398 protein-coding genes, 2 tRNA genes, 1 other RNA gene and 1 riboswitch (1 of these 402 only partly in view) are annotated in these 382,475 nt (G+C 45.6%); of the genes, 227 read left to right on the forward strand and 174 right to left on the reverse strand.

The features are described from left to right. The 4 genes in view from ICN34_RS00290 to ICN34_RS00305 are tightly spaced (at most 28 nt apart) and all read left to right on the forward strand, a layout consistent with a single transcriptional unit that may run on beyond the window. On the forward strand, positions 1-215 hold the 3' portion of the coding sequence (locus tag ICN34_RS00290; protein ID WP_072582669.1) for a rhodanese-like domain-containing protein. It extends 199 nt beyond the left edge of the window; only the last 215 of its 414 coding nucleotides appear in the window; its start codon lies beyond the left edge, outside the window; its stop codon occupies positions 213-215. Positions 216-225: 10 nt separating this feature from the next. Next, positions 226-480, forward strand: a complete 255-nt coding sequence (gene grxC, locus ICN34_RS00295; protein ID WP_072582670.1) for a glutaredoxin 3 — start codon at positions 226-228, stop codon at positions 478-480. A gap of 28 nt (positions 481-508) precedes the next feature. Continuing rightward, positions 509-1,021, forward strand: a complete 513-nt coding sequence (secB, locus tag ICN34_RS00300; protein WP_216120162.1) for a protein-export chaperone SecB — start codon at positions 509-511, stop codon at positions 1,019-1,021. Between the two features lie 24 nt (positions 1,022-1,045). Continuing rightward, positions 1,046-2,068 (forward strand): NAD(P)H-dependent glycerol-3-phosphate dehydrogenase, encoded by a 1,023-nt coding sequence (locus ICN34_RS00305; RefSeq protein WP_216120164.1) that lies wholly within the window; start codon positions 1,046-1,048, stop codon positions 2,066-2,068. Positions 2,069-2,090: 22 nt separating this feature from the next. Here ICN34_RS00305 and trmL read toward each other — a convergent pair whose 3' ends face one another. After that, positions 2,091-2,561 (reverse strand): tRNA (uridine(34)/cytosine(34)/5-carboxymethylaminomethyluridine(34)-2'-O)-methyltransferase TrmL, encoded by a 471-nt coding sequence (gene trmL / locus ICN34_RS00310; protein WP_216120166.1) that lies wholly within the window; start codon positions 2,559-2,561, stop codon positions 2,091-2,093. Positions 2,562-2,571: 10 nt separating this feature from the next. Next, entirely contained in the window at positions 2,572-3,327 is a 756-nt protein-coding gene (locus ICN34_RS00315; protein ID WP_255538540.1) for a ComF family protein, read from the reverse strand. A gap of 44 nt (positions 3,328-3,371) precedes the next feature. Between ICN34_RS00315 and ICN34_RS00320 the strand changes: the two genes are divergently transcribed. The 7 genes from ICN34_RS00320 to ICN34_RS00350 all read left to right on the forward strand — a co-directional run bounded on the left by ICN34_RS00320 (position 3,372) and on the right by ICN34_RS00350 (position 8,912). Then, positions 3,372-4,124 carry a methyltransferase domain-containing protein gene (locus ICN34_RS00320; protein WP_255538541.1) on the forward strand — a complete coding sequence of 251 codons (753 nt, stop codon included), beginning with the start codon at positions 3,372-3,374 and terminating at the stop codon, positions 4,122-4,124. Between the two features lie 179 nt (positions 4,125-4,303). Then, positions 4,304-5,461 (forward strand): cytochrome c oxidase subunit II, encoded by a 1,158-nt coding sequence (gene coxB / locus ICN34_RS00325; protein ID WP_216120170.1) that lies wholly within the window; start codon positions 4,304-4,306, stop codon positions 5,459-5,461. A 43-nt stretch (positions 5,462-5,504) separates the two neighbouring features. Next, complete coding sequence (gene ctaD, locus ICN34_RS00330) at positions 5,505-7,124, forward strand: cytochrome c oxidase subunit I (protein WP_216120172.1); 1,620 nt, start codon at positions 5,505-5,507, stop codon at positions 7,122-7,124. Then, the gene (locus tag ICN34_RS00335; RefSeq protein WP_216120175.1) at positions 7,108-7,239 is read left to right on the forward strand and encodes a cytochrome oxidase small assembly protein; all 132 of its coding nucleotides are present in this window, start codon (positions 7,108-7,110) and stop codon (positions 7,237-7,239) included. Before ctaD ends, ICN34_RS00335 begins: the two co-directional genes overlap by 17 nt. 13 nt (positions 7,240-7,252) lie before the next feature. Beyond that, positions 7,253-7,837, forward strand: a complete 585-nt coding sequence (locus ICN34_RS00340; protein WP_216120599.1) for a cytochrome c oxidase assembly protein — start codon at positions 7,253-7,255, stop codon at positions 7,835-7,837. 17 nt (positions 7,838-7,854) lie between these two features. Next, on the forward strand, positions 7,855-8,028 hold the full coding sequence (locus ICN34_RS00345; protein WP_216120177.1) for a DUF2970 domain-containing protein: 174 nt from the start codon (positions 7,855-7,857) through the stop codon (positions 8,026-8,028). A 29-nt stretch (positions 8,029-8,057) separates the two neighbouring features. Next, the gene (locus tag ICN34_RS00350; protein ID WP_216120179.1) at positions 8,058-8,912 is read left to right on the forward strand and encodes a cytochrome c oxidase subunit 3; all 855 of its coding nucleotides are present in this window, start codon (positions 8,058-8,060) and stop codon (positions 8,910-8,912) included. A gap of 67 nt (positions 8,913-8,979) precedes the next feature. Here ICN34_RS00350 and ICN34_RS00355 read toward each other — a convergent pair whose 3' ends face one another. Then, complete coding sequence (locus tag ICN34_RS00355; protein ID WP_072582679.1) at positions 8,980-9,192, reverse strand: twin transmembrane helix small protein; 213 nt, start codon at positions 9,190-9,192, stop codon at positions 8,980-8,982. Between the two features lie 14 nt (positions 9,193-9,206). On the opposite strand from ICN34_RS00355, the gene ICN34_RS00360 reads away from it, so the two are divergent. From ICN34_RS00360 to ICN34_RS00380, 5 genes are read left to right on the forward strand one after another with little or no spacing between them, the layout of a single operon-like run. Continuing rightward, positions 9,207-9,995 (forward strand): SURF1 family protein, encoded by a 789-nt coding sequence (locus tag ICN34_RS00360; RefSeq protein WP_255538542.1) that lies wholly within the window; start codon positions 9,207-9,209, stop codon positions 9,993-9,995. After that, a complete protein-coding gene (locus ICN34_RS00365; protein ID WP_216120181.1) occupies positions 9,992-10,648 on the forward strand; it encodes a hypothetical protein in 657 nt (218 codons plus the stop codon). Before ICN34_RS00360 ends, ICN34_RS00365 begins: the two co-directional genes overlap by 4 nt. Beyond that, positions 10,648-11,769, forward strand: coding sequence for a heme A synthase (locus ICN34_RS00370; RefSeq protein WP_216120183.1), 1,122 nt, complete (start codon positions 10,648-10,650; stop codon positions 11,767-11,769). The genes ICN34_RS00365 and ICN34_RS00370 overlap by 1 nt, the downstream gene beginning before the upstream one ends. A 2-nt stretch (positions 11,770-11,771) precedes the next feature. Continuing rightward, on the forward strand, positions 11,772-12,665 hold the full coding sequence (gene cyoE / locus ICN34_RS00375; RefSeq protein WP_072582682.1) for a heme o synthase: 894 nt from the start codon (positions 11,772-11,774) through the stop codon (positions 12,663-12,665). Between the two features lie 7 nt (positions 12,666-12,672). Next, on the forward strand, positions 12,673-13,257 hold the full coding sequence (locus tag ICN34_RS00380; protein WP_072582683.1) for an SCO family protein: 585 nt from the start codon (positions 12,673-12,675) through the stop codon (positions 13,255-13,257). 41 nt (positions 13,258-13,298) lie between these two features. Here ICN34_RS00380 and rpoH read toward each other — a convergent pair whose 3' ends face one another. After that, the gene (rpoH, locus tag ICN34_RS00385) at positions 13,299-14,222 is read right to left on the reverse strand and encodes an RNA polymerase sigma factor RpoH (protein WP_072582684.1); all 924 of its coding nucleotides are present in this window, start codon (positions 14,220-14,222) and stop codon (positions 13,299-13,301) included. Positions 14,223-14,315: 93 nt separating this feature from the next. Continuing rightward, entirely contained in the window at positions 14,316-15,206 is an 891-nt protein-coding gene (gene ftsY, locus ICN34_RS00390) for a signal recognition particle-docking protein FtsY (RefSeq protein WP_072582685.1), read from the reverse strand. Positions 15,207-15,269: 63 nt separating this feature from the next. Here ftsY and ICN34_RS00395 point away from each other — a divergent pair, with 63 nt between their 5' ends. The 5 genes from ICN34_RS00395 to ICN34_RS00415 are packed head-to-tail and all read left to right on the forward strand — an operon-like array spanning position 15,270 to position 19,416. Then, positions 15,270-16,634, forward strand: a complete 1,365-nt coding sequence (locus ICN34_RS00395; RefSeq protein WP_072582686.1) for a pitrilysin family protein — start codon at positions 15,270-15,272, stop codon at positions 16,632-16,634. Further along, positions 16,634-17,971, forward strand: a complete 1,338-nt coding sequence (locus tag ICN34_RS00400; RefSeq protein ID WP_216120185.1) for a pitrilysin family protein — start codon at positions 16,634-16,636, stop codon at positions 17,969-17,971. The genes ICN34_RS00395 and ICN34_RS00400 overlap by 1 nt, the downstream gene beginning before the upstream one ends. Further along, positions 17,943-18,590, forward strand: coding sequence for a 16S rRNA (guanine(966)-N(2))-methyltransferase RsmD (rsmD, locus tag ICN34_RS00405; RefSeq protein WP_255538543.1), 648 nt, complete (start codon positions 17,943-17,945; stop codon positions 18,588-18,590). Before ICN34_RS00400 ends, rsmD begins: the two co-directional genes overlap by 29 nt. A 36-nt stretch (positions 18,591-18,626) precedes the next feature. After that, a complete protein-coding gene (gene coaD / locus ICN34_RS00410) occupies positions 18,627-19,124 on the forward strand; it encodes a pantetheine-phosphate adenylyltransferase (RefSeq protein ID WP_072582688.1) in 498 nt (165 codons plus the stop codon). Between the two features lie 25 nt (positions 19,125-19,149). Continuing rightward, positions 19,150-19,416 (forward strand): YfhL family 4Fe-4S dicluster ferredoxin, encoded by a 267-nt coding sequence (locus tag ICN34_RS00415; protein WP_072582689.1) that lies wholly within the window; start codon positions 19,150-19,152, stop codon positions 19,414-19,416. A 21-nt stretch (positions 19,417-19,437) separates the two neighbouring features. On the opposite strand, the gene pth is transcribed toward ICN34_RS00415, so the two are convergent. The 6 genes from pth to ICN34_RS00445 all read right to left on the reverse strand — a co-directional run bounded on the left by pth (position 19,438) and on the right by ICN34_RS00445 (position 24,400). Beyond that, positions 19,438-20,028: an aminoacyl-tRNA hydrolase gene (gene pth, locus ICN34_RS00420; RefSeq protein ID WP_216120186.1), complete on the reverse strand. Its 591-nt coding sequence runs from the start codon at positions 20,026-20,028 to the stop codon at positions 19,438-19,440. Positions 20,029-20,139: 111 nt separating this feature from the next. Further along, positions 20,140-20,784 carry a 50S ribosomal protein L25/general stress protein Ctc gene (locus ICN34_RS00425; RefSeq protein ID WP_072582691.1) on the reverse strand — a complete coding sequence of 215 codons (645 nt, stop codon included), beginning with the start codon at positions 20,782-20,784 and terminating at the stop codon, positions 20,140-20,142. 136 nt (positions 20,785-20,920) lie between these two features. Then, complete coding sequence (locus tag ICN34_RS00430; protein WP_215321077.1) at positions 20,921-21,886, reverse strand: ribose-phosphate pyrophosphokinase; 966 nt, start codon at positions 21,884-21,886, stop codon at positions 20,921-20,923. 54 nt (positions 21,887-21,940) lie between these two features. Then, a tRNA-Gln gene (locus tag ICN34_RS00435) sits at positions 21,941-22,017 on the reverse strand. A gap of 5 nt (positions 22,018-22,022) precedes the next feature. Continuing rightward, positions 22,023-22,901 carry a 4-(cytidine 5'-diphospho)-2-C-methyl-D-erythritol kinase gene (gene ispE / locus ICN34_RS00440; protein ID WP_216120189.1) on the reverse strand — a complete coding sequence of 293 codons (879 nt, stop codon included), beginning with the start codon at positions 22,899-22,901 and terminating at the stop codon, positions 22,023-22,025. Between the two features lie 11 nt (positions 22,902-22,912). Further along, positions 22,913-24,400 (reverse strand): outer membrane lipoprotein LolB, encoded by a 1,488-nt coding sequence (locus ICN34_RS00445; RefSeq protein ID WP_216120190.1) that lies wholly within the window; start codon positions 24,398-24,400, stop codon positions 22,913-22,915. Between the two features lie 35 nt (positions 24,401-24,435). On the opposite strand from ICN34_RS00445, the gene mutM reads away from it, so the two are divergent. Then, positions 24,436-25,272 (forward strand): bifunctional DNA-formamidopyrimidine glycosylase/DNA-(apurinic or apyrimidinic site) lyase, encoded by an 837-nt coding sequence (gene mutM / locus ICN34_RS00450; protein ID WP_216120193.1) that lies wholly within the window; start codon positions 24,436-24,438, stop codon positions 25,270-25,272. Further along, positions 25,257-26,402: an A/G-specific adenine glycosylase gene (gene mutY, locus ICN34_RS00455; protein ID WP_216120195.1), complete on the forward strand. Its 1,146-nt coding sequence runs from the start codon at positions 25,257-25,259 to the stop codon at positions 26,400-26,402. Before mutM ends, mutY begins: the two co-directional genes overlap by 16 nt. On the opposite strand, the gene rapZ is transcribed toward mutY, so the two are convergent. The 9 genes from rapZ to ICN34_RS00500 all read right to left on the reverse strand — a co-directional run bounded on the left by rapZ (position 26,347) and on the right by ICN34_RS00500 (position 32,803). Beyond that, a complete protein-coding gene (gene rapZ, locus ICN34_RS00460; protein ID WP_216120197.1) occupies positions 26,347-27,237 on the reverse strand; it encodes an RNase adapter RapZ in 891 nt (296 codons plus the stop codon). The two genes, mutY and rapZ, sit on opposite strands and share 56 nt — an antisense overlap. 3 nt (positions 27,238-27,240) lie before the next feature. After that, a complete protein-coding gene (gene hprK, locus ICN34_RS00465; protein WP_072582698.1) occupies positions 27,241-28,227 on the reverse strand; it encodes an HPr(Ser) kinase/phosphatase in 987 nt (328 codons plus the stop codon). Then, the gene (locus ICN34_RS00470) at positions 28,224-28,685 is read right to left on the reverse strand and encodes a PTS sugar transporter subunit IIA (RefSeq protein ID WP_072582699.1); all 462 of its coding nucleotides are present in this window, start codon (positions 28,683-28,685) and stop codon (positions 28,224-28,226) included. Before ICN34_RS00470 ends, hprK begins: the two co-directional genes overlap by 4 nt. Before the next feature lie 33 nt (positions 28,686-28,718). After that, positions 28,719-29,042 carry a ribosome hibernation-promoting factor, HPF/YfiA family gene (hpf, locus tag ICN34_RS00475; RefSeq protein WP_072582700.1) on the reverse strand — a complete coding sequence of 108 codons (324 nt, stop codon included), beginning with the start codon at positions 29,040-29,042 and terminating at the stop codon, positions 28,719-28,721. A gap of 193 nt (positions 29,043-29,235) precedes the next feature. Continuing rightward, a complete protein-coding gene (gene lptB, locus ICN34_RS00480; RefSeq protein WP_072582701.1) occupies positions 29,236-30,003 on the reverse strand; it encodes an LPS export ABC transporter ATP-binding protein in 768 nt (255 codons plus the stop codon). Then, positions 30,000-30,554: a lipopolysaccharide transport periplasmic protein LptA gene (gene lptA, locus ICN34_RS00485; protein ID WP_072582894.1), complete on the reverse strand. Its 555-nt coding sequence runs from the start codon at positions 30,552-30,554 to the stop codon at positions 30,000-30,002. The genes lptB and lptA overlap by 4 nt, the downstream gene beginning before the upstream one ends. A gap of 10 nt (positions 30,555-30,564) precedes the next feature. After that, positions 30,565-31,206, reverse strand: a complete 642-nt coding sequence (gene lptC, locus ICN34_RS00490; RefSeq protein ID WP_216120199.1) for an LPS export ABC transporter periplasmic protein LptC — start codon at positions 31,204-31,206, stop codon at positions 30,565-30,567. Positions 31,207-31,209: 3 nt separating this feature from the next. Then, complete coding sequence (locus ICN34_RS00495) at positions 31,210-31,782, reverse strand: HAD family hydrolase (RefSeq protein WP_216120201.1); 573 nt, start codon at positions 31,780-31,782, stop codon at positions 31,210-31,212. 28 nt (positions 31,783-31,810) lie between these two features. After that, positions 31,811-32,803: an SIS domain-containing protein gene (locus ICN34_RS00500; RefSeq protein ID WP_216120202.1), complete on the reverse strand. Its 993-nt coding sequence runs from the start codon at positions 32,801-32,803 to the stop codon at positions 31,811-31,813. 11 nt (positions 32,804-32,814) lie between these two features. Here ICN34_RS00500 and ICN34_RS00505 point away from each other — a divergent pair, with 11 nt between their 5' ends. Next, positions 32,815-34,797 (forward strand): monovalent cation:proton antiporter family protein, encoded by a 1,983-nt coding sequence (locus ICN34_RS00505; RefSeq protein ID WP_072582705.1) that lies wholly within the window; start codon positions 32,815-32,817, stop codon positions 34,795-34,797. 34 nt (positions 34,798-34,831) lie between these two features. Here the strand turns inward: ICN34_RS00505 and uvrA are convergent, their stop codons facing one another. Next, positions 34,832-37,732, reverse strand: a complete 2,901-nt coding sequence (gene uvrA / locus ICN34_RS00510; RefSeq protein WP_216120205.1) for an excinuclease ABC subunit UvrA — start codon at positions 37,730-37,732, stop codon at positions 34,832-34,834. A 37-nt stretch (positions 37,733-37,769) separates the two neighbouring features. Between uvrA and ICN34_RS00515 the strand changes: the two genes are divergently transcribed. Then, positions 37,770-38,954, forward strand: a complete 1,185-nt coding sequence (locus tag ICN34_RS00515) for an MFS transporter (RefSeq protein WP_216120207.1) — start codon at positions 37,770-37,772, stop codon at positions 38,952-38,954. Positions 38,955-39,035: 81 nt separating this feature from the next. After that, positions 39,036-39,491, forward strand: a complete 456-nt coding sequence (ssb, locus tag ICN34_RS00520) for a single-stranded DNA-binding protein (RefSeq protein WP_216120209.1) — start codon at positions 39,036-39,038, stop codon at positions 39,489-39,491. A gap of 103 nt (positions 39,492-39,594) precedes the next feature. Here the strand turns inward: ssb and queF are convergent, their stop codons facing one another. From queF to ilvA, 3 genes are read right to left on the reverse strand one after another with little or no spacing between them, the layout of a single operon-like run. Further along, complete coding sequence (queF, locus tag ICN34_RS00525) at positions 39,595-40,422, reverse strand: NADPH-dependent 7-cyano-7-deazaguanine reductase QueF (protein ID WP_216120211.1); 828 nt, start codon at positions 40,420-40,422, stop codon at positions 39,595-39,597. Positions 40,423-40,435: 13 nt separating this feature from the next. Continuing rightward, positions 40,436-41,344, reverse strand: coding sequence for a 5'-nucleotidase (locus tag ICN34_RS00530; protein ID WP_072582710.1), 909 nt, complete (start codon positions 41,342-41,344; stop codon positions 40,436-40,438). A 12-nt stretch (positions 41,345-41,356) separates the two neighbouring features. Beyond that, positions 41,357-42,877 carry a threonine ammonia-lyase, biosynthetic gene (gene ilvA / locus ICN34_RS00535; protein WP_072582711.1) on the reverse strand — a complete coding sequence of 507 codons (1,521 nt, stop codon included), beginning with the start codon at positions 42,875-42,877 and terminating at the stop codon, positions 41,357-41,359. 134 nt (positions 42,878-43,011) lie between these two features. Between ilvA and ICN34_RS00540 the strand changes: the two genes are divergently transcribed. The 13 genes from ICN34_RS00540 to rnpB all read left to right on the forward strand — a co-directional run bounded on the left by ICN34_RS00540 (position 43,012) and on the right by rnpB (position 58,871). Then, positions 43,012-46,851, forward strand: coding sequence for an FAD/FMN-binding oxidoreductase (locus ICN34_RS00540; RefSeq protein WP_072582712.1), 3,840 nt, complete (start codon positions 43,012-43,014; stop codon positions 46,849-46,851). Further along, positions 46,851-47,249, forward strand: coding sequence for a gamma-butyrobetaine hydroxylase-like domain-containing protein (locus tag ICN34_RS00545; RefSeq protein ID WP_216120213.1), 399 nt, complete (start codon positions 46,851-46,853; stop codon positions 47,247-47,249). Before ICN34_RS00540 ends, ICN34_RS00545 begins: the two co-directional genes overlap by 1 nt. Beyond that, entirely contained in the window at positions 47,249-47,992 is a 744-nt protein-coding gene (gene ubiE, locus ICN34_RS00550) for a bifunctional demethylmenaquinone methyltransferase/2-methoxy-6-polyprenyl-1,4-benzoquinol methylase UbiE (RefSeq protein ID WP_216120215.1), read from the forward strand. The genes ICN34_RS00545 and ubiE overlap by 1 nt, the downstream gene beginning before the upstream one ends. A gap of 70 nt (positions 47,993-48,062) precedes the next feature. Beyond that, positions 48,063-48,971, forward strand: a complete 909-nt coding sequence (locus tag ICN34_RS00555) for a Tim44 domain-containing protein (RefSeq protein ID WP_216120217.1) — start codon at positions 48,063-48,065, stop codon at positions 48,969-48,971. Positions 48,972-49,024: 53 nt separating this feature from the next. Further along, positions 49,025-49,645, forward strand: coding sequence for an SCP2 domain-containing protein (locus ICN34_RS00560; RefSeq protein WP_216120219.1), 621 nt, complete (start codon positions 49,025-49,027; stop codon positions 49,643-49,645). Between the two features lie 3 nt (positions 49,646-49,648). Further along, the gene (gene ubiB, locus ICN34_RS00565; RefSeq protein ID WP_216120221.1) at positions 49,649-51,235 is read left to right on the forward strand and encodes a ubiquinone biosynthesis regulatory protein kinase UbiB; all 1,587 of its coding nucleotides are present in this window, start codon (positions 49,649-49,651) and stop codon (positions 51,233-51,235) included. Between the two features lie 52 nt (positions 51,236-51,287). Then, complete coding sequence (locus ICN34_RS00570; RefSeq protein WP_072582718.1) at positions 51,288-51,941, forward strand: DUF502 domain-containing protein; 654 nt, start codon at positions 51,288-51,290, stop codon at positions 51,939-51,941. Positions 51,942-51,957: 16 nt separating this feature from the next. After that, positions 51,958-53,757 carry an aspartate--tRNA ligase gene (aspS, locus tag ICN34_RS00575; protein ID WP_072582719.1) on the forward strand — a complete coding sequence of 600 codons (1,800 nt, stop codon included), beginning with the start codon at positions 51,958-51,960 and terminating at the stop codon, positions 53,755-53,757. A gap of 21 nt (positions 53,758-53,778) precedes the next feature. Next, on the forward strand, positions 53,779-54,222 hold the full coding sequence (gene nudB / locus ICN34_RS00580) for a dihydroneopterin triphosphate diphosphatase (RefSeq protein WP_216120223.1): 444 nt from the start codon (positions 53,779-53,781) through the stop codon (positions 54,220-54,222). A 37-nt stretch (positions 54,223-54,259) separates the two neighbouring features. Then, positions 54,260-56,083 (forward strand): ABC transporter ATP-binding protein/permease, encoded by a 1,824-nt coding sequence (locus tag ICN34_RS00585; protein WP_216120225.1) that lies wholly within the window; start codon positions 54,260-54,262, stop codon positions 56,081-56,083. Positions 56,084-56,092: 9 nt separating this feature from the next. After that, positions 56,093-57,445, forward strand: a complete 1,353-nt coding sequence (locus ICN34_RS00590) for a glycerate kinase (RefSeq protein WP_216120227.1) — start codon at positions 56,093-56,095, stop codon at positions 57,443-57,445. 1 nt (position 57,446) lies between these two features. Further along, positions 57,447-58,505, forward strand: a complete 1,059-nt coding sequence (gene pyrC, locus ICN34_RS00595) for a dihydroorotase (protein WP_216120230.1) — start codon at positions 57,447-57,449, stop codon at positions 58,503-58,505. Positions 58,506-58,564: 59 nt separating this feature from the next. Continuing rightward, positions 58,565-58,871, forward strand: an RNA gene (rnpB, locus tag ICN34_RS00600) — RNase P RNA component class A. On the opposite strand, the gene ICN34_RS00605 is transcribed toward rnpB, so the two are convergent. Next, positions 58,872-59,294: an OsmC family protein gene (locus ICN34_RS00605; protein ID WP_216120232.1), complete on the reverse strand. Its 423-nt coding sequence runs from the start codon at positions 59,292-59,294 to the stop codon at positions 58,872-58,874. 409 nt (positions 59,295-59,703) lie between these two features. On the opposite strand from ICN34_RS00605, the gene rplM reads away from it, so the two are divergent. The 4 genes from rplM (at position 59,704) to erpA (ending at position 62,165) form a co-directional block, all read left to right on the forward strand. Beyond that, positions 59,704-60,132, forward strand: coding sequence for a 50S ribosomal protein L13 (gene rplM, locus ICN34_RS00610; protein ID WP_072582725.1), 429 nt, complete (start codon positions 59,704-59,706; stop codon positions 60,130-60,132). A 9-nt stretch (positions 60,133-60,141) separates the two neighbouring features. Next, complete coding sequence (rpsI, locus tag ICN34_RS00615; protein ID WP_072582726.1) at positions 60,142-60,543, forward strand: 30S ribosomal protein S9; 402 nt, start codon at positions 60,142-60,144, stop codon at positions 60,541-60,543. Positions 60,544-60,663: 120 nt separating this feature from the next. After that, positions 60,664-61,722: an N-acetyl-gamma-glutamyl-phosphate reductase gene (argC, locus tag ICN34_RS00620; protein WP_216120604.1), complete on the forward strand. Its 1,059-nt coding sequence runs from the start codon at positions 60,664-60,666 to the stop codon at positions 61,720-61,722. Between the two features lie 68 nt (positions 61,723-61,790). Further along, positions 61,791-62,165, forward strand: a complete 375-nt coding sequence (gene erpA, locus ICN34_RS00625) for an iron-sulfur cluster insertion protein ErpA (protein ID WP_216120234.1) — start codon at positions 61,791-61,793, stop codon at positions 62,163-62,165. 40 nt (positions 62,166-62,205) lie between these two features. Here erpA and ICN34_RS00630 read toward each other — a convergent pair whose 3' ends face one another. Next, positions 62,206-63,333: an anhydro-N-acetylmuramic acid kinase gene (locus ICN34_RS00630; protein ID WP_216120236.1), complete on the reverse strand. Its 1,128-nt coding sequence runs from the start codon at positions 63,331-63,333 to the stop codon at positions 62,206-62,208. 76 nt (positions 63,334-63,409) lie between these two features. Here ICN34_RS00630 and tyrS point away from each other — a divergent pair, with 76 nt between their 5' ends. Next, complete coding sequence (tyrS, locus tag ICN34_RS00635; protein ID WP_072582896.1) at positions 63,410-64,642, forward strand: tyrosine--tRNA ligase; 1,233 nt, start codon at positions 63,410-63,412, stop codon at positions 64,640-64,642. Here tyrS and ruvB read toward each other — a convergent pair. From ruvB to ICN34_RS00685, 10 genes are all read right to left on the reverse strand, one after another. After that, entirely contained in the window at positions 64,639-65,709 is a 1,071-nt protein-coding gene (ruvB, locus tag ICN34_RS00640; RefSeq protein WP_072582728.1) for a Holliday junction branch migration DNA helicase RuvB, read from the reverse strand. The genes tyrS and ruvB overlap by 4 nt on opposite strands. Positions 65,710-65,735: 26 nt before the next feature. Further along, positions 65,736-66,317: a Holliday junction branch migration protein RuvA gene (ruvA, locus tag ICN34_RS00645; RefSeq protein ID WP_072582729.1), complete on the reverse strand. Its 582-nt coding sequence runs from the start codon at positions 66,315-66,317 to the stop codon at positions 65,736-65,738. Positions 66,318-66,346: 29 nt separating this feature from the next. Continuing rightward, a complete protein-coding gene (ruvC, locus tag ICN34_RS00650) occupies positions 66,347-66,877 on the reverse strand; it encodes a crossover junction endodeoxyribonuclease RuvC (RefSeq protein ID WP_216120238.1) in 531 nt (176 codons plus the stop codon). Positions 66,878-66,903: 26 nt separating this feature from the next. Then, positions 66,904-68,484, reverse strand: coding sequence for a bifunctional phosphoribosylaminoimidazolecarboxamide formyltransferase/IMP cyclohydrolase (purH, locus tag ICN34_RS00655; RefSeq protein WP_216120240.1), 1,581 nt, complete (start codon positions 68,482-68,484; stop codon positions 66,904-66,906). A 52-nt stretch (positions 68,485-68,536) separates the two neighbouring features. After that, positions 68,537-68,776, reverse strand: coding sequence for a helix-turn-helix domain-containing protein (locus ICN34_RS00660; RefSeq protein WP_072582732.1), 240 nt, complete (start codon positions 68,774-68,776; stop codon positions 68,537-68,539). Between the two features lie 57 nt (positions 68,777-68,833). Then, positions 68,834-69,850 (reverse strand): tRNA dihydrouridine synthase DusB, encoded by a 1,017-nt coding sequence (gene dusB / locus ICN34_RS00665; RefSeq protein WP_216120242.1) that lies wholly within the window; start codon positions 69,848-69,850, stop codon positions 68,834-68,836. A gap of 128 nt (positions 69,851-69,978) precedes the next feature. After that, complete coding sequence (locus ICN34_RS00670) at positions 69,979-71,136, reverse strand: FAD-dependent monooxygenase (protein ID WP_216120243.1); 1,158 nt, start codon at positions 71,134-71,136, stop codon at positions 69,979-69,981. 16 nt (positions 71,137-71,152) lie between these two features. Continuing rightward, complete coding sequence (locus tag ICN34_RS00675; protein ID WP_255538544.1) at positions 71,153-72,520, reverse strand: aminopeptidase P N-terminal domain-containing protein; 1,368 nt, start codon at positions 72,518-72,520, stop codon at positions 71,153-71,155. Further along, positions 72,513-73,229: an N-acetylmuramate alpha-1-phosphate uridylyltransferase MurU gene (murU, locus tag ICN34_RS00680; protein ID WP_072582734.1), complete on the reverse strand. Its 717-nt coding sequence runs from the start codon at positions 73,227-73,229 to the stop codon at positions 72,513-72,515. Before murU ends, ICN34_RS00675 begins: the two co-directional genes overlap by 8 nt. A gap of 10 nt (positions 73,230-73,239) precedes the next feature. Continuing rightward, positions 73,240-74,241, reverse strand: a complete 1,002-nt coding sequence (locus ICN34_RS00685) for an aminoglycoside phosphotransferase family protein (protein WP_216120247.1) — start codon at positions 74,239-74,241, stop codon at positions 73,240-73,242. A 33-nt stretch (positions 74,242-74,274) separates the two neighbouring features. Between ICN34_RS00685 and ICN34_RS00690 the strand changes: the two genes are divergently transcribed. Genes ICN34_RS00690 through rsmA form a run of 4 tightly spaced genes read left to right on the forward strand, consistent with a single transcriptional unit; the run spans position 74,275 to position 80,013 of the window. Further along, positions 74,275-76,797, forward strand: coding sequence for an LPS-assembly protein LptD (locus ICN34_RS00690; RefSeq protein ID WP_216120249.1), 2,523 nt, complete (start codon positions 74,275-74,277; stop codon positions 76,795-76,797). Positions 76,798-76,805: 8 nt separating this feature from the next. Further along, positions 76,806-78,251: a peptidylprolyl isomerase gene (locus tag ICN34_RS00695; RefSeq protein ID WP_255538545.1), complete on the forward strand. Its 1,446-nt coding sequence runs from the start codon at positions 76,806-76,808 to the stop codon at positions 78,249-78,251. Then, positions 78,226-79,233, forward strand: coding sequence for a 4-hydroxythreonine-4-phosphate dehydrogenase PdxA (pdxA, locus tag ICN34_RS00700; RefSeq protein WP_216120253.1), 1,008 nt, complete (start codon positions 78,226-78,228; stop codon positions 79,231-79,233). Before ICN34_RS00695 ends, pdxA begins: the two co-directional genes overlap by 26 nt. Positions 79,234-79,236: 3 nt before the next feature. Further along, complete coding sequence (gene rsmA, locus ICN34_RS00705; protein ID WP_216120255.1) at positions 79,237-80,013, forward strand: 16S rRNA (adenine(1518)-N(6)/adenine(1519)-N(6))-dimethyltransferase RsmA; 777 nt, start codon at positions 79,237-79,239, stop codon at positions 80,011-80,013. Between the two features lie 48 nt (positions 80,014-80,061). Here rsmA and ICN34_RS00710 read toward each other — a convergent pair whose 3' ends face one another. From ICN34_RS00710 to ICN34_RS00750, 9 genes are all read right to left on the reverse strand, one after another. Further along, on the reverse strand, positions 80,062-80,796 hold the full coding sequence (locus ICN34_RS00710) for a 1-acyl-sn-glycerol-3-phosphate acyltransferase (protein ID WP_072582740.1): 735 nt from the start codon (positions 80,794-80,796) through the stop codon (positions 80,062-80,064). A 7-nt stretch (positions 80,797-80,803) separates the two neighbouring features. After that, entirely contained in the window at positions 80,804-81,376 is a 573-nt protein-coding gene (gene gmhB, locus ICN34_RS00715; RefSeq protein ID WP_072582741.1) for a D-glycero-beta-D-manno-heptose 1,7-bisphosphate 7-phosphatase, read from the reverse strand. After that, on the reverse strand, positions 81,373-83,511 hold the full coding sequence (glyS, locus tag ICN34_RS00720; protein ID WP_216120257.1) for a glycine--tRNA ligase subunit beta: 2,139 nt from the start codon (positions 83,509-83,511) through the stop codon (positions 81,373-81,375). Before glyS ends, gmhB begins: the two co-directional genes overlap by 4 nt. A gap of 27 nt (positions 83,512-83,538) precedes the next feature. Beyond that, the gene (gene glyQ, locus ICN34_RS00725) at positions 83,539-84,429 is read right to left on the reverse strand and encodes a glycine--tRNA ligase subunit alpha (protein WP_068319536.1); all 891 of its coding nucleotides are present in this window, start codon (positions 84,427-84,429) and stop codon (positions 83,539-83,541) included. 59 nt (positions 84,430-84,488) lie between these two features. Then, positions 84,489-85,988: an apolipoprotein N-acyltransferase gene (gene lnt / locus ICN34_RS00730; protein ID WP_072582899.1), complete on the reverse strand. Its 1,500-nt coding sequence runs from the start codon at positions 85,986-85,988 to the stop codon at positions 84,489-84,491. 38 nt (positions 85,989-86,026) lie between these two features. Beyond that, positions 86,027-86,866: an HlyC/CorC family transporter gene (locus tag ICN34_RS00735; protein WP_216120259.1), complete on the reverse strand. Its 840-nt coding sequence runs from the start codon at positions 86,864-86,866 to the stop codon at positions 86,027-86,029. 30 nt (positions 86,867-86,896) lie between these two features. Further along, positions 86,897-87,370, reverse strand: coding sequence for an rRNA maturation RNase YbeY (gene ybeY, locus ICN34_RS00740; RefSeq protein ID WP_216120261.1), 474 nt, complete (start codon positions 87,368-87,370; stop codon positions 86,897-86,899). Next, positions 87,357-88,706: a tRNA (N6-isopentenyl adenosine(37)-C2)-methylthiotransferase MiaB gene (gene miaB, locus ICN34_RS00745; RefSeq protein ID WP_072582745.1), complete on the reverse strand. Its 1,350-nt coding sequence runs from the start codon at positions 88,704-88,706 to the stop codon at positions 87,357-87,359. Before miaB ends, ybeY begins: the two co-directional genes overlap by 14 nt. A gap of 66 nt (positions 88,707-88,772) precedes the next feature. Further along, the gene (locus ICN34_RS00750; protein ID WP_216120263.1) at positions 88,773-90,035 is read right to left on the reverse strand and encodes a putative Na+/H+ antiporter; all 1,263 of its coding nucleotides are present in this window, start codon (positions 90,033-90,035) and stop codon (positions 88,773-88,775) included. 58 nt (positions 90,036-90,093) lie between these two features. Here ICN34_RS00750 and ICN34_RS00755 point away from each other — a divergent pair, with 58 nt between their 5' ends. Then, entirely contained in the window at positions 90,094-90,504 is a 411-nt protein-coding gene (locus ICN34_RS00755; protein WP_072582747.1) for a rhodanese-like domain-containing protein, read from the forward strand. Between the two features lie 47 nt (positions 90,505-90,551). Then, entirely contained in the window at positions 90,552-90,941 is a 390-nt protein-coding gene (locus ICN34_RS00760) for an OsmC family protein (RefSeq protein WP_216120265.1), read from the forward strand. A 68-nt stretch (positions 90,942-91,009) separates the two neighbouring features. On the opposite strand, the gene ICN34_RS00765 is transcribed toward ICN34_RS00760, so the two are convergent. Together ICN34_RS00765 and ICN34_RS00770 are read right to left on the reverse strand one after the other, a co-directional pair. Continuing rightward, on the reverse strand, positions 91,010-91,297 hold the full coding sequence (locus ICN34_RS00765; RefSeq protein WP_215358625.1) for a glycine zipper domain-containing protein: 288 nt from the start codon (positions 91,295-91,297) through the stop codon (positions 91,010-91,012). A gap of 47 nt (positions 91,298-91,344) precedes the next feature. Next, the gene (locus ICN34_RS00770) at positions 91,345-91,707 is read right to left on the reverse strand and encodes a Rap1a/Tai family immunity protein (RefSeq protein ID WP_216120266.1); all 363 of its coding nucleotides are present in this window, start codon (positions 91,705-91,707) and stop codon (positions 91,345-91,347) included. 137 nt (positions 91,708-91,844) lie between these two features. On the opposite strand from ICN34_RS00770, the gene ICN34_RS00775 reads away from it, so the two are divergent. Genes ICN34_RS00775 through ICN34_RS00785 form a run of 3 tightly spaced genes read left to right on the forward strand, consistent with a single transcriptional unit; the run spans position 91,845 to position 94,585 of the window. Then, on the forward strand, positions 91,845-93,047 hold the full coding sequence (locus ICN34_RS00775; RefSeq protein ID WP_216120268.1) for an ammonium transporter: 1,203 nt from the start codon (positions 91,845-91,847) through the stop codon (positions 93,045-93,047). A 56-nt stretch (positions 93,048-93,103) separates the two neighbouring features. Continuing rightward, positions 93,104-93,628, forward strand: a complete 525-nt coding sequence (locus tag ICN34_RS00780; RefSeq protein ID WP_216120270.1) for a gamma carbonic anhydrase family protein — start codon at positions 93,104-93,106, stop codon at positions 93,626-93,628. Positions 93,629-93,655: 27 nt separating this feature from the next. Further along, positions 93,656-94,585: an AEC family transporter gene (locus tag ICN34_RS00785; RefSeq protein WP_072582751.1), complete on the forward strand. Its 930-nt coding sequence runs from the start codon at positions 93,656-93,658 to the stop codon at positions 94,583-94,585. Here ICN34_RS00785 and maiA read toward each other — a convergent pair. Beyond that, positions 94,556-95,236 (reverse strand): maleylacetoacetate isomerase, encoded by a 681-nt coding sequence (gene maiA, locus ICN34_RS00790; protein WP_216120272.1) that lies wholly within the window; start codon positions 95,234-95,236, stop codon positions 94,556-94,558. The two genes, ICN34_RS00785 and maiA, sit on opposite strands and share 30 nt — an antisense overlap. 90 nt (positions 95,237-95,326) lie before the next feature. Between maiA and ICN34_RS00795 the strand changes: the two genes are divergently transcribed. After that, positions 95,327-95,956, forward strand: coding sequence for a trimeric intracellular cation channel family protein (locus tag ICN34_RS00795; protein WP_216120274.1), 630 nt, complete (start codon positions 95,327-95,329; stop codon positions 95,954-95,956). A gap of 233 nt (positions 95,957-96,189) precedes the next feature. Then, positions 96,190-97,860, forward strand: a complete 1,671-nt coding sequence (locus ICN34_RS00800; RefSeq protein ID WP_216120276.1) for an MFS transporter — start codon at positions 96,190-96,192, stop codon at positions 97,858-97,860. Between the two features lie 66 nt (positions 97,861-97,926). Here ICN34_RS00800 and ICN34_RS00805 read toward each other — a convergent pair whose 3' ends face one another. Then, entirely contained in the window at positions 97,927-98,538 is a 612-nt protein-coding gene (locus tag ICN34_RS00805) for an MOSC domain-containing protein (RefSeq protein WP_216120278.1), read from the reverse strand. 30 nt (positions 98,539-98,568) lie between these two features. Continuing rightward, positions 98,569-98,892, reverse strand: a complete 324-nt coding sequence (locus tag ICN34_RS00810) for a DUF6150 family protein (RefSeq protein WP_083564222.1) — start codon at positions 98,890-98,892, stop codon at positions 98,569-98,571. A gap of 168 nt (positions 98,893-99,060) precedes the next feature. Between ICN34_RS00810 and ICN34_RS00815 the strand changes: the two genes are divergently transcribed. From ICN34_RS00815 to ICN34_RS00830, 4 genes are all read left to right on the forward strand, one after another. Next, positions 99,061-99,381, forward strand: coding sequence for a hypothetical protein (locus tag ICN34_RS00815; protein ID WP_237767733.1), 321 nt, complete (start codon positions 99,061-99,063; stop codon positions 99,379-99,381). 78 nt (positions 99,382-99,459) lie between these two features. Beyond that, positions 99,460-99,536: transfer RNA gene (locus ICN34_RS00820), tRNA-Met, on the forward strand. A 186-nt stretch (positions 99,537-99,722) separates the two neighbouring features. Further along, complete coding sequence (locus ICN34_RS00825; protein WP_216120279.1) at positions 99,723-101,135, forward strand: hypothetical protein; 1,413 nt, start codon at positions 99,723-99,725, stop codon at positions 101,133-101,135. Positions 101,136-101,446: 311 nt separating this feature from the next. Next, a complete protein-coding gene (locus tag ICN34_RS00830) occupies positions 101,447-102,100 on the forward strand; it encodes a surface-adhesin E family protein (protein WP_216120281.1) in 654 nt (217 codons plus the stop codon). Between the two features lie 3 nt (positions 102,101-102,103). Here ICN34_RS00830 and ICN34_RS00835 read toward each other — a convergent pair whose 3' ends face one another. Both ICN34_RS00835 and ICN34_RS00840 read right to left on the reverse strand, forming a co-directional pair. After that, positions 102,104-102,286, reverse strand: a complete 183-nt coding sequence (locus tag ICN34_RS00835) for a hypothetical protein (RefSeq protein ID WP_216120283.1) — start codon at positions 102,284-102,286, stop codon at positions 102,104-102,106. A gap of 181 nt (positions 102,287-102,467) precedes the next feature. Then, complete coding sequence (locus tag ICN34_RS00840; RefSeq protein ID WP_216120285.1) at positions 102,468-102,914, reverse strand: DUF6641 family protein; 447 nt, start codon at positions 102,912-102,914, stop codon at positions 102,468-102,470. A 144-nt stretch (positions 102,915-103,058) separates the two neighbouring features. Here ICN34_RS00840 and ICN34_RS00845 point away from each other — a divergent pair, with 144 nt between their 5' ends. Both ICN34_RS00845 and ICN34_RS00850 read left to right on the forward strand, forming a co-directional pair. After that, complete coding sequence (locus tag ICN34_RS00845; RefSeq protein ID WP_216120287.1) at positions 103,059-103,583, forward strand: hypothetical protein; 525 nt, start codon at positions 103,059-103,061, stop codon at positions 103,581-103,583. A 142-nt stretch (positions 103,584-103,725) separates the two neighbouring features. Then, positions 103,726-104,301 carry a hypothetical protein gene (locus ICN34_RS00850; RefSeq protein ID WP_215341051.1) on the forward strand — a complete coding sequence of 192 codons (576 nt, stop codon included), beginning with the start codon at positions 103,726-103,728 and terminating at the stop codon, positions 104,299-104,301. Between the two features lie 32 nt (positions 104,302-104,333). Here ICN34_RS00850 and ICN34_RS00855 read toward each other — a convergent pair whose 3' ends face one another. Both ICN34_RS00855 and ICN34_RS00860 read right to left on the reverse strand, forming a co-directional pair. After that, positions 104,334-104,813 carry a hypothetical protein gene (locus ICN34_RS00855; protein WP_216120289.1) on the reverse strand — a complete coding sequence of 160 codons (480 nt, stop codon included), beginning with the start codon at positions 104,811-104,813 and terminating at the stop codon, positions 104,334-104,336. A gap of 11 nt (positions 104,814-104,824) precedes the next feature. Then, positions 104,825-105,019, reverse strand: a complete 195-nt coding sequence (locus tag ICN34_RS00860) for a hypothetical protein (RefSeq protein ID WP_011903676.1) — start codon at positions 105,017-105,019, stop codon at positions 104,825-104,827. 407 nt (positions 105,020-105,426) lie between these two features. Between ICN34_RS00860 and ICN34_RS00865 the strand changes: the two genes are divergently transcribed. Further along, on the forward strand, positions 105,427-106,002 hold the full coding sequence (locus ICN34_RS00865; protein WP_216120291.1) for a site-specific integrase: 576 nt from the start codon (positions 105,427-105,429) through the stop codon (positions 106,000-106,002). Between the two features lie 30 nt (positions 106,003-106,032). On the opposite strand, the gene ICN34_RS00870 is transcribed toward ICN34_RS00865, so the two are convergent. The 3 genes from ICN34_RS00870 to ICN34_RS00880 are packed head-to-tail and all read right to left on the reverse strand — an operon-like array spanning position 106,033 to position 108,384. Beyond that, the gene (locus ICN34_RS00870) at positions 106,033-106,680 is read right to left on the reverse strand and encodes a hypothetical protein (protein WP_216120293.1); all 648 of its coding nucleotides are present in this window, start codon (positions 106,678-106,680) and stop codon (positions 106,033-106,035) included. Beyond that, entirely contained in the window at positions 106,673-107,311 is a 639-nt protein-coding gene (locus ICN34_RS00875) for a hypothetical protein (protein ID WP_216120295.1), read from the reverse strand. Before ICN34_RS00875 ends, ICN34_RS00870 begins: the two co-directional genes overlap by 8 nt. Then, a complete protein-coding gene (locus tag ICN34_RS00880; protein WP_216120297.1) occupies positions 107,308-108,384 on the reverse strand; it encodes a hypothetical protein in 1,077 nt (358 codons plus the stop codon). Before ICN34_RS00880 ends, ICN34_RS00875 begins: the two co-directional genes overlap by 4 nt. Positions 108,385-108,781: 397 nt before the next feature. Between ICN34_RS00880 and ICN34_RS00885 the strand changes: the two genes are divergently transcribed. From ICN34_RS00885 to ICN34_RS00900, 4 genes are all read left to right on the forward strand, one after another. Beyond that, the gene (locus tag ICN34_RS00885) at positions 108,782-110,014 is read left to right on the forward strand and encodes an integrase arm-type DNA-binding domain-containing protein (RefSeq protein ID WP_216120299.1); all 1,233 of its coding nucleotides are present in this window, start codon (positions 108,782-108,784) and stop codon (positions 110,012-110,014) included. Continuing rightward, positions 110,011-110,403 carry a hypothetical protein gene (locus tag ICN34_RS00890; protein ID WP_216120301.1) on the forward strand — a complete coding sequence of 131 codons (393 nt, stop codon included), beginning with the start codon at positions 110,011-110,013 and terminating at the stop codon, positions 110,401-110,403. Before ICN34_RS00885 ends, ICN34_RS00890 begins: the two co-directional genes overlap by 4 nt. Positions 110,404-110,522: 119 nt before the next feature. Beyond that, positions 110,523-110,756, forward strand: coding sequence for a transcriptional regulator (locus ICN34_RS00895; protein ID WP_216120303.1), 234 nt, complete (start codon positions 110,523-110,525; stop codon positions 110,754-110,756). A 62-nt stretch (positions 110,757-110,818) separates the two neighbouring features. Further along, on the forward strand, positions 110,819-111,298 hold the full coding sequence (locus ICN34_RS00900; RefSeq protein ID WP_216120305.1) for a hypothetical protein: 480 nt from the start codon (positions 110,819-110,821) through the stop codon (positions 111,296-111,298). Positions 111,299-111,507: 209 nt separating this feature from the next. Here ICN34_RS00900 and ICN34_RS00905 read toward each other — a convergent pair whose 3' ends face one another. Together ICN34_RS00905 and ICN34_RS00910 are read right to left on the reverse strand one after the other, a co-directional pair. Then, entirely contained in the window at positions 111,508-112,356 is an 849-nt protein-coding gene (locus ICN34_RS00905; protein WP_216120307.1) for a hypothetical protein, read from the reverse strand. Next, complete coding sequence (locus tag ICN34_RS00910; protein ID WP_216120309.1) at positions 112,313-113,029, reverse strand: hypothetical protein; 717 nt, start codon at positions 113,027-113,029, stop codon at positions 112,313-112,315. Before ICN34_RS00910 ends, ICN34_RS00905 begins: the two co-directional genes overlap by 44 nt. A 212-nt stretch (positions 113,030-113,241) precedes the next feature. Here ICN34_RS00910 and ICN34_RS00915 point away from each other — a divergent pair, with 212 nt between their 5' ends. The 9 genes from ICN34_RS00915 (at position 113,242) to ICN34_RS00955 (ending at position 120,038) form a co-directional block, all read left to right on the forward strand. Next, the gene (locus ICN34_RS00915; RefSeq protein ID WP_216120311.1) at positions 113,242-113,469 is read left to right on the forward strand and encodes a helix-turn-helix domain-containing protein; all 228 of its coding nucleotides are present in this window, start codon (positions 113,242-113,244) and stop codon (positions 113,467-113,469) included. A gap of 183 nt (positions 113,470-113,652) precedes the next feature. After that, entirely contained in the window at positions 113,653-113,847 is a 195-nt protein-coding gene (locus ICN34_RS00920) for a hypothetical protein (protein ID WP_216120313.1), read from the forward strand. Between the two features lie 214 nt (positions 113,848-114,061). Beyond that, complete coding sequence (locus ICN34_RS00925; RefSeq protein WP_216120315.1) at positions 114,062-114,604, forward strand: DUF2878 domain-containing protein; 543 nt, start codon at positions 114,062-114,064, stop codon at positions 114,602-114,604. Positions 114,605-114,718: 114 nt separating this feature from the next. After that, positions 114,719-115,804, forward strand: coding sequence for a recombinase RecA (gene recA, locus ICN34_RS00930; protein WP_370623815.1), 1,086 nt, complete (start codon positions 114,719-114,721; stop codon positions 115,802-115,804). 4 nt (positions 115,805-115,808) lie between these two features. Continuing rightward, the gene (gene recX / locus ICN34_RS00935) at positions 115,809-116,330 is read left to right on the forward strand and encodes a recombination regulator RecX (RefSeq protein ID WP_072582758.1); all 522 of its coding nucleotides are present in this window, start codon (positions 115,809-115,811) and stop codon (positions 116,328-116,330) included. A gap of 188 nt (positions 116,331-116,518) precedes the next feature. Beyond that, entirely contained in the window at positions 116,519-117,688 is a 1,170-nt protein-coding gene (gene sucC / locus ICN34_RS00940) for an ADP-forming succinate--CoA ligase subunit beta (RefSeq protein WP_011903667.1), read from the forward strand. A gap of 15 nt (positions 117,689-117,703) precedes the next feature. Beyond that, positions 117,704-118,597 carry a succinate--CoA ligase subunit alpha gene (gene sucD, locus ICN34_RS00945; protein ID WP_072582760.1) on the forward strand — a complete coding sequence of 298 codons (894 nt, stop codon included), beginning with the start codon at positions 117,704-117,706 and terminating at the stop codon, positions 118,595-118,597. Between the two features lie 90 nt (positions 118,598-118,687). Next, a complete protein-coding gene (locus tag ICN34_RS00950) occupies positions 118,688-119,389 on the forward strand; it encodes a TerC family protein (protein ID WP_072582761.1) in 702 nt (233 codons plus the stop codon). 127 nt (positions 119,390-119,516) lie between these two features. Then, entirely contained in the window at positions 119,517-120,038 is a 522-nt protein-coding gene (locus ICN34_RS00955) for a pilin (RefSeq protein ID WP_216120317.1), read from the forward strand. A 35-nt stretch (positions 120,039-120,073) separates the two neighbouring features. On the opposite strand, the gene ICN34_RS00960 is transcribed toward ICN34_RS00955, so the two are convergent. From ICN34_RS00960 to moaC, 3 genes are read right to left on the reverse strand one after another with little or no spacing between them, the layout of a single operon-like run. After that, a complete protein-coding gene (locus ICN34_RS00960; RefSeq protein WP_216120319.1) occupies positions 120,074-121,309 on the reverse strand; it encodes a DUF3443 family protein in 1,236 nt (411 codons plus the stop codon). Further along, entirely contained in the window at positions 121,306-121,755 is a 450-nt protein-coding gene (locus ICN34_RS00965; protein WP_216120321.1) for a DUF2844 domain-containing protein, read from the reverse strand. Before ICN34_RS00965 ends, ICN34_RS00960 begins: the two co-directional genes overlap by 4 nt. Before the next feature lie 20 nt (positions 121,756-121,775). Then, positions 121,776-122,255 (reverse strand): cyclic pyranopterin monophosphate synthase MoaC, encoded by a 480-nt coding sequence (gene moaC, locus ICN34_RS00970; RefSeq protein ID WP_216120323.1) that lies wholly within the window; start codon positions 122,253-122,255, stop codon positions 121,776-121,778. 23 nt (positions 122,256-122,278) lie between these two features. Between moaC and ICN34_RS00975 the strand changes: the two genes are divergently transcribed. Next, the gene (locus ICN34_RS00975; RefSeq protein WP_216120325.1) at positions 122,279-123,979 is read left to right on the forward strand and encodes a M48 family metalloprotease; all 1,701 of its coding nucleotides are present in this window, start codon (positions 122,279-122,281) and stop codon (positions 123,977-123,979) included. Here ICN34_RS00975 and ICN34_RS00980 read toward each other — a convergent pair. The 5 genes from ICN34_RS00980 to ICN34_RS01000 are packed head-to-tail and all read right to left on the reverse strand — an operon-like array spanning position 123,976 to position 127,288. Then, positions 123,976-124,596 (reverse strand): DUF2946 family protein, encoded by a 621-nt coding sequence (locus ICN34_RS00980; RefSeq protein WP_216120327.1) that lies wholly within the window; start codon positions 124,594-124,596, stop codon positions 123,976-123,978. The genes ICN34_RS00975 and ICN34_RS00980 overlap by 4 nt on opposite strands. A gap of 5 nt (positions 124,597-124,601) precedes the next feature. Further along, positions 124,602-125,036, reverse strand: coding sequence for a nuclear transport factor 2 family protein (locus ICN34_RS00985; RefSeq protein ID WP_216120329.1), 435 nt, complete (start codon positions 125,034-125,036; stop codon positions 124,602-124,604). Between the two features lie 17 nt (positions 125,037-125,053). Beyond that, positions 125,054-126,094 carry a lipopolysaccharide heptosyltransferase II gene (gene waaF, locus ICN34_RS00990; protein WP_216120331.1) on the reverse strand — a complete coding sequence of 347 codons (1,041 nt, stop codon included), beginning with the start codon at positions 126,092-126,094 and terminating at the stop codon, positions 125,054-125,056. A gap of 46 nt (positions 126,095-126,140) precedes the next feature. Continuing rightward, on the reverse strand, positions 126,141-126,329 hold the full coding sequence (locus ICN34_RS00995; protein ID WP_072582777.1) for a zinc-finger domain-containing protein: 189 nt from the start codon (positions 126,327-126,329) through the stop codon (positions 126,141-126,143). A 35-nt stretch (positions 126,330-126,364) separates the two neighbouring features. Then, the gene (locus ICN34_RS01000; protein ID WP_072582778.1) at positions 126,365-127,288 is read right to left on the reverse strand and encodes a branched-chain amino acid transaminase; all 924 of its coding nucleotides are present in this window, start codon (positions 127,286-127,288) and stop codon (positions 126,365-126,367) included. Between the two features lie 210 nt (positions 127,289-127,498). Here ICN34_RS01000 and ICN34_RS01005 point away from each other — a divergent pair, with 210 nt between their 5' ends. The 7 genes from ICN34_RS01005 to ICN34_RS01035 all read left to right on the forward strand — a co-directional run bounded on the left by ICN34_RS01005 (position 127,499) and on the right by ICN34_RS01035 (position 135,029). After that, complete coding sequence (locus tag ICN34_RS01005) at positions 127,499-128,710, forward strand: phosphoglycerate kinase (RefSeq protein ID WP_216120333.1); 1,212 nt, start codon at positions 127,499-127,501, stop codon at positions 128,708-128,710. 2 nt (positions 128,711-128,712) lie between these two features. Beyond that, positions 128,713-130,149 carry a pyruvate kinase gene (gene pyk, locus ICN34_RS01010; protein ID WP_216120335.1) on the forward strand — a complete coding sequence of 479 codons (1,437 nt, stop codon included), beginning with the start codon at positions 128,713-128,715 and terminating at the stop codon, positions 130,147-130,149. Between the two features lie 66 nt (positions 130,150-130,215). Then, positions 130,216-131,280, forward strand: a complete 1,065-nt coding sequence (gene fba / locus ICN34_RS01015) for a class II fructose-bisphosphate aldolase (protein ID WP_072582781.1) — start codon at positions 130,216-130,218, stop codon at positions 131,278-131,280. A 7-nt stretch (positions 131,281-131,287) separates the two neighbouring features. Further along, positions 131,288-132,187, forward strand: coding sequence for a phosphoribosylaminoimidazolesuccinocarboxamide synthase (locus ICN34_RS01020; protein WP_072582782.1), 900 nt, complete (start codon positions 131,288-131,290; stop codon positions 132,185-132,187). Positions 132,188-132,236: 49 nt separating this feature from the next. Further along, positions 132,237-132,731 (forward strand): 5-(carboxyamino)imidazole ribonucleotide mutase, encoded by a 495-nt coding sequence (gene purE, locus ICN34_RS01025; RefSeq protein WP_072582783.1) that lies wholly within the window; start codon positions 132,237-132,239, stop codon positions 132,729-132,731. A gap of 4 nt (positions 132,732-132,735) precedes the next feature. Then, positions 132,736-133,920: a 5-(carboxyamino)imidazole ribonucleotide synthase gene (locus tag ICN34_RS01030; protein ID WP_216120337.1), complete on the forward strand. Its 1,185-nt coding sequence runs from the start codon at positions 132,736-132,738 to the stop codon at positions 133,918-133,920. A gap of 2 nt (positions 133,921-133,922) precedes the next feature. Beyond that, positions 133,923-135,029, forward strand: coding sequence for an L-threonylcarbamoyladenylate synthase (locus ICN34_RS01035; protein WP_216120339.1), 1,107 nt, complete (start codon positions 133,923-133,925; stop codon positions 135,027-135,029). On the opposite strand, the gene dacB is transcribed toward ICN34_RS01035, so the two are convergent. Genes dacB through ICN34_RS01055 form a run of 4 tightly spaced genes read right to left on the reverse strand, consistent with a single transcriptional unit; the run spans position 134,975 to position 140,434 of the window. Continuing rightward, positions 134,975-136,504 (reverse strand): D-alanyl-D-alanine carboxypeptidase/D-alanyl-D-alanine-endopeptidase, encoded by a 1,530-nt coding sequence (gene dacB / locus ICN34_RS01040; RefSeq protein WP_216120341.1) that lies wholly within the window; start codon positions 136,502-136,504, stop codon positions 134,975-134,977. The genes ICN34_RS01035 and dacB overlap by 55 nt on opposite strands. Positions 136,505-136,535: 31 nt before the next feature. Then, entirely contained in the window at positions 136,536-138,962 is a 2,427-nt protein-coding gene (locus tag ICN34_RS01045; protein ID WP_216120343.1) for an ATP-binding protein, read from the reverse strand. Between the two features lie 6 nt (positions 138,963-138,968). Then, the gene (locus ICN34_RS01050; protein ID WP_072582788.1) at positions 138,969-139,592 is read right to left on the reverse strand and encodes a response regulator transcription factor; all 624 of its coding nucleotides are present in this window, start codon (positions 139,590-139,592) and stop codon (positions 138,969-138,971) included. After that, positions 139,592-140,434, reverse strand: a complete 843-nt coding sequence (locus ICN34_RS01055; protein ID WP_216120345.1) for a diguanylate phosphodiesterase — start codon at positions 140,432-140,434, stop codon at positions 139,592-139,594. Before ICN34_RS01055 ends, ICN34_RS01050 begins: the two co-directional genes overlap by 1 nt. A 316-nt stretch (positions 140,435-140,750) precedes the next feature. Between ICN34_RS01055 and ICN34_RS01060 the strand changes: the two genes are divergently transcribed. The 3 genes from ICN34_RS01060 to ICN34_RS01070 all read left to right on the forward strand — a co-directional run bounded on the left by ICN34_RS01060 (position 140,751) and on the right by ICN34_RS01070 (position 143,575). After that, positions 140,751-141,041 carry a co-chaperone GroES gene (locus ICN34_RS01060; protein ID WP_072582790.1) on the forward strand — a complete coding sequence of 97 codons (291 nt, stop codon included), beginning with the start codon at positions 140,751-140,753 and terminating at the stop codon, positions 141,039-141,041. 28 nt (positions 141,042-141,069) lie between these two features. Beyond that, entirely contained in the window at positions 141,070-142,719 is a 1,650-nt protein-coding gene (gene groL / locus ICN34_RS01065) for a chaperonin GroEL (protein ID WP_072582791.1), read from the forward strand. Positions 142,720-142,840: 121 nt separating this feature from the next. Beyond that, complete coding sequence (locus ICN34_RS01070; RefSeq protein ID WP_216120347.1) at positions 142,841-143,575, forward strand: hypothetical protein; 735 nt, start codon at positions 142,841-142,843, stop codon at positions 143,573-143,575. A gap of 13 nt (positions 143,576-143,588) precedes the next feature. Here ICN34_RS01070 and ICN34_RS01075 read toward each other — a convergent pair whose 3' ends face one another. The 4 genes from ICN34_RS01075 to ICN34_RS01090 form a co-directional block, all read right to left on the reverse strand. Continuing rightward, the gene (locus tag ICN34_RS01075) at positions 143,589-144,380 is read right to left on the reverse strand and encodes a hypothetical protein (RefSeq protein ID WP_216120349.1); all 792 of its coding nucleotides are present in this window, start codon (positions 144,378-144,380) and stop codon (positions 143,589-143,591) included. 103 nt (positions 144,381-144,483) lie between these two features. Then, the gene (locus ICN34_RS01080) at positions 144,484-145,851 is read right to left on the reverse strand and encodes an NAD(P)(+) transhydrogenase (Re/Si-specific) subunit beta (protein WP_216120351.1); all 1,368 of its coding nucleotides are present in this window, start codon (positions 145,849-145,851) and stop codon (positions 144,484-144,486) included. A 33-nt stretch (positions 145,852-145,884) separates the two neighbouring features. Beyond that, complete coding sequence (locus ICN34_RS01085; protein ID WP_011903634.1) at positions 145,885-146,223, reverse strand: proton-translocating transhydrogenase family protein; 339 nt, start codon at positions 146,221-146,223, stop codon at positions 145,885-145,887. Between the two features lie 24 nt (positions 146,224-146,247). Then, positions 146,248-147,378: a Re/Si-specific NAD(P)(+) transhydrogenase subunit alpha gene (locus tag ICN34_RS01090; protein ID WP_216120353.1), complete on the reverse strand. Its 1,131-nt coding sequence runs from the start codon at positions 147,376-147,378 to the stop codon at positions 146,248-146,250. A 177-nt stretch (positions 147,379-147,555) separates the two neighbouring features. Here ICN34_RS01090 and mnmA point away from each other — a divergent pair, with 177 nt between their 5' ends. Next, positions 147,556-148,668: a tRNA 2-thiouridine(34) synthase MnmA gene (mnmA, locus tag ICN34_RS01095; RefSeq protein ID WP_216120355.1), complete on the forward strand. Its 1,113-nt coding sequence runs from the start codon at positions 147,556-147,558 to the stop codon at positions 148,666-148,668. A gap of 74 nt (positions 148,669-148,742) precedes the next feature. On the opposite strand, the gene ICN34_RS01100 is transcribed toward mnmA, so the two are convergent. Further along, positions 148,743-149,357, reverse strand: coding sequence for a glutathione S-transferase N-terminal domain-containing protein (locus ICN34_RS01100; protein ID WP_216120357.1), 615 nt, complete (start codon positions 149,355-149,357; stop codon positions 148,743-148,745). A gap of 95 nt (positions 149,358-149,452) precedes the next feature. On the opposite strand from ICN34_RS01100, the gene purB reads away from it, so the two are divergent. Together purB and ICN34_RS01110 are read left to right on the forward strand one after the other, a co-directional pair. Further along, positions 149,453-150,832, forward strand: a complete 1,380-nt coding sequence (gene purB / locus ICN34_RS01105) for an adenylosuccinate lyase (RefSeq protein ID WP_216120359.1) — start codon at positions 149,453-149,455, stop codon at positions 150,830-150,832. After that, positions 150,829-152,184, forward strand: a complete 1,356-nt coding sequence (locus ICN34_RS01110; RefSeq protein WP_216120361.1) for a 3-deoxy-D-manno-octulosonic acid transferase — start codon at positions 150,829-150,831, stop codon at positions 152,182-152,184. Before purB ends, ICN34_RS01110 begins: the two co-directional genes overlap by 4 nt. A gap of 14 nt (positions 152,185-152,198) precedes the next feature. On the opposite strand, the gene secF is transcribed toward ICN34_RS01110, so the two are convergent. From secF to queA, 5 genes are all read right to left on the reverse strand, one after another. Then, positions 152,199-153,173 carry a protein translocase subunit SecF gene (secF, locus tag ICN34_RS01115; protein ID WP_216120363.1) on the reverse strand — a complete coding sequence of 325 codons (975 nt, stop codon included), beginning with the start codon at positions 153,171-153,173 and terminating at the stop codon, positions 152,199-152,201. Positions 153,174-153,176: 3 nt separating this feature from the next. Further along, positions 153,177-155,036: a protein translocase subunit SecD gene (gene secD, locus ICN34_RS01120; RefSeq protein ID WP_216120366.1), complete on the reverse strand. Its 1,860-nt coding sequence runs from the start codon at positions 155,034-155,036 to the stop codon at positions 153,177-153,179. Between the two features lie 25 nt (positions 155,037-155,061). Beyond that, positions 155,062-155,388, reverse strand: coding sequence for a preprotein translocase subunit YajC (gene yajC, locus ICN34_RS01125; RefSeq protein ID WP_072582800.1), 327 nt, complete (start codon positions 155,386-155,388; stop codon positions 155,062-155,064). A 134-nt stretch (positions 155,389-155,522) separates the two neighbouring features. Beyond that, positions 155,523-156,680, reverse strand: a complete 1,158-nt coding sequence (gene tgt / locus ICN34_RS01130) for a tRNA guanosine(34) transglycosylase Tgt (protein ID WP_072582910.1) — start codon at positions 156,678-156,680, stop codon at positions 155,523-155,525. Next, positions 156,677-157,723 (reverse strand): tRNA preQ1(34) S-adenosylmethionine ribosyltransferase-isomerase QueA, encoded by a 1,047-nt coding sequence (queA, locus tag ICN34_RS01135; protein WP_216120368.1) that lies wholly within the window; start codon positions 157,721-157,723, stop codon positions 156,677-156,679. The genes tgt and queA overlap by 4 nt, the downstream gene beginning before the upstream one ends. A 30-nt stretch (positions 157,724-157,753) precedes the next feature. Here queA and recG point away from each other — a divergent pair, with 30 nt between their 5' ends. After that, complete coding sequence (recG, locus tag ICN34_RS01140) at positions 157,754-159,817, forward strand: ATP-dependent DNA helicase RecG (protein WP_072582802.1); 2,064 nt, start codon at positions 157,754-157,756, stop codon at positions 159,815-159,817. A gap of 10 nt (positions 159,818-159,827) precedes the next feature. Next, on the forward strand, positions 159,828-160,691 hold the full coding sequence (gene ubiA / locus ICN34_RS01145; protein WP_216120370.1) for a 4-hydroxybenzoate octaprenyltransferase: 864 nt from the start codon (positions 159,828-159,830) through the stop codon (positions 160,689-160,691). Here ubiA and proC read toward each other — a convergent pair. The 5 genes from proC to ICN34_RS01170 are packed head-to-tail and all read right to left on the reverse strand — an operon-like array spanning position 160,688 to position 166,197. Further along, positions 160,688-161,557 (reverse strand): pyrroline-5-carboxylate reductase, encoded by an 870-nt coding sequence (gene proC / locus ICN34_RS01150; protein ID WP_072582804.1) that lies wholly within the window; start codon positions 161,555-161,557, stop codon positions 160,688-160,690. The genes ubiA and proC overlap by 4 nt on opposite strands. Beyond that, a complete protein-coding gene (locus ICN34_RS01155; RefSeq protein WP_216120371.1) occupies positions 161,554-162,279 on the reverse strand; it encodes a YggS family pyridoxal phosphate-dependent enzyme in 726 nt (241 codons plus the stop codon). Before ICN34_RS01155 ends, proC begins: the two co-directional genes overlap by 4 nt. Next, positions 162,276-163,553: a glycolate oxidase subunit GlcF gene (gene glcF, locus ICN34_RS01160; RefSeq protein WP_216120373.1), complete on the reverse strand. Its 1,278-nt coding sequence runs from the start codon at positions 163,551-163,553 to the stop codon at positions 162,276-162,278. Before glcF ends, ICN34_RS01155 begins: the two co-directional genes overlap by 4 nt. A gap of 8 nt (positions 163,554-163,561) precedes the next feature. Next, entirely contained in the window at positions 163,562-164,707 is a 1,146-nt protein-coding gene (gene glcE / locus ICN34_RS01165) for a glycolate oxidase subunit GlcE (RefSeq protein WP_216120375.1), read from the reverse strand. Then, complete coding sequence (locus ICN34_RS01170) at positions 164,707-166,197, reverse strand: FAD-linked oxidase C-terminal domain-containing protein (protein ID WP_216120606.1); 1,491 nt, start codon at positions 166,195-166,197, stop codon at positions 164,707-164,709. Before ICN34_RS01170 ends, glcE begins: the two co-directional genes overlap by 1 nt. Before the next feature lie 42 nt (positions 166,198-166,239). Between ICN34_RS01170 and ICN34_RS01175 the strand changes: the two genes are divergently transcribed. After that, entirely contained in the window at positions 166,240-166,809 is a 570-nt protein-coding gene (locus ICN34_RS01175) for a cob(I)yrinic acid a,c-diamide adenosyltransferase (protein WP_072582808.1), read from the forward strand. A 42-nt stretch (positions 166,810-166,851) separates the two neighbouring features. Here ICN34_RS01175 and ICN34_RS01180 read toward each other — a convergent pair whose 3' ends face one another. Genes ICN34_RS01180 through ICN34_RS01195 form a run of 4 tightly spaced genes read right to left on the reverse strand, consistent with a single transcriptional unit; the run spans position 166,852 to position 174,509 of the window. Beyond that, on the reverse strand, positions 166,852-167,976 hold the full coding sequence (locus ICN34_RS01180) for a 3-deoxy-7-phosphoheptulonate synthase (RefSeq protein WP_216120378.1): 1,125 nt from the start codon (positions 167,974-167,976) through the stop codon (positions 166,852-166,854). A gap of 30 nt (positions 167,977-168,006) precedes the next feature. Beyond that, on the reverse strand, positions 168,007-169,497 hold the full coding sequence (tldD, locus tag ICN34_RS01185; RefSeq protein ID WP_255538546.1) for a metalloprotease TldD: 1,491 nt from the start codon (positions 169,495-169,497) through the stop codon (positions 168,007-168,009). A 20-nt stretch (positions 169,498-169,517) separates the two neighbouring features. Then, positions 169,518-170,351 (reverse strand): carbon-nitrogen hydrolase family protein, encoded by an 834-nt coding sequence (locus ICN34_RS01190; protein WP_216120380.1) that lies wholly within the window; start codon positions 170,349-170,351, stop codon positions 169,518-169,520. A 6-nt stretch (positions 170,352-170,357) separates the two neighbouring features. Next, positions 170,358-174,509, reverse strand: coding sequence for a YhdP family protein (locus ICN34_RS01195; protein ID WP_216862507.1), 4,152 nt, complete (start codon positions 174,507-174,509; stop codon positions 170,358-170,360). Positions 174,510-174,586: 77 nt separating this feature from the next. Between ICN34_RS01195 and glnE the strand changes: the two genes are divergently transcribed. Then, complete coding sequence (gene glnE, locus ICN34_RS01200; RefSeq protein ID WP_216120382.1) at positions 174,587-177,400, forward strand: bifunctional [glutamate--ammonia ligase]-adenylyl-L-tyrosine phosphorylase/[glutamate--ammonia-ligase] adenylyltransferase; 2,814 nt, start codon at positions 174,587-174,589, stop codon at positions 177,398-177,400. Between the two features lie 13 nt (positions 177,401-177,413). On the opposite strand, the gene recN is transcribed toward glnE, so the two are convergent. Both recN and ICN34_RS01210 read right to left on the reverse strand, forming a co-directional pair. Further along, a complete protein-coding gene (recN, locus tag ICN34_RS01205) occupies positions 177,414-179,084 on the reverse strand; it encodes a DNA repair protein RecN (protein WP_216120383.1) in 1,671 nt (556 codons plus the stop codon). 26 nt (positions 179,085-179,110) lie between these two features. Further along, positions 179,111-180,016, reverse strand: a complete 906-nt coding sequence (locus ICN34_RS01210; protein WP_072582913.1) for an NAD kinase — start codon at positions 180,014-180,016, stop codon at positions 179,111-179,113. 37 nt (positions 180,017-180,053) lie between these two features. On the opposite strand from ICN34_RS01210, the gene hrcA reads away from it, so the two are divergent. The 5 genes from hrcA to dnaJ all read left to right on the forward strand — a co-directional run bounded on the left by hrcA (position 180,054) and on the right by dnaJ (position 186,164). Beyond that, positions 180,054-181,064, forward strand: coding sequence for a heat-inducible transcriptional repressor HrcA (gene hrcA, locus ICN34_RS01215; RefSeq protein ID WP_215358563.1), 1,011 nt, complete (start codon positions 180,054-180,056; stop codon positions 181,062-181,064). Between the two features lie 51 nt (positions 181,065-181,115). Beyond that, entirely contained in the window at positions 181,116-182,210 is a 1,095-nt protein-coding gene (gene hemH, locus ICN34_RS01220; protein WP_216120385.1) for a ferrochelatase, read from the forward strand. A 66-nt stretch (positions 182,211-182,276) separates the two neighbouring features. Further along, on the forward strand, positions 182,277-182,825 hold the full coding sequence (gene grpE, locus ICN34_RS01225; RefSeq protein ID WP_216120387.1) for a nucleotide exchange factor GrpE: 549 nt from the start codon (positions 182,277-182,279) through the stop codon (positions 182,823-182,825). Between the two features lie 164 nt (positions 182,826-182,989). Then, the gene (dnaK, locus tag ICN34_RS01230) at positions 182,990-184,927 is read left to right on the forward strand and encodes a molecular chaperone DnaK (protein ID WP_216120389.1); all 1,938 of its coding nucleotides are present in this window, start codon (positions 182,990-182,992) and stop codon (positions 184,925-184,927) included. A 100-nt stretch (positions 184,928-185,027) separates the two neighbouring features. Beyond that, on the forward strand, positions 185,028-186,164 hold the full coding sequence (gene dnaJ, locus ICN34_RS01235) for a molecular chaperone DnaJ (RefSeq protein ID WP_216120391.1): 1,137 nt from the start codon (positions 185,028-185,030) through the stop codon (positions 186,162-186,164). A gap of 26 nt (positions 186,165-186,190) precedes the next feature. Here the strand turns inward: dnaJ and panB are convergent, their stop codons facing one another. Genes panB through ICN34_RS01265 form a run of 6 tightly spaced genes read right to left on the reverse strand, consistent with a single transcriptional unit; the run spans position 186,191 to position 191,459 of the window. Next, on the reverse strand, positions 186,191-187,009 hold the full coding sequence (panB, locus tag ICN34_RS01240) for a 3-methyl-2-oxobutanoate hydroxymethyltransferase (RefSeq protein WP_216120393.1): 819 nt from the start codon (positions 187,007-187,009) through the stop codon (positions 186,191-186,193). Between the two features lie 17 nt (positions 187,010-187,026). Beyond that, positions 187,027-187,554, reverse strand: coding sequence for a 2-amino-4-hydroxy-6-hydroxymethyldihydropteridine diphosphokinase (gene folK, locus ICN34_RS01245; RefSeq protein WP_072582820.1), 528 nt, complete (start codon positions 187,552-187,554; stop codon positions 187,027-187,029). 52 nt (positions 187,555-187,606) lie between these two features. Continuing rightward, positions 187,607-189,007: a polynucleotide adenylyltransferase PcnB gene (pcnB, locus tag ICN34_RS01250; RefSeq protein WP_072582821.1), complete on the reverse strand. Its 1,401-nt coding sequence runs from the start codon at positions 189,005-189,007 to the stop codon at positions 187,607-187,609. After that, a complete protein-coding gene (locus tag ICN34_RS01255) occupies positions 189,004-189,684 on the reverse strand; it encodes an HAD family phosphatase (protein WP_072582822.1) in 681 nt (226 codons plus the stop codon). Before ICN34_RS01255 ends, pcnB begins: the two co-directional genes overlap by 4 nt. A gap of 18 nt (positions 189,685-189,702) precedes the next feature. Beyond that, positions 189,703-190,458, reverse strand: a complete 756-nt coding sequence (gene hda, locus ICN34_RS01260) for a DnaA regulatory inactivator Hda (protein WP_072582823.1) — start codon at positions 190,456-190,458, stop codon at positions 189,703-189,705. Positions 190,459-190,469: 11 nt separating this feature from the next. Beyond that, entirely contained in the window at positions 190,470-191,459 is a 990-nt protein-coding gene (locus ICN34_RS01265) for an AI-2E family transporter (protein ID WP_216120394.1), read from the reverse strand. A 72-nt stretch (positions 191,460-191,531) separates the two neighbouring features. Here ICN34_RS01265 and purM point away from each other — a divergent pair, with 72 nt between their 5' ends. Beyond that, on the forward strand, positions 191,532-192,584 hold the full coding sequence (purM, locus tag ICN34_RS01270; RefSeq protein ID WP_072582825.1) for a phosphoribosylformylglycinamidine cyclo-ligase: 1,053 nt from the start codon (positions 191,532-191,534) through the stop codon (positions 192,582-192,584). 11 nt (positions 192,585-192,595) lie between these two features. Here the strand turns inward: purM and miaA are convergent, their stop codons facing one another. Further along, on the reverse strand, positions 192,596-193,603 hold the full coding sequence (miaA, locus tag ICN34_RS01275; protein ID WP_216120396.1) for a tRNA (adenosine(37)-N6)-dimethylallyltransferase MiaA: 1,008 nt from the start codon (positions 193,601-193,603) through the stop codon (positions 192,596-192,598). 58 nt (positions 193,604-193,661) lie between these two features. On the opposite strand from miaA, the gene ICN34_RS01280 reads away from it, so the two are divergent. Next, positions 193,662-194,306: a VTT domain-containing protein gene (locus tag ICN34_RS01280; RefSeq protein ID WP_216120398.1), complete on the forward strand. Its 645-nt coding sequence runs from the start codon at positions 193,662-193,664 to the stop codon at positions 194,304-194,306. Between the two features lie 46 nt (positions 194,307-194,352). Here ICN34_RS01280 and ICN34_RS01285 read toward each other — a convergent pair whose 3' ends face one another. Then, positions 194,353-195,195 (reverse strand): SirB1 family protein, encoded by an 843-nt coding sequence (locus tag ICN34_RS01285; protein WP_072582828.1) that lies wholly within the window; start codon positions 195,193-195,195, stop codon positions 194,353-194,355. Positions 195,196-195,200: 5 nt separating this feature from the next. Beyond that, entirely contained in the window at positions 195,201-196,754 is a 1,554-nt protein-coding gene (murJ, locus tag ICN34_RS01290) for a murein biosynthesis integral membrane protein MurJ (RefSeq protein WP_072582829.1), read from the reverse strand. 151 nt (positions 196,755-196,905) lie between these two features. On the opposite strand from murJ, the gene rpsT reads away from it, so the two are divergent. Beyond that, positions 196,906-197,172, forward strand: a complete 267-nt coding sequence (rpsT, locus tag ICN34_RS01295) for a 30S ribosomal protein S20 (RefSeq protein WP_071466054.1) — start codon at positions 196,906-196,908, stop codon at positions 197,170-197,172. Positions 197,173-197,245: 73 nt separating this feature from the next. On the opposite strand, the gene ICN34_RS01300 is transcribed toward rpsT, so the two are convergent. Then, a complete protein-coding gene (locus tag ICN34_RS01300; RefSeq protein WP_083564229.1) occupies positions 197,246-197,560 on the reverse strand; it encodes a DUF3579 domain-containing protein in 315 nt (104 codons plus the stop codon). A 152-nt stretch (positions 197,561-197,712) separates the two neighbouring features. On the opposite strand from ICN34_RS01300, the gene argF reads away from it, so the two are divergent. From argF to ICN34_RS01315, 3 genes are all read left to right on the forward strand, one after another. Next, the gene (argF, locus tag ICN34_RS01305) at positions 197,713-198,660 is read left to right on the forward strand and encodes an ornithine carbamoyltransferase (RefSeq protein WP_192846854.1); all 948 of its coding nucleotides are present in this window, start codon (positions 197,713-197,715) and stop codon (positions 198,658-198,660) included. Positions 198,661-198,739: 79 nt separating this feature from the next. Further along, positions 198,740-199,972, forward strand: coding sequence for an argininosuccinate synthase (locus tag ICN34_RS01310; protein WP_072582832.1), 1,233 nt, complete (start codon positions 198,740-198,742; stop codon positions 199,970-199,972). A 53-nt stretch (positions 199,973-200,025) separates the two neighbouring features. Further along, positions 200,026-200,331: a pyrimidine/purine nucleoside phosphorylase gene (locus ICN34_RS01315; RefSeq protein ID WP_215391545.1), complete on the forward strand. Its 306-nt coding sequence runs from the start codon at positions 200,026-200,028 to the stop codon at positions 200,329-200,331. A gap of 83 nt (positions 200,332-200,414) precedes the next feature. On the opposite strand, the gene ICN34_RS01320 is transcribed toward ICN34_RS01315, so the two are convergent. Together ICN34_RS01320 and ICN34_RS01325 are read right to left on the reverse strand one after the other, a co-directional pair. Then, positions 200,415-200,873, reverse strand: a complete 459-nt coding sequence (locus ICN34_RS01320; RefSeq protein ID WP_370623949.1) for a DUF192 domain-containing protein — start codon at positions 200,871-200,873, stop codon at positions 200,415-200,417. Positions 200,874-200,963: 90 nt separating this feature from the next. After that, positions 200,964-201,167, reverse strand: coding sequence for a cold-shock protein (locus ICN34_RS01325; RefSeq protein ID WP_011903586.1), 204 nt, complete (start codon positions 201,165-201,167; stop codon positions 200,964-200,966). A gap of 276 nt (positions 201,168-201,443) precedes the next feature. Between ICN34_RS01325 and clpS the strand changes: the two genes are divergently transcribed. From clpS to ICN34_RS01345, 4 genes are all read left to right on the forward strand, one after another. Further along, positions 201,444-201,800: an ATP-dependent Clp protease adapter ClpS gene (gene clpS / locus ICN34_RS01330; RefSeq protein ID WP_072582834.1), complete on the forward strand. Its 357-nt coding sequence runs from the start codon at positions 201,444-201,446 to the stop codon at positions 201,798-201,800. Next, positions 201,797-204,103 carry an ATP-dependent Clp protease ATP-binding subunit ClpA gene (gene clpA / locus ICN34_RS01335; protein ID WP_216120400.1) on the forward strand — a complete coding sequence of 769 codons (2,307 nt, stop codon included), beginning with the start codon at positions 201,797-201,799 and terminating at the stop codon, positions 204,101-204,103. Before clpS ends, clpA begins: the two co-directional genes overlap by 4 nt. A gap of 42 nt (positions 204,104-204,145) precedes the next feature. Next, entirely contained in the window at positions 204,146-204,379 is a 234-nt protein-coding gene (locus ICN34_RS01340) for a hypothetical protein (protein WP_072582836.1), read from the forward strand. 136 nt (positions 204,380-204,515) lie between these two features. Then, the gene (locus tag ICN34_RS01345) at positions 204,516-205,895 is read left to right on the forward strand and encodes an APC family permease (protein WP_255538547.1); all 1,380 of its coding nucleotides are present in this window, start codon (positions 204,516-204,518) and stop codon (positions 205,893-205,895) included. Positions 205,896-205,905: 10 nt separating this feature from the next. Here the strand turns inward: ICN34_RS01345 and dut are convergent, their stop codons facing one another. Genes dut through ICN34_RS01370 form a run of 5 tightly spaced genes read right to left on the reverse strand, consistent with a single transcriptional unit; the run spans position 205,906 to position 211,904 of the window. Next, entirely contained in the window at positions 205,906-206,355 is a 450-nt protein-coding gene (gene dut, locus ICN34_RS01350; RefSeq protein WP_072582838.1) for a dUTP diphosphatase, read from the reverse strand. A 20-nt stretch (positions 206,356-206,375) separates the two neighbouring features. Further along, complete coding sequence (coaBC, locus tag ICN34_RS01355; RefSeq protein ID WP_072582839.1) at positions 206,376-207,587, reverse strand: bifunctional phosphopantothenoylcysteine decarboxylase/phosphopantothenate--cysteine ligase CoaBC; 1,212 nt, start codon at positions 207,585-207,587, stop codon at positions 206,376-206,378. A 9-nt stretch (positions 207,588-207,596) separates the two neighbouring features. Next, positions 207,597-208,088, reverse strand: a complete 492-nt coding sequence (gene lspA / locus ICN34_RS01360) for a signal peptidase II (protein WP_072582840.1) — start codon at positions 208,086-208,088, stop codon at positions 207,597-207,599. 11 nt (positions 208,089-208,099) lie between these two features. Then, the gene (gene ileS / locus ICN34_RS01365; RefSeq protein WP_370623950.1) at positions 208,100-210,979 is read right to left on the reverse strand and encodes an isoleucine--tRNA ligase; all 2,880 of its coding nucleotides are present in this window, start codon (positions 210,977-210,979) and stop codon (positions 208,100-208,102) included. Continuing rightward, positions 210,954-211,904: a bifunctional riboflavin kinase/FAD synthetase gene (locus tag ICN34_RS01370; RefSeq protein ID WP_216120404.1), complete on the reverse strand. Its 951-nt coding sequence runs from the start codon at positions 211,902-211,904 to the stop codon at positions 210,954-210,956. The genes ileS and ICN34_RS01370 overlap by 26 nt, the downstream gene beginning before the upstream one ends. A 39-nt stretch (positions 211,905-211,943) precedes the next feature. On the opposite strand from ICN34_RS01370, the gene purN reads away from it, so the two are divergent. The 3 genes from purN to ICN34_RS01385 are packed head-to-tail and all read left to right on the forward strand — an operon-like array spanning position 211,944 to position 215,351. Continuing rightward, complete coding sequence (purN, locus tag ICN34_RS01375) at positions 211,944-212,573, forward strand: phosphoribosylglycinamide formyltransferase (RefSeq protein WP_216120406.1); 630 nt, start codon at positions 211,944-211,946, stop codon at positions 212,571-212,573. Next, positions 212,570-214,129 (forward strand): RsmB/NOP family class I SAM-dependent RNA methyltransferase, encoded by a 1,560-nt coding sequence (locus tag ICN34_RS01380; protein ID WP_216120408.1) that lies wholly within the window; start codon positions 212,570-212,572, stop codon positions 214,127-214,129. The genes purN and ICN34_RS01380 overlap by 4 nt, the downstream gene beginning before the upstream one ends. A gap of 28 nt (positions 214,130-214,157) precedes the next feature. Next, positions 214,158-215,351, forward strand: coding sequence for an acyl-CoA desaturase (locus ICN34_RS01385; RefSeq protein WP_216120410.1), 1,194 nt, complete (start codon positions 214,158-214,160; stop codon positions 215,349-215,351). Positions 215,352-215,442: 91 nt separating this feature from the next. Here ICN34_RS01385 and rpmG read toward each other — a convergent pair whose 3' ends face one another. From rpmG to radC, 3 genes are all read right to left on the reverse strand, one after another. Then, a complete protein-coding gene (gene rpmG, locus ICN34_RS01390) occupies positions 215,443-215,610 on the reverse strand; it encodes a 50S ribosomal protein L33 (protein WP_015421876.1) in 168 nt (55 codons plus the stop codon). An 11-nt stretch (positions 215,611-215,621) separates the two neighbouring features. Further along, positions 215,622-215,855, reverse strand: coding sequence for a 50S ribosomal protein L28 (gene rpmB / locus ICN34_RS01395; protein ID WP_011903570.1), 234 nt, complete (start codon positions 215,853-215,855; stop codon positions 215,622-215,624). A gap of 144 nt (positions 215,856-215,999) precedes the next feature. Further along, positions 216,000-216,695: a DNA repair protein RadC gene (gene radC, locus ICN34_RS01400; RefSeq protein WP_370623942.1), complete on the reverse strand. Its 696-nt coding sequence runs from the start codon at positions 216,693-216,695 to the stop codon at positions 216,000-216,002. Positions 216,696-216,725: 30 nt separating this feature from the next. Between radC and ICN34_RS01405 the strand changes: the two genes are divergently transcribed. Together ICN34_RS01405 and ispH are read left to right on the forward strand one after the other, a co-directional pair. Continuing rightward, positions 216,726-217,172, forward strand: a complete 447-nt coding sequence (locus ICN34_RS01405; protein ID WP_072582845.1) for a peptidylprolyl isomerase — start codon at positions 216,726-216,728, stop codon at positions 217,170-217,172. 3 nt (positions 217,173-217,175) lie between these two features. Beyond that, positions 217,176-218,117, forward strand: a complete 942-nt coding sequence (gene ispH, locus ICN34_RS01410; RefSeq protein ID WP_216120413.1) for a 4-hydroxy-3-methylbut-2-enyl diphosphate reductase — start codon at positions 217,176-217,178, stop codon at positions 218,115-218,117. 3 nt (positions 218,118-218,120) lie between these two features. On the opposite strand, the gene ICN34_RS01415 is transcribed toward ispH, so the two are convergent. Continuing rightward, positions 218,121-219,314, reverse strand: a complete 1,194-nt coding sequence (locus ICN34_RS01415) for an acetylornithine transaminase (RefSeq protein WP_216120415.1) — start codon at positions 219,312-219,314, stop codon at positions 218,121-218,123. A gap of 81 nt (positions 219,315-219,395) precedes the next feature. Beyond that, positions 219,396-220,436, reverse strand: coding sequence for a 2Fe-2S iron-sulfur cluster-binding protein (locus ICN34_RS01420; RefSeq protein ID WP_216120417.1), 1,041 nt, complete (start codon positions 220,434-220,436; stop codon positions 219,396-219,398). A gap of 27 nt (positions 220,437-220,463) precedes the next feature. Between ICN34_RS01420 and ICN34_RS01425 the strand changes: the two genes are divergently transcribed. Beyond that, the gene (locus tag ICN34_RS01425) at positions 220,464-221,360 is read left to right on the forward strand and encodes an SDR family oxidoreductase (RefSeq protein ID WP_255538548.1); all 897 of its coding nucleotides are present in this window, start codon (positions 220,464-220,466) and stop codon (positions 221,358-221,360) included. Here ICN34_RS01425 and ICN34_RS01430 read toward each other — a convergent pair. From ICN34_RS01430 to ICN34_RS01440, 3 genes are all read right to left on the reverse strand, one after another. Beyond that, on the reverse strand, positions 221,341-223,113 hold the full coding sequence (locus ICN34_RS01430) for a glutamine--tRNA ligase/YqeY domain fusion protein (RefSeq protein ID WP_216120419.1): 1,773 nt from the start codon (positions 223,111-223,113) through the stop codon (positions 221,341-221,343). The genes ICN34_RS01425 and ICN34_RS01430 overlap by 20 nt on opposite strands. Before the next feature lie 83 nt (positions 223,114-223,196). Beyond that, on the reverse strand, positions 223,197-224,699 hold the full coding sequence (locus ICN34_RS01435) for a tripartite tricarboxylate transporter permease (RefSeq protein ID WP_072582848.1): 1,503 nt from the start codon (positions 224,697-224,699) through the stop codon (positions 223,197-223,199). An 18-nt stretch (positions 224,700-224,717) separates the two neighbouring features. After that, a complete protein-coding gene (locus ICN34_RS01440) occupies positions 224,718-225,176 on the reverse strand; it encodes a tripartite tricarboxylate transporter TctB family protein (protein ID WP_072582849.1) in 459 nt (152 codons plus the stop codon). A 121-nt stretch (positions 225,177-225,297) separates the two neighbouring features. Here ICN34_RS01440 and alaS point away from each other — a divergent pair, with 121 nt between their 5' ends. Next, positions 225,298-227,922 carry an alanine--tRNA ligase gene (gene alaS / locus ICN34_RS01445; RefSeq protein ID WP_072582850.1) on the forward strand — a complete coding sequence of 875 codons (2,625 nt, stop codon included), beginning with the start codon at positions 225,298-225,300 and terminating at the stop codon, positions 227,920-227,922. Next, positions 227,919-228,164: a sulfurtransferase TusA family protein gene (locus tag ICN34_RS01450; protein ID WP_216860890.1), complete on the forward strand. Its 246-nt coding sequence runs from the start codon at positions 227,919-227,921 to the stop codon at positions 228,162-228,164. The genes alaS and ICN34_RS01450 overlap by 4 nt, the downstream gene beginning before the upstream one ends. 91 nt (positions 228,165-228,255) lie before the next feature. Here ICN34_RS01450 and galU read toward each other — a convergent pair whose 3' ends face one another. After that, positions 228,256-229,146, reverse strand: coding sequence for a UTP--glucose-1-phosphate uridylyltransferase GalU (gene galU, locus ICN34_RS01455; RefSeq protein ID WP_072582851.1), 891 nt, complete (start codon positions 229,144-229,146; stop codon positions 228,256-228,258). A 22-nt stretch (positions 229,147-229,168) separates the two neighbouring features. Further along, positions 229,169-232,060: a valine--tRNA ligase gene (locus ICN34_RS01460; protein ID WP_216120421.1), complete on the reverse strand. Its 2,892-nt coding sequence runs from the start codon at positions 232,058-232,060 to the stop codon at positions 229,169-229,171. Positions 232,061-232,084: 24 nt separating this feature from the next. Here ICN34_RS01460 and ICN34_RS01465 point away from each other — a divergent pair, with 24 nt between their 5' ends. Continuing rightward, complete coding sequence (locus ICN34_RS01465) at positions 232,085-234,451, forward strand: UvrD-helicase domain-containing protein (RefSeq protein WP_072582853.1); 2,367 nt, start codon at positions 232,085-232,087, stop codon at positions 234,449-234,451. 8 nt (positions 234,452-234,459) lie between these two features. Here the strand turns inward: ICN34_RS01465 and ICN34_RS01470 are convergent, their stop codons facing one another. Genes ICN34_RS01470 through ICN34_RS01480 form a run of 3 tightly spaced genes read right to left on the reverse strand, consistent with a single transcriptional unit; the run spans position 234,460 to position 236,604 of the window. Then, positions 234,460-235,239, reverse strand: a complete 780-nt coding sequence (locus ICN34_RS01470) for a BPSS1780 family membrane protein (RefSeq protein WP_072582854.1) — start codon at positions 235,237-235,239, stop codon at positions 234,460-234,462. Next, positions 235,236-236,210, reverse strand: a complete 975-nt coding sequence (locus tag ICN34_RS01475) for a homoserine kinase (protein WP_072582855.1) — start codon at positions 236,208-236,210, stop codon at positions 235,236-235,238. Before ICN34_RS01475 ends, ICN34_RS01470 begins: the two co-directional genes overlap by 4 nt. 22 nt (positions 236,211-236,232) lie before the next feature. Then, positions 236,233-236,604, reverse strand: a complete 372-nt coding sequence (locus ICN34_RS01480) for a hypothetical protein (RefSeq protein WP_237767737.1) — start codon at positions 236,602-236,604, stop codon at positions 236,233-236,235. Positions 236,605-236,720: 116 nt separating this feature from the next. On the opposite strand from ICN34_RS01480, the gene polA reads away from it, so the two are divergent. Genes polA through ICN34_RS01495 form a run of 3 tightly spaced genes read left to right on the forward strand, consistent with a single transcriptional unit; the run spans position 236,721 to position 241,237 of the window. Next, positions 236,721-239,546: a DNA polymerase I gene (polA, locus tag ICN34_RS01485; RefSeq protein WP_216120422.1), complete on the forward strand. Its 2,826-nt coding sequence runs from the start codon at positions 236,721-236,723 to the stop codon at positions 239,544-239,546. 36 nt (positions 239,547-239,582) lie between these two features. After that, entirely contained in the window at positions 239,583-240,458 is an 876-nt protein-coding gene (locus ICN34_RS01490; RefSeq protein ID WP_072582858.1) for a dienelactone hydrolase family protein, read from the forward strand. Continuing rightward, positions 240,455-241,237 carry a ZIP family metal transporter gene (locus ICN34_RS01495; protein ID WP_072582859.1) on the forward strand — a complete coding sequence of 261 codons (783 nt, stop codon included), beginning with the start codon at positions 240,455-240,457 and terminating at the stop codon, positions 241,235-241,237. The genes ICN34_RS01490 and ICN34_RS01495 overlap by 4 nt, the downstream gene beginning before the upstream one ends. Before the next feature lie 6 nt (positions 241,238-241,243). On the opposite strand, the gene ICN34_RS01500 is transcribed toward ICN34_RS01495, so the two are convergent. Further along, complete coding sequence (locus tag ICN34_RS01500) at positions 241,244-242,074, reverse strand: sulfurtransferase (RefSeq protein ID WP_072582860.1); 831 nt, start codon at positions 242,072-242,074, stop codon at positions 241,244-241,246. A gap of 70 nt (positions 242,075-242,144) precedes the next feature. Continuing rightward, a complete protein-coding gene (locus ICN34_RS01505; RefSeq protein ID WP_072582861.1) occupies positions 242,145-243,251 on the reverse strand; it encodes an SRPBCC family protein in 1,107 nt (368 codons plus the stop codon). 162 nt (positions 243,252-243,413) lie between these two features. Here ICN34_RS01505 and xseB point away from each other — a divergent pair, with 162 nt between their 5' ends. Genes xseB through folE2 form a run of 4 tightly spaced genes read left to right on the forward strand, consistent with a single transcriptional unit; the run spans position 243,414 to position 247,352 of the window. Continuing rightward, on the forward strand, positions 243,414-243,647 hold the full coding sequence (gene xseB, locus ICN34_RS01510; protein ID WP_072582862.1) for an exodeoxyribonuclease VII small subunit: 234 nt from the start codon (positions 243,414-243,416) through the stop codon (positions 243,645-243,647). Then, the gene (locus tag ICN34_RS01515) at positions 243,648-244,544 is read left to right on the forward strand and encodes a polyprenyl synthetase family protein (RefSeq protein ID WP_072582863.1); all 897 of its coding nucleotides are present in this window, start codon (positions 243,648-243,650) and stop codon (positions 244,542-244,544) included. It begins immediately after the preceding gene. Positions 244,545-244,597: 53 nt separating this feature from the next. Then, positions 244,598-246,499, forward strand: coding sequence for a 1-deoxy-D-xylulose-5-phosphate synthase (dxs, locus tag ICN34_RS01520; RefSeq protein ID WP_216120424.1), 1,902 nt, complete (start codon positions 244,598-244,600; stop codon positions 246,497-246,499). Between the two features lie 25 nt (positions 246,500-246,524). After that, positions 246,525-247,352 (forward strand): GTP cyclohydrolase FolE2, encoded by an 828-nt coding sequence (gene folE2, locus ICN34_RS01525; RefSeq protein ID WP_216120426.1) that lies wholly within the window; start codon positions 246,525-246,527, stop codon positions 247,350-247,352. Between the two features lie 23 nt (positions 247,353-247,375). On the opposite strand, the gene tsaD is transcribed toward folE2, so the two are convergent. Further along, the gene (gene tsaD, locus ICN34_RS01530) at positions 247,376-248,449 is read right to left on the reverse strand and encodes a tRNA (adenosine(37)-N6)-threonylcarbamoyltransferase complex transferase subunit TsaD (protein WP_072582866.1); all 1,074 of its coding nucleotides are present in this window, start codon (positions 248,447-248,449) and stop codon (positions 247,376-247,378) included. Positions 248,450-248,526: 77 nt separating this feature from the next. Between tsaD and rpsU the strand changes: the two genes are divergently transcribed. The 4 genes from rpsU to rpoD all read left to right on the forward strand — a co-directional run bounded on the left by rpsU (position 248,527) and on the right by rpoD (position 254,136). Then, on the forward strand, positions 248,527-248,739 hold the full coding sequence (gene rpsU / locus ICN34_RS01535; RefSeq protein ID WP_011903537.1) for a 30S ribosomal protein S21: 213 nt from the start codon (positions 248,527-248,529) through the stop codon (positions 248,737-248,739). A gap of 128 nt (positions 248,740-248,867) precedes the next feature. Beyond that, positions 248,868-249,314, forward strand: a complete 447-nt coding sequence (locus ICN34_RS01540; protein WP_072582867.1) for a GatB/YqeY domain-containing protein — start codon at positions 248,868-248,870, stop codon at positions 249,312-249,314. A gap of 49 nt (positions 249,315-249,363) precedes the next feature. Beyond that, on the forward strand, positions 249,364-251,340 hold the full coding sequence (dnaG, locus tag ICN34_RS01545; RefSeq protein WP_072582868.1) for a DNA primase: 1,977 nt from the start codon (positions 249,364-249,366) through the stop codon (positions 251,338-251,340). Positions 251,341-251,574: 234 nt separating this feature from the next. Next, positions 251,575-254,136 (forward strand): RNA polymerase sigma factor RpoD, encoded by a 2,562-nt coding sequence (gene rpoD / locus ICN34_RS01550; protein ID WP_216120428.1) that lies wholly within the window; start codon positions 251,575-251,577, stop codon positions 254,134-254,136. 29 nt (positions 254,137-254,165) lie between these two features. On the opposite strand, the gene ICN34_RS01555 is transcribed toward rpoD, so the two are convergent. Next, the gene (locus ICN34_RS01555) at positions 254,166-254,570 is read right to left on the reverse strand and encodes a PIN domain-containing protein (protein WP_072582870.1); all 405 of its coding nucleotides are present in this window, start codon (positions 254,568-254,570) and stop codon (positions 254,166-254,168) included. After that, on the reverse strand, positions 254,560-254,790 hold the full coding sequence (locus ICN34_RS01560) for an AbrB/MazE/SpoVT family DNA-binding domain-containing protein (RefSeq protein WP_072582921.1): 231 nt from the start codon (positions 254,788-254,790) through the stop codon (positions 254,560-254,562). Before ICN34_RS01560 ends, ICN34_RS01555 begins: the two co-directional genes overlap by 11 nt. A 713-nt stretch (positions 254,791-255,503) precedes the next feature. Between ICN34_RS01560 and mgtA the strand changes: the two genes are divergently transcribed. Continuing rightward, positions 255,504-258,086: a magnesium-translocating P-type ATPase gene (mgtA, locus tag ICN34_RS01565; RefSeq protein WP_216120430.1), complete on the forward strand. Its 2,583-nt coding sequence runs from the start codon at positions 255,504-255,506 to the stop codon at positions 258,084-258,086. Positions 258,087-258,097: 11 nt separating this feature from the next. On the opposite strand, the gene ICN34_RS01570 is transcribed toward mgtA, so the two are convergent. Beyond that, on the reverse strand, positions 258,098-259,570 hold the full coding sequence (locus ICN34_RS01570; RefSeq protein ID WP_216120433.1) for an RNB domain-containing ribonuclease: 1,473 nt from the start codon (positions 259,568-259,570) through the stop codon (positions 258,098-258,100). Positions 259,571-259,765: 195 nt separating this feature from the next. Further along, a complete protein-coding gene (locus ICN34_RS01575) occupies positions 259,766-260,680 on the reverse strand; it encodes a LysR family transcriptional regulator (protein WP_143143881.1) in 915 nt (304 codons plus the stop codon). A gap of 100 nt (positions 260,681-260,780) precedes the next feature. Here ICN34_RS01575 and ICN34_RS01580 point away from each other — a divergent pair, with 100 nt between their 5' ends. The 15 genes from ICN34_RS01580 to ICN34_RS01650 all read left to right on the forward strand — a co-directional run bounded on the left by ICN34_RS01580 (position 260,781) and on the right by ICN34_RS01650 (position 275,270). After that, positions 260,781-261,926 carry a muconate/chloromuconate family cycloisomerase gene (locus tag ICN34_RS01580; RefSeq protein WP_216120435.1) on the forward strand — a complete coding sequence of 382 codons (1,146 nt, stop codon included), beginning with the start codon at positions 260,781-260,783 and terminating at the stop codon, positions 261,924-261,926. Positions 261,927-261,938: 12 nt separating this feature from the next. Then, positions 261,939-262,229 (forward strand): muconolactone Delta-isomerase, encoded by a 291-nt coding sequence (gene catC / locus ICN34_RS01585; RefSeq protein WP_216120437.1) that lies wholly within the window; start codon positions 261,939-261,941, stop codon positions 262,227-262,229. Between the two features lie 66 nt (positions 262,230-262,295). Further along, positions 262,296-263,216 (forward strand): catechol 1,2-dioxygenase, encoded by a 921-nt coding sequence (catA, locus tag ICN34_RS01590; protein ID WP_216120440.1) that lies wholly within the window; start codon positions 262,296-262,298, stop codon positions 263,214-263,216. A gap of 44 nt (positions 263,217-263,260) precedes the next feature. Then, positions 263,261-264,631, forward strand: a complete 1,371-nt coding sequence (gene benA, locus ICN34_RS01595) for a benzoate 1,2-dioxygenase large subunit (protein WP_216120442.1) — start codon at positions 263,261-263,263, stop codon at positions 264,629-264,631. Further along, positions 264,628-265,119: a benzoate 1,2-dioxygenase small subunit gene (gene benB / locus ICN34_RS01600; RefSeq protein WP_071466649.1), complete on the forward strand. Its 492-nt coding sequence runs from the start codon at positions 264,628-264,630 to the stop codon at positions 265,117-265,119. Before benA ends, benB begins: the two co-directional genes overlap by 4 nt. A gap of 17 nt (positions 265,120-265,136) precedes the next feature. Further along, positions 265,137-266,159, forward strand: a complete 1,023-nt coding sequence (gene benC, locus ICN34_RS01605; protein ID WP_216120444.1) for a benzoate 1,2-dioxygenase electron transfer component BenC — start codon at positions 265,137-265,139, stop codon at positions 266,157-266,159. After that, positions 266,159-266,944 (forward strand): 1,6-dihydroxycyclohexa-2,4-diene-1-carboxylate dehydrogenase, encoded by a 786-nt coding sequence (locus tag ICN34_RS01610; RefSeq protein WP_216120614.1) that lies wholly within the window; start codon positions 266,159-266,161, stop codon positions 266,942-266,944. The genes benC and ICN34_RS01610 overlap by 1 nt, the downstream gene beginning before the upstream one ends. Beyond that, positions 266,944-268,143 carry a benzoate/H(+) symporter BenE family transporter gene (locus tag ICN34_RS01615; RefSeq protein ID WP_216120446.1) on the forward strand — a complete coding sequence of 400 codons (1,200 nt, stop codon included), beginning with the start codon at positions 266,944-266,946 and terminating at the stop codon, positions 268,141-268,143. The genes ICN34_RS01610 and ICN34_RS01615 overlap by 1 nt, the downstream gene beginning before the upstream one ends. Beyond that, positions 268,136-268,804 (forward strand): 3-oxoacid CoA-transferase subunit A, encoded by a 669-nt coding sequence (locus tag ICN34_RS01620; protein ID WP_216120449.1) that lies wholly within the window; start codon positions 268,136-268,138, stop codon positions 268,802-268,804. The genes ICN34_RS01615 and ICN34_RS01620 overlap by 8 nt, the downstream gene beginning before the upstream one ends. A gap of 2 nt (positions 268,805-268,806) precedes the next feature. Continuing rightward, the gene (locus ICN34_RS01625) at positions 268,807-269,454 is read left to right on the forward strand and encodes a 3-oxoacid CoA-transferase subunit B (RefSeq protein ID WP_215320799.1); all 648 of its coding nucleotides are present in this window, start codon (positions 268,807-268,809) and stop codon (positions 269,452-269,454) included. After that, positions 269,454-270,662, forward strand: coding sequence for a 3-oxoadipyl-CoA thiolase (gene pcaF / locus ICN34_RS01630; RefSeq protein ID WP_215320798.1), 1,209 nt, complete (start codon positions 269,454-269,456; stop codon positions 270,660-270,662). Before ICN34_RS01625 ends, pcaF begins: the two co-directional genes overlap by 1 nt. 8 nt (positions 270,663-270,670) lie before the next feature. Further along, complete coding sequence (gene pcaD, locus ICN34_RS01635; RefSeq protein WP_216120451.1) at positions 270,671-271,474, forward strand: 3-oxoadipate enol-lactonase; 804 nt, start codon at positions 270,671-270,673, stop codon at positions 271,472-271,474. Positions 271,475-271,476: 2 nt separating this feature from the next. Beyond that, entirely contained in the window at positions 271,477-272,787 is a 1,311-nt protein-coding gene (locus tag ICN34_RS01640; RefSeq protein ID WP_216120453.1) for an aromatic acid/H+ symport family MFS transporter, read from the forward strand. Continuing rightward, on the forward strand, positions 272,774-273,763 hold the full coding sequence (locus tag ICN34_RS01645) for a tripartite tricarboxylate transporter substrate binding protein (RefSeq protein ID WP_255538549.1): 990 nt from the start codon (positions 272,774-272,776) through the stop codon (positions 273,761-273,763). Before ICN34_RS01640 ends, ICN34_RS01645 begins: the two co-directional genes overlap by 14 nt. A gap of 274 nt (positions 273,764-274,037) precedes the next feature. Then, positions 274,038-275,270, forward strand: coding sequence for a porin (locus ICN34_RS01650; protein ID WP_216120455.1), 1,233 nt, complete (start codon positions 274,038-274,040; stop codon positions 275,268-275,270). Positions 275,271-275,321: 51 nt separating this feature from the next. Here the strand turns inward: ICN34_RS01650 and ICN34_RS01655 are convergent, their stop codons facing one another. Continuing rightward, positions 275,322-276,233 carry a LysR family transcriptional regulator gene (locus ICN34_RS01655; protein ID WP_216120457.1) on the reverse strand — a complete coding sequence of 304 codons (912 nt, stop codon included), beginning with the start codon at positions 276,231-276,233 and terminating at the stop codon, positions 275,322-275,324. A 119-nt stretch (positions 276,234-276,352) separates the two neighbouring features. Here ICN34_RS01655 and ICN34_RS01660 point away from each other — a divergent pair, with 119 nt between their 5' ends. The 3 genes from ICN34_RS01660 (at position 276,353) to ICN34_RS01670 (ending at position 280,045) form a co-directional block, all read left to right on the forward strand. Beyond that, complete coding sequence (locus ICN34_RS01660) at positions 276,353-277,336, forward strand: Bug family tripartite tricarboxylate transporter substrate binding protein (protein WP_370623943.1); 984 nt, start codon at positions 276,353-276,355, stop codon at positions 277,334-277,336. 12 nt (positions 277,337-277,348) lie between these two features. Beyond that, entirely contained in the window at positions 277,349-278,518 is a 1,170-nt protein-coding gene (locus tag ICN34_RS01665; RefSeq protein WP_216120458.1) for a M20 aminoacylase family protein, read from the forward strand. Positions 278,519-278,547: 29 nt separating this feature from the next. Then, a riboswitch (glycine riboswitch) is annotated at positions 278,548-278,636 on the forward strand. Positions 278,637-278,785: 149 nt separating this feature from the next. Beyond that, complete coding sequence (locus ICN34_RS01670; RefSeq protein ID WP_216120461.1) at positions 278,786-280,045, forward strand: D-amino acid dehydrogenase; 1,260 nt, start codon at positions 278,786-278,788, stop codon at positions 280,043-280,045. A gap of 792 nt (positions 280,046-280,837) precedes the next feature. Here the strand turns inward: ICN34_RS01670 and ICN34_RS01675 are convergent. Then, a complete protein-coding gene (locus ICN34_RS01675) occupies positions 280,838-281,338 on the reverse strand; it encodes a hypothetical protein (protein WP_215292738.1) in 501 nt (166 codons plus the stop codon). A 245-nt stretch (positions 281,339-281,583) separates the two neighbouring features. Here ICN34_RS01675 and ICN34_RS01680 point away from each other — a divergent pair, with 245 nt between their 5' ends. Both ICN34_RS01680 and ICN34_RS01685 read left to right on the forward strand, forming a co-directional pair. Then, positions 281,584-281,784 (forward strand): hypothetical protein, encoded by a 201-nt coding sequence (locus ICN34_RS01680; protein ID WP_216120463.1) that lies wholly within the window; start codon positions 281,584-281,586, stop codon positions 281,782-281,784. A gap of 85 nt (positions 281,785-281,869) precedes the next feature. Continuing rightward, a complete protein-coding gene (locus tag ICN34_RS01685; protein ID WP_216120465.1) occupies positions 281,870-282,910 on the forward strand; it encodes an STAS-like domain-containing protein in 1,041 nt (346 codons plus the stop codon). A 136-nt stretch (positions 282,911-283,046) separates the two neighbouring features. Here ICN34_RS01685 and ICN34_RS01690 read toward each other — a convergent pair whose 3' ends face one another. Genes ICN34_RS01690 through ICN34_RS01700 form a run of 3 tightly spaced genes read right to left on the reverse strand, consistent with a single transcriptional unit; the run spans position 283,047 to position 284,200 of the window. Beyond that, positions 283,047-283,220 (reverse strand): hypothetical protein, encoded by a 174-nt coding sequence (locus ICN34_RS01690; RefSeq protein ID WP_158009063.1) that lies wholly within the window; start codon positions 283,218-283,220, stop codon positions 283,047-283,049. Positions 283,221-283,228: 8 nt separating this feature from the next. Beyond that, positions 283,229-283,531 carry a hypothetical protein gene (locus ICN34_RS01695; protein WP_072583958.1) on the reverse strand — a complete coding sequence of 101 codons (303 nt, stop codon included), beginning with the start codon at positions 283,529-283,531 and terminating at the stop codon, positions 283,229-283,231. After that, on the reverse strand, positions 283,532-284,200 hold the full coding sequence (locus tag ICN34_RS01700) for a Spy/CpxP family protein refolding chaperone (protein ID WP_216120467.1): 669 nt from the start codon (positions 284,198-284,200) through the stop codon (positions 283,532-283,534). Between the two features lie 144 nt (positions 284,201-284,344). Between ICN34_RS01700 and ICN34_RS01705 the strand changes: the two genes are divergently transcribed. The 4 genes from ICN34_RS01705 (at position 284,345) to ICN34_RS01720 (ending at position 286,234) form a co-directional block, all read left to right on the forward strand. Further along, positions 284,345-284,785: a DUF3106 domain-containing protein gene (locus tag ICN34_RS01705; RefSeq protein ID WP_216120469.1), complete on the forward strand. Its 441-nt coding sequence runs from the start codon at positions 284,345-284,347 to the stop codon at positions 284,783-284,785. Positions 284,786-284,793: 8 nt separating this feature from the next. Beyond that, a complete protein-coding gene (locus tag ICN34_RS01710; protein ID WP_216120471.1) occupies positions 284,794-285,366 on the forward strand; it encodes an RNA polymerase sigma factor in 573 nt (190 codons plus the stop codon). Continuing rightward, positions 285,353-285,658, forward strand: a complete 306-nt coding sequence (locus ICN34_RS01715) for a hypothetical protein (protein WP_216120473.1) — start codon at positions 285,353-285,355, stop codon at positions 285,656-285,658. Before ICN34_RS01710 ends, ICN34_RS01715 begins: the two co-directional genes overlap by 14 nt. 69 nt (positions 285,659-285,727) lie before the next feature. Further along, positions 285,728-286,234 (forward strand): hypothetical protein, encoded by a 507-nt coding sequence (locus ICN34_RS01720; RefSeq protein WP_216120475.1) that lies wholly within the window; start codon positions 285,728-285,730, stop codon positions 286,232-286,234. 96 nt (positions 286,235-286,330) lie between these two features. Here the strand turns inward: ICN34_RS01720 and yghU are convergent, their stop codons facing one another. Beyond that, a complete protein-coding gene (gene yghU, locus ICN34_RS01725; protein WP_216120477.1) occupies positions 286,331-287,185 on the reverse strand; it encodes a glutathione-dependent disulfide-bond oxidoreductase in 855 nt (284 codons plus the stop codon). Positions 287,186-287,275: 90 nt separating this feature from the next. On the opposite strand from yghU, the gene ICN34_RS01730 reads away from it, so the two are divergent. Both ICN34_RS01730 and ICN34_RS01735 read left to right on the forward strand, forming a co-directional pair. After that, complete coding sequence (locus ICN34_RS01730; protein WP_216120480.1) at positions 287,276-288,310, forward strand: aldo/keto reductase; 1,035 nt, start codon at positions 287,276-287,278, stop codon at positions 288,308-288,310. Positions 288,311-288,346: 36 nt separating this feature from the next. Next, the gene (locus ICN34_RS01735) at positions 288,347-288,949 is read left to right on the forward strand and encodes a nitroreductase family protein (RefSeq protein WP_216120482.1); all 603 of its coding nucleotides are present in this window, start codon (positions 288,347-288,349) and stop codon (positions 288,947-288,949) included. Positions 288,950-289,057: 108 nt separating this feature from the next. On the opposite strand, the gene ICN34_RS01740 is transcribed toward ICN34_RS01735, so the two are convergent. From ICN34_RS01740 to egtD, 6 genes are all read right to left on the reverse strand, one after another. Continuing rightward, positions 289,058-289,825, reverse strand: coding sequence for an ABC transporter permease (locus tag ICN34_RS01740; RefSeq protein WP_072583949.1), 768 nt, complete (start codon positions 289,823-289,825; stop codon positions 289,058-289,060). Continuing rightward, the gene (locus ICN34_RS01745) at positions 289,815-290,756 is read right to left on the reverse strand and encodes an ABC transporter ATP-binding protein (RefSeq protein ID WP_216120484.1); all 942 of its coding nucleotides are present in this window, start codon (positions 290,754-290,756) and stop codon (positions 289,815-289,817) included. Before ICN34_RS01745 ends, ICN34_RS01740 begins: the two co-directional genes overlap by 11 nt. 292 nt (positions 290,757-291,048) lie before the next feature. Continuing rightward, positions 291,049-291,705 (reverse strand): DsbA family oxidoreductase, encoded by a 657-nt coding sequence (locus ICN34_RS01750; RefSeq protein ID WP_216120486.1) that lies wholly within the window; start codon positions 291,703-291,705, stop codon positions 291,049-291,051. Between the two features lie 6 nt (positions 291,706-291,711). Next, complete coding sequence (locus ICN34_RS01755; protein ID WP_216120488.1) at positions 291,712-292,848, reverse strand: MalY/PatB family protein; 1,137 nt, start codon at positions 292,846-292,848, stop codon at positions 291,712-291,714. Next, a complete protein-coding gene (gene egtB, locus ICN34_RS01760; RefSeq protein ID WP_216120490.1) occupies positions 292,838-294,076 on the reverse strand; it encodes an ergothioneine biosynthesis protein EgtB in 1,239 nt (412 codons plus the stop codon). The genes ICN34_RS01755 and egtB overlap by 11 nt, the downstream gene beginning before the upstream one ends. After that, the gene (gene egtD / locus ICN34_RS01765; protein ID WP_216120492.1) at positions 294,066-295,013 is read right to left on the reverse strand and encodes an L-histidine N(alpha)-methyltransferase; all 948 of its coding nucleotides are present in this window, start codon (positions 295,011-295,013) and stop codon (positions 294,066-294,068) included. The genes egtB and egtD overlap by 11 nt, the downstream gene beginning before the upstream one ends. 95 nt (positions 295,014-295,108) lie before the next feature. Between egtD and ICN34_RS01770 the strand changes: the two genes are divergently transcribed. After that, positions 295,109-295,390: a DUF427 domain-containing protein gene (locus ICN34_RS01770; protein ID WP_072583942.1), complete on the forward strand. Its 282-nt coding sequence runs from the start codon at positions 295,109-295,111 to the stop codon at positions 295,388-295,390. A gap of 54 nt (positions 295,391-295,444) precedes the next feature. On the opposite strand, the gene ICN34_RS01775 is transcribed toward ICN34_RS01770, so the two are convergent. After that, the gene (locus tag ICN34_RS01775; RefSeq protein ID WP_216120494.1) at positions 295,445-296,140 is read right to left on the reverse strand and encodes an SDR family NAD(P)-dependent oxidoreductase; all 696 of its coding nucleotides are present in this window, start codon (positions 296,138-296,140) and stop codon (positions 295,445-295,447) included. 158 nt (positions 296,141-296,298) lie between these two features. Between ICN34_RS01775 and ICN34_RS01780 the strand changes: the two genes are divergently transcribed. Next, positions 296,299-296,985, forward strand: coding sequence for a cupin domain-containing protein (locus ICN34_RS01780; RefSeq protein ID WP_072583940.1), 687 nt, complete (start codon positions 296,299-296,301; stop codon positions 296,983-296,985). Positions 296,986-297,021: 36 nt separating this feature from the next. Here the strand turns inward: ICN34_RS01780 and ICN34_RS01785 are convergent, their stop codons facing one another. Genes ICN34_RS01785 through ICN34_RS01795 form a run of 3 tightly spaced genes read right to left on the reverse strand, consistent with a single transcriptional unit; the run spans position 297,022 to position 299,048 of the window. Beyond that, positions 297,022-297,408: a dihydroneopterin aldolase gene (locus ICN34_RS01785; RefSeq protein ID WP_072583939.1), complete on the reverse strand. Its 387-nt coding sequence runs from the start codon at positions 297,406-297,408 to the stop codon at positions 297,022-297,024. 10 nt (positions 297,409-297,418) lie between these two features. Continuing rightward, the gene (locus ICN34_RS01790) at positions 297,419-298,399 is read right to left on the reverse strand and encodes an NAD(P)/FAD-dependent oxidoreductase (RefSeq protein WP_370623944.1); all 981 of its coding nucleotides are present in this window, start codon (positions 298,397-298,399) and stop codon (positions 297,419-297,421) included. 19 nt (positions 298,400-298,418) lie between these two features. Beyond that, a complete protein-coding gene (locus ICN34_RS01795) occupies positions 298,419-299,048 on the reverse strand; it encodes an alpha-ketoglutarate-dependent dioxygenase AlkB (RefSeq protein ID WP_216120498.1) in 630 nt (209 codons plus the stop codon). Positions 299,049-299,128: 80 nt separating this feature from the next. On the opposite strand from ICN34_RS01795, the gene ICN34_RS01800 reads away from it, so the two are divergent. Beyond that, positions 299,129-299,308 (forward strand): hypothetical protein, encoded by a 180-nt coding sequence (locus ICN34_RS01800; RefSeq protein ID WP_072583936.1) that lies wholly within the window; start codon positions 299,129-299,131, stop codon positions 299,306-299,308. 12 nt (positions 299,309-299,320) lie between these two features. On the opposite strand, the gene ICN34_RS01805 is transcribed toward ICN34_RS01800, so the two are convergent. The 3 genes from ICN34_RS01805 to ICN34_RS01815 are packed head-to-tail and all read right to left on the reverse strand — an operon-like array spanning position 299,321 to position 301,223. Next, positions 299,321-299,698, reverse strand: a complete 378-nt coding sequence (locus tag ICN34_RS01805; RefSeq protein WP_072583935.1) for a DUF4149 domain-containing protein — start codon at positions 299,696-299,698, stop codon at positions 299,321-299,323. Positions 299,699-299,716: 18 nt separating this feature from the next. Next, entirely contained in the window at positions 299,717-300,577 is an 861-nt protein-coding gene (locus tag ICN34_RS01810; protein ID WP_072583934.1) for an oxygenase MpaB family protein, read from the reverse strand. A 4-nt stretch (positions 300,578-300,581) separates the two neighbouring features. Then, positions 300,582-301,223, reverse strand: coding sequence for an LON peptidase substrate-binding domain-containing protein (locus ICN34_RS01815; protein WP_216120500.1), 642 nt, complete (start codon positions 301,221-301,223; stop codon positions 300,582-300,584). 315 nt (positions 301,224-301,538) lie between these two features. Between ICN34_RS01815 and ICN34_RS01820 the strand changes: the two genes are divergently transcribed. Next, the gene (locus ICN34_RS01820) at positions 301,539-301,967 is read left to right on the forward strand and encodes a DUF2244 domain-containing protein (protein ID WP_216120502.1); all 429 of its coding nucleotides are present in this window, start codon (positions 301,539-301,541) and stop codon (positions 301,965-301,967) included. On the opposite strand, the gene ICN34_RS01825 is transcribed toward ICN34_RS01820, so the two are convergent. Beyond that, positions 301,959-302,450 carry a hypothetical protein gene (locus ICN34_RS01825; RefSeq protein ID WP_072583931.1) on the reverse strand — a complete coding sequence of 164 codons (492 nt, stop codon included), beginning with the start codon at positions 302,448-302,450 and terminating at the stop codon, positions 301,959-301,961. The genes ICN34_RS01820 and ICN34_RS01825 overlap by 9 nt on opposite strands. A 75-nt stretch (positions 302,451-302,525) precedes the next feature. Between ICN34_RS01825 and ICN34_RS01830 the strand changes: the two genes are divergently transcribed. From ICN34_RS01830 to ICN34_RS01855, 6 genes are all read left to right on the forward strand, one after another. Next, the gene (locus tag ICN34_RS01830; RefSeq protein WP_255538550.1) at positions 302,526-303,128 is read left to right on the forward strand and encodes an Rrf2 family transcriptional regulator; all 603 of its coding nucleotides are present in this window, start codon (positions 302,526-302,528) and stop codon (positions 303,126-303,128) included. Positions 303,129-303,148: 20 nt separating this feature from the next. After that, the gene (locus tag ICN34_RS01835) at positions 303,149-304,552 is read left to right on the forward strand and encodes an exonuclease domain-containing protein (protein WP_216120504.1); all 1,404 of its coding nucleotides are present in this window, start codon (positions 303,149-303,151) and stop codon (positions 304,550-304,552) included. Beyond that, positions 304,549-305,802 carry a DASH family cryptochrome gene (locus ICN34_RS01840; protein WP_216120506.1) on the forward strand — a complete coding sequence of 418 codons (1,254 nt, stop codon included), beginning with the start codon at positions 304,549-304,551 and terminating at the stop codon, positions 305,800-305,802. Before ICN34_RS01835 ends, ICN34_RS01840 begins: the two co-directional genes overlap by 4 nt. Before the next feature lie 81 nt (positions 305,803-305,883). Further along, positions 305,884-308,085, forward strand: coding sequence for an OsmC domain/YcaO domain-containing protein (locus tag ICN34_RS01845; RefSeq protein ID WP_216120509.1), 2,202 nt, complete (start codon positions 305,884-305,886; stop codon positions 308,083-308,085). 25 nt (positions 308,086-308,110) lie between these two features. Next, positions 308,111-308,806: a nitroreductase gene (locus ICN34_RS01850; protein WP_216120511.1), complete on the forward strand. Its 696-nt coding sequence runs from the start codon at positions 308,111-308,113 to the stop codon at positions 308,804-308,806. Between the two features lie 233 nt (positions 308,807-309,039). Next, a complete protein-coding gene (locus tag ICN34_RS01855; RefSeq protein ID WP_216120513.1) occupies positions 309,040-309,612 on the forward strand; it encodes a phasin family protein in 573 nt (190 codons plus the stop codon). Positions 309,613-309,686: 74 nt separating this feature from the next. Here the strand turns inward: ICN34_RS01855 and ICN34_RS01860 are convergent, their stop codons facing one another. Beyond that, positions 309,687-310,322, reverse strand: a complete 636-nt coding sequence (locus ICN34_RS01860) for an NAD(P)H-dependent oxidoreductase (protein ID WP_216120515.1) — start codon at positions 310,320-310,322, stop codon at positions 309,687-309,689. 109 nt (positions 310,323-310,431) lie between these two features. On the opposite strand from ICN34_RS01860, the gene ICN34_RS01865 reads away from it, so the two are divergent. Beyond that, positions 310,432-310,788, forward strand: a complete 357-nt coding sequence (locus ICN34_RS01865; RefSeq protein WP_072584053.1) for a DUF1622 domain-containing protein — start codon at positions 310,432-310,434, stop codon at positions 310,786-310,788. Between the two features lie 71 nt (positions 310,789-310,859). Here ICN34_RS01865 and ahpF read toward each other — a convergent pair whose 3' ends face one another. Both ahpF and ahpC read right to left on the reverse strand, forming a co-directional pair. Next, positions 310,860-312,437 carry an alkyl hydroperoxide reductase subunit F gene (gene ahpF, locus ICN34_RS01870; RefSeq protein WP_216120517.1) on the reverse strand — a complete coding sequence of 526 codons (1,578 nt, stop codon included), beginning with the start codon at positions 312,435-312,437 and terminating at the stop codon, positions 310,860-310,862. Positions 312,438-312,537: 100 nt separating this feature from the next. Beyond that, a complete protein-coding gene (gene ahpC, locus ICN34_RS01875; RefSeq protein WP_072584055.1) occupies positions 312,538-313,101 on the reverse strand; it encodes an alkyl hydroperoxide reductase subunit C in 564 nt (187 codons plus the stop codon). Between the two features lie 285 nt (positions 313,102-313,386). Between ahpC and ICN34_RS01880 the strand changes: the two genes are divergently transcribed. The 10 genes from ICN34_RS01880 to ICN34_RS01925 all read left to right on the forward strand — a co-directional run bounded on the left by ICN34_RS01880 (position 313,387) and on the right by ICN34_RS01925 (position 321,519). Then, positions 313,387-313,926: an OmpA family protein gene (locus tag ICN34_RS01880; protein ID WP_072584056.1), complete on the forward strand. Its 540-nt coding sequence runs from the start codon at positions 313,387-313,389 to the stop codon at positions 313,924-313,926. A 25-nt stretch (positions 313,927-313,951) separates the two neighbouring features. Further along, positions 313,952-314,347: a hypothetical protein gene (locus tag ICN34_RS01885; protein ID WP_072584057.1), complete on the forward strand. Its 396-nt coding sequence runs from the start codon at positions 313,952-313,954 to the stop codon at positions 314,345-314,347. Positions 314,348-314,406: 59 nt separating this feature from the next. Further along, positions 314,407-315,210, forward strand: coding sequence for a hypothetical protein (locus ICN34_RS01890; protein ID WP_216120518.1), 804 nt, complete (start codon positions 314,407-314,409; stop codon positions 315,208-315,210). Between the two features lie 97 nt (positions 315,211-315,307). Continuing rightward, positions 315,308-316,126: a hypothetical protein gene (locus ICN34_RS01895; protein WP_216120520.1), complete on the forward strand. Its 819-nt coding sequence runs from the start codon at positions 315,308-315,310 to the stop codon at positions 316,124-316,126. Between the two features lie 24 nt (positions 316,127-316,150). Further along, positions 316,151-316,792, forward strand: coding sequence for a hypothetical protein (locus ICN34_RS01900; protein ID WP_216120522.1), 642 nt, complete (start codon positions 316,151-316,153; stop codon positions 316,790-316,792). Positions 316,793-316,840: 48 nt separating this feature from the next. Then, on the forward strand, positions 316,841-317,032 hold the full coding sequence (locus tag ICN34_RS01905) for a hypothetical protein (protein ID WP_216120524.1): 192 nt from the start codon (positions 316,841-316,843) through the stop codon (positions 317,030-317,032). Between the two features lie 43 nt (positions 317,033-317,075). Continuing rightward, positions 317,076-318,185 (forward strand): linear amide C-N hydrolase, encoded by a 1,110-nt coding sequence (locus ICN34_RS01910; RefSeq protein ID WP_216120526.1) that lies wholly within the window; start codon positions 317,076-317,078, stop codon positions 318,183-318,185. A gap of 128 nt (positions 318,186-318,313) precedes the next feature. Further along, positions 318,314-320,107, forward strand: a complete 1,794-nt coding sequence (locus ICN34_RS01915) for an amidohydrolase (protein WP_216120528.1) — start codon at positions 318,314-318,316, stop codon at positions 320,105-320,107. Between the two features lie 47 nt (positions 320,108-320,154). After that, complete coding sequence (locus ICN34_RS01920; RefSeq protein WP_255538551.1) at positions 320,155-320,805, forward strand: hypothetical protein; 651 nt, start codon at positions 320,155-320,157, stop codon at positions 320,803-320,805. Positions 320,806-320,967: 162 nt separating this feature from the next. After that, entirely contained in the window at positions 320,968-321,519 is a 552-nt protein-coding gene (locus tag ICN34_RS01925; protein WP_216120530.1) for a phasin family protein, read from the forward strand. A gap of 4 nt (positions 321,520-321,523) precedes the next feature. Here the strand turns inward: ICN34_RS01925 and ICN34_RS01930 are convergent, their stop codons facing one another. After that, positions 321,524-322,423 carry a histone deacetylase gene (locus ICN34_RS01930; protein ID WP_216120532.1) on the reverse strand — a complete coding sequence of 300 codons (900 nt, stop codon included), beginning with the start codon at positions 322,421-322,423 and terminating at the stop codon, positions 321,524-321,526. 4 nt (positions 322,424-322,427) lie between these two features. Continuing rightward, complete coding sequence (locus ICN34_RS01935; protein WP_216120534.1) at positions 322,428-322,802, reverse strand: DUF2237 family protein; 375 nt, start codon at positions 322,800-322,802, stop codon at positions 322,428-322,430. Between the two features lie 61 nt (positions 322,803-322,863). Here ICN34_RS01935 and ICN34_RS01940 point away from each other — a divergent pair, with 61 nt between their 5' ends. From ICN34_RS01940 to ccmI, 22 genes are all read left to right on the forward strand, one after another. Continuing rightward, positions 322,864-323,274 (forward strand): thiol-disulfide oxidoreductase DCC family protein, encoded by a 411-nt coding sequence (locus ICN34_RS01940; RefSeq protein ID WP_072583737.1) that lies wholly within the window; start codon positions 322,864-322,866, stop codon positions 323,272-323,274. Continuing rightward, positions 323,271-323,819 carry a chalcone isomerase family protein gene (locus tag ICN34_RS01945; protein WP_216120536.1) on the forward strand — a complete coding sequence of 183 codons (549 nt, stop codon included), beginning with the start codon at positions 323,271-323,273 and terminating at the stop codon, positions 323,817-323,819. The genes ICN34_RS01940 and ICN34_RS01945 overlap by 4 nt, the downstream gene beginning before the upstream one ends. A 3-nt stretch (positions 323,820-323,822) precedes the next feature. Continuing rightward, positions 323,823-324,371: a DUF3833 domain-containing protein gene (locus ICN34_RS01950; RefSeq protein ID WP_216120538.1), complete on the forward strand. Its 549-nt coding sequence runs from the start codon at positions 323,823-323,825 to the stop codon at positions 324,369-324,371. Between the two features lie 70 nt (positions 324,372-324,441). Continuing rightward, positions 324,442-324,975: a superoxide dismutase family protein gene (locus tag ICN34_RS01955; protein ID WP_072583734.1), complete on the forward strand. Its 534-nt coding sequence runs from the start codon at positions 324,442-324,444 to the stop codon at positions 324,973-324,975. Between the two features lie 39 nt (positions 324,976-325,014). Next, positions 325,015-325,458, forward strand: coding sequence for a DUF2452 domain-containing protein (locus tag ICN34_RS01960; RefSeq protein WP_072583733.1), 444 nt, complete (start codon positions 325,015-325,017; stop codon positions 325,456-325,458). A gap of 34 nt (positions 325,459-325,492) precedes the next feature. Continuing rightward, positions 325,493-326,473: a zinc-binding dehydrogenase gene (locus ICN34_RS01965; RefSeq protein ID WP_216120540.1), complete on the forward strand. Its 981-nt coding sequence runs from the start codon at positions 325,493-325,495 to the stop codon at positions 326,471-326,473. A gap of 76 nt (positions 326,474-326,549) precedes the next feature. Next, positions 326,550-326,960, forward strand: a complete 411-nt coding sequence (locus ICN34_RS01970) for a hypothetical protein (RefSeq protein WP_072583731.1) — start codon at positions 326,550-326,552, stop codon at positions 326,958-326,960. Between the two features lie 91 nt (positions 326,961-327,051). After that, a complete protein-coding gene (locus tag ICN34_RS01975) occupies positions 327,052-327,906 on the forward strand; it encodes a metal-dependent hydrolase (RefSeq protein WP_072583730.1) in 855 nt (284 codons plus the stop codon). A gap of 371 nt (positions 327,907-328,277) precedes the next feature. Next, the gene (locus tag ICN34_RS01980) at positions 328,278-328,697 is read left to right on the forward strand and encodes a MarR family winged helix-turn-helix transcriptional regulator (protein ID WP_216120542.1); all 420 of its coding nucleotides are present in this window, start codon (positions 328,278-328,280) and stop codon (positions 328,695-328,697) included. 33 nt (positions 328,698-328,730) lie between these two features. Further along, a complete protein-coding gene (locus ICN34_RS01985; protein WP_216120544.1) occupies positions 328,731-329,285 on the forward strand; it encodes a flavodoxin family protein in 555 nt (184 codons plus the stop codon). After that, positions 329,285-329,833 carry a cytochrome b gene (locus ICN34_RS01990; protein WP_072583727.1) on the forward strand — a complete coding sequence of 183 codons (549 nt, stop codon included), beginning with the start codon at positions 329,285-329,287 and terminating at the stop codon, positions 329,831-329,833. Before ICN34_RS01985 ends, ICN34_RS01990 begins: the two co-directional genes overlap by 1 nt. Further along, on the forward strand, positions 329,823-330,410 hold the full coding sequence (locus ICN34_RS01995) for a YceI family protein (RefSeq protein ID WP_143143922.1): 588 nt from the start codon (positions 329,823-329,825) through the stop codon (positions 330,408-330,410). Before ICN34_RS01990 ends, ICN34_RS01995 begins: the two co-directional genes overlap by 11 nt. 70 nt (positions 330,411-330,480) lie before the next feature. Next, positions 330,481-331,053: a YceI family protein gene (locus tag ICN34_RS02000; protein WP_216120546.1), complete on the forward strand. Its 573-nt coding sequence runs from the start codon at positions 330,481-330,483 to the stop codon at positions 331,051-331,053. A gap of 193 nt (positions 331,054-331,246) precedes the next feature. Then, positions 331,247-331,894 (forward strand): cytochrome c biogenesis heme-transporting ATPase CcmA, encoded by a 648-nt coding sequence (gene ccmA, locus ICN34_RS02005; protein ID WP_237767783.1) that lies wholly within the window; start codon positions 331,247-331,249, stop codon positions 331,892-331,894. After that, on the forward strand, positions 331,891-332,556 hold the full coding sequence (gene ccmB, locus ICN34_RS02010; RefSeq protein ID WP_216120548.1) for a heme exporter protein CcmB: 666 nt from the start codon (positions 331,891-331,893) through the stop codon (positions 332,554-332,556). The genes ccmA and ccmB overlap by 4 nt, the downstream gene beginning before the upstream one ends. Next, on the forward strand, positions 332,553-333,323 hold the full coding sequence (ccmC, locus tag ICN34_RS02015) for a heme ABC transporter permease CcmC (RefSeq protein WP_072583723.1): 771 nt from the start codon (positions 332,553-332,555) through the stop codon (positions 333,321-333,323). The genes ccmB and ccmC overlap by 4 nt, the downstream gene beginning before the upstream one ends. After that, positions 333,323-333,511 (forward strand): heme exporter protein CcmD, encoded by a 189-nt coding sequence (ccmD, locus tag ICN34_RS02020; RefSeq protein WP_072583722.1) that lies wholly within the window; start codon positions 333,323-333,325, stop codon positions 333,509-333,511. Before ccmC ends, ccmD begins: the two co-directional genes overlap by 1 nt. Beyond that, the gene (gene ccmE / locus ICN34_RS02025; RefSeq protein ID WP_072583721.1) at positions 333,508-333,942 is read left to right on the forward strand and encodes a cytochrome c maturation protein CcmE; all 435 of its coding nucleotides are present in this window, start codon (positions 333,508-333,510) and stop codon (positions 333,940-333,942) included. Before ccmD ends, ccmE begins: the two co-directional genes overlap by 4 nt. Further along, positions 333,939-335,858, forward strand: a complete 1,920-nt coding sequence (locus ICN34_RS02030; protein ID WP_216120550.1) for a heme lyase CcmF/NrfE family subunit — start codon at positions 333,939-333,941, stop codon at positions 335,856-335,858. Before ccmE ends, ICN34_RS02030 begins: the two co-directional genes overlap by 4 nt. Further along, positions 335,855-336,385 carry a DsbE family thiol:disulfide interchange protein gene (locus tag ICN34_RS02035; protein WP_072583719.1) on the forward strand — a complete coding sequence of 177 codons (531 nt, stop codon included), beginning with the start codon at positions 335,855-335,857 and terminating at the stop codon, positions 336,383-336,385. The genes ICN34_RS02030 and ICN34_RS02035 overlap by 4 nt, the downstream gene beginning before the upstream one ends. Continuing rightward, a complete protein-coding gene (locus tag ICN34_RS02040) occupies positions 336,382-336,852 on the forward strand; it encodes a cytochrome c-type biogenesis protein (protein ID WP_072583718.1) in 471 nt (156 codons plus the stop codon). Before ICN34_RS02035 ends, ICN34_RS02040 begins: the two co-directional genes overlap by 4 nt. 5 nt (positions 336,853-336,857) lie before the next feature. After that, positions 336,858-338,048, forward strand: coding sequence for a c-type cytochrome biogenesis protein CcmI (gene ccmI, locus ICN34_RS02045; protein WP_072583717.1), 1,191 nt, complete (start codon positions 336,858-336,860; stop codon positions 338,046-338,048). Between the two features lie 4 nt (positions 338,049-338,052). Here ccmI and ICN34_RS02050 read toward each other — a convergent pair whose 3' ends face one another. Further along, positions 338,053-338,814 carry an SDR family oxidoreductase gene (locus tag ICN34_RS02050; protein WP_072583750.1) on the reverse strand — a complete coding sequence of 254 codons (762 nt, stop codon included), beginning with the start codon at positions 338,812-338,814 and terminating at the stop codon, positions 338,053-338,055. Positions 338,815-338,929: 115 nt separating this feature from the next. On the opposite strand from ICN34_RS02050, the gene ICN34_RS02055 reads away from it, so the two are divergent. From ICN34_RS02055 to ICN34_RS02065, 3 genes are read left to right on the forward strand one after another with little or no spacing between them, the layout of a single operon-like run. Continuing rightward, entirely contained in the window at positions 338,930-340,231 is a 1,302-nt protein-coding gene (locus ICN34_RS02055; RefSeq protein ID WP_072583749.1) for a TAXI family TRAP transporter solute-binding subunit, read from the forward strand. Positions 340,232-340,243: 12 nt separating this feature from the next. Beyond that, positions 340,244-341,209 carry a tripartite tricarboxylate transporter substrate binding protein gene (locus ICN34_RS02060; protein WP_216120552.1) on the forward strand — a complete coding sequence of 322 codons (966 nt, stop codon included), beginning with the start codon at positions 340,244-340,246 and terminating at the stop codon, positions 341,207-341,209. Between the two features lie 32 nt (positions 341,210-341,241). Further along, a complete protein-coding gene (locus ICN34_RS02065; protein WP_216120554.1) occupies positions 341,242-341,997 on the forward strand; it encodes a 2OG-Fe dioxygenase family protein in 756 nt (251 codons plus the stop codon). A 10-nt stretch (positions 341,998-342,007) separates the two neighbouring features. Here the strand turns inward: ICN34_RS02065 and ICN34_RS02070 are convergent, their stop codons facing one another. Further along, positions 342,008-342,991, reverse strand: coding sequence for a tripartite tricarboxylate transporter substrate binding protein (locus ICN34_RS02070; RefSeq protein ID WP_072583714.1), 984 nt, complete (start codon positions 342,989-342,991; stop codon positions 342,008-342,010). Positions 342,992-343,076: 85 nt separating this feature from the next. Here ICN34_RS02070 and ICN34_RS02075 point away from each other — a divergent pair, with 85 nt between their 5' ends. From ICN34_RS02075 to ICN34_RS02120, 10 genes are all read left to right on the forward strand, one after another. Continuing rightward, positions 343,077-344,312, forward strand: coding sequence for an MFS transporter (locus ICN34_RS02075; protein ID WP_216120556.1), 1,236 nt, complete (start codon positions 343,077-343,079; stop codon positions 344,310-344,312). Between the two features lie 56 nt (positions 344,313-344,368). Beyond that, positions 344,369-346,801, forward strand: a complete 2,433-nt coding sequence (locus tag ICN34_RS02080; RefSeq protein WP_216120558.1) for a heavy metal translocating P-type ATPase — start codon at positions 344,369-344,371, stop codon at positions 346,799-346,801. Positions 346,802-346,810: 9 nt separating this feature from the next. Next, the gene (gene ccoS / locus ICN34_RS02085) at positions 346,811-346,990 is read left to right on the forward strand and encodes a cbb3-type cytochrome oxidase assembly protein CcoS (protein WP_072583711.1); all 180 of its coding nucleotides are present in this window, start codon (positions 346,811-346,813) and stop codon (positions 346,988-346,990) included. Between the two features lie 166 nt (positions 346,991-347,156). Then, complete coding sequence (gene ccoN / locus ICN34_RS02090; RefSeq protein ID WP_072583748.1) at positions 347,157-348,599, forward strand: cytochrome-c oxidase, cbb3-type subunit I; 1,443 nt, start codon at positions 347,157-347,159, stop codon at positions 348,597-348,599. A gap of 10 nt (positions 348,600-348,609) precedes the next feature. Then, entirely contained in the window at positions 348,610-349,260 is a 651-nt protein-coding gene (gene ccoO / locus ICN34_RS02095) for a cytochrome-c oxidase, cbb3-type subunit II (protein WP_072583710.1), read from the forward strand. Between the two features lie 19 nt (positions 349,261-349,279). Continuing rightward, entirely contained in the window at positions 349,280-349,447 is a 168-nt protein-coding gene (locus ICN34_RS02100) for a cbb3-type cytochrome C oxidase subunit 3 (protein ID WP_072583709.1), read from the forward strand. Continuing rightward, on the forward strand, positions 349,444-350,370 hold the full coding sequence (gene ccoP / locus ICN34_RS02105) for a cytochrome-c oxidase, cbb3-type subunit III (RefSeq protein WP_216120560.1): 927 nt from the start codon (positions 349,444-349,446) through the stop codon (positions 350,368-350,370). The genes ICN34_RS02100 and ccoP overlap by 4 nt, the downstream gene beginning before the upstream one ends. Positions 350,371-350,382: 12 nt before the next feature. Continuing rightward, positions 350,383-351,840, forward strand: coding sequence for a cytochrome c oxidase accessory protein CcoG (gene ccoG, locus ICN34_RS02110; protein ID WP_072583747.1), 1,458 nt, complete (start codon positions 350,383-350,385; stop codon positions 351,838-351,840). A gap of 26 nt (positions 351,841-351,866) precedes the next feature. After that, a complete protein-coding gene (locus ICN34_RS02115) occupies positions 351,867-352,070 on the forward strand; it encodes a FixH family protein (RefSeq protein WP_072583746.1) in 204 nt (67 codons plus the stop codon). Then, entirely contained in the window at positions 352,067-352,327 is a 261-nt protein-coding gene (locus ICN34_RS02120) for a hypothetical protein (RefSeq protein WP_072583707.1), read from the forward strand. Before ICN34_RS02115 ends, ICN34_RS02120 begins: the two co-directional genes overlap by 4 nt. On the opposite strand, the gene fnr is transcribed toward ICN34_RS02120, so the two are convergent. Next, positions 352,324-353,094, reverse strand: a complete 771-nt coding sequence (fnr, locus tag ICN34_RS02125; RefSeq protein ID WP_216120562.1) for a fumarate/nitrate reduction transcriptional regulator Fnr — start codon at positions 353,092-353,094, stop codon at positions 352,324-352,326. The two genes, ICN34_RS02120 and fnr, sit on opposite strands and share 4 nt — an antisense overlap. Before the next feature lie 76 nt (positions 353,095-353,170). Here fnr and ICN34_RS02130 point away from each other — a divergent pair, with 76 nt between their 5' ends. Beyond that, positions 353,171-353,890: a sulfite exporter TauE/SafE family protein gene (locus ICN34_RS02130; protein WP_083564285.1), complete on the forward strand. Its 720-nt coding sequence runs from the start codon at positions 353,171-353,173 to the stop codon at positions 353,888-353,890. Between the two features lie 7 nt (positions 353,891-353,897). On the opposite strand, the gene ICN34_RS02135 is transcribed toward ICN34_RS02130, so the two are convergent. Together ICN34_RS02135 and ICN34_RS02140 are read right to left on the reverse strand one after the other, a co-directional pair. Next, entirely contained in the window at positions 353,898-355,523 is a 1,626-nt protein-coding gene (locus ICN34_RS02135) for a SulP family inorganic anion transporter (RefSeq protein ID WP_216120563.1), read from the reverse strand. 20 nt (positions 355,524-355,543) lie between these two features. After that, complete coding sequence (locus ICN34_RS02140; RefSeq protein ID WP_072583704.1) at positions 355,544-355,945, reverse strand: DUF2177 family protein; 402 nt, start codon at positions 355,943-355,945, stop codon at positions 355,544-355,546. Between the two features lie 86 nt (positions 355,946-356,031). On the opposite strand from ICN34_RS02140, the gene ICN34_RS02145 reads away from it, so the two are divergent. Further along, positions 356,032-356,472, forward strand: a complete 441-nt coding sequence (locus ICN34_RS02145) for a universal stress protein (RefSeq protein ID WP_072583703.1) — start codon at positions 356,032-356,034, stop codon at positions 356,470-356,472. 69 nt (positions 356,473-356,541) lie between these two features. Here ICN34_RS02145 and ICN34_RS02150 read toward each other — a convergent pair whose 3' ends face one another. Continuing rightward, complete coding sequence (locus ICN34_RS02150; RefSeq protein WP_370623947.1) at positions 356,542-357,978, reverse strand: M23 family metallopeptidase; 1,437 nt, start codon at positions 357,976-357,978, stop codon at positions 356,542-356,544. Positions 357,979-358,402: 424 nt separating this feature from the next. Between ICN34_RS02150 and ICN34_RS02155 the strand changes: the two genes are divergently transcribed. Next, on the forward strand, positions 358,403-359,536 hold the full coding sequence (locus ICN34_RS02155) for a mandelate racemase/muconate lactonizing enzyme family protein (protein ID WP_072583702.1): 1,134 nt from the start codon (positions 358,403-358,405) through the stop codon (positions 359,534-359,536). Positions 359,537-359,622: 86 nt separating this feature from the next. On the opposite strand, the gene ICN34_RS02160 is transcribed toward ICN34_RS02155, so the two are convergent. From ICN34_RS02160 to ICN34_RS02175, 4 genes are all read right to left on the reverse strand, one after another. Beyond that, positions 359,623-361,635: a TRAP transporter fused permease subunit gene (locus ICN34_RS02160; RefSeq protein ID WP_216120565.1), complete on the reverse strand. Its 2,013-nt coding sequence runs from the start codon at positions 361,633-361,635 to the stop codon at positions 359,623-359,625. A 98-nt stretch (positions 361,636-361,733) separates the two neighbouring features. Further along, positions 361,734-362,684 (reverse strand): TAXI family TRAP transporter solute-binding subunit, encoded by a 951-nt coding sequence (locus ICN34_RS02165; RefSeq protein ID WP_072583700.1) that lies wholly within the window; start codon positions 362,682-362,684, stop codon positions 361,734-361,736. Between the two features lie 32 nt (positions 362,685-362,716). Further along, positions 362,717-363,643, reverse strand: coding sequence for a dihydrodipicolinate synthase family protein (locus ICN34_RS02170; protein ID WP_072583699.1), 927 nt, complete (start codon positions 363,641-363,643; stop codon positions 362,717-362,719). 12 nt (positions 363,644-363,655) lie between these two features. After that, complete coding sequence (locus ICN34_RS02175) at positions 363,656-364,585, reverse strand: 2-hydroxyacid dehydrogenase (protein ID WP_216120566.1); 930 nt, start codon at positions 364,583-364,585, stop codon at positions 363,656-363,658. 85 nt (positions 364,586-364,670) lie between these two features. On the opposite strand from ICN34_RS02175, the gene ICN34_RS02180 reads away from it, so the two are divergent. Further along, a complete protein-coding gene (locus ICN34_RS02180) occupies positions 364,671-365,612 on the forward strand; it encodes a 3-hydroxyacyl-CoA dehydrogenase family protein (protein ID WP_072583697.1) in 942 nt (313 codons plus the stop codon). 22 nt (positions 365,613-365,634) lie between these two features. On the opposite strand, the gene ICN34_RS02185 is transcribed toward ICN34_RS02180, so the two are convergent. After that, on the reverse strand, positions 365,635-366,840 hold the full coding sequence (locus ICN34_RS02185; RefSeq protein WP_072583696.1) for an MFS transporter: 1,206 nt from the start codon (positions 366,838-366,840) through the stop codon (positions 365,635-365,637). Positions 366,841-366,882: 42 nt separating this feature from the next. Between ICN34_RS02185 and ICN34_RS02190 the strand changes: the two genes are divergently transcribed. Continuing rightward, positions 366,883-367,563 (forward strand): cytochrome b/b6 domain-containing protein, encoded by a 681-nt coding sequence (locus ICN34_RS02190; protein WP_216120567.1) that lies wholly within the window; start codon positions 366,883-366,885, stop codon positions 367,561-367,563. Positions 367,564-367,580: 17 nt separating this feature from the next. On the opposite strand, the gene ICN34_RS02195 is transcribed toward ICN34_RS02190, so the two are convergent. Both ICN34_RS02195 and ICN34_RS02200 read right to left on the reverse strand, forming a co-directional pair. After that, positions 367,581-368,033 carry a cytochrome c gene (locus ICN34_RS02195; RefSeq protein ID WP_072583694.1) on the reverse strand — a complete coding sequence of 151 codons (453 nt, stop codon included), beginning with the start codon at positions 368,031-368,033 and terminating at the stop codon, positions 367,581-367,583. 68 nt (positions 368,034-368,101) lie between these two features. Next, positions 368,102-368,764 (reverse strand): site-2 protease family protein, encoded by a 663-nt coding sequence (locus tag ICN34_RS02200; protein ID WP_072583693.1) that lies wholly within the window; start codon positions 368,762-368,764, stop codon positions 368,102-368,104. 28 nt (positions 368,765-368,792) lie between these two features. Here ICN34_RS02200 and ICN34_RS02205 point away from each other — a divergent pair, with 28 nt between their 5' ends. The 4 genes from ICN34_RS02205 to crcB are packed head-to-tail and all read left to right on the forward strand — an operon-like array spanning position 368,793 to position 370,321. Beyond that, on the forward strand, positions 368,793-368,960 hold the full coding sequence (locus ICN34_RS02205; protein ID WP_158009059.1) for a hypothetical protein: 168 nt from the start codon (positions 368,793-368,795) through the stop codon (positions 368,958-368,960). Between the two features lie 44 nt (positions 368,961-369,004). Next, a complete protein-coding gene (locus tag ICN34_RS02210) occupies positions 369,005-369,142 on the forward strand; it encodes a hypothetical protein (protein WP_169709848.1) in 138 nt (45 codons plus the stop codon). A gap of 9 nt (positions 369,143-369,151) precedes the next feature. Beyond that, the gene (gene ygiD, locus ICN34_RS02215; RefSeq protein WP_072583692.1) at positions 369,152-369,931 is read left to right on the forward strand and encodes a 4,5-DOPA dioxygenase extradiol; all 780 of its coding nucleotides are present in this window, start codon (positions 369,152-369,154) and stop codon (positions 369,929-369,931) included. A gap of 12 nt (positions 369,932-369,943) precedes the next feature. Then, positions 369,944-370,321 carry a fluoride efflux transporter CrcB gene (gene crcB / locus ICN34_RS02220; protein ID WP_216120569.1) on the forward strand — a complete coding sequence of 126 codons (378 nt, stop codon included), beginning with the start codon at positions 369,944-369,946 and terminating at the stop codon, positions 370,319-370,321. A 44-nt stretch (positions 370,322-370,365) separates the two neighbouring features. Here crcB and ICN34_RS02225 read toward each other — a convergent pair whose 3' ends face one another. The 7 genes from ICN34_RS02225 to ICN34_RS02255 form a co-directional block, all read right to left on the reverse strand. Beyond that, a complete protein-coding gene (locus tag ICN34_RS02225; RefSeq protein ID WP_216120571.1) occupies positions 370,366-371,343 on the reverse strand; it encodes a tripartite tricarboxylate transporter substrate binding protein in 978 nt (325 codons plus the stop codon). A gap of 21 nt (positions 371,344-371,364) precedes the next feature. Then, entirely contained in the window at positions 371,365-371,889 is a 525-nt protein-coding gene (locus tag ICN34_RS02230) for a chromate transporter (RefSeq protein ID WP_216120573.1), read from the reverse strand. Beyond that, the gene (locus ICN34_RS02235) at positions 371,886-372,434 is read right to left on the reverse strand and encodes a chromate transporter (protein WP_072583688.1); all 549 of its coding nucleotides are present in this window, start codon (positions 372,432-372,434) and stop codon (positions 371,886-371,888) included. Before ICN34_RS02235 ends, ICN34_RS02230 begins: the two co-directional genes overlap by 4 nt. A 17-nt stretch (positions 372,435-372,451) precedes the next feature. After that, the gene (locus tag ICN34_RS02240; protein ID WP_072583687.1) at positions 372,452-373,429 is read right to left on the reverse strand and encodes a D-2-hydroxyacid dehydrogenase family protein; all 978 of its coding nucleotides are present in this window, start codon (positions 373,427-373,429) and stop codon (positions 372,452-372,454) included. 24 nt (positions 373,430-373,453) lie between these two features. Next, the gene (locus ICN34_RS02245; protein ID WP_216120575.1) at positions 373,454-374,827 is read right to left on the reverse strand and encodes an MmgE/PrpD family protein; all 1,374 of its coding nucleotides are present in this window, start codon (positions 374,825-374,827) and stop codon (positions 373,454-373,456) included. Positions 374,828-374,880: 53 nt separating this feature from the next. Then, entirely contained in the window at positions 374,881-375,885 is a 1,005-nt protein-coding gene (locus ICN34_RS02250; protein WP_255538552.1) for a tripartite tricarboxylate transporter substrate binding protein, read from the reverse strand. A 76-nt stretch (positions 375,886-375,961) separates the two neighbouring features. After that, on the reverse strand, positions 375,962-376,738 hold the full coding sequence (locus ICN34_RS02255) for a sulfurtransferase (RefSeq protein WP_216120577.1): 777 nt from the start codon (positions 376,736-376,738) through the stop codon (positions 375,962-375,964). A gap of 88 nt (positions 376,739-376,826) precedes the next feature. Here ICN34_RS02255 and ICN34_RS02260 point away from each other — a divergent pair, with 88 nt between their 5' ends. The 7 genes from ICN34_RS02260 to ICN34_RS02290 all read left to right on the forward strand — a co-directional run. Then, the gene (locus tag ICN34_RS02260) at positions 376,827-377,840 is read left to right on the forward strand and encodes a tripartite tricarboxylate transporter substrate binding protein (protein WP_216120579.1); all 1,014 of its coding nucleotides are present in this window, start codon (positions 376,827-376,829) and stop codon (positions 377,838-377,840) included. Positions 377,841-377,875: 35 nt separating this feature from the next. Beyond that, positions 377,876-378,427, forward strand: a complete 552-nt coding sequence (locus tag ICN34_RS02265) for a carboxymuconolactone decarboxylase family protein (protein WP_072583683.1) — start codon at positions 377,876-377,878, stop codon at positions 378,425-378,427. Between the two features lie 41 nt (positions 378,428-378,468). Next, entirely contained in the window at positions 378,469-379,323 is an 855-nt protein-coding gene (locus ICN34_RS02270) for a pirin family protein (protein ID WP_216120581.1), read from the forward strand. Then, entirely contained in the window at positions 379,324-380,496 is a 1,173-nt protein-coding gene (locus ICN34_RS02275) for a methyltransferase (RefSeq protein WP_216120583.1), read from the forward strand. 289 nt (positions 380,497-380,785) lie between these two features. Beyond that, positions 380,786-381,223, forward strand: a complete 438-nt coding sequence (locus tag ICN34_RS02280; RefSeq protein ID WP_216120585.1) for an energy transducer TonB — start codon at positions 380,786-380,788, stop codon at positions 381,221-381,223. Between the two features lie 3 nt (positions 381,224-381,226). Further along, positions 381,227-381,406: a hemin uptake protein HemP gene (gene hemP, locus ICN34_RS02285; protein WP_072583679.1), complete on the forward strand. Its 180-nt coding sequence runs from the start codon at positions 381,227-381,229 to the stop codon at positions 381,404-381,406. 84 nt (positions 381,407-381,490) lie between these two features. Next, the coding region (locus ICN34_RS02290; protein WP_216120587.1) for a TonB-dependent receptor plug domain-containing protein at positions 381,491-382,475 on the forward strand (985 nt) is incomplete at its 3' end.

Consider the following 382,475-nt stretch of genomic DNA (forward strand, 5'->3'; position numbering starts at 1 on the left):
TACCTGGCGCCAAATTCGCCAATGCTGCTGGCTTAACTGCAGCCATTGAAAAGCTCAAGTTAGACCGCAAGCACCCAGTGGTCTTGGTTTGTGAAACGGGCTCCCAGTCACGCAAACTCGTAGCCGAAGCTCAAAAACTAGGCTTTGCCGAAGTAGGCGCTTTAGATGGCGGCGTGCTGGCTTGGAAAGCAGCAGCCCTACCTTTAGTGAAGTAAGGAGAAATCGATGCCTCCAGTAACAATGTATAGCACCCAAGTTTGCCCTTACTGCGTCATGGCGGAAAAGTTGCTGACTAAAAAAGGCGTTGCTAATCTCGAAAAGATTTTGATTGATCGTGATCCGGCCCAGCGCGAAATAATGATGACACGCACTGGCCGCCGCACTGTTCCACAAATCTATATAGGTGACACGCATGTTGGTGGTTATGACGACTTAGTGGCATTAGATCGGGCTGGAAAGCTTGATCCCTTATTAGCTTAATAGATTAAACATACAAAGAAAGTTAGCAATGACTGAAAAATCCCCAGCACCCCAGGCAAGTGCCGAGCAAGCTAAAGAACCTGGATTTCATATTCAGCGAATTTACTTAAAAGATGTATCTCTTGAGCAACCAAATGCTCCGCAGATTTTGTTGGTTGCATCTGAGCCACAAGTGCATGTTGAGATTGATATCTCCGTTGCACCCTTAAGTGAAGGTATCTTTGAGGTAGCCCTAAGCTCCACTGTGACTGCGAAAGTCGACACCAAAGTTCTGTTCTTGGTGGAAGCAAAACAAGCCGGCATTTTTGAATTTAGTAATATTCCGGTTGAGCAAATTGATCCCATGCTTGGCATTGCTTGCCCAACGATTTTGTATCCGTATTTGCGTTCAAATATCGCCGACATTATTAGTCGCGCAGGCTTCCAGCCAATTCATTTGAATGAGATTAATTTCCACGGCATGTATGAACATCGTTTGATGCAAGCTCAACAAGAAGCTGCCGCTAAGGATGGCGCTGCCGCTGAGAGCAAGCCTCACTAAGCTCAACGAGCGAGCCCACAGATCATGAAAGTGACACTGCTCGGTGCTGGCGCCTGGGGAACAGCGATGGCTGCGCAAGCAGCTCGCTTTCTCCAAGAGGGTGATGTTGTTTTATGGTCTCGTAGCAAACAACAGTTAAAAGGAATTGAAGAGAGCGCTGAAAATCGCGCTTATCTTTCAGGGATTCAGTTGCCTAGAGGCCTCAAGTTTGAGGGCGACTTCTCTACTGCTATCAAAAAACTTTCTAGTGATGATTTATTAGTCATTGCTACACCGATGTCGGGGCTTTCAGAAACAATCGCCCAAGCTTTAAAGATTGCTGAGCACCCACTCAATATTATTTGGCTCTGCAAAGGTCTTGAGCCGAATACCGCCTTATTGCCCCACCAGGTTGTAGAGCGTGAGAGCAAGATACATTCTCATGGAATAACGCATTCATATGGCGCCTTATCTGGCCCAAGCTTTGCGCGTGAGGTTGGTGAAGGTATGCCTTGCGCTTTAACCGTTGCTAGCAAATCTCCTAAGTTATGTGAAGCAGTGCAGACCGCTTTCCATCACGGCAATATGCGCGTGTATTCAAGCGATGATTTAATTGGTGTGGAATTGGGCGGGGCAATTAAGAATGTCTTGGCGATTGCTGCAGGTATTGGTGATGGCTTGGATTTGGGTTTGAACGCTCGCGCTGCTGTTCTCACGCGCGGTTTAGCAGAGATGATGCGCATTGTGAAGGCTGCCGGTGGCAAATCTGAAACTTGTATGGGCTTAACTGGTGTTGGAGATTTAATCTTGACTGCCACTGGTGACCTTTCTCGCAATCGTCGCGTTGGTCTTGAGCTTGCTGCTGGTAAGTCTCTACCTGAGGTTCTTGCAAGTCTTGGTCACGTTGCCGAGGGTGTGCTTTGTGCCGAGGCGGTTGGCGATTTGGCAAAACGCCTAGGAGTTGACATGCCGATTACTGCGATGATGGGTGAAGTGCTCTCCGGAAAATTGAAGCCGCATGATGCTGTTAAAAAACTCATGGGGCGCGATCCTAAAATAGAATCGTAATTACAGTATTTGGGTCAATTTGTTATTGACCGCCAGCAAGGCCATTCTGCCGCCATGCTTCATACACGACAATTGCTACAGTATTTGATAAGTTCAGACTACGACTGCTATCTTGCATCGCCAGACGCATGCGATTCTCATTCGGAATCGAGTCTCTGACTTCATCCGTAATGCCTTTGGTTTCAGAGCCAAATATAAAGTAATCATCGGGCGCGTATTTGCCTTCATGAAACTTTCCTGAGCCCTTGGTAGTCAATGCAAAGAGATGCTGAGAATCGGGTTGCTCATCCTTTAAAAACTGCGCCCAATTTTTGTGGACTTTGACGCGTGCAAACTCGTGATAGTCCAAGCCCGCTCTACGCAACTTAGCATCTTCCATTGGAAATCCAAGCGGCTCAATTAAATGCAGCTTGGCGCCAGTGTTTGCACACAAACGAATAATGTTTCCAGTGTTAGGTGGAATCTCGGGTTCGAATAAAACAATATTAAACATACGGCACTCTTTAGATTGGTCGCGCAGCTCGAAGTACTACCCAATTAATTACGCGAGATACACCATTGTCCTTCAGAACGCGCGCAATTTCATTAAGAGTTGCGCCACTTGTCATCACATCATCAAACACAATCACAGTCTTGTTTGTGAGCTGCTTAATATAACGCTCTTCAAGGTAAAACATTCCCTGAATGGCTAGTTGGCGATTGCTTAAGGTGCTGCCGGCCTGGTGCTCTGCATAATGATGGCGCTGCAGCATATAAGGTGATTTTTGAATATACCCTCCACACCGAATCCGTTTAGCAATTTCCCAACTTTGATTGAAACCACGCTGTGCTAACTTCTCAATGCTGAGCGGCACTGGCAGTAAATAATCAGCAGAGATAGCTTCAAGCTCCTTACTGAGAAGTAAGTTCCATGTTCTGCCAAGAGCATTAGCAAACGCAATACGTTTTTGATACTTCAATTCATGCAGTGGAGTTTGTAGCAATCCATCATAGCGATCCAGGCAATAGGTTTCATCAAAGTATGGTTGAGAGATTTGGCATTGCGCACAATGTTGCTTCGCAATTTCTGTTGCCTGAAGTGCTATGCCACATTGATAGCTCAATAAGCCACCATCTCGTAATTGATTGAGACAGCGATCGCATAGAGATGATTTTTGAAACTCCCCACAAGCAATGCAGGCTGTTGGCAAAAGCTGCTCACAAATAGTTTGAAAAATGTTCTCTGGAAATCGCATGGGGCGCTGAGTATACTGAGCCAATGACCCAGCCCCTTAGATGGTTACAAGACGAAATTGCAGATCGCATGCTGCAGAAATTAGACATCGTTAAGCTTGATGTAAAAGACATCTTAGTGGTGCCCGATTTTGCTGGTAAGCATTTGGATACGCTCGCTAAGCGCTATCCAAATGCGCGCATTTTTAGCATCGCCGAAAACGGTGTTTCAGGATTTCAAATGTGGCGTGCTAAAGCACTTAGTAATTGGCGATCCTTATTTGCTAGCAACACTAGCTCCTTTGCGCGTTATATCTCGTCTGGAAGATTTGATATTCCCGACAATTCTGTTGATTTAGTGTTCAGCGATCTTTTACTGCACGACTTGCCTGATCCGAAGCATTTTTTGCAAGAGTGTTGGCGCGTACTGCGCGAGGGCGGCTTAATCACATTTAGCTATTTAGGGCCCGATACCGGAAAAGAATTGCGCGCCTTGGAACTCCCGGAAGTAAAACTTAAGAATTTATTGAGTCCCTGGGATATGCACGATATGGGAGATGCTTTGCTGGGTGAGCGGTTTTCTGATCCCGTAATGGACATGGAGTACCTCACTTTGGACTATGAGAAGCCAGCCTTGCTGTTAGCAGACATTTGTGCGCTGAAATTGATGCATTCCACCCCTCCTGAAGTCACTGAAAAAGAGGTTTTGCCGCAAAAAATCACCTTAGAGGTGGTTTATGGGCATGCATGGGCACTCGGAAAGCACCTCGCAAAGGCAAAGGACAACGTCGCCTACATTGACCTAAATCAAATTGGGCACAAGACTAGGTCAGATTCTGCCTAAGTGTAAGTGCTTACTATCATTTAAACCTCGACCAAGATTGGTTCAAGCTGGGTTAACCCTGTTTGTTGTTGCGCCTAATTAACCCTATAATCACGGCTGGATGTATTGGCTTGAGACCGTTTTTTGGGCATTTTGTGGCATTTTTGCTGCTTTGCTCACGACAATAAACAGAGAATAAGATGAATTTATTTGGAAAAGTCACTAGGGCTTCGCTCTATTTCGCAGTTGCTTTTGGCACTGCTTTTGCTCATGCAGCAGAGAACATGCCCGGTGGCCCAGCTGTTAATCAGCTGAATTTCGCGCCTCCTGCTACCAAAATCATGCAAGAGATTCATTGGTTGCATTGGATGATGTTGGTCATTTGCGCAGTGATTTTTATTGGTGTTTTTGGAGTGATGTTCTATTCCATCTTGAAGCACCGTAAATCATTAGGTCACAAATCAGCATCTTTCCATGAGAGCACGACTGTTGAAATCATTTGGACAGTTGTTCCACTGCTGATCGTTATCGGCATGGCATTGCCAGCAACAAAAACTGTTGTGGCGATGAAAGACACTACTAACTCCGACATCACTATTAAGACCACTGGTTATCAGTGGAAGTGGGGTTACGACTACATCAAGGGTGAGGGTGAAGGCATCAATTTTATTTCCACTTTGGCAACATCACGTGAAGCAATCAATAACTTAGCACCTAAGTCTGATACTTATTTGATGGAAGTGGATAACGAATTAGTTGTGCCGGTTGGCAAGAAAATTCGTTTGATCACTACTGCTAATGACGTCATTCATTCTTGGACTATCCCAGCGTTTGGCGTAAAGCAAGATGCGATCCCTGGTTTTGTGCGTGACACTTGGTTTAGAGCCGACAGGATTGGTACATTCCGCGGTCAGTGTTCTGAGCTATGCGGTGCAGAGCATGCCTTTATGCCTATCGTTGTCCGAGTAGTTTCACAAGAGGACTACACCAAATGGGTGACTGAGAAGAAACAAGCAATGGGCGCTGGTGGCGATGACCCTTCTAAGGTTTACACCTTGGATGAGCAAAAAGAACGCGGTGCCAAAGTTTACGCTGCTAACTGTGCAGCTTGTCACCAGCCAAACGGCAAAGGCGCAGGCGCATTCCCAGCATTGGATGGCAGCAAAGTAGTGAATGGTCCAAAAGAGGGTCAGTTCAATATCTTGCTCAACGGTAAAAATGCAATGCCGAAGTGGGGAGGTGTACTTTCTGATGCCGACATTGCTGCTGTAATTACTTATACCCGTAACTCCTGGGGTAACAAGACAGGTGAAGTGATTCAGACGCAAGAAATTATGACCGCACATGGCGGTAAGTAATCCAGATTAACTAATACAGATAAAAACGAAACCGGAGTAATCCATGAGTACAGTCTCTACTACCCACGATCACGCACACGACCACGCGCATGATGATCATATGCCACACGGATGGCGTCGTTGGTTGTTTGCAACCAACCACAAAGATATTGGCACGATGTATTTGCTCTTCTCATTCATCAGCCTATTGGCTGGTGGCACGATGGCTTTGGGTATTCGCCTGGAATTATTCCAGCCTGGTTTGCAATTCTTCCGCCCTGAGTTCTTTAATCAGCTAACAACTATGCATGGCTTGGTAATGGTATTCGGTGCGATCATGCCGGCATTCGTTGGTTTCGCTAACTGGATGGTGCCTTTGCAAATTGGTGCATCCGATATGGCATTTGCTCGTATGAACAACTTTAGCTTCTGGATTCTTCCAGTGGCTGCAACCTTGTTATTGAGCTCATTCCTTGTCCCTGGTGGTGCTCCAGCAGGCGGTTGGACTATGTATGCTCCGCTGACCTCACAAATGGGTCCTGGCATGGACATGGCAATTTTTGCCCTCCACTTATTGGGCGCTTCTTCCATTATGGGTTCGATCAATATCATCGTGACCATCTTGAATATGCGCGCTCCGGGCATGACTTTGATGAAGATGCCAATGTTCTGCTGGACTTGGTTGATTACTGCTTATTTGTTGATTGCTGTGATGCCTGTACTGGCTGGTGCGATCACGATGACTTTGACTGATCGTCACTTTGGCACTTCATTCTTCTCTGCAGTTGGCGGTGGCGACCCAATCATGTTCCAGCATATTTTCTGGTTCTTTGGTCACCCAGAGGTTTACATCATGATTCTTCCAGCATTTGGAATCGTGAGTGAAATTATTCCTGCTTTCTCCAGAAAAACATTGTTTGGTTACAGCTCAATGGTTTATGCAACCGCATCTATTGCGATCTTGTCATTCATCGTTTGGGCTCACCACATGTTTGCAACTGGTATGCCTGTTACTGGCCAGCTGTTCTTCATGTACGCAACTATGTTGATCGCTGTTCCAACTGGTGTAAAGATTTTTAACTGGGTAGCAACAATGTGGAAAGGTTCGATGACTTTCGAAACTCCAATGTTGTGGGCTATTGGTTTCATCTTCGTATTTACGATGGGTGGCTTTACTGGTTTGATCTTAGCAATGGCGCCAATTGATATCGGTTTGCAAGATACCTACTATGTTGTGGCTCACTTCCACTATGTACTGGTAGCAGGTTCATTGTTTGCCATGTTCGCCGGTTTCTACTACTGGTGCCCCAAGTGGACAGGTCGCATGGCTAGTGAAACTCGCGGCAAGATCCACTTCTGGACTTCCATGATTTTCTTTAACATCACATTCTTCCCGATGCATTTCTTGGGTTTAGCTGGTATGCCACGTCGCTATGCCGACTATCCAACCCAGTTTGCTGATTTCAATTTAATCGCTTCGATCGGTGCATTGGGCTTTGGCTTGTCGCAGGTCTATTTCTTGTTCTTCGTCGTGCTTCCTGCATACCGCGGCCAAGGTGAAAAAGCACCAATGAAGCCATGGGATGGAGCTAAAGGCTTGGAGTGGATTATTCCTTCTCCAGCACCGCATCATACTTTTGAAACTCCACCTAGTGCTGAGCAAATGCATGAAGCCGGAATTTAATTCATCAGAGAAACAAGCCCTTGCTGCGAAAAATCGCAGGATGGGCTTCATTCTTTTGAGTGTGTCACTGATATTTTTTATTGGTATTGTGATTAAACGGAGTATGTTGGGTTAATCCCGCAATGACGATGGTTTCAACTCAATCACTAAATCGCCAGATTTTATTAAAGCTCTTAATTGCAGCGGTAATGATGTTTGGATTTGGTTACGCACTAGTCCCAATGTATAAAGCCTTGTGTGAAGCTACCGGGATTAATGTTGTAACGAGCAAAAATGACTATGGCGTTAGAGCTTTCAGCCCAAATAGGGTTGGTAATACCCAGGTTAACTATGCTCGCACGGTGATGGTTGAGTTTGACTCCAATAGCCGTGGCCCGTTTACTTTCAAACCCGTAAAGAATTTTTTAGAAGTGCATCCTGGTGAAATGACTGAGATTGTTTATGAAGTCACCAATAATCAGAATCGCCAAGTGCGAGCACAGGCAATACCAAGTTATGCGCCTAAAAGCGCAACAGAATTTTTTATAAAGTTAGAATGTTTCTGTTTTCAAGAGCAGACATTAGCGGCAAATGAGACAAAAAAGATGCCGGTAGTTTTTGTGATCGATGCGGGTCTCCCGGAAGATGTGAAAACCATTACTTTGTCGTATACCTTCTTTGACTTGGGTGTTGGTGGCACACCAGCTGCCCCCAAATCAAGGGTTGCTTCTTGAAAAAGAAAAGTAGTTTTATGCAATCTATGAAAGCCGTGATGTGGGGTTTTCTGGGGGTGCGTAAGAAGTCAGGTTTGCAGGAAGATGTTGCTTCATTGAGTTTTGTACACATTATCATTGCTGGAGTTGTTGGCGCCTTGATCTTTATGGGTGCTCTCCTGTTGATAGTGAATGCAGTTGTGTCCCATTGATTATTTTTTGATTGAATAGAGAGAATAAGATGTCATCCAATTCAACCCCATACTATTTCGTCCCTGGACTATCTAGGCATCCTGCCATGGCCGCCGCCGGCTTAATTGCATTTGGCGCTGGTATGTCTGGCTGGGTAAATCACACTTCTTGGGGCGGTGCCCTAAGTTTAGTTGGTGTGGCATGGGTTCTATTTGTGCTCTATCACTGGTTCGGCGATACGATTGCTGAGTCGAATGCTGGCAAGAATGGTATCAACGTTGATATTTCTTATCGCTGGTCAATGGCTTGGTTCATCTTCTCTGAAATCATGTTCTTCGGCGCATTCTTTGCGGCCCTCTTTTACGCACGCAATATTGCAATGCCTTGGATGGGTGACGTTACGAGCAAATTACTTTGGCCTAATTTCCAGGCTGTCTGGCCAAATGATGGCCCTGCTGGATTGGTTGAGAAGTTCACCACTATGGGCCCATGGCCGATTCCAACCATCAACACATTATTGTTATTGAGCTCTGGCGTGACGATTACTATTGCTCACCATGCATTGGTAGCGAACCATATGAAGAAGGCCATTATTGGCTTGGCTGCAACTGTTGGCCTAGGCTTCATCTTCTTGTGCTTCCAGGCTTTTGAGTATTACCACGCTTACCATGAGCTCAATTTGAAGCTCACATCAGGTATCTACGGTTCTACATTCTTTATGTTGACTGGATTCCATGGTTTCCACGTATTCCTTGGGGGCACTATGCTGGCCATCGTATTGCGCCGTATGATTCGTGGCGACTTTACTGCTAAACACCACTTTGCTTTTGAAGGCGCTGCTTGGTACTGGCACTTCGTTGACGTAGTCTGGCTTGGCTTGTACATCGCTGTTTACTGGATGTAAGTTGAATAAAAAATCGGGGCTTTAAAGCCCCGATTTGTTTTAGTACTCTTGTCTTGTGCAGTAACGGTTAGTTTGTTCCCACCCTGATACCAGTAGCCTCAATGAGGCCAAAGTAGTGGGCTAGCAGAATTCCTAAAAATAGCGCGACGGACAAGCCAATGCGAAGCATCAGTGAATGAACCATGCGGGAGCTATTTCCCCTATCTTTCATCATGTAATACAAAGCCGATCCTAAGCTAAAAACAATCATTAGTAGGACAATAGGAATAATCCACTTCATCTCAAATCCCTCAATTGAATAAGCTGTTTTTTGCCCTCGTTGCCAAGCGCATAGTCGCTACTTTATCAGCCTTGCTGGTGATTGCGATCGGCTGTGGTGCTGGGGTCTGGCAACTGAGTAGGGCTAATACCAAAATTGCCTTGGCAGCGAATTTACAGGCTCGCCAACAAATGCCCATATTAAGTGCCAATGCAACACCATGGACTTTGGGAGAGGCTAGTGAGCGCCGTATGATTGCTCGTGGGCGATATGTTCCCGAGGCAGCAGTTTGGCTGGATAACAGGCCAAGACCTATTCCTCCTGCTGGTAGCGCCACTGCACAGTCCGGCTTTTACCTGATGATGCCTTTGAGGCTGGAAGGGAAAGATGAGGTTCTTTGGGTGAATCGGGGTTGGGCGCCGCGCAACAATGAAAATCGCGAAACCCTCCCACCCGTGCAAACCCCAAATACAGTAGTCAATATTGAAGGCGTTGTATTTGCTCATCCCGGGAAAGTCTATGAGCTTGGGAGCGGCAAGATTTCTGCCGATGTAAACAAACCAAGAATTGAACAAAATTTTGATTTAACAGCTGAAGGCAAGTTACATGGTTGGAGTCAAGCGCCCTTTATCTTGCGTGAGATTGAGGTTGGCATAGAGGATGGCTTAATCCGCGATTGGGCGCCTCTGACAAGTGGGGTCGATCGCCATTATGCTTATGCATTCCAGTGGTTTGCTTTGGCTTTTGCTGGATTTTTATTTTGGTTGCTAAGTGGCCTGCGGCAATATAAACGACAGGGATTAGTGAATGGGGATCAAGAGTGAGTGATAAAGAGTTATTAATTCCGGCTTCACAGGTGGATGCATCTGCGATTAATGCGCGTACGCGTCGTGGCCGTATTCAGATGTTGTTCTTATTGCTTGCCTGTGCCTCACCAGTTCTCGCTTCTTACTTTGCTTATTACGTGATTAAACCTGAAGGTGGAAAAACCAATTTCGGAACACTCGTATATCCAGCGCAAGAGTTCAATACGGCGTGGCTTGATGCCCCCCTCCAGGGTAAATGGACTCTCTTAGTTGCGCGTCCAGCTGGCGAATGCCACATCAAAGATGAGAAATGTATTGAAGCTTTATTTCTCATGCGCCAAACCAAAGTTGCCATGGGTAGAGAAAGCGAACGCTTGCAGTTGATCTGGGTGAATACAGATGGCAAGCCTGTTGACCCTGAGGTCCTCAAGATTTATGACGAAAAGACGGCGGGGCTTAAGGTACTTACATTGCCCTCCGACCCAAAGCAAAGGGCTGACTTTGAGACTTGGTTAAATAAAGAAGGTGTAGGACAGGAAATTCAGTTGATTGATCCAAGTCCTGCCAAGATGATGTATTTCCCAGTGACAAATTCTCCTAAAGAATTTTCTAGCATGAAGAAGGACTTGGAAAAGCTTCTGAAGTTAAATCACAAGGGCGAGAATTTGTAATGCCCAGTTTCATTTTATTTCTGGAGTTGGCAGCCATCGCTATTATTTTTGCTGGCCTACCGCTCTTCTTCATTTGGAAAAAACCTGGCTATAGCTTGTTGCAAAAACTCAATTGGGTCTTGGTCTTCATGACCTTTGATCTAATTGTATTTGGCGCATTTACACGCCTCACTGACTCTGGGCTGGGCTGCCCTGATTGGCCTGGATGCTACGGTACTTCCAATCCTTTTCATGCGCTAACGGATATACAGCAAGCTGAGAGCGCTTGGCCTACCGGGCCAGTCACAACTATTAAAGCCTGGATTGAGATGATTCATCGCTACTTAGCCATGACAGTAGGTACATTGATTTTGGTACAAGTGGCTATTGCATTTTCTAAGCTGAAGTCCTTGGGAAAAAATCCTTTGCTCGGCAGCTTGGGCTTGCTCTTATTGGTCTGCATTCAAGGCGCCTTTGGTGCTTGGACTGTCACCCTGAAGTTGCAGCCAATCATTGTTACAACACACCTGATGTTGGCCTTAGTCTTGTTGGCTTGCTTAACGGCGTATGCGCAGCAGTCATGGGAGGACAGGTCCTCTACAATTCGCACCATTCGGGTCCGGCCGCTTTCTGCGCAACTCCTCACCCTTTCCTTTATTGTTTTATTCATCCAGGTTTTCCTAGGTGCATGGGTGAGTACTAATTACGCAGTACTAGCCTGTCCTGATTTCCCAACCTGTTTGGGAAGTGCTTGGCCTGAGACGAATTGGAGTGAGGGCTTTACTCTCTGGCGTCAATTGGGGCTCAATGCTCAGGGAGAATTTATCTCTCCAGAGGCCTTGCAAACAATCCACTGGGCACATCGCCTTTTTGCCGTGATGGTATTGGTCGTGCTTGGTACTTTGGGCTGGAGTGCTCTTGCGCTGGCAACCCCAGTGCTATCAGGCCTTAGTCAAGTGGCCAAGCTATTGCTAGGAGTGCTTTTATTACAAGTCATCACTGGTATTTCTAATGTGGTGTTTCAGTGGCCGTTATTGGCGGCTTTATTACACACTGCCGGCTCTGCGGCTTTGGTATTCTGTTTGGTCAGAATGAGTTATTGGGCTTCTTGGAAGCCTTTCATTCAAAAGAAGATGGCGTAAATATGAGTGACTCTAAAACAAGCGCACCAGTGGCTATGCCACGTTGGCGTCAATATTGGGTTTTAACTAAACCCAGAGTGACTCAGCTCGCTGTTTTTTGTGCAGTGATTGGTATGTTCTTAGCGACGCCTGGCATGGTTCCGTATCCAGTGCTATTTGGTGGCGTTGTTGGTATCTGGCTTTTGGCTGGCGCTGCATTTGCAGTGAACTGTTTGATTGAGCAAGCTGTTGATGCCAAGATGAAGCGCACTGCTTGGCGTCCATCAGCCACCGGCGAAGTCACACCTTTTCACATTATTATTTTCTCAATTGTTCTGGGTTCACTCGGAATGATTATTTTGTGGAATTTTTGTAACCCATTAACGATGTGGTTAACACTTGCTACCTTTGTTGGTTATGCAGTGATTTACACCTGGTTACTAAAACCTGCCACGCCACAGAATATTGTGATTGGCGGTTTATCCGGTGCGATGCCACCGGCCTTGGGCTGGGCTGCAGTGACTAACACCCTTTCTGCAGAAGCCTGGCTTTTGGTTCTGATTATTTTTGTGTGGACCCCACCACATTTCTGGGCACTGGCTTTGTATCGTCGTGATGACTACGTTCAATCGGGTTTACCAATGCTGCCAGTGACTCATGGCGAGCGTTTCACACTTCTGAATATTGTTCTCTACACTCTTATATTGATTGCAGCTACGATGCTGCCATATATCTATGGCATGAGCGGTATGGTGTATTTAGTTTCGGCAATCGTCCTAGGCTTAATGTTCCTGGCCTATGTCATCGCCTTATTTATTTCCTATAGTGATGCTTTAGCCAAAAAGACCTTCCGCTTTTCTATTACCTATCTTTCGCTACTCTTTGCAGCGCTTTTGATAGACCATTATTTCCTCTGAGAGTCATATGAATTTTCTGCGCATTTGCTTTTTAGCAATTCTTTGTTTCGTATTGACTGCTTGCAGCCCAAAACCAGAGTTTAAAAATATTGATATCACTGGCAGCACCGCTTTCGGAAAAGACTTTAGTTTGGTAGATCCTGATGGCAAGGTGAGAACCTTGGCGGACTTTAAGGGAAAAGTAGTGGTGATGTTTTTTGGGTATACCCAGTGCCCTGATGTTTGCCCGACCACCTTAACTGAAATGCAGCAAGTTATGACGCTCTTGGGGTCTCAGTCCGATAAGGTGCAAGTACTTTTTGTCACTGTAGATCCTGAGCGCGATACTGCAGAGATTCTCAAGCAGTATGTCCCTGCCTTTGATCCTCGTTTCTTGGGTTTGCGTCCCGCAGATGAGGCAGCTTTGGAGAAGGTGACGAAAGACTTCAAGATTTATTACAAGAAGGTTCCAGGATCTAAGCCAGGCTCTTACACCATGGATCACACAGCGGGTAGCTATGCATTTGATCCTGAGGGTCATCTACGTTTGTATATCAAGCACGCTCAAGGTCCAGAGACCTTGGCGCATGACTTGAAAGAATTGCTTAAGTAAGAGAATTAAAGAAGTTTGCTGCCTGCAAACTTCTTGCTTGATTAAGCTGCTTGCAACAGGCCGCGCATCTTTTTGAGAGCGGCCGTTTCAATTTGACGAACACGCTCTGCTGAGATGCCATATTCGCTAGCAAGATCATGCAACGTCTTAGCGCCATTACCTTCGGCATCCATGGCCAACCAACGAGATTGCACAATATTGCGACTACGCTCATCTAAGGCCATCAGTGCTTGGTCTAGCTTCGGGCCTTGCAAGGCATCTGCTTCAGCGCTAGCAATGCGAGCGGTAGGCTCCTGAGAGTTATCCGCTAGCCATTGAATAGGGGCGTAAGCAGATTCATCATCGCTGTCATCGCCTTCTAGAGCGACATCTCCACCAGCAAGGCGCATTTCCATTTCTTTAACATCGGAACCTTTGACATCAAGTGCTTTGGCCAAGGCTTCAACTTCGCTCGGAGTAAGCGCACTTAATGTAGGTTTATTGCTGCGTAAGTTAAAGAATAGTTTGCGTTGTGCTTTGGTAGTTGCAGTTTTTACTAAGCGCCAATTCTTAAGAATGTACTCATGAATCTCTGCTTTGATCCAATGGATTGCATACGACACTAAACGTGCACCATTGTTTGGGTCATAGCGTTTAACGGCTTTCATCAAGCCAATATTGCCTTCTTGAATTAAGTCAGCATGCGGGATTCCATAGCCAAGATATTGGCGAGCAACAGAAACTACTAGGCGTAAATGAGAGAGCACTAAAGTTTTAGCGGCATCGACATTTTCAGTACGACGAAATTCCTGCGCAAGATGTAATTCTTCTGCAGCACTAAGCATTGGCACGCGATTAACGTACGAAATATATGAGTCGAGAGTGCCAACCCCAAGAGTTGGCAGCATCGGAAATGCAGACGCCGACGCAGTCTGCGCGACTGGCAGCGTTTGCAAATTCGGTTTGTCGGATTTCTTTTGAACCATTTTTTCTTATAAATATGATGTATTAGTAGAAGTCTATTTTAGCACTCTTGTCAAGAGAGTGCTAATGGTTTTAATGACCTCTAAGCTATTGAATTAATTGAATAATTCAGATGAATATTGTTCTGCTGTGAAGGGGGCTAAATCTTCAATCCCTTCGCCCTTGCCTAGGGCTAGAACAGCGGGTTTTGGGCCATCTTGTAGGGTGTGGGCTAGGGCGCAGATCACGCCGCCCTTAGCGGTGCCATCAAGCTTGGTAACAATGATTCCAGTGAGGCCAAGGGCGGCATGGAAGGCCTTTACCTGGCTCAAGCCGTTCTGTCCGGTATTGCCATCCAAAACAAGCAGGGTGTGGTGAGGCGCCCCAGGTAGCGCTTTACCAATGACACGTTTGACTTTCTTAAGCTCTTCCATGAGGTTGTCTTGGGTAGCAAGACGCCCTGCAGTGTCAATGATGAGAATATCGTTCTTACGAGAGATGGCAGCATGAATGGCGTCGTGTGCAACGGCTGCTGCATCACCACCTTCTTGAGTAATAACGTCAACCTGGTTGCGTCCACCCCACTCCTGAAGCTGGTTACGTGCCGCAGCTCTAAAGGTATCGCCAGCAGCCAAAAGAACTGACTTACCTTGAGACTGAAAGAGTCGGCAGAGTTTACCAATGGTCGTAGTCTTACCTGCTCCATTTACCCCTACAACCAACCACACCTCTGGGGTGTTAGGCTTATCACTTGTAAATAGTGGGTTTGGCGAAGGTTCAATAGCAGTTAATAGGGTGCTGACTTCTTGAATGAGAAGAGCTTGTAACTCCTCTGGGCTAGAAGCCTTTTCAGACTTTGCTGCTTTACGTAGTTTGGTGATGAGTTGTTCGGTCGTAGGTAGACCCACATCACTTTGAATGAGTGATTCTTCTAAAGTTTCAAACCAAGATTCATCAATCTTGCTTGATTTAAAAAGGGATCCGAGGGTTTTACGTAAGCCGAACATAATCGATACAATTTAAACCTTGCATCTTATCAATTTAATTCTAGGGATATGGTGATTTAGCAGATGCTTTCCAATTTACTTCGAATTTCCTTTTTATTCTTTGTATTTAGTCAACTTACTTGGGCTGCTGGTCCTGATTCAGAGGATACGCATGAGTATCAGTTGAGCAATGGCCTCAAATTGATTGTCAGGGAAGATCATCGTGCGCCAACGGTAGCTCATATGGCTTGGTATCGTGCTGGATCAATGGATGAGGTCAATGGGAAGACGGGCGTTGCACACGTGCTTGAACACATGATGTTTAAGGGTACCGACAAAGTGAAGGCAGGCGAATTTTCTCGCTTGGTAGCCGCGGTCGGTGGGCGCGAGAATGCATTTACCTCGCGCGATTACACCGCTTATTTTCAGCAAGTTGAAAAATCAAAATTAGAAGACGTGATCAAGCTTGAAGCGGATCGTATGTCTAACCTCAATTTTGATGATGCAGAATTCTTAAAAGAAATTCAGGTCATCATGGAAGAGCGCCGTTTACGAACAGAAGACAATCCTAGTAGTTTGCTCAACGAATCATTAATGGCAACTGCTTATATGAGCTCCCCATATCGCCATCCGGTCATTGGTTGGATGAATGACTTAGAGAATATGAAAGCATCCGATGCGCGAGATTGGTATCGCAGTTGGTATAAGCCAAACAATGCAACCGTAGTCATCAGCGGTGATGTGGATGCTAAAAAAGTGTTGAATATGGCAGAGAGGTATTACGGCGCTGCCGCTGCCCATGAGTTACCAGTGCGTAAGCCACAAATTGAGTCGCCTCAAAAAGGGATTAAGCAGGTTCAGGTAAAGGCGCCAGCTGATAGCGCTCAATTGGCCATGGCTTGGAAGGTGCCCCGTCTCGAGCCTGGCAAGCTGGATGACCCCGAGCCATATGCCTTAGAGCTTCTGACAGCAGTGCTGGATGGCTATGACAATGCCCGCTTAAATCGCACTCTCGTTAAGCAGGAAAAAGTAGTGAATGATGTGGGTGTTGGCTACGACATGATTTCTCGTGGGCCAGAACTATTCTTAATTAGCGCCACGATGGCTAAAGGAAAAACAGTCGATCAGGCTCAGGTAAGCATCCGCAAGGCGCTTGACGAATTAAAGCAAAAAGGGATTCTGGAGTCTGAACTCAAGAGAATTAAGGTACGCATTCTGTCTGAGCAAATCTATAAGCGCGACTCTATCTTTGGTCAAGCAATGGAAATTGGTAGTACAGAGATGGCAGGATTTTCTTGGAAGGACATCGATTACATGCTAGAGAAAATGCAAACCATTACACCTGAGCAAGTGCAGGCAGTCGCAAAAAAATATCTGGTTGATGAGGGTTTGACGATTGCGGTATTGGATCCTCAGGCGCGTCAAACTGCAGGTAAGGAGAGCAAGTGATGAATGTCTTCGTTAAGAGTATTTCAGTTTGTCTCTTTACTTTTTGCTTGTTTAGTAACGCGCACGCCATCTTGCCGATTGAGAAGTTAGATTCTTATAAGGGCGCCAAGGCATATTTAGTGCAAACCAAAGCGCTGCCGATGGTAGACATTGAAGTGAGCATTGATGCGGGCGATCGCTATGACCCGGCTGGCAAAAGTGGCCTAGCCGATATGGTTGCCGGCCTGATGAATTATGGGGTGAAGAGCGAAAAAGGGGTTCTCACTGAAGCTCAAATAGCTGATGAAATCGCTGATCTAGGAGCCAATATTGGCTTGTCTGTGAGCGGCGAGCGAGCAATCTTGCGCATTCGCAGTTTGAGTCGAAAAGACTTGCGCGATAGAGCGGTACAACTAGCCGCTGCTATGTTGAGCGCGCCGACTTACGATTCAAAAATTGTTGAGCGTGAGAAACAAAGAACGATAACGAGTTTGCTTGAGGCGGAAACTAAGCCCGAGTTTGTTCTCGAACGTCGTTTTAAAAAATCAGTGTATGGAAACTATCCCCTAGCTGATTCGCCAACAGTGAAATCAGTTGCTGCTGTAAGTGTGAATGACTTAGTGCAATTTCATAAGCAGTTTTATCGCGGTGACCGCATGATTGTGAGTATTGTTGGCGATATTGATCGCGCTCAAGCAGAAGAAATCGTCAAAGCTTTGTTAAAGCAGATTCCTGCTTCAGGTCAGCCCATCGCAAAGTTGCCTGAACTCGAGCGCTCTCCCGTAGAGCCTCTGGCGCAAAGAGAAATTCAAATTCCTTTTGACTCTCAGCAGGCTCACATTGCTATGGGGATGACGGCGGTTGCTCGCAACAACCCTGATTACTTCCCCTTACTGGTTGGTAACTATGTTTTAGGCGGGGGCGGTTTTGTCTCTCGCTTGATGGCTGAGGTGCGTGAGAAGCGCGGTCTGGCATACAGCGTGTTTAGTTACTTTATTCCTGGAAAAGAGAATGGCATTTTTCAAGCGGGTCTACAAACCAAGAGTGATCAGGCTGCGCTGGCTTTAGAGGTGATGAGTTCTACCACTGCTCAATTTATCGCCGATGGACCTACTCCATCTGAGCTTGTGGCTGCTAAAGCAAACTTAGTGAATGGTTACCCGCTGCGGATTGATAACAATCGTAAGTTGTTGGATAACGTCTCTTCAATTGCATGGAATGACCTGCCGCTCGATACGATGGATGTATGGACTAAGCAAGTTGAGGCGGTAACTTTAGAGCAGGTAAATGCTGCATTCAAAAAATATCTTGCAATGGATCGTATGAAGATTGTTGTATTGGGAGCAAAAAATAAATAAGCTCAATAAAGCAAACAAGCTTCTAAAGACTGAGCCGCCGAAGAAGGTGCGGATTATTGGCGGCAACTGGAGAAGCCGTTTGCTAACGGTTTTGGATCTTCCTGGCCTACGCCCTACAACTGATCGTATTCGGGAAACGCTATTTAATTGGCTAGGACAAGATTTAACAGGTTTACGATGCCTAGATCTTTTTGCCGGTACCGGTGCTTTGGGTTTTGAGGCCGCATCAAGAGGTGCTGCATTAGTAGTATTACTTGAGAAAGAAAAAAGGGCTTGCGCAAACTTAACGGCCAATTTTGCTTTATTGCAGTCTTCGCCGGCCGCCGGCCTCGTAAAAATTTTGCAACGAGATAGCCTTGAGTTTCTGAAGCAGCAGGCAGATCGTTCCAGCAATTTAATTTTTATTGATCCACCATTTCAGGATTCGGGCTTATTAGATCGCGCCGTTATCCAGGCAGCTAGGGTGTGTGATGACTCTGCAGGCGGTGGTATTTATGTGGAATTTCCCTCTAGTCGTCCACGCGAGGAGGTAGAGGCCCTACTACCGGACTGGCATTGTGGAAAATACTTAGAGGCTGGACAGGTAAAAGCTTGTCTATTTCGGAGTGGAAGAGGCTAAACTCTTGCCTGTAGCCGATAAAGCCTTAGGAACGTTATGACAGTTGCCGTATACCCTGGAACATTTGATCCATTTACTCGTGGTCACGAGGACTTGGTTCGCCGCGCATCGAGCATTTTTACGGAGTTGATTGTGGGTGTTGCCGACAGTCGCAGCAAACGTCCATTCTTCAATTTAGAAGAGCGCATTGCTATCGCTAAGGAAGTGCTTGGCCACTATCCGAATGTAAAAGTCGTTGGCTTTACTGGCTTATTAAAAGATTTTGCACGCGAGCATCAAGCGCGCGTGATCGTACGGGGTTTACGCGCCGTATCCGATTTTGAATACGAGTTCCAAATGGCAGGTATGAATCGTTACCTGCTTCCTGATGTCGAAACGCTGTTCTTAACCCCATCCGATCAGTATCAATTTATCTCAGGCACTTTCGTACGTGAGATTGCTTCAATGGGTGGTGATGTGAGTAAGTTTGTTTTTCCATCAGTGGAAAAATGGCTCGTCAGGAAAATTGCTTCAGGTACTCAGAATAAAGAGTGACCAAATGAAATTTGGCGAGTAAATCATGGCATTAATGATCACGGACGAATGCATCAACTGCGATGTCTGCGAGCCAGAGTGTCCGAATGATGCTATTTACATGGGTCTGGAGATTTATGAAATTAATCCTGATAAATGTACTGAATGCGTAGGTCACTATGATGCCCCCCAATGTCGCCAGGTCTGTCCAGTCGACTGCATTCCATTTAATCCTGAGCATACCGAAACTCAAGAGCAGTTAATGATGAAGTTCACGCTTTTAACTGCTGCCAAAAAAGCCAATACAGCTTAACTGAGCAGCTTAGTTCAGTACTTAGCCCTTGGAATGCAACTCCATCATGGCGGTTTGAGTGTCGCCTTTTAAAAAGAGCGGCAAAATTTGCAGACCATTTTCAATGCTGGCATCAATGAGTTTTTGCTCGGCTAATTGAGGTCTACGTAATACATAATCTGCAACATCCATAGGACGTCCATCACCAGCTACATCTCTAGGGTGGCCAATGCCTAAGCGTAAGCGCCAATAATCTGGGGTACTTAAATGCGCTTGGATATCTTTCAAGCCATTGTGGCCGCCAGTGCCGCCACCTAACTTCAGGCGTGCAGTACCAGGCTTTAAATCCAGTTCATCTTGCACCACCAAAATATCTGCAGGAGTGATTTTGTGAAAGCGGCATAGCGCGCCAACTGATTGCCCACTTAGGTTCATGTAAGTGCTTGGCTTGAGTAAGTAAAGATCTTCGCCTTCCCATTTGGCTTTGGCTACTTTGCCATGAAAGCGTTTTTCAGATTCAAAACGAGTGCTTAGTTGTTTTGCCATTGCGTCAACAAACCAGAAGCCAGCATTGTGCCGATCTTCTTCATGCTCATCTCCAGGGTTGCCCAGGCCAACAATTAATTTAGTCATGCTGAGAGTTTAAAGATATAAAAGCATTTCGCCAAAAAAGAATGAAAACTGGGGGCAATAAAAAAGGCCCGCTTGCGCAGGCCTTCTTGTACAAGCGATTGAGCTAAGTAATTAAGCTTTATCCTTTGGCGCTTCAGCTGCAGGGGCAGCCGCTGCTGGTGCAGCAGGCGCATCTGTAGGCTCAGCAGCTTTAACTGCTGGGATACGTGCGTTAGCAAGTACTGGGTTCTCTTGCTCAACATGTAATACCAAAGTAACGCCTTTTGGCAATGCGATGTCTTTAGCATGAATACCATGACCAACTTCAATCTTCGCCAAGTCCACTTCAATGAACTCTGGCAAGTCTGCTGGCAAGCAAGAAACTTCAATTTCAGTAAGGATGTGGCTAATAACGGCACCTTGCAATTTCACAGCAGCTGAAGTGTCAGCATTAGTGAAGTGCAATGGAACGCGCATATGAACTTTCTCAGACGCGGATACGCGCTGGAAGTCAATGTGCAATACCAATGGCTTGAATGGATGCATTTGGTAATCGCGCAACAACACTTTTTGTGTCTTACCGCTAATTTCCAAATCCAAAATGGATGAGTGAAATGCTTCCTTGCGGAGAGCATGGAACAACGCGTTATGGTCTAACTCGATGACCAAGGCTGGATCTTTACTACCGTAAACGATTCCCGGAGTTTTTCCGGAATTGCGCAGACGGCGGCTCGCACCCGTTCCCTGTACGCTTCTTTCAAAGGCAACTACTTTCATGATGATTTTCCTAGTTAAGGTTAATTTCCGTTCGCGACCAAACAGAAAAGCCTTCGATTATATCGTGGGAAAGGGTGTTTTTGCCTGCAAAAGGCTTAAAACTGCCAAAAACCAGGGTAAAACGGTGATTTTTGGCTTATTCAGCAAACATCGACATCACTGAATCACCTTTGCTAATGCGGGAAAGGGTTTCAGCGAGGATCGGAGCAACGCTCAATTGGCGAATTTTGGATACTTTCATGGCCTCTGCGGTCAAGGGAATGGTGTCAGTAACAACCAACTCATCCAATTCAGAAGCAGCAATACGAGCTACAGCACCGCCTGAGAGCACGGCGTGAGTACAGTAAGCGGTAACGCCCTTAGCACCACGCTCTTTAAGCGCTTCAGCGGCTTTACAGAGGGTTCCGCCGGTATCGATGATGTCATCCATGATGACGCAATGGCGGCCTTCTACTTCGCCAATAAGGTGCATTACTTCAGATACGTTTGCTTTAGGGCGGCGTTTATCAATAATCGCCAAATCAGTGCCCAATTGCTTAGCCATTGCACGGGCTCGAACCACACCACCAATGTCTGGAGACACGATGATCAGATCTTTTTTAGTTTTCTGCGCTTCTAAGTCAGCCAAAAGGACTGGAGAGGCATAAATGTTATCTACTGGGATATCAAAGAAACCCTGAATTTGGTCGGCATGCAGATCCATGGTCAAAACACGCTCAATGCCAGCTACTGACTGAAGCATGTTGGCCACAATGCGAGCGGAAATAGCTACGCGAGCAGAGCGAGGGCGGCGGTCTTGACGGGCATAACCGAAGTAAGGAATCACTGCGGTTATACGGCTTGCAGATGCTCGTTTCAGAGCATCAATCATGATCATGAGTTCCATCAAGCTGTCATTAGTAGGTGCGCAGGTTGATTGGATTACCACGACATTTTTGCCGCGGACGTTCTCTTGAATTTCTACTTGAATCTCGCCATCAGAGAATCGGCCAACAAAGGCTTTTCCCATTGGGAGTTTGAGTTCTTTGGCTACAGCCTCAGCCAAAACGGGATTTGCGTTGCCTGTGAAAAGAGTCAATAAATCTGCGTTTGTGGAGGACATAGTCTTATGGGTTTTGTGGGGTCAAAAGGTTATCTTTATCGTTTCTACAGTACTTGGCAGGGGAAGAAGGATTCGAACCTTCGCATGCTGGAATCAAAATCCAGTGCCTTAACCAGCTTGGCGATTCCCCTACAGGTCAATCTGAAGAAATCAAATTGTAAGCGGGATTTTTATTTAGCCCCCGAACAACCCGACCTACCCACCCTTCAGGAAGATTTTGCAGAAGATTTTCTAGTTTTGCGGTATCAGTCTTAGGGTCTAAGACTGCAAAAACGCTACTTCCAGAGCCAGACATTCGGGGCTGTGAGCCCGGTACTGCCTGGGTAATCCAATCCAAAGCTTGCTTCACTTCTGGGCAAATCCGCATCGCTACGGCCTGACAATCATTTGATTGATACAACAATGGCGATGCAAGAAAGCCATCAATTGTAATCTGAGCGTGATCTCGGGTCAATTCCGGGTCTTGAAAAATGCTTACGGTTGCGATGCCCTGATTGGGAAATATCACCAAAAAATCAGGGGTTTGGAGGGAAATTTCTTGAATTTTCTCCCCAATGCCTTCAACAAAGGCATTTTGACCAAAAATGAAGAAGGGGACATCGGCACCGAGCTGAAGCCCAAGGTTGCAAAGTATTTCTTTGGAGAGATTGAGATTCCAAAGGGCGTTAAGACCAATCAATGTAGTTGCTGCGTCAGAGGAACCACCCCCCATACCTGCACCCATCGGGATTTCTTTGTGAAGATTAATTTCAACACCAGCCTCAATCTTGCAAAATTCTTTTAGTAAATTAGCTGCGCGAACTACCAAATCTTGCTCGGGCGGAACTCCGGGAATGGGATTAATGCGGCGCACTTCATTTTCAGCAATGCTTTTTAAGTGGATGGTGTCACACCAGTCAATCAGTTGAAAGACGGATTGGAGTAAGTGATAACCATCTGCTCTACGTCCGACGATGTGTAAAAAAAGATTGAGCTTAGCCGGCGAACGAAGAAATAAAGAATCGGATTTCGCCATTATTATTTTGCTTAGTCATTCGGGCGGTCAAACACGAGACGTATATCAATCGAGCCGATATTCGAGGTACGTGTCATCGTGAGCTTTTCGAGGCGATTGGTATTGCTCCAGGTATATACCAAGTCCCAGCCATCCTGACTAATTTTGCTTACTTGACCATTTGCATCTCTATCAACACTTGCCTCGCTTCCAGGACGCACTTCGCCTCTTAACCAGTTTGATAATCCGCGCGCTGGTAGTGGTAGGCCTAATGTGTTTTGCAATAAGGTGTCTGCATCAACTGCAGTAACTACTTTGCCATCACTTTCGAGTGTGGCTTCACCCGGCGTAATAGTAATTTTTGCAATCGAGCCACCCATGGGATTGCGTATTTCTAAAACATCCTTTAATGCTTCTTGGGACAAGGTAAAACCACCAGAGCCACCTTGGTTTTGTGACTCAGTTAAGCCGATGACTTTGACGGCAAAGCGCCCATCCCATGAGTTCTTAGATGCTTGGTCATCCGTTGCCCAGTCTGGCTTTAGGCGTTGCAAAGTTTCTTTCAGGGTTGGATTATTAGCGTCTATTTTTTGTCCCTGGCGCCACATCTCTTCAGCTTCCGCACGGCGATTCATGACCCATAACACTTCACCAGTATGAGCCGCAATATCCGCTTCTGGTTTCATAGCAAATGCTTGTTGTAATTGTTCTAATGCAAGGGTATTTTTACCTAGACGAAAATTGACCCAGCCCAAGCTGTCCAAAATAAAACTATCTTTTGGAGACAGCTGATGCGCTTTACTGATGAGCGCATATGCTTCAGGTAACTTCATATTGCGGTCGGCTAAAGAATAGCCAAGGGCATTAAGAGAATTTACATCGTTTGGGTTCTTGCGCAAAATGTCACGCAGTGTTTTTTCCATCACATCTATATGACCTACTTTTTCAGCAGACATGGCATAGGTATAAAGTAGGCCTGGATCTTTGAGTGGAATCTTGACGGTAGATGCGATTTCATAAAAAGCGCGTAAAGCATCCGACTCATCTTTCGCTTTAGCAAGCAATGCTTGTAATTGCAAAAGAGTATTTTCTTGTTCCGCGGGAGTTTGTTGGCGCAATAAAGTAATTGCTGGCTTGACAGCATCAGACCAGCGATTACTTAAGATCAATAGCGTTACCAGGACTTCTTTAGGTTTGGTATCCGAAGCTGGAGAGAGTTCATCCCAAGTTTTTGCTGCTTGCATAGCTAAATCTGGGGATCCTCCAGCAATTGCAATTTCCATGGCTCTTTGGGCTAGCCTGGGGTCCTGGTATTGGCGCGCCATCTCCAGATAGGTGTTGTAAGCCAAGCCAGCCTCACCCCGCTGAAGGGCGATTTCGGAGGCGAGCACCTCAAACACCGCTTCGCCAGTTTGCAATCCATTTGCCTGGGTTTGGGCATGGGCTGATGAAATGACTCCACCAGTGAGGGCCGCCAGGAATAAACCCTTTAAAAGAGGTTTCAGTGTGAATTTACTCATAAGCACATTCTAATCCGCGAATCTACAATCCATTTATGCCAGAACTTCCAGAAGTAGAAGTCACCCGATTAGGAATCGCCCCCCATCTGGAGGGGCGCAAGGTCAGCGCCGTCAAGATTATTGATGGACGCTTGCGTTGGCCAGTGCCCGCCAACCTCTCTAAAAGCTTGCCTGGGCAAACAGTGCATGCCATTGAGAGGCGTGGGAAGTATCTTTTATTAGAAATGGATACGGGCTACTTGCTGATTCATTTGGGGATGACGGGAACTTTGCGTGTACTCCCAGGTTCGGACCCCCCCAAGATTCATGATCGCGTGACGCTAGAGTTCGGTAAGTTCAGCTTGCGTTTGCATGACCCACGAAAATTTGGTGCCGTTTTATGGCATCCCAAATCAAAAGGTCCCATTGAAGCATTTGCGCTTTTGCAAAAGTTAGGCGTTGAGCCATTTTCTCCGGAGTTTGCGGGTGAGCTGGGCGCGGATATTTTGTATCAAAAATCCCGCAAACGCAGTGTTGCTGTGAAGCAGTTTCTTTTGGCAGGGCAAGCGGTTGTCGGTGTTGGCAATATTTATTGTTCTGAAAGTTTATTTGAGGCGGGTATTCATCCAGCTAAAGCTGCAGGAAAGCTCACACGTCCGCAATGTTCTCGTTTGGCTGAAGCGGTGAGATTGATTTTGAAAAAAGCTATTGCAGCTGGCGGTAGTAGTTTGAAAGATTTTGTAAATAGCGATGGTGATCCTGGGCACTTTATGGTCCAAACCAAGGTCTATGACCGCAAAGGCTTGCCATGTAAGGTGTGTAAGTCGCCTATTAGGCAGATAGTGCAGGGCCAGCGCTCCACTTATTTTTGTACTCAATGTCAAAAACGCTGATCAACACATTTGCATCAAAGCTTGTTGCTTGGCATGCGATCAGTGGGCGCTCAGGTTTGCCTTGGCAAGGTAATCGAGACCCTTATGCAGTGTGGGTTTCAGAAATCATGTTGCAACAAACTCAAGTGGCTACGGTCCTTGAGCGCTACCCACGTTTTATGAAACGCTTTCCAACGGTTAAAAAATTAGCCGCTGCTGATATCGACGAGGTATTGGCTGAGTGGGCGGGATTAGGGTATTACTCGCGCGCGAGAAATCTACATGTTTGCGCAAAGCAGGTCATGACAGAGTTCGGCGGCAAGTTCCCAAGTGACCCCATTTTGCTTGAGCAATTAAAAGGGATTGGGCGATCTACAGCTGGCGCAATCGCTGCATTTGCTTTTCATGAGCGAGCACCTATTTTGGATGCGAATGTGAAACGCATTCTGGCACGTTTATTTGCGATTGAAGGCGCGATACAAGATAAGAAGATCAACGATCGACTGTGGGATTTAGCAATAGATTTACTACCAACTAAGCCTACAGATATGCCGGTCTATACCCAGGCACTGATGGACTTTGGCGCTACTTGGTGTACGTCACGCAAACCAGTATGTTTAGGGTTAGAAAAAAAATGCCCATTCGCAAAAGACTGCCAAGCCAATTTAAGCGGTCAAGTCCTTTTGCTTCCACAAAAAACCAAGAAGACCAAATCCCCAGAATTTGATTGCAATATGTTGTTGATGCGTTCGGCTAACTCCATCCTCTTGCAAAAGCGCCCGAGTAATGCCATTTGGGGTGGTCTATGGTCTTTGCCTGAAGGACCGTGGACCCCTAGGGTAGCTCGTGCAAAAGTTGTTGAGATAAGCCCACAGGAATTATTGGCAGCTACATTGCCCGAAGAAAAATCGGCAGCACTTACAAAAGCTTGTAAAGCCATAAATCAGGCCGAAGAAATTAAGCATGTCTTTACGCACCGCAAATTGTGGATGCAGATATGGCAGGTAAGCGCTCCAAAAGAGTTGGTCTTTTTAAATCCAGATCTGAAGTGGGTCCCCTTGGCTCAGCTAGGGCGCCATGGCTTGCCGCAGCCGATTAAGCTTTTGCTGCAGGGATTGAATCTAGTTCGCGGTGACGATCTAAAAAATTAAGCTGCAAGTCCATGAGGTCTTTTTGGGCGCGGAAGTGTTCGCTCAAGCGGCCTACGAGATAGACAGAGCGATGTTGGCCGCCAGTACAACCAATGGCAACCGTCAAATAACTGCGACCATCAGCAATGTAATGGGGCAACCACTTGTTAATGAATTGGGTGATGTCGGATTCCATGCTCCTGACTTCTGGAATTTTTTCCAGAAATTCCTTAACGGGCTTGTCGTTGCCGGTCAGTGGTCTGAGTGCGTTGTCATAGTGGGGGTTTGGTAGACAACGCACATCAAAAACTAAGTCCGCTTCGCTGGGCACGCCCTTTTTAAAACCAAATGACTCAAAAACTACTGTGAGACCTACCGGTTTGTCTTTGAGGAGATCTTGAATCCAGGAACGCAATGCATGAGCAGGTAGGTTGCTGGTATCGATGCTGTGCGCTTGGGCACGTAAGGGCTCGAGCAAATTACGCTCTTTATCAATTGCCTCAATCAGAGTTGCCGATTGAGATTGTTTGCCATTAGTAGATAAGGGGTGGCGACGACGGGTTTCTGAAAAGCGTTGCACCAAAGTATTGGTATCGGCATTCAGGAATACCACTCTGACCTGATGATTTTTGCGTAGGTTCTCGAGAATGGACGGCAAGTTTGCAATAGATTGTCCGCGACGAGCATCTATGGCGACCGCAACTTGTTCGCACTTTTCTTTTTCAAGAGTGGAGATGAGGTTTTCGAGAAGTGAGACGGGAAGATTGTCTACGCAGTCATAGCCAGCATCTTCAAAAGCCCTCAGGGCTACTGATTTACCTGAGCCTGATATTCCGGTAATCAGATTGATCTGCATAGCTTAGAGTAGGCGTCCTTGGGACTTTGATGACTCTGACTCCGCATTCATCTGAATACGTTGACGCTCGATAAATTCTTTTAAGGTATCGATACCGCGCAATTGCAAAATGGTATTGCGTACAGCAGCTTCAACTAGTACGGCTAAGTTGCGACCTGCAGCCACCTGAATTTTGACCGTACGAATGGGGATGCCTAGTACGTCGATATGCTGGGCCTCAAGGGGTAGACGCTCAAATTCGCCATCGGTTCTGCGAACGAGCTGAACAATCAGGCGTAGTTTTAATTTACGACGCACTGCTGTTTCACCAAAGATCGTCCGAATATCGAGCAATCCCAGTCCACGTACCTCAAGTAGGTTGCGCAAGATGACGGGGCAGCGACCCTCAATGTAATCAGGTCCAAGACGTGCAAAGTCAACTGCATCATCGGCTACCAATCCATGTCCACGAGAAATAAGTTCGAGGCCTAATTCACTTTTACCTAGGCCAGATTCGCCAGTAAGAAGTACACCCAAGCCCAGAATGTCCATGAAGACACCATGCATGGTGATTTGAGGGGCACCAATTTTGGTTAAGTAAGTGCGTAAATGATCAATCACTTCCGCAGCAGAAATGGCGGTGGTGAATAGCGGTGTTGAGGAGCGCTGGCAGAATAGTTGCAAGTCTGGATCCGCACTCTTACCATCAGCCACAATGACACAAGGAGGCATCTTGGAGATCAAACTGGCAATTTGCTCTTGCCTTTGTTTTGGCTCCAGAGCTGCGTGATATTCAACCTCTTGCTCGCCGAAGATTTGAATACGGCTTGGGTGAATAAGATTTAAGTGACCTACTAAGTCGGAGCTGGCTGCAGCTATTTTTACAGCTTCTGGAGGGAAGGTGCGGTCGGCACCTTCAAGACCGCCAATCCAAGACAACTTTAATTCTGAAACATTGTCATCAAAAATCTGCTGAGCAGTTACTCCTTCTAGGAGTAATGGCTGAGTCATTTTGCTGTACCCCAGTGTTGTAAGAGTTCGCAAACCTTTAAGGGGTCTGCAGTAGACGATAAGGTCTCGCGAGCATCTGCATCCGACAGCAACTGAGCAATCGAAGACAAAATTTCTAAATGTTGTTGGGTGGCTTTTTCTGGGACTAGCAAGAAAATCAAGATGGAAACCGCTTCACCATCCGGAGCTGCAAACTCAATAGGGTTTTGCAGTCTCATAAAAGCGGCACTTGGCTGCTTTAGGCCTTTCACACGTCCGTGAGGGATGGCTACACCAGCGCCGAGGGCGGTAGAGCCTAAATCTTCACGAGCATTGAGGAACTCTATAACGGAGTTTGCTGCTATTCCTGTTTGTTTAGAAAATAGTTCTCCAGCGGCTGCAAATGCATCAGCCCTGCTTGTGGCGAGGATATCTAATGCAATGCAGTCGGGAGTAAAAAGATTGGTCAGGGCATTCATGTGAATTGATTATAGGTGTCCTGACGTACTAGATCACTCAAAATGCTTTTCGTGGTGATGATCTTGAATCTTTTCTTTGTGTTTGACAACTTGACGCTCTAACTTATCAACCACTGCATCCATAGCGTGATAGAGGTCAGCATTGTGTGCTTCAGCGAACAGATCTTTCCCTTTAAGGTGAATGGTGATCTCGGCGCTTTGACGCAGGTCCTTCTCTTTGGCTTTATCTACTACCAGGAAGGCAGACGCATCAATGACGTGATCGAAGTGCTTACGAATTTTGGTTAGACCCGCCTCAAGATGAGAGCGCATGGCAGGGGTAACTTCCACGTGACGGCTATTAATTTTCAAATTCATTAGCGACTCCTTTTATAGATGCTATAGATGCGTGCGCATAGTCATGCCCGGGGTGCGCAGCAAGCCCCTGAAATTTTTTGTGCTGTTTTTTTTGGAAAATAAACCATGAGCCTCCAGCGTATCAGCGAATTTGCCGAAAACCAAGAGGGAAGTGCAATTTTTATTACTTTAAAAGCAGGAAGCCTTGTTTGACTTACATCCGGAAGTTTTCGCCCAGATAGACTCTGCGGACGGCATCGTTCTGAATAATCTGATCAGGCTTACCTTCAGCCAATACGCTACCTTCGCTGATGATGTAGGCGTGGTCACAGATGCCCAGGGTTTCGCGGACGTTGTGGTCGGTAATTAGTACCCCAATTTGGCGGTCCCGCAGGAAGCGCACAATGCGCTGGATTTCCCCAACAGCAATAGGGTCAACACCAGCAAAGGGCTCATCTAGCAGGATAAATTTTGGCTGGGAAGCTAGCGCTCTCGCAATTTCTACCCGCCTACGTTCACCACCCGATAGGGAGAGGGCTGGGTTATTGCGCAGATGACTGATTTGGAGTTCGCCTAAGAGCTCATCAAGGCGGTTAGCAATTTCGGCCTTAGTAAGGGGTTTGCCGCCTTGAGCTTGAAGCTCTAAGACTGCCTGAATATTTTCAGCTACGTTGAGCTTTCTAAATACAGAGGCTTCTTGTGGCAAATAGGAGAGACCCATTCGAGCGCGCTCATGAATCGGTAAATGCGTAATATCTGCGCCATCTAAAACGATATTTCCACCATCGAGTGGGACTAGTCCAACAATCATGTAGAACGAAGTTGTTTTGCCTGCTCCATTTGGGCCGAGTAGTCCTACCACTTCCCCACATCTAACTTGTACGGATACATCACGAACCACGGTTCTTGAGCCATACCGTTTTTGTAGGTTATGGGCGCTTAGTGTGGGCGCATTATCGATGTGGGCTAAATCCGCTGTCATTTCTCTAGGGTTGCTTTTCGTCTTGGTGAAAGGATGGCTCTTGCTAAGGGCAGATCATCCGGTTTTGCATCTTTAGGAGGTGTGACATGATAGTACTGCTTTACATCATCGTACTCAATTTTCCAGCCCTTTAATTGATCAAGCATTTGCATATTGAGCAAGCGCTTCAAGCTGGCATCGCCTGTCAACGTCAGAAATTCTGTCTTGGCATCATAGGTAACCTGGGCGCCGCGTCCTTGCATGAACTCATCCGCAAGACCTTCGCGACGTTGTCTAAAGCTTGCAACCGTTTCCGGAGTACCCACGACATCGACAAACTCATAACCCTGAGGATCCACTTCAATGTGGCCATCCTCACCAGTAACAATAATGCTGCCTTTGATCAGTAGCACCTGACCATTGAGGTCATAGATTTGCTTAACGTCGTTTACAGAAACTTTTTCTGCTTCCAGAATGACTGGTTTGTCTTGGTCTGCTTTTTCTGCGAACGACAAAGATGCAAGGGAGAGCCCAAAGCTTAGGAGCGCAAGGCGAACCAATAAAATTTTCATTGACACCATTTTATTGGTGGCTCCGTGGGGCGCGCTCAATACGTCCTTTAACTTGGCCGCTGAGCACCATACTTTGTTCGACGTTGTTAAACACACCACCTTCAGTGGAATTCATAATCGACATGCCCTGCTCAAGGGTAATTGGCCGATCGGTTTCAATAATGTCATCGTTAATGAGCACTTTGAAGTAGCTTGAGCTGGCCAACATTCTTAAAGTTGCTGGCTGTGATGCAGTCGCTTCTTGAGCTGGGCGAAAGATGCTGGCGTTATCGTATAAATCAAGGATGGTGAGATCACCATCGAGATGTCCGGTATCCGACTTCACGGTTACAGGCGCTTTCTCAGCCTGGAACAGGCGCATGCGCGGTGTCAGGATATCGATAGAGGCATCGTCATCATAGTGTGTGACTTTGACGCCCAACACTCTGTATTTAGTATTGCCCAATTCATTAAGAGCGGATAGTGCACCATCTTTGATGGTGTAGTCAGGCTCATGCAGGCGCACGCGTTCTAAAGGAGATTTTTCTGGCGGAGTATTTTTTTCGACCAGCCAAAAAGTAGCCAGCGTGAGTGCCCCCATCAAAATCAAGGGCAGCAGGCGCAACAGAGCGCGACCGATGCCCACTTTAATTTGCTGAGGCTTTAACTGCATTGCTTAGTTACGAGCCTTAAGAAGTAATTCTTCATAGCGATTCTGTGCTTTAAGAATCAGGTCGCATACTTCACGTACCGCACTATTACCGCCATTGCGTGTCGTCACCAAGTGGGAAAATTCTTGGACAGCTTCATGACCTTGTGCCGGGCAAATTCGAAAGCCTGCATTTTTCATCATTTGCATGTCTGGCCAATCGTCACCCATAACAGCGCAGTCAGCCGCAGTCAGCCCCAGAGATTGAAGAACTTCTTTCAGGGCAATAGCTTTGTTTTCAACACCCATGTGAACATGTTTAATACCAAGCTCTTCACAGCGTGCCAAAACCATTTTAGAATTTCTGCCGGTAATGATGGCAGTCGGAATGCCGCATTGCTCTAATAATTTGATGCCTAAGCCATCTTGAATATCAAAGGCCTTTAAAGATTCTTTGCCATCAGAACCAATCCAAACTTGTCCATTTGTTAATACGCCATCAACATCCAATACCAAAAGCCTCACTTTGCCTGCGCGCTCCCAGGCCTGTGGGTATTGAGCTAGAGGGTTGGTCTTGTGAGTATTGAAAGCACTAGGCATGAAAGGGAAACTCGATTACGAATGGAAATTAAATGACTTTGGCTGCAAATAAATCATGTAGATTTAATGCGCCCAACAAATGACCTTGGTTATCTGTCACCACTAAATGATTGATGCGATGTTTCTCCATCATCTCGATCGCTTCTTCAGCAAGTAACTCTGCTGGAATGGTACGAGGATCGGCAGTGGTCGCACTCTTCAGTTTGATGCCGCCAAGGTCGGTAGTTTTTTCCAAAAGGCGACGCAAGTCACCGTCAGTCAATATACCAAATACTTTGTTGTTGGCATCTAGGATAACCACCATACCCATGCGCTTCGAGGTCATCTCTAACAAGGCATCTTGTAGAGACGCATCAATGGAGATCTTAGGCGTGTCTGCAAGGCTACGCATTACTTCGCTGACATGTATTAATTGCTTGCGACCTAGTCTGCCACCAGGATGAGAGCGAATAAAGTCTTCAGCTTTAAAGCCGCGTGCATCTAGTAAGGCAACAGCTAGTGCATCGCCCATGGCTAGTGCAGCAGTAGTGCTAGTTGTAGGCGCCAGATTCAATGGACACGCCTCTTTTTCAACACTGGTATCTAAATGCGCGTCTGCCAATTTGGCAAGAGAGGAATTTGGAGCGCCAGTGAGAGCGATAAGTTTTGCGCCAGTGCGTTTTACGATTGGCACGATAGTCAAAAGCTCATCTGTCTCGCCGGAATTAGAAAGGGCGACAAAAACATCATCTCTAGTAACCATGCCTAAGTCTCCGTGGCTGGCTTCAGCGGGATGAACAAAAAATGCCGGGGATCCTGTGGAGGCAAAGGTAGCGGCAATTTTGCGGGCAATATGACCTGATTTGCCGATTCCAGAAACTACGATTCTGCCTTTGCAGCCATGTAAAAGCTCAACCGCCAGGACGAGGGCATCAGCATTAGCGCCCTCAAGGCGATCACGCATAGTTTGCAGTGCAGCAGCCTCAATAGTGAGGGTGTCGCGCGCAAGCTTTAGGGTACGTTCACGAGTCTTAGCTATCATCAAGTAAGTATATGCCGTCAGTCCTTCAATTAACCCTCATTCTCCTGGCCTCGGGTGTGGCCGGAGTGGTTATTTTCCGCTATTTTGGCTTACCCCCCATTTTGGGCTATTTGGCCATTGGCGTGCTGATTGGGCCTAATGCCCTGGGCTTGGCGAATGATTCAGCCACAGTGAAGTATTTGGCTGAATTTGGCGTGGTTTTCTTGATGTTCTCGATTGGCTTGGAATTCAACCTGCATAAATTAAGGGCAATGCGATCGATCGTATTTGGCCTTGGTGGCAGCCAAGTCATTCTAACAATGCTTTTAGCAATCCCAGCCAGTTTGCTAATGAATTGGATTTATCCCATCTCTTGGCATGCTGCGATCGCCTTAGGTGGTGCGCTGGCAATGTCATCAACTGCAATTGTGACCAAGCTGATTTCTGATCGCGCTGAATTAGAGACAGAGCATGGTCGCAATGTCGTGGGTATTTTGTTATTCCAGGATTTAGCAGTGGTCTTCCTGTTGATCCTATTACCATCGCTCGGGAAAAATCCTTCCGATTTGTTCGTTGCGTTAACTGCAGCGTCTATCAAAATCACCATCGCCTTGGTATTGATTTTCTTCATTGGCCAAAGCTTGATGAGCCATTGGTTTAAGTTGGTTGCTAAGTTGCGCTCACAAGAGTTGTTCATGCTCAATCTGTTGTTGATTGTTTTGGGTATGGCGGCGCTTACCGAGCACTTTGGTTTGTCGCTAGCGCTTGGTGCGTTCTTAGCTGGCATGTTGATTTCTGAAACGCCTTACCGCCATCAAGTGGAAGAGGATATCAAGCCGTTTCGCGATGTTTTGCTCGGCCTCTTCTTTGTGACGATTGGCATGTTGCTCGATTTCAACGTCATTCGTGAGCAGTGGATATTGGTTTTGGTTTTACTCGTTGGCCCACTCATCTTCAAGTTTGGCCTTATTGCTTTGCTATCACGGAGCTTTGGCTCTAGTCCTGGCATCTCCATTAGAACGGGCTTGTGCTTAGCTCAAGCAGGTGAATTCGGCTTTGTTTTGCTCAATCAAATTGATGGCCTGGATCTAATTGATCCCACCTTGAGTCAAGCAGTATTGGCAGCGATGTTGATCTCCATGTTCTGCGCACCATTCCTCATTGAATATAGCGATCGCATTGCGATGCGTTTTGCCAGTAACGAATGGTTGCTGCAATCGCTTGCATTAACTCGTGTTGCTTCCAAGAGTGTTCGTAATGAAAACCATGTGGTCATTTGTGGCTTCGGTCGTTCAGGTCAAAGTTTGGCCCGCATGCTTGATCAAGAAAAAATTCCATACATTGCCTTGGATTTAGATCCTGATCGCGTTAAAGAAGCTGCGGCTGCTGGCGACAATGTAGTTTATGGCGACGCTAGTCGTGAAAACTATTTAGTAGCTGCTGGCCTTTCAAGGGCAAAGGCGGTCGTGATTACTTATGCCGATACCGCAGCAAGTATGCGAGTCTTGCGTCAGGTAGAGCGCTTACGTCCTGGTATGACGGTATTGGTGCGTACTAGAGATGATGCGGATATCGCCAAGTTGCAGGCAGCTGGAGCTACTGAGGTCGTGCCCGAACTCATTGAAGGTAGCTTAATGATCGCCTCCCATGTTCTATTGATCATGGGTGTGCCAATGCGTAAGGTAGTGAGACGCATCACAACAGCAAGGGAAGAGCGCTACAGCCTATTGAGGGGCTACTTCCGCGGATCTGCGGACGATGACTTTGGCTCCAATGAATCTTGGCGTTTACATGCCATTACGCTGCTGCCCCAGTCAAAAGCGATTGGTAAAGCTTTAGGCGAGCTTGACCTAGAGAAAGAAGGCGTCAATGTTCAGGCAGTACGTCGCAAGGGTCGAAACGCAGATTATGTGAAGTTGGACCCCATTCCGGATCTCAAGCTTGAGGCCAACGACATTTTGGTGATCTCAGGCAATTCAGAGGCAACCGATTTGGCTGAAGCTAAATTACTCTGAGATCAATCTAATAGCGCTGCGCGCTTTTATTGCTTTACTTACTTTTCTTTTTACCGGCTACAGGAGTAGGCGCTTTGCGAGTTAGCAATGGTGCTAAGTAATGACCTGTAAAACTCAATTCATTTTTCGCGACGTCTTCTGGTGTGCCGGTAGCAATGATTTGCCCACCACCGGCGCCGCCCTTAGGCCCTAAGTCAATAATCCAATCCGCAGTCTTAATCACATCAAGGTTGTGCTCAATGATGACAATCGTATTGCCTTGTTTCTTGAGTGTTTGAATCACAGTTAGCAACAACTGAATATCGTGGAAATGCAAACCAGTAGTTGGCTCGTCCAAGATGTATAGGGTTCTTCCGGTGTCACGCTTGGAGAGTTCAAGAGAGAGTTTTACGCGTTGTGCTTCACCGCCGGATAAAGTAGTTGCACTTTGTCCAAGCTTCACATAGCCCAGGCCTACGTCCAGCAATGTTTTGAGTTTGCGCTTAACAACGGGTACCGCTTCAAAGAACTCATGGGCTTGTTCGATTGTCATCGAGAGTACTTCATGAATATTCTTACCCTTGTAGCGAATATCTAAAGTCTCACGGTTGTAGCGCTTGCCGTGACAAACGTCACAAGGAACATAGACATCTGGTAGGAAGTGCATCTCTACTTTGAGGACGCCATCACCCTCACAAGAATCACAGCGACCGCCCTTCACGTTAAAGGAGAAGCGACCTGCTTCATAGCCCCGTTCACGTGATGCAGGAACGCCTGCGAAGAGTTCTCTAATCGGGGTAAATAGTCCCGTGTAGGTAGCAGGGTTAGAGCGCGGCGTTCTACCAATCGGGGATTGGTCAACACTAATGACTTTATCGAAATGCTCTAGACCCTTCATTGCATCGTGTGCTGCAGGCTCTGCATTAGAACCATAGAGGTGTTGAGCAACAGCATGATGCAGGGTGTCATTAATTAAGGTGGATTTACCAGAGCCTGATACACCAGTCACGCAAGTTAACAAACCAACGGGGATTTTTGCATGAACAGATTGCAAGTTATTGCCGCGCGCACCAATGATTTCTAAAAAGCGATCATTTACAGGAATACGTTTTTCTGGAACCGCAATTGCTTCACGGCCGGCAAGGTAGGCACCAGTTAAGGAATTCGGGTTTGCTTCTACTTCGGCAGGTGTGCCTTGAGCTACTACTTCGCCACCATGAACGCCAGCACCAGGACCGATATCAATAACCCAGTCAGAGGCGCGAATCATATCTTCATCATGCTCAACAACTAAAACACTATTACCTAAATCACGCAGGTGCTTCAGGGTGCCAATCAGGCGATCGTTATCGCGTTGATGCAGGCCAATAGAGGGTTCATCCAATACATACATTACCCCTGTTAGGCCAGAGCCAATCTGACTTGCCAGGCGAATACGCTGGGCTTCTCCACCAGAAAGAGTATCAGCACTGCGCTCGAGGGAAAGGTAATCTAGGCCTACGTCATTTAAGAAGCGTAAACGTGCGCCAATCTCTTTGACGATCTTGTCAGCGATTTCTCGTTTAGCGCCTTTGAGTTCCAGTGTTTCAAAATATTCTTTGGCCTCTTTGAGTGGTAGGGCACTAATTTCATAGATGGCACGCGATTGTTTCTTCTCACCCACTTTGACAAAGCGCGCTTCTTTGCGCAAACGGCTGCCGTTACATTCTGGGCAGGTTTGAACATTTTGATAGCGTGATAATTCTTCACGAACTGTCATGGAATCGGTTTCGCGATAGCGTCTTTCAAAGTTGGCAACAATGCCTTCGAAAGCATGTTCGCGAATGCTGTTCTTGCCACGCTCATTGATGTACTCGAAAGGAATGGTGACATCACCAGATCCCAAGAGAATCAGATCTTGCTGCTTTTTGTTGAGCGTCTCAAATGGCTTCTCCACATCAAAGCCGCCATGCTTAGCCAGGGTCTGAAGGAGTTTGAAGTAGAACTGATTGCGGCGATCCCAGCCTTTAATAGCGCCTGAAGCGAGCGATAAATCAGGGTGCGCAACGATACGCTTAGGGTCAAAGAAAGACTGGTGACCTAGGCCATCACATGACGGGCAGGCGCCCATCGGGTTATTAAAGGAGAAGAGGCGCGGCTCTAATTCTTGTAAGGAGTATGAGCAAACTGGGCAAGCAAACTTGCTGGAGAAAATCATCTCCTTGCCGGTGTCCATGTCGACGATCATGGCTTTGCCATCCGCCAAACGTAAGGCTGTTTCAAAAGATTCTGCAAGACGTTGCTGAATATCAGGGCGCACTTTAATGCGATCTACTACTACTTCAATAGAGTGCTTATCGTTCTTTTTGAGAGTTGGTAATTGATCCACTTCAAAAATCTCGGCTTTCGCTACGTTTGCTGTACCACCACCAGAGCGCACACGGAAGCGCACAAAGCCTTGTGCCTGCAGGTCTTGAAAGAGATCAACGAATTCACCTTTGCGCTCGCTCACGACGGGAGCCAAAATCATCAACTTCGTATCTTCAGGCATCGAGAGTACGGTATCGACCATTTGAGAAACACTTTGTGCTTCTAAAGGTAGATCATGGTCTGGGCAATGCGGCGTGCCTGCGCGGGCAAATAACAAACGCAAGTAATCATGAATTTCGGTGACGGTACCAACGGTCGAGCGGGGATTGTGGCTAGTGGCTTTTTGTTCAATCGATATCGCTGGAGACAGCCCTTCAATCGTATCGACATCTGGCTTTTCCATGAGTTGCAAAAACTGGCGGGCATAAGCTGAGAGAGATTCTACGTAGCGGCGTTGGCCTTCTGCATAAAGAGTGTCAAAAGCCAATGAGCTTTTGCCTGAGCCAGATAAGCCAGTAAGGACGACGAGTTTCTCTCTAGGGATGTCTAGATTGATGTTTTTGAGGTTGTGGGTGCGGGCACCGCGGATCTTGATTTCGTTATTCATGATTTTTTAGCGTAACTTGTTAATATAGCTCTTTCCCATGAATCCTTCTGAACTTCGCTCCACTCTGGCCTTAGCAGGCATCTTTGGCCTCCGTATGCTGGGCCTATTCTTGCTATTGCCCATCTTTAGCCTCCATGCGCGTGGCTTGCCGGGTGGTGAGCACGCACTTTGGGTCGGTTTGACTCTCGGAATCTTTAATATTATTCAGGCCTGTTTTTACATCCCTTTAGGCCGTTTATCGGACCGAATTGGGCGTAAACCCGTTGTTTTATGGGGTCTATCCCTGTTTGTGGCCGGAGCCTTAATTTGTGCTGCCAAAGATGATTTGCTCTGGATTGCGATTGGCCGGGGGGTCATGGGTGCTGGTGCCGTCTCAGCAGCGATTTCTGCCTGGGTAGCAGATTTGACTCGCGAGCAGGTGCGCACTCGAGCTATGGCATTGGTTGGCGGCAGTATTGCCCTCTCGTTTGCTTTGTCTTTAGTGATTGCCGCCCCGATTTATCGAGCGATTAGTCTGAGTGGAATTTTTATCGTTCTAGCAGTCTTGGGTGTGATTGCGATGTTTGTCACTTATTACGTTTTGCCAACGAGTGCGCCTGAAGCAAAAGTTCAACAGGCTTCATTGAAAGAAGTTTTCTTTCGTCCGGACTTGATGCGCTTGAATCTCGGTGTATTTGTATTACATGCAACTCAAGTTGCGATGTTCTTAGTAGTCCCTAGATTGTTAGTGCGGGCGGGATTACCGCTTTCTTCACACTGGGAAATTTATCTTCCTGTAGTGCTACTGTCATTTGTCTTCATGGCACCCGCAATTATTTATGGTGAAAAGAAGCAGAAGTTAAGAACCATTTTGTTAGTCGCAATTGTTTTGTTGCTGGTTGCAGAATTGATTTTTACGCAAGCCAATTCAGTGTTGACGATTGCAACTGCATTGCTGGTTTATTTTGTAGGCTTCAATCTGCTCGAAGCCTTACAGCCTTCTTTGGTGTCTCGTTTTGCTAAAGAATCCAAGGGCACTGCATTAGGCGTTTACAACACTACGCAATCGATTGGCCTGTTCTCAGGAGCAGTTATTGGTGGCTATTTGATGGATAGCCATGGTGATTTATCGGTCTTTGCCATGGGCGCAGCACTCTTGGTTTGCTGGCTTATAATTGCTTGGTCGATGGGTGAAATGCCAACGAGAGCAACAGATTCTAAGGATGTAAGCACAACGACATAACCGCAGCTTCATTGATTAAATTAAAGCGAGCAGTTTATTTTTTAGCAGTAATAACAGTAGTATTTTTCTTCGGGAGACAACATGGCTTCGGTAAATAAGGTCATCATCGTAGGTAACGTAGGACGTGATCCAGAGACGCGTTACATGCCAAGCGGCGACGCAGTGACAAACATCTCAGTAGCAACATCTGATCGCTACAAAGACAAACAAACTAACGAAATGAAAGAAACCACAGAATGGCACCGTGTTGCATTCTTTGGCAAGCTTGCAGAAATCGCTGGTCAGTACCTCAAAAAAGGTTCACAGGTTTATGTTGAAGGTCGTTTGCGTACACGCAAATGGACTGACGCTAGTGGCCAAGAAAAGTATTCCACAGAAATCGTTGCAGAAACAATGCAAATGCTTGGTGGCAAGCCAGTAGGCGGAAGCGGTGATGGCGGCGAGAGCTACAGCCGTTCAAAGCCGGCTGAGCACTCTGCCCCAGCACCATCAAACGCTGCATCATTAGGTGCAATGGACGACGACATTCCGTTTTAAGTATTACTAAAAACTCGCTAGTCATAAGCTGGTGAGTTGAATAGCAAAAACCCCTTCTAGGATTACCTACAAGGGGTTTTTATTTGCCTGCATTTCAATAAATTTACTGTCTTGCGTGCCGAATGTTATCTGGCCAGGGTGAGTTGTGATCTGTGCGGAAAGGATTGATATCTAAGCCGCCGCGTCGTGTGTAGCGCGCATATACAGATAGCTTCTCCGGTTTGCACTGACGCTTGATGTCAGTAAAGATCGTTTCCACACAATGTTCGTGGAACTCGCCTAACTGTCTAAAGCCAATGAGGTAGCGCAATAAACCCTCTTCAAGGATCGGCCTGCCTTGGTAACGAATTTGCACGCTCGCCCAGTCTGGTTGACCGGTCACTGGGCAATTAGACTTAAGAAGGTGCGAGACAAGACACTGCTCTATTGGACCAAACGATTCATTGACGCCGAGTAGGCCTGGGTCTGCGGGTAGGTTTGGATCTACTTCAATATCTAATCTGTCCATCAAAATGCCACCCATTTCTTGCATCCCTTTTTTGGAGACTGCTTCTGTTGGGTTGATGCGGGTGGTGACCTTGCTGCCAGCGACTGCAGATAAGTCGGTAATGAGTCGCTCTTTAACTTCATTCTCATCCTCAAAGCGTGCGCTGTTAAGGCTGTTGAGATAAAGCTTGAATGACTTGGACTCAATCATGTTCGGTGAGTCTGCAGGAATCTGAAACTCTGCCAAAGCAATTTGCGGCTTACCCTTTTGATTGAGCCAGCTGAGTTCAAAGGCGTTCCAAATATCAACACCAACAAAGGGTAGAGCTTGATCTTCTTTAAAACCCAACTTCTTTCTATTCTCAGATCTGGGGATGGGAAACAACACACTCGGATCATATTGATCTGGATATTGCGTTGATTGCCCGAGGGGTAAGGTTGCCATTACAGTATTTCGCTTACTTCTTAGGTTTATTGGATACGCCAGATACCACGTGGCCTGTAGGTGCAACAGAGGCTGCTGATTGGCAATGACCAGTTTGATCATCAAAGAAAAAGTCTGGTTCGAATTCTCGTAAGAACTCGCTCTTCGAGAGGCCGCCTAAGAACATCGCTTCATCTACATCAATGCCCCACGCCATCAGTGTACGAATAGCTCGTTCATGGGCAGGTGCAGAGCGTGCTGTAACTAATGCTGTCCGAATGCGCATACCGTTTTCACTAGTGGAGCGTTGCAGTCTGTGTAGGGCTTCTAGCAAAGGTTTGAATGGGCCGGGAGGCAAGGGAATATCGACCTTCTTACTTTCGTGATCCACAAAGGCTTCAAGACCTTTTTTCTGGAAGACTTGTTCGGCTTCATCGGAGAAAAGAACTGCGTCTCCGTCAAACGCGATGCGGATTTCATTAGGATGGGACTCGGCGGTTTTACTAGACTCTGGATACACGCGAGCGGCAGGAAAGCCTGCATCAATCGTTGCTCGCACATCATCTTCATTTGCAGACAAGAAGAGATTGGCATGTAGAGAGCGCAAGTAATGATACGGAGGCCTACCTCTTGTAAATACGCCACGCTCAAGATGTAGACCATGATGCTCGGCTGAACGGAATACACGCAGACCGCTGACCGGATCGTTGCGAGAAAGAATGACTACTTCGACACGTTGCTCACCCTCATCATTAAAAGCGAGGAGTTTCTTGACTAAGGGGAATGCTACCCCTTTTTGAGCGGCCTCACTGAGGCGCTCTAACTGCAACTTCATATAAGCGCTGTCATCGGTTGACTCGAAGATGCGATTTTCTTCCTCGAAATCAAACAGGGCGCGCGAAGAGATCGCGACGACGAGTTTTCCGGTGAGTGTGTATGACATTTGAGATTGGGCTTATTTCAGGAACAGGCGATAGGCGGGATTGTTAGTCTCATCCCAGTGTGGATAGCCTAGGGTTGCCAAGAAGCTTTGGAATTTCTTCTGCTCATTTTTCGGTACTTGAATACCAATCAGAATGCGGCCATAGTCGGCTCCGTGATTGCGATAGTGGAACAAACTGATATTCCAGTTAGGGGCCATGCTGGTTAAGAACTTCATCAAAGCACCTGGGCGCTCTGGGAACTCAAAGCGATAGAGCAATTCATCTTTAGCCAGTGCAGAATGCCCGCCAACCATATGACGTAAATGCGATTTTGCTAGCTCATCATGCGTGAGATCAATCGTTGCAAACTTGGCTTTGCGGAAATGCTTTGCAATCGCTTCGCTGTCACCGGATTTTTGTGTGCTGATGCCAACAAAAATATGGGCTTCACTTTGATCGCCAATACGATAGTTAAATTCAGTCACGTTACGTTTGCCGAGTAATTCGCAGAAGCGTTTAAAGGAGCCACGTTCTTCAGGAATAGTGACTGCAAATACCGCTTCGCGGAACTCACCAACGTCTGCGCGCTCAGCCACAAAGCGTAGGCGACTAAAGTTCATGTTGGCCCCGCAAGCCACAGCCACTAAGGTTTTCTTCTTGATACGTTTTTTCTCGACATACTTCTTCATGCCCGCAATGGCGAGTGCGCCAGCGGGCTCAAGAATACTGCGAGTGTCGGTAAACACATCATTAATAGCTGCACAGATTTCATCTGTGTCGACTGTGACGATTTCGTCTACTACTTTTTTGCAAATACGGAATGTTTCTTTGCCAACCAATTTCACGGCAGTGCCATCTGAGAACAAACCGACGTCTTTCATCTCAATACGTTTATTTGCTTTGAGCGATTGATTCATGGCATCGGAGTCAGAAGCTTGAACACCAATCACTTTTGTTTTTGGGCTAACAGCTTTGATGTATTCACCAATGCCAGAAATTAAACCGCCGCCGCCAATAGCAACAAATACCGCATCGATCGGTTTTTCATATTGAGTAAAAATTTCGTGGGCAATCGTTCCTTGACCTGCGATGACATCGGGATCATCAAAAGGGTGGACAAAAGTTAAGCCCCGTTTTTTGCCGAGAATCTCAGAATGTTTAAAGGCATCGCTATAGGATTCACCATGAAGGATGATTTCTACCCAAGATCCGCCTCTGACCTTGACTGCATCTATTTTGACGCTAGGGGTCGTGACCGGCATCACGATGACGGCTTTGCACTTCATTTTGGCGGCAGATAGGGCTACACCCTGGGCATGATTGCCTGCAGAAGCTGTAATAACCCCGCGTTTTAGGGCTTCTGGGGGTAAATGGGCCATTTTGTTGTAGGCGCCACGGAGTTTGAAGGAGAAAACCGGCTGGTTATCTTCTCTTTTAAGTAAGACCTGGTTGCCCAAACGCTTGGTCAGTTCTGGGGCGAGCTGAAGTTCGGTTTCTCTGGCTACGTCATAGACGCGAGCCGATAAAATTTTCTTTAAATAGTTCGTTGCCATCCGATGAGCGTACCACGGATGGCTCCTAAGCCCTTAGATTTGCAAGGGTTTATCCCTTTGGGGAGCAACTTTCTCGGAATCCTGCCACTATCAGGTTCACTCAATTAAAATGCTTATTTATCAAATATGTCGCTATGAACGCACCATTAGCTTTGAACCAGTTGTTGGATGCTGAGGCGGGCTCCCCCCGTCTTCGCGAAATTCCCTACAACTACACCTCCTTTTCTGATCGAGAGATTGTGATTCGCCTATTGGGCGAGGAGTCATGGCGTGTTCTCAACAACTTGCGTGGCGTTCGCCGTACAGGTCGTTCCGCCCGCATGTTGTTTGAAATTCTGGGCGATATTTGGGTGGTTCAGCGCAACCCGTTCTTGCAAGATGATTTGCTGGATAGTCCCAATCGCCGCAAACAATTAATTGATGCACTCTGGCATCGCTTGGGCGAAGTCAAGAAGCGCAATAGTGGTGATTCTGCTGACCAAGTAGAAATTCTATTAAGTGCCGCTTATCGCGCAATCGAAAATTTCGAAAACGGATTTAAAGAAGTTGAAGTCATTCGTAAGCGTGCTCGTAAGGAGTTAGGTCGTCATACTGCTGCAGACAATATTTGCTTTGATGGTGTGTCTCGTGCTGCTCACGTTACCGATGCAACAGACTGGCGCGTGGAGTTTCCACTCGTTGTTCTAAAGCCGGATTACGAATCTGAAATTCCTGGTTTAGTGAAAGCTTGTATTGAATTAGGGCTGACCATTATTCCTCGTGGAGGTGGTACTGGTTATACCGGTGGCGCTATTCCGCTGTATGCAATGTCGGCAGTGATTAACACTGAAAAGTTACAAGATATTGGCGGCGTAAAAGCTAAAAAACTACCAGGCTTAGATCGTGAAGTATCTACCATCTTTACTGGCGCAGGCGTTGTGACCCGTCGCGTATCTGATGCTGCAGAGCATGCTGGTCTTGTGTTTGCAGTTGATCCTACTTCTGCCGATGCAAGCTGCATTGGCGGCAATATTGCCATGAATGCGGGTGGTAAGAAAGCGGTTCTTTGGGGAACTGCTTTAGATAATCTGGCTAGCTGGCGCATGGTGGATCCGCAAGGCAATTGGTTGGATATCGAGCGTCTTGAACACAATATGGGCAAGATCCATGATGTGGCAACTGTCCGCTTTCAGCTCACTTGGTCTGATGGCAATAGCGAGCCGGGTCAGCGCATTCTAAAAACAGAATTATTAGAAGTTGAAGGCAGACGTTTCCGCAAAGAAGGTTTAGGTAAAGACGTTACTGATAAATTTTTATCAGGTTTACCTGGTGTGCAAAAAGAAGGTTGTGATGGTTTGATTACTAGCGCAACTTGGGTATTGCATCGCATGCCTAAATTCATGCGCACGGTTTGCTTGGAGTTTTTTGGTCAAGCGCGAGAAGCGATCCCCAGTATTGTGGAGATCAAAGCATACTTAGATGGCTTAAGCAAGCAAGGTGGCCCAATCTTGGCCGGCCTAGAGCATTTGGACGATCGCTATTTAAGAGCGGTGGGTTATTCAACTAAATCAAAGCGCAATAGCTTGCCGAAGATGGTATTGATTGGCGATATTGCTGGCGATGATGAAGAAGCCGTTGCTGCAGCTACTAGTGAGGTAGTGCGGATGGCGAACTTACGTGTTGGCGAAGGCTTTGTTGCAGTCAGCGCTGAGGCTCGTAAGAAGTTCTGGCTCGATCGTGCCCGCACAGCTGCGATTGCCCGTCATACCAATGCTTTCAAGATTAATGAAGACGTCGTGATTCCTTTGCCGCGTATGGGTGAGTACACCGACGGTATCGATCGCATCAATATTGAGCTCTCTCTCAAGAACAAGTTGCAAGTACTCGATGGTCTTGAGACTTTCTTGAAAAAGAGCGCATTACCGCTAGGTAAGAGTGATGCTGAGTATGAGATCCCTACAGCAGAAATCTTGGGAGATCGTGTTCAGCAAGCCCTAGAGCTTATTGCCAAGGTCCGTGGGCGTTGGGCTGAGTGGCTCATTGAGATGGACTCTTATTTTCCGCGACTGCAGGATTACAGTCTGCGCGCTTCATGGAAAGAGGAAGTGCGCTCAGAGTTGCGCATCATCTTTGGTGGTTTGGCATTTGAGCCGATTCTGGCCGAGCTAGAAGCAATTCACAAAAACGTGTTGCGTAAGCGCGTATTCGTCGCGTTGCACATGCATGCTGGCGATGGCAACGTTCATACCAATATCCCGGTGAACTCGGATGACTACGAGATGTTGCAAGATGCGCATCGCGCCGTAGATCGGATCATGAAATTAGCCCGCTCATTAGACGGTGTGATTTCCGGTGAGCATGGTATTGGTATTACTAAATTAGAGTATTTAACAGAAGCTGAACTCAAAGATTTCCGCAGCTATAAGAATCGCGTTGATCCAGAAGGCCGCTTTAATAAAGGCAAGTTGATGCCACATGCTGATCTGAGCATGGCCTACACGCCTAGCTTTGGTTTGATGGGCCATGAGTCAATCATCATGCAGCAAAGCGATATTGGTGCTATTGCTGATAGCGTAAAAGATTGTTTACGTTGCGGCAAATGTAAACCTGTTTGCTCGACCCATGTACCTCGTGCAAACTTGCTCTATAGCCCACGCGACAAAATCCTCGCAACATCACTATTGATTGAAGCCTTCCTATATGAAGAGCAAACTCGACGTGGTGTTTCGATTCGCCATTGGGAAATGTTTGATGATGTCGCAGCGCATTGCACGGTTTGCCATAAGTGCTTAACTCCATGCCCGGTCAATATCGACTTTGGTGATGTGACCATGAACATGCGTAATCTCTTGCGCAAGATGGGGCAGCAGCGCTTTAATCCTGGCACAGCAGCATCCATGTTCTTCTTGAATGCCACCAGCCCAGAATCGATTAATCTTGCTCGCAAGACGATGATCGGTTGGGGTTATAAGTTGCAACGCCTGGGTAATGATGTCTTACGCAAGTTTGCGAAAAAACAAACTGCCCATCCGCCTGCAACAGTAGGAAAGCCGAGCGTTAAAGAGCAGGTGATCTTTTTTGTAAATAAGAAGATGCCTGGCAATCTACCCAAGAAAACGGCGCGTGCTTTGTTGGACATTGAGGATGCGAACTACGTTCCAATTATTCGTGATCCTAAGACAACTTCTGCAGATACTGAGGCGGTGTTCTACTTCCCGGGTTGCGGATCTGAGCGCTTGTTCTCTCAGGTTGGTTTGGCTACTCAGGCGATGTTGTGGAATGTAGGTGTTCAAACGGTTCTGCCACCAGGCTATCTCTGTTGCGGCTACCCACAGCGTGGTAATGGCGACTTTGATAAAGCAGAGAAGATGATCACGGATAACCGTGTGTTATTCCATCGTGTTGCCAATACCCTCAATTACTTGGATATCAAGACCGTGGTTGTTTCTTGTGGCACTTGTTATGACCAGTTAGCTGGCTACCAGTTCGAACAGATTTTCCCTGGCTGCCGCATTATTGATATTCATGAGTTCTTGGCAGAGAAGGGCGTTAAGCTCTCTGGCGTAACGGGTGTGAAGTATATGTATCACGATCCTTGCCACTCTCCAATGAAGTTACAAGACCCTTTGAAGACGGTGAATGAGTTAATTCAACTCGAAGATGGTAAGGCGATTGCGAAGAATGATCGTTGCTGCGGTGAATCTGGCACATTAGCCGTCACACGTCCTGATATTTCTACTCAAGTGCGTTTCCGCAAACAGATTGAGATGGAAAAAGCGGCGACTGAATTGCGCAAAGATGATTTCACTGGCGAAGTCAAAGTGTTAACTAGTTGCCCATCATGCTTACAAGGCTTGACACGTTTTGATGCGGATAGCGACACTACAGCCGATTACATCGTTGTTGAAATGGCTCAGAAGCTACTTGGTAAAGACTGGATGCAGGACTATGTAGCCAAGGCTAACCAAGGTGGCATTGAGAGGGTCCTCGTTTAATGATTCCAAGTAATATCGTTGTGCATCAGCAATCCAAGGTCTTGGAACTCTCTTACGAGGGCGGCAAGATTTATCGCCTGCCGTTTGAGTTGTTGAGGGTTTTATCTCCTTCCGCCGAAGTTCAGGGCCATGGGCCTGGGCAGGAAACATTACAGACGGGCAAGCGTGATGTTTTGATTGCCAACATTGAACCCGTTGGGCACTATGCACTCAAGCCTAGCTTTTCTGATGGGCACGACTCTGGCTTGTTTACCTGGGATTATTTATTGTTTCTGTGTGAGAACCAGGAGCAGTTATGGAAAGAGCATTTAGATAAATTGGCCGCCGCTGGCTTAGACCGCGATACACCGATGACACAAGCAGGCAGTGCATCAGGCCATTCTTGTGGAAGTCACTAATGAGTAAAACGCACTTCGGGTATCAAAGTGTTGATGAAGCTGAAAAAGCCGGCAAGGTTGCCGAGGTTTTTCATTCGGTAGCCAGCAAGTACGACGTCATGAATGACCTGATGTCATTCGGGCTGCATCGGGTTTGGAAAAAAGTGACGATTGCTCGTGCAAATGTTCGTCCTGGCCAAAAGATTTTGGACATTGCTGGCGGTACTGGCGATCTCGCCGCGGCTTTCGCAAAAGCGGCTGATTGGGGACGCAACCCAGATGCTCAAGTTTGGTTAAGTGATATCAATGCTTCTATGTTGGGTGTGGGGCGTGACCGCCTATTGGATCGCGGTATGGCTTTGCCTTGCGTTCAGTTTGATGCCGAAAAAATTCCTTTTCCGAATAATCATTTTGACGTGGTGACCGTTGCCTTTGGTTTGCGTAACATGACACATAAAGAGATGGCTTTAGGTGAAATGTGCCGTGTGATCAAACCTGGTGGCCGTGTTTTGGTATTGGAGTTCTCTAAGCCTGATGCCTTTTTGCAACCCGTATATGACACTTATTCATTTAAGGTTTTGCCTTGGTTGGGTGAGAAGATTGCACAAGATTCAGAAAGCTATCGCTATTTAGCTGAATCGATTCGCATGCATCCCGATGCAGAAACCCTTAAAGAAATGATGTTGGGGGTTGGTTTTGATGAAGTGGAAACCCACAGGATGACTGGGGGTATCGTTGCCTTACATATTGGTATTAAATACTAATAGTCGTATAGTTTTTAAAGTCTTAAAAACTAAAGAAGTTGAGTAGTTATCAGAAGGGGTAAATCTAAAAATGAATAAACATTTTTTTAAAGCAGTTCTCTTGAGCTTTACTTTGATCATTGCAATGGTTGGTCAGGTTGATGCTGCTCGCTTAGGTGGCGGAAGAAGTCTTGGACGCGCGCCAAGTGCACCAATGCAACGTCAGACTGCTCCTGTGCAAAAGCCAGTTCAGCAAGCACAGCCGACTTCCCCAGCCCCCGCCCCTCAAGCACCTGCGCCTAGTCGTTTTGGTGGCATGGGTGGTATTTTGGGTGGCTTAGCTGCGGGCCTGGGAATTGGTTACCTCTTATCGCATTTTGGTTTAGGTGAAGCAGCCTCTTCATTAATTACTGGTTTGCTGATCGCAATGTTGGCTGGCTTTGTCATTATGTTTGTGATTCGTAGATTATTGCCAGCGATGTCTGGTGCTGGTCAAAACTCAAATGCGCCATCACAAGGCATGCAGCGCAATAGCGTTGAGATGCCCAGACAAGAACCTGCATTCACTCCTGCTGCAAATGCATTCGGTGGGGTGAGTGCAGAGCCTGAGGTATTTCAGTCAACTTTGCCCCCTGGTTTCGATCAGCAAACATTTTTGGAAAATGCAAAACAATATTTTGTCACTTTGCAAAAAGCTTGGGACCAAGGTGATCTTGCATCCTTACGTGAATTTACAACTCCCGATATGTTTGCCACGATTCAGCAAGATTTAGCTGGTAGAACTGATGGCAGTAATCAAACAGATGTCGTGACTATTAATGCTCAGCTCTTAGGGGTTGAGACGGCAGATGCCCATTATTTCTGTAGCGTTCAGTTCAGCGGCATGATTCGTGAGCAGCAGGGAGCTCCAGCGAGCGACTTCTCCGAAATCTGGAATTTAAGCAAGCCTGTGGAAGGTCCTGGCGGCTGGGTACTGGCGGGTATTTCCCAGTTGGTTTAAGCTTTAGGTACTTTCCGTCGGAAAACCCGCACTAGTGCGGGTTTTTTACACTCATGAACAGACATTTTTCGACTACCCATACGATTGCTTCTGGCGCAGCCTGCCGGGGGATTAATCACGTATTGGGTAGCGAGCCTTGGGCGTCTGCTGAATTGGCTCGTCATGCCAACAAAACAATCTTGTTACAACTTCCGCTAGGTAATCTGTGTTTTGAGATCAAGTCAGATGGTTTATTGGCTAACTTAAAAGAGATTGAGGCACCTTCGCTCACTTTGGAGGTTTCTGCCAAGGCATTGAGCGACTTGGCGGGCAGTACTGGCTCTTTGCGAGAGCAAGCTTTCAAAGCAGTCAAAATTACTGGTGATGCAGACTTAGCCCAATTATTGGGTCGTCTTGCAGGACAGTTGCGCTGGGAATACGAGGAAGATTTAGCTCGTCTGATTGGAGATGCACCTGCAAACTTTGCCGTAAGGCAGGGTAAAAAGTTTGTGTCTGCCACACGTTCTGCTGCAAGCGATTTGCTGGACAATGTAGTGGAGTATGTCAGCGAAGAAAAGAAAGTGCTTTTAAATAAACGAGACTTTATGGTTCTTAAATCCGAATTAAGTGATTTGCGCGAGTCTGTAGATCGTATGGAAAAACGTATTCAACTTCTAGAGCAAAAGGCTAAATAAATCGTGCGTCGAATTGCTCGTCTCTTTTTCATTTTCTTTACCGCATGGCGTTATGGTTTATTGCCACTGCTTCGCGATCTTCTAAAGCCGGGCATTCGTCGCGGATTCTTAACAGTGCTTTGCTGGATGTCTCCTGGCAGTCATTTACCTAGAGGTGAGCGTATTCGATTGACGCTAGAGGCACTAGGCCCTATTTTTGTGAAATTTGGTCAAGTACTTTCTACACGTCGCGATTTATTGCCAGAAGATATCGCTAATGAGTTGGCTAAATTACAAGATCAGGTACCACCATTCTCAAACGAAGAATCTCGTCGCTTGATTGAAGCGGATCTAGGTCAACCAATTGAAGAAGTGTTTATTAGCTTTGATGCAACACCTGTCGCTAGTGCCTCAGTGGCACAGGTGCACTTCGGAGTCTTGCGTGGCACAGATAAGCATCCTGAATGGGAGGGTCGTTCAGTAGCCATCAAGGTCTTGCGCCCCGGTATTTTGCCGGTGATTGAGGGTGATTTGGCTTTGATGTACGACTTAGCTAAAGTGATTGAAAAAAGCTCCGAAGATGGCCGCCGTTTAAAACCGCGTGAGAACGTTTCGGAGTTCGATACTTATTTGCATGATGAGCTTGATCTCATGCGCGAAGCCGCTAATGCGAGTCAGCTACGTAGGCAATTTGCGGATTCGAATAAGTTAATGATTCCCGAGATGTATTGGGATTTATGTCACACCAATGTGATTGTCATGGAGAGAATGTATGGCATCTCAATTGGTAAAACGGCAGCACTCAGAGAGGCGGGCGTTGACTTTAAGAAGTTGGCTTCAGATGGCGTAGAGATATTCTTTACTCAAGTGTTTGAGTATGGGTTCTTCCATGCAGATATGCATCCCGGCAACATTATGATTAGCTTAGAGCCAGAAACATTTGGCCGTTTCATTTCTCTAGATTTTGGAATTGTTGGTGCATTAAGCGAATCTGACAAAAATTATTTAGCCTTGAATTTTCTGGCATTCTTTAATCGCGATTACCGCCGAGTTGCTGAGTTACATATTGAATCGGGTTGGGTTCCGGCGAATACCCGCGTTGAAGAATTAGAGGGTGCGGTACGTTCAGTTTGCGAACCGTATTTCGATCGCCCTCTGAAAGAAATTTCCTTGGGCATCGTGCTCATGCGCCTGTTCCAAACTTCACGTCGCTTTAAGGTAGAAATTCAGCCGCAACTCACTTTGCTACAAAAAACCCTCTTGAATGTCGAGGGTCTGGCTCGTCAACTGGATCCCGACCTGGATCTTTGGAAAACGGCTAAGCCGATTCTGGAAAAATGGGTAAGCAAGCAGTTGGGTTGGCGTGGTCTCATTGATGGCATCAAGGAAGAGGCGCCTACTTGGGCCAAAATTCTGCCAACATTGCCCCGTTTGATTGCGGATAGCCTAGCGCAGGCCCGTTCCCCCATCAAAGACCAAAATGGCGAATTAGAGGTCTTAAAGGCCCTTTTATTGCAAGAAAGACGTACACATCGCCTTTTGGCAGGCGCTTTACTCTTTGCTGGCGGGTTTTTGGCTGGAATTTTGATCATCAGCCTAGGCATTTATTAGTCTCTCGCTGATTGGCTGCTAACCCGCTAAAATAGCGGGTTAGGCAGAACACATGAAAAAATACTTTATCGCTGGCATCCTCGTTTGGGCACCCTTGTCGATCACCATTTGGGTGATTGCTTGGGGCTTGGGCCTGCTCGATGGTGTTTTTGGTTCTGTAATGCACGCCATTATTATTGTTCTCCCTGAGGATGCCGCTAGAGATTTGCAGCATTTCCGCGACCTCCCGGGTGTTGGAATACTGATTGTGATTGTGGTCATCCTTCTCACTGGATTGACCGCAATTAATTTTGCCGGACAGTGGTGGTTAAAAGTTTGGGATAAATTTGTTAATCGCATACCGATTGTTCGTTCCATTTATTCCAGCGTTCAGCAAGTCTCATCCACTTTATTTTCTGGAAGTGGGCAAGCTTTTAGCAAAGCCTTGCTGATTCGATATCCCCATGCGGATTCTTGGGCGATTGCTTTTCAAACTGGCATTCCCGCAAGAGAAGTAACTGCCAAATTGGGTGAAGATTACGTCAACGTATTTTTGCCTACAACCCCAAATCCAACCTCTGGTTTTTTCATGATCGTGCCACGTGCACAAACGATTGAATTAGAGATGAGTGTGGAAGAGGCTCTGAAACATATTGTTTCAATGGGCTCTGTTCCCCCCAATAGTTCTAGTGGTTTAACTGCATCCCAGTTGCCACACCATTTTTGATTTATAGGAAATTGTTATGTCAATGCGAAGCCATACCTGCGGCCAGGTAACCGATTCACTGATTGGTCAAGAAGTCACTCTTGCTGGATGGGTTAATCGCCGTCGTGACCACGGAGGCGTGATCTTTATTGACTTGCGTGACCGCGAAGGTTTTGTACAGGTTGTTTGCGATCCTGATCGCCCAGAAATGTTTGCTCTTGCTGAGCAAGTTCGTAGCGAGTTCTGTATACAGATTAAAGGTCTTGTACGTGCACGTCCTGCCGGCACTGAGAACACGGATTTAGTTAGTGGAAAAGTAGAGATCCTCTGCCATAGCTTGGTGATTCTGAATGCTTCTGTAACTCCGCCGTTCCAGATTGATGATGAGAATTTGTCAGAGACCACTCGATTAACTCATCGCGTATTGGATTTGCGTCGCCCACAAATGCAAAAGAATTTACGGTTGCGTTACAACGTGGCGATGGAGTGTCGTCGTTATTTAGATGATGCTGGCTTTATCGATATCGAAACACCGATGTTAACTAAGAGCACCCCAGAAGGCGCGCGTGATTATTTGGTGCCTTCCCGTGTTCATGATGGCCAGTTCTTTGCGCTGCCACAGTCTCCACAGTTATTCAAACAGTTGTTAATGGTCGCTGGCTTTGATCGCTACTATCAAATTACCAAGTGTTTCCGTGACGAAGACTTGCGTGCGGATCGTCAACCTGAATTTACTCAGATCGACTGTGAAACTGCTTTCTTGAGTGAGTTAGAAATTCGTGATTTGTTTGAAAACATGATTCGACATATTTTCAAGAAGACGATGAATGTTGAGTTGCCTAATCCATTCCCAACCATGCCTTACTCTGAAGGTATGGCGCGTTTTGGCTCTGATAAGCCAGATTTGCGTGTGAACTTTGAATTCACTGAATTGACTGATTTAATGAAAGACGTTGATTTCAAGGTGTTCTCAGGTGCCGCTAACCAAGTGGGTGGACGAGTGGTGGGCTTATGCGTGCCTGGTGGTGCTGAAATTAGCCGTAGCGAAATTGATGACTACACCCAGTTCGTCAGTATCTACGGCGCTAAAGGCTTGGCTTGGATCAAGGTCAATTCCGTTGCTGAAGGCCGCAATGGCTTGCAGTCACCAATCGTGAAGAATTTGCATGATGCGGCGATCGAAGGCATCTTGAAGCGCACGGGTGCAAAAGATGGCGACATTATTTTCTTTGGTGCCGATAAAGAAAAAGTAGTAAACGATGCGATTGGTAATTTACGTTTACGTATTGGTCAGTCCGCTTGGGGTAAAGCGCATGGTCTCTTTACCGAAGGTTGGAAGCCGTTGTGGGTAGTTGATTTCCCAATGTTTGACTACGATGAAGGCGAAGCCCGTTGGGTTGCCTGCCATCATCCGTTTACCAGTCCTAAAGATGAGCACATGAAGCATCTGGAGTCTGATCCAGGTAAGTGCTTGGCTAAAGCGTATGACATGGTGTTGAACGGTAGTGAAATTGGTGGCGGCTCAGTCCGTATTCACCAAGAGGCTGTTCAAAGCCAGGTATTCCGTGCATTGAAAATTGATGCAGAAGAAGCGCAAGCGAAGTTTGGCTTTTTGTTAGATGCACTTCAGTATGGCGCGCCTCCTCACGGCGGTATTGCGTTCGGCCTGGATCGCATCGTAACGATGATGACTGGTGCAGAATCCATTCGTGATGTGATTGCTTTCCCTAAAACACAACGTGCGCAGTGCTTGTTAACTCAGGCCCCAAGCCCAGTAGACGAGCGTCAACTGCGTGAGTTGCATATCCGTTTGCGTCAAGCTACCCCTGCCGCATAAAGCAACTTCAGTAATACCATCTTGAAAATCCCTATTTCGGTTTTAGTCGTTATCTACAGATCGAATAGGGATGTTTTATTGATAGAGCGTGCTGACCGCTCTGGCTTTTGGCAATCTGTCACTGGTAGTCTTGATGCTCTCGATGAGGATCTGGCTTTAGCAGCTACGCGAGAAGTATTTGAAGAGACGGGGATTGCGGTGGTGCGCCTACCAAAAGAGGCGTTGCAAAACCTGCATCATCACATCGAGTATGAAATCTATCCTGAGTGGCGATTTCGTTATGCCCCAGGTGTTACCCGAAATATCGAACATTGGTTTGCGCTAGAAGTTCCGGATAGCACTTCAATCACACTTGCCCCAAGGGAGCATGTTGCATATGAGTGGCTCCCTTATGAAGAGGCCGCTAAGAAATGTTTTTCTCGCAGCAATGGCGAGGCTATTTTGAAATTATTTTCTGCGAACTAAGCCGAGTCAAATAGCCAATTAGGAATAAGATAGAGCGATGAGACATTCATCAGGACATCATCACGGTAGCGCAGATTCAAAAACACCAGGGCGCGGTGATTGGCGCGTCATTCGTGATCTCCTCCCTTATCTTCTGGAGTATCGCTTTCGGGTAATTATTGCCCTGAGCTGTTTAATAGCTGCCAAGGTCGTTAATCTCGGCATTCCAATTGTGATGAAAGAGTTAATTGACTCTTTGGATATCAAAGCAAGTTCTCCCCAAGCCCTTTTGGCTGTTCCCTTGGGAATTATTCTGGCCTACGGCTTATTAAGAATTTCCGCATCCTTGTTTACAGAGTTGCGTGAAGCTTTATTTGCCAAGGTTACCCAGAATGCAGTTCGTAAAGTGGCGCTTCAGGTATTTGAGCATTTGCATTCATTGGCGCTGAGCTTTCATCTAGCCCGTCAGACGGGTGGCGTGAGTCGAGATATCGAGCGCGGTACACGTGGTATTCAGTCACTGATTTCTTACTCGCTCTATAGCATCTTGCCAACAGTAATTGAGTTTTGTTTGGTGTTGGGCTACCTTGCCTATTCATACGATATTTGGTTTGCTGCAATTACATTTATAGCCTTAGTCCTCTATATTATTTTTACGGTGATGGTTACTGAGTGGCGTACCCATTACCGCCGCACTATGAATGATATGGATTCAAAGGCCAATCAAAAAGCCATTGACTCGCTCTTGAATTTTGAAACAGTGAAGTATTTTGGTAACGAGGCCTTTGAGGCCAGGCGTTACGATGAAAACTTGCTGCGCTATCAATCTGCAGCAGTGAAGTCACAAAAGACCTTAGCCGTATTAAATCTTGGCCAGCAGATCATTATTGCTACCGGCTTAATGTTGATTCTGTGGCGCGCTACTGTCGGCGTTGTCAATGGCACGATGACTTTGGGCGATCTGGTGCTGGTAAATACCTTGATGATTCAGCTCTATATTCCGCTTAATTTCTTGGGGGTCATATATCGTGAAATTAAGCAGTCATTAACGGATATGGATCGGATGTTCTCATTGCTGAATACCGATAAAGAGATTGCTGATTCTCCAGATGCAAGGCCGCTACAAGTTCATGACCAGGGACATGGCCCAGACGTTAGGTTTGAGCATGTGTCGTTTCACTATGATGCCAAGCGTGAAATTCTGCGTGATGTCAGCTTCAATATTCCTGCTGGAACCATTACGGCGGTAGTGGGTCAAAGTGGCGCAGGTAAAAGTACTCTCGCCAGATTACTATTCCGTTTTTATGATGTGCAGTCAGGAGAAATTCTGATTGCAGGGCAGAATATTCAAGATGTGACACAGGCTAGCTTGCGTAAAGCAATCGGCATCGTTCCGCAAGATACCGTTTTATTCAATGACACGATTGGTTACAACATTGCCTATGGCGATCCTTCAGCAACGATTGAAGAGGTGCAAGAGGCGGCTAGGGCAGCTCAAATCGATAGCTTTATTAAGCGCTTGCCAGAGGGGTATGACACACAGGTTGGCGAGAGAGGTTTGAAGCTTTCTGGGGGTGAGAAACAACGCGTAGCGATTGCGCGAACACTCCTCAAAAAACCGGCTATGTTGATTTTTGATGAAGCAACTTCAGCTCTAGATTCCAAAACAGAACGCGCTTTTCAGGAAGAGCTGCTCAGTTTGGCCAAGAACCGGACAACCCTCATTATTGCTCATCGTCTTTCAACTATTATTCATGCCGATCAAATTTTAGTGATGGACCGTGGTCAGATTGTGGAGCGAGGAACTCACGAAGAGTTGCTTGCAGCTCAAGGAAGGTACGCGGAGATGTGGCAGATGCAAGAGCGTGCCACGGTTGATTAGAATAGCTGGATGACTCAAAACAGTTCTTTTCCCTCTATGGCAACAAGTAAAGAAGCAATTCTTAAAAATGCTTTTTCTGCTGCAGTAGCGGTTGCTGATCCACAGGTCATTGTTCCCCAGTTCTTAGCAAAGATATTTCCAGTTGGGCAAGAGCCTAAGGGTAAATGTTTGGTAGTAGGTGCAGGTAAGGCTAGCGCTTCGATGGCTAGTGCATTAGAAGCTTATGCCAAATCCCATTGGCCACAGGTGAAGTTAGAGGGCGTTGTGCTGACGCGTTATGGTCACGGCTCACCAACCTCCTTCATCAAGATCGTAGAGGCTGGCCATCCAGTGCCCGATCAAGCTGGCATGGATGGAGCTAAAGAAATTTTTGCCTTAACCAATCAATTGGAAAAGGGCGACGTATTGATCGCCTTAGTCTCTGGTGGTGGATCAAGCCTTCTTACCCTGCCGCAAGAAGGTATCTCGATTGATGATATGCGCAAGACCACTAAAGCGCTCTTGCGTAGTGGTGCACCTATTGAAGAAATGAATGTGGTGCGTAAACATTTATCTGCAATCTTGGGTGGCAATTTAGCTAGAGTAGCTATCGCCCGTGGCGCACGAGTCGAGGCTTTATTAATTTCTGATGTCACAGGCGACTCACCAGCCGATATTGCTAGCGGCCCGTGTGCTGCAGACTACTCAACCTATTTAGATGCACTCAACATCTTGCAAAAATATGATTTAGATGATTCGGTTATCCCTGGATCAGTATTGAATCATCTCAAACAAGGTTTGGCTGGTGAAAAGCCAGAGACTCTGAAAGATTCTGATTTAATCTCCGCTCAAGTGGCCAATCATGTGATTGCAACTGCTTATAAAAGTTTAGAGGCTGCTGCTGACTATGTGAGCACGCAGGGTTATGAACCCATTGTTTTGGGGGACACTATTACTGGTGAGGCGCAAGAAGTTGGTGTGGAGCAGGCTGCGTTAGCTCGTGACTATATGGCTAAGGGAATTGATAGTCCGCTTGCCCTCATTTCAGGGGGTGAATGTACTGTGACGATTCCAGCAGACGTAAAAGGCCGTGGCGGTCGTTGCAGTGAATATCTACTCTCACTTTTAGCTGCTAGCTCTGATTTGCCAAGAATAGCTGCTTTGGCTGCGGATACCGATGGCATTGATGGTAGCGAAAAGAACGCCGGTGCCTGGTTTGATAGCGCCGTGCGCCAATCTAGCCAGACTGCAGGTCTGGTTCCAGAGAAATTCTTATCAGCACATGATTGCTATGGCTTCTTTGCAGAATTAGACGCTTTAGTGGAAACTGGCCCTACACTTACTAACGTGAATGATTTCCGCATTATCTTGCTCGATAAATAATATGTCTAATAGCCCTACACAAATTCAACTGATTCAGCCGGACGATTGGCATTTGCACATTCGTGATGGTGAAGTAATGAAAGATGTGTTGGCAGACACTGCGCGTCAATTTGCGCGTGCGATCATCATGCCCAATCTCAAACCACCAGTAACTACTGTGGATTTGGCTAAGGCCTATCAATCTCGCATTGAATCGAATTTAAAGTCTCTGGGTGTCAGTGACTTCACGCCTTTGATGACTTTGTATCTCACTGACAATACTTCTGCAGATGAGGTTCGTAAGGCCAAGGCTGCAGGCATTGTAGGTTTTAAGTTATATCCAGCAGGTGCAACGACGAATAGTGACGCCGGTGTCAGTGATCTTAAACATTGCCATGCGGCATTAGAAGCGATGCAAGCTGTTGGTATGCCGCTCTTAGTGCATGGTGAAGTAACCAGCTCTGAAATCGATATCTTTGATCGTGAAGCGGTATTCATTGATACGGTTTTAGAGCCTCTTCGTAAAAAATTTCCTGAGCTCAAGATTGTGTTTGAGCACATCACTACCAAGCAAGCAGCCCACTATGTGCGTGATGCAGCAACGGGTGGAAAGAATACGATTGCAGCCACGATTACTCCGCAGCATCTACTCATGAATCGCAATGCTATTTTTGCTGGTGGCATTCGTCCACACAATTATTGTTTACCTGTGCTTAAGCGCGAAGAACATCGCGTTGCACTTTTAGAGGCTGCGTCCAGCGGTAACTCTCGTTTCTTCTTGGGTACGGATAGTGCGCCTCATGCTAAGGACGTCAAGGAGGCAGCTTGTGGTTGCGCGGGTTGTTACAGCGCCTTTAATGCTTTAGGTTTATATGCAGAAGCATTTGAGAGTGTTGGTAAGTTAGACCGGTTAGAAGGCTTTGCTAGTTTCTTTGGCCCTGATTTTTATTCTCTGCCACGCAATAGCAAAAAAATTACTCTGGTAAAGCAAGCGCAAAGCATCCCTGCTGAATTGCCATTAGGCGACACCACCATTGTCCCTTTGCGTGCTGGCGAAACCATCGCCTGGTCACTCGTTTAAAAAACACAAATCATTACTTTCTTAGCCAAATTGGCCTGACTGCGTTAGACTGCAGGCGCAGAGTCAATTGGGCAATCGCCGCCTCTTTATTGAGGGGGAGGAAAGTCCGGACTCCATAGGGAAGGGTGATGGCTAACGGCCATCCACGGCGACGTGAGGAATAGGGCCACAGAGACGAGCGTATTTAGTTACGGTGAAACGCGGTAACCTCCACCTGGAGCAATCCCAAGTAAGCAGGCGATGAGGCGTCCCGCTGAGTCTGCGGGTAGGGAGCTTGAGCCGTCAGGTAACTGCCGGCCTAGAGGAATGATTGCCCCTAGATGCAAATCTAGGCGACAGAATCCGGCTTATCGATTGACTCTGCACTTATTCCGCAATGATTTCGACGCTGTAGGTCAGTTCTGCAGTTTTAGCCAACATAGTCGTAGCCGAGCAATATTTTTCATGTGAGAGCTTTACGGCGCGATCTACCTTTGCCTGATCTAGGTCTTTTCCTTTGACCGTAAAGTGCAAATTAATCTTAGTAAAGACTTTCGGGTCTTCTGAAGCCCTCTCAGCCTGGAGGGCCACTTCACAGCCGGTAATGGCTTGGCGGGCCCTCTGTAGGATTAAAACCACATCAAATGCAGAGCATCCGCCTGCACCCACTAAAAGCAGCTCCATTGGCCTTGGAGCGAGGTTTTTGCCACCAGCTTCAGGGGCACCATCCATGTTTACGAGGTGGCCACTGCCAGTTTCTGCAGAAAAAGCCATCCCGCCATTACCCAACCAACTTACTCGACATTCCATTATTAGTGACCCCTAACTTACTAAATTAATCAATATTATCAATAGTTTACCTATTTTATGGGAAATCAAGTTGCTGCACAGCAACATAAAAAAATTGATTTTGATCAATATTCTTGCGTCGCACCATGCATATGGATACAATAACCATATTGGTAGTCAGTCTTGTATAAGACTGCGACTTACCTCCCAGTGTCTCCTCCACCCAAACATAGGTGGATTCCAACCCAGGACTCGTTCCTGGGTTTTTTTTAGGTTACAATTCAAGGCTTTACTGAATTACCGAGCCGGTCAGCGGTAATTTGTTGTACCAAGTAAATTGCAGAATCTGCGAGCTTGCAAACATAAGCAGGGCCAAGGTGGATGTAATTTGGTTGGGGTAATTTTTTTGACTATAACAATTTTAGAAATCATGAAAACTTTTTCTGCAAAATCCCATGAGGTAGTGCATGAATGGTTCGTGATTGACGCTACGGACAAAGTCCTCGGTCGTGTCGCCAGTGAAGTGGCACTCCGTCTACGCGGCAAGCACAAGCCTGAATACACCCCACACGTTGATACTGGCGACTTTATCGTTGTCATCAATTCATCTAAGCTCCGTGTCACAGGCACAAAAGGCTTGAACAAAATTTATTACCGTCACAGCGGATACCCAGGTGGTATTAGCTCGACCAACTTCGACAAGATGCAAGACCGTTTCCCAGGTCGCGCTTTGGAGAAGGCTGTGAAGGGTATGTTGCCAAAAGGCCCACTAGGCTATGCCATGATCAAGAAATTGAAAGTTTATGGCGACGCTAATCATCCGCACACGGCTCAACAGCCTAAAGCGTTAGAGATTTAAGGAACCCAAATGGCTATTAATTACGGAAATTGGAATTACGGTACTGGTCGTCGCAAGAGTTCTGTGGCGCGTGTATTCATTAAATCTGGCAAGGGCGAAATCATTGTTAATGGTAAGCCTATCGATGCCTATTTTGCTCGTGAAACATCACGCATGATCGCTCGTCAGCCTTTGGCTCTCACAGCCCACTTAACGACCTTTGATATCAAAGTAAACGTTTCTGGTGGCGGTGAAACTGGCCAAGCTGGTGCAGTTCGTCACGGCGTTACTCGTGCATTAATCGACTACGACAACGCCTTGAAGCCAGCCCTGTCTAAAGCAGGTTTGGTAACTCGCGATGCTCGTGAAGTTGAGCGTAAAAAAGTTGGTCTGCACGGCGCGCGTCGTCGTAAGCAGTTCAGCAAGCGCTAATTCTTTCAGTCGCTCAAGTTTTATCGAAAGGGTCGCGCAAGCGGCCCTTTTTGTTTCTACAATTGAGGTATTCAGAAGTTTTAAAAGAAACTTCTCATGATCGGTATTTTGGAGAATGGCATGATTAAAGTTGGCATCGTAGGTGGCACTGGATATACCGGAGTGGAATTGTTGCGTTTATTGGCGCAGCATCCTGAGGTAGAGCTCACTGCAATTACTTCTCGCACAGAAGCTGGCATGCCAGTGGCTGAGATGTTTCCATCTTTGCGTGGCCGTGTTGCTCTCAAATTTACGACGCCAGATGAAGCCAAGCTGAATGAATGTGATGTGGTGTTCTTCGCAACTCCACATGGCGTTGCAATGGCACAAGCAAAAGAATTGCTCGCTAACAATGTGAAGATTTTGGATCTTGCCGCAGACTTTCGTTTGAAGGATATTAAAGAATTTGCAAAGTGGTACGGCATGGAGCACACCTGCCCAGAAATTTTGGCTGAGGCTGTTTATGGTTTGGCAGAGATTAATCGTGAGGCCATTAAGAAAGCGCGCATAGTTGGTTTGGCGGGTTGCTATCCAACATCAGTGCAGCTAGGTCTAGCGCCTTTGCTGTCACCTAAATCGACTGGCGGCAAACACCTTATCGATGGCACGCATATTATTTCTGACTCAAAGTCAGGCACTTCTGGTGCTGGCCGGAAAGCTGAGATCGGTACACTATTGTCTGAAGCAAGTGATAACTTCAAGGCCTATAGCGTGAAGGGGCATCGCCATTTACCGGAAATCGAACAGGGCCTGAAGGCAATCGCTGGCCATGATCAGATCGGTTTGACTTTCGTACCGCATTTAACGCCGATGATTAGAGGAATTCATTCGACTTTGTATGTCCGGTTGACTGAGGCTGGTAAAGATGTGGATTACCAAAAGCTTTATGAGAATTTCTATAAAGATGAGCCATTTGTCGATGTCATGCCAGCAGGCAGTCATCCAGAGACGCGTTCTGTACGGGGTAGCAACGGTATTCGGATTGCGATCCACCGTCCAGGCGGCGGTGATACTTTAGTTATTTTGGTAGTTGAGGACAATTTGGTGAAGGGCGCTTCAGGCCAAGGTGTGCAGTGTATGAACCTGATGTTTGGGTTACCAGAGACTATGGGCCTTACCCAGATCGCTGTTTCCCCATAATGACCCTTCAGCAAACTGGGCATTAAAAGCCTAAAATAAGAAATTGCCTTTTGAATTAGGAGTAAATCATGACCGAATTAGCTACACAACCTGCACAAGATTTAGCCGAGCCGCCAACCCCATTGGTGTTCACGGATAGCGCTGCTACGAAAGTGGCGGACTTGATTGCTGAAGAAGGCAATCCAGAATTGAAGCTGCGCGTATTCGTTCAAGGTGGCGGTTGCTCAGGATTTCAGTATGGCTTCACATTTGATGATGCTGTGAATGAAGATGACACTCTCTTTGAAAAGAATGGCGTTACTTTGTTGGTAGATTCAATGAGCTTCCAATATTTGGTTGGCGCTGAGATTGACTATAAAGAAGACATCAACGGATCACAGTTTGTGATTAAGAATCCAAATGCGCAAACTACTTGTGGATGCGGATCTTCTTTCTCTGCTTAAATAAAAACGAACTTAATTAATATTTAATTAAGCAGCGAAGTTAAGCTGGGTAACAAGCACCTAGAATTCTAGGACCCTTCGCTCCCGTAACGGCTGGCAAATTTGCTGGCCGTTTTTCTTTATGAGCCCACGCTAGCCATGCAAAAGCAAGGCCTTCCACAAGTTGCGGATCAATTCCTGCGGATTCACTCGTAGTAATTTCTAATGGCTTTTTGAAGAAATTCTGCGACTTCACTTTGAATAAATTCATCAAAGCATTATTTTTAGCGCCGCCTCCACAGACAATCAGCTTCTGGGTTTGCGGGGCATAACGGGCTAAAGCTTCGAGGGCGGAGTACGCTGTCAAATGTAGCAAGGTCGCTTGCACATCTTCACAAAGATAATTTGCACCACTCAATTTTTCTTGCGCCCAAGCAAGATGAAAGTCGTCTCTACCAGTGCTCTTGGGCGGAACTTTTGCAAAGAAAGAATCAGACAGCATTTTTGCAAGCAGTTCTTCATTCACTTTTCCCTGCAATGCCCAATTACCATTTTCATCATAGGCATTACCTTGATGTTCGTGTATCCAGGCGTCCATCAGCATATTGCCTGGACCACAATCAAAACCAGTTACTTCGCCATTCTTAGGAAGTAAGGTGAGATTAGCGATGCCACCGATATTGAGAATGGCTAAATTTTTATCTTCTACAAATTGCTGCGCATGAAAGGCTGGTACTAATGGAGCGCCATGTCCACCAGCAGCTAAATCACGACTTCTAAAGTCAGCAACAACATCAATGCCAGTCTTTTCTGCCAAGAGAGCGGGATTCAGTGTTTGATGTGTATAAGCCATATCACCTAGATGAGGTTGGTGGCGAATAGTCTGACCATGTGCGCCGATGGCGGCGATATCAGAAGGCTTTAGATTTGCTTTTTGGAGCAGCTGGCCAATGGCTTCTGCATATGCCAGGGCCAAGGCATTGCCAGCCTGTTTTTCTCGGTGAAGCTCATTTGGGCCAGGGCTTTGAAGCTCGGATAGGGTCTTGCGGAGCTCCGCTGAGAAAGGGGCGCTAATGGCGTCTAGCGCACTAGCTTCCCCATTAGCCCCTATCTTCGCTAGAACAGCATCTATCCCATCCAGGCTGGTGCCAGACATTAGGCCGATATAGAGGGAATGGAGTTTGTTCATTTAGCTCTCAGGAATGCGACAATTATGCTTTAGCAATTTAACTACTAATTTAACTGAATCAGCAATCCGAATCAGCATGACGGCTAAACCAGAACAAAAATATCCTTTGACCCCTGAAGTCTTTGCGGCGCTCGAAGTCACCAAACGTGGCTGCGATGAGCTATTGGTTGAGGCAGACTGGGTTCAGAAACTGGCTCGTAGCCAAGCTACCAAGACTCCACTCAGGATTAAATTAGGTTTAGATCCTACGGCTCCTGATATTCATCTGGGTCATACCGTTGTTTTGAACAAGTTGCGCCAGTTACAAGACTTAGGTCATACCGTAATTTTCTTGATCGGTGATTTCACTAGCATGATTGGTGATCCATCGGGTCGTAACGCTACCCGCCCTCCATTGACCGCAGAAGAAATCGCAGTCAATGCAGAGACTTACTATCGTCAAGCGAGTATGGTGCTCGATCCTTCTAAAACCGAAGTGCGTTACAACAGCGAGTGGTGTGATCCTTTGGGCGCGCGCGGCATGATTCAGTTGGCTGCTAAACATACTGTTGCTCGTATGCTCGAGCGTGATGACTTTACGAAGCGCTATCGCAATGGTGTGCCTATTTCGATTCATGAGTTTTTATATCCACTCATGCAAGGCTATGACTCCGTTGCACTGAAGAGTGATTTAGAGCTTGGTGGTACGGACCAGAAGTTCAATCTTCTAGTTGGTCGTGAACTCCAACGTGAGTATGGCCAAGAGCCTCAATGTATTTTGACGATGCCACTACTCGTTGGTCTTGATGGTGTTGAGAAGATGAGTAAGTCTAAAGGCAATTACATTGGTATCAGCGAGCCTGCTGGCGATATGTTTGGCAAGCTCTTGAGCATTTCGGATGATTTGATGTGGGACTACTTCACATTACTGTCATTCCGTCCAATGGCTGAGATTGATTTGATGAAGCAAGAGGTTGCTGCTGGCAGAAACCCAAAAGACTGCAAAGTACTGCTCGCACAAGAAATCGTGGCACGCTTCCACTCGCAAGCTGCAGCAGAAAAAGCCTTAGAGGACTTTAATCACCGCGCTAAAGGTGGCGTACCTGACGACATTCCAGAAGTAAATCTTTCTGGGGCGCCTATGGCAATCGCCAATCTTTTGAAGGCTGCAGGTCTTGCTCCATCTACATCTGAAGCGATGCGCAATATTGAGCAAAACGGCGTAAAGATTGATGGTGTAACCGTTGCTGATAAGCAATTAAAGGTTGAAGCTGGAACTTACGTAGTGCAGGTTGGTAAGCGTAAGTTCGCCAAAGTAACGCTAGCTTAAATATCCAAGCTAGCACTTCCGCTAGGCGGAGTTAATCCAAAGTGTTCATAGGCTTGACGGGTTGCCACTCGGCCGCGTGAAGTTCTTTGTAGGTAGCCTTGTTGAATGAGGTAGGGCTCAAGAACATCTTCAATCGTGTCGCGCTCTTCACCGATGGCTGCTGCCAAGTTATCGATACCTACCGGGCCACCATCAAACTTGTGCAAGATCGCTTCTAAGAGTTTTCTGTCCATCACATCAAAGCCACTTGGATCCACGTCCAGCATCTTGAGTGCAGCGTCGGCCATAGCCTTAGTAATGGTGCCGGTGCCCTTTACTTCTGCATAGTCACGTACGCGGCGTAATAGACGGTTAGCAATACGAGGAGTGCCACGAGCACGCTTTGCAATTTCTACGGAGCCTTCTGGATCGATATCAGCCTTAAGTAAGCTAGCTGAGCGATTAATGATTTTAGTGAGTTCTTCAGTCGTGTAGAACTCGAGTCTGGCCACAATACCAAAACGATCACGCAATGGATTGGTCAGCATGCCGGCACGAGTAGTTGCGCCGATCAGGGTAAATGGTTTGAGATCAATCTTCACGCTGCGCGCTGCAGGGCCTTCGCCGATCATGATATCTAGGCTGTAGTCCTCTAGCGCGGGATACAGAATTTCTTCCACAACTGGAGATAGACGATGAATCTCATCAATAAAGAGAACATCGTTTTCTTCTAGATTTGTTAGTAAGGCAGCAAGATCGCCAGGCCTGTCTAGAACAGGGCCGCTCGTTTGGCGCATGTTCACACCAAGCTCTCTTGCAATAATGTGAGCAAGAGTTGTTTTACCAAGTCCAGGAGGCCCAAACAAGAGAACGTGGTCTAAGGCTTCTTGGCGCGCTCTCGTAGCGCTGATGAAAATCTCTAATTGTGCTCTGGCCTTAGTTTGGCCAACATACTCATCGAGTTGTTTAGGGCGAAGGGCTCTTTCAAAGACGGCTTCAGTATTGCCTGCTGCACCGCTCACAATGCGGGCATTACCTTCCGGTAAATCTTCAGGAATAGAGCTGAGGTCGTCTGTATGTATTGCCATGCTGAGAGTTTAGTGCCGTTTGACTATTAAGCTTTAGATAGATACTTCAATCCCATACGGATTCCATCGGAAACACTGGTATCGGGCGGGATTTGCTTGAGTGCCAAAAGTGCTTCTTTTTCTGAATAGCCCAGAGCAAGGAGGGCTTGTAACACTTCACTGCTAGCCTCAATTGCCTGAGGTTTGTCACCTGTAATGCCTAAGTCTGGAGCTAGCTTGCCTTTGAGCTCTAGGCAGAGACGCTCAGCAGTTTTCTTGCCGATACCAGGCACCTGAGTGAGGCGCCCAGCTTCTTGAAGTGCAATGGCTTGGGCTAGTTCATTAACACTCATGCCGGAAAGAACTGCGAGTGCTGTGCGTGAGCCGACGCCACTAATCTTGATGAGCTGTCTAAATGCTTCACGCTCAGTTTCAGTAGCAAAGCCAAAAAGTTGCTGCGCATCTTCGCGAACTTGAAAATGTGTCAATAGGGTAATCTTTTGACCAGCCTGAGGTAGTTGATACAAAGTGCTCATAGGCACATCAACCTCATAACCAATACCTTGGCAATCGACTAAAAGGCGAGGAGGGTGAACTGAAACGAGGGTACCTTGAATGCGACCAATCATGTAGAGATCTTAACCTGTGATGTGTATTGTTACTTGCTACGTTTCTTAGGCGTTAGCTTAGGTGCTAAAGCTGCAGTAATTGCTTTTGGCATCTGCGCATGATGGGCGGCGCAGATGGCAACGCCTAGTGCATCAGAGGCGTCAGTCCCTGGGGCGCGGCTCAGTCTGAGAAGACGCTTGACCATTTCTTGGACCTGAGGCTTAGCTGCTCTACCATTACCAACAATGGACTGCTTGACTCTTAAGGCGCTGTACTCAGCTACCGGGAGTTTTTCTGAAACGAGAGCGGCAATAACAGCACCCCGTGCCTGACCCAACATGAGTGTGGAACGAGGATTGACGTTTAAGAAGACTTCTTCGATCGCAGCAGACTCTGGTCTATAGGTCTCCAGAACTTCCTTAACACCGGCATAGAGGGTGCCTAAGCGTTCAGGCAGGCCTTTAGCTGGATCGCCACTTTCAATCGTCCCCGAGGCTACGTAGGTCAGCTTTTGGCCATCGACATCGATGACTCCAAAACCAGTAGTCCGTAAACCTGGGTCGATTCCTATCCAGCGCATGAGTTTGTTTATGGCTTCTTGTTTTCTTAGTGACGGAAGTGACGTGTGCCAGTAAAGATCATGGCGATACCATGCTCATTTGCTGCCGCAATGATTTCATCATCACGCATACTGCCACCTGGCTGAATGGCGCAGCTTGCGCCACCATTCACAACGACATCTAAGCCATCACGGAACGGGAAGAAGGCATCGCTTGCTACTGCAGACCCTTTGAGGCTTAAGCCAGCGTTCTCAGCCTTGATGCTAGCCATGCGCGCAGAGTCTACGCGGCTCATTTGACCGGCACCGATACCAAGAGTCATTCCATTAGCGCAATACACAATGGCATTGGATTTCACAAACTTGGCTACGCGCCATGCAAACATCATGTCGTGCATTTCGCTTGGGGTTGGCAGACGCTTACTGACAACGCGCATTTCACTTTCGAGAACATTCTTAGCATCAGGAGATTGCACCAGCAAACCACCGCCAACACGTTTGAAATCAAAGGTATTAAATGCAGTACCCAATGGAATTTCTAGAAGACGTACATTTTGTTTCGCAGCAAAGATCACTTTAGCTTCATCACTAAAGCTAGGCGCAATCAATACTTCCACGAATTGCTTGGAGATGGCTTCAGCTGCAGTGCCATCGCAAGGCACGTTAAAGGCAATGATGCCGCCAAAGGCGGAGCTCGGATCGGTTTTGAAGGCTTTTTGATAGGCTTCAAGGGCTGAAGCACCAACAGCTACGCCACAAGGGTTGGCATGCTTGATTATGACGCAAGCTGCAGCGCCACCGGCATTGCCAGTAAAGCTCTTAACGCATTCCCAGGCAGAATCTGCATCGGCAATATTGTTGTAAGAAAGTTCTTTCCCTTGCAACTGCTTGTAATTTGCTAATGCGCCATCGACGGGGTAAATATCTTTATAGAACGCTGCAGACTGGTGTGGATTCTCGCCATAACGCATCTCTTGTACTTTTTCAAAGGCAAAGTGCAAAGTTTCTGGGTAGGCAGAACGGGCTTTGTGATCAAGATCATCACCTAATGCTGAGAGATAGTTAGCAATCGCACCATCGTATTGCGCGGTATGTGCAAATACTTTTTTCGCTAAAGCCAAGTTGGTTTTGTAAGAAACGACATTCTTATTGGCCTTCATTTCAGCCAAGACTGGAGCGTAATCTTCAGGTGAAATCAGCACGGTGACATCTTGGTGATTCTTTGCAGCGGCACGCAACATGGCTGGACCACCGATATCAATGTTTTCGACCGCATCTTCGAATGAGCAGTTTTCCTTAGTGACTGTTTCATTGAAGGGGTAAAGATTAATCACGAGCATATCAATGGTGTCTATGCCATGCTCTTTCAGGGCTGCCATATGCTCTGGAAAATCTCTACGAGCTAATAAGCCGCCATGCACCATTGGGTGGAGGGTCTTAACGCGACCATCCAGCATCTCCGGAAATTTCGTTAAAGAAGAAACTTCGACAACAGGCAGATTGTTTTCGGCCAAGAGTTTTGCTGTGCCGCCAGTAGAAATGAGCTTAATGCCTTGTTCGTGGAGGGCTTTAGCAAAAGGCACGATGCCATTTTTATCGGAGACGGAGAGTAGGGCTGTACGGATCATGGTTTTCGGAGCTTAATTTAAAAAATGGCTTTGTTATTAGTAAAGTTTGCGCTTACTTCAGAAGTTGATGTTCAACCAACTTCTTGTGCAGGGTGTTGCGATTAATGCCCAGATACTGCGCTGCCAGTGATTGATTTTGCTTGGCATGCTGCATCACTAATTCCAGCATTGGTTTTTCAACAACAGCCAATACCATGTCATAGATATCAGTTGGTGCAGTTCCTTTGAGGTCATTCAGATAACCCTGCAATTGGGTTTCAATACATTCGGTAATCGGGTGCTTATTGGTCATAACAATCTATCAATGCAAAAACAAAAAAATAAATAAAGAAACTAAACTCAGTTAAAGCTATGCCGCTTCCAAAAATAACAAGCGGTCAGAATGGGATTTCATTTCGTCAAAATAATCATTGACCATTTGCAGTTGGGTTTTGCAATCGTCGGCAGTATTCATACGCTGGCGGAAGGCATGGGAGTCACGCAACCCTTTGCAGTACCAGCCAATATGCTTACGAGCAGTACGCAGGCCAATATGCTCACCATAAAACTCGTAGTGGTCTAAGAGGTGTGCATTCATGATGCCCTGAATCTCATTGATCTCAGGGGTCGGAAGCTTGCCGCCGGTTTCAAGATAGTGGTTGATTTCACGGAAGATCCAAGGACGGCCTTGAGCGGCTCGTCCAATCATGATGGCATTGGCACCAGTGAGCTTTAAAACTTGCTCCGCCTTTTCTGGGCTGGTGATATCGCCATTAGCCACAACCGGAATGCGCACACTATTTTTGACTGCGGTAATCGTTTCGTACTCTGCTTCACCGTGATACAGGTCTGCTCTCGTACGGCCATGGACCGTCAGCATGGAGATGCCGGATTTTTCTGCAAGACGCGCTATCTCAATAGCATTCTTATGTTCGCGATCCCAGCCCGTACGAATTTTCAAAGTCACTGGTACTGCATCTGGTCCGATACCAACGGCATTCACAACTGCTTCTAGAATTTGCTGGACCAAAGGCTCATCACGCAATAGGGCGGAACCAGCGGCAACATTGCATACTTTCTTTGCGGGACACCCCATATTGATATCGATAATCTGGGCGCCGTGATCTACGTTGATTTTTGCCGCTGCCGCCATCATTGCTGGATCAGCGCCAGCAATTTGAACGGCAATCGGTTTGAATTCACCAACATGATTCGCGCGACGTTGCGTTTTTTCACTTTTCCAAAGCAAGGCATTTGAGGCGACCATTTCAGAAACTGCATACCCGGCCCCCAACTTCTTACATAGCTGTCTAAATGGGCGATCCGTTACCCCAGCCATCGGGGCCACAAATAACTTATTTGCGAGGAGGTGAGGACCAATATTCATCTAAAAGGGCGCGTGCGGAAAGCATGACACTTTAGCACAGTCAGACCCAAATCTGCCTATTTTTTAGGCAGATTGCTTATTACAGATCAAACGGAGAATGCTTAAATTTTGAGGGTGATTTAAGGGCTTTAGCGCCTACCAAACATCATCTGGCGAGCTAAGGCTGTCTTGACTGGTGGAAGCCACTGCAGGGCGCTTAAAGCCAGTCCACGGGCTGCAACAACTGGAGCTAAATTAGATGTAAATACTCTAGCCATAAAGTCCGTCAGGCCAATTGTGGTTTTTCTATCCACTTTGCGACTTTGCGCATAACTCTGGAGTGCATTTTCGACATCTGCTGGAGATTGTTTCTCTGCGGCCCCAGAAAATACCTCAACTAACTTCTCTGACAGCAAGAAGGCATCTCGTAATCCTAAGTTCAAACCTTGGCCCGCCACTGGGTGTAGAGTTTGAGCGGCATTGCCAATCCAAACCGCATTGTCATGAGTGATCTCTTTGCGATAGTTCAAGCCAAGTTCATATAAACGACGATCTTGAATTTTCAGAAATTGTCCAATACGTGAACCAAATTCTTTTTGTAGTTCAGCTAAGAAGTCTATGTCACTCAGTTGTAAACGATGCTGCGAGGATTCTGGCGAGCCGCACCAAACCAGATTCAAAATATTATGTCCGTAGTGACTTGGCAAAACTGCTAAAGGGCCTTCAGCAGTAAAGCGCTCCCAAGCTTGATGGGGCTCTGCATTCTCTACTTCAACCAAGCCTACTAAGGCTGACTGACCATAGTCACGTCCAGATTCAACCCAGTCTTGGGTCTTAAATAAACCACCTTCAGCATGTACAACGCATTTTGCGTGGATGCTATTTTCCTCGCCATCTTTGTTGATGTGCTCCCAAATAAAGTTAGGGCTCTTTGCTTGAATGGTACGTAAGGCGTGACGCAGAGCCATATGAATGTCACGATAACGAATAATGTGCCCTAACGCATCTTGCTTGAGCTCTTCTCGTGTCATCAGCGCGCGGCCAAAGCGACCCGCTTGCGAAACGTGTACTTGATGAATTTCTGCAAACTCTTTTGGCCATGCATTAATCGTATCGAGCAAGAGTTTGCTGCCATGAGATAGCGCTATACCTCGACTATCAGCATTTGCCAGATCATTGTCGTTGACGAGATTGCGATCAAGTAAAAGGATTTTTGCATCAGGAAATTTTTGCAATGTCCAAGCCGCGCAAGCGAGTCCAACTGGACCGCCGCCCTGAATCAAGATATCGCAACTAGATGAATTCATTTTGATCGGGATGGCCTTAAGCATTCTTCATGAGCGCTTCGATTTCATCGGCATTGACAGGCGCGCCTCGAGAAATCAACTCACACCCAGAATCATTGATGACAGCGTCATCTTCAATGCGAATACCAATATTCCAAAATGCCTGATCAATATCATCTGCAGGTCTGACATAGAGGCCTGGTTCCACTGTAATGACCATACCGCTTTTGAGAATGCGCCAAGGCTTTTCTTCACTTGATGAATTTTGGCTAGCTTCACGGTAGGAGCCCACATCGTGGACATCCATACCCAGCCAGTGCGACGTGCGGTGCATATAGAAACGACGGTAGGCGCCAGTTTCAATGGCATTTTCTAAAGAGCCCAGCTCTGCCAGTTTGAGAAGCTTTTCATCTAGCAAACCTTGGGTAAGGACTTTAAGTGCCGCCTCATGTGGCTGCATAAATGTATTACCAGGCTTGGTCATCGCAATCGCAGCTTCTTGCGCAGCTAATGTAATGTCATATAGAGCGCGTTGAGGCCCAGTAAATTTTCCATTCACTGGAAAAGTCCTGGTGATGTCGGAGGCATAGCCATCAAGTTCACAGCCTGCATCAATTAAGCAAAGCTCGCCACCACGTAATTCAGTTGAGCCGGCGCGATAGTGAAGAATGCAAGAATTTGCACCGCCGGCAACTATGCTGTTGTATGCAACACTTTGTGCACCACTATTGCGGAACTCATGCAGTATTTCAGCTTCGAGCTGGTATTCACGCATTCCGGGCTTACAGATTTGCATGGCACGGATATGCGCACGAGCAGAAATGGTTGCAGCACGACGCATGATGTCAATTTCATGTGCATCTTTAAACAAACGCATTTCATGAATCAGTGTCTCAACATCATGAAATTCTGATGGTGGATTGATTCCAGAACGCGCTTGGCCGCGCACCTGCTTCATCCAGTGACGTAGGCGTCTATCGGCTTCGGCGCTCTCAGCAAGGCGAATATATACCGCATCTTGATCAGCTAATAAGTCACTCAGTCTTTGGTCTAACTCTTGATTGCTGTGTGCATAGTCAATACCCAAAGCGTCAGGTGCTGCGTCAGGTCCAAGGCGAATGCCATCCCAAATTTCTCGTTCAGGATCTTTGGGTCTGCAAAATAAGTGAGATTGCAGTTGGAAGTTTTTTCCATTGCCGCCAACCTTCATGACCAGTGTTGCGCCTGGCTCTTCAAAACCCGTCAAGTAATAAAAGTCGCTGTCGTGACGATAAGGAAATTCACTGTCACGGTTGCGAGCAAGTTCAGGAGCAGTTGAGATGACAGCAATGCCTCCGCCAGTCTTGGCAAAGATTTGTTCTGCTAATTGGTTTCTACGAAGCTGATAAATATTCGTTTTATTCATATGCTGCATTAAGCTCTTGTAAGCGTTGTGGTGTGCCTACATCGTGCCATGGACCGAGATATTTTTCACCAGACACTTTATTTTGCTCCATTGCAGTCCTCAATAGAGGTGCCAGCTTGGCTGGAGCTCCGAATTCCAGATCTTTGAAGAGGTCTTTGTGATAAATCCCAATTCCAGAGAAGGTGAGCTTTTCTGCTCCAAGTGATTGGGTATTTCCAACTACTGAACCTTGGAGGTAAAAATCTCCTTCAGGATGCTGGACTGGGTTGGGAACCATTAATAAATGGGCCAAAGGCTTGTTTTCATCCATGCGCATTTTGGCAGCTGTTTCCACAAGCTGGGTAATTGGTAGGTTTGGGCTAAATACGTCCCCATTAATCACCAAGAAGTAGTTTTCGGGCGCAATGATGGGGAGCGCCTTGCAAATACCTCCAGCGGTTTCGAGGGCCTTGCCTTCCGGGGAGTATTGAATGTGAAGACCAAATTGCTCTCCATCACCTAGGGTTGCCTCAATTTTTTCACCTAACCAAGCATGGTTAATCACCACGTTTTGAATCTTTGCTTTCGCTAGGGCTTCTAAATGCCACTCCAGCAGCGATTTATTCTGAATGCGAAGTAACGGTTTGGGTAAATTATCCGTGAGGGGCCGCATGCGCTCACCGCGTCCAGCCGCCAGTAAAAAACAAGGTATGGAATTGAGCTGACTCATGGCTGATGAATTACGCTTGATTGACGCGAGTGGATTCCAAAAGTCGGGCCAATGGTTTTAGTTCAATATAACGGTTCGCCGTCGCAATCGCGTACTCCAGTACGAGTGGAATGTCCTTGATGTAGCCATCCTTACCATCACGATGAAGGAGTCTTGCAAAAATGCCCAAGACTTTAAGGTGGCGCTGTAATCCCATCCATTCAAAATCACGATAGAACTGTCCAAAATCATCTGGCATTGGTAATCCTGCTTTACGACCTTCTTCCCAAAATTTAATGACCCAATCAATCACACGTTCTTCTGGCCATGCAACGTAAGCATCGCGCCACAGTGAAGAAGCATCATAAGTAATAGGACCATAAACTGCATCCTGAAAGTCAATCACTCCGGGGTTATTTCTTTCGGTCACCATTAAGTTACGAGAATGGTAATCACGATGCACATACACTTTAGCTTGCGCTAAATTATTTTCGATAATGAGCTCAAAAGCTTTTTTGAGTTGCTCTGTTTGTTGTTCGCTCAGATTGATATTGAGATGCTTCTTTAGATACCACTCTGGAAATAAATCTAATTCTCGTTGTAATAGCGCTTCATCATAGTTTGGCAAAACCCCTGGTTTGCTTGCCTGCTGCAAGAGTACTAGGGCATGAGTTGCATCTTTGTAGAGATGGTCAGCCGTTTCATGATTGAGTTCGGCTAAGTAGGTTTTTGTGCCTAAATCATTTAACAGCAAGAAGCCTTCAGCAAGATTTTGCTCTAGGATTTTTGGTACATTTAAACCAGCCTCAGCGAGTAATAAATCGACCTTTATGAAGGCATCCAAAGGCTCATGTTGGGGCGGGGCATCCATCACGATCAAAGTCCCAAATTTGGGGTTTTTGGACTCAATTCGGAAATAGCGTCGAAAGCTGGCGTCAGCCGAGGCTGGCACCAAAGAGTCGAGATCTAATTGCCAGCTAGCTTCTAGGGCTTTTAGCCAGTTACGGAGGGTGTTTAAGCGTGAGTCAGTCATGGTCGATTCGTATAATAAGGCGGGTCTGGATCTATGAGTCATTATCGCCGTCGCGCCGGCCATTGCGCCCCTCTTTTTTTGCATGTAACCCTGCGCGTTTTGATGGGGGTGGCATTGCTTCAATTTGCCCTCTGCGCACGCGCTCAAGCGCCTGCTCCCTTAACTCCAAACGCACAAGCTAATGCTAATACGGTTTTATTGCCTGATCGTGGCAATGTCACTGTTTTAAAGTTGGACGATCAGTTGCGAGTCGGGGTTCCTTTGGATGATAGTAAGGCACTTACTTTTACTTCAAGTGATTCTATTGATGGCGTTGTAGACCGCAAGATGAAGTTGAAGGGCCGCGCACAAATGCGACGCAATGGCGGGGTCATTAAAGCGGATGAAATTATTTATGACCCTGATACTGACATTGCTGATCTCGTAGGTAACGCTGAGTTGACCAAAGGTAATACGACTTTCAAGGGGCCAACTGCCCAATTTAAAGTTGATGCGCGTGAAGGCGAAATGGAAACGCCTTCGTACGAGCTACGAGATACGCGCGGCAATGGTACGGCTAAAAAACTCACTATTGAAAACTCAGATATTTTTGTTTTTGATAAAGCGACCTACACAACATGTACGCCGCAAAATATGGACTGGTATTTTTCAGCCAGTACTTTAGAAATTGATAATGAGCAAAAAGAAATGGTTGGAACGCATGGCGTGATGCGCTTCTTTGATGTTCCTATTGCATACGTTCCTTACTTCACCGCTCCCACCTCCAATGAGCGTCGTTCGGGCATCTTGGCGCCGGTAGCAGGATACAACTCCAATAATGGCTTTGACATTACTCAGCCTTATTACGTCAACATAGCTCCCAATAGGGACTTATTAATTCTTCCGCGTTACATGAGCGAGCGCGGCCTGCAGGTGGGTGCAAATTACCGCTTTCTGGATAGTAAGGACAGCGGGACTCTGGGTGGTGATTATCTCGCACATGACAACAAGACTGGAACTGATCGCTGGCGCTATGACTGGCAGCAGCGACAAGTATTTAGTGGTGGCGTTGCTCCAGGTGGAATACCGCTCCCAGGCTCTTGGACTGGTTACGCCAATATGGCGCGAGTTTCAGATAATTTATACCCCACTGACTTCTCACAGAGTATTGCTGGAGCAGTTACTAGTCAGTTTCGTCAAGAAGTCGGTACTACTAAAGGCTTGACGGGAAGTTTAAGTAACTGGGTAGTGTCAGCTAGAGCGTTAACGTTTCAAACTCTGCAGCCGGACCCAACCGCTTTAGTTCAGGCCCCTTACAACGTGTTGCCAAATATTACCGCTGCCTATAACAACCGCCTTAGTCCTGCAGTAGCTGATACTAGCGGTAAGTACGTTACTTTACCTACTGGACCAGCAACTACGTTCTCTACAGATTACACAAGATTCTCGTACAACATTGGCGGCAATTTAGCTGCTACTGCGCCTGGTGTTTACAGTCAGGCCGATCGAACGGTCGTTAAGGGTGCGATGGCTTTGCCTCAGGTAACACCAGGCTATTACATCACCCCAAAGATGAGCTTTCAATCAAACACGTATAACGCCACTCCTTTTGCAACTGGTGGAGCGCCTGTTGCACAAGGCTTTACCATCCCTACATTCAGTTTGGATTCTGGATTGGCGTTTGAAAGAGATGCCGCTGAATTGAAGGGCTTTTACGGCCGAGATATGTTGTTAACTATGGAGCCCCGCGCTTTCTATGTTTACACGCCTTATCAAAATCAATCACAAACACCTTTGTTTGACACTGCGGATGCGGGCTTCGGTGTTTCGCAGATCTTTAGTGAAAATACCTTTATTGGTAATGACCGTGTGGCAGATAACAATGCAGCCACGCTTGGTTTAACTAGCCGCATGATTGAAGCTAGCACTGGTGCAGAGCGTGCCACGGTCACTCTTGCACAGAAGCAGCAGTTCACTGGGCAGCGGGTTGGCTTGAATGGCACGATTGTGAATCCCACTACTTATTCCGATACCTTGGGTTCTGGTTCAGTGCGCTTACTTGGTAATTTCAGTGCAGATGTATTTGGTCAATACAATACGCAGCTCAATCGTTTGGTTCAAACTACCGTGGGCGGTAGTTGGCGTCCGACTCCGGGCAGAAGTTTGAATTTTGGATACCGTAATGTGTGGTCGCCACCAGTGCAAGCATCTGTCCAAAACAATCAGCCTTTTGTGCCCTCTGCCACCACGACGGATCAATACAATATTTCTGGGCAGTGGCCTATTACCCGTGAGGTTTCTGTTTTAGGGCGCTGGGGATACGATGCCTTGACTACCAAGACTTTGAACACCTTAGTGGCCTTGGAGTGGAGTAGGGACTGCTGGACTTTTCGTGGCGCCTACTCTCAAGTCTTGAATACTTCTCAAATAACCACCACCCAGGTGCTCTTTCAGGTCGAATTTAGGGGCTTTGGTAGCGCTGGAAGCAATCCAGTTGATATCATGAAGCTAAATGTTCCTGGATATATGCCTACCTCTAAGCCTATACCACCCTCAACATACGAGAACTATCAATAATGCTTTGTATGAAACGTTTTAAACAAATGAGTGTTCATGCCATTTTTATTGGCATTGGATTATTCGCGAATGTTGCACTTGCTCAGGATTCAGCAAAGGCGAATGCTATTGCCGAAAGCAAGATTCGTAATATCGATGGTGTAGCTGCAGTCGTCAACACGGGTTATGTAACTCGCAAAGAAATTGATGACCGAATTGCTGCACTTAAAAAACAAGGTGTGAAATTGCCTGAGGATGGTACGGTTCGTAAAACCATTCTGGATAGACTTATCCTAGAAAAAATTCAACTACAAAATGCTGAACAAGAAGGTGTTGCTGTAAGTAACAAAGAGTTAGACAAGATTATTGGCGATGTTGCAGCAAAAAATAAGCTCTCTGTTGCTGAGTTCAAAGCAAAAGTAATTGCTTCCGGTACTACCTTTGAGCGCTATAAGCAGTTATTGCGGGATGACGTCATGATTACCCGTTATCGCGAAAGAGAAGTAGAGGGTAAGCTCAAAATCTCGGATGCTGAGATTGATAACTTCATTGCTGAGCGTACGCGGGCAATCGCTGGTGCTGGAGCTCAGAGGTCCGCACCTGCTGCCAAAGGTGAGCCTGAAGAAATCGACGTAGCTCAAATTTTTATTCCTGTTGATCCTGCAGCTGGGGCTGGTACTCAAGCTGAAGCAAAGAAGAAGGCAGATGCTCTGTTGAAAGATGCTCGTGGGGATGTTGACTTCCTACAGCTAGGCGCAATGGCTGCAAAAGATAATCCAAAGATTAAGTTTCAAGAATTAGGCTATCGCACTCCTGATCGTTTGCCACAATTATTTTATGAAGCAATTCGCAATACTGGTGGTGGACAGGTTGCTAACACGGTTGTGAAAAGTCCTGCTGGATACCATGTACTGAAAGTTTTGGATCGCCGTGCAGCAGGAGCAAGTGCGCCTCCGCAGCAGGCTGCAGCACCTGATGCTGGCTCACCTACTCCGCAAAATATTCCTATTACACAAACTCTCTCCCGTCATATTTTATTGCGTAGTCGTGCTGGCTTAAGTGATCAAGATGCAGAGAGGCGCTTGCAGGGTTATCGTGATCAGGTGCGAGCAAAGACTGCAGACTTTGCGGAACTTGCAAAGAAGTATTCTGAAGATGGATCTGCGCCAAATGGCGGTGAGCTAGGTTGGATGAGTCCTGGGGATTTGGTTCCCGAATTTGAGCAGGCCATGAATCGTCTGCAAATTGGCGAGGTTAGTAATCCTGTTAAAACAGAATTTGGTTGGCACTTAATTCAGGTATTAGAGCGTCGCGAAGGTCAGCTCACTGTTGAGAAGCAACGTCAATTTGCGCGAGCAGCAATTCGTGAGAGAAAGTTTGATCAAGCTTATCAAGAGTGGATGCGTGAGCTGCGTGATAACGCAACTGTAAAAATTCTGAACGTGGAAGATGAAGCAAGTAGCGCACCTCGTTAATCTCGTTGTAACTACCGGTGAACCAGCCGGTGTTGGGTCTGAAGTTTCTTTAGCTGCCTCGCTTGAGTTTCTACGTTCACATGCAGATGCTCACATCACTTTATTAGGTAACGATAAGTTACTGAGAATACCTGGGGGCCTTGGTTCAGACCTATCTAGTCGATTACAAATCCAATCCGTCCCCCTCGGAGCCCCTGTTGTTTGGGGGAGCTTAAATTCGCAAAACGCTCAATATGTGGTGAATCTTTTAGATCAGGCGATTGATGGTTGTCTGGAAGGGCGATTTGATGCCGTGGTGACTGCGCCTCTTCAAAAAAGCATTATTAATGAGGCTGGTACGCCATTTACAGGGCATACGGAATACCTAGCACAGCGCTGCAAGGTTTCTCATGTGGTGATGATGTTATGTGCGCCGTTGCCCATCGGTTTTTTAGGGCTCAAGACACCCAGAGATTTACGTGTTGCTCTAGTCACAACTCATCTTCCCTTAAAGAATGTTCCGCAAGCACTGAGTTATGACTTGATATTGGAAACGATTCAAGTCGTTAATCAAGATTTACAGCAGAAATTCGGAATCGCTAAGCCCATCATTCGGATGGCGGGTTTAAATCCACATGCAGGAGAGTCTGGTTATTTGGGCCGAGAAGAAATTGAAATCATCTCTCCGGCTATTGAAGCGGCTAAGAAGATGGGAATCCATGTTTCTGGTCCTTATCCCGGCGATACCATGTTTGATCCAGAATCTGTTGCTCAAGTAGATGCATTTATTGCGATGTACCACGATCAAGGACTCGCACCCTTCAAGTTTGTTACCTTTGGTAATGGCGTGAATGTCACTTTAGGATTACCTATTATTCGAACTTCCGTAGATCACGGAACCGCTTTGGATATTGCTGGCAAAGGGCTGGCTGACTCGGGGAGCATGCTTGAGGCTTTGCGCTTCGCATATAAGTTAGCTCTGAATAAACGAAAGCAAGACTAATCTATGCATCACGCTCGCAAACGATTTGGCCAAAACTTTTTGCAGGACAACGGAATTATTTATTCTATTGTTGCGCTTATCAATCCTAGTGCGGATATGCATGTCATTGAGATTGGTCCTGGCCTAGGTGCGCTAACACTCCCTTTGTTGAGTAATCTTGATCACCTAGACCTTTTGGAGATTGACCGTGATTTGGTAGCTTTTTGGAATGAGAAAAATCTCAAAGGCCTCTCGGTGATTGAGGGTGATGCGCTCAAGTTTGACTTTTTGACATGGGCTCAGAATAGATCGACTAAGCAAGGCTTATGTAAGGTAGTTGGCAATCTTCCATACAACATTTCTTCACCTTTATTGTTCCATTTGGTTTCTGCAGCAGCCTCAATCGATGAACAGGTATTTATGTTGCAAGCAGAGGTGGTGGAAAGAATGGTTGCGAAGGCGGGAAGCTCTGATTTCAGTCGTCTGTCGGTCATGCTGCAAGCCCGTTACGACATGGAGCTAGTGCTGGAGGTTCCTCCTGAGGCTTTTGATCCTCAGCCTAAGGTGAACTCAGCTGTCGTGCGAATGATCCCAAGAAGGGACTTCATGTTGACGGATGCTCAATGGAATTCATTGGAAAAAGTAGTTGCTGCCGCCTTCTCTCAAAGAAGAAAAATGTTGCGGACTAACTTGAGTGTTTTTTCAGACAGATTGGGTTTGACGGAGATAGAGCTTAAGGCGAGAGCCCAGGATATTTCCGTTGACCGCTATATCGAGTGGGCTAAAGTTCTCGCTTCATAAATCAATATTCAGTCCTGACTCAGCACTGAATTACTGCCTTCTAGTGAATTACTTATAAGCGCTGGGGTCAATCACGCGCATCTCAGCTTCAATCCAACCTTCTACTTCTCGTTGAAGTTCTTCGGCTGACTTATTGGTTGAGCTAATCGCAGGCCCAATTGAAAAGATGACTGTGCCCGGTTCCTTGATAAAGCTATTTTTCGGCCAGCAACGACCGGCGTTGTGCGCAATTGGAATCACTAGTGCATCCGTAGCACTTGCAAGGCGTGCTCCACCCTTACGGTAAGGTTTAGTTGATCCAATAGGGGTTCTAGTGCCTTCCGGGAAGAGCATGATCCATTTGCCTTCGCCCAAGCGTTTGCGGCCTTGGGTCGCTACAGAATGAGCTGCAGTCTGCTTATTAGAGCGATTAATGTGGATCATCTTCAGTAACGCCAAAGCCCAACCAAAGAAAGGAATCCAGAGAAGTTCACGCTTAAAGACAAAGCAAAGTTGTTTTGGCAGTAGTGCGATGTACGCAATAGTTTCGTAAGCTGACTGGTGCTTACTTAAGATGATGACCCGCTCATTAAGTACAGCCCGCATGTTTTCCATACCGCGAATTTCATAATGAATGCCGCACAATGGCTTTAATAGGGCGATAACGATTTTGTTCCAGAGCCCAATAAATGTGTAACGGTTTTCTGGACTTAGGAATGGAAAGGCCAGCATGCATAGCACTGACCAGATGGGTGTAAAGATAACTAAAAATAAGGCAAAGAGGATGGAGCGAATCAATTTCACGATGGGTCTAAGCCTTATTTTCTAAAAGTGCATTTGCAAAAGCCAGTAGATCAGCATGAATTTGTGTGCCTTCAGGTAGGTTACCTTTTGTAAGCGTTTTTTCACCCTTACCTGTGAGCACTAGGTGAGGTGAAGCTCCTAAGGCTACTCCAGCTTGAAGATCCCGTAAAGAATCCCCCACTATAGGAACGCCTGTCAGTGGTTTGGTGCTATCCGTCCTCTTATAGCGCAATGCAATTTCTTTCATCATGCCTGGTGCCGGTTTACGGCAATCACATTGATGTGAATCTTGATGAGGGCAAAAGAAGATGCTGTCGATATGACCGCCTAATGGCTTTAGCAAAGTCTCCATTTTGCTATGCATGGCATGTAAATCATTAATTGTGAAGTAGCCTCTGGAAAGACCTGACTGATTGGTTGCTAAAGCAATTTGATAGCCCGCTTGATTGAGTAAGGCTATCGCCTCTAAGCTTCCTCGAAGGGGAATCCATTGATCTACTGACTTCACATAATCATCGCGATCTTCATTGATCACGCCATCTCGATCAAGAATGACTAATTTAGAAGAGCTGGAGCTCATGCTAATTTGCCGAGATCGGCAACGAGATTCATTTTCTGGTGAAGTTGTTGCAGGAGAGCGAGGCGATTATCTCGTAGCTCAGGATTAGGATCCATGACCATCACATCTGCAAAGAATTGATCAATTGGTCCGCTCAAGGCGACTAGCGCTCTTAAGAGTTCAACAAATTGACGTTTTTCATAAGCAGCATTGAGTGCAGGAGTCACCGCTTCCAATGCTTTGTGTAGTGTTGCCTCTGCTGGAATTTGCAGTAATTTGGCTGAACACGCTGCAGGAATAGCGGTAGTGGTTTTCTTCAGAATATTGCTGATGCGCTTATTGGCGGCAGCTAATTGAGCCGCTTCTGCTAGAGCATTAAATTCACGCAGGGCAGTCAATCGCTCGATCAAGTCATTAATTTGTGCTGGGTCTTGGCTCAGGACAGCATCAATCTCTGCGCTAGTAAACGCTTTACCAGCAACTGATTGGTCCCGCAAATAGGCGCGCAAGCGATCAATAATGAACGCATAGATATCGGCAGCTTTTGCTTTTTCTTGCACATCAGCCTGGGGAAACTGCGCACGAGCTAATTCGATTAATTCAGGCAAATTCAGCGAAAGATTCTTTTCTAAGAGCAAACGGCAAATACCTAAGGCATGACGACGTAGGGCATACGGGTCTTTATCGCCAGTAGGGGCAAGCCCAACACCCCAAATGCCAACCAGCGTTTCTAATTTGTCGGCAATAGCTAAGATCGTGCCAGTTTGGGTTTGCGGCAGAGTGTCGCCTGCAAAGCGCGGCATATAGTGTTCGCTGCAAGCACTAGCAACATCAGCATGCTCGCCATCATGGGTAGCGTAATAACGCCCCATAATGCCTTGCAACTCTGGGAACTCGCCAACCATATCAGTTAGTAAGTCTGTCTTAGCAATTTCTGCAGCACGTGAAGCGAGCTTTTCATCGGCACCCAGTCTTTTGGCGATACCTACAGCTAACCCTTGAACGCGCTTTGTGCGATCTAGCTGATTGCCTAACTGGTTGTGATAAACCACCTTGCCAAGATCTGCCACACGAGAAGCCAAAGGGCGCTTTTGATCTTGCTGGAAGAAGAAGCGAGCATCGGACAAGCGTGGGCGTACAACGCGCTCATTGCCTGAGATGATGGCGTCTGGCTTACTTGTTTCAATATTAGAAGCAATCAAGAAACGATTACGTAATTTGCCTTGTTTGTCTGTCAATGCAAAATACTTTTGATTGGTTTGCATGGTCAAAATCAAGCATTCTTGAGGTACCTCTAAGAACTCTTGATCAAAATGGCATTCGTAGATGGCCGGCCACTCAACAAGGGCTGTTACTTCATCTAGAAGGCTATCCGGCATTAATACCAGATCCTCGCCAGCCGCTTTTAATAGGGCAGCTTCAATTTGCGCCCGACGCTGATTAAAGCTAGCAATAATCTTGGCTTTGGACTGGAGCTCGATCTCGTATTGGTCTGCATTCGTAATGGTGATGAGGCCAGGAGCTAAAAAACGATGGCCTTCAGTTTGATTGGCTGCATCAATACCTAGAGCACTGATGTTTAAAGTAGTAGCACCATGTAGTGCAATGATGCGGTGGGCAGGACGAGCAAATTGCACGTCGGCCAATCGACCATCCTTTTGTAGCACTTGGTAGTGCATCATTTTTGCAATGGGCAGCTTGCTTAATGTTTGTTCAAGCGCAGCCTGCGCCGTTTGCTCAAGAGCAGCACCTTTAGCAATGACATTAAGGTACAGGGCTTCATTCTTACCTTCACCCACTTTTTCTAAAGTCGCAAGATCAATATCCCCATACCCTAGAGCACCCAATTTTTTGAGTAGTGGTGGGGTTGCTTTACCTTCAGCGTCAAATGCAATGCTAGTAGGTAATAATTTTTCCCGCACAGGGTAGTCAGGCGCTTGATCAAGAACCTTAGTGACTTGTACGGCTAAACGACGCGGGGTTGCAAAGCCGGTCATCTTGGATGATTCGGATGCAAGACCAGCTGTTTTGAGTGCTGCAAAGATGCCTTCGCTAAATGCATCACCTAAGCGACGCAGAGTCTTAGGTGGCAGTTCTTCGGTAAATACCTCGATCAATAAAGTCGCTGATTGAGGATTTGAATTAGATGTGCTCATAAGTGGAATACAAAAATCTCGATGCGCTTAAGCCTGAGCTTTAGCTTGACGTTGACACATTGGGAAGCCCAGTTTTTCTCTAGACTCAAAGTAGGCCTGCGCCACTGCCCGAGAAAGATTACGAATGCGGCCTATGTAGGCTGCACGCTCAGTCACCGAGATAGCGCCACGCGCATCCAGCAAATTAAATGTGTGCGCTGCTTTAAGTACCATCTCGTAAGCAGGTAGTGCCAGTGGAACTTCCATCAAACGCTTTGCTTCACTTTCATAGTTTGTGAAGTTGGCAAAGAGTAAATCAGTATTGGAGTGTTCAAAGTTGTAGCAAGATTGCTCCACTTCATTCTGGTGATATACATCCCCATAAGAGATGCCGTCGGCCCATACTAAGTCGTAGACGTTAGAGCAGTTTTGGATATACATTGCCAAACGCTCAATACCGTAGGTAATCTCACCAAGAACAGGCTTGCAATCTAAGCCACCTACTTGTTGGAAGTAAGTGAACTGCGTCACCTCCATGCCATTGAGCCAAACTTCCCAGCCAAGACCCCATGCACCCAGTGTTGGGTTTTCCCAATCGTCCTCTACAAAACGAACATCATTCTCTTTAAGGTCTAAGCCTAAAGCGGCAAGAGATCCTAGGTAAAGATCGAGAATATTTTCAGGTGCTGGCTTGAGGACTACTTGATATTGATAGTAGTGTTGTAAGCGATTTGGATTTTCACCATAGCGACCATCTTTAGGTCGGCGGGATGGCTGAACGTAAGCTGCTTTCCAAGGCTCAGGACCAATGGCGCGTAAGAAGGTTGCGGTATGGGATGTACCGGCACCAACCTCGAGGTCGATAGGTTGCAATAGGGCACAACCTTGTTGGTCCCAATAATCTTGAAGTTTGAGAATGATTTGCTGAAAAGTAAGCATGATTAACCTGGCTAAGCCTTTGATTTTACATGGCTAGAGCACTCTAGAGTTAAAAATGCTTAAAAACGCCTGTGACGAATCAGACCCCAAAGCAAGAGCAGGCAAGAAATACCCAAAATCGGTAAATTGCCCCAAATGACATAAGGTGTTTTTCCAGAATACGCCTGAACCTGGGTGCTGAGGGTTGTTTGGGTAAATTCCGGGAGCGCTTTTAGTACTCTGCCATCAGGACCAAGAACTGCAGTAATTCCGGTATTGGTGGCACGCAAGGCGGGAAGTCCAGTTTCCAGGGAGCGCAATTGTGAAAGCCTGAGTTGTTGAGTGGATGCTTGAGAATCCCCAAACCAGGCTAGATTGGTCATGTTAATAAGTAGGTTGACTGGCTGGTCGCTATGTTGAATGCGGGAGGCGAGTTCGCCACCAAAGACGTCTTCATAGCAAATCGTAATTGCCGCATGAAGATCATCTTGATCCTTGCGCACAATCGCAAAGGGGGGTTGATCTAGTTTTCCTCTTGCAAAGTCGCTCATGGGTACATGAAAGGCTTTAACGAACCACTGAAAACCTAGAGGGATAAATTCTCCAAAGGGAACGAGGTGGGCTTTATCGTATTGATAGGGCAATGCATTGGGCGAGAGTCCAGTAGCGCGATTCGAATACTGCATACCGCCTTCTCCAGGCACTTCGCCGATCAAGCCAAGCAGAATGTTGCTGTTACCTTTATTGGAAAAATCTTGCAGGTAATTAAATAAGCCAATTGGCAAATTGGGAAGTGGCCATGGAAACGCAGTCTCAGGAATGATGATAAGGTTGGCTGCTTCTTTAGTAATTTCTCCAGCATAGAAATCGATTTGCCTGCCAATAGCTTGAGGATTGAATTTCAGACTTTGTTCAAAGTTGCCTTGAATTAAGCGAACGCTAATTGGCTCTCCAACTGGCTTGGTGAAAGTAAATAAATTAGCGCTTTGAGAAATCCCAATGACAGCCAATATGAGGAACATGCTAGAAATGACATGCTTACGGGCTTGGTAAATTTCCCAGGAGGCCCATACTGCCAAAAAGGTACATGCTAGCCCGCCAAAGAAGGGTGCGACAGGCGCAAATGGGCCATTGAACTGGGTTTCTGCAAAGCCCATCCAAGGAAATCCAGTGAAGATATAGCCTCGTAGAAATTCCGCAAGAACCCAACTCGCTCCCAGCAGCAGACCAAATAAGCGACTCTGTTTAAACAGTGGAATAGCAAGTGTTGCCAATGAGAAATAGAGCGCCACATAAGCAGAGAGCAGGAATACACCCATACAAGCAAGTGGCGCACTCATGCCACCAACATCATGCAGGCTGATGTAAAGCCACCATAGACCTACAACAAAATAAGCGATGCCGAATGGGAGGCCTAAGACAAATTGTTTTTTAAAGGAGATGGGCTTCTGATCAAGACGCCACCACAGAAGGCTGAGAACGGGGATCTGAATCCAGCCACCATAGGGTAACTCAGCAACGGCAGCAAGGACCGCTCCCAATACAAACAGAATGCAAACTGAAAAGATTTTGATGCTCATGCCCGAATGATTGGAGTGCTGATCAAACAATGTAAATCTCAGTCTGATTTTTTATTGGATTGTCGTGCAAGCAGAATATGAATTTGTCTTGGGTCGGCGCGCTGCACTTCAAATTCAATGCCACCTATTTCAATGAGCTCACCCATTTTAGGGACGCGGCCTAAATGCTGAATCACTAAGCCCGCCACAGTCTCAATATCTTCTACTTCAAAATGAGTGCCAAGTCTTTCATTGAATTGCTCAAGCTCGGTAATGCCTTTAACGCGAATGTCGCCGTTATCCAAAGCGATGAGGTTGTCCGCTTCTTCATCGACGTCATGTTCATCCTCAATGTCGCCAACGATCTGCTCGAGCACATCTTCAATGGTGATGATGCCGGCAACGCCGCTATATTCGTCAACTACGATAGCTAAATGGTTGCGGTTATCTTTGAAGTCCCGTAATAGGACGCTAAGACGCTTGGATTCTGGAATGAATACCGCAGGACGTAACCAATCGCGGACCTGAAAATCTTTCTCAGTAGCGTGACGTAATAAATCTTTTGCTAACAAAATGCCAATGACGTTATCTCGACTACCTTCGAACACAGGAAAGCGGGAGTGAGCTGCTTCAATAACGCTTTTAATGATTTCAGAGAGGGGCTGGCCAATATCGATCCAATCAATTTGGGCGCGGGGTACGAGGATATCGCGAGCGCATAACTGCCCTACTTGAAAAACACCCTCAATCATGGAGAGGGCATCGGCATCAATTAATCCCTCAGCCTGAGCTTCCCGAAGGGTATCAATCAGCTTTTGGCGGCGTTCACTGGGTTCCGTTGGCTGCGGAGTTAAAAAATCAGCCAAGCGATCTAAAAGGGATTTATTGGGGTCAGGCATATAGCAAGAATAGCGTAGAAATATGGCAAATCAAGAATAGGGGTTAGCAAAGCCCAATTTTTGGAGGATTTGGATTTCCAGGGCCTCCATCTTTTTTGCATCCCGGCCTACCTCGTGATCATGGCCTTGAGCATGAAGGCAGCCGTGCACAATTAAATGGGCCAAATGGGCTTTTAGTAATTTACTTTGCTCTTTGGCTTCTTTTTGTAGAACCGGTAAGCAAAAAATAATATCTGCTACTACAGCTTCTTTTGAAAGCTCGTAAGGAAAAGTTAAAACATTGGTTGCGTAATCTTTTTGACGAAAAGCGAAATTTAGCTTTTTACCTTCCGCAGCATTCACAAAGCGAAGGGTAATTAGGCCACCAAGTGCCGTGGAACTCTTGACCCATTTCTTGATCAGGGTTGAGGAAGCTGCTTTATTGACGGCAGACTCAATCGCTGGACTGGCGTATTGCAGCTCAATCGCTAGCTTCGAAGAGATGCTTTTTTTATTGACTGACATGGGCTTCTACCAACTCACCTCTGAGGGTGTAGTTCAGAACTTCCGTAATGCGAATGTCTACGAATTGACCAATGAGACTTTCAATATCTTGATCGGGTGCTGTGAAATGAATGACGCGATTATTTTCAGCACGACCCTGTAAGTTGACGCCATCCTTAGCAAGACCCTCAATTAATACTCTTTCGGTATTACCCAGCATTTTTTGGCTAATTTGGTTTGCCTGTCCCTCAACCAATGCCAATAAAGTTTGGAGGCGCTTGAGTTTGACTTCATAAGGCGTGTCATCGTGAAGGTTCGCCGCAGGAGTGCCTGGGCGCGGACTAAAGATGAAGCAAAAGCTGTTATCAAAGTTCAGCTCTTTCACCATCTTCAATAGTTTTTCAAAGTCAGCCTCAGTTTCACCTGGAAAGCCCACAATGAAATCACTCGACAGTGTCAGGTCGGGGCGAACAGCGCGCATCTTACGAATAATGCTCTTGAACTCTAGGGCTGTATAGCCGCGCTTCATCGCTGAGAGCATAGAATCCGAGCCATGTTGTACAGGCAGATGTAGGTGACTTACAAGCTTAGGCACTTTAGCGTAGACGTCAATGAGGCGTTGTGTAAATTCTTTAGGGTGGCTGGTGGTAAAGCGAATCCGTTCAACCCCAGGAATGTCAGCGATGTATTCAATCAATAGAGCAAAGTCAGCGATTTCTTCGGTATCACCCATCTTGCCAAGATAAGCGTTTACGTTTTGACCAAGCAGCACAATTTCTTTGACGCCTTTGCTAGCAAGGCCAGCGACTTCTGTCAGTACATCATCAAATGGCCTGGAGACTTCTTCGCCACGCGTATAGGGCACAACACAATAGCTGCAATACTTAGAGCAACCTTCCATGATGGAGACGTATGCAGAGCCACGAGTTTGGCGAGATGCGGGAAGATGGTCAAACTTTTCGATTTCGGGGAAAGAGATGTCTACTTGAGAGACTCCAGTTTTGCGACGCTGTGCAATGAGGTCGGATAGGCGATGGAGTGTTTGAGGCCCAAACACAACATCGACGTAAGGAGCACGACTAACAATTTGTTGACCTTCTTGGCTGGCAACGCAGCCACCAACGCCAATCAGTAAGTCGGGCTTCGTTTTTTTGAGTTCACGCAGCCGTCCTAAATCTGAAAAGACTTTGTCTTCCGCTTTTTCGCGGATAGAGCAGGTGTTGAGAAGAACCACGTCGGCATCTTCAGGGCGATCTGTTATGACCATGCCTTCGTCGGCATGCAGGAGGTCTGCCATTTTTCCCGAGTCATACTCGTTCATTTGACAGCCAAAGGTTTTGATATAGAGCTTTTTCATATGCCGTTCTCAGGTTTATAGCTGGGGGCGAAGCTGAGATTTTACTGCCTAAGACCCAAGTTGTTCTTATATGAGCCTGTAAGCCAAGATTGCCACAATAGTGGGCGGAATAGCCGCCATCAATAGATATAGTGCTGAAACCGTATGTCCAGGAAAGTGGCCACGCAAGATCGCAATACCTGCTGGGTTGGGAGCATTAGCAATGACGGTGAGGCCGCCACCAGCAACTGCTCCACCCACTAATGCCAGCTTGAACTCCGGTGAGGTGCCAGTTACCAATGATCCTAAATAGGTGAGTGCCGCATTGTCAGTGAAAGCAGTCAAAACAAGACTGCCATAAAAGACTGCGGTAGGGCTCATCATTTCGAGAATAGGTTGCAGCCACCATCCTTGTAATGCACCCAATACTACTAAACCGCCCAAGAAGAATCCCACTAAAAGGGCCTCTTTCAGAATCAGGGGGCTTTGATGTTTTGGGTATGCCGTGGTGTAACCAATAAAGAAAAGCAGAATCCACGTGAAAATAATCGGATCATGCGCAAAGTAGACCACTCCAAACAGGAAAAGCAGGTGCGTCAAAATAACTGCTAAAGGAATTTTGGCTTCCTTTTTGTCAGCATTAGGTTCAATTAATTGGCGATGAAATAAAAGTGTTGCTGCCAGAGCGTTGATGAAGATTGCTATGCAAGACTCTAGACCAAAGTTGCTAAACATGAATGCTGAACTCCATCCCCAAGTGGAGGCCACCATGAGAACGGGCGGAGCGGCAAAGTTAGTGAGTGTGCCTCCAATGGAGATGTTCACAAAGAGCACGCCAAGAGTGCCAAACAGAAGCGCTTTAGAACATTGGTGACGATAGACAAGATCGCGCAATAAAAAAGCAGCCAGAGTCATTGCTGCAGGTTCGGTAATCAAAGAGCCAAGGAGGGGCGTAGCGCCTAGGATTAAAAAATATAAAGCAGGAGCACTTCTGATGCGCAAAAGGTATTGCAGGCCATTGCCTAGCACATGCAAAATTTGCGTAGAAAAATACAGAATAGGTTTTGTGCCGGCGACAATCATGATGGCAAAGACAAAGAGTGGTTCTGTGAAATTGCGTTTATTGAGAAAGTACTTTGCTGTCCCTAAGTCGTCATATAAGGAAATGAAAATAACCAATATGGCAGCCCAAAAACCAAAAACAATTTCTACTTCGCCAAGCAAATGCCAAAGACCAGCATGCCGAGGCGATTTTTTAGCAATCGTTTCAAAATAGCCCGTGCAAAAGGTATGCAAAACAGCAATTGCAAAAATAATGCTCGCGCCAAGTTCTGTAGGGGTAAAGTTCATAGCAGAATGGTAGCAGGTGCTTGGTGACACTAAGGCATTGTTAATTTAGGAGATTTTGGTGAAATTAAAGATTGGATATCAAGCGCTCATTCAGGAAGCAATGGCTGAAATTGAGACTCTTCCTGTGGAAAAGGCGTCAGATTTACTGGCGGATCCAAATGTGGTGTTTGTGGATATACGGGATGTTCGTGAGTTAGAGCGTGAGGGCATGATTCCGAATGCGATCCATGCCCCCAGGGGGATGTTGGAGTTTTGGGTTGACCCAGATAGCCCTTATTACAAGCCAATCTTTGGTGAAGGCAAAAGGCTGGTGTTGTATTGCGCCTCGGCTTGGCGTTCGGCCTTAGCAACACAAACTCTTCAGAGAATGGGTGTACCCAATATATGTCACTTAGAAGGTGGCTTTAGTGCTTGGAAGAAGGCGCAATTACCCGTTACAGAAAAAGCAAGTAAATCCCATTCGGGTTAAATTCAGTCTTGATCATTTCTACGGATTAATAATTTTTTAGGATTCTTATGAGAAAAGTAGTTTCGCAATTTGGCCAAGGCCCCCTACAGCAGAAATTGACTGCTGGTGATTTACATTTTTTGTCTGATGCAGAAGTGTCTAAAGGCGGCTCTGGTACTGGCCCAAGTCCTCACGAGTATCTTGGCGCTGCTTTGGCAGCATGCACCTCAATGACTTTAAAGATGTACGCTGGGCGCAAAGAAATGAAATTAGATAATGCAATTGTGACTGTCAATATTGAGAGACATGAAGATATCGAAACATTCTCGCGTGATATTCAGTTGCAAGGCAATTTGAGTGCTGAAGAGAAAGAGCGCTTACTTGAGATTGCGCAGAAATGTCCAATCCATAAAGCGTTGGCAGGACAGATTCAAATAAAAACCCAGCTGGTAAATTAATACGAGCTGGGTTGGTATTGCTGAACTCGGGCCTCAATAGGCCTGGGTATTTTGCTTAGCTAGGCTTATTAATTAGGTGCCTGAGCTGGCTGATTATTTTTACCAGCGTTATAACCAGAGTTGTAATTAGCAGCTTCATTTTTCTTGTATGCATCATAGACATAGCCAGATGCTGCACCAACTGCTGCACCACCAACTGCACCCCAAATAGGATTGCCGTGAAAGATTGCGGTGCCAACAGCACCAGCTGCTGCGCCAATGCCTGCGCCTGAAAGTGTGCGCTGCTCTGTGTTGCTCATATTTGAGCAACCAGCGATAGCTAAAGTTGCTGCGGTAATTGCGATAATTTTTTTCATCTCAACTGATCCTTTAAATGGGTATTAGTTTGTCTAAGTTGCTTAGATTATTTTCTGGCGCAAGGGAAGCGTGAAGCTAAGAAGCCCAAGAAAACGCCTGCCGCTGGTTTGTCTGCAACTTGTGGAGTGCTGTTTGCAAACTTCACAAAATCACCAATGACTTCATCGCGTGCTGGAGCAGGTTGCTTAACGCAAATAAATGGCTTTGCACGTTGTGGATGACGAGTTGCTAGATAGGTTTCATAAACAGCGGTAGTAAAGCCAATACAGAAGCTTCGTGACTCGGGGCTTGCAGGAAGTTTGCAAACATTCGCGAGCTCTTGTGTGCTCAATACTTTGATGGTTTCTTGTGCTTGAGCAAGACTGGAAAATGCAGCTAAAGCGGCCAATGCGATGAGGATTTTTTTCATGGGTTCTCCCTTGGGTGTATGTAAAAACGATGATAAACCATAAAAATCTCTATTTATGCACTAAATAAGTGCGCTATGCCCCTTTTTGGGATTTTTCGGTCCCCATAATGATGCAAAAAATAAGAGGGAGAAATGTCATGGAAACTTTGAAATCTGGAAGTGATGCTTTATTTATCTTGCTTGGCGCCATCATGGTTCTTGCCATGCATGCAGGCTTTGCATTCTTGGAGCTGGGAACGGTACGGAAGAAAAACCAAGTCAATGCCTTAGTCAAAATCTTAGTGGACTTTGCCGTCTCAACGATTGCCTATTTTTTTATTGGCTACAGCATTGCTTATGGCGTGAACTTTTTCTCTGGGGCAGAGTTGCTGGCAGAGAAAAATGGCTACGAGTTGGTCAAATTTTTCTTCTTACTAACTTTTGCTGCTGCGATCCCCGCAATTATTTCTGGTGGCATTGCAGAGCGCGCTAAATTTAATCCACAACTAGTGGCTACTTTTATATTGGTGGGTTTTGTTTACCCCTTCTTTGAGGGTATTGCTTGGAATCAGCATTACGGCATTCAAGCTTGGATCAAAGGCTTTACTGGTGAAGAGTTTCATGACTTCGCAGGATCAGTTGTGGTTCATGCGGCAGGTGGTTGGATTGCCTTGCCAGCTGTCATTTTGCTAGGCGCGCGTCGTGGCCGTTATACAAAAGAAGGTCAAATCTCTGCTCATCCACCATCAAGCATTCCTTTCTTAGCCTTGGGTGCTTGGATCTTGGCAGTGGGTTGGTTTGGTTTTAATGTGATGAGCGCACAAACGATCGATAAGATCAGCGGTTTGGTTGCGATGAACTCGTTGATGGCAATGGTTGGTGGAACATTGGCTGCTTGGGTGGTGGGCCGTAACGACCCTGGCTTTACTTACAACGGGCCACTTGCAGGTTTGGTTGCGGTGTGTGCGGGATCGGACTTGATGCATCCTCTTGGTGCTTTATTTGTTGGTTTGATTGCCGGCGCATTGTTTGTATATATGTTTACCTTGGTTCAAAACCGCTGGAAGATTGATGATGTTCTCGGTGTTTGGCCTTTGCATGGTTTGTGTGGTCTTTGGGGTGGATTAGCTGCTGGTATCTTCGGCACAAAAGCTCTAGGTGGAATTGGTGGCGTTACTTTTACTGGCCAGCTGATAGGGAGCGCCTTGGGTGTTGGCATTGCATTGCTTGGTGGCTTCGTTGTTTATGGCACCCTGAAAGCGGTCCTGGGCATTCGGATGTCTCAAGAAGAAGAATTTGAAGGTGCGGATTTAAGTGTGCACCGTATTTCTTCTACGCCCGATCGCGAGCCAAACTGGTAATTTACAGGTAGTGCATAGTCGTTCATCTATAGCCTGATTCATACCTATAATGAGTCATGGCTATATTTGAACTAGACGGAAATGCCCCTCATCTAGCTGAGGGTGCTTGGGTTGCTGACAGCGCAGAAGTGATCGGCAAGGTTGAGCTTCATCAAGATGCCAGTATCTGGCCCAAAGTTGTTATTCGTGGTGATAACGACCTTATTCAAATTGGCGAAGGCAGCAATGTGCAAGACGCTTCTGTTTTGCATACCGATCCAGGTTACCCACTCATCATTGGCAAGCATGTCACTGTTGGCCATCAAGTGATGCTGCATGGTTGTCACATTGGAGACGGTAGCTTGATTGGCATTGGCGCAGTCATTTTAAATGGCGCAAAGATTGGAAAAAACTGTCTCGTTGGTGCGGGCGCACTTGTTACCGAAGGAAAAGAATTTCCGGATGGCTCCATGATTTTGGGAACTCCCGCTAAGGCGGTAAAAGAGTTAACCCCGGAGCAGATTGCTGGCATCCACGATATTGCTGGTCGCTATGTCAAAAATGCGCAGCGTTATGTCAAGACGCTGAAGAAAATTTCCTAATCCCTTAAATATCACCCGTTAAATATTTTGCTCTACGTATTTAATGTAGTTCTCCCAGTGTTCCTACTCATCTTTATTGGGTATGTTGGTGGGCGTGCTGGTAAGTTAGGCATTAACGCTTCAGTTGAGCTCAATCGTTTTGTGGTTTGGTTGGCATTGCCTGCGCAACTCTTTAACTTTGCCGCCAATAGTGGCTGGCAAACACTATGGCAACCCGGTTTCATTACTGCATTTTTTCTAAGTTGTTTAATTGTTTTTGTCCTGGTGCTCTTGGTGAGTTGGCTACGTCATCGCGATTTAGCGGCAGCTAGCTTTGATGGCCTGAGTGCCTCTTATTCAAATACTGGGTATATGGGCATTCCTTTGTGTGCACTTGCCCTTGGCCAAGATGGTTTGGCACCCGCGATTATTTCCACCTTCATTGTGTTTGTCATGTTTGCTTTAGCAACAGTCTTGATTGAGATTGGCATCTTGTCGCATAAGAAGCCGCATGAGATTGGGTTGAGCGTCATTAAATCGCTTTGCACCAATCCCTTATTAGTAGCTCCAGTGGCGGGTCTGTTATGGTCTTCCAGCGATTTAACTTTATACGATCCCATTGCACAAGTGATTGCATTCTTAGCAGCCGCATCGACACCTTGCGCTCTTGTTTCCATCGGTCTATTCCTGATGCAAAAAAGTACTGCCGGTCCTGCTCAGGCTTGGGGTATCAGTTTGGCAAAGCTGCTTCTGCAACCTTTGATTGCTTGGGTCATTGCGGCCCCCATCTTGGGGCTACCAGCATTATGGGTGAGCGCTATCGTGATACTTAGTGCGCTACCAACTGGTACGGGGCCCTTTATGTTGGCGCAGTACTACAAAGCTGACGGTAGCGTGATCTCTAGAGTGGTACTAATTACTACTGTGAGTTCTTTGCTGACGCTCTCTTTATTTTTGTGGTGGAACAGCGGGATTTAATCCTTCAGCATCCAATTGTTTTTCCCAAGAGGCATCAATAAAGGCGGGTAGCGTCATGCACTCATGAAAAATTCGCATGAGAGTGGGGTAGGGTTTCACATCCACTTTTGCGCTCAGTGCGTTAAATAGCTGAGGCACTAAGCAGACATCAATCAAGCCCGGTTGATCTCCATAGGCAAATTTCCCAACACGAGAATCAATGCTTAATTGTTTTTCTAGGCTCTCCAGTCCGACCTTGATCCAGTGCCCATACCACTCATCTTTCGCCTCACTGCTGATACCTAGTTTTTTGATGAGGTAGCGTAAGACCCGCAAATTATTGATTGGGTGAATATCACTTGCAATATCCATTGCGACAGAGCGAACCCATGCTCGGTCAATTGCTATTGTTGGTAGGAGTGGTGGCTCAGATTGAATCTCTTCGAGGTACTCAATAATGGCTAAGGATTGATGAATGCTTTTTTCACCATCTTCCAGAAGAGGTACTAAGCGATTGGGATTTTTCTTGCCATATTCCTCGCCCAATTGATCCCCGCCATTTTTACCGAGATGAATGGGGATGATTTCGTAATCTATGCCCTTGAGATTAAGAGCAATACGAACACGAAAAGCAGCGGAGCTGCGCCAAAAGCTATAAAGCTTGTAGGTCATATCAACACCTTATTTACACTCATAGCTAACAGTATATTCAGGGCGGTCATTCAAGTCTGCGTTCAGACAAAGTGCATTAGACTCATTGCTATGAAAGATATTAATTTCTGGATTGGCATCATCGCCACTATGGCCTTTGCGGTAACAGGAGTCTTGGCCATTGCGGATCGTGGTGTGGACCTCTTTGGTGTTTTAGTGCTGGGCTTGATTACTGCAATTGGCGGCGGCACTATCCGCGATATTATTTTAGAAGCACCTATTTTTTGGTCTGAGAACCAAATATATGTGTGGCTTGCGCTCGGTGCTAGCATCCTCACCTTCTTTGCAGAATCTTTCTTTACCCAGCCGCAAATTTATCGGTGGATGCTTTATATCGATGGCTTTGGTGCCGCTCTCTTTGCGATTCAGGGGGCTGATAAGGCATGGAGTATGGGTTATGGCCTGCCTGTGGCGCCAGTCATCTTGGGTGTTATTACTGCCATTGGCGGCGGCTTATTGCGCGATGTCTTGGCTGGCAGAAAAACACTCATCATGTCGCATGAGCTTTATGCCATTCCAGTGACTTTCGGTTGTTGTGCATATGTCCTGGTGCTGAACTTCTTGCCTCAGTATGTTGTCGAGGGCTCTGTGATTTGCATGCTCGGAATTTTTGGACTGCGCGCAGCTGCTATTTATTGGGATCTGCGCGTACCCAAAATGTTCATTACTAAAACACGCTAACTTTGCCATTTTTTTATGGTGTGGTTTCATATCCCCGCTACATAGAGGTTTTGATCTGGCATTAGACGCTCGGCTAATGCATGTTGCGTAATTACCTCTAGTTTCCCGATTTCTCGGGAAAACCCCGATCTTATTTGATGGGGAATTACCCTAACTAGTGGATTTCTTTGAATTTTTTCAAAGCATAATCGATCCGTTGTTATTTATTTAATAAAAATAGTTAGGAGCTACTGATGTCAACATCAACTAAAGCAGCCCCAATGACCGCTGAAGAACGCAAAGTTATCTTTGCATCATCTTTAGGTACGGTTTTTGAGTGGTACGACTTTTACTTGTACGGTTCACTTGCGGCAATTATTGCTAAGCAATTCTTCTCTGGCTTAGATGCTGGCTCTGCCTTCATTTTCGCTTTGTTAGCTTTTGCTGCTGGTTTCATCGTGCGTCCATTTGGCGCGTTGGTGTTTGGTCGTCTCGGCGATTTGATTGGCCGTAAATACACCTTCTTGGTAACCATCTTATTGATGGGCGGCGCAACTTTCATCGTGGGTATTCTGCCTAACTATGCAACTATCGGTGTTGCTGCTCCAGTAATCTTGATCGCATTGCGTATGCTTCAAGGTTTGGCTTTGGGCGGCGAGTACGGTGGTGCTGCTACTTACGTTGCAGAACACGCTCCTCATGGTCGTCGTGGTGCATACACAGCTTGGATTCAGACAACAGCTACTTTAGGCTTGTTCCTCTCCTTGCTCGTGATTTTGTTCACACGTGAATTCACTGGTCCAGACTTTGATGTTTGGGGTTGGCGCGTTCCTTTCATCGTTTCTGTTGCATTGTTGGCGGTTTCTGTATGGATTCGTTTGTCCATGAATGAATCCCCAGCTTTCAAGAAGATGAAAGAAGAAGGCAAATTGTCTAAAGCTCCTTTGACAGAGTCATTTGGTCAATGGAAGAACTTGAAGATTGTGATCTTGGCATTGTTTGGTCTGGTTGCAGGTCAAGCGGTGGTTTGGTACACAGGACAGTTCTACGCTTTGTTCTACCTCACACAAGTTTTGAAAGTAGATGCTAAGACGGCGAACTTGTTGATTGCTGGTTCATTGGTAATCGGCACACCATTCTTTGTGGTCTTCGGTAGCTTGTCTGACAAGATCGGCCGTAAAGTGATCATCATGGGCGGTTTGTTATTGGCTGTAATTACTTACATCCCTAACACCCCAGTTTCCGTGTTCAATGCGTTGACACACTTTGCTAACCCAGCGCTGGAAAAGGCAATGGCAACTTCACCAGCAACCATTACTGCTGATGTGAATGAATGTACATTCCAGTTCAACCCAACGGGTACAGCAAAGTTCACAAGTTCTTGCGATATTGCAAAACAAGTGATGGCATCTAACTCTGCTAGCTATAGCACCATTCCTGGCCCTGCAGGTGGTCTAGCAGTTGTGAAGATTGGCGATACAGAAATCACTGGTTACACACCAAAAGGTATGGACCCAGCAGATGCTAAAGCTAAAGATGCTGAGTTCAAAAAGCAAATTCGTGATGCATTGAATGCTGCTGGCTACCCAACTAAAGCTGATCCAGCTGGTATCAACTACGTTGCTGTATTGTTCTTGTTGGTGTACTTAGTACTCTTGGTAACCATGGTTTATGGCCCAATTGCTGCGATGTTAGTGGAGATGTTCCCAACTCGCATTCGTTACACCTCTATGTCCTTGCCATACCATATTGGTAACGGTTGGTTCGGCGGCTTATTGCCAACGATCTCCTTCGCCTTGGTAGCGCAAAACGGTAACATTTACTACGGTCTCTGGTATCCGATCATCATCGCTGCGATGACATTGGTAATCGGTACGTTGTTCATACGTGAAACTAAAGATGTAGATATCTACGCACGCGACTAAGCGGATTGACTAAGATTCTTTAGTCTGCATCAAATAAGAAACCCGATCAGAAATGGTCGGGTTTTTTTATTCCCACAAATCTTTTTGATTGCGATTATTTAAGAGTTTTTGATTTTGCTGGGCGATAGAAGTTTCTCTTGCCCCAGGGATTAAAGTAATTTCGGCACCAGCCACAAGAACTCCAGTTTTGATAACGCGTAAATACCAACCACTAAAGCCGGACTGCAGCATTGCTTTGCTTGCACCCTTGTAAGCAACAGCAGCGTTGAATTTGAAACAGGGTTCGCGGAGTTTGACGACAGCAAATTCAAGTTCGCCAATAACCAATTTATCCCCAACAAACACTGCTGTTTCTAGTAGGCCTTCGATTGTGAAGTTCTCGCCGATAGCACCATGTTGTAAATCAACCGGCTGCTTGGTTTCTCGAGTGAGCAGTTCATTCCAGAAGATGTAATGCTCTGCTGGATAAACATAAATGGCTTTTTCAATTCCGCCATGTACCGATAGGTCAGCTTGTTCATCGCCTTTAATGCCTAGTGGAGTAATTTTAACTGGAGCAGGATTTTCTGAATCACTTACCACCTGCTTGCGAATAGCTGAAGCAACTGATTTGTAATTAGGATGGTGATTGCCAAATAAAGGAGCTACCTTACCGGCGGAGATGGAAAGAAGTTTCATGAAGTAAAGAGGGTGATTAAAAGATGTTTATTAGTAGCGACAGCGCGCATCACTCTTGTACTTAGTGAAGTACACAATAAGGTCTGCCTCGGATTTGTATTGGGTGTAGTAAATCACGGCACGGGCATCGCTTTTGTATTTCGTATAGAACCAAACGCCCGGCTCGTTATCGCTGGAGTATTGGGTGTCATACACAATGCAGTTCGCCTCAGACTGGTACTTGGTGACAAAGACCTTGGCATTGGCCTCTGATGGGTAATTGGTAATGAAGACTTGAGCTGCAGAAGCGATCGTAGGGATGCAGCTACTCAAGAGCAAAAAGCTGAGTAGGCGCAAGAGAAATGAATTCATCATTTGGGAATATTACGCTTTCTACTTTTTAGGTGTTCATCTGGCTGATATGATCACAGGATGAATTCCTCTCAAAAGAAATCTTTTTTTATATTGAGCCAATTGGTCTTGGTATTTCTTTGTGCCATAGCGAGTTCAAGCATTTACGCTAAGTGGGATGAGGAGCGCGACATGACTACCAATGGCAAAGAGGAGTTGGTCTACTATTTCAAGACTAATGAGCAGGGTCAAAAGCTGGTCTTAGATAAATATGTAAAGCGCCTTATTTTTATACGTCCTGATAAATTTTATAAGCGCTCAATCAAGCAAATTAAGATTGATGGGGTGGTGGTAGACGTCAATAGCGACCCTTTTTCGCATTACCCTGAACAAACCGCGATTGTTTTTGAGAACAAGGATGAGGTCCTGAAAAAGCTCTTTTTGGCCAAGAAAATCGAATTTAATGTCCTTTATGGCCGAGATGAGGCTGTCAGCACCTTTCAGATCAAATAGGGATTTGAGCACCTCCAGCGGCCATAGGGTTGGATTGGTTTAGACAGATGCATTCCGATCATTTACAATAACGAGTTCGGCGAATTAGCTCAGCTGGTTAGAGCGACGGAATCATAATCCGCAGGTCCGGGGTTCAAATCCCTGATTCGCCACCAGAATTATGTTGTAAATCAAAGACTTAGAGCCAAAAACTCTAAGTCTTTTTTTCTTGCTTTTCATTACACACCCATTACACACTTTTTGACTAAAAACCGTACAGGGTATATGCTGTATGGGCTGGACGGCTATTAAAGTATTACTTAAGTAACCCTTTTTCCACCCATTTATCCCTTATACGCACAATGGTAGAACGCAAAGCTACAAGCAAAAGCATCATAGACGGCGAGTTGCTGGTGGTATTGCGTGAAAGAAGTAGCGTGTATCAGTGTCACTACAAGATAGATGGGAAGTGGCAGAGAACCAGTACAAAGCAAAGAGATATTAAAAAAGCGCAAGAAGTAGCTAAAGACATATACAAAGAAGCGCACTGGAAAAAGAAAAACCAAGTAGCACCCATCACACGCTACTTTAGAGATGTAGCTAAAACGGTTGTAAAGAGGCTACAAGACGCTTTAGACAGCAAAGAGGGTAAAGCTGTGTACAAGGACTACATCACAGCTATAAACCGCTATCTCGTCCCTGCGTTAGGAAAATACTATGTAGATAGTATTGACTACAAAGCATTTGCGCATTTTGAAGAGGTGCGTAAAAAGAAGATGAAGGGTAAGGACGCAACCAAAAGTACCCAGTTAACGCATAACGCCGCACTTAACAAAGTATTTGATGAAGCTATATACAGAGGCTATATGGTTGAATCAAACAGACTTGTGCTGAAAGCAAAAGGTAAATCAAGTGAGAGGCGCGTGGAGTTTAGCGTAGAAGAAGTTAAAGCTATGCGTAGCAATTTTGATGCGTGGATTGAAAAGGGTAGGGTTGATACAAGAGAGTTAAGGGCGCTACTAAAAGATTATGTAGAGGTGTTATTAGATACAGGCGCAAGGGCTGGTAAAGAAGTGCTGGATTTGAAGTGGGTACATATAGAAATACAAGACGATCCTCAAATTACAAATACAGGTGAGATTGAACCGCCTGATGATGTTGATGACAGGGGTTATGAAAAGCAAGAATGGAGGCGCAACCGTACAGCGTATATAAAAATACTAACTGGTAAAACCTCAAAAAAGAATGGTGCTTTAGTTGGAAGGTTAGCTATTGGTAACTTAGCTACTGTACAAGCGTTTGAAAGAATAGCGCAACGCAATTATGGGATGTCGCTACAAGAAGTAATAGATAAGCATCCGCAAGACGCTGTATTCAGATATAAAGAATATCAAAGCAAGCGTAACAATAAAATCAATACACCTATTAAGTTGTTACCCCCAACAGATTTAGTGAAATTGTTTAGACAGTATTTGGAAGAACATAACTTATACATTGACCCTGTTACTGGTAAAGGTCGTCCTCCTTACTGCTTAAGACACACCTACGCAACTATTAAGTTATTACACGACAACATCCCACCATCCATCATTGTTAAACAGATGGGTACATCGCTGGGTATGTTGGAAAAACATTACGATCACATCAACACCATTAAAGCCGCCCACCATTTGCGTGATGATGAAAGCAGACAGTTGATACGGGCTGGCGGTAAGGTGAATGAAAAGTATGAGTACAGAGAGGTAAAGCGTAGTAAGAATAAAAAAGTATCTTAGCTATGCCTCTCGTCCCCACATTCACAAAAATAAAAATACATATAAAAACCACCAAAAACCCACGCTTTTTGCGTCAAATCACACAATTTCCGTAATAAGAGTTATTAAGAATTAGAGGTGGGGTGTTAGATTAAAACTGGTGGGGGTTAGGTTCTCCACACACGCAAAAAACTGCGCACTAAATTTTTGGATGAGTAGCTTTGAAAATTTGTTACTCTGCTTTTTTGTAACTTATATTAATAACTAATAATATTTTTATAGATATTAATGTAGTATATATATAAATGTTAGGGCTAATTGAGAATATAGATATGAATAAAATTTTATTTGTTATGTTGCTAACTTTGGTATCGGCATCGAGCAATGCAGATGTTGTAGCTATAGGAAAATTAGACAATGGTTGGACTGTGAAGCTTACAGATGAACAATGCTTAAGAGATCCTACGCCTTTTGTTAAGAGAGCATATCTACTTTCTTATGGCAAACAAACAGCAGATGGTTGTTATGTAAATATGTTTATAGAAAATCAAAATTTTCCTAATGTAAGTGTTAAATGGAATGGTGGTGTAGAGGCAAATTACGATAGAGCATTTTTTGAATTTCACAAAAAAATCAATCCGCCAATTCTTAATGATGAAAATATACTATTTCTAAATAAAACACAGAGTAATAATATCTACGTAGAAAAAAATACAATTAAGAAAAATGGAGATTTACTAACTTTTACAGAATTAAGAGATGACTTTAAACCAAGTAAGGATGGAGTTCGTTCATCACGTTGGTATACAACAATAAATTGCCGAACAAATCAATTTAAATTTGACAAGGCAACTGTTTATTATGAGCAGATGGGTAAAGGCGGTATTGTAGGAAAAGAATTTGTTGAAATAAAATTTCCTTTTACACCAATTCTCCCAAATTTTGCTGACATACAGTTAATGACAAAATTTTGCCAGATTAACTAATTATTATTTTTGCACTAATTGCTGTGCATTAGCTACTGTCTGCCTATCCTTCTCAGCCTTATAAGCCTTCTTAGCCGTGTCAACATTACGCTTCAAATTAGCTACACGGGATTGTTGGGGGTTGAGGGGCTTGATAGGCTTAATGGGTTTGATAGTGGGGGTTAAGTTAAATTCACAAAAGCGCATAAAGTATTTAACCTGACCCCCACTATACGTAAGTATTACCCTCATACTTCCGTATAGTTCAGCACATTACCCACACCATACATATGTTCCCCTAACTGCTTTGCTGTGTAAGCATTTTCAGCATACACAATGGTGTCAGCTGTTTGTAGTTGGTTTATGCGTACCCATAGCCTATACTGTTTCATTTACCAAAGCCCTCTCTTGTAGCTGTACTTACTTCAGCAATAGCTTCATCCAGCGCACCATTCAGCACATCAGTCTTTAATGCTTTCAATGTACTAATCAATTCCTCACCACTGTTAAGTTCAATACAGTTAGCTTTAGTTTTCTTGTTTAGCGTAAGTGTTTTAGCACCGTACTTGATAGCTAGATTGATTTTTCCGCTATCGCTAATCCAAAACCATTCCTTTACACGCTTAACAGTTTCAACAGTCATCTTTTCACCTGTTTGCTTATTTGTATAAGTCTTTAAGCGTTTAGGTGCGTAAGCATTACCAGCTTGCTTAGCTTCGCATAGTTCAATCTGTTCGTGTAGCTTAGCTACTAACTTATTGCGTCTATGTACTACAGGGCTGACAGTTTGATGACGCTTACTTACTACTAATTTCAAGTTATTCAATGTACTCATTACTAACTCCTTATGTGTTGTATGAGTAATAACTTTAGTTTCAGCAATACGGCTTGGACAACCTGATTTTTCCAGTCTTTTCTCAGCAGAATGTAATAAATCCACAAATAGTCACTCTTTTATTTGGTTCTGCTAAATATCTTTATGAAAGCAACAGCAGAAACAATAAGAAATTTTTTAGATAAGCAATCACAGCACATCACGCACTACTTAGTAGCGCATAGTCATTACTTTGCTTATCACAAAGACGCTGTAAGCATTGAAAGAATGACATTTAACTTACGCAAAGACTTTAGGCACGCAAGAAACTGTTTTAACAAAGAACTTTATGGCAACGGCGCAAGACGCAAACCACTCTTACTACAACCATTACTCATCCCAACAATAGAAGGCACGAAAGAATTAGCAAACCCACAAATCTCCATCCACTACAACATTTACTTAGGCAACTTACCAAAAATACTAACAACAGAAGATATAAAAACATTATGGGCATATTGCTGGGTGAACAAAGCACAGCAAAAGAATGACATATACATCACAGAACCGTTAGATAACACTCAACCACACCTATTACATTACGGCACTAAAGAGGCACAGTTTGGAAACCTTAGCTGTTGGGATTTTGAAAATACACAAATCCCCTACAGCGCACTAAACATTGACTGAAGTTGTGTTTAGGTAGTTATGGACTAAGCATTGGACACAATGCTTAGTTATATGACTATTGGTTGAAATAATGAAAGTCTTACTTGAGTAATACTTGAAATACTGATAGCCTGAATAGAGATCAAGTAAATGGACGAACGATATGTCTACAGTTTGGGAGCTACAGGTAATAAAGTATTACCAACAATACTGTGAATCTGAAAAAATATTGTTAGAGAAAAATAATTTATTCAAAGCAATGACTTATTTTAAGATTATCAGGAATTTTAATGGGATAGGTAGTAAAGAAAACAAAGAAGAATTTTTACAAATTATTAATAGCGTTGTAAATAACTCAAAGTTGTCTAGCGAACAAAAATATATTGAATTATTTAACAAGCTAAAACAACGCTATAACAAGCAATTTATCTCTGCTACATCAAAAATTCTTTGGTTGCGTGACAATAAAGAGCAACATATTATTTTTGATGATAATGCGATTAAAAATGTAATTAAATTACGAGGCAAAATCAAAGCAAGTGGATACGAAAAATACTTTATGTTTTGTAAAAAATGGAGAGAACTATTCAAAGAAAATGAAAAACAGATTCTGAAATCCACCCAAAGAGTTAAGGAATTTTACTTAGATACACCTAACTTTAGCAGTTCAGACATTGATGTAATGGACAAGCTGTGGTTCAGAATGCGTGTGTTTGATATTTACTTGTGGGGGCTTTAATTTTTGAAGTTGAAATTAAAGTCATTAAATCATTAATTCTCAAATAACTGACAAAGCTCTCCATAGACTTCGGCACACTCTAAGCGATGCTTATCATTCTGTGCGAGATATTTACCCATTACACTCGTCTCCTCAAACCAGCCAGTATCTCCTGGAATATCGCCAAATAATTTCTCTGTAATGATAGATAAAAGACTTTTAGGTTTAGGTTTTTGATTTTTTATTTCATTGTTGTAAATTATGTTTACCAATTGATGAGTTTTAGCATAAGTTTCACTTTCATCTTTTTGTACTATCAGCCTGCCAAGTATGTAACCCAACCTACTAACTAGCTGTGCGTGAGTTTCGTTGCTAAAATTATTTTCAGATGTTGCGTAAAATAACTCCGAAATCTCATTTAAGTATTCCTTACAGTCTCCGCTAAAATTGTCATAGCTATTGAGTATGTCTTTTACACCAAAAACAAAACCTCTGTAATTTTCTACAAATTTATTTTTTTGAGTTTTATTCATAACTTAATTTTCTAAATATTTTTAATGAATTTGGTATTTCCTCGTTCATCATATGTAGTAATAGTTCCATTGCCGCGAACTGTAAAGGTTGATCCTGTGTAGCCCGCAAGCCCGCCACCCGAGGGCACATTTTTAATGCATAAAGTCTGACCTTTATCATCATATACATAAATGGTTGATCCTTTTTCCACAGCCATCGCAATCATATTGCCTCCTCAGTTAGTATCTAACAAAAAAATATAAAATTTAATATCATCTCTTTATATTCTTACACAACTTTACTGTCAATAGTGATAGTAAAAATAACACTCAAATTCAGGCTACAAGCGCATAACGCATAACAGCTAATAGCATTACAGCAGAGAACGACTTAAACAGCGCATAGGGCTTATAAGCAAGTCCGTGTAAATCTGTAGTCAATAAGCCACAGCCCCAATAAATACAACAATGTAAGGATTTAAGTAAAACCTTACATATACGCATCCAAACAGCGTAACCAATTGATTTATGGAAAGAAAAAGCATTACTTAAGTAATACCCAAAAGAGGTAGGAATTTTGAAACAAAGAAAACATACTAAAGACATAGCAAACATTACATACGGGGAGAGTGCTATGTCAAAACAAGCAAAGACGCTTAATACAGAAGAGTTGCGTAGGGTTTTAGATTACACGGCTACTCGCAAGCACAGCACACGCAATCGTGCTTTAGTGCTTATGTCCTTTTATAGTGGTTGTAGGGTGAGTGAGTTAAGTAGCTTAACTTACGCAGATGTAGTGGATGATGAGGGTAAGGTGCGTGATGAGATAAGACTTAAAGCTGAAAACACCAAAACCAAAGAAGCGCGAATAGTGTTTGTGAATGCTAAGTTGAAAAAAGAGTTACAACAGTACGCTAATGTGTATAAGCCTTTAGATTCAAAACTTAAGTTCTTTTATAGTCAAAAGCGCAATAGCAATGGATATAACGCTAATACACTTACACAGTTTTTTCATTACCTATACAAGCGGGCTGGTGTGTTTGGTGCTTCGTCACATAGCGGACGCAGAACATTTATCACCAACTTGGCTAATAAAGGCGTGAGTGTGCGCTTGTTAGCAAGCTTAGCAGGACACCGCAATATCAGTACAACGCAGGCTTATATTGATGTGAATGATGATATGAAGCGTAAGGCTGTTGAGCTGGTTTGATTTGCTCAACTCGCCTAATTTTTAAATTACCTACGAATTTCTTATAGTCAAAAGTAATATTTCATTACTCAGATCGTGTACGCACTTTGCTGCATTATCCATAGACTCGCTGTCAGCTTCAATATTAAAGTGTAAGTGAGCACCGTAAATACTTTCAATTTCATCCTCATTTATATATTCATCCTCCTCACCACTACCGCTACTGTAACTAACTGAAAAGCTGTTACTGAATCGATATTTTTCAACAATGTCAGCCAGCTTGCCTGTCATTCGAAAATTTAAATCAAAATCTCCTCCCTTTGTTGGCTGGCTTACAGAGTCGATTTGAAAATTATATTTTTTATATACCTCTTCACTCAATTCGTGCTTATGCCCACTAAAACTACTTATTCTAATTTCCCAATAACCAAAATTACTCAAATTAATTTCTTCTTTAAAAGCCATTTGTACTAACTTAAGTAAAGAATTATTTAATTTACTAATTTCTTCCTTAATTGTTGTGCGTATCTCTTTTTTTATTTTATGTTGCACAAAAAATTCTAATTTCACATCTTCTAACTTGTTTTTTTCTAAATACTTACCAAAGCCTACACCCAAGTTGAAAAGCTCTTCAGCCTCATAATGATTCTTAAAAAGCTCCGTTAATTCATTATTAAATTTATTAATTTCATTACTCATTTCTTTCCTCCAGTATCTTTACGCAGTTTTTAAATCGTTTATCACAGTACTTCAGCACCTCATTAGCAAGCCTAAAGTACAGCGCCTTATCAGTTTTATTTTTCACACCACCCTTTGTAGCTGTAAACACTCCGTGCGCATATAAGTTTCTAATAGCGAGAGCCAAAAAAAGCACGTCATTTGTATTGCCTCTAATAAACTTTTCTATTTTGATTTTTAACCAATCGTCTTCTTCTCGTAAGTTTTCACTTATAAATCCAATTAACTCTGTTTTCTTCATTAGCTGTAAAGCTAACTCTTTATTAGGAATTTCATTTTCATTTTTTTTCTTAACGTTCTCAACTCCTAGCTTATAAGCCGCATATATCAAATCCTCATAAGCTGTATAAGCAAGAAACACTTTCATACCAGCTTCATAACCAATTAATGTTCTACCAACTTCTTTAGCATCAATTCCATTAAATGATTTAGCAAGACGATAGCGATATGGGAAGCGAGATAAGCGTCGTTTTACTTCGGCATTTATTTTTATAGTATCAATCTTTAGTTTTTGTTGGTAGTCTTTATATGACGATGGCATATTGTCATATTTGTTCCATATGTAATCCTCTTTACTTTTTTTGGTAGTCATTTCTTCTTCTTTTTCTCTTTTACAAACTTATCAAAGTCTTGCTGATTCTCAAATAATTGCGCTTGTTGTCTATTAGCCCAATACTCGTCTTGCTTTTGACTCTCTTCATATCCAGCACTAACAAGCTGTTCCCATAATTCATCAGCCCATTTCTTTTCTTCCAAGTCGCTCATCCATTTTTCGTGTTGTTCCAAGTTATTCACTATCACTCTCGCATAGATGTTGAGTATGTGCCTCTCCATTTCAGCATTCACAGGCAACATCATTACTAAGTTCATACTCGCATTGAAGTTATGTCCACCATCTAATATTCTGTAAGCATTACCTAAACCTATCCATAAGTTATCTTCGCTTGTTTGTTTTTCTGCGTGCCACGATGTAGTAGTCCAGCTGTACATTGGCTCTCTTTCTTTTACCTGTATCAAACGCATAATCACATCACGGGCACGAGCCATTCTTTCAGCTCTTGTTTCTTTATTGTTTTCAATGTTGCGCTGATCCTCTACCACTCTCGTCATTGTCTTGTGCTGTACCCAAGCAATGAACTGTTCTTGTTTTATGTTGTTGTAGTCTGCGCCTTCTAATACTTTTGCGTAGTTACTAACTGTTTTTGTGCTTATAGTTGCGCCACAGATATAGCGCACAACAAGTGAGGCGTTTGGAGTGTTGCTTTGTACTTTTATTCCGTCTTTATATAGCTGATTCCACAGCGCACCAAAAAAGTCATCAGCTAAATCACTTTTAACCACTTCCCTATATACGCTATACGCTTCATTCAGTAATACAAGTAGTAACTCCTCATACTTCTTGTTTAACTTCTCCATCCTTACTTTTGTTGTAGCAAGTCTTCCACCCCAATCCTTCATTACCAACTCATTAGCTGTTTCTGTCTCTTTCCAAACAGCTAACTTATGTTCCTTACTTTGATTTACAAGCGCACTAATTTGTTTTTGCGTTTTAACTGATTTAGGTTTGGTGGCTTTTGGAGGAATTGAACTTTTGACAGCTTTAGTTGCTGTTGTTTTGTTTTTAGCTACCACTTTGCGTGACGCTTGTTTTTTAGCTAAAGCCATATCCCACCTACTGTTTTAAGTAATAGTATGATTATGTACAGGGTGGTTGCGTTATGAAAAAAGTATTACGCAAGTAACACTTTACAAACCAAATATAAGAAGAAAATCATTACACACTTTATTACACACCAAATTAAAGTGCTTAATAATCAAAGACTTATGTGCTTTGGATGTAATCATAATCCGCAGGTCCGGGGTTCAAATCCCTGATTCGCCACCATATTCAGTTTTACGGATGCCTAGCATCTACCAAAAAGCCCTTACAGAATAAGCCCTGTAGGGGTTTTTTGCTTTCTGTAGCCAACCCTAGGAAATGTGAGTAATATCAAATGAGTGTGAGTAGAAATGTGAGTAAACCTCTCTCTACTCATCAAAGTTACTCACAAAAAGGCTTTAAATGGCTTCAAAACTGCTTACAGACTCGTTAATTAAGTCGCTAAAGGGTAAGGCCAAGCAATATGCTCAGAACGATGGTGATGGGCTCTCCTTGCTTGTTTTACCCAATGGCACGATGTCATGGCGGTATCGCTATCGGTTTGCTGGCAAGGCAAAGATGCTTTCTTTGAGGGGCTACCCTGAAGTCACCCTTAAACAGGCTAGAGAACATAGGGATGAACTTAAAAGAATCCTCCAGTCAGGCAAAGACCCGTCCGTTTTCCGTAAACAAGCAGATAGGGAGGTGTTGGATGCTCAAGCCAATACCTTTGAAGGTGTGGCTGGAGTGTGGCATGCAAGATGGAAGGTCGACAAGACCTCAGAGCATGCTGAGAGGGTTTGGAGAAGGCTAGAACTCAATATCTTCCCCCATGTAAAAAATGTACCCATTTCCGAAATTACCCCCAAGGCTTTGAAGCAGATTATTCAAAAGATGGAGGATAGGGATGCAACCTCTATGACACGAAGAGTCTTAAACACTTGCTCACAAGTTTTTGGTTATGCGGTACATGAGGATTTGATGGACATTAATCCAGCCAAAAATATTGACGCCAAGTTAGCCTTTAAGCCCCATGTTGAGAAGAATTACAAGCGAGTAACCGTCAAAGAGTTGCCCATCTTACTCAGAGAAATTGATAAGTATGGTGATGAATATGCTGGGACTGAACTCACTCGCCTAGGTTTGCAGTTGCTTGCCTATACCTTTGTTAGAACTGTGGAATTAAGGTGCGCAAGATGGGATGAGATAGACCTTGAGAAGGGGGTATGGCAAATTCCGGCTGAGCGCATGAAGATGCGTAATCCTCATATAGTGAAGTTATCCACCCAAGCCTTGGTAATTTTTAAAAGACTTCACGATATAACTGGTGGGAGAGGCTTGGTATTCCCCAATGCTAGAAGCCCCAAGAAACCGATGAGTGAAAACACTTTAGTTTATGCGCTTTATCGTCTTGGTTATCACTCCAAGATGACTGCGCATGGCTTTAGAGGTATTGCATCAACTAGCTTGCATGAGCAGGGATTCCCTCATGCCCACATTGAATTACAGCTAGCCCATAGCGAAAAGGACAAAGTTTCAAGTGCCTATAACTATGCCGAATATTTGGAGCCCAGAGCCAAAATGCTTCAGGCTTGGGCGGACTATCTAGATGGCATTAAGGGCGGTGCTGAAATTGTGAATATCAAGAGCGCATGATGGCAAAGGCACAAAAAGCTAAAAATGTGATCCCTATTGGCAAGATCAAGATTGATGCTGGCTTTAGGCGAAATTACAAAATGTTGAAAAGCAACCCCAATGACAGTAGGTCTCAAGTTTACGAGATGCTTGAGAACATGCTTTTAGACAAGGCGCAAAAACAAGATAGTTTTACGAGTGGTCGCTCACTGGGTGCAAAGGCTCAACTTACAAAGCACATCTTGAATATATTGAAATCTAATCCAAATGATTCAAGTAAAGAATTACATAGGAAATGTGAAAACGAAATTGCTGATTTTGAGATGGGGCTTAGTTCGTTTAAAACAAGAATTAGTGAGTTAAGGGCGGAATATCAAATATTAAAGATGCTGAAAAAGGATTGCAAATAAAACTATTTGTAACTGTTTAGCGGTAATGTAATTTTAATGAGATGACATTGATTCAAAGTCGATAAAGAATTGCTCCCAATGGTAGCCACTTCAGGCAACCAACTACCAATGAGGGCAATATGAGAAGCAAGCAATTAACGATAGAGCCAGAAGTTTTGCCTTTATCTGGCATGAGTAGGTTTTCACAATTCCAAAAGTTCCTTCCTCTTTCAAGGGAGAAATTTCGTCAGCTTTCTAAGGCTGGTAAAGCCCCAAAAGGCATGCGCATGGGTAGTCGATTAACCATGTACTCCAATCAAGAGCTTCATCGTTTTTTTGCTAATCCGCTGAACTATAAGTCTAAAGAACTATGAAGGACGTCCCATACTTCCCGTTATATGCGGCCAATACCATGGCGAGTAAGCCATTCAGGCTAATGACTTTAGAGCAAAGGGGGCTTTGGATAACTCTGATGATGGAGTGTTGGGTTAATGGGGGCGTGCCATCTGACTTGGGTGAAATGGCAAAGTTTCTTGGATTATCTGTTGAGGAGGTATCAAGATCCTTTACCGATTTGCAAACCTTTTCACTTGATAAGCAAGGCTCTCAGATAATTTCAAATGAATTAGAGGAGCAGCGGCAAAAGTATTTGAGTAGTCGTGAGGGAAAAAGTAAAGGAGGGAAGCTGGGAGCAGAGCGAAAGAAGGAAAAGCAAAGACAGAGAGAGTTAGCTGATCCTAAAGGTATACCTGAAGGTCAAGCTAAAGGTTCTTTAATTCAAATTAATTCAAATCACATTAAATCAAATCAGCTTATAAATAAAGAAGTAGAGAATCAAACAGTTGATGAGTGGGTAAGTAGATATAGTGACGCTCCTGAGGCTGGTGATTATGCAAAACAATCAAGAGGCAGCTAGAAAGTTAGTATGCATAAATTTTCTTTGGTAATTAATGCGCTACTCATAAGCCCAGCATCAAAATTGGATTGAGGTGATCTCATTTGTTGAATAATGCCGAAGATAACTCACCGAATGATGTTAGCTAAGGCTGAGTAGGGTAGGCTTTTGGCGCTTGCTGTTGAAAAATTACGCAACAAAAAGCCGAATATAGGAGAGTGTTTAAGGTGTTAATCTAAATACAACATCTCAAATACGGGTACGGTGACTGAAGCCCCTGTAACCAAAGGTAAATCTTTGTTTCCCACATATTTTCCTACCAGTCTTAAGCCAACCCCTACCCTAGCGGTGTTTTGATAACTAGCCTGAAAAGCTGGCGGGACTAAAACAACAAACCTTGTATTAAAAGGCATTGAGCCAATGACTTGCGCTGGGACAAAAGTGGCGATAAAGGTCGTACTTGTATATTTTTCTAAAAAGCCATCAATGCTGTAATTTTTCCCATCAGGTTTGATTTTTGGGTTTGTGATTAATGATCGACCATTTGAGGCATTAAATTTAACTTCGGCATCTCGTAAGTTATTCACCTTTATGGTGCCAGACTTCAGGCCTTGAACCCGAGAATCATCCATTGGATTTGTTGATGAGATTGAAGATACTGTTGCAGAAGGGGTTTGCTGATTTCGTTGCGATTCACGGATTTGTGCGAGATTTCGCTCCTGTTCGTCTTTGAGAAGCTTTTCACAGTCATACATGCCATTTGCAATAAGTTTATAGATCCCATGCCTATGGCATGCTTCAAGGCCTGCTGCATCATCATCTGCTGTAGACAGCTTTGGTGATTCAGTAGTCTCCATCTTAAGAGGGTAGGGTGAGGTCTGCTGCTCAGCAGGAGGTGTCCTTGTTGCTGGGGGTTCGACATAAAGCATCTTATTCATTCTCTCGATGATCTCTTTGGGGTTTCCCTCATCGATATCTTGTCCATGAGCATGTGCAAGCCAAAACATTGCTGAAAAACAAACAATCCATTTCATTTTAATAATCCTTAAATGATTTGGAGGTACATTGGTGCCAATCATATTGAGCTCTGGACTGACCCTCCATTCCAAAGCAGATTCCAGCGCTATTTAATTTTTTTCTAATATCGGCATCCCAATAATTTTCAGGATTTTGACGAACTCCATCGAGCCATTTTTTGATTAGCTCTTGATTTTCTATGGAGAATTTTGAGTAATCACTTTTACTCTCTGAGCTTTGTCGCAAAGGAGGGGTGAAGGGGTCACCATATTTCCCTGATGGGTTATTCGTTAAATCCCCCGAATAAACCATGAGTAAATCAAGCCCTTGGTTCAATGGTCGATGCTGAAAGAATATAAAGCCAACTTTATTTTCCGCTTGCAGCTGATTTATTCTGGCTAAATCAGGATCTGATATGTGAACCTCAAGTCCCCCCTTCCATTCTTGACAGCCTACCTCTTTAATTTTTTCAGAGCGGTTAGTGAAGGAGGTGGCAATTTCAAACAGTCTTTTTGGGCTTTGACTTAAATTTTTGTTAGCAAGCAGCTCCATTGGACAAACCATTGCGCCATGATTATCCCCAACTTGCTGCGTGTAAATTGGGAGTGAAGTGTCAAGTTGAGGCTTTTGATCTTTGTATACGGGTTGGTTATTTGATTTGAGTGTGGAGAGCCAATAAATTCCAGACGCTAGTGCAATGGCAACTAAAAAGTACTTAATGAGGCGTTCTTTCAAAATTGCTCCCTTTAGACATCGTTTATGAGGTCACTCACTAATCCAATGAAGCTAGCAAGGCAATCTTCTTGGGATTATTGGCGGTCTATTTGACAACCTTGTTGTGCTCGATTTAGATAGTGGATATCTTCTAGATATGTATCTAATTCCTACTATAGTGGGAAGACTTATGGGAGTCAAAAACCAACAATTCCCCCTCAACAGGGGAAAAGATGGAAGTTTCAGCAGCTTTTGGGGTTGTAATAAGAAGGCTGAGAATTGCTAAAGGACTGACGCAAGAGCAATTAGGTTTTGAAGCAGGCCTCAGGCGCACATTCGTTAGTTCTTTAGAGCTAGGTCAAAAAGAGCCTTCGCTAACAACGATTTTCAAATTGTCTAGTGCGCTTAAATTTGATGTTGCTGAGTTACTTAGGTTGGTTGAAAAAGAGCTCGCTCAATAAGGCTCATTTGGCATCCATTGGCTAGCTTGATGAAATGCTTGAGAGCATATTTCTCTATTGGGTTTCCGAACAACTGTTCTATATAACCAAATGGCTATGCGACAGTTTTGAAATCATTTCCGAACAGCGTTGTTGAATCGACACTTATGCCTTTTAGGGGTAACCTTAAAGCAGGGAGGTGTTATGCCTAAAAAAATGAGTTTTGAAGATGCTAAGGCTGCATGGCTGAAAGAATTTGTTAAGGGAAGAAGCTGGGCTCAGATGATGGATGATCGTGATGCCGAGATGGATGCCAAGGCTATTGCGTCAATGACTCCTGAATACCTTGCTATCTGGAAAAGGGCAGCCAAAGAGACTGAAGCTGAAAATAATCAGTGATAATGGGGTCGCAAATAAACAACGCCTCAAAAACCCAGTTTTAGAGGGGGGACATTGAGGATTGTGAGTAACTTTGTGAGTAATAAATTAAGGGGTGAGTTAAGACAGTCATATAAATCAATGGGTTATAAGCTCAATATGAATGTCTGATTCGCCACCAAATCTAAAGGCCATTGCCCCTCGGCAGTGGCCTTTTTCTTAGGTTGCTAGGTATATGGCTAAATTTTGGAACTTTGTTATTTTCCAGCTTGGTTGGTTTGCCTGTGTATTGGGCGCAGCCAATAAAGACGTGCTTTGGGCGGTAGTTGCTACCCTAGCCTATATTGCTTTCCACGCCTGGCGTTCACCTTCTCCCAAAACAGAAATCAGTCTTTTATTGAAAGCCTTTGTTTTTGGTTTGGTGGCCGATACTCTCATCATGCATCTGGGCTACCTGGATTTTCGGAATGATTGGCCTTCACCGTATTTATCGCCTCTCTGGATGTGGGTCTTGTGGGTTTTGGTGGCAACCACCATTAATGGCTCCTTGACCTGGTTGCGCGGCAGACCTGTTTTAGGGGCTATTTTAGGTGGCATTGCTGGTCCGATGTCCTATGAGGCTGGTATTCGCATGGGGGCCGGATCCTGGGTTCCTGGTAGCGAAGTCACTGGATTTATCCTGGTAGGGGTGGTTTGGGCCTTCGCTATACCCCTCTTTTTCTATTGGGACCGAGTCAATCAAGTGCAGCCTAGTCAAAAATCCGTAAATTCAGTTTAAAAGACGCTTGCAAAGACCACTGTTTTTATATACAGTAACTCCTAAGTTGTTACACAGTAGATAAAACTTCGGGAAAAAGCCCAGTACATAGCGAAAAGGGAATAAAAAATGGCCTTGGATAACAAAAAGCAATCAGCCTCTTCAGAATTTGAAGGAATGAGCGGAGACAAGCAAAAAGCATTAACTGCAGCACTGGCACAAATTGAGAAACAGTTTGGCAAAGGCTCAATCATGAGATTGGGCGATGCTGAGATTAGCCAAGACATTCAGGTGGTGTCTAGCGGTTCACTCGGATTAGATATTGCTCTTGGAGTTGGTGGTCTTGCGCGTGGTCGCGTGATTGAAATCTACGGCCCAGAATCTTCTGGCAAAACGACTTTGACATTACATGCGATTGCAGAAATGCAAAAGCTTGGCGGCACTTGCGCATTTATTGACGCAGAGCACGCTTTAGATGTGCAGTACGCATCACGTCTTGGCGTGGATGTAAATAATCTGTTGATCTCTCAACCGGACACTGGTGAACAAGCATTAGAAATTGCAGATGCATTAGTTCGCTCAGGTTCTATTGATTTAATCGTCATCGACTCGGTTGCTGCTTTGGTTCCAAGGGCTGAGATCGAAGGCGATATGGGTGACTCCTTACCAGGCTTGCAAGCCCGTTTGATGAGCCAGGCTTTGCGTAAATTGACTGGTGCTATCAAGCGCACCAACACTACTGTGATCTTCATTAACCAGATTCGCATGAAGATTGGTGTGATGTTTGGTTCTCCAGAAACCACTACTGGTGGTAATGCGCTGAAGTTCTACGCCTCTATGCGTTTAGATATCCGTCGTATTGGCAGTATCAAAAAAGGCGATGAGGTTGTTGGTAATGAAACCCGTGTGAAGGTTGTGAAGAACAAAGTTTCTCCTCCATTCCGCGAAGCAATTTTTGACATCATGTATGGTGCTGGTATTTCTAGAGAAGGTGAAATTATTGATATGGGTGTCGAAGCTGACCTCGTTGAAAAGTCAGGCTCTTGGTATAGCTATAACGGTGATCGCATTGGTCAAGGTAAAGACAATGTGCGCGAGTTCTTAAAAGAGAACCCAGCCATTGCCAAAGATATCGAAGCAAGAATTCGCGAGAAATTGGGCGTTAAATCTGGTTCAGCAGTAGTAACGGATGTGCTGAGCGAGGAAGAAGAAGTCGAATAATTCAATGCAAGAGTTAAGCAGTAATCAGAAGGTCAAACAAAGCCCGAGTCTCAAAGCTCGGGCTTTGCGCCTTTTGTCGCAGCGAGAATACAGTCGCAAAGGCTTAGCTGCAAAGTTGGCAGAATCAGAAGCGAGATGGGGCAAGTTAGGCGGCGAGCAGGCTGAGCAAACGCCTGAATCCAGAGATTCTCAGATTGAAGCGGTTTTGGACGACTTTGAGGCAAGAGGTTGGTTGTCTGATGAGCGTTTTGCTGAGGCGCTGGTTCGCCGCCGCAGTGAGCGCTACGGGATGAGGAAGATTGCTGATGAGCTCGATAGGGCTGGAGTGGACGCCAAAAAGTCCGCTGCACTCCTTGGGGTCTTAAAAGAGACCGAGTTTCAGCGTGCCTTTGATCTCTGGACCAGGAAATACGGTGTGCGCGCTCAGGACCAAAAGGAGCGAGCTAGGCAGTATCGCTTCTTGGCATCGAAGGGTTTTGGCTCCGAAGTGGTGGCAAAAGTGATTGGCGGACAGAGTCCGGATTAGGGCAATTACGGATCCGCAGAGGCTATTTGCGGCATTGCAGCATGCTAGACTAATGGAGTCGGTCAAGCCGTTCGCATTTATTCAAATTTGGCTAATTTAGCTATTTCTAGAGTAAGTATGAGATCAAGGCAACATCGGTTTAACTAATCCTCATCGCTTGCTAAAAAAGATACCGTTTCGGAGTAATTATGAAAATTCACGAGTACCAAGGCAAAGAACTTCTTCGCCAATTTAATGTGCCAGTTCCTAACGGCATTCCTGCATTCAGTGTTGATGAGGCGGTGAAAGCTGCTGAAAAACTCGGTGGCCCTGTATGGGTTGTAAAGGCCCAGATTCATGCTGGTGGTCGTGGTAAAGGCGGCGGCGTGAAATTGGCAAGAAGCATGGATGAAGTGAAAAAATATGCTTCTGAAATTTTGGGCATGCAGCTCAAGACACATCAAACTGGGCCAGAAGGTCAAAAAGTAAATCGCCTTCTCATTGAAGATGGCGCTGACATTAAAAAAGAGTACTACTTCAGTATCGTTACAGACCGCGGAACACAGAAGAATGTGATCATGGCTTCTAGCGAAGGTGGTATGGATATTGAGGAAGTCGCTGAATCACATCCAGAAAAAATTATTAAAGTATTTGTTGACCCGATGGTTGGTTTGACTGATGCTGATTGCGATATCGTTGCTAAAGGCATCGGTGTCCCTGAAGCCTCTATTCCAATGGCTCGCGATGTATTTAAGAATTTGTACAAGACTTACTGGGATACCGATGCTTCATTGGTAGAAATCAACCCATTGATTCTTGAAGGTAACGGCAAGATCAAGGCTTTGGACGCGAAGTTCAACTTTGATCCAAACGCATTGTTCCGTCATCCAGAAATCGTGGCTTACCGCGATATCGATGAAGAAGATGCTGCTGAAATCGAAGCCTCTAAATTTGACCTCGCTTACATCTCATTGGACGGCAATATTGGTTGTTTAGTGAACGGTGCAGGCTTGGCGATGGCTACTATGGACACCATTAAGTTGTTCGGTGGCGAGCCAGCAAACTTCTTGGACGTTGGTGGTGGTGCGACAGCAGAGAAAGTAACCGAAGCATTCAAGATCATGTTGAAGAACAAGAGCGTTGAAGCAATTTTGGTAAACATCTTCGGCGGCATTATGCGTTGCGACGTAATTGCTGACGGCGTTGTTACTGCATGTAAAGCAGTTAACCTCACAGTGCCTTTGGTTGTGCGTATGAAGGGTACAAACGAAGAGCTAGGCAAGAAGATTCTTGCAGACTCTGGTTTGCCAATTATTAGCGCCGATTCAATGGCTGAAGCTGCTACCAAGGTAGTTGCTGCTGTTGCCAAAAACAAATAATCCAGGAATTTCAATATGTCTATTTTGATCAATAAAAACACCAAAGTCATTACACAAGGTATTACTGGTAAGACCGGTCAGTTCCATACTGAAAAATGTCAGGAATACGCAAACGGCAAAAACTGTTTTGTTGCTGGTGTAAATCCTAAAAAAGCGGGCGAGTCTATTTTCAATATTCCTATTTATGGAACTGTAAAAGAGGCTGCTCAGCAAACGGGTGCAACGACTTCTGTTATCTATGTTCCGCCTCCTGGTGCTGCAGCTGCGATTTGGGAAGCTGTTGAAGCTGACCTTGACTTCGTAATCTGTATTACTGAAGGCATTCCAGTGCGCGACATGCTTGAAGTGCGTAACAAGATGCATGCTAAAGAAGCTGCTGGTGGCAAGAAGACTTTATTGCTTGGCCCTAACTGCCCAGGCATCATCACTCCAGATGAGCTGAAGATCGGCATCATGCCCGGCCATATTCATAAGAAGGGTCGCATTGGCGTTGTTAGCCGTTCCGGTACCTTGACTTACGAGGCGGTTGGTCAGTTGACAGCCATTGGCTTAGGTCAGTCCACAGCAGTTGGTATCGGTGGCGACCCAATCAATGGTCTGAAGCACATCGACATCATGAGAATGTTCAATGAAGATCCAGAAACAGATGCTGTGATCATGATTGGTGAAATCGGCGGTCCAGACGAAGCAGAGGCTGCTCGCTGGTGCAAAGACAATATGAAGAAGCCAGTAGTTGGCTTTATTGCCGGCGTAACAGCGCCTCCAGGCAAGCGTATGGGTCACGCAGGTGCCTTGATCTCAGGCGGTGCTGATACTGCAGATGCTAAGCTTGCCGTTATGGAAGAGTGTGGTTTCAAGGTAACCAAGAACCCTTCAGAAATGGCTGCTTTGCTAAAGGCAATGTTGTAATTGGTAATGAGAAAAAGGATGCTGATTAAACAGCATCCTTTTTTGTTGTATCAGTAGTTAAAACATAAAAATAACGCAGGGAGACAACTCATGGATTTTTCAGTATTTTCAGGCCCTGCATTTTGGGCTGCACTTTTGTCAATCATTGTTGCCAACATCTTGTTATCTGGTGATAACGCAGTAGTGATTGCATTAGCATCACGCAATCTGCCAGCAAATCAACAAAAGAAAGCGATTTTTTGGGGTAGCGCAGCAGCCATTATTTTACGTGTTGTTTTGACGATCACTGCGGTACAACTCCTCAGCCTTCCTTATCTAAAAATCGTTGGCGCTATTTTGCTGGTCTACATTGGCGTGCAATTATTGGCTGATAGCGATGATGAGGCTGAGATGGATGGTCACTCCAATATTTGGGGTGCGATACGCACAATATTGGTAGCGGACTTAGTGATGAGTTTGGACAACGTTATTGCTGTAGCTGCCGCTGCTCAAAAGGGTCCTGAAGAAACTCGTTTAGCCCTTTTAATCATTGGTCTTGGCCTGTCTATTCCATTGATCATCTTTGGTAGCACCATGCTTTTAAAGGTGATGGATCGTTTCCCGGTCATCATTACTTTGGGCGCTGGATTATTGGGTCTATTGGCTGGTGGTATGTTGGTGGAAGATCCGGCGATCAAGGATTCCATTCAAGGCGCGATGGAAGATGCTCATATGATTTTTGAGGGTATTGGAGTCGCTATTGTGATCTTGCTAGGCACCTATTTGAAGAAAAAGAATCAAGCTAACGCATAAGCTTCTTCAACCTTCTTCTGAATCAGAAAAGCCAGCGATAAAAGCTGGCTTTTTTTACGACTAAGTTTCTTGAGGATTAAAGGCTTAGACTGGATGATGAGGCATTTGACCTCGGGAGCTAGAAAATATGCAGATTAAAGACATTCAAGATATTCAAAATTCAGAAAACGATCCAGAAACAGGCTTTACCTTGATTGAGGTGATGGTGGTGGTAGCCATTATTGGCATTTTGGTTGCGGTAGCCGTTCCTCAGTATCAAGACTACATTGCTCGAAGCAGGGTTGTGGAAGGTATGAATTTATCCTCTAGCGCTAAGCTTGCTGTGACAGAGGCTTTTGCAAGTCGCGGCACAGTGCCCATGGATGATGCAACAAATGGGGCTTTTACTTTTACGGCAACACGTAGCGTCAAGTTAATTGAGATCACACCCTCGGGCGCAATTACGATTGACTATCAAGTCAGTGTGGCGCCTGAAGGAAAAAATACACTTCATCTAGTGCCAACTAACGAGCCTGATGCGAATTCTCCAAAGCCTATAGATCTATCTAAGCCGGAGGGGGCAACTTGGGCGGGTGGTTGGTCATGTAGGTCTACGGAGACTAATTTGATTTCTCAGTTATTGCCTTCGGAATGCAGAATAGGTAAATAATCAACTAAATAAAATGCCGCTCATGAAGCGGTTTTTTATTTATAGCCATAGTAAGGCCCTGTACCAGCATTGGCGCTGGATTTTCCGGAAATTCCAAAGAACACTGTCTTGCCGAAGAAAAATGGCAGACCCCAATCGAATTGACCTTGTTGGGTGCCAGCCAAATTCGAGTAAGCATAGTTACTAGAAGCAAATAAAGTATCTGCATTAGCGACTGAGAAGTTAATAGTGCCGGTCACATTATTTCTGAGTGGCACTGAAGCGGTATAGTTTTGCGTAGAGCTGGGGCAGTAAAAGCCGGCGCTTAAACTGCATGCTTTCAGGACAGTGCTTTGACTGCCGGCTGGGAAGAAAAGTCCATTACTTCCGCTGTCAATAAAGCTTCTACTAAAGCTAAGCCCGTTAAAAGTAGTGGTGAATAAACCAATGCTATTGGTTGGGATGATGCTTGCTCCACTTGAGGAGTTATTGCTCTGAGTATCCACGCCAAAGTACAAAGTCCCTGTGGCTGAGCTTGCTCCCTCAGGGCTAATGGCGGGGGTTTGCATTACCAGGCCATTATTATTTGCAGCAAATGCTGCCACAGGATTTTTGACTTGTAAGCTAGCGGTTTGAGTGATGGCTGTGCAGGTAGCATTCTGAGTGCCGCTGCAGGAGAAATAGTCTTGATTATCTGAAATAAGTAAGGACACACCCAAAATGCCGTTTGCTTTGAGGGTAGTCGTATCCTGTAATGGAGGCAAACCATTGCAATAGCTATTTGGGGCGCTTAGATAGTCGGAGTCACCGATTACTTGAATGGGTATAGCGCTTGCGACCTCCGAACTCATTTTGATATCAGCGGTTTTGACTGGTCCCCATGTAAGTCCAGATAAAAAAGATGCGCACTCTAGAACTGGTAAGTTGTTGTTTGTTTGTGTATTGAGTTGTAGAGATCCCAGCGCTGATGACAGTACCCTTAACCCGCTAGATCCCGTATCTAGAATAATATTTCCGACAGTTTGGCATTGAGTGGTACCTGGTTGACAGATGGTCACACTGACATAAGGAATATTAACGCTGTTGCCAGAACTTTTTTGCACGCTAAAACTAATTGCGTTCGGAGCGATATTGCTGCTTATATAGTCAGGTATAGGAACTGGAGTATCGGGAGTGGGGGTGTTGCTCGAGGTGCTTGAGCTGCTTGATCCGCCGCCTCCGCCGCCACAGGCAAAGAGCGTCAAGACCAATAGATAGATGCAAACCCCTTTGAAAAAATATTGGGTTTTCATTGGGGTAGATTGTTTACGGTGAAGCCAGTAGGGGCTTGCTTAGGCAGAAAAGCAAAGCCCTGAAATGCACCCATCATCCCTGTCGACTGAATGACAAGAGAGTCACTGCTGCTGTAAATGGAGCGACGGGATTGCTGGGCAGCAGATAAATAATTGCCATAGTAGCTCCCGAAAATAGCTTGAATATTTGGGAGGGTTGGACCGCTCCAGCTGATTGCAAAAACAATGCCACTAGGTGATACATATTCCTGAAAGCTAGTTCCAGAAGCGAGGGTTTGGGTATACAGCGAATAACCGTTTTGCTGTGTAGAGGTCAGCTCTGAATTAAATTGTTTTTGCTCTGCCAATATAGAAGCAGTAGTGCCGCCTAATTCTGCAAAACAGACTCCCGGTAGAACGAGCCCTAAAAAGAAAAGGCTAGTAAAAACATATTTTTGGCATTTCATAAAACCTTCTTTTGTAAGCTTTACTTCTCGGACTTCCACTCCCCACTCTTGCCACCACTTTTCTCGAGTAGCTTGACATCACCCATCACCATGCCTCGGTCTACGGCTTTGCACATATCGTAGATTGTGAGGAGAGCAACTTGGACTGCAGTGAGCGCTTCCATTTCTACACCGGTTGGTCCTGTGGTTTCTGCTCTGACTTGGCAGTAAATGCTGTTTTCACTTGGATTAGTTTGGAACTCCAGGCTAACGTGAGTTAGCGCCAGCGGATGGCATAGAGGAATGAGATCTGATGTTCTTTTGGATGCCTGAATACCTGCAATTCTGGCGATTCCTAAAACATCACCCTTTTTGTGGGTACCAGCATCTACCATTTTGAAGGTCTCGGGAAGCATGGTGATCTTGCCCGTAGCGACGGCTATACGGTGGGTATTCGGTTTATCGCCAACGTTTACCATATGGGCTTGCCCGCTGGCATCAAAATGAGTTAGTTTGTTCATGGGATAAGTTTTACCATATAGAGATGCAAGACATAAAGTCAGTTCCAAAAACCTCTTTTTTGCGCCGTGCTTTGGCTGTTCAGCTGATGTTGGGGTTGGCTTGCTCTGGGTTTCCTGCATATGCAGCTACCCCTGCTGGAGATGTGTCAGTGGAGGGTAATTCAGCCGCTATTCAGAATATCGGTAGGGCAATGCAGTCACCCGATGCACGTCCCGCTAATGCGCCTACACGTAGCACTATGCAAAGTCAGCCCACTATTGTTTTGCCTGATATGGGCGATCCAGGTGGCGATGCCTTAAGTCGAGTGGACGAGCGTAAGTATGGCGAAATGATCATGCGCCAGATTCGTCCAGATCCTGATTATTCAAATGATTTGCCGCTCTACGATTTTTTAAATCAGATGGAGCGTCGCTTATTACAAGCCGCTAAAAAGTTACAACTTGGTGGTGCCAACGAGCAGGGCAGTGGCGCATATAACTTTGAAGTATTTGCTGTTAAAGACAGCAGTATTAATGCGTTTGCATTGCCTGGTGGATTTATTGGCTTTCATACGGGTTTAATTGTGAGTGCTGAATCCGATTCTGAAGTTGCTTCTGTAATGGGTCATGAAACAGGTCACGTTTTGCAGCGCCATTTAGCGCGTCAAATGGATAAGCAAACTACCAATATGATGATTGCGATTGCCGGTATGGTGCTTGGTGCTCTGGCGATGTCTCGCAACCCGCAGGCCGGAGCTGGTTTGATGCAGGGTGGGCAAGCAGTGGCAGTGAATAATCAGCTCTCCTATTCGAGGGATGCAGAGCGCGAGGCTGATCGGGTTGGCTTTCAGATATTGGACGCCAGTGGATACGACGTCAATGGTGCGCCAGGATTTTTCCAGCGCCTGCAAAAAGCCACCGGAATTATGGATAAAGGGGTGCCCTCTTATGTACGCACCCATCCTTTAACAACCGACCGCATCGCAGATATGCAAGATAGGGCGCGTACCGTTGCAGCCCGTAGTGTTCCTACATCAGTAGAGTTTTATTTCATCAAGGCTCGTGCGCGCATGGAGCAAGCTGGAACCTCCAGTGGAATGTATGACTTAAAAAACACCTTTGAGAGCTTGAGTAAACAGCAGCCGATTGGAAAACAATTAGAAGGTTTTTATGGGCTAGCCTTGATAGCGCAGCGCCAAGGAAAAATAGACCAAGCAGAGGCTGATTTGCAGCAAGCACGCAATCTAGCTCAGAAGGCAAGTGCCCCAGGGTCGCCTATTCAAAGACAGAGCCTATCGCTGGATATCACCGCCTCTGAACTTGCTCTAGCAAAAGGCAAGGGAGAGGAGGCATTACAAATAGCCCAAGCGACTTTGCGCACCTATCCTCAGTCATATGCTGCTGGTGCCGCCATGATTAATGCGGATTTAAAACTCGGCCGCACCAATGATGCGATTACTTGGTTAAAAGCGCGCACAAGAGCACAGCCTAACGAAGTGGTGTGGTGGGACCTGCTATCTAAATCCTATGATCAAGCTGGCAATATCCCTATGCGCCATTACGCACTCGGGGAAAAATATGCCTTAGAGGGTGCTTGGCCTTCGGCAATTGAACAACTCCGTATTGCTAGATCAGCAGGTGGCGCTGATTTTTATCAGGGCTCGAGCATTGATGCCCGTTTACGAGAAATGCAGCGTCAATACCAAGATGAGCTCAAGGAGCAGGGCAAGCAGATGCCTGGCTAAGGTTGTGGCTGCGCTATATAGTTAAAGCGAGAGGCTAGCTCTTCGGAGTGAATGGGGTCTAGAGGCAGTTGTTTGTCTTGCCATGTCCAGGAGCCACCAAAGCTGCAAGTCTCTTCACGCAGCTTGGCTAGCTCAGAAAAATGATCAAGATCGTGATCGTGTAACAGGGCAACTGTTTGACTATCTCTTTTAACAAATTGATTGTTGTCATTTTTATTCCTGCTATAAATCGTTTGATTTACTGTGCCAACAATATAAATATTGCCTTTCTCATCGCTTAGAGCAGCAGTGGGCTCCATGGTTTGATGGCATTGATTAGTGAGATGCGTTCCGGCGTCACTTGGAATAATTCGTACTATCCAAGGGGTCGCATCTAAGGTAATAAAAACGCGTTGCGGGCCATTCTGGAAAAAGTATCTACCGCTCTCATCGCAAGCATAGTTACGCTCAATGAAATCATTAAGTGCAGCATGTTGAATTACTTGCCCTGGGAGATTATTTTGTTGTGCGAACTCATCCCGCATGCGCCATTGGCCGCGGCGATCTAATGCAAGCCAGCCATAGCAATCAGGTACATTGGGCCACTTCATGAGTGACCGAAGCACTTGATCATCCATGATGTTTAGTGCAAGCCGTGGGGCGTAGAGGGAGCGTCGAAAGTTTCTTCGGTGGAGTGACTGGCATGTAAATGCGCGATGCGCCAGCCTTGACTGTCTTGTAGAAGCACGAGTGTGATATTCAGAAAAAATTCTGCTTCTATTTGATCAGCCCTCAGATGAACTGCTTCAGTAGTGTCGTATACCGCAGCACCTAAAACAGAATGACTAATGCAAGCAATGGGCTCTAAGAATAAAGGTTGCTTTGCGAGCAGTCTCTCTAGGCCCTCACGAATTTCTGCGTGACCTGTTAGGCGATGACCTTCTGGCAGAACGCAGGTAATAGAGTCATCATCCAGCCAAATATCCAGAGCACCTTGAATATCGCGATGACCTAATGCATCTCGCCATGCTTCGACAACATCATCCGCATTGTGAAAGAGTCTGGCAAGTTTGGTCATGGCTTACTGTTCCTGGGTTATGGCTGCAAGGTATTGAGTGTAGCGAATACTTGTTCTGGCAAGATGTCGTTTAAGCACTTTAAGTGACCCAGTGGGCATTCTCTTTTATGGCATGGACTGCAAGGCAGGTTGAGCCAAATTACCTTAGCTTTATCTGATAAAGGTGGGGTATGGGCTGGGTCGCTTGATCCAAAAATGGCAACTTGAGGGGTTCTGAGGGCTGCCGCAATGTGCATTAAGCCGGAGTCATTGCTGATAACCGCTTTGCCCATGCCAATCAAGGCAATCGCTTCATCTAGTGAAGTATCTCCACACCAGTTATGAATGTGACTATCTTGCTTTGCCTGGGGCTGAATTTCTTGGGCAAGTGCATGGTCGCCTTTGCTACCCAAAAGAATGATCTGACTATGCGGATTGCTGGCAATGAGTTTTTGCGCCAATTGTGCAAAGTGACTTGTGGGCCAACGTTTCGTTGGGCCGTACTCAGCGCCAGGGCACATCACGTAGACGTTAGCTGGATCAACTTTGGCATTGAGTAATTTGGTCTGCACCGATTGATTAGCGGTAGAGGATACATTTAACTTGGGTACGAGATTGCTTCCTGTTGATGCAGATTGCCCTTCATTAAGCAGTTGGCTTAATGCAAGATAGTGCTCGACCATGGGCGGGCGATTTACCTTGCTTGGATTATCTAGTGATAAGTTAATTAAGCCAAAGCGTAATTCACCGCGATAGCCAACCCGAAAAGGAATATTAGCGAGCCAAGGAATGAGTGCTGACTTAAGACTATTGGGTAAAACAAAACAAGCTTGATATTTTTTTATCGCCAGCTCTTTTGCTAGTTGTTTGCGTAAGCCCCACTGCAATTGTTTGTGTTCAAACTTAGCTTCGATGACTTCATGTACTTCAGAGCAAGCGCGATAAATTGGAGCAACCCAAGTGCTGGCGAGTACGTCAATGTTTGCTTCTGGATATTGTTTTTTGAGGGATGCTAATAATGGCTGAGTCATCACAGCGTCCCCAATCCAGTTTGGGGCAATGATCAGAATACCGTGCATGTAATGTATCCCGACTCAGCACCTCAAGAAGAGGTGCTGATAAGGCTTAGTGACCGTGCGGCTCAGTGCCGGGAATGAGTTTGTACTCTGTGCCACAGTATGGACACTTGGCTTCACCGGTCTCAGTGATATCTAGAAAAACGCGTGGATGCGAGTTCCATGCTGGAGTTTTATTGGTGGGGCAATGTAAAGGTAAATCTTTGCCATCCACCATAACCACTTGAGCTTGAGTCATGTGCTGTTTCCTAATTGCTGAAATTACTTAATGTTTTACTTAACGTAAGTGAGCCAAGATTTGTATTGGTCATTTCTTCCGTACACAGCATCAAAATACGTCTTTTGAATTTTTTCAGTGATAGGACCACGCTTGCCATCACCAATAGTGCGGTCATCTAATTCGCGAATAGGAGTTACTTCAGCAGCAGTACCAGTGAAGAAGGCCTCATCAGCGGAATAGACTTCGTCGCGAGTCAGACGTTTTTCACGAACTTCATAGCCAAGATCTTTGGCGATCTGGATAACGGAGTCACGTGTGATGCCATCTAAACATGAGGCTAAATCTGGTGTGTACACAATCCCGTTGCGAACCATAAAGAGGTTTTCACCGGAGCCTTCAGAAACATAACCTTCGGTATCCAGCAACAGAGCTTCGTCGTATCCATTGGCAGTCACTTCTTGGTTAGCCAAAATGGAGTTGATGTAGTAGCCTGATGCCTTGGCACGAACGAGTGAAGAATTGACGAAATGACGTGTAAATGAGGAGGTTTTAACTCGAATACCCTTATTTAGGCCATCTTCACCCAAATAAGCACCCCATTCCCAGGCGGCGATCGAGGTGTGGATGCTGTTGCCTTTGGGGGAGATTCCGAGTTTTTGGGAGCCGATAAAGATAATTGGGCGTATATAGCAGGCTTCGAGCTTATTGCTGTTAACTACGTCAATAATGCCCTTGGTGATCTCTTCTGGGCTGTAAGGCATATTCATTTGGAAGATCTTAGTGCCGTTAAAAAGGCGCTTTACGTGCTCTGGAAGGCGGAAAATCGCGGTTCCCTGGGGGGTTTTATAGGCTCGGATGCCCTCAAATACGCCCATTCCGTAGTGCAGGCTATGGGTTAGCACGTGAATATTGGCCTCGCGCCAAGGAATTAGCTTCCCATCAGTCCAAATAAAGCCATCGCGGTCGGACATCGACATTTTCTTTACCTTTTGTGTCTATTAAGTATCTGTAACAGCGGTTTAAGCAGAGCACTAGGCTGGCAGTGTTTGGTCTTCCGGCCCAGAATGCATTTAAGTCCTTATTGTAGAGCAGGCAGGGCAGTCTGTCGGCTCCGATCCTCGGGGGTGGATGGGCCAAGAGCCTTTAGAATGGAACATTCCCCATAAACCACTTCTTTACCAAAACTCATGCCGGAATCCTTATTTAAAGTTAAGCGTTTAAGTGAATTAGCCCAATCAGGTCAATTAAAGGGTAAGCGGGTATTTATCCGTGCCGATTTGAACGTTCCGCAAGATGAGGCAGGCAACATTACAGAAGACACGCGTATTCGGGCATCGATGCCTGCTGTACAAATGTGTTTGGATGCTGGGGCAGCAGTGATGGTGACTTCGCATTTAGGTCGTCCAACCGAAGGGGAATTTAAATCCGAAGATAGTTTGGCTCCTGTAGCCGATCGCATTGCCACTTTGCTGAATCGCAAAGTTCCATTAATTAGCGACTGGGTGAATGGCGGCTTTGAAGTCAATCCAGGCGAGGTGGTCCTACTGGAAAACTGTCGTCTCAATGTGGGTGAGAAAAAAAATAGCGACGAGCTGGCCAAAAAAATTGCTGCATTGTGTGATGTGTATGTCAACGATGCATTTGGAACTGCGCATCGCGCTGAAGCCACCACCTACGGTGTAGCGAAGTTTGCACCAGTAGCGTGTGCCGGCCCTTTGATGGCTGCTGAATTAGATGCGCTAAGTCGTGCACTAGCCAGTCCAAAACGTCCTTTAGTCGCCATTGTTGCTGGATCTAAAGTTTCATCCAAGCTTACTATTTTGAAGGCCTTGTCTGAGAAAGTGGATGAGCTCATCGTTGGTGGCGGCATTGCAAACACCTTCATGCTGGCCAAAGGTTTGCCTATTGGTAAATCTCTTGCTGAGCCTGATTTAGTGGACGAAGCAAGAGAGATTATGGAGATCATGGAAAAGCGTGGCGCTCATGTGCCGATTCCTGAAGACGTAGTGGTTGCCAATGAGTTGTCTCCATTAGCCCGCGCAAACCGCGTACCTGCGGATCAGGTTGCAGAAGACGACATGATCTTGGACATTGGTCCAAAGACTGCTGCACGTTTATCCATCATGCTCGCTCACGCTGGCACGATTGTTTGGAATGGTCCATTGGGCGTATTTGAAATTGATCAATTTGGAGGCGGTACCAAGATGTTGGCCGCAGCCATTGCGCACTCACCTGCATTCTCGATTGCTGGTGGCGGCGATACTTTGGCGGCGATTGCAAAGTACGGTATTGAGAATCAAGTGGATTACATCTCTACTGGTGGCGGCGCTTTCTTAGAGTTCTTAGAAGGCAAAACCTTGCCAGCCTTTGCGGTACTTGCTGAAAGAGCGAAAGACTAAATATGTTGAGAGCAACCAAGATCATTGCAACCTTAGGACCTGCTTCCGAGAAGCCCGAAGTGTTGCGTGACATGATTCGTGCGGGTGTAGATGTAGTGCGCATGAATTTCTCTCACGGTACCGTTGCTGACCATAAAGCGCGTCACGATTTAGTGCGAACTATCTCCGCTGAAGTGGGTAAAGAGGTTGGCATCATGGCCGACTTACAGGGCCCCAAAATTCGTGTGGGTAAATTTGCAGATAGCAAAATCCTCCTCAAAGAAGGTGAAAAATTTACCCTGGATGTGGCTTGTGAGCTCGGCGATCAAACTAAAGTGGGTCTTGATTACAAGGAGTTGCCAGGCGATGTAAAGCCGGGTGACCGTCTTTTATTAAATGATGGCTTAGTAGTTCTTACGGTTGAGAGCGTTAAGGGCGGCAAGATATTTACCATCGTTGAGCAGGGTGGACCACTCTCCAATAACAAAGGCATTAATCGCGCTGGTGGTGGCTTAACCGCCCCTGCGCTGACTGAAAAAGATATTGCTGACTTAGACGCTGCAATCTCAATGGGCGTAGATTTCTTGGCGATCAGCTTTCCAAAAGATGGCGCTGATATGGCCTATGCCCGTCAGTTGGCAGACGCAGCTAGCGCCAAGTATGGCGTTGGTAAAGTCAGAACGATTGCGAAGGTAGAGCGTGCAGAAGCGATTGAGCCTGAAGCCCTTAAAAGTATTATTGCTGAGAGCGACGGCATCATGGTTGCTCGCGGCGATCTCGCCATTGAAGTGGGTAATGCAGCAGTGCCTGCATTACAAAAGCGCATGATTGCTTGGGCGCGTGAGGCAGACAAATTTACGATTACGGCTACGCAAATGATGGAGTCGATGATTAATGCGCCAGTACCAACGCGTGCTGAAGTCAGCGACGTTGCTAATGCAGTATTGGATGGTACTGATGCAGTGATGTTATCTGCTGAGTCTGCTGCAGGCATGTATCCCGTGCAGACTATTAAAGCAATGGCAGAGATCTGCGTTGAGGCAGAAAAGTCAGATCGCGTGAAACTCGACACCGACTTCTTAGATCAGACTTTTACTCGTATCGATCAAACGATTGCCCTAGGAGCTTTGTTTACTGCTCATCATTTAAATGCCGATGCTATCGCAGCTTTAACTGACTCTGGCTCAACAGCCATTTGGATGAGTCGTCATAATATTCACGTCCCGATTTTTGCATTGACCTCTAAGATCGCTACACAGCGGGCATTAAGCACCTATCGTAATGTCACACCGATTGGCCTGGATTACACAAAAGATCGTGACACTGCTTTGCAAGAGGTCGAGGCTTGTTTGAAAAAATCGGGCGCTGTAAAAACAGGTAATACTGTTGTGCTTACTTCTGGCGAACCGATGGGCGAGCCCGGTGGTACCAATACCCTCAAGATTATTCACGTGAAGTAATTCACATTGAAAATGACTCAAAACAAATTTATTTTTAACCTCATTACTATTTATTAAGAGAACATCATGGCTTTAGTATCTTTAAGACAACTCTTGGATCATGCTGCTGAAAATGGTTACGGCCTGCCAGCATTTAACGTGAACAACTTAGAGCAAGTAACGGCGATTATGGAAGCAGCAAATGAAGCTGACTCCCCTGTCATCATGCAAGCTTCTGCTGGTGCACGTAAATATGCTGGTGAGGCGTTCCTGCGCCATCTGATTTCTGCTGCGGTTGAGGCTTATCCACATATTCCGGTAGTGATGCACCAAGACCACGGTCAAAGTCCAGCAGTGTGTATGGCTGCGATTAAGAGTGGCTTTACCAGTGTGATGATGGATGGCTCCTTAGAGGCCGATGGTAAAAGTGTTGCTAGCTACGAGTACAACGTAGACGTATCCAAAGAAGTGGTGAAGTTCTCTCACTCGATTGGAGTTACGGTTGAGGCTGAATTAGGTGTATTGGGCTCACTAGAGACCATGCAAGGTGATAAAGAAGACGGTCATGGCGCTGACGGCAAGATGACTCGTGAGCAATTGCTGACTGACGTTGAGCAGGCTGCTGATTTTGTGAAGGCTACTCAGTGCGATGCCTTAGCAATTGCGATCGGTACTAGCCATGGGGCATACAAGTTCACTAAAAAGCCGACGGGCGATATTTTGGCAATCGATCGCATTAAAGAAATTCATGCGCGCATACCTAATACGCATTTGGTAATGCATGGTTCTTCTAGTGTTCCACAAGAGTTGCTTGCTGAGATCCGTGAATTCGGCGGTGATATGAAAGAAACTTACGGTGTTCCGGTTGAAGAGATTCAAGAGGGCATTAAGAATGGCGTTCGTAAGATCAATATCGATACGGATATCCGCTTGGCAATGACCGGTGCAATTCGTCGTTACTTTATTGAAAATCCAAGCAAGTTTGACCCACGCGATTATTTGAAGCCAGCCCGTGAAGCCGCCAAGAAGGTTTGTATTGCACGCTTCCAGGCCTTTGGTTCTGCAGGTCAAGCCTCCAAAATTAAACCGATTTCTTTAGAGAAGATGGCTGAGCTATATAAGAGCGGCAAATTAACTCAAATTGTGAAGTGATTTAAATATGCCTGCTTTGTACGCTACCTCTATTAAGTCATTACCTTTGTTGTCCAAGGGTAAAGTGCGTGATGTTTATGCATTAGATGACAACAAGTTGCTGATGATTACTACCGACCGTCTTTCTGCGTTTGACGTAGTGATGGGTGAGCCCATTCCTGAGAAGGGTGTAGTTCTCAATCAAATGGCCAATTTTTGGTTTGATAAATTGGCTGCAGTGATTCCTAATCATTTGACTGGCATTGATCCAGCTACTGTAGTGGCAGCGGATGAGATTAGCCAAGTCAAAGGTCGTGCGGTAGTTGCTAAGCGCTTAAAGCCCATTTTGGTTGAGGCAGTGGTCCGTGGTTACTTAGCTGGTAGTGGCTGGAAAGACTACAAAGAAACTGGCAAGGTTTGCGGCATTGCTTTGCCGGAAGGTTTAGAGAATGCCCAGAAATTACCTGAGCCTATTTTTACTCCTGCTGCTAAAGCAGAGTTTGGTCAGCATGATGAAAACATCTCATTTGAGAAAGTCATCGAGCTCATTGGTGAAAAGTTAGCCAATCAAATTCGTGAAGTGAGTATTCGTTTGTACAAAGAGGCTTCTGAATACGCAGCTACTCGTGGAATCATCATTGCTGATACCAAGTTTGAGTTTGGCTTAGATGCCAATGACCAACTGGTGTTGATGGATGAGATCCTGACAGCCGACTCTTCTCGTTTTTGGCCTGCAGAGACCTACTATGTAGGCTCTAACCCACCTTCTTATGACAAGCAGTTTGTGCGTGATTGGCTAGAAACCGCCATGGTGGATGGTAAGTTATGGCCTAAAACAGCCCCTGCACCGCAATTGCCAGCAGATGTGATTGAAAAGACTGCCCAAAAGTATCGTGAAGCGCTTACCCGCCTTACTGAGACTTCTTGAGTCAGGGATAATAGAGTCCTTAATGGTTATAAGGCATTTGGAGAGGTAAATGAGTAAGAAGCCAATCGTCGGAATAGTGATGGGATCCAATTCAGATTGGGACACCATGCAGCACGCCGCTCAAATGCTTGAGCAATTCGGCATTGCTCATGAGGCAAAAGTACTCTCCGCACACCGCATGCCAGATGACATGTTTCAGTACGCTGAAAAAGCGCAGGCGAATGGTTTGCAAGCCATCATTGCTGGTGCAGGTGGCGCAGCTCATCTACCAGGCATGCTCGCCTCAAAAACGATTGTTCCCGTTTATGGCGTACCTGTCGCTAGTAAATATTTGCGTGGAGAAGATTCTCTCTTTTCTATTGTGCAGATGCCTAAAGGTATTCCGGTTGCTACTTTTGCGATTGGTGAAGCCGGCGCAGCAAATGCTGCCTTGCATGTGATTGCAGGTTTAGCTTTGCATGATGCTGATTTAGCAAAGCGCTTAGAAGATTTCCGTGCCAAGCAGTCTGATGCTGCACGCTCAATGAATTTGCCGGGATATTAATTACATGGCAGATCGTATGGAACCCATTTTGCCGGGTTCATATTTAGGAATTTTAGGTGGCGGTCAATTGGGGCGGATGTTTACTCAAGCCGCTCAAGCGATGGGCTACAAGGTTTGCGTGCTCGACCCTGGCTCTGATAGTCCTGCAGGCTCTATTGCTGAAAAATTTATTCAAGCTGACTACACTAATAGTGCCGCTTTAAAAGAGATGGCTGCACTATGTTCATCAGTGAGTACTGAGTTTGAAAATGTTCCCGCTCAAGCTTTGGATGAGTTGGAGTCTTTGGGTGTATTTGTGGCGCCACGCAGCAGTTGCGTGTCTCTTGCCCAAAATCGTATTGCTGAGAAAAATTTCTTAGCCACTTGGAAGTCAGAGACCAATATTGGCCCAGCTCCCAACTTTGTGATTGAGCATGAGGCTGATATTGCCCATGCTCCAAAGGAGCTCTTCCCTGGAATCTTGAAGACTGCTCGAATGGGTTATGACGGCAAAGGTCAGGCTACTGTTTACAGTGCAGATGAATTGACTACTGCATGGAATGAGTTCGGGCGCGTGCCTTGTGTTTTAGAAAAGCGCATGGAATTAGATTTTGAAGTGTCAGCTTTGGTAGTGCGTGGTTATGACGATGCTGTAGTAGCCTATCCAGTGGCCCAAAATATCCATCGTGACGGTATTTTGCATACCTCGACTGTGCCAGCCCCTTCACTGAAGCCTGCTCAGGAAAAGAAAATCATTGATGCAGCCAAGGCGCTGATTCGGAAGATCGATTACGTTGGTGTTCTTTGCGTAGAATTCTTTGTGCTGAAGAACGGCGACATCGTGGCTAATGAAATCGCTCCACGCCCTCATAATTCCGGCCACTACACCATGGATGCTTGTGTGAGCAGTCAGTTTGAGCAGCAAGTCAGAGCAATGGCAAGATTGCCTCTAGGTGATACACGTCAGCTTGCTCCGGTATCCATGTTGAACTTGCTTGGAGACCTTTGGTTTGAGGGCAGCGAAGACCAGCCAAAAGAGCCTGCCTGGAATAAAGTACTAGCTCATCCAGATGCAAAGTTGCATTTGTATGGAAAGTCTGAGCCACGCATGGGCAGAAAAATGGGTCATATCAACTGTTTGGGTGAAGCTCTTAATGAGGCACGTCAAAACTGTGCAGCTGTTGCTGCTGAATTAGGGATTGAGCCCTAGAAATGTCCGCAGACAGTGCCCACTTGCAATCTTCTGCAGTGATTAATGAGGCAGTACAAACCTTGCGTGATGGCGGATTAGTTGCGTTCCCTACTGAGACCGTTTATGGCTTGGGCGCGGATGCTAAAAATCCTGAAGCGATTAAGAAAATCTTTACCGCTAAGGGTCGCCCATCAAATCACCCCCTAATTGTTCATTTAGCTGCGCCAGATAAATTTGATCAAGCTCAAGTCGACTGGGTTGCGCTATTGGCACCGTGGGTAAGAGATTTATCCGAAGAAGCCTTAAAGCTCATTAATGCCTTTTGGCCAGGACCATTAACCCTGGTCTTCAAGAAAGATAAAAGTGTTTTAAATGAACTGACTGGCGGCCAAGATACGGTAGCGATTCGGGCTCCTTCTCATCCTGTTGCACAGGAGTTATTACGTAAATTTAAAGGCGGAGTTGTTGCGCCATCAGCCAATCGCTTTGGTAAGGTATCGCCGACTAGTGCTGCCGACGTCCGTAATGAGTTCGAGGGTATGTTGGATTTAATGATTTTGGATGGTGGCGATTGTGAAGTCGGTATCGAGTCAACCATCATTGATTTGTCATCTGGCGATAAGGCTGTGCTACTCAGACCCGGCGCAATCACTCCAAGTGAAATTTTTACCAAGACAGGTGTAAAGGTTTATCAGCCTGGAGAAGTAAAAGGGAATGAAGCGCCCAATGAAGCAACGGCAGATCTACCAAGGGTATCTGGAAGTCTCAAAGCCCATTACGCACCAACTACGCCTTTGCGCCTATATGCCCCGGGTCGTGTCTTGGATGCCTTGACTGAATATCCAGATATTAAATCGCGCGTTGCTGTAGCGGTGTGGGATTCAGAATCCTCCTTAAGCGAAGATGGGCATCCTTCGGCCCACTTTGAGGAGGTTGAGGTTCCAAGCGATAGCGGTGCCTTTGCGAGTCGGCTATATCGCTCCTTGCGTGATTTAGATCAGCAAGGTTGGGATTTGATTTTGTTCCCTGAACCGCCAGCGGGCGAGGAGTGGGACGGCGTTAGAGATCGTCTTCAGCGCGCATGCTTTGGTTCTGGCCCATCTTCAAGCAGCCACGATAGCAACTGATCGTGCGCCTCTAGACCCTTCCAAGCATTGGGGTGGTTGATGAATGAAGTCACCGCATACATCTTTCCAGATTTACTCATTACATAACCTGAGATAGCTCGCACATCTGCAAGAGAACCGGTTTTAATTCTGGCTTCTGGTTTTTTCTTCAGATGTAAAAACTTGCGTAGTTGAACCATTAAGCGATTGCGCATCGTGCCATCGGTACCTGCAATTGGTAGGCTGTTATATAAAATATCACCCACTGGTAAATTACGAGCAGTGAGCAAGAGCTGATTCATTTGACTGGCAGAGATTGCTTCGTTGCGAGATAGCCCAGAGCCATTCTCAATCACCAGCCCCTGAAAGTCCAAACCATTTTGTTTGAGCCAACTCTGAATCACTAACTCACCATTGGCAGTTGTTGCTGGCTTACCCATTTTCTCTAAAGCCATAGTCAAAAGAACTTGGCGTGCCATGACGTTATTTGAGTACTTGTTGATGTCTAAGACATCATCGGCAAGTTTGCTGCCTTCAAATTGCAAAAGAAGTCGGGCGGCTAAAGGAACTGAACCATCTTTACCGATAGGAGCTTGTGCCCAGCTGCCACCAGCTAATTCCCAAGCGGCAGCAAAGCCTTGCGTTAGAAAGGTATTGGCGTCAAGCGCAACAACGTTAAAGTTCACTCCCTTACAGGAGCTTGGGAACGCCCCAGAGAACTGTGCAGTTAAAGGCTGATCGGTATTGGTGACACCTTCCGGATCTAAATTAAAGCGGATATTGCTTTTCCAGTTATCGCATGAGCGATCGACCAGCTGCATTTGGTTGGATACCTTTAGCTGGGAGAGGGATGGGGTGTAACTAATGTCAATAAAATCCGCAGTGCGTGACTTACCTAGTTGAAACGACAAAGTTCTAAATGCATAGAGCAGAGGATCTGGCGGAACGTTGTATGCACGCAGAGCTTCGCCATCAATAGTATTTTGCTCCATGACATTAGCCGCATAAGCACTGCGATCAAAGAATAGATTGCCATCAATCTTCTGGATACCCAGACCTTGAAGGTCCTTCATCATCTTAGCTAACTCTTCCGGAACAAGCTTGGGATCACCAGTTCCCTGTAAATATAAATTACCTTTCAGAGCTCCCTGACGAATAACACCATCGGTATAGACATTAGTGCGCCAACGATATTGAGGACCTAAGATGTCTAAACCAGAAAGCGTTGTTAATAACTTCATCGTTGAAGCGGGGTTCATTGGATCGCCACCGCGCCAATCTAAAACTTTCTTAGCTACATTCTTTCCGGGGCGACCGGGTTCGATCTCTAGAACTGAAATACTTACCGTATCAAGAGGAATTTGATTGCGCTCGAGGCTACTCGCTACGGATGGTGGAATTACTGGGGATGCAGTCTCGCCGGCAAAGGCTAAAGAACTAGCCGTCCAAAGGAGGATTGCGATAAAAGCAGATGGGCGAAGAGGAGAAAAACGCATCCCCCATAGGATAAACCCACCGCATCAAAGATTAAAGCTTTGCATATTGAGATTGATACCTAGTAATAATTAGATTTTGGTCCTCCAGTAATTGAATAAAGGTGGTAATTCGAGCATCTAAATTCTTCTCTTGCTCCAGGACCTCACATGCCCTAGTAAAGTTTTTGGCATTGAGGAGCTGAGCCCCTCCTTTGACTTTATGAACCATGTTTCTGAAGGCGCCTTCATCTACGGCTTCATTTCTTAGGGTGAGTAGGGTCTCATCATGCACCTTTTTAATTTCTTCCAAGATCACCAGAATGTACTCTGGGCTATTTCTGAGGAGGTTTCCAAAGGCATCAAATGAATACTCCTCCAGACCTCCAGTTTGAGTTGTAGTCTCAGTTAATTCTTCGACTTGGAAATAGCGTGACAGCTCATTCTCTAAAGTCATGAGACTTAAAGGTTTGATCAGGACACCATTCATGCCCGCCTCCAAGAATTGATGGCGTGAATCTAGGGCATAGATATCTGCAGTAATGCCGATGATGATGAGATCTTGATTGCCTGTATTACGTATGTGCTTGGCAAGCTCTGAACCCTGCATGCCTGGGATAGATTGATCGGTTAGCAGAAGATCAAAATGCCGTTGACTGATGAGATCCAGAGCTGTGGTGGCGTTATCGCAAACCGATACTTCAATCCCTAAGGCTTGAAGTTGAAGCGAGATAATTTGGCGACTTGCAGCATGATCTTCAACAACTAATGCTTGTAATGAGGACTCATTATTTTGAGCATGCTTGGAGACTAGCTTTCTGGATATATTGCTATGTTCAGGTCTTGAGGCTCTGTTTGCAGCAATGCTGGTGCGTGGAAATGCAACGCAAAAATGAATATTGCTACCAAAGCCAGGTGCGCTCTCAAAGTAAAGTTGGCTGTTCATGGAGGTAACTAAGTGGTTGGTAATGGTAAGGCCAAGACCAGTGCCATTCGCTTGTTCGGTATTGCCTGGTATTTGCTCAAAAGCTTGGAGTGCTATGGCAATCTCTTCTGTACCCATGCCAACACCGGTATCAATGACTCTGAATTCAACTAATTGTCCCGCATGATCATCTGCCAGCACGCTGATAGAGAAATAGATTTCACCATGATCAGTGAACTTAATAGCATTACTAATCAAGTTCTGCAGTATTTGACGTAGACGCAAAGAATCTAACAATAAAACTTCTGCAATGCGTGGATCTTTGGAGGTATATAGCTTGAGACTCTGCCTATGGGCAACCGTTGAGAATGCCGAATCGATGTCATCAATCAAAGCATTGAGATTACAAGGCTCAATATTGAGTGTGAGCTTGCCTGCCTCAATCTTTGAAAGATCCAAAACCTGGTTTAGGATTCCCAAAAGAGATTCTGCTGATGAGTGTGCGCTCTTCAGTAAAGTTTTTTCATTTGCAGGTAGGGAGCTGCTGAGCAATAACTCTTGCACCCCCAAAATGGCATTCATTGGCGTGCGAATTTCATGGCTCATGGTGGCCAGGAAGGCAGACTTTGCGGCGTTTGCATTTTCTGCCTGCTCTTTCGATGAAATAAGATGTTTCGCTTCTTGTTTTTGAATTGTTTGTCTCTGATGCATGCGCCAAAGCAAGGTAGAGCCTATCAGTAGGATTGCCAAAGTGGAGAGCCAAGGTAAATGGTTGGGTGGGGATGAGTGGCCTCTTTCAAAAGTACACACGTTGATGTTAAAAAGATCTCGTGATGCGATTGGATCTAGATTATTGAGAAACTGCTCAAGTACTCCATGCAAAGCTTCATCTTGATTCGAGATAAGCCAGCGATATTCAAAGGGCTCTCTACTGTAAAGCCCGTCAACCTGTAACTTGTCTGCGTTTAATTTCTGAATGAGTTGTTGCGCAAGACGAAGCGGTAAGACAAGCGCTTCAATATCGTTTTTGAGGAGATCAAATATTAATTTTTCCGCATGGCCGGATACGCTGGCTTGGGGGTGATTGGGTATTGGTGGATTTTCAAAGCCACGGTCAAAGTAGGCGATATTAATTGGCTCAATAGGCGCATCGTTTTTGGACCGTTTAGTCAGAATAGCGTCATGCCCCCAAAAGATTGCTTCTGATAAGGACCCAAATTTCAGATACTCATCATCTATAGCGGGCGGATCAATGATGAAATCCACCTCTCCATTGGCTAGTTGCTCAAGTCCCTCCTGATCACTCTTACGCCACGTCGGTAAAAACTCTTGGTGGGTAAATTCACCAAGTTTTCTTAGAAAGCTATGGAAAACTCCAGATTCACCCTTTTCATGCACATCTAAGTAAGGCGCATATTTTTCATGAATACTAAAACGTACTATGGGATGGGCATCGATCCACCGTTGCTCTGCTGGGTTCAGTAAGTTCGCATAGGCATTGCTTAATATCCCATTGAATAGGATAAAAACGGCAATACGGGTGATGGACCGACGCATGCTGAATTAGCTTTCGATAATGTTGTTCATACGACAGAACAAAATCAAGTCTGCAATATTGTTAATGCCCAGCTTGTCAAAGACTCTGGTCTTATAAGTAGCTACTGTCTTATTGCTGATATGTAGCATTTCAGAGATTTGTTGGTTTGAGTTCCCTTTGCCCAGATATTTCATAACCTGTAACTCACGATCAGAAATTAACGCAAGCTTATCGTTGTCACTTAATGAGCTATTGCCATTTTTGCCATGAGTGAAAAAGTTATAGCCTTGGGATATGGCAACGCAGGCGGCTAGGATGACATCTGCACCTGCAGTTTTATTTACAAAACCATGTCCACCTAATGAGCGCACTCTCCCGCCATAAACAGCCTCGTCCATACTGGAAAGAACCAGCATTCGAACTTCGGGATACATTAATCCGATACGGCGTATAACATCAAAGCCATCCGTCTTGGGCATATCGAGATCCAAGATCACCATATTGGGGTTCACCTCTTTCATGGACCTAAGGCACTCCTCTCCATTCTGAGCTTGCCCTGCGATCTCAAATAGCAACTGGTCCTGCAACATACTTTTAAGAGCCATCAGCATTGCCGGATGGTCATCTACCAACATCACGCGTTTTCTCATTACTTGTCTCCGTTTTGGTTTGGGTGTTGATGAGGGTGCAGCGAAAAAATGGCTTTAGCGATACGGCTATCGTTAATCTGCAGCATCTGATGGCGGCTTACAGGCGACATCATGAGACCACCATAGGAATGGTCGGCAATCAAAGTGGAGGCATTTTCTAAATCTTTTACTAATCCAATATTGCTGGCATAAATTTGTGTAGGTGAGTAGGGTGATTGCCTGAGTTGAGAAAGGGCATCACTTGCCATCTCACGCTCACGCATTTGACTCATATCAATATGAACACCTTCCAATTGCATCTCCGTGATCCACTGCAACTCTTCAATGCTTCCGGTGAATGTGAGGAAATGTAGTAATACACCAAGCCGTCGCAAACGAAGTAATCCTTCTTTGCAAGCATCAGCGCTGTCGGGCTCAGGAATAGTTTGAATGCCGATACTGACCAAGCCCACTGGTAGACGTGAGTTCAGAATCAGCTCACTCATGGCATCCACGTAGCCGCTTGACGCTATGGCATACGTTGGTATTGGCAAAATTCCAGGAATAAAACGACCACTGCGATACCAATAGGCAATGGTGTCTAGGCCTTCCATAAAAAGGCGTAGCAATTGCATATCAGAGGTAGTCAGTAATGGTCTAAATAAAGATCCTGTCAGTTTGGTTCCCTTACAGTTAAAAATGGGTTCATGACTAATCGCTTGTCGTTTAGACCAGGATTGGTGTTCTTCAAGGGCTTGGTTACTAAGGCCAAGCCAGGGATCGCCACAGGCGTCTCGTACTTCCTGGAAGGGTTTGTTCTTCCATGCCTTTACAAGCGTGTACAGCCGGGATTTCGGGCTCATCAGCATTCTCCAATCGGTGACTATCCAGTCTAGGCAGGACGGATTGGAGCGGTAAGGGCTTTAGGCTGATTTATCTGTAGGAATTGACCTACCAGCCTGTCCCTATTATAAAAATAGGCTAAATCCTTAAAGAATTTATGGTGATCCGCCCTTGAAATCCAGGGAATCAGACCTATATAATCAGCACTCCCTACATGCGAGTGCTAAAGAGGCGATTTATACCTAAATAACCCTTGGCTTCCGTGTGAAGAGATTATAAAGCATTGATTTATATAGTTTATTTAAATAGTTAACACTTACTAACATAGGAGAAGAGATGAATTTGCGTCCCTTACATGATCGCGTAATCATCAAGCGTTTAGATCAAGAATCAAAAACTGCTTCCGGAATCATCATTCCTGACGCTGCTGCAGAAAAACCTGATCAAGGTGAAGTATTGGCAGTAGGCCCAGGTAAACGTGATGACAGCGGCAAATTAAACGCACCTGACGTCAAAGTAGGCGATCGCGTGTTGTTTGGTAAATATGCAGGTCAAACAGTAAAAGTTGACAGCGAAGAACTCATCGTGATGCGTGAAGACGACATCATGGCTGTTGTACAGAAGTAATTTCGGTATTTAAGAGAGGAATTTAATCATGGCAGCAAAAGACGTTGTATTTGGAGATAGCGCCCGCACCAAGATGGTCGAAGGCGTCAACATTCTTGCTAATGCAGTGAAAACAACTTTGGGACCAAAAGGTCGCAACGTGGTGATTGAGCGTTCATTCGGTGGACCAACAATTACTAAAGACGGTGTATCCGTAGCAAAAGAAATCGAACTCAAAGACAAGCTCCAGAATATGGGCGCGCAGATGGTTAAGGAAGTTGCTTCCAAAACTGCTGACATCGCTGGTGACGGTACAACTACCGCTACTGTATTGGCTCAGTCTATCGTTCGCGAAGGTATGAAGTATGTTGTTTCAGGCCATAACCCAATGGACCTGAAGCGTGGTATTGATAAGGCTGTTGCAGCCGCTATCCAAGAACTCGCAAAAATCAGCAAGCCTTGCACCACTACTAAAGAAATCGCTCAAGTAGGTTCTATCTCTGCAAACAGCGACCACAGCATTGGTCAGCGCATTGCAGAAGCAATGGAAAAAGTAGGTAAAGAAGGCGTTATCACTGTTGAAGATGGCAAGTCATTAGAAGACGAGCTTGAAGTAGTTGAAGGTATGCAGTTTGACCGCGGTTACCTCTCTCCATACTTCATCAATCAACCAGAAAAACAAGTTGCCGTATTGGAAAGCCCATACGTTCTCTTGTTTGACAAGAAGATTGCCAACATCCGTGATTTGCTCCCAGTTCTCGAGCAAGTAGCGAAGTCTGGTCGTCCATTGTTGATCATTGCAGAAGATGTTGAAGGCGAAGCCTTGGCAACTTTAGTCGTCAATAACATCCGCGGCATCATCAAGACTTGTGCTGTTAAGGCTCCTGGTTTCGGTGACCGTCGTAAAGCCATGTTGGAAGACATCGCGATTTTGACTGGCGGCACAGTAATTGCTGAAGAAATCGGCCTCACACTCGAGAAAACAACTCTTGAGCATTTAGGTCAAGCGAAGCGCATCGAGGTAGGTAAAGAAAACACCATCATTATTGACGGTGCTGGCGATGCTAAAGCAATCGAAGCTCGCGTGAAGAACATTCGTGTTCAGATCGAAGAAGCTACTAGCGACTACGACAAAGAAAAATTGCAAGAGCGTGTAGCCAAGTTGGCTGGCGGTGTTGCAGTGATTCGTGTTGGTGCTGCTACTGAAGTGGAAATGAAAGAGAAGAAGGCTCGTGTTGACGACGCATTGCACGCAACTCGTGCAGCTGTTGAAGAAGGCATTGTTCCTGGCGGTGGCGTAGCATTGATTCGTGCAATGCAAGGTATCAAAGGCTTGAAAGGCGATAACGCCGATCAAGACGCTGGTATCAGCATCGTATTGCGCGCTATGCAAGAGCCATTGCGTACGATCGTTAGCAACGCTGGTGAAGATGCTGGTGTGGTTGTTAATGCAGTACAAGCAAGTACAGGCAATAACGGCTACAACGCTGCTACTGGTGAATACGGCGACCTCGTTGCACAAGGTGTTATCGACCCAACTAAGGTAACAAAAACTGCATTAGTAAATGCTGCTTCTGTTGCTGGCTTGTTGTTGACAACCGATTGCGCGATCTCTGAAGCACCAAAAGATGAATCTGCTGGTGGTATGCCTGATATGGGCGGCATGGGTGGTATGGGTGGAATGGGCGGCATGATGTAATAGCCGTTACTTTCCTCAGCCATCTGGCTGTAGAAATAAGAGCGCCTGGTTCAAAAGACCAGGCGCTTTTTATTTATAGGAGTAAGCTGTACCCAACATTACCACTGGAACGGGCGTCAAGATGACTGGTCGCAATCAAGCAACTCTCCTCATTTCAGCGGGTTTACTCTTACTGAGCTCCACTCTTCTTTGCGGGACTTCACTCGCTCAATCAGCTGACTCTCAGCCAGTATTTCAGAAAAGCGTCTCAAATCTACGTAATCAGCGTTATTGCGAAGTTCTGGTAGGCAAGCGAGCTTGGCTCAATTTGGAAGTAAAGGTATTTAATACGCAAGGGCTTAATCTTTGCCCTGAAGCCCAGTGGAAGACTTTGACCAAGGAATCTATTGAGAAGTCTTTTGATGCCTCATTTGTTTTGTTAAATGGTCCTCGCTATTGGACTATGGATGAAATACAAGCGGCAGGAACTACTGTCAATGACGTAAAAGAATCTTTTGGTGGCATCGAGATGAATTTGCGAGCAACTGTGCAAGTGAGTTTGCTTAAGCAATTGATGGGTAGTAAGCAGTACAGCCCAAATGAAGTTACCCGCACTACCAATTTTGTATATAGAGCCGGTAGTGCTGTATACGAGCTTACCTCTCCCGCAGGAGAGGTTTATGTTATGCAGTCGTACTCACAGATTGTGAATCCTGCACTCAGTATGAAAGATCTACCGGTACTGAGTGAGCAGTTGAAATTACCCGCTGGTTGGACTTACCGAAGCCGCGTACTCGATCAAGACCTTTCTTTGGTAGTCAATGGCATTGCCTATGTACTGCAGGACAATTTACTCAATAGCTACCAGAGAAGATAGTTTGCACGGCAGCTTATTCCATTAGAGTTTGAGCTCTCAATAAGTCTGCGTTAAAGGAGTCGTACGGAAATAATTCGTTCGGGAACTCTAATGCGAAGATCACATAGAGAGCGAAGCCCATCAGTCCAAGGTAGATAAAAGTTAAAAACCAATCTTCTTCATTCTTGACTGCCATAGCATAGCCGCTTAAGAGTGCGCTAATAGATAGTAGGGCAAATAAGAAGCGCTCAAGAATTACAGGGGGGTGATGTCTTGCATTCAACATTCCATCCCTCAAGACTACCGTGAGATTATCGGCTTGGGGTCTCAAGATCTTGTCTGCCAATTCCCTGTTGCCAATGGGCGCGCGAGGAATACTCAGCATCATTAATTCATTAAACTCATTTAACTTATTGCCTAGGCGAGTGATGTTTTCATTCAAGTCGTCGAATGTATTAACCTCTTTGTACAAAGCAAGACGATCTGCAAGAATTACTTTAAGAGAGTTGTGTACTTCAATCTGATCTTTTGGGCTAAGGTACTTGCTCGATTGGTAGACTTGGCTAATGGCATCTGCTTGTGCGCGTATGAGGCTAATGCGCTTATCAAAATGCTCATTTGCACCCGAGAATGTAAAACCGAGAACCAGTGCCGATAATCCAAAGATGGAAGCTGCCAAAGAATCTCGAACAATTACCTTATCCGTGCGAAGCAGGCGGTATCTCCCAAACATCCAGCCTATCAATAAGAATGCCAGGATAGAGGTAAAAAATATTAGGAGGGCATCTTTAACAATATTTAGGTGATTCCCAACGAAATTTGGCATAGCAAGCTCTTATAAGATGGTTTCGCTTTAATTAAGGAGTTTGCTTAGTGTAATAAAAAACCGCCCGAAGGCGGTTAATTATTTGATGATTCTTGACTCAGGCTTATTCAACCGCCTTGACCATCTCTTCAACCACCTTCTTCGCATCACCGAAGACCATCATGGTCTTATCCATATAGAAGAGCTCGTTATCTAGGCCGGCATAACCAGCTGCCATAGAGCGCTTGTTCACGATGATAGTTTTGGCTTTAAATGCTTCCAAGATCGGCATGCCAAAAATTGGGCTACCTGGAGTGCGTGCAGCAGGGTTCACCACGTCATTCGCACCAAGGACTAACACTACGTCAGCCTGACCAAAGTCGCTATTGATATCTTCCATCTCAAATACTTGATCGTATGGAACTTCAGCTTCAGCCAAGAGTACGTTCATATGACCAGGCATACGGCCTGCCACTGGGTGAATCGCGTATTTCACAGTCACGCCATGATGAGTTAACTTTTCAGTCAATTCTTTGAGGGCATGTTGAGCGCGAGCCACTGCCAAGCCGTAACCTGGAACAATGATTACAGTGTCAGCATTTTCCATGAGGAACGCCGCATCTTCTGGTGAACCTGTTTTGTAATTCTTAGGGCCACCATCATCGCCACCGCCGGCAGCAGCTTCAGCGCCAAAGCCGCCGAGCAATACAGCCAGAATGGAACGGTTCATTGCCTTACACATGATGTATGAAAGAATCGCACCGGATGAGCCTACGCAAGCACCCGCAATAATCAACACTGGGTTGTTTAAGGTGAAGCCAATACCAGCCGCTGCCCAACCAGAATAACTGTTCAGCATTGATACAACCACTGGCATATCAGCGCCACCGATAGGGATGATCAAGGTCACGCCCAATACCAAAGCAACGGCACACATTGCCAAGAAAGCTGCGTGGCTATCACCCATGTAATAAGCAATACCAGCGCCAACCATTGAGACGGCCAAAATCAAATTCAGCAAATGTTGACCAGCGAAAGTAACTGGCTTACCACTGACTTTGCCGGATAACTTACCAAATGCAATGACAGATGCAGTAAAGGTGATGGCACCAATAAACGCGCCAATGAAAAGTTCAATCTTCTGTGCGCCAGTATGGTCATGCGCTGGATTAAATACAGCAGCAATCGCAATTAATACGGCCGATAAACCTACGAAGGAGTGCATCAAAGCAACCAACTCAGGCATCTTGGTCATTTGCACGCGCTTAGCAGCGAGCGTACCAATGATGGCGCCAGCCACAACCGCAACACCAATCAACGAGACGACTGGCTTGAAGTCGGGAATGAAGAAAGTGGTGACAACGGCTAACAACATGCCAATCATGCCAAAAGTATTACCTTGACGTGAAGTGGTTGGTGAAGACAAGCCACGCAAAGCGAGGATGAACAACACCGATGAAATGAGATAAGAAATAGCGGTTATGTTTGACATAGTTTTGGTCTCTATATAGGTCTTGTTCTAGGTTTATTTGGTTCCAGCCGCATCAGCTTTAGGAGCTTTTTTCTTGAACATTTCAAGCATGCGACGGGTGACCATAAAGCCACCAAAAATATTGATAGACGCGAGAAATACCGCCACTGCACCAATGATGCTGGTGAGAGTGATTTCATCGCCACCGATAACTTCAGTTTGGAGCAATGCTCCAACGATGATGATGCCGGAGATGGCATTGGTCACCGCCATTAAAGGCGTATGCAATGCTGGCGTAACGTTCCAAACTACGTGATAGCCAACAAAAATGGCCAATACAAACACAGTAATGTTTTGAACGGTGAGGATGCTTTGAAAGGCAGCGAGATCCATAGTGTTTCCTTAGTATTTTTACTATTAGTTTTTGCGGATGGCTTGGCCATCACGACACATTAAGCAAGCAGTAACAATGTCATCATCACTTGGGATGACTAAATTGGCTTCTTTATCCACAATGAGTTTCATGAAATCGAGCAAGTTACGTGAGTACAGTGCAGAAGCATCTCCTGCAACCATGCTAGCTAAGTTGGTGTAGCCAACAATTTTCACGCCATTCACATCAATTACTTTATCTGCTTGCGTTAACGGGCAGTTACCTGAACCGTTATCACCTTTGCCTGCAGCTAAGTCAATTACGATCGAGCCTGGCTTCATATTGGCAACAGTATCGCTATGCAAAAGAACAGGTGGCTTACGCCCCGGGATCAATGCAGTGGTAATTACGATGTCGGCTTGTTGAGCGCGCTCTGCAACCAAGGCTGCTTGACGCTTCATCCAAGCTTCAGGCATTGGGCGAGCATAGCCACCAACGCCTTGGGCAATCTCACGCTCTTCATCGGTTTCATAAGGAACGTCAACAAACTTGGCGCCTAATGATTCGATTTGTTCTTTCGCTGCTGGGCGCACATCAGATGCTTCAATCACGGCGCCAAGACGTTTTGCTGTGGCAATGGCTTGTAAGCCTGCAACACCAGCACCCAAGATTAGTATGCGAGCTGCTTTAACAGTTCCTGCAGCAGTCATCAGCATTGGCATGAAGCGTTGATATTCGTTAGCTGCAACCAATACTGCTTTGTAACCAGCAATGTTTGCCTGGGAAGACAAGACGTCCATGCTTTGTGCGCGTGTTGTGCGTGGTGCAGCCTCTAAAGAGAATGCAGTAACACCTTGAGCAGCCATGGCTGCAATCATGTCGTTATCAAACGGATCGAGCATGCCCAGAAGAACGGCACCGGATTTAATCTGTTTAAGTTCGGCTGCCTCGGGCGCACGTACTTTAAGAACGATCTCTGCACCAAACGCATCTGCAGCGCTACCAATGCTTGCGCCGACAGATTCGTATGCGGAGTCAGGTTGACTGGCTTTTACTCCGGCGTCTTTTTGAATGACGACGGTATGACCTTGACCAATTAATTTTTTAACGGTTTCTGGTGTGGCGGCTACTCGAGTTTCCCCGGGCCTTGTTTCCAGTGGCACTCCTATGCGCATGGCATGTCTCCAAAAGCAAAAATTTATAAAAAATCTATTTTAGTTAAATAGGGCTCGTTGCGCCTATTTACTCACCCCTAAGTCCTTTTGCTTGGTTTTTGCCCGAAATTCTGTGAAATCAGGCTAAGACTTCTACAATATGGCCTGTAAGCTTATATTGAATTCTCGCATTTTTTGATGATCCCGCTCAATTCTTCCTCAATCCCGTCCTCCCAGCCCAAGAAAGTCGTTATTGGCATGTCTGGGGGGGTAGATTCGTCGGTGGCTGCCTGGATGCTCAAAGAGCAAGGCTTTGAAGTTATTGGCCTTTTTATGAAAAATTGGGAGGATGACGATAACGACGAGTACTGTTCTGCTCGTCAAGACTGGCTCGATGTGGTTTCAGTCGCCGATATGATCGGAATAGACGTTGAAGCAGTCAATTTTGCTGCCGAATATCGTGAGCGCGTATTTGCTGATTTCTTACGCGAGTACGCCGCAGGGCGAACGCCCAACCCCGATGTCTTATGTAATGCCGAAATTAAGTTCAAGGCTTTCTTAGATCACTCCATGAGTTTGGGTGCGGATGCTATTGCCACCGGTCACTATGCGCGCGTTCGTCATGAAGGTGGCAGGGTGCAGTTGTTGAAAGCTGTCGATGCCAGTAAAGACCAGAGTTATTTCTTGCATCGCTTAACGCAGCAACAATTGGCAAATGTGATGTTCCCACTTGGAGAAATTCCAAAAACAGAAGTCAGAAAAATTGCAGAGCAAATTGGTTTGCACAATGCTAAAAAGAAAGACTCCACCGGCATTTGCTTTATTGGTGAACGTCCTTTTAGAGAATTCTTAAATCGCTATTTACCGCGCGTACCTGGCCCGATAAAAACCCCAGAAGGTAAAACAGTTGGCGAGCATATGGGCTTAGCCTTCTTCACCTTAGGTCAGCGCAAGGGTATTGGTTTGGGCGGCAGTCAAGATGGCAATGGTGACGCTTGGTATGTGGCGCGCAAGGATGTTCCAAATAACACTCTGTATGTAGCGCAAGGCCACGAACACCCGTGGCTATTGGCTAATCAGCTTGCTGCGATGGATGCCAGTTGGGTTTCTGGTGCTTCACCAACACCCGGAAATTATTCTGCTAAGACTCGTTATCGACAAGCAGACTCTGCTTGTACTTTGAGTGCTGGTGCTGAAGCACTAAGCTTCGACTTAAGTTTTCCAGAAGCGCAGTGGGCTGTTACTCCAGGGCAATCTGCTGTCTTGTATGACGGAGATATTTGTTTGGGTGGCGGAATTATTTCTGCATAATCTTCATTAGCAAGTAGCAGATACAAAAATGCCAATCAGTTTTGATTGGCATTTTTTATTCAGCGGCAAGTTAATTAAGCAGCCGGTGGTTCGGTTTCAATAAAAGAAGGTCGCAGTAATAATTTTTGATACAGACGATCTAAATTTGGGTATTGGGTTTGCCATTTCACTTCTGGAAAGCGAAACAATAAATATCCGATTGCGCAACCTACGGCGATATCTGCCAAGGTGATTTGATTGCCGTGACACCAAGCATTACCACCCAGCTGTTCAGACATTTGACGTAGGGCGTCATTAATCTTGCCCATCTGGCGGTCATACCAAGCTTGGCTTTGTTGTTCTGCTGGGCGCAAGGTGCGCTCTAAACGGGCCAAAATGCCGGCATCCATCACGCCGTCTGCCAGTGCCTCCCAGGTTTTCACGGCTGCGCGCTCACGGTTATCAGCCGGAATGAGCTTGCTGACTGGGCTTAGGCCATCAGCGTATTCGGCGATGACGCGGGAGTCATAAATAGCCTCTCCATCGTCAGCCATGAGGCAGGGAACCTTCCCCAGGGGGTTGGTAAGGGCTATTTTGGTGTCTGCAGCCCAAACATTCTCTAATTCGAGGTCAACATCGACCTTTTTCTCGTTAAAAACAATGCGTACTTTACGTACATAGGGGCTGGTAAGGGATCCGATAAGTTTCATGGGCTCAAGTATAGCCATCCTATTTGGGCTTTGCTGTACTCCAGAACGCATTAAAATCAGCTTTTATTGACATATTCAATGCAAAGGCAATATTCGTGAGTCAGCCGCTTTCAACCCTCAATGCCCTTTCCCCCTTAGATGGCCGTTACGCCGGAAAACTGGATGCCTTACGTCCCTGGCTTTCGGAGGCCGCTTTTATGCGCCAACGTGTTTTTGTGGAGATTCATTGGCTCTTGGCTTTGGCTGCTGCCGGCTTGCCTGATGTTCCAAAAATTAATGCTGCTGACGAAGCCTTTTTGCTTTCGCTCCCAGAAAACTTTTCTGATGCAGATGCTCAGCGCATCAAAGATATCGAAGCAGTAACGAATCACGACGTAAAAGCGGTTGAATACTTCTTAAAAGAAAAAGTTGCTGGACGACCAGATTTGTTGAAAGCAAGTGAGTTCATTCACTTTGCCTGCACATCAGAAGATATTAACAATACTTCTCACGGTTTAATGTTACGTGGTGCCCGCGATGAGGTGCTCTTGCCCCAACTCAGAAAAGTACTTTCAGTATTGACCGATCTCGCGATTGAGAACGCTAAAGTACCTTTGCTCTCTCGCACGCATGGCCAGCCAGCTTCCCCAAGCACTTTGGGTAAAGAGATTGCCAATATTGCCAAGCGTTTAGAGCGTGCGATCGAATCTATCGCTGCAGCTCCTTTGCTGGGCAAGATGAATGGCGCAGTGGGTAACTACAACGCTCACATGTCAGCGTATCCTGATTTTGATTGGGAAAATTTTTCCAAGAGTGTGGTTGAGAAACGTCTAGGTTTAACGTTCAATCCTTACACCATTCAAATTGAGCCACACGATGGTATGGCTCAGCTCTTTGATGCGATTGCTCGCGCTAATACGATTCTTTTGGATATGGATCGCGACTTCTGGGCCTACATCTCTGTTGGTTACTTTAAGCAGCGCACTAAAGCAGGTGAGATCGGTTCATCGACGATGCCGCATAAAGTGAACCCGATTGATTTTGAAAACTCTGAAGGTAACTTGGGTGTTGCTAATGCATTGCTGCGCCACCTTGCAGAAAAATTACCAATCTCTCGTTGGCAACGCGACTTGACTGACTCCACTGTTTTGCGCAATCTAGGCCCTGCTTTTGGCCACAGCGTACTGGCTTATGACAGCGCCTTGCGCGGCCTTGGTAAGTTAGAGGTAAATCATGCTGCAATCGCTGCTGATTTGGACGCTTGTTGGGAAGTATTGGCTGAGCCAGTGCAAACGGTGATGCGCCGTTACGGCATCGAGAATCCCTATGAGCAGTTAAAAGAATTGACTCGTGGCAAAGGGATTAATCAAGCAGACCTGCAAACCTTTATTCGTGGTTTGAAGATTCCTGAGGATGCAAAAGTACGTTTGTTGGAGATGACACCATCTTCTTACTTAGGTAAGGCGGTCGAGTTGACCGAACGTCTCAAAAAGTGAGCTTGACTCCCAATTCAGAATACGGGGCGCGTCCCCGGATCTGGTTTGCTGCTTATCAATTGCTATGGCACCTCTTATTGCCATTAGCATTTATACGTCTAGCTTGGCGTGCACGTCATGCCTTCTCCTATCTTCATCACATTCCTGAGCGATTGGGCTTTGGCTACAGCAAGCCTATTGCTCTGGGCTCTATTTGGATTCATGCGGTATCAGTTGGTGAGACGCGCGCTGCACAACCTTTGATTGAGGCTTATTTAGCTAAGGGCGAATCTATTTTGCTCACCCACATGACTTTGAATGGCCGCCGTACTGGCAAGCAGTTATTTGCTAACGAGATTGCTGCTGGGCAAATGCGTCAAGTTTATTTACCTTACGACCTTTGCTGGTCTGTAGAGCATTTCTTGAAAACATTTAAGCCAAAGTTTGGCCTCTTCATGGAAACCGAGGCGTGGCCGACGGTGGTCTTTCGTTGCAAAGAAATTGGCTTACCCCTATTTCTAGTAAATGCTCGCCTCTCCGAGCGAAGCGCCAGACGCGTTAATCGATTTGGTGAAGCGGGGCGTGCATTATTTCAAGCCTTTGCGGGAATCCTCGCGCAGACTGAGTTTGATGCAGGGCGTTATCGCAGCCTAGGCGTTAAAAATGTTGTTATTACCGGCAATCTGAAATTTGATGTTCCACTCGATCCGAAATTGCTTGCTGAGGGTAAGGAATGGCAGAGGGAACTACATGCAGGAAATCGCTTGATGGTGTGTGCAGCGAGCACGCGCGATGGAGAAGAAGCCATCATTCTGAAGGCTTGGAAAGATTTACTCCTAAGTAATGCATTTCCAATTCCACCTCTGCTTTGTTTGGTACCGCGCCATCCCGAGCGCTTCACAGAAGTAGCAGATCAAATTAATAATGCTAGCTTTAGATTTCGCCGTCGTAGCGAGTGGCCTGGTACTCCGAGTGAGTGCGCTGGATTGGATGTTGTTCTGGGTGACTCCATGGGTGAGATGCCGATGTATTACAGTGCTTCTGACTTAGTGCTAATGGGCGGAAGCTTACTGCCCTTTGGAGGTCAAAACTTGATTGAGGCATGTGCAGCAGGATGCCCTGTTCTTTTGGGTGAGCACACCTATAACTTTCAACAGGCTGCCTTAGATGCGATTGATAGTGGCGCTGCTAAACGCATTCATGGCGAATTACTTTTAACGGAGCCAATAGCCTTAATGGAGGCCTTGAAAGCATTGCTTCTGAATACTGCTGAGTTAGCGAAGATGGGCGCCGCTGCTAAGGCTTATTCAACTGAACACCAAGGTGCAACTAATAGAATATTAGCTGCCCTTGAGCAACAAAACTTACGCTGAACTAAAAGACTGAGTTAGACCCGTGCTCCGTAGTTGGGATCATCTTTGCGGGCATCATCATCAGGTTTTTTATCGCCCCTCACTAAATCTTCACGTGTCACACCAAGCCACATGGCCAATGCAGCAGCCACGAAGACTGAGGAGTAAATACCAAACAAAATACCAATGGTCAGCGCTAAAGCAAAGTAGAAGAGCGTTGGACCACCAAAGACCAGCATTGCCAGGACCATCATCTCAGTACTACCGTGAGTGATTACGGTACGGCTGATAGTGCTTGTAATTGCGTTATCAATGATTTCACGAGTATTCATCTTGCGATATTTGCGGAAGTTCTCCCGAATACGGTCAAAGATCACCACAGATTCGTTTACTGAGTACCCTAGAACTGCGAGAACAGCCGCCAACACTGAGAGGGAGAACTCCCACTGGAAGAAGGCAAAGAAGCCCAGGATGATGACAACGTCATGTAAGTTCGCAATGATGCCGGCAAGCGCAAACTTCCACTCAAAGCGGAAGGATAGATACACCACGATGCCAATGATTACAAAGATGAGTGCTTTTAAGCCGTCAATAGCCAACTCTTGACCCACCTGTGGGCCAACAAACTCAACGCGTTGCAATTTCACGCCAGTCGTTGCTGGTTCAAGCGCTTGCATCACTGCCGTGCTTTGATCAGCAGAAGAAATCAATTTGCCTTCAGCATCTTTTTGCAATGGTAGGCGAATCATGACATCGCGTGAGCTACCAAAGTTCTGAATTTGAGTATCTGCATAGCCCAGCTTCTCAACCTTGGTGCGAATGGAGTCCAAAGGCGCAGTTTGTGGATAGCTGACTTCCATCACCGTTCCACCAGTAAATTCGATGGAGAGATGCAGGCCGTTATGCCAGAGGAAAAAGACTGCAGCTAAAAAAGTAACTAAAGAAATCGCATTAAGCACCAATGCATGGCGCATGAAGGGAATATCTTTTTTGATCCGGAAAAATTCCATGGCTTATTTCTCCTGTGGACGCCAAACTTGGCCGATAGCGAGTTTTTGAATCTTCTTATGTCTGCCGTACCAGAGGTTAACAAGGCCACGTGAGAAGAAGACAGCCGAGAACATTGAAGTCAGAATACCTAAGCAGTGAACCACTGCGAAGCCTTTGATAGGGCCAGATCCAAATGCTAACAAGGCCAGACCAGCAATTAAGGTTGTTACGTTAGAGTCCAGGATTGTTGCCCAAGCTTTATCAAAGCCGACAGAAATGGCTGTTTGTGGTGAAGCTCCGTTACGTAACTCTTCACGAATACGTTCGTTAATCAACACGTTGGAGTCAATAGCCATACCCAGAGCCAAGGCCATCGCAGCGATGCCCGGCAAGGTGAGCGTGGCTTGCAGCATCGATAGCACTGAGATGAGCAAGAGCAAGTTCACCGCCAAAGCGACAACGGAGAAAGTGCCAAACAGTAAGTAGTAGACCATCATGAAAATCGCGATCGCAGTAAAGCCGATCAAGAGCGACTTAAAGCCCTTCTCAATATTTTCTGCGCCAAGGCTTGGTCCAATAGTGCGTTCTTCAATGATTTCCATTGGTGCCGCTAATGATCCAGCGCGCAAGAGCAGGGCTAAGTCATTAGCGCTCTCGGTAGTTGGCTGACCAGTGATCTGGAACTTAGAGCCAAACTCACTTTGAATGGTGGCGATGGTGAGCACTTCACCTTTATCCTTTTCAAATAAGATCATGCCCATCGGCTTGCCGATATTTTCGCGAGTCACTTCTTGCATGACGCGACCACCAGCGGCATCCAGGGAGATGTTTACTGCTGGGCGTTGGTTTTGGTCAAAGCCAGCACTAGCATCGGTAATGCGATCACCACTGAAGATGACTGATTTTTTAAATACACCCAAGCGATTTTCACCAAAGCGGAAAGTATCCATGCCTGGAGGAGGGGTTTCGCCTAAGCTGATGGTAGACGCCAAGGGGTCAGCTAAGCGAGACTCTAGAGTTGCTGTGCGACCGATGATGTCTTTGGCACGAGCGGTATCTTGTACGCCAGGTAACTGCACCACAATGCGCTCAGCACCTTGTTGTTGAATCACTGGCTCTTTAACCGCTAATTCATTGACGCGCTTATTGAGGGTGATGATATTTTGTTTGACGGCGTTATCTTGAATGGCCTTGAGAGCAGCTGGCTTAAATTCACCCACTAATTTAGGTAAAGAGCCATTGGATTTGATTAACCAAATGAGCTCAGGTTGCCCCGTTGTAAGTACTGCGCGCGCTTGATCTGCATCTTCGACATTGGCGAAGTTAATGGAGATAAAGTCAGCGCCACGTTCAATACCTTGATGCCTGATGCTCTTATCGCGTAATTGACTGCGAATATCGCCTGCCAAGGAAGTCACTTTTTTCTGGACTGCCCCCTTCATATCCACTTGCAAGAGGAAATAGACACCGCCACGCAAATCAAGGCCTAGTGGCATTGGTAATGCATTGATTGCACTTAACCAGCCCGGTGTATTAGACAGCAGGTTTAAGGCAACAGTGTAGTTGGGATCATTTTGATCTACATTTAATTTCTGCTGCAATAGATCGCGTGCGCGCAACTGAATGTCAGTGTTATTGAAGCGAACTTTGATCGAGCCTACATTGCCAGCGACTTCGAAGAAGAGACCGGTGTTATTAATGTTGGCTTCTGCAAGAATCTTTTCGACACGAGCCTGCGTTGCCAAATCAACCTTGATGGTTGGCTTGGCAGACGAGACTTGAACCGCTGGTGCCTCACCATAGAAATTGGGCAATGAATATAGTCCGCCGATCAGTAATGCAACGGCAATGACTAGATATTTCCAGAGAGGGTAGCGATTCATATTGAGATACTTTTAAACAAATAAATTAAGCAGACTTCAGAGTGCCTTTTGGCAATACTGTAGTGATGGCACCTTTTTGCATGTGCACTTCAGTGCCAGCAGAAATTTCAACGGTAACTATTTGGTCTTTCAATGCCGTTACTTTGCCCATGATGCCGCCAACAGTAACAACTTCATCGCCAACGCCTAATGACTCGAGCATTACCTTAGTTTCTTTTTGACGCTTCATTTGTGGGCGAATCATGATGAAGTACAAAACTGCAAACATCAAAATCAAAGGGAGAAAGCTCATCAAGCCACTGGAATCTGCGCCCGCTGCAGGAGCTTGGGCAAAAGCGTTACTAATCCACATACAAAACCTCCGTTAATTACCAATTAAAAACTGCGATATTTTTCGACCTTTAAACCGATGGCCGTAACCCGCAATTCTAAACTGTGTGGGGCTTTGGAGGTGATTTACAGGGGGTTTTGCCCCCTGTAGGGCTATTAGTCCTGTCCAGGCTCAACACCACGCTGGCGATTGCTATGAAATTCCTCACGATAGGCGCTAAAGCGGTCTTTGCTGAGAGCCTCGCGGACCTCAGTCATCAGCTGGAGGTAGTAGGACAGGTTATGAATGGTGTTTAGCTGGGACCCTAGGATCTCATTCGCCTTTTGGAGGTGATTTAAATAGGATCTGGTGAAGTTTTGGCAGGTATAGCAGGCGCAGGTAGGGTCTACTGGGCGATCATCGTCCTTGTACCCAGAATTACGGAGCTTTAGGTCGCCAAAGCGGGTAAAGAGCCAGCCATTGCGGGCGTTGCGGGTTGGCATCACGCAATCGAACATATCAATGCCTAGGCTAACGCCCAATATCAGATCTTCTGGAGTGCCAACGCCCATTAAATAATGAGGCATATGTTCTGGCAATTTGGGTGCAGTGAAATTGAGAATCCGCTCAAACTCGGGTTTAGGCTCTCCAACTGATAAGCCACCAATAGCAATCCCATCAAAACCTTGCTGACTTACGGCATCTAAAGAAAATTCACGCAGATTCTCAAACATGCCGCCTTGGACAATGCCAAAGAGTCCGTTGCCTGTATTCAGTTCGCGAAAACGCTTGAGAGAGCGATCGCCCCAGCGCAAAGACATCTCTAGTGATGCACGAGCTGTTTTTTCAGAAGTGGGTTGACCTTTGATTTCATAAGGAGTGCATTCATCAAACTGCATCGCGATATCGCTATTGAGAACCGCCTGAATTTCCATTGACACTTCTGGAGACATAAATAATTTGTCGCCATTGATTGGAGATGCAAAGGTCACGCCCTCTTCAGAGATCTTGCGCAGCGCGCCCAAACTAAATACCTGAAAGCCGCCAGAGTCAGTGAGGATCGGTTTGTCCCAACCCATAAAACGATGCAAGCCACCATGTTTTTTAATCACATCTAATCCCGGCCTTAACCAGAGATGAAAGGTATTGCCTAAAATAATTTGGGCTTTGGCTTCATTCAAATCACGCGGTGTCATTGCCTTGACGGTGCCATACGTTCCCACGGGCATGAAGATTGGTGTTTGCACGCTGCCATGTGGAAGGTCAAGCTGACCAAGGCGAGCTGGGCTTTGCGAGTCGCGTGCCAGGATATTGAAGTGAACAGGTTTGGTCATAACTTTGGATTCTCGAGTCGACATAGAAACATCGCATCTCCATAGCTGAAGAAACGATACTTCTGATGAATGGCATGTTGATAAGCGGCGCGAATGTTTTCCATTCCCGCAAAAGCACTGACCAACATTAATAAGGTAGATTTTGGCAGATGAAAGTTCGTAAGCAAACAATCTACGGTTTTAAATTGGTAGCCGGGGGTAATAAAGAGATTGGTCTCGCCGCTATTTTGCCCGCTAGCAGCCTGACTCTCTAGTGCGCGCAGACTGGTAGTGCCTACCGCAACAATTTTGCCACCATTTTTCTTGGTAGTCTCAATGGCTTCTAATGTCGCATTGGGAATAGAGAACCATTCGTAGTGCATCTTATGTTTTGAAAGATCTTCTTCACGCACGGGCGTAAATGTTCCGGCTCCCACATGTAATGTGACGGCCGCTTGATGAACACCTAACTTCTTGAGTTCTTGCAAGATAGATTCATCAAAATGTAAGCCTGCTGTTGGGGCAGCTACCGCCCCTGGATTTTTGGCAACTACCGTTTGATAACGCTGCGCGTCTTCTCCATCAGGTTGATGCTCAATATAGGGGGGCAATGGGAGCTCACCAAAACGCTCAAGCAAAGAAAACACATTCTCCGGAAAGCGCACCTCATAAAAACGTCCGTCATACCCAATCATCTCTACAGGAAAGGTTTCGCCAGCCTGATTGTGAATATGAACAGTGGTTCCAGTCTTAGGTACCTTGGAGGCTCTAATTTGTACCCAAGCCTGCTTTTCACCGCTAATGCGTTCAATGAGCAGCTCCACGTTCCCGCCAGTTTCCTTTTTGCCGTGTAAGCGCGCAGGAATAACCTTGGTGTCATTAAAGACTAATAAGTCCCCGGGCTGAACAATGCTCAGAATGTCCTTAAACTGTCGATCTACCAATTGGACGTGATTTGGCTCATCAGCCTTGACCTCTAAGAGGCGGCTATCGGTTCTATTCGCCAAGGGATGTTGGGCGATTAGCTCGGGTGGGAGTTCGTAATTAAAGTCGGAGAGTTGCATAGCATTACCATCAGGTATTAGATTTTAACGATGACTACTAAACAAGCGCCAAGCACACTCCAAAAGATGGGTTTAGATACCCCTATGGCCCTTGCTTTGCACTTGCCATCCCGTTACGAGGATGAGACCGAGCTGCTCACTATCGAGGAGGCAATACATCAGGGTCGATTTAACTCCGCTCAGACTCAAGGTGCAGTTATTCGTAATCAGGTCTTATTTAGACCCAGAAGGCAGATGATAGTCACTATTGAGGATGAAACTGAAACCTTAAATCTGCGTTTCCTGAACTTCTATCCTAGCCAGCAAAAACAAATGGCTGTTGGGGTCAATATTCGAGTCCGCGGTGAAGTGCGTGAAGGTTTTCAGGGTCCAGAGATGGTGCACCCTACGGTGAGAGCTGTCGCTCCAGATGCACCTTTGCCCGTTAGTTTGACTCCAGTTTATCCAGCAAGTGTTGGAGTCTCGCAAACCATTATTCGTAAGGCAGTGACACAAGCCTTGCGTGAACCAAGTCTGCAAGATAGTTTGGCTGAGTTCTTGCCCAAAGAACTGATGGCAGAGTTGCTACCAAGTCATGATTGGCCAAACTTGCAAGCGGCGATTACCTATTTGCATCAACCACCTGCTGATGCAAATACCCAAGCATTGCTAGAGCGTACTCATCCTGCTTGGCGTCGAGTGCAGTTTGAGGAACTCCTTGCTCAGCAAATTTCGTTAAAGCGTGCCCATGCGATTCGTCGGGAGCGGCATGCACCAAGCTTTCCAAGGGCAAAGAAACAAAGCCTTGAAGGGGGTTTGTTAAAGGTATTGCCTTTTAAATTAACTAATGCTCAAGATCGTGTTTGGTCTGAAATTAGTAATGATCTTTCTCAATCATTTCCGATGAATCGCCTTCTACAAGGAGACGTGGGTAGCGGCAAGACCGTAGTGGCTGCTTTAGCTGCAGCGCGGGTGATGGATCATGGTTATCAAGCAGCTATCATGGCGCCTACGGAGATCTTGGCTGAGCAGCACTACCTCAAAATGAAAGAATGGTTTGAACCTTTGGGGGTAAAAATCGCTTGGCTGTCAGGGAGTCTGAAAGCCAAAGAAAAACGATTGGCGCAAGAAGTGATCGAGAATGGGCAAGCCCAACTCATTATTGGTACGCATGCTCTTATTCAAGAAAATGTGAGCTTTGCCAAACTTGGCCTCGCAGTGATTGATGAGCAACATCGCTTTGGAGTGAGGCAGCGTTTAGAGATTCAGCAACGGGTTGGCTCAGAATTGTTCTACTGCCATCAGCTGATGATGTCAGCGACACCAATACCACGCACTTTAGCGATGACCTACTATGCGGACTTAGATGTCTCTGTCATCGATGAATTACCTCCTGGCCGAAAACCGATTGCTACCAAGGTAGTTAAAGCCAGTCGCCGTGATGAGGTGATCGGTGGTTTGCAAAGTTGGTTATCCAAGGGGTTGCAAGCGTACTGGGTTTGCCCTCTCATTGAAGAGTCTGAAGTGCTGCAATTGCAAACCGCAGTTGAGAGCTTCGAGCAACTGACGCAGGCTTTACCTGACTTCAAGGTTGGCCTGGTACATGGCAGATTAAAAGCAGAAGAAAAAGCGGCAGTCATGGCTGCCTTCAAGGCAAACGAGATTCAGCTCTTAGTGGCTACTACGGTAATTGAGGTTGGGGTAGACGTACCTAATGCGGCGTTAATGGTGATTGAGCATGCTGAGCGTTTTGGTTATGCCCAGATTCATCAATTACGCGGGCGCGTGGGTAGAGGGTCTGCGGATTCGGTCTGTATTTTGATGTATGCCGAACCACTTTCAATGGCCGCCAAGGAGCGTCTACAAACTTTACGTGAGACCTCAGATGGTTTTGTGATTGCTGAGCGAGATTTATCACTGCGTGGTCCGGGTGAATTATTGGGCGCAAAGCAATCAGGGGATGCGATGTTGCGCTTTGTTGATTTGCAACGCGACGCCTGGTTAATTGAGTTGGCTCAACAGGCGGCTGAGCGCTTACTCGCTGAGCATGCAGATCTGGTAGAGCGTCATTTAGAGCGCTGGCTCGGATCTCGAGCTGAATTTCTGAAGGCCTGATAATTACCTTATGAATTTAAAAGATCGTTTTATTTCTTACGGGTACCTAATCAGGCTAGATAAGCCAATTGGTACGCTATTACTGTTATGGCCTACGCTCTGGGCTCTTTGGTTGGCAAGCAGTGGCGTGCCTGATTTATCTATTTTGCTGATCTTTACGGTTGGTACTTTTTTGATGCGTAGTGCGGGCTGCGCAATCAACGATTATGCTGATCGTGATTTTGATCGGCATGTTAAACGGACCCAAGGTCGCCCAGTCACGAGTGGAAAAATCTCCGGCAAAGAGGCTGTAGCCGTAGCTGGTATTTTGGCACTACTCGCCTTTTTACTCATTCAGCCCCTGAACCTATTTACAAAGCAGTTATCCGTGCTTGCTTTGCTAGTAGCCTTCGTCTATCCCTTTACTAAACGCTTTTTTGTCATGCCTCAAGCTGTCTTGGGTATTGCCTTTGGCTTTGGCATTCCGATGGCGTATGCGGCTATTTTGGATTTCATCCCCCTAGAGGCTTGGTTCTTATTTATTGGGAACATCTTTTGGGCGATTGCTTATGACACCGCTTATGCCATGGTTGATCGCGATGATGATCTGCGCCTAGGGTTGAGAACATCGGCCATTACTTTTGGTCAGTACGATGTCGTCGCTATAGCAATAAGCTACGGGATGCTTTTTCTGAGTCAGCTATGGGTGGCGCAATTAGCCAACTTAAGCAATTATTATTTAGTGGGTTGGTTCGCTGCATTGGCTTGCGCAATCTATCACTTGAAGTTGGTTTCAACTCGCAATAGAGATAATTGCTTTAAAGCATTCCGCCATAACAACTGGTTAGGCGGATTTTTATTTATAGGAATTGTGCTGGGTTTAGGTATTAACTAACTCTGGCCGAGTTCATCGCCCATCGTTTTGCCACGCTGACTGGCTGCATCAATCGCTTTTTCTAAAATTTCATGCCAACCTTGTTGTTTCATGACATCTAGAGCAGCAGCAGTGGTTCCGCCTTTTGAAGTGACTCTCTCGCGGAGAACGCCAGCGTGCTCATCAGAGTTATGGGCGAGCTGTGTAGCGCCTTCAAGAGTGGCATACGCCAGCTTGCGAGCCGTCTCTGTATCAAGACCGAGCTTCTCTCCAGCAGATTGCATTGCCTCTAAAAATGCAAAGACATAGGCTGGGCCACTACCAGAAACAGCAGTTACTGCGTCCATCAATTTTTCTTCTTTTACCCAAACGGTTTGACCTACCGCATTACAAATGGTTTCAGCTAAGGCGCGGTCAGATTGATCTACAGCTGCATCTGCAAAAAGACCGGTAATCCCTTTACCAATTAAGGCTGGAGTATTGGGCATAGCGCGCGCACAGCGTGTGTGATCAAGCCAGCGACTCATATCTTTTAGGCGAATACCGGCAGCGATGCTCAGAATGAGTGGGCCGGGAGCGCTAGCATGCTTAAGTTTAGATGCCAAACCTTTGGCGACGACATTGAAGTCTTGGGGTTTGATCGCCATGACAAGCACATTATTTTTAGAGAAGTCAAAAGAGATATGTTCTAAAGCGCTAATGCCTTGAACGCCAAAATCTTCGTGCAGCTTGAGGGCGGTTGTAGCATTTGCTTCTACAACAGAGATTTGATTGGATTCGAATCCACTAGCAAGAAGGCCGCTAATGAGGGCGCGCCCCATATTGCCGCCACCAACAAAGGTGATGTGCGCATTGCTATTATTTTGTGCGATTTTGTTTGTGCTCATTTGCTAATCTTATCGCGCTTCCCGAAAATGGCTGTACCAACGCGAACTAAAGTGCTGCCTTCAGCGATGGCGGCCTCTAAATCATCGGACATGCCCATCGAAAGGGTGTCAAAGAACTGGTAACCAAGTTCAGTGAAATGGCTGGCTTGTATGCGCTTGAAACAATCTTGTACGGCTGCAAAAGCCTGGCGTTGCAAGGCAGGGTCTGGATTAGGTGCGGGAATTGCCATCAAGCCCCGCAGAACTAAGTTTGGTAAAGAGGTAATAGCGTTACAGAGTTCTTCAACTTCAACCAGAGAAATGCCGCTTTTGCTCTCTTCCTCGCTAACATTGATTTGTACGCAAACCATCAATGGCGGTAAATCTGGAAACTCGCCACGTTGGGCGGATAGGCGTTCTGCAATTTTGAGGCGGTCCACACTATGAACCCAATCGAAGTGTTGGGCTACTTCTCTGGTTTTATTGCTCTGCAAAGGTCCAATGAAATGCCAGTTCAACCAAGGGCGTAATTTGGCTAACTTCTCAATTTTTTCAACGGCCTCTTGCACATAGTTTTCACCAAAAGCCGATTGACCAGCATGCATAGCTTCTTCAACGGCAGCGGCAGGAAAGGTTTTGCTAACAGCTAAAAGTTCAATATCTTCCGGCTCACGCTTTGCTGCTAGGGCAGCAAGTTCAATCCTTGCTCTGACTTGCATCAGATTGACAACAATGGAATTCATGAGGCCTTAGAAGATTTGCTAAGTAGTTGATCTACGATTTCAATCCAATGCACTACTGGGGTGTCTTCTTGCTGCAGATGGGTGATGCAGCCAATGTTTCCAGAAACAATGACCTCTGCACCAGATTCCTCGCAGGCGGCATTTAAGTGGGTTAACTTATTTTTACGAAGTTGCTCAGAGAGTTCTGGTTGAGTAACAGAGTAAGTGCCTGCAGAGCCGCAGCAAAGATGGCTGTCCGCACATAAACGCACACCAATACCGATACTAGAAAGTAAGCCCTCAACCTTGCCGCGAATTTGTTGGCCGTGTTGCAAGGTGCAAGGCGGGTGATATACGACGCCTGGTTTTGGATCTGTACCTACCAGCTGCACCAGCTCATTTTGCAAGGAAGGCAGTATTTCAGAAATATCCTTGGTCAGATCTGAAATCTTTTTCGCTTTGGCTGCGTAGATGGGATCATTTGCAAAGAGATGGCCATAGTCCTTCACCATCACACCACAACCAGATGCAGTCATGACAATGGCTTCTGCACCACTTTCAACCAAAGGCCACCACGCATCAATATTTTGCTTGGCATTATCTAAACCGCCAGCTTGATCATTAAGGTGATAGCGTAGTGCTCCACAGCAAGTGGCATTGGGCGCACTAGTCATTTGAATCTTTAACGCGTTAAGCACACGTGCTGTTGCTGAATTGATATTTGGGAGCATGCCAGGCTGTACGCAACCTTCGAGTAAAACCATTTTGTGCTGATGGGTTGTAGTAGGTCTTGCGTAAGCATCAGTGGAATCGGCCAGTGCTTTATTAACAGTTAGCGGAATCTTGCGCTTGATGCCGCTTGGCATTAACGGACGCACTAAGCGACCTAGGGTCATAGCCGTATTAAATAAAGCAGGCTTAGTTAAACCTTCTTTTAGGGCCCAACGGGTCAAGCGTTGGCCGATTGGGCGCTCAGGCGTATTTTCTTCTGCCCACTTGCGACCAATGTCTATTAAGTTGCCGTATTGAACACCGCTCGGGCAAGTACTCTCGCAATTGCGACAAGTTAAACAGCGATCTAAATGCAGGCGAGTCTTTTCAGTGGGTGCCTGCCCTTCTGCGATCTGCTTAATCAGATAGATGCGTCCGCGAGGCCCATCTAACTCATCACCTAGTATTTGATAGGTAGGGCAGGTGGCCGTACAAAAACCACAGTGAACACATTTGCCCAGAATGCGGGCTGCCTCGATACCTTCCGGTGTGTTGGCAAATTGAGGGGCGAGTTGAGTTTGCATAGAAATACTTATGGAAGGCGTTTAGTAGCGAATACACCTGCAGGATCAAAAGCTGATCTCAGGCGTTCTTGCACTGCCTCAAGGGCAAAGGAGTGAGCTTGCTCGGATAGCAAGGTAAAGCGCTGATTGCTAGGATCTACATTGGCACCCTGTTTAAAGCGAGTTGCATGTCCGCCATGGGAATTAGCAATGGCCTTGATGGCTTTAAAGGTAGCATCATCGCCAGGCGCTGTAATCCAACGTTGTTGACCATGCCACTCTAGAACAATTTCATCCGAGGCACCACTGATAGTAATTGGCCCACTGGCTGCAGGGAGTGCTAAGCGATAAAGCGTTTGATCGGCACCTAGATTGGCAAATGCAGAAAGTTTTTGCTCACGTAAATCATTCCAGAAATGTTCTGCGGTTTCAGGATTAACCTCAGTAGCCATAACCAAAGAACTCATGAGAGGAATTGCGGCTTTAACCGCGGCTGCGGCACCCGCAAGACGGAAAGTTAACTCTCCATCGCCGCCTGTAGTGGAACCAATCCAGCAGCTTGCAGATAAAGGTAGTGGCTGTCCAGCCCATTCGTTCAATATCTTGAGGGCTTTCTCTTGGGAGATCTGGCACCGTAAGGTTGCGGTCGCCGCAGGTTTAGGTAAGACCTTGACTGAGGCTTCCAACAAAAGAGCAAGCGTTCCCAAAGAGCCGGGCAGTAAACGAGAGACGTCATATCCCGCTACGTTCTTCATGACCTTACCGCCAAAGGAAAGATCTTGGCCTTTGCCATCAATAATGCGAGCACCCAATACAAAGTCACGGAAGTTGCCCACAGCAATGCGCCCTGGGCCAGCAAGTCCGGCGGCAATTGCACCACCAAAGGTTGCATGTTCACCAAAGTGTGGTGGTTCAAAAGCAAACACCTGATTCTTTTCTTTTAGAGCTGCTTCAATTTCTTTTAGCGGAGTGCCTGCACAGGCGGTGATGACTAATTCTTCTGGCTGATATTCCAAAATACCGGAGTAAGTACGTGTATCTAGCTTTGTATAGCTATTCGGATTGCCATACCAAGCTTTAGTGCCACCGCCTTCAATCGAGAGCGGGGTTTTATTCTTTGCTGCATTGAGAATTTGCTCTTGGAATGCATTAATTTGTGGATGGGAGTGACTCATCAGAAGCGCTCCAATTCTGGGTGAGGCAATTGGCCGCCGCTAATGCGCATGCGACCATATTCTGCGCAGCGACTTAAAGTCGGAATAGCTTTGTCTGGGTTGAGTAATTTTTCTGGATCAAAGGCACTCTTCACGCCCCAGAAAGATTCGCGCTCACCTTCACCAAACTGAACACACATCGAATTAATTTTTTCAATGCCAACACCATGCTCACCAGTGATGGTGCCGCCAAGCTCAACACAGGCTTCTAATATTTCAGTGCCGAATTCTTCTGCGCGATGCCATTCGTCTTGATCGGCACCATTAAATAAAATCAATGGATGCATATTGCCGTCACCCGCATGGAAAACATTTAAACAACCAAGGCCGTACTTTTCTTCCATGCCCTGAATGCGCTTGAGGAGCGTAGCAATATGGCGGCGCGGAATAGTGCCATCCATACAGTAGTAATCAGCTGCCAGCCGACCTGCAGCAGGGAAGGCATTCTTGCGCCCACTCCAAAACTTTAAGCGCTCGCTTTCATCTTTGGAGATCTGAATGCCACTAGCGCCAGATTCTTCGAGTACTTTAGTCATGCGTTCAATTTCTTCAGCCACTTCTTCAGGAGTGCCATCAGATTCGCAGAGCAAAATAGCTGCAGCGTCTAAGTCATAGCCAGCATGTACAAACTCTTCTACAGCGCGGGTAGTAGCCTTGTCCATCATTTCAAGACCGGCAGGAATAATGCCAGCAGCAATAATGGCGGCAACTGCATTACCACCCTTTTCAATGTCATCAAAACTCGCCATGATGACACGTGCTAATTTTGGTTTAGCAACCAATTTGACCGTAACTTCAGTCACAACAGCTAGCATGCCCTCGCTGCCCATCATGATGGCTAATAAATCAAGGCCTGGTGCATCGGGTGCTAGGCCGCCAAATTCAACAATCTCACCATTCATGAGGATTGCACGCACGCGAAGAACGTTGTGCAGAGTAAGCCCATATTTAAGACAGTGCACACCACCGGAGTTTTCATTGACGTTGCCACCAATTGAACAGGCAATCTGAGAGGAGGGGTCTGGAGCGTAATACAAGCCAAGATGGGCAACTGCTTCAGAAATAGCAAGATTGCGCACGCCAGGTTGAACAACTGCAGTGCGGGTAAATGGATCAATGCTGACAATTTTCTTGAGCTTGGCTAATGACAGTACCAACCCCTGAGAAATAGGCATTGCACCACCCGAGAGACCAGTTCCCGATCCGCGAGGCACTACGGGGATTTGCATTGCATAGCAAATCTTCAAAATTTGGGTAACTTGCCCTTCTGTTTCTGGCAGAGCTACTGCCAAAGGCATCCGACGGTAAGCGGCCAGACCATCACATTCATAGGGAATGGTGTCTTCTGGCTCCCATAGAAGGGCATGTTCCGGCAGGATTGGGCGCAAGGTCGCAACCAATTTGGACTGAAGGGCGCTAATAGCGGCTAATTCGGGGGGTGGGGTCACCATATTCATAAGAATCATTTTAGCCATTTACCTATAATTAAGCTTATGGGAAATCGACTATCAAAAATCGCCACTAGAACCGGTGACGCAGGAATGACGGGCTTGGGTGACGGAAGTCGCGTAGAGAAGGATCACCTTCGGGTCTGCGCCATGGGCGATATCGATGAGCTGAACTCAGAAATCGGGGTTTTAATGACTGAGGAGATCCCAGCGAGCATTTCTGCTGAATTACAGGAGCTTTTTCTGCAGGTGCAGCATGATTTATTCGATTTAGGGGGTGAACTTTGCATCCCTAATTACAAACTGCTCAATCCTGAGCATGTAGCGCAGCTAGATGTTTGGCTCGAAAAATACAACAAACAATTACCCCCTTTGACTGAATTCATTTTGCCGGGCGGTACTCGTGCTGCTGCACAAGCCCATGTTTGCCGCACCGTATGTCGCAGGGCAGAGCGTTCGATTGTTCGCTTGGGTTGGGAAGAGCCTTTATATGATTCCCCTCGTCAATATGTCAACCGCCTATCTGATTTGCTCTTTGTGCTTGCACGTATTTTGAATCGTGCGGCTGGCGGTTCGGATGTGTTGTGGAAGCATGAAAAAAAAGAGACTAAATAAATTAGTCTCTTTTATCAGTGGTACTTAAAAAATACTGCAGTATTACTTTTTCTTGCTTCTACGTTTCTTAACGGCTGTAGCTAGACGCTCTAGTACCTTCACAGAGTCATCCCAGTTGATGCAGGCATCCGTAATGCTCTTGCCGTATTCCAATTTACTTGGGTCATCTTTTCCTGGCGTAAATTTCTGAGCACCATCATTTAAATGACTCTCAACCATCACGCCAAAAATCTGGTGTGAGCCAGACTCAATTTGCTGCGCCACATCGTCAGCAACCACAATCTGACGCTCATGCTTCTTACTTGAATTGGCATGGGATAAATCAACCATCAAACTGGCTGGAAGCTTGGCTGCCTCTAGCTCAGAGCAGGCCGCTTGCACAAACTGAGCTTCATAGTTTGGCTCTTTGCCACCACGCAAAATCACGTGGCAATCTTTATTGCCTTTAGTTTCCACAACCGATACTTGACCATTTTTATGAACGGATAAGAAATGATGAGGGCGACCTGCTGCTTGAATCGCATCGGTAGCAATTTTGATGTTGCCATCAGTACCGTTCTTAAATCCGATAGGTGCGGATAGGCCAGATGCAAGTTCGCGGTGAACTTGGCTCTCAGTAGTACGCGCACCAATAGCACCCCATGAAATCAGATCCGCAATATATTGCGGAGAAATCACATCTAAGAATTCGCTACCAGCAGGCATGCCAAGGCGATTAATTTCCATTAACACCTGACGCGCAAGGCGAAGACCTTCTTCGATGCGATAGCTTTCATCCAGATACGGGTCGTTAATCAAACCCTTCCAGCCAATAGTAGTGCGTGGCTTTTCAAAATACACGCGCATCACAATTTCTAATTCACCGGCAAAACGCTCGCGCTCAGCTAAGAGGCGTTGGCAATATTCCAACGCTGCTTTTGGGTCATGAATGGAGCATGGTCCGATGATCACGAGTAAGCGGTCATCTTTGCCATGAATAATGTCGCGGATCTTTTTGCGAGTGTTGCTGATCAACGCTTCAGTAGGTGTTCCAGAAATCGGAAAGAAACGGATTAAATGCTCTGGCGGAGGCAGAACAGAAATGTTGTCAATGCGTTGATCGTCAGTATCTGAAGTCTTGTCGACAGCAGAGTACCAATTGGCGGGATTCGTATTTTGTTGGCTCATCCGGCTATTTTAAGCCGTAATTAGCCAGTATTAGGCAGTCCCACCCACAGTCAGGCTATCAATCCTCAGGGTAGGCTGCCCAACCCCGACTGGAACACTTTGCCCTTCCTTGCCACAAACCCCAACCCCACCGTCTAATTTCAGGTCATTTCCGATCATAGAAACCTGTTTTAGGGATTCTGGCCCGCTACCAATAATGGTCGCGCCTTTGACGGGGTATTGAATTTTGCCGTTCTCAACCCAGTAGGCCTCTGAAGCAGAAAACACAAATTTGCCACTAGTGATATCAACCTGACCACCACCAAAGTTCACTGCGTATAAACCGCGCTTGATGCTGGCGACAATTTCTTGAGGATCCTCTTTACCGGCCAACATATAGGTATTTGTCATGCGCGGCATTGGCAGCGAAGCAAAACTTTCGCGGCGACCATTGCCGGTGAGGGGCATATTCATGAGTCGGGCATTCAGGCTGTCCTGAATGTAACCTTTCAATATGCCGTCTTCAATTAAGGTGGTGCATTGAGTGGGAGTACCTTCGTCATCGATATTCAGAGAGCCTCTGCGTCCAGATAAAGTTCCATCATCCACAACGGTGACACCTTTAGCTGCAACACGTTGTCCAATGCGACCAGCAAAAGCAGAGGATCCTTTGCGATTAAAGTCACCTTCGAGACCATGACCTACTGCCTCATGCAATAGAACGCCAGGCCAGCCTGGTCCCATTACAACTGTCATTGGACCAGCAGGCGCTGGGCGCGATTCCAGATTTACTAGGGCTCCGTCAACAGCCTCATCGACATAGCGATTAATCAAATCAGTATTAAAGTAAAGATAGTCATGACGTGCACCGCCGCCAGAAGAGCCTGATTCACGTCGACCATTCTGTTCTGCAATAACGTGTACCGAAACGCGTACTAGTGGGCGTACATCTGCCGCTAATAAGCCGTCTGCACGCACAACCAATACAACATCAAATTCCCCAGCCAGACTGGCCATCACTTGGATGATCCGTGGGTCACGTGCTTTAGCGCGACGTTCTATGCTTTCCAGAAGCGCGATTTTTTCTTTGGGCTCAAGAGAATCTAAAGGATTCACATCCGAGTAGAGCTTATTGGATACGGGGTTAAACAGCTTGCTTGCAACCGCTTGCTTGCCACCCTCTGGCCCAATTACTCGAGTAGCTTTGGCTGCTTTATTTAATGCTTCTAAATTAATCTCATCCGAATAAGCGAAAGCCGTCTTATCGCCATAGATAGCGCGCACACCAACGCCTTGATCAATATTAAAGCTGCCGGATTTAACGATACCCTCTTCAAGACTCCAACTTTCACTCCGAGTATGTTGGAAGTAAAGATCTGCATCATCAAGGCGATGGGCAAATAGGTTGCCAAAGGTGCCGTGCAAATCTTGCTCGGATAAGCCGGTTGGTTCGAGCAAAATAGATTTGGCTAGTTTGATGAGGTCTGCTTGCTTTTTGGCTTTGGTCCAATTGGCGGGGAATAGTGCTTCTGGTGCATTCATGTGATTCAGCAAATCTTTCTTTAAAGCTTGCGATGCGCAAGTGCGGGTAACTTAGAGCGTACCTCGTTTAATTTATCTTTGCACAAAACTCCGGAAATAAAGCCTTCCCCCTCAGGGAGGTTAGCCAAGATACTGCCCCAAGGATCAATCAGCATGCTGTTACCCCAAGTGCGACGTTGATTTTGATGGATGCCGCCTTGGGCAGATGCTAATACGTAACATTGGTTTTCGATAGCGCGAGCACGTAAGAGGATTTCCCAATGATCCTTGCCAGTTGTATATGTAAAAGCGGCTGGGATGATATGGCAGTCTACCTGTCCAAGGGCGCGATAGAGCTCTGGAAAGCGCAGGTCATAACAAATACTCAAGCCAAAGGTCCAATCATTTCCATTAATTGAAATTTTTAAGAGGCCTGGCTCATTGCCAGCCTCAATCGTTTCGGATTCTTGGTAGCGTTCGGTTGCTGTTTGAAAACCAAATAAATGGATTTTGTCGTAACGAGAAATTTGCTCGCCTGCAGGATTAAAGGCAAGCGTTGTGTTGAGTACTTTATTAGGATCTTTTGCTTCCAGTGGAATAGTGCCTGCCACTAGGTAAATATTATTTTGTTTTGCAATATCCGAAAGTTGTTCTTGGATGGGGCCGTTTCCAATACTTTCGCGGGCGCGCACTTTATCGGTGTCCTTGAGACCCATTAAGCAAAAATACTCTGGCAAGACGGCTAGTTGTGCGCCGTCAGTTGCAGCTGCGGCGATGAGCCTGCTTGCTGCAGATAAGTTCTCCCGTAAATCAGGAGTGGAAACCATCTGAATGGAGGAAATCTTGAGATCTGCGCTGTTTGCTGATGGGCTCATGATGATTTAGTTGGAAGTTTTATTGAGGTTGCCTGAATTGGTTGGGTTACTTTGTGGTCCAGAGTTAGTGCTGTTTGGCTTGCTTTGTTCTTTTAACAAGTCTTTGCTGCGAATAGTGTCTAATGTTTTCGAGTCAATTGGCTGACCCTTTTGATCAAGGGGAATCACTTCTGGATCATCCCAAGAGCCCTGGACCAGATAGTCTGATTGGAGATTTCGGTTAATTTGACTCGTAATTAAGTACTGCCCAACCAATGCGCCCAGACCTACGATGGGATTAATAGCAAAGGCAGCCAATGAGCCGGCTGTTGCATCAATTGTTGGGAATATAGTGACACGTAAATCTTGCGTTTGTTTGGGGATATTGATTTGTCCATTCATGGCAACCCGTGCTTGGTCTAAACCCATTGTGAATTGTTTTGTTTGAGCAACTCCAGAGCTAATATCAAAAGAAGCATCAATCGAATTAAACGGAGTTCCCTTAGTCACAATATTGCCCACGCTTCCCTTGAGGTCCAAAGTAGCAAATCTAAACAAACTTTGTAGACTGAGAACATCCAGTAGCTTAGCGCCGCTAGTATTCACCTCTAACAGGCGACCTTTTTCAAGATTCAAAGTTACCTTACCGGCTAGAGTGTCATATTGAGGTGTGAAAGGAGTGCCATCCCACTCCACGTTACTTGTGAGTTTGCCCTGGCCACCTTCGACTGATTTTTGGCTGGTCCAATGTCCAATAATTTGACCAGCATCCTTAATGTCTAAATCAACATTCACCGTTGTGTGCTCAGCTTGATTCTGAGCAGCACCAACCCAGCGACCAGTCAAAACAGAGCTACCTTGGGGGTTATTAAATTGAATGGAATCCATATTGAGGACGTTGTTGTTTGTCCTAGTTTTAATTTTCACCTGACCAAGTTGAGCCTTGCCCCAGTTGAAGTCATCAATAGCTAAGTCAATACTGGGAATGGAGTCAGGATTAACCGCAGTTTTGACAGGAAGATTTTTTGAGGCTGGCTTTTTGACCTCAATTGGAGCGCTGACTTTCTCGGGAAACTTGAGTTGTGCTAGACGGCCACTAATCAAGCCACTTGGCTGCGACTTATTAGGCTCTGTGTATTGCAGTTGGCCGGCAATGGAGGGTGAATTAATGCGCATTTGCCAAGCAGCATTTTTATTGCTTGCTGAAAAATTCAGATCCTGCCAATTGCGCTCAAACAAAATGACTTTTTTTACTTGGGCGGCAATTTGAATATTGCTTGGATTATTTTCTTCCGCTTTAGAGGAGCCTTTCTTCTTTTGGCTTTCTAAAAAATCTTGCCATACGTCGAGATTGAGCTCTGAAGTTGCAAGATTGAGTTGAAATCCTTGAGCTGGTGGCACTGCGTTAGTGCCAATGCCTACGGCATGACGAAGAGTGTCATCACTGCCAAGTTCACCTTGAATAAAGTAGGCGTCACCAATTTTCCCATCCCATGTAAAGCGACTGGAGGTGGAGGGTGATTTCGCAAAGGACTTCAGAGTTAATTGGCCTGACATGGGTGCCCCCATCTGCTTTTTCGCGGGTGCTGGCGCCGAACTGGCCCAATCACGCATATCAATCTTGAGATTGGTTTCGCTATTGCCTTTATTAAAATGAATGGCACCCTCATACCTTGCTACGCCGCTCATTGCTTGCAAAATCGGCGCCACCTGAACCGATGCATCTTTTGCAAAGTAGTCTCTAATAAAGCTAGCGCTAATATCGCCTGAGATGTTGTAGCTCTGGCCGCCTTGATTTGGCGTTGCGCTTGAAATCTTAATAGCGCCACCTAGGAAATTAGCGGTGATATCTTCGAATTCAGGATTGATCTCGGTTATACGAATCTTTCCTTTGAGGTTATCCAGAGGAGGCAAGTCATCCCACTGGACTCTGTTGCCAGGAAAACTTAATTGAATGTCAGTTTTGGTGTCTTCATTCCCTGATAGGGGAATGCTAAGAGCCAAATTGAGCTTGGTAGGTCCTGTAACCTTTAGATTGCGCTCAAGCGCAATCTGTTTTTTACCAACAGGTGAGGCAAATAGATATTCAAGTAGTTGTGGGGCGTCACCTTGAGCCTCACCATTCACCGTCAGAAGTAATTGCTTTGCGCTCACACTAGGAATTTCTGCATGAAATTTGCTTAGTGCAACTTGTTTGTAGTTTGCTTGATCAATGTCTACCGTAAAGTTGGCATTCTGCATATTGATCATGCCATTTACTTTATTGAATGCGGGCCAGATACCTTGTGCGGTAGATGAGCTTGGCACTGGGCTGAAAGTAGCGTCAGTAACTGGAAGTTTGAGGCTAAATTCTACGGTACCCGATTTGGGGAAGGGCACTTCATTAGGATCACCTTTAATATGCAAGCTACCATTTTTGATGATGCCTGCATCAAAGGCTTTACTTAAATAGGATTTGGCATCACCACCCATGCCAACGGGTAAATAACGATAGGCGGTTTTGAGGTCAGCCTGAGCAAAATTCATGTCCAGGTTCATGAAGTCAGGATTTTTACCTTCACCAATGATGTAATTGAGATTGAGCGTGGTTGAAATCTCAGAATTACTAAGCGCCAACTGCTTTGCATTAACGACCCAATTCCCTTTTTGTTTTGCCCAAGAAATTTGACCATTGGCTTGATCAAGCTTGATTTTTGGATCAACCAATAGGTCCTTAACCTCGAGCTCTAGATCGCTGGATTTAATCGAGAAGCTGCCCTTGTTTTGGTCGGCAGAAAGGAAGCCAGACAGTTTGGATACTGAAGGCATAGCTTTATTGATGCCAACAAAGCTGAGGTCGATGAGTTTTCCGCTCACAGTAAAGTCTACTTTGTTCGACTTGAACCAGCCGCCGGGAATATTGAGGGCAGATAAGGGTGATTTACTTTCAGACCAATTGATATCGAGATCTTGTAACTCACCATCAGCTTGTGAGGCTTTAATCCACTGATGAACTTTTTTAGATAGCGGTAGGTTGAGGGCAAATAAGGCAACATCTTCAACCGAAATCTTTGGCGATGAAAAACCAAACTCTTTAATTTCCCCGTCTCCTGCTGGTGGTCTCCAGCGGAAAGTCATTGGGCTTAAATTCTCGAGGGGGGTAGATACTGGACTCTCAATATCACGCCAGGCAAATGTCTTGGTAGTAACAGATATCAATCCATTATCAGTTTCTTGAACCAGGTTGGTTTCTAGCCTTCCAAGAGCAATAGCATCTTCATCTTTAGATAGTTGAATAGTTAAACGATCGGCAGCAAGATAAATTTCTCCGCCATCAGGTTTGCCGTTGTCAATTTTTAATTTTCCATTGGAGTTCACTACTCCCTCAAGCGTATTGAGCGAGAGAGCAAATTCATTTGCTATTTGAGTGAGCTGGAGTTCATTTATATTCCAAGAGATAGTCCCGATCCAATCGCGCCAATTACCCGCTTGGCCGCCGATATGGTGAACAAGATCAATATCAAGCGAGACCGGCCCTTTGGTCCAGGGGGTAATGACACTCAGTGAGCCTTGATGGCTACGAATGCCGTTACTAAGAGAAAGCTTTTGAATATCTATTGAAGTAATGGGTTTCTTTTTGAGTTGATCATCCCAAAATAATTTGACATTACTTACACGAATCTCATTTTGAGAAAAGAGCCAATTCTCAGTAGAGTAGTCATTGGATTTTCTATCTATGGGTATGCCAGCAACAGTAATGACGCCTTTGCCATTACGTTGCCCATAAATTTCGGCGCCCTCGATATTAAGCTCATGAAAGAATGGTGCTAGGTGATAAAAAGTTGCCCAGCTGAGTTGTCCATTAATCTTCTGAATGAGTAAGAGCGGTTTCGCTTTATCGGGCGGGTTGAAGCGCAAACCTTCAATTTCAAAATTAGGTCTAATGCCCGTCCATGAAACTTGTAGAGAGTCCATAGATACATCGGCACCAATGCGAGCACTAATGAGTCTTTCAACGGAGGTTTTGGATTTCTCAATTTGCGGCCAAAGAACAAATCGCACGCCCACATGCACCAGCACACAAAGAGCCAAAACAACGCCCGTCAAGATGAGGGCACGCTTACGCCAAGCCCCGTTCGAACCTTGAGGACGTTTAGCAAGCACGCTCTTGAGGCGAGGCGGGATGATGTTTTGCAGCATGACCTCCATTATCCTTCAGCCCCAGCCTGATCGACAAGCTTCTGGCTTGGGTCTTGGGGTCGGATTAAGATGGGGGAATGGATGATTTTTCCCAGCAAATCGATTTTTTAGAGCAGCACTCGACTTATGCGCGACGTTGGCTAACTGCTCACCCTGAGTGGCTTGAGTGGCTCCGTATTCAAGGGCAGAAAAAAGTCGATATACAGGGCATTAAGGCCTTGCTAAAAGACTGTGGTGTCGATGAACGGGCTGATGCGCAAGACGAGGCCCTATGGATGACCAATTTGCGCTTGGCAAGGCAGCGATTGATGCTCTGGGTTGCATTCAGAGACTTAAATGGCATGGCCGCCTTGCAAGAGGTGACTCAGGCGCTGAGCCATTTTGCTGAATTAGCAGTTTCCGCATCGATTGCCTTTATTCGGCAAGACCTAAAAACCCGTTTCGGCTTGCCTTGGAGTAACGCAACGCAATCAGAGATGCCGCTCATGGTTGTCGGCATGGGTAAATTGGGTGGCCTTGAACTCAACCTGTCATCAGATATCGATTTGATTTTTCTCTATGAGCATGAGGGTGAAACCACTGGTGGGCCTAAGAGTTTATCCAACCAGGAATGGTTCACGAGAATGGGCAAACGCTTAATTAAGCTGCTTGCTGAGCACGACGCCAATGGGTTTGTTTTTAGGGTGGATATGCGCCTTCGTCCCAATGGAGATTCAGGACCCCTGGTATGTAGTTTGGATATGCTGGAAGAATATCTATTGGTTCAGGGGCGAGAGTGGGAGCGCTACGCCTGGATTAAAGGTAGATTAATCGCGCCTCTACCTGGTGCCCCAGATTTTTCCCGCTGCCAAAGAGAGCTTGACCAACTGATTCGTCCCTTTGTGTATCGTCGACATTTAGATTACGGTGTGATTGCCTCCATTCGGGATTTGCATGCGCAAATTCAGGCAGAAGCAGAAAAACGCTCTTCGGGTCATCAGGGGCGTTCACGTGACATCAAGTTAGGGCGCGGGGGCATTCGAGAGATTGAGTTTTTGGCGCAAATGTTTCAACTCATGCGGGGCGGTACAGATCCTCGCTTTAGAGTCCGCCCAAGCTTGGAGGTCTTAGATCTCATTAAGCAATGTAGCATCTTGCCCGCCGATGAGGTAGATGCCTTACAGGCGGCCTATGTTTTCTTAAGGCGCTTGGAGCATCGTATTCAGGTATGGGATGACCAGCAAACCCACTATCTGCCTGATGATGCTGAAGTACGGTCACGGTTGGCGATTTCGATGCAAGGCCAACAAGCGCAAGTAAACGCTTTTATGACCGAACTAGAGCGGCATCAAAATAAGGTTGCTCAACTTTTTGAAAAAGCATTTTTACTGGACGATGGCTCGCGTCTCGAGATTGCGCCCTTAGCTCGGGACTGGGCGCCTGACCCAATATTTTTCCCTGACTCCTATATTCGTTGGCAGTCGTGGATTGATAGCCCAAAACAAAAATTACTGCCGAAAAAAAGTCGTTTAATTTTCGATAACTTGATGTGCAAGGCGGCAGAGAGTTTACAGATTGAAGCTGCTACCTCGGCACATGCTGACCAAACACTATTGCGTTTGTTTGATTTGCTTGAGGCAATTGCGAGGCGTAGTGCCTATCTTTCCATTTTGGCCGAGTATCCCAGGGCATTATCTAATGTGCTTGACTTACTCAAGGCGTCACAATGGGGTGCGCAATATCTTACGCGTCATCCACATTTACTGGATCACTTATTGAACTCTCAAACCGAGAGAACTTTAATCGAGGATCCATCAAGATATTGGACCGAGGTGCGAGCCAATCTCAATATGCGGCTCGATGATGTTGTGGCCGATAGTGATGGCTCTGAGCAGGCGATGGATATCCTACGAGTCACCCATCACAACGAAACCTTCATCACGCTATTGACAGATCTAGGTATTGGCGTGCAACAAGCGTTGCCGGTGGAGCGGGTTAGTGACCACCTATCTGCTTTAGCGGATTTAATTTTGCAGACGACATTTGAGCGGGTTTGGCCTAGTGTGGCTCAAAAGTTTGATTTACCTCTCGAGGCTAGCCCTCCATTTGCAATTATTTCTTATGGCAAATTGGGTGGCAAAGAATTAGGCTATGCCTCTGATTTAGACATTATCTTTTTGTATCAAGCGGAAGACTCAGACTATGCGGCTCAAGAAGTTTATGCTTTGCTAGCAAAGCGCATGATTAATTGGTTAACTGCGTTTACTTCTACTGGTAGCTTATTTGAGATCGATACGCGTCTTCGTCCTAATGGCTCCGCTGGATTCTTAGTAACGAACGCGGATGCCTTTAAAAAATATCAACTTCGAGAAGGTGATAATGCGGCTTGGGTCTGGGAGCATCAGGCCCTTACGCGAGCTCGTTGCTCGGCCGGTAATCGGGGCGTGGGCAAATTCTTTGACTTAGTTCGTTCCGAGGTGTTAAGTCAGAAACGCAATATTGGTCAGCTCAGGACAGAAATTTTAGAAATGCGCCGCAAGGTGCATGCAGGTCATCCCAATACCAAGGCTGATTTTGACTTAAAGCATGATTCTGGTGGTATGGTCGATATTGAATTTATTGTGCAGTTCTTAGTCTTGGCTTATGCCCATCAGCATGCTCAACTCATTGGCAATCTAGGTAACATTGCTTTGTTGCGAATTGCTGGTGATGTGGGCTTAATTACGCAAGAGGCTGCACTCACTGTTGGCAATGCGTATCGATTGCTGAGGGCCCGTCAACATCGCTTGCGTTTGGATGGGGCTGAAAAGACCCAGATCAATCTAGAAAATGAGATTGAGCTCATTGCGGCAAGAAATGCAGTTCAAGCGCTTTGGCTGGAGATTTTTAAAGCGCCCTCAAGTATTGGCTAGAGGTAATGCAGCTTTAGTTTTGCTCTAGTAACTCACGGGCATGACGACGAGTGGTGTCGGTAATGGTAGCGCCACCAAGCATGCGGGCCACTTCTTCCACCCGTTCAGCCCTACCCAAAATCTGTACTTGCGATACCGTCTTCTCACCGTTTTGAGATTTGCTCACTTTGAGGTGATGGTTGCCTTGAGCCGCTACCTGTGGCAAATGGGTTACACATAAGATCTGGTGAGATTGACCCAATTGATGCAATAGTTTGCCTACTGTTTCAGCAACTGCGCCACCAATCCCCGCATCCACTTCATCAAAGATGAGCGTGGGGGTGAATGATGCTTTACTTGTAATAACGCTAATTGCTAGGCTAATGCGGGCTAGCTCTCCACCTGAGGCTACCTTAGCAAGTGAGCGAGGAGTGCTACCAGCATGACCGGCTACTAAAAATTCAATTTGCTCAAGACCTTGGAATCCACCCTCGCTAAGGGGTGCCAAACCAATCTCTAGGCGCCCACCTGCCATGGATAAATCTTGCATGGCATTAGTCACTAAATCGCCTAGCTCTTTGGCGGCCTTGCTGCGTTTTTGTGAAAGCTGTTTTGCTAGCTTTAAGTAAACCGCTTCTTCTTGTTTGACTTGATCTCGGAGTGCTTCAATATTTTGGGATGCGGTTAAAGCATCCAGTCGCTCTGATGTCTCCTGAAGAAGTTTTGGTAGTTCCTCAACTTCTGCACGGTATTTGCGAGCCGTGCTATGCAATGCTTGCATCCGCTCTTCTACTTCGGAAAGTCGAGCGGGATCTAAGTCAATCTTTTGCAGGTAACGATTGAGCCCATGAATGGCTTCATCTAGCTGAATGCTGGCTGACTCTAGTGCTTGATTGATCTCGCCTAAGGCTGGGTCATGCTCCGCTAGGGCGCCTACATTGGCGCATACTTTCGACAAGGTAGATTCCAGGGAGTTATCGGCATCACTCAACACTTCAATTGCTTCTTGGCAACCACCAATTAACTTTGCACCATTTGCTAAGCGGGCGTGCTCGCTTTGAATGTTGACCCATTCACCTTCTTGCGGGGAGAGTTCGGTGAGTTCTTCCAGTTGCCACTTAAGGCGCTCACGTTCGCGTTCAACGTCTTGGCCTGCGTTTTCTGCTTGCTCAAGACGGCGACGAGAATTGGCCAGTGTTTTGAAGGTTTGGGCTACCTCTGCAGAGAGTGGTAGCAAGCCAGCGTGGCGATCGAGAAGTTCGCGTTGAGCACCACCCTTTAATAAGAGTTGGTGGGCATGTTGTCCGTGAATGTCCACTAGCTGATCACCAGCTTCACGTAATTGCGCTAGCGTCGCAACGCTGCCATTAATAAAGGCACGACTACGTCCATTACTTTCTACGGTTCTTTTGAGTAATAAGCTTTGGCCCTCATCTTCAATGGGGAATCCTTGCTCATCCAGCCACTGACTAAACGATTGCACTAGCTCTGGCTCAATCCGAAAGAGTGATGAAATTTCTGCGCGGTTACTGCCTTCACGTATTTGGCTGCTATCAGCACGCTCACCCAGCACTAAACCAAGGGCGTCTAGCAGAATTGATTTGCCTGCACCGGTCTCGCCGGTGAGCACAGTAAACCCGCTTGAGAAATCTAGCTCTAGCTGATCAACAATGACAAAGTCACGGAGTGAGATGGTTTGAAGCATGTATTAGCGTAGCAAAAAACTCGACATCAGAAAGTCGATGGGTATTCATTCCAGTGCAATTTCTCACGCAAAGTCTTGTAGTCACTGTGATTGCTGGGGTGTAATAGATCAATAGTTTTATCAGACTGACGCACTTCAATCTTGTCACCGCTTTGTAAATTCGTTTGTGATTGCATGTCGAAATTGACAATCACTTCAAGTCCATTGACCACCTCAATCACCGTGACACTATCCTCCGGCAAAACAATTGGCCGATTAGAAAGTGAGTGTGGCGCAATCGGGACAAGCAATATACCTGCCACATGCGGATGCAAAATAGGTCCGCCTGCAGAGAGTGCATAAGCGGTTGAGCCGGTAGGGGTCGATACGATCAAGCCATCAGATCGTTGGTTATACATAAATGAGCCATTGACGTGAACAGCCAACTCAACCATTCCTGAAATGCCAGAGCGATTCACGACAACATCATTAAGTGCTAATGCGCGATTAATTTCTTTGCCATTACGAAGCACTACAGCATCGAGCAATGTGCGTGTATCGGCTTCGTATTCCCCGGAAATAATTTTGGGTAGCGTAGTCTGAACCGACTGAATTGGAATATCAGTCATATAACCAAGGCGACCCATATTGATTCCAACGAGCGGAACATTGCTGCCTGCCAATTGACGTGCAATGCCCAGCATGGTGCCATCGCCCCCCAAAACAACAACAAGGTCAATTGCTCCAGCAAAGTCTTTCGCAGTTTTTGTGGGGTAGGTGTTCAAACCAAGGTGAGTGGCTGTCTCAGACTCAATAAAGACCTCACAACCCAATCCTGAGACTACTTTGGCTAGGTCTTTTAGGTGCTCCTCAATGCCATCAGCATGAAATTTGCCGACAAGCGCAACCCGGCTAAATGCCTTTTTGCTGGAATTTGGGGATGGGCTTAACATATAACGATTAAACCATAGGCATAAAATCCCTTCCACCATGGATGAACGTTCCCGCGCCTTACTAAAAACTCTCATCGAGCGCTATATCGAGGAGGGTCAGCCTATTGGCTCGCGCACACTGTCTAGATTCTCGGGTTTGGACCTCTCCGCAGCCACTATACGTAACGTGATGGCGGATTTAGAGGAGATGGGGCTTGTTACCAGCCCCCATACTTCAGCTGGCCGCATTCCAACCCCCCGGGGTTATCGCCTGTTTGTGGACACCATGGTGACGGTGCGCCCATTGGAGGCGATGGCTGCTAGAGAGGTTGAAAAAGGCCTTCTACCGGATTCTCCTCAAAGGGTCCTGAACTCGGCGGCGCAGATTTTGTCCAACTTGACCCATTTTGCTGGTGTTGTCATGACGCCCAAACGAGCCCAGGTTTTTAAACATATTGAGTTCTTGCGCTTGGGCGAAGGCAAGATATTGCTCATCATGGTTACGCCAGAGGGCGATGTACAAAATCGTATATTGCCAACCACTCAGGATTACACGCCAAGTCAACTCATTGAGGCGGGTAACTTTATCAACGCCCAGTTTGCTGGAAAAAGTTTTGATCAAGTGCGTATGCATCTGAAATCCGACTTAGATAATTTGCGTACAGATATTGCTGGGTTAATGGCTTTGGCCTTGCAAACCGGTGTTGCTGATTACGACATGGGGCGGGGCGACATGGTTTTGTCTGGTGAGCGTCGCTTATTGAATGTTGGAGATTTAAGTTCCAACCTCGATAAATTACGCAAGATGTTTGATATGTTGGAACAAAAATCGGTACTTATGCAATTGCTCGACGTATCAAGTCATGCGGACGGTATTCAAATATTTATTGGCGGTGAAAGTGATTTATTGCCTTATGAGGACCTCGCTGTAATCAGCGCCCCATATAGTGTAGACGGTCAAATAGTGGGAACGCTTGGGGTGATTGGGCCAACACGGATGGCATATGACCGAGTGATTCCGATTGTGGATATCACCTCAAAATTACTATCGGGCGCCTTAAGCTCCTGAGTCCAAGTCTAACTTTTTATATTTAAAACTCATTACCAGAGACAGAACATCTTGAATCCGAATCCGCATCTACGTGCTTCCAAAACCGCAGTATTGCTTTTGAACTTGGGGACACCATCCGCTCCAACATCTAAAGCGGTACGTGCCTATTTAAAAGAATTTCTTTCGGATCCACGCGTAGTAGAAATTCCGCGCATTATTTGGTGGTGCATTTTGAATGGCATTATTTTGCCAATTCGTAGTGGTGCTTCTGCGAAAAAATATGCCTCTATTTGGTTGCCAAAGTTAGGTTCTCCCTTAATGCACTACTCACGCTTGCAGGCGAAAGAATTGGGCGAGAAATTTGCCAATGAGGGTCATGCAGTTTTAGTGGATTTGGCAATGCGCTATGGCCAGCCCTCTACACAGGTCGTCCTAGAGGGCCTGAAGGCACAAGGTATGGAACGTTTATTGTTATTGCCTTTATACCCTCAATACTCCGCCACAACCACGGCGTCTAGCTTTGATGAAGTCTTTCGTGTTTTAGGTACTTGGCGCGATCAACCTGAGCTGCGTTCAGTAAAGCACTATCACGACAACCCTGCTTATATTGCCGCATTGCGTGATCAAGTGTTATCGAGCTGGGATAAAGATGGCCGTCCAGATTTTGCAAAAGGCGATCGTTTTGTAATGTCTTTCCATGGTTTGCCAAAGCGTAGTTTAATGAAGGGTGACCCCTATCATTGCGAGTGTCTGAAAACAGGTCGCTTGCTGGGCGAGTCTCTGGGTTTAGAGCCTGGACAATATATTGTGACCTTCCAGTCCCGCTTTGGTAAGGCGGAATGGTTAAAGCCCTATACAGCTCCAACAATTGAAAAGTTAGCCAAAGAAGGTTGCCAGCGCATCGATATTTTTTGCCCTGGATTTCCGGCCGATTGCTTGGAGACCTTAGAAGAGATCGCCATGGAAGCCCGCGAAATCTTCCTAGAGCATGGCGGTAAAGACTATCGCTATATTCCCTGTCTAAACAGCAGCCCCAAGTGGATAGAGGCTCTGAGCGATATTGCTCATCATCATCTGCAAGGCTGGTCTTTAGGCGTGGAGTCTGACGCTGAATTAGCGAAGCGTAATGAAAGGGCTGAGCTGGCTGAAAGAATGAAGTCTTGAAATTGCAACAATCAGCCCCATATTGCAAAGTAATAGCCATCTTTATAGAAAAGTAAAATAGCGCCCATGACACAAGAAAACCAAAACCCATCCCCAGAGCAAGAGAATTCTTCTGCAGAACCACTCAATGAGGCTGCAGCAGAAACTCCGCCTGTAAAAACGCCTGAACAGGAAATTGCAGAACTCAATCAAAAGATTGGTGAGCTGCAAGATAACTTCTTGCGCGCTAAGGCGGAAGGAGAAAATATTCGTCGCCGTGCCGTGGAAGATATTGCGAAGGCGCATAAATTTGCGATTGAAAGTTTTGCAGAGCATTTGGTACCCGTGACGGACAGTCTTTACGCTGCATTGAGTACCGATGCTGGTGATGCCAAAGCTTTTAAAGAAGGCTTGGAAATCACCCTTAAGCAGCTACTGTCTGCCTTTGAAAAAGGCCGTATGACAGAAATTAACCCTGCGGTTGGGGATAAGTTTGACCCGCACCACCATCAGGCTATTGCTTCCGTGCCTTCCGAGCAAGAGTCCAACACAGTGGTTTCTGTATTGCAGCGGGGTTATACCGTGGCTGATAGGGTTTTAAGACCTGCTTTGGTGACGGTCAGCGCTCCAAAATAAGCTAAAAAGGGGCTAAAACCCTAAAAAGTCATAAAAAAGGTAGAAAAAGGCAGATTTCTGCCTTTTTTGCTCTTTGTCCCCTTGAAATCCCTTTTTTAGACCCCACTTACTGGGTATCGAAATATTTATCAGTACAACAAACAATTTAATTTTTTGGAGCAATTATGGGAAAGATTATCGGAATCGACTTAGGAACCACGAATTCATGCGTTTCAGTCGTTGAAAACAATGCACCTAAAGTTGTCGAGAGCGCTGAAGGCGGTCGCACAACTCCATCCATCATCGCTTACGTTGAAGATGGCGAAGTCTTGGTTGGTGCGCCTGCAAAGCGTCAGTCAGTAACCAATCCTAAAAATACTATCTACGCAGTGAAGCGCTTGATGGGCCGTAAATTTACAGATCCTGAAGTGCAAAAAGACATCAGCTTGATGCCTTATTCAATTATTGCTGCTGATAACGGCGATGCTTGGGTTCAAGCACGCGATAAGAAAATGGCGCCACAACAAGTGTCCGCTGAAATCTTGCGCAAGATGAAGAAAACTGCCGAAGATTACCTTGGCGAAGAGGTGACAGAGGCCGTGATTACTGTTCCTGCTTACTTTAACGATAGCCAGCGCCAAGCAACTAAGGATGCTGGCCGTATCGCTGGTTTAGATGTGAAGCGCATCATCAATGAGCCTACCGCTGCTGCATTAGCGTTTGGCTTGGATAAACAAGACAAAGTGGATCGCAAGATTGCTGTGTATGACTTGGGTGGCGGTACATTCGACGTATCCATCATTGAGATTGCTAACGTTGACGGTGAGAAGCAGTTTGAAGTTCTCTCTACCAACGGCGATACATTCTTAGGTGGTGAAGACTTTGACCAACGCATCATTGATTGGATCATTGCTGAGTTCAAAAAAGAGCAAGGCGTTGACTTGAGCAAAGACGTATTGGCGTTGCAGCGTTTGAAAGATGCTGCTGAAAAAGCCAAGATCGAATTGTCATCTGCACAACAAACTGAAATTAATTTGCCATATGTAACGGCTGACGCTAGCGGTCCTAAGCATTTGAACTTGAAGTTGACCCGCGCTAAGTTGGAGTCTTTGGTTGAAGAGTTGATTAGCCGTACAGCTGGCCCTTGTTTAACTGCGATTAAAGATGCTGGCGTAAACGTAGCGGACATCGACGACGTCATCTTGGTTGGCGGTCAAACCCGTATGCCTGCGGTTCAAGACAAAGTAAAAGAAATCTTTGGTAAAGAACCACGCAAAGACGTGAACCCAGATGAAGCCGTTGCTGTTGGCGCTGCAATTCAGGGTTCTGTATTGTCTGGCGATCGTAAGGACGTATTGCTCTTGGACGTTACCCCATTGTCATTGGGTATAGAAACTCTTGGTGGCGTCATGACCAAGATGATTCCTAAGAACACCACGATCCCTACCAAGCATTCACAGGTTTACTCAACTGCGGAAGATAACCAGCCTGCTGTAACCATTAAGTGCTTCCAAGGTGAGCGCGAGATGGCTGCTGCAAACAAGTTGCTAGGGGAATTTAACCTTGAAGGTATTGCTCCTGCGCAACGCGGTATGCCACAGATTGAAGTAACTTTTGACATCGATGCTAACGGTATTTTGCATGTAACAGCAAAAGACAAGACCACTGGTAAAGAGAACAAGATCACCATCAAGGCAAACTCTGGTTTGACTGAAGAAGAAATTCAACGCATGGTGAAGGATGCTGAAGCCAATGCTGCTGAAGATAAGAAAGCGCTTGAGTTGGTAACTGCTCGCAATACTGCAGATGCCTTGGCTCACTCAACCAAGAAGGCTTTGGAAGAGCATGGTGCTAGCTTAGAGGCTTCCGAAAAAGAAGCGATTGAAGCGGCCTTGAAAGACTTAGACGAAGCCATTAAAGGTAGCGACAAGGAAGCCATTGAAGCTAAAACAGAAGCTTTGGGTAAAGCAAGTCAGAAGCTGGGCGAAAAAGTCATGGCGGCTGAACAAGCTAAAGCTGGCGGTGCCGCACCTGGTGCAGCTCCTGGTGGTGCAGCCCCTGGCGCTGCCCCTGATGCGGATGTTGTTGACGCTGACTTTAAAGAGGTTGATGACAAGAAGTAATTCTGCAATTGGACATTCATTAACGTAGTTTTGATGTACTTAAATAACAAGTCGGCCTCGTGCCGACTTGTGTCATTCAGGTTGTTGAGAGGAATAGGCTGTGCCTAAAAGTAAACGCGATTTTTATGAAGTGCTTGGTGTAGCAAAAGGTGCCAGTGACGATGAGCTAAAAAAGGCTTATCGCAAGATGGCGATGAAACATCACCCTGATCGCAATCCCGATAGCAAAACGGCTGAAGCCCAATTTAAAGAAGTTAAAGAAGCTTACGAAACCTTAACCGACCCCAATAAGCGCGCGGCTTACGACCAATATGGTCATGCTGGCGTCGACCCATCTATGGGTGGCGGATTTGGCGGTGGCGGTTTCGGGGGCGGTGGATTTTCTGATGCGTTTGGGGATATCTTTGGTGATATCTTCGGTCAAGGCGGCGGCCGTCACTCTGGCCCTCAAGTTTATAAAGGCGCAGATTTACGCTACAACATGGACATTACGCTTGAGCAAGCGGCTGAAGGCTATACAACCCAAATTCGTGTACCTAGCTGGAGTAATTGCAAGCCTTGTCATGGTACCGGCGCAGAGCCTGGATCTAAGGCTGAGACTTGCACAACCTGTAATGGTCATGGTCAAGTGCGTGTGCAGCAAGGCTTCTTCTCCATGCAGCAAACTTGCCCTAAGTGCCGTGGCACTGGCGAGTACATTCCTAAGCCATGTAAAACTTGCCACGGCAGTGGAAAACACAAAGAACAAAAAACACTTGAGATCAAAATACCGGCAGGCATTGATGATGGAATGCGTGTCCGCTCAGTGGGTAACGGTGAACCAGGTGTCAATGGTGGACCATCCGGCGATCTTTATGTAGAGGTGCGTGTTAAGCCGCATAAAGTCTTTGAGCGTGATGGTAGTGATTTGCATGTACAAATGCCAATCTCTTTTGCGACAGCTACTATCGGTGGTGAAATCGAAGTGCCAACACTCTCTGGTCGCGTGGAGTTTCCAATCCCTGAGGGAACTCAGACGGGTAAGACTTTCCGCTTGCGAAATAAAGGCATCAAAGGATTGCGCTCAACCATGGTGGGCGATCTCTTTGTCCACGTTCTGGTAGAAACTCCGATTAAGCTTACTGAAGAGCAAAAGAAATTACTACAGCAGTTTGACGACAGTCTGAAATCTGCTGGCGACAAACACAGCCCTCAACAAAAGGGTTGGTTTGATGGTGTAAAGAGTTTCTTTAGCTAGTAACTAATTGGCAGCCAAGCTGCCAATTAGCCAGCAAAGCCATGCTCGGGTCCGGGGAATTTCCCGGACTTCACTTCGCGCACATAAGTCTTGATGGCGGCTTCAACGGAGTGATGGCCATCCATAAAGTTTTTGACAAACTTCGGCGGCTTACCGGGGCTGATGCCCAACATATCCTGCAGAACCAATACTTGACCAGAGCAATCTGGACCAGCACCAATTCCGATAGTGGGAATATGAAGTTCGGCAGTAATCTTTTCGCCCAATGAAGAGGGAATTGCTTCCAACACTACCATTTGGGCTCCAGCTTCTTGGCAGGCAAGTGCTTGCTCAAGCATGACGCTTGCAGCATCTTTAGATTTGCCCTGCACTTTGTAGCCGCCCAAGACATGAACTGATTGAGGTAGTAATCCTAAGTGAGCGCAAACAGGAACACTGCGCTTAACTAAATGACTAATGACATCAATCTGCCAGTCGCCACCGCCTTCAAGCTTAACCATATCTGCACCAGCACGCATTAATTGAGCAGAGGATTCGAGAGCCTGCACTGGATCTCCGTAGCTTGCAAATGGGAGGTCAGCGATGAGAAATGCATGGGTATTAGCACGAGCTACACATTCGGTGTGATACGCCATTTGTTCAATGGTCACTGGCGTAGTGCTGGAGTGTCCTTGAATCACATTCCCAAGAGAGTCGCCAATCAAGATCGTTTCAACAGCGCAGCGATTGAGAAGCGCTGACATAGTTGAGTCGTATGCCGTGAGCATGGCAATTTTTTCACCCTCAGCATGCATTGCGAGGAGCTTAGTAATTGTGATTGGCTTGTCGCCTTGTAAGTAACCCATGGCGAGAGTTTAATGAATTAATGCGCCGTTTGGCTATAAACGTCTTTTTCCCCGCAATTACAGTTCCTGCAGGGGAGTTTTTCAATTCTTTGGTGTGCCACGTTGGGTAGGTAGGCCTTGAGTTCGCCCCAGTTAGGCAAAAAGATATCGGGAGCGATTTCCAGCAGGGGTAGGAGTACAAATGAGCGCTCGATAATTCTAGGATGCGGCAACATCAATTCTGTTTCGCTTTGAGTAACCCCTTCAAACGAAAGGATGTCTAGGTCAAGAGTCCGGGGGGCATTTGCATATGGGCGCTCACGACCAAATTCTTGTTCAATGGTTTGGCAAACATGTAAAAGGCCGTAGGGGCTTAACTCGGTTTCGACTTCAATGACGGCATTAATGTAGTCGCCGCCTGTAGCTTCAACAGGCGCGCTTTGATAAAAACAGCTTTTTGCCAAGATTTGAAGTTCGGACCGCAATGCCAAGCAAACAATGGCATCAGTAATAAGCTGACGCGTGTCGCCGATGTTGCCGCCAAATCCGATATATGCCCGTGCCATAGGTTTCCAAACTAGAGATGAAACTACTTTACTGAAATTTCTCTAAGTCTGCTTAGCTTGCTGCACTCTCTGGGGGCACTGCCGCTTTTGGCTTTCTTCGACGCCGTCTTTTGGCAGGACTTGGACTGCTACCAGATTCATTTTTGACGCCAGCCATCAGCTTATCTTGCCCTGTGACGTCGGTTGCAATGAAGTCTGTCCACCACTGCCCGATTGCTGGGTTTAATTCCTCGGTGGCGCAGCGGAGCAACATAAAGTCATAACCCGCTCTAAAACGTGGGGATTCGATGAGGCGATAAGGGTATCGCCCCACGCGTCTCTCAAAGCGGGGTTGCATAGACCAAATTTCGCGCATATCGCTTTCGAAGCGTCGTTGAATCGTCATGCCGCTACTTTGAGTGGCAATCGTGTCGTCCATCGCATCATGCAAGGCAGGAATATTAGCCATTCCTTTAGCGGAGTTGGCCTTCCAATTCTTTAGTAGATCAGGCCAGAGTAGGGTGGCAAATAAAAATCCAGCAGAAACGCTTTTACCGGATTGAATGCGTTCGTCAGTATTGGCCAAAGCCAGCTTTACAAAATCATTGGCCCCCTTGGAGTCTGCGCCTGTATCCAGAATGTGGTCTAAGAGCGGGAGAAGACCATGATGCAATCCAGCATCTTTGAGCCCTTGGATTGCTGCCCAAGAGTAGCCGGACATCAAGAGCTTCAAAATTTCATCAAAGAGCCTCGCAGAGGGGACGTCGTTTAATAATTTGCCTAGCTTTGCGATGGGCGCGCGTGTAGCACCATCTAATTCAAAGCCAGTCTTTGCTGCGAAGCGTACTGCCCTGAGCATGCGAACAGGATCTTCGCGATAGCGCTTTGCTGGATCGCCAATCATGCGCAAAGTTTTCTTTTGCATATCTGCCATGCCGCCGTGATAGTCCAAAACAGTTTCGGACGAAGGGTCGTAATACATTGCGTTGATTGTGAAATCGCGTCTTGCAGCATCCTCACCTTGCGAGCCCCAGACGTTATCGCGCAGGATCCGGCCGCTCTCAGCTACGTGATCTCCAGCGTTATCTAATAGGGCCCTGAAGGTGGATACCTCAATGATTTCAGGATGGCCTTTGCCAAAAAAAGTCACGTGCACAATTTGAAAGCGGCGACCAATTAGGCGCGCTTTGCGAAAGAGTCTTTGCACTTGATCTGGTGTTGCATTGGTTGCCACGTCAAAATCTTTTGGACTGATACCTAGAGCAAGATCTCTAACAGCGCCACCGACAATAAATGCCTCAAATCCTGCCTGCTGCAATGTGTGCGTTACCTTGACTGCATTCTTAGAAAGCAAATGCGGATCAATTCGATGTGCTTTTTTAGGGATGCGCTTTGGGGCGCCAGTATTGTTGGCCTGCGTATGTTTGACCATCGGGTCACGCCGCAAAATACGTTTAATAAATTTAGTGATCATGCAAACAATTCAAGAATGGGCCAGTTGCGCTGCTTAGCTTCGTTGCGAAGACGATCATCTGGATTGGTGGCAACAGGATGACTTACTTTTTCGAGTAAAGGAAGATCGTTCATCGAGTCAGAATAAAAATAACTATAAGGTAAAGCATCTAGAGACAGTTTTTGCGATGCTAACCAGTCGTGTAGATTTTGAATCTTACCTTCGCGGAAATTGGGAATGCCTTTGACTTCCCCAGTGTAGTTACCTAATGGATGGTTGTCTGCGGTGGCTGGCTCTGTGGCAATCAGGTGCTCAATGCCAAAGCTTTCAACAATAGGGCGTGTCACAAAGCTGTTGGTGGCAGTAATCACGCAGCAAAGATCACCAGCATCTTGGTGACGTTTTACTAGATCGATTGCTTGTTGTCGGAGTTGGCCATTAATAACTTCTTTCATAAACGCGTCGTGCCACTCTTTGAGTTGCGCGCGTGAATGTTCTGAGAGTGGCTTAAGAGCAAAACGCAGAAACTCATGAATATCCAGATTGCCTTCTTTATAGTCTTGATAAAAGCGCTCGTTTTGTCGTGCATAGTATTCGCTGTCTACAACACCAATGCGAGCCAAAAATTGACCCCATTCGTAATCGCTATCGCAAGGCAAAAGGGTGTGGTCTAAATCGAAAAGGGCTAGCTGAGTCACGAATTGATATTTAATAAATTATTTGGGCTGCAAGAGCTCGCGAACAAGGGGTAAGGTTACAGCACGTTTTGTTTCAAGGGAGTAAGCGTCTAAAGCATCCATCAATGCCATCAAGCTGGGCATATCGCGATAAAAGCGACTTAACAGCCAGGGCAACACATCGGGGGATAAAACAAGCCCTCGCTCTTTGGCCGCTTCCTCTAGTGCTTGTATTTTCTCATCATCATCCAAAAGCTGCGTTTGAAAGATTAAGCCCCAGCCCAGACGGGTTCGCAGGTCTTCTCGAAGCTTGAGATTGGCTGGAGCAGCGTTTCCGGCCATAAAAATATGAATCGCTTTGCTTCCTTGAACGCCATTCAGGATCCGAAATAAGGAGCCAACAAGACGATCATCTAGCTGGTCAACATCATCAACGGTGATGACTGAAGGGGTATCACTTTCAGTCATTGCATTCATCTTTTCTTCTAAGCGAACCCAAGCAGTAGGTTCGAGTGGAGAGAGGGCAATGTGTAACAGGCCAGCATGCTTCGCCGCATTTTCAATGGCATTTAGTAGATGAGTACGACCTGAACCCTCTGGCCCCCACCAATAAATCCAGCGCTGATTGAGCGGGTTATCAGAGCTTTGAGGGCTGACCTTGCCCCAAGATTTTTCAATATTTTGCAGAGCAGAAATTAAGGCAAGATCTTTCCCGGGAAGATAGTTTTCTAAACTAGCTATGGGTGAGTGACTAATGTCTAGCGCAAATTGTTTTGGAAGCGAGGGTGTATTCATTGCTACCAAACTTATTTTTGATACCAAGAGCTTTGCGTATAAATAGACCATAAGTACTGGACTAAGACTAAGCTGACCGCACTAATTGGTAGGGCGAGTAATACACCAAAGAAGCCAAATAGCTTGCCAAAGAAAAGCAACGCAAACAAGACGGCAACGGGATGCAGGCCAATGCGCTCGCCCACTAGGCGTGGCGTCAAGAAGAAGCCTTCTAAGAATTGCCCAATTCCATAGATGACTAGTACACCGATGATTTCTGAGCCCGGACCAAATTGAAGAAGGGCCGAAACTATAGCAAGCGTGAATCCTAGTGCAATGCCGATATAAGGAATCACAATCATTAAGGCGGTAAAAATACCCAAAGCAACCGCACCTTTGATGCCAATCAAAGTCAAGCTAATGCTATAGAAAGCGGACATGATGGAGACAACGATTACCATGCCATTGAGATACTGCGAGAGCAGTCCATCGGTATGCATTGCAAGATGATGTACGGTTTCTTGGGCGCGCTTGGGTACTAAATTTTTGACGTACTGAAAAAATTGATTCCAATCAATCAATAAATAAAACATCACAAATAGAATTAATACGGAATTTACAAAGCCAGTGATAACCGAGCTGCCCGACATCAGTACGGTGTCTATCGTGGTACTCATTAGTGAGTCGGCATTGTCGCTAATATGCTCTGAAATTTTTTGCGATGCTGTGTTTTTTAAAGTACCCCAATCAACATCAATATGAAATTCAGCTAATTTAGGACCCAGCCATGCCTGTGTATTTGAGATCCATCCTGGGAGCTGGGCTTTGATTAGGGGAATTTCTGTTTTGAGGAGGCCTATAAAGAGGCTCAATATCGCCGTTACTGCAGCCAACCCTAAGATGACAGTGAGTCCTGCAGCCAGGGATGAGGGAATGCGTCTTCTTTCCAGCCATAGAAAAGCAGGCCTCAGGATGTAGGCAAGGATGAATGCAGCCAGAAAAGGGGTAAAAATTTCAGCCATGACGAGTAATCCTCTAGAATTCAATGATTCTACTGACCTAGTAGCATTTTTTACTAATATTCCAGCGCTGACATGACCTCATCTACTAATTCTTCCTCAAAAGGCCTTTCCTACCGTGACGCTGGTGTCGATATTGATGCTGGAGATGCCCTGGTTGACCGCATTAAGCCGCTTGCCAAGAAAACCATGCGCGAGGGTGTTTTGGCCGGAATTGGCGGCTTTGGGGCCCTTTTTGAGGTACCTAAGCGCTATAAGGAGCCAGTATTAGTATCCGGTACGGATGGTGTTGGTACTAAGCTAAGGCTGGCTTTTGAGTGGAATCGTCATGAAACCATTGGTCAAGACTTGGTAGCCATGAGTGTGAATGACATCCTGGTTCAGGGTGCTGAGCCCCTTTTCTTCTTGGACTACTTTGCATGCGGCAAGTTGACTGTGGATACCGCAGCAACGGTTGTTGGTGGCATTGCCAAGGGTTGTGAATTATCTGGTTGCGCATTAATCGGTGGTGAGACCGCAGAAATGCCGGGCATGTACCCACCAGGCGAATATGACTTAGCCGGATTTGCCGTGGGCGCAGTTGAAAAATCCAAAATCATTACTGGCGCAACGATTGTTCCGGGTGATGCGGTATTAGCAGTTGGCTCTAGTGGCGCACATTCAAATGGCTACTCATTGGTCCGTAAGATTATTGAGCGTGCTGGTGCAAAGCCTACTGATGATTTGGGCGGTCGTCCATTGGGTGATGTGGTGATGGCGCCAACAGAAATTTACGTAAAGCCACTGCTCAAATTGATTTCTGAAATCAATGTAAAAGGAATGGCGCATATCACGGGTGGTGGTTTGGTTGATAACGTGCCACGCGTGCTCCCAGAAAACACTCAAGCAGTTTTGCATCGCGATAGCTGGCAAATGCCAGACCTCTTCCGTTGGTTGCAAATGAAGGGTGGCGTTGCTGATGCAGAAATGGTGCGCGTATTTAACTGCGGCATCGGTATGGTTGTGATTGTTGCGCCTGATCAAGTGGATACAGCAATCAAATCATTAACTGCGCAAGGTCTCAAGGCTTGGACAGTTGGTGAAGTGGTTGAGCGTCCAAAAGATGCGCCACAAACCATCGTTATCTAAACGATCTACCTTTATTTTTGGATGAGATTGCTTTTGCAATAATCTAGCGCCGCCTTCAACTCTTCGGGGTTGAAGGGGTCAAATGTGCTTCTTCCATCTATTGCACGCAGCCATGTAAGTTGACGCTTACCAAGTTGGCGCGTCGCTGCCAATGCTTTGTAACGCATTTCTTCAGCGTCAATTTCACCATTGAGAAACTCCCAGGCTTGGCGATAACCAACCGAACGTATCGCTGGAAGATTTGCATGCAATCTAGTATTGGTACGAAGAGTTTTGACTTCATCCATAAATCCAGCGGCAAGCATTTCATCAAAACGCTTTTCTAAGTTCAGATGCAATCGCTTACGATCACTTGGTTCAAGTGAAATTAACTTAATCCATGGTGGAATCGCTGAACCTTCTCTGCCATCTTCACTGGGTGAGTCAGCCAGCAATAGAGACATGGGTTTGCAGGTAATTTCATAAACCTCTAGAGCACGTTGCACTCGTTGGGAATCGTTTGGCTTTAAGCGCGCTGCAGTTTTGGGATCAACCTTGGCAAGCTTGTCGTGCATTGCTGGCCAGCCAATGGCTTTACCCTCTTCATCCAAACGAGCACGAATTTCTGGATTTGCTGGAGGGAGCGAGGAGAGGCCATGCGCCCATGCCCGCCAATACAACATCGTTCCGCCAACCACCACTGGAATATTGCCTCGCGCACGAATCTCGGTGCAAAGTCGTTTTGCATCATTAGCAAAACGTGCCGCTGAATACACTTCAGTCGGATCAATGATGTCAATCAGATGATGAATAACCGCAGCTTGCTCTGACTTAGTTGGTTTGGCGCTGCCAATATCTAAACCCCGATAGACTAAAGCGGAATCCATGCTGATAAGTTCAATCGTTAAGCCAATGGATTTCGCATGCTCAGCCAAAGACATGGCGAGATGGGTTTTGCCTGCGCCAGTAGGCCCAACAATACAAAGCGTTGAGACTTCATTTGGAGCATGCATAGGCTGAATGTAGGGTTCAGTTTGCATACCTGATTATAAGAGCCTGTTAATATCCGCAACAACCCATAAGTTAAAGAGCGAGTTGATGGATACCCTTTTGCAAATCAGTGATTTATTGCTGCATATTGATAAACATTTAGATGTGGTGATTCAGCAATACGGTCCTTGGGCCTATGGCCTCCTTTTTGCTATTGTTTTTGCAGAAACAGGCCTAGTGGTCGCACCTTTCTTACCAGGTGATTCGCTTCTGTTCATTGCAGGCGCCTATTGCGCTACCGAGCATTTCAATATCTGGACCTTGTGTATTGGTTTATTGATTGCTGCGGTCGCAGGCAATACCGTGAACTACTTCATTGGCCGCTGGATTGGTAAGCGAGTATTCAGCAGTCAATCGCGCTGGATTGATCAAGGCGCTTTATTAAAAACCCACGCTTTTTATGAAAAGCATGGTGGCAAAACAATCATCCTTGCCCGCTTCTTGCCAATTATTCGTACCTTTGCACCCTTTATTGCGGGTGTATCCGAGATGAACTTCTCACGCTTTCAGTTATTTAATATCGCTGGTGCGGCGTTGTGGGTCTTTGGTTTGGTCATAGCAGGATATTTCTTTGGCAATATCCCTGTCATTCGCCAGAATCTCAATGTGATCGTCCTGGTAGGCGTGGGTGCAGCTGCTGTGCCGGTTTTATTTGCAGCAGCCTACAAAATTTTTCAGCGCAAGAAAAACTAACAGAAGTTTAAAAAACCAAAGTGCTTACACTAACGCCCACTCGGCTTTAGTGCAGCTTGGTTTGACTTTCAAGTGTGGCAATGTGCTCGCGGATGTCGCCAGCATCCTCAGCTTCTGGAACTTCGCTGAGATAGCGATGCATATCCGCCAATGCGGGACGTAAGTACTCAAGTTGCGCAAAAATCAAACCCCTGTCCCGAATCTCTTCAATAGAGTCTGGTAACAGGATCACCAAACGCTCTTGAATGCCTAGTAAACGCTCCCAGCGCTCATGTTCTGAGTAAATCATTTTGAGGTTTCTCAGAAAGCGCGACAGAATCTCTCTTGAGCTAGAAGCACGTAGGAAGATATTGAGCGGCAGACTCAACTCACCCCGATAGCCTTTGGCGTCCAGGTAGGGATCAAGCATTTCTTGTAACTGAGTCTTTGATAACGATTCACCGGTCAAGGGATCCATGATGACTTCACCCTGTTGCAAAGAGATTCGCATCATGAAGTGATTCGGAAATGAAACACCCCGAATTTTCAAGCCAATTTGATTGCCTAATTCCATCATCAAAATAGCTAATGAGATGGGGATCCCTCTGCGATTTTCAAGGATGTAATGCAAGTACGAATTTTCAGGAGCATAGAAATCATTTGGGTTCGGACCAAAACCCAGCTCGGTATAAAAGAAATGCTTCAAAATTTGTAAGCGCTGAACGGGTGAGGTATCAGGCGTGATGCGAGTTTTGAGTTTGTTACCCATCTCATCAATTTGATCGAGAGCCCCTTGAACATCTAAATCAGGATAAGCGTGCTGTGCGACAGCGATTGCTGCCTCCGTTAAAGGAAGATGTTCGTCTTCAGCAACTAGGGAGGTGAAATAGTCGAGTTGTTGTGTTGGCATACTGGCTATTTTGCATGACGCAAGAATTTTTGCCAGCGAATTCCAACTAAACCTAGTGATGCGAAGTAAACAATGGCCGCAAGACCTAGCCATGCTCCCACCAAGCCAATACGTAGCCATGGCTCAGCTTGGAGGGCAATCCAATTGTGTGTGCCAGCAGCATAAAAAAGCACTGCTGCGAAGGGGATGAGGGCTAACAATAGCTGACCGAGGTACTTCAGCCAGCCTGAATTAGGTAGAGCTCCGCGTCGATGCAGGCCAACCCATAGCAGGGCGGCGTTTAGACAGGCGCCAGTACCAACTGAAAGGGCAAGGCCAGCATGCCCAAGCCAGGGAACAAATACTAGGTTGGCTAACTGGGTGGCTACTAAAACGAGTAATCCAATCTTGACGGGGGTGCGGATGTCTTGACGTGAATAAAATCCGGGTGCCAAAATTTTTACCAGAATTAAACCAATGAGGCCAACACCATAAGCCGCTAATGCACGTTGCGTCATCACGACATCAAGCGCACTGAATTTACCGTAGTGATACAAGACTGCTGCTAAAGGCTCGCCAAAAATAAAGAGTGCAATTGCGCAAGGCGCGGCCAGTAAGAATGTGAGTTGCAATCCCCAGATGAGTAATTCGCCGGCATGTACCAAATCGTTTTTGGCGTTGGCCTTGCTGAGGCTTGGTAAAAGAACGGTTCCCAAGGCAACACCCAGTAGTGCAGTTGGAAATTCCATTAAGCGATCTGCGTAGGATAGCCACGACACACTTCCCGCCTGCAGACGTGAAGCAATGTTGGTATTAATGATGAGGGAGATTTGTGCGACAGAAACAGCAAATACTGCCGGCCCCATTAATTTCATGACGCGCCGAGCTTCCGGATTGGTGACGGCTGATTTGATGGCGCCAGGCAATAAACCAATGCGAGGCAATAGGCCGAGGCGAGCAAGCGTTGGAACTTGAAGGGCAAGTTGCAGTATTCCACCAAGTAAAACACCAATACTTAAGGCATAAATTGGTTGCTCTAAGTGGGGTGCCAAAAAGATGGCGCTACCAATTAAGGCAAGATTGAGCAAGACAGGCGTAAATGCCGGGATTGCAAAGCGGTGATAGGTGTTCAAGATCCCCGCTGAGAGGGAGACCATAGAAATTAGCCCGATATAGGGGAACATGATTCGGGTCATAACGACGCTGGCGTCATAGGCTGGACCACCTTTAAACCCTGTGGCAATGACCAGAATGAGCACTGGGGCGCCAATGACTCCCAGTAGTACCGTAAGCAGCAAGGCCCAAAATAAGAGCGTGGCGACTGCATTTATGAGGATTTTGGCCTTAGTTTGATCTTCGTTTGTGGCAATTTCGCCCAAAATCGGCACAAAAGCTTGAGAAAAGGCCCCTTCGGCAAATAGCCGACGTAGCAAATTGGGTAGTCTAAAAGCCACATTAAAGGCATCTGTCCACTCGGAAGCCCCGAAACTACGGGCAATGAGGGTCTCCCGGAGCAGGCCCGTAATACGGGACAGCATAGTTAGGGAGCTGACCTTGGCAGCGGCAGAAAGCAGATTCATGAGGCGATTTTCACCTATTTATCGGTCGGCTGGGCTTTTTTGCCCCTTTAAGGTAAAATCTTGGGTTTTGGCGAGCTTGCTTATGATTCTGGCAAGTCCGCAAGATTTTTAACTAATCGCATTTTGCAATTTATAGAGGCAAGGTTTAAAGATGGCCAATACAGCACAAGCGCGCAAGCGTGCACGCCAAGCAGTAAAACAAAACGAACATAACTCCAGTTTGCGTTCAAAGCTCCGCACTTCCATTAAGGCAGTTCGTAAAGCGATTGAAACTGGTGACAAAGCTTCTGCAGCGAAAGTTTTCGCGGCAACTCAAGCAACAATCGACAAGATTGCTGACAAAAAGATTGCTCACAAAAACACTGCAGCTCGTCAGAAGTCACGTTTGTCTGCAGCTATCAAGGCGATGGCAGCGTAATACAGTTTTAGTTTTAGGCTGGTCGAAGTAGTTTCGACCTAAGCCCGCTCCTCATCAGAGCGGGTTTTTGTTTTTAAGGCTGGGCTGGGGTTGTTGGGTTGAACTCACACGCCTCTTCGATTGGTAGGCTATTGTCTTTGGCAAAGTTCATGACAAAGTCTAGCGCTCGGGGATCTAGATCCCTCAGTCGAGTATCAATAACAACGCATTTCACTTTTGCAATAAGCACTGGTCTGACATAGGGCGAATAAGTGAAGCGAGGGTCCCCGGAATCACCGGGAGGGCGAAAAGTAGCCATCACCCCGCACAGACGCTCCGCCCAATCGCTGGGTCGAAATGGTTTGCCAGAAGTGGTAATGCCTTGAATGAAAAGCTTTTTGTGGTTCAAGTTCGCGTAATGATGGTTGTAAGAAATAGTATTACTAAGTCCTCTAGCTTAACAGCCCAAGTTGGCCGTAAGATGGCTTTAGGGTCTATTTTCGTGCAGCCGAATGTTTGAAGAAAAAAATGCAAGCCAAAACTTTAGTAGAAAGCTCAACTATGACATCGCTGGCAAAGCCTCAAGTGCCCGGTAAGGTAAAGCACTACCTGCAGTTTTCCGACCTGACTCGTCAAGAGTACGACTATTTACTCAAGCGTTCGGCGTGGCTTAAGGCCAAATTCAAGAGCTATGAAACTTGGCATCCACTGCATGACCGCACTTTGGCCATGATTTTTGAGAAGCACTCCACCCGTACTCGTCTGTCCTTCGAGGCGGGCATCCATCAGCTTGGTGGTCATGCGGTATACCTGAACACCAGAGATACCCAATTGGGTCGTGGCGAGCCTGTAGAGGATGCTGCTCAGGTGATTTCAAGGATGACTGACATCATCATGATTCGCACCTTTGGCCAAGACATTATTGAGCGTTTTGCATCGAATTCACGGGTGCCGGTAATCAATGGCCTAACAAACGAATTTCACCCTTGCCAAGTATTGGCCGATATCTTCACGTTTGTAGAGGCCCGTGGCCCGATTCAAGGAAAGACGGTAGCTTGGGTAGGTGATGCCAATAATATGGCCTATACCTGGATACAAGCGGCTGAATGTTTAGATTTTCAGTTGCGCTTCTCTGCGCCAGAGGGCTATCAGTTGGATGCAACACGTTTGTCGCCGAAATCCGCCAAGCATTTAACCATTTGCGCCGATCCTAAAGAAGCCTGCAACGGGGCTGACCTAGTGAGCACCGACGTCTGGACCAGCATGGGTTATGAAGACGAAAATACTTTACGCATGAATGCTTTCCAGGACTGGATGGTGGATGAAGAGTTGATGGCATTAGCTAAGCCTAATGCGCTGTTTATGCACTGCTTGCCAGCGCACCGTGGTGAAGAGGTTTCAGCAGAAGTGATTGACGGACCACAAAGTATTGTTTGGGAAGAGGCGGAAAATCGTTTGCATGTCCAAAAGGCCCTAATGGAATATTTACTCTGTGGTCGTTTGGATTAAGTAATAAAACTTCAGCAATAAAATAATTAACAAATAACAAGCAATTCGTTTTCATTAATTTTGATTGAATAAGAAAAACATGTCCGATATTAAAAAAGCAGTCTTAGCGTATTCTGGCGGTCTAGATACCAGCGTGATCTTGAAGTGGCTTCAAGATACTTATGGCTGCGAGATCGTGACCTTTACCGCTGACTTAGGTCAGGGCGAAGAGCTGGAGCCAGCACGCGCTAAGGCTTTGCAATTTGGCATCAAGCCTGAAAACATTTTTATTGATGACTTGCGCGAAGAGTTTGTTCGTGACTTTGTGTTCCCAATGTTCCGTGCGAATACGATTTACGAGGGTGAATATTTGTTGGGCACCTCTATTGCGCGCCCATTAATCGCTAAGCGCCAAATTGAAATTGCTCGCTTGACTGGCGCTGACTCTGTATCGCACGGCGCGACCGGCAAGGGAAATGACCAGGTTCGCTTTGAATTAGGTTACTACGCCCTTGAACCAGGAATCAAGGTAATCGCTCCTTGGCGTGAATGGGATCTTCTCTCACGTGAGAAGTTGATGGCTTACGCAGAAAAGCATGGCATTCCGGTTGAGATGAAGCATAAGCAAGGCGGTTCACCGTACTCAATGGATGCGAACCTCTTGCACATTAGCTATGAAGGCCGTCACCTCGAGAATCCAAACGCAGAGGCAGAAGAGTCTATGTGGCGTTGGACCGTTTCTCCTGAAAAGGCTCCAGATGCCCCAGAAATTATCGAGCTCGAATTTAAGGCTGGCGACCCGGTAGCAATTGATGGAAAAGCCTATAAGCCACATGAGTTGTTGGCTGAATTAAATCGTCTTGGTGGTAAACATGGCATTGGTCGTCTCGACCTAGTAGAAAACCGCTTTGTTGGCATGAAGAGCCGTGGCTGTTACGAAACGCCTGGCGGCACCATTCTTCTAAAGGCTCATCGTGGTATCGAAAGCATCACCTTGGACCGTGAAGTAGCCCACTTAAAGGATGATTTGATGCCTCGCTATGCCAGTTTGATCTACAACGGTTTGTGGTGGGCGCCAGAGCGTCTCGCACTCCAAACCTTGATTGACCATACACAACTGGCTGTGAATGGCGTTGTGCGCCTCAAGCTCTACAAAGGTTCCGTCTCCGTGATTTCACGTGATTCAGCAAATACTTTGTTTGATCAAAATATTGCAACCTTTGATGATGACGGTGGCGCATATAACCAAGCAGATGCTGGCGGCTTTATTAAGCTCAATGCATTACGTATGCGTATTGCTGAAACAGCTAGACGTAAGCGCGCCAAGAAATAAAAAACAATAAAACAAGCAAACTATTAGAACCTAACAGAATAGAAAGAACCAAGATGCAATTTGACCAAGTTTCCGTAGGCAAGAAGGCCAATGTATTTTTTGATGGCAAGTGTGTTTCTCATACTGTGACATTGCCTAATGGCGTTCGTAAGTCAGTTGGTGTGGTATTGCCAAGCACCTTGCGTTTTGACTTAAGTACTAAGGAGATTATGGAAGTAGTTGATGGCAATGCTTTTGTCAGCATCAATGGGGCCCCTGAGCAAGAGTTCAAGGCTGGTCAAAGCTGGGAAGTGGAAAAGGGCGGTTACTTCATTATTCGTGCTGAGCAACCAGTGCACTACGTTTGCCATTTTGAATAAATCAAAGGTGCCCACAAACAAATCGCAGACCTCGGTCTGCGTTTTTTATTGGCCTAACATCAATGGATTTGAGTGATGTTGAATTAATTTCTCGGCAAACCCGTAACAACCGTCCCTGGGACGATCACACGCTCAGAGAACCACTGCTTGTTCATTTCCAGTGCATAGCGCACAGCTGCTTTAGGGCAGTGATTGTTGGTAGTTTCAGCCTGCATCTCTTCAATGTTCACAATCTTGCCATCATCTGCAATGAACGCAATCGAGAGCGGGATCTTGGTGTTGTTCATCCAGAAGCAGTGACCAGCTTTTTGTTCGAATATAAATAACATTCCAGAATTGGTTGGCATGCTGGCTCGGTTCATGAGACCAACTTCTCTAGCCTTCGGTGTATCGGCAAGCTCAGCCTGAATACGGTAGATGCCCGTCTTTAATTCAATGTTGGGTAGACCGACGTTAACCTGGGCGAGCGTTAGGGTGGAGTAAAGAAAGAGCGCAGTAGAAAATACTTGGCGCAATAATTGTGAAGTGCTGGAGATTGATATAGACATGCTGTGTATTTTAAGTCATACAAATTGCAGGCGAAAAAAAACCCAGGAACGAATCCTGGGTTTTTAATAATGATCTAAGGACTATTAAGCCGCTTGGATATTGGTAGCTTGCTTGCCTTTAGGACCTTGGGTAATGTCAAACGTTACCTTTTGGTTTTCCTTGAGGGTTTTGAACCCAGGCATAGTAATTGCGCTGAAATGCGCGAACAACTCTTCTTCACCATCATCAGGTTTGATAAAGCCAAAACCTTTTGCATCATTGAACCACTTAACAATTCCGGTCGCCATGCGAACTCCATTACATAAACTTAAAACAACCGTGATGAGGGTAAATACTTTTTAATCAGTCTCAATCCACAACACGCCTAAATAGAACCTCTCTTGAAGCCTACCCCCCGATTGTTTGCCCTTTTTCGAGGGGTGTCAAGGAGTTATATGTCCCTACCCCCTAGTAATTACCCCTTTTTTTATCGAAAAATGCCCCAATATGGGTTTAAGAGGGGTTTTTGCGTGTTTTTCGCAACATGGCCTCTGTAAATTAAAGTTTGGATATCTGTGTTTAGAATGTTTCTCATGAGTCGCGCTCCCAAAAATCCCACCACTGGCAACCCCAGCAATCCGTACGTTGAAGATACCCTTCTGCTCGAAAAGCAAATCGAGCAAGTTAAGGCGCCTTCGATGTATAAAGTTTTATTAATGAATGACGATTACACGCCAATGGAATTTGTGGTGATGGTGATTCAGGAGTATTTTAATAAGGATCATGAAACAGCTACACGCATCATGTTGCAAGTACATTTAGTTGGCAAGGGCGTTTGCGGAGTATTTACCCGCGATGTTGCCGCTACGAAAGTGCATCAAGTTATCGAACTCTCCCGTGAAGCGGGTCACCCACTACAGTGCACTATGGAGGAAGCATGATTGCCCAAGAATTAGAAGCGAGTTTGCACATGGCGTTTGTTGACGCAAGGGCATCGCGACATGAGTTCATCACAGTCGAGCATTTGCTCGCGGCTTTGCTGGATAACGCTACTGCGGTCGAAGTCTTAAAGGCTTGCGCAGTCAATATCGCAGAGCTACGCGCTCAACTCAAAAACTTTATTAACGACAACACACCTGTGGTGCCAGGCAATGATGAGGTTGATACACAACCCACGCTAGGATTTCAGCGTGTGATTCAGCGCGCCATCATGCATGTGCAGTCAACATCGAATGGTAAGAAAGAAGTGACTGGTGCAAATGTGCTGGTCGCCATCTTCGGCGAAAAAGATTCGCATGCGGTTTATTTCTTGCAACAGCAGGGCGTTACCCGCTTAGATGTTGTGAACTTCATCAGTCATGGTGTGCGTAAAGATCAATCAGAGCATGTCAAGTCCGTTGAGCCTTCGCAGGAGGCTGAGGAATCTGCATCTTCTGGTAAAGAAAGCCCTCTTGAGCAATATACCCAGAACCTCAATGTAATGGCCCGTCAAGGCAAGATTGACCCATTAATTGGGCGCGAGAGCGAGGTAGAGCGCGTGATTCAAGTGCTCTGCCGTCGTCGCAAAAACAATCCGTTATTGGTGGGCGAGGCTGGCGTAGGTAAGACAGCAATTGCTGAGGGCTTAGCCTGGAGAATTGTGAAGGGCGATGTGCCGGATATTTTGGCTAACGCGACTGTTTACTCTTTAGACATGGGTGCTCTTTTAGCGGGCACTAAATACCGTGGTGATTTTGAGCAACGCTTGAAGAGTGTTCTCAAGTCACTCAAAGATCACACTCATGGTGTTTTATTTATTGATGAGATTCATACGCTGATTGGAGCGGGTGCAGCTTCTGGCGGCACATTGGATGCGAGCAATTTATTGAAGCCCGCTTTGTCTAATGGCCAGTTGAAATGTATTGGCGCAACCACCTTTACGGAATACCGTGGCATCTTTGAAAAGGATGCAGCTTTATCACGTCGTTTCCAGAAGGTGGATGTTGTAGAGCCAACCGTAGATCAAACAGTGCAAATCTTACGCGGCTTAAAGTCGCGCTTTGAGGAGCATCACAGCGTGAAGTATGCGGCTGGTGCATTAGTTGCTGCCGCAGAACTTTCTGCTCGCTATATCAATGATCGTCATTTGCCAGATAAGGCGATTGACGTCATCGATGAAGCCGGTGCCGCTCAACGTATTTTGCCGAAGTCTAAGCAGAAGAAAACTATTGGTCGCCCAGAGATTGAAGAAATTGTGGCAAAGATTGCCCGCATACCGCCACAATCAGTCACAGTCGATGACCGTAGTAAGTTGCAAACTCTGGATCGTGACATTAAGAGTGTGGTCTTCGGTCAAGATCCTGCGATCGAGGCCTTGGCTAGTGCTATCAAAATGACTCGTGCTGGTCTAGGCAAGATCGATCGTCCAATTGGTTCATTCTTGTTCTCCGGACCAACTGGTGTTGGTAAGACTGAAGTTGCTAAACAGCTTGCCTATATTCTAGGTATTGAGTTGCTCCGTTTTGATATGTCCGAGTACATGGAGCGTCATGCAGTGAGTCGCTTGATTGGTGCGCCTCCAGGTTATGTAGGATTTGATCAAGGCGGCTTACTCACTGAAGCTGTTAATAAGAAGCCACATTGCGTGCTCTTGCTTGATGAAATTGAAAAAGCTCACCCAGATATTTTCAATATTCTCTTGCAGGTGATGGATCATGGCACTTTGACGGATAACAATGGTCGCAAGACCGATTTCCGTAACGTGATCATCATCATGACCACCAATGCCGGCGCTGAGGCAATGCAGAAATCAACCATTGGCTTTACCAATGCGCGTGAGTCTGGTGATGAGATGGCTGATATCAAGAAGTTCTTTACGCCAGAGTTCCGCAATCGCTTGGATGCCATTGTTTCCTTTAAAGCTCTTGATGAGTCGATCATCATGCGCGTGGTTGATAAGTTCTTGATGCAGTTAGAGGAGCAACTCCATGAGAAGAAAGTGGATGCAACATTTAGCCCTGCCTTGCGAGCCCATTTGGCCAAGCATGGCTTCGATCCTTTAATGGGCGCTCGTCCGATGCAACGCATTATTCAAGACACTGTGCGTAAAGCACTTGCTGATGAGCTGCTGTTTGGTAAGTTAGCTCAAGGCGGTCATGTGGATGTTGATATTGATGCTGATGGCAAAGTCCTATTGAACTTTGATGCTCCAGTATTGCCAGGAAAACGTTCTAAAGCTGATGTAGCACCTGCTGAAGAAATTTAATTCGCTAATTTTTTAAATAAAAACAACCCAAAAAAGGAAGATATGTCTCATCACGATAAATTACTAGAAGCTTTTGAAAACTACAAAGCTGAGAATGAAAAGTTTCAAGGCAAAGGTATTAAAGCTTCTGCAGCACGCGCTCGTAAGGCTTTGCAGGAGATTGCTGGTTCTTGCAAAGAGCGCCGTAAAGAAATTACTGCTGAAAAAGAATCTCGTGAAGGCGCTGGTGCAGGCATGTCACAAGATGCGGCACGTAAGGCCCATATTCGTAAGTAAGCAATTTGTAATCTAAGGAGAGCCACCTTCGGGTGGTTTTTTATTACTCGTTTGCAAACAATTTGCTGAAGTTCGTCGCCTAGGTTATTTAATAATAGAATCTCTTCTTTAGGCAATTTAAGCAATATTTTTATATATGAGCTCATCCGATGGTTTGGCAAAAAATTCACTAGGCGTATTTGAGTCAATCATTATGGGTATTGCGGGGACCGCGCCCGCCTTTAGTGTTGCCGTAACTAGCGCGGCTATTGTTGCCTCGGTCGGTGTTTTATCTGTAGGAAGCATTTTGTATTGCGGCCTCATTATGTTTGGGATCACCTTAGCTTTCATTCATTTGAGCAAGATTCAGCCTAACGCTGGTGCCGCCTATGCTTGGGTGGGTCATGTTTTTGGACCTGCTTGGGGATTCTTTGCTGGCTGGGGTTTATTGATTGCCTCTATTTTTTTCATGGTTTCGGCAACCATTCCTGCGGCTAGTTCTACCTTGCTGCTCATCGCTCCTGATCAAGCTGAAAACACCCAACTCATTTCAGCAATAGCTGCCGTCTGGTTAACGGTGGTTTCATTAATTGTTGGGCGGGGCATAAAGCATTCCAGTTTTATGCAAATCGCGCTCACTCTTTTTGAGTCTGTCATTTTATTCGTGCTGATTGCTGGTGGACTGATGAGTTACTGGTCAAAGCCGGCACACCCACCTTCCTTTGTATGGATTTCTCCGCTCTCTTTTTCTCCGCAACTATTCGCTACGGGTGCGCTTACGGCCATCTTTTTCTTCTGGGGCTGGGATGTCACCATGAACTTAAGTGAGGAGAGTAAGGGTGGGCAAAAAAACGCAGGTGGGGCTGCAGGTAAGGGGGCATTTTGGTCGGTACTGAATATGATGCTTTTCTTTGTGCTGATGATGGTTGTGGTTTTAATGGTCTTAACTGATCGTGAAATTGCCGACTCTGGTACCAATGTCCTTTTTGCGATTGCCAATAAATTATTCCCGGCACCCTGGAGTTATCTTGCAGTCTTTTGCACAATATTTAGTACGGTTGGAACGATAGAGACTCAGATTTTGCAGTTCAGTCGCAGTATGTTTGCAATGGCGCGAGATGGTATGTTGCATCCCGTCTACGCAAAAGTGCATGACCAATACAAAACGCCTTGGGTCGCTACTTTTGTTATTTGGTTTTTAGGGGTGATATTACTTTTTTCCTCATCCTTTATGCCTTCAGTGAAAGCAATCTTGACCAGCTCCATTTTGGCAATTGGATTTCAGATTTGTTTTTATATGAGTTTGACTGGCTTTGCTTGTGCATGGCATTACAGGAAAAAACTCAATGCCGGCTTCGGGTCAGCGATGGCATATGTTATATGGCCTGGGTTCTCAGGCGCATTCATGGTATTCGTTGCTATTTACAGCATCCCGACTTTTGATGCATTTACCATCATGATGGGAGTTGGAGGTTTGCTTTTAGGTTTTCTGCCCCTAGCATTTAGTCGCAAAAGAGCACTCGCTACCACTCGTTAGAGTGTTTTAATTAGGCACGTCCTGTGCTGCCAAAGCCACCGGCGCCACGACTACTCTCGGTGAACTCGTCAACTACCTTGAGCTCTACTTGTTGTACCGGCATGACAACCAATTGAGCTAAACGCTCCATCGGCTCGAGCTTAAATGAAGTGGAGCCGCGATTCCAAGTGCTCACCATGAGCTGGCCTTGATAGTCTGAGTCAATTAAGCCAACTAAGTTACCAAGAACGATGCCATGCTTATGGCCTAAGCCAGAGCGCGGCAGAATAAAGGCCGCATAGCGTGGATCTTCAACATAGATTGCTAATCCGGTAGGCACGAGCACCGTTTGACCAGGGGCAATCTCGATTGCTTCATCAATACAGGCGCGCAGATCTAATCCAGCGCTGCCAGGGGTGCCATAGCTTGGCAACTGATCGCGCATACGTTCGTCGAGAATTTTGACTTGGAGAGATTGCATGATGTTCCTAAAACGGGGATTTAAATTTTCTTAGCAACTAGCGCAATGAGTTGACGTGCAAGCTGAAGCTTTTCTGCTTTAGCAATTTTTTTGCTGCCGCTGGTGTCAATCACGAGCAATTGATTGAGGTCGCTGCCGAATGTATCGGGACCAATGTTGCCAACAATCATTGGGATACCTTTGCGCTGGCGCTTCTCATCGGCATGCTTTTCTAGATCTGTTGACTCTGCTGCAAAGCCTACGCAATAGGGGTGCGGCTTACCACCTTTAGTTTTCACTGTCTTAGCAACGTCAAGCAGAATGTCTGGGTTAGCTGAAAACTCTAGATGAGGCGCTTGATTACCTTGGCGCTTCATTTTTTCTTTGGCGGGCTTAGCAATGCCCCAGTCAGCGACGGCGGCGACTGCAAAGAAAACATCGCAGTCAGTTGCACTCAGAGTAGCCGCATGCATTTCTTTGGCGCTAACGACATTGGTGCGGGTGATTTGTCCGGTAGCTTCAAGTGGGGTACTGAGATTACATGGCCCAGCAATTAAATGGACTTGAGCGCCAGCCTCAACAGCAGCTCTTGCAATAGCAAAACCCATCTTGCCCGAGCTGTGATTGGTGATGCCACGCACTGGATCAATCGCTTCAAATGTGGGGCCTGCAGTAATTAATACTTTTTTGCCGGCCAATACTTTTTTCTGAAAGAAGGCAATGACTTGCTCAGTGATTTCTGTAGGCTCAAGCATTCTGCCCATACCCACTTCGCCACAAGCTTGGAAGCCGCTGGCAGGCCCAAGAAGGATAACGCCATCGTCCGCAAGCCGTTTGATGCTTCTTTGGGTAGCTGCATGCTCCCACATCTGCTTGTTCATCGCCGGAGTCAGCAAGAGAGGGCAATCTCTTGCAAGGCATAAGGTGGTCAATAAGTCATCAGCTAAGCCCAGAGAAAGCTTGGCCATGAGATCAGCGCTTGCAGGGGCAATCAGAATGGCATCTGCAGAACGAGATAACTCAATGTGCGCCATATTGTTTGGAATGGTGCTATCCCATTGACTCAGGTAAACCGGATTACCTGTGAGGGCTTGCATGGTCACAGGCGTTACAAATTGTTGTGCAGCCTCGGTCATCACTACTTGTACGGATGCACCATCTTGCATGAGTTGACGTGCAAGCTCAGGGGCTTTATAGGCCGCTATCCCACCAGAGATTCCGAGAACGATCTTCTTATTAATAAGTGATTGCATGGCGCCAGCTTAATGGGATTGGGCGGATTTGCCAAATGACTTGCGTAATTCACCCCAAATAATGAGGGCAGCACCGATGCAGATGGCGCTATCGGCCATATTAAATGCGGGCCAATGCCAATTGCCGTAATGTAAGTCAATAAAGTCGACTACAGCACCATACATAACGCGATCTAAGACATTACCAAGTGCGCCACCCAGAATGAAGCTCAAGGCTATGCAGAGTAGCTTATCGCTTTGGTTTTTATATAGCATCCAAATAATGTAAACAGAGGCTACTAGCCCAAGAATGGTGAAGAACCAGCGCTGCCAACCAGAGCCTTGCGCCAGAAATGAAAACGCGGCACCTGGATTAAAGAGGAGTAGCCAGTTCATAAAAGGCAGAACAGGTTCAGGTACACCCATTTGCAAATTACTGAGTGCTGACCACTTGCTAAGTTGATCTAGCAATAACACGATGACAGCAATTGCTAGATAACGAGGTAGAGCAAGACTTTTCATATGGCTGCTACTCAAGCGAAGAGGCGGTGATCACCATCACCAAACAAGTTGCTAATACAGCGACCACATAATTCTGGATGGTCGGCATTGCTTCCTACATCTTTGGTGTGATGCCAGCAGCGCCCACATTTTTTATATTGGCTACCGCGTACCAAAACTTCTAACCCCTCATTACTGAGTTCAGTATTGGCGCTAGAGGTGATGGTTACAAAGCGTAAATCATCTTCTAATGAGTGGAGGATGGCGAAATCAACATCACCGACTTTGATCGTGAGTTCAGCTTGCAGCGATGAGCCTACATTACCTGCTTCGCGCTCAATCTCAATTGCTTTAGTTACTTCAGAACGAATTTCACGAATACGATTCCATTTAGCCAGCAATTCCTCAGCATGAGCAATCTCAGGGAACTTGCCAAACTCTTCCATAAAGATCGATTCTGCAGGCTTGCTGCCTGAGCCATGGGGGAAGTCTTTCCAGGCCTCCTCTGCGGTGAAGGAGAGGAATGGCGATAGCCACTTTAAGAGGTTTCGGGTGATATGGAATAGGGCGTTCTGAGCAGCGCGACGGTCAGGAGAGTCGGGTGCGCTCGTGTAGAGGCGATCCTTCAGAATATCCAAATAGAAGCCGCCCAAGTCCTCGGAGCAGAAAGACAGCATGCGAGCTACTGCTGGTTGGAATTCATATGCTTTGTAATGCGCCTCCGTATCACTCTGCAATTGATTAGCAAGAGCAACTGCGTAGCGATCAATCTCAAGCCACTGCTCAGCAGGCATCGTGTGCTTGCTAGGATCAAAATCTGATAGGTTGGCTAGCAAGAAACGCAAAGTATTACGAATACGACGATAGCTCTCAGTAACGCGTTTGAGAATCTCGTCTGAGATCGTCATTTCACCTGAGTAGTCGGTAGAGGCAACCCAGAGGCGAATGATCTCAGCACCGAGTTTGTCGGCAACTTGTTGAGGCGCAATCACATTGCCCACAGATTTACTCATCTTGCGGCCTTGACCATCGACGGTAAAGCCATGCGTAAGGAGTGCCTTATATGGTGGCTTGCCATCGAGCATGGCGCCAGTCAGCAATGAGGAGTGGAACCAACCACGATGTTGGTCTGAACCCTCGAGATATAAATCAGCCAAGCGACCGTTTGGTGTTTCTGCGTCAGCAGTTAATAACTCATCACGGTGCGATCCACGAATGACATGCCAATGGGTTGTTCCAGAATCAAACCAGACATCTAAGGTGTCACGGTTCTTTTCATACTGGGCAGCTTCTTCGCCCAGAAGCTCGGCAACTTCCAATTTTTGCCAGGCTTCAATACCTTCTTTTTCTACACGCTTAGCGATTTCTTCGAGTAGTTCAACAGTACGTGGATGTGGTTCACCACTTTCCTTATGTACAAAGAACGCCATTGGCACGCCCCATTGGCGCTGACGTGACAAAGTCCAGTCCGGACGATTGGCAATCATGCTGTTAAGACGTTGTTTACCCCATGCCGGGAAGAACTCAGTGCTATCGATGCCCGCTAATGCAGTCTCACGCAAACTTGCTTTGCCATCGGACGGTTTCTTGTCCATGCTGGCAAACCATTGTGAGGTTGCGCGATAAATAATAGGCGACTTGTGACGCCAGCAATGCATGTATGAGTGGGTATACGTTTTATCACGCAGGAGACTGCCTGCTTCGCGCATAGCTTCAACAATTTTGGGATTGGCTTTCCAGATATATTCATTGGCGAAGAGTGGCAACCAAGATGCGTAAACGCCATTACCCATGACTGGATTCAGAATATCTTTATCAGCAAGCTTATTGGCTTTACAAGACTTAAAGTCCTCCTCGCCATAAGCGGGCGCAGAGTGAACAATGCCAGTACCGGTATCTAAGGTAACGTACTCTGCCGGATAAATAGGTGAGAGACGCTTATAGCCCTCATGCAATGGCGCTAGCGGATGCCAGAAAGAAATGTTTGCCAATTGAGCACCCTGGCAAGTGGCAATCACTTCGCCCTCTAGACCATAGTCTTGCAAACAAATCTCAACTCGGTCCTTTGCCAGAATTAATAACTTGTTGCCAACATCTACTAAGGCGTAAGTAAGTTCTGGGTGGACATTCATTGCTTGGTTGGCAGGAATGGTCCAAGGAGTTGTTGTCCAGATGACAATTTGACCTGGTTTATTTGGTAGCTCAGCAAGTCCAAATGCTTTTGCCAGCTGTGGGCGCTGTACATCATCAAAGGCAAAGCCAACATCCACCGTTGGGTCAGTTTTATCTTGGTATTCCACTTCCGCTTCAGCTAGCGCGGAGCCACAATCAAAGCACCAGTTCACCGGTTTCAATCCGCGGAAGACATATCCTTTTTCCCAGATTTTCCCAAGGGCACGAATTTCATCAGCCTCATTGCGGAAGTTCATAGTGAGGTAGGGGTTATTCCAATCACCTAATACACCTAAGCGTTCAAAATCTTTCTTCTGTTTTTCCACTTGAACATGAGCATAGGCACGTGCTTTGGATTGCACTTCGGCAGTTGGTAAATTCTTGCCAAACTCTTTTTCAATCTGAATTTCAATCGGCATACCATGGCAATCCCAGCCGGGTACATAAACAGAGTCAAAGCCCATGAGCCAGCGTGATTTGACGATCATGTCTTTCAAAATCTTGTTTACTGCGTGTCCAATATGAATATCGCCATTTGCATATGGAGGGCCATCATGCAGAATGAATTTTGGTTGATTGGCATGGGCCGCACGAATCTTTTCGTAGAGCTTGTTTTTTTGCCAGCCAGCTACCCATTGTGGTTCGCGCTTAGCTAGATCTCCTCGCATTGGGAAAGAAGTATCTAGTAGATTGACGGGATAAGAGTTTTCTTTTTCAGACATAAGCTTTTTTCTGGAAATAATTTCTGGCATGTGTTGCATCTGCTGCAATCGCTTGTGTAAGGGTTTCGAGGTCCGGATACTTCGCCTCATCACGGATTTTTTCTAATAGTTCTACGGTAATAATTTTTCCGTAAACATCCGCGTTGTAATCAAAAATGTGAGTTTCTAGCAATACTCTGCCTTCATCTTCCACTGTTGGTCTAACACCCAAGCTCGCCACAGCAGGCAGTGGCTTATCGCTTAAGCCTAACACTTGTGCAGTGAAGATTCCGGTCGTTGCCGGTTTGCGATGGTGGAGATGATTGGCAACCGCTAAATTCAAAGTGGGGAACCCAAGTTGACGTCCTAGCTTCTGACCATGAAGCACGTGCCCAGATATTCCGTAAGGACGCCCTAATAATTTTTCTGCTAACTGCATGTCACCAGAAGCTAGCGCAGTACGAAGTGCAGAACTTGAAATGCGTTCACCATTTTCTTGAATAGTTTGGAGGCTAGATACTTCGAAGCCATATTTTTCACCAGCAGCTTTTAAGTTAGCAAAGTTTCCTGCGCGTTTTGCGCCATAGCAAAAATCATCACCAATCAAAATCCATTTGGCGTTCAGACGTTTGACAATAATTTCTGAAACAAATTCTTCAGGCGACAGTTTGGCAAAAGCAGAATTGAAATGCTCAACAACAACGCGGTCTATACCAAGTTCGGCAAGGGCCGCTAATTTGTCACGCAAATTGAGAATGCGTGGCGGCGCCTGTTCGGGAGAAAAGAATTCTTTTGGGTGCGGCTCAAAGGTCATTACACAACTGACTAGGCCTCGATCCTTGGCGCCGTTAACCAGTTCCTTGAGTAGGGCGCGATGACCCCTGTGCACGCCATCGAAATTACCGATGGTTAGGGCACAAGCTGGTCCTGCAGAAAACTGGGTGGGGCCACGGAATACGTTCACAAAATCGCTTTCAGGGTAGCCATCAATTATATTGTGGGCATGCCTTCTATCGTCACCTTAATCTCCGGCCGCGGATCTAATTTCGAGGCCATCGTCAAAACGGCTCAAAAAGAGCACTGGCCAGTCACTTTTGCTGGGGTTATAGCGAATCACTCAGCGGCTAAGGGCCTTGATTTTGCTCGTTCGCAGGGCATTCCCGCCTTTACCATCGAGCATAAGGAGCACGCGACCCGAGAATCCTTTGATGCCGCCTTAATTAAGCAGATTGATGCCTTAGGGGCTGATTTGGTGGTTCTTGCGGGCTTTATGAGAATTTTGACCCCGGGCTTTATTCGCCATTTTGAGGGTCGATTGATCAATATCCACCCAGCCTTATTACCCGCCTTCCCCGGTTTGCATACCCACGAGCGGGCTTTGGAGGCTGGAGTGAAGGAGCATGGTGCCACCGTTCACTTCGTAAATGAGGGTGTAGACGAGGGCCCCATTATTTGTCAGGCCTCAGTTCCAGTGCTGGAAAGTGACGATGCTGACACCTTAGCTGCCCGTGTTTTGTCTGCTGAGCATCAAATTTACCCGCGGGCCGTAAAATGGTTCCTTGATGGACGATTGCGCATAGATGGTAATCAAGTGAAGTTACAACCCCCGGAGTCGCAATTTTTTAAATTATGAGTGCAGAACGTCCACCCCGCAAATCTGGTAGCAGATTAGCCCCCCACAAAAGTTACGCGGCTAAATCGAAAGATCCGCTGCGTCGTCCCGAGCGTCGCAACGCTAGCGGTAATTTAATTGCACCAGAAGGTCAGAAGAATTTCTCGAATGCAAAGGCATTGCCACAGCATGCAATTCATCTTGAGCGTTTACTTCCCGAATTGCTTAGTTTTGAACAGCCAGCTGACCGAGTAGTCAGTCGTTATTTCAGAGAAGAGAAGCAACTCGGAAATCGCGATCGTGCGTTGATTGCCGAGAGTGCGTTTGCCATTTTGCGCCGTAAGAATGAGTTCTCCCAATTTGCCTCAAGTGGCGAAGGCTCTCAGTCTAGACGCCTAGCCCTATTGGGTTTGCTGTCCGCTCTGTCTGAAGGCGGATTGGGTTCTGCGAATCGTGCGGAGAGTGCAATTGCTGACTTAGCGCATGTACTAAAGCCCGGTGAGTATGAGTGGCTACAGCGTTTTGCAACAGTTGATCCTACGGCATTAAATCCTCTCGTGCGGAACAATCTGCCAGAGTGGTTGTGGGATGCCTTTGGAAAATATCCCGGTGAAGAAGCTCGCGAAGATTTGGCTAAATCATTAATGCATCCAGCACTGTTAGATTTGCGCGCGAACACCATGAAAACCAATCGCGAAGAGCTGCTCGTGCAGATGAATGCATTGGGTGGTCGCTATCAAGCAATTCCAACTCCTTATGCGCCTGATGGTGTGCGCATTATGGGTAAGCCTGCTCTGCAAAATACCCCCGGTTTTAAAGCGGGCATGTTTGAGGTTCAGGATGAAGGTAGTCAGCTTTTGGCCTATTTACTCGCGCCTAAACGCGGTGAGATGATTGTTGACTTTTGCGCTGGAGCTGGCGGCAAGACTTTGGCCATTGGAGCGATCATGCGCTCTACAGGGCGTTTGTATGCTTTAGATACATCAGAGCGTCGTTTGGCGAATTTGAAACCAAGACAGGCCCGTAGCGGCCTTTCAAACGTTCATCCTGTGTGGATTGATAGTGAGAATGACGCCAAGATCAAGCGCTTGGCAGGCAAGATTGACCGTGTTCTAGTGGATGCCCCTTGTAGCGGTATGGGTACCTTGCGACGCAATCCTGATCTGAAGTGGCGCCAGACCCCTGCCGGAGTCTTGGAGCTCAATCAGAAGCAGATGAATATCTTGACCTCAGCCGCGCGCTTGCTCAAACCAGGTGGACGCTTGGTTTACGCCACTTGCAGCCTCTTGCCTCAGGAGAATCAAGCGATTGCCGAAGATTTTTTGGCAAAACACCCTCAATTTGAGGCTGTTCCAGCAGCTGAAGTACTTAAGCCATTGTTTCCAAAGGATAAATTACCGATAGGCTGTAGTTCGGATAATCCTTGGTGGCAGTTGTGGCCCCATATTCATGGAACAGATGGCTTTTTTGGAGCTGTATTTCAGAAAAAGGCTGCTGCCCCAGTTGTCGAGTCAGAAAAAGACCCTCAAAAAGAGACTAAGGTCAAAAACAAGAAGACCCCTAAAGAACTAAAATAGAGTTTTAGACCTCTTTAGGGATTCCCTTTTGAATACAGCTTCAAGTTTTGATTTGTTCCTCCATTGGCTAGCTAATGGATATTTAGATTGGTCTTGGTGGCAGATTACCGTCTTCACTCTGGTAGTGACTCATATCACGATTGCTGCGGTGACGATTTTCTTGCACCGCTGCCAAGCGCACCGGGCTTTGGATCTGCATCCAATCATTTCCCATTTTTTCCGCTTTTGGCTTTGGCTAACCACAGGCATGGTAACCAAAGAATGGGCCGCCATTCATCGCAAGCACCACGCTAAATGTGAAACCATTGATGATCCTCATAGCCCACAGATTTTGGGAATCAATACAGTGCTATCTCGCGGTGCTGAGCTCTATAAAAATGAAGCAGCCAATCAAGAGACCTTAAATAAATTTGGTCACGGCACTCCAGATGATTGGATCGAGCGCAATATCTACTCTAAGTTTTCTTGGCAGGGCGTTGCCATCATGCTCATCATCGATGTATTTTTGTTTGGCGCAATCGGCCTAACAGTTTGGGCAGTGCAAATGCTCTGGATTCCGATTACTGCAGCCGGCATTATTAACGGCATTGGCCACTATTGGGGCTACCGTAATTTTGATAATGAAGATGCTTCCCGAAATATTGTTCCTTGGGGTATTTTGATTGGCGGTGAAGAGTTGCATAACAATCACCACACCTTTGCAACGAGTGCGAAGCTATCAAACAAATGGTATGAGTTTGATATTGGTTGGATGTATATCCAGATCATGAGCGCAGTTGGCTTAGCTACTGTGAAGAAGACTCCTCCTAAGCCGGTGCTGAGTGATTTGCGTCCTGCTGATCATAGTACTTTAGAGGCCATCATTGCGAACCGCTATGAAATCATGGCGCGCTACAGTAAGACATTGCGCAACTTTTTTAGTAATGAAGTCCAGCACATGCAGGTCTTGGCTGCTCACTTAGGTGATGCTCGCACTTGGCTGGCTAAAGATGAATCTCGTTTGACTGAGCAAGAGAAAGCAAAGCTTGAAGAGCTCATGGCGAGCAATGCTCAGCTACGCAAGATGATTGAGATGCGTCGTGATCTACAAGCTATCTGGGGTCGCTCTAACGCTACCAAAGAACAATTACTTTCTCAGCTGCATGCTTGGTGTCAGCGTGCCGAAGACAGTGGCTTAACAAGTCTGCGCGAATTCTCTTTGAGATTACGTCGTTACGCTTAAAAGAAAAATTTCGAACTCAGTGCTTGGAAGAATTTCTAGGCAATAAAAAACCCGCTGATGAAGCGGGTTTTTTATTTGCTTGAAGTAAAGATTACTTTAGCTTTGTTTCTTTGTAAGCAACGTGCTTGCGAATGGTTGGATCGAATTTCATGATCTCCATTTTCTCAGGCTTTGTACGCTTGTTTTTTGAAGTTGTATAGAAGTGACCAGTACCTGCTGATGACTCTAACTTGATTTTTTCTCTGCCGCCTTTAGCCATTTGTGCGCTCCTTAAATTTCGCCACGTGCACGAAGATCAGACAACACAGCATCGATGCCGTTCTTGTCGATAACGCGCAAACCAGCATTGGTTAAGCGCAAGCTAATCCAACGGTTTTCAGATTCAACCCAGAAACGACGGTTTTGCAAATTCGGCAAAAAGCGACGCTTCGTTTTATTGTTTGCATGGGATACATTGTTGCCAACCATCGGCTTCTTCCCAGTGACTTGGCAAACTTTTGCCATGACATAACTCCATTAATTGCGAAAAGAAAAGATTGTATCAGTCTCAGCCTATTTTCGGCTAGCCCTAAATAGCTTTGTTTGGGGGGAATTGGGCATAAAGTGGGTATCCAGGTGAAAAATAGCCTATCAAGTTAGCATTTACTATCATTTAAAGTCAATATTCATAAGACCAGAGTCTGAAAATGAGAAAAAACCGCCGCCACTCACAATACAGTGGTCCAGGAGCTGAATATCTACCAGCTGCAAGGCGTTTGCTAGCACCTTGGTGAGTTTTCGATCTGCATCACTAGGTAATGGATTGCCGCTGGGGTGATTGTGAGCCACGATCAAGGCGCTAGCATTCTTAGCAAGGGCTTCTTTCAGGATTTCACGGGGGTAAATGGCTGTTTGGGTAATAGACCCCCGAAAAAGCTCATCACACTCAATCAGGTGAAGGCGGGAGTCTAAGTACAGACATAGAAATACCTCATGGGGGAGGCGGCCAATTTTGGCCTGCAAGAACTCTCTGACGTGGTTAGGCGACGAAAAGATGGGGTCATGGGTCAGGCCATCTTCTAGGCTTCTCTTCACTAGCTCATATGCCGCCTGAATTTGAGACCACTTAGAAAGCCCCATGCCATGGAGGCGCGTGAATTCTTCAGGGGTGCTGGCCAATAGTTTCGGGAGGCTACCAAAGTGATGCAGGAGATCCTTGGCTAGGGCAACAGCACTTTTGCCCCTAACCCCAACCCGCAAAAAGATGGCCAGTAGCTCCGCATCAGAAAGAGCCGCCGCGCCATTTAGGCGGAGTTTTTCTCGAGGCTGCTGATTTTTTGGCCAGTCTGTAATGGGAGAGTGCACAGCCAGCGTGGGCCTAGATACAATCACCTTATGACCAAGCTTACTGTTTTGCCTAATTCCTACCTGACTCTCAACTATCGGCTCACTTTGCCCAGCGGGGAGGATTACATCAACACTTTTGTCGATCGTCCTGCGACGGTTTTGATGGGGTCTGGACAATTTGCTCCTTGCTTTGAGAATGTATTGCTAGGTTTAGGTGTTGGCGAGAAAAAAAGTGCGCTGCTTGCGCCAGAAGAAAGTTTTGGTGAGCGCAAAGAAGATTTGGTGCAATGGGTATCTTTGAAGGCGCTTAAAGAAGGTCGCGATGATGATGTGGAATTTAATCCTGGGGATGTGATTGAGTTCAATGCGCCTGGTGGCGCTCAATATGCAGGCGTGCTGCAATCGATTAATGAAGAGGGTGCCTGGTTTGACTTTAACCATCCATTGGCTGGCAGACCGGTTACCTTTGAAGCAGAGATTGTGGCGATTTTGTAAATCATGAGCGACTCCAATCAACCAGAAATTTTGATGGCTCAGCCGCGTGGTTTTTGCGCAGGCGTAGATCGTGCCATCAACATCGTTAATGAGGCGCTCAATCGTTTTGGCGCACCAATATATGTGCGCCATGAAATTGTTCACAACGCCTATGTAGTCAATGAGTTGCGCGATAAGGGCGCGGTATTTGTAGATGAATTGCATGAGGTTCCCAAAGGCGGCATTGTTGTATTTAGTGCTCATGGGGTTTCTCAGGAAGTTCGCAAGGATGCCGAGGCGCGGGGTTTGCAGGTATATGACGCTACATGTCCCTTGGTAACTAAAGTTCATCTTGAAGTTGTCAAGATGTGTAAAGACGGCTTCACGGTATTGATGATTGGTCACGCTGGACATCCTGAAGTTGAAGGAACGATGGGGCAGGTGAAAGAGGGCGTCTTCTTAATCGAGAGAGTTGGCGATGTGGGATCTTTGCCTTTCCCGGCCGACGAAAAGATTGCATTTGTTACCCAGACAACACTCTCGGTAGATGAGACAAAAGAAATTGTCGATGCGCTAACGATGAAGTTTCCCAATATTGTTCAGCCCCGCAAGCAAGATATTTGTTATGCCACTCAGAATCGTCAAGATGCTGTGAAATTTATGGCGCCTCAGGTTGAGGTCGTTATTGTGGTGGGAAGCGCGACAAGCTCGAACTCCAATCGCTTGCGTGAACTTTCTGAAAAGCTAGGCGTTCCTTCTTACATGGTGGATGCACCAGAGCAACTCAAGCCGGAATGGTTTGCTGGTAAGAAACGGGTTGGTTTAACTGCGGGCGCATCAGCGCCAGAGAGTTTGGCGCAATCGATTGTGAGTCGAATTCAGGAGTTTGGCCCTAGACAGGTTCGAGCGCTTGATGGAGTAACAGAAGAAGTGACTTTTTCTCTACCCAAAAACTTAATTGGGTAGAGCTTAGCCGACTTGCTTTAACAGCTCGCGCAGCATATTACACATCTGACGAATTTCATAGTCTGATACATTTAAAGCAGGCATAAAGCGCAACAAGTTTGGTCTTGGTGAATTAATCAACAATCCTTCGGGACTGCGATCTCTGGCAAGATCAACCAGTTTTGGGCCAATATCTTTTCCAAGCATGAGTGCGCGTAGTAATCCTTCGCCACGCTCACCTTCAAGATTAAATTCTGCACAAAGCTTGAGTAATTCAGACTTGAGTAATTCGCCTTTAGCTTTGACGCTATCCAAAAACCCTGGGGCTAGCAGCTGTTCAATGACACTGATGCCGACGGCAGTCATGAGTGGGTTGCCGTTATAGGTTCCACCTTGATCGCCTGGCACAAAGCAGGCTACGGCATCAGTTGCCAATAGAGCTGCTAGTGGAACACCACCACCAATACCTTTACCCAAAGTCATGATGTCTGGCTCAATGCCGTAGTTTTGGTAGGCAAAGAGCGCGCCGGTACGGCCGCAACCAGCCTGCACTTCATCGGCAATTAACAGAATGTTATTTTCTTTGGTGAACTTGCGCAGCTCGCGCATAAATTCTTGAGTGGCTGGAATCACGCCGCCTTCACCTTGAACGGGTTCAAGCATGACCGCAACTGTTTTGTCGGTCACCAGTTTCTTAACGGATTCCAAGTCATTTAAATCTGCCTTTGGAAATCCTGCCACTTGCGGGGCAAACATCGTGTCCCAGTTTGGCTTTCCAGAGGCGCTCATTGTGGCTAGTGTGCGGCCATGAAAGCTGTGATCAAACGTGATGATCTCAAATGCGCCAGATTTATTGAGTTGGCCCCATTTGCGCGCTAATTTAATGGCGCCTTCATTCGCTTCAGCTCCGCTATTGGCAAAGAAGACTTTGTCAAAGCAGCTGTTCTCAGTCAGTAGATTGGATAAGGCAATCATCGGTTCGTTAAAGAATGCCGGACTAGGATTAATGAGCGTCTTCGCTTGTTTATTGAGCGCCTCAATCATTCCTGGGTTGCAGTGACCTAAGCAATTAACAGCCCAGCCTTGTAAGAAATCCAAATAGCGTTTGCCATTGTTATCTGTGAGCCATGAGCCTTTACCCTCGACCATGATCACCTCAGGGCGTGGGGTAATGAACATGACTGAGTGGGTGTCAATAGTCTGAGTTGGCTTATTCATGCTGGTCTGCTTGGCTTAATAATGAAAAGTAAGGGTTTTGAATTAATGGCTCTATTATCTAACTGAATGGGTTTACAGGCTCTAGGCTGTTGCTAAATCAGCCGCGCTGGTGAAGGAGTCGGCAAAGAACTCTTCCTCTGGCAATTGACACTTGGCTGAGAAGTCATTTCTGGCGGCATTGACCATGACCGGGGCGCCACAGGCATACACCTGAAAGTCCCTCATATTAGGATGGTCGGCCATAACGGCTTGATGCACAAAGCCAGTGCGACCTTGCCAAGCATCATCTGCCAAGGCATCAGAAATTACGGGGATGTATTTAAAGTCGACGATTTCTTTTCCCCACGCTTTGCATAAATCATCTAAATACAGATCGCTGGGTCGACGTCCACCCCAGTAAAGATGGATTGGTCGATGAATCTTCTTTGCCTGCATTTGTTCGATGATGGATTTGATTGGAGCAAAACCGGTGCCGGCTGCAACAAAAATAATTGGTTTTTTAGAATCCTCCCTTAAGAAGAAGCTTCCCAAGGGGCCCTCAAAACGAAGAATGTCTTTTTCTTTTAATGCGGGCGTGACGGCTCCAAACACAAAATCTGTAAACAGGCCGCCTGGCAAATGACGAATATGCAACTCAAGTGGACCCTCTTGATCAGGCGCGTTGGCGATTGAGTAAGCGCGGCGTTGACCATCTTTGAGGAGGAACTCCAAATACTGTCCAGCCAGGAATTGAAAGCGTTCTGAAGCAGGTAGTTGAAGTTTGAGAATGGCAACATCATCACTAGGTTTAGTAATCGTATTGACTCGGCAGGGCACCTTGCGAATCGCAATATCGCCTGCTCCTTGGACTTCACGAGCTTCAATCAGTAGGTCTGAATGGGGATGGGAGCAGCAAAATAGAATGCCACCTGCAGTCTCATCGGCCTTACTCAGGGCGCTTTCACTATGCTGACCATGAGTTACTTGGCCCTCTAAAACTTTACCTTTGCAAGAGCCACAAGCGCCATTTTTACAGCCATAGGGCAGGTTGATGCCTTGGCGAAGAGCGGCCTCCAGAAGATTCTCATCTGGATTGACGGTGAATTGTTTGCCGCTCGTTTTGAGCGTGACTTGATAAGACACTCTCATTCCTTTCAATAAATCGTTACGATGCTACTTATGCAATCTTTTGGTAAACCTTCAATCCTGATTATTGGCTGTGGAGATATTGGTCTTCGGGTAGCCAAGCAGCTTTCACGAAGCCATCGTGTATTGGCACTGACTTCTCAACAGAATCGTTTTCAGGAGTTGAGGGCGGTTGGCGCGACTCCTATTTTGGGTAATCTGGATCATCCAGAGTCTTTATGGCGCCTTAGCGGTTTAGCTCAAACCGTCATTCATCTAGCGCCACCTCAAAATGGGGGAAATCGTGATTGCCGAACCCGCAACCTTCTCCGAATTTTAGCCCAAGGCTCCAATGCCGTCAGGCGCCTGATTTATATCAGCACCACGGGTGTTTACGGTGATCATAGGGGTGGAAAGGTGAGTGAGGCTACCCCAGTAAGCCCCCAAAGTGAGCGTGCGCAAAGAAGGGTGGATGCCGAGAGAATTCTCCGTTTATGGGCGCCCGCCCATGGAGTGACTTTGACTATTTTGCGCGTCCCGGGAATTTATGCGGCAGACCGCTTGCCGATTGAGAGGCTTCAGGCGCGAACACCCGCATTGCTGCCAGAGGAAGATGCTTATTCCAATCATATTCACAGCGATGATTTGGCAAGGTTAGTGTGTGCAGCGGTTTATCACGGCAAACCCCAGCGCATCATTAATGCCTGTGATGGTGGCGAGACCAAAATGGGTGATTACTTTGATGAAGTGGCGGATGCTTTTGGTCTGGAAAGGCCAGCCAGATTGCCTGGCGGCGAGTTGCAAAAAATTGTTAGTCCGATGCTTTGGTCCTTTATGCGCGAGTCACGCAGGGTTACCAATCAGCGCCTACCGGAATTAAAAACACCGCTACGCTATCCCAGCGTAGGACATTTTCTAAAAACTATTTCCAGGAATCCTTGAGGCCAACCGTACGGTTGAATACTGGTTTGCCAGGTTTGGAGTCATTCTTGTCTGCAACAAAGTAGCCGTGACGCTCGAACTGGAATTGATCTTCTGCTTTGGCATCTTTCATGCAGGGTTCTAAGTAAGCGGCAATTGTTTGCTTTGAATTTGGATTGATCGATTCTAAGAAATTCTTGTCACCACTATCTGGGTGGGGGTCGCTAAACAGGTGATCGTATAGACGCACTTCTGCAGGAATCGCTTCAGCCGCGCTAATCCAGTGAATATTGCCCTTGACCTTGTAGTTATTAGAGCCAGCGGTGCCGCTCTTGCTATCGGGAAAGTGTGTCACGTTGACTTGGGTGACATTCCCTTGTGCGTCGGTTTCAAAACCAGTGCATTCCACTACAAAGCCATGGCGTAAGCGAACACGGCTACCAGGCTGATCTCCAATCGGTGGATAAAGTCTGAAGAATCCCTTGATGGGTTCCTTCATAAAGTCGTCTGCTTCAATCCACAGTTCGCGCGTGAAATGAAATTCACGATTGCCCCACTCGGGTTGATTCGGATGGCGTGGAGCAGAGCATGCTTCTTTTACTGAGGCATCAAAGTTTTCCACTACGAGCTTGAGTGGTTTGAGTACCGCAGTAGCGCGTGGAGCCCTGACTTCTAGATCATCGCGTAATGCTTGATCAAGGGTGCTCATATCAATCCAGCTATCAGCTTTAGAGACACCAATGCGCTCGCAAAATAAGCGAATACTTTCAGGAGTGTAACCACGGCGACGAATGCCTACGATGGTTGGCATTCGAGGATCATCCCAACCCTCAACATGCTTTTCTTCTACAAGCTGCAGTAACTTACGTTTGCTGGTGATGGTGTAAGTCAGGTTGAGGCGTGCGAACTCATATTGATGTGGCACCGGGTCTTTAAAGACACCCAATTCTTTTAATGAATTCACAATCCAATCGTACAAGGGGCGGTTGTTCTCGAACTCTAGTGTGCAGATGGAGTGGGAGACATTCTCTAATGCGTCAGAGATGCAATGTGTGAAGTCATATAAAGGGTAAATGCACCATTTGCTGCCAGTGCGGTGGTGATCGGTATGGCGGATGCGGTAAACCACGGGATCACGCATCACAATGTTGGGATGCGTCATGTCAATTTTCAGGCGCAATACATGCTCGCCATCCTTGAACTTCCCATCACGCATTTCGCGGAACAAGGAGAGATTCTCTTCTGGGCTGCGATCGCGGTAAGGACTATTTTTTCCAGCTTGGCCAAAGTTACCTCGATTGGCATGAATGTCATCAGCACTTTGGCTATCGACATACGCTTTGCCATTCTGAATCAAGATTTCAGCAAACTCATAGAGTTTGTCAAAGTAGTCGCTTGCGTGATAAAGATGGGTTCCCCAATCAAAACCTAGCCACTTCACTGCATCCAAAATGCTGTCGGCGTATTCCACATCCTCTTTAACTGGGTTGGTGTCATCTAGACGCATATTGCAGCGCGCACCCCCAGCTTGATTGTTGTAATCAGCAGCTAATCCAAAGTTCAGACAAATGCTTTTAGCGTGACCAATATGTAAGTAGCCATTAGGTTCTGGTGGAAAGCGGGTGATGATCGATGGGATAGATTCCCCAGCAAGATTGGTGCGCTGTGCAAAAGCCCCGCTTGCCAAATCATGATCGATGATCTGACGCAAGAAATTAGACGATTCGGCTACAGCGCCGGCATTTGCTTTGGAAGGTTTGCTATCTTGGGACATAGCCATATTGTAGAGAAAACCCCCGCCCATAAAGAAAAAGCCCGCAAACAGCTGCGGGCTCGTTTCCGGTAGGTCTAAGGCAATTAGTCTTCGACAAACGCCTCTTCGCGAGTCTTCTTGACTGCCGGCAAGGTAACCATGACCACCAAGAGTGCTGATGCAATCAGCAATCCCAAGGAAAGTGGACGAGTCAGGAAGGTAGTGAAATCGCCACGGGATAACAATAATGCGCGGCGGAAGTTCTCTTCCATCATTGGTCCAAGTACGAAGCCCAAAAGCAATGGAGGCGGTTCGCAACCCAGTTTGAAAAAGAGGTAACCAATGATGCCGAAGGCAGCGGTCACGTATACGTCAAACACAGTGTTGTTTACGGTATAGACGCCGATACAGCAGAAAACCAGAATGGCTGGGTACATGAAGCGATAAGGAATCTTCAGTAACTTTACCCAGATACCAATCAAGGGCAAGTTCAAGAGAATCAACATCACGTTACCAATCCACATGGAAGCGATCAGACCCCAGAACAAAGCAGGGTTGCTGGTCATGACTTGTGGGCCAGGCTGAATATTATGAATAGTCATCGCGCCAACCATTAATGCCATCACTGCGTTTGGTGGGATACCTAAGGTAAGTAAAGGAATAAATGATGTTTGAGCAGCAGCATTGTTGGCTGACTCTGGACCAGCTACACCCTCAATCGCACCTTTACCAAACTCATGGCTGTATTTGGAGGATTTCTTCTCGACAGAGTAGGCGCCGAAAGATGCCAAGGCTGCTCCTCCGCCTGGCAGGATGCCTAAAATTGAGCCAATAAAAGTACCACGCAAGATAGACGGAATCATGCGTTTGACGTCTTCCTTGGTAGGAATCATGGTGGTCATCTTATTGAGGAAGCCTTCGTCCTCATCGGTCTTCTCAAGGTTGCCCATGATTTCTGCGAAACCGAATACACCCATAGCAACAGCTACGAAACCAATACCGTCACTTAATTCAGGAATATCAAACGCATAACGCGATACACCCGAGTTAACGTCGGTGCCGATCAAGCCCATTAGAAGACCCAAGACGATCATGCCGATCGCTTTGATCAGAGAGCCGGATGCTAAGACCACTGCACCAATCAAACCCAAGACCATGAGAGAGAAATATTCAGCGGGCCCAAATTTAAATGCCAACTGTGAGAGGGGTGCAGCAAAAGCGGCCAACACTAAAGTTGCCACGCAACCCGCAAAGAATGAACCCATGCCGGCAGTGAACAATGCAACACCAGCTCGACCATTTCTGGCCATTTGGTAGCCATCGATCGCCGTAACCACCGAGGATGTTTCTCCTGGGATGTTCAACAGAATCGCTGTTGTAGAGCCACCGTACTGTGAGCCGTAGTAAATACCAGCCAACATAATCAATGCAGCGATTGGAGGCAAGGCATAAGTAGCTGGCAATAACATGGCAATAGTGGCGATTGGACCCAAGCCTGGCAACACGCCAATCAGGGTTCCCAATACACAGCCGATCAGACAGTAAAGAAGATTTTGTAATGTAAACGCGGTATCAAAACCGAGAGCTAAATTAGCAAATAAGTCCATTTTCAGTATCCCGGTACGTTATTGAAGAAAGAAAGGCAGTAATGGGAACTGCAATTTCAGACCCAAAACGAATACCGAATAAGTGAAAACAATTAGAAATGTGGCATTGATTAAAGTGCCTTTCCAATGAAATTCATGACTTGCGCTGGCTGACATAAATACCAAAACGAAGACCGCTACGATAAAGCCCATCGTTGGTAGGAGGGCGCCGTATGCAATGACGGATCCAGTAATGAGGCCAATGACCTTCCAGTTGAAAGGAGGGATTTTTTCAATCGCTGCTTTGGCACTGAGTGACTTCACTAGGATTATTAAGCCCAGGGCTGTCATAACTAGGCCAAGCCAGAAGGGGAAGTATCCAGGCCCCATTTTGGCGGGAGTTCCCATTGGGTACTGGGTAGCCATGAAGGTAAAAAAGAGACCAATGACCATATACATTAGGCCGGCCCCAAAATCTTTTTGATTACGGATTTCCAAGTTGCGCTCCTTAATTACCGACTTATTTGTCGATTTATTGATGTTGAGTGATTGTAAGGCAGGATACGGGGATCTTGTCTAGGGTTTGCCCTAGACAGGTGCCAATGCGATAATTATTGCCATGAAAGTCTCCCAAATTCGCCAGGCCTATCTGGACTTCTTTGCCCAAAAAGGTCACCAAATCGTCCCTTCCAGCCCAGTAGTGCCAGGGGATGACCCAACCCTGCTATTTACTAATGCAGGCATGAACCAATTTAAGGATGTGTTTTTGGGCTTCGATAAGCGCCCATATAACCGCGCGACGACTGCTCAGAAGTGCATCCGAGCCGGTGGAAAGCACAATGACTTGGATAACGTCGGATACACCGCGCGTCACCATACCTTTTTTGAAATGTTGGGTAATTTCTCTTTTGGAGATTATTTCAAGAAGGACGCTATTCAATTTGCCTGGGATTTATTGACCCAAGTTTTCCAGTTGCCAAAAGAAAAACTCCTAGTCACTGTCTATGCTGAAGATGACGAGGCTTATGACATTTGGAATAAGCAAATTGGTGTGCCCGCCGATCGCATTATTCGCATTGGGGATAACAAGGGCGCGCGTTACGCATCGGATAATTTTTGGATGATGGGTGACACAGGCCCTTGCGGACCTTGCACTGAAATTTTCTACGATCACGGTGAGCATATTCCTGGCGGCCCTCCTGGAAGTCCTGATGAAGATGGTGATCGCTTCATCGAAATTTGGAATAACGTCTTCATGCAGTACAACCGCGATGAGGCCGGTGTAATGCATCCGCTACCTAAGCCTAGCGTTGATACAGGCATGGGTCTTGAGCGCATTGCAGCAGTGTTGCAGCATGTTCACTCCAATTATGAGATCGACCTTTTCGTCAATCTCCTTAAGGCTTCTAAGGATGCGGTTGATGCGGCGGGTGGTGAAAACTGTGATGCACAAAGCCCATCACTCAAAGTGATTGCAGACCATATCCGCGCATGTAGCTTCATTGTCGTTGATGGCGTCATTCCAGGTAATGCCGGTCGTGGTTATGTATTGCGTCGCATTGCGCGTCGCGCGATTCGTCATGGTTATAAGTTGGGGGCACGTAAACCATTCTTTTATCAGTTGGTGCCTGCGCTTGTCAAAGAGATGGGCGAAGCCTATCCAGAGTTGCGTGCCGCACAAGACAAAGTCAGTGAAGTCATTAAGCAAGAAGAAGAGCGCTTCTTCCAAACGATTGCTAATGGCATGGAAATTTTGGATGGTGCTTTAGCTGGCGGCGCAAAAGTAGTCGATGGAGAAACTGCTTTCCGTTTGCATGACACTTTTGGTTTCCCATTGGATTTAACCGCTGACGTTTGTCGTGAGCGTGGCGTTACTGTTGATGCCGAAGGTTTTGAAGTGGCGATGCAGAAGCAACGTGATCAAGCAAGAGCCGCAGGCAAATTCAAGGTAGCTCAAGGGCTTGATTACAAGGGTAAGCCTACGCAATTTCATGGGTATGACACCTTAAAGCATGAAGGCGCCAAAGTCACAGCCCTTTATGTGGATGGCTCTGAGGTCGCCTCAGTGAAGGCTGGCGATGCAGCGGTGATCGTATTAGATAACACGCCTTTTTATGCGGAATCTGGTGGCCAAGTAGGCGATAAAGGTGAGTTGCGTAATGAAACTGTGCGCTTCTCAGTGGATGACACCTTCAAGATTCAGGCTGATGTATTTGGCCATCAAGGCGAATTACATGAGGGCGAGCTTAAGGTCGGCGATGCGCTTAATGCCTTGGTAGATGTGCAGCAAAGAACCGACACGATGCGTAACCACAGCGCTACTCATATCTTGCACAAAGCCTTACGTGAAGTGCTGGGCGATCATGTGCAACAAAAAGGGTCATTGGTAGATGCCACTAAGACCCGTTTCGACTTTACTCACAACGCACCTATTACGGCTGAGCAAATTCGTCGCATTGAAGATATTGTGAATCAAGAGATTCTGGAAAATACCGCTACTTCAGGCAAGGTCATGTCTTTGGATGATGCCCAAAAGACTGGCGCCATGATGCTCTTTGGTGAGAAGTATGGCGCTGAAGTGCGTGTGCTGGAGATCGGTTCTTCTAAAGAGCTCTGTGGCGGCACTCACGTAGGTCGCACCGGCGATATCGGTAGCTTGAAGATTGTTTCGGAGGGCGGTGTTGCCGCTGGTATCCGCCGCGTTGAGGCTGTGACCGGTAATAACGCGCTGCATTTCTTGCAAGGTTTGGAAGACAAGATCAATGAAGCTGCGGCGATTCTCAAAACCCACCCTGGTGATTTGGTCAATCGCGTTGCGCAACTTCAAGAAAGCCTGCGTCAAGCGGAGCGCGATTTAGAAAAAGTGAACTCTAAGTTAGCTGCCAGCCAGGGCGATGAGTTAGCAGGTCAAGCCATCGATGTGAATGGCATTAAAGTCATTGCTGCTCGACTTGATGGCGCTGATGCTGGCGTGCTTCGTGAAACCATGGATGCTCTCAAGGCAAAGTTGAAGACTGCTGCCATTGTGTTGGCCTCGGTGCAGGGTGATAAGGTGAGTTTGATCGCAGGCGTGACGGCTGATTCGATTGGCAAAGTAAAGGCAGGCGATCTCGTGAACTTTGTTGCCCAACAAGTGGGCGGTAAAGGCGGCGGTAAACCAGAAATGGCGATGGCCGGCGGAACTGATCCTAGTAAGCTGGGTGAGGCCTTGGACGGCGTTAAAGACTGGATAGCAAGCAAATGAGTGAACCAGTGAATATTGCTTTTAATGCAGAGGTAGATGCAATTGGCATGAACTGTCCATTGCCTATCCTGCGCACTAAAAAAGCCTTGGCAACGATGCAGTCAGGTGAGGTCTTGAAGATTAAGGCAACCGATGCGGGCGCCGCTCATGACTTCCCTGCATTTGCCAAGCAAACTGGTAATGAGTTGCTTGCAAGCACTACAGAAGGTGATGTACTGGTTTTCTTTATGAAGCGCAGATAAGAAAAATTCTGACGCTTATACTTCTTGGTAAGTAATCAAACAAAAAGGCAGAGATTAATCTCTGCCTTTTTGTATATCTAACCCCAGAGGATTACTTTAAAGACCAGCTTTTTAAGTACTCTGCAAATTCCTCACCCACTTCTTGGTGGCGCAGCGCGAAATCTACAGAGGCCTTGAGGTAGCCCAACTTGCTACCGCAGTCATAACGAACACCATCATATTTGTAAGCAAATACAGGCTCTTCTTTTAGTAATGCAGCAATGGCATCGGTGAGTTGAATTTCTCCGCCGGCACCAGGTTTTACATTGCGGATATGGTCAAAAATCTTTGCTGAGAGCACATAGCGCCCGACTACCGCGAGGTCAGAAGGCGCATCTGCTGGCTTTGGTTTCTCAACGATGCCATTGAGGCGATAAATGCCTTTGCTGACCTCATCTCCTGAGACTATTCCGTATGAGCTGCTTTTGGCAGGATCGATTTTTTCCACTGCCAAAACAGATCCCTCTTGCTCTTCATACACTTTGAGCATTTGAGAGAGAACTGGCGGTTGCCCATCCAAAAGGTCGTCGGCCAAAATAACTGCAAATGGTTCATCACCAACTACTCTGGCAGCACATAAAACCGCATGTCCCAAGCCCAATGGTTCAGCTTGTCTAATGTAGATGCAGTCTACATTATCAGGTTTAACGCTGCGAACAAGTTGAAGAAGGTCCTGTTTATTCTTTGCTTCTAGGGCTGCCTCTAACTCGTAGGCTTTATCAAAGTGATCTTCAATGGCGCGCTTGCTGCGACCCGTAACAAAAATGAGCTCAGTAATTCCAGCTGCAACAGCTTCATCAACAGCGTATTGAATCAGCGGCTTATCCACGACATTGAGCATTTCTTTTGGGCTGGCTTTAGTGGCAGGCAAAAAGCGTGTGCCAAATCCCGCAACGGGAAATACAGCCTTAGTTACTTTTTTGGAGCCGAAATGGATTGACATGGATGGTCCGTTCTAATCGTTTTTATTTGAGACGCTCTAATTGTGCAGCTAGCTTCTCATGGTTTTGCTCAAAGCCTGCAAGACGCTGTTTTTCTTGGGCAACAACCTCGGCTGGGGCGCGTGCCACAAAGCTTTCATTGGTTAATTTGCCCTTGGCTTTATTGATTTCATTAGCTAGACGCTCAATTTCCTTGCCAAGGCGAATGCGCTCAGCAGCAACATCCACTTCAATCTTGAGAAGAAGTTTGATATTACCCACCAAAGCAATTGGTGCTCCGGGAGCATCTTTTTCTAAAGCAGATTCATCACCGTAGATTTTGACCTCAGTTAATTTAGCAAGGGCCATAAGATAAGGCGTCGCTTTTTCCAGGAACTCTTTTGGACCGCAGATCCAGAGAGGCACTTTTTGACCAGGAGGAACCTGCATCTCGCCACGAAGATTTCTGCAGGCATCCACAATTGCTTTGATCTGCATAACCCAGGCTTCACTCTTCTCATCAATCTTTTCAGGCTGAGCAACAGGATAAGGTTGGAGCGCAATGGTTTGTTTTTCTTGCTGGGCTAAAACTTTTCCAGATTTAGGGCCAACAGTCTGCCAAAGCGTTTCGGTAATAAATGGAATTAAAGGATGCGCCATGCGCAAAATAGTTTCCAAAACGCGCAAGAGGGTACGGCGAGTGGCGCGTTGTTGTGCTGGAGTGCCAGTCTGTAATTGCACCTTAGCAAGCTCTAGATACCAATCGCAATACTCATCCCAAACAAATTGGTAAATGCTGCTGGCAATATTATCAAAGCGATAAGCTTCAAAGCCTTTGGCCACTTCGGCTTCAGTTCTTTGGAGTTGTGAAACGATCCAACGATCAGCTGGTGAAAAATCCAAATAGCCATCGGGACCGCATTGGTTATCACAAGGTGCAAAGCCATTGTCTTCATCGCCACCAGGGCAATTCATGAGCACAAAGCGAGTGGCATTCCAAAGTTTGTTACAGAAATTGCGATAGCCTTCGCAACGCTTTTGATCAAAGTTAATATTGCGACCCAGCGAAGCCAAAGAGGCAAAAGTAAAGCGCAGGGCATCAGTGCCAAACGCAGGAATACCATCCGGAAACTCTTTTTTTGTTTTCTTGCTAATACTCTCGGCTTGTTTTGGATTCATGAGGCCGGTAGTTCTCTTGCCTACCAACTCCTCAATCTTGATGCCATCAATCAAATCGATTGGGTCCAAAGTGTTGCCTTTGGACTTGCTCATCTTCTGACCTTCAGCATCGCGCACTAGGCCATGCACATAGACAGTGTGGAATGGTACTTTTCCAGTGAAGTGGCATGTCATCATAACCATGCGTGCTACCCAGAAGAAGATGATGTCAAAACCAGTCACCAAAACAGATGAAGGTAGGAAGTGATTTAAAGCAGGCGTTTCTTCGGGCCAACCTAAAGAGCTAAATGGTACGAGCGCAGAGCTGAACCAAGTATCCAGAACGTCAGGGTCACGGTTGAGTTTGCCGGTGTATCCAGCGGCAGCAGCTTTCGTTTTAGCCTCTTCCTCAGAGCGACCGACAAAAATTTGTCCATCATCGCCATACCAAGCGGGGATTTGATGACCCCACCAGAGTTGACGGGAGATGCACCAGTCTTGAATATTTTCTAACCACTGAGTATAGGTATTGATCCAGTTCTCTGGAACCAGCTTGATATCACCTTTGGTTACCGCATCCAAGGCAGCACCAGCAATCGAGGAGCCTGGTTGATACTTATTATCGGGACTAGGTTTAGACATCGCCACAAACCATTGGTCAGTGAGCATTGGTTCAATGATGGTTTGGGTGCGATCACCGCGTGGCACCATTAATTTATGTGGCTGAACTTTTTCCAATAAACCAGCAGCCTCTAAATCAGAAACTACTTGTTTGCGTGCTGCGAATCTTTCCATGCCTTGATAGGCGGCTGGAGCATTCTCATTAATTTTGGCATCCAAAGTGAGGATGTTGATCATGGGTAGTTGATGACGTTGACCTACTGCATAGTCATTAAAGTCATGTGCGGGAGTTACCTTCACAACTCCAGTGCCAAAGTTCAAATCAACATAGTCATCAGCAATCACGGGGATCTGGCGATCACACAAAGGCAAGTTTACTGACTTGCCGATAAGATGCTTGTAGCGCTCATCTTCTGGGTTCACCATGACAGCAACGTCGCCTAATAAGGTTTCTGGACGTGTAGTGGCAACAGTGAGGTGGCCAGAGCCATCGGTTAATGGATAGCGTATATGCCACATCGATCCATCTTCTTCTTCGCTCACTACTTCTAAATCAGAAACTGCCGTACCCAAAACAGGATCCCAGTTCACCAAGCGTTTACCGCGGTAAATCAAACCTTGTTCATGTAGGCGGACAAATACTTCGACAACTGCCTTGGACATCTTACTGTCCATCGTGAAATATTCTTTGCCCCAATCGATCGAAGCACCTAAGCGACGAATTTGGCGGGTAATCGTGTTGCCGGAAGTTTCTTTCCACTCCCATACTTTTTCTAAAAACTTGTCGCGGCCTAAGTCGTGGCGAGAAACTTTTTGCGCATCGAGTTGACGCTCCACAACAATTTGAGTCGCAATACCGGCATGATCGGTGCCCGGTACCCATAAAGTATTTTTGCCTGACATGCGCGCATGACGTACCAAGCCATCCATGATGGTTTGATTGAATGCGTGACCCATATGCAGGGTGCCGGTCACATTAGGCGGTGGCAGCTGAATAGAAAAGTCACCCTTGCCCTCATCCATAGTCGAGTTGGCGATACCTCGACGTTCCCACTCTGGACCCCAGTAGGCCTCTATCGGGGCGGGTTCGTAGGATTTGGCGAGCTCGTCCGCTGAGCTGGCCGCTGGTGAATTAGGGGTATTTGAGGCATTTGGCATAAGAGGCAAATTATAATTGGGCTGATGTACTCAGACTTGCTCGCGAACCTCAATCCAGAACAGCGCGAGGCAGTGACCCTCCCGCCCGTCCACGAAAATGGCCAAGCCCAGTCAGCCTTGATTTTGGCTGGGGCAGGGAGCGGCAAGACCCGCGTCCTCACCACCCGTATAGCCTGGTTGATTCAGACCGGCCAGGTATCCCCTATTGGCGTCCTAGCGGTGACCTTCACCAATAAGGCTGCCAAAGAGATGATGCTGCGTCTCAGTGCCATGCTGCCGATTAATACACGTGGGATGTGGATTGGCACCTTTCATGGTCTTTGTAACCGTTTATTGCGTGCTCATCACAAGGAAGCGGGTTTACCGTCGACTTTCCAAATCTTGGATACCCAAGATCAGCTCTCTGCAATTAAGCGCCTTTTAAAGGGCTTAAAAGTCGATGATGAAAAATATCCTGCAAAGCAGTTGCAATACTTTATTGCCCACGCCAAGGAGCGCGGTCAACGCGCAAAAGATTTAGCGCTGGGCGATGACTTCCAAGCCAAGATGGCGCAACTGTATGCGGCTTACGATGAACAATGTCAGCGCGAAGGTGTGGTGGATTTTGCTGAACTCTTATTGCGCAGTTATGAATTACTCAAACATAGCGAGGCGATTCGGACTCACTATCAAGAGCGCTTTCGTCATATTTTGATTGATGAGTTTCAAGATACCAATGCTTTGCAATATGCATGGCTTAAATTGTTATCGGGTCATGACGCAAGTCGCATCAATGTCAGTGGCATGGGTAGTAGTTCCGTTTTTGCGGTGGGGGATGATGATCAAAGTATTTATGCATTCCGTGGCGCCGACGTTGAAAATATGCGTCTCTATGAAAAGCAATATCACCCATTGATGGTGAAGTTAGAGCAGAACTATCGCTCACACGGCCATATTTTAGATACGGCAAATCACCTGATTGCGAATAACTCTGAGCGCCTGGGTAAAAACCTGCGAACGGATGCTGGTCATGGCGAGCCAGTCCGTATCTATGAAGCACCGAGCGATCATGCCGAAGCCGCTTGGCTGGTGGACGAAATCAAGGCTTTAGTCAATAGTGGTATCAAGCGTACTGAAGTAGCTTTGCTCTATCGTAGTAATGCCCAGTCACGCATTATTGAGCACGCATTATTTTCTGCGGGTATTCCGTATCGTGTGTATGGCGGTTTGCGCTTCTTCGAACGTGCTGAAATTAAACATGCACTCGCTTACTTACGCTTGCTCGAGAATCCAAATGACGACACTTCATTCTCCCGAGTCGTGAATTTCCCGACCCGCGGAATTGGTGCAAGATCAATCGAAGCCTTACAAGATGCTGCCAGAGCACAACAGTGTTCTTTATATTTAGCTGCCTCTACTTTAGAAGGCAAAGCCGGCGCCGCACTTAGTGGATTTGTGCGTTTAGTAGATCACATGCGTGAAGCTACGCGTCACAACACTTTGCCAGAAACAGTCGAATTTGTAATTCAGCATAGTGGCTTGATTCAGCATTACCTCTCTGAGCGCGAAGGACAGGATCGCGTCGAGAACTTACAAGAATTGATTAACGCTGCCACTGCCTTTATTGCCGAAGAAGGTTACGGTCAAGACGCAGCCGCTGCAATGTTGCCGGGAGAGAATGCTCCAGGCGTTGTAGAGGTTTCACCTTTGGCGGCCTTCTTATCCCATGCTTCATTGGAGGCTGGTGACAATCAAGCCCAAGCAGGGCAAGATGCCGTCCAACTGATGACAGTGCACTCAGCAAAAGGCTTAGAGTTCACTTCGGTGTTCATTACCGGTCTCGAGGAAGGTTTATTCCCGCATGAGAACAGTGTGAACGAGCAGAATGGCTTAGAAGAAGAGCGTCGTCTGATGTATGTGGCGATTACGCGTGCGAAGGAGCGACTGTATCTCTCACACACCCAATCTCGTATGCTGCATGGCCAAGTACGCTACAACATGCCTTCCCGCTTCCTAGAAGAGCTCCCATCCGATTCATTGAAATGGCTTACTCCTAAAGCAAGAGATGCACGCTGGGGCGGTGGAAACTCAAGATCAGGATCTACTTGGCAAGATGGTTATACCCGTCAACGCGAATATGAGTCGAATGACTTTTTTGATTCAGGCTCTGAACGTCAAAGACCGGCGAAGCGAGTTGGTTCAGCGTCGATGGAGGTGAAAAGACTAGCCTCCCCACCTCGCGGCAATTATCCATTCACCATTGGGCAGAATGTCTTTCATACGAAGTTCGGTGAAGGACGCGTGACTGGTTTAGAAGGTGTAGATGCTGATGCAAGGGCGCAGGTTAATTTCAAGCGTCATGGCATCAAGTGGTTACAGCTGAGTATTGCGAAGCTTGCTGCGATTGACTGATAAATTAATTAAACAGGTAACACCACTTCATCTTCTGTGAAGCAAGCTTTCCAAGTCGCATAAAAAGAGCAGTGCATTATCGTCAAGCCCGCCATAGAAATCGGGGCGATGATGAACGAGGCTGCCTGCCCCAGATCAAGCGCATCAAAAATCATTCCCACTGTTAGCGGAATGGCAATCAGAATGGCGCTCCAAATGGCTAGATACAGAAAGAATGCGGCTTTATTGGCCCAGCACGCTAATGCGCTAGAGAAGAGTGCTTGTGGCACAGACATATCGGTCCATGCAACCAAGACTGGTGAAAACCACATCAACATCGCTACTGGTATGTACAGTATCGCGCCAAAGCAAAGCACCAAGTAAACCTGACGCAAAGCCTCGGGCGTGATAGGTTTATCACTAGTCATCAGTGGAAGCAGTAATTCAAAGTCAACTAAGAGACTTAAGATAAAGCTGAGCAACAAAATCATGCCGGCATACACCAGACCTAATTGCAGAATTCTTTTTCGCACGATAGGGCCAGACCGCAGGGCTATCAAATAGACCATCGGCCTAATGCGCTCCTTTTGAATGCCTTGGCGGCAAGCCGTCATGAATCCAACTGAAAGAGTTGGCGTGAGCAGAAGCACTGCAAAGACGCCAATCACTGGAACGACGACTGCTAGCTGCGCTGCAAAGACGTACATAAAGACCAGCATTAAAAAGCCCAAGGGATTTTGTTTAAAGAGCCAAATGCCTTGTCTAATCCAGGTGTAGCCTTCTTTGGGTGCTACGGAATTCAGTTTCATAGTGAGCGGCGACTTAAAAGAATACGTTCAAAGTGCGTAGGGTCATGCGGGGTAAGCATCTGCGCATCACGCGGCAAATAGAAGTCCCAGAGTCTTGAAACCCAGAAGCGTAAAGCTGCTGCACGCAACATGAGTGGCCAGCTAACTTGCTCTTCTTTGGTGAGAGGGCGAACCAACTGATAGGCTTTCATGAACGCGTCTAAGCGAATAGGATCTAAATCTTGCTTGTTATCAGCAAGACACCAGTCATTGACGGTGACGGCGATATCAAATAGCCATTTATCAGTGCCGGCAAAGTAAAAATCAAAGAAGCCGCCCAATTGATCTTGAGAAATATCAGATCCTTTGGGGTCAAATAAAACATTGTCGCGGAAGAGATCGCAATGACTCGCCCCTTGCGGCAATCCATCATAGGTGCCTGAGGCAAAAAATTCCTCTTGAGTTTTTAACTCATGAGTAATGAGTTCTTTCTGGGGCGTGCTTAAATGTTGCAATACCGAAGGTATTGTTTTCTGCCACCAAGCAAGGCTACGAAGATTCTCTTGGGACTTTGGAAAATCCTTTCCAGCCAAATGCATCTTCGCTAGCATCCCGCCAACAAGAGCGCAATGATTGGCTTCTGGTTGGAGTCTGGAAAGGCCTGGTAGCTTGGTAACAATGGCTGCCGGCTTGCCTTTGAGGGTAAAGAGAATGTTGCCCTGTTTGTTTTCAATCGGCTTGGGTACAGGCACACCTTTGTTTGCCAGGTGGCGCATTAACTCTAAATAGAAAGGAAGTTGTTCCGCAGACAATCTTTCAAAGATTGTTAAAACATATTCCCGCTTCTTGCCATCCTTGGTGGTATCTAAGAAAAAATTAGAGTTTTCAATACCACCATGAATGCCACGAATTTCAGTGGCTTGGCCGATATCAAAGTCTTGAGTAATCCATTGAGAAATATCTTCAAGCTCAATCGGGGTAAATACAGCCATAAATCAGTAAATGCTTTTTAAATTAAAAGGGAATGCTGACGCTAGGAACGCTGATCAGATCTGTATCTTTTGGAGGTCCTGGCATCACAGATGTGGGTGGTGCCATTTCATAGCTGGTGTATGGCGTTTTTACATCTACCTGTGTTGGAGAATTGACATCCTTATATTCGGTAACGGTGGTGCCGTTTTTGTCTCGGTATTGATAGTTTGGCTTGCGTTGCTCAGGGTTGGATGTCGCCCCACTTGCGCTCACAGCAGGTGCGAGTGGCTGACTATTGATACGGTTTAATTCTGATGGGCTCAGTGCCTGGCTGTTATTCTGAGCGTGGGCTGAAGTGGTGCCAAAAAGTCCAAAAACCACCAAAAAACTCATTAGGGTTAGGCTTTGACTCATTGAGCGGCTAATTAAGTTCGTTAAATAATGCATTTTTTCACCTTTTCAAGCCTACTCTCGGTCGGTTCCCTAACCAGACCTGTAGGCAATTCACAACTAGATTGTACGATTGCGGTATGACTAAACATAGACTCTTGTTGGTAGACGGCTCTAGCTACCTCTATCGCGCCTTCCACGCCATGCCAGACCTCAGAAATGGGGCTGGAGAGCCTACTGGGGCTATTTATGGCATGGTGAATATGATGCGCCGGGCCCGATCTGAGCTTAAGGCCGACCATATTGCCTGTGTTTTTGATGCTAAAGGGAAGACCTTCCGCGACGAAATGTACTCGGAATACAAGGCGCATCGCTCCCCCATGCCTGAGGATTTGGTTAAACAGATTGAGCCAATTCATGCCATGGTGAAGGCTTTAGGATGGCCCGTATTGATGGTCTCCGGCGTTGAGGCGGACGACGTCATTGGGACTTTGGCTTGCCAAGCTACGCAAGCGGGTTGGGAAACCATCATCTCCACGGGCGATAAAGATTTGGCGCAACTGGTAAATCCTTCAGTCACCCTCATCAATACGATGACAAATGAAAAGCTAGATATCGAAGGTGTCAAAGAAAAGTTTGGCGTACCACCAGAATTGATTGTGGATTATTTATCTATCATCGGCGATACCGTCGATAACGTGCCAGGTGTTCCGAAGGCGGGACCAAAGACGGCCAATAAATGGCTAGCGGAATTTGGTAATCTCGATAACTTGATGGCAAATGCCGATCAAGTTAAAGGCGTAGTTGGTGAAAACTTGCGCGCTACGCTTCCTTGGTTGCCGCAAGCTCGTCAACTCATTACGGTAAAAACCGATTGTGATTTATCGCCCCATTTACCAAGCTTAGATGACTTGCATGCCAAGTCTGAAGACGCGCCTTTATTACGTGAATTATTTGAGCGCTATGCATTTAAGACTTGGTTGCGTGACGTGGAAAAGCAGCTCACAAGCCCGGATAGTAAGGCTGAGCCAGCAAGCTTTGATTTGGCAGGTAGCCCAATTTCTTCCTCTGAGGGCGGAGCAGATAAAGAAAAAAAGACACGCGTGATTGCTGGCTCGCCGACTAAAGATTTGTCACAAGAAACTCGAGACTCACAAGATGCGGTCGAGCGTCACTACGAATGCGTCGTGGACGAAGCGAGTTTAGAGAAGTGGCTTAAGAGGATTGAGGCATCTGAGTTAACGGCAGTTGATACGGAAACTACTAGTCTTGATGCGCTTGCGGCAGAACTTGTTGGAATTTCTTTATCAGTAAAGCCGGGTGAAGCTTGTTACATTCCAGTTGCTCACCGCAACGGTGAGGTACAACTTGATCGTGACTTAGTGCTTGCGCGCATGAAGCCTTGGTTAGAAAGCGCAACGCATTTAAAAGTAGGTCAAAACTTAAAGTACGATGCTCATATCTTTGCAAACTATGACATTACCTTAAAGGGTGTTGCATTCGATACCTTGCTAGAGTCATATGTGCTCGAGTCGCACATGCCCCACAATATGGACAGCTTGGCTGAACGCCATCTGGGCATGAAAACCATTCGCTATGAAGAGGTGTGCGGCAAAGGCGTCCACCAGATTGGTTTTGATCAAGTCGATCTCCAAATTGCAACAGACTATGCGGCAGAAGATGCCGATATTACTTTGCGTCTGCATTTGGAGTTATGGCCACAGATTCAGGAAAACTCAGGCTTGCTCTATATCTATGAAAAGGTAGAAATGCCCGCTATGCGTGTGCTCGGCATCATGGAGCGTAACGGTATTCGGATTGATTCAGCATTATTGGCCAAACAAGGCCAGCAGGTGGGCAAACGTTTGCTTGAGTTAGAAGGCGAAATTCACAAGCTAGCAGGTCAGCCATTTAATATTCAGTCACCTAAGCAGATCGCAGAAATTTTATTTGGACAACTTGAGCTTCCGGTAATTAAAAAGACGCCTTCAGGTGCACCCTCTACCGATGAGGAGGTGTTGCAGAAGCTAGCGGAAGACTATCCCTTGCCTGCGCGCATTTTGGATTACCGCAGTTTGGCAAAGCTAATGTCCACCTATATTGAGAAGCTTCCTCGCATGGCCGATCCCAAGACGGGTCGCGTTCATACGAACTTTTCTCAAGCTACTGCAGTTACAGGTCGCCTGGCATCAAGCGATCCAAACTTGCAAAATATTCCAGTGCGCACAGAAGAGGGTCGTCGTATTCGTGAGGCCTTTATTCCAGCAGACGGATGCAAATTATTGTCAGCGGATTATTCCCAAGTTGAGTTGCGCATCATGGCGCATATTGCCGAAGATGAAAATCTATTAACGGCATTTAAAGAAGGTAAAGACGTTCACCAAGCCACGGCAGCAGAGATTTTTGGTGTCCCATTAGATGATGTTAATTCTGAGCAACGTCGTTACGCCAAAGTCATTAACTTTGGCCTGATTTACGGAATGAGTGCTTTTGGTTTAGCCGGCAATCTGGGTATTGAGCGTTCTGCTGCACAAAACTACATCGCTAAATACTTCGATCGTTATCCAGGGGTGGCTCAATATATGGAGCGCACCCGTCTCGAAGCAAGAGAGAATGGTTATGTAGAGACGGTCTTTGGGCGACGTCTTTGGTTGCCAGAAATCAAGGGTTCCAATGGTCCGCGACGCCAGGGAGCTGAGCGGGCAGCGATTAATGCCCCAATGCAAGGTACTGCTGCTGACTTAATTAAATTGGCCATGATCGCCGTTGAGGACTGGCTCGAAAAGGAGCAGCTCAAGACGAAGCTTTTACTTCAGGTTCATGATGAGTTGGTGCTAGACGTGCCTTTTGATGAGCTTGAGCTAGTGCAAGCTAAATTACCCGGTTTGATGTGCAATGTCGCCCAGTTAAAGGTGCCTTTAGTGGTTAGTATTGGGATTGGCGATAATTGGGAAGAAGCGCACTAAGTATTCAATGAGAAATGCAAGTCAGGAGATAAGGTAATGAGTAAAGACATTCAAAATAGTCGACGCAATTTTATGAAAACATCTGCAATTAGCGCGACTGCTATTGGGGTTGGATTTGCGGGAGCCTCTGAGCCTGTGATGGCTGCGGCTATTGAAACCGATTTCAAAGGCATCAAAGCTGGTGAGCAGATGATCCCCGTTGGTAGCTTTCAGTTGCCAGCGTATGTCTCTCGACCTGAAAAAGCTAAAGGCTCTTTGCCAATCATTATTGTGGCGAGCGAGATTTTTGGTGTGCACGAATACATTGCTGATGTCACCAGACGTTTTGCGAAGTTGGGATATCTTGCGATTGCCCCAGAGTTCTTTGCTCGTGCAGGCGACCCCAATACTTACGGCACCATTGCTGAAATTATGACTAATATTGTGGCCAAGACTCCGGATGCTCAAGTCTTGAACGATCTACAGGCTGCTTTAGTGTGGGCTGGCAAAAATGGCGGTGACTTAAAACGCGTCGGTGTTACTGGCTTCTGTTGGGGTGGTCGTATTACTTGGTTGTCCGCAACCTTGCCGCAGGTGCGTGCCGGTGTAGCTTGGTACGGTCGTCTCATCGGCGAGAAGACTGAGGGCAATCCTCGCCATCCTATAGATATTGCTGCTGATTTAAAAGCGCCAGTGCTCGGCTTGTATGGCGCTGCTGATACCGGAATTTCTTTGGAGAGTATTGATCAAATGCGCGCCGCTTTGGCGCAGGCCGCCCCTAAGAATCCTGTTGCCAAGGCTTGTGAATTTGTGGTTTATCCAGATACCCCCCATGCATTCCATGCTGATTACCGCGCTAGCTATCGTGAAGGTCCTGCGAAAGATGGTTGGGAAAAGTGCCTAGCCTGGTTTAAGAAAAACGGAGTGGCATAAGCTCGATGACTGTTTTACAAAGCATCCTCCTGGTGACTGCGTTAGCGGGGACTGCTAGCGTCTTGGTGGCTGCAAGCTGTTCTTTGGCCATGCTCTCCAAGATGGTCAACAATATGGTGAGCCTATCGGTCGGCATCTTGCTAGCAACCGCTTTGCTCCACTCCTTGCCGGAAGCATTTAGCATGGAAGGTGCAAAACCTCAGTTCTTATTTGCTACTTTGCTTGCTGGGTTATTGGGTTTCTTCTTGCTTGAGAAGATCGCTTTACTGCGACACGATCATCATCATGAAGGTGATGGTCACCACCACCACCATGGGCATGATGCAGAAAATGCTGGGCGTAGTGGCTGGATGATTTTGGTTGGGGATGGCATTCATAACTTCGTAGATGGCATCTTGATTGCTGCAGCCTTTATGGCCGACTATCAAGTGGGTATCTTCACTGCCATTGCCATCATTGCCCATGAGATTCCACAAGAGATTGGTGATTTCATTGTCTTGTTAAATGCTGGCTTTTCCCGTGCACGAGCCTTGTTGTACAACCTTATCTGCGGTTTATCAGCAGTAGTGGGTGGCGTATTGGCTTATTTCTTCCTGGAAAAAGCGCATGCAGCGATGCCATATTTATTGGTTGTCGCTTCTAGTAGTTTTATTTATATTGCGGTGAGTGATCTCATCCCGCAAATGCACCGTCGCCCACACTGGGTCGAGTCTTTACGTCAGACGGTCTTGATTGCTTGTGGCGTAGGGTTTGTGATCCTACTGTCCCTATTGCACTAACAAGTTTTAAAGTTCAACAGGCCTTTTGGGGTCTGCGCACCATTCGCTCCAGCCACCTGCATACAGGCGTGAGCCTTTAAAGCCAGCAAGCTCCATCGCTAGAAGGTTATGGCAGGCAGTGACGCCAGATCCACATTGGTGAATAACTTCAGAAGCTTTAGTGGTCCCGAGGAATGCTGAAAATTCTTTGAATAACTGCTCAGGAGTTTTGAATGCAGTCGCATTGAGATTATTTTTGAAGAAGCGATTCATTGCACCGGGAATATGCCCGCCAACTGGATCCAGCGTTTCATTTTGACCATGAAAGCGATCTTCAGTGCGTGCATCGATGATTTTGTTTTTCTTTGTCTCTAGATTAGCCGCCACTTCATCAACTAGAACTAGGCCCGCATAAGGCATCGCTCCAATAGCTTCGGTGCAAGGGCTAGGCGATTTTGGAATAGAGCCCATAGGACCATTCCAAGAATCTAAGCCACCATCTAGCACTCGAACATTAGCGTGTCCTGTTGCCTTGAGCATCCACCACAAACGGCTGGCATACACTGAGCCTTGTTTGTCATAGGTAACTACTAAGGTATTGGGGTTAATGCCCAAGCGCGTTTTAGTTTTAGCCCAGGCTTCTGGACTGGGCAGGGGATGTCTGCCGTTCGTGCCAGTCTTGTTTCCTGAGAGATCTTTATCGAGGTCTACATAAATGGCACCAGGAATATGACTTTCTTCGTAGGATTTTTTGCCGATCAGTGGGTCGACTAAATCAAAGCGACAGTCACAGAGCAATACATTTTCACCGCTATTAATGATTTCTTCTAACTGGTTAGCTGAGATTAGAGGAGTCATGATGCTTCCTATTTTTAGTGATGGGGGTTATTAATAAAGGGTATTAATAAAACCGTAAAGTTCGTTTTGATTATGCGTCTTCGAAGTTCATGACCCGGCGATACCACTCATGAAAATGTTGCATGCCATCTTCCATTGGGCTCTGATATGGGCCTACTTCATTAATGCCGCGGGCAAGTAGGGCTGCTCGGCCCTGATCCATGCGCTCAGCAATTTCATCATCCTCGATGCAAGTTTCCATATAAGCAGCACGTTCTGCTTCCACAAATTCACGCTCAAACAAAGCGATTTCTTCTGGATAGTAGAACTCAACAATATTGCGTGTTTTGCTGGGACCCATAGGGTGCAGTGTTGATACGCACAGAACGCCTGGGTACCACTCCACCATGACATTGGGGTAATAGGTAAGCCAGATGGCACCATGGCGTGGGGCTTTGCCGTCAAATTGACGAAGTACAGCTTCATGCCAGTTGCGATAGGTTGGTGAGCCTGGAATTTGTAAATCTTTGTGAATGCCAACGGTTTGAACGCTATGCCAATCGCCGAACTCCCAGTGTAGATCTTCGCAAGAAACAAACTTTCCAAGGCCTGGATGAAATGGCACAACGTGATAGTCCTCGAGATAAACCTCGATGAATGTTTTCCAGTTGTAGTTGCATTCATGTACTTCAACATGGTCAAGAACGTAACCTTCAAATTTGAGGTCATCGGCAACGCCCAGTTTGGCGAGGTCAGTGCGTACGTCGCGTGGACCTTCGAATAGGAGTCCTTGCCAATTTTGTAAAGGGGATTTGCCAAGATTTAAACAAGGCTTATCTTCAAAGTGAGGGGCACCTAATAAATTGCCGCCTAAGTCATAAGTCCAGCGATGTAATGGGCAAACAATATTGTCAGCTTTACCGCGACCATTGAGCATCAATGCTTGACGATGGCGACAAACATTGGAAAGGAGTTCTACGCCAGACTCATTGCGAACAAGTATGCGACCTTCGTTTTCTGCGCTTAAAGTTTGATAGGAGCCCATTTCAGGCACCATCAATTCGTGACCAACATAGCCGGGCCCCTGCTTAAAAAGCAGTTCGATTTCCCGCTGATACAGGTCAGCGTCAAAATATGCCGAAACCGGCAATTGCAAATTGGACGGCGCAAGCTTCTGCGCGGTAGCCAGATTAGTCATTCTCCCCACCCCCGAAAACGTCAGCCGAAGCTAAGCGGAATAACCAATCCAACCATCGACGGATCGATATTGGAAAGGAAGGGGTGGATTATACCCATCCAAACGGCTTCTCGCTTTAATATATAGGGCTGTCCGTGTGGGAAATACCAAGGAATCCAGCTTATGCCAGCCAAGAAGTCAGAGAGTCAAAAACCCGGTCTTGAGGTCCAAATTGACCCCGATTTACGCTATGAGCAAGCCGTTAAAGAGCTTGAAAAGCTCATTTCCGATATGGAATCTGGCAAATTTTCCCTAGAAGAAACCTTGTTAGCCTATCAACGAGGCGCAGCCTTGCTAAAACATTGTCAGGGAATGTTGGCTCAAGTTGAGCAACAAGTGCGAGTGTTCGAGGCTTAATTGGGCACTGCTTTTCAATTTCAGGAGTGGATTACCTATCACTCCGAGCGAACTGAGTTGGCGTTAGATCGCTTGCTCGATTCCGCGCAAACTACGCCGCATCGTTTACATGAGGCTATGCGTTACGCAGCGCAAGGTGGCGGCAAGCGTATTCGTCCTTTATTAGTTTATGCCGCAGGTCAACTTGGCAATAACGCCGAAAGTAGCGAATCATTGGATGCTGCGGCTGTAGCAATTGAGTGTATTCATGCTTATTCATTGGTACATGATGATTTGCCATGCATGGATGATGATGACTTACGTCGCGGTCGTCCGACAGTGCACAAAGCTTTTGATGAAGCAACAGCATTACTCGTTGGGGATGCATTACAAACGCGCGCTTTTGAAATCTTGGCCAATGCAAATGGTGATGCGCAAGTTCGCCTCAACATGATTTCTGCATTAGCGGCTGCCTCTGGCTCACGCGGCATGGCGGGTGGTCAGGCGATTGATTTAGAAAGTGTTGGCAAGAAATTAGACCTGGATGGTCTAAAGCAAATGCATGCTATGAAAACAGGAGCTTTGTTGTCATGCGCTGTGGAATTAGGCGGTATTACTGCCCACCTAAATCCAGCGCAAATGGCGCATTTGAAAAGTTACTCAAAGTCCCTGGGATTAGCCTTTCAGATTGTGGATGATGTGCTGGACGCCACCGCGGATAGTCAAACCTTGGGTAAGACGGCTGGCAAGGACGCTGCTGCTAATAAGCCGACCTACGTGACCTTGATGGGTTTAGACTATGCACAGAAGCAGGCTAAAGAGTTGCAAGAAACAGCAATCGCTAGCTTGGATAGTTTTGGTGCATCTGCACAAGCATTAAAAGATTTAGCTCTCTTGGTTGTCAATCGCGGCAAGTAAGAGATCAATAAGAATAATAAGAGAAATTCATCAGTACAGATTATTTAGGTTCAATGACTTTACATTCCATTAACTCCCCCGACGATCTCAAAAAACTCTCCCGCGAAGAGCTACCAGCTTTAGCTGATGAGTTGCGCGAGTTTGTCTTGGATTCTGTATCCAAGACGGGTGGACATCTGTCGTCCAACTTGGGAACGGTAGAGCTCTCTATTGCCTTGCACTACGTATTTGATACCCCAGACGATCGCATTGTTTGGGATGTTGGCCATCAGAGTTACCCACATAAGATTCTGACTGGTCGTCGTGAACGCATGGGTAGCTTGCGTCAGCACAAGGGCCTATCAGGCTTTCCGCATCGCTCTGAAAGTGAGTTTGATGCTTTTGGTACCGGTCATTCATCCACGAGTATTTCTGCAGCAATGGGTATGGCGCGTGCGTTTCAAACCAAAGGCGAACGACATGTAGCCGTAGCAGTGATTGGTGATAGTGCGATGACTGGCGGTATGGCTTTTGAGGCCATGAATAATGCCGGTGTATACGACGACTTACCCCTCGTAGTGATTTTGAATGACAACGACATGTCGATCTCGCCTGCTGTGGGCGCGCTCAATCGCCATCTGGCTAGATTGCTTAGTGGCAATATTTATTCGGCGACGAAAAAAGGCATTGATAGTGTTTTATCAATTGCGCCTCCTTTGCGTGAGTTTGCTAAACGCCTTGAAGATCACGCTAAAGGAATGGTTTCTCCATCGACAATCTTCCAAGAGTTTGGCTTTAATTATTTCGGCCCGATTGATGGCCATGATTTAGATGCCTTGATCCCGATGCTGCAGAACGTGCGTCGCTTGGCTTTAGAAGGTCGCGGACCCCAGTTCTTGCACGTGGTGACTAAAAAAGGTCAAGGCTATGAATTGGCTGAGGCTGATCCTGTGCTCTATCACGGCCCTAGTAAATTTAATCCTGAAGAGGGTGTCAAAAAATCAGCCGCCAGCAAAAAAACGTTTACTCAAGTATTTGGTGAGTGGTTATGCGACATGGCGCATGCAGATCCTTTATTGGTGGGCATTACTCCAGCCATGCGAGAGGGTTCTGGTTTAGTTGAATTTGAGAAGAGTTTCCCTAAGCGTTACTACGACGTCGGTATCGCTGAACAGCACGCGGTCACTTTTGCAGCTGGTATGGCATGTGAAGGCATGAAACCAGTAGTAGCGATTTACTCTACTTTCTTACAGCGCGCGTATGACCAACTCATTCACGATGTGGCGATACAGGATTTGCCGGTGTTGTTTGCATTAGATCGCGCTGGTCTCGTTGGTGCTGATGGCGCTACGCACGCTGGCGCTTATGACATTCCATTCTTGCGTTGTATTCCGAATATGCTAGTGATGACGCCGGCAGATGAATCGGAATGCCGCGACTTGTTAACGACTGCCTTTCATCAGCCACATCCAAGCGCAGTGCGCTATCCGCGTGGTGCAGGCGTTGGCACTATCCCATCTAAAGAATTACGCACTCTGCCATTTGGCAAAGGTGAGATTCGTCGCAAATCCACTGCGCCTGCTGGTCAACGTGTGGCGATATTGGCGTTTGGCACTTTGCTCTACCCAGCACTCGAAGTGGCTGAAGGGATTAATGCAACGGTGGCCAATATGCGCTTTGTAAAGCCGCTCGATGTAGATCTCATCCAATCGTTAGCGGCTGATCATGATTATTTTGTGACGATTGAGGATGGGGCTATTGCCGGTGGTGCAGGTAGCGCTTGTTTAGAGGCGCTCTCGAATCTCGGTATTCAGAAACCCCTCTTGCAATTAGGTCTTCCTGATCAATTTATCGAGCATGGTGACTACAGCCTGCTGATGGCCAAGTATGGCTTGGATGTTGAGGGTATTGCTAACTCCATCAAACAACGTTTTCCGGCAATATTGACCATAAATACTACGCTGTTAGGCAAATAAGCCCGTTTTGCCTGAAAATAGAGCCATGAATGACTTGAATCCCGCATTTCTGAAAGCCAGCGCAATGCCTGACGTGCAATCCACTTTGGATGAGCGGGCACTGCCTATTGAGCAAGTTGGTATTCGTGGCGTACGTCATCCACTGACCATTCGCAGCAAGACGGGTAACTTCCCATCGGTTGGAACTTTTGAGATGGATGTGGCCTTACCTGCGCATGTAAAGGGTACGCACATGTCGCGATTCATGGCGCTTCTCCAAAAACAAGATGCGGCTGTGGATAGCACCACCATTGTTGCCTTAGTTCGTGATATGTTGCCTTTGCTCGATGCTAAAGAAGGCCACGTGCAATTTACTTACACACATTTCGTAAAAAAAGCAGCGCCGGTTTCTGGTGTAGAAAGTTTGATGGATTACGAAGTGACTTGGATGGCAACAGCCAAGCAAAATGCAACAGGCGGCGCTGATATTGAATTGGGTTTACGCGCACAAGTTCCAGTAATGAGTTTGTGTCCTTGCTCAAAAGAGATTTCTGAGTTTGGTGCACATAATCAACGTTCACACGTCACTATGACTGTAGCGTTGGATTCTGAAACGCAGATGACAGTGGAGGATTTAGTTGCCGCTGCTGAAAGCGAAGCTTCTAGCGAGTTATGGGGATTGCTGAAACGTCCCGATGAGAAATGGGTTACTGAGCATTCTTATAGCAACCCGAAGTTTGTAGAAGACTTAGTGCGTGACGTAGCCGGCAATCTCAAGGCAGATCAGCGTATCCGCTCTTTTGTGGTGGAGGCTGAGAACTTTGAATCCATTCACAACCACAGCGCATTCGCCAGAATCAGTCATCAGAAATAGGCAAATTCAGATAGGCAATAAATCTATTTCAGGTTATTGCTTTGCAAATCCCAGCGGGGTTTGATATCAAAGGCTCCAGAAGTTGTGGAGCCATTATTTTTTTCGATCATGCGCAGCGCCCCAGCAAAAGCGATCATCACGCCGTTATCCGTGCAGAGTTCAAGCGGCGGGTAATGTACTTCAAAACCATTATGTTTCGCTTTGTCATTGAGTGCAGCACGTAGTTGCAAATTGGCACCAACGCCACCTGCGAGCACTAAATGTTTGCAGGCCGTTTGTTTGAGTGCTTTCTCGGACTTACTGACAAGAACTGCCACGATGGAGTCAACAAAACTTCTAGCAAGATCCGCGTGAAATTGTGCAACCTCTGAAGGGTTCACAATATTTTTTTCTGCAAACTTTTTCGCTTGATTGAGAACGGCCGTCTTTAATCCAGAGAAAGAAAAATCTAAATCACCAGAGTGCAACATGGGTTTAGGTAAATCAAAAATACCTGGGCGGCCTTGCTCTGCCAATTTAGAAATAGCTGCGCCACCGGGGTAATCCAAGCCGAGTAATTTGGCCGTCTTATCAAAGGCTTCTCCCGCCGCATCATCCAAGGTTTCGCCAAGCAGCTCGTATTGACCAATTCCGGAGACTTTCATGAGTTGCGTGTGGCCACCAGATACCAGCAAGGCAATAAAGGGGAATTGAGGGGCGGTTTGGCCCAAAAGCGGGGAAAGTAGGTGTCCTTCGAGGTGATGTACCCCTATAGACGGTAAATTGAGACCTTGGGCTAGGGATTTAGCAAAAGCGCTTCCTACCAGGAGGGCGCCAGCCAATCCGGGGCCCTGAGTGAATGCCACAGCATCAATATCGGCCAATTTGAGGCCAGATTGGGCTAAGGATTGGTCTAAGAGGGGTAAAACACGACGAATATGGTCGCGGGAGGCTAATTCGGGGACAACGCCCCCATAGTCCCGGTGCATGGCGATTTGAGAGTGCAGGCCCTGGCCCAATATGCCCTGGAAGGCCGGTTTACCCTCTTCCCAAGGCGTGGTGTTGTATAAAGCCACCCCGGTCTCGTCACAAGAAGTTTCTATTCCTAAAACAATCATTTTTTTACTTAGCCGTGCTAGAATCGCAATTCAGTTAATTTTTCGATATCTATCGAGCATATACGAGTTAAATAAGTATGACTACAGTCCGCCTCCGCGAAAACGAACCATTTGAAGTGGCATTGCGCCGTTTCAAGCGCACCATTGAAAAGAATGGCCTTTTGACAGACTTGCGTGCACGCGAGTTCTACGAGAAGCCAACGGCTGAACGTAAGCGCAAGAAGGCTGCAGCTGCTAAGCGCCATTACAAGCGTATTCGTAGCCAAATGTTGCCTAAGAAGCTTTACTAATAGAATTTAAAAGCTCTCCTCACCGAGAGGCTTTGAAACCCGCTGACGGTGAAACGCAGCGGGTTTTTGCTTTTTAATCACCATTATTAAATGTTCGACGTTTTATATTCAACACCAGGAATAAAGCCATGAGTCTAAAAGATCAAATCACCGAAGATATGAAAAATGCTATGCGCGCCAAAGAAGTTGAGCGCCTAGGAACGATTCGTCTTTTATTGGCGGCGATCAAGCAACGCGAAGTCGACGAGCGCATCGTGGTTGACGATGCTGGTGTGATTGCAACTGTCGAAAAAATGATTAAGCAACGTAAAGACTCGATCTCTCAATTTGAAAAAGCCAATCGCGATGATTTAGTTGCGATTGAATCTGCTGAGATGGTGATTTTGCAAACCTACTTGCCGGCGCAGTTATCCGATGCTGAAGTAGAAGCTGCAGTGGCTGCTGCCGTTGCTTCAACTGGCGCTGCAGGCCCACAGGATATGGGTAAGGTCATTGGCGTACTGAAAGGTCAATTGGCTGGCAAAGCAGATATGGGTAAAGTATCTGGCTTGGTAAAAGCCACATTGGCGAAGTAAGTAAACTCAGTAGCTAGTCAAGAAAGCAAAATCCTTTCATACTGGCTACATGGCGCTCATTCCACAATCCTTCATTGCCGATCTTTTAAATCGGGTTGATATCGTTGATGTGGTTGGGCAGCACGTTAAGCTAAAAAAAGCGGGCGCGAACTTTCAGGGTTTGTGCCCCTTCCATTCAGAGAAGTCCCCATCATTTTCAGTTTCACCTACTAAACAGTTTTATCATTGCTTTGGTTGTGGCGCCCATGGATCTGCCATTAGTTTCTTAATGGAGTATTCCGGACTTGGATATGTGGATGCTATTGAAGATCTTGCGCGTTCCGTAGGCTTAGATGTGCCTCGTGAAGAGCGCACTGCAAATGATGTAGCGAGACAGCAGCAAGCAATGGCATTGAGTGAGGTGATGAGCACTGCTGCAGATTGGTATCGCCAACAACTCAAAGGCAATACCAGGGCAGTTGAGTATTTAAAGGGCCGTGGACTCACTGGTGAGATTGCTAAGCGTTATGCCTTAGGTTATGCGCCTGACGGCTGGCAGGGTCTTGAAGCAGTATTTGGCCCCTACTCTAATGATGAGGTTGCCAAGACTTTGCTAGAGGGCGGTTTACTGATTCAGGGTGAACAGTCCGAAGGTGCAAATGTAAAGCGCTACGACCGTTTCCGTGACCGCATTATGTTTCCTATTCGCAATCCCAAAGGTCAAACCATTGGCTTTGGTGGACGGATCTTGGATCAAGGTGAACCCAAGTATTTAAATTCTCCTGAGACGCCATTGTTCTCAAAAGGCAATACGCTTTATGGCTTGTTTGAAGCAAGACAAGCGATTCGTACCCAGGAATATGTTTTGGTGTGCGAAGGTTATATGGATGTTGTTGCCTTAGCGCAATTGGGTTTTCCAAATGCGGTTGCAACACTGGGTACAGCTTGTACAGCAAACCATGTACGCATGCTACTCAGACAAACCGATAAAGTGGTTTTCTCATTTGATGGTGACTCCGCTGGTCAACGTGCTGCCCAGCGTGCTCTTGAAGCATGTTTGCCGCTCATGTCAGATGATAAAGAAATTCGCTTCTTATTCTTACCGACAGAGCATGACCCTGATAGCTATGTTCGTGCTTATGGCGCACCTGCTTTTGAGAAGGTGATTAAAGAGGCTATGTCTATCTCTAGCTTCTTCTTTAAGGTTGTTAGTGAGGGTCACGAGCAAACTACCCCAGAAGGTCGAGCCCATACCCATCATGCCGCTAAGCCACTTTTACTCTCGATGCCTCCCATTGCTTTGCGTACGCAAATTCTGCGCGAACTCGCGATTCGCACCAATACTACCCCTGCAGAACTAGAAGCATTTTGTGGTTTAACAGTAGCGCCCGCACCTGTTCGTCAAACTACTTATCAGCCAGCACAGGCGCGCTATCAAGGTGGACAAGGTAATCAAGGCAACCGAAATAGCCAAAATAATTTTTCTAATAATGGCAATCGTCAAGGCGCGCCTTGGCAAGCATCCAAAGGTTCTGCAAAAAGAGTTGCTACTCAAAATATCGAGCCACCCAAAGCGCCAACGGATTTAGCCGAGCAAATGCTGCGAGTGATTATCCAGTTTCCGCATTTAGGAAAAGCATTGGATGAAAATAAGCGCGCACTAGCATTGAAGGCGGCAGAGCAGAGATCTGAAAAAGCCCACGCTTTAATGAAAGATCTTTTGTCACAGTGTGACTTGGTTGAGTTGATTCCAGGCGAGGGTAATAAACCAGCGATCGCAGGTGCCGGCGCATTTGCCATGTTCCAAGATCAACTCTCTCGTAGTGAGTTGGCTCCTCTGTATGAGGTCCTGAGAAATCGAGTAATGGGCTCTGATTTGGAGTTAGAGGGTGCAGCTGCTGATCTTGAGGGGGCATTCAAAAAGCTGGAATTAACCCATCTCAAGCAGGAAATGACTGAAATCGCCCAAAAGATCTCTGGAAGCATTGCTTCTGAGCAAGACAAAGCCCGTTATCGGGAATTGGGCGAAAAGCTGAAATTCTCCTAAGAATTTACTGAAACACCCCTAGAAATCCCCCGAAATTACCCCATATTTTTAAGTGTTACGGAGGTAAAAAAGTCGCAATCGACTATAATCCTCTGTTCCCAAGAAAAAACCGATTTAATTCAGCCACTTGCGCTTTATTTTGATGAAATTTGGGGTAAGTGAGTAAGTGAGTTACTACGGGGCTGTGTTTCATCAGTCGATATCAATAACAGTAATGTGAGTAAGTGCTAATAAATGCCGAATACCAAGACCAAAAAACCAGCTCCAAAAGCGAAAGCTCCAGCTAAACCAGTAAAAGCCGCTGCAAAACCAGCGGCCAAAGCAAAAACCCCAGCTAAGCCAGTAAAGGCTGCCGCAAAACCAGTTTCTAAAGCTAAATCACCAGCTAAGCCCGCTCCAAAAGCGAAAGCTCCTGCAAAGCCAGTAAAAGCGGCTGCAAAACCAGCGCCTAAAGCTAAGGCACCTGCTAAGCCAGCTCCAAAAGCTAAAGCACCAGTTAAACCGGTGAAGGCTGTCACAAAGCCAGCCCCTAAGGTTGCAGCTAAAGCGCCAGCAAAACCAACAAAAGCAGTTGCAAAGCCAGCGGCAAAAGCGCCGGCAAAGCCAGTTGCTAAAGCCCCTGTGAAAGCAGCAAAAGCAGAAGTCAAAGTTGAGCCAGTAAAAAAAGGTAAAGCTGCGCCTGCTCCTAAGGTTGAGCCAGTTAAAGAGGCAAAGGAAGTAAAAGCAACCAAAGATAAAAAAGCCCAGGTTGCTGAAGTTGAGGCGCCAGTAGCTGAAGAAGAAAAGAAGCGTGGCCGTAAAGCCAAGACGGATGCTCCTGCAGAAAATGCGGAGCCAGTTTTAACGGATCGTCAAAAAGCGCGTGAGCGTAAAGCTAAAGAGAAGGCGCTCTTAAAAGAATTTGCAGCACAGCAGTTGGGTACTGAAGAGCAGCAAGAGCTACGTCGTGCTCGTTTGAAGACTTTGATCAAGATGGGTATGTCCAAGGGCTATTTAACCCATGGCGAGATGAATGACGTGATGTCTGACGAGTTGTCTGATGCGGATGCATTAGAGACTTTGATCAGCTTGCTCAATGACATCGGTATTACTGTTTACGAACAAGCGCCCGATGCTGAAACTTTAATCCTGTCTGACAATACAGAGGCCGCAGCTTCCGAAGAAGAGGCTGAAGAAAAGGCTGAAGCTGCTTTATCTACAGTTGATTCAGAATTCGGACGCACTACCGATCCAGTACGCATGTATATGCGTGAGATGGGTACAGTGGATTTGCTGACTCGCGAAGGCGAGATCGTCATTGCGAAGAAGATTGAGGCCGGCCTCAAAGATATGGTGATGGCTTTGGCCGCTTGCCCAGTAACGATTGCGGAGATTCTGAGCAACGTTGACAAGATCGCTAGTGGCGAGATGGAGATTGACCAGTTTGTTGATGGTCTAGTTGATCCTAACGCAGAAGATATTAAGCTTGGACCTGAAGAGCCAGAAATTGATCCGGACGCTGAAGAGGGCGAAGATGACGGCGGTGAGGATGAGGGCGGCGGTGGCGGCGGTGGCGCTGCAACAGCGAATGCCAAGCAACTAGAAGAGTTAAAGCAGATTTCTTTAGAGAAGTTTGCCATCGTTCGCACACAAGCTGACAAGATGCGCCGTGCGTTTGATAAGGATGGTTATAACTGTCCTGCGTATCTGAAAGCACAAGAAGCAATTCGCGCTGAATTGCTTGGTTTCCGTTTGACAGCGAAGAGTGTTGAGAAGTTATGTGACACTATGCGCTCACAAGTAGACCAGGTATGGAAACTCGAGCGTGGCATCGTAAGTCTTTTGGTAGATAAAGTTGGCGTTAATCGTAGCGAAGTATTAAAGGACTTCCCTAAGATGTCTATGAATTTGACTTGGACTGAGAAGTTGCTTAAAGAGAATAAGCCTTACAGCGCACTCTTGCAACGTAACGTCCCTGCAATTCAAGAACTTCAACAGAAGTTGATTGATATTCAGAAGAATGTTGTTATTCCACTTCCAGAATTAAAAGAAGTAAACAAGCAGATGATCGCTGGCGAGAAGCGTGCCCGTGAAGCGAAACGTGAGATGACGGTAGCCAACTTACGTTTGGTAATCTCCATTGCTAAGAAATACACCAACCGCGGCTTGCAGTTCTTGGACTTGATTCAAGAAGGCAACATCGGCTTGATGAAAGCGGTAGATAAGTTTGAATACCGTCGTGGCTATAAGTTCTCTACCTATGCAACATGGTGGATTCGTCAGGCGATTACTCGTTCGATTGCTGACCAGGCCCGTACGATCCGTATCCCTGTTCACATGATTGAGACAATCAACAAGATGAACCGTATCAGCCGTCAGATCTTGCAAGAAACTGGCCATGAGCCAGATGCTGCAACCTTGGCGCTGAAGATGGAGATTCCTGAAGATAAGATCCGCAAGATCATGAAGATTGCTAAAGAGCCTATCTCCATGGAGACACCAATTGGTGACGATGAAGATTCTCATTTGGGCGACTTTATTGAAGATGGCAATACATTGGCTCCAGCCGAAGCAGCATTGCATGACTCTATGCGTGATGTGGTGAAGGACGTTCTTGATTCATTAACACCACGTGAAGCAAAAGTATTGCGTATGCGCTTTGGTGTTGAGATGAGCACTGATCACACTCTCGAAGAAGTCGGCAAGCAGTTTGACGTTACTCGTGAGCGTATTCGTCAGATCGAAGCTAAGGCCCTGAGAAAAATGCGTCATCCAAGCCGTAGCGACAAACTCAAGACCTTCCTCGAGGAAGATTGATTGTCTAGCACTTCGATATCGTGAGTCCTTTATAAAAAAGGATTCACGATCTGCAGTCTCTTATCAATTACTTGCCGGTGCTGCATATCTTCTGAGTACAGTTTTTCGCATCCTGCTTGCAAAGCCGCAGCAATAATCATTGAATCATAGTGATGGTATCCATATCGCCTGGACACCATCAATCCAGTTTCAAAAGTATCTATATCAAGCGATCTTACGTTGAATGTAGACGTAAATAAATCTAAGAATTCATCCAGCTCACTATTAGATATTTTTATTTTTCTAATGCTAGCAGAAGTAAATTCATTAAGCACTTGAACGCTTATTACGTTCGATTGCTGTAAATTTTTAGTAACCCAGTCTGCTTTTTTGGTATCTGATGATAGTAAATAAAGTAGGGTATTGGTATCAAAAAATATCTTCTTAGCGTTCATTCAATTCAGATCTATCAAAGTGAAAATCAGCGGGCATGCGACCACGAAATTTTCTCAAACTTTGAAGCCTATCCTGCAGGGAAGGTTTCTTCTTAACTTGGAAATGCTTTTTATCCGCAACATGGACCTCAATGTCATCCCCTTCTTTTAGCTCTAAAAATTCGACCACTTGAGCTGGTAGACGAATGGCAAGGCTGTTCCCCCATTTTGATACGACCATGATTTTCATCTCCTTTAGATATACATATAATAATGTATATCTAAATAAAAACCAACATTTCAGCAAGTGCATACCAATCAATCATTTGAAAGCCCCTTCAATTACAATGAGTGGTTAGGGCCCATAGCTCAGTTGGTTAGAGCAGGGGACTCATAAGAAAGAAGCCCTAGGGGTCTTGTAACAAAGACCTCAATGATTTCAAGAGCTTAGTGGTGAATTAGGTAGTCAAAATTGCTTACACACCGCTTACACACCGAAGCTTTTTTCATGGTGTGTAGTAAATGCGGTTTTTATGTGGTTTTAAGAAGTAAAACACCCCTCAAAAGGTGTGTAGTAAATGTAAAGTTTTAGGGCCCATAGCTCAGTTGGTTAGAGCAGAGGACTCATAGCGAAAGTTGTGCCTTATGCGTGGAAACTGCATAAGGGATGGTGTCAAATTCGGAGAAAGCTAAGTTCAGTAATGAATATGCTAACGCCGAGCGAAGCTTAGTAAGAAATTACTTTGAACGTGTAGAGACTAGACGGCACCCACCTAAGTTCAGAAATGAATACGGTGAAGGCATAGTCCAGGGAGTAATGAAAATTACACAAACCGGAATCCTTTGGTCCCAGGTTCAAGTCCTGGTGGGCCCACCAGAAAAGCAAACCCTCATCAGTAATGGTGGGGGTTTTGTCTTTTGAGCGTTACTTAAAGTAACGCTTAGAATAGTCTGATGAATAATGACTCCACTAAATTAGAGGAAATAAAAAAGCTTGCCTCTACTGATTTAGGGTTACTTTTTCATAATTTCCAATCTTCTTCTACTGGGTTATCAGCGAAGCAGTGGAGGGCAAATTTTCAGATCTATGGACCCAATACCTTTAATTTGGAGCCAGAGATCAACCCCTTGCTGCGGTTTTTAAAGTTATTTATATCACCACTATCTCTTTTGTTAATAGGCCTATCACTTGTCTCCTATCTGACTGGTGAGGATAGGGGGGCCGTCATGATTGCGCTGATGGTCTTTTTATCGGCAACTCTCACATTTACCCAGGAGTACAAATCTAATAAGGCTGCAAAGAAACTCAAGTCTTTGGTTAATACAAGGGTAGAGGTATTTCGTTCGGGCATCGAATGCACCGTTGATTTAAGTGAGATAGTGCCGGGCGATATTGTGCGTCTATCAGTCGGTGATCTCATCCCCGCAGATGTGCGCATTATTAGCAGTAAAGATTTATTTATTAATCAGGCATCCATTACTGGGGAGTCGATGCCAACTGAAAAATCTCATGTCTTACTAAGCAAAGAACCTGCCTCTTCATTTGATTGGGTCAATTTAGCTTTTATGGGTAGTCATGTAGTCTCAGGAATAGGCTCAGCGCTAGTTCTCAAAACGGGAGATGCTAGTTTTTTTGGGCAAGTGGCAAGACAAACTACTAAGCAGATAAAGACATCAAGCTTTGATCAAGGAATTAGTCGCTTTACTTGGCTAATGCTACGTTTGATGGCGGCAATGGTGCCTGCTGTATTTTTAATCAACGGGCTGATTAAAGGGGATTGGCTTGAGGCGGCACTATTTGCAATTGCCGTAGGGGTCGGCCTAGCGCCTGAAATGTTACCCATGCTGGTTACTATCAACTTGGCAAAAGGAGCTATTGCCCTATCTAAAAAGCGAGTGATCGTGAAACGGCTGACGGCTGTTCAAAGCTTGGGCGCTATGAATATCCTCTGTACTGATAAGACTGGAACTCTGACGCAAGATGAAATTATTCTTGAAAAGCATATTGATGTATTGGGCAATGATGATGCAGGAGTGCTTGAATATGCATACCTCAATAGTCATTATCAAGCTGGAATGCGAAATCTACTTGATGAAGCTGTTCTCAAGCATCAAAGCGTTCACGAAAAACTTCACTCCTCTGATGCCTATCAAAAAATTGATGAAATTCCATTTGATTTCCAAAGGCGTCGTATGTCAGTTGTCTTGCGGAAAAATGATCGGGAAGATATTCTGATTTGCAAGGGTGCCGTTGAAGAAATGGTGGCTCAATGTTCTTGGGCGCAGGCAGGAAAAGAGTTAATTACACTGAATGCAGATAATCAAGCTCAGATGATGCAAGTCGTCGCTGATTTAAACAACGATGGTTTTCGGGTCATTGCGGTGGCGATAAAAAAAGAGACAACCAGCCATCAGACATATAGTGTGGCTGATGAATCGGGGCTTATTTTGATGGGGTTCATCGCCTTTTTAGACCCCCCAAAAGAATCGGCAAAGCCTGCAATTGCATCCCTACAGGCATGTGGTATCGAGGTCAAAATTTTAACGGGTGATAACGAGTTAATTACCCGCAAGGTTTGTCATGAGGTTGGGTTATCTATAGATCAAGTGCTATTAGGGTCTGAGATTGAAAGTCTTTCTGATGATGAATTAACGAATAAATTAAAGCAAACGAAGATATTTGCAAAAATGACACCTGCTCAAAAAGCTAGGGTCATTCGATTATTCCAAAATCAAGGACATGTGGTGGGTTACCTGGGGGATGGCATTAATGATGGACCGGGCCTAAAGTCTGCGGATGTTAGTATCTCGGTTGATTCTGCTGTTGATATTGCAAAGGAATCTGCTGACATTATCTTGCTTGAAAAAAGCTTAGTGGTTTTATACGATGGCGTTATTGAGGGTCGGCGGGTATTCGGAAACATCATGAAGTACCTCAAAATGTCCGCAAGTTCAAACTTCGGAAATATGTTTAGTATGCTGGGTGCCAGTGCTTTATTACCATTTTTGCCGATGGCGCCAATACAAATTTTATTGAATAACTTGTTGTATGACTTTTCGCAAACCGCGGTCCCTACAGATTCTGTGGATCCAGAGTATCTTCAGGGTCCTCGCGGATGGGATGTAAAGGGCTTGGCCCGGTTTATTTTTTGCATAGGACCTATCAGTTCAATTTTTGATTATTTAACGTTTGGTTTTTTATGGTTTTATTTGAAAGAAAATACGCTAGAGTTATCACCAATATTTCAGACGGGTTGGTTTGTCGAGTCCTTACTATCTCAAACGCTAATCGTATATGTAATTAGAACCGGCAAAATGCCCTTCAAAGATAGTATTCCAAGTATTCCATTGATGGTAACTACTTTAATAATCTGTACTGTAGGAGTGGTACTCCCATTTACTTCGGTTGGTGAAGGATTTCAAATGGCGCCACTTTCTAGGGATTATTGGTATGGCTTGGCCTTTTTATTGCCAAGTTATTTATTGCTCACTCAGCTAGTGAAGACCTGGTTTATTAAAAAATGGGGAGTCATTTAAATTGCTGGCTTTTAGTTGCTACGCATAAAATTAATATGCCCCATCTCAACATCGGTTGAAACAAGTTGTACGCGAATCTTGTTGCTAATAGCGGCGTCTCGCGGAAGCTTTAAAAGCATCCCCTCTGCAGGTGGATTAAAGATTCTGACCCAGCCATAGTTTGGTGTAATGCCAGTGATAATCCCGTCAAATTCTTTGCCTATATAGGGTTCAAGAAATAGTGCAGCTTCTGACTTTCTCATCCTACGCTCAACTTTGCGAATCGCATCTTCTTGGGTGGTGCAGTGTGCTGCTAAAGCGTAAAGCTCAGTTGTTTCATATGCATTTACGTCATCTTTGATGGCATTTTTAAGCATTCTCAAGGTGATTAAGTCTGGATAGCGACGATTTGGTGCGGTAGAGTGCATATAGTCTTGTACCGCTAGACCAAAGTGCCCTATAGGTTCAGACCCGGGCCTTTCTAAAACATATTCTCCTGGTCCCATGAGCTTGACAACAACTAATGAGAGGTCTGGAAACCGTAATGGGTCAGCCTCATTGCGTTTAGCCAAAAATTGTGACAACGCTTTAGAGTCAGGCTCATTAGGTAAATTTTCTCCATATTTCTTTGCTAGTTCGATAAGCCTTAACCAACGATCCGGACTGCGAACTACTCTTCGCAAGGAGGGTATTCCTTTCTTGAGCAAAAAATGAGCAGTTGATTCATTCGTTGCAATCATGAACTCTTCAATAAGCTGTCTGCCCCGGTTATGCTCTTGCTCGGCAATGCCAATAATTTGCTCGCCCTCAAAGACAGCTTTTGGTTGAAAGATTTCAAGCTGCAGTGATCCCGCCTGATGACGTCGCATTCTCAATTTCTGAGCAACCTGATCTTGGGTTTTAATTTGTAAATCCATTCCCGGAACCGAACTAATGCCTGAAGGTATTGCCCCTTTGCCCTCAATCCATCTTGAAACTGCGTCATAGGCAAGTTTTGCCTTATTGAGTACTTTTGCTCGGTAAATAGTGGAGCCTTGAATTTCTCCATTATTGCTAATGATAATTTCGGTAACTAAAGCCAACCTGCTTTGGTTGAAATTTAAGGAGCTCAGATTAGTAGAAAGCTTCTCAGGCAGCATTGGAAAGATTCGCGCTGAGGTATAAACGGATGCCGTATTGAGCTTGGCATGCTGATCAATGGGCGAGTCCTTTTTTATCAGAGAATCTACATCAGCAATTGCTATGTAAATCTTATGACTTCCATTCTCCATGGGGGAGCAGGCAGTTAGCTGGTCTAAGTCTTGAGAATCATCGTTATCTAGCGAACACCATAAAAGATGAGTCAGATCTCGAATGCTGGGATCAGTATCTTCGCCAGGAAGATTGAGCGTCTGTAATTGGTCATGAGCTTCTTTTGGAAAATCAGGCTCAAGCCCCTTTTCTCTCATAACAATAATGGCAATTCTGGCTAAATCGGATTTAGTGTAAGTTTTTTGTCTGTGCATACCTGTCAAATATAGCGCTTATTGGCTAGTAACTTTTGATTAATTTACGCATGAAGCTGTTTTAAATCTAAACACCAATTAATTCGAATTTATTAAAAAATATCTAATCCTTTGGTCCCAGGTTCAAGTCCTGGTGGGCCCACCAGAAAAGCAAACCCTCATCAGTAATGGTGAGGGTTTTGTCTTTTAGAGTTTTTAAAGTTCTTCTCTGGTGTATGGGATGCCTTCTTCATCGTAGATGCAATAAATTAAATCAAGCATTGCCTTAATTTCTTCAGACTTATCCATTGATCTAGTGCTCATGATGATGGGGGAGTAGGCATGCTTTTCATTTAATTCTAGATATACAACGTCATCACGTTTCATGCCCTGCAAGCTAAATGGAACAATGGATACACCTTCGCCTGCAGCAACAAGGCCAATAGCTATTTGTAATTCTCGAACTTCAATAATCTTTTTGGGATGAACATCCCTTTCTTTGAAACCATTTAATACTTGGTCTGCGTAACTAGGACGGGGATTTTTTGGAAAGACAATGAGATTTTCATCGGCTAAGTCTTTTAAGTTGATGGGCTTGTTTGATTTTGATAGTGGGTGCTCATAAGGAACTGCAGCAATGAGTTTTTCCTCCCTCAATACAATCCGTCTGATATTGGCGTCTTCATGACGTACTCGTCCAAAGCCAATATCAATCTTTCCATCTTTCAAAGCTTTGAGCTGTTCCATTGTTGTCATTTCATACATCCGCAATTCAATGGAATTAAATTTGGCTCGATATTTTCGAATAATTTTCGGAAGTTTTCCGTAGAGCGTTGATGCAACAAAACCGACATTCAGAATTCGGTTGATATTACCAACCCGTTGAGTCATAGCCTTGAGTTCGCCAGTTCTAGCTAAAACCTGCTTGGCATGCTCATAGAAAAAGTTGCCCGCGTCTGTCAGTTTGAGGGGTCGCGAGTTCCTAACAAACAGAGTTACGCCCAACTCTTCTTCGAGTTGTTGGATCTGTCTGCTCAAGGGCGGCTGTGCAATGAACAGTTTTTCAGAAGCTCTAGTGAAGTTCTTTTCTTCTGCAACAGCAACAAAGTAGCGTAGGTGTCTTAATTCCATATGTATACCTTTTAAGTATCAAAAGGATACCAAATCAGTCTTGGACTCGTCAAAAAGACCTGTTTAGAGTTCATTTATCGAAAAACTATACGAAATAGATATGATCAAATCAGTAGAAACCCTAATAGTTGATGTGCCGACTATCCGCCCACACAGGTTATCTGTGGCCACGATGAATGCCCAGGCTCTTGTTTTGGTGCGCATTCTTTGTAATGACGGTATTGAGGGATGGGGTGAGGCTACCACTATTGGTGGCTTGAACTACGGTGAAGAAAGTCCTGAGAGTATCAAGATAAACATTGATACCTATTTTGCTCCGCTCATTATTGGGATGAAGGCTGACCAGGTTGCTAAGGTCATGCATAAGTTGCGTACCACTATTCAAGGTAACCGTTTTGCAAAATGCGCAATTGAAACTGCGTTATTGGATGCACAAGGCAAGCGTTTAGGCATTCCAGTTAGTGAATTGCTTGGCGGTCGAGTTCGCGATCAGTTGCCTGTAGCTTGGACTCTAGCAAGCGGTAGTACTGATAAAGATATCGCTGAAGCGGAGAAGATGATTGCACTGCGCCGTCACAATATCTTCAAATTAAAGATTGGCTTACGTTCAGTCCAAGCTGACGTAGAGCATGTCTTGGCAATCAAAAAAGCACTGGGCCCAGATATTAGTGTTCGTGTAGACATAAACCAGGCTTGGAGCGAGTTAAATGCAGTTAAAGGTATTGCAGCACTGCAAGCTGGCGGCATTGATTTAATTGAACAGCCAGTTAAAGCAATTCATAAAGCCAGCATGGCTCGCCTGACCAATCAATTTGATGTTGCCATCATGGCCGATGAGGCATTGCATGGTCCTAGTGATGCATTAGAGCTTGCCAATAAATATGCAGCAGATGTATTCGCTGTGAAGATTAATCAATCCGGCGGCTTGTTTCCAGCGCTTCAAGTAGCAACTATTGCTGAGCTGTCTGGTATCAGCTTGTATGGTGGAACCATGCTTGAGGGTGCAGTAGGAACTGCTGCCTCTGCCCACGTATTTTCAACATTCAATGACCTTGCCTTCGGCACAGAGTTATTTGGACCCTTATTGCTTACTGAGGAAATCTTGGTTGAGCCACTGGTCTACAAGGATTTCAGCTTGCAAGTACCAACTGGCCCAGGCCTTGGTATCCAGCTCGATATAGAAAAAATAAATTATTTAAAGCGTCAACAAGGTCATTCCGATCAAGTTGATTTGATAACTGCCTAAATAGGAGACAGCATGTTATTTCACGTACGTATGAATGTAAATTTGCCACCGGATATGCCGGTAGCAGAAGCGACAGCCTTAAAGACAAAAGAAAAAGAGATTGCACAAGGCTTGCAATCATCTGGCAGGTGGCGTCACTTATGGCGTATTGCAGGTCAGTACGCAAATATCAGCATTTTTGATGTTGAGAGCGTAGATGAGTTGCATACAGCAATTTCCACACTGCCACTCTTCCCATATATGCAAATTGAAGTAATGCCTTTATGTAGACATCCATCTTCTATAAGAGGAGATGACAGTTAATCCATTGAAAACTCAACTCAACAACATTGAAATTTAGTAAATCAAATTAATTATTAAGGATACAAAATGAAACATACAGAAATTGAAAAATTAGCAAAAGAATGGATCGTAGATGCAGCGGATTCTCCTGCCAATCTGCGAGTTCAGGCAATTACTCTTCGCCTGGTGACTGATTTATGCAAAGCGATTGAAGACTTAGATATCACCCCAACAGAGTTTTGGAAAGGTTTAGAGTATTTCTCAGAAGCCGGTGCCCGTAATGAATTGGGTCTTTTAGCCCCCGGTATTGGTCTAGAGCGCTTCTTAGATATACGTTCCGATGAGGCTGATGAGAAGGCTGGCCTGGCAGGCGGAACTCCCCGCACAATTGAAGGCCCTTTGTATGTTGCCGGCGCTCCAGAGTCTAAAGGTTTTGCTCGAATGGATGATGGCTCTGAAGTGGATAAAGCTGATCCACTGTTTATGCAGGGCACAGTTTTTGGCGCGGATGGTAAGCCATTAGCTAATGCAAAGGTGGAAATGTGGCATGCCAATACATTGGGTGGCTATTCATTCTTTGACAAGACTCAGCCTGCGTATAACTTACGTCGCACGATCATCACTGATGAGAATGGTCGTTATGCCATGCAAAGCATCGTGCCAAATGGTTACGGATGCCCTCCGGATGGGTCTACCCAAGCATTATTGAATCTATTGGGTCGCCATGGCCAGCGTCCGGCGCACGTGCACTATTTTGTGACGGCACCTGGTCATAGAAAGTTAACTACTCAAATCAATATTGATGGTGACAAGTACCTCTGGGATGACTTCGCTTTTGCTAGTCGTGAAGGTTTGGTACCGCCACTAGTTCGTGTAAGTGATCCAGCTGAAATGAAGGCAAAAGGTGTGAGTAAGCCTTATGTATCCATTGATTTTGATCTTCATTTAGTGGTTGAGAAGCCTGGAGCTGCTTCAGGAATTGTTGATAGAGCCCACTTCGCTGCGTAATTTGAATTTGGGGTGCTTGCACCCCCTTCATAAAGGATAAAAAAATGATTCCAATTCATGTAGATAACAGTCCAAAACTCAAAAGCCTTGATGAATTTCTAGTCGAGGATAAAGAGAAGGGCGACTATCGCCTCCACCGTAGTGCATTTACCGATAAAGACTTATTTGAATTAGAGATGAAGCACATCTTTGAGGGTAATTGGATTTATTTGGCGCACGAAAGTCAAATCCCAAACATCAATGATTACTACTCTACCTATATTGGTAGTCAGCCAATCTTCATTTCTCGTAATCGTCAGGGTGAACTGAATGCCATGATGAATGCTTGTAGCCATCGTGGCGCTCAGTTGTGTCGTCATAAGCGCGGCAACAAGGCTACTTTCACTTGCCCATTCCACGGCTGGACATTTAATAACAGCGGAAAGCTCTTGAAGGTAAAAGATCCAGAGGAGGCCGGCTACCCAGAGTGCTTTAACAAGGAAGGCTCACACGATCTCAAGAAGGTGCCTAAGTTTGAAAGCTATCGCGGCTTCTTATTTGGTAGCTTGAATGATGATGTTGCCCCTTTAAAGGACTTTTTGGGTGAAGCCGCCAAGATCATTGACATGATTGTGGATCAATCTGCTGATGGACTCGAAGTATTGAAGGGCGCTTCAACTTATACCTTTAACGGTAATTGGAAGCTTCAGGCAGAAAACGGTGCTGATGGTTATCACGTATCTGCTGTTCATTGGAACTATGCTGCAACTACCAACCATCGTAAAGAGCAAGAAGCAATTCGCGAAGACAACATCAAAGCAATGGATGCTGGCAAGTGGGGTAAGCAGGGTGGTGGCTTCTATTCATTTGATCACGGCCATATGCTCCTCTGGACAAAGTGGGCTAATCCACAGGACCGGCCAAATTTCCCGAGGCACCAGGAATTTTCCGATAAGTTTGGCAAACCAATTGCTGACTGGATGATTGAACGCTCTAGAAATCTTTGTTTATATCCAAACGTGTACCTAATGGATCAGTTTGGCTCCCAAATTCGCGTGCTGCGCCCATTAGCTGTTGATAAAACTGAAGTCACTATCTACTGTATTGCTCCAAAAGGCGAGTCAGCAGAAGCGCGCTCTAGAAGAATTCGTCAATACGAGGACTTCTTTAACGTGAGCGGTATGGCTACTCCAGATGACTTGGAAGAGTTTAGAGCTTGCCAGGAAGGCTTTGCTGCAAAGACGATCGAGTGGAGCGATATGTGTCGTGGTTCAGAGCATTGGATTGAAGGCGCTGACGATGCGGCTAAAGAGATCGGCTTGAAACCCGTATTAAGTGGCTTGAAAACTGAAGATGAGGGCCTGTACACAGTTCAGCATCGCTATTGGCTTGAAACAATGAAAAAAGCAGTTGAGCAAGAGCAGGTGAACGCATGAAAACAATCTCCATATTAGATATCAATGCATTTTTGTATTACGAGAGTCGCCTATTGGACGATGAGCAGTGGGATGAGTGGCTTAATTGCTATAGCCCAGACGCTGAGTTTTGGATGCCTTCCTGGGACGATAACGATGAGTTAGTCACAAATCCACAAGAAGAAATTTCTTTGATTTATTACCCAAATCGTCAAGGCCTTGAGGATCGTGTATTCCGTATTAAGACTGAACGCTCAAGCGCAACCATGCCTGATACCAGAACCTGTCACAACATTACTAATGTTGAGTTAGAGAAGCGTGATGGTGATATTTGTACGGTTCGCTTTAATTGGCACACCCTAAGTCATCGATACAAAACCAACTACAGCTACTTTGGTATGTCTCGTTATGTAATCGACTTCTCTGGCGATAAGCCAATCATTTTGAACAAATACATCGTTCTTAAAAATGATTACATCAGTCAAGTCATTGATATCTATCACATTTAATAAATCGGCGGAATGCTATGAGCTATAACATCGCACTACAGTTTGAAGACGGGGTAACTCGCTTTATTTCCTGCAACGAAGGCGAAAAACTTTCTGATGCTGCATATCGTCAGAAAGTGAATATTCCGCTTGATTGCAGGGATGGGGCTTGTGGTACCTGCCGTGGTTTATGTGAATCTGGTGATTATGATCTACCTGAGTCTAGCTATATAGAGGATGCACTTACTCCGGAAGAGGCTGCTCAGCGTCAGATCCTGGCTTGTCAGATGAAGCCCAAGTCGGATTGTGTAGTGAAAATTCCTGCTTCCTCTGCTGCCTGTAAGACTGGATCATCTTCATTCCCAGGCAAGATCGCATCGATTGAAAAGTTATCTAGTTCAACCATTCGATTCTCGATCGAGTTAAATGATCCTGCTTCTCTAACGTTTCTACCTGGCCAATATGTCAATGTGCAAATTCCAGGAACAGACTTAACTCGGGCCTATTCTTTTAGCTCTCCGCCAGGCGCATCCATTGCATCTTTTGTAGTGCGTAATGTCCCTAATGGTTGTATGAGTCAGTATCTAGCAGACATTGGTAAGTCAGGCGATGCGATTTCATTTGCCGGACCAAATGGCAGTTTCTATCTGCGCGAAGTTAAGCGTCCGGTGTTATTTCTCGCTGGTGGAACAGGTATTGCACCATTTTTATCGATGCTGGACTGTTTGGCTGCATCGGGCTCTGAGTATTCAATCAAGATGGTATTCGGTGTGACAAATGATATGGACTTGGTAGCTCTAGATCAGCTCGAAGCTATGAAAACAAAACTGCCTGATTTTGAATATCGGACGGTGGTTGCTTCATCCGAAAGTACTCATGATCGCAAAGGCTATGTCACAGAGCATATTGAAAACGAATGGTTAAACCAAGGTGAGGTGGATATTTATCTATGTGGTCCAGTAGCCATGGTAGATGCTGTACGCAATTGGTTGTCTGGCGCAGGTGTTACCCCAGCAAATTTCTTGTTTGAGAAATTTTCTCCAAGTGCTGTAGGTGCATGATGACTCAGGCGCTAAGATTTAAGAATAAAGTTGCTATTGTCACGGGTGCTGCCCAAGGGATTGGCGAAGGCGTGGCAATTGCCCTAGCTAAAGAGGGTGCCAAGGTTATTTTGGCCGACCGCTCCGATCTAGTTGATGATGTGGCAAAGAAGCTAGGTAAGCTAAAAGCAAAGTCTTTGACGGTTAAGGTTGATTTAGAGACCTATGCTGGTGCTTCAAAGCTAATTTCAGAGGCAGTAAAGGCATTTAAAAAGATCGATATTATTGTTAATAACGTCGGTGGCACTATTTGGGCAAAGCCTTACGAGAACTATGATGAAGATCAAATAGAGGCAGAGATTCGTCGCTCCTTGTTTCCAACCTTATGGTGTTGTAGAGCTGTATTACCGGTGATGATTAAGCAAAAGCATGGCGTTGTCGTAAATATTTCTTCTATTGCCACTCGCAGTATTCACCGTATTCCATATGCCGCAGCAAAAGGCGGAGTAAATGCGATGACTGCTAGCTTGGCATTTGAGCACGCTAAAGATGGTATTCGCTTTAATGCGGTCGCCACTGGTGGAACTGAAGCTCCTCCGAGAAAGATTCCGCGAAACAAGAATAAATTATCCAAGCAAGAAGAGGTTTGGTATCAAGGGATCATTGACCAAACGATTGATTCCAGTTTGATGCATCGGTATGGAACAATTGAGGAGCAGGTAAGGGCGATTTTATTCCTAGCTTCTGATGAGTCATCTTATATCACTGGCACAGTATTACCAGTTGGTGGCGGAGATTTGGGCTAATGAAGCGCGCCTTTTTCGAAGATATTTCACCCTCTTCAATTACGGCTGGCTTTCTTGTTGTATTGATTTCCTATGCTGGGCCGATGCTGATATTCTTTCAGGCCGCATCTCTAGCTCAGGTATCTAATGAAGTTCTATCTTCCTGGGTATGGGCGGTATCGTTTGGTGGTGGCATTTCCGGGATTTATCTCAGTTGGAAATACAAGATGCCGATCATTACTGCTTGGTCCGCTCCTGGTGCTGCTCTCTTAATCGCCTTATTTCCGCATATGTCGGTCAATGAGGCAATTTCTTCTTATATCACTGCCGCAATGATCATTCTATTGATTGGCATTACAGGTACCTTTGACAAGCTAATAAAGCATATACCCAAGGGAATAGCAGCCGGAATGATGGCGGGCATTTTATTTCAGTTTGGTATCAATATATTTAAATCTGTATCAACCATGCCTGCCTTGGCTTTATCGATGATTGGAATTTATCTGATATTTAAAAGGCTGATACCAAAATTCGCGATCTTAGTTGTTTTATTTTCAGGAATCGGGCTGGCATATCTCATTGGTGATGTTAATCCAGATAATTTCAGGCTAGCTTTGGCGCATCCTACATTCATAGCTCCTGTGTGGACTTGGGAATCAACATTCAGCTTTGCAATACCGTTGGTTCTAGTAAGTTTGACCGGCCAATACTTGCCGGGAATGGCAATCCTCAAGTTATCGAGCTATCACGTGCCCGCTAAGCCCATTATTACTTTTACAAGCTTCATGTCACTGGTAACCGCATTCTTTGGTGGCATTACTACTACGACTGCAGCGATTACGGCAACCCTATGTACAGGCAAAGAAGCTAACGAAGATCCAAACAAGCGATATGTTGCAGGCATTTTCAGCGGCGTTTTCTTTTTAATTGGCGGTTCCTTAGCAGGTTCAATCGTTCTCATTTTCACTAGTCTTCCAAAAGAGCTCATCGCGCTTTTGGCTGGCTTAGCTTTACTTGGCGCAATCGTCACTAGCCTCATGAGCACTTTAGAGGAACCTGATCATCGTGAGGCTGCCGCAATCACATTTTTAGCAACTGCATCTGGCATGACTTTTTTAGGTCTGGGATCAGCATTCTGGGGAATTGTGATTGGATCTATTGCATATGTTGTTTTTGATAAAGATTTATTGAAATTAAAGAGTAAAGAAAAGAATGATTGATAAAACATCGGCTTCAATACATGAGGCTATAAAACAAATCAAAGATGGCTCAACCGTCATGATTGGGGGCTTTGGGACGGCTGGTCAGCCTGCGCAGTTAATTGATGCTTTGATTGAGCATGGAGCCAAAGAGTTAACAGTAGTAAATAACAATGCTGGAAATGGTGATCTTGGCTTAGCTGCCTTATTAAAAGCTGGTCAAGTAAAGAAGATTATCTGTTCATTTCCAAGGCAATCTGACTCTTACGAGTTTGATAAGTTGTACTATGCCAAAAAAATTGAACTCGAATTAGTCCCGCAAGGTAACTTAGCGGCTCGCATTCAGGCGGCAGGGGCTGGTCTTGGTGCTATCTATACCCCAACAGGATTTGGCACCCTCTTGGCTGAAGGCAAAGAAAGCAAAGTTATTAATGGCAAAGGCTATGTGCTTGAGTATCCGATTCATGCCGACTTTGCACTCATTAAAGCATTTAAGGGTGATCGCTGGGGCAATCTTACTTATCGAATGAGCGCTAGAAATTTTGGCCCCATTATGGCGACCGCAGCTAAATGCACCATCGCTCAGGTAAATGAAGTGGTACCTCTGGGAGATCTAGATCCCGAGCATGTTATTACACCAGGCATTTTTGTGAAGCACGTTGTTGCTGTAAAGGGGAAATAAAAATGGCATACCAACGTTTAACTAGAGAACAAATTGTTCAAAGAGTGGCTCAAGATATTCCGGAGGGCTCTTACGTTAATTTAGGTATTGGGTTGCCTACAAAGATTGCTAATTACCTTGATGCTGATAAAGAAATATTTTTACAAAGCGAGAATGGGGTTCTTGGCATGGGTCCAGCTCCAGCTAAGGGGGATGAAGATTCTGATTTGATCAACGCAGGGAAAGAATTTATCACCCTATTAAAGGGTGGCTCCTATTTCCATCATGGTGATTCGTTCACGATGATGCGCGGTGGGCATATTGATATTTGTGTGTTGGGAGCATTCCAAGTTGCTCAAAATGGCGATTTAGCAAATTGGCATACAGGTTCACCAGACGCCATTCCAGCCGTAGGTGGAGCAATGGATTTGGCAATTGGCGCTAGAAACGTGTTTGTCACTATGGAGCACGTAACTAAGAATGGTGAAGCTAAGATTGTGGAGCAATGTTCTTATCCGCTCACTGGGATGGCTTGTGTAAACCGTATCTACACAGATCTTGCCGTTATTGATGTAACGCCAAACGGTTTGATTGTGAGTGAAATGGTTCCTGGACTTACCTTGGATGAGTTGCAGAAGCTCACCGACGCACCTTTATCAATGGCTGAATAATGAAAAATACTGTAAACGCATATATTTGTGACGCTATCAGAACCCCTTTTGGTAGATATGGTGGCTCACTGGCTACTTTAAGGGCAGATGATCTAGCTGCCCTCCCAATTCAAGCATTGATGATGCGCAATATTGTGGATTGGTCTGCGCTAGACGATGTCATTCTGGGTTGTGCGAACCAAGCTGGTGAAGATAACCGCAACGTCGCAAGAATGGCTGCATTGTTAGCTCGTCTGCCTGTCGAAGTTCCTGGTTCTACCGTTAATAGGTTATGTGGATCTAGCCTTGATGCAATTGGTATTGCTGCAAATGCTATTAAAGGGGGCGGCAATCACTTGATGATCGCTGGTGGCGTAGAAAGTATGTCGCGTGCTCCATTCGTGATGGGTAAGGCTGATTCCGCATACTCGCGTACTGCAAGGATTGAAGATACAACCATTGGTTGGCGCTTTATTAACCCGCTCATGAAAGCACATCATGGCGTGGATTCAATGCCAGAGACAGCTGAAAATGTAGCTGAAGATTTTAGGATTTCCCGTGCTGATCAAGATCTGTTTGCGTTCACCAGTCAGCAACGTACCGCTAAAGCGCAAGAAGCGGGAATTTTTGATGATGAAATCATCCCCGTCAATATCCCTCAGAAAAAGGGTGACCCAGTTGTATTTGCAAAAGATGAGCATCCACGTTTAACAACATTAGAAACGCTAGCCTCTTTGAAAAGTATTGTGAAGCAGGGCGGTACTGTTACGGCCGGAAACGCTTCAGGCGTTAATGATGGCGCTTGCGCTTTGCTCATGGCATCAGATGTGGGTATTAAGCAGCATTCTCTAGCTCCAAAAGCGCGTGTAGTTGCAGTTGCTGCAGCAGGTGTTGCTCCACGAATTATGGGATTTGGTCCATCACCCGCAGTCAAGAAAGTATTAGAGAAGTCGGGTTTAAAGCTAAGCCAAATGGATGTGATTGAGTTAAATGAGGCCTTTGCTTCTCAAGCCTTGGCGGTCACTCGTGATCTTGGTCTTCCAGACAATACGGCGCACGTTAATCCAAATGGTGGCGCTATTTCTCTGGGGCATCCCTTGGGCGCATCAGGCGCAAGACTGGTCACAACGGCAATGTACCAACTCATACGTACCAAAGGCAGGTATGCACTGTGCACTATGTGTATTGGCGTTGGGCAGGGTATAGCCATGATTATTGAACGAGTTTAGGAGTAGTAATGAGTATTGCGCACATTAACGGTATTGACGTTTTTTATCTTACAGATGGAGACCCTCACAAACCAGCGATTATTTTTTCTAATTCCCTTGGAACAGATCATTCCATGTGGGATGGTCAGCTTGAAGTATTAAGAAGAGATTTCTACTTAATCAGATACGACACTAGAGGTCATGGATTAACTCATTCTCCAAAGGGTCCGTACACCATTGCACAGCTAGCAAATGATGTTTTAGGTCTTCTTGATTACCTCAATATTGATAAGGCTTTCTTCTGTGGAATTTCGATGGGCGGGCTTATTGGTCAATGGCTAGCGGTCAATGCGCCCGAAAGAATTGAGGCGTTAGTGATTGCAAATACTGCGCCAAAAATAGGTAATGAGCAGGCATGGAATGAGCGGGCGGCTTTAGCTAGAAAAGAGGGTCTCAATACTATCGCAGAATCCGCTCCTTCGAGATGGTTTACACCAGAGTTTTATGGTTCAAGCCCTAAAGCAGTTAACGAATTACTGATTAACTTGAAAAATATGAACCCTGAAGGTTATGCAAGTTGTTGCGAGGCATTGGCTACTGAGGATCTTAAGGGGGGGATTTCAGAAATCAATATTCCTGCATTAATTATCAGCGGGGATAAAGATCCTGTTACCACTATTAGTGATGCTCAGTATATGCAGTCCCAAATTAAAGGGTCTCAACTACAAGAGGTGCCTGCTTCGCACATTTCAAACATTGAAGCAGAAACTGAATTCAATCAAGTAATCAAGCAATTTTTTGCAAATCAAATCAAACACAAATTGGAGACATAAGCATGAGTCAAATTGATGTTCATAAGTTAATAGACGAAGCGAGGTTTAATAAATTTCACTGGGGTCTTTTATTTTGGTGCGGTCTAATCATCATTTTTGATGGTTACGATCTCGTCATCTATGGAGTTGTTTTGCCTAAATTAATGGCCGAATGGCAGTTATCACCCATGCAGGCAGGGACTTTGGGTAGTTATGCATTATTTGGCATGATGTTTGGAGCTATGTTCTTTGGGCCGTTATCAGACAAGATAGGGAGAAAAAAGACTATTGCAATGTGCGTTACATTGTTTAGCTTCTTTACCTTTATTAATGGTTTTGCAGAAAACCTTACGCAGTTTGGTATCTGTCGATTTATTGCTGGATTAGGTATTGGTGGCGTAATGCCTAACGTGGTTGCTTTGATGACTGAATATTCACCTAAAAAAATTCGTAGCCTGCTGGTAACGATTATGTTTAGCGGTTACTCAGTTGGCGGTATGTTATCGGCTGGCGTAGGAATCTATTTAATTCCGACCTATGGCTGGCCCTCAGTTTTTTTCGTTGCCATTATTCCACTGCTGCTGCTACCAATCATTCTTTACTATCTGCCTGAGTCACCTGGATTTTTGATTAAATCAAATCGGAACTCTGATGCTGGAAAAATATTAAAAAAAATCGCCCCAGAGCGCGGCACATTGCTTTCTAATGAATATATCTATCCATTAGGTAAAGCCTCTAGCTCTGTACCTTTGGTTTCGCTCTTTAAAGATGGTCGCATATTAAGTACTTTAATGTTCTGGACTTCATTCTTTATGTGCCTATTAATGGTTTATGCATTGGGATCTTGGCTTCCAAAGCTAATGAACAAAGCTGGGTATGAGATGGGTTCAAGCCTAATGTTCTTGATGGTGCTAAACATTGGCGCTATCTTTGGAGCGGTTGGAGGTGGTTGGCTTGCCGATAAGTTCCATCCACGCAAGGTACTTACCATTTTCTTTATTTGCGCTGCCGCTTCAATTAGTCTCTTAGGTGTTAAGAGTCCATTCATTGTTTTAAATCTATTGGTAGCTATTGCAGGCGCAACCACAATTGGCTCTCAAATCTTGCTCTATGCCTATGTTGCGCAATACTATCCATTAAAAATTCGTTCCACTGGTATTGGTTGGGCCTCTGGCATTGGTCGTGTGGGCGCTATTTTAGGTCCAGTGCTAGGCGGTACTTTGTTAAGCTTGGGTTTGCCATTGGAATTTAACTTCTATGCATTCGCAATTCCAGGCGCAATTGCATGTATTGCAATCTCATTAGCAGGGAAAAGTGGGCATGATGGGAAATAAACGGAAGCCATCCTGGATAGGAAAGGGCATTGGAATTGCTGCAATATTCCTGTGCTTCAGTATGGCTAATGCGCAGGAATGGCCCACTAAGCCAATTAAATGGATTGTTCCTTTTCCGCCCGGCGGGGCAATGGATGTGATTGCACGCGCACTTGCAGATAGCTCCTCCAAATCTTTGGGTCAGACAATCTTTGTCGAAAATAAGCCCGGTGCAGGCGGGAATATTGGAGCGGAATTAGTAGCTCGTTCTGAAGCTGATGGTTACACAATGATGATTACTTCAATTGGCATGGCTACCAATAAGTTTTTATATCCAAAATTAAGCTATGACCCGATAAAGGATTTTGCGCCCGTTAGTCTCATTGCTATTGTGCCTAATGTATTGGTTACTAATGCTACCCAGCCTAACGTAAAAACAGTTGCGGATGTGATAGCAAATGCAAAGGCGCAGCCTGGAAGGATTACCTATGCGTCAGCAGGTAACGGCACTTCTATTCATTTGGCTGGAGAGGTATTTACGTCGTTAGCGAAAATAGATATGCAACATATTCCTTATAAGGGTAGCGGCCCAGCAGTGACTGACTTACTTGGCGGTCAAGTGAATTACATGTTTGACAGCATCACTTCTGCAAAGCCTCATATTCTTTCTGGAAAGCTAAGGCCAATCGGTTTAACGACAATCAAGCGCTCTAAGGTCTTGCCAGGCATACCAACCATTGCTGAGTCTGGGTTACCAGGATATGATGTCACGCCTTGGTTTGCAGTTTTTGTGCCAGCGAATACTCCAAAGCCTATTATTAAGAAGTTGAATGTAGCCTTGGTAGCCAGTATGAATACTCTTGCCATTAAGGATAAGTTTGAAAGTATTGGTGCTGAACCTATAGGATCATCGCCAGAAGAGCTGGGGGTTTATCTAAATAAAGAAATTGAACGCTGGGGAAAGGTTATTTCAGTAAATCAAATTAAGGCTGATTAAGATCTAGCTACCCACATTTTCATTCTGAATGCCAACAGAGCTTGAGCCTTTGTTGGCATTTTTTTTTGCTACAAATTTTCGTCCAAAAGTTTAGAAATTAATTGTGAATTCATTTATCTACTTCACTATAGCAATGTATTACATTTAATTATATTAATAGTCATTAAAATGCATTAGACATCATTCAGTTCTTTACCTAGACTGGCTTCGATTGCAGGTTTTGCATTCGGGTCACCAAAATTAATTGAAAGTTAAAAGGTAAAGGAAATAGGAAATGAAAAAGATTATTACAGCGGCGGGCTTAGCAGCTGTTTGTGCAAGCGGCGTACAAGCACAATCAAGTGTAACGGTGTATGGAATTATTGATGCGGGTTATGTAGGCGGCAACTCAAGAGTAGTCAGCCCCACAACAGGCGCAGAAACAAAGACAACAGTAAGTCAATTTGGTCAGAATGCAGAGAGCTCTAGTCGTATTGGTCTAAAAGGAATTGAAGACTTGGGTGGTGGATCATCCGCATTTTTCACAACAGAATTTCAAATTTATCCTCAAGATGCAAACTTAGGTGGCAATGTAAATAATGGCTTATTTAATCGACAGTCATTCGTTGGTCTAAAAAAGAATGGTATTGGACAAGCGGCACTTGGTTTGCAATACACACCAATTTTTAACGCAGGGTTAGCAACGGATCCAGGTAACTTTAACAACCTGACTGGTAACGTCATATACGCAAGTGCGCAGGGAATTGCGGGTGCAAGCGCTGGAACTAGCTACATTGGTTTTACAGCTCGCACGGCAAATACATTGTCATTTAAAACCGATTCAGTTGCTGGGTTTACCGCAAGCGGTATCTATACTTTAAATAATAAAAACGAAACACAAACAACATCAGGGGCAACCATTACGGGTGGAAATACTAACGCAAGTGGATGGGGTCTTGGTGTTGATTACACCTATAATAAATTTTATGCAGCAGTTGCCTACCAAGCTTTGAAGCAATTTACCACTGCAGACACAGCTTCAGTTCCTTCAACTTCAAATTCACATGAATGGACTAATGCTCAAGCTAATGGCGCATCTACTGCGCCTACATTACCCGGTGGAAACGCGTTAAATGTTCAAGATAACCAATTTTATGCTGGTACTACTTATGATTTCGGCATATTAAAAGCTTATGCCCAGTACCTGAATCGTAAAGCCACATCGACAATTTCATCTGGATATTATCTTGGGCGCTCAGCAGAGCAAATTGGGTTGCGAAGCTATATCACTCCTGCAATTGAAGCATGGGCATCTGCAGGGCTTGGGCGCTATACCTATATGGGATCAGGCTCTCCAACTGCAAACTTTAATGGTTGGCAAGCTGGCTCTAATTATTGGCTGAGTAAGCGTACCAACTTGTATGCAATCTATGGCCAAACAACTGTATCTAATTCAACAACTTCCACTGGTAAAACAGTGAGTGCTGGATTAAATAACTATGCAATAGGTATGCGCCACACCTTTTAAACTTAAATCTCCATTATTAAAAGTTTGACCCGCCTCTAGAGGCGGGTTTTTTTATTCTTTTTGAATTGTCATCTGATTTGGTCGTTCGCTTAAGTCCTTTTCAATAAAGTCTCTTACGTGACGCAGGAGGGGTGACTCAGTTCTGTTCTCAATGGTGACAAATCCAAATCGAGCAGTGGCATTTAATGGTGGCGTAAGGATAATCTCTTCCAGATCTAGTGCTGAATTTCGAATGGCTAGTAGTACAGTATTGCTCTGCTGTGCTACCTCCACTAGGCTTGATATTTCACTGCATTTTATGTTGACCAGATTATCAAGATTAGCGTCTTTTCCATAGCGATCAATGATTGTCTTTTCTGTTTCTTCACTTAAGGCTGTAGAAGCAATAGGATATTTTCTAAGATCATCAATGGAAATCTTTTTTAGCTTTCTTAATGGATGTCCTTTGCGAACCATGAATGCACCTGGAGTTTCGTAGATCACTTCCATTTTTAAATCTTGCGCTGGTTTCATTGATCTAGCATTAATAATGAGGGCATCTAATTTTCTTGCTCTCAGCGACTCAATGAGCATGCCAGTTTTCCCTCTTGCAACTTCAATATGAAGATGGGGATAGTGAACGGCAATATGTTCCAAAAGCTTGGTCATCAACAGCGCGCCAGGTCCAGACCCCATGCCGATTCGAATTTGGCCGCTAAGCCCATTTTTGAAATTCCGATTAGTCTCTTTGATGTCTTTAGCTAAATCCAGCAAAATTTGCGAGCGGCGTAAAATTTCTTCACCAAATGCAGTGAGAGTCGTGTGCCTACCTTGTCGATCAAATAATTTTGCACCCAATTCATCTTCAAGCGATTTAATGCTTCTGCTAAGAGCTGGTTGCGTAACAAATAGATTCTCTGATGACTTAATGAAGGAGCCGGTTTTGGCAAGCTCACTCATGTGTCTAAGCTGAGTTAGTGTCATGCTGTTTCTCCAATAATAGCTATTACATAAAATTATAGTAAATGATATAAAAATGCATTAGACATTATATTTAACCATACCTAGAATAGGCTATACATTCATAAAAGAGGGGTCCTGCTGTGAAATTAACTAAGTTTTTTGCCTTTGTGTTTGGTGTTGTGTCCATTGCAACCACTGCCATGGCGCAATCCTTTCCCTCTAAGCCGGTAAGTTTGGTTGTTCCATATCCTGCGGGCGGTGTTTCAGATGTGATTGCTCGTATTGTGAGCCCGCCCCTCTCCAAAAAGTTAGGTGAGGCTGTCATTGTTGAAAACATTGGCGGGGCAAGTGGTGGCATTGCCGCCCAAAAGGTGCTAAATGCACCAGCGGATGGTTACTTAGTGATGCAAGGCTCTCCAAATGAGTTAATTTTGGGACCTCTTGCAAATTCAGCAATTAAATTTAAAAGCGAGGATTTTCGTCTTGTTCAGATGATCGGATCTGTACAAATCGCTTTTTTAGTAAGAAGTGATATGCCTGTGAAGGATGTTGACTCATTTTTAGCATTTGCAAAAAAATCTGCACAAGAAGGCAAGCCCCTCTCCTATGCAAGTGTTGGCCCGGGTTCTTTTTATCATTTGCTTGGTGAGCAACTGTCCAAGGAGACTAAGATTCCAATGACACATGTTCCATACAAAGGTGCTGGACCAGCATTGCAGGATTTAATCGGCGGTCAAATCGATTTCTTTTTGGCGCCATATGGCAAATCACATGATGAGCTGGCTAAGCAGGGAAGAATCAAAATACTTGCAATGCTGAATTCTAAGCGTTTAGAGAGCGTTAAAGATTACCCTGCAGTTACTGAAAGCAAAGGTCTTAAGGGTTTTGTGTACTCCATCTGGACTGGTTACTTTGTGAAGAAAGATACCCCAGAGCCAATTATGCAAACTCTGAATAAAGCTTTGGCTGTTGTACTTGAAGACCCAGCTGTGAAGTCAGGACTTGATGCCAATAGTTTAATGATTGCAAAGCCATTGTCCTTAAATGAGTTGAATAAAGTTTATGGTGACGGTACTGCTCAATTTAGAGCAATTGCAAAATCCATCAACCTACAACCTCAATAATTGGGTATATCAATGACTCAATTGCATGAGGTTAATTTGGTAGAGGTTGAGGAGTTTATTTCTCTAAGAAGAGATATTCATCAACATCCTGAACTTGCGTTTGAAGAACATAGAACTGCGGCATTGGTTTCTGAAAAACTAAAGTCTTGGGGCTATGAGGTACATGAAGGTATAGGCGGAACAGGCGTTGTAGGTGTTCTAAAAAACGGTAATGGTGAAATGACAATTGGCTTAAGGGCTGATCTTGATGCATTGCCTATTAATGAGCAGACAGACCTGGAATGGGCTAGCAAGAATGAGGGCGTAATGCATGCTTGCGGTCATGACGGACATACTGCAATGCTACTTGCTGCAGCTAAGGAGATTGCTGATAAAAAAGAATTTTCAGGCACGATAAATCTTATATTCCAACCGGCTGAAGAAGGTGGCGGAGGGGCACTTCGCATGATGGAGGATGGGTTGTTTAAACACTTCCCTTGCGATGCCATCTTTGCCATACACAATATGCCTGGATATGCGGTTGGCCACTTTATTTTTCGTGATGGTCCAACCATGTCATCTAGTGACTATGCAACTATAGAGATCTTAGGCGTAGGAGGTCATGGGGGAATGCCACATAGAGCATCTGATCCAATCGTGGCTGCCTCCTCGATTGTGATGGCGTTGCAAACTATTGTGTCTAGGAACGTTGACCCACAACAATCGGCGGTAATTACAGTGGGGGCATTTAATGCTGGCCATGCTAACAATGTAATTCCAGCACGTGCAAAATTAGAGTTAAGCGTTCGCGCATTAGATCCTCAGGTCAGAATTGATCTGGAAAAAAGAATTAAGGAACTTGTGCAGTCACAAGCAGAAAGTTTTGGACTTACTGCAGTAGTGAATTGGAAAAGGGGTTATGCGGTCTTAGTAAATTCAGCGGCAGAAACAGAGTTTGCGCGGAATGTGGCGGCTGATCTCTTTGGCGAAGCAGCTATTACGCGCCAAGGACCGGCATTATCAGGCAGCGAAGATTTTGCATTTATGCTCGAGAAAATCCCTGGCTCCTATCTTTTTATTGGCAATGGGGATACACCAGGAACTTGTATGGTGCATAACCCTGCCTACGACTTTAATGATGGAAATATTGCGATTGGCGCAACATTTTGGTCTGAACTGGTGAAGCAATATTTGAAGACTTAGTATTTGAAGGTATAGTATTAAAAGTATTTAAATCATTCTCGGGAGAGATTGCTTTTACAGCAACGCCGAAGGAGCAACCGCCCCGGAAACTCTCAGGCAAAAGAACCGAAATGATCTTTAAACTCTGAAGAGATATTGGGTATTCGTCATCCAATAACACCGAAGGAGCAAGCAAATATTAAATATTTGCGAATCTCTCAGGTCCAGAACAGAGGGGGCCCCTTGAGCATCTGCAATGGGTAACCCTGACGTTTGAAGGATCTAAAAATGAAATCATTTGTAATTATTGGTGGTGGCATCACAGGCGTTACGACCGCTTATGTTTTGGCGAAGCGTGGCTACGATGTCACTTTAATTGAGCGTCATCGTTATGCTGGCATGGAAACATCCTTTGCTAATGGCGGCCAACTTTCTGCATCTAATGCAGAGGTCTGGAACCACTGGTCAACGATCATGAAAGGTATGAAGTGGGTCTTTAAAAAAGATGCACCACTTTTGATCAATCTCAAGCCTGATTGGCACAAGATTTCATGGTTCGCAGAGTTCATTGCCTCGATTCCGAACTATAAGAGCAATACCGTTCAGACTGCACATATGGCAATTGAAGCAAGAAAGCATCTATTTGCTTGGGCAAAGCAAGAGGGTATTGATTTTGATTTAAAGCGCGAAGGTATCTTGCATATTTATCGTGACCAGGCTGGCTTTGAGCATGCAGGCAAAGTCTCTAAGATGCTCGCTGAAGGTGGGCTAGGGCGTACTGCCGTTACACCTCAAGAGATGAAAGAAATTGAGCCTACGCTAGCCGGTAAATATTATGGTGGTTATTACACCGAAAGCGATTCCACAGGTGATATTCATAAGTTCACTCATGGGTTGTCAGAGGCTGCTGCAAACTTGGGTGTTAAAACCATTTATGAGCATGAAGTGCTTTCTGTTCAGTCCGATGGCAATCGTGTGAACTTAACCCTGAGCAAAGATGGGCAAGCGAGTCAGCTTGTTTTTGATAATGTCGTTGTGTGTGCTGGGGTTGGAAGTCGTGATCTTGCTTCGCAGTTAGGTGATCGCGTCAATGTCTATCCGGTTAAGGGCTATTCAATAACGGTGAATTTGACTGATAAAGCTAGCCAAGAGGGTGCCCCGAATGTGAGCCTGCTTGATGATGAAACTAAGCTCGTTACTAGTCGTCTTGGGGCAGATCGATTCCGCGTTGCAGGGACTGCAGAATTTAACGGTATCAATCGAGATATCCGCGCGGATCGTATCAAGCCTTTGATTGATTGGGTTAACCAATGCTTCCCTGAAGTTAGCACTCGCTCGGTAGTGCCTTGGGCTGGATTACGTCCAATGATGCCAACAATGATGCCAAAAGTAGGCTTGGGTAGTAAACCTAATGTGTATTACAACACTGGTCATGGCCATTTAGGTTGGACCTTATCTGCCTGTACTGCTGAAATGATTGGTGATGTGATCCAGTATGGCGAAACCACTAAAAAGGTTAGTTCGCCAGCAAGCCTAAAGTTTTCTTGAGTAAGTAATTGATAAGCGTTACTTAAAGTAACGCTCGTTTACCAAAAAGTACTTTGGAGCAACGAAGTGCTAGATGGTTGTTCCAAAATCCTTTGGTTTTCGAAACCAAAGACCGAGAGACCACTTCTTTTAAATCCCTGAATTTGCTTACACATTTGCTTGCACACCGACACTGACCACCCGCAGACCCCGTGTTTATATGGCTCTATCATGGGCTTCTGCTCTCATAAGAAAGAAGCCCTAGGGGTCTTGTAGTTAAGACCTCAATAGATTCAAGAGGTTAGTGGTGAATTAGGCGGTCAAAATTGCTTACACACCGCTTACACACCGAAGCAAAAACTGAGGTGTGTAGTAAATGCGGATTTAGTGTGGTTTTAAGAAGTAAAGCATCCGTAAAAAGGTGTGTAGTAAATGAAAGTTTTAGGGCCTATAGCTCAGTTGGTTGGAGCAGAGGACTCATAGCGAAAGTTGTGCCTTATGCGTGGAAACTGCATAAGGGATGGTGTCAAATTCGGAGAAAGCTAAGTCTAGTAATAGATACGCTAACGCCGAGCCAAGCTTCAGCGTGAAAGTGCTGTTGAAGGTGTAGAGACTAGACGGCACCCATCTAAGTTCAGACGTTAAGTTTGAATATGATGAAGGCATAGTCCAGGGAGTAGTGAAAGCTACACAAACCGGAATCCTTTGGTCCCAGGTTCAAGTCCTGGTGGGCCCACCAGAAAAGCAAACCCTCATCAGCAATGGTGGGGGTTTTGTCTTTTGAGCGTTACTTTAAGTAACAGTTTTATCAAGCTAGTGAATCTGCCCACTCGATGCAAATTCTCTCAGAGCATTACCAGGTGTGATTGTACTTTTGTAAAGTGGTCCACAGGGAGTATCGGCCATCATCATTGAGAGTGAGTAGCAATCATCTGCATAATGCATGGACTGATAGCCTTCTAGGTGATAGGTGAACATATTCAAAATACCAATGATGCTGCGATTAGTTGATTTGCAATACACCACTTTATCAAGATGATCTAATTCCTGTTGCATAAAAGCTTCACTTACACCTTGAGATAGCAAGATCTTAAATAGGTATTGTGGGAATCGTTCTACCAAGTTCGATGCTGGGGCTAGAGGCATCAACACTGGTAGCAGGGTTCTTTCATTTACAAATAAGGCTACCTGTGGTTTTGAAAATATTGCCTTAGCATACCAATTACCCAAAATATTGTCTCCCTTCCCGGCGGGTTCGTTGACGCCTGAAGGTACCCGATCTAATAATTGTTTTGAGCAGTGTAAATAAAACATTGGAAAGTATCTCTTGATTAGGTCTAAGGTCGCCTTACTTTTTACCATATGTAGTATCAAGCATTTGAATTGTATTGAAACCCATAAATCCAAGCGTTACTTTAAGTAACGCTTGTCCCTTCGTAGTACCCCATAAACACCCCAATAATCACCATATATAGCCATACTTTCTTTTGGCTAAATTGACCCCTGTTTTTCCTCCAATCAGGTTGCTCAAGCTGGTGGGCCGAAGCTAAAGTATGTGTATGTCAAATAAAAAAGAAAGTACACATCAACTCATACACCGTAACCTAACCCTCTATCAACGCGAGCATAGTGCTGTATGGCAATGTCGCTATAAGGTAGATAACAAGTGGATACGGGCTACTACTAAAGAGACTCAGCTTGATTTGGCTGTGAATAAGGCTAAAAAGGCCTCAGAGTGCATAAAAGGACTATTTATTTAAGGTTTCTTGTCAATCCTCAATCAAAAACTTTACAATAATTTCATAAAACTTTACAATAACCTCATAATACTTTACAAAAATAGACATGAAATTTGCCAATACAAAGCGTTCCCAAGAAGTACGTCAGTTCTTGGTGGATGGCGTTAAAACCAATCAGCTCGATTTAGCTCATGCTGCGATGAAACGGTTTGGCCTTACTAGGCAGGCTATTCATGCGCATTTTGCAGCGTTGGTCAGAGATGGATTTTTAGCTTCCAGTGGCAGTACGAAGGCACGTTTATATCAGTTGGGCGTAAAACGATTTCACGATGGCCTATTTAAATTAAAGGGACTGGAGGAGTCTGAAGTCTATTCACGTGATTTTGGAGAAATATTTAATGGCTTGCCTAAAGAAATTGCCAATATTTGCCATTACGGTTTTACTGAAATGCTTAACAACGCCATTGATCATTCGGAAGGTACTGAGGTCTACATTCATGTTGAGAGGACGCCCGATTTTGTGTCAATATCAATTGTTGATAATGGCGAAGGAATTTTTAACCATATCGCCAGATTATTAAAGTTGCATGATCCACGTGAGTCTATTTTGGAGTTGAGCAAAGGAAAGCTCACTACTGATCCAAGTAATCATACTGGTCAAGGAATTTTTTTCTCATCCCGTGCTTTTGATGAATTCTTTATTTTTTCTGGCGATTTAGTTTTTACACATGCCGATGGTTCGGATATGGACTTCTTGCTTCATAACGACAAGAGTCATAAAGGCACGCGGGTGGTCATGAAAATTGCACTCAACTCCCAAAGAATACTGCGTGAACTATTTGATAGTTTTAGCGGAACGGAAGACGAGGATTACGCGTTTAATAAAACCATTGTTCCAGTTAAGCTGGCTCTGTACGAAGGCGGGCAGCTTATTTCGCGTTCACAGGCGAAAAGAATTCTAAATCGCGTGGATCGTTTTAAGACTGTGTTATTGGACTTTAAGGGTGTTGAGTCAATTGGTCAAGCATTCGCAGATGAAGTATTTCGAGTTTTTGTAAAACAAAACCCTCAAATTAAAATTCACTCTATTAATGAGGGCCTAGAGGTTAAAAAAATGATTAAGGCTGCTCAAAGTAATTTGGCATAAAAACTAGACGGCACCCACATAAGTTCAGGGATGAATACTATGAAGACATAGTCCGGGGAGTAATGAAAATTACACAAACCGGAATCCTTTGGTCCCAGGTTCAAGTCCTGGTGGGCCCGCCAATGAAATCAACGGCTTAGGGAGAAATTCCTAAGTCGTTTTTCTTTCTCTGCAACAAAGTGTGGAAGCAATCTTCACACATCTTCCATGGCAAACCCACTAGATATATAGGTCTGCCATTGAAGCGATGAACTACTTGTAGATTGTTGTATCCAATATTTAAGGACTGCTTACGGCCAGATGCAACCATCACACCGCCTACACAATTTCATATGTCAGAAGTAAGACTGCGGCACCCATGCAGATCAATGCGAGCATAAAGAACTTATCCGCAATATCTTCAAAATAAACCTTCTTTGAATTACTTCGAATGGATAGGTATGAAAAGATAGAGCTTGCTAGAAAGATGAGGGCATCTAGAGCTAGGAGGTCATCTACCCAATAGGCCATGCCTCTGTTGGCCTGAGTCAGTTTCACAATGCTGATAACGGTCATACATACACCAAGCATTGCGCCTGAAGTCGGCAGAATATGACCACTTAGATTGTTGGGGTTACGCATTTACTGGTGAACGTAGCCTGGTAAAGTGCCTGACCCAGAGTTTTGGTTGGGCGACGGTGATCCACCGAGTTCTGGCAAGTTGTAGTTTGGTTGGCTTGGCATCAGCCTTTTTTGACTTGCATTAATAAAAGTAGGTACTTTGCTATCAAAAGATGCCTTTTGCTCAGAAGTCAATAATTTGTAAAGCGGTTTCGCAGCCTCATCAACCTCTTTTAAGCTGGTATATCGATTTTTTGCATCTTCGGTAGATTGGCTTAGAAATTTCAGTCCATCAATAGTGGCGGAACTATCGTTATTCAATTTAGCTCTTTCTTTGGCAACATCACTCGCATAAAGTCTCACCTTGATTGCAAAATTACCCCAAGCCTTGCTTTGTTCGGGTGTTAGCTTAAGGCTTTCCTCAAGGCGAGATAATCCAGTTTCGATTTGCTCATAAGTAAGCAGATGTGAGCCTGGAGCAGGCATTGAGATATGGGTATTTGCCGATGTGCTGGAAGAGTCGGGATTAGAGGCATTGCGCCCGGCGCCCCTTCGCATTCCAGGCATTCCTGGGATTCCAGAGCCTTGAGATCCGCCCCATTGAGCAAAAGACTCCTTAATGGGCAAAATTGCTACTAAAACTAGAAAACTCAAGATAATTGAGCGCAAAAGCATGATGGCCCGATTCATTTTTCTCTCAACTGGATGTCTCTAACTCTTGTTAGACAGTAATTTTGAAAAATACTTACTCTAAAAAGAAAATAATTATTTTGTCTTGGCCGTAAGTTTTCTATAGGTGCTCGCGTCTAAGTAGTAACAAACAAGGAGATATAAATGAAAAGAACGATGCAAGGTCTAATTATGGCTAGTGTATTGATGGTGAGTGCCATTGGCATTGCCAGCGCCGCCTTACCAGAGCCGCAAGATCCCCAGGTAGTTGCTAATATGACCTTTGAGCAACGCCTGCAAATGTCCAAGGATTTGCGAGAGCAATTTAAACAAGCCACTCCAGAAGAGCGCCGTGCATATCGCCAAAAACTTCATGCCAAATTTAAGGCGCTTAGCCCTGAAGATCGTAAGGCATTGCGCGACAAAATGCACGCTCAGTGGCAGGCATTAAGCCCCGAACAAAAGAAAGAGCTACGCGAGAACCGCAAAGCCATGATTGCCGCAATGACGCCAGAAGAGCGCCTTGAGATGAAAAAAGAACGCGAAGAGTGGATGAAGGCGCATCCTAATGAAAAAGAGCATTGGAATAAGCCAATGAGCAATTAAGGACCAGTTTGACTTTATTTCCTAGTAAGCAACACCGCATCGAGCAGGCTTTATTAAAAGGAGCTGTAGCGGGGGATTTCAAGGCGTCAAAAGAAGTCATTCGCCTACTGAGTTCCCCCGCATATTCTTTGGCCTGGAAGATGCTTGGCAACAAAGAAGACGCAGAAGATGTCGTACAAGAGGCCTTTATCCGCTTGTGGAAAAGTGCCGATTCGTTTGCGGGAAAGTCGGGACTTGTTACTTACTTTTACGCGATCGTGAGCAATCTTTGTTTGGATAGGATCAAAAGTATTAATAGGGGATTCTTCGAGGAGTTTGATGAGATTGAGCATCAACCCATGAAAGAGATTGAGTGGAGTATCGCAGAGGGCGTCAGCCCAGAAAGCATTAAAAAGGCAATGGATGTTTTAAGTAGAAAACAAAGAATGGCAATGTTGATGTGGGCATATCAAGATATGACGGCAGAAGAAGTTGGTCTGGCAATGGGTATGAATAAGAATAGCGTCGATCAATTGTTATATAGGGCTAAGTTGAAACTTAAGATGGAATTAGAAAAAGGTGAATCTCATGCGAGCGAATGATAAAAAACATTTAAAGAAAGCGTTAGATCAAATCGAAGTTCAAGAGCCATCTACCCATTTTGAACAACGCATTTATCAAGATTGGCAAAGAACGGTTGCTAAGACTGAAAAGCCAAATCATGGGCTCTCCGAAGTTTTGGTTTTAGCAAGATTGCACCCCAAGCTTGCCGCATTGATAGCGTTTGTGGTTATTGCCGCTTCCGTCTTGCTAGGTCAGCACCTAATAGCTTCCCAGGATGATGAGTTGCATCGGATTGATGCCTTGTCTGAATTAAGCCTCTCCACTATTTAATCTACAGTATTCTCCCTTGCCCCTTGAACTCAAAAGAGTTTTCGGGGCTTTTTTAACCTCAGGAGCATCATGAAAAAGCAACTATTAGCAGCGATACTCACTACTGTGGGGATGGTGGGTTTGACTTATTCTCAAAATGCTATGTTTCAGGCAACGCCAGAGCCAACCGTTCGTCAACAAATATCTGAGGCACAAAAGCAATTTGCTAATTGCATCAATCAGACCAAGAAGAGTGATGCCGCAAAGGTTGTCAATAATGAGTTATTTGAAATCGTGCCCAAGTCAGATCATAAGATGAATTTATTCACTACTGAAAACAAAATTACGGATGAAGAAGCAAGGGCACTAACGGCCTACTTAGCCTCCACAAATGAATGTCGAGCAATATCTAGTCATTTTCCTGTGCCGGAGTTAGCGGGTATCTACCAGAGCTTTTATAGCCAAGTCGATGTGGTTTATCAGAACTTGTTAACTAGAAAAATTACCATAGGCGAGGCAAATAAAGAAAAGTATGAGCTTATGCAGACAGCTCAATCGCAATGGATTAACTATGAATCTACCCACAAGATTAATTGATGCATAAGTAATTGGTAAAGGAATTGAATATCGAAAAGCTCAGGCTTTAAGCGGAGTCTCAGCTATCGCGTAACACATTGATTGAAGATTTAATCTTTACAACGATTTGTTATCAAAGTCACTTGAGTCATGACGTTCAAGAAGTTGTTCGGATGGTTCACCCCAAGTGCGGTTAACAATACGACCTCGTTTTACGGCAGGGCGCTCAAGAATTCTATCTGCCCATCGCTGAACGTTTACATATTCGTGTACGCTGAGGAATTCTGCAGCTCCATAAAGCCATCCTTTAACAAGGGCACCATACCAAGGAAAAACAGCAATATCTGCGATGGTGTATTCCTTGCCAGCAAGATATTCATTTTCAGCTAAACGTTGATCTAGAACATCCAGTTGGCGCTTGGTTTCCATCGCAAATCGGTCAATGGGGTATTCCATTTTGAAGGGGGCATAGGCATAGAAGTGTCCAAAGCCTCCACCTAAGTAAGGTGCGCTACCCATTTGCCAGAAAAGCCAATTCATTGTTTCGGTACGAGTAGCTATATCTTTGGGCAGGAAGGCATCAAATTTCTCGGCAAGATAAAGCAAAATTGAGCCGGATTCAAAAATAGGAATGGGGGGTGATTTGCTGCGATCAAGGAGCGCCGGAATTTTTGAGTTCGGATTGATCTTTACAAAACCCGAGCCAAATTGATCGCCTTCGCTAATCCTAATCAACCAGGCGTCATACTCAGCACCAATGCGACCAAGGGCAAGAAGCTCTTCGAGCATGATGGTTACTTTGACGCCATTAGGCGTACCCATTGAATACAGTTGTATAGGATGGCGCCCAATAGGTAATTCTTTTTTCTCTCTGGATCCCGCGGTAGGTCGATTGACGTTTGCAAATTGACCGCCATTTGGCTTTTCCCAAGCCCAGACTTTGGGTGGCGTGTATTCAGTTGTATCAGTCATTTTTTACCTTTGCAAGTTCTCAGCAAGTTTAATCCAGCTGACCTAAAATTGTTCGAGACAAATTACCAAATAGTTTATTTAGGAGCTTTGATGAAATATCGTTTATTGGGCAATACAGGACTTTATGTTTCCGAGCTCTGCTTAGGTACGATGACTTTTGGCGCACAAGGATTTTGGGAGGTCATGGGTGGCTTGCAGCAAAAAGCTGTTAATGAGCTGGTAAAGACTTCATTTGATAGTGGTATTAATTTTTTCGATACGGCTAATGTCTATTCGATGGGTCAATCCGAAGCCTTGCTAGGTCAAGCAATTAAAGATTGTGGCTTGCCACGAGATCAGTTGGTGATTGCGACCAAATCTACTGGGATCATGGACGAAACTCCCAACGGAAGAGGCCAGTCCCGTTTCCATATATTTAATGAAGTTAATGCAAGTTTGAAGCGTTTACAGTTAGATCATATTGATCTCTACCAAGTACACGGCTTTGATCCATTAACGCCATTTGAGGAATCGCTATCAGCTCTAAATGATCTAGTTCGAATGGGTAAGATTCGCTATATTGGTTTATGCAATATGGCAGCATGGCAAGTGATGAAGGCAATAGGTATTTCACGGCAAAAAGGCTTTGCTGAGTTTGCAAGTGTGCAGTCTTACTACTCTATTGCTGGTCGGGATCTTGAGCGGGAGATATTCCCATTGGTCCAAGATCAGCAATTAGGGCTGATGGTATGGAGTCCGTTAGCCGGTGGTTACCTCTCCGGTAAATTTAATCGAGATAAGACAAATCCTGATGGTGCAAGACGTTCCAATTTTGATTTCCCGCCGATTAACAAAGACAAGGCGTTTACCTGCATTGATGCGATGACGCCAATTGCTAAGGCGCATGGTATCTCTGTCGCTCAGGTGGCGCTTGCATACATCTTGTCTAAAAAAGCGGTATCTACCATCATTATTGGCGCTCGCAAATTAGAGCAATTAAAAGACAATATTGCTGCCGGCAAGCTAGCCCTGACAGAAGATGAGCTTAAGTCCCTGGATGAAGTTAGCGCTTTGTCGCCTGAGTATCCGGGTTGGATGCTTGCCTTTCAGGGTCAATATCGCGCTACGCCACCAGTAAAAGAATAATTTTTTAATATTCAAATAACCACTTTAGGAAAAAATATGAATACATTTGATGCAATCCGCGAACGTAGAGCTGTTAAGCACTTTGACCCAAGCCATGAATTTACTAAGCAAGAGACTGACCAGCTGTTAGATCTCGCTATGCAAGCGCCATCCTCATTCAATATCCAACACTGGCGTTTGGTAAATGTTACAGACAAGGCTTTAAGAGCAGAACTGCGAGAGGCCGCTCATAATCAAGCTCAAGTAACTGATGGATCTCTATTATTTGTAGTGACTGTTGATATCAAGGCATGGGAAAAAGATCCTGCTCGATATTGGGTAAATGCGCCTAAAGAAGCGCAAGATATTTTAGTTCCTTGGATTCATCCTTTTTACTCTGGAAAAGAGCAGCTACAAAGAGATGAAGCAATGCGCTCTGCTGGCATCATGTTACAAACTATGATGCTATCTGCTAAGGCTATGGGCTATGACTCATGCCCAATGGTGGGCTTTGATTTTGATAAGGTGGCAGAGCTGATTCATTTACCTAAAGACTATGCCATTGCTGCTATGTTGGTCGTTGGTAAGGGTGTTAAACCAGCATGGCCAAAGCCAGGATTCATCCCTAAATCAGAGATGATCATTGAAAACCATTTTTAAATTTAGGCGCTTTCAAAATAGAGCGCCTAGTTCTAAGTTCAAGTCCTGATCAACCCACCAAAAAAGCAAACCCTCATCAGCAATGTTGAGGGTTTTGTCTTTTCCAGATTATTTCTTAAGACGGTAACCGGTTCTAAAGATCCAAATGACAACGGCAATTGATATTGCTAAAAAAGACATTGTCATTCCTAGGCTTACCCAAAGCGACACGTCCTCAATGCCATAAAAGCTCCAGCGAAAGCCACTAATGAGATATACAACTGGGTTGAGTAGGGCTACTTTTTGCCAGAAGGGTGGCAAAACAGAGATCGAATAAAAGCTTCCACCCAGGAAAGTCAGCGGTGTAATGATGAGTAGAGGTACCACTTGGAGTTTTTCAAAGCCATCTGCCCATATCCCAATGATGAAACCAATCATGCTGAAAGTGATTGACGTGATCACCAAATAAAATAGCATCCATAAAGGATGGTCTATTTGCAGTGGTACAAAAAAAGTAGCAGTAGCCAGAATGATTAAGCCCAAAATAATCGATTTACTTGCTGCAGCACCAACGTAGCCCATCACAATCTCCAGTGGGGATATCGGCGCAGAGAGGATCTCATAAATGGTTCCGCTAAATTTAGGAAAGTAGATTCCAAATGAGGCATTAGAAATACTTTGTGTGAGCAGTGAAAGCATGATTAGGCCAGGCACGATAAATGCCCCATAGGAGATCCCCTCCATCTGGGTCATGCGTGAACCAATCGCAGAACCAAATACAATAAAGTACAAGGATGTCGAGATAACAGGAGCAATAATGCTTTGCATTAACGTGCGCCGTGTTCTTGCCATCTCAAATTTATAAATAGACCGTACACCATGGTAATTAAGCTTCATGGGTATCTTCCTCTGAGTTAACGAGATTTACAAAGATTTCTTCTAATGAACTCTGTTTTGTATGGAGGTCCTTAAAGATAATGCCTAGGCTTGTGATCTTTTGAAGTAGCTGTGCAATATCAATATCTTCGTCTTTGGAGTCAAAGCGATAAGTAAGCTCATATTTATCTTCTGAAAGACTTAGACTCGGTAAATCCAACTCCCTCGGCAGGCTCTGGAGCGGGCTTTGTAGTTGAAGGGTTAACTCCTTTTTACCCAATTTATTCATGAGGGCTAATTTGTCGTCCACCATGATGAGCTCGCCGCTACGAATAATGCCAATGCGGTCTGCCATGTCTTCAGCCTCTTCAATATAGTGAGTCGTGAGAATGACGGTAGTGCCGTTGTCTTTTAGAATTTTGACCAAATTCCACATATCTTTTCTGAGGCTGACATCCACTCCAGCAGTGGGCTCGTCCAGAAAAAGAATGCTGGGTTCATGGGAGAGTGCTTTTGCAATCATCACTCGGCGCTTCATACCACCAGATAGTGTCATGATCTTGTTATGACGTTTATCCCATAGGGACAAGTCTTTCAGAATCCTTTCAATGAAGGCCGGATTAGGCGCTTTCCCATACAAGCCCCGACTAAATGTTACGGTATTCCAAACAGTTTCAAAAGAGTCGGTAGCGAGCTCTTGAGGTACGAGGCCAATTAACTCTCTAGCCTCGCGGTAATCGCCAATGATATCTTTACCATCTACTAAAATCAGACCGCTGCTGGGGCTCACGATTCCGCAAATAATGCTGATGAGAGTGGTTTTTCCTGCACCATTTTGTCCAAGCAGAGCAAAGATCTCACCTTTGGATATTTCTAAATTAATGTCTTTTAGGGCCTGGAAGCCAGACTGATAAATCTTATTGAGATGGGAAATAGAGAGGATGTTAGTCATAAGCGCTAATGATATTAGAAATCAAGCCACTGTAAAAAATCTTAATCAGTAGCTTGAAAGGGGATGCTTAAGGTGTTCAGAGTACTTGTAGTCGAACGCTGAATTTGGAGGCGGAAACCTGGAATCGAACCAAGGTAGTGAGATTTGCAATCTCATGCATATGCAGGCATTGAAATATGTTTACAGTGCCGCAAAAGCCTATATTTCTGGAACAAGACCTGAGCCTGATAAAGAGCAGCATAGCAAGGTAGTTCTTAAGCAAGGCAAGTGATTTATCGCAGATAGTTTATTTTCAAGTTTTCTGAATTAGCTGCTCAAATGCATTGATGAATGACTCAGGAGGCTGTGCACCTTGCAAAAGGTATTGATCATTAAGGATGATGGAGGGTACAGAGCTGATTCCTGCATTCGTATAGACTGCCTCTTCTGCTCTCACTTCACCTTCGAATTCATCTCCATCTAGAATTGCCTGCGCCTTTTCAGGGTCTAAGCCAGCACGATTTACTGCATCTAATAGATTTTTCTGATCATCTAAATTAACCGCAAGGCAGAAGTAGGTTTTAAATAATTCTGCTTTTAATGCAGCTTGTTTTTTCAAGTCATATTCTTTGGCCGCCCAATATAAAAGGCGATGAGAATCAAAGGTGTTGTAAACCCGTTTGCGACCCTCTGGATGAAACTCAAATCCAGCCTCTAATGCCTTAGTTCTAATGTTGGCTTGATTAACTTTGACTTGGTCTACTGTTAACCCATACTTTTCCGTAAGATGCTCAATGGCATCTTGACCGCCCTGGGGCATATTTGGATTAAGCTCAAATGGACGGAAGTGCACTTCAAAATCCACCTTATCCTTTAGCTCTTCCATTGCCTGGTTAAGATTACCAAGACCAACAGCACACCAAGGGCAGGCGATATCGGATACAAAGTCTATTTTAATAATTGGTTTCATCTGTTTTTATGAGCAGGTCTTTTGAATAATATCTAAAGCGTCATTTAATCGACTTCTTTGTGTTCCAAAGTTGAGCCTCACAAATTGATCTCTACCAAATTGACTACCTGGTGAAGTGGCTAAGCCAGCATCTAGTAGGAGTTGATAGGGGTTTTGGTTCTTAAGTTCAGTGCAATCAATCCAGGCCAAATAGCTGCCTTCCATTTTATCTAGGCTTAATCCAGAAATGCTGCCAATTCTTTCTTGAATCAAAGCCCGATTCTTTCTCAAGTATTCAATCAAGGCTTTTCTCCAAGGTTCACCTTCCTTCATTGCTGCCATTGTTGCTGTATAGGCTAGCAAAGAGGGCGGAGCAATGGTTCTATGAAGGTCAACCTGCATTGCATTACGTAAGACTGGGTTTTCTGCAATTGCCCAAGCGAGGCCGATGCCAGGGAAGTTAAAGGTCTTATTTAAGGACATTAAGGTAACAGTCTTCTCTGAAATTTCTTTACTAATACTAGCGAGGGGGATGTGTTTTCTGTCCTCAGCCAGCACAAGACCTGCATGAATCTCATCCGAACAAATCCATAAATCATTCTGAACGCAAAAATTACCAAATTCTTTTAGCTCATCCCTGGTAAATACAGTAGAGCCTGGATTTTGGGGGTTGCAAAATAAGGCCAATTTAGTCTTAGCACTAATAATTTCCAAAAACTGATCACTCGGTAAAACCCATCGACCCTCTTTTAATGCCAGTGGCATTTCTTGAAGTAATCTATTGGCAGTGGTGCAAGCAAGACGTAGATGATGGTAGACAGGATTGGGAACGAGAACGCCATCATCTTTGTTGGTGAGTTGCTGGACGGCTGTATAAAGTCCAGAAACAACACTAGGTAGGATCACAATCCAATCGGGATCTATGGTCCATTGGTATTGTTCTTGCAAATAGTCTGCAATCATCCTGTTCATTTGATTGGGGCTATGGGTATAGCCATAAATTCCTTGTTGCACTCTCTCGTTTAGCGCTTGAATCACGCAGGGCGGGGATTTAAAATCCATATCCGCCACCCATAAAGGAAGCACCTCTTTGCTGTGGGCAATATCCCAGCGAATAGAGTCCGTCTTTAATCGATCGGTAGGGGTATCAAAATCAAATGCCATCTTTAGCAAGCCTTAAGCCCGTCATTTGCCAACGTGCATGTGTTGGAAAAAAATTACGATACGTAATTCTTGAGTGCCCTGCAGGTGTGTAAGTAGAGCTACCTTTGAGTACCATCTGGTTGACCATAAATTTACCGTTGTATTCGCCTGCAATGCCACCCCAGGGCTGATAGCCAGGATAGGGGGTGTAGTTACTGCTAGTCCATTGCCAGGCTTTGCCAAATAGATCATCGATAGACTCAAAATGCGATTGTGCAAATACCTCCCATTCAAATTCAGTGGGTAGACGAGCTCCAGCAAAGCCAGCGAGATTTTGGCTGGCCCAGCGCGCAAAAGCATCTGCTTCAAAATAGCTGATATTTGATACTGGTGCGTGTGGATTAAGTGGTGTATTGCCATTCAGCGAAAAGCGCAACATCTGATTTTGACTATCTTTATTCCAATACAGTGGAGCAGTAATCTTTTCCGCCTTAAGCCATGCCCATCCTGCATCTAACCACCATTGAAAATTATCATAGCCACCAGCCTCAATAAATTGAAGCCACTCTAAATTACTCACGAGTCGACTGCCAATCGAATGGATTTGATTTAGCGCGGAATGTTGTGGGCCTTCGTTATCGAAATGAAAACTGTTCCCTTTGTGGCCAACTTGAACTAGCCCACTGGCACCCTCTATCCATTCAAATGGCTTCTCTACTGAGGAGAGCTCGTTGTTTTTAGGGGTGTAGATTGGCCAAAGTGAGTTGTTAGAAAAAAGATGGTGAATGTCTGTTAATAGCAACTCTTGATGTTGCTGTTCATGGTTGATTCCAAGCTGTATTAGCCAAAGCAGCTCTTCAGAACAATTTTCTTTTAAGAGAGTCTGAACTCGATCTTCAATATTTTTACGCCATTCTAGTACTTGCTGGAGAGAGGGGCGTGTTAATAGGCCGCGCTTACTACGTGGATGCTTATCTCCGACCCCGTTGTAATAGCTATTAAATAAAACAGCGAATTCAGGATTCCAAAAAGAAAAGTTCTTTTCAAAAGCTCTCAGAACCATTACTTCATAAAACCAAGTGACGTGTGCTAAATGCCACTTAGCGGGACTCGCATCCTCCATGGATTGTGCTTGGCAGTCTTCTGCGCTCAAATTCGCAATGAGATCTACAGAATACTTTCTTGAGCTATAGAATTGCTCTAGTAGCCCATCTGCTGAGGGTATTTGATACGAGGTGTTATTTAGCATAAATCACCGCGAAATAGTTTTTGGGATCAGTCCAGATTTGTGTAGTTTCAAAACCAGCACTCATCAGTAATTGCTTGATAGATTCAATAGTGTACTTGTGTGAATTCTCTGTGTGAATCAACTCACCTTTTTTAAATTCCCTGGATTTTCCTGGCCATGAAACTATTACGTTCTCGAGCGCTTCCAAATAAAGCTCAACCCTATTTTCTGCATGATTTACTTTGGCTACATGTCTGAATTGTTCTACCTTGAAATTAGAGTTCAGATGCGAGTTGGTCGACCGGAGAATATTAAGGTTGAAAGCAGCCGTTACTTTTAGAGGGTCATCATATGCTGTCATCAGCACTGCATCCTCTTTCATCAAGTCCACGCCAATTAACAAGCCGCCATCATTGGCTTGATTCTTGATTTGACTGAGCAAATGAAGTGCTTCTGATGGGAGGAAATTTCCAAGGCTAGAGCCTGGATAAAAGAAAGTCCTTTTAGTCGGTGCAATGGAGTCGGGAATGATAAGTTGCTTGGAAAAATCCATACCAATGCATTGCATCAGAATATGCGGATATTTTCCCGCAAGCTTATTTAATGCATCTTGCAAATACTCGACCGAAAAATCAATCGCCAGATAGTTCGAGGGCTTAAGAGATTCAAAAAAAGATTCTGCTTTTTGGCAATTTCCAGCGCCTAAATCAATTAGGGTGCCACCAATACCCACCGCTTGTGAAATTTGATCTTTGTATTGAGAAAAAATATTTTTTTCAGTATTGGTTGGGTAGTACTCTGGCAATAGAGTAATGGCAGTAAAGAGGTGTGACCCTAAGGGGTCGTATAAAAACTTTGGAGAAATAGAGGCGTTCTCAGCCAGTAAGCCCAACTCTATCTCAGGAATAAAATCATGATCAATTGTGGCGGAATTTGTTGAAGAAGTCGGTATTTGCATGAATTTTTGATGACAGATTAAACATTAAAGTCGTCAATCTTTATACAGCATAAAGTTGATATTTGCTTTATGCTAAATCTTCACAAGGAGATGGTATGAAGGCTATTTGGAATAACGAAGTTTTGGGGGATTCAAATGCAACTATTGTGGTGGAGGGCAATCATTACTTTCCACCTGCTAGCTTAAATATGCAGTTTTTTAAGAAGTCAGAAAAACATACTGTGTGCTCTTGGAAGGGCACCGCTAGTTACTATGACGTAGAGGTCAACGGTCAATCAAACAAAGATGCTGCATGGTATTACCCTGAACCTAAATCAGCTGCAAATAATATTGCTGGGTATATTGCATTTTGGAAGGGTGTTCAAGTTACTGAGTAATTTTCAGTTGCCTATAGGTGTTGTAGCGAGATGAATCTAGACGGGCTCTAATTGCTACCAAGGCAGTTTTTCTCCTGAGTAAGTCAGAAAGCTGCCTGAATCTTCCTTATTTACATTCGCAAGTACGTTGAACATATCAGTCACAGCCTCTAAGGGATCTCTGCCGATTTGTTGGCCACGAAAAGGCTGTGACAATCCAGATTTCACGGTGCCGGGGTGGAGAGCAATCAAAGCAATATTGGGTTTGGTTCTTGCAAATTCGATAGAGGCTGTTTTGATGATCATGTTGAGCGCGGCTTTTGAAGCTCTATAGCTATACCAACCACCCAGTCGATTATCTTCAATACTGCCCACTTTAGCAGAGAGGGTTGCCATAACTCCATGCTTTTGGTCCAGGACTTTTGAGAAATGCTTGATTGTTAGGGCTGGACCAATGGTGTTTGTATTGAACATCTCGGCCAGTTGAGCTGAATTTAAATCATCTAATTTCTTTTCAGGCATCCATTGTTCCGAGTGCAAGACACCAATAGCATTAATGATTAGTTGAAATGGCCCCAACTCAGCCAGACTGCTTGCGGAGGCTTCAATAGTTTCAGGTTGAGAGTAGTCAATTGCATGATCAGAATTTCGATGAATGCCAATTACTCTGGAGCAAGATGTATCACTCTCCAATAGTTTTACAAAATGGGAGCCAATAGTCCCCGATGCTCCGATGACAAGTGCGCTAAATGGATTGGGAAGTATGCTCATGAAACCCTTTTAAACCGATAATCAATAACTAAGTGCAGTGTATTCATGAGACTGTAGCGTAGTTTGTATTAGAGGGTATGCACCCCTTTTTCTCCTTTAAGCGCCTATCCCATTAGCTTGCTATGCTTAGGGATGTTTGCATATATAAAATATACCAAGTGAATATCAATTCTGATTACAGCCAACGAGTCGTCATTAACCATCATGATTTGCCTTGGATCCCTAGTTCTGAGCCAGGGGTTGAGCGGCGCATACTTGACCGTATAGGCGATGAGGTGGCAAAAGCGACTTCTATCGTGCGCTATCAGCCTGGCACCCAATTTAAAACCCACACCCATGAATTTGGTGAGGAGATCTTGGTTTTAGATGGGGTGTTTAGCGATGAGACAGGTGACTATCCTGCTGGTACTTACCTCATGAATCCCCCGGGATCTTCTCATGCGCCATTTAGCAAGTCTGGCTGTACTCTGTTTGTGAAGTTGCGGCATCTTGGTCCAGATCAGGTGGTGCGAGAGGTAATCGATACCAAAACTACACCTTGGTACCAGGGCATGGTTCCTGGGCTAAATGTGATGCCACTCATGCAGCAAGGTAGCGGTTCAACCTTAGTGCGTTGGGCGCCTCAAACGTATTTCAATCCGCATGAGCATTACGGCGGCGAAGAAATCTTTGTGGTGGATGGGGTGTTTGAAGATGAGCATGGGCGCTATCCTGCCGGCTCTTGGATCAGGAGCCCTCACATGAGTCTGCATCAACCGTTTAGCAAAGAGGGCTGCACTATCTTTGTGAAAACTGGGCATCTTTTGGATAGTGGTGATGGCAAGCAAGGCGCCTCCTATCGCTGATAAATACTGCAGCAGTAATTTATCAATAAATAAGATTTAGCTTCTTAATTGCAATAAAGCTTCCTCATCAAGACTTAGTCTAACGCCAAGCGAGCCCGAGTTATTGTGAACGGGAGATTTTCTAAGGCCGATATCTAGCGATTGAATCTCAGGATAATTGGCGCAAGCTTCAACGATTCTGCTCATCAGTCTTTCTTGAGTTTCATAATGACAATTACTAGCTAGCCTCGTAATCTCAAGTACAAGAGGGTCGTAATCAAAGACATTACTCATCTTGTCCTCGGAAATAAACACGAGATTCGAGTCAATCCAAAGCGTGAGATCCAATAAATGACTATGAGGGATGATGTCATCGGTTTTGTATGTACCAATCTGGGTTTGGAGTTTTAGATCTCGTAATTCAATAGATGCTTCGCAGGTCATGATGTAATCCTTATGTGTTTAATGCTGCTGAAATATGGATTGCACTTGCTAATTGATAGCCACTTAACCAGGCCCCTTCTACTCTGCCACCATTGAGCCAATCCCCACAAAGGCTGAGCTTATTATCTTCATGCAGAATAAATCCCATTTCTGTATTGATTGCTCCGCTTGCGTAACGCCAGCGATGAATGGAAATTTCAGCATTCTGACAATTGAGTCCAAGCTTCTTTACCGACTCTAGAATTAACTTGCCAGCATCCTCTCTATCTAACTCAATCCTTTGCTGACTCCATAGGGGGGTGGCATGTATTGTCCAGGTCTCTTGGCCAGTACGTCCAGGCTTGGAATGATTTCGAGAGATCCAACTAATGATTTCATTATTAATGAAGGCAGCATCAAAGGGCATATGCATTTTTTCTGAGAAGCGTGCCATCACTGTCCAACAGCCTTGCATTTTTACACTAGAGCAAACTGCTTCAATGGAGTGATCTACCAATTTAGCAAGAGTGCGGCTCTGAGGTGCAGGTATTGCCAATACTAGGTAATCAAAAGATTGGGTAATATCGCCATTCTCTAGGCTATGAAGAAACCATTTCTCATCTTGCTGGTAAATCTTATCGATAGTCTGATTAAACTCAATCGAGATGGTTTTAGCTAAATATTGACCGGGTGCGTTCATGGCGGGAATGCCCACATAGCGATGCTTAGTGGAATTACTCTCTCGCCATTGCCCACCCTCATATACGGATAAGCGTGGATTCCAGTTGGCGGCTACTCCTGCCTTAATCCAAGTATTGAGTGCCTCAATAAACACTGGATCTCTTGCTGTGAAATATTGAGCTCCATGGTCCGCAGACCAACCTTCTCCATGACGAGTACTCATCCGACCGCTTGGCCCACGACTCTTTTCATAAACCTGAACTTGAAAGCCAAGCGTTTGCAATCTAGTGGCACAGCTAAGGCCTGCTAAGCCTGCGCCTATGATAGCCACAGTGACTTTTGATTTGGACTCACTTGGCATGAGTATTGATTTTTCTAAAAGTTAAATTCATGCGTATATCCGACACCTTTTTAGTTTTCAGCAAAGCGTGCTGCCAATACTTTTGAGTGGGCGGATGCATGATGAGTGCGCTCCCGCTCTCCAAAAAAAGAGAGATTGTGCCTTTGTCTTTTTTATGGCGAAAGGCAAATTTACGTTGAGCCCCAAGGCTAAGTGAAGCAATCGGAGATGCGGGATCGAGTTCTTCTTCATCATCACTGTGCCAGCCCATACCATCATCTCCATCATGGTAGAAATTCAGTAGGCAAGAATTAAACTCGGTTTGTGATATTTCTTCTAGCCTCTCTTTAATCAGGACGAGTTCAGATGTCCAGGCTTGTGGAATCTTTTTTACCCCAGAGTAGGTATAGTTGCACAGAGGATCAGCAACCCAAGCAACTTTACGCCGAGTGGTCACCAACTTTCCAAACATCATGAGTTGTTCTGCTTCCCATTTGAGGGAGTTCTGAAGTTGGCCCATCATTGCCTTGCAGTCATGTTCAGTAAGGACCTTGGGATAGTAGCGAGCGCCCCCATCCTTTGGCAAAATATTCGCAGCTGAGTCGCCGAGGGGGGATTCAAATAAAGTGCTTTGCATCATTTACTGGTTGCAAGATCAAGCGCTAGTTTCATAAAAACTCTAGAATAGCCCTAATTTCAATTTCTTGATTAGGCTAATGTATGAAGACCCCAGACAAGCGTTGCTGTGGCTCAGGCGTATGCATCATTAATGATGCAGGTGAGTGTTGGTGTGGGCAAGTTTGGGATGGCGAAAAAATGTCTGCCCCTAGTTTGAGCTTGCCAATTAAGCAAGATGCGGTTAAGGAATCGGATCCAAGCAAGTTGAAGCCTGAATCTTAGCCACCAATCTATTTATGACGTTTTGACCAAAAGATAAATAAAAGCAATCAACTGAAATAAGTTGATAGCAACGCTTGCACCATGCAATAAATGAAAGTGACGACTTTTGCCCTGATCTTTGGCCTCATTAATTTTTCCAGTCAGGTAGAAGAGGGTAAAGGCAAATAGTAGTGCGCAGATCGCCAATAAAATCTTGCTATCTCCATCAGCCACGGTAAAAATGCAGGCAGTGGTAATCAGGCCTAGGCAAGCATAGTACTTGGGAAAGAAGTTGCGAACATACTTGCCAGACCATTCAGTGGGTAGCACCTTAAAAACAGTTGGGGCTACAACGATAGTAAAGAAAAGCATGATGCCAACCATAGCCGATATCAGGTAATTAGTGATCATGACGTCTTCCCAAATAAATTATCCATAAACTCTACGGAGCGAGTGGGCGGCCACCCCATCCTTAAGGGCCTCGCGAATCGGTACTGAAATTAAATCGACACTCTTTTTCACTGCTAAGCGCTCAATCAGGCTAGGAGTTGGCCTTTTGATAAATGGGTAGACCCAATCCGGCAGGTTTAGATAGCCGGCACGAGTAATGAGTTTGATAAAGGGCTTTGCAGCAAGCTTACTAGGAAAGTTCTCGAGCAAATCGAGGATACTTTTTGCGCGTTCTCCAAAGTAAAGCTCAGGAATATAGTGTTGAATTGCACTATCTGTTTTAGCATAGGTGACGGGCAAATTATGGGCGCCCATTCTTTCGCCTAGGGATTTCATTTCAACAAAGTATTGATCCTTGTCTTGTGAGCTCAGCTTTTCTTTTCTATAGTCTTCAAAAGCCTGCATAAAGCTATGCGTTTCTGTGAGATGAACCCAGGCTAGTAGGTGTGGATCGGTAGCCGAATATGGTTTTCCGAATTCATCAAAGCCATTAATCTTTGCATGAATCTGATTAACCCTTTCAATAATTTTTTCTGCCATCTCATTTGATCCATAGGTGGTAGCGGCAATGAAGAAAGCCGTTCTACCGAGCCTACCTTTAAGGTCCTCTCTAAAGCTAGAGTGATCCCATACTCCTGCTAAGGCTTGTGGATGAAGAGCTTGCATGATCAGCGAGCTAATGCCGCCAATCATCATTGAAATAAAGTCCGCATGAACTTTCCAGGCAATAGATTCCGGGCCAAAGAGGCCGCGATCGCCTGCTGGCGTTAGAAAGGCAACCGGGGGCCCACCACCGCCCACCATTTCACGAATCGTTTTGCGAATAAGCTCATCAAGCATGGATTTAGTGCAGCATGAGATTGCTTAAGCCATCGTCTTCAATAATTTCCGTAACTAGGTCAAGTCTGATTCTGGGATTAGTTTGGGCTAGTAGATGGTTCTTTTGGGCCAAGGAGATGGGTAACAGTTCTGCAAGGCGATTAGACACCCAGCCGCAGTCATCTGTTTTGAAGGGTTTCTTAAACGGGGATTCTTCTAATAAATCTTCACTTTGAATCACTGAAATAATTTCATTCAATAGTTTCACAACCTTTTGATGTTCTTCAGGGATAGGGGTAACGGGATCATTCGCTAGAAGCTCAATTTCACCAATCCACAGACCATTAGCCTCTTGTTGGCTATGAAGAAGCTTAAAGCGCTGCGTTCCAGATGACTTAGTCATATACAAGGCGGGTTGAATAGGGTCAAAATCTTCAATAAGAGCCAGAGTTCCGATTTGGGAAAAAACCAGGGGCGAATCTTCTTTGGAGTCCTTGTCTTTCATGATGCTAACAACGCCAAATTCTGTTTTTTCACGCAAGCATGTCTTAATCATGTCGAGGTAGCGTGCCTCAAAGATCTTGAGGGCAATTACGCCGTCCGGAAATAGTACGGTTCCCAACGGGAATAGCGGTATTTTTCGAGTGGTGGAGTCTAAATTAGTCATGTAATCAATGTAATGGATTTGAATAATTTTTGCTGACGCGAATCTCGCGGTAAATACCCCCCAGTTTTAATCTGCGCTCAGCAATAAATGCATTTTCCGTTTACATTTGAGGTTCACCAATAAGAGGTAAAAATGATCCAAAAACTTCGTGTCAAACTCGCTCGCTGGATTCTGGGTAAGCATTGCCCTTGTTATCAAATGGGATATCACTCGATGGTAGATTTTCAACAAAGAAGCGCGGATCAATTGGCGAAATCTCAAGAGCGTAGCAAAAGCCAATAAGCTCTCACTATTCATTTCCAGAACTACATCAATATGAAGCGCTGGCAAATGCGCAGAAACTGCGCACTGACTCCCAGGCAGCTCCTCAAGTTCTATATTGTCCTGGTTTGTCTCTCCCTAACAGTTGCAACTGGGTTTTTTTTGGCAGGCGTTTGGGTCATTCCCATTTTTACAGCTTTGGAGCTTTGTGCGGTAACGCTCGGATTTCTAATTTACTGTAGACATGCGTTAGATTGTGAAACGATTGAGATTGATGACAAACGTCTTCTGGTCAAAAAATTCATTGGCTACAAAGAGACTGTGTATGAGCTGAATACGCAGTGGGCCAAAATTGAATTGCCATCGGAAGGCTCGAAAGTCTTTCACATCAGCCAATCAAGCCTACGTATAGAGCTGGGTCAGTTTCTAAGACCAGAGCAGCAGATACCCTTGATTGCTGCGGTTCGAGCTCACCTAGGTTGATTTTGAGTCAACCAAACGCCATGCCACCAAAATACTAGCAATGATCTGCGTAAGTAGCAGCATCAGGGTCAAGATATTCAAAACCTGAAAGTAATTAGCAAACGGCGAGAGCATGACTGGCGTGCCGTCTAATAATGCCGTTTCACGCAAGTAATCCATGCGAGGTATGAGAAGAAAGCTAACCACTGCAACTGCCATCATCATTATTAGTAAAGGAAGGCGGATATTCTTAAGTGGAAACAAACCCCTTTTAATGAGAACGTTGGCAATACTTAAGATTGCGAACGCACATCCTAAAAAGTAATTGGAAAGATGCTGAACTACTATGTGCGCCACCATACCTGCGGCTTGTGAATCACTAATTAATAAATAAGCCGCTAGACAGCTAATGGCTTGAGAAATGAATCCGCCAGCCAGAATACAAGCGAGAAAGCGCAGTAGCCGATAGGCTTGGGGGTGCTGGGGTCTAATTATTTCAACCATAAGTTAGATAGGGTTAATTAATGCGCTGCAGCACACTTTTGGGATCAGTTTCATACTAGATCCAATCTAACTTTTATGTCGAAAGCCCCTATGGAAGTCACTAAAGCAGTCAGGGTAGCTCTCAATACCCTCGTAGATATTGCAAGCCATTCAGCAAATGGGCAGCTTGTCCCTGCGCCAGAGATAGCAAAAAGACAACATATATCAGTCAGTCGTATCGAACTTTTGCTGCGCCCACTAAGGGAGTCGGGTCTTGTGACTGCAGTTAGAGGTCGGGCAGGCGGGTATCAACTTTCAAAGGATCCTAGAATTATTACCATCAAGGATATCGTTCTAGCAATGAACCTAATTAAGAAGAAAAAAGTGGAGGTATCGGATATTGCTAAAGAGCTCTATCAATCACTTGAAACCTATATGATGAGCTGCATTTCTAATGTGACTCTCGCCTCTGCTATCAAAGACTGCATTCCACGCTTTAGCGAAGTAAAGACTGCGCCAGAGCGAAAGCAATACTTACCAATAGAAAAGCAAGCTACCCCTAGTCTCGAAAAAAAGAAAAAAGGCGAAACTCAAAAGGTTGTTAAAACAAGCTTTAAAAAAGTTGAGGATGTGCCTCGCGGGCCAAACTCTATTTTTAGTTTTGCTGACTATCTGAATAGAGTTTCATCTGCAAGCTAAATGGAATTAACGGTTCTAGCGTGAACAGTCAGCGTGGCCCTTACCCAGATTTAGCTTTTGTAGATATTGAAACCACAGGGTCTCATTTCGATCGTGACCGCATTACTGAAATTGGAATTAAAACCCTAGCGGGTAATCAGGTTCAGATGTGGGAAAAGTTGATTGATCCTCAAACCTATATCCCACAAAATATTCAAAGACTGACTGGCATTTCTCCATCAATGGTCCAAGGGCGGCCTTGTTTTTCTGAGTTGGCTGAAGATTTAAAAAAAGAGCTTGAGGGAAAAATATTTGTCGCTCATAACGCTCGCTTTGATTATGGTTTTATCAAGGCCTCTTTTAAGAGGGTTGGCATTGACTTTAAGCCTAAAGTTTTATGTACCGTAAAGCTATCTCGATTACTTTTCCCAGATCAGCCACGTCATAACCTCGACACCATCATTAGTACGCATGGACTGAAGGTAAGTGCTAGACATCGTGCACTAGGGGATGCTGATTTATTGCTTCAATTTTGGCGTGTGTGTGAGTCAAAGTTTGGGCAAGAAAAGTTAAATGAGGCGATAAACCAACTCATTGGCAATGCTAGTCTTCCCCCTAACATAGACCAGGGTGTAATTGACTCCATACCCGATGGCCCAGGTTGCTATATCTTTTATGGAGAAAATAAGACCCCTCTTTATATTGGCAAAAGTATTTCTTTGCGGAGCAGGGTGATGGGGCATTTTCAGGGTGCTTTAACGCAACGTAAAGAAATGAAACTTTCTTTGCAGGTTCGCGATATTGATTGGATCGAGACGAGTGGAGAGCTAGGCGCTTTAATTCTTGAGTCGAGATTGATAAAAGAGCGTATGCCTTCTCTGAATATTAAGCTACGTAGATCAAAGGATCTTTGTGCCTGGAGCTTAGAGGAGGATGTTAGTGGTGTTCTGACACCTTCTTTAGTAACTCATCATCATTTGGCTCCTGGTTTGCAAGATAATTTATACGGCTTGTTCTATAGCAAGCGAGAGGCGCATGCTTATTTAAAGGCATTGGCAAAAAAACACCATTTATGCGAAGCCTTGCTTGGCTTGGAGAAGCGTATTGAGGGTAAATCTTGCTTTGGCTATCAAGTAAAGCAATGCAGTGGAACCTGCATCAACATTACCCCTATCGCCTTACATAATTTGCAGTTAAAAACAGCCATGGACCTCTTTAAGGTTCAGGTTTGGCCATATTCTGGAGCCATTGCCATTAAAGAGGGTGGTGAGATGATTGTGGTCGATAAATGGTGCTATTTGGGTACTGCGATTAATCAGGATGAGCTTTATGAGTTGGCACAGTCGGGTGAAGTGGAGTTTGATCTCGACATCTATAAGATAGTCAAAAAGGCGCTATCGGGTGCCTATAGAAATCAAGTGATTCGGATTGGTGTAGATAAATGACAACTGCAATCTATTGGTTTAGAAATGATCTCCGTCTGGAAGATAACCCATCGTTTTTGCAGGCATGCAAGTCAGCGGATCATCTGCTACCAGTCTATATTCATCAGACCAACTTAGAGCAAGATACCGCATGGGGATTTCCGAGGATGGGGGAGCATCGTCGGGTATTTTTAGATCAAACCCTTCAGGAATTACGTGGTCAGCTACGAGAACTGGGATCGGACCTATATGAGGTCGCTGGTGATGTCTTGCATGTGTTTGAGAAATTGAAAAGTCAGATTCAAGCAGATCTTATTTATTGCGAGCAAATTCAGGCGCCTGAAGAATTAGAGCAAGTGGCGCTATTAAGTGCTGCTGGATTTAAGATTCATTCAAGATGGCAATCGAGTATGTTGGATGCTCACTCTCTACCATTTGCATTGGAAGAGATGCCAGATATCTTTACCCAATTCCGTCAGCAAGTAGAAAAGAGGGGCTTAAGATTTTCCGTCCCTGTCGATTCTCCCAAAAGCATACCTTCATTGCCTGCTATCGAAATACCCTCTATCAAAGCATTCAACAGCAACATTTCATCTAGTATCGGAAATTTTTTTGGTGGGGAGCAGAGTGCTCATATGCATATTCGGCAATATTTTGAGCGAGGCCTTCCTGATACTTACAAACAAACACGTAATGAGCTGATTGGTATGGACTACTCCAGCAAATTCTCTCCATGGCTGGCCCAGGGTTGTTGCTCTGCGGGCTGCATTGCAAAGCAATTAGCAGATTATGAATTTTGCTATGGGGCAAATGATGGAACCTACTGGCTTTGGTTTGAGCTGCTTTGGAGAGACTACTTCCGGTTTCTGCACTTTAAATATGGCAAAAGACTCTACAACTCCAAAGGTTTAAGTAGGGTGTCTAGCAATCAGTTTGATGGTGAAAATTTCTATCAATGGTCGTCTGGCGCTACCGGGGAGTCACTGATAGATGCTGGCATGCGTGAATTGAAAAAAACGGGCTATCTATCCAATCGTATGCGTCAAATTGTGGCGAGCTATTGGATTTATGATATGAAGGGTGATTGGCAAGCAGGTTCTGCTTGGTTTGAATATCAATTGATTGACTATGATGTTTATAGCAATCAAGGCAACTGGTTATATATTGCCGGCAAGGGCACTGATCCTAGAGGGGGTAGGCCTTTTAATGTGGCTAAGCAAACCCAAGATTATGATCGGGATGGCATATATCGCCAAATGTGGCTGACATAGCCTTTAAAGCCATTCCGCAGATGGTGTTGGGATGGATAATGATGCTCACAACATTTTTTTCGCTATTTTGGAAGCATCCCCATGGAAATCAAAGTCAACTTTCTCGATAAGCTTCGTTTAGAAGCAAAGTTCGATGACTTCACGGTTATTGCTGACCAGCCTATTCGATATAAGGGCGATGGATCTGCGCCAGGACCATTTGATTACTTCTTAGCTTCATCTGCTTTATGTGCAGCTTACTTTGTAAAGCTGTATTGCGAAACTCGGAATATTTCTACCGAGAATATTCGTCTCTCACAAAACAATATTGTCGACCCAGAAAATCGCTACAAACAAATCTTTAGAATTCAAGTTGAGCTGCCGGCCGATATTTCAGCAACGGATCGACAAGGTATTCTGCGCTCAATTGAGCGTTGTACGGTTAAGAAGGTGGTACAGGAAGGTCCCGAATTTGTTATTGAGCAGGTTGCCAATCTTGATGCTGATGCTCAGAGCCTACTGACTCTAAAGCCTGATGCTAGTGTTAGCACCCACATTCTGGGTAAAGATTTGCCCCTGGAGCAAACCATTGCCAATATGTCGGGTCTTTTGGCTAATCTGGGTATTAAGATCGAAATCGCTTCGTGGCGCAACCTGATTCCGAATGTATGGTCCTTGCATATTCGTGATGCGCATTCCCCGATGTGCTTTACCAATGGCAAAGGGGCAACCAAAGAAAGTGCTTTGGCTTCTGCTTTGGGTGAATATATCGAGCGCTTAAGTAATAACCATTTCTATGCTGGCGCTTACTGGGGCGAGGACATTGCTAATGCAGAGTTTGTGCATTACCCCAATGAGCGTTGGTTCAAGCCCGGCAAGAAAGATGCATTGCCCACTGAAATTCTGGATGAATATTGTCAAAATATTTATAACCCAGATGGAGAGCTAAAAGCTTCGCATCTAGTGGATACGAATTCCGGTAATGTAGAGCGCGGCATCTGTTCATTGCCCTATGTGCGGCAATCCGACGGCGAGACTGTGTATTTTCCATCCAACCTGATTGAGAATCTGTTCGTGAGTAATGGTATGAGCGCCGGCAATACCTTAGCCGAAGCCCAGGTGCAGTGCTTGTCAGAGATTTTTGAGCGAGCAGTAAAGCGTGAAATTCTGGAAAGCGAAATTGCATTGCCGGATGTGCCGCAGGAAGTGCTCGCGAAGTATCCCGGCATTCTGGCTGGCATTCAGAGTCTGGAGGAGCAGGGCTTCCCAGTATTAGTTAAAGATGCATCTCTAGGCGGCATCTATCCAGTGATGTGCGTTACCTTAATGAACCCAAGAACAGGTGGTGTCTTTGCCTCATTTGGCGCACATCCAAGTCTTGAAGTTGCTTTAGAGAGAAGTTTGACTGAGTTATTGCAAGGTCGAAGCTTAGAAGGTCTGAATGATTTGCCCCCACCTACCTTTGCCAGCGAGGCGGTGACTGAGCCTAATAATTTTGTTGAGCACTTCATTGATTCCAGCGGCATTGTGTCCTGGCGTTTCTTCAGCGCCAAATCAGATTATGAATTTGTAGAGTGGGACTTCTCTAGCAGGGGTGAGGATTCGAATATTAGAGAAGCTGAAACTCTGTTCGGTATTCTGAAAAAGATTGGCAAGGAGGCTTATGTAGCCGTCTATGATCAGCTGGGCGCAACAGCCTGCAGGATTTTAGTGCCAGGATATTCTGAGGTTTATCCGATCGAAGACTTGATTTGGGATAACACTAATAAATCTTTATTATTCCGCTCTGATATTTTGAACTTATCTCAACTTGACGATGCCAGTCTAGCGTCGCTACTGGACCGCCTTGAGAATAGCGAACTAGATGAGTATGGCGACATCGCCACATTAATTGGCATTGAGTTTGATGAGAATACCGTTTGGGGTCAACTTACTGTGTTGGAGTTAAAGTTGTTAATTCATCTTGCCATGAAGCAATTTGATGAAGCGCATGAACTGGTCGGTGCATTTCTTCAATACAACGACAATACAGTAGAGCGTAAATTGTTTTACCAGGCTCTAGATGCCGCCCTTGAAGTTTACCTAGATGATGAATTAGAGATGTCAGACTATGAATTGAACTTCCGCCGTATGTATGGTGACGCTAGGATGGATGCCGTTTTAGGTTCAATCGATGGCAGTGTTCGTTTCTATGGTTTAACGCCAACAAGTATGAAGTTAGAGGGGTTAGACAGGCATCATCGTTTGATCGATAGCTATCGGAAGCTACATAAGGCAAGAGCTAGTAGCGCTAAGTCTCAGTAAAACCCAACAAAGCAAGAGGATACCAATGAAGGCATTAACTCCAGCAGAGGCAATTACCTCACGTATGTCGGTAAGAGCGTTTACAAAAGAAGGCGTCTCAAAAGAGATCATCCTCAAGTTGCTCGATATCTCTGCGCGTGCACCATCGGGTACGAATACTCAACCCTGGAAAGCCTATGTTGTTCAGGGGGAAGCACTTAAGAATTTATGCGAAAAGGTATGTGCTGCTTATGACGGCATTGCACTTAACCCCGAGCTGGCAAAAGAATATCAATCTGCTTATGACTATTACCCTACCAAATGGTTTAGTCCTTATATAGATAGGCGTCGCGAAAATGGTTGGGGCTTGTATGGTTTATTAGGAATTACTAAAGGCGATAAAGACAAGATGCATGCTCAGCATCGAAAAAACTTTGAGGCATTTGGCGCTCCCGTTTGCATCTTCTTCACTATCGACAAGGAGCTTGGCAGAGGTTCGATGCTTGACTATGGAATGTTTTTGCAGAACATGATGGTTGCAGCTAGAGGTGAAGGTTTGGATACCTGCCCGCAAGCGGCATGGAATGACTATGCCAAGATCATCCTGCCTTGTATTGGTGCGCAAGAGAATGAGATGCTTGTGTGCGGTATGGCACTGGGTTATGCCGATAAAAGCGAGATTGTGAACACCTTTATTACCCCCAGGGTGAGTGCGGAGGAATTTACTACCTGGATAAAGTAAAGGAGCCCAACCCTTTATTGCTATTGATTTTTGGAAGTTTCTATCTAATGCCCCTAAAAGTTATATGGGAAAAGTAGGGCTGATTGAGTAATAAACCCCATTTAAAGCCTTGAAATGGGGTTTTAGAAAATTTATGTTGCTTTGCAACAAAAATATCTTGCTTTTGGAAAATGGGGATCTTAAAATGGTGCATCGCAATAAAAAACCTCATTTACTTAAAGTTAGGATAAATCATGTTTCAAAACCAATTAAACGACCAACTCGCTTCTGCACAAGCTAAAGCAATCGAAACTGCTAAACATTTGGCACAAGTTGCTGTTGAGAGCGCTCAAGAATTAGCTGAAATCAACCAAGCTGCCGCTAAAGATGCTTTAGTTGCTGCTCAAGATACAAGCTCACAATTGTTGGCAATCAAGGACCCACAACAATTGGCTAAATTAGCTCAGCCAGAAGCTGCTCAAGAAGCTGCTAAATATGCTGCTGCATACCAAGCTAAAGTAAACCAAGTAGTTCGCAACGGTAACAAAGAAGTTGCTCAAGTAGTTGACGCTTCTATCAATGACGCACGTGCGGATTTGGTTAAGTTTGTTAAAGAAGCTACTAAGACAGCTCCTGCTGGTTCTGAAGCTTTTGTTTCTGCATTCAAAACTGCATTTGATTCTTCACTCCAACAGTTTGACCAAGTTCGCGCATCTGCAACTGACGCATTTGCTAACTTTGAGAAGAGTGTTGATGCTGCTTTGGCAAACATTCAAGGTCAATACGCTGTTGCTAAGCCAGCAGCTAAAAGCCGCAAAGCTGCTTAATTAACTAAACAGTTAATTTTGTCGTCAAAAAAGCCACCCTCGGGTGGCTTTTACTTTTTCTATGCTTCTACCTATCACTCAATCCAAGTAATAAAGTCTTCCTTGGGTCTTCTAACTTTTTTCAAGTTAAGCAACCAGTCCTCATCTGCCTTTCTATAGCCTAGCGGCAGCATGACAACACTGCGCAAACCTTTTGCTTTGAGGCCGAGGATTTCATCGAGGGCTGCAGCATCAAAGCCTTCCATTGGAGTGGAATCTACTTGTTCGTATGCGGCCGCAATGAGGGCGGTGCCGAGTCCAATATAAGCTTGCTTTGCAGCATGGGTGTAATTGGTTTCAGCATCTTTTGCGGTGTAACCACTTAGTAGCTTCTGGCGATAGATATCACCAGCTTCGCTTTTGAAGTTGCGCAGCTTCTCAGTCATATCAAATGATTGATTGATTCGGTCTGCTGTATAGGTATCCCAAGCGGCAAAAACGAGCAAGTGAGAAGAGTCGACTACTTGGGTTTGATCCCAGGAGATTGCTTTGATCTTTTCACGAATCGCTTTATTGGTAATCACAAGCACTTCATAAGGCTGCAATCCACTAGAGCTGGCAGTTAAACGAATAGCCTCCAGTATTTGCTCTACCTTATCCTGCGGTACAGACTTTGTGGAGTCCATTTTCTTGGTGGCATAGCGCCACTGTAATTTGTCAATTAAGCTCATTCTGATTTCCTTAGATTTAATCTAGCAATAGATGGCACAGTGTAGTTTATAACGGAGGCTAGTGCTAAACGAGCTAATATGTAGGCATTCAATCTCAAAAGACTGCAATATGAATCAAATTGAAATTATTCGAGATGTCAGTGATGTGATGGATGCTCTTGGAGTAGCCGTAGTGTCCATCGGTGTTTTATGGGGCCTCTTCTGTTTTGCAAAAGGTCTGATTACTCAGACGGCCGATATTGCTTATAAAACCTTTCGCATACAAATCGTGCGCTCGCTTATTCTGGGGCTCGAAGTCTTAGTTGCAGGTGATGTGATTCGGACGGTAGCCATAAGCCCAACATTGACTAGTGTGGCGGTACTGGGCGCTATCGTTTTGATTCGTTGCTTCTTAAGCTGGTCCCTGACTTTAGAGATTGATGGCCGCTGGCCGTGGCAAGCGCCTAGACCAGGTCAATCAGAATAAGTCACATTTGTCTTTAAACGAGAAAGGGAGTCGAAAGACTCCCTTTTGTTTTGCTGCAGATTAATTGTTGCTTACGCAGCAACTACTTCTTCTGGCTCAGTAACCGATGAACGAATGAGGTAATCAAATGCTCCTAGCGAAGCTTTGGCGCCTTCACCCATGGCAATAATGATTTGCTTGTATGGAACGGTGGTGCAGTCTCCCGCTGCAAATACACCCGGCAAAGAAGTTTCACCTTTTGCATCGACGATAACTTCACCGTGCTTGGATAAATCGATGGTGCCTTTAAGCCAATCAGTATTTGGTAACAAGCCGATTTGCACAAAGATGCCTTCTAGTTCTATAGAGTGCTCGGTATTATTGGTGCGGTCTTCGTAGCGCAAGCCATTAACCTTGCCATTGGCACCCAATACTTCTTTGGTGAGCGCGCTCATGATGACGGTTACATTTGGCATGCTAGCCATTTTCTTTTGCAATACCGCATCTGCACGGAGCTTGCTATCAAACTCGATGAGAGTGACATGGCTAACAATGCCCGCCAAATCAATGGCAGCCTCAACACCGGAATTGCCACCACCAATCACCGCTACACGCTTGCCTTTAAATAAAGGGCCATCACAGTGAGGACAATATGCAACCCCTTTGCCGCGGTATTCTTGTTCGCCAGGCACATTCATTTCTCTCCAGCGAGCACCAGTGCTGATGATTACGGACTTGCTATTGAGTACTGCGCCGTTGGCTAATTCCACTTCAAGACCATGAGTCGTTTTGCGCAAAGCATTGGCGCGCTGTAAATTCATAATGTCGACTTCATAGCTCTTCACGTGTTGCTCGAGTGCTTGAACCAACTTAGGCCCTTCAGTTTCTTTTACGGAAATGAAGTTTTCAATACCCATGGTATCCATGACTTGCCCGCCAAAACGTTCGGCCACAATTCCAGTGCGAATACCTTTACGTGCCGCGTAGATTGCAGCAGCAGCACCAGCAGGCCCACCACCAATGACTAAAACGTCAAACGACTCTTTAGCAGAAAGCTTTGCAGCCTCTTCTTTAGGGGTAGAGGTATCCAGCTTGGCAACAATCTCTTCAACACTCATGCGACCTTGACCAAATACTTCGCCATTGAGAATCACAGTTGGAACAGCCATGATTTGGTATTGATCTACCAAGCCTTGGTAAAGGGCGCCATCAATCATTTCATGGGTGACGTTTGGATTGAGGGCTGCCATTAAGTTCAGCGCCTGAACAACGTCAGGGCAGTTATGGCATGACAAAGAGATGAAGGTCTGAAAGCTGAGCTTGCCATCTAATTTAGTAATGCGATCAATCACCTCTTGCTCTACTTTGGCGGGATAGCCACTGGCCTGCAAAATAGCCAAAATGAAAGAGGTCATCTCGTGACCCATTGGTAGGCCGGCAAAGGTAATGCGAGCATCTTGATCAGTCTTGCTCACGGTAAAGCTAGGAATATGCTCACTCTTACCGTCAGTTTTTAAGCTGATCTTGTCAGACTGCTCAGCTACTTCATTTAAGAGCTCAAGCATCTGCTTAGAGCTGTCGCTGTCATCTAGGCTGGCTACTAGAACGATCGGGCTAACAATCTTTTCAAAATATACCTTTAACTGAGATTTGATATTGGTATCGAGCATGATGATTTCCTTGGGTATTTTTTTAGGTGAGTCTATTGGGCAGGATCTGGTCCTCTCCAATAGACTCTCTTAAAGAGAGTCTATTGATTACTGATTTAACTTAGATCTTGCCTACGAGATCCAAAGATGGAGTCAATGTTGCTGCGCCTTCTTTCCACTTAGCTGGGCATACTTCGCCTGGGTGTGCTGCTGTGTACTGAGCGGCTTTCAACTTACGTAAAGTTTCAGAAACGTCACGAGCGATTTCATTTGAATGAATCTCTGCTGTCTTGATGATGCCTTCTGGGTTGATGATGAATGTGCCACGCAATGCCAAACCGGCTTCAGGAATATGAACACCGAATGCGTTTGTCAAGGTGTGTGTTGGGTCGCCAACGAGCGGAAACTTTGCTTTACCAACAGCAGGAGAAGTCTCGTGCCAAACTTTGTGTGAGAAATGAGTATCGGTTGTTACGATATAAACCTCAGCACCCATTTTTTGGAATTCAGCATAGTTCTCAGCTGCATCTTCAATTTCTGTTGGGCAGTTAAAAGTAAATGCTGCAGGCATAAAAATCAGAACTGACCAGTGGCCCTTGAGGGATTCGTCAGTAACCGTTACAAACTTACCATTATGGAAAGCTTCGGTTTTGAATGGTTGAACTGCGGTATTAATAATGGACATACTGTGCTCCTAGTGTTGGTTAATCAATTTTTTTAGTAACTACTACAACTAGAGCAATTTTGAACCTCAGTTGTTTATTTGTCTAATGAATAAATTTGATATTTATGATCGAATTTATAGATAATTGATTCTAGGGTCTCCAGCCTGCTTAAAACAAGTTATTTCAAGACTCTTGAAGAAAATGACCATTTTTTATGGGTATTTGAAAGGCTCGGGTGAGCCTTTGGGCTATAGTGGCCTTAATGCCATTAAAAGCATATTTTTTACTGATTTTGGAGAAATGACATGAGTTTGACGAAACATGGATTAATAGCCTTATCTATTACAGCACTTGCGCTCTTAAGTGCCTGCGTTACTGATGGCAAATACAATCAATTGGACCAGGCGTATAGCCAGCTTCAACAGGCCTACCAAGGTGATGAGGTGGAAATTCGTCAATTACAGGGCGAATTGCGCATTACTATTCGCGACAAAATTTTGTTTCCAGAGGGTGGCTATCGCTTAAATGCAAAAGCTGAGCAGGTTTTAGCAAAAATGGCGCCAACACTTTCTGGATTTAAAAATACAAAAGTGGTTGTTCGTGGCTATACAGATAATGTATCGATCGGAGCCGAGCTACGTAATCAAGGAATTGCTACAAACTTGGACCTCTCTTCAAAGCGTGCGGATAATGTAGTTGACTATCTTATTCGTAAGGGCGTTAGCCAAAGTTTGATTTCTGCGCAAGGCATGGGTGAATCTAATCCAGTTGCTTCTAATGCAACTCCAGAAGGTCGTGCACAGAATCGTCGTATTGAAATTACCTTGGTTGGACCAGGTAATTAATTCATAGCCCATATAAGGATAGAGAATGAAACATTTATTAAAGCTTAGCGCAGCAGCAATTGTTGCTATGGCGTTGACAGCATGCGGTACGCCCGATATCAAAACATCCTCAGCAGATTTTATAAAGGTGAACAACGGTATTTTGACAAGCAGTTATGGCAAGACCATTTACACCTTTGATAAAGACCAGGCTGGTTCAGGAAAATCCGAATGTGTGTCAACTTGTGCGAATAATTGGCCCCCAGTTTATGTAGAGCCAGGCATCATGCTCTCAGGAGATTTTTCTTCTATCGCCCGTAACGATGGTCAAAAGCAGCTAACTTACAAAGGTAAGCCACTGTACTTCTTTGTTAAGGACAAAAATCCTGGCGATAAGACTGGTGATAACGTCAATAATGTATGGCATGTTGTAACGCCATAGTCTTTCGTTTTTAAATAGATATATGTAATAAATGCCACCCTAGGGTGGCATTGCCTTTCATGAAAATACTTTTATCACTTCTTATTAGCTTTTTTGTGTCAGCAAGCTATGCTGAGGACTTATTGGTCCCCGTTTCAAAATTTGACAACGACTCTCAGCGGCTAACCAATAGCAAGGTGTTGGAATTTTGGGGTTATCACAATTACGACGGCAATGATAATTATCAAAATATTCTTAAGCTTCGCTATTACAACCCTTTAGCAGCCGGCGAGTGGCGTGGACGTATACGTCTGGATACTTCTTACGCCTCAAATTACAACTCTATTTCATCGGCTAATAATTCAGGGCAGTACAGTGCGGGCAACACCATGGTGACGGTATGGGGTCAAGATCAAACTTTTCTGAAGCCCTTGGGGGCTTTAGTTGGTGGTCGCGTTGTATTTCCATTTGGCAATAACGGTCAGTGGGCAGTGGGGCCTCAGTTAGGGTGGTCTTTTTTGCCTGAGGTGGACAGCCTTTTACATGTGACTGATTTCTCGCCCTTATTGCGCTATATGTATGGTTTTGACACCAAAAATAATAGCCAAGTCATTAATCCTAGCCAACCAGCGTTGGTAAGGAATCTCCAGGTGTTCCCAACTATTGGCTTCCAGCTATCCCCAAACACGATGTTGCGTTTTTGGGATGAAAACGGCGCAGTCTATAACTCTGCTGGTGGAGGCTGGTTTGTGCCAATGGATGCCATGGTGACACATCGTTTCGCAAGGAACTGGGTATTTGCAGTGGGGGCTAGCAAGCAAGTGGTTCAAAGTTATCACCAGTACGACTGGTCTACCTACGCGAAGGTCTCCTATAACTTCTAGAGCGCAAGCCTTTAAGTGTTAGGCCTACAGACTATAATTAGTTCCAAAATTTGTATTAACTATTTCCTCACCAATCTTATATTACATCGGTCCTTTTATGAATAAGAAAATTCTCCTAGCATTCTTATCAGTGTCTACATTATTTACTTCGATGGGTTTGGCTTATGCGGATGAGGAGCTTACGCCAATTCCTAGGATTTCTAATCAGTGGACTGTTGATGTAACGCCTTATGTCTGGCTCCCTAATGTTAGTTCTACACTCAACTACAAAGGTCAATACCTGAATACTGCTGATGCGAACATGAATAACATTATTAGCAATCTGAAGTCTGGGGCAATGATTTCTGGAGAGGCGCATTATGGTAGTTGGGGAATGATGGCTGATGTAGTCAGCGCTACCTTGCAAAAGAGCGGTACTACATCAGTTACTCCGGCGCCTGGTTACAACTTTAGGGTGGCGATGAAACCTACCCTTCAGCAAACCATGTTGACTGGCGCGGCTACATATAACCTTGTAAACAATAAAGACGCTAATGTTGATGGTTTGTTGGGAGTACGTTGGATTAGTATGACCGCCACGTTGAACCTCGCGCTTGACGGAACAAATTATTCATTGAGCGACTCAAAGACTGTAAGTACCGTTGATCCGATTATTGGCTTTAAAGGGCGCTATCGCATCGCAGATTCCACTTGGTACATTCCTTTTTATGCTGATATCGGCAGCGGAGGTGGAACTACTAATGTTACTTGGCAGGCAATGGCAGGCGTCGGCAAGACTATTGAAAAATGGGTTGATGTCTCCTTGGTTTATCGCGGCCTCTACTATGACATGAGCAGCTCAAAGACAAACGGTGCAGGTTTACTACAAAAGACGACCTTTCAAGGCCCACAATTATCAGCAACATTTCACTTCTAATCCTCAATTCATTAGAAATAAAACATGAACCTCACTCTAAAAATAACAGCTACCTTAGCGGCAGTAGGTGTTTTTGCATCCCCAACTTTTGCCCAAGAAATTCCTGCCCGTGCGGGTATGGTTGCTGCTGAGAAATCAGGTGCTGTAACTGTTTCTGCCAAGCCGGCCGTGGACAGCGTTGACATTGCTAAGAAATTAGCAAATCCAATCGCCAATATGATTTCAGTGCCGCTGCAATACCAATTTAGCCGCGGTGTGGGCCTAAATCAGGGCGGCTCCGAGCAAACTTTATTATTTCAGCCAGTCATGCCATTCAATTTAGGCGGCGGTGACACATTCATCGTTCGCCCTATTGTTGCGGGTGTTAGAGAAACTAGTGTGCAAACTGCGCCTGGCCAATCATTTTCTGGATACGGTATTGCTAGCGTAACTCTTGAGTCTTTTTATGCACCCAATACCAACTCCTCTTGGATTTGGGGTATTGGCCCGTATGCGCAATCACCATCCGGTAATAGCGGTAAGTTTGGCTCACAACAAACTGGTGCCGGCGTGACTGCTGTTGTCCTGAATCGCGAAGGTCCATGGACTTATGGCTTGCTTGGTTACCAATCCTGGAACGTAGGCGGCAATCCAACTTTTGGCACACAAAATAATTTGTATGGATAGCCTTTTGTTGCTTACACCGATAAACAGGCTTGGACATATACAGCCAATATGGAAGCGCAATATAACTACGATACGCATCGCACATCAAACCCTCTATATGTAGGCGTTTCCAAATTGGTGGTGATTGATGGCGTGCCTTTCTCCTTTGGTGCTGGTCCTATGTATTACGTCAGCAATACACCCGGTGGGCCATCTGGTTGGGGTGCGCGTGCTACGGCCACACTAGTTGTTCTTAAGTAATTTGCTGCAGAGTTTCCCACTTATAAAAGATAGGAAGTTAATCATGAAAAAACGGATGTTTAATAAATTACTAGCCACTTCGGTTTCAGTTACCTTGGCATTTGCTCCATTGGTGAGTGAAGCCTGTACTAGCTTCTTGCTCAAAGGTAGTGATGGTGGCTATGTTTATGGCCGCACAATGGAATTCGGTTTGCCTTTGAATTCTCAGTTAACGACTATTCCAAGAGCTTATGCCCATCAGGGAATTGGTGTTGATGGTAAATATGGTTCAGGCCTGAATTGGAATTCTAAGTATGCTGTAGTCGGAATGAACGCACTTGGCTTGCCTGAGCTTGTCGACGGCATGAACGAAAAGGGCCTCATTGGAGGCGTACTTAACTTCCCTAATAGCGCTGCTTACCCAGCAGTAACTCAAGCTGAGTCATCCAGTAGCATCAATTCAGTTCAGGTGCTCACTTACGTGCTGACAAATTTTGCTACTGTTGATGAGGTGAAGGCTGGTCTACCAAAGATTAAAGTCAATGGCGCGAAGTTGGCTGTTTATGGGAATCAGACACCACCAGTGCACTATACATTGCACGATGCCAATGGTAAAAGTATCGTAGTTGAGTACTCCAAAAATGGACTATCTATCATTGACAACCCAACGACTGTATTGACAAATGACCCTCCGTTTCAAGATCACCTCAATAGCATTGGAAACTATGCCAATCTCTCTAAGGTAGAGAAGCCACCACTAGTCATTAATGGAGCCACTTACGCAGCACCGAGTTCTGGCAATGGATTGCATGGCCTTCCTGGAGATTTCTTGAGCCCAAGCCGTTTTATTCGCGCACTATTTTTATCAAACTCAGTGCCAACAAACTTTACCAACGCCCAAATGGACGGTGCTGCTTGGCACATTCTAGGAAGCTTTGATATTCCTCCTGGATCAGTGACCTTGCCAGCTAGTAATCCTTATGGTGGCGGCACTGGCGGTTATGAGGTAACTGAATGGAGCATTGTGGCCAACAATAAAACTATGGTTTACAACGTCAAGATGTTTGAAAACAATAATACGTATGCATTTGATTTGAAAAAAATGGATGTGAATGCTAAGGAAATGAAGTACGTTAAATTAGCTCAGCCAAAAATTGTAGTCCCGGTTAATTAATGGATTTAAATTCGGCTATCTGATATTAATAAGAGGCTCGCTTGTCGAGCTTCTTTTTTAATTAGATTGATGATTGCAATTGAAGTATGGTTAGCATTCTATAAATGAAGGTTTGATAGAGGCCCCCAGTGAACCTAAAGTCTAAAATTATTTATGCCGTTGTATTAGGTCTTTTCTCAAGCCTAGCTTCAGCGGTTCAGTTGCTTGATCCGCCATCAACACCTAGGGTCACTAATATCACTGTGTTTGTGGCTAAAAAAATTGTCACGATGGATCCGGCGATTCCGAATGCAACGGCTGTTGCTGTTGCGGATGGGCGTATTTTGTCTGTAGGCTCTTTGGAAGACATGAAGCCTTGGACAAGCAAGTACCCAACGCAGATTAATAAAGATTTTGCTAATAAAGTCATGTACCCGGGATTCATTGAGCCACATGCGCACCCTTTGTTGGGCGGTATTTTGTTCAACAAACCATTACTGACACCATCGCCTATGCCAAATCCATGGGGGCCAGCATTTCCTGGGGTTGCTAACTTACAGTCAGCAATGACACAGCTCAAAAAATACTCTGATGACATCAAGGATCCGAACAAGACACTATTGGCTTGGGGCTTTGACGTAGTGGCTATGGGGAAGATGCCTGATCGTCAGCTCTTAGATCAAGCTTCGAGCACTAGACCCATTGTTGTATGGGATGCTTCGGGCCACGATATGTACGTCAATAGTGCTTTTATCAAGTTCTATGGCATCACGCCTGAGAAGGTGAAGAATGTGAAGGGCGTAGGTATTGATAAGGATGGTCAATTAAATGGCCAGTTCTTAGAAATCCCTGCGGTAACTTATATTTTGGGCATTGCTGGAAAAGATGTTCTCAATCCAAGTGAAATTCCGACTGACTATTTGTATATGAGTGATCTTATGCAGCAGGGCGGGATCACTACCTCTGGCGATTTGGCATTTGGTACCTTGAACATCGATATGGAGCTAAAGATTGCTAAAGCTTTTAGTCAATCTTCAGCAGGCGCTTTACGAATTGTTCCGGTCGTTTACGCGGAGCCTTTTATTCAGAAGTATGGTGATAAGGCGATTGCAGAAGCACAGGCTCTACAACAGCAAGACAACGACCGTTTGATATTCCAGGGCGTCAAGTTCTATAGTGATGGCGGTTACTTGCCAGAAACCATGCGGATGGAGCACCCAGGCTATACCGATGGAAGTCTAGGCTCATCAAACTACAAGTCTGCACAAGACTTTGCTGCTGCCATGAAGCCATGGTGGGATGCGGGTTATCACATTCACATTCATAGTAATGGCGATATTGGCAATCAAAATTCTATTAACGCTTTGCAATTAATGATTGATGCCAAGCCACGCTTTGATCATCGTTACACGATTAACCATTTCGGCATTCCCTCGACTGCAATGGTGATGAAGATTAAGGCTCTTGGTGCTGTAGTCAGTGCCAATATTTCTTATATTTCCGAGCGCGCTAAATTGGAATACCCAGCTTTAGGTATGGATCGCGTATCTTATGCAACTCGACTTGGTACTCTTGTTCGCAACGGCATTGTCACTTCTATTCATTCAGATGCGCCTGTGTCTGCGCCTGTGCCCTTAAAAGAGGCGTGGACTGCAGTGACTCGTAAGGATGTGTACAACGATGGCAAGGTGTGGGGTCCGGCTGAGGCGGTAACTGCCTCTGATGCGATGAAGATGATTACCATTAATGCTGCTTACACATTGGGAGTAGAGGATAAGGTAGGAAGTATTGAAGCCGGTAAGTTCGCAGACTTTGCGGTCTTAGATGCGGACCCACAAACTGTTCCCGCAATCAAAATTAAAGATATTGGAGTGTATGCGACAGTTTTGGGCGGAAAAGTTATTCCGGTGTCGGAAACCAAGAAACCCAGACCCTTAGAGTAATACTCTCAATTGAGGCTGACTATTTAAACCCTATCAATCACCTAAATATGACCAATACACATAAATCTTTTTTGAAATGCCTTACCTTAACTTTGCTGTCAGCAGCCTTTCTAGCTGGCTGCCAATCCACTGGTCAAGATGGCAAGCCACTCACTACTGCAGAGATCATTCAAAAGCGTGACGCTACGTTAAAGATGTCAAAGACAGGTCTTGATGCATTGATCAAGCAAAAACCAGATATTCAAAAAGAAATTGATCAGGCGGCTGGCTATGCAGTCTTTACGACTACCAATGTCAATATTGTTTTGCTGGTAGTAGCCCGTGGCGAGGGTGTCCTGTTTGATAAGCGTCGCAAAGAACCTGTTTTTATGCAAGCGCTCAAAACAGGTGAAGGTTTGGGGGCTGGCTATCAAGATCAATATCAAGTGGCGATCTTTAAGACCCCGGGCGCTATCGATCAGTTTTTGTTGACCTCGATTGATGGTCGTCGTGGTGGCATCGATGTAGATGCAAATTTTTCTGCTGGTTCGGGCGGTACGATTCGCTCCTTTAATCCTGAAATTACCTTCTATACAGTGGGGCTCTCGGGATACGATTTACAGGCCAACTATGGCGGCACGCTCTATTTGGTAGATCAACAGCTTAATAGTGCTGAGACTCTGAACAGTCTTCCAAAGAAGAAGTCCGACTCAAAGTAAGAAATAGAGTGTATTGATCTCTGGATGCTGATGGAGCCCCAGCTGGTAATAGCTGGGGCTTTTCTTTTGCCTGTATCTGGTAGATCTACTGGTTTTTCTCTATAGAAACCCGCCTGAACCAGAGTAGATTGGTATCTGGGATTACCCATCTGAAAGGTTGATATGAGCAAGAAATCACTTGATATGAATGCAATGCCAGGACAACAAAGAGCTATTGATGCGACCAAGGCAGCTGGGCGCGTGGCGATTGAAAGTGCTCAGGCAATCGCACAGATTAATCAGCAGGCGACACAGGAATTAGCCGGCATGATTCAGAAGAGGGTAGCTGAGCTAATGAAAACTCAGAACCCTCGATCTGCATTTGAATTTGTTCATGCCGAAGTGCTGCAGGATGCTGCCAAAGAGATCTCCCAATATCACAACCAATTACTTCAGGTGCTTAAAAGCGGTAATCAAGAGCTCGCCGATATTGCTGAAACCATGATTCAAGAATCTAAGGCAGATTTAATTCACTTTGTAAATGATGCAACGGACAATGCGCCTCTTGGTAGCGAGGCTTATGTCTCTGTATTCAAAACCTCATTTAACAACGCATTGCAAAATTTTGAATTGATTCGTGCCGCAATGGCAGACTCATTTACGAATTTTGAGAAGAGCGTTGAGAATGTCAGTAATCTCGCTAGCCCAAAAAGCGCCTCAAAAAAGAAGAGCTAAAGATTTAATATTGCCTCTGAAATTGCAGGGCGGTCTTAATGGTCTGAAAGTGAATATCCACTGTAGGTGTCATTTCCTTTCCGTAACCGCCCGCCATTGAAAACGCGATGGGGAGCTGCCTATCCAAGGCATACTGAAATACCTTCTCATCCCGCAAGCGCATTCCTGCTGTACTGACATTCAGCCTTCCTAGGCGATCACCTTCATGGGGGTCTGCACCAGCTAAAAAAATGAGGCAGTCTGCCTTGAAGCGTGAATCCAGTTGATCTAGGGATTGGCTCAGGGCATGTAAATAGGCGGCATCATCGCAACCGTCCTCTAGGCCCAAATCAAGATCGCTCTCTTCTTTTTTAAATGGAAAGTTATTTTTCCCGTGAATCGAGAGGGTGAAAATAGAATCATCATTTTGCAGTATCGATGCAGTGCCATTTCCTTGGTGCACATCCAAATCAATCACTGCAACTTTGAGGGATGGGCTGATCTCTTTTTGTAAAGCGCGTGCTGCAATAGCGGAATCATTAAAGACACAAAATCCACTACCGGCATCTCGATATGCATGATGGGTGCCACCCGCAAGATTGGCGGCAATGCCTTCTCGTAAAGCAGTTTTGGCTGCCGCAACAGTGGCGCCTGCTGAGCGACGTGAACGTTCCACCATCTGCTTGCTCCACGGAAATCCAATCTCTCTTTGTTCTTGTGGAGAAAGCTTTCCTTCAATGACTTTGATGAGATAGCTTGGATCGTGAGCATACAGAATTTGAGTGTCAGTAGCAGGGGGTGCCTCTACCAGTTCGATATCGATCAGACTACTTACTAGATCACGTAAGCGCGAATACTTTTCCATTGGGAAGCGATGACCCTCTGGAAGTGGCAATACAAAATGGTCGGTATAAAACGCTTTCACGCTTTTATATTTCCCTTGAATATTCTTTCAGAATATTCAAGGGCACAGTCTCTAGGGCTTTGATGTGAGTGCTTTCCAGTTTGATAGAGGGCGCGCATTGGGCATTGAATGCCTCCACCCAACGATTGATGCATAGGCACCATTGGTCACCAGCCACTAACCCTGGAAATTGATATTCTGGTCTTGGGGTGATGAGGTCATTTCCTTTTTGCAGGCTAAATTGCAAAAATTCATTTGTCACAATCGCACAAATTAAGTGACTGCCCACATCCTCTTCATTGGTTTTGCAGCAGCCATCCCTAAAAAACCCTGTTAGGGGGTCGAAAGAGCAGGGAATGAGGGGTTGACCAAAAACATTTAGCGCAACTTCTTTTTGCATAGCAACCTTAAAAATATCCGTGTCAGCCAGTTTATTGAATAAGCCGTAAACTTGCTGAACAATGACTCAATTAGAAAAGCTCACCTTGTTTTACGATGGCGCTTGCCCGTTGTGCCAGGCGGAGATTCTCTTTTTATCGGGACGCAATCAAGACAATCTATTGGGCTTTGTCGACATTAACTCAGAACAGTATGACCCTCAAAAGGTGGGGGTCTCCTGTGAGGCTGCATTGGCGGCGATGTATGGTCAGTTTGCTAGCGGCAAATTGATCCAAGGCGTCTCAGTTTTTCCTGAGGCCTATCGTCGTGCAAATCTGCCGCGCATGGCCTGGTTCTTTTCAAGAAAGCCACTTCAGCCATTCTTGAAATTGGCTTATCTCTTTTTTGCCAAGAATCGGCATGTGATATCTAATCTCTTTGGGCCTGTAGCTTTACGATTGGTGAAGGCCCGCTCAAGATCTGTACAGCAATGAAGAAAATTCATCTTCTTCTCATCGCCACTTTACTGAGTTTCTTGGTGCCGACCAGCTTTGCGCGCGATCCTTTGGAGGTGCCTGCATATTTAAGTACTGCAAAACTGCAAGGAAGCGGTCGACTGACTTGGTGGGGCCTGCATATTTACGATGCTTCCTTTTATAGGGTGGGCTCACTATCCTCATCTGAGTTTGCATTGGATATGCGCTATCAAAAATCCTTCTCCGGTAAATCGATTGCTAATCGGAGCGCAGAGGAAATGAAGCGCACTGGCGTACCTGATGAACAAGCCGCCCTTTGGGGTAAGGAGTTGGCGTCATTCTTGCCGAATGTCGAGTCGGGGCAAACTTTGACAGCTGTCTACTCCCCCAAGCAAGGAACCGTTTTTTATCATGATGGTAAGCAAATCGCACAAATACCTGGGGCAGAGTTTTCAAGGGCATTTTTTGGAATTTGGTTAGATCCTAAAACAAGCGCCCCTAAACTGAGAGCAGAACTATTGGGACAAACCTGTCCACCACCACTTTTTAATGAGGCTTGTTAAGTTATGAAATCCTTTTTTACACGCCTTGCATTCACAATATTTTGTGGAGCGCTTTTAGTTTCATGCTCTTCACCTCAGGTTTCTCAATATGCGGCTGAGAAACCAGCTCTAGACCTGAGTGAGTACTTTTCTGGAACGATTGATGCCTATGGCATCTTTACTGATCGTAACGGTGAAGTGAAAAAGCGCTTTACTGTGCTGATCAAAGCAAGTTGGACAGTAGTGGAAGGTAAAAAAGTCGGCACCTTGGATGAACGTTTTGAATACTCTGACGGCACAAAGCAAACACGCATCTGGACTCTAACTGAGCAATCTCCGGGTAACTATATTGGTAGGGCTGATGATGTAGTGGGTGATGCACAAGGTCAGCTCGCCGGAAATGCGCTTAACTGGACCTACACCCTTGCTTTACCGGTAGATGGCACCATTTATAACGTGCAATTTAATGATTGGATGTACTTAGTTACCCCCAAGGTAATGCTCAATAAGGCCAAGATGAGCAAGTTTGGGATTGATTTGGGTGAGGTGACTTTGAGCTTCTATAAGCGCTAAGCAAAAGCGCCCGATTTGTGTCACACTTTCTTGGAAGTCGCCTTTGGGCGCCTCATCCAAGGAGATCTACATGAACAAGAAATTCAAGCAAATTTCGATTGCTTTATCCGCTGTGGGAATGTTGTCATTAGTGGCCTGCCAATCAATGGAGCAAGGTACTGGGCAAAAAGCCAGCGCAAATTTAGATTCAAGATCAGGCTCTCAGGCTAAGGGTGAGGTTATGTTTACCTGGCAAGGAGATGATGTTCTCATCAATGGTAAGTTTTCTGGATTAAAGCCAAACTCAGAACAAGGTTTTCATGTTCATGAAAAAGGCGATTGCTCTGCTCCGGATGCAACCAGCGCAGGTGGTCACTTCAATCCTGAAACAAAATCTCATGGCATGCCAAATAGCGGCATGAATCATGCAGGAGATCTGCCCAACATTAAGTCCGATGCCAATGGCAACGCAACTTACACTGCTAAGTTACATGGATTTGCTGTAAATACAGGTCCAACTGGAATTGTTGGTCGCTCTGTGGTTGTGCACAGAGACCCGGATGATTACAAATCTCAGCCTGCAGGAAATTCTGGCCCACGTATTGCATGTGGCTTGATTAAGTAATCACATCTATTTATTAAATTAGTACATACAGGGCATTTCATGAGAATCGAAGATACCGATCCAGCGCGACATGCAGGGATTGAATATCCAATGGAGGTGGGTGCTCCTGTGTTTGCACCCATCAAAGTGACTGAGGAAAAAGATAAGGCTGTTAACGTAGCTCGCCAAAATGCCAAGCTTGAGTACGATCGCATTATGGAGCAGGCTGAAGTCTTAATGAAGCAGGCTAAAGCATTACAAGCAAGACTAGATGCTACAGAGATGGTGCATAGCGCTAAATTTGGCTTTAATCCTATTCATGGAAAAATTTACCATCTGTACTATGACGGTAGAAATAACACTAATGTATTGATTCAAAACGGTCCGAAAGAATGGAGTTGTGGAATTCCAGACGGTTGGACTTATTCGATGGCAGTAAAGAAGTTAGGTGACAGTACTTGGGCGGTAATTGAAGAGGACTCTGTTGGCGCCCTTACTGTATGATGTTTTTCTCTATAAAAAAATAATTAGGTGACCTGTGACAAAAGCTCGAGTCGTTAGTCTTACTGAACTGGGTAGTGCGGATGTAATCAAAGTGATTGATAAAGAATTGCCACCACCTGCAAAAGGTGAAGTGCAGCTCCGTCAAACTGCCATTGGATTTAATTTCATTGACGTATATCAGCGCTCAGGCGTTTATCCATTAGAAATGCCTACGGGCCTTGGACATGAGGCTACAGGTGTGGTTGAGGCTTTGGGCGAAGGCGTCACTGATTTAAAAGTGGGTGATCGCGTCGTTTATATGAATGCCGGAATTGGCGCTTATGCAAGTGCACGCAATGTAGCGGCTGACAAATTGGTTGTTCTGCCCAGCAATATTTCTGATGAAGTAGCCGCAGCCGTTTTCTTTAAAGCAATGACTGCACAATATCTTGTGCAAAAAACCTATAAAGTAAAAGCGGGTGATGTAGTGCTGGTGCACGCTGCCGCTGGCGGCGTTGGTCAAATATTAGCTGGTTGGGCAAAAGCATTGGGTGCATTTGTCGTGGGCACTGTGGGTTCGCCAGCAAAGTTTGCAGCTGCTAAGGAAGCAGGTTGCGATGCTGTTGTTGATTATTCTCAAGCAAATTGGGTTGAAGAAGTGCTTAAAGCCACTGGTGGCAAAAAAGCCAATGTGGTTTATGACTCTGTTGCTAAAACTACTTTCTTGGGTTCTTTAGATTGTGCCGCTCCCTTTGGAACAGTCGCTTTGTTTGGCGCTGCTTCAGGCCCAGCTCCAGAAATTCAGCCAGAGATCTTAAATAAGAAGGGTTGCCTGTTTTTAACTAGGCCTTCTGTATTTCCGCACAACGCTACTGCGGCTTTGTTAAAAGAAAACGCTAAAGCAGTATTTGATGCAATTGCCAAAGGGCAGGTCAAAGTACAAATTGGCGCTAAGTTTTCTTTAGAGCAAGCCGCTGATGCGCATCGTGCTGCTGAGGGACGAAAAGTTTCAGGCGCCATCGTGATGACGCCATAAGCTTAAGTGTTCTAACGTACATAAGCCCCGTATATGCGGGGCTTTTTTATGCATCAATTGGACGTAGTATAGAAGCATGAAAACACTACTTAAAATACTGATTGCCACTCAACTTATCTTCTTGGGTTCTTGGGCTTTAGCGCAAACTCCTGAAACGCAGCACTCACAGGGAATTTCTTACATCACTGGTGGCGTAGGTGAAAGTGAGACTGTTGCGATTTTGGCTGATGCGAAGCAATGGCCACTGCTATTGGAAATGTCTCAAATAGAAAATGGCAGGGGAGTCTGGATTTTCGGAGCAACGATCAAAATCACGAACTCAAAAAAACAGATTATTTTTGATGCCCAGGCCGATGGACCTTATATGCTGATTAATCTTGAGTCTGGCGATTATGTGATTGAAGCGGCTTACCAAGGGGTGGTTCAAAAGAGGGCGCTTTCTCTTAAAGCCAACTCGCCACAAAAAGTTTCCCTTTTCTGGAAATAGTGCCTAAAAAATTGCCGCATTGCGTCATAAGTCTCAACTTTCAATTTGGTCTATAGTTCCCTGATTACTACAATCATCAGGAGATGTATCAATGAAATGCCTTTCAGCTAAAAGCGGTTTGGGCGTATTGCTTTCGGCAATATTAGTTTCAACAGCCTCGCTCAGTATTGCGCAGAATTCTCCAGCTGTAGGTGCTCAGGGTAAGACTGAGGCGCTATGGTTTGGACAGGCAGGGTTCCGGATTAAATCCCCTCAGGGAAAAATGATTCTGATTGATCCCTGGATTACTGGCGGACCGAAGACACCATCGATTTACAAGAATGATTTGGCGGCGATTGGTCCGATTGATGTGTTGCTAGTGACGCATGCACACGTTGACCATCTTGGCGATGCGCCAGCTGTGGCTAAGATGAATAACATCAAGTTATATGGTCCAGCCGATATGGTGACGCCACTAACTACTTTGGGAATTCTGCCAGCAGACTTGGGTTATCGTTTTAATAAAACGGGTCGCGTAACACCTGCGCCTGGAATCAAGGTAACCGCAGTTCAAGCAGAGCACTCTTCTTTATTGGTTTGGAAGAATCCGGCTACAGACAAAATGGAGTCACATCCCGCCGGCGAGCCTATGGGCTTCATTATTGAGCTTGAGAACGGTTTTAAGATTTGGCATATGGGCGATACCGGCTTATTTAGTGATATGAAATTCATTAGCGAGCACTACAAGCCCGATCTAGTAATGGTTCCAATTGGAGGAAATTTCACAATGGCGCCTGATGATGCTGCATTTGCATTGCGTACCTGGATTAAGCCAAAAATGGTGATCCCAATGCACTACAACTCTAACCCGATGACTAAAGGTACGTTAGCCGAGTTTCAGGAGGCTATGAAGGGCAGCAATATCAAAATTATTCCGATGACTGAAGGTGAAACAGTTCAATTCTGAGCAGTCTCTAATTTTCAATCCCAAGGATTATTTTTAAATTCAATTGCTTCTGAAGCGAGGGCGAAAAGTATCGCGCTCTGACTCCAGAGGCATTTGGAGCATTTCTATAGAAGGAATCGGTTCGCTGGGGCAAGATTATTAAGGGCGCTGGTATCAAGCGAGAGTAGAGTCCTATAAAGGTGGGTGTGTCTCGCTCTGTGCGCTAAGCGCTAGCCAGGGAAGCCAGCAGGGGCTAACCTTGTGAGGTAGGTCTTCCTAATTGCAATGTATTGTTGGCTTTAAACCCCATAAATTGAAGTTTTTTAGTTTTATATTGCAAATAGTTCGTAGTAGTACTATATTAGTTCTAGCTAGTACTTTAAATAGGATTTATGAACTTTTTACCTGTCCTGAGAAACCTCGTTTCTGCCTATCAAGCGTTTGAGCGTTATTCAGCTCCGCATATAGCAGCAATGGGTTTAACAATGACCCAGTTTGATGTGATTGCCACGTTGGGCAATCAGTTGCCGATGACTTGTAAGGAGTTAGGCGAGAAAACGCTTGTGACCAAGGGAACGTTAACGGGGGTGCTAGAGCGCTTGGAAGCAAAAGGTCTCATTCTTCGTCAGACAAATGCTCAAGATGCGCGTAGTCAACTGATTGGTTTGACGACATCTGGACAGTCTTTATTTGAGAAAGTATTTCCAGAGCATTTGGAATATCTAAATGGTGCATTTAAGAAATTATCATCAAATGAATTAAAGCAATTAGAAGAGTCATTGCGGTTGCTGAAAGATGCTTTTAAATCATAAACATCAAGTCAATATTTTTTTAAGGAGAAATTGATGAGTAAAGTAGCTGTCGTATTTCATAGTGGTTATGGACACACCGTAAAGCAGGCTGAGGCTATTGCTAAAGGCGCTAATGGAACATTGATTGCCATTGACGCTGAGGGCAATATTACTGATGCACAATGGGCGACACTTAATGATGCTGACGCTATTGTGTTTGGCTCTCCAACCTATATGGGTACGGTGAGTTGGCAGTTTAAGAAGTTTGCTGACGCTAGCTCAAAGCAATGGTTTTCACAGCAATGGAAAGACAAGGTCTTCGGTGGTTTTACGAATTCAGCCACAATGAATGGTGATAAGCATTCAACCTTGCATTACTTCTTTACTTTGGCTATGCAGCATTCTGGCCTTTGGGTTGGTACTGGATTGATGCCTTCGAATTCGAAAGCCGCAAAGCGTGATGACATTAACTATGTGGGTTCATCTGCGGGTGCAATGATGCAAACACCATCTGATGCAAGTGCTGACGAAGTAAATGCAGGCGATCTAGAGACTGCAAGACTGTATGGCGAGCGCATTGCAAAAATTACCAAACATTTGCGCGGATAATGAATAAAGTCAGATACACCTCTGTTGCCATCATCTTGCATTGGGTGATGGCGCTCTTGATATTTGCAACATGGTCAATTGCAATTGCTGTGGATGATATGCCATTGAGTCCACTCAGAATTACGGGAATTAGCTGGCACAAATGGCTTGGTGTCACCATATTCTTTTTGGTGGTTCTGCGCTTGTTGTGGCGCGCAATTCATCCAGCTCCTGCATTAAACCTCGCATTGCCAGCCTGGCAAGAGCGTGCAATGAAGCTAACCCATCTTGCGCTGTACTTATTGATGCTTCTGATTCCGATTGTGGGCTGGTTAATGAGTTCCGCTAAGGGCTATACCGTCAACTACTTTGGCTTATTTGAATTGCCGGATCTGGTAGATAAAGATAAGGCACTTGGCCATCAGCTGAAGGAGATCCATGAGTTTCTGGCCAATGGATTAATGGCTTTGGTTGGACTTCATATTTTGGCTGCGCTAAAGCATCAATTTATCGATAAAGATGACTTATTAAGTCGTATGACCTTTGGAGGATCAAACCGTGAAAAGTAAACGCTCATTACATTTAGGGATGTTGGCACAGGCTTTATTGGCGATGCTATTCATTAGTGCTGCAAGCTCGGCTTATGCGGTGGAGTATTCATCTATTGATGCCTCGAAAAGCAAAATTACTTTTACAAGTAAATTGATGGGCTCAAAGATCTCTGGAAGTTTTGGAAAATTTTCTGGGAAGGTTTTATTTAACCCAGACGAGCCAGAAAAAGCGAAGGCTAATCTCATTATTGAAATCTCAAGTTTTAATGCAGGTGGGGAAGAGTTGCAAGAAGAGGCAAAAGGAAAAGACTGGTTCAGTACAAAGCTCTTTCCAACTGCTAGCTATGTAACGGATTCTGTAAAGATTACAGGCCCCAATAGTTTGGATGCCCATGGAACCCTAACCATCAAGGGCAAAGCTGTGCCACTGTTGATATCCGTCAAGTATCAGCTGCAAGGCAAGCAGATGGTCTTTGATGCTAGCTTTCAGGTGTTGAGGCTGGATTTTGGCTTGGGTGCTGGAAATTGGGCAGACACTTCTGCAGTCGCCAATGAGGTGCCAGTCAATGTTCACTTAGTCTTAAATCAAAAATAGTTTTACAAATTAACCTACCTAAACTTACCTTTACTAACTTACTTATTCAATTTTTAATCAGGAGAATTACATGAAATCAAAATTACTTATCGCTTTATTTGCAACCATTGGCCTTAGCTCTGCTTTTGCTGCGCCAGTAACTTATGCTACTGATGCTAACCACACCTTTGCTCAGTTTGAATATAACCATTTAGGATTCTCTAAGCAGACCAGCCGCTTTAATGCGGTTACTGGAACTGTAACGATTGATCAAGCAGCTAAAAAAGGCAGTGCAGATATCACTATTGATACGAAATCTGTCGATACAGGATCTGCTTTATTTAACAATCACATCCAAGGTGAAGATTTTTTATCTACAACCCAATTTCCGACTGCTAGCTTTCAATCAAACGATATGATTTTTAAAGGCGACAAACCAGTTGCTTTAAAAGGTGTGTTGACATTGAAGGGTGTAAGTAAGCCAGTTACATTGAATATCACTAATTTTGAGTGCAAAAAACATCCAATGTCTGGCGCTGATTATTGCGGTGCCAATGCTGAAACAAAAGTTAAGCGCACAGAATTTAATATGGGTAAATACGCGCCGAACGTAGGTGACGATGTAACCATCATGATTGCTATTGAGGGTTCAAAAAAGGATTAATTCCTTTTGTTGGGCTGATGTCATCTGAAAAACCACCTACGGGTGGTTTTTCATTCTCGGCCGACTCGGTTTATAATTACATAAGTAATTGAATTAAAAGGGATTATTCCTTTAATTCCACTTTTGCTGGTTTGACAGCTCTTAGAGGCTCTTGGACAATGCCATGGGTGGTTGATTCAAGCCCCAAGCCCTCATGACAGTTGATACTCATTCCTCCTCCAATACACCGCATTTGATGCTTGAAGCTCGTGCGCTGACTTGTATTCGTGGGGAGCGACAATTATTTCTGAATCTGAATCTGACAGTGGCGGCTGGAGAGTGCCTGCATGTGCGCGGTGAGAACGGGGTCGGAAAAACTAGCCTCTTAAGACTCCTGACGGGACTTTCTAAACCAGAGGCGGGGGAGGTTCTTTGGAATCATCAATCAATCGCTAAAGATCCTTCTATATATCATCGGGAACTTTTATTCCTGGGGCATCGTGATGCTCTGAAGGAAGATCTGACTGCCTTGGAAAATCTGCAGCTGTATGCAGTCCTGGACGACATTCATTTGCCAGGTGATAAGGCTTTAGCAGCGCTCTGGCGTTTTGGTTTGCGTGGGCGCGAGAACCTACCGGTCAGTTGTTTATCGGCTGGACAAAAGCGTCGAGTCTTAATGGCTCGCATGTTGACACGTCAAGCCAAGTTGTGGATCTTGGATGAGCCGTTCAACGCACTTGATATTCATGCTGTTCAAGATTTACAAGGACTAATAGCAGAGCATGTAGAGCAAGGTGGTCTAGTGGTACTGACTAGCCATCAAGCGGTGGATCTTCCGCATGTGAGGGTGCTAGATCTATGAATGCTTTACTAGCCATCATTCGCCGTGATTTGCTCTTGGTTATGCGCCGCAAGAGCGAGGTGCTCACAGCCCTCTTCTTTTTTGTCGTAGTGACTAGTTTGTTTCCATTGGGTATTGGTGCGGATGCTGCTTTACTTCGCAAGATTGCTCCTGGGGTTCTCTGGGTTGCAGCCTTACTGTCTACCTTATTAGGCTTGCATCGGATGTTTGCTGCCGATTATCAAGATGGAGCTTTAGAGCAGCTTGCCTTGTCGCCGCAGCCTATGGTCTTGTTCGTAACTGGAAAAATTGTTGCCCATTGGATTGTGAGTGGACTACCGCTCGTGCTCTTGGCCCCGATCATTGGTATTCAGTTTGATCTGGATGCTAGTTCTTTGTATGTACTGATGGGAACCCTATTATTAGGTACCCCGGTGCTATCCTTACTGGGATCCATAGGTGCGGCCTTAACCTTGGGTGTCAGAGGCGGTAGCTTGTTATTGAGCTTATTGATATTGCCTTTATATATTCCGGTTCTCATTTTTGGCGCTGGCGCCGTATATGCTAATAGTGTGGGTTTGGATACGTCAGGCCATTTTTCATTGCTAGGCGCATTATTGATTTTGGCTTTAGCATTTGTTCCTTGGGTAAGTAGTGCTGCTGTAAAGATTGCAATTGAATGAATCCGATAAATACTTTTTCTAATCACCGCTTAGTTAACTGGTTTAAGTTATCTAGCCCCAGCACTTTTTATCCGTTGGCGGGTAAGCTCATCCCATTCTTCTGGGTCTTGACTTTTTTATTTGGCACTGCTGGTTTGTGGGTTAGCTTCTTTGTTGCGCCCGTCGATGCCGTGCAAGGGCAGGGCTATCGCATCATTTTTATTCATGTGCCCGCATCCTGGATGTCGATGTTTATTTATTTAGTCATGGCTGCATGGGCAGGATTAGGACTGGTCTTTAATACACGTTTGTCTGCCATGATGGCGCAGGCTCTTGCCCCTATAGGTGCTTGGATGGCATTTCTATCCTTGTGGACCGGTGCATTCTGGGGCAAGCCCATGTGGGGTGCCTGGTGGGTTTGGGATGCTCGCCTTACTTCAGAGTTAATTCTTCTCTTTCTGTATTTGGGCTTTATTGCCTTGCGAGCATCTATTGATGATCCTCGCCGTGCCGATAAGGCGAGCGCCATTTTGGCTTTGGTAGGTGTTGTAAACGTACCGATCATTTATTTCTCGGTGAAATGGTGGAACACCTTGCATCAAGGCGCCTCCGTTTCTCTCACAAAAGCCCCGGCGATGGCACAAACCATGCTCTTGGGAATGCTGTTGATGGCTTTATGTCTTTGGATGTACACCATTGCAGTCACCTTAATGCGAGTGAGGGCAATCATTTTGGAGCGTGAAGCCCATGCTGATTGGGTGAGACAATCAATTGAGGTGAAAATCTGATGTGGAATAGCCCTTCTGAGTTTTTTGCCATGGGCGGCTACGCACTGTATGTGTGGTGTAGTTTTGGTGTTTGTGCGCTGGTATTGATATTGGAGCCCCTCATGGCGCGTGCTCGCTTTAGAGCAATCGTACGGCGGTTGAAGCAAGAGCAATTAGCTGAGCAGTTTGATAAAGAGATTAGTAAGTGAAGCCTAGACATAAACGTGCATTGATGATTGTTGCAGCGCTGATCGTAATTGGTGTAGCTGCACTCTTAATTTTGAATGCGCTTAATAGTAATATTGCCTTATACGTCACTCCAAGTGAAGTGTCAGCAGGCAAAGCGCCTCAAGGTCAAGCTTTCCGAATTGGTGGCATGGTGAAGGATGGCTCTTTAAAGCGCGATGGCCTAACCGTGCACTTTGTGATTACTGATTTGGTGAAAGATATTCCAGTGGCCTATACCGGCATCCTTCCTGATTTGTTTAAAGAGGGTAAAGGTGCTGTAATCCAAGGCCGCATGAATGCCAATGGTGAATTTATTGCCAGTGAAGTATTGGCAAAACATGACGAGAACTACATGCCTCCTGAAGCAAAACATGCTTTAGAGCAAGCTCAAAAAAACGGAACAAATAAATGATTCCTGAGTTTGGGCATTACGCACTAGTTCTGGCGCTTTGCATTGCTCTCATTCAGGGGGTTTTGCCATTGCTAGGCGCGCATTATGGCCGACGCGATTGGTTGGTGCTAGCAAGGCCTGCCGCGCAAACGACCTTCTTATTGTTGGCGATTGCTTTTGGAATCTTGGCCTGGAGTTTTTACGCCAATGATTTTTCTGTACTTTATGTTGCTGAGCACTCCAATTCACAGCTGCCGGTGATTTATCGATTAGGCGCAGTATGGGGTGGGCATGAAGGATCTCTCTTATTGTGGATTTTCTTGCTGGCTACCTGGACCATTTTGGTTGCTCAACTTTCTAAAGCATTAGATGACTTTATGGTGGCGCGAGTAATTGGTGTTTTGGGGCTGGTCACTAGTGGCTTACTCCTGTTTGTTTTAACAACCTCAAATCCGTTTGAGCGTTTATTGCCTGCTGCTCAAGATGGCCGCTCATTAAATCCACTCTTGCAAGATCCGGGCTTAGTATTTCATCCGCCAATGTTGTACATGGGTTACGTTGGTTTTTCAGTGGCTTTTGCATTTGCAATTGCCTCTTTATTGTCTGGAAGATTAGATGCTGCTTGGGCTCGTTGGTCGCGTCCTTGGACAACCGCTGCTTGGGTTTTCCTGACCCTCGGTATTGCTTTGGGTTCATGGTGGGCCTATTACGAATTGGGTTGGGGCGGCTGGTGGTTTTGGGACCCCGTTGAGAATGCCTCCTTTATTCCTTGGCTCGTGGGTACCGCCTTGTTGCATTCTTTGGCGGTTACCGAAAAGCGCGGCGGCTTTAAGAGCTGGACTGTGCTCTTAGCAATTACTGCATTCTCTTTATCGCTACTAGGAACCTTCTTAGTTCGTTCGGGTGTCCTAACTTCGGTTCATGCATTTGCAACCGATCCAAGGCGCGGCATCTTTATTCTGATCTTCTTATCACTCGTCGTTGGTTCGTCTCTGATGCTCTACGCATGGCGTGCGCCTAAGAGTTCGATGGGCGGCAAATTTAGTTTGAGCTCCAGAGAAACATTGATTTTGCTTGGCAATGTCTTTTTCGTGGTTTCTGCCGGATCTGTTTTGCTAGGCACCCTATATCCTTTGCTGATTGATGCTTTGCATCTAGGTAAGATTTCTGTAGGCCCTCCTTATTTCAATAGCGTATTTGTTCCCATCATGGTGCCATTACTGGTATTGATGGGTATCGGTCCATGGGCAAGCTGGAAGCAAAGTAATTTAATTACCATCATCAAGCGTTTATGGATTGCAGGCGCAGTCGCTCTAATTGCAGGCGTTGGAATTCCTTTAATTATGGGCCAATTTACTTGGCTTGCAGGCATGGGCTTCATGTTGGCATTTTGGGTGATCGCTTCGGGCTTCATGCAAATTATTCGACAAGCCAAAGCCGGTAAACCAACCCGTTCTTTTATTGGTATGCAGGTGGCGCATTTGGGCATTGCGGTGTTTGTGATTGGCGTCACAATGGTGGGTGCATACCAAGAAGAAAAAGATGTGCGCATGTCCCCTGGCGATACAGTAAGTGTTGGTGGATATCAAATCCAGATGCAGGGAGTGAATACAGTACTTGGCCCAAATTATCAAGCGATACGAGGTGCTTTCCAGCTCTCCAAAAATGGTATTTCTGAGAGAAGTCTTTATCCAGAAAAGAGAAGCTACTTTTCTTCGACGATGCCGATGACTGAAGCAGCGATTAATGCTGGACTCACCCGCGATATTTATGTATCACTAGGTGAAGAACTCAGCGATCAATCCTGGGCTGTACGTGTTTACTACAAGCCTTTTGTGGATTGGATTTGGGGCGGTTGCTTGTTGATGGCTTTAGGTGGCGTGTTCGCTATGTCTGATAAGCGCTATCGACTGAAATTAAAGAGCAAGTTCATATGAAAGCAAAATTTTTAATCCCCCTGATCTTGTTTGTGGGTTTGGTAGTCTTTTTGGCTATTGGCTTAAATCGTGATCCACATGAAGTGCCTTCACCGCTAATTAACAAGTCTGCCCCTGCATTTGAAGTGTCTCAATTGGCTGATGCTAATAAAACATTTTCACCGGCAAGTATGAAGGGACAGGTGTGGATTCTGAATGTTTGGGCATCCTGGTGCGTAGCTTGTCGCGAAGAACATCCGGTGTTGGTTGAGCTTGCTAAGTCCCAAATAGCGCCAGTGATTGGTTTGGACTATAAAGATAAGCGTGAAGATGCTGTAGCTATGCTGGCAAAACAAGGCAATCCTTATACACTCTCCGCTTTTGATGGCAATGGGCGTGTTGGTATTGATTACGGCGTCTATGGCGTGCCTGAGACTTACATCATTGATAAGGCAGGTGTGATTCGCTTTAAACACATTGGCCCGTTAACAATGGATTTATTGAATCAAAAAATTTATCCTATGTTGAATGAGTTAAAGAAATCATGAGGCGGATTTTATTAATCGCCGTTTGCGTGTTTAGTTTAGGCAACGCGTTTGCCAAAGATGCTGCACCACTCGCGGATGATCCAATAACAGAGCAGCGTCTTATTAGTATTTCAGAAGAAATGCGCTGCTTGGTGTGTCAGAACGAGTCTTTAGCTGGCTCGCGCTCGGATTTAGCTAATGATTTGCGTCGTGAAATTCGGGTATTGATCAAAGAAGGTAAGAGCGATGATCAAATCCGCTCATTTATGGTTGAGCGCTATGGCGATTTTGTACTGTATCGCCCGCCAGTGAAACCACTGACCTGGTTGTTATGGATTGGCCCATTTGTTATTTTGGGTCTGGGCGTTGCTGGTTTATTAATGTATTTAAGACGCAGAGATAGCAGCGTGCCTAATGTCGCGCTGACTGATGCTGATAATCAAAAAATCGATGCACTATTAAATGCAAGCGATAAGAAAGAGGGATGAAATAAGTGACTAGCTTTTTGATCCCCGCCTTTTTACTCCTGGTTCTGGTATTGGTGCTATTGCTGCGCCCATTCATCTTTCCCGCGAAGAGCTCGTTGACATCGCGTCGTCAGATGAATGCCACCATCTACCGTGAAGAGTTGGATAAATTAGAGCTTGAATATAAAGCTGGTGCAATTACTTCAACTGATTATGAAATTGCGCATGCAGAAATGCGTCAAAGACTCTTTCAAGACACTATTGAAGAGGATGACCGAGAGGTTGCGGGCTCTTCAAAGAAGACTGCAATCGGCCTTTGTATCTTTATCGTCTTGCTCTCATCGGCACTGTATTTCTCCTTGGGGGATGTTGTTCGGGTAGCCCAAAACAATTCTGAAAAACCAGTCACCCAGGAAGGTGTCGAAAAAATGGTGGCTGAATTTGCCATCAAAATGGAAAAAGATCCTGGCAACTTAAAGGGCTGGGCGATGTTAGCTCGCTCCTATCGAATCTTGGGCCGCGATCAGGATGCCGCTAAAGCGTATGCACGTGCAGGTAACTTTATTGATTCTGATCCGCAATTGTTAGCTGACTATGCAGATGTTCTGGCAAGCAATGCAAATGGGAGTTTTGTTGGGAAGCCTTCGCAGTTGATTAATCAGGCATTAAAGCTGGACCCCAATAACATGATGGCACTTTGGCTTTCTGGAACCGCATCTTATAACGCTAAAAATTACAAGGCAGCGGCGCAGTCCTGGGAGAAGCTTGCGCAACAACTTCCGCCCAATACGGATGAGGCGCGTGCCATTCAAGGATCTATTGCTGAGGCGCGCTCTAAAGGTGGTCTGACTACTTCAGCGCCGGTTGCTCCAACCGGAAAAGGCATTAGCGGCAAGATTGAATTGTCTGCTGACCTTAAATCTAAAATTAAGCCTGGCGACATTGTGATGGTGATTGCACGCAAACCTGGTGAGCGTATGCCTGTTGCTGTCTTGAAGGCATCTGCAACTGACTTTCCAATGGGCTTTATATTGAATGATTCATTGGCCATGAATCCCAGTGCGCCTCTGTCTCAACTATCTGAGGCGAGTGTCGAGGTGCGCATTTCTAAGACTGGGATGGCGAAACCGGAAGCGGGGGATTTAATCTCTTCAGTGCAGACAATTAAAGTCGGCACAACCAATGTTCGCCTACTAGTTGACCAAGTTCGCCAGTAAGGTTTTAGCCTCTACCCACAAACGGCATATTGGTTGCCATAATCGTCATCGACAGAATATTGCTTTCGAGTGGCAGTTGGGCCATATGCAGTACGGCCTCACCAACATGATCAACATCCATGCGTGGCTCTACCTTAATCGATTGATCTGCCTGCAGGATCCCAGCAGCCATACGTTCAGTCATCTCTGTTGCAGCATTGCCGATATCGATTTGACCGCACGCGATATTAAAAGGACGTCCATCTAATGCAATGGTTTTGGTTAAGCCGCTGATGGCATGTTTGGTTGCCGTGTAGGGCACTGACATTGGACGAGGTGCGTGTGCAGAGATTGAGCCATTATTGATAATTCTGCCGCCCTGTGGAGATTGCGCCTTCATCATACGAATCGCTTCCTGTGAACACAAGAACGCACCACAGAGGTTGCTATTCACTACATTCATCCATTGCTCATAACTCAGGTCCTCCATTGGAATGGCAGGGGCTCCCATACCAGCGTTATTGAAGAGCAAATCAATGCGGCCAAATTTATGGCTAAGTGCTGTAAATAGCTTTTTGACTTCATCGGGTTTGCCAACATCGCAAGCGACCGCTAGACAGTTACTTTGATTGCCGCCGATATCAGCAATAGCCTTTTCTAATCTATCTAGATTGCGTCCAGTTAGGACCACTTGATAGCCTCCCTTGAGAAGGGCTTTGGCAGCCGCCCGCCCAATACCAGTTCCTGCACCAGTTACTAGGGCTACCTTAGTTTTTGCTGAATTCATCATGTTCTTTAGGGCTGCTTAAAAGTATTATCTTATCGTGGTTTATTAGGCCTGTTTTGAAACCTTTGCCTATTGCTTTGCTCGGGGCATAATGCAAAAAACACAAGAGATTTCCATGAATTTCATCAAAAGACAAATTTATAACCCTATAGCTCTGGTAATCAGCTTTTTTGCGCTGCTGATCATTTTCTTTGCCGTACTCTGGATCTTGGTTCCTCCGCCTCCCAAGTCGATTGAAATGGCCACTGGCTTTCCTACGGGGCTGTATTACCAGTTTGGTGAGCGTCTAAAAACGGAAATAGCTAAAGAGGGTGTTGATCTTAATGTGCGATCTACTGGTGGGACCTTAGATAACTTAGCTCTTTTAAATGACCCCAAGTCTGGGATTGATTTTGCAATGGTGCAGGGTGGGGTCGCCAATCTGAATGAATATCCAAAATTAGTATCGATTGCAGGCATGTTTTACGAGCCTATTTGGGTTTGGTATCGCGATGCTGCATTTAAAACTGATGGTGGTCAACTCACTATCTTGAAACAATTAAAAGGCAAGAGAGTTTCTATAGGCAATGAAGGAAGTGGTACTTTAGTGCTCGCTAAAGATTTATTGCGAGTTAGTGGCATTTCTGAAAATGAGATTAAGCTGGAAAAACTTAAGCCAGATGATGCTATCGAGAAATTAAATAATGGCCAATTAGATGCCGTATTTATTGTGGCTGCAGCTGAGGCGCCGATTTTGCATAAGTTTTACTCTGTACCCGGTATTCGTTTGATGAGCTTTGACCAGGCAGATGCTTATACCCGCAACTTAACCTACCTATCTAAAGTGATTGTTCCTAGAGGTTTGTTGAGTATTGAGTTTGATCAGCCACGTCAAGATATTCAGGTAATGGCCCCTACTGCTACTTTGGTTGCCCATGATAATGTCAGTCCGGCCCTGGTATCGCTTTTGCTTGGGGCTTCCTACGATATTTTGAAAACCTATTCTCGCCTACAAAAAGTGGGTGAGTTTCCATCTAGCTCAGGCTTGGATTTCCCCTTACATGTAGATGCAGAAATCTATTTAAAAGATGGGCCTTCATTCTTACATCGCCACTTACCATTCTGGACAGCGGTGTGGGCTGGACGTTTTGTCAAAATTGTCATTCCATTATTGGTTATTCTGATTCCGCTATTTACTTATATTCCGTCGACTAAGAACTTCTTCTTACGATTGAAGTTGGCTCAGGTATATGAAGAGCTCAAGGTGATTGAGAAGAATGCCCAAAATCCAGCGCTAAAAGAAAAGAATTTCAAAGATCTTGAGGATATAGAGAGGCGCGTTGGAAATATCAAGGTATCCATGTTGGATGCTAAAGAGCTATATGACCTCAAAGGGCATGTAGGTGAAGTCCGTCACCGCCTGAATTTGGTTCATTAAAGGGATCTGGAGATGAATAGGCTAATTCATTATCTATTTTTAGCTGTAGGCCTGCTTGTATCTATTGGGGTTCAGGCACAGGCCTACCCAAGCAAGCCTATTTCCCTGGTGGTTCCTCAGGCGGCAGGCGGCACTAACGACATTGTGGCTCGTCTAATTGCGCCATCTTTTGGTGAAGCTATTGGCGCATCGATTGTGGTTGAAAATAGACCAGGTGCTGGCGGTAATATTGGTACCCAAAGTGTTGCACGCTCACCTAAGGATGGCTATACCTTACTGCTTACCATTAATAGTGCGCAAGCTATTAATCCTTCTTTATATAAAAATCCTGGCTTTGATCCTGTAAATGATTTTGTGCCTTTGTATTACATTGGGGCAACGCCTTATGTATTAGTTTCTCCACCGGGATCTCCTTATAAAACATTGGTGGATGTTGTGGCTGCGGCTAAGAAGAGGCCTGGAGAATTGTCATATGCCTCAGCTGGTAATGGCATGATTAGTCACTTATTAGGCGCTATGCTTAATGCGAGCGCTGGCATTGAAATGCAACATATTCCTTACAAGGGGGTAGCCCCAGCAATTAATGATGTATTAGGTGGACAAGTGCCGCTGGCATTTGCGAGCTTGCCCTCTGCACTCAATTATATTAAAGCGGGGAAGCTTCAGGCGATCGCGATTAGTTCTGCAAAGCGTTCTAGTGCTGCGCCTGAAATTCCAACGATTGCAGAAACATACCCTGATTGTGTTGGTGAGGTGTGGGTGGCCATCTTTGCCCCTGTTGGCGTTAGTGTGGATGTAATAAAGAAGGTGCAGGCGGCAATGGAGAATGCCCTATCTAAATCAGAAGTGCGTGAGAGGCTATCTGCACAGGGCTTGGATCTTGCACCCGTTCCAACTAATAAGTTGAGCGCTTTACTAAAGGATGAGTTGGCTAAGTGGGCAAAAATTGTGAGGGCATCTGGAGCGCAGTTGGATTAACGCTTTTTTGCTGCTTGACCTAAAATAGACCCATGACAATTACTGGCGTTGCGCCTACACTGACCCCCTTAAAGCAGATCGATCAAGCTTTGCGTGATGACGGCTTTGCTGTGGTGTCTGCTGAGACGGTTGCTGAGTTTAGTAATGTAGATCTGTCCAAGCTTCAAGATCTCACGAAGTATTGGGAAAACTTGCCCCGCGATCCTTATTTAAAAGATGGTGGGCGCTATCGCTTTCGTCGACATGCTAGCTATGAGATTAAAGGTGATGAGCTCACATTGGTTCCACATCGTGCACACTGGCAATCACTAGATTACAACGCATTGCATGGTGGAATTGAGCGCTGGTTTGAGCCCATTCAAGGTGAGTTATTAAGTAATACTGCTTGGCAATCTGTCTTGCTCGGGCTTGCGCATATCTTGAATAGCCTAAAGCCTGTGAATACTTGGTTTGTTGAAGCGCATCAATTTCGAATTGATACCACTGATGGTATCGGACGTCCAACACCTGAAGGCGCGCATCGCGATGGCGTTGATTTTGTAGCAGTCTTCTTATTGGGTCGAGAGGGTATTAAAGGTGGTGAGACCAGAATATTTGATACCTCTGGCTCCGCAGGATTGCGTTTCACCCTCACACAACCTTGGTCTCTTTTGTTAATGAATGATCAGCGCATGATTCATGAATCAACCCCAATTCAGCCATTAGCAAAATATGGCTATCGAGATACCTTGGTTCTTACCTACCGCTCAAATGGTTTCCAAGACTCTCCAAATCGAAGTCAGCAATAAGCCAGCTGATTTACTCTGGCTCCATGCCAGCTTCTTTAATCGCTTTTGCCCACTTAGCAGTTTCTAGTTTGATCTTTTGGCCAAGGGCTTCAGGCGTTCCTGGCTGAGTTTCAAAACCATTTGCAGAGAGTCGCTCTACTAGGTCTTTTGATTTAGCTGCATTATTAATGGCTTGATTGAGTTTGAGAACAGCGTCTTTTGGCATGCCTGCAGGCCCAAATGCCGCAAAGAAGGCGATGAGTTCATAACCTTTGATGCCTAATGCTTCATTTACCGTAGGTAGCTCTGGAATAGCCGGCGAGCGCTTCAAGGAGGTTACAGCTAGGCCACGGATTTTGCCTGCTTGCACCTGAGGTAATGAAACTCCAAAGTCGGATGTGAACATATTCACTTGACCGCCAATTAAATCAGTCATAGCATTGGGGCCGCTCTTGTATGAGACCCCAATCATTTTGATATCAGCAAAGCTTGCCAGCATTTCTGATGAAACGCGCTGTGATGTACTTGCATAAGCAAAAGTCATTTTTCCTGGATTGGCTTTGGCTAGAGAAACAAACCCATTGAGTGATTTAGCAGGCACATCATTATTGATGGCAATAATGAGTGGAGCAGATCCAAAAAATCCAATGGGAGTAAAGGCGGTGTCTTGGTTATAGGGTAAATTTTTAACCAAGCTCTTAAGGGCAGCATTAGTGCTATTGGTTCCGAACAGAATCGTATAGCCGTCTGCGGGGGCCTTGGCTACAAAATCTGCGCCAATTAGGCCATTTGCGCCAGGGCGATTTTCAACAACTACAGGCTGGCCTAATGACTCAGACATTTTTGCCGCAAAAGCGCGTCCAATTTGATCGGTTGTGCTACCGGGTGCAAAAGGAACAATCGCTTTAATGGGTTTGGAGGGGTAGCTATCCGCTGATGCCAGGGTGCTTGTGAAGCTAATGATGAGGCCGGCCCCGATCTGCAATAAGCGAGCTATCAAAGATTTGCTATTCATGCTGTCTCCGTCTTGTTTTCAGTAGTGTAGCGGGTCTAATTCGTTCTGGGCGAGTAGAATGAGTTCACGTTTCTACTGACTAACTATGCGCTTTCGTTCGGCTGGCTATACCCCTCTTATGCTTCTGGCACAAACCTGTGCTTTATTGGGTTTTGCTTGCTATGCCGTCGTATTAACGACTTTGCAAGAGGAGTGGCATCTCAGTAATTTGCAGTCGGGCCTGATTGCGAGTGCTTTTTTCTTTGGTTACATGCTTGCCGTTCCATTAGCTACGGCTTTAACAGATCGGGTAGACGCGCGTAAGGTCTATTTAATAGGCGGTCTCACAGCAAGTTGCGGTCTTTTGGGTATGAGTCTGTTGGCTTATAACTTTTGGACAGCTCTACTTTTTATGGCTTTGAATGGAGCTGGTCTTGCCGGTACTTATATGCCCGGCCTCAAGATTTTGTCAGACCGTATCCAATCGGGAGAGTTAACTAGACATATTGCATTCTATACCGCCTTCTTTGGTATCGGTACTGGATTTTCGTATTTGTGTTCTGGTTGGATTTTGAGTGCGCTTGGTTGGCACTATGTATTTGGTTTGATTGCCTTGGGCCCATTTGGCGCATTTCTGATTGTCTTGTTGCTAATTCCAGCGCTTCAGCATGAAAAATGGCAAGGGCCAATCAATATTCGTCTGCACGATATCTTTCCGGTGGATAAATGGAAGTTGGTTTTACAAGACAAAAATGCATCAGGCTTTATTTTTGGATATACCGCTCATACTTTGGAACTCTTTGCTTCAAGAAGCTGGATTGTTGCCTTCTTTGCTTTTTGTGCAGTTGCTTCTGGCGAAGATTTCTTTCTGACTGCAACTACTTTAGCTGGAGTGATTAATTTCTTTGGCGTGCCCTCCTCTATATTGGGTAATGAAATTGCTTTGAGAGTAGGACGTCAAAAATGGGTGCGCATTGTGATGCTGACTAGTGCGGTATTAGGGATTGCATTTGCTTGCTCAACTGGCCAGTCGTGGTGGTTGATTGTTGCTCTGGCTATTGGGCATACCATATTCATCATGGCAGATTCTTCAACGCTCACTGCAGGCTTGGTGATTAGTGCGCAAGAAAATATCAAGGGCGCAGCAATGGGCCTGCACTCATTGATGGGCTTTGGTGGTGGCCTATTGGGCCCCGCTATTTTTGGTTTCGTCTTGGATATTTCTGGTTCTCGTACTTCACAAGTTGCCTGGGTATGGGCATACGTTGCTGTAGTCATGTGGGGCGTTCTATTTGTGATTTACGAACGACGTAGGGGCTGGGGTAGCTCAGTGCGCGTATGAGTAATCGGATAAATAAGCAGATAAATAAGCAGATAAATAAGTAGGTAAATGAGTGGATGAATAAAAAGAATGCTTTAGTTTGCTATCACTGTTCAAGCCAGATTCTCCCGGGGGAATTAACTGAGGCGGAACTGGGTGGTGAGACGCGTCCATTCTGTTGTCCAGGTTGTATGGCAATTGCGCAAACAATTCATGGAGAAGGCCTAGAAGTTTTTTATGCTAGGCGTTCTCAGTCGGGTGATAAGCCAGCAGCCTATCTTGCAAGTGATGAGATTCCGGTGAAGCTCAAGCCTTATGACGATCCTTCATTGCGAGGCCGTTTCACCCGTTCATCTGGAGGGGAGGGTGATCTTGAAACCACTCTACGTTTAGAAAAAATTCGATGTGCAGCTTGTGTTTGGCTGTGCGAGCAACATTTGCGTCGTAATGCAGGTGTTAAGGATGTGCAAATCAATTACGTTACTCAAAAAGTAATGGTGCGTTTTTCTCCAGATAAAACGAGCTTAGCAAGACTGCTTTTTGAAATTGAGCGCATTGGTTATGAGGCTTGGCCATTTGAGCCCTCCCAATCATTAGATCGCGCTAAAAAGGAAAGGCGCCACCTTCTTTTGCGACTGGGGGTAGCAATGCTCGGCATGATGCAGGTCATGATGTATGCCTGGCCAACGTATGTTGGTGCTGATATCACTCCAGAATTTGAGATTCTTTTAGGTTGGACTAGCTGGTTATTGACTGTTCCTGTGATGGTCTACTCAGCAGGTCCAATATTCCAGTCGGCTTGGCGAAGTGTGCAGTCTTTTAAGCAAACGCATATGTTGGGAATGGATGTTCCTATTGCATTAGCTTTAGCTTTGGCATTTATTGCGGGCACTATTAATTTAGTTGCCGGTGTTGGGCATACTTACTTTGATTCCATCACCATGTTTGTGGCATTTATCTTGGCGGCCAGATATGTGGAGCTATTAGCAAGACAAGATGCGCAAGGTGGAGCAGAGGCTTTAGCTAAACAACTGCCTGCAACATGTGAGCGGGCATTGAACTATCCAGCATCACAAGAAATTGAAGTGGTTCCCGTGGTTAATTGCAATCCTGGGGAAGTGTTACGAGTTTCTCCAGGGGAAGTGGTGCCTGCTGACGGTATCCTGATTGAAAATGTGAGTGCTTTAGACGAGTCTTTGCTCACAGGCGAATCTAAGCCGGTTGAGAAAAAGATTGGTGACCGTGTGTACGCTGGTACTCACAACATACTGAATCCATTGTTCATGCGAATTGAGGCAGTGGGGCAATCAACCCGTATCGCCGGAATTGCTTCCTTATTAGATCAAGCATTACTTGCTAAACCAGTCATGGTGAGTCTTGCTGAAAAGTGGACTGCTTATTTTGTTGCCTTTTTACTATTCGGTGCGTTTGCTTCGTCCGCTATTTGGCTGTACTTTGACCCTAGTCGTGCGTGGACAGTTTTAGTTTCTGTTCTAGTTGCCAGTTGCCCTTGTGCTTTATCGCTAGCAGTTCCAACCGCTATGGCAGCAGCGCAAGGTGCGGTAACTAAATTAGGTTTACTGATTGTGCGTGGTCATGTGATGGAAGGTTTGGCAAAAGCAACTGATTTGGTGTTGGATAAGACCGGCACACTAACGATGGGTCAGCCAGAGTTGCAAGAGGTCATTAATTTGCGTACGGGCTATCGACGTGAAGATGCCTTGGCCTTAGCTACGGCATTAGAGGCGGGGCAAAGGCATCCGTTGGCACTTTCTTTGATGCGTGCCGCTACTGCTGAAAATTTATCTTTACCTACATTGAGTGAACCAGTGATTAATCAACTGGGAAAAGGTTTAAGTTCGGGCGAGTATCGCTTGGGAAGCGCCTTGTGGCTGGGGGTAGAGCAGAGTGCGCAATTAGGGCAATACGGTCAGGTGCATTTAGCGGATGCACAAGGATTGATAGCCAGCTTTGTATTTTTGGACACGCCTAGAGCAGGATTAGAGCAATTCCTAAAAGTAGTGAAGTCTAGAAAGATTGCAGTGCATTTAGTTTCTGGTGATGATCGCGCCACGGTTGCATGGTGGGCCCAGCATGTTGGCATCGAGCATTATCAAGGTGGCTGTACGCCTGAGGATAAGTATGGCTACATTGCAAGACTGCAAAAAGAAAATCGTTTTGTATGGGCCATCGGCGATGGTGTGAACGATGCACCTTTGCTTGCTCGTGCTGATATTTCTATTGCAGTTGGCGCTGGTGCACCGTTGGCAGCTGCTGGAGCCGATGCAATTCTGACGGCTAGTTCTTTAGAGCCTTTAGCAAAGACTTTATTGTTGGCCGATAAAACTCAGGCAATCATCAAAGAAAACTTATGGTGGGCCTTGGCTTACAACTTGCTGGCTATTCCTGCTGCAATGATGGGCTTAGTAAATCCCTGGGTTGCTGGGATCGGGATGTCGCTTTCTTCGTTAGCCGTGACTTTAAATGCCTGGCGTTTACGAAAGGCTTAGACTATAGGAATGGAAAGTTTATTTCTTCTAATCCCTTTATCGCTGGTCTTAGTCGGCCTTTTGGCTTGGATTTTGCGCTGGTCCATTAAGAGTGGGCAATTTGATGATTTGGATGGTCCTGGGCACGCTATTTTGATGGATGATGACACTCCAGCGCCCCAAAAAGTTAGTGAACACTCTCAAAAATAGCCAAATTGCTATTAGCCTAGAGAAATCTAGGGTTTATCTTCACAGCGCTCCCTGAATTTGCCCCACCCTTTTTGATATAGATCAAATCCCCCTTGGGGCTCTACTTTGATAATCAATCCAGTCTATTTGGATTATGTCGCAGTTTGGTCACAAAAAAGGAGAAACCATGGGACTTACCGTGGGGAGTAATCAAGATACCTTCAATTACAAGGTTGTCAGCCAATTTGCCATCGTTACTGTGCTTTGGGGAATTGTTGGCATGCTCGTGGGGGTTATCCTCGCAGCCCAGTTGATCTGGCCTGAAATCACTTTTAATATTCCTTGGTTGAGTTATGGTCGCTTGCGTCCTTTACACACCAATGCAGTGATTTTTGCTTTTGGCGGTTCTGCACTATTCGCAACGTCGTACTACATTGTGCAACGCACATGCCAGGTTCGACTCTTCTGTGACAAGTTAGCGGCATTTACTTTTTGGGGATGGCAAGCGGTGATTGTTTCTGCTGCCATTACTTTGCCGTTAGGTATTACTACTTCCAAAGAGTACGCTGAACTAGAGTGGCCAATTGATATCTTGATCACAATCGTTTGGGTTGCTTATGCGATTGTGTTCTTCGGCACTGTGATCAAGCGCAAGACTAAACATATTTACGTTTCTAACTGGTTCTTTGGTGCTTACATCTTGACGATTGCGGTATTGCACATCGTTAACAATATGGAAATGCCAGCTAGCCTCTTTAAGTCTTATTCAGCATATGCTGGCGCACAAGATGCCATGATTCAGTGGTGGTATGGCCACAATGCGGTAGGCTTCTTCTTGACTACCAGCTTCTTGGGCATGATGTATTACTTCATTCCTAAGCAGGCTGAACGTCCAATCTACTCATATCGTTTGTCTATTGTTCACTTCTGGGCTTTGAACTTTACGTATATGTGGGCAGGTCCTCACCACTTGCAACACACCTCTTTGCCAGACTGGACTCAGTCTTTAGGGATGGTTTTCTCATTGATCTTATTGGCACCATCATGGGGTGGCATGATCAACGGCATCATGACATTGTCTGGCGCGTGGTACAAATTGCGCCGTGATCCGATCTTGAAATTCTTGGTAGTTGCCTTGTCTTTCTACGGCATGTCTACCTTCGAAGGTTCCATGATGTCTATCAAGACAGTGAATAGCTTGTCTCACTACACAGACTGGACTATTGGTCACGTTCACTCAGGTGCTTTAGGCTGGGTTGCCATGATTACGATTGGTTCCCTTTATTACCTTATTCCACGTTTAGTAGGTCAGAAGGATATGTACAGCACCAAGTTAATTGAAGTGCATTTTTGGATTGCAACTATCGGCGTGGTGATCTATATCGCTGCTATGTGGATTGCTGGGGTAATGCAAGGCTTGATGTGGAGAGCATTCGAGCCAGACGGAACTTTGACTTACAGCTTCGTTGAGTCTGTTAAAGCAACTTATCCCTTCTATGTCATTCGTTTGTTAGGCGGCTTGTGCTACTTAAGCGGTATGTTTGTAATGGCTTATAACGTCTACAAAACAGTGGTTGGTAAAAAATTCATTGACGCTGCAATTCCACAAGCGTCTGTAGCAGCTCATTAAGGATAAGAACATGTCAGAACAACGTCGATTTTTCTCCCACGAAACGCTTGAGCGTAATGTTGGTTGGCTGATTATTGCTACTATTGCGGCAATCTCGATTGCCGGTCTGGTACAGATCGTGCCATTATTTTTCCAACACTCAACTACTGAGCCAAGCCCAGGCGTTGAGCCATATTCCGCTTTGCGTTTAGCTGGTCGTGATATCTATCAGCGAGAAGGCTGTATGGGTTGTCATTCACAGCAAATTCGTACACTACGATCTGAAGTAGAGCGCTACGGCCCATACTCTTTGGCTGGTGAGTCAGTATTTGATCATCCATTCCTCTGGGGCAGCAAACGTACCGGCCCAGATTTGGCACGTGTAGGTGGGCGCTATTCAGATGCATGGCATCAAATTCACTTGAATAACCCACGCGACGTAGTTCCAGAGTCCAATATGCCTGCGTACCCATACTTGGGTAAGAATGCTGCTGATGCAGATAGCATTCAATCGCATATGGTTGCTATGCGTCGTTTAGGTGTTCCGTACACTGATGAGCAAATTGCTAATGCACCCAAAGAGCTTGAAGGTAAAACCGAATTAGATGCATTGGTTGCCTACTTGCAGGGTCTTGGCATTAACCGTAGATACATCACTGTTGATGAGGTGGTTGCTAAGTAATTCTTGGCAATTGAGAACTATGCAAAATATTGCTCCTTACCTCTCAGCAATCTCTACCGTGCTTGGCTTGGTAGTTTTTATTGGAATCGTTTGGTGGGCTTGGTCTGCAAAAAGACAGCCTGCTAATCAAGAATCCGCCGAACTTCCGTTCGATCTTCCCGATGAATTCAGTAAGGATAAATCATGAGTGACTTTCTTGGTGCCGGTTGGAGTGCCTATATCGCCTTAGTAACATTGGTTGGTATTTTTTGGTGCATCTGGCTATTATTTTCTCAACGTAAGACCAAGGTAACGCTAAAGCCTGACGGCCAAGTAGCTGATACTGGACATGTTTGGGACGGCGATCTGCGTGAGTTAAATAACCCATTGCCACGTTGGTGGATGTGGATGTTCTTGATCTCTTGTATCTTTGCTTTAGTGTATTTAGTTCTCTATCCAGGGCTTGGTTCATACCCAGGCCTCTTAGGCTACAGTACTGATGGCGCTTTGATGAAGTCAATGACTACTGCAAATGATGAGCTCAAGCCTGTCTATGCGAAGTACGTCAAGATGGATGTTGAGCAAGTGGCAGCCGATCCTAAAGCCCGCGAAATGGGTCAACGCCTCTTCCTGAATTCTTGTGCACAGTGTCATGGCTCTGATGCTGGAGGCGCTAAAGGCTTCCCGAATTTGACTGATGGCGACTGGCTATATGGCGGCTCACCAGAAAATATCAAAGCCTCCATTACTTATGGGCGCGGCGGTGTAATGCCTCCATTCCCGCAATTGGATAGCAATCAAATTATTGATGTCGCCAACTATGTTCGTAGTCTTTCGGGCTTGCCAGCAGATAACGCTAAAGCAGCTCGAGGTGCGCAGGTATTTAGCGCAAACTGCGTGGCCTGTCATGGTCCTGACGGTAAAGGTAATATCGCCTTAGGTGCTCCGAATTTGACAGATAAAGTATGGTTATATGGCTCATCAGAAGCAACGATCGTGGAGACTGTCACTAAAGGCCGTATGGCTATGATGCCTGCTCAAGACAAAGTATTGAGTCCTGAGAAGATTCAGCTGTTAACCGCTTATGTCTGGGGTTTATCTAACAATAAACAACCAGCTGCAGCCAAATAAGATTAGTCATTGGTGTCAGATATTTTGCCGGGTGGTAAACCTGTTCCGATAGAAGTCATTGAAGAATCTCTTTACGAGGTCCGGCGAAAGATTTACCCGCGTTCAGTATCTGGGCTCTTTGCCCGCTGGCGCTTCATATTGGTCTTTGCAACTCAACTGTTGTTTTATGGCTTGCCTTGGTTGAGTTGGAATGACCGTCAAGCAGTTCTCTTTGATTTAGTTCAACGTAAATTTTATATCTTCGGCCTAGTTCTTTGGCCGCAAGATGTGATTTATCTCACCCTCTTACTCATACTTTCTGCGCTCGCTTTATTTCTGTTTACTGCAGTGGCTGGACGCTTATTCTGCGGATACGCATGTCCCCAGACCGTCTACACCGAAATCTTTATGTGGATCGAGCGCAAGGTCGAGGGAGACCGTTTTGCGCGGATTCGTTTGGATGGTGAAGAGTGGCCTTGGGGTTTGCGTAAATGGCGCATCAAAATCACAAAGCATTTCCTTTGGCTTCTGATCGCCTTCTGGACCGGTTTTACCTTTATTGGCTACTTCACTCCGATTGAAACTCTGGGCGCATCATTGCTGCACCTTTCCCTAGGCCCATGGCAAACCTTCTGGTTAGGGTTTTATAGTTTTGCAACATGGGGTAACGCAGGGTTCATGCGTGAACAAGTATGTAAATATATGTGCCCATATGCACGCTTCCAAAGTGTGATGGTAGATAAAGATACATTCTTGGTGACATACGATAAAGTGCGTGGCGAACCAAGAGGCAGTCGTAGCAAATCCGCAGATCAAGCTTCTTTGGGCTTGGGTGATTGTGTTGACTGTAGTATTTGTGTGCAGGTATGTCCGACGGGAATTGATATCCGTGATGGCTTGCAATACATGTGTATTGGTTGCGGAGCCTGTATTGATGCCTGCAATCAGGTAATGGAAAAGGTCAACTATCCAAAAGGATTGATTCGCTATACAACCGAGCGCGCCATTGAGGATAAAGAGTCAAACCAAAGTGCCATTCGCCATATATTGCGCCCACGAGTATTAATCTATACCGCCTTTATTACAGTTCTCGCCTCCGCTTTTCTGATTTCATTGGTAACGCGCAATCCATTACGGGTTGATGTGATGCGTGATCGCGGTGCTTTAGCTCGTGAGGTAGAAGGCGTCCGTATCGAAAACATTTATCGCATTCAGATTATGAATGCCTCTGAGCATCCAATGAGGGTGCAGGTCAAGGCTACAGGTTTAGATGATTTAAAGATCCTGAATTCACAAGGCAAAGAAATTAAAGAAATTGAAGTTGCGCCAGCAAGCAATCAATTGCTGCCTATTAAAGTCAGCACTACGATTGGTGAGCATGAGTCTGGAAATTACCCAATTCATTTTGATGTGACTGCGCAAGAATTAACGGGAGATAAGGAAGTGATTAGAACCCGCGAAGAGAAATCTACTTTTATTATTCCCCGTTAAGCTAGAAGGCAATGGAGAGGATGGATATGACAGAACAACAAACTACTCAACCCTGGTTCAAGCAACTATGGCCATGGCTTTTAATTAGTGGACCAGCTGTCGCCGTGATTGGCTGCGCTATCACTATTTACTTGGCTATAAATTTGTATGCAGATAAACCATTGCGTGATGGCGTTGTGAAACAGGGCTTAAAAGTTGAGCAGCTTAAAGATGCGCAGGCAGCAAAATGAAGTACCGCCTACTAATCTGGATTTTGTGGCCCTCTTTTTTGGTGGCTGGCATGGCAGAGGGCCTGTTATTTACTGTGATCCACCCACAAGACCTTTTATTTTTTGGTTATCACCCAGATATTTCTGATGAGGGCATTTATACAATCGGGTTCTTTGTGATTTGGACCTTCTGTGCGATCTCTAGCGCGCTTACTGCTTATATCCTGCCTGGGATTGAGTCATCTGATAGCAAGGAAGTCGACCGCGGCTTAATTTAAGCCTGTTTGATTGGGATTTCTGGGCTTGTGCAGCCGTGGCAATTTGGGTTTGGGATGCCTGCTAGTTCATATAACCCGTCCATATCAATAAGTTTGATGTGGCGTTGTTTAATTTGAATGAGGCCTGACTCTGCAAAGCGTGAGAGCATGCGACTGACAGTTTCGATTTGAATCCCAAGATAGCTACCAATATCATTACGACTCATGCGCAAGTCGAATTCATTATTCAGGTAGCCGCGTGCAGCAAGACGTTGCGAGAGGCTTAATAAAAAGGCTGCCAATCTTTCTTCTGCACGCATCGTGCCAAGTGATAGTAGGTGGCGTTGATCATGAGTCAGCTCCCGACTCATGATTTTATGGAACTGATTTTGTAAGACGGGGATCTGCCGAGCCAAATCTTCAAAAGCATCGTAACGAATAATGCAGACTTCGCTCTCTTCAAGAGCAATCGCATCAGACTGATAATGACCTTCACCAATACCATCAAGACCTAGAATTTCACCGGGCAGATGAAATCCAATCACTTGTTGCCGACCGTCTTGCAGACAGAACTCTGTTTTAAGGGTGCCAAAACGAACGCTATATACAGAACTAAGTGGATCGCCGTGACGATAAAGGCTTTCACCTTTTTGAAGATGAACGCGCTCTTTAACTAAGGTATCAATCTGGGAAACTTCGCTACTATTTAATCCAACCGGAAGGCAAAACTGACCCAGTACGCAAACTGAGCATTTGCTGGTTGGGCTATCGGTAGGTTTGTAGTTCATATTAGGGCTGATCTATGGGTTCAGTTTATTCTATAAGTATGAAGATTATGGCTTTTACCTATTTTCTGTTGATTTCATGCTGACAACTAGCTTACTCGTTGCGGTCTTTCTGGGCGCTCTTGTGAGTGGCTGGCACTGTGCTCTGATGTGCGGTGGGATAGCGGCTGCCATAGAGCGGCCCAAAGCCCTGGAGACCCCTCTAAGACCAAAATCTGAGCTTTTTTACCTCCAATTAATCATGCATTTGGGGCGCGTCACAACTTATGTCTTATTGGGCGCTCTTGCTGCGTCAGTAGGGGTGGTTGTTTGGCAGCAAAACCTCATTCCAATCCAGCGCCCCTTATTTGCTTTAACCTCCCTGATCTTAATTCTGATGGGTATACGTCTACTCAGAATAAGCAAGTCAGAAGGTCTGCTTGGCGGCAAATGGTTAAGTGCAAAAATTGCGGCTTATTGGGCCAAATACTTGGGTGCTATGGCTAGCGGCCCTTCACGTTGGTTTAGCGGCATGCTATGGGGTTTGGTGCCCTGTGGATTGGTCTACAGCGTTTTACCACTCGCCTTTTTATCTGGTGATGTAGCAACTGGTGCCGCACTGATGTTGGCATTTGGTTTGGGTACATTGCCTAACCTATTACTGATCTCTAAATTTTCAGCGGCGCTGACTCAGTTTGGGCAATATCTATGGGTGAGGTATTTGGCTGCTGCACTTCTATTGATTGCAGGCGGCTTTGGTATGTATCGTGCCTGGGTATTGCCAGAAGCCTTATTAAAAGGTGGCTTCTGTATTTCTTAAGTCGCTATTAAGCTGTTGCTGCTTCTATTCCGGAGCTTAGATCTGGGTAGAAAGAATCTTGGGGTAGTGCCGATAGAAATTCACTGCGCTCTGCCATCTCTAATGGTTGATGCGCTAAGCCGCAAATGATCAATCGAATATTACGAATCTTGCACAGGTGCGCTAGTTCCATGATCGTATCCATCCCAGAAGTATCAATGTAGATTACGTTCTTTAAATCTAGCAAGAGTATTTGTGAGGGTAAATTCGCCTCAATCTTTTCGAGGAGTTTTACTGCGCCAAAAAAGATGGCACCATGAATCCGATAGGCATCCATTCGACCTTGTTGATCATTTAGTCCAGGGTAATCGCTGGCTAGAGCAGGCTCGCAACGCGATAGACTGGAGATGCGGTAAATGAAGGTGATAAAGGCGAGCAGTAAGCCTACTTCTACTGCAATCGTGAGATCTAGTACAACAGTGAGAATAAAGACGCTCAAGATGGTGATTCGATACGGCAAGCGGAATTGCTTCAGATCGATGAACTTCTGCCACTCTCCCATATTCCAGGCCACATACATCAAGATGGCGGCAAGGCTAGCTAAAGGAATGTTTTTGGCGAGCGGCGCCGCAAACAAAACGATGACTAGTAAAGTTGCTACATGGACGAGTCCAGAGATAGGTGTAGTACCGCCACTCTCTATATTAGTAACCGTGCGAGCAATCGTTCCGGTCGCTGGCATGCCACCAAAAAATGGAATCGTGAAGTTAGCAATGCCCTGAGCTACTAGCTCTTGATTTGACTCATGGCGATCATGAATGAGGCCATCGGCAATGCGCGCGCAGAGTAAGGATTCAATTGCGCCTAATAGGGCAAGTGTTAAGGCTGGTGCCACCATGTATTGAGCGCTATCCCAGCTTACCGGAATCCATTCAAAAGCGGGGAGCCCTGAAGGGATGCCGCCAAAGCGACTACCAATCGTATCTACTGGTAAATTAAAAATACTGGTAACGATCGTTGCAACCACCATTGCTACCACTGTGCCAGGAAGATGAGAGAGCCAGCCTAAGCGATTCTGAAATAGCTTCCATAAAATGAGTAAGGCAAGACTCCCACAAGCTAAACCAAGCGCAATGGGGTTAAAGGTGTCTGCTGCTAAGTAGAGCGCATGCACTGATTGAAAAAATTGAGCCGGCATTTTTTCAATCTGAAGTCCGAAGAAATCTTTGACTTGAGATAGCCCAATTAAAAAGGCGATGCCATTGGTAAAGCCAATAATGACTGCAATTGGAATGAAGCGTACTAGCGTTCCAAGACGAAATACTCCCATCAGAAATAAAAATACTCCTGACATGGCGGTTGCGAGTAATAAATTTGGAACGCCATAGCGCTCCACAATGCCGTAAACAATGACAATGAAGGCGCCGGCCGGGCCGCCGATTTGTACGCGGCTACCTCCAAGTAAGGAGATGAGCCCGCCAGCAATAATGGCAGTAAAAATACCCGCTTGGGGTTTGAGTCCGCTGGCAATTGCAAAAGCCATGGCTAATGGGAGCGCAACAACGCCAACCGTCATTCCAGCAAAAACATCCTTAGTGAAAAGGGCACGGCTATAACCAGAAAATGAGTCAAAAAGTCGGGGACGAAAAAACATAAGATGAATGTTTCAATGGCCTAAGAGATACGGTTGCCAACCCAGTAGGCAAAACTCGCACACAAGGCTGTAACAAAACTACCCCATGCGATATCAATGAAAGCTAACTGTGTTGGAAAGTTTCTAACCACCGCCAGATTAGTGAGGTCATAGGTCATGTAGCAGAACAGGCCAAACAAAGCGCCATATTGCAGTGCATATATCCAAGACTGTTTTGATAATGCCGGAACGATCACAAAAATACAGACGCCCAAGGCGTAAATCAGGTAGAACGCTAGTCCAGCTAGAAGCTTAGGTTCGCTGGCCATTAAGTCACCCATCTCATTGCGATAGAGGTTTTTCGCGATTCCCAAAAGCCACACTAAATCGATTGCAATGAGGGCAATTAAAAATGAGAGATAGATAGCAAAATTCTTGATCAATTAAGTTACCTTTATTCTTTTATAGGCTAATAATTAGTATTATGATGGAAAGAGCAAATGAGTAGTTCAATTTAAAGGGAGTCAATATGTTTAAGCATTTATTGGTGCCAGTAGATGGTTCAGATGTCAGCAAAAAATCCTTAAAGAAAGTCGCCGCACTTGCTAAGGCAGATGGCGCTGCAATTACGTTGGTATATGTTTCCGATCCTACCCCTCCGATGGTTTATTCAGATAGCACCATGGGTTATGGAATCTCAAAGAAACAGCACACAGAAGCTTGCGCAGCTTACGCACGTGATGTATTTAAGAAGTCGACAACGGCGCTGGGAGTTGGCGCTAAAGTGAAAAGTCTTCACATTGAAAATAGCAACCTATCTGAAGGTATTTTGGCTGGCGCAAAAAAAGCGAAAGCGGATGTGATTGTTATGGCGTCTCATAAGCGCACAGGTATCAAAGGGATCCTGTTGGGTAGCGAAACCCATGAAGTCATTGTGCATTCCACATTGCCAGTATTAGTTCTGGGTTAATTTACCTAGTATCAAGTTAAAAGGGTCCAAGTGGACCCTTTTTTATTTCAGTAGCATTCCTGAATTCATTTAGTTGTGCTTAATAGGGCTACCTAGCAGAAGCATCTCCCGGGTCAGTTGCCCACTTTCGTTATCGCGCATGGACCATAAATCAAGTTGGGTTTTGGAGCCATAGGGGTCTACGTAAATTCCATTTTTTCTTAATTCAAAATGAAGGTGTGGCCCCGTTGACCTACCGGTTGTTCCTACATAGCCAATTTCCAAGCCGCGCCGCACTTCGTTACCCAACTCAAGCTCTACGTTGTAACTGCTCAAATGCGCATAGTATGTGTGGTAATTACCCGGATGCTCTAAAACAATTAAGTTTCCAAATGCACCGCTAAAGCCTATGTGCACTACTTTGCCATTGGCAACACTAAAAATGGGGGTGCCGATTGGGGCGGCATAGTCAATCCCCATGTGGGCGCGATAGCGTTGCTTTGTTGCTGGCGCCTGGGCTGGAGCTGTTGGCGCAGGATTCTTGCTGCGCTTACTCGAAGAGGCTCTTACCATGCCAACTCCCCGAGAAATACGGCGATAGCTTAATGGGTTAGTCCAGAAGGAGCGCTCAAGTGATTCTCCGGTTCCGGTATAGAAGCCCCCAGGAATATCATTGCGCTCCATCCAAAAAGCATTCGCATAGACGTCTTTGGTGGCGGGGTCAATAATTTCTACAGCCCAAATTTGCGCCCATCTTTCTCGATCACCAAAGTCAACAATCAAGCGCACAACGCTGTTGGTATTTTCAAGAGAATTGTTTTCTTCAGGATAGATTTGCTTGATCAGGGAATTTAATTCCCAAACCAGCTCAACTGGCAATTGATCGCTTACTTTTCGAGTGTCATACAAGACATCTCTCAAAGGAATGCGAATCTCGGTTAAACGCTTGGACTCATCTTTGAGATAGTCTTGCTGAATTAAAAACCCACCAACAGCTGATGGTGTAAATGTCCATACTTCAGTTTTGCTATCTTGGATTGGGCCATTCATGATGCTCAATGAGTCGAAACGATTACGACTTCCAAAGGCAACCGCATAAGGGATGCAATCTCCACGCATGTGATCAAAAAATGTTTTGGTCTGATTTTTGAAGAATTCAGCGAACTGCCGATTATCAATGCCTACGCTAGCCGGCAGGCTATCTTCATTAAAATTACGTCTTAGACATCCTTGGGCTACTCGATAGTCAAGGTTTGCATCGCTATCGAGCATCAACTCATCTGGGGCTTTTCGCTGGAATAGCGATGGGTTTAGGCTCATGCTATTGGTTTTAGAGCCAGTACCCGCTGATTTATCTTTGAAGCCAACCTGCCTACTGGTTTGGACGGTAATCTTCTTGCGTGCTTGGGTCGTGCTTTGGGCTTGAGCTGCATACGCCAAGCCCGGGGTTGAGCTAAGAAAGGCGCAGCCAGACAAAATGATTACCCCCTGAGTGAACAGGGAGCCAAGAGATACTTTTTTATTCACCCCTCAATTATCTAATAATGTGGGAGCATCTTTGAATAAATATGCTGTGCCGCAGCAAATTAGACTGAATCTTGATCGGGCGCTAGCTTGAGAACTTCAAAGGCTGCTTTCAGCCTTTACTCATAATTTTGCTTTACAGCGGCCGCCTCATCGGCTGGCCAAGGTCTAAAACCGACGCCTTTAGCAATGCCAGTTTTGCCACTTTTAACCAAATTTGTCACACAACATGGGAGTTTGAGAATATTGGAGAGTGAATGTATCAATTTGCAGCAAATCTAACTTACAAGATACCTGTTCGGATAACAACAACTCGGCTCATTTTCGTCATGTACATTTGTAATGAAGTGGATTAATTATTCTTTATTCAGGCACCTGTCGGCAAATTAAATTCTCGATACAATCAATTTTTGATTAAGGAGTTTAGATGCCGATTATTGAATCCATCCAAGTTGCCTCAGTAGCAGTACCATTGGATAAAGTCACTTCATTTTCCACTCGCACTGTTTCTGAGCGTCACTACTGCCTGGTAAAAGTTCGCGGCAAGGATGGTAATGAGGGCATCGGTTTTTGTTATGTCGGCAGTGCCGGCGGAGATATTGCCAAACTTGCTGTTGAGCAATTGCTGGCCCCCAAACTCATTAGTCAAAATAGTCACCGCAGTGAAGGTCTCTGGATGGAGATGTATAACGAATCCATCCTCCAAGGTCGTGCAGGCGCAGTAATGCGTGGCATCTCGATTTTGGATACGGCTTTGTGGGATTTAAATGCACGCTCAGTTGGCTTACCTTTGCATCAATACTTGGGTTCAGTGGTTGATGATCGGGTGCCAGCTTATGCTAGTGGTGGTTACTATCTTGAAGGTAAAACGCCTGCCAAATTAGGCAAAGAAATGGAGTCTTACGTAAAGCAGGGCTTTAAGGCAGTCAAGATGAAGGTGGGGCGTTTATCGCCATCGGAAGAAGAGGCACGCGTGAAAGCGGCTCGTAAAGCAGTGGGCGATGATGTATTGCTCACACTTGATGCAAATAATGCCTGGCGCGATCTACCCACCGCTCTTGAGTATGTACGTCGCTTTGAACCATACAACCCGTATTGGATTGAAGAACCTTTTTCTCCAGATGCGATTGATTTACATGCTGCCTTGGCGCGCCAAACCAAAATCAACGTTGCTACCGGTGAGATGGAAGCGGGACGCTGGCGTTTTAGAGAATTGATTGATGCCGGTGGTGCTGCCATCCTGCAATCTGATGCGGCTGTCTGCGGTGGTATTACCGAGTGGAGAAGAATTTCTGCATATGCTGATTTGAAGGGCGTCATAGTTTGTCCGCACTGGATGCATGATTTGCATGCACCATTGGTGGCAGCCACGCCCAATGCACGCTTTGTCGAATTCTTCTTGGATGATCAGGTGCTGAACTTCCGTAGATTGATCAATAAGCAGCTGACATTTAAGAATGGGGACTTGATTTTGCATAAAACCCCTGGTTTAGGTTTCGAGTTCGATGAATCTGCTGTCAAGAAATATGCAGGTAAAGCCGCTTGGACCAAGATCTCTTAAGATAAGCAATTGCTAGAAACAATAAGGCCCGCTCAAGCGGGCCTTATTGTTTTGAGGATGAGATCCTCCCACCTATTGGGTGTACCTTAAGAAGATCTGGGATTGAGTTTGAAATGGGTAATTGTTTGAGTCACCAGCACCAAACCAAATCCAACAAAGCCAACTAAGTCCGCCTCTGTGGAAGGGTAGGCAAGAGCAACCCCAGAGAACACCATGATGACGCGCTCAAAGATCTTGGTTTTCTCAATGAACCAACCTTGTAAGCCACCGGCTAGGCAGATGATTCCAACAACGGCCGTGAAAGAGACCCAAGCAATTTGCATCCAGTCTGCTTGCTCAAGAGCGCTAGTTGATCCCATCAACAACAAGCTGACGCCTGACTTATCTAACACAAACATAAATGGAACTAGAATGGCTGGAGCAACATATTTCCAAGTTTGCAAAGTAGTCTTATAGGGATTACCTTTACAAATTGCGGCGGCTGCAAATGGCGAGAGTGCAGTCGGTGGCGACACTTCAGAAAGTACAGCGTAATAGAAGATAAACATGTGAGCTGCAAAATCAGGCACGCCTAAATTAATCAAAGCAGGCGCTGCAATTACCGCACAAATAATGTAAGAAGCAGTTACTGGAACAGCAAGGCCAACCACCCAAACTACAAGGGCGGTAAAGATGGTTGTTAGCAAGAGCGAGCCACCTGCGTACTGAATAACAATCGAGCTAAATTTTAGGCCAAGACCGGTTAAGGTAACGGTACCCACAATGAGGCCGGCACCAGCACAGGTGGCGGCGATAGCTAAGACACCAGTTGAACCAGTTGCAAGTGCCTTAGTCAGGTTGGAGTTGTATAGGCCAGAGAGAATCGGTTCTTTACCTTTAAACCATGCCCAAGGAATAATGGCAGTATCTTCACGCAACATGCTGGATAAGGCCGAAACTACTGTCGCCCAGAATACGGACATGACAGGGGAGAAGCCCATCAGCATAAACACCACAATCGAGATGAGGGAGAAGAAGTGAAACCAATATTTCTTAGTGAGCTGCCAAGCTGTTTCGGAAGACTCAAAGTGAATATTTTTCATGCCATATTTGCGTACATCAATTTCGACCATCACGAATAAGCCAAGATAGAAAAGGATGGTTGGGATGGTTGCCATCAGCAATACGTCTAAATATGAAATCTTCAGAAAATCTGCAATTAGGAATGCAGCTGCGCCCAGTACAGGAGGCGAGATAATGGCACCAAGACCACCTGCTGCCAAAAGGCCGCCGGCAGCATTTTTCTCGTAACCCACTTTGTCCAGCATGGGTGCTGCAACTGAGCCCACGGTAACTGTTGTTGCTACACCGGATCCTGATGGTCCGCCGAGCAAGAAGGAGGACATTACGATGGTTCTGCCAACCCCAGAAGATTTTCCACCCATTGCCGCGAATGAGAAATCAATAAAGAACTTTCCTGCGCCAGTAAATTGCAAGAAAGCGCCGAAGATGGTGAAAAGAATGATGAGGGTTGCAGAAACATCAACAGCAGTGCCATAGATGCCTTCTAGAGTCATATACATATAGCCTACCAAACGATCAAGATCGTAACCCTTGTGAGTCCAAGGTGCTGGTAAGTAGTTGCCAAATAATGCATAGAGCAGAAACAGGACTGTTACCGTCACCAAGATCATGCCATTGGTTCTGCGCACACTTTCTAAGATTAGGAGAATTAATGCAATGCCCACCATGACATCGGTAGAGTTAGGCGCAGTATTGCGGTCCATAAAATCATCGCCACCACTCAGAATGTAATAGGCAATTCCAACGGATACAAGCGCAAAAACGATATCCCAGGGCATTAAGCGATTTTTGAAGCGATCAGCTATTGGAAAGCTGAGGAATACTAAAAATAAAACTAGAGCAACGTGTATGACGCGCAACTCTTGCGTTGGCACAATCGAATACGCGGCATATAAGTGAAAGAGCGACATGCCTACCGCTACAAGGGTAATGAATTTGGCTAGCAGGCCTTTGTAATCATTTGAATCGCCTTCCTCTTGCTTAATAAAGGCGTCTAATTTTTCTTGGGTTTCGTTGTCAATAACGTTTTGATTCATGTCTCAACCTCTATATTTATTTTTATGTACTACTTTATTTTTTCACTACCGTAAAACGAAAGGGGTGAGATTCACTCACCCCCGATACAAACATCAACTTAATTGAGTTTGACGTTCTTTTCTTTAAAGTACTTAAGTGCGCCTGGATGAAAGTCAACTGGGGTTGATTTTGTTTTCTGGTTTTCTAGGCTGACACTCATAAATTCTTGATGAGTGCGCACCAATTCCAATTTGTTATCAAAGATCGCCTTAACAATCTTATAGGCCTGATCGTCAGGCATATTGGCATTGACCACCAAGATATTGGCGACTGCTGCGACTTTATTGTCTCTAGCCATGCCGCTATAAGTAGCCTTTGGAATGGTAGTTACAAAGTAAAGGTTGCCATATTTTTTATTCATTGCAGCCACCTCTTCGCCAGTGTCGACCATCACAATCTTGGTTCCTGGAGTATTGGCTAAATCAGTTACTGCTGCTGTTGGTAATCCACCCACCCAGAAAAATGCATCAATTTTGCGGTCTTTAATGGCATTAACGGATTCGGCAACGCTTAATCGCTCACGCTTAACATCCTTATCCTTATCAAGACCAGCGGCCTCTAATAAGCGAAAGGCCATCACTTCTGTTGCGCTACCAGGAGCGCCAGTACTAATGCGCTTGCCCTTGAGGTCTTTCATAGATTTGATGCCAGTGGAGTCAACGGTTACTACGTGCATCAGGTTTGGATAAAGAACTACCAGAGTACGTAAGTCCACTTTTTTGCCAACAAACTTACCTTCGCCAATCTGAGCATCTTTAGCGGCATCAGCCATCGAGAAACCAACGTATGGCTTGCCTGTACCGATGAGGTTTAAGTTATCTACCGAGCCCCCGGTCACTTCTGCAGTAGCAGACATTCCAGGCACCTTGCTCGAGAGAACAGAGGCAAGGCCACCGCCCATTGGGTAGTACACGCCACCCGTACCGCCAGTGGCGATAGAGATGTTTTGAGCGCTAACACTCGCACAAAGAAAGCTAAGCGATAAGGCAATGACTTTGAGTAGTTTCATTGTTGTCTCCTAATTATTTTTATTTTTTTAAATTACAAACCTGGCATGCTGAAGTTAATTGCTTTGAGCTCGCTGAGCAGTTGCGCTTGTTGCTCAGCGCTTAACTGCATCAATGGTGGACGCACTCTGAGCCACTCGGAATCCTTGGTGTAGTGGGCTACAGCAGTCTTCATGCCTGCAATCATTTGGTACTTAGCAAAAATTCCACGCACTTGATCCAAGTTTGCTTGAAGAGTATCAGCATTTGATTCTCTCCAGTGTGCCGCTAAATCGGCAATCGCTTTTGGATTGACGTTGGCAGTAGCGGAGATGCAGCCAACACCGCCAGCGCGCAAGGCACGCATTAGGAATACTTCGCTGCCTGCATAGACGCGGAAGCCTGAAGGCGATAATAATTTAATGACCGATTCTGTGTAAGACCAATCGCCAGAGCTGTCTTTCATGCCCACAACTGTCTTTGGATATTCTTTTGCTAAGCGCTCAAGCAAAGAGAGACTTAAGGTCACTTTAGTAACTGGTGGAATGTTGTAGATATAAATCTGCAAAGCAGTGCTACCTACTTTTTGAATCACCTCAGAAAAATAAGCGAATAGACCATCATCAGTAACATCTTTGTAGTAGAAGGGCGGCAACATTAATACGCCCGCGCATTTATGGTTGACTGCGTGACGTGTCATATTGACAGTAGCATCAATCGATGTTGCTCCGGTACCTGGCATTAAGTGCTCAGGCTTTAACCCGCCCTCTACTAATGCTGTTAAGGTGCTCATCTTCTGCGGAGCAGACATCGAGTTTGCTTCTGAGTTCGTGCCAAAGATAGCCTGCCCAACACCATTAGCTTCTAGCCATTGGCATTGTTTTAATAACTTAGGAGCATCTGGACTGCCGTCCGCCTTAAATGGGGTGATGACAGGGGATAGCACCGCTGGCAAGGTGGAAGGGTGCAGAGAAATCGTCATGCTGGCTCCGTTTTAGTTATTTACTTCAGATGGAAGTGTGTGTTGGTTAAAGAATGCTTCTAAATTATCTAAGGCTAAGTTGGTCATGGCTATCCGTGTTTCCGAGGTAGCGCTCCCAATGTGCGGTGTTAACAATACATTATCAAGTGTTAAAAATTCATGACTTGGGTTAGGTTCGTTCTCAAAAACATCCAAGGCTGCACCAGCAATCTTTTTATGTTGCAGTGCATATAAAAGTGCCCCCTCATCAACCACACTTCCGCGGGCAATATTGATTAAATATCCTGAGGGCCCTAAAGCTTCTAGAACCTTGGCATTAATCATGTTGTCTGTATCGGGGGTTGCTGGGCAAGCTAAAAATAAGATGTCGCAGGCCTTGGCTAATTCTTGAGCATCTGGATAGTAAGCGTAGGGCAAAGATTTTTTATTGGGCCCTGAATACGCTATCTCCACTTTGAATGGCTCTAATCGTTTAGCCAGGTCTTGCCCAATACGACCCATGCCAGCGATACCCACTCGTTTACCAGCCAAGGTGGTGGTGAGCCTAAAGGGCGCTTTTGACCAAGCAGTGCTTTTGACATATTCCTGAGCCTCGGGCAGTTGGCGCAGTAGGGCTAGCATCATGCCAATGGCCAGTTCGCATACGGCATCGTTTAGGACGCCAGGGGTGTTGCTTGCTTTAATCCCTTGTTCTTTGAGATAAGCCAAGGGAAGGTTGTCATAACCAACCCCACAAGTGGCAACCATACGAATACTGGGAATCTGTTTAACTAGGGCCTCGGGCAGCTTGATATTGGAGCGAATCAAAATCGCCTGAAAGTTTCCGGCAGGAGCAGGCGCTTGAGGATCGGGATGATGAAAAGGGGTAAAGCGCCGATCTATTTCTGCCTGCATAATTTCAGGGAAATGGCCGACCTGTAGCACCGAATTGACGGGGATCATGTCTCACTAACTTTTTTATTGAAATAATGACCCCATTGTAAGAGGATTTTTCAGAAAAAGTCCTTCCCCTTTTAGGAGAGTATTCATGTTATTTACCCCAGCTGAAACCAAGGTAGTTATTGTCGGTGGCGGCACTATGGGTGCAGACGTTGCAGCCGTTTGTGCACGCGGTGGCTGTGCAGTCCAGGTGGTTGAGCCAACTACAGAGCGACGAGCCCTCTTGCCGGATTACTTTGCAAGCACCATGGCAGATCTCGGTTATGAGCATCGTATTCATTTACTGTCTGTGGCGGGTTCGCTTGAAGAGGTTGATTGGTCTGATATTGATTTGGTGATTGAGTGTGTGCCTGAGCGTTTAGACATCAAGCGAGAGCTATTTGCGAAGTTGGAAAAATATGCAAAACCTGAGGCGGTATTGGCGAGCAATAGTACGAGCTTCCCAATTAGTGAAATTGCCAACGGCCTAAAAACAGCTGCTCGTATGATTGGCTTACATTTCTTTATGCCTGCCCATCTAGTGCCTTGTGTAGAAGTGGTATATGGTGCAAAGACTTCGCCAATGGTTGGCGAAAGCCTCTCACGTTTAATGACAGCGTGTGGCATGGTGCCTGTTACTGTGAAAAAAGATCTTCCAGGATTTTTGGCTAATCGTTTGCAGCATGCTTTATCGCGTGAGGCTTTTTCAATGGTTGATGAAGGCATCTGTACGCCAGAAGATATTGATAAAGCCGTTCGTTTTGGTTTTGGCTTTCGCTATATCGCCGCAGGCCCAGCCATGCAACGAGATCATGCTGGCCTTGAGGTGCACGGTGCTGGAGGCGCAACCATCTATCCAACCTTAAACAATTCACCAACGATAGCGAAGTGCTTGAGTGATCGCATCGCTAGTGGCAAGTTTGGTATGAAAACTGGCGAAGGCTTCTTCACCTGGACTGCTGAAACGATTAAGGCTGAACGTGAGCGCTATCAAAAAGCATTACGTGCTGGCTTGAAGATTATTCAGAAAGATCTTCCTGAAATTAAATAGCAACTAGTTATTTAGTTGCTCACTAAGAAATATCTTTCAGATGAAGTTTGCCTAGGTGTGGGGCGAGTCGATAAGTAATCAGAACAATAGCAATCGTCGCGACCCCACCAAATACGATGGATGGCACTAAACCGATCATGCTGGCAGCAATGCCAGACTCAAGTGCGCCTAACTCATTGGATGAGCCAATGAAGATGCCATTAATGGCGCTAATTCTGCCGCGCATATGATCTGGTGTGGTGAGCTGCATGATGCTGCCTCGAATCACTACTGATATCGAGTCAAAGCATCCAGAGATAAATAGAAAGAATGCGCAGACCCATAAATTACTGGAGATGCCAAAGGCAATAATCGCCGCACCAAATCCTGCCACTGACATCAGAAGATATTTTCCTGAGTCGTTTAGCACGGGACGCCGAGCGAGGTAGATTCCAGTAAGTACAGCCCCAGCTGCCGGGGCTGCACGCAGTATTCCTAGAGTTTCTGGGCCCGCATTGAGCACCTCTTTCACAAAGGCTGGAAGAATAGAGACTGCGCCCCCGAAGAGAACAGCAAACATATCGAGCGCCATGATGCTCAAAATGAGTTCATGTTTTCTGACGTAATGAAACCCTTCCAAAAAGCTCTTTAGAAAGTGCTTAGATAAGTTGCTCGATTTTTCTTGCACAGCGGTGATGAAAGTAATTCCGTATAAACCAACTCCTCCACAGAAGGCGGCGAGCAGATAGGTCCATTCAAGACCGGCAAAGCCAATCATGAGTCCGCCTAATCCTGGGCCCGCCACTACGCAAATCTGAAACGCTGAAGATGCATACGCTGTGTAACGAGGCAATTGATCTCTCGGAATGATTTGTCCGAAAAGCGCTTGATAAGAAGGCCTTAATAAAGCGCGCCCAATACCAATAAATGCTACTGCGGTGTAGATCAATGGTATCGGTGGGCTAAGCCATCCCAATGCGATGACTGTTAAAAATAATCCAACCGCAATATGAATGAGGCAGGCGATTGCAGCAATCCACTTGCGGGAGTGGTGATCGACCGCATGACCCGAATATAGAGCTAGCGCAAAGTAGGGAACGAGCTCTGCAAGACCTATCAGCCCGAGTGAAACTACGCTATTAGTGATTTCGTAAAGATGCCAACCTACCGCTACCATCGTAATTTGGTAGCTTAGGGTTGCGCCAACGCGATACAGCAGTAGGGTTCTAAAAGCTTTGCCGGGATTCATGAATCCCTCCATTTTAGAGGAGAAGAGGATTATCCTTAAAGGATGAAGAAAATCATTCGAGTATGGGATCTTCCAATCCGCTTATTTCATTGGTTGCTGGTGGTTTGTATAGTCGGTAGCTTTGTGACCATCAATTTGGGTGATGAATTCATTCAATGGCATGCTTATTTCGGTTACAGCATTTTGACCTTGTTGATCTTTAGGATTGGCTGGGGTTTTGTTGGATCTACCCATGCGCGCTTCGCCTCTTTCTTGCCAACTAAAAAAGCGATTTTTGATTACTTAAGTGGAAGTCCACCCCGCGTTCTTGGACACAACCCCATTGGAGCAATTTCTGTATTTGCACTCATTTTTGTTTTATGCGTTCAAGTACTGACTGGCTTATTTGTTGATGATGAGGTCTCCTTTCAAGGGCCGCTAGCAAAGTATGTGTCTGGTTCGATATCTTCATTTTTATCGGAGATTCACGAAGGTAATCAAGTGGTGATTTACACCCTTATTGCAATTCATATCGCAGCGATTTGGTATTACAAGAAATTCAAAGGTGAGAATCTGATTAAGCCAATGATTAGTGGCGATAAAGAAATCGACCCAAGCGAAGAGGCTAAATACCTGCCTGCTGACTTGGATCGTGACTCCAAGGATGGAGTGTTGCAGCGCGGTTTCGCTTTGATACTTTTAAGCGTGATCGCGGTAGCGGTCGGTTACTTAATTACGAAATAACGATCAATAAAAATCGCTTATTTCTTTTTGAAATCGTCGTGGCAGCCTTTGCAGGTTGCACCCGCCGCGCCAAAAGATTTTTTAATACTTTCTAAGTCGCCTGACTGAGCGGCTTTATTGAGATCAAGAGCAGCTAATTGCATTTTGTCTGCGGCAGCTTTGAACTTTGCGTTGTCTGACCAGACCTCAGGTTTTGCCTTACCGCCTTCAGTGCCAGGACCAAAGGCTTGCCAAGGCAAAGTAGACATCATTGCTACGATCTCTGCATTTTTGCTCACATCGTCTTTGTTATAAGGTGCCGCACCTTTAACAACAGCACCAATTCTTCCGAAATGAGTGCCAATCACTGTCATGACGCTTTGACGATATTCAATTGCTTTTTCTGCCGTTTGAAATTGAGCAAAGGCAGCGCCTGCGCCAATGGCTAAAACAGCTGCAGTGCCTGCCAAAATAAATTTTTGTAGTTTCATGATTGCTCTCCATTGATCAGTTGGGCTGCTTATTTTGAGCATATCCCAGAATAGTAATTTTTGCCCGCTTAAAAAATCATTCTGAGGGGGGTCATGAGAAGATTGATGATGCCCAGGAAAAAGCTGCTGAGGGGCTCCATCCACAGAGTGCCAATAATTCCAGTAAAGACGAGGCCAAGCACAATAAAAAATCCCCAGGGCTCTAATCTACCGAGGGCGATGGATTGGCGTGCGGGCAAAAGACCAGCCAAAATTCTTCCGCCATCGAGGGGTGGTAGTGGAAACAGATTAAATGCCAGTAAACCGATATTCCACATTACCCCTGCTTTTGCCATAGAAGTCAGGAAGGGCTCATCAATTCCGAAGCCCTGCACTAGAACCCAAAAGACCGCCCAAATGATTGCCTGTACAAAATTCGATCCCGGTCCCGCTAAGGCCACCCAAATCGAGTCAATTCTGGGGTTTCTGAGTCGCCCAAAATTGACTGGTACCGGCTTGGCATACCCCACCAAAAAAGGAGACCCCGTCAGAATTAAGACGAGTGGAATCAATATGGTACCCACAGGGTCTATATGTTTTGCGGGATTGAGGCTCACCCGTCCCAGCATGTAGGCGGTGTTATCGCCAAACCTGCGAGCTGCGTAGCCATGGGCTGCCTCATGGATGGTGATGGCAAAAATCAGGGGAATCGCATTAATTGCGACAGCTTGGATAGAATAGTCAGTAATCATGGCAATATGATATCCATAGGAGCTCAAAGTGACTGACGAAAAGAAACCCGATTCAAAAACCCCGGCAAAAGCGCTAGCAGCGAAGCCGCCAGCACGTCCACCCGTCCCAAAAGGACCCTCTGGCCCAGCCGGAAGGCCTCAGGCAGGCTTTGGTGGGGGAAAAGGCATGATGCGCAAGGCCGGTCGCGGTCGATAGTGGATAATTACCCTATTCAATAATGTGTTTATAGAGGATTTAGCATGAACGAATGGCATAACGAATCTAAAGAAGAGATCAACAAAAAGATCATTACATTGGTCGTGATGTTGGCCGCTGCTACTAGCTTGGCTATTTTGTTTGCATTGGTTGCGGCTCATACAGGTTACGTATTCGGTTAATCAGTATTAATGACTAGCCATCGCCAACCTGCAATATTTGCTGGCCATGGCAGTCCAATGTATGCCATAGAGCCCAACCGCTATACAGCGGCATGGTCAGCTCTTGGAAAATCATTAAAGCGTCCTGACGCTATTTTGATGATCTCAGCACATTGGGTAACCCGCGGAGTTTGGGTTACTGCAATGACTAAACCAAAAACGATTCATGATTTCGGTGGCTTTCCACAAGCACTGTTTGATGTTCAATATCCGGCGCCAGGTAGCCCTGCATTAGCTGATCGCGTGCAAGAATTATTGAGCGTCCCTGTCGTGCTTGAAGAGAATGAATGGGGTATTGATCATGGCGCTTGGGCGGTACTGAAATACATGTATCCAAATGCGGATGTGCCTGTGGTGCAGCTGAGTCTCGATGGTGCGATGTCAGCACGTGAACACTATGAGCTTGCTAAGCAATTACGCCCCTTGCGCGATGAAAATATTTTGATTTTATCTAGTGGTAATGTGGTGCATAACTTGCGCACCATCCATTGGCAAGAGGGTGCTGAGCCTTACCCATGGGCAAAAGAGTTCAATGATTTTTTTGCTTCAGAAATTCGCGCCAATCATCATGAGGCATTGGTTGACTGGGAGCGTTTTGGTGATGCAGCGCACCTCTCTATTCCGACCGCAGAACACTATTGGCCAGCCTTGTATACCTTGGCCTTGCAGGAGGCAGGAGAGCAGGCCAAAATCTATACAGATGGAATTGAGATGAGTTCAATTGGTATGCTGGGTTTTTCAATTCAATAACAAGAGCAGATTATGTGGCTTCCTATCTTTGCAATCTTTTTTGGAGCGGGCTTCGGCGCTTTATTAAGAGCTGGCTTTAATTACGTCACCGTAGGGATAGCTTCTTCACTGCCATTGGGCACTTTTATATCGAATATGGTTGGTGGATATTTGATTGGTATTGCAGTTGCTTTCTTTGGCAACAATCCAAGTCTTTCTCCAGAGTGGAAACTCTTAGTGGTTACCGGCTTCTTGGGGGGTCTAACCACCTTCTCAAGCTTTTCTGCTGAGGTAGTTGGCTTTATGCAACGTGGCGAATTTACTTGGGCTTTGGGTACGTCACTACTCAATCTCGTTGGGTCACTTGTGCTGACCTTCTTGGGCATCTTGACCTACCAGGCTTTCAAATAAAATTCGGGGCACTAAGCCCCCAATGCCATTCAATATAGAATTTGTTACTCTGGCTTGATATTGGCTGTTTTTACAACGGCACTCCATTTGGCACTCTCAGCTTTAATCAGGCTAGCAAATTCAGCTGGACTCCCTCCACCAATCTCATTCCCTTGAGAGAGCATGAGTTCGCGTAGTTGAGGGTCTTTGAGCGTCTCATTTGCAGCAGCATTCAATTTATCAATAATGGCCTTAGGTGTTCCCTTGGGCGCGATGAGTCCTTGCCAGTTGAGAACTTCAACCTTGGGGTAGCCTGCCTCAGCAAAAGTAGGCACGTTCGGTAGAAGTGGAGAGCGTTTCTTGCTAGTAATCGCAATGGGGCGTAACTTATCGGCTTTGATGCTGGGCATCGCTGAATACATTTGATCAAACATCATGGTGACGTTCCCGGCCATTAGATCGGTTAAGCCAGCAGATCCACTCTTATACGGGACGTGAATCATATCGATGCTGGCGCTTTGTTTAAAGAGCTCACCGGATAGTTGATGGCTTCCTCCAATGCCGCCTGATGAGAAAGTAAGAGTACCCGGCTTAGCTTTGGCGGCCGCAACAATTTCTTGAACTGTTTTGTATGGGGAGCTTGGATTGACCACCAGTACTAGAGGCCCTTTTTCAATCAAAATGATAGGAGTGAGATCTATTTCTGGGTCGTAGCGCAAATTGCCAAAGAGTGTTTTATTAACAGCCATGGGCGCGAAGTTGCCCATGCCAATGGTGTAGCCATCAGGAGCAGCTCTAGAAATGAATTCTGTACCAATGTTGCCGCCAGCCCCCGGTTTGTTATCGACGATGATGGGTTGCTTGAGAATGACACTCATTTTTTGGGCAATCTGACGACTACGTGAGTCTGCGCCACCACCGGCACCATAAGGGACGATGAAATTGATGGGTTTGCTAGGGTAGTTGTTTTGCGCAAAAGCAGCGGTTGAAAATAAGGTACTTAGACTTATTAAACAGACTGAACAGTTCCGAATGAGTCGCATATTGATCCCAAGAAAAGTGATTTAAATAAAACCCAGAATTCCTAAAGCGCCGCCAATTGCAATGAGATAGAGTGGATGCCAGCGTGTAAACAAGGTGATAGCAATCGTACCAAAGGTCAGCAAGTATGCGGCTGTGCTGCTATTAATCTGGAGCGCTATTCCCCAGGCCGCAGATAAAACTAAGCCTACCGCTAAAGCGCCGGCTGCTGCATGGATGATTTTCTGCTTCCGAATATCCTGCATTCCCATAATAGAGCGTTGCAAGAAATAAATCATGATCGAGGATGGCCAGGCGATAGCTAAGGTCGCTATTGCTGCACCAATCACGCCGCCCACTTTCCAGCCAATCAATGTGACTGTCATGAGGTTGGGTCCGGGTGCAGCCTGGGCAATAGCAAAGTAATCGGCGAAGGTTTGGGAGCTAATCCAGTGTTCTTGATTGACCGATAAGTCATATAGTGTGGGGAGGAGTGCATTAATACCTCCAAATGCCACCAAGGAAAAAGCGGATAGTTTCAGAAAGAGGCTGATGAGAGTGCCCATCATTCTTTAATCTTCTTCCATGCTAAAAAGAAAGCCAAAGGTGAGGCAAGTAAAACTACCCAACCCAGACCTAAATGAAAGTAGGTTGCAGCCAATACAGTCAAGAGGATGACGGATAGCATGGGCGGGTATTTCAGTTCTGAGCGCATCATTTTGAAGCCGGTGCTTGCAATTAGACCTACACCTACTGCAGAGATACCTCTTAGCAATCCCTGGACAATCGGCATATAGCTGTAATGCTCGTAGAGAATGCCCAGCAGAATGACGATAGCTACAGGTCCCAACATTAAACCGAGTACCGCTGCAAAAGCGCCCGGTACTCCGGCAAAGCGACTGCCTACACAAACACCGAGATTGACGATATTGGGTCCTGGAACAATTTGGCAGATGCCCAGCATGGCACTGAACTCTTCAGCAGTTAGCCACCTCTCTTGCTCAACAAGCATGCGGCGTGCCCAAGGGAGTACGCCGCCAAAGCCAGACATTCCGATTTTGCTAAACCCAATAAAGAGTTGCTTGGGTGTCAGTGTTTTAGGTTGGGATGGCATCTTTTAATAGAAGGTGCTTACTGTGGCTTAAAAGGATGTGGCACTGGTTTATTTTCTAGCCACGCTTCTAGTGTTTCGGTAATGCCTTTTGAGAAGGTCGCAAAAATAGGCTCAGCAATGAAACCAAGATGAGGTGTCACCAAAAGATTTGGGGTATTTCGAAGCGCGTCTTTTTCTGGAAGAGGTTCAACATCAAAAACATCCACTGCTGCTTGCCCAGGTCTACCTGCGGCTAGCGCTTTTTTTAGATCAGGCATATTGATCAGTGCAGCACGTGAAGTATTGATCAGAATCGAATCTGGGCGCATGAGCGCTAGTTGATCCGCGCTAATTAAACCTTTAGTTCCGGGGCCGGCCACCAAGTGCATAGAGACGACTTTGGAAGTTTTAAGGAGTTCATCAAGACTGACCGCCTTTGCATTTTCAGCTGCGGCGCGTTCAGGCGTCATGCGAGGACTCCAAGCCACCACTTCCATGCCAAAGGCAGCGCCAACACGTGCTACACGACTACCGATAGCGCCTAAGCCCATGATGCCTAAACGTTCGCCAGAGAGCATTGGCAGTAAAGACAAGGCATCACGCCAGCCACCTGAGGCAATGAGTTTATTTTCTTCAATAAGACGCTTAGAGGCGCCCAGGATTAAGGCCCAAGTAAGTTCTGCGGTCGTTTCTTTGGAAGGTCCACCAGGAGTGCATGCCATGGGGATATTTCTAGACACTAAGGCTGATGCTTCAAGGGTGCCATTACGTTCACCAGTAAACATTAAGAACTTTAGCTTGGGTAAGCGTGCAATCATCGCCTCATTAAAAGGCGAGCGATCTCGCACGATAGCAATTGCATCAGCATCTTTGACTGCTGCATATAAGGCCTCATCTCGAAGCGGCTCATGATGAATAGTGAGCTTAGCCTGTTGATCTAATTTTTCCCAATTAGAAAAACGGCGCAACGCACGCTCATAGTCTCCGAGAATAACGATATTAGGTAATGAGGCCATGGATGAAAATCTTTCAGTTGAATATTAGTCTGGTGTGCAAAGGTTCAGGATTTGCTTGAGATCAGGCGCTTGTCCTAATTTCCAGAGTGCAGAAATTAACTGAATCGTTTTCCCTTTGCCAATTACTGGCTCTGCCAAGCTTGTAAATTTTTGCTCCAAGTTGGCATCGCTCATTGGATTTTCTACAGAGCCAATCGCATTCTTTACAAAGATATGCACTTCTTTGCCATCCTTCAGGAAGGCTTTAACGTCCACAGATGCTTCGCTAATAGAGGTATCGGTAGTCGCGTTCACTTTAGCGCGCAAAGCTACGACATCAGGACGGTTAACGATGTCATCCGCATATTCACCTTCACCTGCTTGACCAAACATCAAGCCTACAGCGCAGCCGTGATACACGCTGAACTTGCCTTCTAGTCCATCTTTAGGTGTTTTCTTGCCAGTTAATTCGAGTACCAGTGGGTGAACACGCAACTCAATGCGTTCAACCTCTTCTGCCTTCACGCCTTGGGCGCGTAATTGGGCGCAAGCATCAATGGCTGGGTGAATCACAATTCCGCAAGCAAAAGGTTTATAGGTATTTAAGGAAATCTCAAAAGATTTTCCGAGGGCGCGATCAATTTCTGACCAGTCACACTTAGTAGAAACGGTTTGCATATAGCCACGACCCGCTTCAAGTGCTTTAGGACTTGCAGTAAAACCATGTTTTGCCAACAGTGCAGAAAGTTGACCTGCACGTGCTGCGCCACCCGGATGAAAGGGTTTGGTCATCGTGCCAAATTGCTCGCGCATACCAACCGGTTGGGAGGCTGCAATGCCTAAAGCCATAGTTGTTTTTTGCAGATCAAGACCCATTAAGCGTGAACATGCCGCAGCAGATCCCAGCATGCCAGTAGAGCCAGTGATGTGCCAGCCACGATGGTAGTGATCTGGATACATTGCGTTACCAACGCGGCAGGCAACATCAATGCCAAGAACTAGAGAGTCAATCATTTGACGACCGTTGGCACCAATGTGTTCGCCTAAGGCTAGGATTGCAGATGCTACCGGACCCGCTGGATGAATCACGGTTTTGAGGTGAGTATCGTCAAAGTCAAAAGTATGTGAGCTGATGCCGTTAATCAATGCCGCTCCACCCATATCCACTTTATCTTTACGGCCGAGGATGCTGGCTTGTGGCGCTGGTTGAAATTCACGAATAGCGACTAATGATGATTCAACGCTCTCATGATTGGCTGCACCGATCGCACAACCAAGCCAGTTTAAGAATGTACGATGCGCTTCGTGCTCAACCTCTGGAGTCCATCCTTGACTTGGATGAGCATTAACAAACTCCGCCAAAATTTTGGTGACTGGTGGTGCATTGAGATCAGCTGCTGCGGCAATAGCGTGAGACATATAAATTTCCTATGAATAAGTGTGAGTATTTTTAAATAAGTGGATATTGAAAATTAATCGATTTCAATATTACGGTCTTTGGCAACCTTAGCCCAGCGTGCAATATCTTCTTTGATGTAATTGGTAAATTGAGGAGGTGTCATTGGCATTAAAGTCAAAGCCTCGCTCATCATTTTTTCTGAGAAGTCTGGCAATGCTAGAACTTTGTTTAATTCAGCATTGAGCTTTGCAACAATCGCGGGTGGAAGATTTGCAGGACCTACCAAGCCATACCACTGTTGGCCATCAAAGCCGTTATAGCCAAGCTCTTTGAAGGTCGGAATATTAGGCGCTACTGGGCTGCGTTTGGCACCAGTAACGGCAAGCCCGCGAACCCTATTGGTGGTGATATAAGGTAATGCTGCAAATAGAGTGGGGAACATTGCCTGGGTCTGTCCAGCCAGTAGATCCGTGTAAGCAGGACCTACGCCACGATAGGGCACATGCACCATAAATATTCCAGCAGCTAGCTTCAGTTGCTCCATGCCGAGATGTGTCAGTGTTCCGGGGCCAGCAGATCCATAGCTTAACTTGGCGGGATTCTTTTTTGCGTAATCCACAAACTCTTTGAAGCTCTTGATGGGCAGATCAGGATTAATGATGAGTACGTTAGGTGTTGCGCCAATCATGCCAATCGGTGTGAAGTCTTTAATGGCATCGTAGGGTAATTTACGGACAGCAGGGTTGGTGCCGTGTGTCCCTACATAAGCAATCATGAGTGTGTAGCCATCGGCTGGCGCTTTAGCAGTTGCTTGTGAAGCAATTGATCCGCCACCGCCACCCATATTTTCTACAACTACTGTTTGACCAATAGATCTAGAGAGTTTTTCCGCAACAGCTCGTGCAATATTATCTAATCCGCCACCAGCAGCTACTGGTGCAATCAGTTTGATAGGTTTGGTTGGGTAGGCTACTGCTGCACTTTGCGCCTGCGCATTGAAATGGAATGCCAATCCCAAAAAAGCAAAGAGAAAGGATGACAAAAAAATCGGCTTTTGCCGATTGATCGTATTAGACATGTCTCGAGTCCGAATTATTGTTATAAGTTAGTTTTGTACAGCCAAGTTATTTTACTATTGATAGCGTTAGCCCTGCTCAGGCTTGGCTGGCTTTGAGTTTCTTTCGAATGGAGTGCTCTACGGGGATGGAGTCTAGGTTTGGCTCCAGCGCCTCACGTTCATCAAAGACAAAGCAGCTGCCTTGGTAATGTGCGGAACCCACTTCCTCGAAATATTTCAAAATACCTCCCTCTAGCTGGTAACTGTGCTCCATGCCAATTTCCCGCATATATAAGCCAGATTTTTCACAGCGAATACCACCCGTACAAAAGCTGACCAGCGTCTTATCGGCTAAATCATCTTTATGTGCAGAAATTGCCGCTGGAAACTCGGTGAACTTTTCAATATTGAAATGCAATGCATTCTCAAAAGTGCCGTAGTCGACTTCAAAGGCGTTGCGAGTATCAACCATCACTACAGGGCGACCTAGATCGTCAGTGCCGCGATCTAACCACTCCTGCAGTTTTTTGGGGCTAATGAAATTAGCGCGACCTTCCTCAGGACGAATCGCTGGGTGATTCATGCGAATAATTTCATTTTTGAGTTTGATCAACATCTTCTTGAAGGGCTGATCCTCGGACCAACTCTCCTTTGCTTGAAGTGGGGCAAAACGGGGATCGGTACGGAGCCAATCCATAAATCCACGTAGCTCATCTGTTTTACCGGCAAGGAACATATTGATGCCTTCACCAGTCAAAAGAATTGTTCCCTTCAACTGGCGCGCAGTACATTCATCCAGCATTTTGGCGCGCAGCTCTGGCAAGCCATCTAGGCTGACAAATAAATAGGCGGCAATATTTAGAATCGACTTCATTTTTCTCTCACTGGGCTACAGCAGCATTATCGAGCAAATAGGCTGAGGGGGTGTTAATCTTGAGGTCTTATCTAGAGGAGACAAGTCCATGCAGGATTTAGTGAAAATGGCTAAAAAAGCCATTAAAAACAGCCTATTAGCCACTTTGATGGCTTTAGGAGTAAGCGGTGTTGCTCTGGCGCAAAATGCGGGTGTTGGCACATGGCCCACCCAAAAGCCAATTCGTTTGATTGCGGTCTTTCCGCCAGGTGGCTCAGTTGACCAGGTTGCTCGTATATTGGCACCTGCTTTGCAAGCAGAGTTGAAGCAAAACGTGATTGTGGAAAACGTTGGTGGCGCCTCTGGTGTAATTGGTACCTCCGCAATGACTCGGTCCGATCCGGATGGCTATACCTTTGCAGTAGTATTTGATACCCATGGTGTGAACCCTAGTCTCAAAGACAAACTTCCCTATGACACGATAAAAGATATTGCTCCCGTGATTTTGGTTGGCACATCACCGATGGTATTGGTTGCCAGCAAAAAATCTGGTATCACCAGTTTTAAGCAATTAGTGGATCTTTCCAAGACAGGTAAGCAATTTAGTTACGGTTCAATTGGGATTGGTAGCTTGGGTCACTTAGCAATGGCGCGTCTGGCAAAACAAGCGGGCTTTGATTGGAATCACATCCCTTATCGTGGTGGCGGTCCTTTAATGCAAGATGCTTTGGGCGGTCAAGTGGAGTTGGCTGTTGGCTCGGAATTTTTGGTGAAGCCTCATATCGATAACGGTGGAGTTATTCCGCTAGTGATTACAACTGCCAAGCGTTCACCATCCTTGCCTAATGTGCCGACAATTTCTGAGAGCGGCTTCCCAGGCTTTAGTGCGCCAGCTTGGTGGGCGGTATTGGCCCCCGGTAAGACCTCTCCGGCAGTGATCGATGCAATGAATAAGGCATTAAATAAAGCCCTGAAGACGCCTGCTGTCGCTGAGAAGTTCAAAATGCAAGGCATTCAAATTGTTGGTGGCACCCCAGTTGCTGCACAAGACTTTATCGGCAAGCAAATGGGTATCTGGGGTAAGTTTGTGATTGAAAACAATATTAAAGAAACTGCTCAGTAAGAGTTGTTGATAAGCAGTATTGATAAAAGGTAAACATGTCAGAACGTTTAATTCCGTATCAGCCAATGGATTTGGCAGAGCCAGCAGAGTTGGTTGCAGCTATTCGCAAAAGACGAGGCGGTCAGTTTATTAATTTAGATCGCATGCTTTTGCATAGCGTTCCAATTGCAGAGGGCTGGAATCATTTCATTGGAGAGATTCGTAATAACCTGTCTTTGGATCCGAAGTTGCGCGAGTTGGCTATGTGTGGCGTAGCCGTCTTGAATGGTGCTGAATATGAATTCTTTCACCATGCGCCACCTTTTAAGAAAGCGGGCGGTACTGAAGAGCAGGTCCAAGGCTTGCGACTCATTGGGCAACCGAATTTTCCAAAAGATCTGTACTCTCCGGTGGAGAACGACGCTGCCGAACTCACTTTTCAGATGACGCGCAATATCAAAGTGGATCCTGAATTAATGAAGCGCTTGCAAAAGGCTTTGGGAAGCACGGATACCGTGGAATTAGTCACGGTAATCGCCGCTTACAATATGGTTTCTCGATTCTTGATAGCCCTCGATGTCAATCCTGAAGATCATCCTCCGGCTTAAAGTTAAAGCTTAGCCAAAGCCAAGTCAAAGCATTCATCAATATGATCCGCAACATCCAAACCATTATTTCTGGCATTGCCACTTCTGATGGTGCGGGTGTGAAATTGCGTCGTAGTCTGGGCGGTCAAAATCAAGTCAGATTAGATCCTTTTTTGATGCTTGATGAGTTTTCCTCCAATGATCCAAATGATTATGTAGCGGGCTTTCCGGCACATCCCCATCGGGGTTTTGAGACGGTGACCTACATGCTGGAAGGTCACATGTTGCATGAGGATCATTTGGGTAATCAAGGCCATCTGAAAACTGGTGGCGTGCAATGGATGACGGCTGGGCGCGGCATTATTCATTCTGAGATGCCACAGCAAGTGAGCGGTGCCATGCGCGGCTTCCAGTTGTGGATTAATTTACCCGCAAAAGAAAAGATGAAGCCGGCTGGCTATAAAGATATCCAGGTTGAAGATATTCCGAAGATTGCTTTGGCAAATGGGGGCTCAGTCAAGATCATTGCGGGCGCATACGATGATGTCGGTAAAGCAGTTCAAGGCCCGATTCAGGGGATTACTACTGCGCCTCTATTTTTAGATGTGCATTTACCACCCAACGCAGAGTTTGAGCAACGCATTCCAAAAGAGCTCAATGCATTTGTTTATGTATATGAAGGCGGGCTGGAATTAGGCGGCCCAATGATGCCAGCTCCAAAGCAGGCAGCCATTGTTCTTGGTGATGGCGATCTTTTAAAGGCAAGATCAGGATCTATAAGCGCACAATTTATTGTTCTAGCAGCTTTGCCCTTGCATGAGCCTATCGTTCAGTACGGCCCTTTTGTGATGAATACTCGCGCTGAAATTGAACAAGCAATCGATGATTATCAAAACAATCGCTTTGTGGTTTCCTAAGTGACGCAATCAGCAACCCTTCAATGGGAAGAGGGCGGACAAATCTGTTCCGCTCATTGGCATTCTGAAAATGGGATTGCGCCGCATAAAAAAATTCAGATCGCGGATGACACGCTGACCGCTGATATTGCTTATCGCTTAGCTTGTGAAGGTACTGCGATGCTCTATAGGGGTGACTTTCAGAATGCGCGGCAACTCTTACAAGCTTTGGTAAGAAGGGTGGATAAGCCTTCCAAGAAATCTACTAGAGCTGACAGAGTTTCCAAAGAGAAAATCATAAGTCCCTTAGATGCATTTAATCTACATCGTCTCACCCAATCTCAGCGCGCACGTATTTTGGGCATGGTTCTCATCCGCTTGAATGCTGACCATACGATACCTTTGAGACGCGCCCCAGATGTAGCGCAGGCCTGCCTTGAGGCCTATGGAACGCAAGAAACTTCCTATGTAATTTCTTTGCGTGAGTTGCTTGGCGTGATTAGCGCTCATGAGTGGCGCAAGACAGGTGTTCAAGTTCTCACCAGAGATGATCAAGAGGTGCGCATTCATCCGCACTACGGTGTTTTCTCTCCTGTGCGTAGTGAATATATTGGCTTGATTCTGAAAGCTCCGTTACCAGCAGCAATAAAACAAAGCTCTATAGCTTTTGATATTGGGACGGGCACTGGAGTGTTGGCCGTTATTTTGGCCCTACGAGATGTTCAGAAAATTATTGCGACCGATCTAAGTGATCGAGCGATTGCTTGTGCGAAAGAAAATATTCATCTCTTAGGTTTGAATTCTGAAATTCAAATTCACAAAGCCAATCTTTTCCCTCAAGGAAAGGCTGCACTCATTGTTTGTAATCCTCCCTGGCTTCCAGCCAGACCAAGCTCTTCGCTAGAGCATGCTGTATATGACCCTGAGAGTCAGATGCTGAAGGGTTTCTTGAGTGGATTAAAGGATCATCTACTACCAAATGGTGAGGGTTGGCTCATTCTTTCTGACTTAGCAGAGCACTTAGGATTGAGAACGAGAGAAGAGCTTCTAATTTGGATTGAACATGCGGGCTTGAAAGTGATTGCGCATGTAGATACCAAACCAACACATCCAAAAGCATTTGATAAAGCTGATGCATTGCATGCAGCGAGATCTAAAGAAGTCACTTCACTCTGGCGATTAACCCAAAAGTAGTACCACATTAAATAGCCCTACAAGCCCCGCCCCCATTGGGATCATGGTTGTTAATCCACTACATCACCCTTAAAATCATTGAGAGCAGTAGTTAACTTACTACACATTTTTTCGGTAAGTTGAATATAGTTTTTCTCATTTATTTTTTTAAGGGTGTCATTTGCTTTCTGGTGCATTGTCTAGAAATGTATTGCTAATTTCGGGGGTAACTTTCTCTCATTTATTAGCGCTATTGATGCTTTTATCGGGATCATTTGCGGGGTCTAATTTATCTGCTCCAGATTTTCTGATGGTAAATCTTGTGGGTAAAAGTGCCCCGTCACCTCAGCAGCAAAAATCTCTGGTTGCATCCCAAGTCAAAACACCCCCTAAAAGTGAGCTTGATAGTTCCAGTGCTGTAAATGAATCCCATGCGCATAGTAATAGCAAGGGGGCTGGGCTTCTAGCAGCAGGCGCAGCTAGACAGGCCATACACAGCCCTAAACCACATTACCCCTTAGTCAGCAGACAGCTTAAGGAACAAGGCTTGGTCATTGCAAGACTATGTGTCAGCGATCAAGGCCTTGTGCAAGAAGTTGGCATCACCCAGAGCTCAGGCTTTCAGGGTTTAGATCGTTCAGTCATCAAGGCTTTGGCTCAGTGGAGATTTGCGCCTATTGCAATAACTCCCACCCAGCTTTCTTTGCAATGCTTTCAAACACCAATTCAATTTACCTTGGAAGGCTAGTACTTGAGCGAGAAAAATATCTTAGATATTGATTCAAAATGCATTCGATCAACCCAGATTTTTCCCATAACGATTCCAAGCGAAATCTTATTGGGGCGAACAAAACAGATCTTCATTTTGCATGATGGGCATTCATATCAATTGCGCATCACTAAATTAGGGAAGCTCATTTTGACGAAGTAAATATGAATTAACTTACTAGCCAGCAAGAGCATTTTCATATGCATATAGCCAGCGATTTTTTGTTTTTATCACTGGAGATGGTATATGAAGCATCAAGTAGTTGTTCGTCCTCGAATTCGGTTGGCCTGGTTTTCATCGTTTGCATTGTTATATGGAGGATCTTTTTCAGTTTGGGCTAATGCTCAAGATATTGAGTTACCTAGGATTGATATTGTTGGTCGAGAGGAGGATGCCCTTTATAAAATTCCAGGAACGGTTGATGTCATTAATCAACAGAGGATGGAGGAGTTACAGCCTCAGTCGCTACAAGACGTATTAAAGACAGTTCCTGGTGTCAATGTCCGTGGAGATGAGGGTGGCCTAGGATCTATTCCGAATATTGGTATTCGGGGATTAAATCCGAGTCGCAGCTCCAAGGTTCTTCTTCTGGAGGATGGCGCTCCCATTCAACCAAGTCTCTTCATTTCCAATGCTTCCTATTACAGCCCACCTGTAGAGCAAATCGGTGGGATTGAAGTTTTAAAGGGCGCATCGGGCCTGAAATATGGCCCATCCAATATTGGTGGCGTAGTGAATTACCTTAGCAAAACACCTGCTCCAGGATTTAAGTTAACCGGCAAAGTGGGTAACTACGGATATCGTTTAGCAGAGCTTGAGGCAGGGGGAAAATCATCATCGAATGGCGCCATTGGAGGAATAAATCTGATTCAATCTGAGTCCAATGGATACCAAGGCAATGGTTTCAAGATGTATGACATCTTGGTGAAAGGGGGAATGGAGATTGCACAGAATCAGTGGTTAAGTCTCAAATATACCCATTACGATAACAATATCAATACCTCATATGTAGGTCTGCGCCCAAATCAGTACAGCACTCACTCAAGAGATAATCCAGCGCCAAATGACCGCTTTATTACCCAAAGAAATGCAGTAGATCTCAAACATGCTATCGAAATTAGTCCTGAGACCAAAATCAATACTTTGATGTATTGGAGCAGGCTATCTAGAGATTATTGGCGGCAAAGTATTGTTAAACGTACACAGGAATCGACAGTCTTTAGAGCCTGCA

It is taken from the genome of Polynucleobacter sp. Tro8-14-1 (assembly GCF_018881655.1).
Taxonomy (GTDB): domain Bacteria; phylum Pseudomonadota; class Gammaproteobacteria; order Burkholderiales; family Burkholderiaceae; genus Polynucleobacter.

Excerpts from the sequence above, each read along its gene's own strand:
- ICN34_RS01030 (WP_216120337.1), top strand. The coding sequence starts at position 132,736 with ATGGCAGATCGTATGGAACCCATTTTGCCGGGTTCATATTTAGGAATT.
- ICN34_RS01470 (WP_072582854.1), bottom strand. The coding sequence starts at position 235,239 with ATGAAACTGAATTCCGTAGCACCCAAAGAAGGCTACACCTGGATTAGA.
- ICN34_RS00515 (WP_216120207.1), top strand. The coding sequence starts at position 37,770 with ATGAATCCTTCTGAACTTCGCTCCACTCTGGCCTTAGCAGGCATCTTT.
- ICN34_RS01060 (WP_072582790.1), top strand. The coding sequence starts at position 140,751 with ATGAATTTGCGTCCCTTACATGATCGCGTAATCATCAAGCGTTTAGAT.
- ICN34_RS01945 (WP_216120536.1), top strand. The coding sequence starts at position 323,271 with ATGAAGAAAATTCATCTTCTTCTCATCGCCACTTTACTGAGTTTCTTG.
- moaC (WP_216120323.1), bottom strand. The coding sequence starts at position 122,255 with ATGAACAAACTAACTCATTTTGATGCCAGCGGGCAAGCCCATATGGTA.
- ICN34_RS01990 (WP_072583727.1), top strand. The coding sequence starts at position 329,285 with ATGAATAAAGTCAGATACACCTCTGTTGCCATCATCTTGCATTGGGTG.
- ICN34_RS01190 (WP_216120380.1), bottom strand. The coding sequence starts at position 170,351 with ATGAGCCCATCAGCAAACAGCGCAGATCTCAAGATTTCCTCCATTCAG.
- ICN34_RS00670 (WP_216120243.1), bottom strand. The coding sequence starts at position 71,136 with ATGAATTCATCTAGTTGCGATATCTTGATTCAGGGCGGCGGTCCAGTT.
- ftsY (WP_072582685.1), bottom strand. The coding sequence starts at position 15,206 with ATGTTCGGCTTACGTAAAACCCTCGGATCCCTTTTTAAATCAAGCAAG.
- ccoS (WP_072583711.1), top strand. The coding sequence starts at position 346,811 with ATGGAAAGTTTATTTCTTCTAATCCCTTTATCGCTGGTCTTAGTCGGC.
- rpsI (WP_072582726.1), top strand. The coding sequence starts at position 60,142 with ATGGCTATTAATTACGGAAATTGGAATTACGGTACTGGTCGTCGCAAG.
- yajC (WP_072582800.1), bottom strand. The coding sequence starts at position 155,388 with ATGTGGATTAGTAACGCTTTTGCCCAAGCTCCTGCAGCGGGCGCAGAT.
- ICN34_RS00775 (WP_216120268.1), top strand. The coding sequence starts at position 91,845 with ATGGAAACTTTGAAATCTGGAAGTGATGCTTTATTTATCTTGCTTGGC.
- ICN34_RS00870 (WP_216120293.1), bottom strand. The coding sequence starts at position 106,680 with ATGAGTAATGAAATTAATAAATTTAATAATGAATTAACGGAGCTTTTT.
- ICN34_RS00585 (WP_216120225.1), top strand. The coding sequence starts at position 54,260 with ATGAGACATTCATCAGGACATCATCACGGTAGCGCAGATTCAAAAACA.
- ICN34_RS01935 (WP_216120534.1), bottom strand. The coding sequence starts at position 322,802 with ATGCAAAAAGAAGTTGCGCTAAATGTTTTTGGTCAACCCCTCATTCCC.
- ICN34_RS01895 (WP_216120520.1), top strand. The coding sequence starts at position 315,308 with ATGAATAAGAAAATTCTCCTAGCATTCTTATCAGTGTCTACATTATTT.
- ICN34_RS01795 (WP_216120498.1), bottom strand. The coding sequence starts at position 299,048 with ATGATGCAAAGCACTTTATTTGAATCCCCCCTCGGCGACTCAGCTGCG.
- ICN34_RS00915 (WP_216120311.1), top strand. The coding sequence starts at position 113,242 with ATGGAAGTTTCAGCAGCTTTTGGGGTTGTAATAAGAAGGCTGAGAATT.
- ICN34_RS00815 (WP_237767733.1), top strand. The coding sequence starts at position 99,061 with ATGACTACCAATGGCAAAGAGGAGTTGGTCTACTATTTCAAGACTAAT.
- ICN34_RS01345 (WP_255538547.1), top strand. The coding sequence starts at position 204,516 with ATGAGCTCATCCGATGGTTTGGCAAAAAATTCACTAGGCGTATTTGAG.
- ICN34_RS00975 (WP_216120325.1), top strand. The coding sequence starts at position 122,279 with ATGCAAGACATAAAGTCAGTTCCAAAAACCTCTTTTTTGCGCCGTGCT.
- egtB (WP_216120490.1), bottom strand. The coding sequence starts at position 294,076 with ATGCTAAATAACACCTCGTATCAAATACCCTCAGCAGATGGGCTACTA.
- ICN34_RS01080 (WP_216120351.1), bottom strand. The coding sequence starts at position 145,851 with ATGTCAAACATAACCGCTATTTCTTATCTCATTTCATCGGTGTTGTTC.
- ICN34_RS01610 (WP_216120614.1), top strand. The coding sequence starts at position 266,159 with ATGACTCAGGCGCTAAGATTTAAGAATAAAGTTGCTATTGTCACGGGT.
- miaB (WP_072582745.1), bottom strand. The coding sequence starts at position 88,706 with ATGAAAAAGCTCTATATCAAAACCTTTGGCTGTCAAATGAACGAGTAT.
- hrcA (WP_215358563.1), top strand. The coding sequence starts at position 180,054 with ATGGATGAACGTTCCCGCGCCTTACTAAAAACTCTCATCGAGCGCTAT.
- galU (WP_072582851.1), bottom strand. The coding sequence starts at position 229,146 with ATGTCAATCCATTTCGGCTCCAAAAAAGTAACTAAGGCTGTATTTCCC.
- ICN34_RS01805 (WP_072583935.1), bottom strand. The coding sequence starts at position 299,698 with ATGATCACTAATTACCTGATATCGGCTATGGTTGGCATCATGCTTTTC.
- ICN34_RS01980 (WP_216120542.1), top strand. The coding sequence starts at position 328,278 with ATGAACTTTTTACCTGTCCTGAGAAACCTCGTTTCTGCCTATCAAGCG.
- ICN34_RS00845 (WP_216120287.1), top strand. The coding sequence starts at position 103,059 with ATGAAAGCAACAGCAGAAACAATAAGAAATTTTTTAGATAAGCAATCA.
- ICN34_RS02030 (WP_216120550.1), top strand. The coding sequence starts at position 333,939 with ATGATTCCTGAGTTTGGGCATTACGCACTAGTTCTGGCGCTTTGCATT.
- egtD (WP_216120492.1), bottom strand. The coding sequence starts at position 295,013 with ATGCAAATACCGACTTCTTCAACAAATTCCGCCACAATTGATCATGAT.
- ICN34_RS00780 (WP_216120270.1), top strand. The coding sequence starts at position 93,104 with ATGGCTATATTTGAACTAGACGGAAATGCCCCTCATCTAGCTGAGGGT.
- purN (WP_216120406.1), top strand. The coding sequence starts at position 211,944 with ATGCCTTCTATCGTCACCTTAATCTCCGGCCGCGGATCTAATTTCGAG.
- ICN34_RS01155 (WP_216120371.1), bottom strand. The coding sequence starts at position 162,279 with ATGAATTCCATTGTTGTCAATCTGATGCAAGTCAGAGCAAGGATTGAA.
- pyk (WP_216120335.1), top strand. The coding sequence starts at position 128,713 with ATGTTGAGAGCAACCAAGATCATTGCAACCTTAGGACCTGCTTCCGAG.
- ICN34_RS02070 (WP_072583714.1), bottom strand. The coding sequence starts at position 342,991 with ATGAATAGCAAATCTTTGATAGCTCGCTTATTGCAGATCGGGGCCGGC.
- ICN34_RS01210 (WP_072582913.1), bottom strand. The coding sequence starts at position 180,016 with ATGTTAAGCCCATCCCCAAATTCCAGCAAAAAGGCATTTAGCCGGGTT.
- ICN34_RS01825 (WP_072583931.1), bottom strand. The coding sequence starts at position 302,450 with ATGGTTGAAATAATTAGACCCCAGCACCCCCAAGCCTATCGGCTACTG.
- ICN34_RS01170 (WP_216120606.1), bottom strand. The coding sequence starts at position 166,197 with ATGGTGACCCCACCCCCCGAATTAGCCGCTATTAGCGCCCTTCAGTCC.
- ICN34_RS01840 (WP_216120506.1), top strand. The coding sequence starts at position 304,549 with ATGACAACTGCAATCTATTGGTTTAGAAATGATCTCCGTCTGGAAGAT.
- ICN34_RS00890 (WP_216120301.1), top strand. The coding sequence starts at position 110,011 with ATGATGGCAAAGGCACAAAAAGCTAAAAATGTGATCCCTATTGGCAAG.
- queF (WP_216120211.1), bottom strand. The coding sequence starts at position 40,422 with ATGGCAACCTTACCCCTCGGGCAATCAACGCAATATCCAGATCAATAT.
- ICN34_RS01180 (WP_216120378.1), bottom strand. The coding sequence starts at position 167,976 with ATGAGCCAACAAAATACGAATCCCGCCAATTGGTACTCTGCTGTCGAC.
- miaA (WP_216120396.1), bottom strand. The coding sequence starts at position 193,603 with ATGCAAACTGAACCCTACATTCAGCCTATGCATGCTCCAAATGAAGTC.
- ICN34_RS01425 (WP_255538548.1), top strand. The coding sequence starts at position 220,464 with ATGCTACTTATGCAATCTTTTGGTAAACCTTCAATCCTGATTATTGGC.
- ICN34_RS01985 (WP_216120544.1), top strand. The coding sequence starts at position 328,731 with ATGAGTAAAGTAGCTGTCGTATTTCATAGTGGTTATGGACACACCGTA.
- ICN34_RS00495 (WP_216120201.1), bottom strand. The coding sequence starts at position 31,782 with ATGCCTAGTGCTTTCAATACTCACAAGACCAACCCTCTAGCTCAATAC.
- rpmG (WP_015421876.1), bottom strand. The coding sequence starts at position 215,610 with ATGGCTAAAGGCGGCAGAGAAAAAATCAAGTTAGAGTCATCAGCAGGT.
- ICN34_RS02260 (WP_216120579.1), top strand. The coding sequence starts at position 376,827 with ATGCAGGATTTAGTGAAAATGGCTAAAAAAGCCATTAAAAACAGCCTA.
- ICN34_RS00370 (WP_216120183.1), top strand. The coding sequence starts at position 10,648 with ATGCCCAGTTTCATTTTATTTCTGGAGTTGGCAGCCATCGCTATTATT.
- alaS (WP_072582850.1), top strand. The coding sequence starts at position 225,298 with ATGAAAGTCTCCCAAATTCGCCAGGCCTATCTGGACTTCTTTGCCCAA.
- ICN34_RS01430 (WP_216120419.1), bottom strand. The coding sequence starts at position 223,113 with ATGTCCCAAGATAGCAAACCTTCCAAAGCAAATGCCGGCGCTGTAGCC.
- ICN34_RS00425 (WP_072582691.1), bottom strand. The coding sequence starts at position 20,784 with ATGAAAGTAGTTGCCTTTGAAAGAAGCGTACAGGGAACGGGTGCGAGC.
- ahpF (WP_216120517.1), bottom strand. The coding sequence starts at position 312,437 with ATGCTCGATACCAATATCAAATCTCAGTTAAAGGTATATTTTGAAAAG.
- ICN34_RS00695 (WP_255538545.1), top strand. The coding sequence starts at position 76,806 with ATGAAACGTTTTAAACAAATGAGTGTTCATGCCATTTTTATTGGCATT.
- ICN34_RS00340 (WP_216120599.1), top strand. The coding sequence starts at position 7,253 with ATGGTTTCAACTCAATCACTAAATCGCCAGATTTTATTAAAGCTCTTA.
- ICN34_RS01555 (WP_072582870.1), bottom strand. The coding sequence starts at position 254,570 with ATGAACGCTAAGAAGATATTTTTTGATACCAATACCCTACTTTATTTA.
- dnaG (WP_072582868.1), top strand. The coding sequence starts at position 249,364 with ATGGCGCTCATTCCACAATCCTTCATTGCCGATCTTTTAAATCGGGTT.
- ICN34_RS01280 (WP_216120398.1), top strand. The coding sequence starts at position 193,662 with ATGGATACCCTTTTGCAAATCAGTGATTTATTGCTGCATATTGATAAA.
- ICN34_RS02235 (WP_072583688.1), bottom strand. The coding sequence starts at position 372,434 with ATGCCATCCCAACCTAAAACACTGACACCCAAGCAACTCTTTATTGGG.
- ilvA (WP_072582711.1), bottom strand. The coding sequence starts at position 42,877 with ATGGCAACGAACTATTTAAAGAAAATTTTATCGGCTCGCGTCTATGAC.
- benC (WP_216120444.1), top strand. The coding sequence starts at position 265,137 with ATGAGCTATAACATCGCACTACAGTTTGAAGACGGGGTAACTCGCTTT.
- ICN34_RS01090 (WP_216120353.1), bottom strand. The coding sequence starts at position 147,378 with ATGCGCATAGGAGTGCCACTGGAAACAAGGCCCGGGGAAACTCGAGTA.
- ICN34_RS01865 (WP_072584053.1), top strand. The coding sequence starts at position 310,432 with ATGAATCAAATTGAAATTATTCGAGATGTCAGTGATGTGATGGATGCT.
- pth (WP_216120186.1), bottom strand. The coding sequence starts at position 20,028 with ATGACTAAATTAATTGTTGGCCTGGGCAACCCTGGAGATGAGCATGAA.
- sucC (WP_011903667.1), top strand. The coding sequence starts at position 116,519 with ATGAAAATTCACGAGTACCAAGGCAAAGAACTTCTTCGCCAATTTAAT.
- ICN34_RS00470 (WP_072582699.1), bottom strand. The coding sequence starts at position 28,685 with ATGAATGCCCTGACCAATCTTTTTACTCCCGACTGCATTGCATTAGAT.
- ICN34_RS01950 (WP_216120538.1), top strand. The coding sequence starts at position 323,823 with ATGAAATCCTTTTTTACACGCCTTGCATTCACAATATTTTGTGGAGCG.
- grpE (WP_216120387.1), top strand. The coding sequence starts at position 182,277 with ATGACACAAGAAAACCAAAACCCATCCCCAGAGCAAGAGAATTCTTCT.
- ICN34_RS02230 (WP_216120573.1), bottom strand. The coding sequence starts at position 371,889 with ATGATGGGCACTCTCATCAGCCTCTTTCTGAAACTATCCGCTTTTTCC.
- ICN34_RS01770 (WP_072583942.1), top strand. The coding sequence starts at position 295,109 with ATGAAGGCTATTTGGAATAACGAAGTTTTGGGGGATTCAAATGCAACT.
- folE2 (WP_216120426.1), top strand. The coding sequence starts at position 246,525 with ATGAATGACTTGAATCCCGCATTTCTGAAAGCCAGCGCAATGCCTGAC.
- ICN34_RS00765 (WP_215358625.1), bottom strand. The coding sequence starts at position 91,297 with ATGAAAAAAATTATCGCAATTACCGCAGCAACTTTAGCTATCGCTGGT.
- ICN34_RS02225 (WP_216120571.1), bottom strand. The coding sequence starts at position 371,343 with ATGCGACTCATTCGGAACTGTTCAGTCTGTTTAATAAGTCTAAGTACC.
- hpf (WP_072582700.1), bottom strand. The coding sequence starts at position 29,042 with ATGAATTTGAAAATTAATAGCCGTCACGTGGAAGTTACCCCTGCCATG.
- ICN34_RS01035 (WP_216120339.1), top strand. The coding sequence starts at position 133,923 with ATGTCCGCAGACAGTGCCCACTTGCAATCTTCTGCAGTGATTAATGAG.
- proC (WP_072582804.1), bottom strand. The coding sequence starts at position 161,557 with ATGAGCACAAACAAAATCGCACAAAATAATAGCAATGCGCACATCACC.
- ICN34_RS01650 (WP_216120455.1), top strand. The coding sequence starts at position 274,038 with ATGAAAAAGATTATTACAGCGGCGGGCTTAGCAGCTGTTTGTGCAAGC.
- ICN34_RS01000 (WP_072582778.1), bottom strand. The coding sequence starts at position 127,288 with ATGTCGATGTCCGACCGCGATGGCTTTATTTGGACTGATGGGAAGCTA.
- lptB (WP_072582701.1), bottom strand. The coding sequence starts at position 30,003 with ATGACAGCGGATTTAGCCCACATCGATAATGCGCCCACACTAAGCGCC.
- rplM (WP_072582725.1), top strand. The coding sequence starts at position 59,704 with ATGAAAACTTTTTCTGCAAAATCCCATGAGGTAGTGCATGAATGGTTC.
- xseB (WP_072582862.1), top strand. The coding sequence starts at position 243,414 with ATGCCAGCCAAGAAGTCAGAGAGTCAAAAACCCGGTCTTGAGGTCCAA.
- ICN34_RS00660 (WP_072582732.1), bottom strand. The coding sequence starts at position 68,776 with ATGACCAATAAGCACCCGATTACCGAATGTATTGAAACCCAATTGCAG.
- mutM (WP_216120193.1), top strand. The coding sequence starts at position 24,436 with ATGCCAGAACTTCCAGAAGTAGAAGTCACCCGATTAGGAATCGCCCCC.
- ICN34_RS01615 (WP_216120446.1), top strand. The coding sequence starts at position 266,944 with ATGAAGCGCGCCTTTTTCGAAGATATTTCACCCTCTTCAATTACGGCT.
- pcaF (WP_215320798.1), top strand. The coding sequence starts at position 269,454 with ATGAAAAATACTGTAAACGCATATATTTGTGACGCTATCAGAACCCCT.
- crcB (WP_216120569.1), top strand. The coding sequence starts at position 369,944 with ATGTGGCTTCCTATCTTTGCAATCTTTTTTGGAGCGGGCTTCGGCGCT.
- ICN34_RS00995 (WP_072582777.1), bottom strand. The coding sequence starts at position 126,329 with ATGACTCAAGCTCAAGTGGTTATGGTGGATGGCAAAGATTTACCTTTA.
- ICN34_RS01735 (WP_216120482.1), top strand. The coding sequence starts at position 288,347 with ATGAATACATTTGATGCAATCCGCGAACGTAGAGCTGTTAAGCACTTT.
- glcE (WP_216120375.1), bottom strand. The coding sequence starts at position 164,707 with ATGAGTCACTCCCATCCACAAATTAATGCATTCCAAGAGCAAATTCTC.
- ICN34_RS01690 (WP_158009063.1), bottom strand. The coding sequence starts at position 283,220 with ATGGTTGCATCTGGCCGTAAGCAGTCCTTAAATATTGGATACAACAAT.
- ICN34_RS01480 (WP_237767737.1), bottom strand. The coding sequence starts at position 236,604 with ATGAGTCAAAGCCTAACCCTAATGAGTTTTTTGGTGGTTTTTGGACTT.
- ICN34_RS02200 (WP_072583693.1), bottom strand. The coding sequence starts at position 368,764 with ATGATTACTGACTATTCTATCCAAGCTGTCGCAATTAATGCGATTCCC.
- ICN34_RS00380 (WP_072582683.1), top strand. The coding sequence starts at position 12,673 with ATGAATTTTCTGCGCATTTGCTTTTTAGCAATTCTTTGTTTCGTATTG.
- ICN34_RS00685 (WP_216120247.1), bottom strand. The coding sequence starts at position 74,241 with ATGACTGACTCACGCTTAAACACCCTCCGTAACTGGCTAAAAGCCCTA.
- ICN34_RS01195 (WP_216862507.1), bottom strand. The coding sequence starts at position 174,509 with ATGCTGCAAAACATCATCCCGCCTCGCCTCAAGAGCGTGCTTGCTAAA.
- ctaD (WP_216120172.1), top strand. The coding sequence starts at position 5,505 with ATGAGTACAGTCTCTACTACCCACGATCACGCACACGACCACGCGCAT.
- erpA (WP_216120234.1), top strand. The coding sequence starts at position 61,791 with ATGACCGAATTAGCTACACAACCTGCACAAGATTTAGCCGAGCCGCCA.
- ICN34_RS02265 (WP_072583683.1), top strand. The coding sequence starts at position 377,876 with ATGTCAGAACGTTTAATTCCGTATCAGCCAATGGATTTGGCAGAGCCA.
- ICN34_RS01500 (WP_072582860.1), bottom strand. The coding sequence starts at position 242,074 with ATGACTCCTCTAATCTCAGCTAACCAGTTAGAAGAAATCATTAATAGC.
- grxC (WP_072582670.1), top strand. The coding sequence starts at position 226 with ATGCCTCCAGTAACAATGTATAGCACCCAAGTTTGCCCTTACTGCGTC.
- ICN34_RS01900 (WP_216120522.1), top strand. The coding sequence starts at position 316,151 with ATGAACCTCACTCTAAAAATAACAGCTACCTTAGCGGCAGTAGGTGTT.
- ICN34_RS01750 (WP_216120486.1), bottom strand. The coding sequence starts at position 291,705 with ATGAAACCAATTATTAAAATAGACTTTGTATCCGATATCGCCTGCCCT.
- ICN34_RS01085 (WP_011903634.1), bottom strand. The coding sequence starts at position 146,223 with ATGGATCTCGCTGCCTTTCAAAGCATCCTCACCGTTCAAAACATTACT.
- coaD (WP_072582688.1), top strand. The coding sequence starts at position 18,627 with ATGACAGTTGCCGTATACCCTGGAACATTTGATCCATTTACTCGTGGT.
- secB (WP_216120162.1), top strand. The coding sequence starts at position 509 with ATGACTGAAAAATCCCCAGCACCCCAGGCAAGTGCCGAGCAAGCTAAA.
- ICN34_RS01665 (WP_216120458.1), top strand. The coding sequence starts at position 277,349 with ATGACTCAATTGCATGAGGTTAATTTGGTAGAGGTTGAGGAGTTTATT.
- ICN34_RS01005 (WP_216120333.1), top strand. The coding sequence starts at position 127,499 with ATGCCGGAATCCTTATTTAAAGTTAAGCGTTTAAGTGAATTAGCCCAA.
- recG (WP_072582802.1), top strand. The coding sequence starts at position 157,754 with ATGACTACTAAACAAGCGCCAAGCACACTCCAAAAGATGGGTTTAGAT.
- glyQ (WP_068319536.1), bottom strand. The coding sequence starts at position 84,429 with ATGCTTACTTTTCAGCAAATCATTCTCAAACTTCAAGATTATTGGGAC.
- ICN34_RS01050 (WP_072582788.1), bottom strand. The coding sequence starts at position 139,592 with ATGAGAAAACGCGTGATGTTGGTAGATGACCATCCGGCAATGCTGATG.
- ybeY (WP_216120261.1), bottom strand. The coding sequence starts at position 87,370 with ATGTCAGTCAATAAAAAAAGCATCTCTTCGAAGCTAGCGATTGAGCTG.
- ICN34_RS01380 (WP_216120408.1), top strand. The coding sequence starts at position 212,570 with ATGAGTGCAGAACGTCCACCCCGCAAATCTGGTAGCAGATTAGCCCCC.
- clpA (WP_216120400.1), top strand. The coding sequence starts at position 201,797 with ATGATTGCCCAAGAATTAGAAGCGAGTTTGCACATGGCGTTTGTTGAC.
- ICN34_RS01020 (WP_072582782.1), top strand. The coding sequence starts at position 131,288 with ATGCCTGCTTTGTACGCTACCTCTATTAAGTCATTACCTTTGTTGTCC.
- ICN34_RS01570 (WP_216120433.1), bottom strand. The coding sequence starts at position 259,570 with ATGCACAGACAAAAAACTTACACTAAATCCGATTTAGCCAGAATTGCC.
- ICN34_RS00540 (WP_072582712.1), top strand. The coding sequence starts at position 43,012 with ATGAACGCACCATTAGCTTTGAACCAGTTGTTGGATGCTGAGGCGGGC.
- ICN34_RS00835 (WP_216120283.1), bottom strand. The coding sequence starts at position 102,286 with ATGCGCTTTTGTGAATTTAACTTAACCCCCACTATCAAACCCATTAAG.
- pcnB (WP_072582821.1), bottom strand. The coding sequence starts at position 189,007 with ATGATCACTAAATTTATTAAACGTATTTTGCGGCGTGACCCGATGGTC.
- ccmB (WP_216120548.1), top strand. The coding sequence starts at position 331,891 with ATGAATGCTTTACTAGCCATCATTCGCCGTGATTTGCTCTTGGTTATG.
- coaBC (WP_072582839.1), bottom strand. The coding sequence starts at position 207,587 with ATGCAATCACTTATTAATAAGAAGATCGTTCTCGGAATCTCTGGTGGG.
- ICN34_RS02060 (WP_216120552.1), top strand. The coding sequence starts at position 340,244 with ATGAATAGGCTAATTCATTATCTATTTTTAGCTGTAGGCCTGCTTGTA.
- ICN34_RS00770 (WP_216120266.1), bottom strand. The coding sequence starts at position 91,707 with ATGAAAAAAATCCTCATCGCATTGGCCGCTTTAGCTGCATTTTCCAGT.
- ICN34_RS01720 (WP_216120475.1), top strand. The coding sequence starts at position 285,728 with ATGAAAAAGCAACTATTAGCAGCGATACTCACTACTGTGGGGATGGTG.
- ICN34_RS00905 (WP_216120307.1), bottom strand. The coding sequence starts at position 112,356 with ATGATTGGCACCAATGTACCTCCAAATCATTTAAGGATTATTAAAATG.
- ICN34_RS02115 (WP_072583746.1), top strand. The coding sequence starts at position 351,867 with ATGACAGAACAACAAACTACTCAACCCTGGTTCAAGCAACTATGGCCA.
- ICN34_RS00320 (WP_255538541.1), top strand. The coding sequence starts at position 3,372 with ATGCTGCAGAAATTAGACATCGTTAAGCTTGATGTAAAAGACATCTTA.
- ICN34_RS01815 (WP_216120500.1), bottom strand. The coding sequence starts at position 301,223 with ATGACTAATTTAGACTCCACCACTCGAAAAATACCGCTATTCCCGTTG.
- lspA (WP_072582840.1), bottom strand. The coding sequence starts at position 208,088 with ATGAAAAGTCTTGCTCTACCTCGTTATCTAGCAATTGCTGTCATCGTG.
- ICN34_RS00590 (WP_216120227.1), top strand. The coding sequence starts at position 56,093 with ATGACTCAAAACAGTTCTTTTCCCTCTATGGCAACAAGTAAAGAAGCA.
- uvrA (WP_216120205.1), bottom strand. The coding sequence starts at position 37,732 with ATGAATAACGAAATCAAGATCCGCGGTGCCCGCACCCACAACCTCAAA.
- murJ (WP_072582829.1), bottom strand. The coding sequence starts at position 196,754 with ATGAATCTGCTTTCTGCCGCTGCCAAGGTCAGCTCCCTAACTATGCTG.
- ICN34_RS00560 (WP_216120219.1), top strand. The coding sequence starts at position 49,025 with ATGAACAGACATTTTTCGACTACCCATACGATTGCTTCTGGCGCAGCC.
- maiA (WP_216120272.1), bottom strand. The coding sequence starts at position 95,236 with ATGACCTACAAGCTTTATAGCTTTTGGCGCAGCTCCGCTGCTTTTCGT.
- rpoD (WP_216120428.1), top strand. The coding sequence starts at position 251,575 with ATGCCGAATACCAAGACCAAAAAACCAGCTCCAAAAGCGAAAGCTCCA.
- ICN34_RS00570 (WP_072582718.1), top strand. The coding sequence starts at position 51,288 with ATGAAAAAATACTTTATCGCTGGCATCCTCGTTTGGGCACCCTTGTCG.
- dut (WP_072582838.1), bottom strand. The coding sequence starts at position 206,355 with ATGCAATCTCTCCAAGTCAAAATTCTCGACGAACGTATGCGCGATCAG.
- ICN34_RS01435 (WP_072582848.1), bottom strand. The coding sequence starts at position 224,699 with ATGGACTTATTTGCTAATTTAGCTCTCGGTTTTGATACCGCGTTTACA.
- ICN34_RS01655 (WP_216120457.1), bottom strand. The coding sequence starts at position 276,233 with ATGACACTAACTCAGCTTAGACACATGAGTGAGCTTGCCAAAACCGGC.
- lptC (WP_216120199.1), bottom strand. The coding sequence starts at position 31,206 with ATGCAGTTAAAGCCTCAGCAAATTAAAGTGGGCATCGGTCGCGCTCTG.
- ICN34_RS01830 (WP_255538550.1), top strand. The coding sequence starts at position 302,526 with ATGTCGAAAGCCCCTATGGAAGTCACTAAAGCAGTCAGGGTAGCTCTC.
- mutY (WP_216120195.1), top strand. The coding sequence starts at position 25,257 with ATGTCAAAAACGCTGATCAACACATTTGCATCAAAGCTTGTTGCTTGG.
- ICN34_RS02175 (WP_216120566.1), bottom strand. The coding sequence starts at position 364,585 with ATGATCCCCGTCAATTCGGTGCTACAGGTCGGCCATTTCCCTGAAATT.
- ICN34_RS01310 (WP_072582832.1), top strand. The coding sequence starts at position 198,740 with ATGTCCGATATTAAAAAAGCAGTCTTAGCGTATTCTGGCGGTCTAGAT.
- ICN34_RS01315 (WP_215391545.1), top strand. The coding sequence starts at position 200,026 with ATGCAATTTGACCAAGTTTCCGTAGGCAAGAAGGCCAATGTATTTTTT.
- secF (WP_216120363.1), bottom strand. The coding sequence starts at position 153,173 with ATGGAATTTTTCCGGATCAAAAAAGATATTCCCTTCATGCGCCATGCA.
- ICN34_RS00825 (WP_216120279.1), top strand. The coding sequence starts at position 99,723 with ATGGTAGAACGCAAAGCTACAAGCAAAAGCATCATAGACGGCGAGTTG.
- ICN34_RS00430 (WP_215321077.1), bottom strand. The coding sequence starts at position 21,886 with ATGTCCTCCACAAACGCAGATTTATTGACTCTTTTCACAGGCAACGCA.
- tsaD (WP_072582866.1), bottom strand. The coding sequence starts at position 248,449 with ATGATTGTTTTAGGAATAGAAACTTCTTGTGACGAGACCGGGGTGGCT.
- recN (WP_216120383.1), bottom strand. The coding sequence starts at position 179,084 with ATGCTTCAAACCATCTCACTCCGTGACTTTGTCATTGTTGATCAGCTA.
- ruvB (WP_072582728.1), bottom strand. The coding sequence starts at position 65,709 with ATGGCAATACATACAGACGACCTCAGCTCTATTCCTGAAGATTTACCG.
- ICN34_RS00690 (WP_216120249.1), top strand. The coding sequence starts at position 74,275 with ATGAGTCATTATCGCCGTCGCGCCGGCCATTGCGCCCCTCTTTTTTTG.
- ICN34_RS00875 (WP_216120295.1), bottom strand. The coding sequence starts at position 107,311 with ATGACTACCAAAAAAAGTAAAGAGGATTACATATGGAACAAATATGAC.
- ICN34_RS00830 (WP_216120281.1), top strand. The coding sequence starts at position 101,447 with ATGAATAAAATTTTATTTGTTATGTTGCTAACTTTGGTATCGGCATCG.
- ICN34_RS00530 (WP_072582710.1), bottom strand. The coding sequence starts at position 41,344 with ATGTCATACACACTCACCGGAAAACTCGTCGTCGCGATCTCTTCGCGC.
- ICN34_RS00415 (WP_072582689.1), top strand. The coding sequence starts at position 19,150 with ATGGCATTAATGATCACGGACGAATGCATCAACTGCGATGTCTGCGAG.
- polA (WP_216120422.1), top strand. The coding sequence starts at position 236,721 with ATGACTAAACATAGACTCTTGTTGGTAGACGGCTCTAGCTACCTCTAT.
- ICN34_RS00920 (WP_216120313.1), top strand. The coding sequence starts at position 113,653 with ATGCCTAAAAAAATGAGTTTTGAAGATGCTAAGGCTGCATGGCTGAAA.
- ICN34_RS01700 (WP_216120467.1), bottom strand. The coding sequence starts at position 284,200 with ATGAATCGGGCCATCATGCTTTTGCGCTCAATTATCTTGAGTTTTCTA.
- ICN34_RS02135 (WP_216120563.1), bottom strand. The coding sequence starts at position 355,523 with ATGTTTTTTCGTCCCCGACTTTTTGACTCATTTTCTGGTTATAGCCGT.
- ICN34_RS00400 (WP_216120185.1), top strand. The coding sequence starts at position 16,634 with ATGAATGTCTTCGTTAAGAGTATTTCAGTTTGTCTCTTTACTTTTTGC.
- panB (WP_216120393.1), bottom strand. The coding sequence starts at position 187,009 with ATGGGTTACTTACAAGGCGACAAGCCAATCACAATTACTAAGCTCCTC.
- ICN34_RS01740 (WP_072583949.1), bottom strand. The coding sequence starts at position 289,825 with ATGAAGCTTAATTACCATGGTGTACGGTCTATTTATAAATTTGAGATG.
- ICN34_RS00885 (WP_216120299.1), top strand. The coding sequence starts at position 108,782 with ATGGCTTCAAAACTGCTTACAGACTCGTTAATTAAGTCGCTAAAGGGT.
- ICN34_RS02240 (WP_072583687.1), bottom strand. The coding sequence starts at position 373,429 with ATGGCCTCATTACCTAATATCGTTATTCTCGGAGACTATGAGCGTGCG.
- fba (WP_072582781.1), top strand. The coding sequence starts at position 130,216 with ATGGCTTTAGTATCTTTAAGACAACTCTTGGATCATGCTGCTGAAAAT.
- ICN34_RS01505 (WP_072582861.1), bottom strand. The coding sequence starts at position 243,251 with ATGACTAATCTGGCTACCGCGCAGAAGCTTGCGCCGTCCAATTTGCAA.
- ICN34_RS00895 (WP_216120303.1), top strand. The coding sequence starts at position 110,523 with ATGAGAAGCAAGCAATTAACGATAGAGCCAGAAGTTTTGCCTTTATCT.
- ICN34_RS01785 (WP_072583939.1), bottom strand. The coding sequence starts at position 297,408 with ATGACCTGCGAAGCATCTATTGAATTACGAGATCTAAAACTCCAAACC.
- ICN34_RS00395 (WP_072582686.1), top strand. The coding sequence starts at position 15,270 with ATGCTTTCCAATTTACTTCGAATTTCCTTTTTATTCTTTGTATTTAGT.
- ICN34_RS01405 (WP_072582845.1), top strand. The coding sequence starts at position 216,726 with ATGACCAAGCTTACTGTTTTGCCTAATTCCTACCTGACTCTCAACTAT.
- coxB (WP_216120170.1), top strand. The coding sequence starts at position 4,304 with ATGAATTTATTTGGAAAAGTCACTAGGGCTTCGCTCTATTTCGCAGTT.
- ICN34_RS02145 (WP_072583703.1), top strand. The coding sequence starts at position 356,032 with ATGTTTAAGCATTTATTGGTGCCAGTAGATGGTTCAGATGTCAGCAAA.
- ICN34_RS01265 (WP_216120394.1), bottom strand. The coding sequence starts at position 191,459 with ATGGCTGAAATTTTTACCCCTTTTCTGGCTGCATTCATCCTTGCCTAC.
- ICN34_RS01580 (WP_216120435.1), top strand. The coding sequence starts at position 260,781 with ATGATCAAATCAGTAGAAACCCTAATAGTTGATGTGCCGACTATCCGC.
- pdxA (WP_216120253.1), top strand. The coding sequence starts at position 78,226 with ATGAAGCAAGTAGCGCACCTCGTTAATCTCGTTGTAACTACCGGTGAA.
- rsmA (WP_216120255.1), top strand. The coding sequence starts at position 79,237 with ATGCATCACGCTCGCAAACGATTTGGCCAAAACTTTTTGCAGGACAAC.
- groL (WP_072582791.1), top strand. The coding sequence starts at position 141,070 with ATGGCAGCAAAAGACGTTGTATTTGGAGATAGCGCCCGCACCAAGATG.
- ICN34_RS01560 (WP_072582921.1), bottom strand. The coding sequence starts at position 254,790 with ATGGTCGTATCAAAATGGGGGAACAGCCTTGCCATTCGTCTACCAGCT.
- ICN34_RS01860 (WP_216120515.1), bottom strand. The coding sequence starts at position 310,322 with ATGAGCTTAATTGACAAATTACAGTGGCGCTATGCCACCAAGAAAATG.
- queA (WP_216120368.1), bottom strand. The coding sequence starts at position 157,723 with ATGCAACTCTCCGACTTTAATTACGAACTCCCACCCGAGCTAATCGCC.
- ICN34_RS01810 (WP_072583934.1), bottom strand. The coding sequence starts at position 300,577 with ATGCTTGATGAGCTTATTCGCAAAACGATTCGTGAAATGGTGGGCGGT.
- hprK (WP_072582698.1), bottom strand. The coding sequence starts at position 28,227 with ATGACTCAGCCATTACTCCTAGAAGGAGTAACTGCTCAGCAGATTTTT.
- ICN34_RS01475 (WP_072582855.1), bottom strand. The coding sequence starts at position 236,210 with ATGGCTGTATTTACCCCGATTGAGCTTGAAGATATTTCTCAATGGATT.
- ICN34_RS01920 (WP_255538551.1), top strand. The coding sequence starts at position 320,155 with ATGACCAATACACATAAATCTTTTTTGAAATGCCTTACCTTAACTTTG.
- ICN34_RS00795 (WP_216120274.1), top strand. The coding sequence starts at position 95,327 with ATGAAAGATATTAATTTCTGGATTGGCATCATCGCCACTATGGCCTTT.
- ICN34_RS02000 (WP_216120546.1), top strand. The coding sequence starts at position 330,481 with ATGAAATCAAAATTACTTATCGCTTTATTTGCAACCATTGGCCTTAGC.
- dnaK (WP_216120389.1), top strand. The coding sequence starts at position 182,990 with ATGGGAAAGATTATCGGAATCGACTTAGGAACCACGAATTCATGCGTT.
- ICN34_RS01645 (WP_255538549.1), top strand. The coding sequence starts at position 272,774 with ATGATGGGAAATAAACGGAAGCCATCCTGGATAGGAAAGGGCATTGGA.
- ygiD (WP_072583692.1), top strand. The coding sequence starts at position 369,152 with ATGACTAGCCATCGCCAACCTGCAATATTTGCTGGCCATGGCAGTCCA.
- ICN34_RS02130 (WP_083564285.1), top strand. The coding sequence starts at position 353,171 with ATGCTGACAACTAGCTTACTCGTTGCGGTCTTTCTGGGCGCTCTTGTG.
- ICN34_RS01625 (WP_215320799.1), top strand. The coding sequence starts at position 268,807 with ATGGCATACCAACGTTTAACTAGAGAACAAATTGTTCAAAGAGTGGCT.
- ICN34_RS01285 (WP_072582828.1), bottom strand. The coding sequence starts at position 195,195 with ATGCCAACACAACAACTCGACTATTTCACCTCCCTAGTTGCTGAAGAC.
- ICN34_RS00605 (WP_216120232.1), bottom strand. The coding sequence starts at position 59,294 with ATGGAATGTCGAGTAAGTTGGTTGGGTAATGGCGGGATGGCTTTTTCT.
- ICN34_RS01045 (WP_216120343.1), bottom strand. The coding sequence starts at position 138,962 with ATGCGTCGGTCCATCACCCGTATTGCCGTTTTTATCCTATTCAATGGG.
- ICN34_RS00305 (WP_216120164.1), top strand. The coding sequence starts at position 1,046 with ATGAAAGTGACACTGCTCGGTGCTGGCGCCTGGGGAACAGCGATGGCT.
- ccmD (WP_072583722.1), top strand. The coding sequence starts at position 333,323 with ATGTGGAATAGCCCTTCTGAGTTTTTTGCCATGGGCGGCTACGCACTG.
- ICN34_RS00855 (WP_216120289.1), bottom strand. The coding sequence starts at position 104,813 with ATGAATAAAACTCAAAAAAATAAATTTGTAGAAAATTACAGAGGTTTT.
- ICN34_RS00555 (WP_216120217.1), top strand. The coding sequence starts at position 48,063 with ATGAATAAACATTTTTTTAAAGCAGTTCTCTTGAGCTTTACTTTGATC.
- ICN34_RS00810 (WP_083564222.1), bottom strand. The coding sequence starts at position 98,892 with ATGATGAATTCATTTCTCTTGCGCCTACTCAGCTTTTTGCTCTTGAGT.
- fnr (WP_216120562.1), bottom strand. The coding sequence starts at position 353,094 with ATGAACTACAAACCTACCGATAGCCCAACCAGCAAATGCTCAGTTTGC.
- ICN34_RS01175 (WP_072582808.1), top strand. The coding sequence starts at position 166,240 with ATGGGAAATCGACTATCAAAAATCGCCACTAGAACCGGTGACGCAGGA.
- ICN34_RS00735 (WP_216120259.1), bottom strand. The coding sequence starts at position 86,866 with ATGCCTGACCCCAATAAATCCCTTTTAGATCGCTTGGCTGATTTTTTA.
- ICN34_RS02160 (WP_216120565.1), bottom strand. The coding sequence starts at position 361,635 with ATGAATCAAAACGTTATTGACAACGAAACCCAAGAAAAATTAGACGCC.
- ICN34_RS01910 (WP_216120526.1), top strand. The coding sequence starts at position 317,076 with ATGAAAAAACGGATGTTTAATAAATTACTAGCCACTTCGGTTTCAGTT.
- ICN34_RS00985 (WP_216120329.1), bottom strand. The coding sequence starts at position 125,036 with ATGACCAAACTTGCCAGACTCTTTCACAATGCGGATGATGTTGTCGAA.
- secD (WP_216120366.1), bottom strand. The coding sequence starts at position 155,036 with ATGAATCGCTACCCTCTCTGGAAATATCTAGTCATTGCCGTTGCATTA.
- ICN34_RS01620 (WP_216120449.1), top strand. The coding sequence starts at position 268,136 with ATGATTGATAAAACATCGGCTTCAATACATGAGGCTATAAAACAAATC.
- ICN34_RS01820 (WP_216120502.1), top strand. The coding sequence starts at position 301,539 with ATGAAGCGCTGGCAAATGCGCAGAAACTGCGCACTGACTCCCAGGCAG.
- aspS (WP_072582719.1), top strand. The coding sequence starts at position 51,958 with ATGTCAATGCGAAGCCATACCTGCGGCCAGGTAACCGATTCACTGATT.
- pyrC (WP_216120230.1), top strand. The coding sequence starts at position 57,447 with ATGTCTAATAGCCCTACACAAATTCAACTGATTCAGCCGGACGATTGG.
- ICN34_RS00545 (WP_216120213.1), top strand. The coding sequence starts at position 46,851 with ATGATTCCAAGTAATATCGTTGTGCATCAGCAATCCAAGGTCTTGGAA.
- ccoN (WP_072583748.1), top strand. The coding sequence starts at position 347,157 with ATGGGACTTACCGTGGGGAGTAATCAAGATACCTTCAATTACAAGGTT.
- rpsU (WP_011903537.1), top strand. The coding sequence starts at position 248,527 with ATGACTACAGTCCGCCTCCGCGAAAACGAACCATTTGAAGTGGCATTG.
- ICN34_RS02180 (WP_072583697.1), top strand. The coding sequence starts at position 364,671 with ATGTTATTTACCCCAGCTGAAACCAAGGTAGTTATTGTCGGTGGCGGC.
- ICN34_RS01415 (WP_216120415.1), bottom strand. The coding sequence starts at position 219,314 with ATGAATAAGCCAACTCAGACTATTGACACCCACTCAGTCATGTTCATT.
- ICN34_RS01970 (WP_072583731.1), top strand. The coding sequence starts at position 326,550 with ATGAAAACACTACTTAAAATACTGATTGCCACTCAACTTATCTTCTTG.
- ICN34_RS00800 (WP_216120276.1), top strand. The coding sequence starts at position 96,190 with ATGTCAACATCAACTAAAGCAGCCCCAATGACCGCTGAAGAACGCAAA.
- ICN34_RS00505 (WP_072582705.1), top strand. The coding sequence starts at position 32,815 with ATGCCGTCAGTCCTTCAATTAACCCTCATTCTCCTGGCCTCGGGTGTG.
- ICN34_RS02195 (WP_072583694.1), bottom strand. The coding sequence starts at position 368,033 with ATGAAACTACAAAAATTTATTTTGGCAGGCACTGCAGCTGTTTTAGCC.
- lptA (WP_072582894.1), bottom strand. The coding sequence starts at position 30,554 with ATGAAAATTTTATTGGTTCGCCTTGCGCTCCTAAGCTTTGGGCTCTCC.
- ICN34_RS02270 (WP_216120581.1), top strand. The coding sequence starts at position 378,469 with ATGATCCGCAACATCCAAACCATTATTTCTGGCATTGCCACTTCTGAT.
- ubiA (WP_216120370.1), top strand. The coding sequence starts at position 159,828 with ATGAATTTAAAAGATCGTTTTATTTCTTACGGGTACCTAATCAGGCTA.
- purH (WP_216120240.1), bottom strand. The coding sequence starts at position 68,484 with ATGATCCGTACAGCCCTACTCTCCGTCTCCGATAAAAATGGCATCGTG.
- rpsT (WP_071466054.1), top strand. The coding sequence starts at position 196,906 with ATGGCCAATACAGCACAAGCGCGCAAGCGTGCACGCCAAGCAGTAAAA.
- ICN34_RS01450 (WP_216860890.1), top strand. The coding sequence starts at position 227,919 with ATGAGTGAACCAGTGAATATTGCTTTTAATGCAGAGGTAGATGCAATT.
- ICN34_RS00630 (WP_216120236.1), bottom strand. The coding sequence starts at position 63,333 with ATGAACAAACTCCATTCCCTCTATATCGGCCTAATGTCTGGCACCAGC.
- catC (WP_216120437.1), top strand. The coding sequence starts at position 261,939 with ATGTTATTTCACGTACGTATGAATGTAAATTTGCCACCGGATATGCCG.
- mgtA (WP_216120430.1), top strand. The coding sequence starts at position 255,504 with ATGAATAATGACTCCACTAAATTAGAGGAAATAAAAAAGCTTGCCTCT.
- ICN34_RS00955 (WP_216120317.1), top strand. The coding sequence starts at position 119,517 with ATGCAGATTAAAGACATTCAAGATATTCAAAATTCAGAAAACGATCCA.
- ispE (WP_216120189.1), bottom strand. The coding sequence starts at position 22,901 with ATGGCGAAATCCGATTCTTTATTTCTTCGTTCGCCGGCTAAGCTCAAT.
- ICN34_RS01325 (WP_011903586.1), bottom strand. The coding sequence starts at position 201,167 with ATGGCGACCGGAATTGTTAAGTGGTTCAATGATGCAAAAGGTTTTGGC.
- pcaD (WP_216120451.1), top strand. The coding sequence starts at position 270,671 with ATGAGTATTGCGCACATTAACGGTATTGACGTTTTTTATCTTACAGAT.
- ICN34_RS00500 (WP_216120202.1), bottom strand. The coding sequence starts at position 32,803 with ATGATAGCTAAGACTCGTGAACGTACCCTAAAGCTTGCGCGCGACACC.
- ispH (WP_216120413.1), top strand. The coding sequence starts at position 217,176 with ATGAGCGACTCCAATCAACCAGAAATTTTGATGGCTCAGCCGCGTGGT.
- ICN34_RS01070 (WP_216120347.1), top strand. The coding sequence starts at position 142,841 with ATGACTGGTCGCAATCAAGCAACTCTCCTCATTTCAGCGGGTTTACTC.
- sucD (WP_072582760.1), top strand. The coding sequence starts at position 117,704 with ATGTCTATTTTGATCAATAAAAACACCAAAGTCATTACACAAGGTATT.
- ICN34_RS01905 (WP_216120524.1), top strand. The coding sequence starts at position 316,841 with ATGGAAGCGCAATATAACTACGATACGCATCGCACATCAAACCCTCTA.
- hda (WP_072582823.1), bottom strand. The coding sequence starts at position 190,458 with ATGAATACACCCTCGCTTCCAAAACAATTTGCGCTAGACATTAGTCAC.
- ICN34_RS01800 (WP_072583936.1), top strand. The coding sequence starts at position 299,129 with ATGAAGACCCCAGACAAGCGTTGCTGTGGCTCAGGCGTATGCATCATT.
- ICN34_RS00840 (WP_216120285.1), bottom strand. The coding sequence starts at position 102,914 with ATGAGTACATTGAATAACTTGAAATTAGTAGTAAGTAAGCGTCATCAA.
- ICN34_RS01890 (WP_216120518.1), top strand. The coding sequence starts at position 314,407 with ATGAAAATACTTTTATCACTTCTTATTAGCTTTTTTGTGTCAGCAAGC.
- ICN34_RS01855 (WP_216120513.1), top strand. The coding sequence starts at position 309,040 with ATGTTTCAAAACCAATTAAACGACCAACTCGCTTCTGCACAAGCTAAA.
- ICN34_RS02185 (WP_072583696.1), bottom strand. The coding sequence starts at position 366,840 with ATGAATCCCGGCAAAGCTTTTAGAACCCTACTGCTGTATCGCGTTGGC.
- ICN34_RS02165 (WP_072583700.1), bottom strand. The coding sequence starts at position 362,684 with ATGAAACTACTCAAAGTCATTGCCTTATCGCTTAGCTTTCTTTGTGCG.
- ICN34_RS00350 (WP_216120179.1), top strand. The coding sequence starts at position 8,058 with ATGTCATCCAATTCAACCCCATACTATTTCGTCCCTGGACTATCTAGG.
- ICN34_RS01100 (WP_216120357.1), bottom strand. The coding sequence starts at position 149,357 with ATGAAACTTATCGGATCCCTTACCAGCCCCTATGTACGTAAAGTACGC.
- ICN34_RS00900 (WP_216120305.1), top strand. The coding sequence starts at position 110,819 with ATGACTTTAGAGCAAAGGGGGCTTTGGATAACTCTGATGATGGAGTGT.
- ICN34_RS00925 (WP_216120315.1), top strand. The coding sequence starts at position 114,062 with ATGGCTAAATTTTGGAACTTTGTTATTTTCCAGCTTGGTTGGTTTGCC.
- ICN34_RS01055 (WP_216120345.1), bottom strand. The coding sequence starts at position 140,434 with ATGAGCCCGAAATCCCGGCTGTACACGCTTGTAAAGGCATGGAAGAAC.
- glcF (WP_216120373.1), bottom strand. The coding sequence starts at position 163,553 with ATGCAAACTCAACTCGCCCCTCAATTTGCCAACACACCGGAAGGTATC.
- benB (WP_071466649.1), top strand. The coding sequence starts at position 264,628 with ATGAAAACAATCTCCATATTAGATATCAATGCATTTTTGTATTACGAG.
- ICN34_RS02250 (WP_255538552.1), bottom strand. The coding sequence starts at position 375,885 with ATGTCTAATACGATCAATCGGCAAAAGCCGATTTTTTTGTCATCCTTT.
- ICN34_RS00860 (WP_011903676.1), bottom strand. The coding sequence starts at position 105,019 with ATGATTGCGATGGCTGTGGAAAAAGGATCAACCATTTATGTATATGAT.
- ICN34_RS02280 (WP_216120585.1), top strand. The coding sequence starts at position 380,786 with ATGGTAAATCTTGTGGGTAAAAGTGCCCCGTCACCTCAGCAGCAAAAA.
- ICN34_RS02035 (WP_072583719.1), top strand. The coding sequence starts at position 335,855 with ATGAAAGCAAAATTTTTAATCCCCCTGATCTTGTTTGTGGGTTTGGTA.
- ICN34_RS00445 (WP_216120190.1), bottom strand. The coding sequence starts at position 24,400 with ATGAGTAAATTCACACTGAAACCTCTTTTAAAGGGTTTATTCCTGGCG.
- ICN34_RS01540 (WP_072582867.1), top strand. The coding sequence starts at position 248,868 with ATGAGTCTAAAAGATCAAATCACCGAAGATATGAAAAATGCTATGCGC.
- ICN34_RS01880 (WP_072584056.1), top strand. The coding sequence starts at position 313,387 with ATGAGTTTGACGAAACATGGATTAATAGCCTTATCTATTACAGCACTT.
- ICN34_RS01675 (WP_215292738.1), bottom strand. The coding sequence starts at position 281,338 with ATGTTTTATTTACACTGCTCAAAACAATTATTAGATCGGGTACCTTCA.
- ccmA (WP_237767783.1), top strand. The coding sequence starts at position 331,247 with ATGACAGTTGATACTCATTCCTCCTCCAATACACCGCATTTGATGCTT.
- ccoP (WP_216120560.1), top strand. The coding sequence starts at position 349,444 with ATGAGTGACTTTCTTGGTGCCGGTTGGAGTGCCTATATCGCCTTAGTA.
- ICN34_RS01850 (WP_216120511.1), top strand. The coding sequence starts at position 308,111 with ATGAAGGCATTAACTCCAGCAGAGGCAATTACCTCACGTATGTCGGTA.
- clpS (WP_072582834.1), top strand. The coding sequence starts at position 201,444 with ATGTTTCTCATGAGTCGCGCTCCCAAAAATCCCACCACTGGCAACCCC.
- ICN34_RS01845 (WP_216120509.1), top strand. The coding sequence starts at position 305,884 with ATGGAAATCAAAGTCAACTTTCTCGATAAGCTTCGTTTAGAAGCAAAG.
- ICN34_RS02245 (WP_216120575.1), bottom strand. The coding sequence starts at position 374,827 with ATGTCTCACGCTATTGCCGCAGCAGCTGATCTCAATGCACCACCAGTC.
- ICN34_RS00355 (WP_072582679.1), bottom strand. The coding sequence starts at position 9,192 with ATGAAGTGGATTATTCCTATTGTCCTACTAATGATTGTTTTTAGCTTA.
- ICN34_RS00675 (WP_255538544.1), bottom strand. The coding sequence starts at position 72,520 with ATGAATAAAACGAATATTTATCAGCTTCGTAGAAACCAATTAGCAGAA.
- ICN34_RS00335 (WP_216120175.1), top strand. The coding sequence starts at position 7,108 with ATGAAGCCGGAATTTAATTCATCAGAGAAACAAGCCCTTGCTGCGAAA.
- rapZ (WP_216120197.1), bottom strand. The coding sequence starts at position 27,237 with ATGCAGATCAATCTGATTACCGGAATATCAGGCTCAGGTAAATCAGTA.
- rpmB (WP_011903570.1), bottom strand. The coding sequence starts at position 215,855 with ATGGCAAAAGTTTGCCAAGTCACTGGGAAGAAGCCGATGGTTGGCAAC.
- purM (WP_072582825.1), top strand. The coding sequence starts at position 191,532 with ATGACCTCATCTACTAATTCTTCCTCAAAAGGCCTTTCCTACCGTGAC.
- ICN34_RS02255 (WP_216120577.1), bottom strand. The coding sequence starts at position 376,738 with ATGAAGTCGATTCTAAATATTGCCGCCTATTTATTTGTCAGCCTAGAT.
- benA (WP_216120442.1), top strand. The coding sequence starts at position 263,261 with ATGATTCCAATTCATGTAGATAACAGTCCAAAACTCAAAAGCCTTGAT.
- ICN34_RS01975 (WP_072583730.1), top strand. The coding sequence starts at position 327,052 with ATGAAATGCCTTTCAGCTAAAAGCGGTTTGGGCGTATTGCTTTCGGCA.
- ccoO (WP_072583710.1), top strand. The coding sequence starts at position 348,610 with ATGTCAGAACAACGTCGATTTTTCTCCCACGAAACGCTTGAGCGTAAT.
- ICN34_RS01755 (WP_216120488.1), bottom strand. The coding sequence starts at position 292,848 with ATGGCATTTGATTTTGATACCCCTACCGATCGATTAAAGACGGACTCT.
- ICN34_RS01340 (WP_072582836.1), top strand. The coding sequence starts at position 204,146 with ATGTCTCATCACGATAAATTACTAGAAGCTTTTGAAAACTACAAAGCT.
- dusB (WP_216120242.1), bottom strand. The coding sequence starts at position 69,850 with ATGAATATTGGTCCTCACCTCCTCGCAAATAAGTTATTTGTGGCCCCG.
- folK (WP_072582820.1), bottom strand. The coding sequence starts at position 187,554 with ATGGCACGGGCATATATCGGATTTGGCGGCAACATCGGCGACACGCGT.
- ICN34_RS00880 (WP_216120297.1), bottom strand. The coding sequence starts at position 108,384 with ATGGCTTTAGCTAAAAAACAAGCGTCACGCAAAGTGGTAGCTAAAAAC.
- cyoE (WP_072582682.1), top strand. The coding sequence starts at position 11,772 with ATGAGTGACTCTAAAACAAGCGCACCAGTGGCTATGCCACGTTGGCGT.
- ICN34_RS00980 (WP_216120327.1), bottom strand. The coding sequence starts at position 124,596 with ATGGATGATCAAGTGCTTCGGTCACTCATGAAGTGGCCCAATGTACCT.
- ICN34_RS02040 (WP_072583718.1), top strand. The coding sequence starts at position 336,382 with ATGAGGCGGATTTTATTAATCGCCGTTTGCGTGTTTAGTTTAGGCAAC.
- yghU (WP_216120477.1), bottom strand. The coding sequence starts at position 287,185 with ATGACTGATACAACTGAATACACGCCACCCAAAGTCTGGGCTTGGGAA.
- argC (WP_216120604.1), top strand. The coding sequence starts at position 60,664 with ATGATTAAAGTTGGCATCGTAGGTGGCACTGGATATACCGGAGTGGAA.
- ICN34_RS00760 (WP_216120265.1), top strand. The coding sequence starts at position 90,552 with ATGAGAAAAGTAGTTTCGCAATTTGGCCAAGGCCCCCTACAGCAGAAA.
- ICN34_RS01075 (WP_216120349.1), bottom strand. The coding sequence starts at position 144,380 with ATGCCAAATTTCGTTGGGAATCACCTAAATATTGTTAAAGATGCCCTC.
- ICN34_RS00965 (WP_216120321.1), bottom strand. The coding sequence starts at position 121,755 with ATGAAATGCCAAAAATATGTTTTTACTAGCCTTTTCTTTTTAGGGCTC.
- tyrS (WP_072582896.1), top strand. The coding sequence starts at position 63,410 with ATGACGGCTAAACCAGAACAAAAATATCCTTTGACCCCTGAAGTCTTT.
- ICN34_RS01460 (WP_216120421.1), bottom strand. The coding sequence starts at position 232,060 with ATGCCAAATGCCTCAAATACCCCTAATTCACCAGCGGCCAGCTCAGCG.
- ICN34_RS01705 (WP_216120469.1), top strand. The coding sequence starts at position 284,345 with ATGAAAAGAACGATGCAAGGTCTAATTATGGCTAGTGTATTGATGGTG.
- ICN34_RS01940 (WP_072583737.1), top strand. The coding sequence starts at position 322,864 with ATGACTCAATTAGAAAAGCTCACCTTGTTTTACGATGGCGCTTGCCCG.
- trmL (WP_216120166.1), bottom strand. The coding sequence starts at position 2,561 with ATGTTTAATATTGTTTTATTCGAACCCGAGATTCCACCTAACACTGGA.
- gmhB (WP_072582741.1), bottom strand. The coding sequence starts at position 81,376 with ATGAGCTCCAGCTCTTCTAAATTAGTCATTCTTGATCGAGATGGCGTG.
- ahpC (WP_072584055.1), bottom strand. The coding sequence starts at position 313,101 with ATGTCCATTATTAATACCGCAGTTCAACCATTCAAAACCGAAGCTTTC.
- tgt (WP_072582910.1), bottom strand. The coding sequence starts at position 156,680 with ATGACCAAACCTGTTCACTTCAATATCCTGGCACGCGACTCGCAAAGC.
- ruvA (WP_072582729.1), bottom strand. The coding sequence starts at position 66,317 with ATGATTGGTCGCATTCAAGGTACCCTCGTTTCAGTTCACCCTCCTCGC.
- ICN34_RS02155 (WP_072583702.1), top strand. The coding sequence starts at position 358,403 with ATGCCGATTATTGAATCCATCCAAGTTGCCTCAGTAGCAGTACCATTG.
- ICN34_RS01955 (WP_072583734.1), top strand. The coding sequence starts at position 324,442 with ATGAACAAGAAATTCAAGCAAATTTCGATTGCTTTATCCGCTGTGGGA.
- ICN34_RS02080 (WP_216120558.1), top strand. The coding sequence starts at position 344,369 with ATGAATAAAAAGAATGCTTTAGTTTGCTATCACTGTTCAAGCCAGATT.
- ICN34_RS01670 (WP_216120461.1), top strand. The coding sequence starts at position 278,786 with ATGAAATCATTTGTAATTATTGGTGGTGGCATCACAGGCGTTACGACC.
- rpoH (WP_072582684.1), bottom strand. The coding sequence starts at position 14,222 with ATGGTTCAAAAGAAATCCGACAAACCGAATTTGCAAACGCTGCCAGTC.
- ICN34_RS01695 (WP_072583958.1), bottom strand. The coding sequence starts at position 283,531 with ATGCGTAACCCCAACAATCTAAGTGGTCATATTCTGCCGACTTCAGGC.
- ssb (WP_216120209.1), top strand. The coding sequence starts at position 39,036 with ATGGCTTCGGTAAATAAGGTCATCATCGTAGGTAACGTAGGACGTGAT.
- ICN34_RS00850 (WP_215341051.1), top strand. The coding sequence starts at position 103,726 with ATGTCTACAGTTTGGGAGCTACAGGTAATAAAGTATTACCAACAATAC.
- ICN34_RS01715 (WP_216120473.1), top strand. The coding sequence starts at position 285,353 with ATGCGAGCGAATGATAAAAAACATTTAAAGAAAGCGTTAGATCAAATC.
- ICN34_RS02075 (WP_216120556.1), top strand. The coding sequence starts at position 343,077 with ATGCGCTTTCGTTCGGCTGGCTATACCCCTCTTATGCTTCTGGCACAA.
- ICN34_RS01745 (WP_216120484.1), bottom strand. The coding sequence starts at position 290,756 with ATGACTAACATCCTCTCTATTTCCCATCTCAATAAGATTTATCAGTCT.
- ICN34_RS02120 (WP_072583707.1), top strand. The coding sequence starts at position 352,067 with ATGAAGTACCGCCTACTAATCTGGATTTTGTGGCCCTCTTTTTTGGTG.
- ICN34_RS00960 (WP_216120319.1), bottom strand. The coding sequence starts at position 121,309 with ATGAAAACCCAATATTTTTTCAAAGGGGTTTGCATCTATCTATTGGTC.
- glnE (WP_216120382.1), top strand. The coding sequence starts at position 174,587 with ATGGATGATTTTTCCCAGCAAATCGATTTTTTAGAGCAGCACTCGACT.
- ICN34_RS01680 (WP_216120463.1), top strand. The coding sequence starts at position 281,584 with ATGTCAAATAAAAAAGAAAGTACACATCAACTCATACACCGTAACCTA.
- ICN34_RS00345 (WP_216120177.1), top strand. The coding sequence starts at position 7,855 with ATGCAATCTATGAAAGCCGTGATGTGGGGTTTTCTGGGGGTGCGTAAG.
- ICN34_RS00950 (WP_072582761.1), top strand. The coding sequence starts at position 118,688 with ATGGATTTTTCAGTATTTTCAGGCCCTGCATTTTGGGCTGCACTTTTG.
- argF (WP_192846854.1), top strand. The coding sequence starts at position 197,713 with ATGACATCGCTGGCAAAGCCTCAAGTGCCCGGTAAGGTAAAGCACTAC.
- ICN34_RS01490 (WP_072582858.1), top strand. The coding sequence starts at position 239,583 with ATGAGTAAAGACATTCAAAATAGTCGACGCAATTTTATGAAAACATCT.
- ICN34_RS02210 (WP_169709848.1), top strand. The coding sequence starts at position 369,005 with ATGAACGAATGGCATAACGAATCTAAAGAAGAGATCAACAAAAAGATC.
- ICN34_RS01640 (WP_216120453.1), top strand. The coding sequence starts at position 271,477 with ATGAGTCAAATTGATGTTCATAAGTTAATAGACGAAGCGAGGTTTAAT.
- ICN34_RS00750 (WP_216120263.1), bottom strand. The coding sequence starts at position 90,035 with ATGAACTTTACCCCTACAGAACTTGGCGCGAGCATTATTTTTGCAATT.
- ruvC (WP_216120238.1), bottom strand. The coding sequence starts at position 66,877 with ATGCGCTGGATAGGAATCGACCCAGGTTTACGGACTACTGGTTTTGGA.
- recX (WP_072582758.1), top strand. The coding sequence starts at position 115,809 with ATGCAAGAGTTAAGCAGTAATCAGAAGGTCAAACAAAGCCCGAGTCTC.
- ICN34_RS01960 (WP_072583733.1), top strand. The coding sequence starts at position 325,015 with ATGAGAATCGAAGATACCGATCCAGCGCGACATGCAGGGATTGAATAT.
- ICN34_RS01775 (WP_216120494.1), bottom strand. The coding sequence starts at position 296,140 with ATGAGCATACTTCCCAATCCATTTAGCGCACTTGTCATCGGAGCATCG.
- ICN34_RS02190 (WP_216120567.1), top strand. The coding sequence starts at position 366,883 with ATGAAGAAAATCATTCGAGTATGGGATCTTCCAATCCGCTTATTTCAT.
- waaF (WP_216120331.1), bottom strand. The coding sequence starts at position 126,094 with ATGCACGGTATTCTGATCATTGCCCCAAACTGGATTGGGGACGCTGTG.
- ICN34_RS02055 (WP_072583749.1), top strand. The coding sequence starts at position 338,930 with ATGAATTTCATCAAAAGACAAATTTATAACCCTATAGCTCTGGTAATC.
- ICN34_RS01730 (WP_216120480.1), top strand. The coding sequence starts at position 287,276 with ATGAAATATCGTTTATTGGGCAATACAGGACTTTATGTTTCCGAGCTC.
- ICN34_RS02050 (WP_072583750.1), bottom strand. The coding sequence starts at position 338,814 with ATGAATTCAGCAAAAACTAAGGTAGCCCTAGTAACTGGTGCAGGAACT.
- mnmA (WP_216120355.1), top strand. The coding sequence starts at position 147,556 with ATGATCCCGCTCAATTCTTCCTCAATCCCGTCCTCCCAGCCCAAGAAA.
- dxs (WP_216120424.1), top strand. The coding sequence starts at position 244,598 with ATGACTTTACATTCCATTAACTCCCCCGACGATCTCAAAAAACTCTCC.
- ICN34_RS01685 (WP_216120465.1), top strand. The coding sequence starts at position 281,870 with ATGAAATTTGCCAATACAAAGCGTTCCCAAGAAGTACGTCAGTTCTTG.
- ubiE (WP_216120215.1), top strand. The coding sequence starts at position 47,249 with ATGAGTAAAACGCACTTCGGGTATCAAAGTGTTGATGAAGCTGAAAAA.
- ICN34_RS02100 (WP_072583709.1), top strand. The coding sequence starts at position 349,280 with ATGCAAAATATTGCTCCTTACCTCTCAGCAATCTCTACCGTGCTTGGC.
- ICN34_RS02170 (WP_072583699.1), bottom strand. The coding sequence starts at position 363,643 with ATGACGATTTCTCTGCACCCTTCCACCTTGCCAGCGGTGCTATCCCCT.
- ICN34_RS01465 (WP_072582853.1), top strand. The coding sequence starts at position 232,085 with ATGTACTCAGACTTGCTCGCGAACCTCAATCCAGAACAGCGCGAGGCA.
- purE (WP_072582783.1), top strand. The coding sequence starts at position 132,237 with ATGAGTAAGAAGCCAATCGTCGGAATAGTGATGGGATCCAATTCAGAT.
- lnt (WP_072582899.1), bottom strand. The coding sequence starts at position 85,988 with ATGAGCATCAAAATCTTTTCAGTTTGCATTCTGTTTGTATTGGGAGCG.
- ICN34_RS01575 (WP_143143881.1), bottom strand. The coding sequence starts at position 260,680 with ATGGAATTAAGACACCTACGCTACTTTGTTGCTGTTGCAGAAGAAAAG.
- ICN34_RS02065 (WP_216120554.1), top strand. The coding sequence starts at position 341,242 with ATGACAATTACTGGCGTTGCGCCTACACTGACCCCCTTAAAGCAGATC.
- ICN34_RS00865 (WP_216120291.1), top strand. The coding sequence starts at position 105,427 with ATGTCAAAACAAGCAAAGACGCTTAATACAGAAGAGTTGCGTAGGGTT.
- ICN34_RS00805 (WP_216120278.1), bottom strand. The coding sequence starts at position 98,538 with ATGAAACTTCTTTCCATCTCCGCCGGTAAGGTAGCTCCTTTATTTGGC.
- glyS (WP_216120257.1), bottom strand. The coding sequence starts at position 83,511 with ATGAGCACATCTAATTCAAATCCTCAATCAGCGACTTTATTGATCGAG.
- ccmC (WP_072583723.1), top strand. The coding sequence starts at position 332,553 with ATGAATCCGATAAATACTTTTTCTAATCACCGCTTAGTTAACTGGTTT.
- ICN34_RS01885 (WP_072584057.1), top strand. The coding sequence starts at position 313,952 with ATGAAACATTTATTAAAGCTTAGCGCAGCAGCAATTGTTGCTATGGCG.
- dacB (WP_216120341.1), bottom strand. The coding sequence starts at position 136,504 with ATGCGTTTTTCTCCTCTTCGCCCATCTGCTTTTATCGCAATCCTCCTT.
- ICN34_RS01925 (WP_216120530.1), top strand. The coding sequence starts at position 320,968 with ATGAGCAAGAAATCACTTGATATGAATGCAATGCCAGGACAACAAAGA.
- catA (WP_216120440.1), top strand. The coding sequence starts at position 262,296 with ATGAAACATACAGAAATTGAAAAATTAGCAAAAGAATGGATCGTAGAT.
- murU (WP_072582734.1), bottom strand. The coding sequence starts at position 73,229 with ATGAGTCAGCTCAATTCCATACCTTGTTTTTTACTGGCGGCTGGACGC.
- tldD (WP_255538546.1), bottom strand. The coding sequence starts at position 169,497 with ATGAATGCACCAGAAGCACTATTCCCCGCCAATTGGACCAAAGCCAAA.